Consider the following 461,373-nt stretch of genomic DNA (forward strand, 5'->3'; position numbering starts at 1 on the left):
TTGGCGCTAAACGGCGCGGGACGAAAAGGCGGCGACCAGCCAAATGTCCCGTCCGGGTTACGGATCGCATACGTATAGGGGTTGAGAAAATCGTACCGGAACAGCTCGTTGAATGCCGCCACTTCACCGGCCCCGCTGGCTCCGTCGAAATATGGGTTGTTGCGGAGGCCGGAACTCCCGGAGGCATCGGCTTTGATCAGCAACGAACCCGATGCCGATATATCAAGATTAGCACGAAAGTTATACCGGTTATAATAGTATTCGTTATTGATCTCTGGAGAAACGGAAAGCTCGTTAAGCATTCCCTGCTGGTTGAGGTACCCGCCCGATATGAAATAGCGCAAACGTTCGGTTCCCCCGGAGATATCAAGCCTGGTGCTGGTCATGGGTGCTGATTTCCGGAACAGCGTATGATACCAATCCACGTCGGGATGACCGTAAGGATCGCCGCCGTTGCGGAACAATTCCAGGTCGGCAGCCGAAAATTCCGGGGGGGTTGCAGTGCCGCTCAGCAGGTTATCGTTCGCTATTGACTCGTTTCGCAGCTTCGCGGTTTGGAAAGCGTTTAAAAAACGGGGCGTGTGGGTGGGGACCTGGATTCCATATTCCGTGCGAAAGTTGATTTTCGGGGGACCGCCCTTTCCCCTCTTCGTAGTGACAAGCACTACACCGTTCGCACCCTTAATTCCATAGATAGCCGTCGTGGATGCGTCTTTTAGCACCGTAACGGCCTCTACTTCATTCGGATCGATCGTAGAAAACAATTCATACGAAAACGCTACGTCGTCCACGAGAACGAGCGGCGTGGTCACACCGGTAAATGTGCTCACCCCGCGGACAACAAATTCGGCACCGTCTTTACCAGGCATACCCGAACGCTGCTGCGAAAAAAAACCTGTAAGTTTTCCTGTAAGCATATTTTGCATGCTGGCAGAGGGCGTCGATATGATATCTTCTTGCTTGATGGAACTGATCGCACCGGTTTTCGTAATGGTTTTCTGCGTGCCGAATCCTATAACCACAACTTCGCTAAGGAAACGGCTGTCGGCAGGAAGGACGATATTTTTTTGTGCAGCGTCTACACGCCATTCCACCTGGAGGAACCCAACGCATGTAAAAAGAAGTGTAGCACCGGGAAGCACATCGACAGTAAATTTTCCATCGGGATGGGACATAGTGATGTCGTGACCACCTTTTAAGCGGACGGTCACGCCACCCACCGGCAGGCCATCGCTACCGGTGATCTTGCCCGTCACATGATAAGAAGGCGGCGGCCCGGTGATAAGAGAAAGCACGATGACATGATCGTCGCGGATCTGCCAGCTCACCTTCGTGCCGCTGAACAGGGCAGTCAGCACGCCGGGAAGCGATGTGCCTTTCTCCGTTACCAGGCTTACCCGGGCATCGGGCCGTACCTGGTCGGCATTGTAGAAAAAGCGGTAGCCGCTCGCGGCTTCGATCCGGTCCAGCACGTCGGCCAGCGGCACATTTTGCAAATTAAAGGAAAGGGTAACGACCTGTGCGCGTGCCAGGTCAGGAAAAAAAATAAACGACACGAACATGCCAACGAGTAAAACCACCCTCATGATAACCCAATTCGTTGTTTACCAGCGCATAGCCACGCTCCGGACTGCAAGTATAAATGATTAGTATAAACCTAACGTTAATTTACCTTCAGCTATCGTGTACTTGAACGATGTGGTGGCCTGCAGTAATTTCATCGCCTCATCCACCGTCTCGTTGCTGATTGTACCGGTAAGGTGTACGCTTTTCAATTCCTCATCCGAAAATGCGATCTCAAGATTATAACGCCGCTCCATCCGGCGGGCCAGGTCGCCGAAACGCTCGTTCCGGAACACCATTTTATTATCGATCCAGGCTGTTTCCACGAATTCATTTTTGGTCCCGTGGGCCGGCGTTACCGCTGAAATTTCGAAAGTTCCGGTTTGATTACCGGATTTATCTGTGCTTCCATTGGCATTATACAAAAGTTTCTCGTTAGGTTTAAGCACGATCTTACCCGGACTCTCCCCTTTGCGAAGCAGTACTTCAACCGATCCGTCGATCAGCGTGGTCTCTGTCAAATGATCATCCGGGTAGGCCCGAACGTTAAAAATAGTACCAAGGTCGATAATACTGATATCGGCCGTATGAATGATAAACGGATGCCGCTCGTCATGAATGACGGTAAAGTATGCCTCGCCGGTCAATGTGACTTCCCGGGTGGGCCGTGAAACGAAATCGCGGGCATAAGAGAGCCGGCTTCCGGCGTTGAGCTTAACGGTAGTGCCATCGGGTAGCGTCACTTCGGTACTCGTGCCGTTTTGGGCGACGATCTCATTGGAGCCCGAAAGCCGGGAAGTCCGTGCAAAAACAAACCAGCATACCACGGCCGCCACGCAGGCTACAGCAGACCAGCGCACCAGGGACTTCCGGTAAAATGGTATTACGTCCGCAGTCGGTCCTGAGACTTCGAGCATGCTGTGAATTTCTTCAACGATGGCATCGGGAATCGGGTCTTTTACTTCGGTTGCGCGCATCACTTCGTACGAAAACCAGGCATCCGGATCGGACTTGAACAGCTCGTCCAACTCCCGGTCCTCGTCGGCCGTGGAGGCACCCGAGAGCCGTTTGCCCATTAGCATCCATATACGATTTTTAAAAGCCATTGACCTGTATCCGCAATAACGGAAGTAAAGCTAAAATTAAGCTTTTCTACCGATATAGAGTATGTATGATGGGGCACATACTAAGCGATAACTTAAAAAACATGCTTTGATGCATTATTGTCCGTAAAGGCTGATGGCGAAGCTGATTTTCTTCACGGCGATAGCCAGCTGAACATCGATCGTGTTGATCGAAATTCCAAGTTGTACCGCCACATCCTTATTGCGATAGCCCTGTTCGCGGATCAGCTTATAGATTAACTGGCAGCGCGGCGGCAGATTTTCCACTACTTCGGCGATGATCTTTGCAAGTTCCCCGGTTAACATGGTGCTTTCCGGATCGATGGCCACTTCCGTCGAAAGCGCTTCGATCGGCTCTTCTGTAAAGCGTAAAACGTCTTGTTCCTTTTTTCGTTTACTCAACTCCCGGTAACAGCGGTTTCGTACCGATGTGAACAGGTAAATACGCATGTGCTCGATTTTCCCGATGTCCTCTTTTTTGTTCCAGATTTGAAAAAGTATATCCGACACCACCTCTTCAGCCAGTTCGGTCGATTTCAGGTGCGACTCAGCGAAAGATAATAACGTCGGGTAATACGTGTCCCAAAGATGCCGGTACACTTCGGTAAAATTTTTTTTCAAAATAAGCTCATGAAGGCTTGTCTTGATTAATTTTTCCATCGAGAATTAATTTAGGCGGCAGGTCGAGCTTACCGGTTGTCAAATCAACGGGTTTAATATTAATCGGTTATTTGCTTACCATTAACAAATACTGTCGTCTTCACGTCCGAAGGTTAAGGCTGATAAAATTGGGTATATCGTTAAGAGGCTTTGCCGCAGGAAGGGAGATTGAAACGGCGAAAAGCTCACCGGAAGAGCTTGCGTCAATCTTTATAATTTCGTAAATTAGCTATGTGGCTAGAGAAAGGAATGTAGGACTGGATTTCGTAATCGATAAGCTGACTAATTCGATCGAAAACACTTTTACTGGTGAGGTTTTTGATACTGAAATTGCCATGCTTACAAGTACGGATTCCAGGCAAATCAAAAAGGCTGACTGGCAATTTGATTGGCAAAAGGAGTTGAAAGACGCGAGTAAGGAAGTATTTAAACTGACGACTGTAAATAACCCGAAAATAATACAAGGTTTATTGAGTATCGAAGATAAACAGGATCACGTATTTATGCATCTTATTGAGAGCGCAAAATTCAACAAGGGTAAAGGCAAAATGTATTTTGGCGTTCCTGTCAATTTGGTAGCATATGCCTGCAAGGTTTCTGTCGATAAAGGATACGAAGGCTTTCTTGCATTTGATGCAAAATCGACGTTAATCAAGCATTACGAACAATCGCTGCGTGCGACACACTTTCGGGGATTACGAATGTTTATAGAAACGAGCGCCGCTTTACGGCTCATTTCGCAATACTTTAAAAATTAAAAACATGGGACTAATCAGGGAACCAAAGAACATTGATCTTTCTACGAAGTCAGAACCATGGACGGAAGTTGAACTTTATGATTTCCGAAATTTGATGCGAGATATTAAGGCTAAAAATGCAAAGCGCAAGGAAAGGGCCCTAAAAGCTAATGGCCAACCGGCACAGCGAGTCCGATAACAGCACATCTGCTAACAAGGGCTTGGCGCAAGTGGGCCACCCGTGCAAGCCGAGCCTTTCTGCTTTTTAACTAAATTTATTGCAAAGCTAACGACAGTGGTTTTTAATTTCCACCTGCGCCAAACCCCGGAACGTTATGCGGCAGTACAAGATCCTACTCCGGTCGGCGATCCTTCCGGCATGACACCCATGTTCTTGCTGTGACATAACTATTTTTCCACATTCCATCATTTTGACAATCGCCGCTTGGCACCCTGATTTCCAACCCCATTTTTTAATACTTACCTTCACCTCACCGATTTTTAACGGCGATGAAAACCTCGATAGCGCATCTTCCATCCGAAAAACAGCAGGAACTTTCTGGTGTACTGGAAGCTATTTTGCAGGTTGCCAAACCGGTAATGGTGATTCTTTTCGGAAGCTTCTCACGCGGCGATTGGGTGGAGGATCGTTATGTTGAGAACGGTACGACCTACACCTACAAAAGCGACTTCGATATCCTGGTCGTATTTAAGCAGGAAAAGCATATTCCTTCGAAGATGGCCAAAGGCATCAGGCAAACAATCGGCAAGCGCGCGGAAGGATTTACACCGTTAAGCATGATTTTCCACGGCATCGACTTTTTAAATAAGGAGTTGGAAGAAGGGAACTACTTCTTCGCAGATATTGTGAAAGAAGGGACGATGCTATACGATAGTGGGTCCTATCAGTTGGCAGCGGTAAAAGAGCTTTTACCGGAAGCCCGAGCTAAGAAAGGTAAGATGTACTTTGATAGTTGGTTCGACAATGGTAACAAATTCCTTAAAGGCTCGTCCTTTTATTTAAGCGAAGGTGACTACAAACAAGCCATTTTTCTACTTCACCAGGCTACCGAAAGTTTTTACATGGCTATCATCCTCGTCTTCACTGATTACAAGCCGAAAACCCACGAGCTCGATATATTGAGTAAAGAAGCACGGATGCTTGACAAACGATTTCAGCAGGCTTTTCCACAGGCTAGTGCGGAAGAAGTTCGGTTGTTCGATTTATTAAAGCGGTCGTATATCGATTCTCGATACAAGATGGGTTATGTAGTAGCTAAAGAAGGCCTCGACTACCTGGCGGAGCGCGTAAAACGATTGAAAGAATTAACAGAACAGGTTTGCCTGGAAAAGATCGAACAACTAAGGCAGGCCGAATGAAACCGATAAAAGACAACTATACCGAGCTTCTTGATAATATCGGCCTCACGATAGAGACCGCACGACAAAACGCATTCAAGGCCATTAATACCGAATTGGTGAAAGCTAATTGGGAAATCGGCAGACACATCGTCGAATTTGAACAGCATGGTGAAGAACGGGCAGAGTATGGAAGCGACTTGTTATCAAGGCTTTCTAAAGATTTAAAACTTCGTTACGGGAAGGGATTCGGCAGACGGAACGTGCTTGATATGCGACGGTTTTATATCGCTTTCCCAAAATGGCAAACAGTGTCTGCCAAATTAAGCTGGAGTCATTTCATTGTGCTGATCGGCGTTTCGGACGAAACCGCCCGTAAGTTTTATGAACAGCAAGCCATCAACGAGAACTTATCGAAACGAGAACTCGAGCGACAAATCGATTCGTCGCTTTTTGAAAGGCTTGCCCTCAGCAAAGACAAGAAGGAAGTACTGAAGCTATCCGAAAAGGGTCATATCGTTTCACATCCTGCTGAACTAATCAAAGATCCTTACGTTCTTGACTTTCTAAAAATCCCACAAAGTACTAAGGTGACAGAAAAGCACCTGGAACAGAAGATCATCGACAACTTGCAGTTATTTCTCTTAGAACTCGGCAAAGGTTTCGCCTTCATCGGCCGGCAATACAAAATTTCTTTACGGAATAAGCATTTCTATGTCGACCTCGTATTTTATCACCGTATTTTGAAATGCTTTGTGTTGGTTGACTTGAAAACAAAAGCAGTGCAGCATAACGATGTTGGGCAGATGAACCTTTACCTGAATTACTTCAAAACGGAGGAGAATGTTGATGGCGATGGCGAGCCGATCGGAATTATCCTTTCAGCAGACAAAGACGAGGTACTGGTTGAATATGCTACCGGCGGAATGTCTAATAAGATATTCGTTTCAAAATACCAACTTTACCTGCCTGGCAAGAAGCTACTGCAAAAGCAGGTGAAAGCTATACTTGATGCCAAATAGTAAGTGGGGGCCAGGATTCGGTACCACCTGCCTGTAACAAGCGGTTTGGCACAAGAATGGCTTCAGACCTTCCACCTACTTGCCGCTAAACATCCTAACATAGCGATACTCCTTACCTGAGCGGATATCCTTCACACGTGCTTCTATCTTATGCTGTCCGGGTAATGGCTCTCCCCACTTAAACAGGTAATAAGCATCGGCAGTCGCGCCGCCGGTTCCCTGAGCTTTTTTCACCACCTGCTCGGTTTTAACCGCTTTTCCATCCACCATTAATTCGATCAATCGTACAGCCTCGGCCCGAAGCGCCTGGCGAACGCCGGTCCAGCGCGTCCGCACACGAATAGCCAGGCCTGCTTCCGGGCGGCCTTCTTCGAACTTATCCTCTTTGGATATTACGGTGATCACGGCCTGCGGCCGCGAAAGAGTTTGACCATCCCACCACTTCCAGGTTTTCTCGCTGGTATTGATAAAGACCCTGGCCGCATCCGTCCCGCCAAGCATACGCGTTTTATAGTTACTCACGCTGTCGTGGCGCACGCCGACTACCCAATTTTTCTTCAAGGCGGCGATCATTGCATCATAGGTCGGCTCTTTTGCTATAAAAAGCGTTCGGTGGTTGGTGAGCTCGTCTGTCCACCACCATGATTCCGCGCCATGCGCATCCTGCAGCGTTACCATCGGCAAACGATACCGGTACTCAGCAAGATACGGTAGCCAGAACATGAAGTTCTGACCGAAATGTACGGTACTGAGTGCCACGTACCCGAAATTATTCAGCGATTCATCGATTAGGATACGCGCCAGGGGCTCGTTGTTGCTCACCTGCAGCATGAGGCCGCCATTTGCTTTCCTCAATTGTTCGAGGGTGGTGGATTTTAACTCCGCGAAAGACGATTTTTTACTAAAATGAACCGGTACGTTCGGCGGAGCGATGTAGTCGAGCACATGATTGAAGGATCCCATTCCTTCCACACTTACTTCGTTATCGTGCGGCTCGTCCGATTGAAAAAACGTTACCGGAACTTTTCGCTCGTTTGCAATGCGCTGCGCTTCGGCGGTCCAGCCGGCTACCGGGTATTTCACCCCCCACAGGTGAATGTTGAGGCTATCTGCCAGCATAACAGCTTCGAGCGGACTTCCGCTACCCTGCGCCTGGAACTGCACGGTATAAACCTTGTAGCCCGAGAAGTCGGGTCTGGGCTCATTAAAGCTTTTCGGTTTGGGCGCCCGGTCGAGCTCGGCAAGGGCGCCAAGTGACGTAAGTGCGTCGATGGCATAGAATGAAGCGACCGGTGTGGAATGCAATCCGGGCCGTGCACCGAAACCGCCATCAGCGTTTCTCAGCGATGCCAGGTACCTGATGGCGGCAGCTTTGTCAGCTGGCGCGGCGTTCAGGCGGGCCAGCGCTTTGATCGCGGCCCAGGTGTACGCTACGTCGTCATTCACCCCAATGGCAGGCGAAGGCTGATGGGTAAATCCCCCGTTCGGCCGCTGACATTTCTGGAGCCAGGAAACTGTTTCTGCGGTTAACTGCTTCGGACCGCCCAGCGCGTCCCACGCGGCCAAAGCCCAGCAGGTATTGAGCACGTTACCATCTCCGCCGGCAGCTGCCAGTGCATTGTTAAAGCTGCCGTTCGACCGGCGGCACGATTCCAGGTAACGTAAAAAACCGGGACCATCGGTCATAGTGAGGCCAAGGAACTCATTGCAGATGGGGGTCATCGTTTCCTGGAAGAGGCCAGCATAGCCATTGCCCTCGTAATTAGCCAGCACACCCGCCTGCGATTTCCAGCTTTTTACGTCGTCATCGAACGAGTGAAGATCGCCGCCAAGCCAGCGGACGGCCTGGATTTGTTCATACACCAGGTTACGCATGTTGGAGCCGCTTGGCCCCGCCTCGCCCCTCGGGGTGTTGCCGATAAAATAGTTCAACGTGCCTGTGGTTGTCGATTTTTGCGGATGATGCGTACGGATGAATTCGGCCAGTCTGGCTTTATCAGCGGGCAACGCATCGATATCATATAGAATCCCGGTTACCGCGTACGTTGGCGTGAGGTGCGAATCGTATTGATCTTCCCAGCCGTAGCCGCCGTCGGGCTTGGAAAGGCGCGTATTGATATAGGATAAGAGCTCCTTTTTCCAGGACGATTGAGCAAGCGCTGCAAGCGGGAACAGGAAAAAGAGCAATAACAGGAATTTTTTCATTTGAATAATCGTTTTTAACGGCAATGAAGCTTCGATAAACTTTTATCCTTTTCTCAATAGCCCGGGTTTTGTAACAATGACGGGTTAATGGTTACATCGTCTTTCGGGATGGGGAAATAATAGTAGTTGTCTTTAAAGTAGCGCGTGCGCACGTCGATCTTTTTATAGGTATAGGTGGTCCCGGTCCTTGTGATCTGCATGCCGTGTACAAACTTGCCGTCTAACTGCGGACCGAGTTTCCAGCGCCTGATATCCCAGATACGGTGCTGCTCGAAAGCAAGTTCGATGGCGCGCTCGTTTTGAATAATGAGACGCGCGTCGTCTTTTGCCGGACTTGCCGGAAGGCCATACATGCCGTCAGCACCCGCGTTGATGCCGGCACGGGCCCGCAGCAGCTTCAGGGTATTCATTGCCTCAACCGCATTGCCCGTTTCATTGGTTGCCTCGGCATAATTCAGCAGGATCTCGGCATACCGAATTACCGGCAAACTTCTGTCCACATTGTTACCGCCCTGGACAGAAGCGTTCTCATCGCACATTTTTCGCCAGTAATAACCCGTGATGGTCGCCGTATTCGATGAGAGGGCCACAATGCCATCGCCGCTGGCAGCACCTACATACGTATCGACGGCCGAAAGCGTCTTCGTAGAATTGAGGAACAGTAAACCGCCGTTATATACCACCGTGGCCGATAAACGCGGGTCGCGGTTTACATAAGGGTTCGAAGCGTCGTAGCCCAGGGGATTCGAGGCTGATTTAATGTCGGTCGCAATCGGCTTGCCGTTGATTGTCGGGAACCAGTCTACCAGTTCCTGCGTAGGATAACAATAGAAGTTGGCGCCTCCACGGGATTTCGGGTTACCATAGGTTTCCATTTGTTTACCTGTAGGGAGCGGGCGCGGAAGAATAAATTCGCTATTGTTCCGGGTAATAAAGGTCTTGTAAAAACCGTAGCCCAGCCCGGTCGGGTTCCCGCCCCATTTGGTGGTATTGTCAGTCACAAGCGAGTAGATACCCATATCCATGACCGCTTTTGCTGCCAGCCGGGCTTTTTCCCAGCGGTTGTTGTCGGCGGCAGGATAGCATAGCAGCTTCTGCAGTTCGGCATCAGACGGCGCCGTGCCTCCGCCGTTATAAAGCGGGCTGGCGGCGAACAGCAGCATCCGCGATTTCAGACCCAGGCATGCGCCTTTGGTAATCCGTCCGAAATCGAGGCCATTATAGCTCAGCGGCAGTTCCCCGCTGATCGCATCGAGCTCGCTAACGATGTAGTTCACGCATTCCTCGTAAGTCGAGCGCTTTTGTACCGCTTCGGCATCCGTATCGAATACATCATCACCCAGCAGCGGGATCCCGCCGAACGACCGGACTGCGTAGAACGTGTGCAGCGCACGTATAAAGCGGGCCTCGGCTTTTACACGTTTTTTCTTTGCTGCCGAAAGCGGACTTTTGTCTACGTTCGCCAGGAAGATATTACAGTTCCTGATCACCGAGTAAAACAGTGTCCATTCGGTTTGCTGCTGGTTAAAAAAGCCGCTGGCGAAAGTGCCCTGCGTAAAGATCTTGTCGTAGTTACCGCCGGCGGGATAGCGTCCTTCGCCTTCGTCGGCGTTTTTAGAATAGTCCATCAGGTTGTGTGCGCTCGCGATCTGGTAATTGTACGCGATATCGGAGTAAAGCCCCGCCAGGAAATCCATGGTATTGGTACTATCCGCGAAGGTGGTCGCCGCATTGATGGTTGCCGTGGTTTTCGTATCCAGGAAACCGCCTTTTTTACAGGAAGCCGCCGCAAAAAGGATGAAAACCCAGGAGAATATATAAATTTTTTTCATTAGAATGTTTTTAATGGCACATAATGGTTTCATCGTCTTATTTGATTGATACGTTTAGTCCTACATTATAAATGGCCTGGTTCGGGTAACTCAATGATCCGCCGGGATCACCGCTTTGGCGAACCACCTCAGGATCTACGCCGTACCGGTCGAACGTTTTAGACCAGGTATACAGGTTATAGCCGCTCACGTAGGCCCTCACGCCTTTTATCCCGGCTTTGCTCACCCAGCGCTCCGGAAGTTTATATCCCAACTCGATCGATTTAAGCCGCAGGAAGTTCCCGCTGATAGCCCAAAAGCTTGAGTTGCTGGCCGTGGTCATATAGGTTCCGTGGAAATTGCTCACAAGCGAAGGGAAACGCGCGGTCGAAGCTGTTTCAGGTGTCCAGCGATCCATGTGGATAGGCAACATATTCCCCTTGAACGGAACAGAATAATTGTAGTTGATCTGCACATCGTAATTGAGCGACGATTGCAGCATGAAGTTGAAAGAAAAATTCTTATAGCTCAGGCCGGTGGTTAGGCCGATGGTGGTAGTGGGCAGGTTCGAATGTCCTACAAAGGCACGGTCATCGTCGGAGATCACGCCGTCACCGTTCAGGTCGCGGTATTTCAGGAAACCCGGAAGCGTTGTGCCGGGGCCCCAGGCCGCGGTGGTTGAACCGATGTACTTAGGCACGGATGGGTCTTTCGCTTCCGCTTCGGTGTAATATCCGTCCCACACAAAACCGAGCACCTCTCCTACCGACTGACCGGTTTGGCGCTGGTATTCATATTTCGGGTTTACCTCATCCCGCTCAACGATGGTATTGTGTGCATAGGAGTAGTTCCCCCTCAGGTTGAAAGACAAGTCTTTACCTATACTTCCGTTGTATTGCAGCTCCAGCTCATGGCCTTTATTTGACACTTTACCCAGGTTAAGCGGCGGCAGGTCGGCATTCTTGATCCCGAAATAACTGGGAACGGTATTTCGCGAAGAAAGGATGTCGTACCGGAAATTGTCGAAGAAATTGATAGAGCCCGACAAGCGGTTCGCAAACAGTCCGAATTCCAGGGCTACATCAACTTTCCGCTCTTTTTCCCAGGTAACCTGGTTATTCGCCAGGGAGCCGGGAGCTACAGAAGTGGCATTGGTGTGGGTATCGCCGAAGGAGTAAGTACCACCTGCCTTGTACACTTCTTCATAGGAGTTTTTATATCCTGCCAGGTCATCGCTGCCGGTAATCCCCCAGGCGCCGCGAATCTTCAGCAAGCTGAGCACAGGAACGTTCTTCTTGATGAATGGCTCTTCTGAGATCACCCAACCTGCCGAGGCGGATGGGAAGAACCCGTATCGCCTGTTTGCGGCAAATTTATCCGAACCGTTATACGCCCCGTTAAATTCGGCGAGGTACCTGGTTTTGAAGTTATAGCTTACTCGTCCCGCGAGGCCCCGGGAGTTCACCGGGATATAATTTGCTTCGATGAGGGAATTGCTGACACTTTTGGAATATTGGTTGGCAACGATGGTCGAGCTAACGTTGTGGCTTTTAGCGAACGTACGCTGGTAGTTGAGACTAGCCTGCACACCCGTTTGCCTCCTCGGCGCGCCCGACGAATAACCCAGCGAATAGGGTTCGATACGTGCGGCGTTCACGCCTGCGGTCGTTTTTAATGTGTAAGTATTTGCCGCCGGGTCGTAATAATAACTCGGGAAATAGGAAGAGCTCAGCGACCTGTTGGATGTCGTTTGGTTGGCAATCGATCCGGTGAATTTAAGCAGGAGTCCCGGGGTGACGAAGTCTAGTTTTTGAATTCCCGAAACGTTCAGGTTGATGAGATTTTGCCTGGCACGGCTATACCCGCCATATTTGATGCGGCCTACTATATTGTTAGCGACCGACGGTTTCAGCGGATTTGTCGAGCCCAGGCTGCCATCCGGGTTGTAAACCGGGTATACGAATGGCGTTAGCGCTTCATAGCTGTAAATCTCACCAAAAGGGCCGCTGCCTACCTGCGGCTGGTTGGTTACCGTGTTGTTACCGGAGAGGTCCAGTTTGAAGCTCAGCGACTTATTGGCTTTGATGTCGAGGTTCGAACGGAAGTTATAGCGATCGAACCGGTAGTTGTTATCCACATCGTCAGACTTGAACTCGCGGAGCAGGCCACTTTGCGTTTCGTAACCGAGCGAAACGAAATAAGTAACACTTTCGGTACCGCCGGATAAGTCAAGATTGCTTTTTGACACTGGTGCGGTTTTTTTGTACAGCATATCGTACCAGTCGATGTTCGGGTGCCCGTAAGGGTCGCTACCATCGCGGAATTTCTGAATATCGGCGTCGGTAAATTCAGGTACATAGGTACCGCCCGAGATAAACATGTCATTTTTTAAGGCCTCGTTCCGCAGGATAGCGGCATCGGCCGAACCCAGAACTTCCGGTATGTTCGTGGGTGTTTGCTGGCCATATTCCGTGCGGAAATTGATCCTTGGAGCGCCCGCTTTACCGCGGCGGGTGGTCACGAGAATTACGCCGTTTGCACCTTTGATCCCGTACAAGGCAGTGGTCGAGGCATCTTTAAGCACACTGAGGCTTTCCACTTCGTTCGGATCGATGTTGCGGAAATCGTCGTAGCTGAACTCGATATCGTCAACCAGGATGAGCGGACGGACGTTTGCGTTCGCATTAAACGTACTTACACCGCGAATGAGAAAATCGGCGGCATCGCCACCGGGCCTTCCGCCGCGTTGCTGAGAGAAGAAGCCTGGAAGCTTGCCCGTGAGCGCGTTCTGAAGACTGGCTGACGGAGTGGCCTGGATCTCTTCCCGGCTTACCGTACTGACTGAGCCCGTTACACTGATTTTGCGCTGTGTTCCAAAGCCAACTACCACCACTTCGTCCAGGTGCTTCGAATCTTCTTCTATCAGGACGTCGACATTCGTGAGGTTCACTACCGAAACCTCTTTTGTGGCATATCCCATTAACCTAACGACCAGCGTATTCGATTTTCCGCTGAGCGTTATCCTGAATTTACCGGTACCGTCTGTACTCACGCCGTTCGTTGTCCCCTTTTCCATTATCGTGACGCCGGGAAGTGTGCCAGCTGCGTCACTAACCGTCCCTGTTACTACTTTGCTTTGAGCCATGGCAGCACCCGAACAGAGTAGCAGTACCGCCAGGATCAATACGTATATATTTTTCATATTCATCTGTTTTTATTCGTTTACCATCCTGGATTTTGAGTTAACGCCGGGTTCGCCTGCAGTTCCGGGAATGCGAACGGATAGAGGTACATCCTTGGCGCGATGAACACGATCGGCTCTACGCTGACGACCTGGTAGGTGAATATACCGGGCGCGGTCATGGTAATTTTCATACCGTGTAGGATCTTATTAAAATCGGTCGCCGCGGTTTTCCACCGCCGGACGTCCCAGAAGCGTTGCTCCTCGAAAGCCATCTCTATACGGCGCTCGAGGCGGATCGCATCACGCATTTCGGCCTGGGTCATGTTGGCTTTCAGTCCGTACAGCGAACCGGCTCCTGCAGTGATACCGGCCCGTTTCCGGATATTTGTAAGCTGCGTATAGGCAATCGTCCGGTTTGCAAGCACGTCGCCTGACTCATTGATCGCCTCGGCATAGTTAAGCAACATCTCCGCATACCGGAAAATACTGAAGTTGTGATCAACCAACCCGTAATTGCTCGCGGTCGAAAGATCTGGAAGGAATTTGCGGAGGTAATACCCGGTCTTCGTTTGGGTCACCGCAGTATTCGGCTTATCGGATCCTCCCTCGTAGGTTTGCACCGCCCGGCCCAGCCATTGAGCGCCGTTGTAAAAGATCGTGGCATTGAACCGCGGATCACGGTTCGCGTAGGGTGTTGCTGCATTATATCCGGAACCGGCCGCATTGATCGCCTGGCCGTTATTCATCGGGAAGGCATCGACGAGTTCCTGCGTGGGGCTGGTGGTCCCGGTACTGGCGTACAGGTCAGTGGTATACCCTATCGGTGCATTCGCACGCTCCAGGTTCGAGTTTTTGGCCTGCTGAAAGCCGAGGATCACCTCTTTATCCGCGCGGTTAACGAACGCGGCGACGAAACTGGAGTTCAGAGCGTAGTAATTCAGGTCGATCACCGCTTTGGCGGCAGCGGCGGCGGCCGTCCACTTCGCAGGATCGTTGCCTGGGTTGTTCAGCGGGCTTGCCGCGTATAACAGAACCCTGGATTTGAGGGCAAGTGCAGCGCCTTGTGTAGCTCTTCCGCTTTGCGTAACCGGCTCCTTCTGAAGTAAAGGGCTGACGGCGTCGCACTCGGTTACAATGTACTGAACCACCTGGTCGTACGTATTCCTTGGCAAAGCCGCATTATCATCGGGTGTCAGCACCTTGTCGCCGATCAGCGGAACGCCACCGTAGCGCTTCGCCAGCTCGAAATAAAACATTGCCCGCAGAAAACGTGCTTCGGCTTTCCAGTACTGTTTGGTAGTAGTCAGCACAGGAACGATGTCTATTTTCGACAGGAAAAGGTTAGCCCGGTAAATGCCGCCATAGTTGGTCGCGTACGCTTCATCGGCGGTTTGAGTGGAGCTTTGCGTACCTTTTGAGAGCAGGTTGATGTTATTGGACACCAGGTCTGATGCAACGGCATCGTCGGTAGCCGCATCGAGGAAAGCGTTCCCTACGCGGTTGAATCCCTTCGGCAGGAAAGTATAGATATTGGTGAGCGCCTGTTCGGCGTACACCCCGTTGATGTCGGTCTTGTCGTAGATCACGTCTTCGGTCCGCTGTTCGAGCGGGATATCTTCGTTTTTAGTACAGGCTTGCAGGAAAGCGAAAGCGAGCACGGCTATTAAGCTTGTATATGTTCGTTTATTGAGCATGTTCGTCACATTAAAGTTTAACCGATAAGCCTCCATTAATGATCCGCTGGATCGGGTAAAGGCTGGTGTAGTTTTCGGGGTCGGCATCTTTGTATTTCGAGAAGGTGGCCAGGTTTTGCCCGTTCACGAAAATCCGCAGTCCCTTGATCACGGACGAAGGCAGGTATTTGCCGTTCACCGTAAAGCCGATCTCCGCGTTGCGAAGGCGCACGTAATCACCGTTTCGCACATACAATGAAGAGGTCAGGAAGTTATTCGGGTTTGACGCGATAGTGACGCGCGGCAGGGTTGCCGTTGCAGCGGTTGCAGGTGTCCAGCGGTTGAGCGCGCGCTCGTAAGCATTCATTTTGCCGTTCGAGCCGAAAGCGAACTGGTAGTCGCCCGTGGTCAGAATATCACGGTTTTTCACGCCCTGGAACAGGATGCTGACGTCGATACCCTTAAACCTGATGCCGGCCGAAGCCCCGTAAAACATCAGTGCCTTGTCATTGCCGATCACTTTTTGGTCGCTGGCGTTGATCACGCCATCCGAGTTCAGGTCCATGTATTTCACATCGCCGGCTACGGGCGTGTAACCTTCGATAGCCGCAGCGCCGAGGTTCCCGCTGCTGAAGAAACCCTCGGCTACATATCCCCTTATCTGGTTCACCGGGCTGCCGGTACGCTGCATCCAGGAATAAGCCTGCTGCGCTTCGTCGTTAAAGAGGATCTTGCTGCTTACAGTAGACAAATTCGCGGAGATGTTATAGGTCAATGGGCCTGCGTGGTCACTCCAGCCGGTATTGAGCTCGATGCCCGAATAGCGATTTTTGCCCAGGTTCTCTACCGGGTAGGTATTTCCGAACACCGCCGAATTATCGCCCCTCACCTGCAGCAGGTCAAACTGTTTGTTGTTATAATAATCGATGTTCAGCCATCCGCGCTGACGGGCAAACCCGAGGTCGAGGCCGAGGTTCAGTTTATCGGCTTTCTCCACCGTACGGTTTGGGTTGGCAACCGCTCCCGGGGCGATACCACCGACGCTGGTGGCACTACCGCCGAAGTAATAGGTACCACCCCCGGCATAGGTTTGGCGGTAAGAATAATACCCGGGATTGGCATTGCCTACCCTGCCATACGATGCACGTAACTTCAGCTCGCTGAACAGCCTGCTGTCTTTCAGGAAGCTTTCGTTATGAAGAAGCCAGCTGAAACCGGCGGCGGGATAGAAGTCGAACCGGTTATCGGGGCCGAACCGGTTATTGCCGCTGTAGGCGCCCGCAAGCTCGAATACAAAGCGACGATCGTAGCTGTAATTCACGCGCGCCGCCAGCGTTTTATAAACCTGGTTCAAATCGCTGTTCGATTGACCATTATCGTAACTGGCCAGTACCAGCGCCGAAAGACCGTTGTTATTCCACGTACGGTCTACGCCGGTTGATAGTTCGAAATACGCCTGCTGGAACCGCGCCACTACAGCATCTGTATTGGGTTGTTCGGATTTAGTGCTCACGCGCAGGTACCTGGTCGTGTCGCTGGCCACAGGATAATTGAAGGCGTCGTATCCCCTCGACCGGTCGATTGCATGTTCATACGATGGGCTGTAAGAAAGTAAGCCTTTGATCCAGGAGCCCCTGATGATCCCATCGGCCTTCTGCTTCAATCCCACATCCACCGAAGCGGCCTGCAAGTTGTTCTTCAGGTAACCGCTGGAGGTCGCGTCGGCGTAAGGATTCGTCGGATATACCCTGGAGCCAGCCAGCGAGCCCTGTACATTGGTAACCGGCGTTGCGTTATTCGGCGTCACCAGTATATTATTCATTATCGGGGCATAACCTACCCCTGGCTGAACATAGTCCTGCATATTGCCTAACAGGTTGGCAAACAACGACATGTTCTTGTCCACATTGAACTCGATATTCGAGCGGAATACATAGCGGTTGTAGTTGATATTGGTACCGTAGGCGAACGCGGGGCTTTCCTTAAAAAGTCCCTGCTGATTCTGGTAATCAAGCGACAGGAAATACTTCACGTTCGAGTAGTTGCCGCCCGCGTTGACGGTATAGCGCTGTAACGGCGCGTTGTCGCGCATCGCCGCATGCTGCCAGTCTACGTTGGGAAACATATACGGGTCCGTACCGTTCTGGTAGCCGCTGAGCTGCGCCGGCGTGTATACCGGTGCTAAGCCAGAGTTGGCCAGCGCCTCGTTGTAAAGGCTGGCGAAATCGTACGATGAAAGTGACTTTCGCATCCCAATGGCCGACTGTAAGCCTGCCTGCCCGGTCACCGAGATCGTTGATCCTTGGGCGGTTCCTTTGGCCCGGGTAGTGATCATGAGCACACCGTCCATCGCACGGTTACCGAGCATGACCGATGAAAGCCCGTCTTTCAGCAGGGACACCGATTCGATCTGCTCAGGATTTACATTCAGTACGTCCAACAACGCCTGGTCGCCATTGGTGAGGTTGTAGCGGGGAATACCGTCAATAACCACCAGTGGATTTCGTCCGCGCAGGCTGAGCACCGGGTTGTCGAAACGTGGTGCGCCGTTCGTTTGGCTGCTGTACAACCCGGCCAGCCTGCCGGTAAAGGCGTTGGCCAGGAGGCTCACCGGTGCGCTTTCCAGCGTTTTACCGTCCAGGTACCCGATGGCGCCCACTACGCGGTCGCGCGGCTGCTGCGAATAAAGGACGGGAACCGTGGGTTTGATCGTGGCGGTATCTTTTGCCGGCGACGAGGCGCGCGTACTATCCTGGAAAAAAGCCGCCCGGGAATTGCCGGCCAGCAAAACCCCGGAAGCCAAAAGACAGGAATAAATGGTTTTTTTGGAGCGAAAAAGCAGTTTTTTTCTCATACAGATCTCCTTAATGGATCGCGTTGCTAAGAATTATAAATGTGTGTGTTAGGGGGTATTGTGTTATGTATACAGGTAGAGGTAAAATAAGGCCGCCATCTACTAACTGCGTCCATAAAATATTTACGCGGAGACGCCGGGAATGCCCTTATAAACTAAAAAAAGGCAGCTTTAACGCTGCCTTAAGAAAAGTGTAATACTAACTTAACATACCGGGGCCTTACCAGGTACCGCGGTAGATATGATCCTTTTTTCGTTCCAGCACCGGTTTGAGCGGAATTTGCAATCCATCGGTTTCTTCGAGCCATTTAAAGAGCTCGATATTCAGCTTTTGGATCAATTGCTGGTATTCGGGCTTTCGGACCAGGTTGTTCACCTCGTAGGGATCTTTTTTGATGTCGTATAACTGGTTAATATCCCAAATGCCCTGGCTGCGAATAAATTTGTACTGGTCAGTCCGGATCGCGAACTGCGTGGGCGTTTGCGGAAAATTGCTTTCCCAATAATATTCGTAGCAGAATTGACTTCTCCAGGGAACCTGCCGGCCCTTCAGTAGAGGGAGAAACGATACACCTTGCATCTGTGCCGGCTTATTAACCCCTGCCAGTTCGAGGAAGGTCGGGCCGATATCCACGTTCAGGATCATTTGGCCGACCTTCGTCCCAGGCTTAATAAGGCCAGGACAGCGCGCAAGCATCGGTACGCGCATAGATTCTTCGTAAGCCTGTCGCTTATCGATCAATCCATGCTCGCCGAATGCGAACCCATTATCGCCCATATATACTACGAGCGTTTCTTTGTTGAGCCCGTTCTCTTCGAGGTATTTCAATACACGTCCCACGCTTGTATCAATTCCCTGAAGGGTTTCGAGGTAGTCGATGTAAAACTGGTCGAAATCGGTTTGCCCGTGATACATGTAGTCGACCCCATGCCAGCTGTACCTCTGGGCGCGTACCCATTGCGGAATATCTTCGGTATTAAACGTGTACATGGAGCCGTCGGCCCGTTTGCCGCGGGTGTATTGCTTGCTTTTATCCGTCGCGGTAGTAAACATCGATACCGGGTATTGGATCTCCACGTCTTTGTAACGCCCTGCATCCCGCTTGGCGGCCTTGAAATCGGCATGAACGGCTTTGTGCGATAAATAGAGGAAGAATGGCTTGTTCTTATCGCGTTGTTTAAGCCAATCGAGGCTAAGATCGGTAAGAATATCGGTGATATAGGCCGTATCTGGATAATTCACCACCTTACCGTCTATATTCAGCCGGCAGTTATAATACGTTCCCTGTCCGTTAAAGCTTACCCATCGGTTGAAACCGGGTCGTGGTTCTCCTTCTCCGCCGCCCATGTGCCATTTTCCAAAGAAACCCGTTTGGTACCCCGCCTTCTGCATGTACTGCGGAAAGAAAACCAACCCTTTGGGCGCCGCAGTCTCATTGTCGACCACGGTATGCGTGTGCGCGAACTGACCGGTAAGGATTGACGCCCGGCTCGGCGAGCACAAGGCGGTAGTTACGAAGGCATTCTGAAGATGTGCGCCTTCGTTAGCCAGGCGATCGAGATTCGGTGTCTTTAAACCGGGAACTTTCCCGGTAAATCCCATAAAGTCGTACCGATGATCATCTGAAAGAATAAAGATGATATTTCGCGGTTTCGTCCCGGGAATGGGTTTATAAAAAAGCTGCGGCACCTGGGCCGCCAGGTAACCTGGCACGACCAGGAGCAACAGTGCCGGGAGCAAAAGAGCTTTTTTGCAAAAACCGAGGGATTTCACCATTTCGGCCTGCAGCACCGAAGGCAAATTGCCCCATTCGCGGCTAGTATACCTTGTGGACATAAATTATCGTATGGTTAGTTTAACAAAAGCGTTTTTAGGTACGTTTATTTGAAAGCCGGAGCCTTTTTTACCTGGAAGAAGCAATTCGCGGCCTAATTCCCGCCCGGTACGGTCGAATCCCCAAACCGCTGCGACCTGGTTAACCGTCATCCCTTCAATTTTCAGGTCCGCTATAACGCGCTCGGTCTCCTGGTGCTTGTTGATGAGATATATCCACACCGTTTTGCCGTCGTTGCTCCTTACACTCAGCGTTGTGAGGCGCGTCCCGGTATGCGAATCGGCGACCTGGCTTTGTCCCAGCACGGAACTGAAACTGGAGAACATTCGATACATCTCCAGGGGCTCGTAGGTTTTTTGTGAAGGGTACAATCCGCGTGCGGTCCAATCACTCTGCGGCCAGGATAACGGCCAGAAGCACGACATGAACAACCCCGAACGGATATATTGTGTAAACTGCTCGGAAACCATGAGTGCGGCCTCAGCGTGCGTAGGAGCAGCATCTACCGGCGAAGGGCCGATATTCCATTCAAGCACCACCAGGCGTATGTTCGAAAACCCTTCTTCGGCGAACACTTTTTCCCAGATACCGCGTTGCTGTTCATACGATCCTTTTCCCTGGTGCGTCATCGCCGGCTCCGAAGTCCAATTTGCGAACGTAGCGTTCCGCCACTTCCAGTACATGTGCACGTCTACATAATCGATGTTCTTTCCCGCTTTTTTCAGCAAGGGGCGTATATAGGCATCGGTGCGGGGCTGGGTATTGACGATGATCTTGATACCGGGGTCTATTTTCTTCATCGCCGGAACGTAAATATTCACCATGTCGGCATACTGCTCCGGTGTATAGGTAAAGTTCGCATCCGGTTGATAAGGCTCGTTGTCGAGGTAGTAATACTTGACTTTTACGCCTTTAGAAATACAGTGCTTCATCAAACGAATGGCTTCGTCAACCCCATCCTGCACCCGGTTATACTTCATCCCCGAGCCCATATTAATGCCCACGAGCGCATCAGTTTTATGCTTTTTTACCAGCTCAAGGTACTCGTCGATGTCCATGAACGTCGACGGACCGGTATTTTTCGATGCGTCGAATGAAGGGTCCCAGGTATCTTTCCAGCCCTGCCCGGTAGGACGTTCCCAATGATATTTAGTGACCACCGTTCCCCCGGGATAACGATATTGGCCCACATTCAGACGTCGCATTTCCTCGCCGACTTTCCCGGAGCCGCTATCCCAGGCCTTGTCGCCCTCGTAACAATATACAATGTTGAAACCCATGAGATTCGGGCTTACCGTCCCCAGCGCTTTCAAAGCATCGACCGTAATGCTCTCCCGCGCTGTTTGCGCGCAGGCGTTCAAGCCACTCCATAAACTGGAACCACAAAGGATGACAATTAAAAAAAACCGATTCATATCAGTGTTTGGTTGATCGTGTGGACGTGCTATTTTTCACATATTGGAGAAATTCGGCAAGTGCCTGTGTTTCGGCAGAACGGGCATCAGCGAGGTTATTCTTTTCGCCAGTGTCGGTTTTCATGTCGTATAGCTGCGGCGAGGGGTCATTTCCCAGCTCCGTATTTGTAGTGGCCTGAATTTTAGGGCCACGGCTTGGCTCGATATATTTCCAGCTTCCCCTGATCAGGCTGAGCGTATTGTTGAGCGACTGCTCAATCACATAAGCCCTGGGGGCCGCCTTCCCTGTTAACGCGGCTAGACTGTTGAAGCTATCGGGAGCTTCTCCTTCGGCAAGCGGCTGACCGGTGAGCGCCGCGAACGATGCAAAGAGATCAACCTGACTGAATAAAGCACCAGCTATCGAGCCCGGTTTTATTTTGCCGGGCCACCGTACCAGGAACGGCACGCGCGTGCCCGCTTCGAAAGCGCTGTACTTCCCGCCACGGAAGGTGCCTGCGGGCGCATGCGAGCCTGCCAGTTCTGCCGCCTGATCCTGGTAACCGTCATCGAGCACCGGACCATTGTCGCTCGTGAATACCAGTAAGGTATTATCGGCTATGCCGAGATCGTCCAGCGCTTTGAGCACCTCTCCCACGGTCCAATCCAGTTGAAGGATGGCATCGCCGCGGGCGCCCATACCACTCTTGCCGACGAACCGCGAATTGGGCACACGGGGCACGTGAATATCGTGCGTGGCGAAATAAAGGAAGAAGGGACTTTTCTGGCTATTTTTAATAAAACTGATCGCTTTATGGGTGAATACGTTCGCCATATCTTCGTCGATCCAGCGGGCCTTATTTCCACCAGTCATCCACCCGATGCGGCTTACCCCGTTCACGATGGTATTGTCATGACCGTGAGATGGTTTCAATTTCAGCAGTTCGGGATTCTCCTTGCCGGTGGGATCGTTACCGATTTTGTTCTTATACGAAACGGTGATAGGGTCGGCCGGGTCGAGATCAACAATCCGATGATTTTCCAGGTATACACAGGGTACCCGGTCGGCGGTAGCCGGCATTATGAAACAATAGTCAAAGCCGATTTCCAGCGGACCGGGCTTAACGTCCGCATTCCAGTCCGGACCTTCCGTACCACCCAGTCCAAGATGCCATTTGCCCACTACTGCGGTGCGATATCCAGCTTTCTTCAGCATTCCCGGAAGCGTGGCGGTTCCCGGCGGGATAAGCAGGCTGGCATCGCCGGGCGCAATACCGGTACCCGATTTTCGCCAGGCGTAGCGCCCGGTGAGCACCGAAAACCTGGATGGGGTGCAAGTGGCCGAGGTGGCATGGGCATTGGTTAAGCGCAACCCTTGTTTTGCGAGCCGGTCGATGTTAGGCGTTTTTACGCGTGTGGCGCCGTTGGCGCCGATGTCGCCATAACCGAGATCATCCGTGTAAATAAGGATGATGTTCGGTTTTGCTACCACGCCCGGTTGCGCTTTCATCACGGAAGCGGCACTAACAACAAAAATCAGGGCGGCGAAGATGCTGAATCTGTAGTTGATCATCGTTTTAAAGACATAGGTTACCCGTTATTCCTTTTCGTTCTGTTGTTATTTTACCAAATTTTCCGGGGCCGCCAGCGACGCTGCAACTAATTTACCCTGATTTGGGCCCGGACTTTGATCTCTGCCGACGAACTACCGGCAAGAAGCTGGTAGGTACCCTTCTCCACCTCCCAGGCATGGGTCTTTTCATTCCAGAATGCCAGATCTTCCCAATCGACAGTGAAGGTAACTTTTCCGCTCTGGCCTGCCTTAAGGAAGAGCTTGGCGTAATCTTTCAATTCTTTTACCGGGCGGTCGACGACGGAATTTGCTTTCTGCACATATAGCTGGGCCACTTCCGCACCATCAGCGGCACCCGTGTTCCGAAGGCTTAAAGTGAGGGTAACCGGCGTGTTGCGGGTAAGCACCTCGCCGCCTGCCAACAGCGGACCGTACGCAAAAGCGGTATACGAAAGACCGAAACCAAAAGGAAATTGCGGGGTGATATTCTTTTTCTCAAACCATCGGTAACCTATATAGATGCCTTCACTGTAGTTCACGTCGATTTTCTTGAACTTATCGCTCATTTGGCGCGAAAAGCCTTTATCGCCCTGCCAGTAATAGTTGCCGTCGGCCATCTTATTGAAATCTTTAGCAGGGCTGTCGTTAAATTCCTTTTCGATGGTAAACGGCAGCTTGCCTGAAGGCGTCACTTTCCCGCTGACAATGTTCGCCAGGGCATCGCCGCTGTTTTGCCCGGCATAGTACGCAAACAGCAGACCTTTTACATCATTAAGCCAAGGCATCGAAAAACCGTTACCACCGGTAAAGATCACTACGACATTCTTATTAAGGGCCGCATACCGGGCCACGAGCTTGTCTGCCTCGGGCATAGGATAGGCAAAATCCGCCCCTTCGCGAACGTGCTTGGCGATGAAGCAAAGCACCGCATCTGCCGATCTGACCTCGTCGTCTGTTAAATCGGGTCTATACAGAAGTTTGTCGCCATATACTTTTTGCAAACCCTGAAGGTAGTCTACATGATCGTAACCTTCCACGGCGCCGCTACCTCTTCCAGCGAACAACTTCAGCGTTTCCGCCGCGCCAACTACTGCGATTTTCGTCACCTTCGTCGGCGTGAGCGGCAAAATGCGATCATCGTTCTTCAGCAGGGTCATACTCTCTTCGGCGGTTTTTAGCGAAATGGCAATGTGCTTCCCGAACGTACCGGCAAGACTGGCGTCGCGATAAGGCTTATCATAAAGCCCCGCCTTGAAAAAGGTATAGAGATTTTGCCGCACCATGTCGCCGAGCTGCTTTTCGATCTCCGCTTTCTTCTCCGGGTGGGCGGCGATCTCCCTTATTACGTAATCCGCAAATATCTTGTTATTATCCATCAGCAGGCTATGTCCCGAACCCAGTTCAAGATTTTGCTTGTCGGGCCAGAACTGGCTGCTCGCCCAGTCGCTCATGACGGTTCCTTTAAAGTTATATTCTTTGCGCAGCACATCGGCTACGAGCGGTTTGTTAGCAGCGCCAGGCCAGCCGTTCACCAGGTTATTTCCGGTCATAACGGCCAATGCTCCTCCCTTTTTTATGGATGCTTCGTAGGGCGGAAGATAAATCTCGCGAAGTGCCCGTTCGGAGATAACGCTGTTGGCCACATGCCTTGCAAATTCCTGCTCGTTACCGATGAAGTGTTTGATGGTGGCTACCGTACCTGTTTGTTGCACGCCCTTTACGTAGTTGACAGACAAGCGCGAAACCAGGAACGGATCTTCACCCATATACTCGAAATTGCGGCCACCCTCCGAGTTGCGGTAGAGGTTCATGCCCGGGCCAAGCAACACGCCAATGCCATAGGTGCGGCATTCTTCCCCGATGGCCTGGGCGTAGCGGTAAGCCAGCTGGTCGTTCCAGGTAGCAGCCAGTGCGAGGGTGGAAGGAAAGGCGGTAGTTTTCCCCACCGGGATACAAATATTCTTGACATGTACGCCCTGCGAAGCGTCGGAAAAATAAATAGGGGCCAGCCCAAGCCTGGGAAGGCCGGGGAAATGCATCTGTTTCCATCCACCGGTGAGCATGATCTTCTCTTCCAAAGTAAGCCGCCGCACTACATCGGTGGCGCGCGCCTCGGCAGACGCTTTCGGATCGGTATAAACCGCTCCTGCGGGTAGATTTTTACGGAGCGAAATAGGGCTGAAGTCCGCATCGCATAAAGCATAGAGATTATCCTGGGCAGTTGCGGTGCAGAAAGTAGCAAGGGCGAGGCTCGCGATGAAAAACATCCGGATCATGTAGCTATAAAGTCTGTTAATCCTAAGAGTATATAAAAGGCTGTATATACTAAGCCTTATGACTACAGGAAGCGTTTTCTGAGAAGACTGACTTAGCAGTGAAGATATAACAACATCATTGATACCGAATCTCACCCCAACTTTTTTTAAACTTCAACATGATCCGCACACCTGCTTGCATTTCCCGGAAGATGTAAAGCCTATCCAACATACATTTTTACAAAGTTTACATCTTTATTTACAATTGAAATCGTCCGATCCGAAACATATCAAACTAGATTCGCTGAATCAATTTGAAAGGATATGAAACATATGAAAAAAGCCATCTATGCGCTGATCTTACCGCTGGTTGTGGTGAGCGGATTAGTATTTGCTAATCGTGAAAGTACAAATGAAACTTCTCCCAAATCCCCCCGAAAGCCGTTTTCTATTGCTGATCGGAAAGCCGGTCTTGAGGCCAGGAAAAAATGGGAGGCTTCTCCTGACGGTATCAAATTCAAAGAATGGGAGGCATCCCCTGTGGGGAAAAGCGTGCATGCCAGCATGGATAAGATAAGGGAATACGTAAAGGATTCTACCAATATGGAGGCGGTGATAACCTCTCTTTCTCTTCCGCCGGGATCATTGTTAGGCGGCGTCGGAGTGATGGTCAGGATTAATGGCGAAGCATATATTCTGACTTGTTCTCCGGATCGGTCTGGCCGGAATGTTACGCAGTTTAACAGGGATCTTCAGCAGTTACATGACCTGAAAGTTAACGACAAAATAGTGGTAAGAGTGCACAGCGTGGGGTATGCGCCTAAGTATTCATACCCTATCCTGTCGGCTGGCTATGTCGAACAAAATGGCAAAGTGGTTTTTAAACGTACCATTCGCAAGGGCGGTTGCTGAGGACTTCCGGTTCAGTGAACCCCGATATCCGAAAAACTATAAGGAGGCCAATCTCTTTACATCTTCTATACAAAAGTGCGATGTGAGCCCGGCGGAGCTACTGACCAAAGTAGTAAAAACTACTAAAACCATCAAAGTGAGCGAGGATATGAAAAGACTACACCAACGTTTAGGATAAAGAAGCCATCTGAATCAAACAAACGGGTCATCACGAGGCCCGTTTGTTTGCATGAATAGCTAGCCGAATGTGTTTTTTATACAAAAAAATCGGCAAATTTTCGATTATCCTATCGAAACTTACAACGCTGTACCTTAATATAGCAAACATTGACATATACGGAATCTTACTAATGGGAATAACAAGCATAATGTTCAATATATTAAACAATATTTCTATATTTGATTAATATATAAAACATTATGAAGCAAACAACCCTTCTTCTTCCTAAGGTTCAGCGGTTGATGAATACCCTCGGAGAGAATATTAAGCTTGCCAGGCTGCGGCGTAAGATCAGTACGACCCAGTTAGCTGAGCGTGCCGGAATCAGTCGTGCAACACTTTGGCAAATCGAACGAGGGACGCCTTCAGTAAATATGGGAGCTTATTTCCAGGTACTTTTCTCACTAGGCCTTGAACAGGATTTCTTAAAGCTCGGTGCCGATGATGAGCTGGGCCGCAAGCTCCAGGATGCTGGATTAATAACGAAGGAGCGCGCACCTAAAAAGTAAATCATGTCAAAACGAATATTCGTATTTGGCGACTGGGACGACCTTGAAAAGGCGACCTTAATCGGGCAACTGACCGCCGACACCGTGCGCGGCAAGGAAGTATTCAGCTTTCAGTATGACCAGGACTGGTTAAAAAAACCTGCCAGCACTTACTTAGATCCTGACCTTCAGCTGTTTGCCGGTCCCCAATATGTGCGTGATGAAAAGCCCAATTTCGGCATGTTCCTGGATTCGTCTCCTGATCGCTGGGGAAGGGTTTTGATGAAACGCCGGGAGGCCATTTTTGCAAGAAGAGAAAAGCGGTCTCCAACAGTATTCGGTGAATCGGATTTCCTATTGGGTGTGTACGATGCCAATAGAATAGGCGGACTCCGGTTTAAAACAGACCCGGAAGGCCCATTTTTGGCATCTGATCCGTCACTGGCAGCGCCCCCGTGGGTATCGTTACGCGAACTGGAACACGCGGTTCTCGAACTAGAAAAAGACGATAAGCTAAGCGATAACCAGGAACTGAAGTGGCTCGATATGCTTATGGCCCCCGGTTCATCACTGGGCGGAACGAGACCAAAAGCCAGTATTACCGACCAGCAAGGTAATCTTTGGATAGCTAAATTCCCGAGTGGCAATGACGACGTGAATACCGGTGGTTGGGAAATGCTGGTTCACCAGCTCGCCAAAGAATGCGGCATAAAAGTTAGCGAGGCGCGACACCAAAAATTCTCGAGTCGCCACCACACATTCATTACCCGGAGATTTGACCGAACAGGCGAAAACCGGCGGATTCATTTCGCTTCAGCGATGACACTGCTCGGGCACAGCGATGGCGCTGATCACTATGATGGGGCGAGTTACCTTGACCTGGTCGGCTTTATTCAGCAATACGGCAATAATCCAAAAGAGAATTTAAAGGAGCTTTGGAAACGCGTGCTGTTCAATATCCTGGTAAAAAATACCGATGACCACCTGCGGAATCACGGCTTCCTGCTAACAAAAGACGGATGGGAACTCTCGCCAGCTTATGATATGAACCCGGTTCCAACCGGCACCGGCTTAACGCTTAATATTTCCGAAAATGACAACTCGCTGGATCCTGAGCTAGCGTTATCCGTTGCCAGACATTTCAGACTTATTAATAAAGATGCAGCAAACTTGCTCGTTCAAATGAAGAAAATTGTAAGCCAATGGCGTAAGCTTGCTTTGGACATAGGGATAGCCAACCAGGAGCAAGAACGTATGGCCGGCGCGTTTTACGTTGAATCATAATCTATACCATGACAGTATTAAATAGGTATTTCTATAACAAACTCCGTAAAGTCGTTTTCCCGCGTATCGACGATCATGCTTCCGCCATGCCCTTTCACGACAATATCATAGCTTAAGGATAATCCCAGTCCCGTTCCTTCACCTGTGGGTTTGGTTGTAAAAAAAGGCTGCATTATTTTGTCGCGGATCGCTTCAGGGATGCCGGTACCGTTATCCTTTACGCAAATGTTAACCCTACCGGCACGGTGCATAGTGCGCACCTCCACACAGGGCTGGTAATCCGCCCCTGCGGTCTTTTGCTTTTGCTGTATCGCATAAAAGGCATTGTTATACAGGTTGAGCAGTACCCTCCCGATATCTTGTGCGACTACCGGGACGTTAGGCAGGTCTTCTTCTAAATGCGTGACCAGGTCGGCGTTAAATGACTTGTCTTTTCCCCGTATGCCATGATAGGCCAGTAGAAGGTATTCGCCCGTTAATTTATTTAAATCAGCGGGTTCTTTTCGTCCGCTTGAAACCCGGGAATGTTCGAGCATGCTTTTTACGATGCTGCCTGCCCGCTGGCCATGGTGGTGAATTTTGTCCAGGTTCTGCTTCAGGTCATGGGCTATAATTAATACGTCACGGGTATTACCCGTTTCGGCTTCCTGCTTCAATTCTTCGAGCAGTTCGACGCTTACCTCCGAAAAGTTATTGACGAAATTAAGAGGGTTTTGCATTTCGTGGGCAATACCTGCGGTAAATTCCCCCAGACTGGCCATTTTTTCCGACTGTATCAGTTGTGTCTGCGTGCTCTTTAGTTCCTGAAGCGAATGGTTCAGTTCCCTGGTGCGTTCAGCGACTTTACCTTCAAGTGCCAGGTTCTGCTCCAGTACCAGTTTTTTATTTGCGTTTAGCTGGTTAAAGGCTTCTGCCTGCGCCGCTTCTTTTTCTTCCCGGTAGATATTTATCTTATTGGCAAGCGCGAATGAAAGTAACAAAGCTTCGATAGCGGAACCGATCCTTAGCGCGCTTACGGTTAACGGGTTATACGGCACGATGCTGTAGTCCTTCAATAGAAAGACCGATACGCCGATCAATAGAATAGTCCAGGCGAACAGGTAATATTTTGCCGGCTTATACCCTCGGCGGTATAAAATGATGCCGGTGATAAAGAGTGAAACGACACCCAGCATCGATACCAGCTCCGCTATGATCATCCCCCAAAACCTGTACCCGCAAAGTATGAAAATAATATTGATGCAGTAGCCGAAAATAAGCACATGAAAAAACCGGTGTATGCCCTTTGCGTTCTTCCTGGTCTGCAAAAACTCGGCGGTAAATAAAATAGCAAAACTTCCTGCAAAACAACCGATAACGTTCACATACCTGTTCAATTGCGGGGCGCCGGGCCATAAATATTGAAAGGCAAGCCCTTGTTCTATCAGGTTGGTCAAGGTGATAAAAACGACGTACAGCACATAAAACAAGTACGCCCTATCCCTGAGCGAAGTATAGATGAATAAGTTGTATAAGATCATCAATACCATGAATCCAATGTAGATGCCGTCAAAAATACCGGTCTGCTGGGCTGAGCTGATGAGGCTTTCATTGGTCAACAGGTAGATGGGGAACTGCAGTCCTGTACTCGTTTTTACCCGGAGATAAAAACGCCTGGTACTGTCTTTCGGGATGTCGAGCAAAAATATATTCTTGTTGATGGACAGGTCACGCCGGCTGAAATGCCGGTAAGCCGATAGGGATGCTTTTAGAACAGAATTATTTACGGAAGTATACAGATCGATCCATTCCAGTTCGGTATTATCCAATTTTAAATATAGCTTTTCCCCGCAAGCGTTTTTAATAGAAAACCGGCACCACACCGGCGCCGTTTGTATACCAAAATCCGGTACGTCTTGTCGGCATGCCGCAAACTGATGCTGAAAGGCCGCGGATGAAACGTCTTTATACGAGAGGCGGCCGGTAGTATCGAGAAAAAGAGCGACGCTTTTTGCGATAGCTAGCTTTTTATCCTTCGCATCCGCTACGATTACCGGCTGCGCCGAACAACGCAATGCCCAGATGGCACAGCCTAATGCGATAAATATGGTCCGCGCGATTCGCATATGAGAAAATCAGGATAACCCTAATTGATTTTGCCAATACTGGCTAATGAAAATACCCTGAGGATCCAACGATTGCCTGATCGCATTCCATTTGTTGAAATTGGGATATTGGGATAGCAAATATTCGCCGCCATTGGGTTTACCATTTAAAACCTGGGGCAGGTATTTTCCCCAGTGGCACCGGAAGTTGAGACTTTCCAGCGCGTCCCAATAATTTTGAAAAAGCTCTTTCACGGGATCTTTGTCCGTCTTGGCAAACCAGAACACATCCACACGTACCATATCACTCCCATAAGAAGGGCTCATCCAGAACTTACTTGCTTTGGCGCCGTAAATTTCGACGCTGAAGTAGCCGGTATTGGCCGTATTTTGCCCGTTAACACCATAGAAGCTTTGTAATGCAAGCATGACTTCCTGGGCGCTGTCCATCGGGATCCATATTTCCGTAAATTTTACCGGGAGCAGTTTATCGTCCATTTCATTATCCATACATAAACCGGTATGCCAATAATCCTGGAACGGTTGATTCTCGCCTACGTTTACGAACACGTCAAGTATGGCCGGTAATATATGGGGATAAAAAAGGTTGGTGATCTCGTCGGCGGCCAGGCTCACCCCGGGCACGTTTTTAAATACTTTTAAAAACCATTCGGGCCAATAACCAATGGAAGAATAGAGAAGCCCTGCGGCGGCTGTAAGCGGATCTTCCGACCCGAGGATAAGCGGTCTTACTTCCTCGTAGGGTTTGGGAGTAAAACCATCTTCAGGAGGGATCTGGCTTGCCTGCCATACCACCATTTTCTGCACGTTAAGCTGTGGCCACCACATTAGCCGGGCATAATCCGTATGCTCGAAAAAGCTTTGAAGGTTCGTGGAGCTGGAGCCGAACAGATCGATGGGACAATCTTTGGCATAAGTAGCCGTTTCCGCACCTCTAATATTGAATGTGGCAACGCAGTTAAACGTTACGGACACGATTATTCCGAACATTCCCAGGGCGATACCGGCGGCATAAAAGCTATCCGTGTCTGGATCGTTAATAGAAAATGTCCGCAATTGCGGGGTGCTTTCGGCGGTAAGCAGTGTAATGCTTTCGATCATCTCGTCGAACGAGTATTTTAAGGAGCCGCCCGACGAACCTGTGGAAAGAAAACCGCCGACCGTTTGATGCTTTATACCCCCCATTTCAGGAATGGCCCAACCGTGATCAAATACTTGCGTAAATAAGCTATTCGCATCCGTCGATTTTACGCCGGTCGATTCAGGGGTCGGGTCGTACGGATCATAGCCTAAATGGCAACCGCCGCCAACCGTGACCTGCATGGCCTCGTCGTTAAAAGAAACCGAGTTGAAATAGGACAATAGCAGGTATGTAGTATTTCCATAATCGCCGGCTTCCTGGTTTGGGATCAGCGGAAAAGAATGCCCCGAACCACGCATGCTTATTTTTTTATTAGCAGCGGTAGCGTCCGAAACGATTGCCGTTAAGTCTGCAATGGTCTGCGGTAAATAGTAATTTACGCCGCCTACCGTAACTGTACTGATGGTTGTAATCGGATTCATGATAAGAGTTTTGGAGGTAATATTTAGAAATAAATATATCCAAAAAAATCCACTCTCCTGCGAGGCATAAATATATTTTTAGATCGTCTGTTGATAATAGAATGAATCCGAAACATATCAAACCAGATTCGCTGAATCAATTTGAAAGAATATGAAACATATGAAAAAGCCATCTATGCGTTGTGCAGCTGCCTCCCGGCCATAGCTTCAGTTTTACTACTAACCTTCACATTTACGGATCAGTTTCTTAAATACCCGGATCACCTGGAAGATGTCGCCAGGGTCATGCCGCGGCTTGTCCGCTGTTCTACCTTTTCAATTAATTAACATTATTCCCTTTTGCGGTAGTAAAGTGCTACGCAGCCGTTTTTGAAGATCTGCGTTTCTACCAGTGCCAGCTTAAGAGTCTCCGGGAGGCTGCCGGTATCGAGTAAATGTCTTCCACCGCCCGCAATGACCGGGTGCACCACTAAATGAAATTCATCGACCAGGCCCGCGGCCATCAGTTCCGGCAACATGCTTACGGTGTCCACCGAAATCGTTTTGCCGGGCTGCTGTTTCAGTTTCAGTAGTTCAGCTGCCGGGTCGTTCCGGATGATCGTTGTATTGCCGTCCGCGTTTTCCAGGGACCGCGACACTACTACCTTATCAATGGAGACCAGCCTTTCGGCGAATCGGACTTCAGCGGCAGAACCGGAACGGTCTTTTGCAACATCGGCCCAGTAGGGAAACATAAGCTGATACATAACGCGACCATAAAAGAGCAGGTCTACATCATCCATCATGGCAGTGAAATACTCCATAAGCTCTTCGCTTGGTTCGCCCAGGGTGTGGTCGCAATAGCCATCCAGGCTAATGTTCATACCAAATGATACCTTTCTCATACTACAAAAATAAGTGACGCGCCTCATACGGGTCAGGGTTACCCGCGACAAAAAAAGGGTGTTTTAAGCCACATACACCCCGTACATAAAAGTTAAACTTTTTGGTACCCATTAGCACCCGCCCTGTTTGCGGCTCTGAACCGGGAAAAGATCAAATAAATTTGTGTAACTCACAAGTTACCTATATATTTGCGTAACTTCAAAGTTACTCATATGGCAAAAATTATTAAACACCAGTATTTTTTCGCCCATCCCGTAGAGACGGTTTGGGAGTACCTCACAAATTCCGCGCTCATGGGGCAGTGGCTCATGAAAAATGATTTTCAGCCCGTCGTTGGGCATGAATTTCAATTTCGTACCGGCGGGAGAGCTAACCTGAATTTCGACGGCGTCTTTTACTGCAAGGTGCTGAATATCGAACCCTTCAAAACTTTAAGCTATTCCTGGAACTGCGGGCCGGGCGAAGGACGGATCACGCTGGAATCGGTGGTGACCTGGCAGCTGGAACCCAGGGAAAACGGCACCGAAGTATTCCTCGATCACCGTGGCTTCAACCAGGAACAGAACCTCGACATGTATCATGGCCTGTTGCACGGCTGGCCGGAGAAATTCCAGAATATCGAAAGACTTTTAAATCCTGAATCCAATGGCCATTCCCACGCTTGATACCTTCCAGGTCATCGGGGATCCCAGCCGGCGTAAGATGCTGATGCTGCTCTCCGGGGATAGTTTGACGATCAACAGCCTGGCAGATAATTTCGACATGAGCCGCCCTGCCGTTTCCAAGCATGTGAAAATATTGGAGACTGCCGGGTTTATATCCATACAGGATATCGGGCGGGAACGCTATTGCACGCTCAAAAAGGACGGCTTCGAAGAGCTGCAGGCCTGGCTGAACTACTTCGATGAATTCTGGACATCAAAACTGAAAAAACTGGAAATTTTATTAAACAGCAAACTGCCTAATTAAAATCGAATACTCTTTTAAATTTAAAAAACATGAAAATTAAACGTTTAACAATCGCAACAGGCCTGGTCATAGCGGGGCAATTCGCCATCGCGCAGGTAAAAACAGCCGAGCTGGTAAAGGAATGGGAACGGTCGAAAGCCTATACAAAGGAATACCTGGACGCCATGCCGGAAAGGAGCTACGCGTTAAAGCCCACGCCGGAAATACGCTCTTTCGCAGCGCAAAATTTACACCTGGCAGATGCCAATTACGGCCTCGCCGCTGCCGCGCTGGGCATACAAAGCCCGTTTGAACTGGGAATATGGGAAAAAACCGGCGGAAAATCCAAAGCCAATGTGATCAAGATCGTGCTGGCCAGTTATGATTTCGTGATCGGTGAGATTATAAAACTGTCTGACGCGCAACTGGATAACCCTGTTAAAATGCCGGGAAGTTTTGATATGTCTAAACGAATTGCGTTGGCGAAGGTTTTTGAACACCAGGTACATCACCGGGGCCAAACCACGGTGTATCTTCGACTGGCAGGCGTCACCCCACCACAGGAAAAGTTATTTTAGCCTTTAGAGACGACCTGTTTCTGCACTACGTCGCCGGCTGAGCACCTCCGGGGAACTACCTGTACCTCTCATTTTGAAGGGCCGGAATATTAACCTGGTTCAACCATTTTTCCTAATCCAGTTCATTTTTAGACCAGCATTTACCCTCGAACTTTGCCTGTGCAAGATTTGGTTGTGGATCTATTATGATAGGCTCCTGCAACTTATATAAGTGTGAATATAAACTGAAACTAAAAATGACACAAGAGAAAATCCCCGTTTACAATGAAGAGTATGCCACCCTTCGCGATGAAATGAGCAACGGCTTCCCAGCCGATTCCCTGGAGGTTTGGGATGCTGATTCCGAAAGAATGGATAGAGAACTTAAAGACCCGTTGAGATTAAAGGCAGGTGATTCCGCGCCGATGTTCGAATTGCCCAATGCTGTGGGAAAGCGTATCGCCTTGGAGGACTTTTTAGCAGAGGGGCCGGTTATCATTACGTTTTACCGCGGTGTGTGGTGCCCGTATTGTAACCTTGCGCTCAGCACTTATCAACGCATACTTAAACAAATTAAATCCTATGGAGCTAATTTGTTTGCTATATCCCCTCAATTGCCAGATCACTCGTTAAGTACCAAAGAAAAGAACAAACTGGAATTCGAGGTTTTGAGCGATAGCCATAACAGCGTTGCTAAACAATATGTGCAGACTTTCATCAATTCGGAGGCATCGACTTCCGAGGCGTTAAAGCTGGGCGTAGATTTCAGTTCTTTCAATGACGGCGATATCGTGGAGCTCCCGGTTCCGGCGGTCTATATCGTTAGCCAGGACGGAAAGATCGCATTTGCAAAATCAGCAGGTGCCGATTACAGGCACAGGGTAGAGCCTGCCGAAATATTGGAAGCATTAAAGGCATTAACGACAAACAAATAAGATTTATTTGGTAGCAGATGGAGGCCTGACAAAGATTTAAGTAAATAATCCAGCACTCCTGCTATCGCGTAGTAGATAGCGTCTACTGCAAAGAAGTCGTCTCATAAGTCAATTATGGGGCGGTTTTCTATTTAATACATAGATTGCCAACCGGTAAAAAAGCAGGCCATCAATTATGTGTAAATTGCCGCTACCTTTCAACTAAACTTAATGCCTGTTTATAATGCACCATTACGATAGTTTAAAAAAGCATGTTTTAGACCGAGTTATTCTTACGGAAGATGAGCTGGAAATATTTTGCAATCATTTTCAAGTCGTAAAAGCAAAAAAACGGCAATTTATTATCCAGCCTAATTTTACCGCGAAAAGCAGGTACTATGTACTTAAAGGAGCGTTAAGGGCATATGTTATTGGTGATAAAGGGCAAGACCACACTATCCAACTGGCTATTGAAGACTGGTGGATATCTGATTATAACAGCTACATCTACCAGCAACCGGCCACTATGTTTGTTATGGCATTGGAAGACTGTACATTATTAGCAATTAGTTTCGATAATGAAAAGAAGTTGAAATCGCTTAACCATACATATGAAACTTATTTCCGCGTAATAGCCGAGAGTTCCACTGCATATATGCAGCGCCGGATCACGACCGGACTTACCAAATCCGCAGAAGAGCGCTTTGAGCACTTCCAGGAAAAATACCCGCAACTGATGCAACGCATTCCTCAATACGCCCTGGCTTCCTTTCTTGGGATGACTACAGAATATCTCTCCAAGCTTCGCAATAAGCGAGTTGCTAAAAACAGTTAACCTGGTTCACTTTACCGCGTTCAGCAGGCAGCGCTATTCTTTTAAGGGAAGCCTGATGGTAAACCTGGTATATTCACCTAACGCGCTCGCCATATTAATGCTGCCGTTATGTCCTTTTACGATAATATCATAACTTAGCGATAAGCCCAATCCTGTTCCTTCTCCGGTGGGCTTCGTCGTAAAAAATGGCTGCATGATCTTATCTTTAATGGCATCGGGAATGCCGTTGCCATTGTCCTGTACCGTAATTTCAACGAAGCTGCTCCTGGCTGATGTCGATACTTCAATTACGGGCTTGTAATCTTCACCAGTGTTTTTCTGCTTCTCCCTGACTGCGTAAAATCCGTTATTAAAAAGATTGAGCAAGACCCGCCCGATATCCTGCTGTACTACGTTTACTTTTGGAAGATCCGGATCAAAGCGGGTTACCATTTCGGCGTTGAAGGAATTGTCTTTTGCGCGCAGGCCGTGGTAGGAAAGCTTTAAAAATTCATCCGCTAAAATGTTGACGTTGGTTGGCCGCCGTTCACCTGTGCTGGTACGGCTGTGTTGCAGCATCCCCTTTATTATAAAATCGGCGCGTTTGCCGTGATGGCTGATCTTTTGCTCATTTCCCCCGATAGCTGAGACCAGGGATAAGGATTCTTCTATATTCCCCGATTTAAGCTCTTCTTCAAGCTCGGCCACCATTTCTATGTTCACTTCGGCGAAATTATTCACAAAGTTAAGCGGGTTCTGGATCTCGTGGGCGATGCCTGCGGTAAGCTCGCCTAGGGAGGCCATTTTCTCCGACTGGATAAGCTGGTCCTGGGCAGATTTAAGCTCAGATAACATAACCTGTAAGCTGTCCTTTTGCTTACTGACTTCTTTAAACGCCTTGATGCGTGCGTTTTCAAATATCAACGCGATGAAGAAAATAATGAGCACTAACCCTAAATGGCCGCTGAAAAACAAAAAAAACTCTTTTGACCTGGAATAACCGTGCGGAAATTGAAACCCGTTATAATCCATTATACCTAACGCCGCCACGATTAACAGGGCTATTCCCGTCCATACATAACCGCTCTTTTTGCCTGCAATAAGTAAGATGACAATAGGAGATGAAGCCAGCCAGGGCAAGATCGGCGACTTAAATCCGCCCGAAAAATAGATACATCCGTAAACGGCCGTAGCGCCGATAAAGCCATAGGCATTGGCTACTTTTAGTAAATTCACGCCCCATTTTAGCAGCAGCAACAGGCATGCATTTAATAAAAAGCAGCACATCATAATCACCATGCCCATAAAAAAGCCCGTGATCCAGCTGACACTTACATAGAAAAGTGAAAATATTGCGGTAATGAATACGGTATAAGCTATCAGCCCTGCCCGCCGCATATATTCGCTGTCGGGCTCAAGCTGTTTGGGGATAAAGTATTCTATACATCTTCGAAGCATATGCGTGCTGCTGTTATTAACCGATCAGTTTAAATGCGACAACATAAGAAACCCAGATCCAAAGGCCCTGGACAATCCCCATAGGTAGTTGAAGTAAATAGTGCCTGCGATGGATCTGTGTAAAAAACACCGGCAATAAGCTGCATATCAACCCCTCGCCCAAAATAATGTACCAGGGCGTATTACCGATCATCTTACAATTTACGTAATACCACCAGCCGGCTCCTTTGGCCCAGTGTTCAAATAAGGGTATAACCGCAAAGCCGATTAACGCGGTCGCCAGGATGCTTTTCCACAGTTTTTCATCAAGGCTGATCAGCCATCCTAAATAACCGATCTGGATAAGCAGAACGGCCCAGGCAAAAGGCATGTAGAAGGGAGAGCATGCTAACATCGGCTCGCCGGGTGTATAAATAAGCGTACCGGTATTTCTCACCAGCCAGCAATCCGCCAGAAGTTCCGTAAAACCCGCCGCAAGTCCGAATACCAGCAATCTCTTCAGGAAACGGTCATTTCGGTTTATCGCGAACCATGTCAATAAGCTATACATACCAAATGCAAGCACAAAACCCGACCGCCAGCTTAAGTTGAATGCCGCACTGATCCCTGCGATGACGACCGTCAATACCAGGGTGGTTACAATAAACCTTACCTCTTTTATTTTTAATTTTTGAAGAAGCTTATCGCGCATCGCCGGTTGTTTTACCTTCCTGGTCCGAAACACCGAATAGTCTCTTAAAAACCCTTACCGTTGTTTCAAGCAACCTGAATGTCAATGGCTCGTAAAACTGATAAGGCAACCCTTCCGCGTATCGCTTTTGATCCGTGTCTCTCATGCCCGCCAGGAAGCCGGGCTCATGCAGGTTCCATATTTCGCAAAGCGCCGCTTTTATCCCCGAAGCCTCGATAATGGCGTTAACGGCACGTCTTGCTGCCTCGTTAGCCCCTTCCATGGTAGCAAGGTCGGTATACGTCTGAACATAATCTGAGGCCAAAAAGAGATTCGGGATATGCGTATATGCCTGCGGCCGCAGATCCCATGAATTAATGGTATTCACCAATAGCGGCTCCTTATCCTTGTCTTCCCGCTGGTGGCTTACGGTGATATCGTGGTCGATATACCAGTGGACGAGATCTTCGTCCCTGAGCACGATGTTCTCGTTTACATTTAACGAATCTTTCATCTGCGCCCACACTTCATTTTTAATCTCTTCATAACTGCAATCCCTTGCCGGTTTTTTACCGGTGGCTTCCAGTATCCCGGGTTCGTCCCAGTCTGAAATGTCCACCGATAATATGGTTTGTACCTTGCCGTCGTACCGTGCCGTTATATCATAATCTTTCCAAAACTGGAGCTGCGAAATAGACGTAATGGCCCAGGGAGAATCCGAATAAATGCAATGGCCGTGTACGACATCTATCGTGGCTGAAAGATAAAACTGTATTCCGTTCATCCACGCCACGCTGGGGGCCAGGGTTTTAATGCCCTGGAGGGTAGGATCGGCCCGGAGCACATCGTCGGAAATAAGATCGGCCATTACTTCCACAGGCGTGGCAAAAATGTAGTAATCAGCTGTTACCAGGTCGCTTTTCGGGACTCCATCGGTATACGCTTCTACCCAAACCCCTGCCACCCTGCCATCAGCCATCTCGATCTTTTTGGCGGATTTGCTGAAGTTGTATATTACTCCTTTTGAACGCAGGTAATCCAGCCAGGGGTTTATCCAGGCATCGTTAGTCGGGCCGTTTAACACCCTGTCTGTATTTACACCGGGGTCCGTCATATTAAAAAGCAGCTGCAGGAAAATGTCGCCACCTGTTTTAGTACTGGCTTTTTTAGCGTTTGCCGCCACCAGCGTGCGGGTTATCCCCTGCACCAGGAGCGCCTGGTACGTTTTAGAGAACCGGTCCGCCTCAAGGTATTGCCACCAGCCGATCTTTTCGTATTCGTTAACCCTTCTTTCATAACAGGTGGTGGCTAACTGCCACAATTTCCCGGCAAAGAACTTTTCCTCCTCACCGGTCAATCCCGTATGCGCATGGAGGGTTTGCATCATCACCCGTAAGTCGTCGAACGATTTCGGAAAGTTCACCAGGGTGTAGATCGGGTTTTGACCGTTCCTGAGGATCCCCGCGCGGGTTACGGCTACCAGGTTGTCATATACCCCTTCCTTTTGGCCATTAAAAGGGATCCGTTTCATCGTATCTGTTACATGCTTATAAAAACCGGGAAAGAAACGGAAACCATGTTCGCCGGGCAAATATTTGTGAGGATCAGGAGTATTGGTCGCAGGTACATTTACGCTGCGCGCCTTACCGCCCGCATACAACCTGTGCTTGTCAAATACTTCTACTTCAAATCCCCTTTCTACCAGTTCATGGGCGGCGCTCATGCCGGCTATCCCCCCGCCCAGAATGGCTACTTTCGTTTTTGTCATGCAAATTAATCGTTAACTAGTATTTTCATCACAATATATGGGTGTCGCTGATAAACCTGGAACTGTTGAACTAAATATATTAATTTTAATTATTTTCTTCACTCAGGGATAGAACCAAAGTTAAATCCCGTGAATTTTCCTTCTTCAGAAGGAAATATTTGTCGCCCGATTTATGCCCGTTATCAATTCTTTTTCCGAACTTCAACGTATTCACCGTGTTTAAATGTTACCGGTCAAAGGTTTTTACATGTTCTGCCGCTATGAAAAATATCATCTACTTATCCTGTCTTTTCCTGCTGCTAGCCACCGCCTGCTCTGAAGACGACCCCTTTGAAGGAGATAATAGCGCCCCCGAGCCGTTCCAGGTTACCGTTACGTCGAGAGGACCAGCTACCGCAGACCTGGAATGGAACGCAACGACGGACCCTGACGGAGACTCTATCACGTATGCCGTAGAGATCAGCGGGCGCAAAGTGATATCCGGCCTGAAGACCAACAAGTACAAGCTTACCGGCCTGCATGCGGACTCCACCTATAATGGTCACGTCGTAGCGATCGACAAACGCGGAGCCTATACCCCTGCCGGTTTCAAGATACTTCCTACCCCCGACCGAATCCTGTTAACTACGGGTAATTACATCGACGGGCTCTCTAGCCTGGATGAAAACGGTACGGTTTCCTGGAGATTCGGATACCCGGTATCTGCCGTACCTGCGGTTTCCGGGGATACGATTTTCGCCGGCGCGGATAAGTTATACGCCGCTAAAGTAAGCGACGGGAAATTATTATGGACCAACTCTGATGCACCTGTACAATTGCGGGCAACGGCTATTTTACACTACCAGCACAAGCTCTATTATACAGCCAGCACCAAAACAGTTGCCGTAAATGCGGTCACCGGCGCTACGTTATGGAGCGTGACCCGTTCAGGTACCGGTAACATCGCCGTAAGTAACGGGTTGCTTTATACTGTAACGAACGGTCATTTATACGCCCTCGATATGAGTAACGGAAACCTTAAGTGGGATTTCCCCACCAGCGGCTTTACCACCTCACCCAGGGTAAAAGACGGCATAGTGTACGTGGCGTCACATGCCTCCAACAATGTGTGGGAAGGATACCTGTATGCGGTAGATGCAGTTACAGGTGCCGCGAAATGGCAAGTGAAATTCCCCGGCCAGGTGGTACAGCCTAATGATGGAGTGATAGGCTCACCGACCGTATCCGGCAACCTGGTCTGCCTGCCGGTTTATACGCATCCGCAAACGGGCGTAACAGGCAATGTGATGGCGGTGAATACTACATCGGGCGCAATCGTTTGGCAAACACCGGTGGGTGGCAACATCGCCCTGGCCGACGCCACGGGTATTTATGTTGTTTCGGGATCGGTTATATCGAAACTCGATAAAACAACCGGCGCGGTCAACTGGTCCGTTGCGGGTACCTATCGCAGCGAGGCAACCATCGCCGATGATAAGCTCTACATCTTTACCGGCAATTCTAACGATGCCGCAATCAGCGTTTTCAGCACGGCAACAGGCGCCAAATTAAAATCGATCAATTTTACGCTTGTGTTCAATCCCTTTATCCTTGTGCTTAAAGGCGGAAAAACGTACTACCCGGCTACCAGCGGTATGAACCCGCTTAATTAGGGACAACTACAACCTACCCGGCTTTACCCGGCGATAACAGGGATATTCGTCCGGGGTCGGGCACGATCATGAGGAGACCCTGCCCATCGCTCACTTTAACAACCCTTTCGTTTGCGAGCCGGAGCAGCAGCCAACTTGTTTAGCACCTGTACTGTACAGGCTGCCCGGACCTGGTAATTTCGTTTATTTATCGTCGTCATCTTTAATTAACGAGTCGATATATCCAGTAGGACTGACCTTAAAATATCGCTGAAAGTTTTTATTGAACCGGCTTTGAGAGGTGTATCCTACCATTTTAGCGATTTCGAACATGGTGAACTCGTTTTGAGAGATCAGCCGGACGGCTTTTTTTAACCGTGTAATGTTGATAAGATTTTTAGGCGATAAAGACGAGAGGGATTTTATCTTTCGGTAAAGCGTTGGCCGGCTCATATTCATGTGCTCGGCCAGCTGATCAATATCCAGGTCGGGGTCTTCGATGTTTTTGCGAATAAACTCGTCCAACTTTTTCAGGAAGGCTTCGTCCATCTTCGAATGCGCCATTACGCGCACGTCTTCGAAAGGCGAGCTGGCAAAATGCGCTTTTATTTTTAACCGGTTGCTCAGCAGGTTGGCGATCTGTAGCTCCAGCAAGTCAGGCAAAAATGGCTTTTGAATATAAATATCGGCGCCGACTTCCAATCCCTCGATATGAGCCTTATAAGTATTTTGTGCGGTTAACAGCACTACCGGTATATGACAATATTCTACGTTCGACTTTACCAGCCGGCATAGCTCGAAGCCGTCGACCTCCGGCATCATAATGTCGGAGATGATCAGGTCCACCACCTCGTAATCCATAATTTCCTGCGCCATCTTGCCATCGGTGGCCAGGTGAAGGTCGTACGTATCTCCCAGCACTTCTGTTAAAAACTGCAGGATATCTTCATTATCATCCACAATTAAAATACTGGCTGCCATGTTTATAATCGTTTTTTCCAGCTTCCCAGGTTAAACTCAACTTCTTGACGTACGGGCAACGTCAATTCAAAAATTATCCTGTCGGGGTCACCCGAAATCAATGTCAACGAACCTTTATGCAACTGCGTTAAGGACTGGGCCAGCGAAAGACCCAGGCCCGTGCCCGCTTTCTCACTCCCCCTTAAACGAAAGAAAGGCTCGAATATCCGGTCCTTAAACTCCCCCGGAATGCCCTTGCCGTCGTTGCGGAACCTGATAGAGAACACTTCGTTCCTGTCCGTTGGAGGCATAAGCGACACGGTGACTGTTGTATCCGCATATTTAACCGCGTTAGACAGCAGGTTACTGCATATTTTAACAAACGCTTCCCTGTCTACAAAACAAACGACCCTGCTCTCCGGAAGCTCGAGGTTTAAACTGATCAGGTCTTTTTTTGCCTCCTGGTCAAACACCGCGATCTGCTCTTTAAGCAGGTTAGCGATATCAACATTAACGAAGTTCAGCCCGAATTGGTTCATCTCCGTTCTGCGGAAATCGAGCAATTGGCTGGTTAGTTCCGTTAACCGGATCGCGTTCTTATAAAGCATCTGGAGGCTACTCCTAATTCCGGGCAGTTCCTCCGATTTTTTGAGCAGTCGTTGTGCAGGCCCTACTATCAGCGTTAATGGTGTTTGTATCTCGTGGGTGATATTGGTGAAGAACTCGATCTTGGCTTCATAAATTTCCTTCCTTTTTTCATACTCGAATAGTTGCAGCCGGTTTAAGTTTTTACGTTCAAGCTGCCGGTGGTAATAACGGATGGAAACGTATATACAAGTTCCCAGCAGTACCAAATAAACAATATAAGCCGTGTAAGTTTGCCAGAACGGGGGTAAGATCCGGATAAAAAAGCGCCGCTCCCGGCCGGACCAGCTGCCCACATTACTTTCCGCGCGTACCATAAAGGTATATTCGCCTGGCGAGAGATCGGTGAAATAGGCATTCCGGTTGGTGTTAAGGTAGGTCCAGTACTTTTCTACGCCCTGCATGATGTACTTATACCTGGTAACCCTGGTGGACGAGTAATTAAGCGCCGCGAACTCGATACTGAAATTGTTCTGATCGTGTGCCAGCACCAGTGTATCCGTGTATAAGATCGACCGGTTAAGGGGACTGTCCTTCATTCCAGGTACAAGCTCTTTGTTGTTCAGCTGGAAGCCCGTGATGTAAGTAGGCGGAGAGCTGTCTTTCTGATCGAACTCAGCCGGGTCGAACGCGATCATTCCCTTTACGGAACCGAAATACATCTTCCCGGAAGGGTCTTTATATGCCGAGCTGTAGTTAAACTGGTCGGTTAGCAGACCGTTCGATTGTGTATAGGTTTTACATTTCCCCGTACGCAGATCGAAACAAATAAGCCCCTTTAACGAGCTGATCCATAAACGCTTCGAATTATCTTCCTGTATGCAGAACAGCACGTTGCTGGGTAAGCCGTTCACCGTCGAGAATTTTTTCATGGTCTTCCAATCCGGGCTTAACCTGATTAGCCCTTCGCCTGCCGTAGCGAACCACATCGCGTGGCTGCTGTCTTCAAAAATATACTGGACAGAGGCTTCATTCACGGTCTTGCCCTTCACCTTGTCGCCGAAACGCATATTGCCCGAGCGACCGTTCCCGGGATTATAATAAAATGCGCCCCGGGAGGAGCTGCTTGTCCAGATGTTTCCCTTGCTGTCTTCTAAAATATTAAACACATAAGAGTTATAAGGTATTTGCGTGATCCTGCTGAACACTTTACGCGTTCGGTTATAAGCGAACAGGCCCGATCCCTGGTATGCGGTACCAACCAGCAAGGTGCTATCCCGGGTTAAGTAAAAGTGATGGATGAAATCGCTGACATTATCGCTTTTATCGCCAATGAACTTGAAATGATCGGTGACCTTTCCCGTACGCATATCCATGATATCCATGCCATGAAAAAACGGCCCGATAAACAGCTGGTTGTCCAATGCCAGCAATCCATGAATATTATGGTAGGATATATCTCCGGGTCTACCGGTCGCACTATAGACGGTAAATTGCCCGGTGCGGGGATCCAGCTTATTAACCCCGGCGTCCTCCGTTCCTATCCATAAATTTCCGTTGTTATCCGGACAGATCGCTCTTACGGCTTCGCCGGATATGGAATTAATGCCTTTTACAGGGTAATATTTCTCGAATCGCGCATTTTCCCTTGAATAATAGTTCACCCCTCCAAAATAAGTGCCGGCCCACATGCTTCCCTGGTTATCCCTGCAGATGGCATAAACCGCGTTATCGCCTAGCGAATAAGGATCGCCGGTCCGCTTTCGCAGATTCCGGCATTTGCCTGTAACCATGTCGTACACGAATATTCCCGATTCGGTAGCGATCCAATACTCCCGGTCGCTGCCGGCAGTAATGTCTCTTACATAGATCTCGGTGTTCTCACTATTTCGGAGCGGCAAGGATTTGATCGCCCCGGTTTTAACGTTATAGCTCTTTAAGCCTAGTTTAAAGCAACCTACCAGTACTTCCCCGCCGCTTAACGGATATATTTTACTGATCGACCGCATATTTCCCGGTATATCTTTGCCGATCACGCGGATATTGAAAAGCGATCTATTTCCCGGGTGATAGGTGCTGACAACGCCATCGTTATCGCCCATCCAGATATTCATTTTGCGATCTATCGCCAAACAAGATGCCCCGATATGCAGGTTTTCGATCTTCTTTTGCCGCTGGTCATATTTATACAATGAATAGTTGGCCAGGAACCAGACGTTATTTTCCTGGTCGATAACAAGGTGGCTTATATAAGAAGCCGGAGCGATTTCCAGCGGGCTTACCGCTTCGCTAAACGGATTATACATAAAGATCCCGGTTCCCGTTGCGATCCATAACATACCGGCTTTGTCTTCCGCGAGTGCGGTGATCACATTATTGCCGATACTGCCGAATTTATTATGGGGATTACGGTAAACTTTAAAATTGTAGCCGTCAAAACGGTTTAGCCCGCCCCGGGTGCCAAACCACATAAAGCCTTTACTGTCTTGCAGGATGGTCACCACGGCGTTATGTGCCAATCCGTCGTCGACCTGGTAGCGCTTAAAATAATACTGGCCGTTACACACGGAGGCAACAAACTGGAACAACAGGCTTAGGTAAGCGAAATAATAGGCCGGGCGCATAACTGGTCAACCCAAATATAGATAAAAAGGAAGGTTACGGTCTGGATAAGTCGTTGTTCACATTTAGTTTGAGACAAAACGGCAAAGGGTTGAATAAATAATACCGTTGCGGGTCTGTTTCTTTGTTCCTGCTAACCAATGATTCCGGATCATAAAAACGATAAATGAACATTAAAAAGAACTGCCTGGCATCGATCGTTGCGATGCTTTTCATCGCTGCGGCTAACCTGGCTGCGGCGCAAAACAATACCCTCACCGCTAAAGAAAAGAAAGATGGCTGGCAACTGCTTTTCGACGGAAAAACCACCACCGGCTGGCGGGGCGCCAAAATGGCTGCTTTCCCTGCGGCAGCCAAAGGATGGATCGTGAAAGACGGCTTGCTGACCATCCAGGCCTCCGGTGGAGCAGAATCGCAAAATGCGGGCGATATCGTTACACTTGGCGAATACAGCGCATTCGAGCTGGTATTTGATTTCAAACTGACCAGGGGCGCTAACAGCGGCGTTAAATATTTTGTAACGCTCAAAGAAAATTCCGGTGCTTCCGCGATAGGCTTAGAATACCAGGTACTGGATGACGAGGTACATCCCGACGCTAAACTGGGCCGTGACGGGAACCGTACGCTGGCATCGCTTTATGACCTCAAGACATCGGCCAAAGCAGGAGCGACCCGGCCGATCGGCGAATGGAATACCGGTAAAGTGATCGTGTACCCTAACAACCATGTTGAACATTGGCTGAACGGTGTAAAAGTGCTTGAATATGAGCGCAAATCGCCGGAATACCGCGAATTGGTGAAAATCAGCAAATATAAGACGTGGCAGGATTTCGGGGAAGCCGACCAGGGCCATATCCTGCTGCAGGACCATGGCAATGAAGTGAGCTATCGCAACATCAAAATCAGGACATTAAAATAACAACTTCATGAAATATCGTTTTTTAACACTTCTTTTATTGATCTCTTCGGCATGCGCGGCTCAACGCTGGACTGCCGAAAAAGCGAACACATGGTATAAGTCTCAGCCCTGGTATTGCGGGGCTAACTTTCAGCCGAGTACGGCTATCAATCAACTGGAGATGTTCCAGGCGGCCACCTTCGATGCAGCCACCATCGATAAGGAATTAGGCATGGCAGAAGCGCTGGGTATGAATGCGATGCGTGTATACCTGCATCATGTAGCCTATACTTCTGATAAAACCGGGTTTAAAAAGCGGCTCGACAACTACCTGGCTATCTCGAAAAAACACGGCATCAAAACCATCCTCGTGTTCTTTGACGATTGCTGGAACGATGAATATAAAGCAGGTAAACAGCCTGAACCTAAATCGGGCATACACAACAGCGGCTGGGTACGCGACCCCGGAACAGCCATACGCAACAATCCCGACAGCCTGAAAATGCTGGAAGGGTATGTAAAGGATATCTTAAACACGCACAAGAACGATAAGCGCGTATTGCTTTGGGACCTGTATAACGAGCCCGGGAACAGCCAGTATTTTGATGAAAGCATGCCGCTGCTCAAATCGGTGTTCGCCTGGGCCAGGGAAGTGAAGCCTTCACAACCGGTGTCGTCCGGCGTGTGGAACTGGGGACCTAAGTTCGCAAACCTCAATAAGTTCCAGCTGGAAAACTCTGACGTGATCACCTACCATCATTATGGCAAACCAGAAGAACATCAGAAGAAGATAGACGAGTACAAGGCGCTGGGCAGACCCATGCTTTGCACGGAATATATGGCCAGGAAGAACGGAAGCACTTTCCAGGCCATCCTGCCGCTACTGAAGCGCGAGAATATCGCTGCCATTAACTGGGGATTCGTGGCCGGCAAAACCAATACTATTTTTGCCTGGTCATCACCGATGCCGGGAGTGAAGGAGCCCGAATTATGGTTCCATGATATCTACAGGAAAGACGGCTCCGCCTTTAACGATGAGGAAGTGAAAAGTATTAAGCAGTTCACCGGGAAAAGTAAGAGAGACTGAATTAAGTTTTATTGGTGGTTAGAAAGCGCTATGATTTGGTTAGTTAGCGCAAGGAGCTGTTCCGAAAGAACAGCTTTCCTGCTTTACCACGCCAAGCCATAATTGAGAAATAACGGCAAAAACTTGAACATTTTATGCAACCGGGGTTCGCTTACTTTGGCGTGCACCAACTAAGCCAATTACTAACCGGGCTCCCTGGGCCTCCAATTATAATTTCTAACAATTAATTAGCCACTTAAATGGAAAAACTTCTACTTGACATCAGGCAGCATGATTCTTTGCCAGGCAAACTCAGGCGCCGGATCAGACAACTACTTTTATTATTCGCCCTGTTATCCGCTGCCGCGAGCGCCGGCGCTCAATCAACCGAACCGATCACCATCAACGGCGTGGTGAAGGACCAGGACGGGCAGGAGGTCATCGGCGCCAGCATTAAAGTTGATGGAACCGCCAACGCAGTTTCTTCGAATGCCAACGGCCTATTCAAGATCGTTGCACCATCTAACGGTATCCTCGTTATATCGTATCTCGGGTATGAAACGGTACGCATCCCGGTAAATGGCCGCCAGGCGATCGCCGTAGAGATGAAAGCCACCACCAGCCAGCTCGATGAAGTAGTGGTAGTGGGTTACGGAACGATGGAAAAAAAGGACCTGACCGGTTCCATTACCCAGATTAAAGCCACCAAACTGGAGAAGGAGGCGCCGCGTTCGGTGCAGGACTTGCTTCGCGGGAACGCACCGGGGCTTAACATCGGTCAAACAAATGGCCCCAAGGCAAGCGCCAGCCTGGAAGTACGTGGCCAGCGGTCGCTCAAAGCCAATAACGAACCCATGGTGGTACTGGACGGGGTGGTTTTTTTCGGTGAGCTTTCCGAGATCAACCCGATGGACATCGAAACCATCGACGTGCTGAAAGACGCTTCATCGGCCGCTATTTTCGGCGCAAGATCGGCGAACGGCGTATTGATGATCACCACTAAAAAAGGGAAGACGGAAAAACCGACGATCCGCTTCAGCGCCAATAACAGCCTGGCTACCATGGGCGCCAACCGGGAAGTTTACGGGCCTTCGGAATACCTGCAGTACCGGCAGGACCTGCTGAACAGCGGTACGCGGTACGCTACCCCCGCGAAATACGTATTGCCTACACCGGAAAACCTGGCGAAATATGGCATTACCTATGCGCAATGGAAGGCATATGACGCTACCCCTGGCGCCGGTACCGACGAGGAGATCTGGCTACAGCGCCTGGGTTTGTTCGAAAGAGAAATTGAAAACTACAAAGCAGGAAGGACGTTCGACTGGTACGACTATTCGTTCCGGAACGGATATAACCAGGATTATAACATCAGTACCTCCGGAAGAACACCGAGCTCATCGATCAATTACTACTTGTCTTTCGGCGCACTCAAAAATGAGGGCGTTATCGACGGGGATAATTACCGGGCATACCGTGCCAATTTTAAACTGGACGCCAAGGTGACCAATTGGTTAACCTCCGGCATCAATATTAATTTCCAGGACCGTTCCGACGGCAATTTCGCTACAGATTGGGGCGGCCAGATCATCAATAACTCGCCGTTTTCCTCGCCTTACCTGCCCGACGGTACGCTCGATCGTCGCCCTATGAACTCCTCTTTGAACCAGGGCGTCAATACCGCCTATACTAACCAGTTCAGGAAACTCGATAAAGGTTACACGGTGCTGAACCCCGTCGTCAGCCAAAATGTTAAGCTGCCGCTGGGGATCACCTACACGATGAACTTCTCGCCGCGGCTGCAGTGGTTTAACGACCGCTATCACGAATCGTCCGCAAATCCCGACTGGACAGACAACGGCCGCGTGAACCGCACAGATGCCAAGAATTTCGATTGGCAGATCGACAATATCTTGAAATGGAACAAGACGTTCGCCGAGAAGCATAAGATAGACGTGACCTTGCTGCAGAATGCGGAAGAACACCGCACCTGGAGCTCCACGATCACGGCAACGGACTTCACCCCGACCGATGCATTGGGTTACCACAACGTGGGCGCGGCTAATATGGCGAAATCGACCATCAGCAGTAACGATACTCACAGTACCGGCGACGCACTGCTGGCCCGTGTATTCTACGGTTTCGATAACCGCTACATGGTTACAACCTCGGTGCGCCGCGATGGTTACTCGGCATTCGGATCCTCTAACCCACGCGCAACGTTTGCCTCCGCAGCGGTTGCCTGGAATTTTACCAACGAGAAATTCTTCCATTGGACGCCAATGAATTATGGTAAGCTGAGCGTTTCCTACGGCCAGAACGGTAACCGGTCTATCGGTATTTACCAGGCACTGTCAAACCTCACCACCGGTTCAGGTAAATATGCCTATGTGCAGTCGAACGGCACGGTTTACGAGTTGTCGCAGCTGTATGTCGACCGCATGTCTAACCTCAACCTGAAATGGGAGGCGACATCGGCGTGGAACGCCCGGCTCGACTTCGGCTTCTTCGACAGCCGGATCACCGGTAGTGTTGAGGCCTATCACATGCCGACCACCGACCTGCTCATGGACCAAACCCTTCCAGACCTGACAGGTTTCAGCGTAGTGACCAGTAACCTGGGCGAAGTGGTGAACCGCGGCGTTGAACTGTCGCTGAGCACACGCAACCTCGACCACAAGAACTTCGCATGGTCAAGCACCTTCGGCCTTTCGGCGAACCGGAACCAGATCAAGCACTTGTACTATAACTACCAGGATGTGCTCGACGCCTCGGGCAACGTAGTTGGATCCAGGGAAATGGACGATATTTCCAATGGCTGGTTCATCGGGCGTGATATCGGTTCCATCTGGACTTATAAGACGATCGGCATCTGGCAAAAAGGGGAAGAAGACCAGGCGAAACGTTACGGGCAGATCCCCGGCGACGCGAAGGTGCAGGACGTGAACGACGACGGAAAGCTCGACAATTTGGATAAGCAATTCCTCGGTTATACCACGCCGCGTTTCCGCCTCAACCTCCGGAATGATTTTACGGTCCTTAAAAACCTCGACCTGTCAATAAACATGTATTCCTATCTCGGTCATAAATCCGCTACCACCGATTACCTGAATAACCTGGGTGCGAATACCGAGCGGACTAATTCTTACGTGCGCAGCTACTGGACGCCTGAAAATCCGTCAGGCACGTTTGCCAGGCCGAACTCTACTAACCCGCAGAACGTATCGCCGCCGCTTATGCTAAGCAAATCGTTCGTCCGGCTGGATAATGTGAGCCTATCTTATACGGTGCCCGCGCATATTACCAAACGCCTGGACATCAGCCAGCTTCGCATCAGCGGCGCCATTCGCAACGTAACTGAATACAGCCCTGATTGGTATAACTGGGACCCTGAATTAACCGGTCCGCTCCCGCGTACCTTCTCCCTCGGCCTCAACGTAACCTTTTAACACCCAAACGACAGAAATGAAATCTACATATAACAAAGCAGCACGGGCAATCGCGCTAACCGCAGCGATGAGCTTTTCCTTCAGCTGTAAGGAGGAATTTTTAAAGCCAGATCCGCTCTCGTTTTACGAACCTACCAATACTTTCACCACTAAAGCGGGACTCCAGGCGGCCATTACCGCAAACATCCGCAACATGCGGTACATCTGGTATGGCGAAGCAAGCCCCCTGCTTACCGAGAACCTGTTCTCTGACGTAGCCGTAGAAGGCACCACCGATAAATCGGGACCAGCGCAGGATATCAACCAGCTGGTGACTCCCACATCGGATAATAATAACGACAACACCAATAAGATCAGCTGGTTCTGGTATGAAGGCTATAAAGGCATCAAGTACGCCAATTCGATCATCTCTAACATCGACCGCGTAGAAGGGCTCGACGCTAAGGTACGCAACCAGATGCTGGGTGCGGCATATTTCCAACGGGCGTTCCGCTACTACTTCATGGTGTTCCAGTTCGGTGATATTCCGTTCCTGACCAAAGAAGTGAATACGCCCAAGTTCAACTATAAGTCGACCAAACGATCGGTGATCATCGCCAAGATGATCTCGGACCTGGAATTTGCAGTTCAGAACGTTCCGGCGGCCGTTGATTATGGCGATGTGAACAAAGCTGCCTGTCAGCATTTATTGGTCAAATTTTACCTCGCCGCGGGTAATTTCGATAAAGCCATCGAAGTAGCCAATGCCGTGATCACCGGCTCAGGATATTCCCTGATGCAGAGTAATTTCGGTACGTTCGTTAACCCGGCTCCCGCGGTGCACCCCATCACCCGGAATGTGATCTGGGATTTACACCGTCCGCAGAACAAATCAATTCCCGCCAATAAGGAGACGATCTTTAACGCGATCAGCCGGGAGGATTTTATTAACAGCCGTTTAGACCTGGCCACCATGCGGGCAGCCACGCCGTTCCTTTCCGGCACATCCAACCAGTTGGTGAACACCCCCACCGGGCGCAGCGGAATGAGCTACAGCTACACCGCTACCAACGGCAAGATCGACCTTCGGAAAACGTATGGACGCGGCATCGGGCGCTCGCGCCCCACCTGGTATGCCACTAACGGGGTATGGGACGATCCGAACGATCTTCGTCACAGCTCGGCTAACGGTAACTGGGTGCGGATGGAAGACCTGGTTTATAACAACCCATCCCTGCAGACCGCCAACGACACCTGGTATGGCAAACCCCTGGTGAAATTCAGCCCTACCACAGGCAAGCCGCTGGTTAACGACACTATACGCTGCTGGTTCGACTGGCCGCATTATAAGCTCTTTATCGAGTCGCCGCGTGCGGAAACCGTCGACAATTACAGTGGCGGAGCCGCAGATTGGTATATCTACCGCCTGGCGGAGACCTACCTGCTTCGTGCTGAAGCTAATTTCTGGAAAGGGAATCTTGCCGCTGCGGCCGACGATGTAAACGCCGTTCGCCGCCGCGCGGGATGTACCAGGCTTTATACCGCTGCTACCATAAACGCCGGCGCCATCATGGATGAACGTGCCCGTGAGCTTACTTTCGAGGAGCTGCGTCACGTAGAATTGTCCCGTGTGTCGTATATCTTTGCGCTGACCAGGAAAACCGACGAGTTTGGAAAAAGCTACACTGAACAGGGCCTTCCCCAGTCGAGCTATTGGTATGAGCGGGTGATGAAATATAACAATTTCTACAACAAGGGCGTGAAAACGACTTATGGCGCTACGTTCACGATCAGCCCGTACCACCTGTTCTGGCCCGTGCCGCAAAAAGACATCGACGCCAACCGCCTGGCGGTGATCAACCAGAACTTCGGCTATACCGGCTACGCCAAAAATGTGGTTCCAAACCAGACACTTGAAGAAGCGCTGGAAAATGAAAACAACTAACGATTAGTATACACCCGCATAGTTCTTAAACTCCTCCGCGAACTGCGGAATGTTAAATAAGATCTCTTAACCCCTGGACGCTTGCAAAACGCTCCAGGGGGTTTTTATATCCCCCGCATATCCCCCGCCCAATATATACAAGATGATCGACAGCGGGGCATTCTTAGCCCGGCGCGACAGGGAATTTGCCCGGCCCCTAAGAGAGTCGAACAGGAACAAACTGGTCTTACATTATATAAACCAAAAAACCAGTTATGTATAACCCATGCCGGCACGGGCGCAAAAAAGGAAAAGCCGACTGCAATTAACACGAACGGGTTACGCGGCCTGGGGTGCGGCTTACAGGGATGCCGCAAAAAAACCACCGAACAAGAATGCCTGGTTGACCTTGACTGGCTCTTTAACGTACGCGGCGATAAAAAACAGCCGGCAAGTACCGGAACCCGATCGATCCGAAGTGGGAAAGTATGAAGTACTTCCGGGCGGGCGGGCTTGTTTAGCCAGGCTTCGCGGCTTCGGCCCATGCTTTGGTAAAGGCGGCGCCGAAGTATAGGATCAGCGAAGTATAGAACATGAACAGGAGCAGCAGCACAAACGCGGCGCCTGTTCCAAAAAGCATGTTCACATTGCTTTGTATCAGCAATATGCGTAATACGAATTTCCCGGCGGTGAATAGCGCGCCTGTGAATAATCCGCCGGCGATTACCGTCGGCCACCCAAGCTTTTCTGCCGGCAGCATCCGGAAAAGCAGGGCGAACCAGGCGCCGGTAACCGCTATGGAGAACACGTTATTCAGCACACCGTCAAGATAATCAGCCACCCAGGGGAGCATTTGCCGGGTGATTTCACCCAGGTACGACTGCACGGCTTCTGCTACGAGTGCGGCGCTGAAGAGGAACGAGGTGACCATAATAACCAGTACTCCACGCCACCGCACCATTAGCTTCTCTTTCCAGGATAGCTTCCGGATGACGCTGATCTTCCATAACTCGTGGATAGAATCCTGGATAATGCGAAAAAGGTTGGTGGCCACAAATGTCAGCAATACGATCACCAGTAAGCCGATGTACCAGGAGCTTGCCAGGTCGCGAAAGGCGCGTAGCGTGTCTATCACCTGCCGGGTACTGCTTACGCCGATGGTTTGAGATAACCGGGAAAAGATTTGCCGGTGTATATTCCCGGTGTATAAAAACCCGACCGAGCGGCTGATCACGATGAGTATGGGCGGCAGCGCAAAGGTGGTGAAAAACGCGGTAGCCGCCGCCATGCAGAGCGGGTCTGCTTCTGCGAAAATTGCACAAGCGCCGCGAATGGCCCTGAAGAACTGTCTGATAAGCGTTTTTCGTTGCTTCATATACCGGCAATAAGGCCACGAAGGCAACAACAGGGTTGATGAATAGTTTAAAACAACCTGAACTCATCCTTATTTGCTATTTTCGCGGCTCGGACAGATGAAGGCACACTCGAATTTTCGCGGCTTCTTTTTCGCCGTTACTGCCGGCATTTGCTGGGGCGTGTCGGGAACCTTCGTGCAGTTCCTGCTGCATACGCGCGGACTGAACATCGAGTGGCTGGTTTCTGTACGGCTCCTGGTGGCGGGCTCGATCCTGCTGCTGCTGGCCGCCGCGAAAAAAGATACCTCGCTTACCGCGATCTGGCACGACCGGCGCAATGCCACCAGCCTGCTCACCTTTAGCCTCCTGGGTATGCTGGCCGTACAATACACCTTTTTTTCGGCCATTAAATATACCAATGCGGCTACGGCGACCATCCTGCAGTTCCTCGGACCGGTGATAATTGCCGGGTACCTTGCTATCAGGCAACGGCGAATGCCCGACCTGCGGCAGCTGCTGGCCATAGGCCTGGCGGTGGCCGGCACCTTCCTGCTGGTAACGCACGGCAGCTTCGACACCATTTCCATCTCCGGCGAAGGATTGTTATGGGGCATCGCTTCGGCGGTAACGCTCGCGTTCTATTCGCTGCAGCCGGCGGCGCTGTTCAAGAAATTCAACATGGCCACCATTGTAGGATATAGCATGGTAATTGGAGGGATCGCGCTTAGTATAGGCTCCCATCCGTGGGAAGTGCCCGGTACGTGGGACTTGCCAACCTATTTATGCACCGCTTTTATTTTCATTCCGGGTACGCTGGTTGCATTCTATATATATCTTATTGCAATAAAGAACATCGGGGCGCAAACACCAAGCTTGCTGGTGAGCGTAGAGCCGGTATCTGCGGCGCTGCTTTCTGTCTTCTGGCTGGGGGTGCCCTTCGGCTGGACCGACCTGTTGGGAACGGCGTTTATCCTGGCGACGATCTTTTTGCTCACCAAAGGCAGGGAATAGCCGATCAGCCGGCGGCGGGTGTTTCAGCTTGCAGCTCGTGAGAACGGTAATAGTTGCGATAAAACAGCAGGTATGCTGCCGCGAAACTTCCAGGGCAAAGCGCAACCGTCCACCTGAACAGGATCACCAGGAACAGCACCACGAACAAGCCTCCCACCCACTGCATGTACCTGTCCATATCCGGGCCCAGCCAATACAGCAGGCAATGGAGCAACATGATGGTCCCCAGCGCAAACACCAGCAAACCTGCTGCCATTACCAGGTTAAAACGGCTGAAGATCCAGATCGCTTCCGGTATTACCAGCACAAGATAACCCAGCAGGTACCCGCCAAACAGGCTGAGCCTCGTGTAAGGCAAGTTGCGCGAAAACTGCATCCGTTCCCGTTCAAAAACGTGCTGGTTAAACACCAGGACGGCATGGGCGGCAGCGATGGCCAGCAAGGCGATGCAGGCTACCCGGCTGTCGCTGCTTACATCGGCAAATAACGCAAACACGGCCGTTATAATCCCCCATGACAGCAGCTTGACCAGTAGGTAAGCTACTTTTGCCTGGTGCATTACCTGGTAGCCGTACAGGCTGAAAAATGGTTTCCGCCATTGCTGGCTGAATCGGGTAAGAACCGACAGCTGCGAACGGTCGCTTAACCGGTTCACCAGCCTCACGTATAACCACGCGCAGCCCGTAACCAACAGCAACAGGTAGCAGATCACCACCACGGGCAGTACATAAAGATGGTGGTACAGACCCATCGCGGCCGCCAGCAGGCCATAAACGGATACGGGCAGCATGATCGCCAGCTGTACGGCACACCAGCTCTTCAACTGTTCGGGCTTTCCAAAGGAGTTGCTGCTGTAAAAAAGGAATTGCTGGCTGCTGCCGTTAAGCTGCGACGCCACATAGTGAAAGGTTTTGAGCGCATACAGCAGCCACCCCGCGAAAACCAGCGATAACATCACCGGGTCTGATACAAAAGCCAGCATAAGCGCCCGGTGGTAACCGAGCAACTGCCCGGGATCTACCGATCCGAAGATCACCAGGAACGCAAAAATGAACAGCCCGGCATGTGCCCGGTAAAAGCCGTTCACAAAGATCTTGCTTAATACTACCGTAAGGGGATGCTGCATACTAATTAACCTGGTGTAAGGTTTGTTCTGCCACTAATAACTCCCTGGCATCGGGAAACATTTCCGCGTCGAGCGCCTGGTGCGAAGTAAGGAGAAAACTGGCGCCATCCGCGTATTTGGCCGCGATCCACTGGTGCAGGATGCCCAGCGAAGCGTTGTCGATGGTGATGAGCGGCTCATCCAGCAGTATCAGTTCCGGCTTGCCGAGAAATGCCAGTAACAACGATAGTTTTTTGAGCATCCCGCTGGAATAAGTGCCTACAGGCTTATGGATATAGCTTCGCATCTGCATATCGTCCAGGTAGCGCTCTTCCTGCCCTGCAGGAGCGAATTTTGCGGCGGCAAACAAGCGGATCATTTCCGTTCCGGTAAGGAACGCCGGAAATAAAGGTTCCGCCTCCGCGAAGTTAACGAGTTTACGGTACGCTACCGGCTGCCTGGTCAGGCTTACCTGGTTGAGCAGCACCTCGCCTTTAAAAGAAAGGATACCGGCGACAGACTTCAGCAGGGTGCTTTTCCCGGAGCCGTTTACGCCTTTTACCCAGTAAATGCCCGGATGGATAGCCATATCGGGAATGCTGAGTGCCTGGAACTGGTTATAGGATTTCTGAAAGTTAGAGAATTGGAGCATCTTCTATAGACCGCAATTTTGGCCCGCAAGTTACTTTAAATTCTTCTCAATCAGCATCTGCACGATCCCGTCAACCATGCCCACGCGTGGTACATAGATCTGCTTGATCCCGGCCCATTTCAGCACCGTGAGGTAGATCTCGCAGGCAGGGATGATCACATCAGCGCGGTCCTGGTTAAGACCGAGCACGGAGATCCGCTCTTTCAGCGAAAACGAGTTGAGGTGATTGTATATGGTTTTCAACTGGTTAAACGTAAGCGGCTGACCCTCCTTTTCTTCGGAGATCCGGAACAGTTTGTTGATATTTCCGCCGGTACCGATTCCCGAAAGGGATTTATATTTCCGGCAGTTGTCTTTTATCCATTCTTTCAGCTCGTCCCAGGTCTCTTGCTTATCCTGGTTGTCGAGCATACGGATGGTGCCGATGTTAAAAGAGCGCGATACTTCCGGCTGCCCGTCAGAAAACACGGAAAGCTCGGTGCTGCCGCCGCCCACATCGATGTACAGGTAGTTCTTTTTGATATCGATCTGCTCGTTTACGTGGCTCGAGTAAATGATGTTAGCTTCCCGTTGCCCTTCCACGATCTCTAGTTCGATATTGGCTTCGTCGAGCACCTTCTTTACGATTTCCTTGCCGTTCTTTGCTTCCCGCATGGCGGAAGTGGCACAGGCCATGTAATCCGTTACTTTATAAACGTCCATGAGATTACGGAAAGCCACCATGGTTTTAACCAGCTCGGCGACCTTCTTGTCAGAGATCTTTTTATCGAGGAAAGCATCGTCGCCCAGGCGCAATGGCACGCGGATCAGGGTATTCTTCTTAAAGGAAGCGTTTCGCGAAGGTTCGTTGATGTCGGCGATCAGCAACCTGATGGCGTTGGATCCTATGTCTATTGCGGCGTATCTCACGGGTGGTTCTTGTATTTCAGGTAAGTATAAATATCTGTTTGTGCACGGTAACTCACTTTCCCGCGATTTCTGCGGTAATTATTATTGTTGAGGCGATTAATTTCACGCGACTTGGTATTGTCTTTTAGCTGGATGTTGATGATGTCCCTGAGCTCCTTGCGGATGTTCTGATCAAAGATCGGGAAACCGACTTCCACGCGCCGGTCGAGGTTCCTGGTAAGCAGGTCGGCAGACGTAAGGTACATTTTTTCTTCACCATTGTTGCCAAAGATCCAGAGCCGTGCATGCTCCAGGAAACGATCGATGATGCTCACCACCTCTATATTCTCGCTCACCCCCGCAATACCGGGCACCAGGCAGCACATGCCCCTGATAATGAGCTGGATCTTTACACCCGCAGCGCCCGCCTCGTAAAGCTTACCGATCACCTCCTCGTCGGCGAGGCTGTTCATTTTCAGGATCACGTATGCAGGCTTTCCTTCGCCGGCCAGCCTGATCTCTTCGTCTATCAGTTCGTAAAACTTGGTACGGCTTTCCAGCGGCGATACCACCAGGTTCTTGTAACCTTTATAAAATTCCTTACGCTGCAAACCGTCAAACAGCTTGCGCAGCTCGCCCGTTATTTCGGGGTTAGCGGTAAATATGCTGTGATCGCAATAGATCTGCGCAGTTTTCTCGTTGTAGTTCCCGGTAGACAGGTTCGCATAATTTACGATCCTGCCTTTCTCTCTCCGGCTTACCAGGCAGATCTTCGAGTGCACTTTATAATCCTGCAGCCCATAATCCACTACTACGCCTTCTTCTTCCAGTTTGCCGGTCCAATAAATATTGGCCTGTTCGTCGAACCTGGCCTTCAGCTCGAGCAAGCAGAACACTTTCTTGCCGTTTTTTGCCGCATTGATCAACGCGTTGATCACCCTCGAATTCTCGGCAAGCCGGTAAAGCGTGATCGAAATCGCGGTTACCTTGGGATCGATGGCCGCCTCGCGCAAAAAGTGGATGATATAGTCGAACGACTGGTACGGCAAGTTGACCAGGTAATCGCGCCTGGCTACCTGGTTCAGTATACCTTTCGAGGCGTCCAGTTGCTTCACTTCCAGCGGATTTATGCGGGGATATTCAAGCTCGGCACGCCCGATATTCGGGAACCTGATAAAATCCTTGAATTTGTGGTACCGGTTACCGGGGATCAGGCCATCGGCATCCAGGTCGAGCTGTGCCACCAGGTAGGTGAGCATATCCAGCGGCATAGCGCTGTCGTACAACAAGCGCATAGGCTTCCCCTTTTTCCGTTTCTGCAGGCTTTTGGTAAGCGTGTCGATAAATTTCTCACTCACGTGACGGTCGAGATTAAGCTCGGCATCGCGGGTAAGCTGTACAGAATACGCTTCGATGTGGTTGTACTGGAAAATGTTGAAAATATCGTCGAGGCAATACCGGATGATATCGTCCAGCAGGATCACAAACTTAAGGTTATTGGTTTCCGGCAGCACCAGGAAACGGTCGATGCTGTGAGGGATTTCGATCAGGCTGTAACGCACCTTGGTCTTTGGATGGTCCTTGGTGAGCTTGATGAGAAAGTACACCACCCGATCCTTCAATTCAGGCAGCGGGTTCGTTTTGTCGGGCATCACCGGCACGAGCGTCGACAGGATCTTTTCGCGAAAATAGTTTCGTACGAACTGGCCGCGGGACACGTTCAGTTGTGTTTCGTTCAGGATAAATATCTTCTCCTGCTCGAGCTCCTTGATGATCTCGTCTTCGTAGAGATGGTTAAAACGCCGCTCGTGTTTTACCACCAGCGTTTTAATGTCGTTCAGTACCTTGCGCGGGTTGTACCCGAGCAGCTCCTTGGCTTTCGCGTTTACGTTGGCCAGCCTGTTTAGCGTAGCTACTCTTACCCGGTAAAATTCGTCGAGATTGGACGAGAAGATGGCCAGAAAGCGGATACGCTCAATAAGGGGCACTGTTTTGTCGGCTGCCTCCTGCAATACCCGTTCATTAAAGTACAGCCAGCTGATCTCACGGTTTAAAAGCGGTTTTGATGGTTTCTGCATCAGCACTGGTAAGCGGCCCGGCCCTGTGCCCGGAGCTGCAAATGTCTGTTTTGATTGTTAATTGAATGTTAAGACAGCGTAAACAGCTATTGGTCGACAGTTGTAAGTTGTCAGTTGTCAGTGATCAGTTGTCAGTTATCAGTTGTCAGTTATCAGTTGTCAGTAGCAGTTCCTGTATGGCACAACATAGGACTGATCACTGACTACTGATAACTGATAACTACTCACCACCGTCCTGTCCGTTTTCTGCCGGGGCACCCGGTTCGTTTGCGGGTACCGGATCCGCGGCTGCTGCTGGTTTAGGCGTCCGTTTGCGGGCGGGTGCAGGCGCCGCTCCGGTTTCCGTCGATCCGGAAGCCGCGGGTTTACGGGGAGCCCGAGTTGCAGGCGTCGGTTTAGCCGCCACCTTTACGGCTTCTACGGCCGTGTCGACGGCTTTCGCGGCGCGGGTTGCGGGTTTACGGGTTGCTTGCGCAGCGGTGGCAGCGGCCGCTTCAACGGGCTTCACCGCCATTTTGGTGGCCTTTTTAACGGTTTTAACCGCCGTTTTTAATTTCTTTTTGGTGGCCGGCTTCGGTTTCTCGTCTTCGAGCTTGGTTTCTACGGCGTCCTTTATGGATTCATATTTCTCCGACACCTTTTTGGCTACCAGCTTTGCCGCTTTCTTAACTTCCTTGCTGAGCTTCCCGGCATCGTGCCCGAGGTGTTTTACCGCTTCGAGGAACTTGTCGGTGATGCTTGCTTCAAGCTCCCTTTTTACTGCCCGCCTGGTCGACTTAGCCGCAGTTTTTACACTTGTTTTCGTAGTTTTTTTCTTTGCCATAACGGAAATATTTAGGTGAAAGGTAGGTTGCAGGCTAATTAGCTGTAACTGAAACAGATCACCGATTATTATGTTTCAGTACTTATTCTAAATCTATCTGTATATTTTTACAACCACAAATTATTTTTTTGTTATGCCTTCATTTGATATTGTCAGCAAAATTGATAGCCAGACACTCGACAACGCCATCAACACCGCGAAAAAAGATATTCTCAACCGTTACGATTTCAATAATTCTAAGAGTACCATCGAACTGGATAAAAAAACGAACGAGATCACCATTGTGACCGAGGATGACATGCGCCTGAAAGCCATTAAAGACGCTATTATCTCGCGTATGGTAAAACAGAATATCGACCCCATGAGCCTCGACGATGGTAAGGCACAATATGCATCAGGAAATATGATCCGCAAGGAGATCAAAATTAAAACCGGGATCGACAAAGAAACCGCTAAAAAGATCGTAAAAAAGATCAAAGACAGCGGCCTGAAAGTGCAAGCCGCCATTATGGACGACCAGGTGCGCGTCGATGGCAAAAAGATCGACGACCTGCAGGCAGTGATCTCGCTTTGCCGGAAAGAAAATTTTGGACAGCCGCTGCAGTATATAAATATGAGGGGTTAGTTAGTTGTCGGAGATCAGTGATCACTGATAACTGGCTCCTACACCGTCTTCACATCCTTCCTGTCAAACTCTTCGATATCCGTGATATAGGCGTTCTTCACCAGGAACTCAAATAGCGGTTTGGCTTCGCCAGACACCGGCATATTGCGGGTGGTGATGATCTCATCGTTGTTCTTTTTATCCAGGTAAGGGTAAGCGTAAAGCTTTACGTTTTTACTGAACAGGTCGCTTACGTATGCCAGCAGCTCGTCGGTGTACCGTTCGCCGAAACTCGTGGAGTCGAAAATACGCTTTAGGTTGGCAATGTTAGTAGAGATGCCTACACTGTTAGGTTTGCAGCGGGCCAGGTAGGCAGCGAGCTTGTGGTTGCGCGAAAAGTCGGATACGATCACATAGTTGCCGGTGGCGCAAAGGTCTTCCGCACGGGCGGCGAGGGCGTCGAGATCTGCGCTGTCAGGTTCTGCGCCTTCCCCGAACAAGTTGGTCATGAGCACTTCGATCAGCACCACGAGATTTTCATCTGCCACATGCTGGGAGCGCTTAAATTGCTCTACCGCACGGTTAAACAGGTCGAAATTAGGCGTAGATTTCTGTTTATAGCGGGTACGCAGGATCATGATGTCCTTTTTATACAGCAGGTCTTTAGCTTGCAGTGCGCTGGCATCCTTATCGAAGATGGCGGCACCCGAAAATCCTTTTGCGATCAGGTACAGGTTTACGAGGCGGTCGTTGGCATCGCTAAAGACCGGCCCCTGCAGGCTGATCAGGTCGATTTCCACGGAACCGGGGGTAAGGTTATCTACCAGCGACTCGATCATGAGCCGAACCTGCTGGTGGTGGTAAAAAGCGGCATAAACCAGGTTCACTCCTAAGATCCCCAGCACATTTTGCTGAAGTACGGAGTCGCTGTCGAGCAGCCGCACGTGGAAAACGATATCGTTAGGCGGGCCGCCGGGCGTAACCTGGAACCTGATCCCCAGCCAGCCGTGCGGATCGTTGGTCTTATTGAAATTAAGGGTGGTAACCGTATCCGCGAAAGCGAAAAAGGTTTTGTGGTGATGTTTCTCCCCTATCAGCCGCTCAGAAAGCAGGCCGAACTCATGGTCGAGCATCTTTAATAAACGCGACTTGCTCACATAACGTCCCGAAGTCTCTTCCCCGTAAATGGAATTGCTGAACGACATGTCGTATGCCGACATCGTTTTGGCTACTGTACCCGAGGCCGCTCCTGCGGTAAAAAAGTTACGTGCAACTTCCTGCCCCGCGCCTATCTCGGCGAAAGTGCCGTAAATAGGTACGTCGAGGTTGATTTTTAATGCTTTCCTTCGGGTTTCTAGTATTTCGCGGGCCATATCCGCGAAAATAAGGAATAATGAGGATCAAGCAATAAATCTGGGACGGGCTCACGGAATTAAACTGAGGCCTTGTCAAAAACATTCACCCAAAGAATACCGGGACCTTTACGGAGGTAACGGGAAATGGCGATCCTGAAGAGAAACGGATCAGGCAAAATAATTGGGGATCGGGAGATATTTTATCCTCCTCCGTCTTCGGCACCCCCCTCCGAAGGAAAACAAAATCCCGGTCTCACCGGGGTAACTTAATAAAAACAAGTTACTTATTTGTAATGAAATCCTATCTCCCTGACGGAGGGAGTCCCGAGGTGAGGAAGGATAATTATCGTCTCCGAAACTTTCCGGACTGACCCTGGAAAATCAACGTCTATGCGGAAGCGAAACAGAAAACGCCCCGGTTACCCCGGGGCGCTCTCCACTCAACAACCTAAACTTCACACTTAACTTATCTTTATAAGATACCCTGGACCTTACTTAATGGTAATCTCGCGGGTTACCTGCCTGGCTTCTTCTTTCTTTGCTACGTTCACGCTCAGGATACCATCGGTGTACTGCGCTTCGATGTTGGCATGGTCGACGGTTTCAGGCAGGGTGAACGACCTCACAAAAGTTGAGTAGCTGTACTCACGCCTGTTGTACTTTTTGGTCTCCCCGGCAGCGGCCGACTTATTCTCAGCAGAAATGCTTAACATATTTTTCTCCAGGTTGATTTTGAAATCTTCTTTTTTCAGCCCGGGAGCGGCCAGCTCGATGTGGTAGTGGTTCTCAGTTTCTGCAATGTTTACCGCAGGCACTTTTGCAGTGAAGCGGTCAGACACGAATGAATCATTAAAAAAGGATTCGAAAGCATCTGTGAATAAAGGGCTTAAACCATTTCTTTTGTGTCCGTTAGCGAATTTTACAAGTGTCATTTTATATTCCTCCAATTATTTTTGTATTTGAAAAGAAATATTCAATCAACATGCCAACGCAGCAACGACAAAAAATAGAAGACAAAATGACACTAAACGCAAAATAAAGACGACAAAATGTCCTCTTTAAGGAAATCAAGGTGACGATTCTTACCTTCGCCTCATGAAAGTCTACGGCATCCCCAACTGCGATACAGTACAAAAAGCGCTAACCTGGTTAAAGTCGAACCAAATGGATCCCGGGTTCCACGATTATAAAAAGCTGGGTATCTCTGAAGAAAAACTGAAAGAATGGATCGATAAAGTGGGATGGGAGATCCTTGTAAATAAAAAAAGCACCACCTGGCGCGCGCTTACGCCCGAAGAGCAGGCGAAGGTAACCACGGCGGCGGACGCCATCCGGCTGATGCAAGCCCACAACAGCGTGATTAAACGTCCCGTTATCGAGTTTGGAGATAAAATTACCGTGGGTTTTAATGAAAAAGCTTACCAGGAGTCCTTTTTATAGGATTTCTTATTAACAACCAGGTAACATTTGCCTTACCTGGCCGGCTATTTCCCTGTTTTTTGCCGCAATAACCTACTTTTACCGCCTAACTATTAAATAAGGTATGAGATTTAAAAGATCAGCCGGTACTTTACTGGCTATGCTTGCATCTGTGGGAATTGCACAGGCGCAGCGACCGGGCGCCGGCCCTGAAATAGGCTCGGTAGGCGCACCTAAAACCAATTACGATTATCACGATGCTTTTGCCCCGTTCTTTTATACAAAAAACGGAACGGAATATCGCGCAGCCGATGGTCAGCCGGGACCTAAATACTGGCAAAACCGTGCCGATTACCAGATAGCTGTTTCATTCGACGAACAGAAAAGTGAGGTATCAGGTACCGAAGTGGTAACCTATACCAATAACAGTCCCAACAAGCTCGGTTACCTGTGGATGCAGCTCGACCAGAACCTTTTCAAACTCGATTCGCGCGGCTCTATGATCGTTCCGACCACCGGCAGCCGCAACGGCGGACGCGGACAGGTATTCGATGCAGGTTATAAGATCAAGTCTGTGAAGCTGGTAAGCACCGTTAAGGGAAAGACCACGCTAACCGATGCTGATTTTATGATCGACGATACCCGGATGCAAGTCTCCCTGCCCTCAGCCGTTCAGCCTTCCGGCGGACAGGTGAAAGTACAGGTAGAGTACAGCTTTATCTCGCCCGTGATCGGGTCTGACCGCATGGGCATCGCCGAATCCAGGAACGGGCGGATCTTCGAATTCGCGCAGTGGTACCCGCGCATGTATGTATATGACGACCTGCAGGGATGGAATACCCTCCCCTATACCGGTCCCGGTGAGTTTTACCTCGAATACGGTGATTTCGACATTAAGATCACCGCGCCTTCGAATCACATCGTGGTTTGCTCCGGCGAATTATTGAATACACCGGAGGTTTACACGCCAGTACAACAGGCCCGTTGGGCGAAAGCGGTTGCAAGCGACTCCACCGTAATGATCCGCACGCCGGAAGAGGTGACGGATCCTACATCCCGCCCGCAGGGCAAACCAACCCTCACCTGGCATTTTGCCATCAAAAACGCGCGCGATGCGGCATGGGCTACATCGGCGGCATTCGCCATCGACGCCGCAAAGCTTAATATGCCAAGCGGGAAGAAAACCCTCGCGATCTCCGCATACCCGGCGGAAAGCTGGGGCGGCAAAAACATGGCGTGGGGACAATCGACCCAGCAGGTTAAATTCTCTCTCGAGTTTAACTCAAACCGGTGGTTCGAATACCCGTACCCTGCAGCTACTAACGTTGCCGGTATTGCGGGCGGCATGGAATATCCTGGCATCGTTTTCTGCGGAAAAGGCAACGGCACCGGTGATATCTGGGGTGTAACCGACCATGAGTTCGGTCATACATGGTTCCCGATGATCGTCGGCTCGAACGAGCGCATGTATGGTTTCATGGATGAAGGCTTTAATACGTTCATTAATACCCTTACCACGGCAGATTACCGCAAGCTTCACCCGGCACAGCCGAGAGGAAATTTTGGTGGCAGGGGTGCACAGGGTGCTGCCGGCCCCGCAGGCGCTGCACCGGGCACACAAGGCCAGGGTGCTGCAGGTCAGCCGGGCGCACAGGGAGCAGGACCGGGAGGTCGCGGCAATTTCGCTCCGCGCGATGCTAAATCTATCGGCGCCGGGTATACCCGCCCGGATATAGAACCGATCCTAAGCGTAACCGATAACCTGAAAGAAGTAAATAACGGGACCCTATTGTACAACAAACCAAGCTATGGACTGGTGCTGCTGCGCGAGCAGGTACTGGGTCCGCAGCGTTTTGATAAAGCATTCCGCGCTTACATTGCCAGCTGGGCATTTAAGCACCCTGCACCCGACGATTTTTTCCGCACCATGGAGAACGTAGCCGGCGAAAACCTTAACTGGTTCTGGCGCAGCTGGTTCGCTAATAACTGGCGGCTGGACCAATCGATCCGCGACGTTAAGTACGTAAACAACGATGCGAAACAAGGCGCATTGATCACCCTTGATAACCTCGAGAAAATGCCGATGCCGGTGATCATGGACATCAAAACCAAGAACGGAAAAGTAACCCGCGTAAAGCTCCCTGTAGAGATCTGGATGCGCAACAAATATTGGGTGTACAAATTCCCTTCCACCGAAGAGATCGAATCTGTAACGCTCGATCCCGACCACGTATTACCGGATTTTAACATCGATAACGATGTATGGCCGGCCGCGGCGAAGAAAGCGGATTAAATCGGTAATGGTTGGACGTTAAACGTTTAACGTCCAACCTATTACTTTTTCCCCGAAGCCACCAGCACCACAATCCCGCCCACGAGGAGCACGCCGCCGAGGTAAGGCGGCCAGTTTACGGACTTCTCTCTGTCCGCAGACACTTCGATAGGGCCTGCATCGATCACTTTTTCTTTTTTGGTATAGGTAAAGCCTGTCCAGACCAGCATGGCGACGCCTGCCAGAATTAAAATTAAACCAACTGTACGATTCATAGGAGATATATTTATATACTATGAATCGTTTTGGAAACGAATTGTTTTCTATTTAAACGCGTTAAAGCCGGTTACGTCCATGCCGGTAATAAGCAGGTGGATATCATGCGTCCCTTCATAGGTTACCACCGATTCGAGATTCATCATATGCCGCATGATCGGGTATTCGCCGGTGATGCCCATGCCGCCCAGCATCTGCCGCGCCTGGCGTGCAATGTCTAACGCAACTTCTACACTGTTCCGTTTAGCCATAGAGATTTGTTCCGGTGTTGCCCGGTTTTCGCTTTTAAGTATCCCGAGACGCCATACGAGGAGCTGCCCCTTGGTGATTTCGGTGATCATCTCGGCCAGTTTTTTTTGCTGAAGCTGGAATCCGCCGATCGGCCGATCGAACTGCACCCGTTCTTTCGAGTAACGGAGCGCGGTATCATAGCAATCCATGGCAGCTCCTAAAGCGCCCCAGGCAATGCCGTACCTGGCCTGGTTGAGACAGCTCAGCGGACCTTTAAGCCCCTTTACCCCGGGGAGGATATTGGCTTTTGGCACCTTAACCTGGTCGAACACCAGCTCGCCGGTTGCCGATGCGCGTAGACTCCACTTCTGATGTGTTTCGGGCGTAGAAAAACCTTCCATGCCACGTTCTACGATCAGTCCGTGAACAACGCCCTCTTCATTCTTGGCCCATACTACCGCAATGTCGGCAAACGGTGCGTTCGAGATCCAAAGCTTGGCGCCGTTTAACACTACGTAATCTCCCGCATCCTTAAAGCTGGTGACCATCCCTCCCGGGTTAGACCCGAAATCAGGTTCCGTTAAGCCGAAGCAGCCCATCATTTCGCCCGCAGCCAGCTTAGGAAGGTATTTTTGTTTCTGTTCTTCAGACCCGAACGCATAGATCGGGTACATTACCAGCGATCCCTGCACCGAGGCGGTAGACCGGATACCGGAATCGCCGCGTTCCAGTTCCTGCATGATAATGCCGTAAGCCGTGTAGTCCAGTCCCGCGCCGCCGTATTCGACCGGGATGGTCGGGCCGAAAGCGCCGATGGCGGCAAGCCCCGGGATCAGATACCGGGGGAACTCCGCGCGCTGCGCGAAATCCTCTATCACCGGGCTCAGTTCCTTTTTCACCCACTCACGCACCGATGCACGGATCAGCTTATGTTCTTCCGTGAGCAGCTCATCGAGCAGGTAGTAATCGGGAGAATCGTACAGGTCTTTCTTCTGGGAACGGGAATGGTTCATGAGGCGGCGGTTTTTTCAAAAGTAGCAAATAGTGGGGGATAGAGAATGGGAATGGAGAATTCTCTATTTTGCTACTTTTACGCCATGTCAACCATCACCAGGAAAATTGCCTTAGAAAAGATCCGCTTTTTCGCCTTCCATGGCTTTTACGCGGAAGAACAGGTTACAGGGACCGAGTTTTTTGTGGACGCAGAAGTTTCGTTACCGGTATATAACAACGCCAATGAAGACCTTTCACAAACGATCAACTACGAGCGGCTGTTCGAGATCGTGTCGGCGCAGATGAAAGTTCCGCGTAAGCTGATCGAGACCGTGGCGCACAATATCCTCGACGAGGTACATTTAGAATGTATGCAGGCGACCCACATCCGCATTGCGATCCGTAAGATGCATCCCCCGCTGGGCGGAGAAGTGAACAATTCATTGGTGGAAGTGAGCTTTGTAAGGCAATGATACCATTCAGCCCCATAACGGAAGACATCCTGGCCGAGATCACCGCGATCGCCGGACCAGGATATGTATTGTGCGGCCGGGAGGAGCTGGAGCCCTTCGCACACGACGAAACAGAAGATCTCCGTTTTTTCCCGGAGGTAGTGGTACGTCCTGCCGACACGGCGCAAGTATCGGCGCTGCTCAGGCTTTGTACCAAACACCGCGTACCGGTAACGCCGCGCGGGGCAGGCACGGGCTTAAGCGGGGGCGCGCTGGCGGTGAACGGCGGTCTGATGCTATCGACGGACCGGTTGAACAAGATCATCTCCATCGATACGCAAAACCTGCAGGCACTGGTAGAACCCGGTGTAATTACAGAAGTATTTATGAACGAGGTGGCCGGTTACGGATTGCTGTACCCGGTAGATCCGTCGAGTAAAGGAAGCTGTTTCCTCGGCGGCAACGTAGCGCATGGGTCCGGCGGTCCGCGTGCCGTAAAATACGGAACAGTACGTGAGTATGTACTGAACCTCGAAATCGTATTGCCAGATGGCGAAGTAACCTGGACCGGCGCCAACACCCTCAAATATGCTTCGGGGTACAACCTCACCCAATTGATGGTGGGCTCGGAAGGCACCCTTGCCGTGATCACGAAGATCGTGCTGAAGCTGATCGCCCGGCCGGCGCTGAACGTGCTGATGATGGCTTCTTTCCTATCGAATGAGCAGGCATGCGCGGCCGTTTCGGGCATCTTCAGGGCGGGTATATTGCCGTCTGCGCTCGAATTTATGGAACGCAAAGGGATAGAATGGGTGAAGGTTTTTGACCACATCAGTTTCCCGCTTAAACCGGGAGACCAGGCCTTCCTGCTGATAGAGCTTGATGGGAACGACAGCGGGGTGCTCTTCGGCGAAAGCGAAAAAATAAATGAAGTGCTCGAGCTCCATGGTTGTACAGATGTACTGTTTGCCGATAGTTCTGTACAGAAAGAAGAGCTCTGGAAAATCCGCCGCACGATGCCGCTTTCGGTGAAGTCGAACTCCATCTACAAGGAAGAAGATACCGTGGTACCCCGCGCGGGCTTACCGCAGCTTATTAACGGAGTAAAGGAAATCGGAAACAAGTACGGCTTTGAATCTGTTTGTTACGGACATGCCGGAGACGGCAACCTGCACATCAACATCATCCGTGGGGGGATGAGTGAAGATGCCTGGAATACAAAGCTAAAAGCTGGTATCCGCGAGATTTTTGAGCTTACGGTTTCGCTGGGCGGCACCATCTCCGGGGAACACGGCATCGGTTATGTGCAAAAGGAATACATGCCGCTAAAGTACTCCGCTACACACCTGGCATTAATGAAAGGAATTAAGGCGGTGTTTGATCCGCAGGGGATTTTAAACCCCGGTAAAATATTTTAACATGATCGACTTTATCGTCAGGCAGCAAGAAATGATCGACATCGGGGCTTCCCTGGTTTGCGGAGCCATGATCGGTATCGAACGCGAGTATAAAAACAAGGTTGCCGGTTTGCGTACCATGATCCTTATTTGCCTCGGGTCCACTATTTTCACGCTCGTATCTCAGCATGCCGCGGGCAAGGCAGACGACCGCATAGCTTCCAACATCGTTACGGGAATAGGTTTTATCGGTGCTGGCGTTATCTTCAAAGATAAGCTTTGGGTAAAGGGGCTTACCACTGCCGCGGTGATCTGGATAACCGCGGCAATTGGCATGATGTGCGGTACAGGCAATTATGTACCCGCTATAATCCTCTCCGTTATTGTGGTTGCTATTCTTTCCCTTTTTAACAGCATCGAAGATTTTATCGACCGTATCCATCACCGCAAGCAGTTCACTATTACTTTTAACGGGCTCGACCTGCAACCGTTACATCAGCTCGAGCAGGAGATTAAGATGCGAAAACTCCACTCCAGCAGAAAGAACATCTCCAAAGACCAACATTGTCTTATCGTGATCCTGGCGGTTTACGGCAGGAAAAAACAGGTAAGGAACCTGGATGAGTACATGGTGGGGTTACCGGAGATCAAGGCGTTTGAGATGATGTAGTTTTGAATGGTGAGTAACCAGCCGTCAATACTTCGTAGCGTCTTAAAGGAACTGGTCACCGGCAACTGGTCCCTACCTGAATACGACCCTGCTCCCCTCGCCATGTGCGTTAAATTCAGGTGCGTATACGCTTTGCATAGAAGCGAAACCTGCGGAGAAATTTCCGGGCTGGCTTACGCGAAGCCGGTATTCAACTACGTAATTCCCCCTGGGTAAGTAGTTGAAGAAGAAATTCGTTGAAACATCCTTCGTTACCTGGTAATAATACAACTGATCCTGGTATTTATACCCTGACAATACCGCCGACGGCTCGGTACCTGCCGGGCGAAGATCTTTAAGGTGCACGTATTCATAGTCGCGGTCTGCCACGATGTTGATCACTACTTTCAATTCGTCGCCAACCTTCGGGATATGCTGCGCGTCAACAGCAGTGAGCACGGGCCCATTCGCGGTGTATTTCAGGATGTAGTACTTTCTTTCCAGCTTCATGGCCGACAGCGATGCCGGTAGCTTGTCCGGGTTCTCCAGGTACTGCCAGTGAAGCGCTCCCCAGGAGATGGTCTTGCCCGTATTTTTTACTGCCACATTGCCAAGTAAGGGTTTAATATCCTCGCCTGTCCAGGCAGTTTTTAAATAGCCCGTGCCCGTTTCCGCCACCAGCGAAGGCTTAAGCGCGGTAAGCGGGTGTCCCCCCAGTTTTATTTCAGGCACCGCGGTTTCTGCCAGCAGGTTGCTGCCGCGCATTAGTAAAGCGTAACAGGCCGCGGCCGTAGCCTTGGTAGTTTTCCAGTTGGACGTTTGCTTTTTCCGCAGCAGCCAGATCTTCATCTCTTCGATATCACCGGCATTCTCCCCGGCTTCCGCGAACAGTTCCATAATAACTGCCTGAACCTCTACGGGCGATTGGTTCCAGGCGTACCCCAGCTGGTTTACCGGCCAGTACATACCCATTTCGCCGGTGTGTTTCGCGGTATCCTTTAACGACCGTACGATCATTGCAGGCAGCGCAGGCTGTTGGTAACGCAGCAACGTAAGCGCGATCATCGCCTGCTCGTACGCACTGCACTTATTCCATATAGCCCTGGTTAAGTTTATATACCCTTCGAAGGCTTCTTTAAGCGCAGGTTTCATAGCTACCCTAGCGAAATAGCTGCGTGCATACCAGGCATGTATTACAATGGAACCCTGCCAGAGCGATTTAGACGCGCCGCGCTTGTCGTACCTGTAGTTTTCGATGATCTTTTCATCTACAAAATCCAGCGTTTTCAGCGCCACAGGCTTTAAGGCTGTCCCGGCATTTACCGAATCGATCACCGTGAGCTGGCCCATGCCCGCCAGGATGTGCTGGGTAATGTATTGATCGGCGTACAAAGAGCCGGTAAACCAGGGGAATCCACCATCGGGGCGCTGCATTTTGCTGAGCTTGGACAGGTTTTCCGCAAGGGCGTTACTCATATTATTAAGGTCGAACAGGAGGGCGATCCGTCTTTGCTGTTCACTTTCGCTTTCGGCATCGCGCAGCCAGGGCGTTTCTTCGACCAGTACCGCCTTAAGCTCCTGGTTCTTTTCCAGGTTCGAAAGCAGGGAGGAGGCGCCGTTGTCTTTCCAACGTTCGAACACGGGCTTAATTTGCGGCAACGTATTTACGATCTGCCGCGCCAGGGTATTGGCATAATAGCGGCTGAACACCTGCTCAGAACATTCATACGGAACCTCCGAGAGGTATGGCAATGCCTGTACCGCGTACCAAACCGGGTTCGACGTAAACTCGAAGGTGAGCGTCTTGTTGATCAGCGTGCCCGATGCTTGTTTAACGAACCGGTCGAACGTAAAGGTTTGTTGCTGACCGGCACGCACCATCAGCGGCATCGATTCCGTCACCGGGACGCGGTTAGGCAGCACCGGTACGGTATTCTCCTCCCCGTCCGTATGCAGGGCCGAAATGGCGCGGATATTATAGGTCAGCGCGTCCAATCCTGCGGGGATAATAAAGGTAAATGAAACCGGCCGGGTGGTCCGCGCAGCGATCTCAAACGCCTGCTTTGCCGACGCCGGGTTCCTGAGCAATTGTACGGGCTGCATATTTATCGCGTTAAACAGGCGCAATTCAGTTTGCCCTTTGATGGTTTCGCCGGTGAGGTTGGCCAGCCGGGCAGAGACGGTAACGGTATCGCCTTCGCGCAGGAACCTGGGCATATTCGCCGAGATCATCAGCTGCTTTTGGGTAATCGCTTCTTTTTGCAGGTACCCGCTTTGCAGGTCCTTGGTATGTGCCAGCGCCCTGAACTTCCAGCGTGTAAGCGCATCAGGAATGGTAAAACCGATGGTGACCATCCCTTTTTCGTCTGTACGCAGGTTCGGGTAAAAGAAGGCTGTTTCGTTAAAATTCTTGCGGATGGTTACAAGCGGTTCCGTCATCTCATGGATCGAGTTGTCTTCGGTAACGTTAGCCTCCTTCAACGGCGCTTCCCGCGCATTAAGCGCCTCCACCTCCTGCCGCAACGACACCTCTTTCAGCTCGTCATACATCATCGGAGCCATTGCGGCGATAGATCCTACCACCGACTTTTTTGCCTGAGCACCATAGCCTGCCGTCATTTCATTCAGCATGTCGCTGCTGTTAAAACCCCCCTGCAGTTTCACATCCCGGACCCGGGTCAGGTACCACCTGTAGGCGCTGTTATACCCCCCATAGTAGCTGTAGCCAAAAAGGTTCAGGGTTTCGTAATTCCTTTCCGACAGCGGAAAGCTACGGTAAAAACTATAAATCGGCCGGATAAATGCCACACGGTTATAGTCTTCCGCTTGCCAGCGGTTATAATCGGGATAATAGCGGTTGTACGTCGACAGGTTGGCCGGCCATGGCATTGTTGACAACAGGTCGTCGAGGGAAGCATCGTACAAGCCAGCCACCATTTCAGCCGTTTCCCCTTCATCCTGGCCGGTAATCTTCATCTCCCATTGCTCTTTATCACCCGGCTGCAGTTTGTCGCGGAAGCTTGAGAAAGTAAGCCGCAACGGGTTTTCCGGTTGTACAAGCGTAATCCGTCCGCTCCAGTTATAAACCCGGTTATCGGTCATCATCAGCACATTTACGCGGAGGCGATCACTGTTCTCCCTTATAGCGATGGTTTTCCGGAGCTGTTTCTCACCCGCTTGCAGCCATTCTTCAGAAAGGAGATTCCTGCCGTCATACACTTCTACGAACACATTATTTTTTTCGCCGTTTCCGGCCCATATTTCCGCCTGCTGGCCGGCCTTGCCCGAAACAACAGCGGGTACCACCCAGTTTTCGCGGGTAAGCACGGCGGCGCCATACTCAAGTACATTCAGAAACGCAATTGTCGAAATCGTATCGCCCCTGGCTGTCCGGGCCGCGATCTCCACGCGGTACATCCCGGCAGGCCGCTTTCTGAGTAATGCCAGGTCCAGCAACGGGTACCCGGTGGTGTCGGCAGTTAGCTTAAAATCTGCCACTTGCTGCTGTTTCACCCAGCGGGGAAAGGCGCGGTCGCCCGAATAATCGTACAAGGGAAAGTTGCGTTCGAAGTATTCCCTGCTCATCAGGTGCTGATCGGGCATATTCCAGAACCTTTCGTTTACCGGTTGTCCCGGCGACTTCAACGAAAATACCTTTACATCCAGCTTACCCGCTATCCGGTGATTACCCAGGTTGCGTAGCTGGTAGATGAATTTAAGCGAGTCGGCTGGTAAAATAGTCGGCCGTATATTGGTAGAAAGCCTCAATACCTGCTTAGCTACCGCAATAGATACGGAGGCGGGGCGCGTTTCACCGCTGCCGTCTGTTACGTCGGCGCTTACCAGGAAGGTATGGACGTTTCGCGAGAGGGTATCGTCCGCCGCCGCGCGGAAGCGTATGGTAAACGTACCTCCCGCATCCGTAAGGATGGTGTCGGTCCTTATTTCCACCGGCGGCAACGCGTTATACCGATAATCCGGGTAATCGCGGGCCGACGTGGTTCGGGTTACGCGGTAAGCGATCCTGGCGTTTGACAATCCGTAGCCCGAAAACGCGACCACCCGGCCGGTTACTTTTATGCTGTCATTAATATGATAGGCTTCTTTTACCGGGTCGAGCTTCACCTGGAAGGTCGGTCTTTTGTATTCTTCGATCATCACGCCAACCTGCCCGCTTTTCGTTCTAAGCGTAACCATCCCGCCCTGAAGTACCTGGGGCAGCATAAATGAGCCGCTGAAACTTCCGAAATCGTTGGTTACGAACGGCATCGTACCCAGTTCCTTACCGTTTATGCCGGTTATTTTCAGTTCCACCGGTTCATTCTTCACCAATACGCTTTTGTTCACCTGCCGGCTCAGCTGGTATCCCTTAAACCAGATGGTTTGCCCGGGGCGGTAGATCTGCCTGTCGGTGATGAGTGTCGTTTGTATAACCGGGCTATCGGCGTTGCGATCATAACCGCCATCGCCATAATAGCCGTTATCCTGAAGCAACGTATCTTTACCTTTAACAAGTATTAACGTACCCATCCCGTAGGCGTACTCAGCTGCCGCAAAGCGAAAGCGGCCGGCGGTAGTAGTTCCCTTCACGGTACGCGTAAAGCTTTTGTCATTTGCGTATTCTACGGTTACCTGCACATTGTTTACGGGCTTACCGGTTTGGCGGTTTACCACCATCACCTCCCGCTGGCCCGAAACAAGCGCCCTGTTCAAAGCCGCCATTTCCGAAACGTGAAAGCTTCCGGTTACGGTAAGCAGCGTATCCGCGCCCGTTACTGCTACGATGTAACGACCTGCTTCGAGGGGCTGGATATCTATTTCCACAGAGTGATCGCTATAATCGCCCGGATCCGGTGGTGTAATTTCTTTTTCCTGTACGGGCGGCAGGGCCTGAATCCAGTTAAGCTCCTTTCTGCCCGGGCTCCGCCCGTAACTGTTCGATCTCTCTTTATTGTATGCCCTCAGCATCGCCACCGTGACGCGGTAGATCTTAAGTGAAACCGGTAATGGGTTACGGTATCCGAGCAAAGCCAGGATGGGCTTCCCGGGGAGGTTAATATTTTCAACCTGGAGGTTGAGTTTGCGCTCGCGGATCTCGTCGAGCATGATTGCCGCGTTACCCGCCCCCTGGCTTCCCGGGTAACGGGCGATGGCCTCAAGCAGGTAAGGCACCGCATTGCGGAAGCGCCTGTTCTGCTTCTCATATTTCGCCATGAGCACCAAGGCATCGGCAGCCACTGTGAAACTGCCTTGCCCGGTGGCCATTTTCCGCAGCGCCTGCATGTACAGCGAATCCTTTTGAGAGATCCGCGATCTCCTCCACACAAACTCCAGCCGCCTGAGATCCAGGTCGGCAAGCGCTTCCGGACGGTCGCTTTCCAGGTGAAAGGCTGTACCCTGCTGCAGCAATACCGCGCCGGAATATGCCAGCAGGCTGGTGTCCTTACGGGAAATTATGAGACTGGCAAAGCTACGGCTATCGCCGAACGACCGCGGGTCATCGAACAGGACCCCATCGTTAGCGCCGGGCATATAGGAATCCTCGGAGAGAAAGAAATCCAGGGCGCGGTGGAGCAGCAGGTCGTATAAGGTCGGGCGGTATTTGCGGGTAAGCTTATCTCCTTTCAGCGCCCCGGCGAAGGTGGAAACGGGGATGTCTTTAAGCAGTTTTTCCTGGCTGAGCGAGTATTTATAAATAGCGGATATCTCCCGTACCAGGGTGCGGAGGTCCCAGCGCGTATAATCGGTGCCGGGCTTTTCCATGGTAGCGCGCTGGCTGAACTTGTACCGGTTCTGCTGGTAATAGCGCCAGTACGTTTCGGCCAGCAGCGACTGAAGCACGGCTTTCCCCGGATAAGCAGCACGCCCGATGTCTGTTCTCAGGCCATCGATCACCGCCGGGAGCGCGTCCTCCTCGAGGTAGCTGAGAAAGATCATTTTGTATATCGCTGCACGGACGAGCATTACCGGGTCCTTTTTTTCCTGCGCGAAGATATACAGTGAGTCCACCTGTTTAAACGCGGAACCTGCCAACCCGATGGTGGCCAGGGAGTCGATCTTTTTTACCAGCTTTTCGAATGGCTTGTCCTGGGCAAACCCGGCATTACCGGGAAAAAGGGCGCAGCTACAAAGGATTGTCGTGAGAAAACGACGGCAACGGGAAAAATGAAACATATCCGGCTATTTTACTTTGAAGATAGCTTTTCGACCTCATTTCCATAAATGTACCTTACTTATTATACCGGGTCATAGTAAGTTCGGGCCCGGCGGTCACAAAGCTTTGAATGATCTCGATAGAACGGTCGATCAATCCGGGAAGTGCCGGCTGTTCGTCCTTATCAAACCCGCTGAGCACATAGTCTACCTGCCTGCCTTTGGGATAGTTATCGCCCACCCCAAACCGCAGGCGTGCGTAATTCTGTCCGCCGAGCGAAGCCTCGATGCTTTTTAACCCGTTATGTCCCGCGCTGCTGCCCTTAGGCTTAAGCCGGAGCGTTCCGAAAGGCAGCGCCAGTTCGTCCACCACCACCAGCACGTTCTCAACGGGGATCTTAAGTTCGTTCATCCAGTAATTCACCGCTTTGCCGCTCAGGTTCATATAGGTGGTTGGCTTTACCAGGAAGATCTTTTTTCCTTTATGGCTTAATTCTGTATAGTACGCCAGCCGGAGGTTCACAAAATCAGCACCTGCCTGCTTTGCCAGGGCATCTGCCACCATGAAACCGATATTGTGGCGGGTATCTTTGTATTCGGGACCGATATTACCGAGGCCGGCGACGAGGTATTTCATTGAGTTGTCAGTGATCAGTTGCCAGTTGTCAGTTGCTCCGTAATATAAAAAGGAGGCTGCTCTTGTGAACAGCCCCCTTCTTTTGGCGCTTTGTTATCACTGATCACTGGCAACTGATCACTGACAACTCACAATTATTTTCCTTTCGCGTCCTGCTCCGCCTGTTTCAGTGCACGTGACATACCTACGGAAACGATGGTATCATCGACGTTGTTGGTAATCGCGAAGTCGGGGAATTTCAGGTCGCCTACGCGAACGGATTTTCCAACTTCGAGGGTCTCGAGGCTGATCTCCACGTACTGCGGGATGCTGTCAGGTAAGGCTTTTACGCGCAGCTTGCGTAATTTCTGGATCAGTTTACCACCTACTTTAACACCAGGCGATGTTCCTGTCAACTTCACAGGGATCTCCATCACTAACGGTTTCCCGGCGTTAAGCTCCATAAAGTCAACGTGCAGCATCTGCTCGGTTAACGGGTGGAACTGGATGTCCTGTATAATGGCTTGTGCGGTTACGTCGCCTACAGTAAGCTCTACGAAATGTACATCCGGTGTGTATACTACAGGTTTCAGATCGGTAGCCAGTACCGAGAAGTGAAGCTGTGATTTTCCGCCGTACAATACTGCAGGCACTTTACCTTCGTAACGCAATTCTTTTGCGTCGCGTTTCCCTACGTCCCCCCTGAGGGAACCGCTAATAGCGATAGTTTTCATTTTTACTTAATTTAATTATGCTTGATCTATTTTAAATAACTGGCTGATAGAGCCATGTTCATTTACATTTGCAATGGCCCGGGCGAACAGATCTGCGGTAGATAGCTGCCTGATCTTTCCGCCTTCCCGTTTCAGCGGGATGGTATCTGTAACGATCAGTTCTGAAAGGACCGAGTTTTCGATGGTATCGTACGCTTTACCTGAAAGCACCGCATGCGTACATACGGCACGTACGCTGTTGGCGCCGTTCTCCATGATGAGGGCTGCTGCTTTCGACAAGGTACCTGCGGTGTCGCAGATATCGTCGATGAGCACGATATCGCGGCCCGACACATCCCCGATGATCGACATCGATTCGATCTCGTTGGCACGTTTACGGCGCTTATCGCAGATAATGATCTCCGCGTTGAAATACTTGGCAAAGGTACGGGCACGGTATGATCCGCCGATATCCGGCGAAGCGATGGTAAGGTTCGGCAGGTTAAGGCTGCGGATATAAGGCACAAAGATCACCGATGCGTCGAGGTGATCAACCGGGATATCAAAAAATCCCTGGATCTGGGCGGCGTGCAGGTCCATGGTCATAATGCGGTGTGCACCGGCAGCCATGATCAGGTTTGCCATTAGCTTGGCGCCGATGGCTACCCGCGGCTTGTCCTTTCGGTCCTGCCTCGCCCATCCGAAGTATGGCACCACTACCGTGATGTAATGCGCGGAAGCACGTTTGGCGGCATCGGTAAGCAGCAGGAGCTCGATTAAATTGTCGTTAGGCTGGTAGGTGGACTGGATCAGAAATACATCGCATCCTCTTACGGATTCGTTAAAGGAAGGCTGAATTTCCCCATCGCTGAACCTGGCGACGCTAAGGTCTCCCAGTTCTCTTCCGTGCGCCTCGGCGATCTTACGGCCAAGCTCTTCGGTACCTGAACCGGCAAATAACTTTACGGGATTAAACTGCTGTGGCATGATGTAAAATTCGGATATCCTGATTTCAGCACCTTCGCAAGCCGATAGACGAACCGAAACTTTATGTTGCCCGACCAGGATTCGAACCTAGACAAACTGAACCAAAATCAGTTGTACTACCTTTATACTATCGGGCAAAACTCCATTCCGGCTATTTTTCCGAAATGGATTGCAAATATAGCGGGATTGAGCGATACGTCCAAGATTTTTTTACTTTTAACCGTTTTACTAAGGAATGTGGCGCCCTTATTCCGGGCTTTGCGCCCGGGTTATTTGTAACAACGGGACAGATATCGTTCATTGCGTACCACCCATTGTTCATTGTTAAAGAGATTTGCTATTTTCGGCACCAATTATGAATTACAATAAGATCAATAATATCGGCGGATGGATCTGTTTCCTGATCGCAACTGTTACCTATATATTAACGCTGGAGCCTTCTGCGAGCTTTTGGGATTGCGGAGAGTTTATTTCTGCGGCTTATAAGCTGCAGGTGGTGCACCAACCGGGAGCGCCGCTGTTCCTTATGATCCAGAAGATGTTTTCGCTGCTGGCTATGGGCGATATTCACGCCGTTGCGTACTGGATGAACGTGGGCTCGGCATTATCGAGCGCGGCCACCATTCTTTTCCTGTTCTGGTCTATCACCGCCCTGGCGAAAAAGATCATGCTGCCAAGGGGCGCAACCGCCACCAACAGCCAGCTGATCATCATACTCGGCTCGGGCTTAGTGGGCGCGCTGGCGTATACTTTCTCTGATTCTTTCTGGTTTTCGGCCGTTGAGTCTGAGGTATACGCCATGTCATCGCTATGTACCGCGATCGTATTTTGGGCGATCCTTAAATGGGACACCCACGCCGACGAGCCCAAAGCCGACCGCTGGCTGATCTTTATCGCCTATATCATGGGGCTTTCTATCGGTGTTCACTTGCTGAATCTCCTGGCCATCCCGGCCATCGCGGTAGTGTATTATTTCCGCAGATCCAAACAACCTACTTCCAAAGGCACCATCTGGGCACTTTTCCTGGGGGTGGTGATCCTCGCCGTGGTACAGTACGGCGTGATCCAGTACCTGATTAAATTCGCCGCTTATTTCGACCTGTTCTTTGTGAATTCGCTGGGCATGGGCTTTGGTACCGGCACGATACTGTTTATTGCCCTCGTTATCGGCGGCATTACTTACCTGTTGTTCTATTCCATCCGGAACGCAAAACCGGTGCTTAACATGGCGGTAATCTGCATGATCTTTATCCTGGTGGGATACAGTTCTTACGCCATGATCGTGATCCGCGCGAAAGCGAACACCAGCCTTAACAACAGCGATCCGGAGAACGTATTCGCCCTGCTAAGCTACCTTAACCGCGAGCAGTACGGCGACAGGCCATTGTTATACGGCCAGTATTTCGACTCCAAGCCAACAGAATATACCCAGGGCGCAGGCATTTACCGCAAGGGAAAAGACAAATACGAGGTTGCCGGTCATAAGTACGAGACCGTTTACGACCGAAATACACTGTTCCCGAGGATGTTTAGCGATGAACAGTCGCATATCGATTACTACCGCGACTGGATGCAGCTCGGCGCGGAAGAATCGCCTAAGTTCTACCACAACATGGGCTTCTTCTTTAGCTACCAGACGGGCTTTATGTACGTGCGTTATTTTGCCTGGAACTTTGTGGGCCGGCAGAATGATGAGCAGGGGCATGGCAACTATAAAGACGGGAACTGGATCACCGGCATTAAGCCGCTGGACGCCATGCGCCTGGGTTCGCAGGATAAACTGCCGGAAAGCACCATCGACAATAAATCATACAACAGGTTCTACTGTCTTCCGCTGATACTCGGCATCATCGGCGCCATGTGGCATTTTAAACGTAACCAGAAAGATGCCGGTATTGTTGGTCTACTGTTTATCTCCACCGGCCTTGCCATTGTACTTTACCTTAACCAAACGCCGCTCCAGCCACGCGAACGTGACTACGCTTACACCGGTTCATTTTATGCCTTCGCGATATGGATAGGTCTCGGTGTAGCCGGCATCGCCGAATGGCTGAAAAAATTTTCGCCGGTTACCGGCGCTGCCCTTGCCACTATTGCCGGGCTGCTCGCCGCGCCGGTGATCATGGCACAGCAGGGATGGGACGATCACGACCGTTCTACCAAAACCACGCCCCGCGATTTCGCCATCGACTACCTGGAATCCTGTGCGCCGAACGCGATCCTCTTCACCTATGGCGATAACGACACCTACCCGCTCTGGTATGCCCAGGAAGTGGAAAATGTACGTCCGGACGTACGTATCGTGAACCTGAGCCTCCTGGGTACCGACTGGTATATCCGCCAGATGAAGTTCAAGGTGAACGATGCCGGGCCGCTGCCCATCACCATGAGCAATGATAAGTTTGTACAGGGCGTGCGCGACGTGATCAGGTATAACGATTACCAGATCCCGGGCAGCGTGGAACTGAAGAGCGTTTTCGATATCCTGGTTTCGGATAACCCGAACGATATGGTGACCGACCAGTACGATGATGCCGGGGCAAAGGCCAATATCCTGCCCACCAAGCACTTTAAGATCACCAATAACCCGGATGAAGTGATTGCCACCAAAACCGTGGACGCCCGCATGCGCGACAGTATCGCCACATCCATGGAATGGACCTACAACAAGAACTATGTAGCCAAGCAGGACCTCGCCATGTTTGATATCCTGGCACATAACAACTGGAAACGCCCGGTTTACTTCGCGGTAACCGTTCCTGCCAGCAACTACAACGGGCTGGATAAATACCTTTACAACGAAGGCTTTGCCTACCGGCTGCTTCCGCTGAAAAACACCACGCCCGATTCGCTGGCGCGCGACGACGATAAGATCAACGCCAATGCCATGTATAACAACATGGTGAACAAGTTCGTGTGGGGAAACATGCGCGGGGCTAAATACCTCGACCCTGAAAGTACCCGCATGATAGGCATCATTATCAAGAGCTTTAACCAGCTTGCGCAAAAGCTGCTGGAAGAAGGAAAAGTAGAAGAAGCCCGGAAAACCGTCCAGAAATCGCTGGATGTGGTGCCCGACAAGAACTACTCGCTTTACTTCACCCTGCACCGGTATTATACCGCCGACCTGCTGTACAAGCTGAAGGAGACCGAAAAAGCGAACAAGCTGGTTAAAAACACCGCTGCCTATATTACCCGTGAGCTCGATTACCTGCACTCCCTGTCGCAGGGACAGGAGAACCTGAGCGGTAACGATATCCAGTTAGGTATGTCGGTACTGAACGAACTGATCAAGATCACCGGCGAAAACAAGCAAACCGCATTGAACAAAGAGCTGGAAACCACTTTCAAAGGGTTCGAATCGAGCTTTATGGGGCGATAGCCGTCTGCAGATTGCTGGCAGCTGGCAGTTAATAACAAAAAGGCGGCAACTCTTAATCTGAGTTGCCGCCTTTTTGTTAGGGTTAAACACGTCGGTTACTGGCCGCTGAAAGCTAGATCTCGTTCACCACTCCCATTCCGCGGAATTTGGCGATCCGTTCATCTACCAGGTTATTGATCTCCTTTTTGCGGAGAATGGCGAGGTCTTCGGTGATACGCGCTTTTATGGTATCGGCCATTTTCTGCGGGTCGTGGTGAGCGCCGCCGAGCGGCTCCGGGATAATGCCGTCGATCAGCTTATTTTTAAACATGTCTTCGGAAGTAAGCTTCAGCTTATCAGCCGCTCTTTCTTTAAAGTCCCAGCTTCTCCATAGAATGGATGAGCACGATTCAGGGGAAATTACCGAGTACCAGGTATTCTCGAGCATATATACGCGATCGCCAACACCTATGCCCAGCGCACCGCCCGAGGCGCCTTCGCCTACTACAAAACAAAGCACAGGTACCTGCAGCACCGACATTTCGAGCAGGTTGCGTGCAATGGCTTCGCCCTGCCCGCGCTCTTCGGCCTCCAGGCCGGGATAAGCACCGGGGGTATCGATAAAAGTGATTACGGGCTTGTTAAATTTCTCCGCCAGCTTCATCAGCCGAAGGGCTTTACGGTAACCTTCGGGGTTGGCCATCCCGAAATTACGGTATTGCCTGAGCTTGGTATTGGTACCTTTCTGGTGCCCGATAAGCATCACGGTTTCGCCGTTGATAGAAGCGAACCCACCCACGATGGCTTTGTCGTCTTTCACCGTACGGTCGCCGTGCAGCTCTATAAAATCGTCGCACATCATTTCGATGTACTGGAGTGTATAGGGACGGTTCGGGTGGCGGGAGATCTGTACTTTTTGCCAGCCGCTCAGGTTCGAATATACCTGTAACTTTGCCTGCTGAAGCTTGGTCTCCAGCTCGGCCACGGTGGCGGTCATGTCTACTTTTGTTTTATCTTCTACCTGCTTCACCTTTTCAATCTGGTGCATTAGGTCGGCAACAGGCTTTTCAAAATCGAATGAAATTTCCATCAACAAAATTCTAGAGAGAGGGCAAACTTAGGTATTTTTAATAACAATGATGCAATAGCAGGCTGACCCATGATGCCTTCACCTCATTTTTTGCTCATGTATATCTTAACAAGGCAATAAGAAACCTGTTTGGTATCATCGCCCCCCAACGCAAAACTCGTGTTCTGCCGGGCAAGGAGGATAAGATCAGTGGAGGTGATGGACGCTATTTCGTAGTTAAAATTGCCGCGCGGCAGGCTTACCGAGATAAAATGCCTGCCATTCTCACCTTTGGTGACCGCATAATTCCGGGTGGTGCTTTTATCCTTGGAATAGATAATAGTAGCCGACTCTTTGGTGATCTGGATATCGAGGTTACTAATGGCATTCATGCCCGACTCCTTAAGGAGTTTCCCTGCGCTGTCGTAGTACTCGTAGCTGCCTTTTACGTACACCCATTTACCAAGAAGCAGTTCTTCCACGCTTTCCTGGAAAGTGCCCTTCAGCAACAATATAAATCCAAGCAATACACTTTTCATACGAACGGCGGTTAGCCTATCAAATATAAAAAATCAATGTGTTATTATAATTGCGAAAATACTTGATTTTCTTTCGATAATTCAGCCAGGTCCGGTTGTTTATCAAATATGCCGTATACCGAAGAACCGCTGCCGCTCATAGAAGCGTATATCGCGCCTGCCTCGTAAAGCGCCGCTTTTACGCCGCGTACCGCGGGATGGTTCTTAAAGATGGTTTGTTCAAAGTCATTGGTAATTAACGAGCGCCATTCTTCCACCGGTCGCAGTACCGATTCGCGCAGGCTTTTCCGGGGCGCGGCAGGTTTTACGCCGCGATAAGCTTCCGCGGTAGAGATATGAACGCGGGGCATTACCAATACCAGGTGGTAGGCAGCAAGGTCGAGTATCAGCGGGTGAAATTCGTCGCCGATACCGGTGGCGAATACCGGCTCGTTACGGATAAAGAAGGCGCAATCGGCCCCCAGCTTCCGCGCATAGCTCTCCATGTCGGGATTACTGAGCCCCAATGTAAACCGGTCATTTATGAGCCGGATAAAAAAACCGGCATCGGCCGATCCGCCGCCAAGCCCGGCCCCTATGGGGATGTGTTTGTGCAGGTGAAGATGTACGGGCGGAAGCGCATGATCCTTTGCCATGAGCGCATACGCTTTCAGGCAAAGATTGTCCTCCGTTCTCCCGGGAATACCTATACCCGATGCGCTGAATTGTAATTCTGCCGAGGGCACCACCTCCAGTACATCGTGGATGCGTACCGGGTAAAATACGGTTTCGAGGTTATGGTACCCATCGGCCCTTCGCCCGGTGATGTTGAGCCCTATGTTTATTTTTGCGTTAGGGAAGGAAAGCATATGGGGACAAAGGTACGGTTTACGTTTGACCGTTGCACGTTATACACTTACGGAGCTGGCTGCCCCTGGTCAACGCAGGATAGGAAACGTATTACGTAAAGCGCAAAGGTCAAGCGTCAGCCGTTCCCTGTTCTCTCCTGTCATTAAACGTTTCAAACATTTGCTCGTCCTGCGGCCGTTCCCACCCCAGGCGGTGTTTGCGCGGCGAGGTTTTGTAGGATTCGTCGTCGGCATGGTTTTTCCTGTCGGGATGCGCACGGTCGGCACTGATCTCGTCTTCGTGCCCTGAGCGCGAATTTTCTTCCTGTGGGTCTATCATAATTGGTGCTTTTACAATTACTTTTAACGATCGGGGCGGCCAAATGTTTCCGGTAGCTGCGCACCGTGCTGAGAATCAACCCCTAACCTGTCAATTATTCCTAAATATTTTATTTTAATTAAAATGTATTTCCGTACCTTTGCAGTCCGATTTAAGATCGGGAAAAGGAGACAAAATAATTAATGGCTAAAAAACAGGAAGCAGAAAAAGAGCTAAAAGCTAAAGAAGCTGAGCTCGGCACAGAAGCCAATCTGGCTAAAGAAAAAGAAAACATTGAATCAGAGGCTGATTCATTGTCGATCGAAGAGATCAAATCAAAAACGATGGTTACCCCTTCGGGTGATTTCGACTGGGATGCGGATGACAAAGGATTCGGAAACTACAGCAAAGAAGAGCGCGCAAAGCTCGAAGAGCAGTATGCCGGTACTTTCCATTCGATCAGCCAGGGAGAGATCATCAGCGGTGTGGTAGTTTCTATCAACAACAAAGATGTGGTACTGAACATCGGTTTCAAATCTGATGGGATGGTGTCGCTTGCTGAATTCCGTGATACACCTGACCTGAAGGTAGGTGACTCCGTGGACGTATTTGTAGAATCGCAGGAAGATGCTAACGGACAGTTGGTATTATCCCGCAAACGTGCAAAAACACAGAAATCATGGGAAACCATTAATGCCGCTTTAGATAACGACACGATCATTAACGGTTATGTGAAGAGCCGCACCAAGGGTGGCCTGATCGTTGATATTATGGGTGTGGAAGCCTTCCTTCCTGGATCGCAGATCGACATCAAACCGATCCGTGATTACGATATCTATGTAGGAAAAACCATGGAATTCAAGGTTGTGAAGATCAACCACGAATTCAAGAACGTAGTGGTATCCCATAAAGTACTGATCGAGGATGACCTGGAGAACCAGAAAACCGAGATCGTATCTAAACTTGAAAAAGGACAGGTACTTGAAGGAACAGTTAAAAACATTACCGACTTCGGTGTATTCATCGACCTTGGCGGTGTTGACGGCCTGCTGCACATTACCGACATTTCCTGGGGCCGTATCGAGCATCCGAGAGAAGTACTTGCACTTGATCAGAAGATCAACGTGGTGGTTCTCGACTTTGATGACGAGAAAAAACGCATCGCCCTTGGCTTGAAACAACTGACCCCGCACCCTTGGGAGTCGCTCGATCAGAACATCCAGGTTGGTTCGCACGTAAAAGGCCGTATCGTTACCGTAGCTGATTACGGTGCATTCCTCGAAATCACCCCTGGTGTAGAGGGATTGATCCACGTATCAGAAATGTCATGGTCACAGAATCTCCGCAGCCCGCAGGATTTCCTTAAAGTAGGAGACGAAGTAGAAGCGGAAGTACTGACCCTCGACCGCGACGACCGCAAGATGAGCCTTGGTATTAAACAATTAACGCCGGATCCATGGAAGAACATCGCAGATCGTTACCCGATCGGCAGCAAACACAAAGCTGTTGTGAAGAACATGACCAACTTCGGTGTATTCGTTGAGATCGAAGAAGGCGTTGACGGACTGATCCACATCTCCGACCTTTCATGGTCTAAGAAAGTGAACCACCCGAACGAATTCACCAAAGTAGGTGAAGAGCTGGACGTGGTTGTACTTGAACTGGATGAAGACAGCCGCAAGCTGAGCCTTGGCCACAAACAACTTGAAGAAAACCCATGGGATACTTTCGAAACCATCTTCACCCTGGATTCTATCCACGAAGGTACCGTGCTGAAGGTGACCGATAAAGGCGCTATCGTAGCCCTTCCGTATGGTGTTGAAGGATTCGCTCCAAGCAAACATACCATCAAAGAAGACGGTAAAGCGTTAAAGGTCGACGAAGTTGCTGACTTCAAGATCATCGAGTTCAACAAAGATTCTAAACGTATCGTTGTTTCTCATTCACGTATCTGGGAAGAAGCGAAAGCTGAAGCCCGTAACGCTGAGGCAACTCAGAAAAAAAATGAGCAGAAAGCTACCTTCACTGCCGTGAAGAAAGTGAAAGATTCCGTAGAGAAATCGACACTGGGCGACCTGGGCGTACTTGCTCAACTGAAAGAGCAGATGGAAGGTGCAGAGAACAAAGCCAAAAAGGCTGCCGCTGCAAAGAAACCTGAAGCTGAAGAAGAAGAGGAAGCAGGAGAATAAGATCAGGCTTTTAATAAACTGGAAACCCCTGTTCGCTTTCGCGACAGGGGTTTTTTTATTAGATAACCCTGGGATTAAAACGGATCAAGCGTAAAAATTGGGGAGCTATTAGCTTTCAGCTATCAGCTTTGATTACACTGTCGAACCCGTAATACTACTCAGGATAGCTCAACATCAATTACTTATCTTATCAGGTATACTCAATCGGTTGAATACTGATAGCTGACAACCAAATATACGCCCCGGAAATGCAGCTTGATCCATTAAAACCATGAACTCAGGAAATCCCGGCGGGCAAATATAATATCATTTATCGCCAGGTCGGTGACTACCGCCGGTTATCGGGCCCGTTATTATTCCCGGCATTACCGCCGCCAAACTTTCGCACCCGCATGCTGAACGACAACAAGAAGTAACGTGCCAGCCGATTGGTCTGGCGGTCGACGATCTCGTTGTCGTACACGTCGCGCGAAATGCCCGAATTCTGGTTGAGCAGGTCGAATGCCTGGAAGCGCAGGTTGCCGGTTTTTCCCTTCAGGAAACGTTGCTCCAGGAAAACGCTCAGCAAGGTAGGGTTGGCGTTATTGGAGGCGCTAAAACCACGGTTCACCACCTGCGACAGTTCATAACCGAGGCTTAGGTCTTTAAAGAAATAGTTCCGGCCGTTTAAGGAAAGGGAGTAGCGGTCCGTTTTACGGGCGGCGCTGGATGCCAGCGAATAATTGGTCCTGTTATTTGAATAGGCCGTATTCAGTTCCGCGTCGATCACATCCTTCAGGAAAATCCGGAACTTCACGCCCTGGTCGATGATGAGATTTTTGGCAACGTTACGTTCCATATTGGTGAACGCGATGTTGTTAATAAATGCGGAGCCTCCATAATAAGTAAGAATGTATTTACGCTCCGCAAAAGGCTTGGCTATTTCGTAGTTGCCGCGGATATTGTAAAAGCCGTTGGTGTTTACATAACTGGTTACCTGCTTAATCGCATCGGGAAGCATCATCTTGGTGGTCACGATCCGGTTATTGGTCCGCGAATAAGAAATATTGGTAAACATGTTATAGCCCGATGTCCAATCAGACTGGTTATAATCGATATTAAAACCATGGGTATAATCCGGCTTCAGGTCAGGGTTACCGGCAATGGTGTTCTGCAGGTTAGAATTATCGGTGATTGGCTGCAGCTGGTTAAAGGTTGGCTGGTTGCTCCGGCCATTGTAGTTAAACGTTAAGGTTTTTTGCTTGGTAAAACGATATACGAACCTGGCTGAAGGGATCCACACCAATGTTTCCTTATGCGTGTTGATATCGCGGGTGATATCCTGGCCCTTTAATACAGCAGGCTGTACGTTCATGCCCATCATGTAGTTAAACTTAGGTTTTACGTACCGGTAGTTGATACCCACCCGGTGGGTAACGAATTGGTACTCGTAGTTGTTGCTTAACATGGTGTTAAACACCTCTTTCCCGGTAACAGGGTCCACATCCCGGGTATCGCGGCCGGTTTCGGTAGATTGCGAATTATAATTATAGGTAATGTCCGCATAAGCATATTTGTTAAGCGGCTCCGTAAGCGTCATGTTAGATCCTGCGCGTTTGCCATAAGTATCGTACGCCGTTAGCTGGAACTGTTTCACATAGGTAATGTTACCCAGCGAATCGGTATTGGCATAGTCGTTACGTGCGTCACGGTCGTTGTCGTTATCAGAGAAGTTCACATTTGCGGAGATGTTAAAATTACGTCCGTGTTTTTTGAACTTGTGATTAAAGAAAACATTCATGCCGATACTGGCTGTGGCGTTATCGTTAGAGGAGATGTTATCTCTCACCGATCCTGTTTTCTTTATCTGGGTAACCGTATTACCACGACCGTTGAAACTGGTCGAGTTAAATGCAATGTCGGGAGAGATCTTGAGGTAGTTCGCCGTATCTATCTTATACTCGAGGTTGCTCCAGAACTGGTTATTCATGCTTTTATTGGTATTGTTGCTCGACTGGTTATCGTACCTCGTAAAAGTCTGGTAGTTATTCTGCTTAAAAATAGTGCTGATCGCATTGTTATCGCGGCTATTAAAGTTATACCCGGCATCCAGCGAGAGCTTCTTATTAAAATCATTGCGATAGCTGAACGCGGCCGCTTTCGTATCCGTGATGCCGTCGCCTCCGCCCCCGCGGATATTGGTATTGTTCATAGAACCGTCGAACGAAAGCATACGGTCTCCTTTAAACGTACTTCCTTTCAGGTTGGTGATAAATCGGTTTTCGTTGCCGATACCGCCGGTTGCGCGACCGAAGTAGCCTTTCTTTTTATCCTCCTGGATGTTGATGTTCAGGACCTTTTGGGGCTCCCCTACTTTTACACCGGTCAGCTTGGCCTGGTCGCCGAAGTCGTCGATCACCTGCAGGTTTTTTACGATATCTGCCGGCAGGTTCTGGATAGCGGTGGCTACGTCGGTCCCAAAGAAATCCTTCCCGTTCACCCGGATCTTGGTGATCGGCTTTCCATTGGCCATCACGTTTCCATCCTTATCCACGGTAACCCCAGGGAGCTTCTTGATCACTTCCTCTACCGCATCCCCATCGCGCACCGGGTACGCCGCCGCGCTGTATTCTATGGTATCCTCTTTCACCCGAACAGGGGTTACAGAAGTGATGCTGATCTCGGCCAGGCTATTCGAGGAGGTTTTAAGGCGAATGGTATCAATGATCACCGGTTTACCGGAAGCATCCGGTATAATGCGCTTCTTATAAGTGTCGTACCCGATATAGCTGGCTGTAATAGTAAATTGCGGGAACTTTACGTTGTTAAAGACGAAGCCGCCATTGATGTCGGAAGCCGCCCTGACGCTGTCTGTTGCCGTCGACAACTTTACGAGGGCGCCTATCAGCGGTACACCTGCGGAATCAACCAGCGTGCCCTTGACCACGCGAAGCTGCTGTGCATATCCCGGCATGGATACAAACAGTGTGATAATAAATATCCACAGGTGGAGTTTCTTCATAAAGCAGTAGTCATAGCTTCACAAATTTAACCAATACAGCATAGTTCAAACCGGGGTAATTAAGATGTTACACCCTAATTGGCGTCTAAAATGTCATGCTTAGCAAAAAATAGCATCTTTTATTGAAAATTATGAAATAACCACATATAAAGCAGATACTATGGTATATGAAGCGCTTCACGTGGCTGGTATGGAATTTGAGCTGGTTTACCATCAAACTACCGTATGAAAGCATTAAAGAAATATTCCGGGTTATTAATCATCGCAGCGATGGTTGCCTGCATTTCGCCTTCCTTTGCCCAGGATAAGCGTGAAGTAAAAGAAATTGAAAAAGAGGCCCAGGTGAAAAAATGGCTCGATACCAGGAAGTACACCTTTAAGCCGACATCCATGCATCCTGCCAGGTATGGTTATGGGAATAACTGGACCATGACTTCGGATTATAGCCTCGACGTACGAACCGATACCGTATCCTCGTACCTGCCGTTTTTCGGCCGCGCTTATACTGCCGTGATGGGCGGGGACGACCAGGGGATCAAGTTCGTCTCTTCAAACGTGGATTATACGGCTAAAGAATCAAAAAAGAATCGCTGGGACATCACCATCAAACCAAAGAACAGCCAGAGCGTTTCGTCGATGATCCTGCGTGTGTTTGCCAATGGCGAAGCTTCGCTGTCGGTAAACAGCAATAACAGGGAATCGATCTCGTTTCAGGGGTATATTACCGGGAAGTAACGCTTAACCGACAAAAATCAGGAAATAGTTCTTCTTGCCTTTTTGTGCTACCAGGTACTTATTATTCACCAGGTGTGCGGCAGTTAACAACCGGGCGGGATCTGCGATCTTCTCCCTGTTCACGGCAACGCCTCCACCAGCGATCATTTTCTTCGCTTCGCTTTTGGATGCGAATACAGGTACCTTTTCTCCTAGCAGGTCAGTAATGCTGATACCGCTTTCGAGCACTTCCATCGCGATGGGGTATGCTGGAACACCTTCAAATACGTCAAGTACCTGTTCATGGTTCAGTTGGCTTAAAAAGTCAGTTGAGCCATTATTAAAAAGGAACTCGGTGGTGCGTAAGGCGGTTTGCAGCGCTTCTCCTGAATGTACCAGTACAGTGAGCTCTTCCGCCAGTGCTTTTTGCATCAGGCGAAGGTGAGGCGCCTCATCATGTTGTTTTTCCAGCTCAATGATGGCTTCGTGTGTTCTGAAGGAAAAGATCCGGGTCCAGTTCTTCGCGTCTTCGTCTGTGGCATTCAGCCAGAACTGGTAGAATTTGAACGGCGACGTTTTCGCAGGGTCCAGCCAGATATTACCGCCTTCGGTTTTACCGAACTTAGTGCCATCCGCTTTTTTGATGAGCTGGGTAGTAAGCGCATAAGCGGTACCGGCGCCTTTCCTGCGCACCAGTTCTGTACCGGTAACGATGTTTCCCCACTGGTCTGAGCCTCCCATCTGCAGCAGGCAGTTTTTATTTTTCCATAACCAGTAAAAGTCGTATCCCTGGATCAGCTGGTAGCTAAACTCGGTGAACGACATGCCTGTATCACCTTCAATCCGCTTTTTTACGGAGTCTTTGGCCATCATATAATTTACGGTGATGTGTTTTCCCGCATCCCGGATAAAGTCGAGAAAGCTGAAAGTCCTGAACCAATCGTAATTATTCACGATTTCGGCGCTCGATGCGCCCCTATCGAAATCGAGGAATTTTTCCAGTTGCGCACGGATCCCGGCGAGGTTATGATCGAGTACTTCTTCTGAAAGCAGGTTTCTTTCGGCAGATTTCCCCGAAGGGTCGCCCACCATACCGGTAGCGCCGCCCACCAGCGCGATCGGTTTATGACCAGCCTGCTGGAACCTCACCAGGGTGAGGATCTGTGCCAGGCTGCCTACATGCAGCGAATCGGCGGTGGGATCAAACCCTATATAGCCCGAAACCATACCTTTGGCCAGTTCTTCTTCCGTTCCCGGCATGATGTCGTGCAGCATGCCTCTCCACCGTAGTTCTTCTACAAAGTTCATGTATATCGTGTTGAAAAGCTCTCCGGGCAAATCCCGGAAATGGAGTGCAAATATAGAAGAAAAACAAACCGCTTCCGTCCTTATACGTTAGGTATCTATGGCAATTATCCGTCTTCATTCCCGCAAAACGCTTTCGAACGAAAGGTACCCGTTAGAAACGATCGAATGTGAATACAATACAAAAGACGGGCGTACCGTACAAAAAACGGTGGAAGTTTACCAGCGGCCATCGGCTTGTGCCATCCTGCTTTACAATCCCGAACAAAAAACCGTGGTCCTTTCGGAACAGGTCAGAATCGCCACCTGGTGTAACGGAAACCCTGGCGGTTCGGTCATCGAGGCTTGTGCAGGGCTGATCGACGAAGGGGAAACACCCGAAGAAGCCGTCATCCGCGAAGTGGAAGAAGAACTTGGCTACCGGATCGGGGAAGTGGAGGAGATCGGTAAAGCTTATTCTTCCCCGGGCGGCAACTCGGAACTCATCTACTATTTTCTCGGCAAATATTCACCCGGGCAAAAGGTAAGCGCGGGTGGCGGTGCAGAGGGTGAAGAAGAAAATATCACTATCCTGGAATGGTCGTACCAGGAGGCTATCGGTAAATTAAAGAGCGGCGAAATACAAGACGCGAAAACCATCATACTGCTCCAATATGCAATGCTAAACGAAATAATATCCGCTTAGTTAACTGTCGGCTAACAGTTTCTTCTTATATTGTTGCAGCCGCTACCGTTAATCTATGAATTTTTTATCGCATTACTATTTCGACAGGCATGCTACAGACCCGAACCTGGTGCTGGGCACCATCCTGCCCGACCTGGTAAAGAACGCGGATAAAACATGGCACCTGCATCCCGCGAGGTACGCCAAGCAGCTCGTTAACAATGCAGCGTCTACCAGTTTGCTGTACGGGTGGAACCGCCACCTGGAGATCGATAAGCATTTCCATTCCTCCGCCTTTTTTTCAAATCATACTGCCGAAATCCGCACGAAGATCTCCCCGGTACTGGATAATTCACCCGTACGTCCGTCGTTCCTCGCGCATATTTCTTTAGAGCTTATGCTCGATAGCCTGCTGATCACCGGTAAACTGGTGGATCCCGACGCCTTTTACGTTCATTTGCGGCAGGTCGACCATAACGGCCTTGATCGTTTCCTGGCCATCAACGGCATAACCGAACGCGGTATTTTCTTCCGCTTCCTGCAGGAATTTATCCAGGCGAAGTACCTGCATAGCTACCAGGATCCGTCGAACATCATTTACGCCCTCAACCGGATATGCCAGCGGTTGTGGATCGATCCGCTAAGCGAGACACAGAAACTACAGCTCACGGCTGTGCTCACCGATTACCTCGATAAGTTGGGAGAAAATTTTATGGAGATTTTTTTCCGGATCGAAACGCTGATGAAGGGTGATAAATAGCGTTCGTTAAAAGTATGTATACCTGATCTTGATCACCACTTTCTTCACATTTTCGTTTCCGTTCACTTTAATGCTTGGCCGGTGACCATCAGCAGGAAAAAAGAGATAATAGGTACCAGGCTCTGCGATGTAAGATTTGCCTTCACCCGAGTAGTTGGCGACATCCCGGGCATCCGAATAAGGCTGGGTAACTTTCAGCTTCGAGATATCCGAAACCACGATCTGTTCTTTACCGGCGGCCACATATTGCAGGTCGATAAACTTACGATGCGATTCCCAGCCTGTTTTATCGAAATCCTTCCCGGGAGCTTCGGTTACCGAAACGTATACGCTGTCACCGGCGATAAGGGTCTTGCCGTTGGGATGCGTGGGCAGATCGTGTGTTTTGAGGTAGGCAAACGATTTATCCCACCATTCCTTGTTTTTATGATATTGCCGGTAAAATTCGCGCTTATTTACATCGCCATACACATTTAAGGATAATCCGCCGGCCCATTCCCGTGCGTTGAACCATTTTTCTACCGCATCGTCAGAAACGCCGGAGGTGTTCCGGGAAGCGGCGCAGGCAGTGAAAAAAACGGCTATCAACAAAAATAACGTGTTCCTTAAAAGCGAAGATCTCATGAATAATTGATTAATGCGTAAATATAACCAAACTGTTAAAAGTGCTATGATTTAAAAATTATATCTTCGTTTCCTATGTCACTTTCCGATATTCAGGAGCGGATGGATGCGCTCGTAAAGGAGCTGAACACGCATAATTACAATTATTATGTGCTGGCGCAGCCCACTATATCCGATTTTGAGTTCGATAAAAAGCTGGCAGAGCTTACGGAGCTCGAAAAGCGATATCCTGATTACCAGGACCCGGATTCGCCTACACAAAAGGTGGGCGGGGAAGTCACCAAAGAGTTTAAGACCGTAAAACATAAGTGGCCGATGCTTTCGCTCGGTAATACCTACAGTGAGCAGGATTTAAAGGATTTCGACGAACGGATCCGCAAAGCGCTCGGCGATAACTTCGAATATGTTTGTGAGTTAAAGTTCGACGGTCTCTCGATGAGCCTCACGTACGAGAACGGCCTGCTGGCCCGTGCGGTAACACGCGGCGATGGCGCACAGGGCGACGATGTAACCACCAATGTGCGCACTATTAACCGGATCCCTAAACGGTTAAAAGGCACCGGTTACCCGGAATCGTTCGAGATCCGGGGGGAGGTATTTATGCACCGGCCGGCGTTCGACCGGTTAAACCGGGAACGGGCGGAAAACAACGAAGTGCAGTACGCCAATCCGCGGAATTTTGCGGCGGGAACCGTTAAACTGCAGGACTCTTCGGAGGTGGCCAAACGGCCGTTAGACTGCTTCCTGTATTTCCTGTATACCGATAAACCGTTGTTTTCTACACATTGGCAGAGTCTCAGCGCCGTAAAAGATTGGGGATTCCACGTGTGCGAGCACAATGACCTGTGCAAAAACATCGACGAGGTACTTGCTTTTATCCACAAATGGGACGAACAGCGTTTCAAACTGAGCTATGATATCGACGGTATCGTGATCAAGGTGAACAGCTATTCGCAGCAACAGGAAATGGGGTTCACGGCTAAATCCCCGCGTTGGGCCATCTCCTATAAGTACAAAGCACAGGAAGCCGAAACCATCCTGGAAAGCGTGAGCTACCAGGTAGGCCGTACGGGCGCCGTTACGCCGGTGGCCAACCTCAAACCGGTATTGCTGGCGGGCACTACCGTAAAACGCGCTACCTTACACAACGCCAACGAGGTAAAACGCCTCGACCTGCATGTAGGCGATAGTGTTTTCGTGGAAAAAGGTGGAGAGATCATCCCGAAGATCATCAGCGTAAATACGCTGAAAAGGCAACCGGGGGCGACGCCCGTTATCTACCCCGAACAGTGTCCCGTATGTGGCAGCGACCTCGAACGCAAGGAAGGAGAAGCTGTTCATTACTGCCCCAACGACGAAGGCTGCGCACCGCAGATCGTAGGCAAGATCCAGCATTTTATCAGCCGCAAGGCGATGAATATTGATGGCCTGGGCGACGAAACGATCGAAACTTTATACCGCAAAGGTTATGTGCTCCACATCAGCGACCTGTACAGCCTGTTTGAACGCAGGGAAGAACTGAAAACCATGGACCGCTTTGGCGAGCGATCTATCGAAAACATGATCGAAGGGATCGCGAAGTCAAAGCAGATGCCTTTTGAGAAGGTGCTATTTGGCCTTGGGATCCGTTACGTGGGCGAAACGGTGGCTCGAAAGATCGCCGCCGCGCTGAAAAATATCGACAGCCTGATGAATGCGACCGTGGAAGAGCTTACCACGGTTGACGAGATCGGCGCCCGCATAGCGGAGAGCCTGGTAGAATATTTCAAAGACGAACGGCACCAGGAACAGATCACCAAACTGAGGAACCACGGCCTGCAATTCGAAGCTGCAGAAGTACGCTTCGTGCCCGACAGCGATGTACTTGCCGGGAAAACGTTCATCATCTCCGGTACCTTCGCACGCAGCCGCGATGAGCTCTCCGCGATGATCGAGGCAAACGGAGGCAAGATCCTCAGCAGCATATCCGCCAAACTGAACTACCTGGTGGCGGGAGAAAACATGGGGCCTTCGAAACTGGAAAAAGCGAACAAATTAAATATACCCTTAATATCCGACGATGAGTTGATCGCAATGATCGCCGGTTCAACTAAAACAAGTACATGAGCACTCAATTTTATGGCACCGGGATAGCCATGGTCACGCCTTTTCATGCCGACCGAACGATCGATTTCCCTGCGTTAAAAAAACTGGTCGATTTCCTCATCGACGGGAAAGTAGAGTACCTCGTATCGCTGGGCACTACCGGCGAATCGGCTACATTAAGTAAAGACGAAAAAAAGGAAGTATGGCGCTTTACCGCCGAAGCTGTTGCCGGCCGTGTTCCGCTGGTTGCGGGAATTGGCAGCAACAACACCACGGAACTCGTTGATTCTCTCTCGCATTTCGACACCGCGGGCTTTGATGCGGTGCTTTCTGTGAGCCCCTTTTATAATAAGCCGATCCAGGAAGGGATCTACCAGCACTATAAACTGGTGGCCGAAGCGTCGCCGCTGCCTGTTATCCTGTACAACGTCCCTTCGCGTACGGGAAGTAACATGACGGCAGAGACCACGTTGCGGCTGGCAAACGACTTTAAGAACGTGATCGCGGTGAAGGAAGCTTCCGGCAATTTCGACCAGTTCAACGCCATTTTGCGGGATAAGCCCGAAGATTTTCTCTTCATTTCGGGTGACGACCCGGTAACATTCCCGCTGATGTCTATGGGAGCCGCAGGGGTGATCTCGGTGATCGGGAATGCCCTGCCCGGCATGCTCTCTGAAATGGTCCGTCTTTGCCTTGATATGAAATTCAAAGAAGCGGCGCCTTTACACTTCGACCTGCTGGAGATCACGCGGCTGCTATTCGCCGAAGGAAGCCCGGGCGGCGTAAAATCGGCTTTAAAAACGCTTGGCATTTGCGGCGATACGCTCCGCTTACCGCTGGTAAATGTGAGCAACACGCTGGATGAAGCGGTGGCACGGGAAATAGAGCGGTTGGGATAGAAAGTACAACGCTAACGTCCTGCGTAAACGTAAAAGAAAAGCCCTGCAGCGTAACGGCGTGCATGGGCTTTCAATGTCTTTCGGTTCTTAAAAGGAATTTCGATCGCTATTTAGTGTTCTTCGCATCCTGGATTTCTAGCCGCACTTCTTGCGCCAGGTTTTTGATGTCCTGCAAGCCTTTTCTTACCCTTGTTCCAGCGGCGCTGTTGCCTTTATTATAAAACTTGTCTGCGTCTGCCTCTAAACCTGCGATCAGGCTTTTTAACTCATTGAATTTTTCAATTTTTGCCATTTTTTTACTCCTTTATTTTAGTTTTTGTTAGCCAATAGCTAATGTAAACGCTTTTTCCCTAAAAAAAAATACTTTTATACGAATGTAGCCTGCTGTTTTTTATAAAACCCGCTTTCCAGCTTTTCGGCCACCTCCGAGAATGCGTCAAGGGTAAGCTGCACATCATCGAGGGTATGTAAAGCGGTGGGGATGATCCTTAATTCGATTAAGCCCTTAGGAATGACCGGGTACACCACGATCGAACAAAAGATGCCATAGTTCTCCCGCAGGTCCATGGTTAACGCGGTAGCTTCCGTAAGCTCTCCTTTCAGGAACACAGGCGTCACCATGGTATTGGTTACCCCGAGGTCGAATCCCCGTTCGCGAAGCCCGTTTTGCAGCGCCATTGCCACCGTCCATAATTTCTCGCGCAGCTCCGGGCGGGTAATCACCAGCTCCAGGCGTTTCTTCAGGCCCATCACCATCGGCATAGGCAGCGCTTTCGCGAAAGTTTGCGAACGCATATTATAGCGCAGGTAATTAACGATCTCTTCCCCGGAGGCCACGAACGCGCCGATACCTGCCATCGATTTGGCAAATGTGCCGAAATAAAGGTCGATCTCGTCGATACAATCCTGTGCCTCGTGTGTTCCCGCGCCGGTTGGCCCCATGGTACCAAATCCGTGCGCATCGTCTACCAGTATCCTGAAGTTAAATTCAGATTTCAACGCGGCGATCTCTTTCAGCTTACCCTGCGCTCCCGACATGCCGAATACGCCTTCGGTGACCAGCAGGATGGCGCCCCCGGTTTGTTCCACCAGCTTGGTGGCACGTTCCAGCTGTTTCCTCGCGCTCTCCACATCATTGTGCTGGTAAACATACCGTTTGCCAAGGTGCAAACGCACCCCATCGATAATACAGGCATGTGATTCCGCATCATACACGATCACGTCATTGCGGTCAACCAGCGCATCGATGATGGAAACCATTCCCTGGTAGCCGTAATTTAACAGGAAAGCATCGGGCTTACCCACAAATGCAGCCAAATCTTTCTCCAGCTTCTCATGATGAACGGAATTCCCCGACATCATCCGGGCACCCATCGGGTAAGCCATGCCGTAATCTTCGGCCCCCTTTGAATCAGCCTCCCGCACTTCCGGGTGATTCGCCAATCCAAGGTAATTATTCAAGCTCCATACCAAATGATCTTTCCCGCGAAACTTCATATGCGGAGCGATCTCTCCTTCCAATCGCGGGAACGAAAAATAACCATGCGACCATTTCTGGTGCTGGCCTATCGGTCCCATGTGCCTTGAAATCTTCTCAAATAAATCCAAATCGTAAAACTTTAGTGGCAAAAATAAGCCACAAATTTAATCAATTGTATTTAATCTACATTATCGTGCAGAAATGAGTTGTTCGGACGGATCTCGGTCTTCCCGTCTTCGCCGGACAATGTAAACCTCGAAACCTGCGATTCTGACGAATGCGGAACCTGCGGGAGCGACATTTGTTTACGCTTATAAGCCGGTTCATTTTCCAGTTCCTGGAGGCCATTCGACGTGCGGAGCTTAATGCTCAGGTCCTTCAACCGCAGGATCCTGTCTTTCGACCGCTTTAACTGCTCTTCTACAGACTGGTCTGTTTTATGTTCGTCGGGATTATAAGCTTTCACCTCTTCCACCGGTTCAGGCTGCGGCGCTGCCACTTCCTCCTGCATCACCGGGAAGTGGAACTGTGTTTCCGTGATCTTCAGTTCTGCTTCTATCGAGGGCTCAGGCTGTGCGGCCGGTTCTTCATCCGTTAGTGTATGGCGTACAAGCTGGTCGGCAGATTTTTCTTCTACCGGTGCATTTTTCTCGAAGAAACCGCCAAAAAGATCCGATTGAACTTCCGGGCGTTTTAAGACAGGCTCGTACGAAACTTCCTTTTCCTCGTTCGCCGGCTCGATAAACGCGTTGTGTACCGGTTTCACCAGCGGCGCATTTTCGGGGGTAAGCAGGGAGATCTTTCGCTGCTGGCTTTTTTCTACCGCACGCTCTTCCATGGTCTGGAAACCGGTAGCGATAATGGTTACCGAGAGTTTTTCTCCAAGCGATTCGTCGATGCAATTCCCCCAGATCAGGTCGGCGGCAAGGCCCGCTTCCGACTGGATGTAGTCTGTAATAATGCTCACTTCGTCCATCGAAACCTCTTTTGCACCCGAGCTGATATTCAGCAGGATATACCTTGCGCCTTCAATCTCATTGTCTTTAAGGAGCGGCGATGCCAGTGCGCCCTCCACCGCACGCAACGCACGGTTCTCGCCTTCGGCGGAAGAGCTGCCCATGATCGCCACACCGCTTTCCTGCATTACGGTGCGCACGTCTTTAAAGTCGACGTTGATATACCCGGGGATGGTGATGATCTCCGCAATCCCTTTTGCGGCGGTCGTCAGTATGTTATCGGCCTGTGCAAATGCGGCGCTTAATGTAAGGTTACCGAATATTTCCCGAAGGCGGTCGTTAGAGATCACCAGGTAAGAGTCTACATACTTTTTAAACTCCCCGAGTCCTTCTTCCGCCTGGAGCTTCCGCCTTTTTCCTTCGAAAGAAAACGGCGTGGTAATGATCCCGACGGTCAATATATCCAGTTCTTTGGCGGCTTTGGCGATGATCGGGCTTGCACCCGTACCGGTACCTCCACCCATCCCGGCGGTGATGAACAGCATCTTGGTATTGCTACCAAGCATTTGCTTTATTTCTTCGATATTCTCAATCGCCGAGTTCTTACCTACTTCGGGAATAGAGCCGGCACCCATCCCTTCGGTGAGGCTGGCACCCAGCTGCACTTTATTAGGAATCGGACTGAGCTCCAATGCCTGGGCATCGGTATTACAGATAATAAAGTCGACCCCTGTGATACCCTGACGGTACATATGGTTTACGGCATTACCACCGCCACCGCCCACACCGATCACCTTGATGATCGATGATTTTTCTTTGAGCATTTCAAACTGCATAATGTTTTATGTTAAGTAGAGTTAAGAACTGTGTGAGACCATTCCTGATGTAATGATAGAAAATTTTCCACAAGGGTTTTTAACAATTGTTGGCATGTTGAAAACTTGTGGGGATGGTGACCAGTTTTCAGTGGTCAGTGGTCAGTTCCTTTAAAGCGTCATAAAGGAACTGACCACTGAAAACTGATCACTGTTTCCTGCTAACTGATATAATCCTCATCCTTAATATCATCCTTGATAAATTTCGCCCCGCTTTGCAGGAGTTTATCAAAGAGCCCAAAGGACTTTTTGGATTTTTCCACGGGCTTCTGTTTTTCGGGCACGCCCTTGTAGCTTCCGGCTTCCTGGATGGCTTCCGCTTTCTGGATGCCTTTGATCAGCAGGCCGATACCGGTCGCGAACATCGGGCTTTTCAGCTCGTCGTAAATGTTTTTTGGCAGCACTTCGTTTTTCGCCAGGTGCTCGTTCGGGTAACCGATGCGCGAATCGAGGCCGGTTACATATTCCACCAGTTGCGAAAGGTGCTTCAGCTGGGAGCCGCCCCCCGTGATCACGATGCCGGCAATGAGCTTCTTCTCGTAACCAGACGATTTTATTTCATAGTAAACATGCTCAATAATTTCTTCCATCCTGGCCTGGATCACATACGCAAGGTTTTTTACCGAGATCTCTTTCGGGTCGCGTCCGCGTAATCCCGGTACACAGATGATCTCGTTATCCCGGTTTTCATCGGCCAATGCCGAACCGAAACGGATCTTCAGCAACTCCGCCTGGTTGCGCATTACGGAACATCCTTCGCGGATATCTTCCGTTACGCTGTTACCGCCGAATGGAATAACCGCCGTGTGACGAATGATGCCTTCATGAAAAATAGCCAGGTCGGTCGTACCGCCGCCAATATCTACCAATACCACGCCCGCTTCTTTTTCCTCATCGCTTAACACCGATTCCGACGACGCCAGCGGCTCTAGGATTAGCTCCTGCGCCTCCAGCCCGGCATTACTTACACAGCGCAGGATATTTTTCACCGCGCTTACATGCCCGGAGATGATATGGAAATTCGCCTCCAGGCGCACACCCGCCATGCCGATCGGGTCTTTGATACCAGGCTCGTTATCAACGGTAAACTCCTGCGGGAGTACATGGATAATCTCCTCGCCGGGGGGCATTACCAGCTTGAACATGTCCTCGATCAGCTTGTCGATATCCTTACGTTGAATTTCGTTATTCAGGTCTTTACGCGTAAAAATCCCGCGATGCTGTAAACTTTTAATATGCTGACCGGCGATGCCCACATTTACGATACGAATATCGACGTTCGACTGCGATCCGGCTTCTTCAACCGCCTGGGCGATCCCCTGCACGGTTTTCTGGATATTGGAAACCACGCCGCGGGTCACCCCCGCCGATTCCGCCTTACCGATCCCTAATATTTCAATCTTCCCATGCGCGCTCCTACGACCTACCGTTACGCAGATCTTGGTCGTTCCAATATCCAACCCGACAACGATGGGCGAATTTTTAGCGGGGGCAGAAGTACTTTTTTCCATAGTTCAAGGTATTAGTGTTTTAAAGGTATTAGTGCGTTAGTTGTGTCTTTTGCATTCAGCCTGTTAGCTGTGGTGTCGGTCGAAAGCGAGTCGGCAATTGCGGATTTTAACAGGCTGTCTAAAGTATTTTTCTCACAAACCACCTGGTTTGCATACTTGATGTTAATTGTTTTGTAGGCATCCCAACCCACCAGCGGCAGGGCCTTTTTGTAGAATGCCAGCAGGTTCCTGAATTTCAGCGCCAGGTTCTCCGCGTTGCCGAGGATAATGCGGTGTTCGCCTACCCTTGGCACCATCTCTATCTCGTTTTGCTGATTAACGTACAGCTGCTCGATCTGGTCGTTCCACAGGGTATCTTTTTCGATAAACTGCGCAACTGCGTACAGGTCGCGGCCGATCGGCGTATTCAGCGTATCTACACGTCCTGAAAAATGCTCCCCTATCAGCCCGTTTGCCGCCAGTACCCTTGCGGTAAAGTTGGCCGATGCCGGGATCTTATAACCATTCCGGTCGATATAGAAATCCTGGTTCTCGCTGTTCAGGATCCGGATCAGCGGCTCCCGCTGTACGATGCCAATCTGCAGCACGCCATCCATATCGGCATATACCTTCGCATCCGCGATGAAGGGGTTAGCCTTCAGCGCTTCCTCGAGCAGGTGGATATTGATCCTGCTTAGCAGGCTGCCGGTAACTTTTCCGTAAGTTGCCATCACGATCCGGTCGACCTCGGCACGTTCAATAAAGCTCTGCGTTCCGGGGATAGCCACTTTTACTTCGGTGCAGCGCACTTCGTTTTTCTTTACCGAGATAAAGCTCATCAGCGCCACCAGCCCCGAGAGGCTAACCAGCCACGCGAAAGTGATCCCCACCAATTTCCAGTTGATCCGTTTAAGCATGGCTGAGTATATCTTTTAACGGTGCAACCATTGTATCAATATCTCCGGCTCCCACAGTTAACAGCAGCGCAGGCTGTTGTTCGTCTACCAACTGAAGCGCTTCTATCTTACTGCAAAGCTGTTTTTGCGGGGCGGTGATCTTTTCGAGAATCAGCGCCGAAGTAACCCCTTCAATAGGAAGCTCCCTTGCGGGGTAAATGTCAAGCATTACAAGATTATCCACCATGCTCAGCACTTCTGCAAAACCATCCGCGAAATCGCGCGTACGCGAGAACAGGTGCGGCTGGAAGATCGCGGTCAGCTTCCGGGAAGGGTATAAACTTTTCACTGCCGTGATGCAAGCCCTGAGTTCTTCCGGGTGATGCGCATAATCGTCGATATACACATGTTCATCGGTCCTCACAATGTATTCAAACCGGCGTTTCACACCTTTAAAGCTTTCCAAAGCGGCTTTTATTTTCGACGGTGAAATCCCCAGCAGGAGCGCCACTTTAGCTGCAGCAAGTGAATTTTCGATGTTATGAAGCCCGGGAAGGCCCGAACGGATCCCGGTGATCTTTTCGTCCGGCGATTCCACGTCAAAATAGAAGCTCCCGTTGGCGATACTCACGTTGGCAGCATGCACCCCGGCCGCTTCTGTCGCCGAGTAGGTGATGCCCTCTTCAAGCGGCAGCCCGGCGCGGCGGATCAGCGTTCCGCCCGGTTTCACCTGCGAAGCGAATAACCTGAAAGATTCCGCCAGGTGTTCCTTATCCCCGTAAATATCCAGGTGATCGGCATCCATCGACGTAATTACCGCAATGTCCGGGTACAGGGTAAGAAAAGAGCGATCGTACTCGTCTGCTTCAACCACCACCACGTTATTATCGCCAAACAGTACATTTGCATTATAGTTAGCCGCGATACCGCCCAGGAAGGCGGAACAATCATACCCCGTATGCTTCAGGATATGAGCGATCATACAGGAGGTGGTGGTTTTGCCATGGGTGCCTGCTACGGCGATGGTGAACATCCCGCGGCTAATGATGCCCAGCACTTCCGAGCGCTTCTTAACCGCGAACCCGGCATTCCTGAAATAATGCAGCAATGCCGAACCGGGAGGCATGGCCGGGGTAAAGATCACCAGCTTGGTATCATCCGGGATCCGGAACTCTTCCGGGATCACCGACTCGGCATCTTCAAATACAATGCTGATTCCCTCGGCTATCAAACTGTCTGTCAGGCTGGTTGGGGTACGGTCGTAGCCGCTCACCCCGCATCCGCGCCTGCGGAAATAGCGGGCAAGGCCGCTCATCCCGATCCCGCCTATGCCAGCCAGGTATACAGATCTGATATTACCCGGCTCCATGCTGTTTTACGAGTTTAAGTACTTCATTTGCGATTACTTCATCCGCCATCGGCAAGGCCAGCTTACCGATCCGTTCGCCCAGCTGTACACATTTTTCCGGGTCGCCTAATACCTGTAAAGCCGTATCCACCAATTTATTTTCCGCTTCCGCGTCAGTTACCAATACGGTAGCATCATTTTTTACCAGGGCCAGCGCGTTCTTTGTCTGGTGGTCTTCTGCCACATTCGGCGAGGGTACCAGGATCACCGGTTTCTTTACGATACACAGCTCAGCGATCGTTCCGGCGCCGGCGCGGGAGATGATCACATCCGCCATTGCGTAAGCCAGGTCCATGCGCTGCAGGAACTCGAGTACGCGGATTCGCAGGTCTTTTGGCTGGTTGCCCACTTTCTCGATAATTCCTTTATAATAGAACTTACCGGTCTGCCAGATCAGCTGCACGTCTGCGGCCATGATCTTCTCCAGCCCGGCCAGCACACTCGCATTCAGCGTTCGGGCGCCCAGGCTTCCGCCGGTTACCAGGATCGTTCTCTTTTCGGCAGACAAACCAAAGAAGGCTGCCGCTTCCCCGCGTTTCCCGGCGATATCCACTGATTCCGAGCGTACGGGATTCCCGGTGATCATGATCGCTGCAGGCGGGAAGAACTGCTCCATTCCATCAAATGCCACGCAGATCCTGGCCGCCTTCTTTGCCAGCCACTTATTGGTGATCCCTGCGTATGAATTTTGTTCCTGTATCAGGTACGGCACTTTCATTTGCCCGGCCGCAAACAACAGCGGGCCGGAGGCATAACCACCAACACCCACCGCCACATCAGGTTTGAACGACTTGATGACCGACCGGGCTTTCAGCACACTGCTTATAATTTTATAAGGCAGCAGGATGTTCTTAAACAGTTGTTTCCGTTGGAAACCCTGGATATCCAGCCCGATGACCTGGTAGCCGGCTGCAGGTACGCGTTCCATCTCCATCCTGCCAATGGCGCCTACAAACAGGATCTCTGTTTCCGGTTCCAGGCGCTTCAGTGCATCCGCAATGGCAACCGCGGGGAAAATATGTCCCCCGGTCCCTCCCCCGCTTATGATCACTTTCTTTGGCATTGTCTTATCCCATTGCGGGGATCTCCCCTACAATTATTTTATTCCTATTACCCGCAGCCGGCTTTTTCTCCGGTACGTCCAACCCTTTTTTTTCTTCGATGTCGCGGCTCACGCTCAGGATAATCCCGAACGCCACGCTGGTGAACAGGATAGAAGTTCCCCCCATACTCACCAGCGGTAAAGGGACCCCGGTTACCGGTCCTAATCCAACCGCTACTGCCATGTTGGCGAAAGCCTGGATGGTGAGGCTAAAACTAAGCCCGGCCGCCAGCAGCGCTCCAAACGCTTTGGGACTATGAGTTACGATCAAAACGCATCGATACAAGAAAACGAGGTAGAGCAGCACCAGCACAAGCCCGCCTACAAGCCCCCATTCTTCAACGATCACGGCAAACACAAAGTCAGAGTAAGGATGCGGCAGGAAGTTACGCTGCGTACTGTTGCCAGGCCCTTTTCCCAGGATCCCGCCGGTGGCTATCGCGATCTTCGACTGGTTTGCCTGGAAAGACTTATCCGGATCGGCCTTTTCAGGGTGTATAAAGGCCTGCACCCTCGAAATATAGGTTTGCCTTCTCGACCCGAGCAGGATCACCCCGGTAAGCAGCACCATCCCCGCAAGGCATACGATCAGGATCTGGCGTATGCTGATACGGCCGACAATTAGCAGTAAAATGCTCACGCCGAAAAGCATGAGCGCGGTAGACAGGTTGGCTAACGCGATTAAAATAAAAACGATGCACACAGAGCCCATTATCGGGATAAATGCCTTGTTCACGTCCTTTATATTTTCCTGTTTCCGGGTAAGTGTCCTTGCCAGGAAGGTGATCAGCGCCAGCTTCGCCAGGTCGGAGGTCTGGAACGTCTGGTTGATCACCGGGATGGTTACCCAACGGCTCGCATCATTCACATGGTTACCGAATATCAGCGTATACAGCAGCAACGGTATGGTGATCACCATCAGCACTTTCGAAATGCCGGCATAATAACGGTAATCCAGCAGGTGCGAAAAATACATCAGGGCCAGGCCACCGACGATCATCACCAGGTGTTTCACCAGGTATTGCTCGGCCGACTTGTCATTTTTGTAGGCGATGGTCCCGGTCGAGCTGTAGATCGCCATCAATGAAAGGATCGAAAGCAGGATCACGATCAGCCATATCCAGCGGTCACCTTTGGTTCTGTCGAGTATCTTTTTTATCATGTTCTTTCCTTTTAACTGTTGGTTCTCCCTACAATTCCTTCACCGCCTGCTTAAACTGCTCACCGCGGTCTTCATAATTCCTGAACAGGTCAAAACTTGCACAGGCTGGAGAAAGCAGCACGGTATCGCCTTTCTTTGCCATATGGAAAGCGATCTGTGTCGCTTCCTTTGCGGAGAAAGTATTTACGATCATGTCTACATCTTCTTCAAAGGCGTCGTGGATGCGCTTAGTGTCCTTGCCTAAGCAAACGATAGCGCGCACCTTGGTTTTAACGAGCTCTTTCAGCATCGAGTAGTCGTTCCCCTTGTCAACGCCGCCCAGGATAAGGATCACGCTGGGTGAAACGCTTTCGAGGGCGTACCAGGTAGAGTTAACGTTGGTGGCTTTCGAGTCGTTAATAAAATCGATTCCAGAAATGCGGGCTACGAATTCGAGCCGGTGCTCGATACCCGTAAAGTTGCTCATACTTTCGCGGATGGTTTGGTTACGAAGCTCGAGAACTTTTGCTGTGATACCGGACGCCATAGAATTGTAGATGTTGTGCTTACCCTGAAGGGCTAGGTCGTTAACTGACATGTTGAAGGAGTTATGATTGTTTAGGTTTATTACAAGGTCGTTATTTTCGAGCCAGGCGCCCGATGTGAGGGTATTGGTGATCGAAAACGGGTACGCGGTCGCTTTAACGGGATGCCTTTGCATTCCTGCAATGGTTTCCGGGTCGTCTGCGCAGTAGATAAAAACGTCGTCGCTGGTTTGGTTCTGCAGGATCCGGAACTTGGAATCCGCGTAATTCTCCATGTTATATTCGTACCGGTCCAGGTGGTCGGGAGTAATGTTTAACAACACCGCGATATCCGCTTTAAACCGGTACATATCGTCGAGCATAAAGCTGCTGATTTCCAGCACATAATATCCGAACGATTCGGTGGCCACCTGTTTGGCGAAACTCTTCCCGATATTTCCGGCAAGGCCGACGTTCACACCCGCATTTTTCAGGATATGGTAGGTGAGCATGGTGGTGGTCGACTTGCCATTAGACCCGGTGATACAGATCATCTTGGCATCCGTATACCGGGCCGCAAACTCGATCTCCGAGATCACCGGCACCGCTTTCTCCACCAGTTTCTTTATCATCGGCGCCTTCGACGGGATACCAGGGCTCTTCACTACTTCGGCTGCTGCCAGGATGCGCTCCTCGGTGTGTGTGCCTTCTTCGTAGGCGATACCAAGGGAGTCGAGCTCCTGCTTGTATTTGTCACCGATGCTGCCGAGATCGGAAACAAACACGTCATATCCCTGCTGCCGGGCAAGCACAGCTGCGCCGGTCCCGCTTTCGCCGGCCCCGAGCACCACCAATAACTTTTTCGCAGCGCTTGACATTTTATCTCAGTTTCAATGTTACAATGGTAATAATGGCCAGGATGATCCCTACGATCCAGAACCGCGTAACGATCTTAGCCTCGTGGTAACCCTTTTTCTGGTAGTGATGATGCAGCGGGGCCATCAGGAAGACGCGTCGTCCTTCCCCGAACTTCTTTTTCGTGTATTTGAACCAGGAAACCTGGATCATGACCGAAATGTTCTCGACCATGAACACACCACAGAGAATTGGGATCAGGAGCTCTTTGCGAATCATAATGGCAAATGCCGCAATGATGCCCCCGATCGCCAGGCTCCCTGTATCGCCCATAAATACCTGGGCCGGGTAAGAATTGTACCACAGGAATCCCACACAGGCACCCACGAATGCACCGGCGAAGATCACCAGCTCACCGGAGTAAGGGATGTACATAATATTTAAGTATTCGGCGGTTATGGCATTACCCGATACATATGCGAGTACGGCGAGCGTGATACCGATAATGGCCGAGGTTCCCGTCGCCAATCCGTCGATCCCGTCCGTGAGGTTCGCCCCATTGGAGATGAACGTAACGATGAAGATCACAAACAGCAGGAAAACCATGAGCGCATATTTCTCATATCCTTCCCCGAGGAATTTCAACACCTTTGCGTAGTCGAATTCATTGTTCTTATAAAAAGGGATATTGGTCTTGGTCGACTTTACATTCTGTGTATAAAAATATTCCGAGCCGCGCTGGTGCACTTCAAGCGGGGCGATGTTGGCCGTAGGCAGGGTTACCTGCTGCCGCACGACGATGCTCGGGTGGAAATACATCGTCCAGCCGATAATAATGGCCAGTCCTACCTGCCCAAGGATCTTAAATCTTCCGGCGAGGCCTTCCTTATCTTTTTTGAATACCTTAATATAGTCGTCGATAAAGCCGATCACTCCCATCCAAACGGTGGTAATGATCATCAGTACGATGTAGATGTTGCTAATTTTCGCGAAAAGAAGCGTAGGTACCAGGATACCCATCAGGATAATGATCCCGCCCATGGTGGGTGTGCCCTGTTTTTGCATCTGGCCTTCCAGGCCGAGGTTGCGTACCGACTCGCCTACCTGTTTCGCGCGGAGAAAACGGATCAGCCTGTCGCCGTATACCGTAGTAATGATCAGCGAAAGGATCACCGCCATACCGGTACGGAAAGAGATATACTGGAACACACCGGCTCCGGGGATATCAAATTGTTTGTCTAACCAAAGAAACAGGTAGTATAGCATCAGTTTAACTGGTTTAATTGTTCCGTTAGCACTTGTTTATCGTCGAACGGGTATTTCACCCCACTGATCTCCTGGTATTTTTCATGTCCTTTCCCGGCCAGCACGATGATGTCGCCCGGCGCCGCCAGGTGACAGGCCGTGCGGATCGCTTCTTTGCGGTCGGCTATAGACAAGTATTTGCGTTTATGCTCCGGAGAAATGCCGGATTCCATGTCCCTGATGATCTGTGCCGGGTCTTCGCTACGCGGGTTATCGGAGGTCAGGATCACCTTATCGCTCCACTGGCCGGCGGTCCGGGCCATTATGGGGCGTTTGGTTTTATCGCGATCGCCGCCACACCCGATCACCGTAATGATCTGCTCGTTCCCTTTGCGGATATCGTGCACGGTATTAAGCACATTTTGAACGGCATCAGGCGTATGTGCGTAATCTACGATGCCGGTGATACCGGAATTGCCGGTCACGTAGTCGAACCTTCCTTCGGCGCCCGTTAACCTGCTGAGCGCAGTAAGCACCCGTATTTTATCCTGCTCCAGCAGCATTGCCGCCGAAAATACGGCAAGCAGGTTGTAAGCGTTAAAGCTCCCAACCAGCTTGAACCATACTTCCGCCCCATCTAAATTCAGCAGCAAGCCGCTGAAGTGATTTTCAATGATCTTCGCCCTGAAATCGGCGATATTTTTTAGGCCATAGCTCTTGCGGTGCGCTTTGGTGTTCTGAAGCATCACCGCGCCATTTTTATCATCGGCGTTGGTTAACGCGAAGGCATTGCCGGTGAGCCCGTCAAAAAAGGCTTTTTTAGCTTTAAGGTATGCGTCGAACGTACCATGAAAATCGAGGTGATCATGCGTCAGGTTCGAAAAGATCCCGCCGGAGAAAAGCAATCCCTTGATCCTGTTCTGCGCCACCGCATGCGAGCTTACTTCCATAAAGCAGTAGTCGCAGCCGCTTTCCACCATCCCCGCCAGCAGCCGGTTAAGGGCGATCGGGTCGGGTGTGGTATGGGTCGCCGGAATGATACGGTCGTTTACCTGGTTCTGCACCGTCGAGATCAGCCCCACTTTATATCCCAGCTCCCTGAATAGTTTGAACAACAACGTAGCGATGGTCGTTTTGCCATTAGTACCGGTCACGCCGGTTAACGATAACTTGGCAGAAGGATTGTCAAAAAAGGCCGAAGCAAGGATGCCAAGCGCATTGGATGAATCAGGCGTCCTCACATAATAAACATGGTCGGCAAACGCCTCCGGGAATGTTTCGCACACTACCACGGCAGCGCCCTGCTCCACCACCCGGGCGATGAACTTATGACCATCGGTCACCGTTCCCCTGACCGCTACGAACAGCGAGCCGGGTGCCGCGAGCCGCGAGTCAAAGCAAATATCTTTGACCGTACGCGGTTCCTTACCCACCGTTCCGGTGATGTTCACATGGGTTAATATATTTTTCAGCGATGTCATTATTGCATTTCCAACAGGATTCCAAGTCCTTTACGGGTGCGCGAACCGGGCGTTACCGATTGGCGGACCACCTTTCCACTTCCTTTTACTACCGGCTTCAACCCGGCGTTCCCTGCAGCATACAATGCATCGCGCAGCCCCATGCCGGTAAGATCGGGAACGGTATTTTCATCGTAATTCTCTTCTCTCACATCTATCCCGTTATTGGTATCCACCACGTTGGCGGCATCCGCATTTGCGGCCAACAGCGCTTTAATTCCCAACGACCTGTACACCCGCTGCGTAGCCTTCCGGTAACCCGATTTTGAGGGCGGCATTTTCGTATTTCCCGCCAGTTTATCCGGCGCCGGATGGGTGAACATATCTGCATCGCTGGCGTAGATCTTATCGGCGATCTCCCGGAAAGGAGGGCCGGCCACCAGTGCACCATAATACCCGTTCTTAGGATCGTTAATTACCACGATAAGCGAATACTTCGGGTTATCTGCCGGGAAATACCCGCAGAACGACGCCTGGTACTGTCTCTTTCCCCGGTATCCTTTATTTGCATCGGCCACCTGGGCAGTACCTGATTTTCCGGCAACCTTATATAAAGGGTTATAGATCACGTTTTTCCCGGTACCGTCGGTAATTACGCCTTCCAGCATCTCCTGCATCTTTTTAAGGGTCACGTCCGAACAGATCTTCTCGTTGATCACCTGGGCTTTAAAGCGTTCCACGGTATTCCCCAACCGGCGGATCTCGCTTACAAAAATGGGAGAGACATATTTTCCATTGTTGGCGATGGCATTGTAAAACGACACCATCTTTAACGGGGTAAGCTGCATCTCGTATCCATAGGCCATTTGAGGCAGAGTCATGTTCTTGTTCCAGCTCCGGTTCCCGGGATTTTTAACCACGGGAGTCGCTTCCCCAGGAATCTGGAGCCCGAATCTCTTATTCAGCCCCCAGGTATACAGGTGGTCGGTAAACGCCGATTGTTTATCGTGGTAAGCATTGTTCACCAGCTTGGCTACCGCAGCGTTCGACGATTCTTCAAATGCCCGCTTTACCGAAACAACACCGATGCTGCCGTGCGAATCCTTGATCATATGACCGGGGATCTTATAATTCCCGGTTTCTACCAGCGTGTTGGTATCCACTTTCTTATCTTCCAGCAGCGCCATGTACGAGGCGACCTTAAACGTCGACCCGGGATCCTGGTTCCCGGCTATCGCGTAATTGAACGTTTCTTTATATTCACCTTCCGCAGTACGGGTATAGTTGGCCACAGCCCTGATCTCCCCGGTCTTCACCTCCATCAGGATCACGCATCCATGGTGGGCGTCGCTTTTCACGAGCTGTTTCATCAGCGCATTCTGTGCCACATCCTGCATGTTAATGTCGATGGTAGAAATAATGTCTGCGCCTTCTTTCGGGGCGATCTCTATGTCCTGATTTACCGGGATCCAAACCCCTCCGGCAATCCGCTGCATCAGCTGTTTGCCGCTTTCGCCGTCGATGTAGTCACTGTAAGCGCCCTCAAGGCCAACCGGCTGTACGTTCTCGTTTTTATACCCGATGGTACGCGCCGCCAGTGTCTTAAACGGCAGGATCCGTTTGTTCATCGCGATGGAGATCATGCCGCCCTTATACTTACCCATGTTGAATATGGGGAAACTCCTTACCGTATTCAGCTGCAGGTGTGTTACTTTTCTCTTCAGGAGGAAATAGCGCGACTTATCTCTTCTCCCTTCCCACAATAACCGGGAATACTGTTTCGTACTTTTATCGCCAAACAGGGCAGACAATTTCGCTGCGAGCGAATCCACCTTATCCTTGAATACTTCATCCTTTTCGATCCCGCCGGCCAGCATGTCCATGCGCAGCTCATATTCGGGGACCGAGGTAGCGAGCAAACTGCCGTCGGAAGAATAAATATTACCGCGCACCGCCTCTACGTTCCGGTACATGGTTGACAGGCTATCGGCCATCGCGCGCCACTTATTACCCTGCACGAACTGCACATGGCAGAGCTTGAACACTACCGCAAACGCGAAAAATACGATCAGCCCGAAAGCGATGTATACGCGCATTAATATGTCGGTCCTTATATTCATTCGCTGATGGTTATTTTTTTTGGCGGTTCAATGGGCTCCTTTAACCCGAGGCTATCGGCGTGCCTGGCTACTTCCGTTTGCGTACTTTTTTGCATCAGGTTGGCCTTCAGAATTTTAAAATCCCAGTTAAGCTCTTTTACTTCCTTATTCAGTTTATTGATGTCCCGGATATTCCGTTCCGTCAGGTGCCTGTTCCCGATATAGATCATCGCCAGGAACGCCAGGAAAATTACGAAAGGGAGCATTTCCGTTGCCGTATCTTTCGATACCACGCCTTCCGTAAGCAGCGTAGTAAAGAAATTCTTCGGCAGCTCGGCCTTCTCCGGCTTTTGTGCGGTTTGCGCCTCCTGCTCTTCGTCTGCTAATTCATCGCGAAAACGATTACTCATATTGTTCGTGCGTTCGTTTTTCCAGGTATTGTATTATTAATGGCTGCCGGTTACCCGCCGCCAGCTTACGCGAAGTGCGGCGGCGCGTACAGGTTCACCACTTTATTTTACAGGCAGGCAATGGATAGTTGTCGATCATTGCCTTCCGTTTAATTTTACTGTTTTCTTGCCACCCTCAGCTTGGCGCTCCGCGCCCGGTTGTTTAGCGCCAGCTCTTCCGCGGAGGCGGTAACCGCTTTGCGCGATACCTGCTCAAGCGGCCTGATCTCGTTGCCAAAAAAGTCCTTTTCCACCTCCCCGGCGAATTTCCCTTTGGCGATAAAGTTCTTCACCAGCCGGTCTTCCAGCGAATGATAAGACATTACCACCAGTCGTCCTCCTTCATTAAGCACCTCCACCGATTGCCGTAAGAAATCCCGCAGCGCATCCAGCTCACCGTTCACTTCTATACGCAGCGCCTGGAAAACCTGGGCAAGGTACTTGTTCTCCTTTCCGCGCGGGACCAGCGAAGCGATCGCTGTCTTCAGGTCGGAAACCGTTTCAACCGGTTTATTTAACCGCGACGTAACGATGGTATTGGCCAGCGTTTTTGCGTTCTGTATTTCCCCGTACATGCCGAAGATCCGGTGCAGCGCCTCGGCGGAGTAGGTATTCACCACGTCGCGGGCGGTTAGCGCCGACGATTGGTCCATCCGCATATCTAGGGCGCCATCGAACCGGATCGAAAACCCCCGCGCTGGCTGATCAAACTGGTGTGATGACACTCCAAGATCAGCCAGGATGCCGTCCACTTGCGGAGCTCCGTGCAAACGGCAATTATTTTTCAGGTAGCGGAAGTTCTGATCTATAAAGGTTAACCGATCATCGTTGGGAATATTCTGCCGGGCATCAGCATCCTGGTCGAACGCCAGCAACCTGCCCTTTTTATTTAAATGTTTCAGGATCTCGCGCGAATGGCCACCCCCGCCGAAAGTAACGTCTACATAAATGCCGTCCGGCTTAATTGCCAGGCCCTCAATACATTCATGAAGCATTACCGGGGTATGGTATTCAGTCATTCGTTCTCCTTCCTGCGCCGCCCATTACCTCTTCGGCAAGCCGCGCAAAATCTTCAGGTTCTTTATCCAGCTGATCCTCAAATGCATCTTTCGCCCAAACTTCTATTTTACTGAGCTGGCACGACAACACTACATCACTATCGATCCCCGCAAACTCCAGCAACTTCTTCGGCAACAGCACCCTACCTGCCGCATCCAGGGTCAGCTCCGTAGCTCCGCGGGTGAAATAACGCACAAACTCCCGCGTCTTCGCTTCGTAGAGATTTAACCCATTCAGGTCATTTGTAATTTTATCCCATTCCTTTCGCGAGTAAATCACCAGGTGCTTTTCAAATCCACGGTTAATCACAAGCCCCTCTTTCTCCACTTCAGGCAGTTGCTTTTTAAGACCGGATGGGATCACCATACGACCCTTAGCGTCAAGCTTACAGTCAAATTCTCCTAAAAAGTGGGACATGTAGGGTCTTATGCATTAAATCGAAAGTAAAATTAGCAAGATATCTCCCACTATATACCACTTTCTCCCACAAAAAGTTTTCAACAATAGTTTTCCCCATAGTAGGCATAACTTTTTATCGACCACAAAAAAAGGCACTGAGGAGATCAGTGCCTTTTTAAAAACGAGGATGTCCGTTTATTCATTGATCGCTTTTACCCCCGGCAGCTCTTTTCCTTCCATGTATTCGAGCAGCGCGCCGCCGCCGGTAGAGACGTAGCTTACCTGATCTTCGAAACCGAACTTGGCTACCGCCGCTGCGGAATCGCCTCCGCCGATCAGCGAGAAAGCGCCATTTTCCGTGGCTTTAACCACCGATTCGGCTACGGCTTTGGTGCCTGCCTCAAATTTCTCCATTTCGAACACGCCCATCGGGCCGTTCCACAGGATGGTCTTTGAAGCGGTGATCACCTCCCCAAATGCCTTCACGGAATCGGGGCCGATATCTAGTCCCATCCAGCCGTCTTTAATATCGTCGTTTTGCGCAGTGCCGGTGTCTGCATCGGCGGCAAACTTATCGGCTATTATCGAGTCTGTGGGGAGGATCAGCTTTACGCCCCGGGATTTGGCTTTTTCGACCAGGCTCAATGCCAGGTCGAGCTTATCTTCTTCCACCAGCGATTTACCGATATTGCCACCCAACGCTTTCGCGAAGGTGTATGCCATGCCGCCGCCTATGAGGATATTATCCACTTTTTCCAGCAGTTTCTCGATCAGCAGGATCTTGTCCGAAACCTTCGCACCTCCCATGATCGCGGTGAAGGGTTTTGCGGCGCCGTTCAATACTTTCCCGGCATTCTCAAGCTCGCCGGCCATCAGGTACCCGAAGTACCTGGCATCCGGGAAAAACCTGGCGATTACCGCGGTAGAAGCATGTGCACGGTGCGCAGTGCCGAACGCATCGTTCACGTACACATCGCCCAGCCCGGCTAATTTTTCAGCGAACGCTTCATCGCCCTTTTCCTCTTCCTTGTAAAAACGAAGATTTTCGAGCAGCAACAGATCGCCGCCTTTTAAAGCGGCCGCTTTTTCCGTAGCCTGTTCGCCAATACAATCATCCGCAAACTGAACTTCTGTACCCAGTTCTTCTGACAGGTGTTTTACGAGGTGCTTCAGGGAATACTTTTCTGCAGGACCGTCTTTGGGCCGGCCCAGGTGCGACATCAGGATCACCGATCCGCCGTCATGCAGGATCTTCCTGATAGTGGGCAACGCGCCTTTAATGCGGTTATCATCGGTGATTTGGTAACCGGCGTCCAACGGAACGTTAAAATCAACACGTATAAGGGCTTTTTTACCGGAAAAATTGAGGTCGTCGATGGTTTTCATGGAGTTAGGAGGGGTGGGTTGTCAGTTATCAGTGGTCAGTTATCAGTTATCAGTGGTCAGTTATTAGCTGTCAGCAGTCAGCTATCAGCAGTCAGCCTGTTTGTAGTTAAGATCATATCAGCTTTCAGCAGTCAGCTTTCAGCCCGTTTATAAGTTAAGATCATGTTAGCTTTCAGCTATCAGCAGTCAGCCTGTTTATAAGTTAAGATCATGTTAGTTACAGGTAACAAGCTGAAAGCTGATAGCTGATTGCTGATAGCTGTCAACTCTACTTCACCTTCAAATACATCACCTTATGCGGTCCGATGCCCAGTATTTCGAACTCATCCGAGATGAACTCGAAACCCAGCGCCTTATAAAAGGGCAGCGCGATCTTGCGGGCATTGCCCCAAATATAGTTGACTTTCTGACCGCGTAGGTACACAATTGCGAAATTTACGACTTTGTTGCCAAATCCCTGTCCGCGAAACTCCGGGAGGGTAGCCATTCCCCGCACCTGGTAGCCCACGGCGCCCTCGTGAATTTTCACCCGGTTTCCCGGTGTGAGGTCCTGCTTGTGGAACGTAGCGATACAGGCGAGCACACCTTCGTGGAAATAACCCAGGTGGAAAGCGCCTTCGCCGTCATCACCCGGAAAAATGCATTGAGCCGGCGCCAGTTTTCCTTCCCGCAGCACTTCGTTGCGGATGGCCAGCGTTTCTCCGGTAGTAATAAATTTGATCATAAGCGGGAGATCCTTTCTACCAGGTCGGCGAGGCGGCTGGAATAACCATACTCATTGTCGTACCAGCCCACCACCTTTACGAGGTCGCCAACGATAGAGGTAAGCTTCGAGTCAAAAATACAGGAATGCGGGTTATCCAATATATCCACAGATACGATCGGGTCTTCGGTGTACTCCAGCACTTCTTTTAAAAACCCCTCGGAAGCCGCCTTAAACGCTGCATTGATCTCCTCGATGGTCGGCTGCCTGCGCAGGATGCAGGTAAAATCTGTAAGCGACCCGTTGAGCACCGGCACCCTGATACCTGCCCCGCCCATTTTACCGTCGAGATGCGGAAAAATATTCGTGATGGCTTTTGCCGCGCCGGTGGTGGTAGGAATAATGGACGAGCCGGCGGCACGTGCCCGGCGAAGGTCCTTATGCGGCGAGTCGTGCAGGTTCTGGTCGCCCGTCATGGAGTGCACCGTGGTAATGTATCCATCTACCACCTCCCAGTTATCGTCGAGCACTTTCACCATAGGCGCCACGTTATTGGTGGTACAGGATGCATTAGAAAGTATCGGCGCACGAAAGTCGATGTCCTGGTCGTTTACGCCGAGCACTACGGTGGGTATGTCCCTGTCCGCCGAAGGCGCCGAAACGATCACCTGTTTTGCGCCTGCCTGCAAGTGCAGTTCCGCCTTATTGCGGGCAGTAAAGAGACCGGTTGATTCGATCACCAGGTCGATCTCCAGCGCTTTCCACGGCAGTGCCGAAGGGTCGCGCTCGGAAAACACCCGGATCGGTCCCCCATTCACCCGCAGGGTACTGCCGTCCACCGAAATTTCGCCCTTAAAACCACCATGCACGGTGTCGTACTTCACCAGGTGGGCAAGCGTTGCCGCATCGGCCAGGTCATTAATGGCGGTTACCCGGATGCCACGTTCCGTAAGTGTACGGAGAACGGTTCTCCCGATGCGGCCAAATCCGTTGATAGCGATTTTCATGTAGCGATCAGCTGTCGGCAATCAGCTGCCGGCCTGTTGGTACCTAAGTATCCGCCGGGCTGGAAGCTGGCTGCCGTTATTTTCCCGCAAAGGTAGAAACCGTTTGAAACTTTTAACAGTATCCATAGTTTTTATTGTTAACAAGCTGAAAGCTGATCGCTGGCAGCTGAAAGCAATTTTTATGAACAACCAGAGCAACCATCCCGAAAAATTCGAACCAAAAGACTCCAAAGAGAAGCGCATCAGGCACCCGAAAGACGATAATGAAGCCGTAGTAAAACCGGAAGACCGGCATTACGACGAAAAGACGGCGGACTTTGGCGATGTTGCCGCCAAGCGGGAGCAAAGCGATCACCGGCCCAGTTAGGCCCGTTTCTTTCTTTCGGCCCTCAGGAAGCTCAGCAGCACTTTTTCATCGGCCGTGAGGCCCAGGTCGGCGGCAAGGGCGGAATTGCGCCTGATCTTTTTCAGGTAAGGCAGCAGCGTTCCCTGCTCGTAAGCCTCCACCAGGGCTGGAAACACGTAGTATTTTTTGCAAACGCTGCGGGTGTTGCCGAGCTTTGCTGCCACCTCGTCGAGCACGGTTACCGTGATCTTTCTGCGCTGCGCTTCCGTTTCCGGGAAATCGTACGCACTGTACCGGCGGAGCGCTTCCATGGTACCTGACCAGGTGCGGAAGTCCTTCGCCGTGAAGTCGCAGCTGGTGATCTCTTTAATATAGGTATTCACCCGGCCCGAATCGATCGAGCGGCGCTCCCCGTTCTCCAGGTAATACTGGAAAAGCTCCTGGCCCGGGATGTCCTGGCAGCGCTTTACAAGCTTAGCCAAAGCACGATCGTTCAGGTCGATCTCGTGCATCACGCCTTTTTTGCCTTTGAAAGAGAGTTTCAGGCGGCTGCCATTCACTTTTACGTGCTTATCGCGAAGCGTGCTCAGTCCATACGAACCGTAAAGCTGTTTATAGGATTCGTTGCCCACCCTGATCAGCGTTTTTTGCATCAGGCTTACCGAAATGGCCAGCACTTTCCGCTCGTCCATCTGGCGCCTGCGGATATCCTGCTGGATACTTTTCCGGATGCCAGGCAGCATTTTCCCGAATTCCGGGAGGCGGTAATACTTGCTTTCGTTCCGCGATTTGCACCAATCCGGATGATAGCGGTATTGCTTGCGCCCGGCCTGGTCGATGCCTGTGGCCTGCAAGTGGCCGTTTGCCTTTTCGGCGATCCATACGTTTTCCCAGGCGGGAGGCAGCACCAGCTTCCGGATCCGGAGCAGCGTTTTTTCGTTCGTTACCGGTTCACCCTTGCGATCCAGGTAAATAAATGCGTTGCCTTTCCGCTTGCGCGTGATGCCGGGCGTGCTGTCGGTGACATATACGAGGTGATTTTCGTCGAGGAGCTGGTCAGTTTCAATCATGAAGAATAGAACAAATCCGGGCGAAAATGTTTGCCAAATCCTTCGCTTTATTGGCAGGGGCTGGATAAACAGGTACCTTTAATAAATGGCCGCCCAATCCCGCTTCATAAAGCCTCCTCCCCCGTTATCTGCGTTCGTGGACTTTTTTTGGATGATCGAAAATCCATCCCCGGAAGCGCAGGATGTAGTGGTGCTGCCCGATGGCCGCATCGATATCCTGTTCTCCGTTTCGCCCGCGGAACCGTATGGAGTGATGTTGATGGGGCTCGGGAACCGGCCGTCGCAAAACACCATTCTCCCCGGATCAAAAACCTTCGCCATCAGCTTTAACCTGTCGGCAGCGGTATACCTCCCGGGAGCCGGCATCGCTTCAACGCTCAATACGGTTACCTCCTTAGCCGACGATTTCTGGGGAATTACAGCGGCCGACATGGATAACTTTGAACACTTTTGCCAAAAAGTCTCCCATAAAATGGGGACGATGATCGCCAGCCGTGCAGACGAGCGCAAGATCAGGCTGTTCCGGCTGATCTATGCGGAAAACGGCGCGATGTCCGTTAACGCGCTGGCAGAAAAAGTCGCCTGGAACAGCCGGCAGATCAACCGCTATTTTAACAAGCAGTTCGGGCTTTCGCTTAAAGAATACTGCACCATTTTGCGATTCCGTGCATCGTTCGCACACCTGAAGGAAGGCAAGCTCTATCCCCGCCAGGACTATACGGACCAGGCACATTTTATTAAGGAGATCAAAAAATTCTCCGGTGTGGTGCCAAAGGAGCTTAGCAGGAATGAGAATGACCGGTTTATTCACCTGAGGACGCTGGGCGTTTAAAGTAAAACGACCGATTTTTACTATTTCTCCTCCCGCCGGCAGGGCAATTTTGCATCATGTTATTAAAGGATAAAAAGATCGCCATTATAGGCGGCGGCCCGGGAGGGTTAACGCTTGCCCGGCTTTTGCAGCTCAAAGGCGCGGATGTTACGGTATATGAACGCGATGTTAACCGCGATGTACGCGTACAGGGCGGCGCGCTTGACCTTCATACGGAATCGGGACTGGCTGCCCTGCAGCAGGCGGGCTTAATGGATGCGTTCAAGTCAAATTTCAGGCCCGGGGCCGATAAGATACGCGTGACGGATAACCAGGCGACAGTACATTACGACCAGCATGAAGAAAGCAGCGCTGCTAGCTTCGGTCACAAACACCACCGGCCGGAAATAGACCGGGGCCCGTTACGAAACATCCTGCTCGATTCACTGCGGCCCGGTACCGTTTGCTGGAACAGCCATATCGTCGCCCTTGAGGAAACAGGTAACACCTGGAAGATCGTTTTTCAAAACGGCCATGTGGCAACTGCCGGCCTGGTAATCGGCGCTGATGGCGCAAACTCGAAAGTAAGGCGCTTTGTTACCGGTGTAAAGCCGGTATGGGCGGGCATTACCATGATCGAAGGCGTGATACACCAATCGGCGCAAACGGCGCCCCGCATCCACCAACTGCTTAACGGCGGAAAGATCTTTGCTTTTGGAAACGAAAAAACGCTGATCGTAAGCTCCCGGGGCGATGGTAACTTCGGCTTTGCCACGGGCTGTAGAACCAGCGAAAACTGGGTGGCCAACAGCGGGATCGACTTTAACGATCATGCCCAGGTGCTGAACTGGTTCAAAAAAGAATTCCCGGAGTGGGGCGAGGTGTGGCACGAACTATTTGCCAGCGCGGAGTCGCTTTTTATCCCGCGTCCGCAGTATTGCATGCCGCTTAATTTACGGTGGGAAGCCAAAAAGAACGTTACCCTGATCGGCGATGCCGCGCATTGGATGCCGCCGTTCGCCGGTGAAGGTGTGAACATGGCAATGCTGGATGCGTTACAACTCAGCGAATGCCTGGCAGACCAGCGCCATACAGACCTGCAAACGGCAATAGCGGCCTATGAAAAGCGGCTATTTAAACGGTTTGCCAGGATCGGGCGCCTGACGCTGTTTAACACTGACTGGATGCATCGGCCCGCGGCAATTACCCATATGCTGAACATGTTTAGCGGAAATATCTTTAAACAGCTGGCATTCGTGGCCAAAAGCTGGCTTTACGAAGTCCCGGCCAGGTTTACTCCACGAAGCGTTGCAGGAACCGGTTCATCGCCCGGTTAAAGGCCTCCGGGTTCTCTACGTTCGGCAGATGCCCTGCGGCATCAATGGTTTCTATCACCGCACCTGGGATGCTTTGCTGTAACAGGTCGGTTTGTACGGCGGGGATCACCTGGTCGTCTTCACCCCGGATCACCAGCGCGGGGACGTCTACAGAAGGCAGCAGGGCAGTGGTCTCCGTGCGCGAGGCCATGGCCAGCAGCGACGAACAAATGGTGGTAACGGGTGTGGTAACGATCATTTCACTGATGCGGGCGACCGCCTCCGGCCGATCGGTAAGGGTAGTTTCGGAGAAGATCTTCTTAACGAAACCGGCCGCATAGGGCTCCACGCCTTTTTCCTGCACCGTTTCTATGCTCGCAAAGCGGTTCAATTTCGCCTCGTTGTTATCGGCGGCGGCGGTGGTATCGCACAGGATAAGGCCGGCATACAGACCGGCGTTACGCTCGAAAGCGCGCAAGGCGATGTACCCGCCCATGGAGATGCCGCACAGAACCACCTTATCCAGCTTTAGCCCGCTCACCAATGCTTCTACGTCCCTGGCAAAAAGGTCGATGGTAAAGAAGCTGCTGCCGCTTTCTGAATCGCCAAAACCGCGGATATCATAAGCGATACCACGCACTTCATCCGGCAAAGCCGGCAACTGGGCCTCCCATAATTGCTTGTTAAAAGGAAATCCATGGATAAATAACACGGTAACAGGGCCGCTTCCTTCTTTTAACAGGTAGCTGGTGGCAATGCCATTGATGCGGGTGGAGTGAATGGTGATCATAATTTAAGCGTAAGTTATCTGTTGTCAGGTAATTTTCCCTGCCTTTTCACGTTGAGATAATTTTAGCGGGCAAAAAGCACGATACATTCCTTGCTGGTGAGAACAAACTTTGCGGAACCATGTTTCTATATGACCGTATAAAAAGCTATATTTACAGGGCCCTATGATGCCATTTTTTGTGAGCGAGATCCCATAGAACAAGCCTATGACAAAACTCTCCCAAGCTTTTTCTTATGTGCTATGCGGGCTGATCCTGTCGATATTATTCGGTAACAATGTTTTCTCGCAAGTTGCCATTACCAAACCGGTAGTTGATAACAATGTACAGTATTCCAACGGCACCGGCTCTACGATGGCGGTATTCTTTAAAACGGACGGCGATTTTAAGACCACCAATACCTTTAATATATTGCTTTTCGACGCCACGGGCACTGTCCAGGTTTCGCCCACTCCTATCGGGTCATTTAGCGGCTTCTTCACTTTGTTCGCTAATGCCGACCTTGCGGGTGTTGCGCCCGGTAGTTATACGGTCAGGATCCAGTCGACCACGCCGGTTCGTACAAGTTCAGCATCCCTGGCATTCACGGTAGTTGCAGGCTCACCGCTAAAAGCGGAGGTTGGCTCTATTTCCACGATCAATACCGCCCCGCGTGTTTTCGGTTTTTGCGGCGGCAGCAGCAACCCGATCAAGTTCGACAACGAATCTACCGGTGGTGCTGCGACGCTCAGGATTATTAAAGAAACTACCGGAGCAGTCACCTCACTTACCTTTAACAGTAACGGAACAACGGCCCCATTCACCCCCGAACTTACGCACTACACGGTGGTTGTTACCGCGGCAGCCGGAGGCGCAGTAGCCACCAAAGCGTACCTGCTGCTAAATGACGAACCATATATGCGCTTTGAACCCGGAAGCACCCAAGCCGTTTGTAAACTTGGAACAGCACCGGCCCCTTATGAGATCAAGGCTGATACGACCATCATCCGGAACAACTACCCTGGAACGATTTACAGTATAGATTGGAGAGATCCAAATCCTGTTGAAAAGTTAACGTATTACGATATCCTGAAAAAGACGGGGATCATTTCGCATAGCTATGACATTTCATCCTGCGGAAAATTTGTAGATCTTGGTTCCGGCCCGATCCCCAACGTGTTCGGGATTCGTATTAATCTTGAAAGCCCCTATTGTCCCCAGATCGGCAACCCTGCCGTGGTGGTGGCGAAGGTTGTAGTAAAGCCGGTTAACACCATCACAGGTGTAAATGTGGTCAAAAACGGGATCGCTTGCGTTGAAGCATCAGAGATCAGGTTCATTAACAATTCTACTTCCAGCGATTGCGGTACACCTAATTCAAAATATACCTGGGTCCTGGACAATGTCGAAATTCCGGGTATGACCGACGTAAGCAGCAATATCCCGATGACCTTCCCAAACAGCGCGAGGGGTGTTCCGAGGCTCACTCTAGGTTCCCACACGCTCATTCTCCGTTCTTTTGACGAAAATTCGCCGTGCCAGGCAGACGAAGATGTTTTTATCTTTTGTGTGCAACCGACACCGGTTGCAGATTTTAACCTGAAATCTAACGTTACCGCTAGCTCTATTACCGAATGCGGTGCGCCTTACCGGTTCATTCCGCAGAACTTGTCTAACATAACCACGCCCTGCCCCACCGCTACGAATAGTTTCAGATGGACAGTAACACTCGATAACACATCCGGCACTCCAACAACTATTAACCCGGTTGTAGGTTCATCAAACAGCGCAAACCCCGAATACGATCTCACCACTCCCGGCAGCTATATCGTAAAGCTCGAGATTTTAACATCGAACGCCGTTACCTGCTCGGCTACGCCCGTTACTAAAACCATCATTGTCAATGGACCGCCAACAGTAACCTTACCTACCGCCGCCGTGCTATGTGGGACTGGTGCATATACCTTTGATAGTTCTACCGGGAGCTCTACCAGGGTAACCTACAGCGGCACTTTCAGAGAAGAGCCCGACACCTATACCTGGTCTGTAACCCCCACGGACGGTCAACCGGCCACCAGTTACCTGATCAATAATATCCATGCCAAATTTCCTAATATCAGTTTTAATCAAACCGGCAATTACCAGGTCACAGTGGTTCATAAGAACAATTGCAGTTCTGTTAGTGCAACTGAAAACGTGACCATCAACGCCGCTCCGAGACTTAACCCCGGTACTTATCCAGACCAATGCCCGGGATCAACCATTCAGCTGGAGGGCACAGCCGACCCGGGGGCCAACGCGCCTACCTGGTCTAAAGTAAGAGCCGCCGGAACGCTCACCGTTGATCCGTTAAACCCGTTAAAAGCAACCTACATACCGGTGGATGCCGATTATCTTGATCCCGATGGCATTGTGCTGATGCTTTCCGCCACCACATCAAGCGTTGGATGCACCCTAATCGAAAGACCGATTACCATTAGGTTTAAGCCCACCAACACCGGTATCTCCGGTACTGCAGATCAACGATGCAGTGGCTCCGCTCCCATTCCGTATGCACTTAGTTCCAGTGTTCCCGGCAGCACCTTTACCTGGACGGTATCCGCCGACAATGTGTCGGACGCGGTAGCCGGGTCAGGCACCGAGATCAATTCTGTATTGACTCTTTCTTCCAACTCACGCAATGGTTCGGTGGTATATCTGGTAACGCCTATTGCAAACGGATGCGCGGGCGAGCCGTTTACCGTTACCGTACCCGTAATTGCACCTCCGGTTATTTCCTCTCCCGATCATTCAATCTGTAATAACACGGATGCCGCGGTATTAATCACCACCGATGTTCCGGGGGCGATTTACTGGGAGTCGACCGCATCCGCAGGCGTCTTAGGCAACACCAATTCAGGCACACTGGTCAATATCTCAGACAATACAATCCACGACGTACTTACGAACACGGGCACCACGGCCGGGACTGTCGTATACAAGATCATTAAGGATGGTTCCATCGCCTCCTGCCAGAGTGACCCCATCTTCGTTACCGTCACCGTTCAGGCCTCTATTTCAAATAACGTGATTTCTAATGTGGCCGCTACCTGCGAAGGTACCGCCGCGGCCACCATCAATGGTAACGTACCAACTGGCGGAACTCCATCAGATTACAGTTACCAGTGGGAGCAGAGTACCGGTGATTTTTCGGCCTGGGCCGCCATTCCAAGCGGGGGTAATTCGCAGAATTATAGCCCCGGCACGTTGCCTGCTACCACTAAATTTCGGCGTAAGGTATCCATGCCTTGCCAGTCTACGGCTGATATAAGCAATGAAGTAACCGTCGTAGTGAACCCCAATCCCATCGCCGAGATCCTGGCGGAACATGATAAAGGTTGCGCACCCTTCGCGCTTAATTCACAATCGATTCGTCCGCGATCATATTCCCAAAACGATACTTATACCTGGTACGAGGACGGCGTGAAGATCGGTACCGGGACCATTTACCCGGGAAGCAAGATACTCAACAGACAAGGGCAATCCGTTAATCTTCGCCTGGTGGTAACAAGCAACCTCGGATGTGCCCCGGTAGAGGTGTCACGCACCTTTAGCACTTACGTAGATGTATTGCCGACATTCACCAAAACAGGTCCATCCGAAAATTGCGGGCCTATTAGTATCAGTTTTACGAATACCTCTGCTACCTCCCCCGATACACGTTATCTCTGGAACTTTGGCGGCGGGTCTGCTTCTTCCCCGCTTACAGACGCAAATCCCGCACCGGTGATCTTCAACGAGCGGGCCGACGGTGAAGATGCCGTTTATATAGTCACCCTAACCACCTGGGTAGGTACCTGCGATCCCATCGTTTCCGCCCCGGTCACCATCACCATCAAGCCCGCCAAGCCGCTGGCGCTGATTACAATGGCCGCGACTTCAGGCTGTATCCCCTTTACGCCCACCATAACCAACACCTCCCTGGGAAATAATAAGAAGTATACCTATGTGCTGAAGGATGACAACGGTACGGTAATAGAAACCGTGGTAAAAACGACCAAGGCGGATGCGGTGATGAGGACACTCACCGTTTCCGGCAAATATCATATCTCCATGATCGCCGAAAACGATTGTGGCGTGAGCACTAACACCAATACACTTGACATAATCGTCTTTAACCCGGATGTAACTTCCAACCTCCGCATCGTTAACGGCACCCAGGGATCCCTGGAAACCACTACCTGCGAGCAGGAACCGGTCACTTTCCGGAACCAGTCGACCGGCGGCGTCACTTACCGCTATAACTTTGGCGACGGCACACCCGAGCTTATTACCAGTACCAACGACGACGTTACCCACCGGTACGCACGGCCGGGTAATTACACCGTAACGCTTTATGCGAGCAGCAATTGCGTTACCAATATACAATCCGCGGTAAAGGTGAACATCCTGCCCAAACCGGTGGTACTGCCGTTTTCCGCAAGCGTTACCAGTGGATGCCCGCCTTTGGCGGTTACCTTTACGCCAACAGGCGCCGCGGCGGTCGGCTATAAATGGGAGTTCGGCGATGGCACCTCCAGCACCCTGGTATCGCCCAAACATGTATACACCAGCACCCTCCCCACTTACACCGTACGCCTTATCGTCTTTAACGGACAAGGCTGTTCAGACACGCTAGATATGGCAGACCTTATCAAGATCACGCCCAAGCCTACCGCCGAATTCAGCGCTGAACATGGTTTTGGCACGGAGATCCCGAACTATACCTTCCAGTTCCGCGATCAATCGATAAACCCGGTTTCGTGGGCATGGGATTTCGGCGACGGAAAGAAATCTACTGCAAAAGACCCGTTGCATACCTATGCAGACACCGGCTCTTATAAAGTGAAACTTATCGTTGCCAATACCGCCGGGTGCCTGGATACCATGATCCATACCGTGCGTATAAACGGTGTTCCCGGCCAGCTGTACGTGCCCAGCGGGTTTATGCCCGGGAGTTTAACCGCACAGCTCAGGACGTTCGCCGCCATCGGTTCAGGCATAAAGCAATACCAGCTCGAAGTGTTTAACAAATGGGGCGACTTGCTTTGGCGCACCACGGCGCTCGATGAAAACGGGCGGCCTACGGAATCGTGGGACGGAACGTATAAAGGCCAGGTGGTGGCCGAAGGCGTATATGTCTGGAAAATGAGCGCCACATTTATTAACGGAACAGAGTGGAAGGGAATGGTTTACCAGGACGATATTCCCAAACGTACAGGTCCGATACATTTGATCAGGTAATGAAGAAAGCAACCCTCTCCATTTCACTGGCCGGAAAGGTCATGATCGCCCTGGCGGCAGTATGCCTGTTCGGCAAGCGAAGCGAAGCCCAGGACCATATTTATTCGCAGTTCTTTAATGAACCGGTATACCTTAACCCGGCGCTCAACGGCCAGTTTAAAGGCGATCTGCGTGTAAATATGATCTATCGCAACCAGTGGACCAACTCGCCCGCACAGCTTAGCTACTTCACCGCTTCGCTCGATTACCAGATCCCCGCTTTTGCAGGAGGCGTTGGCCTGATGGTTACCCATAGTGCGGAAGGCTCGGCATACCTTACAAAGAACAATATTTCCGGTATTTATTCATACAGTGTCGGCACACAAGACTATGTGCTTTCTTTTGGCGTACAGGCCGGCTTAACGAACCGCAAGATCGACTATAACCGGATCATCTTCGCCGACCAGATCGATCCGCGGCTGGGCTACGACCCCGGGCTGCCCACCGCTGCCGAGCCACCCGCATTTAACAGCAGGTATATGTTCGACGCCGGCGCTGGTATGAACCTGGTAGTACGCAATTTTATGACCGGTTATTCGCTGCAGCACATTAACAAGCCTGATGAATCATTCACCGGCACGCCCTCGCTCATGGCACGCCGGCACATAGCCTATGCTAGTTTCCGCTTCGCGCTCAACCGTTATAACCCGGACGATGATTCGCCTTACCTGGTGCCCTCCGTGGTGTATTACCGGCAGGCATCGTCGTCGTCCGTGAGCGGCGGTGTGCAGTTCAAACAACGAAGTGTAAGTATCGGCGTGTGGTACCGCACCAATGTCGCCGGCCAGAGCGATGCCGTGGTAGGCTCCGTCATTTTCGACCTATTTGGCAATCGGGCAAATAAAAACAGCAAAGTGCGGCTGGGCGCAAGCCACGACGCTACCCTTTCGAGGCTAAACTACAGCAATACAAGCGGAACTACCGAAGCCAGCTTAGGCTATGAAGTTACTTTTCCTAACCGCGATCCTTACCGCAAACTCTCTGAAGCGGTAAGATGCTATGATTTTTATTAATCTTAAATAGTATTTATTTTTCTTAATAGAATTATTTTTAACTTTAAATAAATAAACCGTATTATTGAAGAACATTAATAATGTTCTTATGGAGAATTACGGTACTTCATACCAATTCAGCCCGGTGAAGGTTTTCCGGATCCTGCTAAGCAGGTGGCATTGGATAGCGGCTTCCACCGGCGTATGCCTTCTCTTGGCGGGGTGTTATCTCCGGCTCACGCCGCCTTTATACGAGACCTCGGCCATGATCCGTATGGAAGACAACGCCAGCGAACTGAGCATCCTAACCGGCATTCTAACCCCCAGGGGATACAGTAACCGGATCCAGGCTGAAAGCGCGATCTTTAAAAGCCAACGGTTACTGCTGAAAGCAATAGCACATCTCGATTGGAAGGTGAGTTACTTCCGGAAAAGCGCTTTCCGCGAAATCGAACTATACAGGGAATCGCCTGTGCAGATCACCATCCTAGAACAAGAGCGCGCTTTCTATGATCAACCGGCGGAACTTGAGTTAACCGGCCCAAACCAATACCGGATCAGCTATCGCGCAGAAGGGCGTATTTATCAAAAGAACTGTTCTTCCGGAGAACCTGTGCACCTGCCCGGGATCTCATTCCTGGTGAGGACCCGCCTTCACGGAACGCGGCTAAAAAGAATGATATTCCGTTTTAACCGGCCGGGATACTGGTGCGGACGGTTGAAACAAGGACTTAACCTCAATGAAACGGCCAAATTCTCTCCCGTTGGAAGCCTTTCAAAAATTGATCCGAACCCCGTTTTTGCGGCGGAAGCGCTGAACGCGCTCGCCGGTGAATACGTCAGTTATGATCTCTGGCAAAAAACGCAATCTGCGGCACAGATCATTGGCTTTCTCGATCAGCAACTTGCGATATTCGCGCCGAAAGCCGATAGTTCGGGGAAATCGCTGGAAGAATTCCGAAAACATACCGACACGTACGACCTCCCGGTTTTTAGCAATGCCTTGTCTGACCGCATGAAAAAGCAACGGGAAGCGATAGAACTGGGGAACCTGCAGCTGTCGGCGCTTGATAAAATGGAGAATGCGCTCGCCGGCGGCGGACCGGTTTCCGTCCTGAGACTGGTGGCCAACCCGGCTATTGATGCGTTAACCTTCCGTCTTAATTCATTAACCGAGTCTGCGGAATTGCTCGGGCCAGTTTCGGGCGAGCACTCGCCGGCAATGACCAATACCCGGAACCAGCTTATTTCTACGAAACGAGAGCTAAAAAAAATGCTCCAACTTGCCCGATGGCAATTGGAAAATGTGATCGCAACAAATCTCGCACGGCAAAAAAAAGACGAAGCTGCCCTGCTAAAACTGCCGGCGAAGGCGCGGGAGATGGAACTCCTGACCAGGAATTACGGCGTAGACCAAAAGATCTTTAGTTTTCTCACCGAAAAGCGGCTGGAAGCACAGATCGGTAAAGCGTCTATCTTACCGGGCGCGGCGCTTATCGACCCGGCAATCCCTGACTGGACCATCGTATCGCCATCGGCAGTACCGGTATGGCGCGCGGCATGGGTGATAGGTATACTTACGGGCGCGGCGCTGATCTTCCTCGTGCGGTCGTTGTACGCACGCATATCAGATGCCCATTCGGTGCAGATGCATAGCGACATTCCTTTGCTGGGCGTTGTTCCGCATTTAAAAAACAATGCCCCCGTTTCCCTGGTGGCGGCTAACGTGATAGAGAGCCCGGGATCGGTATTTTCCGGGTCGATCAAGCACCTCCGTGATTTCCCGGGCCTGCTTGCAGGCAATAACCCGCTGTTGATCGGCGTTTCTTCTGCCAATTATGGCGAAGGAAAAACGCTGATTGCGTTTAATCTTGCTGCCTCTTTCTCCCTGGTGGGGAAAAAAGTACTTTTCATTGCTGCCGACATCGCCCGGCGAACGGGGACACCGGCAGCAGGGAACAGTGACCCTAAGGGGCTAAGCGACTACCTTTCGGGGGATACTGGCTGGAGAACCGTAATTCAACCCACCAATTACACAGGTTGCGAAGTAATCTATGCCGGAAATACCACCCTGGCCGCTTCAGACCTGTTTCAAAACGGCAATTTCGCGGGGCTACTGGATACGGTAAAATTCCTGTACGACCTGGTGATCGTAGATACTGGTCCGATATGTGACATTGGCGCCCCTGCCGGGGTCTTACGCTGTTGCGACATGACCTTGTTTGTGCTTCGATCGGGGTTTACCCCGGAGTCATCCCTTTCGGCAATCACGCAAATGCGGGAACGACTCCGGTTAAAAAATTGCTTCCTGGTGCTCAACAACTGGCAAAAAGACCTGTTATATGCCGACCGTCACCCGGGAAAATAATTTTTTGGTATCTTTGCCGCTCATTTTACGCTGTTTGAACCAGTATCAATGATCATATGACAACTTACCAAACGTTACTTTACTATTGCTATACTCCCATAGCAGACGCGGAAGAGTTTGCTTCCGATCATCTTAATTTTTGTAAATCCCTTGGGCTTACAGGTCGCATTATCGTTGCCGGAGAAGGCTTGAACGGAACGGTATCGGGAACCGCCGAAGCCTGCAGTGTATACATGGAGACCCTTCACGCCGATCAACGCTTCGCGGGAATCGATTTCAAGATCGACGATGTTGCGGAACCTTCCTTTGTAAAGATGCATTGCCGGTATAAATCAGAGATCGTGCACTCGGGCTTAAGAGACCCGCGTATCATCGATCCGAACAGGCAGACCGGGAAACACCTCGAACCGGCTGATTTTATGGCGATGAAGGACAATGACGATGTGGTGGTCCTTGACGTACGCTCTAACTATGAGCATTCCCTGGGAAAGTTTAAGAATGCCGTAACGCTCGACATCGAGAATTTTCGCGATTTCCCGGCCATGATCAACGAACTGGCGCAATACAAAGACAAAAAAATACTCACCTATTGCACCGGCGGCATTAAATGTGAAAAGGCATCGGCCCTGCTGCTGCATGAAGGTTTTAAAGACGTTTACCAGCTCCATGGCGGTATCATCAAATATGGAAAAGAAGCTGGCGGAAAAGACTTCGAAGGGAAATGCTATGTTTTCGATAACCGGTTAGCGGTGGACGTGAACAGCGTGAACCCCGCCATCATCTCGGTTTGCCGCAATTGCGGTACCGTTACGGCGAAGATGATTAACTGTGGCAACCCGGAATGTAATGAACACTTCACACAGTGCGATGCCTGCGGCAACGAACTGGAAGGATGCTGCTCTTCCGAATGCCGGCAACATCCGCGCAAACGGCCATATGACGGCACGGGCTATTATGTGAAGGTGCCGCAACCGGTGAACCTCGTTAAAAAAGCCGCAAAACTATCCGTTCCGCAAAACTCGTAAGGGCTTTCTTTACCATTGGAATCCTTTGCATTTCAATATTTTCATGACTTTGGCGTGGTATGTCACTTCATGCCGGGATATAGCCTGGAGCAAAACCCCCGGGCTGATCACGATCGTTCTTAGCTGGGGTATCGCGCTGGCGGAAACCAGGATCCATTCTTAGCGCATCTACCTTCCTTTTTACTTTTCATGGCCCTTTTCCGGGTCAGCAGGCTTTATCGCTTTAGCAGAGAACTTTGGCTTATAAGCTGGTTTGGCGGCGGATTCGGGGCTTTCCCTGGTTTCGGCCGGTGGCTCAGCAGGCGGGGTACTACCGGCGTCCTGGTTAGACACAACCGGCAAAACTTCCTGTGATGGCGGCATATCCGCTTGCTGCTTCTTAATTGCGGCAGCATTAAAACGCGGTTTAAATCCGGGCTTTGGTGGTGACGTTACCGGCGGCGCGACATCTTCTGCGCCCTCCGGAGTGCCGGTAGTGAGTGGCGGAGTGTGAGTTTCCGCTTCGCCAGTCGCGGGGACTTCTTCGGTCTGGCCGGCTGATTTGGTAACTCCCGCCCGGAAACGAGGGGTAAACCCGGGTTTTGCCGTTGCGGCAGGAAGCGGTGTTTGGGCTATTACAGGTTCTCCTGGTGCCGACGGGGTTTCCGGGGATCCGGTGTTGTATGCCGCCGCATCGGTTTCTGCCGGGGTTGATGGCTTTACCGCCCCGGGTTTAAATTTCGGGGTAAAACCGGGTTTCGGAGGCCCGCCCGCAGCGGCTTTTTCCCCGGGGGCCGAAGTTTCCGGCGGGCCGGGTGCTGACCCGGGTGACGCTGCCTGCCCGGCGGGAGGCACAGGTTCCAAAGGCTTCGTAGCTCCCGCTTTAAACCGTGGCGTGAAGCCTGGTTTGGGAGCCGGGGCCACAATAGGTTCCAAAGAAACTTCTGTAACCTCCTCCTGGATAATTGGCGGTTCCGTTACCGGCGTCTCTCCTGCTTGCAAGATTGATTCCTCTGCCTTGGCGCTACCTGCTCCCACCCTAAACCGGGGCTTGAAAGCGGGCTTTTGCTCAATGGTAGGTGATTCCAGCGGCATTGCCTGTGTGGCAATAGGGTCGGTAATAATTACCGTCGCTTTTGACGGTTTCAGCTCTTCTTTTGTGTGGTATGCCCTGCGGAGTTTGTTAAACCAGAATTTCTTGGTATGGTCGAAGCTCTTCTCCCCCATCTGTTCATATTCCGATCTGAATTCTAAAAAAAGGGCAGGTTCCGCCTCCTGCAACAGGTCAGGGTCTATCTTCTTCTTTACAAAAAACTCCCGGAAATCCATGTGCGGCGTGCTACTCTGCGATATTGTAATAGACGGCCTGCACGTCGTCGTCCTCCTCCAATTTGTCGATCAGCTTAAGCACATCGGCAGCTTGCTCCTCTGTTACCGCTACGGTAGATAAGGCGATCCGTTCGAGCTTGGCGCTCTTCACTTCAATCCCTTTGTCGTCGAGCGCCCGTTGCATCTTCCCAAAATCCTCAAAGGAGGTATGGATCACGCCCACGTCGTTTCCTTCCTCATCCGCCTCTACGAACAGGTCCTCGAGACCGGCGTCTATCAGCTCAAGCTCAAGCTCCTCCAGGTCGAGATCGCCCGGGATAAACCTGAACACAGATTTACGTACGAACACGAAGTCGAGAGACCCCGTTTTGCCCAACGTACCGTTTGTTTTATTAAAATAGCTGCGCACGTTGGCCACAGTGCGATTGGTATTGTCGGTAGCCGTTTCTATCAGCACTGCTACGCCATGCGGGGCATAGCCTTCGTATACAAACTCTTCGTAATTGCTCTCATCCTTGCTCGAAGCGCGTTTAATGGCGGCCTCCACCCGGTCTTTGGGCATATTTACCGCCTTCGCGTTCTGCACGGCCGTGCGCAACCTGGAGTTGGTATCGATGCTGGCGCCGCCTGCTTTTACCGCCATCGCTATTTCTTTACCCAGGCGGGTAAACTGAACGGCCATTTTCGCCCAGCGTTTAAACTTTCTTTCTTTGCGGAATTCGAATGCTCTTCCCATTTTTTTATTAGTTGTCAGTTATCAGCTTCAGTGGTGAGCTTTAAGCTATAAGGTCCAAAGTTATCATTTCTTCAAGTTCAGCAACATGTCTGTCGTCATTTTTGCGAGGTCGAACTCCGGTTTCCAGTTCCAGTCATGCCGGGCATATGCATCATCAATGGAGCCTGGCCAGCTGTTAGCGATCGCCTGCCTGGGATCCTCCTGTTCGGTATAGGTTAACCGGAAAGCAGGGATATGTTTCCTGATCTCGGCAGCGAGGTCCTCCGGCGTAAAGCTGGTACCAGCAAAATTGTAGCCCGACCTTATGGTTATCTTTTCTGCCGGTGATTCCATCAGCTCGATGGTACCACGTATCGCATCGTCCATATACATCATCGGCAGCCCGGTTTGTGCATTAAGGAACGACTGGTAGCTGCCTTTCTTCAACGCATCGTGAAAAATGTGGATGGCATAATCTGTCGTGCCGCCGCCCGGAGCCGCTTTCCAGCTGATAAGGCCGGGGTAACGCAAACCCCGGATATCGAGCCCATGTTTCTGAAAATAATATTCGCACCAGCGCTCGCCGGCGAGTTTGCTGATACCGTAAACCGTGTTCGGGTCCATGGTACAGTATTGAGGGGTATCCGCTTTGGGTGAGTTCGGTCCAAACACCGCGATGGAACTCGGCCAGTATACTTTTTTAGCCTGGTATTCGAGGCACAGGTCGAGTACGTTAAGCAACCCATTCATGTTCAGGTCCCACGCAAGCTTCGGATTCTGCTCGCCTGTTGCGGAAAGAATGGCAGCCAGCAAATAAACCTGAGCAGGTTTATATTTCTGAAAGGTGCTCTTTAGATTTTCTTTATCAAGCACGTTCACAAATTCGAACGGGCCCGCATTTTTGATGTCATAGTCGGGTCTGCGGATGTCACAAGCTACTACGTGACCGCTGCCATATATTCTCCGTAATTCGGTTACCAGCTCAGTTCCTATCTGGCCGTTGGCGCCTATCACTAAGATCTTTTCCTGCATATTTCCTGGTTAGGGTGCAAAAGTAAGAATTATCTGCGCAACTTCGCCGCCAGCACACATGGCTTACGGTATCTCCTGGCGGCCCCGTCCAGGTCAAATACCTCTATCGAGACCACGTATATCCCGAACGCTTGCTTCTGCTGAAGGGCGTTTAATCCATCCCAAACGATCACGCCTTCCGCGGGCAATGTTTCGTTCGTTACCAGCCGGCGAACAAGCACTCCCCGATCTGAATAAATAGAAACGTTCGCCACCCATCCGGGGGCATTAAAGCGGAAATTGATCGTCAGCAAGTCTTCGAATCCATCGTTATCGGGCGAGAACGTAGTCGAAGAAAGGTATATGTCGTCTGCCGACCGGTTTTCCACGCTTTGCTGAGAATTTTCATAACCCGGTGTCCCGCCTCCCGACCAGGTTGCCGCCGACCTGAAGTTTCCCGCCTCAGCTGCGGGCCGCTTAAAACTGCTCCGTTCCAGGGAAATGCCTTCCGGGTTCTTTATTAGCGGGAAGTGCATTTTTTCGGAGTAACTAAACTGGTCGATCCGCGTGGTTCCCCGCACGAGTACTGCGGTACCCGCCTGGTCGTTAAATGAAGGCAGGCCGGCAACTTTCAGCAGGTTTGCAGGAAATTTCACGTTATACTCCGCTTTTATATTAACGGGATCGACAGAAAATACGCGGTAACCACCCGGCTGAACAAATACCGATGTGTCACTCAGCTTTTTAAGGCTCGCCAGGCTATCCTTTTCGTCGGCGGAAGCCACATATAGCTCTGCGATATCGAGCACCAGGGCAGAAGCGTTATATATTTCCAGGTAGTCCGCTCCGCCCGGGCGGGGATTGAACAGGATCTCGCTGATCAGGAGGTCCCCCTTCGCGATAGCCCCCGGCGCCACAAACACCGTGCTGCCAAGTAATGGCGGCAGCGTGGCACCGGCGCAATCGCGAATACCCGACACGGAAACCGTGTAAGTATGACCCCGTGCAATAACTGCGGAGAACTTAATATCTACCCGGGTAAACTCCGGGGCCACAGGGACCGCCGAAACAGGAACGCCTAACCCGTTATTAAACCGGTAGTTGCCGGCATTGGCCGCCGCTGCGCTGTCCACCGCCCGGCTAAACCGGAGCCGAACGGTCACGCTATCGGTCAGTCGCGCCTCAAGCAGCGAGAGTTGCCCGGCGCCGAACCCAACTTTATATACCGCATTTAACGTCCCCGGGCTCCCTCCGCGGCCATCTGAAGACACCGCCCAGTTCTGCGATCCGCTGCAGGCAGATAACGGGTCGATCATTTCGAGCGTCCATCCGCCCTGCTTCTTTACTGCGTCGCGGTACCAGGAATCATTAAAGTACTCCTGGCTAATAACGGTACCGCGGTCGTCGGTCAGCGTGAGCAGCTCTCCTGCGTTGTTTAAAGAAGGCCAGGGAGACAAGCCGATCACCTTGCCGTAAGCGCTGAATAAACCGGCGTCCGCTTTTGCGCAAAGGATAATAAACGCCCCCGCTTTGATCGAGTCGCCGGCAAATGTTGCCTTAGTGGCGCCATCCGTGAATTGCCATCCTTTTAGCGGAATGTCGGCACCCGACACGTTCCAGATCTCCACGAACTCCGCGCTGGGAAGACCCACCACCGGCGACGGATCTGCGAAGATCTCGTTGATGACCACGTCGTTCCTTTTCGCCGGGTAACGGTGGCTTGCTGCTGAAACCGCAGTTTTAACAGAAAACATGACCAAAAAGAGCAAACAAATCTTCATATTTGCATTCTGATTAACTGTTCACAACTTTATTAACTAAAAATCAAATATAATAATCATAAGTTAAATTCACAAATTAATTAATCATCAAATGAAAGTCGCAGTTGTAGGCGCAACGGGCCTGGTAGGCTCGGTAATGTTAAAAGTTTTAGCAGAGCGCAATTTTCCCGTAACAGAATTAATTCCGGTAGCTTCTGAGAAGAGCAAGGGTAAGGAAATTGATTTCATGGGGAAGAAGTACAAGGTGGTGACTGTTGATGAAGCCATAGCCCTTAAGCCCGACGTAGCTTTATTCTCTGCAGGGGGAAGCACTTCTCTTGAGCAGGCGCCGAAATTCGCGGCGGCCGGCACTACCGTGATCGACAATTCCTCGGCCTGGCGCATGGACCCTGCCAAGAAGCTGGTGGTTCCCGAGGTAAATGCCGGTGTATTAACGGCCGATGACAAGATCATCGCCAACCCAAATTGTTCGACCATACAGATGGTAGTGGTGTTAAAACCGCTTCACGAGAAATATAAGATCAAACGGGTGGTGGTTTCCACCTACCAGTCGGTAACCGGTACCGGTGTGAAAGCGGTAGAGCAGCTTATGAACGAGCGCAGCGGCATAGAAGGCCCGATGGCGTATGCCTACCCGATCGACCTGAACGTGATCCCGCAGATCGATGTGTTCACGGCGAACGGTTACACCAAAGAGGAGATGAAAATGATCCTCGAAACCAGGAAGATCATGGGCGACGATGCGATCCGTGTGACGGCGACCACCGTGCGGATCCCGGTTATGGGCGGCCATTCAGAATCCGTAAACATCGAGTTTGAAAACGACTTCGACCTCGCCGATGTACGCAGCCTGCTCGAGAAACAGGATGGCGTGATCGTAACCGATGATCCGGCTAACGCGAAATACCCGATGCCAAAGGATGCGCACGAGAAAGACGAAGTATTTGTAGGCCGGATCCGCCGGGATGAGTCGCAGGACAATACCCTCAACCTTTGGATCGTGGCCGATAATCTCCGTAAAGGAGCTGCCACCAATGCCGTTCAGATCGCCGAATACCTGGTAAAAAACGGTATCCTGAAGGCAGACCTGGTTGGCAGTTACTAACCGGTTGGACGTAATACGCTTGAAGTTTAACTCCGTCTAGCCATAAGCTGATCACCAGGATCATGATCATGCAAGTACGATCTGCGTAAACGTCCGGCGTTTCAACGCCTAACCAGGATCCTGTTCACAAGTTCCTTCCCGTAACACCGTTTGTAAGATTACTCAACGTAATCTTTACAATCGGTGTTATCCTTTTTTGTACCTTTGCATTTTAATTTTCCCCACTCGATTTAATGAAGTTAGATATCAATTTCCGCGAAAAATTTGAGGATCGGCACATTGCACCGGATGCTGCCGGAACAGCAGAAATGCTCCAAATCGTTGGCGCAAGCTCGCTTGAAGAACTGATCTCGCAAACCGTCCCCGACCGCATCCGGCTAAAAAACCCGATGAATTTACCGGCCGCGAAAAGCGAAGCCGGTTACCTGGAAACCCTTAAGCAAACAGCATCAAAGAATAAGCTATTTAAATCTTATATCGGGCAAGGCTACTATGATGTAACTGTACCCGGCGTTATCCAGCGAAACATCCTGGAGAATCCGGGCTGGTACACCCAATACACCCCTTACCAGGCCGAAATTGCACAGGGCCGGTTGCAGGCACTGCTCAATTACCAGACCATGGTGATCGATCTCACCGGCATGGAGATCGCCAATGCGTCTTTATTAGATGAAGGCACCGCGGCCGCGGAGGCGATGTTTATGCAATACAGTCTCCGTAAAAACCAGAAAGCGAACATATTCTTCGTTTCGGAGGAGCTGTTCCCGCAAACGATCGATATCCTGCGCACCCGGTCTGCTCCTTACGGGATCGAGCTGCTGATCGGCAGCCACCAATCGGCTGAGCTGGGTACGGATATGTTCGGCGCTATCGTACAGTATCCTTCCGGGAAGGGCGAAGTGTATGATTATACGGAATTTGCTGCTGCCGCACACGAAAAGGGCATTAAACTTACCGTGGTAGCCGACCTTATGAGCCTTGCCCTCCTTACACCTCCCGGGGAATGGGGAGCCGACATCGTGGTGGGAAGCAGCCAGCGCTTTGGCGTTCCGATGGGCTTTGGCGGCCCGCACGCGGCATTTTTCGCCACGAAAGAAGAATATAAACGCGCTATGCCCGGCCGCATTATCGGTGTAACCATCGATTCGGCAGGCAATTACGCCTTAAGAATGGCGCTGCAAACGCGTGAACAGCACATTCGCCGCGATAAAGCAACCTCTAATATCTGTACCGCACAGGCGCTGCTTGCCATTATGGCCAGCATGTATGCGGTATACCACGGTCCGGAAGGTATCAAGGCCATCGCAAGCCGTATACATGGCCTGGCTACTTTTCTTGGAAACGCACTTAACAGCCTCGGCTACAAACAGCTGAATACCGCTTTGTTCGACACCCTCCGTTTCGAGCTTGGCGAGCTTACCGGGCCGATCCATTCGGAAGCCCTAAACAATGACGTGAATTTCCACTATTCGGGTTCATCGGTAACCATCTCGATAGATGAGACTTCGTCTGAAGCGGACATGATCACCATCATCCGTTTATTTGCCAAAGTAAAGGGCAAAACATTAAATTACCTTGATCTCGACGGCATTAAGGCGTCGCTTTCCACTTCCATCCCGGAAGCGCTGCACCGTACCACGCCTTATTTAACGCACCCGCTTTTTAATTCGCACCATTCGGAGCATGAGATGCTTCGCTATATCAAATCGCTCGAGGCGAAAGACCTTTCGCTTTGCCACTCGATGATTGCGCTGGGCTCCTGCACCATGAAGCTGAACGCAACCACCGAAATGATCCCCGTTACCTGGCCCGAGTTCGGCAATATGCACCCGTTTGCACCGGCCGACCAGACAGGCGGTTATATGCAGGTGTTCGATGAACTGAACAAGTGGCTTTGTGAGATCACCGGTTTTGCCGCCATGAGCCTGCAGCCAAATGCAGGTGCGCAGGGCGAATACGCAGGGCTGATGGTGATCCGCGCGTTCCACCAAGATCGCGGCGAAGGGCACCGGAACGTAGCGCTGATCCCTTCATCGGCGCACGGCACGAACCCCGCTTCGGCGGCCATGGCCGGAATGAAGATCATCGTCGTTAAATGCGATGAGCGCGGAAATATCGATGTAAGCGACCTCAAAACAAAGGCGGAAGAGCACCAGCATGATCTTTCCTGCCTCATGGTAACCTATCCGTCGACCCACGGCGTATTCGAGGAATCCATCATTGAGATCTGCGAGACGATCCACCAGTACGGCGGCCAGGTATACATGGACGGCGCGAACATGAATGCACAGGTTGGATTAACCAGCCCGGCCGCTATCGGGGCCGACGTTTGTCACCTTAACCTCCATAAAACGTTCTGCATCCCGCATGGCGGAGGTGGCCCGGGAATGGGGCCCATCGGTGTAGCCAGGCACCTGGCGCCTTACCTGCCTGGACATATCGTGGTGCCTATAGGCGGCGAAAAATCCATCCCGGCGGTTTCCGCGGCACCATGGGGCTCGGCCTCTATCCTGCTTATATCGCACGCTTATATCGCCATGATGGGCGCGGAAGGGTTAACCCACGCCACGCAATACGCCATCCTGAACGCCAATTACATTAAAACACGCCTCGAGCAGCACTACCCGGTATTGTATGCCGGGACCAACGGCCGCTGCGCGCACGAGATGATCCTCGATTGCCGCTCGTTCAAGAACTTCGGTATCGAAGTGACCGACATTGCCAAAAGGTTGATGGATTATGGCTTCCACGCGCCCACCGTTTCATTCCCGGTGGCGGGAACGGTAATGGTGGAGCCCACAGAATCGGAACCAAAGCACGAACTCGATCGTTTCTGCGAAGCGATGATTGCCATCCGCAAGGAGATCTCGGCGGTTGAAGAAGGACGTTCAGACAAGGTGAACAACCCGCTGAAAAACGCCCCGCATACCTCGGCAGTGGTTACCGCCGATAACTGGGACCGCCCTTATTCGCGGCAGGAGGCGGCATTCCCGCTTCCATACGTGGCACATTTCAAGTTCTGGCCTTCCGTGGGACGCGTGAACGATACCCACGGCGACCGTACCCTGATCTGCTCCTGCCAGCCGCTGGAAGCATATGCAGAAGAAGTAGTAAATGCGTAAACGGCTGGCTGACTGAACATACCAAACAGCGGTTACGGCCGTTGAGTATAATGTAATGACCTTCATCGTTTTGTCAAAAAACCATTAGGTGTTATAACGTATAATTTTAAGGAGTACTTTTGCACATCGAAAAGAATAAAAAAGAAACTATGAAAAAGACATTGGCATTTTTAAGCGTACTGGCGGCCCTGAGCCTGTCGGCGTTTGTTGCAAAGAAAGACGAAACCTATACGGTTGACGTAAGCAAATCATCTATCGAATGGATCGGCAGGAAAGTAACCGGTCAGCACACCGGCACGGTTAAGATCGCTTCCGGCAACCTGATCTACAACGGCGCTACGCTGAAAGGCGGAACATTCACCATGGACATGAATTCTGTGGTTACTACCGACGGTTCCGGCGCACGACTGGAAACACACTTGAAATCACCCGATTTCTTTGGAGTAGAAAAAAATCCGACCTCTACTTTCACCGTTACTAAAGTCGCGCCCGCAGGCGGCGACCAGGTTAACATTACCGGTAATTTAACTATCAAAGGGATCACTAAACCGCTTACGTTCCCAGCAACCGTTAAAAAACAGGGTAATGCCATTGCAGCGGTTGCCAAAGGCGTGAAAGTGGACCGCACCAAATACGACATCAAGTACAACTCGAAGAGCATCTTCGCTGCAATTGGCGACAAAGCCATCGACGATGAGTTCGAGCTCGCCATTAACCTTGTGGCTACAAAATAACTGAATTAGCGTTATGAGAAAAGAAGAGAGGCTGCTCCGTTGGGAGGAGCCTTTTTCGTTTTAGCGATATCCCGTTACCGGGGAGTGATCCGGAAAGCGCCCCCGTCATAACTAACGGTGCCGATCGAATCGCGTTTTGAATGATAGAAGAGGCAGGTCCAGTTCTCTGCCGCTGCCCTTTTGCCGTACTCCTCGCGCAGCTCCATGGCTTTGCGTCCGTCGAAATCGTATTTAGCGATAAATTTACGAAGCAATTGTTCCGGCTCGGGCAGGATATCGCCGCCAAAAAAGATCTTTTCGTTGCCGCTTTTTACCAGGAACACCTGGTGATATTCGCAGTGACCGCCGGTGAGCTCGTAACTGATCTCCGCTGTAAGCTGCCCGCTGCCTTCAATAAAACGGAGGTTCCCGCTCCGCTGCACGATGTCGAAGATCTCCGTTTTGTACGAAGATGACCGCCGGCTATAAGCCGTTTCCCATTCGCCGCGCTGGATCACGTACTCCGCATTCGGGAAGCTTAAGCCCCACTTGCCATCCTGTTCGTGCACCATGCCCCCGGCGTGGTCGAAATGCAGGTGCGACATCAGCACCTGGGTAACATCACCCGGCTCGTATCCCGCTTTGCGGAGATTGGCGTGAACCACCAGCTCACCATCGGCTTGCTTATAGCCAAGGCCGGTGTCAAATAGGATAAGCTCGGCCGGTGTTTGCACCACGAAAGGCTGTATGGAAATGAAGAGAGAGGCGGGCCGGTCTTTCGCCTGGTCCACCGCAGGATCGAAGGGGACGAATTTCTTGGACTGATCTACGGAAAAGGAACCCTCTGTCAGGGAATGAATATTCATGCGATGAGATTTTCGAGCCGCTTGTCAACTTTCAACGGAACGCGTAATTGCGTATACGCTGTACCATTTTTAACTTATATTTACAGATTAAACAATACAAAGATATGCAAAAAAGATGGGTGGAACAGGGAGGGATGCATCGGCCGGAAGTAGCTGACTTGCAGGGAAGTTTGCAGATCGACGCGGTACTGGCCACCCTCCTGGTGCAGCGCGGAGTATCTGGTTACGAGGAGGCGCGCCGCTTTTTCAGGCCGGAATTGGCACACCTGCACGATCCTTTTTTGATGAAAGACATGGAAGCCGCCGTATCACGGATCGAATCTGCCGCGGCCTCCGGCGAGAAGGTAATGATCTACGGGGATTACGACGTGGATGGTACCACTTCCGTGGCGCTTACCTATAGTTTCTTCAGGAAGTACATTCGCCACATCAGCTTTTATATTCCCGACCGGTACAAAGAAGGGTATGGGATCTCGCTCGCGGGCATCGATTTCGCTAAAGAGCATGGGTATACGCTTATTGTGGCGCTGGATTGCGGGATTAAATCCGTTGACAAGGTCGCTTACGCCAATTCACTGGGTATCGACTTTATCATTTGCGACCACCACCTCCCGGGTGATTCGCTGCCTGAAGCGGTCGCCGTGCTTGATCCCCGGAGGAAAGATTGTGATTATCCCTATAAAGAGCTTTCCGGCTGCGGGATCGGGTTTAAGCTGATCCAGGCATTCGCCCAAAAAAACGACATTTCACTCAGCGAGATCACCTGTTACCTCGACCTGGTGGCGGTGAGCATCGCTTCGGATATCGTGCCCATTACGGGCGAAAACCGTGTGCTCGCCTGGCACGGCCTGAAACGCCTGAACGAAACGCCCTGTAACGGGCTGGCCGCATTGATGGACATCGCAGGGCGGAAGGAACAATACGGCATTTCGGATGTGGTGTTTATGATCGGGCCGCGGATAAATGCTGCCGGCCGGATAGACGATGCCAGGCATGCGGTAAACCTCCTGATCGCTGACGATAAGTACTCGGCCCGCGACCGCAGCCAGCTGATCGACCTGAAGAACACGGAACGTAAGGAGCACGATGTGTCTATTACCGAACAGGCGCTCGAGATGCTGCGCACAGATGAATCGTCGCTGACAAAAAAGACCACGGTGGTATTTCACGAGACATGGCATAAAGGCGTAATTGGGATCGTAGCCTCCCGCCTTACGGAAAAATACTACCGGCCAACGGTGGTGCTTACCCAAAACAACGGCCATATCTCAGGGTCTGCGCGGTCTGTGCTTGGCTTCGACCTGTATGAAGCGCTGAGCTCCTGCAGCGAGTTGCTCGACCAGTTCGGCGGACATAAATATGCCGCCGGTCTTACCATGAAGCCCGAAAACGTGGTGGCTTTTGCCGCCCGTTTCGAAGAGGTGGTGGCTGCCAGCATTCCCGACGAGTTGCTGGTGCGGGAGATCGCTATCGATGCCAACCTGCCCCTGGAGCGGCTCTCCCCTAAATTCGTCCGCATCCTTAACCAGTTCGCGCCGTTCGGACCGGGCAACATGGCCCCGATATTTGTGAGTAAAAATGTTTATACTTACGGTACAGCATCCGTGGTGGGCAACAATCACCTGAAAATGACGGTCCGCCAGGAAAATTCGCCGGTGTTTGAGTGCATCGGGTTCGGGTTAGGTGACCATTACGAGGAGATAAAAAAGGGCGTGCCTTTCGACATCTGTTATACGATCGAAGAAAAAACCTGGAAAGAAAAGCGGTCTTTACAGCTAAACATAAAAGGGATCCGCTCTGTTAATGCACAGCGCTCCTTTAACTGACATGATATTAAAAGCAGAAAATCTCGTAAAAAAATACAAACAGCGCACGGTCGTTAACGATGTTTCATTTCACGTGGAGCAGGGCGAGATCGTGGGGTTGCTGGGGCCGAACGGTGCAGGTAAAACCACTTCATTTTATATGATCGTAGGGCTTATCAAACCAAATGACGGACATGTATACCTCGAGTCGGAAGACATTACCGGCGCCCCCATGTACCGCCGCGCGCAGAAAGGCATCGGGTACCTGGCGCAGGAAGCTTCCGTTTTCAGGAAACTGAGCGTGGAAGATAACATCAAATCAGTACTGGAGATGACTAAGCTCACCAAAGCGGAGCAACACGATAAATTGGAAGAGCTGTTAAGCGAGTTCAGCCTGCACCGCGTACGTAAGAATCGCGGCGACCTGCTTTCGGGTGGTGAACGGCGCCGCACCGAAATTGCACGCGCATTAGCCGCCAGCCCTAACTTTATCCTGCTCGATGAACCTTTTGCCGGCGTAGACCCGATCGCGGTAGAAGAAATTCAATCGATTGTGGCCAAACTGAAGCTTCGCAACATCGGCATCCTGATCACCGACCATAACGTGCAGGAGACGCTCTCGATCACCGACCGCGCTTATTTATTAACGGAAGGAAAGATCATGCTGGCCGGCACCCCCGACGAGATCGCCGGCAATGAAATGGCCCGTAAATTTTACCTCGGACAAAACTTCGAGCTCCGAAAAAAGCGACATTAATTTAACGTTACCGTCTTCCTATGACTATCGTCAATTCGATTTTTTCCTGGATCATGAAAAAGCGCATTCACCAGATCGAGCTTTTCATGAAATACCCGCATGATGTACAGGAGGAATGGTTCCAGAAACTGATCTCGTCTGCACAACATACCGAATGGGGCCGCAAATACAAGTACGAAGATATTTACACCCAAAAGCAATTTAAGGAAAGGGTCCCCGTGCAGAACTACGATACGCTGAAGCCCTATATCCAGCGAATGCTGAACGGGGAGCAGAACATTCTATGGCCCTCGGAAGTGAAATGGTACGCCAAATCGTCGGGAACCACCAGCGACCGGAGCAAGTTCATACCTGTTACCGACGAATCGATCGAAGAATGTCACTTTAAAGGGGGCAAGGACCTGTTATCGATCTATTGTAACAACCGGCCGGATACGAAGATGTTTACCGGGAAATGCCTGGTACTGGGTGGCAGTCACCAGGTGAACCAGCTGAACTCTGAGTCGTATTATGGCGATCTTTCGGCCGTGATCATTAAGAATCTTCCCTTCTGGGCCGAAATGATCCGCACGCCGGCGCCCTCGATCTCCCTGATGGAAAACTTCGAGGAAAAGATCGAGAAGATGGTGCATGCCACGAAAGATGTAAACGTGACCAACATGTCGGGCGTGCCCACCTGGAACCTCGTGCTGGCGAAGCGTATCCTGGAAGTTACCGGCAAGAGCAACCTGCTGGAGGTATGGCCCAACCTGGAACTGTATTCGCACGGCGCCGTGAACTTTAAGCCTTACCGGGAACAGTTCAGGAAACTGATCCCGTCCGGCGATATGTATTACCTGGAAACCTATAATGCCTCCGAAGGTTTTTTTGGGATCCAGGACCAGTCCAACTCAGAAGAGATGCTGCTGATGCTGGATTACGGGGTATTTTATGAGTTCATACCGATGGACCAGATCGACAAAGAATATCCCGAGACGTTGAGCCTCAGCGAAGCGGAGCTTGATAAAAACTACGCGATCGTGATCTCCACGAATGCCGGTTTATGGCGTTACATGATAGGCGATACGATCAGGTTCACTTCACTTTCGCCATTCAGGATCCAGATCACGGGACGCACCAAACATTTTATTAACGCCTTCGGCGAAGAGGTGATCATTGACAATGCAGAGAAGGCCTTAACACAGGCTTGTCGCGAAACCGGCGCCATTATCCGCGATTATACCGCCTGCCCCGTATATTTTAACGACAGCGAAGTAGGCGCACACGAATGGATCATCGAGTTTGAACAACACCCCAACAGCCTCGACAAGTTTAACGATGTACTGGACCGGAAACTACGGGAGATCAACTCAGATTACGACGCCAAAAGATTCAAAGACCTCGCCCTGCGGAGGCCCGTTATACACGCCGCTCCCGACTACACTTTCTACAAGTGGATGAAAACCAGGGGAAAACTCGGAGGACAGAATAAAGTTCCCAGGCTCTCTAACGAACGCTCGTATGTTGACGAGATACTGGCAATGATGGGAGAGGAAAGGGGTTAGTCCTTCCACCTCCATTCCCCTTCCAGCACCAGTGGCTCCTTCAGGTTATGCGACAATAAGAACTCTTTCGTTTCCTCATCATTCAGCTTTTTGGCGGTGATCACATCGGTATCTGCTATGCCATAAATAAGCATACTTACAAAGCGTACCGTGTTGCGCATGCCTTGCTGGTTGTTAATGAGGCTCAGTACATCGCAGTCTGCATGGTAGCACCCTGCCGGCCCGTTGCCGGCCCCGGGTCCTCTTCCACCGCCGCCGCCGCCTGTGGGCACACCCTGCAGCATAAAGGGCTGGTTATCGCTATGCAGGCCGGCGCCCGTAGAGAACCCGTTTTTAAACGTGGTATCGATACTCGCCGCGATGCTGCCTACAGACTGGAACAGGTCTTTAGACTCAGGCGCGCTGGAGGAGAAGTTCCGCACATCGCCGGTCATATCGAAATTAAGCATGTAGCGCAGGTTATCGATCGACTTATCGGCTATTGCCGCATTTACGTAAGCCCGCGAGCCCAGTAAGCCTTGCTCTTCTCCCATGAACATAACGAACTCTACGGTACGTTTAGGAGCCAGTTTTAGCTTCTTAAAGGTACGGGCCATGTCCAACACAGAGAAAGATCCGATGCCGTTGTCGATCGCGCCCGTGGCAAGGTCCCAGCTATCCAGGTGACCGCCGATTACGATCTTTTCGTTCGGGATGCCGCTCCCTTTGATGGTAGCCACTACGTTGCGTGCTTTTATCGGGCCGGAAAAATTCGTCATATTAATGCGGCTGTAAAGCTTGCCTGTTTTAAGCTGCTCTTTTAGCTTCATGCCGTCTTCCTTGCCGATACACACGGCAGGGATAGGGATCAGCTTTCCCGTTACCGAGGCCGTGCCGGTAAGCAGGGTACCGCCATCCACCGTATTTATTACGATGATGCCTTTGGCGCCATATTTTATCGCGATCGCGGTTTTCTCCGAACGGTGCAGCGAGCGCCCGGTGGTGCCTGGTAAAATGCCAAGGTACACGAGCGCGAACTTATCCTTTACCAGTGCGGGATTTGCCTGGTAATCAACCTCCAGCCCGTTGCCCATATCCACCACTTCCAACGTAAGATCAACCTTAACCGGCGAGTGCGCCAGCGACACCGACTTCACCGGCTGCAATGCGCCTGCGGTGCTTCCAACGCTTACGGCAAGTGTTCCGCGACTCCAGCTTTCTACGGTAAACGGCTGGTATTTTACATCAGTAAATCCATAGGATTTTAACAGGTTGAAGGCATATTCTTCCGCTTTGGCGCCATTTTTAGAGCCGGTTAGCCGGTGACCGATGGTTTCCGTAGCCTCTTTCAGGGTGGCATATGCCTGTGAATGCTGCTGGACTTCGGTGTTGATGGATTCGAAAACCTTCCGCCATTGCGGATTTTGCTGCGCTGCAGCGGTAAAACCGGTAAGGGCGACTAACGACGTGAGGAAAAACTTATTCATACGCATGGGATTGATTGCGGGAAAATAGGCATTTTCAGCTGTAAGATTTGCAACAATTGCGTTAATCCCTTAGCAGCTAAGTTCACGTACGCTTTTTGGGGAAAACCAGGGAGGCTACGATACTCACCGTCAGGATCAACACAATAACTACGAGCGAGTGCATAGTAGTAAACCCCCACCTTTCGAGCCAATGATGGCCTAACATTTTGATCCCTATAAATACCAGCAGGAAAGCAAGCCCTGTTTTAAGGTAATGGAACTTGTGAATGATGTTCACCAGGAGAAAAAACATAGACCGCAGTCCCAAAATCGCGAAGATATTGGAGAAGAATACGATGTAAGGGTCTTTGGTTACGGAGAAGATCGCCGGAATAGAGTCTACGGCAAATACGAGGTCGGTAAATTCCACGATCAGCAGCACGATGAACAATGGCGTTACGAATCGCTGTCCCTTTACCCGCAGGAAAAACCGGTTGCCATGAAAGTCCGGGAGTACCCGGAAGTTACGGGCTGCAAATTTCACCACTTTATGGTTCTCGGTATCGATCTTTTCCTCCTGGTCGCGCTTAATGAACATCATGATCCCGGTGTATACCAGGAAAGCACCGAACAGGTAAATGATCCACCCGAAACGCCCGATGAGCGTTGCACCTACGAAAATGAACAGGAAACGCATGATGAGCGCCCCGATGATACCCCAGAACAGCACCCGGTGATAATAACGCTCTTCAACCTTAAACGAGCTGAAAATGAGCACCATCACGAAGATATTATCTACAGACAGCGCATATTCTACGAGATATCCCGTTAAAAACTCGAGGCCAAGGTTTTGTTGATAGGTTTTAATACTTTCGGGAAAGTTCCCCGGCGAGAGCGTGATGTTGTGCAGGTGCTTTTTGGTGATCTCAACCAGCGAAGCGTAATCGGCAATGCCATGCAGCTCGCGGCCTTCGGTGATCAGTATCACGTAAAAGACCATGGCAAAACAAACCCAAACGGCGCTCATTACCGATGCCTGTTTAAGGCTTACCACGTGGTCTTTTTTGTTAAAAACGCCCAGGTCAATGGCCAGCATCAGCACGATGAACAACAGGAAACCGCCAAAAAAAAGGATTTCGTTAGGCATCTATTTATTTGGTCATGTGTTTATATGAATGAGAAGCTGCCGGGTGGTGTGCCAGGCTCACAAGATAATGATAAATCGTGTTAGTTCCTTCGGCAAGCTCAGGATGACACGCCAACGGGTGACTCCTTGGCAGGCTCAGGATGGCACGCTTCCGTGAATTGCGGCCAAACCGGGTTAACTCCTTATCATGTTAGCTTATCATCCGGGCTTGCCGAAGCGTATCACAGTAACAAATATATAATTACCCTATTTATTCCGTTCTGTGGTAAACCGCACGAGCTGTTCCAGTCCGGTACGGGCTTCGTGGTCGGGAAACGATTTCAGGATATCGAACGCTTCTTCCTGGAACCGGTGCATTTGCATCTCGGCATAAGCCATGCCGCCGGTGTTGCGCACAAAGTGAATCACTTCCGATACTTTTTCAGGCTCCTCGTTATGATTTTTCACAAGGTTAATAATGCGGTGCTTTTCGCTCCGCGATACCTTGTTGAGCGAATAGATGAGCGGAAGAGTAATCTTCTTCTCCTTGATATCGATGCCGAGCGGTTTGCCCACGTCATCGGTTCCGAAGTCGAACAGGTCGTCCTTGATCTGGAAAGCGATGCCGATCTTTTCGCCGAACAGGCGCATACGCTCGATGGTGCCCGCATCGGTACCCGAAGACGCCGCGCCGCAAGCACAGCAGGAGGCAATGAGGGAAGCCGTTTTGCGGCGGATCACCTCGTAGTAAACTCCTTCGTCGGTATCTACCTTACGCGCTTTTTCCATCTGGAGCAACTCCCCCTCGCTCATTTGCTGTACCGCATCATTTACGATGCTTAACAGGTTGAGGTCGTTATTATTGATGGACAGGTGCATCCCACGGGCGAGCAAAAAATCGCCGACCAATACCGCGATCTTATTTTTCCAGAGCGCGTTGATGGAGAAAAAGCCGCGGCGCTCGAAAGAATTATCCACCACATCGTCATGCACCAGCGAGGCGGTATGCAGCAACTCCACCAATACCGCGCCGCGATAAGTGGCTTCTGTAATGCCGCCGCAAAGACTTGCCGAAAAGAACACGAACATGGGCCGCATCTGCTTCCCCTTTCGTTTTACGATGTAGTGCGTAACGCGGTCGAGCAGCGGGACCGAACTCTGCATGGAAGCTTTGAACTTTTCTTCAAACACATTCAGTTCTCGTTCTATGGGTCTTTTAATCTCGTCGAGGTTCGGCATCCGCTGAATTTATTCCAGTAATTTTAAGTTGCAAACATAGTTAAAAAGCGATAAATCGCGCCCAAACGCTGAACACTAACAACAAGCGGAGGTAACAGGCCGTTATCGTAGCCGGTAACGGCAAAAAACAACAAAGAACGGTCTTCTTAAAAGATCGTTCTTGTTATTTAATTGACCGGCGGCTACCGGGGGTGAGGTCAATAAGCCTGGAAGCTTTATACTTTTACCTTTCAGCGACCGTCTCCCTTCGAAGCAGGATCGATCCGCTACATATAGTTATTGATCACCGTCTCCAGCTGACCGGCAGGCACCACGCCCGATTGGCGCCACCTTGCTTCCCCGTCTTTAAACAGGATCAGCGTAGGCACGCCCTGTACCCGGAACGCGGCTGCAGCCTGCGGATTTTTGTCGATATCCACCTTCACGATAGTGGCTTTATCACCTACCGAATGTTTTACCTGGTCGAGGATGGGCGCCATCGCCTTGCAAGGACCGCACCAGGTAGCGAAAAAATCGACCAGCACGGGTTTACCGGAATTTATGAGGTCTTTGAAATTGGCCATAATACATGGGTTTAAGGGATAACAAATTTAAGGAAAAGAGGTTTCTGCCGGGGCCACGTTCGCGCTATTGCGAGGGTGTAGAAATTATTACCTCGCGTCGAATATTTTTTATAAGTTGTGTCGCCCCATATCGTTAAGATGATCGACTCCATAACAAACTACGCACGCAATCCGGGTGACGCATATCTAAACAAAACGCTCCTGTTTATGTGGATCGCGCTACTCTTTCCTTTCACGGCATCGGCGCAAAGTTCATTTGAATCGATAACCAGGGCGGTAAAGGCAGGCGATTATCAGAATATCCACAGTATACTTATCCAAAAGCAAGGGAAAAATGTGTACGAGCGATACTTTAACGGTTATACCCGGGATTCCCTTCACGACACGCGTTCAGCGTTCAAATCTGTTACCAGTTTGCTGGTTGGTATCGCCGTTGACAAAGGGCTTATATCCAATATTGATCAACCTGTGTATCAGTTCTTCCCGGAAAACAAGGCGTTCGCAGCGGATCCACTGAAGCGACAGATCAGGATCAAAGATCTGCTGGAAATGCGGGCAGGGTTTGACTGCGAAGAGTGGAACGACGGCAAAGATTGCGAATCGGAGATGGAACAACAGCGTGACTGGGTAAAGTTCTCACTGTCACTGCCGATGAAACATAAGCCGGGTACGGTTTGGGCATACACGTCGTGTGATCCGATGATCCTCAGCGGCGTAATCGAAAAAGCAAGCGGCATGTCAGTAATGGATTTTGCCGGCAAATATCTTTTTACCCCCCCTGGGGATGGCGCGATACCGCTGGACAATTGACCCGGCGGGGCACGGCATGACGGCTGGTTCCTTCTTTATGCGTCCTGCTGATATGGCAAAGATAGGTCAGCTGGTACTAAACGGCGGGGTCTGGAACGGCAAGCGGATCATTTCAAAAAAATGGCTGGATAAATCAACGAAATGCGACATCCCAATACAGGATGCTTCCTTTATGAAAACCAGCCAATCAAACGCAGGCATCCCGCAGCCTACGTACTATGGCTTTTACTGGTATCGCGAAGTGATAAAGACTTCATCAGGGTCATATCCTGTTATACTGGCATCCGGCAATGGCGGCCAATACATCATGATCCTCGAATCACTCGATATGGTGGTTGTGTTTACACAGGGGAATTACAGAAGCTGGAAGGCAAAACAGGCTTTTGACATGATGGCCAGGTATATCGTACAGGCGGGTAAATAATTCTTTCCCCGGGGGGACATGAAATGGGATAAATTGTCGGATCTCCCAAGAAATTCAAAGCTTTATCTGGCAGGTAACCTATTTCACCTGCAGAACGATCAGTTGCTCCGCCAGCCCTGGTGAAGTTAACCCCACCCGCACCGTTCCAGCCGCACCCGTCGCCTGTACATAAGCCAGCAACTTCCCGTGCCAGGCCTTCCGCTTTGGTGATTGATAATCTTCATGACTTACAGGGTTCGCACTTTCCAGGCCGAGCAATTTCGCCGGGCCTTCTACGGTGACTGTGATTTCGTTTTGGCCGCTGAAAACCGGCAACCCGTCTTTATCCACGAGCCCGATCTCTATATGCGCCAATCCTTTCGCGGCAGCACTGAGCGTTTTACGGTCGGCTGAAGTCTGTATACCGTAAACATCGCCGCTGGTTTTTAAGGTATGTGAACCGGCGACCTTGCCTTCTTTAAACCCCTTTATCGTAAGCTCCCCCGGCTGATAAACGGCGCTCCAGGTGATCACACCCTCGATGGCTTCCGCCGATGACTTACGTCCCAGCGATCTCCCGTTCAGGAAAAGCTCTGTTTCGGTTAAATTGGTAAACGCGCTTACCCTGACGGTATCGCCGGCTTTGTAGTTCCAGGTGGGGAAGATCGCCCTTTTACTGGTGCTTGCCGCGGCCCTCCCGGGTGGCATGGAAGTGCCGATCACAACCACCGGCTTTTCCGACCATAGGCTTTGACGGAAGTAGTACTCCGCTTTCGGGAAGCCCGCGAGGTCGATCAAACCAGCCTGGTTGCTCCGTACGGGCCAGCGTCCGGCTTCGCCGAGGTAATCGATCCCTGTCCAGAGAAACTGCCCGGCGATATAATCGTTATCGGTAACTGCTTTCCAGGCGCTAAAGCCCATGCCGTTCTCGCTGCCATAAATTACCCGTTCAGGGTATTGCTTATGATCACCGGGGTACCGGTATTCCTGGTAATTATAGCCGGCGATGTCCATCATCTGGGGAGCGCCCACCGCGTTAGACATTACCACACCTGCGAAAGCCGCGGTAACGGGGCGCGTGCGGTCATATTTTTTAACCACCGCTACGAGCTGCCCGGCGATCTCCTTGATCCTGCTTGCCGGCGGGTAAGCTGGCTGGTAGCCCTTCCCAAAGATCTGGGGGTTGGGGCCGTCACCGTTAAGTACCTCGTGGCTGTACGGGTCGTTCGGGTAGTCCACCTCGTTGCCGATGCTCCACAAAATAATCGACGGGTGGTTATAGTTACGCTTCACCATGTCGGCCAGGTCGCGTTCCGCCCATTCCTTAAAGTAAGTATGATACCCGTCTTTTCCCGGTGTGCCCACGTTCCAGCCTTCTATCCATTTGTTTTTGCCGAATTCCCATTCATCGAACGCTTCATCCATCACCAGGAAACCAAGACTGTCCATAAGGTCGTAAAGGTAATCGGCATGGGGATTATGGCTGAGGCGGATGGCATTACAACCGCCGTCTTTCAGGATCTTTAACCGGCGTTCCCATACCTCCGGAGGCACCGCAACGCCTAATGCACCGGCATCATCGTGGATGCAAACGCCTTTGAGCTTCATGCTCGTTCCGTTCAGCGAGAAGCCTTTATCGGCCTCAAATTTGTACGACCTGATGCCTACCTGGTGCTTCACCTCATCTGTTTTCTTCCCGTTAACCACCAGCGAAACCGCCAGTTCATACAGCGCAGGCTGGTCTACCGACCATAAAACCGGATCGGCTACGCTGAAGGATAAGGAAGCGCTTCCGCGCGATGCGGCATCGAGCTTAATTACACGCGATGTGCCCGCGGCGCCCTTTTTTCCCGAGAGCTTTGCCCATACACTAACGGATTTCGCTGCCGCGGATTGGTTCAGCACGGCCACATCGACGTTTACGAGCGCACTTTTCTCAGATACCTGCGGCGTGCTGAATTTTACCCCCCACTGCTCGATATGAACCGGGTCAGCGGCAACCAGGTACACGTTGCGATAAATCCCTGAACCGGTGTACCAGCGGGAATCGGCAAAATCCGTATGGTCGGCTTTTACCGCGACGGTGTTTTTCCCGCTATTGAGGTACCTGGTGATCTCGTACCGGAAAGACGCAAAACCGCTGGGACGCTTCCCGAGGAAATTGCCGTTGACCCACACCTCGCTATTTTTGTACACGCCATCAAAATACAGGAAAATTTTCTTCCCCGTCATATCGTGCGGCAGCGTAAAAGTTTTGCGGTACCAGCCGATGCCGCCCGGCAGGAACCCGGTACCGCTTGCCCATTTCGAATCGAACGGGCCTTCGATGCTCCAGTCGTGGGGCAGGTCCACCGTCTGCCAACCGCTATCGTTAAAGGCCGCGGCCTGCGCGTTTACTGCCTCTCCCTTATGGAATTTCCAGTTATCGTTAAATAAACGGGTTGTCCCGCCATGCTGGGCCGGGGCGGCAAATGCGGCCAATAACAGCATCACAGTAAAAAAACACCTGGTATAATTCATGTTGTGTACGTTCATACTAAACGAAAAGGTAATCGGTCGTCGTAAATCTCGTCATTCAGGCTGATTTTCCGTCGCCGGCGATGTAACATGCATGCTATTTTACATAACCGGAAAGCCGGTAAGCGCTGCGAACCAGTCCGAAAATCCATTGTCACAACAAATCAGGTCATTGTTGACTCCATAAAATATTTGTTTATTTTTTTGAAATTTCATAGTAATTAAACAATCTAATATTTATCTTAGACAGCCCGGTAATCAAGAGTTTGAACTAAACCGAAATATTTTGATTTATCATAGCTGCTCCACTTCGCTCTCCTTCCGGCTGTTGCAACCAATTATAACTAGTCATACTTTTTTTCCTAAACCTCAATCGCTTTTATGTCACATTTTACTTCTCTTCAATTAAAATCTGCGGGGGCAACGATTCCCGCCTATGTAAGTACACTTATTGTGGGGGCGGGCATGTCGGGCCTTTACAGTGCCTGGCGCATCCTTGACAACGACCCGCAGGCCGACCTGGTTATCCTCGAACAGTCAGGCCGTACCGGCGGACGCCTGGATTCCGACCTGATCGAGTTCAGCGACGGCGAAACAGTGAAGGAAGAAGAAGGCGGGATGCGCTTCACCTTCGATTCCATGGATAACCTGATGGCCCTTTTTATGATCCTGGATATCGATGGCGACATCGTTCCCTTCCCAATGAGCACCGGTGGCAACAACCGCCTGTGTTTCCGCGGTGCGAGTTTTAACAACACCATCTCTGCGGAAAATAATTACGCCATCTGGAAAGAGCTATACAACCTGGCGCCAAGCGAGCAAGGTATCAATCCTACTTCCATTATCGACACGGTTTTTAACCGCATCCTGGCAGCCAACCCGCAGTTTACCGACCGGCCCAAAGTGCGCACACCCGAATTCTGGCAAAAGTTCAGGTTGGAATGTAAATGGAACGGCGTAGGGCTCATCAATTGGACACTGTGGAACCTGTACACCGAAATGGGTTATTCTAAAGAATGCATCAACATGCTTTATGGACTGGCGGGCTTTAACGGCACCTTCCTGTCGACCATGAATGCCGGCGAAGCTTACCAGCTGCTCGAAGATTTCCCGGCGGATCCTGATTTTAAAACGCTGAAAGAGGGATTCAGTACACTGCCTAACGCGCTGGTGAAGCAGATCGAAAAGGACGGTAAAGGACGTATTTTCCTGGACACCATGGTAGCCAGTATCGACGAATACGCACAAGATGGCTATGTGGTCTCCTATCGTTATCAAACCAGCGACAACACCCTCGAAGAAGGGAGAATAAAAGCCGGCCGGGTCATTCTGGGTATCCCGCGCCTGCCGCTCGAAAAATTGTTCAACCGCTCTAACGCCCTCAATAAGCTGCCGTTAAAAGACGCTGAATACCTTTGGGATACCCTTCAAACCACCACCAACCAGGCGTTGCTTAAAATCAACCTTTACTTCGACCACGCGTGGTGGGGCACCAATCTTACCGGTCAGCCATCGGTGGGTTACGGGCCAAATTTTTCAGACCTGCCTACCGGGGCCGTATACCCATTTTATGCGATAGACGAACCTACCATCGCCTCGCTGGAATACGAGAAATTTATGCAGCAAGCTAAGAAACCTATTCCCGAACATTTGCGCAGTAAATTAGAAAATATCGCCAATTCCAAATTCAACAAACCAGCCGCACTTACTATCTACTGCGATTACCTGAACATCAATTTCTGGAAAGCATTGCAGAATAACGGCGCAATGTTTACCTCGCCTATGCAGGAAGAGTTTAACCAACAGGTGCCGCAAAAGGTATTTGCCGCCAGCGAAGCCGTGGTAGAGGCCGCCATCGGCTTTTTCAAACAACTGTTTAATACCAATTACATCCCGACGCCGGTACTTACCAGCGCACGTATCTGGGAAGGTTCCAGCCTGTTTAACCTGAAACCCAGCGAGCAGTTTGATTACGGTGTGCACCAGTGGGGATTAAATGCGGATGATAAAACGGTGATGGCCTACCTGGCCGAGCCGATGCCTAACCTGCATATTTGCGGCGAAGCTTATTCTGATTACCAGGGATGGGTAGAAGGCGCCCTGCGCTCCGCCAACCTGGTACTGGAAAAAGCTTTCGGCCTTAAGCCTGTTAACGAGGTCTACCAGCAGGAGCACGGCCAGACCCCCACCGAAGCGGTTACCCTGAGCTATGCCAACTATGCCGGGGCGCTGATCAAAGAATACATCGATCCCGATTTTAACCTCCCTGCCGATACAGGGCAACTGGTGGCCGCTGAAAGTAAGAAAGAAAGCCCGCTGTTCGGCATCAACCTCACCTATTTTGACCAACCCGAATAATCACCCGCCAGCAGCTTATCATCCATATGATCAATTCAACACAAATGACGGTTGCCCTGTACCTGAAGCAGCGTCTGGAGCAGCTCGGCCTCGACCGCATGTTCGGTGTGGCCGGTAACTATACCGCGCCCTTACTTAATACCATCCTGGAGGATAAAACCTCGCCCATTACTATTTCGCGCAATGTAAACGAAATGTGCGCGGGGTATGCCGCCGACGGCTACGCCAGGTTAAAAGGCCTCAGCGCGCTGCATGTAACGTACAGCGTCGGTGCTTTTAGTTTATTAAATACCATTGCCGGTTCGTATACCGAGCAAGTGTCGCTCATCCTCATCAACGGGGCGCCTACCAATAAAGAGGATGCCGTAGAACGATACGCCGGCCTGATGTACGCGCATACCACCGGCGATATGGTCCCAGATATCGAACTGTTCAGGTCGATAACGGTAGGTGCCGAACGCATCACCAACGCGGTGCAGGCTTGTTTCCAGATAGATTCCGTGCTCACCGCCATGCTTACCTATAAACGACCCGTTTATATAGAAGTAACCGAAGACGTATGGCGCGCGCCGTGCAACCCGCCACAAGGCACGTTAAGCTCGGGTGCGGGTGCCATTATCACTGCCAGCGTAACCAACCAGGCCGTAACGGCTACCATGCAGCTTTTACAGCAATGTAACGAACTGATATTGTGGGCCGGCATAGAGCTGCAGCGCTTCGGCCTGGAAAATAGCTTTTTACAATTGCTGGAAACCATTAACGACACCTACGGCATCAGCAATGACCAGCCGGTACATTTCGTGACCTCCCCGCTCAGCAAATCAGTTATTTCAGAGAACCATGCATGGTTTGAGGGCTGCGTGACCTTAACGCAAAGCGAGATCCAATCGCTTGTTGGCACCGGGGGCTGCGTGATCGGCCTGGGCGCCTGGACCACCGGTAAAGACACCGGCAACCAGAACATCAGGAGCAGCAATACCATTTTTGCCGCGCATGACGGTGTTTGGGTAGGTGCCGTGTTTTATCCCCTGGTAACCCTGGAATCCTATATGGGGGCACTTCGCGTTGCGTTTATCAATGCCGTCCCCGGCAATACCGCTCAGCTAAAAGGCTTGCGGCTTACCAGTCCCAAACTGCTGCTGCAAAAATCGGTGCATGCGGCGACCGACCTGAACTACGACAGTTTTTTCAGTACGCTCCAGGACTGGATCACCGAACAGCATACCCTGGTGGTCGATGCCGGTTTCCCGCTGGTGGGCGCACAAGGTGTAAAAGTACCCGCGCGGGACGGCTTCGTAGCCCAGGCATCATGGTTGGCCATCGGCTATTCCGTGGCGGCAGCTACCGGGGTTAAACTGGCCCAGCCCGATCAGCGGATAGCGGTAGTGATGGGCGACGGCGCTTTCCATGAAACCTGCCAGGCAGTGGCCGATCATTATGCCTACGGGCAAAACAACGTGGTGTTTGTACTGGTAAACGGCATTTATGGCATCGAGCAGGAAATTGTTAACCCTAACGTATTCAGAACGCAGCCGGTTAACTACCCTGACCGGCAGCTGGACAGCGTTTACCCTTATAACATATTGCCCTCATGGCAATACAGCAAAATAACCGACGCTTTTGGCGGCGAGGGCAGAAAAGCCACTACCGTAGCCGAACTGCAGCAAATTATGCAGGAGATTGATCGGCGGACGGACATCAACTTCGTGGTGGAAGTGACCATCCCGCAAACCGCAGTGCCTGCGGCCATCGCCAGGGCGATAGGTACTGCTGTAGGTGAAGACGAAATCGAAAATCCCGCCTGGCCGCCCGTGGGCGTCTATTAACCACTAATTTTTATTAACCTAATATTAATCACAATGACAGAAAACTTAGACCGTTTTGGCATGGGCGCACGTTTTGTGCCTGCCGACAAATTATCAGAAGCTAATCTGGGACCGCTGCAGCAACTGGTAGGCGAATGGGAAACCGTTGGAAACTTAACCTTTACCGAAAAAGATGAATCTGGCGCCGAGGTAACTAAACCCGTAGCCGCCGGTTGGAATACGATCTCGGTACCTGGCGGCGGCGGCTTCATATTTGAGGTAATCCCTTACAAAGAGAACCTCAAATTTTCTGCGGTAGCCGTACAGGCGGGCAACAGGGGGCCGGTGATCAACGGTACACAGTTTGACCAGGAGATCTTCGGCCTGTTCTATGAGCAGCAGGTTATCAGCGTTTGTAACACCACTGAATGCGTTAGTATGGGTTTCGGCGCCGGCAAGGTGATCCATGCGGAAACCGGCTTGTTCCTTTATATTACCAATTATAACGGCAATTTTACTATTGCCCGTTTAGGCACTGTACCACATGGCAACGCATTACTGGCTTTGGGTAAGTCGTTCGATGTAGCCGACCCCGTTTTCGAGCCGATCAGCACCCTACCGACGCTTATCGGCGGAGGCCAGGTTTCCCGGTTGGGCTATAACGAACAAATCACTCTTTATAAAAATTTTAAAGAGTTCGACAAGGTTAATCCAAACAGTTTCCTGGAAACAAGCCTGGCGCAGGTGCTTGGCCAGGATAAACTGACCGGGGTAACGGTGCTTGATATGGCTACCAACCACGCCGACGCTACCGGCGGCATCCTGAACATTCCGTTCATCCAGAGCAACGTTACCGCCACCAACCTGAAGGCAACCTTTTGGCTGGAAACCATCAATAACAGCCCGCAGGCCGATTTCCTCCAATATTCGCAAACCGTTAACCTGGTATTCCCGGCGGTAAATACCATAGACCCGGTTGTATGGCCGCATATTACCATCGCTACCTTAAAACGCATGCCGCCTAAACCAGCGCCCGTACCAAAACAGGCAGAAAATACTAACGACCTGGCGCAGCCCGCCACAGCGCAGCCTGTAAGTCCGGCAGCGGAGCCGGAAGGCAAGGCGTTCAGCGCCGACCTTGATTCAACTCCCGGCGTGCCGCAGCTATAAAAAAAGCGTCATTAGAGGCTCTCCGCATTAAATACGGAGAACCTCTAATGGTTTGCATCGGTACTTTATATCATAACACACTCCTCAAACAACCTGAATTATGTTGCAAGCACAAAAACCGATTACCGACAGGCCGCTTTCCTTCGTGGAAACAGACAAGTCGGCACTTAACGCCATCGCACAGGCGTCGGTAAATGTGGAGCTTTTTACCATCCCGCTTTACATGACCTCCCTTTATTCTATTTACGGCACCCACCAGGTTAACGGCCAGAACGACTTTTACGAGGGCCGTTTGTGGCCTGGTATGTCAACTTCCGTTATCAGGAAAAAAGACCCTGCAGACCCGGACCCGGATGCACGAAAAAACCTCACTCCCTATGATACCCAGGGCAATAAAGAGGCCTTCAACGGCATCTTCAGCGTTTTTATTGCCGAGATGCTGCACCTGCAGCTAGCCTCTAATCTTTGCAATGCCATTGGGGTAAAACCTACCTATACCGGCGCGCCCCTTCAGAATGAAAACTTCGGCTGGGATTGCTATGCGGGTTCTTCTGTCATTCCGCATATTCTCGATTTCCAGGATTGCAAGCCGTGGGAACAGATCAAAGCAGAACGCGAAAAAAAAGGAGACGATAAAAAACACATACCGATTGACTACCGGGCGATAAAAGTAATGCTCGGCCCCGTCGACCAGAACCAGGTAGACCTCTTTTTAGCCATCGAAGAAACCGAAGAGGATGCCCATGAGATATTGATCGATCCGGACAAATACTTCCCGACAGTTCCTTTTGCGAACTGGACGGCGAAAAGCAAAGCCGCAGACCTGCCCATGTTCGGTTCCATCGGCTATATGTACCTCTGCCTGTTCACCTATCTTTCTATTGAATATACCGACGGGCAAACGCTTTGGGACAAGGTATTTAAAGCCAAAAGCCTGCAGCAAGACCTGTTTAATACCGACACCGATACCCATAAACCGGAGTATCCGCTGATGAGCGCCACCATCGACGCCAACGAAGCCGCCGCGGCATTAACACAGGCGATCGACATGATAGACGGAATTACCGACCAGGGCGAAGGCAAGGGCGTGGTACCCGTCATCCGCCAGATTGCCCACCAGATGCTCCTTAACAAAAAAGCAAAATTACAGAACGCGGCAAACAGCGAAACCAACGATCACGGTAAACTGGATGAAGCGATTGCCCGGCTTGCCGCGCTGACGGCTGTAGCGCACCAATACCAGCCGAATGCCGACAACCTCGAAAAAGACTACCCGAGCTACAATGATAAAGGCATACAGCAAAAACAATCAAGGGATGCTTACGCCCGGGTTAGTTTTGGCAGCGTAGATCATTATGCAACCTTCGCCAAGGTAAGGGAGTTGCTGCTGGACGGGCAGATCAAAACCTGGGCCGACTGGCATGCCGATCCACAGAACGTTTGGACAGCCTCGATGCTTAAAACCAAAGACCACGTGGCCGATAAATACCCCATCCCATCAGCACAGGATGTGGCAGGTGCACTTAATAACTTGAAACAGAAAGATCCCGACAAAAATTACCAGATGCTGAGCCACGTGGTGGCCGGCGCCATCAAAGGCGTTACCAGCGTATTGAATGACTACTTCAACAAACCGGGCACCTCGTTCCCTTTCCCGTCTATGAGCGGTTCTGGCGACAGGATGGCACTATGTTGGGCTGTTTTCGGTAAGGCGCCAGCCTTGTCTATCGGTGTAGAGAGCAAGGTATCGGGCTTGCTGTACCACGCCTGCCAGGGCCTCAGCCTGGATCCGAATAACCCGGGCAAACCCAACTCATGCGCGCCGGTGGCCGTTTTCCATACCTGCAAAGGTTCTAATACCTGCGCCGCCGAGGGCGGATGCGGCTTTGTACAGAGCGTACAGGGTGGCGGCAGTTGCGGCGGCGGCGGTTCATCATGTACAAGTTCAGGCAAGCCGTCTCCCAAGGGGATAGCCAGCAAGCACGCCATGCTGAATGCCACTAAAGGCCATGCATTACACGGGGCTGCTCCTAATATCCCCAATCCGTTTACCAAGCCGCGGTCGCCTGCGTATTACAGCGCCCCGTCTGATAATCGCTGCATGTCATATGGCGGCTGCGCAGTACCCATTTCGGCGTCGCAGATCTTCCCTGCGCCTGATTCAACCGATCCTGAACAACCCGGCCAGATGGAGCTCTACAACTTCCTGGGCTCACAGTTTCAGCCTATGCCGGTCAATACCATGAGCTACCAGGCGGGCGACCTGGTGTACGACGTGGCCTGGAACGCGTATATTGCCGTATTGCAGGAACGCAACCGGCCCATACCGCCGAAACCGAAACCCAGCGATATCCGTTTGGCATTTCCTCCTTCTACCTGATCTATATGAGCAACATCCCGAACACCCCGCGCCTTGGCCTGCCAAACCTGGGCCTTGGCGTGGGTTTACGCAGCAAACATTATCAGCACCTGCTTCGTGAGCCTTTGCAGGTAGACTGGTTTGAGATCATTAGTGAGAACTACATCGACGACTATGGCTTTTCCCGCCACGTGCTCGATCATGTGCGGGCCCAGGTACCCGTAGTAATGCACGGCGTATCCCTGTCTATTGGCAGTACGGATCCTTTAAACCTGGATTACCTGGCTAAGCTTAAACAACTGGCGGATGAAATAGAACCAGCCTGGATATCAGACCACCTTTGCTGGACGGGCGTCCTGGGCGCCAACACGCACGACCTGCTGCCCATGCCACTCACCGTAAAAAGCCTGAAGCACGTAACCGAACGTGTGGGGCAGGTGCAGGATATGCTGAAGCGACCGCTTGTGCTCGAAAATCCGTCTACTTATATCGAGTTCAGGAATAACGAGATGGCAGAATGGGAGTTTCTTTCCCAACTGGCAATTACCACGGGTTGCGGCTTGCTGCTGGATGTGAACAATGTTTTTGTATCGGCCCACAACCACGGCTTTGATGCGGAGCAGTATATCAGCCACCTGCCTCATCATCACATTGTGCAAATACATTTGGCGGGCCCTACTGATTATGGTGATTTGCTGGTAGACACGCATGATCAGCCCGTACCGCACCAGGTATGGCAGCTTTACCAGCTGGCGCATCGTTTAACCGGCGGGGTAAGCACGCTACTGGAATGGGACGCCCGTATACCCGACTACCCCGACCTGGTAGCGGAGGTGTTTAAGGCCAGGCTGGTTTGGAACGGCAATATGCCCGCCACGCCGGTAAAGGCGTCGTCACAACCGCCGGTGGCACACCCGCTTAACGTTCTTGCTGCCACGGTTTATGAATGATGAAACACAGATACTGCAATGCTGGCTGGGTGAGATCATCTTAGCCCCCGGCAACCTCGACCAGAAGCTGGAGAGCGTTAGGGCACGCTACCAGGTACATGAACAGCAAGTAGTGGTCGGAAGCAGAGGAATACCGGCCTATTCGCGCCTGCATGTTTACACCTCCGGTTACGTAGCACGTCTTAAAGAATGCCTATCGGCCGATTTCCCGATACTCAAAAAGTTCCTGGGCGACGAGGTTTTTGACCGCTTTGTATCCGCGACGCTTATGTTTAGTCCATCGCGGTCCTATTCGTTATACGACCTGGGCTTAAACTTTCTCAGGTTCCTCGAAAATACCCGTCCCCGGCGTACCGATATGAGCCCGGAGCAACAAGTATTACTTGAGCTTCCACTGGCCATTGCCCGCGTGGAGCGCGCACGCCAGGAGGTGCAACGGGCGCCCGGCACCGAGAAGATACCTCTCCCGCTGATCTCCGCCGCCGACCTGATGTTCCAGGATGCTGGCCTAAAGCTTGTTTTGCCCGCATCGGTGAAGGTCTTTCAGCTTAACTTCACCCTTAAAGATATGCTGGTTAAGCTTCAGAACGACCAGCCTTTTGAGCTCCCCGCCGCGCAAACGAGCTATATGGCCGTAGTCCGCGCAGACTATCGCCTCTACCTGCACGAGCTGGAAGCGTGGCAGTTCCATTTTCTTACCGCTACCGAGCATCACGTTAACTTTTACGAAGCCGCCCGCGACACCGCCGCTAAGGTGCAAAGACCTTCCGGCGAACTGCTGGCTGATCTTTGGATATGGCTATCTATCGCGGTAGCGCAGCGGTTGCTTATCGTTCAGGGATTGTAGCATAAGTACCGGAATTGCCACGAACCGGGGTTAGGTTACGTCATTTCTTCCGGCGACGGCTCAAATCTATCTGGTATATTTATCCCGTGCCCAGGAAAACCTCACGCATCACCAAAAGGAAAAACGGCTTAAAATTTCCGTGGCGCGCCGTATTGATGATCGCGCTGGTGCTGCTGTCGCCCCTCTACTACGGCTATATTCTCAGCTTCTTTAGCGGGACCATCAGTTGGGTAAAAGATATCGGCGAACCCATGCATTACCGTATTTACCGCAGTTTCCAGATCCGCATCCCCACAAAACATACGGTACATGGCATCGATGTTTCTTATGCCCAGGGCCATATCGACTGGAAACGCGTAAGGCAAATGGAAGAAAATAATGTACGTGTCAGCTTTGCTTTTATAAAAGCTACGGAGGGAGTTCTTCTTGTCGACCCGTATTTTAAACGCAACTGGCGCGAGGCGCCAAAAAACGGCATTACCTGCGGCGCCTATCATTTCTTCCGTCCGCAGAAAAACGGGACGTGGCAGGCGCGCTTCTTTATGCAAAATGTGCAATTTGAGAAAGGGGATCTGCCACCGGTAGTAGACGTAGAACGATTGGATGGCGCCACTCCCACAGTCATGCGTAAAGAGCTGCAGCGGTTCTTAACCCACGTAGAGCGCAAAACGGGTGTACGCCCCATAATTTATACCGGGTTGAGTTACTATAAAGATTACCTGGCCGGCCATTTTAACGACTACCCGCTGTGGATAGCGCACTATAACCAGCCCGTTCCCCGCCTCAGCAAGCAGGTAAAGTGGCATTTCTGGCAGCACTCCGAAACTGCCCGCGTAAATGGCATTAACCACGCAGTGGATTTCGACGCGTTTAACGGGGATAGTGTGAAGTTTAGGGAAATGTTGATCAGGTGACAGTTATTGGTTGACGGCTAACAGTTTAATAATGTTAAGATGCTCTCGGGTCTACAGTTACCAAGAGTTCGGCTAAGGGCATATTCCACTACTTGTGAGTCTTTATATTTACATAGCAGTATGCCGATGCCCGGATTCTCTTTATCTTTTTTATGTCCCGATAAGAGCTTCCAGGTAAAAATTAAGTTGACCCAAGTGTTCTGGCTTAAACTTGTCAGCTTTCAACTCGAAAGTTGCAAGACATCGCAAATCACGATGGTAAAACAGAAGATCAATATGGAAGTCGCTGTTCCCTACCTGTACTTTGTATACCTGATTTCCTTCGTTATTCCGGTATTTTGTAGGCGTTTGTAATTGTGTCATCGGTGATAACACAATTTGAAGGTCTTATAAGCTCATAGAATTGCCTCATCCGATACAAACCCATTCTATCAAACCCTTTCAGTTCCGGATGCTTAGCTGAAATGTATAAGGCCAGCTCATCGACGGCTTTATCACCCCAGTTGGCGTTACCTATCCGCGCACTAATGTATTCATCAACATGCCAAAAAGGTTAATTAACTTAGTGTTCACCGTTTTTACCGCATTATTTCTAGCCTTATAATAAGCCCGGCGATCTCCTTGAATTGCTCTTCTTTTATAATATAGATAGCTAGAGTGGTATCTGTCGGGCTCCTTTGGGGCTAGATTTAACGATACCAGCAACCCACATTGCGCCAGCTTGAATAAGGTCATCATTCCTGTTTTTGATTTGACGAAACAATTCCTATTTTAGTCTAAAACTAAAAGATGCCCGTAATCAAAAACAACCTCATACTGACGGCATGAGCGGACAGCTAAATAAACAGCTGGTGATAAAACAATACGGCGACCGTACCGTGGTAACCCATACCCGGATATGAGCAAAGTGAAACTGAGCGACAGACAGATCTCGGCAAACATCGATTTTACGCGGGCTGTAGATTTTGCCCGGCGCGTAAAAGAAAGTCCTGAACTAACTGCCTGGATAATAGCCACTGCAAAAAAGGTCAACTTCTTTACTGTGCGGCAATCGCCTACTTCCGGACGAAAAAAGGGAAAGCTGGACTAGCCCTACCGGGTCCCGCGAGGCTCCGCACGGGCACCCGTAACGCACAACGGAAGATCAAGGCGGGACGAAGGACTGATGGAAAGTGGGATTGCTAAGACAAGCTACATTGGATATAGAAGCTTGAAAGACGCACGGTAAGGTGAACATCCAATGAAAAAACGCAGAATATAAACTAAAAAACTATTCCTGTAAATAAAAACTTGTCTCATACGGAATAAATGGTCGAAAATGAATACACTATGAGTAAATCTTGGCAGTCTTGCCGGGTAAGGAAAAATGCAAACGATGCACTTGAATATTTCCCGGATAATTACGGCAATATTATACCAGATTTCGGTGACGTAGGGTGCCATTATGACGGCAATAGAACGATACCTTTATTTCCGGTTGTCATGGTGTTAACGGCGCTAGCGGGCGATAATACATTATTGATCCAGGACGCAATTGACGAACTTTCACTAAGGGATCCAAATGCCGACGGAACCAGGGGAGCAATACTTCTTACCCGTGGAACTTATTCGATAGCTGGCGAAATCCAGATAACGGCAAACGGTATAGTTTTGAGAGGCGAAGGATGCGGAACCAGGCTTGTAGCGACTGGTAGCCCTAAATCCTTGATAGCTATATGCGGATCCGGATCGAGAGAACAATATAGCGGTTCATACAAAAATGTTGTTGACGAATTTGTACCGATTGGAAGCTTAGTGGTATGCCTCGACAATACAACGGGTTTAATAGAAGGGGACCAGGTATTACTAACCGTACAGGCGACAGACTCATGGTTGACGGCGATCGGAATGAACCAAATTCCTGCACGAATGGGCACTAAACAATGGACACCGGAAAATTACCGCCTGGATTTTGAAAGAAGCGTGGTAGCAATTCGAGGCAATGCCGTTGAACTTAACTACCCGATCGTTATGGAAATAGATCAGCGATTTGGCGGTGTAACGTTGGTAAAATGTACTTTTAACAACAGGGTGAACTTTTCGGGCATTGAGTCGCTGCAACTCGAAGCGGTTACTGAACCACTACTTGCTAACATATCCCCTTGCGTCGCCATCAGCATAGACAAAGCGGAGTATTGTTGGATTACCAGTATTACGGCGCTAAATTTTTCCGGTAGTGCGGTAAAAGCCGATCACCTGGCCAAAAACATCACGGTTAGGGATGCCGTCTGCATCAATGCTGAAACGACAAGCGATACGGGCCGGCGCTATTCGTTCCAGAATAACGGGCAATTAAACCTTTTTATGAATCTTGTTGCTCTCCGCGGTCGGCATGACTATGTAACAGGAGCAAAGACCCTCGGTCCCAATGTATTTTTTAACTGTACATCGATACTCGCAAACAGTGATATCGGCCCTCATGAAAGATGGTCAGCCGGCACTTTATATGACAACGTGACAACAGATTATAAGATTAATGTGCAAAACCGAGGTAATTGGGGAACCGGGCAGGGCTGGACGGGTGTTACCCAAGTCCTTTGGAATTGTAAAGGACTGAGTGCGAGCGTTGAGTCACCGCCTGTCTCCGGGAAAAATTATGCGATAGGTTTCTTCGGCCAACGGTCATTCGGTCGTAATTTTCAGGAAAAATTAATTGGTGATTACAATGCGCTGCCGCATGGCGAATGGGAGGGACTTAATGTGCCGGGGTTAGATCCGTGGTCATTATACCTGGCTCAATCAGTTCCAGGAGGTAACCAACCAGCACCTCCCGGTAAGAAAAACGCTTATGCCGTGGTTTCGCGTATTATGATCAATTTGGCGACCACAGCGGCATCGGATATGGACTTGATCAACACGATCGCAGTGTACCTGGTGGCAATTGCATGCAAAGCTTATATTGAGGGCGGTCAGGTATTCGGGCCGGGGAATAGCTTGCTTAACGCTTATTTAGCGGGCGGTCACCCAGCGGACGCCCCTATGGATGATTATGGTATGGGTGAAATCATTACGGAAGTATGGCACGAAAGTTATACTAACCATCATGCCGGCTGGAAAGCCTGGCAACAATTATGCTCACAAGAAATAAATGACAGCGATAATGGCGGTCTCACCCTTATCAGGTTAATTGGGGTGATCTTCGATTCACTGGAAATTTCGGCCCAAAACGCGCAGATAATAAATTCCGGCATTTACACGGATCTTTTAGCCAGGGTAATGAATGACGGGGTTATTGATCAGGGGCAATCCTGACCAATTTAAACGGGAGATTGCGTGCGTGTACGGCAAGCGACGAGTGCTTGATATCCAATTTATTTTCTTGAATAAGCCGAAAATCAATTGTCCATCGCCACATTAAAAAATCTCTTAGTTTGCTGCCGATCATGGTGTCGGGGTGTGTGGTCAGAGAGTTAGGTCTCTTAAACCTGATGTAGAAAAAATCGTCCGCGTTTCCCGATCTAAGGTAAAAATAGGACCTCAGGAGAAATTGACTGTCGTAACCGAATTTCCTGTCGGTCGAAAACCCGCCTGTTCTCAAATAAGATTCCCTGGTAATTAATGCAGTTGGATGATAAAGTGAATGAAAATATCTTTTCTCTAATGATTGGGACGCATCGAACGGGAACCGTATCGCCTCAACACATTTATCAAACTGGTTAATTCTTAACTCATGGCAGCCGATCATATCAAGTTTCCTGGAATGCAGCTCTTCCATTTGTCTGCTGAACCGACCGTCGAGTGAGATATCATCAGAATCCTGGAAAAACACGAACCTCGCTGTAGCTGTGCTGATGGACTCGTGTCGTGCGGGATAGGGTCCTGTGTTCAACGGCGTGTTCTTAAAAACATTCAGCGTGCAACAAAGATCCGGCACCGCTTGATTGAAGGGTTTGTAACTGCGGTCGTCAAAACACAAATTGATTGAAGCTGGTACGACCTTATTACCCTCAAAAGACGAAAGACAACGTTTCAGCAAATTAAGTGGGCCTTTATGGGGAATCACCACCAGGCTATCGCACAGATGCCGTTCGGTATCGGTGCCCGAATCGGCTTTTGTTAAAGGCTTACCGATCTGCAAAACAGAAATCCCGCCTGGCCGGCTTCCATTCACTTTAGCCGTGACGACCCTGTAAAGCAAGTTTATGAAACTATTTCCGATACTAAAAGCAAATGATTTTACTCCCGCACTTTCATGGAGAATAAAAGAACCGATCCTGCCATCCTGTCTGGGGCCGAATAGCGGCGGAGCGAGGTAAGGGATAATGATCGTGAGCGGGCTGCCGGTTTCGCTTTTTAATTCATCTGCCAGAGAGGTGGTTTCAAAATTATTCGATTGAGAGATGAACGCCAGTTTATACACGCTATGCGCTTTTACAACCTTATGGAGATATTTTCTTACGCCTCTGTAATGCAGCGTGGTCTCAGTGTGCCGGCAGTTTTCGCCGAGCAGCACGATGGTGTTTAGCGGGGTATCCAAGTCCCGGGCGTTAAAATGGGCGCGGGAGGTGAGGATAACCAACAATCGAGGATCGTCTTTCGCCACCTTCATAAACACTGATCCCCGTGATTAACCTGGCAGGCTGCCAGTGCGTTATTTAAAAAGCAGTTCAGCAGCATCTTCGATTCTTCGCCGAGCCCAACCTGTTCATTTATTATTTGTACCAGGTGACTGTCATGAGCGGTTTCGGGCGAACCAATCGTTAATGGTTCACAAAGCGCCAGCCAGGCGCCCATCCATGATGTACTCTTCGCTACTATTATTTCATCACTTAGCATAACCTCCCGGGCTATTTCTACCAGGAGATCCTCTTGTAGTAAATATTCATTAAACAAGTCTTCCTCGTGTTTTACAGACGGTTTCGTTAGTTGGTGAACGGCCGCATAATTGTAATTGCGATGGGAGAAGTGCACAATTCTCCTTTTCCGGATCATCCCAAGATATAGATAAAAAGCAAAGGTGATGATCGATTCGTCATCGATCTCGTTACTGCCCATGGCTTCGATGAGAATTGCTGAAAATTTTGTCCGCAACGGGTCCCGGTCTTTGGCGATATGGAGCCCGTACCGGACAGTATTAGCAGGAAATGGCATAAAAATGCCAGGCACGGGCAGCACGATCTCATCTACCGTGAAGTTATAGCTGATAAAAAAATCTTTGAAAAACAGGTCGGCGTTTTTAGCAATTGTCCTGGCTTGCTGATTATCACACCATAGCACCAGGAGAATATGTTCGCCGCGAATATCGCTGAGCCGTATTTCCAGGTCGTGCACCTGTGACATATGACGTTCCAGGAAAACCTCCACCCCTTTTTTCAGTAAATGGTGGAAGTGCCGCTTAACACAAAACAGGGAAACAGATACCCCTACTATATCTGTCGTCATACCAGCCCGCATACATTAAGTTGTTCCCATTGGCCAAATCCATGCGGATTGACTACAATGATCCTTTCACGCAGGTTCCTCTCCATAATACATCTGTTTGGATAGAAATAAATAAATTCGGCCATCCCCGCCTCTGCTTGCGGATCAGCCATCCTGTAAAAAACATGCCCTGAGCCTGCGGCGTTCAACCTGCGGCCATGGTCTGAAATACTTAATGAAAGACTTCCGCCAAAGTCATCCAACAAGAAAAAGTCACCACCGGTATTCTGCCAACTCCCCATTAACAACCTGTCGCCGTTCAGTTTATGAGCAAATTTATGCTTGGGTTTTTGATAAGCCTGCCTATAATCGCCGGAGGCTGCCGTATTACGATCTATCAATATTCCGCGTTCGAACCTGCCGCTTTCATACAGCCTGATGAATTCAGACATGGATGGCGTAATAAAATGCATGAACCATCCGAAAAGCGCCGATCCATCTTTTAAAGTATAGCGTTCCTCGTCTGTATGGGCAATAAATTCCAGATAGGCGGGATCGTCTATGAAAACTCGCTTATTTCCAGCCATCTCTACCCTGTTAACTAAATCCCAATCTTCGAACCCGTAATCCGTCATTGTCTCATCAAATCCCCCTGCCTGCATGAAGGTATTCTTTCTGAGGCAAACTTTTCCGTACACATCTTTCGCAGGATGATAATCTGGCCGGGTTTTAAAATAATCTACCGTAGTTAAAATGATGTTCTTATCTTTAACGAACTCGTCGTTCACATACTTTGCAAAGTTTTCGCCGGTATAGTGATCTGCATTGATATTGCAAACGATCTCGCCTTTGGCGAGCTTAAAGGCCATGTTTTTGGCATGGCTATGGCTGAACTTTTGAGGTTCCACTGTGTGATAGTAGCTTACTTTTCCGTTCGCGAGGTATGGCTGCATATTTCCGATCATCCATTCATGCATACCATCCTGGGAATTATAATTGAGCACAACAAACTCAAGCTCTTCATAACCTGAATTATTATTAATATTTCGCAGCAAAGTTTCTTTGAGCTGGTTCAAGCGGTTCATGCAAACGATACAGAAGGAGATCCGGTAGTTTATCATTCTCACTATTATTCTATAGCCCTGATCACGTTTCTCATCAATCTTTTCAACACGCTGGCTTCTTGTGTGATGATCTCAGCATCTGCTATCATGCCGGTTTTCAGGTTTACAGCCTGCCGGAGATGGTTATCTTCAAGGCTGAATTTCACCCTGGCGGTAAAAATGCTGTCTCTGAAAGGCACTTCGTTGATATAGGAGATATGGCCATGAATAATGCCATATTCTTCATAAGGAAACCCCTTTAACTTAATCAGAACCTCCTGTCCTTTCCTTACTTTTCCCATACTGAACTGTGGAATCCTCAATATCCCGAAGAATGCCGAATTGCCCGGAGTTATATAAAAGAGCGATTGTCCTTCGTTAACCACCTGGTTTTCCTGTACTACCTCCGAAAATTCCAGTCGACCGGCCTGGGTGGCGACAACCATAAACCTGTTCTTCCATTTTTCGATTTCGCTAACCTCCCTGTTCACTGCCTGGAAAAAAGTCGATTTAACGAGGCTCACCTCCTCCTCGAGCTCCATGATCTCCTTTTCTTTAGTATATCGATCCACCCGGTTAGCTGATAACGCTGCCCTTGTTTGACGGACGGGGTACTGGGTTGCTAAGAATTTAGCTTCTTCCCGCTTAAACTCCATACGGGCTTCTACTTTTTCGTCCAGAAGCTTCTTATGCATCTCAAACTCCTGTACTGCGAGGTCGTATTCTTTTTCCTGCAGCGCCAATTGAGCAACCAGGAACTTTTGATGATTGTCTATGCTTTGAATGTCTTTTGCAAGGAAAGCCTTCTTTTTTTGACGAAAGCCTTCGTTAACGGCCGACTTATAATCAAGGAATGACTGATAAAACTCCTGGTAGGAGGCTTGTAATTCGCCCAGTTCAAAATTTCCATGATCATCCAGGAAGGTGGTCGATAAGTTTTCCCCGTTTACCAACTGTTTCTGAAGCGAGGTCAGCTGTGTATAGAGCGTTAATATCTTTTCGGGGTTGCCATCGCTTTCCAGGAAGGCAAGTGGCTGGTTACGCTTTACAGCTGCATTGTCTGCCACCAACAGCCTTACCAGCTTCCCGGTTACCTTTGCAACAACGGGCTTAGGAGCATCTTCCGCATTTATCTTCAAATCTGATCGTACCACGTCAGGGTACCTGATCATTGCCGACAAACCTACGAACATAATGATCATCAGGAACAGGATCGTCATGCTCCACTGCACCAGCCACGGTGGTTGAGCTGCAATGATCTCCTGCATCTCACTCTGGTATTCTGCCTGTTCTTCCGTTACTTCCATTTAAGTTCCCAGTTCAAGTTGGTTTTGCACTAAGCGATAATAGGCGCCTTTTGTTGCGGTCAGCACATCATGCGAACCCTGTTCAACCACCCTGCCGTTGTCCATAACAATAATATTATCCGCGTTTCTCACGGTACTAAGGCGGTGTGCTACTATGATCACAGTCCTCCCGGCAAAAAATTCCTGGAGGTTATTAATGATCATTTTTTCATTATTGGCATCCAGGGAATTGGTGGCCTCATCAAAAAAGATGTAATGAGGGTTTTTATAAACCGCCCTGGCGATAAATAAACGCTGTTTTTGCCCTTGGCTAACGCCGTTCCCCCCGGCACCGATCATGGTATTAAACCCAAGTGGCAGGGCGTCGATAAATGCGTTGATATTTGCCACCTTCGCTGCATTCTCCAACCGCTCCGTCTCCGGATAGTCGTCGCCCAGTCCGATATTGCCTGCAATGGTATCTGAGAAAATAAACCCTTCCTGCATCACCATGCCGCATTGACTTCGCCATTCTTTAACGCTCAACTGATCTAACCTGACATCACCAATCCTGATCTCTCCTTTCTCAGCTTTATAAAAACGCAGAAGCAGTTTTAGCAGCGTAGTTTTCCCGCTACCGCTCATCCCTACAATTGCCGTTGTTTTCCCTTCAGGTATCCGGATACTAATATCGGCTAGTACCGGATCATTTCCAGCTCCGGGATAACGAAAAGTAAGTTGTTCGATCGTGATCGTTTTGTTCTTAGGCAGCGCATGGGTAAAGGGCTTGTTGTCCGGTTCTTCATTTTCCATTTCATGTACTTCGTTCAACCGCTCAAGACTGATCTTCGCATCCTGGTAGCCTTGTATCAGGCCAAGCAACTGTTCGATTGGAGCGTTTAGCATAGCGGTCATATATTGAAGAGCCATCATTCCGCCCAATGTGAGGTAGCCTTCCACTACCGCTTTTGCGCTTAGGTAGGTAATCAGGATGTTTTTGCCCTGGTTAATAAAGCTTGCGCCCGCCTGCTGGTATTGATTAAGTGCAAGCCCCTGTAGTCTAAACTTAAACACATTTGCCTGTATGTTCTCCCACTTCCATCGTTTTTGCTGTTCACAAGTATGTAATTTTATTTCGTTTATACCGGTGATCAGCTCCACCACAGTGCTTTGGTTATTTGCTGCATTTCCAAATTGCCGTTGATCAAGCTCCCGCCGTCTTTGCATGAATAAGTATATCCAAAAGGAATACATCCCGCTGCTGATCAGAAATATCACGAGGATAGCAGAGTTATAATAACTAATGATGACGGCGTAAACTATCATATTGACCAGTGAGAAAAGCGTATTTAATGTCGTTCCTGTTAAAAAGCTCTCTACGCGCCGATGGTCGTTCATACGTTCCATGATATCCCCCGTTCTCCTCGAATCGAAAAAACTCATCGGAAGCCGCATCATCTTAGCGAGGTAATCGGTAAGAATCGCCACATTTATGCGGGTAGACATGTGCAGCAGTATCCAAGACCTGACGAATCCTACGCTCAACGATCCCACGAAAAGCATTACCTGTGCGATAAGTATCAGGTTGATAAGGCTTAGATTCTGCGTACTGATGCCGATGTCGACAATTGCCTGCGTTAAGAACGGGCCGATCAGTTGTATGACACTGCCAACGCAAAGCCCTAAAAAGAGCTGGAGGATCAGCCTGCTGTAGGCTCGCCGGTAGTTAAAAAGGATCGACCAATTTAGACCCTTACTTTTATCGTCATCTTCTTCGTAAAACCGGGGGGTAGGCGACAGAAACAGCACCACGCCCTCGCGTGAGCGACCGTTGTTCAGCCAGTGATCTCTCAGTTCCCTTTCGGAATATGTCAGCAGTCCTTTTTCCGGATCCGACACATAATATTTGTCCTTCTTTATCTTATAGAGTACCACGAAATGGCGGCTGTGCCAATGCAAAATGCAGGGCAGCTGCGACTTTGTCAATTCGTCGGGTTCGATCTTTACACCCAGTGAACGCAGTCCGATCTTTTCCGCAGCTTCGCTGATCCCCAGCAATGAAACACCTACCTTGCTGATGTTGCAAAGGTCGCGTAACCGCTGTATGGCATACGAGCGCCCATAATGTTTTGCGATGATACGCAGACAGGTAGGACCGCAATCCATCCTGTCATGCTGTTTATAAAAAGGGAACGATTTCAATAAAAACTATTTAGTATGCTGATCAATTGTCCGACCATTTTACGGGGTGATATAGTACCCGCTCTCCTATTTCCTCGTGTGTGATAACAGGTCTGAATCTTAGTGATCCGGTACGCAGCTCTCCAAATGGATCCGGGGCTGCGGACGTGTAAAACTTGCCTGCACATCCGGGTAATACGTACTTCCCGGTGCCACCAATATCATGGATCAGGAAGCCGCCGTTATTCAACAGAGTGGGGATAAGTACTTCATGATGTCCGCTCCATCCTTCCATTAGCATTTTATGAATAAAAGCCAATGCGGCGTTCGATATTCTAAAGATGGGATTAAAGGATCGCATTTTATCCAGGCTTCGTTGTTTTCCGTCGGGGTGCCTTAGCGTGTTCCACCAATACCAGGCGGGAATATCAACGCGGTCGGTTACATGGGAGGCCAGGAAATCTGTTTCGATACCCTGGGAAGAAAAGAAACGAAAGAAATCGCACCACTCTCCATTATAATAAACATCCTCCTCTACGTACCAATAATAATCAAACCCGGGATGGTGCAGATAAAATTTTAATATTGGGAAATGATTGCTTCCGGGAATAAGCCTATTACAAATTGGAATGTAACCCAGGTCATAAAGGATACTGTCCGTAAATTCCACCGTGCCGGTATTATTTCCCCCGAACCCGTTTTCTGCATCAGTATGCCGGAGTAAAAAAAACTGCTGATCACGGTCCGCATGCTGTTTCAACGAATCGAATCTGGCAGCGATTAACGCATCCTTTTTATTGGTTAACATTAATACCGCTGTTCCTCCAGCCCGGGCGGGCAGCGTTTTGTCGTTCACAAGTCTTACCTTATTAACTGTATTGCCAGCTGGCAGTGCTTTCAGCAACTGGTTATCCACCCGGTCCAGTAGCTCATTATCCGCCAATGATTCAAACGGGCCGGAGAACAAGTAACCAGTACTGTTCAAAGACCGCAGCGAATTGACATCAACCTCCGCAATATTTTTCAATTCGGTTTTACCGACATGCATCCTGGTATTGATTAATTGGCTGCGGATCTCCTCTGCTCCGCAGTTCATCAATAGTGTTTGAAAAAAGCTTTCTATCGGAAAATTGACCTGTCGGAAATAGGTTATAAAATCCGGGTTTATTTTTAAAAAGGCAAAGATCATCTTAACCACTTGCAGCGGGAAAGACATGCATTCGGAACCGATGCGGAGCGTCATTACCCTTTTTGTTTCCTCATAACCCGGAAACCGGTCGACCCCTCCCTCATATAGCCGGCCGTCCGGGACATTAAAATGCTCCAGGAACGTTTTACCCGGATTGCGCCTAAAATGGTTTGCAATATCTTCTGCAGGCTTAACCGGGTAGTCGTGGCCATTGATGACTACGATATGTTCAGCCTCTTTAAATTTATTCTTAACAAACCTGAGCGCATTTAATGTCGCCTCTACTACTCCAAACGACCCGCGGCCGGCAGTGCACCTGTTCCGTATAAAATGTATATCATTCCATTTTTCTTTAATAAATGCGTTTTTGAATGCTGCCAGAGACGCCCTTTTATCTACATGAACAACGAATTTCGTCCCGCCGTCGTTAAGCATATTAATGAGACGAACCAAATGGGCAGGATCCCTATCGGCGCGAATCACATAAGTGATGGTCATTGTCAAATTTAAAACCAAATAGCTCGCAAACAAAATAAGAATGACGATAAAGAGAATTATTTACTAGTTTTGGTTATAGCGGTATAACAACTGATTTTCCGTAAACGATCCACTCTACAGATGTCCCCAGTATAAGCATATGAAACTACGCATTCTTTTGACCTCAGTTGTTCTTGCCTGGAGTGTTGCGGCGATCGCACAAACGCCGAACGCTTATGATTTGAATGTAAAGCTTGCGGAACAATATTATCGAAGCGGGGACTTTCTAAAAGCGGCGCAATCCTATTCTCAAGCTTTTTTTTCGAATAAAAACCTGGGCCTGATAACTGATCGATATAAAGCCGCATGTTGCTGGGCGATGACAAATGAAGTGGACTCATCCTTTTACCAATTGGAAAAAATTGTTAAAACGGGATTTTACACTAATTACCATGAGATAGTAACCGAACCGGATTTGATCGTGCTCCATAATGATTCAAGGTGGAAAAATATTATTATGACAATAAAAGCCCTAAAAGACAAGGAAAGAGAAAATTTGAATCTGCCAGTGGTCGCCGCATTGGACAGCGTATATGTCGATGACCAGTTTCCCCGGCGTGTATTGATGAGTATCGAAAAAAGCGGCGGTCTGAGATCCGCCCGGTGGGAAGCCAAGGCGAAAGAGATTATGCGTCAAGATTCGTTAAATCTGCCACGAATTACGAAAATCCTGGATCAGTACGGCTGGTTGGGTAAAGAAGAGATCGGTATTGAGGGCAACCGTACGTTATTCCTTGTCATACAACATGCGGATATTAAAACCCAGGAAAAATACCTGCCTATGTTGCGTGCCGCTGTCATCAGCGGGAAAGCGAGTGCTTCCAGCCTGGCATTATTGGAGGACAGGGTCTCGCTGAGACAGATCAATAAACAGATCTATGGCAGCCAGATCGGCCAGAATTATTTCACAGGCGCTTATTATGTACTCCCCATGGACGATCCGGAAAATGTAAATAAGCGGCGTGCAGCCGTTGGATTGGAGCCTTTGGAAGGTTACGTTAAACAGTGGGGGATTGCCTGGAGCATTGAACATTATTACAAAGACCTGGAAATGAATAAAGTTCCATCATCGCCGGGAATCCGAAGACTAACTCCAATCAAAGATAAGGTAACAAGGCCGTTTCCCGCGGTAAATTAGGAAGATCACTTTCGAAGTGTTGTATTTTATTTAACCAAAATAATTCTACACAGATTATTGATCTATACTGCAGGGTAATTCTAAAATAGTATCTTTATCACGAACGGTTAACCTAATTAGATATGAAAAAACTACAGAAACTTAAATTCGTTGAGCTCGGAAAACAACAGATGACACATGTCATTGGCGGAGGTTATGGTGAAGAAACTTATCGTGATATTCCCACGGAAACTCCGACCAACATTTTGGAACACACTTTCGTTTATGGCTCCATAAATGGAATCACGGACCGTATTCCAGATACTGAGACCGGTCCTGACCACGTTAGCGATTTACATTACGCCTAGCTTGCACTGCTAACAACAGGTTCCAAATCATTTAGCGTATTCCTGAAGGCCACGCTAAATGATTTTTCTGTTACAAATCCTTGCACCTTGGGCATCTTAATTATTTCCCACAATGAAGATCAATCGACCTGCAATGTTATCGGTTGGATCAGGCATTATAATAAAAGTTATCATAGGATTAACTGCCAGCCTTCCGTAGAAATCCATTCGATGGAGATTGCCGATCAATGCCGCATGCTTCTACGGGTAGGTGATCAGGAAATTGACATTAATGAGATCGAGGCGTTTTGGCATAGGAACGGACACATTACTATTGACTTCCCGGCAACGCTTATTTCGGATGATTTCCCCTATAAAAAGGACCTGTTTTCTCATTTCCGAAATGAAAAGCGAAAAACAAGCGAATATCTGCATCACCAGTTCAGGAAGAAAAAAAGCCTTGGAAACTACTTCCAGGCAGATTTAAATAAGCTTATCGCGCTGGAGCAGGCCAGGGCGCTTTCGATTCCAGTTCCACCTACCCTGGTCACCACTTCAAAGAAGACGCTGGTGAGCTTCCTGACGAAATATGGTAAGGCCATCTGCAAACCGATATCCGACGCATTGATGTTAACCGATATCGACGAAGGTACAGTGGCCTACTATACTAATGTGCTTACAGACGAAAACGTAAATAGTCTGGGAGACCATTTTCCCCTTTCACTGTTCCAGCAGCGTATTATAAAAAAGTATGAATTGCGAATATTTTACTTGGATGGCGAGTTCTACAGCATGGCAATTTTTTCGCAATCTGACGAACAAACGATGGTAGACTTTCGAAAGTACAATCACCGAAAACCAAACAGGACCGTTCCTTATTCATTGCCCCCCGATATACAGGATAAATTGAGGCAGTTGATGAAACAATTGGACCTTAATATCGGGTCTATCGACATGGCTGTCACTCCGGAAAATGAATATGTATTTTTTGAGGTTAACCCGGTGGGACAATTCGGAATGACCTCTTTCCCCTGTAACTATTACCTTGAAAAGAAAATCGCTCAATATTTAGCGCAAACCATATGACGAAAATTAAGGAGCTTGATAAAATAAAACAGTATATCGAGACTGAATTGCTGCCCGATCTGCCCGCCGGATTTCAAAACCTTGAATACCTGCCATTCACACCCGAAACGGTTATCAGCAGAAAGGCAGTGCCTGTAGATAGTTATATCACCACGAAATATTTTATCAACAGGTATCATAAACCGATCTCCAAATGCTTAACCGATCTGTAGATCGCAATCATTTTAGATTGTTTGCAAACTGCGTTCCTGTGAAGGGCGCTTCGCGATCGCTGATTTGCGATATACAACGAGCAGTATATCATTTTATTCCAAACGATCTTTTTGATATCCTGACGACACAGGCAAACATGTCAGTAGACAGCCTGCTCGCCTTTTATGAGGATGAGAATAACAGTGACACGATCAAAGAATACTTCGATTTTCTTTATACGGAGGAGTATATATTTTTTTGCACCGCTGATGAGCTTGCGCTTTTCCCTGAGCTCAACCTCGATTGGGACCATCCTTCTGCGATTACCAATGCCATCATCGATATAAACCAAAGCTCTGAACACGATTTTCCCCAACTGTTCAACCAACTGGAGGAATTGGGCTGCAGGGCGTTGCAACTACGTTTTTTCTCCGACATATCCCTGCAGAATTTATCTGAAATAATACGCCTGCTAGATCGTAGCGTAATAACGGCCATTGAAATTCTACTGCCCGACCCCGGAAATCTGCGGGATGAAGAAGTAATTTCCCTAATTACGCTAAACCTGAGAATTTCGGTTATCTGTTTCCATTCGTCAGCGTTGACCCGGGAATTAAGAACATTTTCTGATCTGCCTACCACCATTAGCTTTTCTACTAACGCCATCACAGATGAATCACATTGCGGGGTTATATCAAGCAAGTACTTTGCGTTGGGTATCGAGTTATTCACCGAAGGTCAAAAATACAATACCTGCCTGAACAGGAAGCTTTCCGTAGACAAATCCGGTTTTATCAAAAATTGCCCCTCTATGAAGGCAACATTCGGCAATGTTAAGACTACCCAACTGAAAACCGCCATTGCTGCTGCCGGATTTAAAGATCCCTGGGGTATTTCTAAAGACCAGATATATATCTGTAGGGACTGTGAATTCAGATATATTTGTACCGATTGCAGGGCCTATACGGTTAATAACGGCATATACAATAAACCTCTTAAATGTAAATATGACCCGTACTCCATCGCTTGGAGTGAGTAAAAAATGACAAACACATAAAAACTTTGTGAAAAGTAAGTGAGTGATTTGGCAGGGACACTCGCCCTCGATCGAGGTGATCGCCAGGCTGGCAAAAGCCTTTGAGGTATCGGTGGATTATTTACTGGGCGAAGGGCTGAACGCCTCCTATGATAAAGAGATGATCAAGCGGCTGGACGAGCTGGAAAGCCTGCCCGAAGAGGAAAAGAGGCGCATATTCGAGTATATAGACCTCATTATACGGGATTATAAGACAAAGAAGAACTACGGTAAATAACAAAGGCCGGCGGATCCGCCGGCCTTTGTTATTTTCTTATATACCAATTTCCTTTATAAGCTTTGAATAAGCCTATATCCCCAGGAGGTGAACTCGATGATTTTCGAAGCAAGATAGGCAGATCAGACCTGTCAGGGTTGATGTATACATTTCCTTCATTATCGACCTGTATCAAGCATAAATTATACAGCACATACTTTTCGAGTATTTTTTCTATTTCTGCTCTGCTCAAGTAGTCTTTTCCACAACTTTTAAGAACTAACTTGTTGCTGATTTCAACAATTGCTTTACTGTCATCATTAAGCTCGACAACATAAGGAGAACACTTTCCCCTATAAATATTTACAAAGTATATCGAAGTGTTATCCTGATTGCCAAGACTTCTGCGGTATACTGAAGCATTCTTTAACCCGCTAAAGTCTGTATGGTCATATTTTGCGATGACACTGTCCAGGTCATTGCTTTGACTATGACAAGACTGAAGCATAATCATGAAAATCCCTGTTAGCCATATTTTTATTGCTTTTTTCATCTTCTCTTAGTTGTAACTGGTGATAGTCCACCCGTTGGAGTCCATGTTCGCGATCCTAGCTGCTGTGTTCGAGAGAAATTGATCCCTCGACTTATTGACAATTGATCGTCTTTTGAATCGAGTTGAGAAGGGTAGCCATTAGAAACAGAGTTCTTTAAACTGTTATAGTGAGCTCCTAACTTTAGCGTCGTCTCACCAAACCCCAAGGAATGTCCCGCTGCACCCCATAGATAATTCCCAAAGTTCATCTGATTATGTACGTAGCCATCTCCTTGAGGAATAAAGAGCGTCGAAGCAGGGGTATTTAACGGGTCATTGCTCGCTCCAGCTTCTCCAAACTCGGTTGGAAGTGTGGTATATGAGAAATCCAAAGCTCCACCTCCTTTGCTTTCTTTACTTAGATATCCCCAACTATCTCTGTTTTCGGGATCTAGAGCTCCGGCATTCCCCAGCATATCTGTCATCTTCTTAGAACTTACAAACGTTACCCGTTTAATGGTGCCGTTTTCAATGTCTCTTGTGTCTGACTCCGGATCCGCAAACTTATATGATTGCCTGGAGCCTGTTTTTGAATTTTCAACTACCAGCTTATCGGGCTTGTTATTTCTCTCAACGCGATTGTAATTTCCTTCTTCATCAAAAATATAATCATCCCTGGCCCCTGTTGGGTCGGTGCGGGTAATAGGATTGTTCTGAACATAGTTGTAGGGAGACAGCCAGTCTCTTTGATTTGCAAGCGGATCTACACTCGTAAAACGTCCAATCACAGGGTCATAGAACCGCGCCCCGTAATCGTACTGCCCGTCCAGTTCCTCCTGTAACTCCTTCCCGTTATACAGGTACTTATTCCCTCCCGAACCGGTTTTCCAGGCGATTTTCAGCGTCTCGCACGCCTTTTTTCGCCGGAGTTTCTTTGCCTTGAAGGTAGGATTTTTATTTTCAGTTGAAAGAAAGAAGAACAGGATTTCAGATTCAGTTGAAAGAAAAAAGACCGGTGGCAGGTTCAGTTAAAGGGGATCAGGTATTTTTTTTAGCTGAAAGAAGAAGATTATTCAATTGAAAGAAAGAAGTGCGCGTGTTCTGGATCAGTATCCCGGTTCCATTCACGGCAGGAAAAGCGGCATTCGTCTTCGTCAGTCAGCGCAAAAGCCACGCCAGCCCGTCCGGCACTTTGAAGTATCGTTTACCCATCAGGCAATCGTTCAGCGCCTACCGTGCTGTCATGTCTTTCGCCTTCCTTCCTCGTCCTCATAGTCGGCTCCTCTGTCTGCTCGTTCCTCGCATCCAGCCGCCGCCTTATTGCTTGGCTCGCCTGCGGGTCGCTCGGGCTTCGGGCGACCTTGTTTTGTTGCCTGCGGCAGCATGGCCGCCCTCGTGTAGTTCGCCCGGGCCGGGACGATCCGTTTACCCTTGAAGTCCTCGTTCGGCCCGGCCTCCTACATATGCGCCGGTCGCGCTCGTGCCTCGCGCTTCTCCCGGCTCACCCTCGCTCCACTCGCAGGACGGCTCGCGAAGATCCTGCCCTTAACCAATGATCGTTTCCCTTTGAAGATCCACCCGGGCGCTTTAGGGGCAGTGCCAGCCTGGCCGGGGAGAACAACGGCATCCTCCGAAGCAGGGACACTGCACCCGTCCAACCCTGCCATGAGGACAAGGGCCTGCACGATCCGTTTTCACCATCACGTTAGTGCTTTTCGGCCCTTATCCTCATAGCCGGGCAGCAGGCGAAAAGGCCGTACACAAAAAGAGGAAGATGATATATCCTTTGCCTCCGCACCAACGGCAGTGGGGAACTTCGGACACTGCAATTAAAGCCTGTAGTTCACTTCATCGGGTGCCGTGCCTGGATGATGCTGTGCAAAGCTTGCACCTGGTCCTGCCGGTACTTTTCAGTCGCGCTGATCTTTCGGTGACCGGCAAACACCTGTACCGCCCGCAGTTCCTTTTCTGCTTTAAGAAGGTTTGTGATCACGCTGGCCCGGATCGTCCGGCAGCTCACTTTGCGGGGATGGAACAGGCTGCCGTAATGGCTCGTTACATGTTTGATTATGTCGGCGGCGAGCAGGTGGCCACCCCGCAATCCGACCAGGAAGCGATCACTTTGCCTGCCATCAAGAAGCTGTTTCCGGATCACCTGCAGGTAGTTCAGCATCAGCAGTACTTGGGCGGCCCTCAGCGACAGCGTTCGCCCGTTAGTATTCGCCTGCGCCCGGACCCGGACCGTTCCCGCTTCCAGATCGATATCTTCTGTACGAAGATCTTCCAGTTCGCGGGGCTGCAAAGCCTGGTGAATGAGCAGGCCCATAAGTACTTTATTTCGTGTGGCCAACAGGGTATACCGTTCTTCTTTGTGAAGTAATTGCCCGAGCTCGTCCGGGGTTAACAGGTCCTGCAGCTGGATATCTGTGCTGATGGGATCGCGCAAACGTACAGATACCGCCGGGTTGTCCGTGCGTTTTCCGGCCAGGGTCAGGTACTGGTAATACGCTTTCAGGCTGCACAGGATCCGGCGAACCGTGCCGGCATTGGGGTAACGTTTGCGAAGCCGGCCGATATAGGTCATCACCTCCTTAAAGCCGGCCTGGTCTGCACCAGGGCAATTACTTCGGTAGATCTCAATTTCACGGGCGTACAGCCGGGCCGTCGGTGCTGCGTAGCGCTCCGACAGGTAATCATGTAGTTCATTCATCGTTAAAGGGTTAAGAGTTGCTGCCGGCTTATCCCGGCATAGATCTGCGTGGTTTCCAAACAGGAGTGGCCCAGGAACTCCCGGAGCAGTTCCATGCTCACGCCCGAGGCCAGCAGGTGCGTAGCGATCGAGTGACGCAGGTGGTGCAGCGTAGTGCCTGGCGGCAAACCCGCTCTTTCGAGCAGTTCCGAAAGAACGCCCTGGTAACCCTGGCCGCTCATTCTTCCGCCGGTTTTGTTCAGCATAAAGGCACGTTCCTGGTGATCTGCACGCTCCTGCATATAGTAGTTCTCCAGGTCGGCGGCCACCTGGGCAGGCATCGGCACCACGCGCCGTTTGGCTCCCTTACCCGAACGGACGTACAGCAATCGCTGTGCAAAGTGTACGTCTCTTGCATTCAGTGCTTCGCCCTCGTTTCTGCGCAGGCCACAGCTGTAGAACAGGTGCAGTACCGCACGTTCCTGCATCGTCCGGCAGGCGGCAAAGAGCTTTTCTATAGCATCGGGAGCAAGCGGTTTCCGGCTACTTCTTTCGGGCCTGGGGAAGCGGATCGCGCTGATCGGGTTATGATCGATCCCGCCCGTTTCTTCCAGCCAGGCAAGAGCACCCGCAGGGCGTAAACGTGGTGGTGGATATACGTTTCGCTTAGCCCGCCTGAACGGTGTTTGCCTGGCCGCTCGCCCAGGTGATGATGATAAAGATGAACGTGGTGAGGCTCGGTCAACTGGATATCAGTAAGTGCGCAGTGTTCCAGGAAGTCGGAGGCAATGGCCGGCAACAGCGACACGCTGCCTTTGCCATAACCGGCGCTGGTTAGGTAAGCCTTAAAGTCAGTGATCAGCGGCATCATAGGTGATAGGTGTATGACGGTTTGTAAAGGCTCCCTTGCACATATTCCTGGAACTTGGAACGCTAGCGACAAAAACGGCCTTTACATGCTCCATTATGCGTTTTTTATCAGTTCTGGTGTTCCGTGGTGTTCCAGCTTTCAGCGCGTCCAGTTGGTTCTCCAGGTGCGCCCGGATCTTTTCCCGGATCGCCAGGTAGTTGTCCCAGTACACGATCCGGTATTTAAAGCCCCGGTTGGCGTAACCGCCGGACTGGCGCAGGTATTCTAAGGCAGTCAGTTCATTCACATAGCGGAACAGCTGCGTCTTGCTCAGGGCCAACGCCTGCCGCACTTCCAGCAAACTGAACTCCGCTTTTTGGTGGTTACCCGGATACGTTTTTTCAAGGTAACCTTTCAATCGCTCAAAGAAGGCGCGTAGCGATCCGTCCAGCTCGTCCACTTTCAGCACGATGCTTTCAAACAAGATCAGCTCGCCATTGCTCTGCAGCTCGCGGAAGGCCAGGCCCGCTTCCTCGGGCAGCCCGTCCATGTCTTCCAGGCACAGCAGGCGGTTGATCAGGAAGTTTTTCGGGTAGTTGTACAGCGCCTTATCGCTCACGCGGGTCAACCGGGTCACTTTTTCGGGCGGCATGCAGTCGGAGATCTGCCGGAGCAAACGCGTCTTGCCGCTGCCGGAGCTGCCCTGGATCAGCGCGTGAAGGGGCTCAGCCATCTTATAGCTGGCGGCGATCAGGAACAGCAGCAACCGGCTGTTTTCTTCGCCTACGATACCCGTTTTGCCAAGCAGCTCGCTTAACTCCGTGATCAGCGACGGGCTTTTCGCCAAGGCTTCGGCCTGCTCGCGTTCCAGCGCGGTTAAAGGCGTCAGTACTTCTTCGCCCGGATCCGTTTCACGATTTTTAAGGAGTTCCTGTTCGCGGTAGCTTTCTAATAGATCGGTCAGCTTGTGCAGGTCGGTTTCCATCTGGTAAGTATCTATGTGGAGTTTTTCGGCCGCTTCCCTTGCCGTCTTTTCCACCTGTTTATCTTCGTACAGGTCGAGCTTTACGCGGCTCTTGCCGCTTTCGGTTTCGATGGCCAAAGTAACTTTCAGGCTGTCGGGCAGTTTGGAGATGCCGCCCAGGATATAGTAGCGGGCGGTATCCGTCCGGAAGCTTAGCTTCCAGGGGTTTTCCACGTTCAGGGCGGGGGCTTCTTTGGGCGGTTCGGGAACTGGTTGGAAAGGGGCAGGTTTTTCTTTTTCAGCTGATAGATTTTCAGTTGAAAGAAAAAGATCCGTGCGCTCGGCCAGCAGCTGGCTGAACAGGGCTTGATCCTGGTGAGCCAGTGCCGTTTCGTTCACGTCTTTACACGGCAGGGCAAGGGTCGAGATTTTAAGGGCGGGCAGTTCCCCGTGCAGTTCTGCGGCGTATTTCCGGGCGGCAGCTTGTCCGGCATCATCGCTGTCGAAGGCGAAGATGAGTTCTTGCAGATCGGCAAGTGCTTTAATGGCCGCCCGGTGTTCTTCGTTCAGCCCGTTGGTACCGTAGGCGGCAAGGACGCTATAGGTTGCCGTAACCGGGTCAAGCTGCAATAGCGTGGCGGCATCGATGACGCTTTCGGTCAGGATCAGCTTTTTCGTCGCCGGATCCGGGTAGCCCGGGTAGAGCCCGCTCCGCTCTTTTAAGTAAAAGTGTTTAGCGTGGTCGTTATTCACGGTACTGCGGAAGTATAGGCCGCTGATCTGGTGCTGATTATTTCGCAGGGCGAACACCAGGCAGCATTTACCGAAGGGCTGGTAAGCTTTTTCGCCGGTACGGCTATTGGTCAGGTTCTTATCGATCAGCAGGCCGTATTTCAAACAGCTTTGCACCAGGTGTTCTTCCTTGCGCGTCCCGTGGTGGAACTGCCCGGCGTTGTAGCCGATCTCCGTTTTTCGGAAGTCCAGACCGCGCCCGGCGATATAATCCTGGGCAGGTTTTGAGTTATGCACCGCGTTTTTGAAGTAGGTGAACTGCCGGGTCAGTACCGCCGTTCTGGTCAGCTCGGCGGCAGGGTGTACCTGGACTGCGCTGTCTCCGCCGATCAGGGTTTTGCATTTCTCCAAAGCCTCGTGTTTGGTCAGCTTTTCCAGGCGCTGAACCAGCTCGATCACGTCCATACTATGGCCGTGCGTGGGGCAGTTCCCGCTGAAACAGTATGCCGTATGCGTCTTGTAATAAAGCTGCATGCTCGGCGTTTTGTCATCATGGAACGGGCAGTGCAGCCGGTTCTGCTTGTCGGCTTTCAGGCCGTAATGGCGCAGCACTTCGGCAAGGGTAAGCTGCTGCTTGATCTCGGCGATGGTCATTTTTTACGGGATTTCTTTGCAGGCTGTTCCGGCACCCACTTGGTACGTGACAGGGTCAGTTTGCCTTCTTCTACCTCGATGTTCACATAATCGCCGGGTTTAAAGTCCGCCTGCTCAAGCCATAAACCGGTCATGGTCACATGAGGGCGCTGCTGGTTGGTGGCGCCGTATTTCTTGTACACGCGGATGGTTCGGGTGGTGAGTTCGGGCTTCATAATAAAAAGTTTTATGATAAACATGTGGAACAAATGTAGCGGATGTTTTTCATTGTTGCAAACAATACTTATTTCTTTTGATAAACACCTTTGCCTATTTTTGCCTCATAACCCAATAAAGCAGTAACATTAGATAACAATGGTTAACATCGGGGATCGTATTATACAGCTGAGAAAGGCCAGGAACTGGTCACAGGATGATCTTGCCAAAGCTATTGAAGCCTCCAGGGTGATGATCGGAAAGTATGAGCGCGGCGACAACTCGCCCTCGATCGAGGTGATCGCAAGGCTTGCCAAAGCCTTTGAGGTGTCGGTGGATTATTTGTTGGGGGAAGGGCTGAACGCCTCCTACGATAAGGAGATGATCAAACGCCTGGACGAGCTGGAAACGCTGCCGGATGATGAAAAGAAGCGCATATTCGAGTATATGGACCTCATTATCCGCGATTACAAGACAAAGAAGAACTACGGTAAATAAGTTCTAATTTACTTTTCTTAACTCGAACTTGCCTATAACATTCTTGGAGTAACTCTTTGATAAATAGCGGCCCTGCTGGACCTTCCAAGTAAGCACGCTATCGCTCGGTAGTGTCTCAAAGTCTGTAATCATCGCATCATTAGCTGCAGGCCTAAAGTAACTCTCAGAAGTAAGGCCAATGGTCCACGTCTCGTATAACCCTTTCAGATTTTTATTGTCAGAGATAACTATTAATTGATACCCATTATCCTCAATTTGAGATTTTTCGCTAAACAACCCCTTATATCGCCATTGGTGTTCCAACCACGCGGATCTGACGGGAATAGAAAGCGTGTCATTGATCCGATAAGGGTTCGTAGGAGATGTATATTCGCATACGAACACCTCTCGTTTCTTAGCATCGTTAATATCCTTGCTTGCGCCAAGGTGGCCATTTGTCAGGGCCAGGTTACAAGAACAGAGGCAGGAAGCAAAGACAAATATCAATGCGTAAAAATTGACATGATTTAATGCTGTTTTCATTATTTCCCTTGTCCTGGTATACCATTTAATTTTTTCATTTCTTCTATATCAACGGTAGCGGTACCATTTGGCATCTGTCCGAATTTAGTAGGTAATGTAAGCAATCGTCCCCCTGCGTTATTCGTCATTATTCTAACAAATCGATCATTAGGAACCGGTGGCAACACTTTTTGAAAGTTTGTTCGAGGGGTTAACGGCATATAGCCAGGATCTAATTTCGCGGTTTTCAACGCATCGCTAGCAACATCTATACAGCTTGCACAAAAAACATTATAATCACCTTTCACTTGCTCAGCTGCCGCTTTCCTCATTTCTTCATCCTTCTTTTCATCTGTTTTGATTTCGTACCCTTTTTTATAAACGGTTGCACCATTCTCATCTTTATTATCTTTACTGTTCAAAAAATCATGTAACGTATCATAATGACGTGCGACTACTGGGTTCTTGTTGGAAGGGCCAACCATCCCAGCATTCTCATTGGTGCCATTTTTAGAATAGAAATCATACCCCGTATTTGTATTTCCAATGAGTACAGCAGCATGTCCCAAACGGTATACATGGGATGGGGCGCTTAGGACGATAAGATCTCTGCCATCAGGATCAATGCTGTTCAGCGGATTGTTCTTCACGTATACATAGGGCGACGTGTTTTTATAACTGGTTGCACTTGGATCCACCACATTCCACCTCCCCGTTACCGGATCATAGAACCTCGCCCCGTAATCATACTGCCCGTCCAGTTCCTCCTGTATCTCCTTCCCATTATAAAGGTACTTATTCCCTCCCGAACCGGTTTTCCAGGCGATTTTCAGCGTCTCGCACGCCTTTTTTCGCCGGAGTTTCTTTGCCTTGAAGGTAGGATTTTTATTTTCAGTTGAAAGAAAGAAGAACAGGATTTCAGATTCAGTTGAAAGAAAAAAGACCGGTGGCAGGTTCAGTTAAAGGGGATCAGGTATTTTTTTTAGCTGAAAGAAGAAGATTATTCAATTGAAAGAAAGAAGTGCGCGTGTTCTGGATCAGTATCCCGGTTCCATTCACGGCAGGAAAAGCGGCATTCGTCTTCGTCAGTCAGCGCAAAAGCCACGCCAGCCCGTCCGGCACTTTGAAGTATCGTTTACCCATCAGGCAATCGTTCAGCGCCTACCGTGCTGTCATGTCTTTCGCCTTCCTTCCTCGTCCTCATAGTCGGCTCCTCTGTCTGCTCGTTCCTCGCATCCAGCCGCCGCCTTATTGCTTGGCTCGCCTGCGGGTCGCTCGGGCTTCGGGCGACCTTGTTTTGTTGCCTGCGGCAGCATGGCCGCCCTCGTGTAGTTCGCCCGGGCCGGGACGATCCGTTTACCCTTGAAGTCCTCGTTCGGCCCGGCCTCCTACATATGCGCCGGTCGCGCTCGTGCCTCGCGCTTCTCCCGGCTCACCCTCGCTCCACTCGCAGGACGGCTCGCGAAGATCCTGCCCTTAACCAATGATCGTTTCCCTTTGAAGATCCACCCGGGCGCTTTAGGGGCAGTGCCAGCCTGGCCGGGGAGAACAACGGCATCCTCCGAAGCAGGGACACTGCACCCGTCCAACCCTGCCATGAGGACAAGGGCCTGCACGATCCGTTTTCACCATCACGTTAGTGCTTTTCGGCCCTTATCCTCATAGCCGGGCAGCAGGCGAAAAGGCCGTACACAAAAAGAGGAAGATGATATATCCTTTGCCTCCGCACCAACGGCAGTGGGGAACTTCGGACACTGCAATTAAAGCCTGTAGTTCACTTCATCGGGTGCCGTGCCTGGATGATGCTGTGCAAAGCTTGCACCTGGTCCTGCCGGTACTTTTCAGTCGCGCTGATCTTTCGGTGACCGGCAAACACCTGTACCGCCCGCAGTTCCTTTTCTGCTTTAAGAAGGTTTGTGATCACGCTGGCCCGGATCGTCCGGCAGCTCACTTTGCGGGGATGGAACAGGCTGCCGTAATGGCTCGTTACATGTTTGATTATGTCGGCGGCGAGCAGGTGGCCACCCCGCAATCCGACCAGGAAGCGATCACTTTGCCTGCCATCAAGAAGCTGTTTCCGGATCACCTGCAGGTAGTTCAGCATCAGCAGTACTTGGGCGGCCCTCAGCGACAGCGTTCGCCCGTTAGTATTCGCCTGCGCCCGGACCCGGACCGTTCCCGCTTCCAGATCGATATCTTCTGTACGAAGATCTTCCAGTTCGCGGGGCTGCAAAGCCTGGTGAATGAGCAGGCCCATAAGTACTTTATTTCGTGTGGCCAACAGGGTATACCGTTCTTCTTTGTGAAGTAATTGCCCGAGCTCGTCCGGGGTTAACAGGTCCTGCAGCTGGATATCTGTGCTGATGGGATCGCGCAAACGTACAGATACCGCCGGGTTGTCCGTGCGTTTTCCGGCCAGGGTCAGGTACTGGTAATACGCTTTCAGGCTGCACAGGATCCGGCGAACCGTGCCGGCATTGGGGTAACGTTTGCGAAGCCGGCCGATATAGGTCATCACCTCCTTAAAGCCGGCCTGGTCTGCACCAGGGCAATTACTTCGGTAGATCTCAATTTCACGGGCGTACAGCCGGGCCGTCGGTGCTGCGTAGCGCTCCGACAGGTAATCATGTAGTTCATTCATCGTTAAAGGGTTAAGAGTTGCTGCCGGCTTATCCCGGCATAGATCTGCGTGGTTTCCAAACAGGAGTGGCCCAGGAACTCCCGGAGCAGTTCCATGCTCACGCCCGAGGCCAGCAGGTGCGTAGCGATCGAGTGACGCAGGTGGTGCAGCGTAGTGCCTGGCGGCAAACCCGCTCTTTCGAGCAGTTCCGAAAGAACGCCCTGGTAACCCTGGCCGCTCATTCTTCCGCCGGTTTTGTTCAGCATAAAGGCACGTTCCTGGTGATCTGCACGCTCCTGCATATAGTAGTTCTCCAGGTCGGCGGCCACCTGGGCAGGCATCGGCACCACGCGCCGTTTGGCTCCCTTACCCGAACGGACGTACAGCAATCGCTGTGCAAAGTGTACGTCTCTTGCATTCAGTGCTTCGCCCTCGTTTCTGCGCAGGCCACAGCTGTAGAACAGGTGCAGTACCGCACGTTCCTGCATCGTCCGGCAGGCGGCAAAGAGCTTTTCTATAGCATCGGGAGCAAGCGGTTTCCGGCTACTTCTTTCGGGCCTGGGGAAGCGGATCGCGCTGATCGGGTTATGATCGATCCCGCCCGTTTCTTCCAGCCAGGCAAGAGCACCCGCAGGGCGTAAACGTGGTGGTGGATATACGTTTCGCTTAGCCCGCCTGAACGGTGTTTGCCTGGCCGCTCGCCCAGGTGATGATGATAAAGATGAACGTGGTGAGGCTCGGTCAACTGGATATCAGTAAGTGCGCAGTGTTCCAGGAAGTCGGAGGCAATGGCCGGCAACAGCGACACGCTGCCTTTGCCATAACCGGCGCTGGTTAGGTAAGCCTTAAAGTCAGTGATCAGCGGCATCATAGGTGATAGGTGTATGACGGTTTGTAAAGGCTCCCTTGCACATATTCCTGGAACTTGGAACGCTAGCGACAAAAACGGCCTTTACATGCTCCATTATGCGTTTTTTATCAGTTCTGGTGTTCCGTGGTGTTCCAGCTTTCAGCGCGTCCAGTTGGTTCTCCAGGTGCGCCCGGATCTTTTCCCGGATCGCCAGGTAGTTGTCCCAGTACACGATCCGGTATTTAAAGCCCCGGTTGGCGTAACCGCCGGACTGGCGCAGGTATTCTAAGGCAGTCAGTTCATTCACATAGCGGAACAGCTGCGTCTTGCTCAGGGCCAACGCCTGCCGCACTTCCAGCAAACTGAACTCCGCTTTTTGGTGGTTACCCGGATACGTTTTTTCAAGGTAACCTTTCAATCGCTCAAAGAAGGCGCGTAGCGATCCGTCCAGCTCGTCCACTTTCAGCACGATGCTTTCAAACAAGATCAGCTCGCCATTGCTCTGCAGCTCGCGGAAGGCCAGGCCCGCTTCCTCGGGCAGCCCGTCCATGTCTTCCAGGCACAGCAGGCGGTTGATCAGGAAGTTTTTCGGGTAGTTGTACAGCGCCTTATCGCTCACGCGGGTCAACCGGGTCACTTTTTCGGGCGGCATGCAGTCGGAGATCTGCCGGAGCAAACGCGTCTTGCCGCTGCCGGAGCTGCCCTGGATCAGCGCGTGAAGGGGCTCAGCCATCTTATAGCTGGCGGCGATCAGGAACAGCAGCAACCGGCTGTTTTCTTCGCCTACGATACCCGTTTTGCCAAGCAGCTCGCTTAACTCCGTGATCAGCGACGGGCTTTTCGCCAAGGCTTCGGCCTGCTCGCGTTCCAGCGCGGTTAAAGGCGTCAGTACTTCTTCGCCCGGATCCGTTTCACGATTTTTAAGGAGTTCCTGTTCGCGGTAGCTTTCTAATAGATCGGTCAGCTTGTGCAGGTCGGTTTCCATCTGGTAAGTATCTATGTGGAGTTTTTCGGCCGCTTCCCTTGCCGTCTTTTCCACCTGTTTATCTTCGTACAGGTCGAGCTTTACGCGGCTCTTGCCGCTTTCGGTTTCGATGGCCAAAGTAACTTTCAGGCTGTCGGGCAGTTTGGAGATGCCGCCCAGGATATAGTAGCGGGCGGTATCCGTCCGGAAGCTTAGCTTCCAGGGGTTTTCCACGTTCAGGGCGGGGGCTTCTTTGGGCGGTTCGGGAACTGGTTGGAAAGGGGCAGGTTTTTCTTTTTCAGCTGATAGATTTTCAGTTGAAAGAAAAAGATCCGTGCGCTCGGCCAGCAGCTGGCTGAACAGGGCTTGATCCTGGTGAGCCAGTGCCGTTTCGTTCACGTCTTTACACGGCAGGGCAAGGGTCGAGATTTTAAGGGCGGGCAGTTCCCCGTGCAGTTCTGCGGCGTATTTCCGGGCGGCAGCTTGTCCGGCATCATCGCTGTCGAAGGCGAAGATGAGTTCTTGCAGATCGGCAAGTGCTTTAATGGCCGCCCGGTGTTCTTCGTTCAGCCCGTTGGTACCGTAGGCGGCAAGGACGCTATAGGTTGCCGTAACCGGGTCAAGCTGCAATAGCGTGGCGGCATCGATGACGCTTTCGGTCAGGATCAGCTTTTTCGTCGCCGGATCCGGGTAGCCCGGGTAGAGCCCGCTCCGCTCTTTTAAGTAAAAGTGTTTAGCGTGGTCGTTATTCACGGTACTGCGGAAGTATAGGCCGCTGATCTGGTGCTGATTATTTCGCAGGGCGAACACCAGGCAGCATTTACCGAAGGGCTGGTAAGCTTTTTCGCCGGTACGGCTATTGGTCAGGTTCTTATCGATCAGCAGGCCGTATTTCAAACAGCTTTGCACCAGGTGTTCTTCCTTGCGCGTCCCGTGGTGGAACTGCCCGGCGTTGTAGCCGATCTCCGTTTTTCGGAAGTCCAGACCGCGCCCGGCGATATAATCCTGGGCAGGTTTTGAGTTATGCACCGCGTTTTTGAAGTAGGTGAACTGCCGGGTCAGTACCGCCGTTCTGGTCAGCTCGGCGGCAGGGTGTACCTGGACTGCGCTGTCTCCGCCGATCAGGGTTTTGCATTTCTCCAAAGCCTCGTGTTTGGTCAGCTTTTCCAGGCGCTGAACCAGCTCGATCACGTCCATACTATGGCCGTGCGTGGGGCAGTTCCCGCTGAAACAGTATGCCGTATGCGTCTTGTAATAAAGCTGCATGCTCGGCGTTTTGTCATCATGGAACGGGCAGTGCAGCCGGTTCTGCTTGTCGGCTTTCAGGCCGTAATGGCGCAGCACTTCGGCAAGGGTAAGCTGCTGCTTGATCTCGGCGATGGTCATTTTTTACGGGATTTCTTTGCAGGCTGTTCCGGCACCCACTTGGTACGTGACAGGGTCAGTTTGCCTTCTTCTACCTCGATGTTCACATAATCGCCGGGTTTAAAGTCCGCCTGCTCAAGCCATAAACCGGTCATGGTCACATGAGGGCGCTGCTGGTTGGTGGCGCCGTATTTCTTGTACACGCGGATGGTTCGGGTGGTGAGTTCGGGCTTCATAATAAAAAGTTTTATGATAAACATGTGGAACAAATGTAGCGGATGTTTTTCATTGTTGCAAACAATACTTATTTCTTTTGATAAACACCTTTGCCTATTTTTGCCTCATAACCCAATAAAGCAGTAACATTAGATAACAATGGTTAACATCGGGGATCGTATTATACAGCTGAGAAAGGCCAGGAACTGGTCACAGGATGATCTTGCCAAAGCTATTGAAGCCTCCAGGGTGATGATCGGAAAGTATGAGCGCGGCGACAACTCGCCCTCGATCGAGGTGATCGCAAGGCTTGCCAAAGCCTTTGAGGTGTCGGTGGATTATTTGTTGGGGGAAGGGCTGAACGCCTCCTACGATAAGGAGATGATCAAACGCCTGGACGAGCTGGAAACGCTGCCGGATGATGAAAAGAAGCGCATATTCGAGTATATGGACCTCATTATCCGCGATTACAAGACAAAGAAGAACTACGGTAAATAACAAAAGCAATGCCTGCAACAACCTATTATATTCTCAACTTCCCATCTTCTTCAAAGGAGACCGGCCTGGTTTATCCGCAGGTACAAAAGATGTCAGAAGGGTATGATACAAAAGGCCCCAATGCAACCAGGCAATTGTTCAGGTGTTGGCAGGAGTTCCCCGATTTTACTCCCGATCTCGATAGTTTCGTACTGCATGCAAAGAGTAAACCAACTGACTTTTTAAGCAACGCATTATCAGCCCGGGGCATGATCGTGAGTGACAAGGTGAAGACGATTTTTGAAGCAGCAAACACCTGCCCGATACGGTTTTATCCTGCAGGACTGAAGTACAAAGGAAAGTCATTGGAAGGGTATTACTGGATGCATATTATCTCCGATTATACCGGATTTGTCGATTATCCCAATTCCTCTTTTTTTATATACAAGACGTTTACCCACAACATCGGATATATCAAGATCGACTCAAAGGAAGACCTGCTAAATAAGGAAGAACGACTTAAAAAGGATAACCCTCAACACACGCTGGCTATCTGGGCAGAGAAGATCAAACTGCTGCCTGAATTTGATGCAGCCCTGGATTTCTTTCAGATCGGCAAGTTTACTTCCGATACTTACGTAAGCAAACGCCTGCAAACGCGCTTAGAGAAAGAACAGGTTAGTGGCTATGATCTCTCACCAGCCACTAACCTTGTCTAATTATAATAGGGATTGTAAGGCCTTTCTTCTTCTTCCTCTTTTTTTGCGGGAAGTATTTTAGGCTGTATCACTTTTGTATTATCAGAAGGAGCAATTGATTTTACTTTAAAGAGCTCGTTGACCTTTACTGCGGGATTATTTTCGATCATTTGCCGCATTTCCTGGGTTAACCCTCTTACGAATTTCAGAGCGTCAGTTGTACTATATTCAGGATTGTTTTTCACAAAGTCAGCTAGTTTTTGGCCAATAGTCTCATTATAACTCGGGTGATTTCCGTGCTGCCCTTCACCTGTTGCACGGCTAAATTTCTCAAGAGAGATCTTATTCTCTGCGCCCTCGAATTTAAACCCGCCTTCTCTCGCTGCATCGATTACCTCATTTCCCTTAAACTCCTTCGGCATTAAATGATGTTCTTCGGTTTTTACGGCCCTTTCCGCTGTTTTGATAAGTTCGCCAACTGCTTTTCCAGCAACCTCACCACCCGCTTTAGCTAAATTCCGTAGTCCTCCCGGAATCCTGGAAGCCTCGGCCATAGGGGCCATCCTCGGAACCCAGGACGAGTTGCCGAACATTAAAGCAGGTTCCATAAAGGGAAACAACCCCTCTAAACCATCAAGATCTATTTTCGAAGAAGGGTTATTAGATGCATACTGGTACGATGTCATCCAGGGGAAATGCTCTGCAATAGGGTCTACGCTTGTAAAACGACCTATCACAGGGTCATAGAAACGCCTCTTATAGTCATACTGCCCCAACTCCTCCTGTAACTCCTTCCCGTTATACAGGTACTTGTTGCTGCCTCCCGCCGCAACTTTCCGCATCCCGAAAGGGAAGTAATTATCTGCCTGGGTGCTTTCGGCTAATCCGGTAGTTGGGTTTTTGTAAAAGCTAACACGGACGTTGCCTAAATGGTCTTCCAAGTCGTAGTAATAGCTATAAGTATTGCTGCTGTTGAGCGCACGACCTTCCTCCGTCTGCACGAAATCGAGGGTGCCGCCGGTGTATTGGATGCCGGAGATATAATCCGTAGCCGTTCCGTTGCTCACCTTGCGGAGTTTAGTGCCGCTGCCGTCGTAGGTATAGGTAAGGCCCCCGGTACTGTTAACCGTCTGGACCAGGTTTAAAAAGTTGTAAGTGATGGTACGGCCGGTATGGGCATCGATGGTGGCATTACCGTTCACATCATAGGCATAGCTGTAAGCTCCCACGCGCGCACCCGTTCCGCTAGAGCTGCCATCGGTCAGGGTGCCCAGGCGGTTGCTGTTGCCGGAGTCCTGGTAAGCGTAGCTGAGATCATCTATCTTGGTGGCGCCGTCGTAGCGGACCAGTGAAGCGATGTTCCCGTTTTTATCGTAGGAAAGGTCCTCGCTCATCACGGTGCCGGCGGATACGCCCGAGGTAAGCCTATTGACCCTGTCGTAGCCGTAGGTAAACGTGTTTCCCAGGCTGCCGGGCGTTCCCCAGAGCTGGTTAGCGATATTGCCGTTGTACTGCGCCGTAGTGCCGTCGTTGTATTTCAGTTGCATAGCAAATAACGGGGCGCTGCTGGTGCGGAGCCACCCGCGCTCGTTGTAGGAGTAACCCACCTCCTGCAAAAAGGTGCTGCCGGCGTTTTCGCTGTGCAGCTTTTTGGTGACTAGCTGGCCGAGCTCGTTGTAAAGCATCCGGGAAAGGACCACGTCGCTGCCTCCGCCGGTGGACTGGAAGGCGGCCAGCTTACGGCCGGCATGGTCGAAGTCGGTATAGTTGTCGGTGGCCAGGGCCAGGGCTGCCGAACCGGAGCTGTTCACAAAATGCTTCCGCTCGGTGGAGAGGATCACGCCGGTAAAGTCGTAGGTAACGGCGATCTCGTCGTAGTTATTTACGTGCTGGTTTGCGCCCTTGTAATGCTGCTTATAGGTTTTGATAACGCGGCCTTCGTCGTCGTAGTAGAACACCGTCCAAAGGAAAGTGCCGTAAGTGCCGATAACCGCAGTCTTGGTGGCGGTAAGGAGCCCTTTGGTGTTGGCGCTGTACCTGGATGCTACGGAGGCGTAGGGCATGCCCGGCGCAGTGTAGTCGTCGTAATAATTGATCACATACGGGTCTAGGTTGGCGGTGAGGGTTGGAATGGTGTTGTTGGAGTATCCGTGGTATCCGCCGCTGCTTACACGCTCTTCCCAGAAAGCGGTGGCGCCGTTGAGCAGGTCCTGGATTTGGCTGCGGTTATAGGTGCGTTCGCGCTCTATGCCGGTCATGATGGTGCGCCCCAACGCATCGTACTTAATAAAGGTATGGTACTGGCCTGGGGTGAAGCCGGTAACGGTGGTGGTGCGTTGCACGGAGTCCTGCGAGAAGAGGGGCTCATCGAGGAGGTTGTAGTTGATCAGGTCCCAGCCTTTGCCGGGAATGCGCTTTTCGATGAGGCGGGCGCGGGTATCGTAACGGTACTGGTAACAGAGGTTATCGAGCAAGGTCTGGCTGATCGACCCGCCGTCGCCGTTAGCTTTCGGGGGCAGCACGAAGCTGAGGTTGCCCAGGTCATCGTACACGTAATAGGTGGACAGCACCTCGATAGCAGAAGTGGCGGGCAGGTAGTTGAAGATGCGCTTAAGTACTATGTGGCCCTCCTTGTCGGTGTATTCTTCAACGGTTCCTTTCTTGCCATCACCACTTGCCCAGTTCTCATCTTTGGTAATGACAAGGCGCAGTTCGCCTGCGGGGTAATAGCCCGAGTTGGCGGTTTCAAGCACCAGGCGGCGTTTGTAGAGCTGCCCGGAGGTCGGCACGGTATCGGCGCGCCATAACCTTACCGGATAGCCGGTAGAGGCATGGCTGTTGTCGGTATTGTTGGCGCCGTACTCCACGCGCTGCAGGTGGCCTGCGCCGATCTGCCAGTCGGTTCCGGGTGCGCCCTGCAGCATGGGCCGCCCCAGGGGGGAAGCTTCGGGCTGGCTTTCGGCGAAGGGGGTGGTAGTGGTGGTATATTCCTGTCCGGTCTGCTGGAAAAAAGTATACTGCTCGCTGCCGGTATAGCCGCCGGTGCCGCTGAGGGCGGAGGGGCGGTACGACCCGGCCGTGCCCGAGGAGGTGGTATAGGGCTGGTACTTGGCGAGCTCCCGCCCGTAGCTGTCATAAGCTACCGGCTGAATGATGTCCTTACCGGCGGGACTGGCCTTTGTCTGCACGGTTTGCAGGGGGCGGCCCAGACCGTCCAGATACTGAATGGTTTGTGACAATTCGCAGCCGCTAAGTGAGGCGAGTTGGCTTTGTGAGGTGATGCCGGGTACTTTTACCACGTAGCTCACCACGTAGTTCTGCGTCGCCGACGGGGTAGCATTCAGCTGAGTGCAGGCGGCGAAGGTGGGAACGATCTTTATCCTCACCTCGCTGCCGCCGGTGCTGAAACCGGGCAACAGGCGGATGCTCTCGGAAGAGCGGATCTGTGTCTGCCCCGCATAGGTATCGGTAGAGACGTGCTGCCGGGCGAAGGAACCGGTCGCCGCAAGCAGCAAAGAAAAAAAACCGGTTAAGAAAAAGGTCTTTTTCATGTGAGGCGATTAGTCTTTGTAGTGATAGCTATAACTTTTCACGATATTTCCGTCCCGGTCTTTGATGTTGATCAGCCGGCCGAAGCTGTCGTATTCGTAATAGGTCTTCAGCCCTTTCACGTCGGTATGGCTGGTTTGCCCGAGCAGGGTATGCCAGGTAAAGCTTTCGACCTGCGCGCCGGTAAGGCTGCTGAGCGGCGCGATAAAGGAGGCCACGGTAGCATCGCTGGGGGTTTTGTCGTTCCTGAAGGTTTCTATGGCTGTGGACCCGCCCAGTGCCATGCTTACCGACGAATAATCCACATTAGTGATCTTAGCTACCAGGTACTCGCCGCCATATCCCCATACATAGCATACCGGCACGCCGTTTTCCTGTTTGGCGGAGATCACCGCGCCGTGGGTATCGTAATTGCTATAGCGCAAGCGCAGCTCTTCGCTATTATATCCCTGCCGGGTATACACCTCTTTGGGCGCATACACGCCGGCCGACCAGTTATAAAACGCCTTTCGCTGCTCGATGAGCTGACGTGTGCCGAGGAATTGCTTTTCGCCAACCACGGTATTGATCATGTTGCGGCGGTACATGGGACCGTAAACGGCGGTATCCTGGAGGGCGTTGATACGATCCTTGGGATAGATGAGTATATTGCGCCGCTCCTGTCCGCGGCTGTTTACGAGCTTGGTTTCTTTCAGATAATAGTGGTCGGCATCATATGCGTAAGAGGTTACCGTCTCCATATTGGTGAAACCGGAAGCATACTCGGTCACTTTGGTTTCTACCAGTTCGCTGCGACCGGCGATGGGATAGAAGCTCGACATGAGGTGGTAGTGCGGGTCGCCTCCCGGGTTGATTATCGTTGTTGTGTTTGGATACTGGATTCCCGGGTAAGAGAATTTTACAGCCGTAACCGTAGCAGAACGGAAATGCTCCAGGCGGGTAGGGTTAGTCATGGCCGGGTCCTGTTTGTCTTCGTAAGCGTTCACCGTCTTTTTGATCAGCTGGTTTGAGGAGTTGTAGATATCCTCGCGTAGCAGCTTGCCATAATACCAAGGAGAATATTCCACCGGCACCTGTGGGAACACATCCAGTATCACCGGAGCGGCATCTCCAAAGTTGGTGAAATAGCGTACCGTTTTGCCCAGGCTGCTGCTGCCGTTGCTTATTTTCTCTACTACCCGTGAGTAGGTGACCGGACTTCCGTTCACGTATGTAATATCGTTAACGGCCGATGTGGAGCGAACAACAAAGTTAAAGGCAATGTTGCCGGCATACGAAGGATCTTCGGAGGTCCATACCGGGGTCTTATTTTCGTAATGTACCAGGTAGCTGTATGTGGGTCTGAAGCCCAGTGCTCCCGAGGTTGAAATATTGTCATCCTTCGTGTATTCGTATTCCTTTATCTGCGCAGGATCCGTGTCCGGGCCTGTGTAGTCAAGAATGCGCTTTGCGCGCAGGCCGCCTACATAGGGCTGGGTATGGCCGATCACCATTTGGGAAGTGCTTCCCGCACCGGTCTCCGTCCAGTTTATTTCAGCCGGCTCGAAGTAAGAAGTGAGGTTGGTAGTATAGGCGTAAATAGTATAGGTGGTGTTTTTCACCAGATTGCCTAAAGTAAGTGTTTTGGTGACGTAATAAGGATCGGTGGTAGCGTCGCTGAAATATACTTGCTGGGAACCCATCAACACGTTCGAGGGATTTCGTATTTCGAAAACTACTGAACAAGTGGTACAGCTGGTATTCTGCAGGTGGTTGATCTTGAATTCGAATTTGGTATTTGTGCTGCTCTCTCCTTCAAAATAGAAAGTTTGGCTGCCGGCAGGAGAATTGCCGCTATTAATCCCCAGGTACATATTCTTTGCCGTGGTAGGGGGCGCATTCACCGTGATGGTGTCCCGGGCATTCAGCCAGTTGTCTTTAGCGGTATTCGCCTCCAGTTCAAAAACGGTGTAACCACCCGTGGGGTACGTCATTTTGGTCATCGAGCCGGCCTTAATATAATTCGGGTCACTGTCGCGGTTCGAACCGCCCAACTCGCGCCAGCCAAGTGACATACCTGGATCCTGGATCCACTCGTTATGGAAAAAAGTATGGATCGGTCCATTATAGTATCCCCAGTGATCGCCCGTGGTAGTGCCACGCGCCGGAATGGTGTAAGTGGTATTGTATTCGAACGTATACGGCTTATCGGTCGTCTCAGATGAGCCGCCGATAGGTGTTACGGTTTTGAGCGTAGCCCGCCCTGAAATGGAGTAATCGTGACTGAGCGTGTAACCGAAAACTACGCTCCCCTTACTGATCTTGACTTTTTGCAGCAGGTAATCGCCAGGCAAATCTGTCCTTACCGTACTGCTGTAGTAAAAATCGACCACGTTCCCATCCGGAAAGGTGATCTTCTTAAGCCTTTTACCGCTTACGTTTATCGTGGTAGCGCCATAGCTAAGATACGCTTCCCCTTCACCGGTTCCTCCGATCGGCAATGCCTGCGAGCCGGAAGGTCCGAAAGTATCAGTGATGGAAGTATTGTCATATTCGAATACGATGCTATCGGTTTTCGAGGGATTATAAATCCTGCTCAGGTACCATGAAGAAGTGTATTGGGAGACGTAACCCGGCGACGTTAAATTGGTGGATATCTCATAATCCTGAAAGACATAAATGTAGCCGGATTCGTCCACCCCGGTGAACCCGGAGATTAGTGACTTGCTGCTTATCGTCGAAATCCTTTTGGTCATCCTGATCTTTGTCTGATCGAGGAACAATGAATCGCCACTGCGGCCGTAAACGAAACGGCCGCTTTTCCCGTCGAACGAATAGTTGAAGATATCGCATTGCGAATCGGTTACGTTGGCGTTCATCCGATAGAGTGTCCGGCTGTTGTTGGGGGTGGAAGTTTCGTTACCAGCCGCGGTATTTGCGGGCATGGTACGATAAAGAAACCCTTCTGTGGGGTACTCATCATAAATACCCCGAACATTTCGGGATACCACGCCTCCTGCGGTAAGTGCCCAGCCGAGCCCGACGTTAGACGCCGCGTCATTCACTTTTACGCCACCAGCATGGTAGTCAATCGAAATGGGCACAGATTTCCCGAAGTTTTTGCCGCTCCAGGTATAGATCGGCACGCTTACCGATGGTATCCCTGTAGAGAGACCGACAGGTATACCGCCGAACTTATTAATAGCCCGCACGTTTGGCGAGGGCGGCGTTACTAGGTCAAGGCCAGGGTTCAGTGTCGCCTGTGCCCGTGCGCCAGAGGATACCCATACCCCTGTGATCGACAGCAGGATCATTCGCGCGACGTATCTTAAGATCATAACTTAACTGTAAAAGGTGACGGATCAGGAAACTAGAGGGGATGCCATGATCAACAGGAAAGACGAGATTATTTTTTTCATTTCGGGCGATTATTAAAATTCAGTTTGAGAATATAGAGTGCTATTAACAGGTTATGCAGATGCAGCGGCGCAACAAGCGCTTATCGATAAAGATGGTGGAGCAGCGGGTATAGTTCAGGAGCCCATCGCGAAACGCGTAGTCAAATTGTTTATTTCGCTGTGCTAATTTTGTACGGGCGAGGACATTGTGATTATTTCGTCTTAGGGAGAGCGTAAGGAGACCCTCTTTTTTTAAGGCTGTACTCGGCAAGCTGTTCCTTAGAAAGCAACCCACGAAACTCGGCCGTAAGCTGCTCTTGTGAGGCGCCTACTTGCTGCGGAGTGGTTTCAGACCGTGAAAGCGTTGCCACAACGATTTCTTCTTTTGTAAAAAAGCTGATAAGAGCGACCCGTTGACTTTCCGAAATCGTGATTGCGGAAGACAAGTCACTTAATTTAGCGACTACTGCTAAAGAAGGAGATGGGGAGCCGGGCGATTGCTCTTGGGCGCTCACTATGCGGCCAAAGCACAATATGCACACCAATATTAAGTAGGATTTCATTTATATAATGGATAAGGTTTAGGTATTACAAAACCGATAGTGATTGTAAAAATGTTGAATAGCCCTGCGTTATCTATCGTACTGAAAAGTAGAGCGAAAATTTTAAAAAAGCAATAGCCTTTAAAGTTTTATTATAACTTTATTTAGTACTGGAACAAATTATCACATTTGATTACTGACGCTTAAAGCTTTATGTTATACTGATTATCTCGCTGGTCATTGCCGTAGTTTCCGCCTCGCTTATCAGTATCGCTTTTTTTTACTGCCTCGAGAATTAAAAGAACCTGCTTTAACCAGGCTTCGTACGAATGTCGAGTCGGCTACAATAACGGGAGTTGTCATGTTGCTTGTTTCAGCAAACATATCTTTTTTCCAGATGTAAAAACAGTGGTAAAAAGGTATACGCCAGTATACCTGCCTATAATTTCGAAGCTACTACTATCGGAAAGCTTATACACTTTGACGGTTTCGCTTATGTTTGGATCACATGTCGTCAATGTCGTGTTCGTACCGGATCAAGCTGAATTTCTGGGGAGTAGATTTGGCTGTCAGCTATCAGCATTCAGCCCGTAAGTATACCTTTATAAGATAAGTAATTGACGTTGAGCTATTCCTGAGTAGTATTCCAGGTTTGACAGTGTAATCAAAGCTGATTGCTGACAGCTGACAGCTAATAGCTCCCAAACTTTTAAGCCTGATCCTTCGTACCTAATCTACTACCTACATGATTCCAAAAAGAAAAAACCCCGTTTATAAGCTATAAACAGGGTTTTTACAATTCAGATGGCGGAGAAGGTGGGATTCGAACCCACGATACCCTTGCGAGTATACAAACTTTCCAGGCTTGCTCTTTCGACCACTCAGACACCTCTCCAGGATCCTTTCGTTAAGAAGGATTGCAAAGGTAGGGAAATTTTTCTTTTTATCAATCCTCGGTTACGATGGCGACAAAGATTCGCCTTGAAGGGGTGTTTAGCCGAGTGCGTAGCTTGGTCAACCCGGTGTCATGAAAAGAACGGCACATAATTTATGCGGCGTTTATCCGTAATGTTCATATGATAAAACGGTGGCTATTGGCGGTATGTACTGTTACTGCCTTTTACAATGCAAACGCACAAACAGCGGCGCAGGCAAAAATCCAAAAGATGGGCAAGCTCAGGAACTTTCACCAGGTAGATACAGGTGTGTACCGTTCTGAACAACCGGGCAGTACCGATTTCTTTGAATTTGAAAAGACCGGCATCCGCGAGGTTATTAACCTGAGAAGGCTGAGAAATGACCGCAAGAAAGCAAAAAACACTAAGCTGGCGTTACACCATATCCCGATGAAGGCCGCCGCCATTAATAATGCGGAAGTAATGAAAGCACTTACCCTGATCCGCGACCGTAAAGGGCCGGTACTTATACATTGCTGGCATGGCTCCGACCGTACCGGGATGCTGGTTGCCATGTATCGCATGGTTTTCCAGGACTGGACAAAGGACGACGCCATTAACGAAATGACCAAAGGAAACTTCGGGTTTCATTCGGTTTACCAGAATATCGTGACTTATGTTCGTGCAGCAGATATTTCTGCCATAAAAAAGGAATTGTTCGTGCAGGCGCCTGCTGCGGGCAAAGATCCGGCGACCACTGTTGCTTCGGCCCGGTAATTACCCGCGGGTGCGCTCCCGACCTTACCATGACGTTAAACGGTGTTATGCTAAAATGAGAAACGCATGAGAAACTTAAAAGAAAAGTTCGGGTTGGCGCTTTATTAATTAGTTACCTTGTCAAACTCGTTAGCGGCGATCGCCACGTTCAGCACGACCTTATCGACCGTGATCGTCAAAAACGTCTGATCCTTCATTTTACTTACTGATTTAAAAGCGAACTTCAGTCCCGAAACGTTCCGGTAATCGCTATAGGTGGTGGAGATCACTTCACCGCCCATTTCGGGGTTCTTGGCCACCGCTGTTTTCATCCGCAGCTCGAACGTGCTGTCATCAAAAAAATAATGTTCCGTTTCACCGGTTTTACGAACAAGCTTCACGTTAAAGCAATTCTTCCCGCCTACCACCGTTTTCGCTTCCAGCGTTGCCCGGTGACCTTTCAGCCTGTAATTTACCAATGCCGGTTCAATTTCCACATCCGCCTCGTTGGCCATGGCACGCGCGGCGCTACCGGTTAAGGTAGTCGGCCTCGTTTCGTTCTTAAAAGCATCGATCTTCCAGCCGTTTTTGCCATTAAAGCCTTGTGCATAATATTTCCCCTGCAAAGGCACCACAAACTTATACAGGTTTGGCGCCTGTGCATAAGTGCGGAAGGGAAACTTTGCCCCGCTGTAATTGTATTCCCCGGAGGAGGTGATGGTCCTTACAGTTTTCCACAGTTTTGCGCCGCCGCCGTATTTAATATTTTTGTTGATAACTTCCTCTGCAGTCTGCGCCTTTATTAATAATGGGAACAATAGGGTTATTAACAGGCAAATTTTAGTAGACATGATGGTTATTTTTGAGTGTGCCGACTTTTTATCGTGTGTGAACAAACATAATAATATCTAAACGAACAAACCCCGCTATCTTCAGTGAGATACCGGGGTTTGTGCTTTAACTTCTATCACATCCAATCCATAATGACCGAGCGCGCTTCTCAGGTTTTCCCTGATGCGGTATACCAGGGATCGTGGTCCCAGCACCTTGATCCTGGACCCGAAGCCAAGCAGTTCCCTTTCCAGCTCAAAATTAACGATCACCCGGATGCTGAAGATCTTTCCGTTCTCTTCTTCCTTTAACAGTTTCTGTGTATGGTGCATTGGCTTGGTGACCAGGTACGGGGCATTGCTGTTATCGATCCAGAACACCACTTCGCTATCCCGCTGTCCGGGGGTTTTGGTCACGCCGATCACGTCGCTGTAGTAGGTGGCCAGGTCTATGGCGGTGTTTTCCCGGTATTCGTCCTGGTGAACGGTAACGGTTTGGACCCGGTCGAGCGCGAGGTTCAGCAGCGGCGAATGGCGACGGTGCGGGCAGCCAAGCACAAACCATCGGTTCCGGTACTCCTTTAACAAGTAAGGGCTAAAACAAAACGTATTGGCGTCTCTCGCTTTAAATGACTGGTAGGTAATACATAAGGTTTGCTTAGCCACTATCGCTTTCCGGATCACCTCGATCCATTCGAGCCCCTTCAGGTTATCGTTCTTCTCGAAATCGATCACCGGCGGACTATGCGTCTTCTGCGTGTAGATCTTGTCCTCGAGCTTACTCACCATTTCGTTCAGATCGGCGAAATGCCCGAAACCTTTAAATTGCTTTAGCAGGCCCGAAACCTCGGTAAGCACTTTCATGTCCTGCTGGTTAAGCGGACTATTAGTGATGCTGTAATTTTTCTCCGAATAGGTATAGTATTTCTTGTCAACAACCACGATGGGCGCCTCATAACCTAATTTATTACTGCGCATCATCTCGATGTCTGCCTGTACGGAGCGGCGGCTCACGCCTTTGTCTATCCCCTCAAATTCGTACAACGCATCAGAGCACGCATCGATCAGGTCTTCGAGCGTCCATTTCTTATACCGGTTTTGCAGGCATTTATCGATCGTACGGTAGCGGATCAGCGCATTGCGGTTTACTGGCATCTTATTTTTGCCGGAAATTTATTATTTATTTTTTACTGCGCAAATCTACTGCGCAGTAGTTATGTTAGTTTGTTCTATCAGAACGATAGTATCATGGAAAAAGTAAAGATCAGCAATAGTGAATTAGAGAACCTGGGAATCAACGACCTGGACATCCTCGTCAGTTTCAGCCGGGTAGCCAACGGCTTGCTTAAACGCGATGAGATGGATAAGCAGGAAATCCTTACCAACCTCGGGGCCCTGATCGACGACCCGCAGCCGTATACCCTGGTGCCTGGCGGGAAGTTCGCCTCGCTGGCCGCGTTTGTTGTGGCTTTACGTGCCAACGGTCGGTTCCTGAAACAGCACCGTTCCTCGTTTGCGCTGAAAGAAGAAATTGCCAGCTTTCCTATTTACGGGGCCGGGCATATTGAAGCGGGCGCCCTCGCACAGATGAAAACAGCGATCCAACTGCCGGTAACCGTTGCAGGCGCCCTTATGCCCGATGCGCACCCGGGATATGGCCTGCCGATAGGCGGGGTGCTGGCCACCATGGCAAATGCCATCATTCCCTACGCGGTAGGTGTAGACATTGCGTGCCGTATGTGTATGAGCATTTTCGACCTGCCTGCAGGGATGGTGGATACCGAAACCGCACTGCTGAAGAACATGCTGCTCAACCATACCAATTTCGGCGTAGGCGGCACTAATAAAGTCAGGTTCGACTCTTCCCTGTTCGACCGGGCCGATTGGAACGCCACGCGGGTGATCCGTTCGCTGAAAGACAAGGCCTATGCCCAGTTAGGAACCTCAGGTACCGGTAACCATTTCGTAGAATGGGGCGAATTATCTATCGCCGAAGACGGACCGGATGGTCTCCCGGCAGGTAATTACCTCGCCTTGCTTTCGCATTCCGGGTCGCGCGGTTTCGGCGGAAGCATTGCAGCTCATTACTCGAAGATCGCCGGATCGAAAACCAGACTGCCATCTCATGCGAAGCACCTGGCCTGGCTCGACCTCGACAAAGAAGAGGGACAGGAATACTGGATCGCAATGAACCTGGCCGGGGACTATGCCTCTGCCAATCACCACGAGATCCATAACAAGATCGCCCGCGCGCTCAACAGGCAACCGGTACAACGTATTGAAAACCACCATAACTTCGCCTGGAAGGAACAGCTGGCAGACGGCACCGAAGTAATGGTACACCGTAAGGGCGCCACACCTGCAGGGAAGGGCGTGTTGGGCATCATACCTGGCTCGATGAGCACTCCCGGTTTTGTAGTCCGCGGTAAGGGAGACCCCGCGTCGATCAATTCCGCATCGCACGGCGCAGGGCGACGCATGAGCCGCTCGGCAGCTTTTAAGACGCTCGATAAGGCGGCCATCGCTGCCAACTTAATCGAAAAAAGGATCACGTTGATGGGATCTGACATGGACGAAGCCCCGATGGCCTATAAGGATATTCATACCGTGATGGCTTCGCAGCGCGATCTGGTGGAAGTACTTGCCACCTTCCAGCCAAGAATTGTGCGCATGGCGGATCCTAAGGAGAAGCCGGAAGATTAATGTGTTGGACGGTAAACGTCCAGACGTTGAACTCTTCCTGAGTAGTATTCCAGGTTTGACAGGTAATCAAAGCTGATCGCTGAAATCTGAAAGCTGATAGCTCCCAAACTTTTAAGCCTGATCCGATTTAATTATCAAATCAAACAAGCAATATTCTAGACAAAACGAAACCACCCGCAGCTAAACACCCGGCAAACAAGTGGAAATAAAAGGGCCCGAACCTTTAACCGACACCGTATAAGAGTGCTGCTCTACCGTTGAGCTATATTCCATCATCCAATGAGTCAGCTTTTTGCCAGCTACCCCAAAACAAAAAATCCCCTTAGACTTATCTAAGAGGATTTTCATAGTTTATATTTTATTATGAATACATAGCTATCTCTTTTGATAAATCAATACAGGAGAAGGGCCGGGTATGCATATTAATTTCATAACACCATAGTAGTTATTATTTTCTAAAAATAAACGACAAATAAAATAAAATCAGGCCATTACCCGCGGTAAAACAGGCATACGCAAAACCGTTAACGCAGCATGGTTGCCAGCAATGCGGTCAATGCCGGTAATCCCTGGGTAAAAAAGATCTTTTTATCTGCCGTAATCGCGCCGAACAGGCCGGCGACCACCACACAGCCGAGAAAGAAAGTAGCCACATGGCTGCTCCATGCCGCATCGGTGATACACAATGACCAAACCAGCCCGGCAGATAGAAACCCGTTGTACAGGCCCTGATTGGCCGCCAATGCCTTGGTGGGCTCGAAAAGATGTGCAGGGAACGATTTAAAGGTTCTTCGCCCGGCGGTCGTCCATGCAAACATCTCTATCCAGAGAATGTAAAGATGTTCGATGGCCACCAGGGCGATGAGGATTTGTGAGGCCAGCTTCATAGCGTTAGTTTGAAAGGATCAAGATACCGCAAAATAGCCGGTTAAACACCTCAACGGCGATTTCCCTGTAAAAATCACGCTTACGCCGGGTTTCCTCCTTGACGGAGCCTAAAAGCCGGTTACGCTTGCAGCGGTCCCGATGGTTTTATTTTTTGTGTTATATACTTTTTATAGGAATTTTGCCACGCTGCTACAATCAGGATAAAAGAATTTTTTGTGCTATTATGTATTCCAGGGAAGAAGCTTCGAAAATAAAACAGGCATTCTGGACGGCGTTCGGCCAGTACATCGCTCCGCAACCCTCCGCAGAAGGACTAAAAATAAACTGGATCAACTACAAAACCGGCATTAAACATATCTATTTTAAAATGGATGCGGACAACCGGCAAGCTTCCATCGCCATAACGCTTACCCATCCCGACGCCGGCATCCGGGAGCTGTTTTACGAACAGTTCGGGGAGCTGAAAAATATGCTCGCCGGTTACCTGCGGGAAGAATGGGACTGGGAATTACATGTTCCCGATGAAAACGGGCGCCTGGTGAGCCGCATCGGCAAAACCATCGATGGCGTAAACATCTTCCGCCAGGAGGATTGGCCCCAACTGATCTCCTTCCTGAAACCAAGGATCATTCTCCTCGATGAATTCTGGACAGACGCCCGGTACAGCTTCGATGCGCTTAACTAAAAAAATTAAACTTTTTAAAACTATCAAGAATATGTCTATGTTATGACCTGATTAGGAGAAGATCTCGATTAAACACATACATATCTGAACCATTGCCTCACTTGTCCACTGATGATTTTAATTGTTGATGATAAGCCCGAAAATATATTCTCGCTAAAAAAGATCCTCGAGCTAAATAATTTCCGTGTGGATACCGCCAACTCCGGCGAAGAGGCGCTCAAAAAGATCTTAAAAAATGCCTACGCGCTTATTATTCTCGACGTGCAAATGCCGGGAATGGATGGCTTTGAAGTGGCGGAAGCTATTTCAGGGTATAGCAAGGCAAAAGATATTCCCATTATTTTCTTATCGGCCATTAATACAGACAAGCGGTTTGTAACCAAGGGCTATGCGTCGGGAGGTCTCGATTATGTGACAAAACCCGTGGATCCCGATATCCTGCTGCTCAAGGTAAAGACTTTCTACCGGCTGTACGAGCAAACCATGGAGCTTACCCAGATCCAGGACACGTTGCGTGAAGAGATCGAGTTCAGGAAAGAAGCGGAGAAGAAAAAGGACGAATTTATTAGTATTGCCAGTCACGAGTTAAAAACGCCGCTTACCAGCATCAAGGCATATCTCCAGCTTTCTGAGCGTTCCATTCACGACGGGAACAGCGGCACCACCCGGCAATACCTGCAGCGCACCATGGTGCAGCTCGATAAACTGAACAACCTGATCGCCGATCTGCTGGACATTTCCAAGATCGAAAGCGGCAAGCTTAAATTCAACAAGAAACATTTCGACTTCGAACCGCTGCTCAACAGCGCGATCGATATTATCAGGCAAACCCATGATGGGGTACGGATCATCCTCACCGGAAAAGCCAACGTGCAGGTTTTCGGCGACGAGGTACGCATAGAACAAGTGCTGATCAACTACCTGACCAATGCGTTTAAATATTCGCCGGGCACCAAAGAAGTATATGTAGACGTTTCTACGTCGCCTGATAACCAGTTGGTAGTGAAAGTAAAAGATAATGGAATCGGCATCCCCGCCGAAAAACAAGCCGGGATTTTCGATAAGTTTTACCGGGTAGAGGAAACATCTCACCGTTTCCAGGGAATGGGCATCGGGCTGTATATTTGTGCGGAGATCCTCCGGCGCCATAACGGTACCTACCAGGTGGAAAGCGAAGAAGGCAAGGGCTCTACTTTCTCCTTCACGTTACCGATATCGGGCGTTTTATAATACTTTTCATTTTACCCCATTTTTTGGCCAATGAAATCAACCATTACACGCAATCTTCAGATCGGGTTCGGGCTTTCGTTATTGCTGCTTATCACCAGTTCGGTAGCCTCATACGTAAGTATTACTAACCTGTTGAAAAGTTCGCGCCTCGTAAACCATACCAACGAGGTGATCCAGGAACTGGAAAATGTGATCTCTACCTTAAAGGATGCAGAAACGGGGCAGCGGGGCTTCCTGCTTACCGGCGAACCGGAATTCCTCGAACCTTACAATGGCGCTTACGAAAAGGCCATCAGTTACCTGAACCGGGTAAAAACGCTCACTGTGGATAACCCCGACCAACAAAAGGGCTACCAGCAGCTGAATAACATCATCCTGAAACGCATCGTCAGGCTGAAAGAGAACATCGACCGGCGAAAGGCAGGCACCCCCATTGTCACTGCCGAGCTCCGCCAGGGGAAAATATATATGGACGATGCCCGGGAAGTAGTCAAACGGATGCAGGCCTCCGAGCAGCGGCTGCTGAATGACCGCACCGCAGACATGAAACAGTTCGCCGCGCTTACGCCGATGATGATCATAATGGCAGCTATTTTAGCCGTATTTATTACCATCTACTTCTATTTCAGGGTGATGGGCGACTTTAAACAACGGGTAAGATTACAATTGGCGCTTCAGGAAAAGGATGTAGAGATCAGTCACCGCATCAATATCATCCAGGGCATTGCCGAAAAAATCTCGGAAGGCGACTATAAAACCCGTGTTAACGACGACGAGAAAGACGGCTTGGGCAGCCTCGCGCTTTCGCTCAACAGGATGGCGGAATCGCTGGATTACTCATTTACACTTCTTTCTGACAAGGAATGGCTCCAAACCGGGATTGCCAAGCTAAACGAAACCATGGTTGGCGAAAAAGACATCGAAACACTGGCCAGCGACATTATGGATTCCGTAGCGTCTTACACCGAAAGCCAGGTGGGTACGCTTTACGTGATACAGAACCGCGATACCCTCAGGCTTGCCGGTTCTTATGCATTTGTTAATGACGGCACCCGGGAATCTATCCCGCTGGGACAAGGACTAGCGGGCCAGTGCGCCGCCAGCGAGAAAGAGATCCTGCTGACTGATATCCCGGCCGGGAGCATCTCCATCAGCTTCGCAGCCGTGGAGGTAAAACCAACCAACATGATCGCATTCCCGATCTACCACGAATCCTATATTAAAGGGGTGATCGAGCTTGGTTCCGTAGACGCCTTCACCGAAAGGGACCGCGAATATTTCCGCAGCATTTCCGCCAACGTCGGTGTGGCCATCCAGTCGGCGCAAAACCGCAGGCGGATGCAGGAGCTGCTGGAAGAAACGCAATCGCAGTCCGAAGAGCTCCAGGCGCAACACAGCGAGATGGAGAACATCAATACCGAGCTGGAGACCCAAACCCAAAAGCTCCAGGCCTCGGAAGAAGAGCTTCGCGTACAGCAGGAAGAACTGCTTCAGGCCAACCAGGAGCTGGAGGAACGCAGCCGTTTGCTCGAAGAAAAGAACCAGGTGATCGTAGAACGAAATCTCGACATCCAGCGCAAAGCGGAAGAACTGGAACTAAGCACCAAGTACAAATCAGAGTTCCTCGCCAATATGTCGCACGAGCTGCGCACGCCGCTTAATTCGATCCTGCTGCTTTCGCGCATGCTATCCGAAAACCAGGATGAAACGTTAAATGACGAGCAGGTAGAATCGGCCAGGGTGATCCAGAATTCCGGGAAAAGCCTTTTAAGCCTGATCGACGAGATCCTCGATCTTTCGAAGATCGAAGCCGGTAAAATGGACCTCGAGTATACCGAAGTTTCTGTAGAGGAAGTGGTACAGGACATGAAATCGCTCTTTGCGCCCATTGCCCGCGAGAAGAACCTCGAGCTGCTCCTCGAGCTCCCCGTGGGGCTGCCGGAAACATTCAGCACCGATAAATTGCGGTTAGAACAGATCCTGAAAAACTTGCTTTCGAATGCATTAAAATTCACCACCAAAGGAAGCGTAAGCCTGGAGATCCAAAGCCGCGAAAACGCCCCGGGGTGGATAGAGTTCGCGGTAAAAGACACCGGGCTTGGTATTCCAAAGGAAAAACAGGCCCTGATCTTCGAAGCCTTCCAACAGGCCGACGGATCCACCCGCCGCCAGTTCGGCGGTACAGGCCTCGGGCTTTCCATCAGCCGCGAGCTGGCCAAACTGCTCGGCGGGGAGATCCGGCTGAAAAGCGAACCCGGCGAAGGCAGCGAATTCACCGTTCGCATCCCGACGGCACGGCCGGATGAAGGTGCAGCACCAGGACCCGCTGAGCCGGAAATCTCGCAGGCAATGTCCGGTGAGGCGCAGCCGGTAACACGTTTCATCGCTACGGATATTCCGCAGGAGATACCCGACGACCGCAATGCGATCAACCGTACCGACCAGGTGATCCTGATCATCGAGGATGACACCATATTCGCAAAAGCGCTGCTGGATTACACGCATCAGCGCGGTTATAAAGGAGTGATCGCGGTGCGCGGCGACCAGGGATTGGAGATGGCCCAGCATTACAAACCGCTGGCGATCCTGCTGGACATCCAGCTGCCCGTAAAAGACGGATGGCAGGTAATGGAGGAGTTAAAAAGTAACCCGAAGACCAGGCATGTCCCCGTGCACATCATGTCGTCGATGGAAGTAAAAAAGGAAAGCATGGTAAAGGGCGCCGTCGACTTTATCAACAAACCCGTAGCGATCGAGCAAATGCAGCAGATCTTCCAGAAGCTGGAAGAAGCACTGAACAAAGGCCCGCGCAAAGTGCTCATCGTAGAAGAAAACCCGAAACACGCCAAGGCACTTGCCTACTTCCTCGAAACATTTAACATTAATGCCGAGATCAAAGGCAGTGTAAACGAGGGCGTGAACGCGCTGCAGACAAACGAGGTAGATTGCGTAATACTTGACATGGGCATCCCCGATCAGAATGCCTACGAAACGCTGGAAACCGTGAAAAAGAACCCCGGGCTGGAAGACCTGCCCATCATCATCTTCACCGGGAAAAACCTTTCGAAGGCAGAAGAGAACAAAATCAAGCAATATGCCGATTCGATCGTAGTAAAAACTGCACACTCTTACCAGCGTATCCTCGATGAGGTGGCGCTATTCCTTCACCTGCTCGAAGAAAATGTAAATACGAAAACAGCCGGCGGGATCAAAAAACCAGGCGGCCTGCATGATGTATTAAAAAACAAAACCGTGCTGATCGCCGATGACGACGTGCGGAATATCTTTTCGCTGACCAAAGCGCTGGAACAACATAAAATGAAAGTAGTGTCGGCAACAGACGGGAAAGAGGCGCTCCGGCAACTGGAGGCGCACCCGGAAGTAGATATAGTACTTATGGATATGATGATGCCTGAAATGGACGGTTATGAGTCGACCACCCAGATCAGGCAGCATCCCAGGTTCAAAAACATCCCGGTATTGGCGGTAACGGCCAAGGCCATGGTAGGTGATCGCGAAAAATGCATCCGTGCAGGTGCATCTGACTATATTTCGAAACCGGTAGATATCGACCAGCTGATCTCCCTGCTGCGCGTTTGGTTATACGATAAATCGCTTTAAGGGATGAGCCATAAGAAGAAGATTTTGATCATCGACGACGATGCAAGGAACATTTTCGCCCTGAGCATGGTGCTGCGCTCCAAGGGATTCGAATGCGTTTCGGCGCCGGGCGCACGCGAAGGACTGAACCTGCTGATCGTTACGCCGGATATTGGCATTGTTTTGATGGATATGATGATGCCGGAGATGGACGGTTACCAGGCCATGGCCGAGATGCGGAAAATGGACCGCATCGCCGACCTGCCCGTAATCGCCGTAACGGCACAGGCAATGACGGGCGACCGCGAAAAATGCCTCGATGCAGGTGCCTCAGGTTATATCTCGAAACCGGTAGATATCGACCAGCTGCTGGAACTGCTGCGGGCACACATGAAATAGATAACGAGAAGAGATGGATTTCCAGGCGGTTAACGACGATAACATATCTATATTACTGAATGACCTGCTGGAGATCTATGGGTACGACTTTAACGAATATTCCAAAGCCTCGTTAAAGCGGCGCATCAACCGGTTGTTTACGCTCGATAAATTTCCCAGCTTTGCCGAAATGCGCTATACCGTGCGCACCAACCCCGAATACCTGAAACGGTTTATCGAAGAGATCACGGTAAACGTGACCGAAATGTTCCGCGACCCTTCCTTTTACCGGGTATTGCGCGAAACGGTGCTTCCCACGTTGGGAACTTACCCGTTCATCCGGATCTGGCATGCGGGATGCTCTACCGGCGAAGAAGTATACTCGATGGCTATCCTTTTACAGGAAGCCAACCTGTTCCACAAGTCGCTGCTGTACGCCACCGATATTAACCCGGGTGTGCTCGAGAGGGCCAGCAAAGGCCTGTTCCCGCTTAGTCACATGAAAGGGCATTCGGAGAAATATATTCAATCGGGCGGAAAAAAGGACTTTTCAAGTTATTATTCCGCTAACTACGACCTGGCCAAGTTCAATTCGGAACTGAGCAGTAAGATGATCTTCTCAACCCATAACCTGGTTTCAGACCATTCCTTTAACGAGTTCCAGCTCATTATTTGCCGTAACGTGCTTATTTATTTCGACAAAGACCTGCAGGCAAAGGTATTCAAACTATTCGAGCAAAGCCTCGACAACCTGGGTTACCTGGCGTTAGGCTCGAAAGAGACCCTGCGTTTTTCGTCTGTGGCGCCTAACTTTAAACAGTTGGGAAAAGAAAAGATCTGGAGGAAAATGGCATGAGCGCAGCAAAAGGATTGGTCATCATCGGCGGCTCGGCAGGAAGCCTCGACGCCATCATCCAGTTGCTGGCGGGGTTAAAAAACAGGCATGTGCCACCCATCATCATAGTACTGCATCGCAAAACCGGCGACGACTCTACGCTCGCCGAGCTTCTCTCTATAAAAAGCCCCGTGCCGGTAAAGGAAGCCGACGAAAAAGACCCGATCCGCAGCGACACCATCTATATAGCGCCTGCAGACTACCACCTGCTGGTGGAACAGGACCATACGATCTCGCTGGATTACTCCGAAAAGATAAATTATAGCAGGCCAAGTATCGACATCTCGTTCCAGACAGCCGCCGAAGCCTATGGTAAGTCGCTCACCGCGATCCTGCTTTCCGGCGCCAACGCCGATGGCACCGAAGGCCTGAAAGCGGTAAAAGCCTGTGGCGGCCGGGTGATCATACAAAATCCCGCCACGGCGGAAGTCGCTTACATGCCTCAGCATGCCCTCGAAAAAGCAGGTGCAGACCTGGTGCTGAACGCAAATGAAATACCCATGGTTATATGAACGACCAGCAGCGCAGATCAATATATATCCCGGGCGTATTTGCCCGCAATCCATTCGCTGTAAGATTAAACGACACCCCGGCCTGTTTTCCGGCTACGCCCCGCGCACGCGCGGAAACTTCAGCTGATCGGCCCAGGAAGCGGGCGGGTAATGAAAAGCGGTAAATAATGCGACAGACGTAATAAAGGCCAGCTGCCTCATACGCATTCTCATGACGCTTTTACGGACGAAACCCGGTGTTAAAATACCGATTTTGACCAGGCCAGCGGGTTGGTCTTGCTCAGTTCGCCTCTCAGGTCTGTTTCGAGCAGCTGGACGATGCGACTGTCGCTCAGTCCGCGACCCAGCAGGAACATCAGTTTGGTTACCGCTGCTTCGTAAGTCATATCATAGCCGCTGGCAACGCCCATCGCTTTTAGTTCGCGGCTGGTTTCATACCGGCCAAGCTCTACGATACCCACTTTACATTGCGAAATATCGAGAACGATCTTGCGATTCTTGATCGCATCGCGAAGGCAGCTCAGGAACCATTCATCGGTAGTGGTGTTTCCCGCGCCGAACGTTTCCATAATGATGGCCTTCACATCAGAGTTCACGATCGCTTTCACCGCGCTTTCGCTGATCCCCGGGTAAAGTTTCAGCACGGCGATGGAGTTCACGAGCTTTTTGTGTAGCTTAAACACGTTCCCTTCCGCCTTGCGGATGTTCGCTTCGTTAAAACGCAGGTGGACGCCCGCTTCGGCCAGCACCGGGTAATTTGGCGAGCGGAATGCTTCGAACTTCGCGGAATTATATTTGAATGCCCGGTTCCCGCGAAAAAGCTGGGAGTCAAAATAGATGCATACTTCAGGCACCTTCGCCAGGCCGTTCTGTTTAGCGGAAGCGATTTCCAGGGCCGTGATCAGGTTTTCTTTGGCATCCGTACGGATCTGCCCGATAGGCAGCTGCGAGCCCGTAAACACTACGGGTTTGCTTAACCCTTCGAGCATAAAGCTGAGCGCCGATGCCGTAAAGGCCATGGTATCAGACCCATGGAGGATCACGAACCCATCGTATTCCTCGTATCCTTCTGCGATCTTTTCGGCCAGTTCCACCCAAATCCCGGGCTTCATGTTCGAGGAATCGATTATCGGCTGGAACGAATGTACCGTGATCTGGTATTTGAGGCGCTTAAGCTCGGGGACGTTATCTAAGATCTGGCTAAAATCCAGCGGCCTCAACACACCGGAACCAGCGTCGTTGATCATCCCAATGGTCCCGCCGGTATAGATAATCAGTATCTTCATTTATCAGCCTAATTTCGTTTTTTAAATTAAGAAACGATGGCGTTTATCTTAAAAATATATTTTTTGAATTTTCCGTGGTGATTCCGGCTATTTCCGCTATCGGCAGCTGCTTCAGGTCGGCTACTTTTTGCGCAATATGCAGGAGGTAACTGCTTTCGTTAGGCTTGCCCCGGAAGGGTACCGGGGTGAGGTAAGGGGAATCTGTTTCGAGCACGATCCTGTCCAGCGGAAGATCGGCTACCACCTTATCCAGCCCGGAGTTTTTATAGGTGACCACGCCGCCGATGCCCAGGTAGAACCCCAGCCGGATGATCTTCTCCGCCTGTTCTGCGGTGCCTGTAAAACAATGGAAGATCCCTTTTAATCTCTCATCGTGCTCATCGGCCAATACATCGAATACTTCATCGAACGCTTCGCGGCAATGGATCACGATCGGCAGGTCCCGCTGCTTCGCCCATTCGATCTGCTGCCGGAAAGCATCTACCTGGATCGCCAGGGTGGTTTTATCCCAATACAGGTCGATACCGATCTCGCCGACGGCATATACCTTATGTTTTGACAACGCGGCATAGATCACATCCAGCTCCGCCTGGTAATTTTCCTTGACGTCGCAAGGGTGCAAGCCAAGCATCGCGAAACAATTATCGGGATATTCTGCCGCCAGGCTCATTACCAGGGAGATGGACGACGAGTCTACATTTGGCAGGAAAAGGCGCGATACCCCATTTGCGATGGCGCGCTGAACCAGGGCCTCCCGTTTTACCGCGTCGGTTTCGTAGTACAGGTGAGTATGACTATCGGTTAGGATCATATATTCAGCCATTTTTTGCGCACAGCGGCTTGTGCCGGCGTAACAGATTCTTCCGCCAGCACCTTAAACTTGATGGTAGGATCGCCTTTGAGCGTTACTTTCAGGGTTTGCAGCAAGCCGTCGCGGTTAACCAGCACCGTGATCTTATCGCCTGGTTTCATAGACGCGATCGCCTTGTCTACTTCAGTAGCTTTACCTGTTTCCACAGCCACCGGGTTGATGCGCTGGTCGTTGATCGCCAGGATCTCATCGTTCACGTTAATGCCGTCGTCCCATCCCGCGCTTCCGCGGGCCACATTCGTTACGGTTGTTTTGCCATCCTTTAATGCGAGTGTAAGCCCCAGCACGGCGGTCGTTTTTGCCGCATCATCATAGATCATCTTCAACCCGGCATAGCCGAAATACTTGTTGTAATTGATCGGTTCCGTGCCGTTTACGTAGTCGTTATAGATCTCGTCTAACGATTTCCCGGCGATCTTCCCGGCCATTTCCCTGAACTCCGCATCGGTATAACCGCGCTTCAGCTTCTTGTAATACGTTTCATACATCGCACGCATCAGGTCGTCGAGCGATTTTTCGCCCTTCGTGGCATGCATGATCTCCAGGTTCATTACCGTAGCGATCAGCGCCCCTTTGTTATAGTACGAAATGGTGGTATTTTTTGAGTTCTCGTTGGGACGGTATTGCTTGGTCCAGGCATCATAACTCGCTTCGCTGGCCGATTGTATGCGGTTACCCGGCTGGTTTTCTACTATACCCACGTCCCCAAGTACGCCGGCCATGTAGGCTTCGGGGGTAGAAAACCCGGCACGAAATATCGAAAATTTGTCAAAGAACGAAGTAAATCCCTCGGCAATCCAAAGGTTGGTGGTATAGTTCTCGTTTTCATAATCGAACGGGCCCAACGCTTTGGGACGCAGCCGTTTCACGTTCCACAAATGAAAGTGCTCATGTGCTGCGAGCCGCAAAAATCCCACGTACCCGCTTTCGGTACCGTAGCTGTTGCGGGCCACGCCAAGCACGGTTGAGTTAAGGTGCTCTAACCCGCCGCTGCCGACCGCATAATTGTGTACGATGAACACATAACGTTTATTGGGATTTTCCCCGAAGATGGCAGTTTGTGTTTCAATCACCTTCGGCATGTCTTTCATTAGCCGTTGCTTGTCATAATTGGCCTGCCCGTACATTGCCATTTCGTAATTTACGCCGGCGGCGCTAAAGGAAAACACATCCTGGTTGCCAACCTCGATCGGCGAATCGAACAGGATATCGAAATCCGGTGCATAAAAGGTATTTTCCTGCCCGCTAACCGGTTCCAGGCCGGTCGAAATCTTTTTCCACCCGTTATAAGGTTGTATCTCCACGGTACACGGCTGTGCCAGCATCCCATCTGGGTACAGGAAAACCCCTGCCGGCGATAAGAACGCATGCGAAGCGTCCACAAAAGCGGTCCTCACCGAGATCTCGAAGGCATAAACACGATAGCTTACGGTAAAGTCGCCTTTATTCGCGTAAACGCGCCAGGTATTTTTGCGTACCCGCTCTACCGGGAGCTGCTTACCGGAAGCGGTTGCAGCGCTAAATCCCTCTACGTTCTTCGAGAATTCGCGCACGAGGTACGATCCTGGCGTCCAAACCGGCATCTTAAGGTCTACATAATCCTTCGCTATGCCGCTTATATTCATCTTTACCTCGGCATAATGAGCCTGCGGTTCGATAAATGATACTTCAAACCCGAGTTTAACGGCAGCTTCAGCATTGGTCATAAGAAATAACAGGATAAGTGTGAAGAATTTGTTCATCAGGCAAAATTAATAAAAGCCATAGGCCCCGCCAATTGTTTATTATCGATTGCATGAGGGTAAAATAGTTGATACATCCCCCTTACTTCAATCATATAAAAATAGATTTGCTGTTATTACATCATGATAAACGACCCGCTGACCAGGCGTAACCGGGGACATTTACCTGTAGCTCACAGATATTGTTCCTGCTTTCATTTTTCTTAATTTACACGCATTCCCTCTTATAAAATATGAAGACCAAATATATCGTTTACGCCATCCTGATCCTGTTAGTGGGCTCATTGGTTGCTTACAGGATCACCAAAAATAAAGCAGAAAAAGCCCAGGCAGGCGCTGGCCGGGGTGGCGCTGGCGGCGGCAAAGGAGGTCCCGGCGGGGCAGGTGCTCCCCCCATGCGCGTAGAAGGCATAGTTGTTACGCCGCGCGAATTTTCGAACTCGCTCTCCGTTTCCGGTTCGGTGCAGGCGAACGAGCAGGTGCAGATCAGGAGCGAAGTACCCGGGCTTGTGCGCGCTATCGGCTTTTCGGAAGGCTCGTCGGTAAGCAAAGGACAGGTGTTGCTGCGCATCGATGATTCGGAATTACGCGCCCAGCTCGCCCAGGCGCTTACAAAAGAAAAGCTTTCTGCAGAAAATGAGAACCGCGCAAAACAGCTGCTGGAAAAAGAAGCCATCAGCCGCGAAGAATATGAAACTTCGCTGGCCGACCTCCGTTCGCTGCAGGCGCAAACACAGCTGATCCGTGCACAGCTGGCCAAAACCCTGGTGCGCGCTCCTTTCAGCGGCAAGATCGGTCTCCGTTCTATCTCCGTAGGCGAATACCTTACCCCGACAACGGCAGTGGCTAACCTGGTAAATACCGACCCGGTGAAGATCCAGTTCTCAGTACCCGAAAAATATGCGGGTCAGCTGGATGTAAACTCGTCCATTTCGTTTTCTATCGCCGGCCTCCCGGGAAAGTATTCGGCCAGGATCTTCGCCATTGAACCGGGTATCGACGCCGGGTCGCGCACCCTGCAGCTTAAAGCGCGCGCCGCCAATCCTTCCGGGAAACTGCTTCCCGGTTCCTTTGCGAAGATCGATCTGCCGCTGGCAACCATTAAGGATGCCATCCTGATCCCCACGCAGGCGGTAGTACCCGTAATGAATGGCAAGAAGGTATACATCACCGAAGACGGGAAGGCCAAAGAGGTAATGATCGAAACTTCGGCACGTACGGAAAAAGACGTGCTGGTAACCTCAGGTTTAAAAGCAGGCGATACCGTATTAACCACGGGTATCATGGCCATGAAACCGGAAACCGCCGTAAAAGTAAAAACAGGCTCCGGTAAAGGAGACAAAGGAAAAGAAGGGGAAAGCAAAAAGCCGAAGGCTAAGAGCTAGCAACCGATATATGGGATTAACCAACGATAGCAGCGGTTACAGGGCCATTGGCCGGCGGCTGCCAGTTACCAGCAAAACAACATGAGTTTATCAACCACAAGTATAAAGCGTCCCGTTCTCACCATTGTGATGAACCTCGTGCTGATCCTCTTTGGCGTGATCGGTTTCACCTTTCTCGGGGTGCGCGAGTTCCCGTCCATCGACCCGCCGATCGTGTCGGTGCGTACCAGCTATTCGGGTGCGAATTCCGACATTATAGAGTCGCAGATCACCGAGCCGCTCGAAAAAGCGATCAATTCCATCGACGGGATCCGCAACATTTCGTCGTCAAGCAACCAGGGGTCGAGCGTGATCAACGTCGAGTTTAACCTTGATAAAAACCTGGAAGAGGCGGCCAACGATATCCGCGACAAAGTGTCGCAGGCCGCCCGCAGTCTTCCCCAGGATATCGACGCACCCCCGGTGATCTCCAAAGCCGATGCGGATTCGCAGCCGATCCTCACCCTGACCGCCAAAAGCGATACCCGCGACCTGCTGAACCTGAGCGATTTTGCCGACAATGTAATCGCGCAGCGCCTGCAAACCGTACCCGGGGTAAGCAGCGTGATGATCTACGGCCAAAAGAAATACGCCATGCGCCTGTGGATCGACCCGATGAAGTTATCCTCCTACGGCTTAACCACCGCAGATGTCAGAAATGCCCTGAACCGCGAAAACGTGGAGCTTCCTTCCGGGAAAGTAAGCGGCGACAATACAGAGCTCACCGTAAAAACGATCGGTAACCTGAGCACCCAGGAACAATTTAACGACCTGATCATTAAAACCGAGGGCAGCAACATTATCCGCTTCAGCGACATCGGCAGGGCCGAGTTCGGGCCGGAAAACCTCGAGACCAACCTCCGCGAGTCCGGACGCCCCATGGTAGGCATAGCCATTATCCCGCAGCCCGGCACCAATTACATGGATATTTCGAAAGCCGTGAACGAGCGCTTCAACCAGCTGGTGAGCGAGCTTCCCAAAGATATCAAGCTTACCATGGCGAGTGATAACACGCGCTTTATCAAGCAGTCGGTTACCGAAGTAGGCGAAACCATCCTGATCGCGCTGGTGTTGGTGATCCTGATCATTTACCTGTTTTTCAGGGACTGGGGGATCGCGTTCCGCCCGCTCATCGATATCCCCGTTTCGCTGGTCGCCACCTTCTTCGTGATGTACCTTTTCGGGTTTTCGGTAAACGTACTTACCCTGCTGGCCATCGTACTGGCCACGGGCCTGGTGGTTGACGACGGGATCGTGGTTACCGAGAACATCTTCAAAAAGGTGGAAGAAGGCATGTCGCCGATCGAGGCAGCTATAAAAGGCTCTAACGAGATCTTCGTAGCGGTAATTTCGATCTCCATCACGCTGGCCGCGGTGTTCCTCCCGGTGATCTTCCTGGAAGGGTTCGTAGGGCGGCTCTTCCGCGAATTCGGGGTGGTGATCGCTTCCGCGGTACTGATATCGGCCTTCGTCTCCCTAACGCTTACGCCGATGCTGAACGCTTACCTGATGAAAGCCGGGGGTCACAAAAAATCGAAGTTCTATGAAATGACGGAACCCTATTTCGAGAAGATGACCAGCGGTTACGCTGAATCGCTGAATTCTTTCATGAAGAAAAAATGGATCAGCTGGCCTATCGTGATCGTGTGCTTCGGATTGATCGCCCTGTTTTGGGTAGTCTTGCAAAAGGAGACAGCGCCGTACGACGACCGCAGCCAGATTAGCGCCACCATTACCGCACCGGAGGGCGCCTCCTTCGAGTATACCGACAACTTTATGCTCGAAATGGCCAAACTGGTAAACGATTCCATTCCCGAAAAACGATATAACCTGGTAATCACCGCTCCCGGCATGTCGGGGAACGGTTCGGTAAATACCGGCCGGCTTAACATCACCCTGTCTGAGCCGGGCGAAAGAAAACGCTCCCAAAAGGAGATTGCCGCGGCACTGACCAAAATGACGAAAAAATACTCCCAGGCACGCACGCTGGTGAGCGAGCAGCCCACCATCGCGGTGAACCGGAGGGGCGGGTTGCCGATCCAGTATATTATCCAGGCGCCGAATTTCCAGCAACTGCAGGAGAAACTTCCAAAGTTTATGGATGAAGCCGGCAGCGATCCTACGTTCTCGGCAGTAGACATGAACCTGAAATTCAACAAACCTGAAATCAACATTACCATCGACCGCGACAAAGCGCAGAGCCTTGGCGTTTCGGTATTGGATATTGCGCAAACCCTCCAGCTTTCGCTGAGTGGCGGCCGTTTCGCTTACTTTACCATGAATGGCCGGCAATATTCCGTGGTTGCGCAGTTTGATAAACATGACCGGGATGATCCGCTGGACCTTACCTCGGTATTTGTACGCAGCAGCACCGGGCAGCTGATACAGCTGGATAACGTGGTAGAGATGAAGGAAGAAAGCAGCCCGCCACAGTTATACCATAACAACCGGTTCCTTTCGGCCACGGTATCGGCAGGGCTCGCACCCGGCAAAACCATTGGCGACGGGATCGACGCCATGGACCGCATTGCGGAAAAAGTGCTCGACAAGAACTTCTCTACCGACCTGAGCGGCGAATCGCGCGACTTTAAGGAAAGCGGCTCCAACACCCTCTTCGCCTTCGGCCTGGCGCTGTTACTTGTGTACCTGATCCTGGCCGCCCAGTTCGAGAGCTTCGTGGATCCGCTCATTATCATTATTACTGTCCCCTTAGCGGTTGCGGGAGCTATGCTATCCCTCTGGTTATTCGGGCAAACATGGAATATTTTCAGCCAGATCGGTACGGTAATGCTGATCGGGCTGGTTACCAAGAACGGGATCCTGATCGTGGAATTTGCCAACCAGCTTAAAGAACAGGGGAAACCCATTAACGAGGCGATCGTTGAAGCAGCCGAAGCCCGTTTACGCCCGATCCTGATGACCAGTCTCGCCATCGCCCTGGGGGCTTTGCCCATCGCGTTAGCCTTGGGTGCGGCGGCAAAAAGCCGGATAGGCATGGGTGTGGTAATTGTGGGCGGAACCACCTTCTCGCTGGTGCTGACGTTGTTTATCATCCCGGCGATCTACTCCATGTGGTCGCGCCCGCATAAGGCCAACACCAGGTTGGATGAAGCACATAAAGTGAACGAGAAAGAATTGTTGGCAGCCGAAATCTAAAGAGATACCCGATGAACTATAAAATATTGCCGCTGATCGTTTTACTCACTTGCGGCTTTTCCACAGGCTACGCCCGGCAAACGCTTACCATCGAAGAGGCGATCAGGACGGCGCTTGACAAGAATTACGACATCAAGTTGTTTGCAAACGATGCAGCCGTCAGCAAAAACAACGTGAGCCGGGCGAATGCGGGAATGACACCCTCCATTAACGCCAGCCTGAGCACCAACAGCAACACACAGAACACCAGGCAGACACAATCTAACGGCGATGTGGTGACACGTACCGGTGCGCGCAACTCGAGCGTTAACTTCGGGCCTACGCTTAACTGGACGATCTTCGACGGATTTGGCATGTTTGCTACTTACGACCGGTTGAAAGAGCTCCAGAAACTGGGAGACACCAACCTGGAGAGCGCAGTGCTTACCACCGTGTTTAATGTAACCAATACGTATTACGATATCGTTCGCCAGCAAAAAGAGCTCGAAGCCTCAAAAACGGCACTTGAAATTTCGCGCCTGCGGCTCACCAACGCAAAGAACCGGTACGAGATCGGCCGTGCCGCAAAGCTTGAAGTGCTGGCCGCAACCGTCGATCTGAATACCGATACCACCAACCTGCTCCGCCAGCGCGACCTCCTGCGAAGCACCAAGATCACCCTTAACACCCTGATGAACAGGGACGTTAACACAGATTTTACGGCCACAGAAACCATCACCATCGACGAAAGCCTCCAGCAGGCCAGCCTGCTTACCGCGGCGCTTCAGCAAAATCCTTCGCTAAAAAGTGCGGTGGTAAACCGTCGCATTGCGGAATTAGCCCTTAAAGAAGTAAAAGCGAACCGCTACCCTACCGTGGGCGTAAATACCGGTTATAACTTCAGCCGAACGGAATCTGAACTCGGCTTTGCACGGCAATCGCGCGGACGCGGATTTAATTACGGGCTGACTGCCTCCGTGCCCATTTTTAATGGCGGCCTGCAAAAAAAGAACGAGAAAAATGCGGCTATCGAAATCAACAGCGCACAGCTTGAATACGAAAAACTGGAACTGACGGTACGGTCCAACCTCGCTTCGGCTTACCAAACTTACCTTACCAACCTCGAACTGGTTAAGCTGGAGGCGGCCAACCAGGCTGTGGCTAAACAAAACATGGACATTACGCTCGAAAAGTTCCGGTTGGGCAGCATTGCCCCGCTCGAGTTCAGGGAAGCACAACGTAACTATGTGGATGCTACCGTTCGTTATTCGGATGCCCAGTACCAGGCAAAACTGGCGGAGATCTCGTTAAAGGAGATCTCGGGAACACTGAACCTGAAATAATAGAATTAATAATATACGAACCGCTTTTTATAAACCCGGTCGATCTTCCGCTTTTTCCCTGGACGGCCGGGCTCGCTGGTTACTTTATAGACTTTTTCCCCGGTACAGTTTCCCAGCACATCGTACTGGTACTCATGTTCGTACACGTAGGTTTTGCCGCTGGCATAAGTTACCGAAGATGTGAGCGGATCCCCGCGATCATTAGATAGGTGGTTACCATTTTTAACCGCCGACCCGAAGTCGATGATCAGTGTATCGCCTGAGAGCCGGTTGCCATCGTTCGAGAAAAGGCTGGTAACGGCGATGTTTTTATCGTAGTCGTATTTTGCTGTCTCCATGCCAAAAGCCATGCCGCGATGGTCGAACAACCGGAGTTCAACCGGGTCGCCTCTTTCGTTGTTAACGATCTTCGCCAGGCGCGTTCGGTTACCTTCGGCATCCTGGTCGGTCACCTGCACCAGGCAATCTTTCTCATCGTAAGTATACACGGCAGTTTCTTTGGCGTAGCCCAATGATGACCATCTTTCGAACACCCGCTGCAAATGAAGCCGCCGTGCCGTATCGCAGTGGTAGGATAATTTCGCCTTGAGCGTGCCGTCTTCGCTATACCGCTCCTCGGTAACCAGCATACCTGAACGATCGTACCGCTTAACGCTCTTTTCAGTTGTACTGGCGTTTCCGTCGTAAAAGGTATTGGTTTCCGTGATCTGCATGGGTTTTCCAAACCGGTAATCCCTCATTTCATTCATATGCAGCGCCGTATAGATATCCTGCGCGACGCCACGTAACGATACCAGGCACAGGATGAACGTGATAACTACCGGTCTCGTTCTGCGAAATTTCATTTAACAATATAAGCAACATCGTGCGAACTCCCGGGGTGCCTGTTCAATATTATATTTCACCAGGAGGCCCGTTTTAAGCAACTTATTCGTTTATATTCATGTATAATGTATGTTGGCGTTTAAATTCAGCAGGGACAACTGTTTGATAACCCGGCTAAACTACTATTTTTGATAAATATGGCGTACAGGCACAAGACCGTTTTGCTGGTGGATGATAGTTACCTGGATAACCTGATCAGCAGGAAAATACTGGAAAAGAGCAACTATGCGGAAAATATCGTCGTGATCGACTCTCCGCAACGCGCTGTAGCCTATATCGAGAATAGCATTAAGGTGAAAAAGGACATTCCCGAGATCATTTTTCTCGATATTCGTATGCCGGAGATGAACGGATTCGATTTTTTACGCAAGATCAACGTAATTGAAGGGATCGCCAAGCATGAGATTAAGATCTACATGCTTTCGTCGTCGCTCGACCCCAACGATCTTAAAAAAATTGAAGAGAATCAGTTAGTATCAAAGTTCATCGGTAAACCGCTAACAAACGAAATTCTCGAAGAAATATAAAATGATCTTAGTAGCCGACAGCGGTTCTTCTAAAACAGACTGGATCCTTTCCCTCCCGGGATCGGAAAAATTAACGTTCCATTCCTCGGGTATCAACCCCTTTTTCCTCACCGATAAAGACATTACCAACATGCTGATGCATACGCCGGAAATCCAGCCGTATGTTGACCAGGTAGAGGAGATCTATTTTTTTGGTGCGGGATGCTCCAGCCCTGATAAGCATGAAGTGGTTTCCAATGGCCTTTCGGGGGTTTTTAAGAACGCGTTCATCAGCGTCGATAACGATATGATCGGCTCGGCGTATGCCACCTGCGGCCACCACAAAGGGCTCACCTGTATTTTGGGTACCGGCTCCAATATTTCTTTTTTCGACGGGCAGGATGTGCAACCCGGTTTCCACGGGCTGGGTTATATTCTCGGCGACGAAGGCTCGGGAAGCTTCTTCGGGAAAAAACTGATCACAGGATACCTCAACGGGCAAATGCCTGTTAGCCTGCAAAAGCCCTTTAAGGCGAAATACGATCTTACCAAGGATTCCGTGATCCACAACGTGTACAAGCGCCCGCTGCCCAACCGGTACCTCGCTTCGTTCGCCCGTTTTATGGCCGAACATCGCGAACATCCCTATGTGGAGGAGTTGCTGAAAAGCGGCTTCCGGGAGTTCGTAAAATCGCACGTGCTCCCGTACCCCAATTACCGCGAGTACAATTGCCACTTCGTGGGATCCATCGCTTTCCATTTCCAGGATGCGCTCCGCAATGCTTGCGAGGCAAACGGCGTTCACGTAGGGAAAGTGCTCGAGAAGCCGATCGTAGAGCTTTATGAATTTATTTTGAAGCAGGCGGTGGCTGGTTAGGCACCTGGATGTCACCCAGCCCGAGCGGTACCAGCATTTTCGTTTTCAGGTAAGTAACGGTTACGATGCCCAATGTCATGCATCCGCCGAAAAGCACCGCAGGCACCGTACCCATCAGCCTGGCGGTAAAACCGGATTCGAAAGCCCCTATCTCATTCGAGGAGCCGATGAACATGGAATTTACGGCAGATACCCTTCCCCGCATGGTATCGGGCGTGAGGAGCTGCATCAGTGTCTGGCGAATGATCACACTTACGCTGTCAAATGCGCCTTCGCAGAACAGGAACAACAACGTAAGGTAATAGTTGGTAGAAAGCCCGTAACAAATAATGCTTGCGCCAAACCCGGTTACGGCCAGTAGCAGGTTTTGCCAGGGCTTGTTCATGGGCGAGAAACGTGCCGAAGCCACCATGACGATCACGGCGCCAACGGCTGGCGTGGCGCGCATGATACCAAACTCCTTCGCACCTACGTGAAGCACTTCGGAGGCGATAGCCGGTAACAAGGCCACAGCGCCGCCAAAGAAGACTGAAAACAGGTCGAGCGACATGGCGCCGAGCATCATTTTATTGCCAAACACGAACTTGATACCCTCATCCAGGCTCTTGTAGATGCTTTCCTTAGGGACGTAAACCGGCGGACTGTGAGATAGAAAGAAGATGCACGAAAACGACATGACCAGGAAGAACAGGATCACGCCAAAGGTTACCGGTACGCCGGCAAAGCCGATCAGCAACCCGCCTGCTGCCGGACCCACAATGGAGGCGACCTGGAAGGCCGTGGTGCTCCATGTCGACGAATTGGGATAAAGTTCCCTCGGAACGATCCTTGCCACCATGGCAAATACCGTAGGCCCGAGAAAGCCGCGCCCGATACCCATCAGGAAGATCATGAGAAAGATGATCCATACCACGTGTCCCTGTCCCAGGCGCTGCACCATCGAAGGCAGCGTAACCACGAACATTACCCCCGACCCGGTAAAAAATGTGAGCAGGATCGTTTTCAACAGGCGCGTTTTTTCAGACTTATCCGCCACGTAGCCACCATATAAAGCGATGCCGACTGCCGGGATCGCTTCGGCAAGGCCGATGAGACCCAGCGAAAATTTATCATGTGTAATGTGAAAAACATACCAGCTTACCGCCGCCGCCTGCATCTGGTAAGCAAACGTCAGAAAAAACCTGACGCCAAGAAACGCCCTGAACTCAGGGTATCGCAACGCACCGTAAGAATCGACCTTAGTTCTTTGGGAATCCATGCTGGTCGATCAGGTAAACCAAGGAGGCGATGGCGGCGCCGCCCAGTTCCAGCTCACGCCTGTTCACGTTTTCGAAAACATCGGCGGGAGTATGGTGGATATCAAAGTAACGCTGCGAGTCCGGGCGGAAACCGATCAGCACAACACCCGGTACGATGCCCAGCGGCTCGATGTCGGTGCCCGAAGCTCCCACGGTTAACGAGCTCGCCTGGTAGGGTTCCAATAACGATTGCCAGTTGGTTTTAATCATCCTCACGAGCGCGGGCGAGGACTGGAAACTAAACCCGCGCGGGGTAAACCCGCCTTCGTCTGACTCTATCGCCGCAATGTGCTTCTCATTTAACCTTTTCGCTTCTTCTGCATACTTTTTGCCGCCTCGCGCGCCATTTTCTTCGTTCATGAACATCACGGCCCTAACGGTTTTTTTTGGCTTATAGCCGGTGGCTTTCAATATCCGCAATACTTCTACCGATTGCATCACGCCGGTACCATCGTCGTGCGCGCCTTCGGCAAGGTCCCAGGAGTCGAGATGACCGCCTATGGTGATAATTTCTTCCGGCTTGTCTGATCCTTTCAACTCGCCGACCACGTTGTACGACAGCACATCAGCCAGGTGCTGGCAGGTTTGTTTAAAATAGAACTTCACCGGGGCGGACGGATTGCTTTTAATCAGCGTACTCAGCCTGTTGGCCCCCTTGGTAGAGATGGCGGCACAGGGAATATTCTTACCGTCGGGCAGGTAGAGGGTGGTGCCTGTATGCGGGTAATCGTCGAGCGCGCCGGTAAGTGAGCGTACGATAGCGCCTACCGCACCATATTTAGCCGCAGTAGTCGGTCCCGACCGCCGCTGATCTCCCGCACCTCCGTAGGCGATACCCGTTTCGATCGGCTTGGGGTCGAATGCCCGGTTAAAGAAAACGATCTTGCCTTTCAGCCCTTTTTCGCCGAGTACGGCCAGCTCCGCGAGACTTTGTACCTCAACGACCTCGGCCGTAACCCCTGCTTTCGGCGTGCCTACCGACATGCCAAGCGCAGCGATAGGGACGCTGATCTGGGTTTTGCCCACAAGGATCTTTGCGGTTTCTTTTTCGCCCCTCACCCAATGGGGGACCATTACTTCCTGGAGGTAAACCCGGTCGAAGCCATAACCTTCCATCAGTTTTTTGGTCCACTCAACCGCTTTTTGGGCATTTGCCGAACCGCTCAGCCGTGGACCGATCTTTTTACAAAGATATTCGAGGTTCTGGTAGCTATTACCGTTTACGAGCGCTTCATCAAATAACTTACGGAACATAACAGAATCCGCATTCTGGGCAACAGCGCTGCCACACAGCAGCAGGAACAAAAAGGATAGCCGGAAAACTTTCATATGGGTGATTTGACGCAAATTTAATCGTTTTAAGGCGTAGAACCCACTCAAGAGATCTTATTCCACGAAATACCGTTCTCCATACGGCTAAAAAAGGCCTTGAGAAGCAAATTGTCAGGGTCGGCCAGCTCCGGGTCGGCATCGAGGATCCTGGTCACGGTGTTCCGCGCGGCAGCAAGCAGTTCCTGGTCATGTGCCAGGTCGGCGATCTTAAGATCAAGGGTACCGCTTTGCTGGGTACCTTCAATATCGCCGGGACCGCGCAGCTGCAGGTCGATCTCGGCGATCTCGAACCCGTCGCTGGTGCGCACCATGGTCTCTAAACGGATCCTGGCCTCGCGGCTAAGCTTGTTCCCCGACATCAGGATACAGTAAGATTGTTCCGCACCACGTCCCACGCGGCCCCTAAGCTGGTGTAGCTGCGATAGCCCGAAGCGTTCCGCGTTTTCTATGATCATTACGCTGGCATTAGGCACGTTCACACCTACTTCTATTACGGTAGTGGCCACCATGATCTGCGTTTCGCCTTTCACAAACCGCTGCATTTCAAAGTCCTTGTCTTTTACCGGCATCTGCCCGTGTACGATGCTGATGCGGTATTCGGGCAATGGGAACGTGCGCGAGATGGCCTCGATCCCCGCTTCCAGGTGCAGCAGGTCGAGCTTCTCGCTTTCGCGGATGAGGGGGTATACCACGTAGATCTGCCTCCCCAGCGCGATCTCCTGCTTCATAAAGCCAAACATACGGAGCCGCTGGCTTTCGTAAAGATGGATGGTCTTGATGGGTTTACGGCCCACCGGGAGCTCGTCGATCACGGAAACGTCGAGGTCGCCGTAAAGGGTCATTGCCAGCGTACGCGGGATGGGGGTTGCGGTCATTACCAGCACGTGCGGCGGCAGGGTATTCTTTCTCCAGAGCCTGGCGCGTTGCTCAACCCCGAAACGGTGCTGCTCGTCTATCACTACCAGTCCTAGGTTCTTAAATTGCACCGTATCTTCGATAAGGGCATGTGTGCCCACCAGTATATCGATCTCACCCGACTCAAGCTGCTGGTGTAAAATCCTGCGTTCCTTGCGGGAAGTGGACCCGGTAAGTAAACGGATGGTCACCAGGTCGCCGCCGGTCATATCCATCAGTGAGCTGGCGTGCTGCTTGGCGAGGATCTCTGTAGGGGCCATCAGGCAGGCCTGGCAGCCATTGTCAACTGCCAGCAGCATACACATCAGCGCCACCGCGGTTTTCCCGCTGCCTACATCGCCCTGTAGTAAACGATTCATTTGCACGCCTCGCTGGGTATCCAGCCGGATCTCTTTCAGTACGCGTTTCTGTGCCCCTGTGAGTTCAAAAGGGAGCTTATCGTGATAAAACGTGTTAAACTTCCCGCCAACGTGCCTGAACACGGGTCCCCGGAATTTCCGGCTGTGAAGCAGCTTATTACGTAAAAGCCTTAGCTGGATAAAAAACAGCTCTTCAAACTTTAGCCGTTGCTGTGCAGCCAGCAAATGTGCCGGGCTCTCCGGGAAATGTATCTGCAAAAAAGCGTTGCGCCGCGAGATCAGCCTATGTTCCCGCATGAGGTAGGCAGGAAGCGTTTCATGGATCTCGTTTAACGCGGGTTCGAGAAGGGCGGCCTGGAGGCGCTGAATCCCGCGGGTATCGAGCGAAAGTTGTTTCAGCTTCTCGGTCGATGAATAAACAGGCTGCAGGGTCATGTTCCCCGTCTTCTTTACGGATGGCTGGTACAACTCCAGTTCGGGATGCGCCATAGACAGTTTCCCGTTAAAGGTGGCCGGCTTACCGAACACGATGAATACGGCACCCGGCGTCAGCATCTTATCCGCCCACCGGATCCCCTGGAACCACACCAGTTCGAGCACGCCGGTGTCGTCCCTGATTTGAGCTACGAGCCTTTTGGTACGCTTCTCTCCTACCAGTTCCTTAGCAATCACTCGCCCGATCACCTGCACGGCGGCAAGGTCGTCGTTCAGCTCCCGGATCTTGTAAAAACGGGTCCTGTCGATATACCGGAATGGAAAATGCACCAACAGGTCGCCGTACGTGGCGATGCCCAGTTCTTTCCTGAGCGCTTCTCCGCGCTGCGGGCCAACGCCCTTAAGGTATTCTACGGGTGTTTGTAAAAGCTGGCTGGTCACGGTTCATTGGCTTACATACCTGTTCCGGGCTCCCGTTTCCCGATCTTTGAAATGATCCCCCAATTAAAAACGATCACGGCCGATAACAGGAGCAGGTAAGCAAGGGACTGATGCAGGGTTATTCCTTCATGAAAGTAAAAAAACGCCACTGTAAACGCAATTACAGGGTTCACATAAATGATTATCCCCATGGTTGACGAGGGTATCCCGGTTAAGGCGTACAAACTCAGGAACAACGGGATAATGGTGAACACCACCGATATGATAAGGATCTGCAGCCAGAAAAAGCCCGCAACCGGAAACGCGGTAAAATGCGCGGCATATAGCGGAATGACCAGCACCGCGGCAATAAACAGGTGGATGCCTAGCATGGTGAGCTTGTCGGCATCCCTGATCACCCGCTGGATGATCAGGTAGAAGGCGTAAAGCGCAGCAATAAACACGGACCACAGCACCTCGGTAAGCGAGCCCTTAGCCAGGATAGCGATACTGACGAAGGCGATGATAATTCCCCCCAGCTTGAGCGTAGATAACTGCTCTTTCAAGAGCAGGAAGCCGCCGGTAGCGGTGATGAGCGGGCAAACCATGTAGGCGAATGCAGCCGATTTAAGACTCACGTTATTGATCGCGTAAATAAATGTATACCAGTTCCCGGTGATCAGGATCCCTGCCAAGAACGTAAGCCACACGATCCGCTTTCGCGCCGCGGGAATTACGGACCGGAACCGGGTAAGGTCTGCGGCTATCGCCTTGCGGCGGAAAAGCGCGATTAACAGCCAGGTAACCAGCAGCGACGTAAAAATACGGTAATACAGGATCTGCTCCGGCGGATACGCCCTGAGGCTGCGCAGCGAAATAGAAAAGAACCCCCAAATGACCGCTGCGCCTATCGCCGCGGCATAATACTTTAAACGACCGGGTGAGTTACCGACCGGGTCATTAGCCATCCGCAAGGGTTTTACAGGCGATAACCGTGATCTCAACGTTTACGTTCTTAGGAAGCCCTTTTACCGCAACGGTTTCACGTGCGGGAAAATCGTCTTCAAAATAAGAACCGTACACTGCATTCACCCGGGCGAACAGCGCCATGTCGCTCAAAAAGATCGAGGTTTTTACGATATCCCCAAGTGCGTATCCGGCTTCGCCGAGAATGGCGCTGATGTTTTTCATTACGAGGTGCGCCTCGTCCTCGATCTCACCCTGTATCACCTCGTTAGATACGGGATCGATAGCTACCTGTCCCGAAACATACAATGTATTCCCAAACTCAACCGCCTGGCTGTAAGGGCCGATGGGAGCAGGCGCCTTATCCGTTTGAATGATTCTTTTCATAATATCTTGGTACCGGCTACTTTAGGATAAACCAGTCGATCAGTTTGTAAATAATGCCCGCCAGGAACATGAGAATGGCGAGCGCATTAATAAAATGCATCACTTTCAGATTGAAGCTTTGTGGCCGGTTAGGGTCCTTTTTCCTGAAAAAATACATGATGCAAAGGTATAAAAATAAAAAACCCTCCCGTTTAAAACGGGAGGGTTTTCAATAATATGCTTAATTATCAATATTATTATTTGATCTCTACACGACGGTTCTGGATACGTCCTTCTTCAGTAGAGTTCGAAGCAACAGGGTTAGCTTCACCGTAACCTTTTACATTGATCCTGCCTGCATCAACACCTGAGTTAACCAGGTAAGTTTTTACAGAGTTAGCACGATCGGTAGATAAGCGCAGGTTATACTCGTCAGTACCTTCCGCAGAAGCATATCCGTTCAGCCATACGGTTGCAGCAGAATTAGCACGCAGATCTGAAGACAACTTGTCTAAGATAGGGTAAGAAGCTGTTTTCAACACAGAGCTGTCGAATTCGAACATGATCGGAGAATAAGAACCCATAGTAGGTGCTGGAGTTACTGTGGTAGGCTCAGGGTGAACGATAGGGCAACCAGCGCCATCAACAGCAGTACCGGCAGGAGTGTTCGGGCACTTGTCGAACTTGTTGGATACACCGTCGCCGTCAGCATCAGCAGAAAGCTGGTTTACCGTGTTCTCCAGTGTGCTTACGCGGCTTTTCAGCGCTTCAACTTCCTGGCGAAGAGTAGGGTCTTTCAATTCATCATACATCAAAGCTACAGGGTTAACCCAGTCCAGGTTTGGTTTTGCAGAAGAACCCAAAGAGAATTCTACACCACCGTAACCATAAGACCATTTGTCTTTAGTAGCAAATTTAGCATAAGTACCGTCCAGGTTATCGCCGTCAAGCAGGTACATGTTGTAACCTAAGTCGAAGTTTACGCGATCAGACAGTTTGAATTTGATACCTACGCCGATCGGGATGAACTGCTCTTTAACGTACTTGTTGTCTTTATCGTCACCATAAGTGCCTTCAAAATCTGTAGTTACATTTGCACCGGTTGTGTAAGCGAAAGAGTAACCGGCTAAACCGTAACCAGCTTTAACAACGAAGTTAACGCTGTTTTCCCTGCGCAGGAAGTCGACAGTAGCTACGTTAACCACACCCGACAAGCTAGCTGCGTATCCAAGTTTGGTTTCGAAAGCTTTTCTGTTGTTAGCAACGCCGCCAACCGCATCAGTGTTGTCTCCGGAGAGATCACCTCTTAAACCGGCAAGCTCCAGGCCGAAAGCATGTCCCAGCTGTTTGCGGAGTGTAAGTCCATAACCAAGGTTAACATCCCAGTTGGTAAAGTCGTTAGAGCCACCTATTAATACTACCGGTGCCAAAACACCTGCATTAACGCCTAACGACCATGTTCTGTACTGCCCTCTGCCGCCAAATACTTTGGCCGGAGTGGCTGTTGTTGCAGCGTCCTGGGCACTGGCAGTTGCTATGCCGAGTACCGAGAGCATTGAGTATGCAACAACTTTCTTAATTGTAGAATAATTCATTGTTCTGTTGTTTTAAGGTTAAACAATTTTTAACTGTGTAATTTTATACAAAAATAATTATAAGTTTGATTTCGCCAAATTATTCAATTACTATTCCAAATTACATATGCATAACATTAAATGCCTGTGATGGTTTTCAATTTTTTAATAATCGACCTTTATGAAGTACCCTGCACCTGATCGTTCCCTATTTAAAAACAACCGGGATAATTTCTGTAAATTACTGAAGGACAAGTCAATAGCACTGTTTAATGCCAACGATGAGTACACACGGAGCGGTGACCAGACTTTCATCTTTAAGCAAAACGCTGATTTATTTTATTTAAGCGGGATCGACCAGGAGCAAACAATCCTGCTACTTTTTCCCGGTTGTCCTAATATTCTATACAGGGAAGTATTGTTTTTAAGACAAACCAGCGAGCACATCGCCATCTGGGAGGGGCATAAATATACCATGGAAGAGGCGCGCAAAGCCTCGGGTATCGAGGCCGTCTATTGGCTGAACGATTTCTGGAACATCCTTCAGGCCGTGATCTACTACGCCGACAACCTGTACCTGAACACCAACGAGAACGACCGTTACGCTCATACTGTGCCATACCGTGATCTCCGTTTTATAGCCGATCTTAAAGACCGTTTCCCGCTGCACAATTATGAACGTGCCGCTCCCTTGATGCGGGGCCTCCGCGCCATTAAATCTGAAACAGAGATCGCCCTCACTCAAAAGGCCATCGATATGACCCGCGATGCCTTTAAACGCGTGCTCGGCTTCGTTCGTCCTGGCGTGATGGAATACGAGATCGAGGCGGAGATCATACACGAGTTTATTAAGCAAGGCGCTACCGGTCATGCGTATAACCCGATCATCGCCTCCGGCAAAAACGCCATCGTTCTTCACTATAACGATAATAACCAGCCGTGCCTGGACGGCGATGTGATCCTGTTCGATTTTGGTGCCGAATACGCTAACTATAACGCAGACATGAGCCGATCTATTCCCGTGAACGGCAGGTTTACCCCCCGCCAGAAAGACGTATACAACGCCGTGCTGCGCGTAATGCGCGAAGCCACCGCCATGCTGGTAGCAGGTACGATATGGAATGAATACCACGAAGAAGTAGGCAAAATAATGCAAAGCGAGCTGATCGGCCTCGGCTTACTGGATAAAAAGGCAGTGGCGGACCAGGACCCGCGTATGCCATTATATAAGAAGTATTTTATGCATGGCACGTCGCATCACCTGGGTATTGACGTACACGATTTTGCAAGCCGCTATGAGCCTTTTGCCGCAGGTAATATATTAACTTGCGAGCCGGGGATTTATATCCCGGAAGAGGGCCTTGGGATACGCCTGGAGAATAACATCCTGATCACCGAAAGCGGGAACATCGACCTGATGGCCGGGATTCCCGTGGAAGTTGAAGAGATCGAGGAACTGATGAACCGGTAGTGCTTATCCGTATTGCGCGGCAAAACGGTACAGGTTAAAGTCCGGCAGCTGCATGGCCTCATGCAGCGCCCTTCTCAGCTGTTGCTTGTCTATGCTTTGCATGCGCCGGGCGGCGATCAGCTTCCAGGCCTTTTCTGTAGCAAGGGCGAGTTTACGGGTATCAGCGTGCGGATGAGGCGAGGTGAGATATGCGGCAAGCGGGGCGATTCCCTCTTTCCGGTTCGCCACCGCTTTAAATACGGGTACGTCGAGCGATTTCATGTGTACCATACGCTCCAGGTTGGCAACGGCGGCATCGGCGCCGTCGCGGTCGGCTTTGTTCACTACGAAAACGTCTGCGATCTCCATTACGCCCGATTTCATGTTCTGCACCTCATCCCCGGCGCCCGGCACCAAAACCACGATGGTTACGTCGGCCAAACCGGCGATCTCTACTTCCGACTGCCCCACGCCTACCGTCTCCACGATCACCTGGTCGAACCCCGCAGCACGCAGTACGTCTACCATCTCGATGGTCTTTACAGACAGGCCTCCGAGCGAGCCCCGGGTAGCCAGCGAGCGGATGAACACATTATTACGGGTAAATTGTTCCGCCATGCGGATGCGGTCGCCCAGCAGCGAGCCAAAATTGAAGGGCGAAGTAGGATCGACGGCCAGCACTGCTACTTTATTTCCCCCGGCAGCGAGGTGATCGATCAGCGCATTGATCAGGGTACTTTTTCCTGCACCCGGTGGCCCCGTTACCCCGATTACAGGGATGTTAAGGTCGGGCTGCAGCGATCTGAGCAGCATTGCCGCCATCGGCAGGTCGTTCTCAACATACGTAAGAATGCGTGCAAGTGATCGAAAATCGGTCTTTACGGACGAAAGTAAATCTAAAGCGGATGTCATTGATCACTATATTTGTTACAAATATATAATCATCAGCGTATAGCGATGAGTGGCATGAATTATAAACACATTATCATTAGCCGTACGGATGCCATCGGGGATGTGACGCTCACCCTCCCTTTGTGCGGATTTTTGAAGTCCGTGTACCCGGATACCAAGATCTCTTTCCTGGGGAAAACGTACACGGAGCCCGTAATCAACACCTGCACGGCCATAGACGGGTTCATTAACTACGATACGCTGCTTCAAAAACCTGAAAAGGAACAGGTCGACTTGCTGAAAAGTACCGGCGCTGATGTGATCGTGCATGTATTCCCGGTAAAACACCTGGCTTACCTTGCAAAAAAAACGGGCATCGGCCTGCGGATCGGCACGCGCAACCGGTTTTATCATTGGTTCACCTGCAACAAACTGGTATCGCTGAGCCGCAAAAATTCCCTGCTGCACGAAGCCGCACTTAATTTATTGCTCTTAAAACCGCTCACTGAGGTTCCTCCCCCATCCCGGAAGGAAATTTACCGTTACTATGATTTTACTAAAACGGTGAGGTTGCCCGCGGTTATCTCAAATTTGTTGAGCGACACGAAGTTCAACCTGGTGATACATCCCAAATCGCATGGCAGCGGGATGGAATGGAGCCTGGATAAATACCGCGAGCTGATCGTTCTATTGCCCGAAGACCGGTTCCGCATTTTTATTTCCGGCTCTGAAAAAGAAAAACCGGCACTTAAGGAATGGATCGCCGGTTTACCCCCGGCCGACCTGGTTGACCTTACCGGGACGATGACCCTCCCGCAACTGATCGCCTTCCTGCATGTTGCTAACGGGCTGGTTGCCTCGGGTACGGGACCACTGCACCTGGCCGCCGCATCGGGTATCCACACCCTGGGTTTATTTCCGCCTAAAAAGCCCATTCACGCCATGCGATGGGGACCGGTGGGCGAAAAGGCGACCGCGCTTACCAGCACATCCGATGACCTCGACACTATAAAAGCCACCGATGTTTACAAAAAAATCAGCGCATGGGAGAAATAACGCCCGGTAGACCATCGGTGCTGGTTACGTTCGATTCGATGAAATACGTAAACACCGGCTTGTACCATTTCGGCAAAAGCCTCGGGGAAGCATTGATCAGGCAAAATGACCGGTTCAACCTTACTTATTACCTGCACAAGCGCGGCCTTTATTTCAAAGACAAAGTGAATACGCTTACCATGGCGAAATACCATAAGCTCTATTTCCCGCGTTCGCGTGATTTTGACGTGGTCCACGTAACCGACCAGATCGGCCGCCTGGACCCGAAAAAGGTAAAGGCCGGGAAAATAATGACGCTCCACGACCTTAACTTTTTACATGAGACCGCGCATGATGAAAAAAAGCTCAGCAAGCAACTTGATGCGCTGGCCAATATGATGGGCCATTTCGACAGGATCGTTACCATTTCGCATTTCGTGCGGCGTGATGTGCTGTCCTACTTTCCCGAAATGAGCGGTAAGGTCACGGTGATCCATAACGGCGCCGACAAACTGGTGCCGTTCCCGGGGCATCAGCCTGCCTACCGGCCGCAAAAGCCTTTCCTTTTCACAATAGGCCTGGTGTCGTCAAAAAAGAATTTCCATGTATTACCGGCGCTCCTGGCGCGTAACGATTTTGAGCTGGTGATTGCCGGCATCGAAACGCCCTACCAGGAAAAAGTGATGGAACAAGCCAGGACCTTCAACTGCGCAGACCGGGTAAAGATCATCGGCACCATTTCAGACAACGACAAAACCTGGTATTTCAAAAATTGCCAGGCATTTGTGTTCCCATCGCTGGCAGAAGGGTTCGGCCTGCCGGTGATCGAGGCTATGCATTTCGGCAAACCCGTCTTTCTTTCAGATAAAACGTCCCTGCCCGAAGTGGGCGGCGACAGTGCCTGGTATTTCACCTCTTTCGAACCGGAGGCCATGCAGCAGGTATTTGAAACCGGCATGAACAATTTCGAATCGAACAACCTGGAAGAAAAAGTGATAAGGCATGCGCAAAAATTTTCGTGGGATGCAGCTGCGCTTTCCTATCTTCAGCTTTACTCGGAATATACCCGATAATTGTCGCCTATGATAGAAAAGCCTTTCAACGAACTGACGCATTGGGAAAAACTATGGCTTAAGATCACAGACAAAAGCCGGCACCGGCATTACCTCGAGCGGCTCAAGGTATTCCGGATCGGGAAGGACCTCCGCAATTTTGCACAGCATAACAACCTGCTGAACCCGGAGGCTATTCGCGGCATAGCGGCCAATACCAGGGTACTGAACCTGGTACACAGCGGTAACGCCGGCGACATTATTTACGCCCTGCCCACCATTCGCGAAATCGGGCGGCTGACCGGCCTTCCCGTACACCTTTTCCTGAAACTGTATGAATCGACGCTGATCTCGTCGCACTATAAGCACCCGCTTGGCAACGTGATGATGAATGACGTCATCGCAAAAATGATGGTTCCTTTGCTGGATACGCAGCCATACCTGCAAAAATGTTCCCTGTTTAACGGCGAGCCTATCCACATCGACCTCGATGCTTTCCGCAAAGCGGGACTACTGCTCGACCGCGGGAATATCGCTGCGTGGTACAACTACTTTACAGGGCTAAAACCCGATCTGTCAGAAAAATGGCTCGATGTTCTTCCAAATCCCGCCTATAGCGATTACATCGTGCTGGCGCGAAGCTCGCGTTATAATAACCCGGTGATCAACTATTCATTTTTAAACAAGTATGACAAGCTCATCTTCGTGGGCGTGGATACCGAATACGAAGCCATCAAAAAACAGGTAGAAAACATACAGTGGCAGCAAGTAACGGATTTTATAGAGCTGGCTTCCATCATTGCGGGCTGCAAGCTGTTTATCGGTAACCAATCCTTCCCGTTTGCCATCGCCGAAGGGCTTAAAGTGCCTCGTTTGCTGGAAACCGCGGTAGAGTCGCCGAACGTATTGCCGGAAGGAGGAGACTGCTTTAACTTCTGTTTCCAGGAACACCTGGAATGGTTTACCGACCACCTGTTGAACGGTCCGGGCAGCCGTTCCGATTTAAAATCCTAATTTTGAGGCCTTATCCGCATTCATGAAGACTTACTTCAGACTTTTATCTTTTGCCCGGCCCATCGAAAAGTTCGCAATACCTTATGCGATCACCACCATCCTGTCTATTATATTCAGTACGCTCAATCTCGCCCTGCTGGCGCCCCTGCTTAACACGCTGTTTCTCGACGAAGATACTTGCCAAACCGTCGCAAAAACTACGAAACCGGGTTCAGGATGGAACATTATGGATGTTTTCACGGAAGGCGTACACTATGCCGTAGCGAATTTCGGAGGACAATGGGGGGCGCTCAAGATCGTATGCGGTTGTATCGTACTCTCGGTATTGCTTGCCAACATTTTCCGCTACTTCTCCCAGCGCATCATGGAAAACCTGAAGGCGCATACGCTGCTAAACCTGCGGTCGACGGTTTTTAACAATGTGATGGACCTTCACCTCGGCTATTTCAGTAACGAGCGCAAGGGCGATATCATGTCGAAAGTAACCTCGGATGTGCAGGTCGTGCAATATTCGGTGGCCAGTACGCTGCAGGTGTTGTTTAAAGAACCGCTAACACTGCTGGCTTCGCTGTTCACCTTGTTCTCTATCTCCGCCAAGCTTACGCTGATCTCGCTGCTCGTTTTCCCGCTGGCAGGGTTTCTCATCGGCAGGATCGCAAAACGCCTTAAACAGCAGGCGGTGAGCGCGCAACAATCTTTCGGGATGATGATCAGCTACCTCGACGAGGCATTATCAGGCATCAAGATCATTAAAGCGTACAATGCCGTTTCGCAGATCAAAACACGTTTCCACGACGAAAACAGGAATTATACCAACCTCACCAAATCGATGGCCCGAAGGCAGCAGCTCGCCTCACCGCTTTCCGAGTTCCTGAGCGTGCTGATGGTGGCGGGCATCTTATTATACGGAGGGTACCTGATCATTAACAAGGACAGCTCGCGGCTCGAACCGGCCGACTTCATCACCTATATCGCTATTTTTTCGCAGATCCTGCGTCCCGCCAAAGCGCTTACCGATGCATTCAGCAACATCCATTCGGGGATTGCGGCAGGAGAGCGTGTACTCGAGCTGATCGATACTAAACCCGCCATTAACGATGCGAAAGATGCCGTAGCCCTTACCGGCTTCCACCAGGCGATCCTGCTGCAAAACGTCTCTTTCGCTTATGGCGACCGGGTTATCCTAGACGACATCTCCCTGGAGATCCCGGCAGGAAAAACCATCGCCCTGGTCGGTCCTTCCGGTGGCGGCAAATCCACATTGATCGACCTGCTGCCGCGATTCATAGAGCCCCAAAGCGGCGCTATCCTATTTGACGGAATTCCCTCAAACAAGCTTACCCAACAATCGCTGCGCTCTAAAATGGGATTCGTAAACCAGGAATCTATCCTGTTTAACGATACCATTTTTAACAATATCGCCTTTGGCAATCCCGATGCAACGATGGCCCAGGTAGAAGCGGCGGCCAGGATCGCCAATGCGCACGAATTTATCATGGGTACCAGCGAAGGCTACCAGACAAATATCGGCGACCGGGGCATGAAGCTCTCGGGCGGTCAGAAACAACGGCTCAGCATCGCCCGGGCCGTGATCACCAACCCGCCGATTATGCTCCTCGATGAGGCTACATCGGCACTGGATACCGAATCAGAAAAATTGGTGCAGGATGCCCTCACCAAGCTGATGAAGGACCGCACCACCCTGGTGATCGCGCACCGCCTCAGCACTATCCAGAATGCCGACCAGATCGTGGTGCTCGACCAGGGTAAGATCGTAGAACAGGGCACCCATAAGGACCTCGTAGCGGCACGCGGCCTGTATAAACGACTTATTGACATGCAGGCATTTGAAAGCGAATAACCAATAGTCACCTACAACACATGAAAAGATACTCAGATTATGCACACTCCTCTATCAGCATGTCGACAGACGAGCTGTTTATCAAGGCCCTTGACGAATTGTTTAAGCATAACAAAATAAGTTACCTCTTCGAAAGCGGCACATATATCGGTACCGGCTCTACCACTACCCTGGCGGAAGCGCTGATCAGGAACAAAGTACCGGTGGAACAATTCATCACCGTGGAAGCGGATTATAAGTTCAATCGCTTTGCGCGGAAAAACCTGAGCAGATTCCCCTTCGTTACACCGCTGTGGGGGCTTACGGTCGACATCAACGAGGCTAAAGAATTCCTGGAAAACGACGAAGCCATCGCCAACCACGAAAATTATCCCGATATCTTTATCGATTATACGGATAATCCGCAGCTCCATTATCTTACCGAGCTTAACGGGAAACTGTCTAAATACCATATCCGTCAGAATTTTTTCCAGCGCCTGCGGAATAAGTTCCGGTTCAGTAAATTTCATCACCATGTGTTCGGCAGCTACCTTATGGCGATGAAGGATAAAAAGCCGCTTATCCTGCTCGATTCGGCGGGCGGGATCGGTTACCTCGAGTTCAACAAGGTGCGCGGGATAATGGGGAATAACGACTACGTGCTCATCCTCGACGATATTAACCACCTCAAACACTTCCGGAGCTACCGCGACGTAAAGGCATGCCCGGATTTTACCATCCTCCATGATAATATAGAACAAGGCTGGCTCATCGCGAAACATAGCAAGAAAGGCTGACCCTTCACACGGCTTAGTCCATCAAAAACAGACTGCCTTCTGCCGACCTACTCAATCCGATAAAAAGAGGCCTGTTTATCGCTGGTTCTGCTGCTCCCATTCTTTAAACGCAGGCTCAAGCCTGCAAACCGTTACCACTAACGGCAACACCGTCGCCAATGATATCGTGATCACCACCGCTGCCGGACGGGAGGATAAGGCCAACCCTTATAAACCGGAAGGCGCCTCCCGATTAAAAGAGGCGCCTTCCTATATAGCAGCTAATGCAGCGGTTTTTACAATTTTCTCTTCACTTCTACCTGTTCGTATGATTCTACGATATCTCCCACTTCGATGTTATTAAAGTTAGAAATATTCAAGCCGCACTCGTAGCCGGTAGCCACCTCTTTTACATCGTCTTTATAACGTTTGAGCGAAGCAAGCTCGCCGCTGTAGATCACCACGCCGTCGCGAATGATACGTACTTTGCTGTTGCGTGTGATCTTTCCGTCGAGCACCATACAACCTGCAATCGTACCCACTTTGCTGATCTTGAACACTTCGCGGATCTCCACGTTCGAGGTGATCTTCTCTTCGAACTCCGGTGCAAGCATTCCTTCCATGGCCGCTTTCACTTCGTTGATCGCATCGTAAATGATGGAGTACAGGCGGATATCGATCTCTTCCGCCTCGGCGAGCTTGCGCGCACCTGCCGAAGGACGTACCTGGAACCCGATAATGATCGCATCAGAGGCCGAAGCCAGCAACACGTCAGATTCGGAGATCTGCCCCACTGATTTGTGGATAATGTTCACCTGGATCTCTTCTGTCGACAGCTTCAGTAAGGAGTCTGACAGCGCCTCGATCGAACCATCCACGTCACCTTTCACGATCACGTTAAGCTCCTTGAAGTTACCGATCGCTAAACGACGGCCAATTTCATCAAGTGTAATATGTTTCTGTGTGCGAAGGCCTTGCTCACGCTGCAGCTGGAACCGTTTGTTGGCGATCTCCCTGGCCTCCACTTCACTTTCCATTGCGTTAAACTTATCGCCCGCTGTAGGTGCGCCCTGCATACCCAGTACCTGCACCGGCGTCGCCGGTCCCGCCTGGTTGATCTTCTGGCCGCGCTCGTTGGTCAACGCTTTTACACGCCCGCTGTAAGAACCGGCCAGGATCGGGTCACCCACTTTAAGGGTACCGCTCTGGATCAATACCGTGGTAACTATACCGCGGCCTTTATCAAGCGCCGCCTCAATAACGGTACCTGTTGCACGTTTATTCGGATTGGCTTTCAACTCGAGTAATTCTGCTTCGAGCAATACTTTTTCCAGCAGCAGGTCTACATTCAGACCGGTTTTACCGGAAATCTCCTGGCTCTGGTATTTACCCCCCCAATCTTCCACCAGGATGTTCATGGCAGAGAGCTGCTCCCTGATCCTGTCGGTATTGGCGCCTGGCCGGTCGATCTTGCTAAAGGCGAATACGATCGGCACGTTGGCTGCCTGGGCGTGGTTGATCGCCTCACGTGTTTGTGGCATCACGCTGTCGTCTGCCGCAATCACGATGATCGCGATATCCGTTACCTGTGCGCCGCGGGCACGCATCGCGGTAAACGCTTCGTGACCAGGTGTATCCAGGAAGGTGATCTTACCGCCGTTTTCGAGGGTAACCTCGTAGGCGCCAATATGCTGAGTAATGCCGCCTGCTTCCCCGGCTATTACGTTCGCTTTACGGATAAAGTCCAGTAATGATGTTTTACCATGGTCGACGTGACCCATTACCGTTACGATCGGTGCTCTTGGGAGCAGGTCTTCCGGGGCGTCTTCTTCGTCGAGCGCATATGTTTCTTCATCTTCCGGTTTCACGAACTGCACTTCGTAACCGAACTCGTCGGCCACGATGGTAAGCGTTTCCGCATCCAGGCGCTGGTTAATGGACACGAACATACCAAGGCTCATACAGGTAGAAATGATCTGTGTAACCTGTACGCCGATCAGGCTTGCGAGCTCGTTGGCCGTAACGAATTCCGTGACCTTCAGTACTTTTGACTGTAATTCTCTTTCTGCTGCTTCATCCTCTGCCGATTGGGCGACATCGTCGCGCTTTTGCCGGCGCAGTTTAGCGCGCTGAGCGAATTTTCCCGACTTTCCTGCACCGCTGAGGCGTGCAAGCGTAGCCTTAATCTGGTCCTGGATCTCTTTATCTGATGGCTCCTCTTTCGGAGCTCCGGCTGCCGGCCGGTTCCTGAAATCAGGACGATTACCTGCCTGCCCGGGACCGGAAGGACCACGATTATTGCTATTGTTATTCCTGAAATCGGGCCGGTTCGCATTCGGGCCCTGCCCGGGAGCGCCCGGAGTTTGCCCTGGCCTGTTACCTCCCTGCTGGCCTTGCTGCGGCTGTTGCCCGCCAGGACCACCGGGATGGTCTTTACGTTTACGTTTGCGTTTCTGGTCGTTTGCGTTAGCGCTAGATGACGACGCCACCGGTTGGTCTTTACGACGCGGCGGCGTAACCGGGAGGGTGATCCTTCCAATCACATTCGGACCGGTAAGGCGTTCCGCTTTTGCACGGATCACCTCTTCTTCCGCCTCAACAGGAGCCGCCGGCTCCGCAGGTGGTGTTTCTTTTACCACAGGAGGCGCGGGTTCCGGTTTTACCTCGGCAACGACCGGCGGCTGTACGGCCTCTGGTTTAGGTGCTTCCTGTGCTTTAACAGGAGCAGGCTCGGGAGCCTGCGCAGGCGCAGGGGCGGCCGCCGGTTCGGGCTTCGCAGGCTCTTCCTCCGCTTTTTTGTCGGGGCGATTGCGGTTATTCAGGTTATCCAGGTCGATCCTGCCGATCACTTTTACCCCTGGCAAAGTACTTTCTTCATTTCGCGGCGTTTCCTCAGGCGTCGCTTCCTGTACAGGAGGCGGTGTTGGTGCGGGTGGAGCAACAGCAGCGGGAGCAGGAACAGGCGCCGGCGCTGGTGTCGGAGCCGGTGCTGCTGGTTTAGGCTTTTCGGCAAAAGGCGCCGCGAAGGACCCGGCGTTCTTGATCAGGATCTCCTCACTCTCAAAGTCCCGGTGCCGTTTTGGTTCCTGCCTTTCGGGTGCAGGCAAGGGCAGGTCATCACGACGGATCTTGCCAATCACTATCTGCTTAGCTTCTTCACGCACGATCTTATCACCCTGGAACTCCTTCAAAAGAACTTCGTACATCTCTTCCGTTAGCTTCGTCGTTGGCTTGGCCTCTACTTTATGGCCCTTTTTGCCAAGGAAATCCACCGCGGTTCCAAGTCCGATATTAAGCTCTTTTGCAGCCTTTAATAAATTTATACTTCTTCCTTCTGACATTTAATAGTTTAATAGTCCGCCCTGATTTTTACAAAAGTACGATTTTTTTACGTTATACGTTCGGCGTTGAACGTTTTACGTACCGAACGAAATTATATCACAATAAGTTCATTCTTTACTACGAGCCCCGGTAATTACCGGGATATGAACGTTAAACGTATAACGTTAAACGTCAATCTTCGTTTACTCGAATTCCGCGCGGAGGATATCCAATACCTCTTTCACCGTATTTTCTTCGAGATCAGTACGTTTTACCAGTTCGTTGGCTGATAAAGCGAGTACTGATTTGGCGGTATCCAACCCGATACGTTTCAGCTCATCGATGATCCAGCCTTCTATTTCATCTGCAAATTCTTCGATGTCCACGTCCTCGTCGTTCTCATCGGCTTCGCGGTAAACGTCGATCTCATAACCCGTCAGCTTTCCGGCCAGTTTAATGTTATGTCCGCCCCTGCCTATTGCCAGCGAAACCTGGTCGGGCTTAAGGTAAACGGCGGCACGTTTGGTCACATCGTCCAGCTTAATGGAAGTGATCTTAGCCGGGCTCAGCGCGCGCTGAATATAGAGAGAGCTGTTATTCGTGAAATTGATCACGTCGATATTTTCATTTTTCAGCTCGCGCACGATGCCGTGGATCCTTGATCCCTTCATACCTACGCAGGCGCCTACCGGATCGATACGGTCGTCGTATGATTCTACCGCCACCTTCGCCCGCTCGCCTGGCTCACGTACAATTTTCTTGATGGTGATCAGCCCGTCGAAGATCTCGGGAACTTCCATTTCAAACAGGCGCTGCAGGAACTCGGGGGCAGTACGCGAGATAATGATCTTCGGATTGCTGTTCATCATGTCCACTTTCAGGATCACCGCGCGTACAGCGTCTCCTTTTTTGAAATAATCTGCGGGGATCTGCTCAGTTTTAGGCAACAGAAGCTCATTTCCTTCATCGTCAAGCACCAGTGTTTCTTTCTTCCATACCTGGTAAACCTCTCCGGTAACTATTTCTCCTACCCTGTCCTTGTACTTACGGAAGATCTCGTCTTTCTCAAGCTCAAGGATCTTCGAAACCAGCGTCTGCCGCGCTGCCAGGATCGCCCTGCGGCCGAAGCTCTCGAGGGTAATCTGTTCGATAAAATCGTCGCCCACTTCCAGGTCTGCATCCGTTTGTTTTGCTTCCGCGAGCTCGATCTCCAGGTCGTCGTCCTCAGAAAACCCGTCTTCCATCACGGTGCGGGTACGCCAGATCTCGAGGTCACCATTATCGGGGTTTACGATTACGTCGCAGTTTTCGTCTGTACCGTATTTTTTACGGATCATGCTGCGGAACACTTCTTCAAGCACACTGATCACGGTAGGCCGGTCAATGTTTTTAAAATCCTTAAATTCCTGGAAGGAATCAATTAAATTAATACTGCTCATCACTTAAATGAAATTAAAACCTTAGCTTCTGTTATCTGCCCGAAGGGGATGAAATTCTCCACCAGCTGAGCCTTTTGTCCTGCCGCTTTCGCGGGCTTAATTTTTTCTTCGATCAATATCCCGTCAGTTTCCACCTTCAGGAGTTTTCCTTCGCGCCTGGTGCCGTCAGGCTGCTTAATGCCCAGGTCGCGACCTTCATTTTTGCGATACTGCCGTTCCATTTTTAGCGGCGTATCAATGCCGGGCGACGAAACCTCCAGGTTATAGGCATGGTCGATCACGTTCTCCTCCTCGAGGTGAAAGCCGACATGACGGCTGATATCGGCACAATCCTGCACTTTCACGCCCTGATCGCCGTCTACCAGGATCTCGAGCCTGCCGCCTCCAAGCTTTACGTCTACGATGAAGAGGTCGTTCCTATCGGCAATCCGCTCTTCCGCCAATTCTCTTACGCGCTGTTCCGGGTTCATTTTTTTAAAAAAACGGTAAAAAAAAGAGGGGACAAACCGGTCCCCTCTTTTCAGATGATACAAATGTATAAAATATTTTATAATCTGCAAAATATGCCCGCAGGGTGAGGGAACAAAATCCTAAACGCGGTTTCCTGTACCCACCCATGCCGGCTGTTTTTCGGAGACGCGAAGTCCGCGGCCCTGTTTGCCGCACCCGGTTAGAATTTAAACCTCCCTGTTACCACTTCCGTGCTTCCCGGCAATTTCCTGTCTAACGGCATACTTTCGCGCGAATAAAAGCTCGGGACCCTGTATTCCGCCCGGTAAGTGTACTTTTTAACGAAACCCGAATCGGGCGTATAGATCACCGACGAATCCCGCACAGCATATTCCCCGCTATACGCCGGTTCCATACCCTGCAGCGTTTCGTCAACCGACTCCTTACAAACCAGCAACACCGATTGCCAATCGTCCGCCGACAATGTATCGGTCCTGAGGATTTCCAGTAAGCCTGGGTTCATGCCGTTAACAATGACAGAGGTACTATCGGGCGACAAGCTGATGATTACTTTTCTGTCGCGTTTCCTATCACGTGTGCATCCCGCCAAGCAGGCCAGGCCCAGCAGCAGGCAGAAGATCCGGCTTCTTTTCATTACCAGCCTCCCATTACTTTAATCACGCTGGGCGCTTTGTCTTCGGCTATCTTATTCAGCAGTTCCGTATTATTACGGTCTTCGTAGAATTTCATCAGTGCGTTGACCGCGGCCGCGCGTACGTACGAACGTTTATCTTCCACTGCCATTTTCTGAATGACAGGGTATACCTGGTTACGCTCTTCGCTGTTCAGCTCCTGCACAAAATCGACGGCCAGCTTGCGGATGTACCAGCTTTGATCACCGAGCGCCTTGATCATGACGGCTTTGGCTGCTCCTTCTTTCTTGTAATAGTTTTTCAACACGTTCACCGCTTCGAGACGGTCCATAAACAGGGGGGCGTTCCGGTATTGAAAGGCGGCCTCTTCAAGTGACTTCTCTTCGGTCTTTTCGGCCAGTACATACTTTTCCGCGTCGACGTTTACCAGGTCGGGCGCACGCTCCAGCGGAAACGTAAATACCTGGCCGATCTTATCCAGTACGATCTCTTTACGCTCCTTTTTACCGTTGGCATAAATATCCACCGAGAGCGGGATGCGGTAGACCACCGAATTTTCCTGCGTTTGCTCAATGGAGACGATCACCTTCCCGGCTGCGGCGTCGAAGCGTGTCCCGATGTTCAGCTTAGGATGACCTGCTGAAAGGAACCACTGATCGAAGAACCAGTTCATATCCGTACCGGTTACCTCCTCGAATACCATCCTCAGGTCGGCAGCCTCCACGTTTTTATAAGAATAACGGACCAGGTAGGTATTCAGCGCCTTAAAAAAGGCATCGTCGCCTACCGTTTTACGCAGCATATGGAGGATCCTGCCGCCCTTTTCATAGGTAACATTATCGAACAGCTGCTCACGATCGGTATAATCATGCCGGATAAGCTTGTACTCTTTATTGAAGGGATCGCCCAGGTACCGCTGCATGTCTTCCATACCGTGATAGTCGGCATCGTCGCGGCCATACTTAAACTCCTGCCATAAATATTCGCCATACGTGGCAAACGACTCATTCAGCGCCAGGTCTGCCCACGATTCGCAGGTCACCAGGTCCCCAAACCAGTGGTGAAACAGCTCATGTGCGATCACTTCTTCGTAGTTCTCATCTTTATACTGGTGCTCGTCGAGGTTCAGCTTGTCAAAAAACACGGTAGCCGTGGTGTTTTCCATGGCGCCGCTCACAAAATCCCGCACCACGATCTGGGAGTATTTATCCCAGGGGAATGCCACGCCGGTCTTATTGGAAAAGAACCCGATCATTTCCGGGGTTTTCCCGAAGATCAGCTTTGCGTAGGGCGCATATTTCGGCTCCATGTAATAGTTTACCTCTTTATCGCGCCACTTGTCTTTGGTGATGACAAAATCGCCCGCCGCCACCATTGCCAGGTAGGTAGAGTGAGGTTTGTCCTGCCGCCACACGTCGGTACGTGTGCCGTCGCCATTCTTGTTCGAATAATCGAGGTCGCCGTTAGATAGCGTCACCATTTTCTCCGGCACGGTTATGCTGATCTCCTGGGTCATTTTCTCCTGCGGCCCTACGATGGTAGGGAACCAGCTGGAGTTCGACTCGGTTTCGCCCTGCGTCCATACCTGCCGGGGCAGATCTTTTTCTTTTCCCTGGCGGTTAACGAAATAAATGCCGCGATCGCCGGTAGACGACATCTCCTTGCCTACTTTGAGGGTGTACGGCGCAGCAACATAGTCGATAAATAAGGTAAATTTCTGATCGCGGGTATAGGTTTTATCGAGGTGGATCGTGATCGCTTTACCGTCGTAAGCATAGTTTAAGGGGTACCGCTGCGGACCGTCGGGCGAGCCGGCCACCGTCTTCATCATCGCCACTTGTTTGATCCGGAAACCGCGTGCAGCCAGCACTACCTGGTTTTGCGGGTAAAAATAAGGCCTGGCGTCAATGGTAGCCCTGCCGATCACGAAGGCACTGTCCCAATCGAACGAAATATCGAGCTTCGTATGAAGGATATCGGTGATCCTGGGATAACTCCCATGGTACACGCCGGGTGCGGAGGAGCCTGACCCGATGTTGATCGTTTCCATGGTCGCCATTTTGGGCGCCGAGCAGGAAATGAGCAGGGACATCGCCGCCGCGAAGCCCGTATAGGGTATGATCCTCATAAGGGTTTTTCTGCGAGTAAATCGTTCACCGATTTCTCAAATTCGGTTATAAACTCGTCGTAATGCTTACCGGTACCCGGACCGCTAAACCCGGTGTGGATCCTGCTTACCTCTCCTTTCCGGTTGATGAGGATCGTGGTGGGAAACGCCAGGAACTCTTTCAGCGCCGGTACACTCCGGGCAACCTCCTTTTTATCGTTTTGGTATCCGGTGGCCAGCAATTCATAGTTCACCCCGAAATGATCTTTTAACTGGGTAATGTTCGCTTTAGCGCGCTTAAAATCCGTAAACCTTTCGTATGCCAGTCCGATAATTTCCAGGCCACGCTCTTTGTATTTATTGTAAAAAGGCACCAGGTAGGCTGTTTCATCCATGCAATTGGGGCACCAGGAGCCCATAAACTGGATGATCACCACTTTCCCCCTGTACCGTTCATCAGAAAGAGAGACCTTTTTACCGCTAAGGTCCGGAAAGCTAAAATCGATTTTCGTAAAACCAGGCTTTAACTTAGTTAATGAATACGCATCCGGCAACGCCGCGTTTTCGTCCCGCGTGGCCGTCCACAGATCGACGGAGCTCAGGCCGCTGTAAAATTTCCCGTTGCCGATCTTGTTATCCGGGCCGATATCGCCGGTGAACAGGAACGCATGTGAGCCGTCGAAACAGGACAGCGACAGTTTTCTCCCTGAAACCGCCCCCTCCAGGAAGCGGTAATCGCCCGTTGTGGTCAGGAAAGTGCCCGTTACTTTCTGACCGTTCTGCACAAATTCTCCTACGGCGATGCTGGTATCTTTGCCGTCCTTACCGGTAAAGATGCCTGCCCACTTGCCAGCTACGTTCATGGGCGCTGTTTCTTTGGCAACCCGGAAGCGTGCGGAATCGCCGGGCACCGCATTAAACTCCATCATCACATCCTTCGTGGCGAGGTGTTTTATCCAATGACCTTCGAGCGCGGTTCCTTTCAGTAATGCCCTGATATCCGAGTCGAACAGGGGCATCCGGATAAATACAGAATCGCCAACGGAGCGGATATCGGTTACCCGGAACCGTTCTGTGCCGTTCATGATCTCGAGCTGCATTTCCCCGGCCGAATCCGTGACCGAAAAATTGAACGGGATCTCTGCTCCCGAATCGGTTTTTAGTGCTGCGCGCCAGGTGGTCCTTTCCATCTGAGCGGCCGGCCCGGTACAAAAAGAAAGCAGGACCGCGATAAGTGTGCCAGCCACTAAGAACCCGGTCCTGCCTGTTAAAGTATATATTCTATCGTTCATCGTAAAATTTCACGCCCGATCACCATCTTCTGGATCTCCGAAGTTCCTTCATAGATCTGGGTGATCTTGGCATCACGCATCAGCCTTTCTACATGGTATTCTTTTACGAAACCATAACCGCCATGGATCTGCACCGCTTCTACCGTAGTTTTCATGGCTACCTGCGAGGCGTATAACTTCGCCATCGATCCTGCCTGCGTGTACGGAAGCCCATTGTCCTTCAGCCAGGCCGCCTTCAGGCAGAGCAGGCGTGCCGCTTCGATTTCCGTGGCCATATCCGCCAGTTTAAACTGGATGGCCTGGTGCGCTGCGATCGGTTTGCCGAAGCTTTTTCGCTCTTTTGCATAGTTTAACGCAAGCTCGTAAGCGCCTGAAGCGATCCCGAGCGCCTGCGCGGCAATGCCGATCCGCCCGCCTTCCAGCGTTTTCATGGCGAATTTAAACCCCTCGCCGTCTTGGCCGATGCGGTTTTCTTTCGGCACCCTCACATCGGTGAACATCAGCGAATGGGTATCCGATCCGCGAATGCCTAATTTATTCTCTTTTGGCCCAACTGCAAAACCCTCCATGCCTTTTTCCACGATCAACGCATTTATTCCGTGATGCTTTTTCTCCGGGGAAGTTTGAGCGATTACCAGGTAGGTCGAGGCCGTGCTGCCATTGGTGATCCAGTTCTTCGTCCCGTTAAGGAGATAATGATCCCCCATATCGATGGCGGTAGTGCGCTGGGACGTCGCGTCAGACCCGGCTTCGGGTTCCGACAAGCAAAACGCCCCGATCTTTTCGCCGCCGGCAAGTGGTTTCAGGTACTTCTGCTTCTGCGCCTCTGTGCCCCACTTCTCGAGCCCGTAACAAACCAGCGAATTATTAACCGACACCACCACCGATACGGAAGCGTCGATCTTGGAGAACTCTTCCATGGCGAGCACGTACGAGATCGCATCCATGCCCGAGCCATTGTACTCAGGCGAGACCATCATGCCCAGGAAGCCCAGCTCGCCCAGCCTCTTTACCTGTTCCGCAGGAAACTGCTGATGCTCGTCGCGCGCGATCACACCTGGTTTAAGCTCGTTTACCGCAAAATCCCTCGCAGCCTGCCGGATCATCAAATGTTCTTCGCTCAAATTAAAATACATACGAACGTGGATTAGGTTTGTTAGCAGAACAAATGTAAAAGTTTTGTTCGCATACTATGCAAGCATAGTAATTATTTTGATCCCCTGATCTTTCGTTCGATGGCGGAGGTTGAATAGCCTTCCAGGTAATGCAGGGTCTTTACCTCGCCGCCCCGGGCGAGTACGATGTCGGCGCCCACGATCTGGTCGATGGTATAATCGGCGCCCTTTACGAGCACATCGGGCACAACTATACTGATCAGTTCATAGGGCGTAGGCTCGTCAAACAGCACCACGGCATCCACAAAAAAGAAAGAGGCCAGCATAGCGGTCCTGGAAGTTTCGTTGGTAATGGGCCTCGAGGGTCCTTTTAAGGCCGAGGTAGAGCGGTCTGTGTTCACGCCGATCACCAGCTTATCACCCAGGTTGGCAGCCTTGGCGAGGTAATCGATATGCCCCAGGTGGAGCAGGTCGAAGCAGCCGTTGGTAAACACGATCTTTTCGCCGTTCGATCTCCATTCTTCTACCGTAGCTGCAAGCGAGGCTAACGAAAAGATCTTGTCTTTGATGTGCGCGAGGTTGTCCATGTAACGTTATCCGTTGTGCCTGGCGTTAAACCAGCTGGTTGTTCGAATCAGGGAAAACGAGTATGGGTTCATATTTCTTCGCCTCTTCAAAGTCCATGAGGGCGTATGACATGATAATTACTACATCGCCGACCTGCGCCAGCCGGGCGGTAGCGCCGTTCAGGCAAATTATCCCCGACCCGCGCTCACCTTTGATCACGTACGTTTCGAAGCGTGCGCCATTGTTGTTATTCACGATCTGCACCTTCTCATTGGGAATGATATTGGCCGCTTCGATCAGGTCTTCCGCAATGGTAATGCTTCCCACATAGTTTAACTCAGCCTGCGTCACCCGTACCCGGTGAAGTTTCGACTTTAACACTTGGATCATCATATGGGGAGCAAAATTAGGAAAAAGTTGTGGGTTGTCAGTGATGAGTTCTCAGTTGCCAGTGATCAGTTCCATTCAGGCACCGTACAGTACTGACTACTGATCACTGACTACTGATCACTGACTACTGATTACTGACTACTGATCACTGACTACTGACTACTCACAACTACGAAAGGATTAAGTTATCGATCAACCTCGTTTTCCCTACGAAAGCAGCCACGAGGGCAACCACGTGTGGCGTGTGCTCGCCGGCGGGCTCAAGTGTCGCGGCGTCGCGGAGCGCGAAATATTCCGGTTTCACGCCCCCGGCGGATGAAAGGAAATTCATGGCATCGCGCTGGAGCCGATCAAAAGAGACCTCGCCAAAGCGCGCTTTCGACCGGTTGAGTACCGTATATAACGCGAGGGCGTGCTGCCGTTCTTCGGGGGAAAGATGGATATTCCGCGAGCTCATGGCCAGGCCATCGGGTTCCCGAACGATGGGGCACATCCGCAGCTTTACCGGGAGACCGAGCAGCGCTACCATCTTTTCGATCACCTTAAACTGCTGGAAATCCTTCTGCCCGAAGAACGCAAGGTCGGGCTGTACCACATCAAACAACTTTTTTACAATCTGCGTCACCCCCTGGTAATGCCCGGGACGGAACTCCCCTTCCAGCATGCCTTCCAGCTCGCCCAGATCGAGGTGCCAGGGCGCGGCCGTATCGTACATTTCCTCGCGGGAAGGGAGGAAGAGAATGTCGCAGCCTACGCTTTCAAGTTTCACTTTATCGGCCTCTACCGTGCGGGGATAATTCTTAAGATCCTCGGGGTTATTGAACTGCGTCGGGTTTACAAAGATGCTGCAGACCGTGACGCTGCAGGCAGTTTTCGACAGTCGTACCAGTTCCAGGTGCCCGTCGTGCAGCGCTCCCATCGTGGCCACGAAACCGATGGTATGTTGTTGTTCCCTTAATTCGCCGAGCCGTGCAGACAAGCCCGTTTTAGTAGTAAATATCTCCAAGTAACTTAGGGATTGATAGCCGCCAAAAGTGGGTAAATCCTGAAAAAATATCAATAGCTATTGTGTAAATCATTGATAAGTGTTAAGATAATGCTTATATTTGCAGTCCAAAATTCTTTTCAAATCAAAATCATATTGGAGATGGCAAAAACGAAGCTATTGTTTATTACCCCCGAGATGTCGCCTTTCCTCGAACTTACCAAAATTTCTGAAATCACCCGCCAGCTGCCCATGGCCATGCAGGAAAAAGGATTCGAGATCCGCATCCTGATGCCGCGTTTCGGCAGCATTAACGAACGACGCAACCGCCTGCACGAGGTGATCCGTCTTTCAGGGATGAATATCATCATCGATGATAACGACAACCCGCTGATCATAAAAGTCGCTTCGATCCCCTCTGCGCGCATGCAGGTTTATTTCCTTGATAACGAAGAGTATTTTCAGCGCAAGCATGTTTTCCGTGACGGCAACAATAAATTCTTCGAAGACAATGACGAACGGCTGATCTTTTTCTGCAAAGGCGCTTTAGAGACCGTTAAGAAATTGGGCTGGGCGCCGGATGTGGTGCATTGCCACAGCTGGATGACCTCCCTGGTACCGGCTTACCTGAAAACCATCTACAAAGACGATCCTACCTTTAAGAATTCAAAGATCGTTTATTCTATTTATGAAGACGGCTTCACCGAAACGCTCAACCCCGAATTCGTCCGTAAAGCGACCCTCAACGGTGTCCTCCCGGAACATCTCGACGCTTACAAAGCAGGTGATATCCAGGCACTTCATACCGGTGCGGTAAGTTATTCCGATGCGGTTGTTCTGGGCAACGAAGGCCTCAGCGAAGAATTGTTAAAGTATGTTAAAAACAGCGCCAAACCGGTGATCCAGGCCGGGTCAGCTTTAGATTACGAAAATTATTACAACCTTTACGAAGAAATTGCAAACGAAGAATTCGTTTCTCTGGCTTAATAAAGACATTTCCTGATGAGATATAACAGACTGGACTTATTAACCTTGTTAGTAAGTCTTTTTATTTTTAGCAGCTGTAGCAAGGTGGACGATAGTGTGGGGTTGGACGTTGATCCGCAGAACCAGATCGACGCGAAACTGGTAGATACAGCTTCCATTCGCACCAACACCGTAAAAGACGATACCGTGGCCACCAACGGCCTTTCACAACATCCTTTTGGTTACCTGCAGGACAGCGAGCTCGGCACTACCGAAGCAAATATAGCCCTTACCATTACCTCGCCTACTACCGACCTTTCTTTCGGGACCAGCCCGGTGCTGGATTCCGCGGTACTGGTACTTAAATATGGCAACGAATTTTACGGCGACTCCGTAAGCTCGCAATACCGGGTGGATGTACGCGAGCTTAATGAGACCTTTACCAACACCACTGCCTATTATAACACCAAGGTATGGAACGTAAAGCCGGATGTGGTAGGCGGCAAGCTCTTTAAAAAGTTCACCATCCACGATAGTGTGCGGGTAAATTATATCCGCGATGCAAAAAGGGATACCATGATCACCCGCTCGCCCCATATACGTATCCCGATAAACGCCGCATTCATCAACAACAAGTTCTTTAATGCACCTGCGGGCACGTTTGCCACCACAACCGCCTTCCAGGCTTATATGAAAGGGTTGTACCTGAGTATTAATAAAACCCAGTCAACCGGTAAGGGCGGCATCGGGTTCTTCGACCTGGCCACCGCCGACAGCAGCAGGCTCGAAATTTATTACCGCAACATAGCTGGTACCACCATCGATACCAACTTCGTTAACTTTGGCGTTACTGCAACCAATGCGGCGGCAAGTATCGTGCACACGTATTCAACCGCCGTACAAACCCAGCTAAGCAATCCTGCGCAGCAGTTCCCCACCGTATACGTAAAGCCACTGGCCGGCTTACGCACACGCGTATTCTTTCCTTACATTACCAAATTGAAGGAACTGGGTAACATCACGATCAACAAAGCGGAGCTGGTTATCCAGGTGGCCGATACGCAACTGGATCCCGCTCAACGACTCACCTTGTACCGAACGGACATCGCCTCGCAGCGCGTGGACGTTCCTGACAATAACCTTAACGACCCGCGTTACCTGTCGGAATTTTCTTTCGGGGGAGGGTATGATAAGACCAGGAAACGATATATCATTAACGTTACTTCGTATATCCAGGACCTGATCAGCGGCAAGCTAACGCAATATGGTGCGTACCTGGCACCGCTCAGCATCTATAATACACGGACCAATGGCGACCTTGCCGTGCCCACCACCATCGCTTATCGCTCAGTTCTTGGCGGGGGAAACAGCACCAGTTATAAGATGAAACTTAATATCATTTACACCCGGGTAAAGTAAATTCGTAGATTAGCATCCTGATCTAACGAAAAACTTTATGTGTGGAATTGTAGGATATATAGGGCATCAACAGGCCTGGGAAATTATCATAAAAGGACTTCACCGCCTCGAATACCGTGGCTACGACAGCGCAGGCGTAGCCCTGCTGGATAACGACGGGCAGCTGAATATTTATAAAAAAGCAGGTAAAGTAAGCGACCTCGAGGCGTATGCGGCCAACAAAGACCTCTATGGAATGCTGGGAATGGGGCATACCCGCTGGGCGACCCATGGCATACCCTCCGACAGGAATTCGCACCCGCATACGTCCGGAGACGGGCGCCTGTCTATCATTCACAACGGCATCATTGAAAACTACGCCGTCATTAAGGAAGCGCTCCTTGCAAAAGGCCACCAATTTAGCAGCGATACCGATACTGAAGTACTCATTCACCTCATAGAGGAAATCAAGGACCACGAGCAAGTCATCCTGGAAGAGGCCGTCAGGATTGCGCTTAACCGCGTGATCGGCGCGTACGCCATCGTCGTAATGAGTAAGGATGAGCCCGACCTGCTGATCGCCGCCCGTAAAGGAAGCCCGCTTGTGATCGGCGTTGGGTTGCGCGAGTACTTTATCGCTTCGGATGCCTCGCCGATCATCGAATACACTAAGAACGTGATCTACCTTAAGGATAACGAGATCGCTTATTTGCGCCGCGACGAACTGGTTGTAAAAACCATCGATAACAAGGTACAAACGCCTTATATCCAGGAGCTGGATCTTAAACTGGAGATGCTCGAAAAGGGCGGATACGATCATTTCATGCTCAAGGAGATCTATGAGCAGCCACGATCGGTAAGAGATTGTATGCGCGGCAGGATCTACCCCGATTCGGGCGAGGTACAATTGGGCGGCATCAAGGAATACGCGGAGAAACTGAAAAACGTAGACCGCATCATTATTGTCGCCTGCGGAACTTCCTGGCATGCGGGACTGGTAGGCGAGTACCTGATCGAGGAATATGCCCGTGTTTCGGTAGAAGTGGAATACGCCTCAGAATTCAGGTACCGTAACCCGATCATCACCGAAAAAGATATTGTAATTGCCATCTCCCAATCAGGAGAAACTGCCGATACCATGGCTGCTATTACGCTGGCTAAGGAAAAGGGCGCCACTATTTTTGGGATCTGTAACGTGGTAGGCTCGTCCATCCCGCGGATCTCACATGCCGGCGTATACACGCATGCCGGTCCCGAGATCGGTGTAGCTTCTACTAAAGCGTTCACAGCCCAGGTAACGGCCCTCACCCTGCTCGCGTTCTACATCGCCAAGCTGCGCGGCCAGATCAAGCGGTCCGACCTCACCTACCTGCTTACGGAGCTGAACAACATTCCCAACGAGATCCAGAAAGCCCTGGCGGCAAACGACGGGATCAAACAAATCGCACACCATTTTACGGGGTCGCGCAATTGTCTTTTCCTGGGAAGAGGAAGCGGTTTCCCGGTAGCGCTGGAAGGCGCCCTCAAATTGAAGGAAATCTCCTACATCCACGCGGAAGGTTACCCTGCAGCCGAGATGAAACATGGCCCTATTGCGCTCATAGACGAAGAAATGCCCGTGATCTTTATCGCCACCAAAAATTCTTCGTACGAAAAAGTGATCAGCAACATCCAGGAAGTGAAAGCCAGGAAGGGCGTGGTGATCGCCATCGTCACCAAAGGCGATAAGCATGTAAAAGCAATTGCCGATTACGTGATCGAGATCCCCGAATCAAACGAAGCTTTCCTTCCCCTGCTAGCCATCATCCCGTTACAGCTGCTCTCCTATCATATCGCGGTAATGCGCGGCTGTAATGTAGACCAGCCGAGGAATTTGGCGAAATCGGTGACGGTAGAATAGCATCTTTTGGTCGCACGTTCTACCCAATGACCCTCGTCCAACTCGAATACATCGTCGCCGTCGACACTTACCGCAGCTTTGTGGCAGCGGCGGAAAAGTGTTTTGTGACACAGCCTACGCTGAGTATGCAGGTACAAAAGCTGGAGGAAACGCTTGGCGTGAAGCTATTTGACCGGAGTCGCCAGCCAGTGGTACCTACCGAGATCGGCACGCAGATAATCCAGCAGGCGAGAAAGATACTGGATGAAAGTGCCCGGATCCGCGAGCTGATCGATGGTCACCAGGGCGAGATCAAAGGCGACCTGAAGGTGGGTGTGATCCCCACGCTGGCTCCTTACCTCATGCCCGGCGTGATCACCGGGATGCTGAAGAACTACCCCGCGCTGCGTCTCCAGATCTGGGAGCTCACCACCGACCAGATCATCGCACAACTAAAGAACGGGCTGCTCGACTGCGGCCTGCTGTCGACCCCGCTCGGCGACCAGGCACTTCAGGAGATCCCGCTGCTGTACGAAAGTTTCGCGGTTTATCTGTCTGACAACAGCCCGCTGGTAAAGAAGAAATACCTTTCATCTAAAGACATCGCCGGCGCAGGGCTATGGCTGCTCAACGAGGGACATTGCATGCGCAACCAGGTGCTGAATATTTGCCGGCAGAAGGACTCCGGGGACCACCCGCAAAATTTCGAATATAATACCGGCAGCGTAGAAACGCTTAAACGGATGGTCGATCTCGGTAACGGCATCACCATCCTGCCCGAGCTGAGCCTGGGCGACCTTACCCATCAACAGCTGGAACGCGTACGCTATTTTAAAACCCCGGAACCGGTGCGCGAGATCAGCATAGTTACCCACCGCAACTTCCTGAAGAGAAGCGCCATAGACGCACTGGAGAAGCAGATCCTAAGCACCATCCCTAAGAATATGAGGAGTAATAAGAAAAGGGAAGTGGTGGGAATTAAAGTGGGCTTCCCTACTTCCTGAATTTCGAGAAGATCCAGAAGATGAGCCCGATCAGGATGATCATCCCAAAAATCGCGGTATAAGCACCGGCTTTAAAAATACCGCCGATCACTTCGCAACTGCTCAGCAATGTAATGGCGAATAATAGAACGAGGGTGTATGATTTGTTTAGCATGGCTTTTAAATAAAAATGTAGTGTACATTAATACACTACATTTTTTAAAAAGTTTGAAAAGTGGTCAGTTGTCAGTTCTTTTATGTCGCTATACAGGAACGGATCACTCGTTACCGATCACTAACAACTCATTACTTTTTCGCTTTCGCAAACCGGTCAGCTACCGCATCCCAGTTTACGGCGTTCCAGATCGCTTCCAGGTAGGCCGGGCGCTTGTTCTGGTATTTGAGGTAGTAGGCATGCTCCCAAACGTCGATTCCGAGGATCGGGGTACCTTTTACTTCGGCGATGTCCATCAGCGGGCTATCCTGGTTAGGGGTTGAAGAAACCTGGAGCTTGCCATCGGCGGCAACAGATAACCAGGCCCATCCTGAACCGAAACGGGTAGCGCCCGCTTCCGAAATTTTCTTTTTCAGTTCTTCGAACGATCCGAAAGTGCTGTTGATGGCGGTTGCCAGGTCGCCGGAAGGAGCGCCTCCGCCGTTAGGCGATAATACGGACCAGAAAAGTGTATGGTTGAAATGACCGCCGCCGTTGTTACGAACAGGCATCGGGTATTTGGAGATGTTTTTTACGATCTCTTCGATCTTTAAGCTCTCCGCCTCAGTTCCCGCCACTGCTTTGTTCAGGTTATCCACGTACGCCTGGTGGTGTTTGCCGTGATGGATCTCCATGGTTGCTTTGTCGATATGCGGTTCTAATGCGTCGGTGGCGTAAGGTAACGCCGGTAATTCGAATGCCATATGGTTGTTATTAAGGTTACTTGATATACCGCAAATATAACGGCTTATTGTAAAATAATGTTCACTCTTATTTTAAGTTCTTTTGCGCTGGAAGAATTCTTTGACAATCGTACTACATTCATTTTCTTTAATCCCCGCTACTATTTCCGTTTTGGGATGGGTGATCTGCTGGTTGATCCGCATAAAGCCCCTTTTCACATCATGCGCACCAAAAACGATCCGGCTGATCTGTGTCCAGTACGATGCGCCCGCACACATAATACAAGGCTCGATCGTTACATACAGCGTACAATCTTTCAGGTATTTGCCTCCGAGGTAGTTAGCGGCGGCGGTAAACGCCTGCATCTCGGCATGCGCGGTTACGTCATTAAGCTGTTCGGTGAGGTTGTGTCCGCGGCCGATGATCCTGCCGTTGCATACCACGACGGCGCCGATAGGCACTTCATCCAGTGATAAGGCCACCCTGGCTTCTTTGAGGGCCTCGTTCATAAAAAACTCGTCGGGCGCTATAGCGGGGGGATCGGAAGTGAAATTGATGTAACGCATCTTGTGGTTGTCGGTGATCAGTTGCCAATGCCGTTATCGTCGTCGCGGGAACTGATCTCTCACGACTGATCACCGGCAACTTCCTTATATAAGTTTTTGTCCGTTCGGCACTTGTTTATCCACCGCTGCCAGTACGACGTCGCCATTTTCATCTGCAAAGCCCGTTACCAGGAATTCCGACATAAAATTAGCGATCTGTTTTGGCGGGAAATTTACCACGCCAATGATCTGCCTGCCGGGAAGATCTTCTTTGCGGTAATGTTTAGTGATTTGCGCACTGCTCCACTTTGTGCCAAGCTCGCCGAAATCCACCCTGATCTTGTAGGCAGGTTTCCGCGCCTGCGGAAAATCCTGCGCTTCCAGAATGGTTCCTGTGCGGAGCTCTACTTTCTCGAAATCTGGCCAGGTGATGGTGTTCATGAACACAAAATTACTAATGAATAAGGAATAATGTGCAAGAAGATCATGTTAACTCATGCGACACTTTCTATACCCCGGCAATAAAAGCCTACCTTTGCGAAATGTTCACCATCAGGTTAAAAAAGGGAAAAGAAAAGGCGGTCATGCAGCTTCATCCGTGGGTGTTTTCGGGCGCGATAGCATCTATTAAAGGAAAGCCTGCTAATGGCGATATTGTCACCGTAACAGATACGCAGGGAGAATTCCTGGCCTATGGCATGTTTAACGGTCAATCGCGGGTTGCCGTGCGTTTACTGGAATGGATGCCCGAAGCCACGATCGACGAAAACTGGTGGCGCAACCGCATCAAACAGGCTATTGCGGGACGCAGCGCGCTGCTGAACGATGGTGATACCGATACTTACCGTCTTATCTTCAGTGAGGCGGATTACCTGCCGGGGTTGATCGCCGATAAATATGCCGATTTTATTTCCGTACAAATCCTCACTTCCGGGATAGAGAGGGTAAGGCCGGTGGTGCTTGACGAGCTGCAGCAATTGCTTAAGCCGGCCGGGATCTTTGACCGAAGCGACGCCTCCTCGAGGTCGCATGAAGGCCTGGAAGTGTCGTACGGGACGCTCTCCGGCGTTGAGCCGCCCGAATTTGTGACCGTAAAAGAAAACGGCATCGCTTACGGGGTAAACATCGCCGATGGCCAGAAATCAGGTTTCTATTGCGATCAGCGCGACAACCGGATGCTGGTGGCCGCCCACGCGAAAGGGAAACGGGTGCTGGATTGTTTCTGCTACTCCGGCGGATTTACGCTAAACGCCCTCAGGAACGGCGCCGCCTCGGTAACCAGCGTGGACAGCTCGGCGCTGGCGATTGAAACATTGAGGAAAAATATCGCACTCAATAACCTCGACCATCTGCCGCATGACGATTTCCAATCGGATGTAAACAAGCAACTCCGAAAATTCCGCGAAGACGAAGATAAATTCGACCTGATCGTACTCGATCCGCCAAAATATGCCCCTTCAAGGTCTTCGCTGGATAAGGCGTCCCGTGCCTATAAAGACCTGAACCGGCAAGCCATGAAGTTGTTAAACCACGGAGGCTTATTGGCTACATTTTCATGCTCCGGAGCGGTTGACATCGGCACATTCAAACAGATCCTCGCCTGGGCGGCGCTGGATGCGGGAAAAGAAGTTCAGTTTATCCAGCAATTTTCGCAACCGGGGGATCACCCGGTGAGGGCTTCCTTCCCGGAAGGGGAATATTTGAAGGGGTTGTTGTGCAGGGTAAGTTAAGGTTTGGGGGGCTGCTCCTTCTTTAACTTCACCGGTTTCCCGGTCTTCGATTTCATTTTGAGGTTCAGCATTTCCACCAGTACGGAGAACGCCATGGCGAAGTAGATATATCCTTTCGGGATGTGTTGTTCGAGGGCTTCGGCCAGGAGGGAAACACCGATGAGGAGCAGGAACGAGAGCGCCAGCATCTTCACAGTGGGGTGATTATTCACGAAGTTGCTGATACCGCCTGCAGAAACCATCATGATGCCCACCGCGATGACTACGGCCGCGATCATGATCTCGATGTGTTCGGCCATGCCCACGGCAGTGATCACAGAATCGAGCGAAAACACGATATCCAGCAGCAGGATCTGGACGATGGTTCCGGTAAACGACATCGCTTTTTTGCCCGTATCGGTATGCTCATCGCCCTCCAGCTTCTCGTGGATCTCGTGCGTACTTTTATAAATGAGGAACAACCCACCGACCAGCAGGATAAGGTCACGACCGGAGATGGCCAGTTTTTCATGCCAGTCGCCTTCGGTAATGCCTATCCAACTGCCTATATTAAACAGCGGGGCGGTAAGCGTCATGATCCAGGTGAGCGACAGGAGCAGCAATACACGCGTAATCATGGCAAGACCGAGACCTAACTGACGTGCCTTTTTTTGCTGGCTTGACGGAAGCTTTCCCGCGAGGATAGAAATGAAGATGATATTATCTATACCAAGTACGATCTCGAGCACCGTAAGTGTAAGTAAAGAGATCCATGCTTCGGGTGTGCTCAGCCATTCCATATGTCAGGTGTTTGGGCAAAAATATCAAAATTAGGGTCATAAACTAAAAAGGAGATACTTAATTTATCTCCCTGATCGGATGTCGGACAGGGGCCTGCCTAAGGTACGTGAGGAACGTCAACCGTTATCTGGCATGTTATTTCCTTGGGCAAAATCATATGGAGGAACCCATCATGATGGTTTGTCATCCTGAGCCCGCCGAAGGAACACAGCTGTTCACAAACTAAAAAACCTTCCCGTTAAGGAAGGTCTTTTAAAATCAATTAAAATTACACGATATATGAAGAACGGTTGAGAGCGCTGTTATAAAAACTGCACTGAGCCGTAAGTAGATTTGATCGTCACCTTGGAGTCTGAGCCTTTGCCTCCATACTGTCCTTTATAATTTTGGGTAAAGCTCCGGCCCTTGGCGCCGTCTGCCGGGTCTTTACTGATGATGTTCACCTTATTATCAGCATAGTTAAACCCCGCATAGATCACGGTTACGTCGAAGCTCACATTATTATCCCCCAGGTTGAGCGACATGGGAGAGAACGAGCTGTTGATCACCAGGTTTTTTCCCTTGGGATCGATCTGGTCGATCTTCAGCCCGCCGCTGTACTTCAGGTTCAGGTCGGCGCCGTTCGTTAGCTTACCGATGCGGCTTCCCGAGGCATAGTCGAGGTTAAGGTTCGCGTTGTTAGCCAGCTCGATATTTGCTTTGCCGTACTGGATGGTAAAGTTTCCTGACTCGAGGCTCGACACGGTTGCCGCCGAATAGCTCACCTTGATATTGTTGGCATTGTTAGTCAGCCTTCCCGCCTTAAGCGGACCATAGGAGATATTCGCGGTCACCTGCCCGTCGAAATCAGGCAGCTCAACGGAACCATATTTGTTGGTGATATCCAGGCCGCTTTTTGCCGGCATATAAACTACGTAGTTTACCTGCACACCACGACGTTCCACTACGCCATTGCTGCTTTTTATTCCCCACCAATTGTCTTTGTCCTGGGTTTTTTTGCGCTCGATGTTTGTTTTAAAGGTTACGAGGTTTCCTGCCTTACCGTCGTCGATGGTTACGCCATCCAGGAGCTCTTTCGCTTCTTCTTCGGTACTGTGATAGGCTTTGATCTCGATATCGACCTTCACCTCGTTTTTTGCCCAGGTGTTGATGGTCACTTTACCGTATTGATTGTTAATAGACAGCCTGTCGTTTGCCGATAGTGAATACGATTTGCTCACTGTTTTGCTTTTTTCTACTCCCTTAAAGTTCTTGGAATCGAAGGCGCTGTCGAAGTCGAAGCTGTGGTTAAGTCTTGTGGTAGCGGCGTTGATCCGCCCGTTCACGGCAGCTAACCGGTTGTCAAGATCCAACAGCTGGGTATGTGTCGTATAGGCCTGGTTGAGGCGGAGCTTTGCGGTGCTGTCGCGGTAAAGCTTCACCCTCTCCTGGTAAGCCTTGTTACGCTCTGCTGCGGCCCGGCTAATTTCTGCCGAGATCTTCTTGTTTACTTCGCGCAATTGTTTCTGCAGCTCCGTTTGCTGGTCTCTCAGGGCTTTCACCTCGGGGGTTTGGTAAATGGAGGTACGCGACCCCGCGATCGGTGACTTCGGTGCTTCCGCCGGCCTAGCCGGCGGCACAGGTTCCTGTGCAAAAGTGGTAACGGTTCCCAGGCCGAGCACTACGGCCAGCAGGAAGATTTTATATACTCTGTGTTTCATGTGTTTGTCCTTTTTTGATCTGGTTGATCTGTTGTATGATGGTTAATTGTTGATTCAGCACATCGATCTGTGTTTGCAAGTTCCGGATCATCGCTTTCACAGTTTCTTCCCGGTTAGGGCTGGTGGCCAAATCGTTTTGAAGCTTTTGGTAGTTCGTATCCATTTTGGCGATCTCGGATGCAAATTCCCTGTATAATTGGGGATCTTCCTTTTCGATCCGCTTCAGTTCTTGCTGTTTATCTTCTATCATCGAGGCATATTGTACCTGCAGCTTGCCCATTTCGGGGCTCACCGAACTGATATCGATGCTGTTATTCCCATGCTTCAGGAACAGCACACCTGCGGTAAGCACTACCAACAGCGCGGCGGCGACACGCACCACGAAGCTCAGTCTTACCATCCTGGCTTTCTTTACCTGCTGTTTCTTGTCCAGCTGCTGCTCAATCCGCTCCCACAATCCTACCGGGGGCTCACACTCATCGAATTCCCGGCGGTTGCTCCTGATAAATTTTTCAAACTTCTCGCTCATTGTTCATTTCTTTAGTTAACAGCTATCGGCTTTTATCCCTTGCTTATGTTTAGACCCTGATCCCGGCTTCCGTCTCTTATGCCTCCGCAAAAAGCTGACCGCTGATAGCTTATCTCAATTATACTTCACTCCCTGCATCTTCAGCTGTTCCATCAGCTTCCGTTTTGCACGCATAAACTGGGTGCGCGACGTATTTTCGCTGATCTTAAGGATGTGTGCGATCTCCTCGTGATCATACCCTTCCAGCAGGTACAGGGAGAGTACCACCCGGTATCCTTCCGGGAGCAGCTGGATCCCGCGTTTAACCTGCTGCACCTGGTATTGGATCTCTGCGTCGTCGTACCGGTCGTCGTCGGGAAGGTCCTCCACGTCGGTATCGTCGATCGGGATCAGTTCCATTTTCCGCTTTCGCAGGTGGCTGATCGACTTATTTACCACGATCTGTTTCATCCAGAGACCGAACGTGGTTTCCTGCCTGAAATCGCCAATACGCGCAAAAGCGTCAACGAAAGCATCCTGGAGCACATCGGCAGCCTCCCCTTCATGGTTCACGATGCGCATGGCGATATTGAACATCGCTTTTGAATAAAGCTTGTACAACTCATAATGCGCTTTCCGGCTTCCCTGTTTGCACTCAACCACCAGGTTGTAGTGCTGATCGACATAAACAGCTTCCAAATTTCTAGCTTTCAAATAAAGAGACGTGACGATTTTCGGCACGTTGCATGCGGGCGGATATTTTTTGTCTGACGTTACTCATTTCTCAACGATCTCACCGGGTTCGATGCCGCCGTGCGGAAGGTTTGCCAGCCGATGGTAAGGCCGCCGATGACGAACAATACCACGAATCCCGAGAGCACGGTGAATACGCCGATCGAGGCATGGTATGCATAATTGCGGAGAAACATCATGCCGAAGGTAATCCCTGCCGGGAAGGCGATGAGCGCGGCAAAGCAGAGCAGCCATATAAAATCGCGGGAGAGCAGGAACACTACCTGGCTAACGGTGGCACCCATCACTTTACGGATGCCGACCTCCTTGGTCCGCACCTCGGAAGTATAGGTGACCATGCCAAGCAGGCCGAGGCAGGCGATAGAGAGCACCATACCGGTAAACACGCCTATAAAGAGCTGGTCTTCGGCATGGAAATGATGATCGTACAGCTCCTGTTCGTACCAGCGGATCTCCTGTTGCGAAGGCTTGATAATGCCAGCGAGGCGTTGAGAAACACCCGCGACTACCTGCTCCGGCGCCGCCGAGGCCGACACTTTAACCTGCAGGAGCCGGAAGCTCTTTGGCTGGTAGCGGATCATGAGCGGATCGATCCCATATTTCATGCTCATAAAATGAAAATCTTTTACCACACCGGATACCCGGGCCGATACCGAGTCGCTGAGCCACACCAGCTGACCGATCGCTTCCGCGGGGTTACGTAAATGCAGCGCGGCAATAGCCCTTTCGTTGAGCAGTACGGCCGTACCCGCCGAGTCGGATGCGGAAGCGGGCAGGTTGTCGCCAGCCAGCAGCGTCAGCCCGAACACCGGCACGAAATTCGCATCGGCGGCTTGCACACAGACCTTGGCCGCCACCTGTTTATCAGCCGTTTGCGCGGTTATCTCCGCGGGATGCGAAAGCGCCATTAAACCCGAGCTGGCCGTTACCTGTTCTATCCCTGGTTGTTTAAGCACTTCGGCCGTTACGATACGTGCATCTTTATCATCCAGGCCGATGTTCAGAATATTGCTTTTTGTAAAACCATACTGGCCTGTTCCCATAAAATTCATCTGGCGGTACATTACCAGCATAAAAATGATCCCCGTAAGGGAAATGGCGAACTGTGACACCACCAGTACCTTGCGCAGCGTAAGCCCTTTAAATACCAGGGGTTTGTTTTGTCCCTTCAATGCCATTACCGGGCTGAATGAGGCCAGCAGCCTTGCCGGCACCAGGCCTGCCAGCAACCCGGCTACGAGTGTGAAGGAAACCAGGATGATCCAGAGCTTAGCGTCCCACTGTACGCCGTCGACAATTTTTTTCACCACGTTGAGCGACTGCAAGGGCTGCAGCATGCCGATAGAAAGCAGGAGGGCAAAAGCCGACAAGATCATCGACTCCACCACGAACTGCGCCCATAAATGCCATTTGCGTGCACCGATCACCTTGCGGACGCCCACTTCGCGCGCACGGGTAAGCGAACGTGCGAGGGTGAGGTTTACATAATTGAACCCGGCCAGCAGGAGTGTTACCAGGCCCACCCCGATCTGGACCAGGATAACCGACATGTCTACCTGGTGCCCGGCGATGACGAGCAGCCCTTCCCTATCCGGGCTGATTGCCGCAAGCTGCTGCGCGCGAAAGCCCATCGATCGGATGACGGAAGCCGACATTTCTTTCGTCGCCAGGGTGCCGATAGCCGGCAGCACCTTATCCAGCGCCGCCCGGGAGATGCCGTCTTTAAGCCTCACATAGGTAAAACAGGCAGCCTCACTCCAGGTCGAATCCGGTTTGCGTTCGCCCCTGATCTCCCGCAGCGTAGAAGCGGCCGCGAAAGCTTTACAATCGAAATGCGTTTTGCCGGCAGGCTTCGCCAGGATACCGGTAACGGTAAATGCATTCCCGGTTTTTCTTTTTAACGTTTTGCCGATGGGATCTTTTTTTCCAAAAAAACGGGTAGCGGTCGCCTGGTCGATCACGATGGTGTAAGGATCGCCGGAAAAGCTGCCTCTTTGCAGCCGGAAGCCAAAAACACGGAAGAAGTCGGGGTCTACATAGCTTAATTCCTGCGGAAGCATGTCGGTCTCCGTCGACAACTCCATCCGGGCAGGAAAAACCTGTACACATTCTTTCGTAAAACTGTACTTCCGTAACATATTTCCTACCTGTATCGGCGTGCTGGCCCAGGCGCTTTCCTTGCCCTCTTTCAACTCCAGGTCGGTAATAATGCGGTAAGTTTGTTCCGGGTACGGATGAAAAAGATCATAGTCATAAGCCGATTTAAGGTCTATCAGCGCCAGCAGTGATACTGCCATTCCGGCGGCCAGCCCGAAAATATTTATAAAGGAAAACAGCTTGTGTTTCCAGAGGTTGCGCAGGGCGATTTTGAAGTAGCTTTTTAGCATAACAGAACTTTTGGTTGGACGTGTTACAGGATACGGGTTAATATGAGGTTCTCAACTTATAAGAATATCTGGGCGCTGGGCGGTACATCCAACGTTTACTACTCTGTTCGCAAAGAATGCGCGGGGTTTGCCCGCGCGATCCGGGAAGTCTGGATGCCAATCAATATCACGGTAAGGAAGACCAGTACCACGATACAACCTGCAAAAGGAAAGACAGTGAGCGTGATGCGGTAGGCATAATCATTAAGCCATCGCTGTGCAAGGTACCAGGCAAAAGGACAGGCAACGATGGCAGACAACAGCGCAACCGGCAGAAAATCCTTCAGGAAGAGCGAGGTGATACCCGATACGGAGGAGCCTAACACCCTCCGGATACCGATCTCGCGCGTGCGTTTCTGGATGCCGAGCGAAACCAACCCGGCAATGCCCAGCAACACGATGAGCAGGGACAGCGCGGTAGCCAGCTGCGACGCACGCTGCAAACGGATCTCCGCACGATAGAGTTTTTGCAGGGAATCGTCCATAAAGCTGTAATCGAACGCGGCGCCGGGCAGCGCGCGCGACCACCTTTGCTGCAGGAGCTGCATGGACTTCGCAACATTGCCCGGGCGCATCTTGAATGATAAATAGCGATAAATAGTCAAGGATTTTACGTGACTAAATACCAGCGGCTTTACCGCGTCGTGCATAGAGCCGAAGTGGAAATCCTTTACTACGCCAATAATATTTAACGAGGTGGGCAGCCCTGCTATTTTTAACCGCTGCCCGACTGCTTCTGCCGGCCGCCGCCACCCCAGGGCGCGTGCATGCGATTCGTTGATCACCACTTGCGTAGAATCGGCTATCGTTCCGAAGAATCGGCCGGCGCTTAACCGAAGCTGGTAAACGGACGCAAAATGCTCGTCGGTAGTCAGCGACTCCGCGGAGACGGACCGTGTACTGTCGAGCCCGTTTCCATAGGCCTGCACGGTGGAGCCCGCTTTCCCGTCGGGAACTACGTAGGTGAGTGTAGCAGACTGTACTTGCGGCATCCGTTCGAATTCATCGCGGATGTTCAGCATACGGGCTACGCCTTTTGCCGACCAATCGCGCGGTACCGGGAGCGATACCACGTAATCCTTATTATATCCCAGGTCTGCGCCGAAGAAATAAGCGACCTGCCGCGAGATCACGAACGCCCCGGTAAGCACCACGGCTGCGGTAAAGAACTGGAATCCCACGAGCATCTTTCGCATAACCATGCTTTCGCCGGGCGTTTTTAATTTCCCCTTGATCGCATCTGCGGCCTTAAACGATGCGAGGATAAATGCGGGATAAAACCCGGCCGTCACCCCCACTACCAGCGTGATCACCAGCGGTATGAACAGGAAATACACCGGGTACGCCGTAAGCGCGGGAAGGGCACTGCCGATCATCCCGCTAAAAAACGGCGCTGCCAGCTTGTACCAGGCCACAGACAGCAGCGTGGAGAAAAACACGAGCACGGTAGCTTCCGTGAGGAACTGCAGGATGAGCTCGCTTTTAAGTCCCCCGGCTACTTTGCGTACACCGATCTCCCGCATCCGCGAAGACGAGCGGCTGACGGCGATATTCACGAAATTGACGACCGCCATGGCGAGAATGAACAGGGCCGTACATGCCAGTACTATCAGCATTTTACGGACCGCACCCTGGTTGGCGTCCAGGTAGTACTGTTTTAAAGGGAGCAAATAAGGCGTAAGATTAGCCGCAATGGCCCCGGGTGCATGCCGTTTAAGTAATTGAGCCACGGGCTTCCTCAAATCGGCGGGCTGCACGCCCCGTTTCAGCTTGATAAAAGTAACGATGTACGGATTGTTCCATTGGTCGAGGTCCCGTCCGAAAAATGCCGCATCGCGCTGCGAAAGATAAAACTGGTTGTCGTTGCCTTCATTCAGGTGAGTTACTGAATTTTCGCCGGATTTGGCAAGCACACCTGTAATCTTAAAATCGTGCCGGGTACCCGAAAAACTTTCGATGGTAAGGTGCTGCCCCACCACATCTGTTTTGCCGAAATACTTCTCCGCGCGTTCCGCCGTGATCACTACAGAAAACGGTTCGTTAAACGCATTTCCGGCACTTCCGTGGAGCAGCGGGAAACCATATAGCGACAGCAGCGTGCTATCGCCGATCTGCAATCCTTCCCGGAAGTGTTTTTCGCCGGAGGATACCGTAGACATGATGCCGTCAAAACGATAAAAGCCTTCCACCAGGTTCGGGTAATCTGTCGCCAGGCTTTTGGCCAGCGGCCCGATGGAGGTCATTTCAATGCCCATATCAGGCGCCTTCCACCTGCTTTGGATAATGTACTGGCGATCGCTGTCGGTCAGCGAAGCATTCACCTGCAACTCGTTCCAGATATGGCCGCCAACAAGAAAGAAGAAAGCCAGGCCGACAGAAAGACCAGCAATATTAAGCACGGAATACAGCTTGTGCTTTAAAAGGTTTCGAAAAGCAAGGGTAAGATTGGTTTTGAACATGTTATGTGATATTATTCTGTGCGAAGCGCGTCCACCGGGTTGGCCAGTGCCGCTTTAACGGACTGGAAGCTTACCGTAAACAACGAGATCAGCAGTGCGATAAAACCCGCCAGCCCGAACATCCACCATTGCAGCTCGATGCGGTAAGCGAAATCCTGCAGCCAGAGATTCATAAGGTACCAGCCTACCGGCGAGGCGATAACGATGGCCAGGACGACCAATTTAAGGAAATCGCCGGAAAGCAAGCCCGTCACCTGCAATACGGTGGCGCCAAGTGTTTTGCGGATACCGATCTCTTTCACACGCTGTTCGGCTGTAAAGGCGGCCAGGCCGAAGAGCCCCAGGCAGGCCAGGAAGAGTACCAGCAGGCTAAAGAAGGTAAATAGTTGTTCCAGTTTGCTTTCGGCGCGGTACTGCTCGTCGAGCTGGTCGCTTACCCAATTATATTCGATGGTCTTTTCCGGGTAGAATTTGGCCCACAGCCGGTTAATTCCCTTCAGCACCTGCGCATGGGTACCCGGACGCACACGTACCAGCAGGTTACCATATTGCTGATCGCGGTGCGCCTGGATAAGGCAAGGCATCAGCGAATGATGGAGCGATTCGTTGTGAAAGTCCTTCACCACACCAATGGGAATGCCCCGTAAACCGGGAACAGGCTCATTCATCTTGTTAATTCCCAGTAACCTGGCCGTGTAGGCGGTAACCAGGGCGGGTTGCGTTTTACCGGCCTCTTCAAATTCTGTCCACTCTTTTCGCTGCAGCGAATCGGCATTCAGGGCATCTGTGGGGCGGGCGCGGTCGAACAACCTGCCATCGGCCAGCTGCAGCTTTAGGGTAGCCGGCAGGTCTACATCGCCATTGATATAATTTACGCGGATCTTATTTCCCTTCTGCCGGGGATCATCGATCTCCGTAGACATGCTGCCTGCGCCGCCAGACGGGTACCAGTTAGTGATGCTTGCATTTAATGCGCCGTTCAGTTTGAGCACCTCCTGTTTAAATGCCTGGCCTTGTGTGCCTAACTCCGTCCACTTGATGGTGAGCAGGTCGTTGCGGTCGAATCCGAGGTCCTTGGTACCCATATAATGTAACTGGAACTGGATCACGCAGGTAGCCACCAGCACGAGCATGGAAATTGCGAACTGGCTAACCACCAGTCCCTTCCGCAGGAAACCGGTATCCGTTTTTACCGATAGTTTTCCTTTGAGGATGCTTACCGGCTTCGCGGCCGAAATGAGCAGCGCCGGGTAAATGCCCGTAAGAAGGCTCACCAGCAGCACCGAGCCGCAGGTAACTGCGAACAAACCGGCGCTTCCGGCAAGACTGACGGTGAGCGGGTGACCAAGAAATACTTCTACCGGGCGGAGAAAGATCCCGTAAAACACCAGCGCCATAGAGAACGACAGTACAAAGAACAACAGCGATTCAACCAGGAACTGCATCACCAGCACCCGTTTTTCGGCACCGAGCAATTTGCGCATTCCAGCTTCCTTTACACGGCGTAATGCCCTTGCAGTGGTAAGATTTACGAAATTAATACAGGCGATAAGGATCAGGAGAACGGCGACGCCGGAAAAAACATACACGTTCCTGAGGTTGCCCTTTATTTCTTGTCCTTCATCGAAATCCGATTGAAGATATACCTCCTTTATCGGCTGGAATGCATAGGAATACTTGGCCTTGCCGCCGGTGAAGCGGTTGTACCATTTGTTCACTTTAGCGGTAAATCCCGGGATGTCGGTACCCGGTTTTAACAGCACGTATTGCGGCGAAAAAGAGCCGTATTCCTCTTTATAAAGCTCCTCGTGTTTTGCCTCGCGTACCACCATCACGTCTGCGCGCAAGTGCGTATTGGCCGGAATGTCTTTAATAACCCCGGTGATCACGTAGGTTTTCGGTTTACCATATCCCGGGAGGGAGGTGATGGTTTTCCCCGTCGGGTCTGCCTCCCCAAAATACTGTTTGCTGATCTTTTCCGTGAGTACCAGGTTCGGCATGCCGGTCACCAGTGTTTTCGGATTGCCCTTTACCACCGTAAAATCGAGCATATTCCAAACGGAAGGATACGTGGAAAGGCTTTTTACCTTCACTCCCTGCCCCTCTTCGGCAAACTTTAACCTGTTCTCGTTGGCGGAGATGCCGCAGAAATCCGTCACCTCCGGGAAATTACGCTTCAACTCTCCGCTGATCCCCAGGAAAGGACGCGACGATCGCTCTTCCACGTTTTTGTTATCGCGGTTTATGCTGATGATCCGGTAAAGGTTATCGGCCCTGGTCCATTGGTGGTCATATGAAAGGTCATCGAGCACCACCGTGGCTACCAACAGGCAGGCCGCCATACCGATGGTTAGTCCTAACAGGTTAATGGTAGAGTACACCTTGTTTTTAAAAAGGTTACGTGCTGCAAGTTTAAGGTTGGTAGTTAACATGGGTTCTCTTTTTTAATCAGTTATTTATTCGTTCCTCAGGGTATTTACGGGATTTGCCAGCGCCGCCTTCACAGACTGGTAACTGATGGTAAGTATGGCGATAACGATGGCGATCAGACCCGAAGACAAAAGCGTAACAAAGCCAGGCTTAATTTTATAGGCAAAATCCTGCAGCCAACTGTTCATCACGTACCAGGAGACCGGCGCGGCGATGATAAATGCAATAAACACCAGCTTCACGAAATCTTTTGCCAGCAGCGTCACGATCCCGGACACGCTGGCACCGATAACTTTGCGGATCCCAATTTCGCGGATGCGCAGCTGTGCGGTAAATGCGGCCAGGCCAAACAGGCCGAGGCAGGAGATCAGGATGGCGATACCGGCGAAAATATTAAAAAGGGTGCCGGTGCGCTGTTCTGACCGGTAAAGTGCATCGAAAGTTTCGTCGAGAAAAGCGTAGTTAAATTCGTAACCGTCGTTATAGGTTTTCCATATCCGCGCTGCGGCAGCGATCACCGCAGGGGCATGATCGCCCGTGGTTTTGACATACAACTGACCGGGATCCCTATCTGTGTACGACAGCACTAAGGGCTCGATCTTATTTTTCATGGAAGCAAAATGAAAATCTTTTACTATGCCAATAATCGTCCCTTCTATTCCGCGAAGGGTAAACCGCTTTCCTATGGGATCCTTAATTTGCGCGTCCCTGGCAGCCGTCTCGTTAAGGATGAAGTGTGCGGTGTCTGCCACAGCGCCGGTAAAGCCGCGTCCCTGTACAAGCGTCATCTTAAAGAAAGAGATAAAGTCTTTGTCGATGTCCATAGGCCGCACCATCATGGTTTGCCCGGGCTGCTTTCCGTCCCACGAGTTATTGCCCGTTTGCCCCTCGAGCCTGACGATATTGCCACTGGCCCGGGTTACAGCGGTTACTCCCGGGACGCTGAGGAGCTCGTTCTTTACGGCGTCGTAATGCGGACCTATCTGCCGCATCCGGAACGACAGCACATGGTCCTTATCATATCCAAGCGCTTTTGAGCGGATAAAATCCATCTGCTTACTGATAATGAACGTGCCCGATATCAGCACGATGGAGAACGAGAACTGCACCACCACCAGTATTTTTCTGAACGATGTATCGCCCATATTGGCCGATATCTTTCCTTTTAACGCGTTAATAGGTTCGAACGCTGACAGCAAAATCGCCGGGTAAATACTGGAGGCGATCAGCGTGCCTGCAATGGTACCCAGTATGACCAGCCAGATGTGGTAGTTCGCAAGGTCGATGTGCAGGTTCTTGCCCGAAAGCGCATTAAATGCCGGCATTAGCACATACATCAAGGCCAGGGCGAGTGCAGCCGCTACCATGAACAGCATTGCCGTTTCAATGATAAACTGCAGGAACAGGTGGATACGGGCGGCACCGGCAATCTTGCGGAGGCTTACTTCTTTTGACCGGAGCATGGCCCTGGCGGTAGACAGGTTCACATAGTTGATACAACCGATCACCAGCACCAGCAGGGCGATGATGCCAAACATCCGCACGGTCTCTATGCCGCTGTTGGTCCCGTCAGACCGGTAAAGGTGCATAGCCGAAACCGGCTGAAGCAGGTACAGGATATCGGTGTCGTCCGCTTTATGGCGCAGGTGGATATCGCGCAGCCGGGTAGCCAGCCGATCGGTTGCAGTGGCCGGCTGCAGCAGCAGGAACGTAAGGTAACTGAATTGGTTAAAATCGTTCATCATCGACTTCCCGGGCGAACTGCCTGCATAGATATTTTTCCCGAGCAGCGTCATCGGCATAAAAATATCGGCGCGGATACTCGAGTTATCGGGAAAATCGGCGATCACTCCGGTTACCGTATAATTAACGCTGTCGCTTACGATCACTTTGCCAATGGGCTGCTCCCCGCCGAAATAACGATTTGCGGTGGTTTTGGTAAGCACCAGGGAATGATCATCAGCAAACGGTTTCGCCATATTGCCCTTAATAAGTTTAAAATCGAACACCGAAAACAGCGAGGGATCGGTAAAAGTTACCTTCGTTTCGTTAAACTGTTTTTCTTTGTAGCGGGTCAGCATGGTCATTCCGCCGGGGGCGAGACGTACCACGTCCTTTACTTCCGGCAGTTCTTTCTTTGCCAGCACGCCGATAGGCGCCACGGTATTTTGCCAGATCTGGATGCTGGCGCCGGTGCCTACCCTGTTCTCCAGCTTGTAAATGTCCGATGCCTGGCGGTGAAAACCGTCAAAGCTCAATTCATCCTGTACCCACAATAGGATCAGCATGCCCACCGCGAGCCCGACAGAAAGGCCCGCGAGATTGATCCCCGCATAAAATTTGCTTTTAAGCAGCGACCTGACGGCTGTTTTCAGATAATTTCGAATCATAATGAATTATTAATTACGGTACTATTCATTCCTGAGCGACTCAACCGGTTTTACCATTCCCGCTTTTAAAGCCTGGAAGCTTACGGTACCAAAGGCGATGACCAGCGAGACCGACCCGGCGAGGCCGAACATCCACCAGCTTACGGCGATGCGGTAGGCGAAGTCCTGCAACCACGCATCCATGATCCACCACGCCACCGGAAACGCGATAAACATGGCGATAATGACCAGTTTCAAGAAATCCCTGGACAACAACGCCACGATGGCCGAAACTGAGGCACCGAATACCTTGCGTATCCCGATCTCTTTTTTGCGCTGTTCGGCGGTAAAAGCGGTAAGCGCGAATATGCCCATCATGGCGATAAGCAGCGACACCATAGTAAATGCCATGGAGAGCTTACCGAGTTTCTCATGTTTTTGCATAAGCTTGCGGAAACTTTCGTCTACCCAGTCGTACCGGAGCGGGAATGCGGGCTCTACCGTTTGCCAGAACCTGGTTATGGCACCTATTGAAGCGGCCGCCTTCCGGCCGTTCACTTTTACCAGGATGCGGTCATAGCCAAGCATCCCTTTTTCTGCACCGATGGCATAAATATTCGGCTTTATTTTAACCTGGTAACCATCGTTCAGGTTATCTTTCAGTATCCCGATAATGCGGTAATCCCTGGCGAGTATGCGCACCACCTTACCGACCGGGTGCCTGAGCTTCATTTTGGAAACGGCCGATTCATTGAGTACGGCAGCATTGATAGAGTCTGACGCTAACTGCGGGTTAAAATCGCGACCTTCCACCAGCTTCATATTAAACATCTTAAAGTAATTGAAGTCGATGGCGTTAAAACTGAGGTGGGTGGTATCACCTTCAAAACCGGCTTCCTGGAAATTAAATGTTTCTTCACCCGGGTAAACATCGGCGATAGCCACTTGCTGTACGCCGGGGATATTGAGCAAGCTGGTTTTGAGGTATTGGATCCGCTCGCCGGGCCGGCCGCTGGTAACAAGATTGCTGTTCCTTACTTTTAACGACACAACCTGCGCGGCATCGAAGCCCGGATCGCTATTTTTCATATAACTCACCTGCCGGTAGATAATGATCATGCCCGAGATGAAAGCGATGGAAATTACGAACTGGGCGACGATAAGCCCGTTCCGCAGCGGCCTGCCTTTTACGCCTTTAAGGGTATCTCCCCTGAGCACTGTCACCGGGCGGTAACGGGAAAGAAAAAGAGCCGGGTAGGTGCCTGATAATAACGTGGTAATGACGATAATAGCCGCCAGCTGCGCCACCATCATCCAGTTCTGCGCCGCATTAACCGGGTTCCATATCACCAGGTGCAGGTTAAACGACCGGTTGAAAAACACCAATGCGATCCGCGCGAAAAAAACGGCGATCACCAGCGCAACTAAACATTGCATGAACGCCTCCGCCAGGAACTGCCAGACGAGGTGGAACCGGCCTGATCCCAGCACTTTGCGTACGCCCGTTTCCTTTCCGCGTTTTCCTGCCTGCGCAATGGCCAGGTTGGTGTAATTGATACATGCCAGGATAAGAATCAGTATACCTGCCACCGAAAAGATCATCACCGGCAGGTGATTTCCCATGGCATAATCATTTACCGGTGTGGGAGAAAACGCGCCGCGCCAGTTAACCGCCTGCGGCTTGATATGGATCTGGCTCACCGGTTCAAAAAACAGGTGTGCAGAGGAAACTTTCTCTTCCTTCATCCACCGGGCCAGCTCCTTTGCCGACGGAATGGCAACCGGCTTGCCGCCGGCGCTCATAGACTCCCACCTTAAATAATAAGCCAGGGCGTATTGACGATCGGCTTTTTGCGAGAATTGTGCCGGCGAGGCGTGTTCATTGAGCAGGAAGTAAGTGGTAAAAATGGTCCGCGCCCAGTTTCCGGGATCCTTGTTAAAATAGGATACGCAAAAGTCGAAATCGATATGCGAGGGGCCTTTACGTTCGAACACGCCGCTGACGGTATACGCGAGGGCGGTATCGGCGTAAACGAAATCGAGGGTTTTGCCTACCGGGTCGCTGTCGCCGAAAAGCTTCCTGCTGGCTTCGGTGCTCAGCACAATGGAACGGGGCTGCTTTAATGCCGTGGCCGCGCTCCCATATACGAAGGAATAAGGGAATACATCAAAGAACGTGCTATCGGCCGAGATGATCTTTTTTTCGTAAAAGCGGTTGCTTTTAACGCCAATGATCTGCTCCGGCATGGTGGTGATCCGGGTCACCCTGGCTACTTCCGGGCAGGTGGCTGCCAGCTGGGTACCAAGCGGGTACGGCGACCATCCGCCGAATTTCTCACGTTCGCCGTTGCGTACCTCTTCGGCGCCCATGCGGTACACGCGATCCAGCTGTGCATCCCATTGGTCATACCCCGTTTCATGGTTCACATATAACAGGATCACCACGAGGGCCATCAGGCCCACTGCCAAACCGGAGATGTTGATAAAGGCGTACCCTTTGTTGCGAACGAGGTTCCGCCAGGCGAGTACCAGATAAGTTCTTATCATTATTCGGTGCGTAGAGATTTTACAGGATTAGCTACCGCCGCCCTCACCGTCTCGATGCCCGATACGATCAGCGCGATACACAGCATGCCGCCGCTTGCGGCGAAGAAGATCCACCAGTTTACAGAAGTCCTTTCGGTAAAATCCTGCAGCCAGCGGTTCATTGCATACCACGCCACGGGCGTAACCAGCACCGATGCAAGTATCACCAGCAGTGTGAGCTCTTTGGAAAGCAGGGCCACGATCTGGCGGACAGACGCGCCAAGTACTTTCCGCACGCCGATCTCTTTGGCACGCAGGCTGGTGGTATATACGGCCAGTCCGAGCAATCCCATACAGCTGATAAAGATAGAAAGGCCGGTGGCCCATTTCAGCAAGGTGGAGGTATCCTGTTCGCTTTTGTAAAATTTGGCGATACTGTCGTCCACGAAGTTATACTCGAAATCGGCTTCGGGATAGAGGGTTTTAAATGTTTTTTCCGTTTCGGAGATAACGCGTTTCCAGTTATCGCTGCCGGCTGTTTCTGGCTTGAGCGCCAGGTGAAACGTGCCTGCATATTGTTTATCGTATAAAATAACCAGGGGCTTGATCTCAGTGTGGAGAGATTTCTGGTGAAAATCGGCAAATACGCCCACCACCAGGTTCTGCCTGTCATTATACTTTAAAGATTTCCCTACGGCTTTGGTCACATCGCGGAAGCCGAGCACGTGCGCATAAGTGGCGTTAATGAGCACTTTATCGGTTGAATCTGCAGCGCCGAGGAACTTGCCCGCAAGCAGCCTGACCTGGTAGATCTTTGTGTAGTTCTCGTCGCCTTTCTTTATCTGCACATCGGTGCTTACTTCTTTTTTGCCGTCCAAATACACAAACTGGCTCGAGCTTTGCCCTACGGATGACGGCGGCGCACCACCCATGCTTACGCGTTCTATCAGCGGGTTGTTTCTCAGTGTATTAAGCAGCACCTGTTTTTTATCAGGCTTGTTCCACTCTTTCCAGGGCGTATCAAAATACACGATGGCATCCTTTTTAAAACCGAGGTCCTTGTGCAATATGTAATAAATCTGTTTACTCACCAGCAGCGTGAGCATGATAAAGAACTGCGCGATCACGAACTGGGTGACTGTGAGCGATTTGCGCAACCACGACTTACGCGAATTGCCCGATACGCCCACATTATTTTTCAATACGCTGATCGGCTTAAAGCCGGATAATACCAATCCCGGGTAAAAACCCGACAGCATGCTTACCAGCAGGGTGAGCCCTGCCAGGAACAGGAGGACAGCCGGCTGCGCGACCAGCCCGGCAGTTATACCATTCGGGATAAAATCTTTAAACAACCTGATCACCAGCGGGGTAATGGCAATGGCAAGCAGCGTAGCCATGAGGGTTAACAGCAAGGTTTCGCTCAGGAACTGTGCCATGAGCTGTATGCGCCTGCTGCCCATCGTTTTACGGATACCGATCTCTTTGGCCCGTTGCCCGGCCTGGGCCGTGGTAAGGTTAATAAAATTGATACAGCCAAGTACCAGTAAAAATGCGGCGATGCCCAATAAACCGTACAGGGTACTTTTGTTGGCCGTACGTTCCTCGAACGACGCGTACCGGCTGTTAAAATGAATATCGGCAAGCGGCTGCAGCATAAAAGCCTGGGTAACCGACTTATCGTGGTCGCTCTTCGGCTTGTTTTTTTGAAGGAGCGCATTAAGCTGCCTGGTAACCGCGGCCGGACTGGTACCCGGTTTTAGCCGCACAAACAATTGCGACGAACTATTGGTGTTAGTCCAGGCACCGAGGCCCAGGCTTCCCTTAATCCCGCTATGCGCATCGATGGTAGGATACGAAATAAAGTCGTGCATCTGGAAGTCGGAGCTCTTTACGGGGGTCGCCACCACTCCCGCAACCGTTAAACGCAGCGTATCTTCGTAGGTCACCTCGCGGCCTATCGCCCGGGCAGGCGTAAGATGCGGAAAGTATAGCTGAACCCGCTCGGCGGTGAGCACCACCTGGTCGGGTTTATCCAGCGCAGCGGGCGATCCTGCCAGCCACTCATATTTCAGCAGGTTAAAATAGTCCTTCCCGGCGATCACAAAATTATCCTGTTTTTTAAACACGACCGGTTTTTTGTTTTCGCCGATAACCGAGATCTTGGATTCGTACCCGTATAAATGGAACGGGACCACCAACTCAAGGCCGGTGACTTCTTTTTTTGCCGCATCCGCCAATGCGGCCGTTACGCCGCCGTTATAGCTTGGTTCGCCCGAAAAAACATAATTCGATACTACACGGTATACCCGTTCCCTCCCGGGATGATAGTCATCAAACGAAAAATCGAAGTGCACGATCAGGTAGATCACCAGCGCCGCGCTCATCCCGATGGCCAGTCCTACCATGTTGATAAACGTAAAGAGCTTGTGATTCAGGAAATTACGATAGGCGAGCTTTAGGTTGGTACTTATCATGTGTTGCTGATTATTCGTTTCTTAAAGAATTTACCGGGTTTCCCCGGGCGGCTTTTACTGATTGAAAACTGACGGTAAGCACGGCAATGGTCAAAGCGGCGACGCCGGCAAGCGCAAACATCCACCAGCTGACAGGCACGCGGTAGGCAAAATCCTGCAGCCACTTGTTCATGATCCACCAGGCCACCGGCGAGGCGATAACGATCGCGACAACCACCAGCTTTACAAAATCTTTGGTGAGCAGCGCAGTTATACCCGTTACCGAAGCGCCCAACACCTTACGGATGCCAATTTCGCGCGTACGCAGCTCGGCGGTATGTGCCGAAAGCCCGAATATGCCCAGGCAGGAGATGAACAGGATAAGACCGGTGAAGACATTCAGCAGCACCCACGTTTTTTGCTCGGCGCGATACATGGCATCGAACGATTCATCGAGAAACTCGTACTCGAACGGCTTGGCGGGAACCGCCTGCTTAAACACCTTTTCGGCAGCTGCCAATGCTGCGCGCGTATTGCCGGCACGTGTTTTTACATAAGCGATCCCATACCAGTTTGGATTGTACGCCATTAGCAGCGGCTTGATCTCCTGGTGAAAATCGGTATAGTGGAAATCCTTTACGACACCCACGACGGTCCCTGCGATATTATTGATCGAGATCTTTTTCCCGATCACGGGGCCATAAAGTGCAAGCCGCCGATGCCCGGTTTCGTTTATAAGAAAAGAGTTTTCATCCGATGGTTCATCGCGCAGCCAGCGCCCGGATACCAGCGTCATATTAAAGAACGCACCATAATCAGGCTGGATATGCTGCAGCGTAACGGGAATTTCCGTGTCTTCGGGTTTGTTCTGCCATTGGAGCCCCTCGTCGAACACCGCCTCGTTGTTAAGTACCGGCGACTGGGTAAACGTTACCGCCCCGATCCCCGGCTGCGCTGCCAACTCCTGTTTAAATGTTCTAAACCATAACCTGCGCTGGCTGCTCTCGAAAGAGCCCGGATCGCGTTTCATCTTTACCAGCAAACCGGTAGGAAGCTTTATCGAAAACACCTGCGAACGGTTATAGCTTGCATCGGTTTCGCGGATAAACTGCTGCTGCCGGTACATGATAACGATGCCCGCGATAAGTACCACCGACACGGTAAACTGCACCACCACCAGGCCTTTGCGCAACCCTGCATCGCGGATAGAAAATATGGAATGCCCGCGAAATACATCGACAGGCCTGAAAGAAGACAAGAGCAGGGCCGGGTAAATGCTCGCAAGGATAACGATCACCAGCCAGGTACCGCCCAAAATAAGCCAGGTAGTTAGCGAGGTGACGGAGAACTCCAATTCCCTTGCAGTAAAGTTATTAAAGAATGGCAGGCAGGCGTTTACAAGCAGTACGGTTACCAACATGGAAATAAGGCTCAGTGCCCCTGTTTCGATCACAAACTGCCCGAAGATCTGGGTCCTTCCGGCGCCTGAGATCTTCTTTATGCTCACCTCTTTTATGCGGAGACTTGCTTTGGCGGTAACAAGGTTCACATAATTAATGCAGGCGATGATCACCAGCAGAACGGCAAAAACCGTAAAGAGCGTTACCCGTTTTTCGTCGCCGCGCTCTACCATATCGCTGGAAACGTCGGTTTCAAAATGCATCGCCCGAAGGGGCAACAAGGTATATTCAGGTACGTACTTAGATTTCCACTGCTTATCCTTTTCTATTTTTACGATGGCCGAGATCTTCCGCTCCAGCGCATGAACAGATGCGTCTTTGCGAAGCTTTACGAAAGTAAGACAACTATGGTTACCCCATGCCCGCATATCGTCAGCCGCCGCCGGCGTAAGCGCGGCAAACGGGATAAGCACCTGGAACCGGAAGCTTGAGTTTGGCGGATTATCAGCCACGATGGCCCGCACCTGGTACTCCACGCTATCGATGTTGAGCGACTTGCCTAAAGCTCCCCCTTTGCCAAAATATTTTTCTGCCGCAGTACGGGTAAGTACCAGGCTTTGCGGGTGCGCGAAAAAGGAAGCGGCACTTCCCTCCAGGAATTGATAGCGGAACACTTTCAGCCAGTCCTGGTTCACAAAAGCCACACCCTTGCCGTTAAAGATCTCGCCGTTCACTTTAAAAACCGGCGGATTGTAGTCGTTGGAATACGCGGTGGCCGCCTGTTCGATCTCTGGCAGCTGTCGTTTTACGGTTTCACCCAGGGGGAAAGGCGTCCGTTCCCAGGTAGTGTTGCCGCTTCCCGATTCGGCCAGGTACGAAACGCGGTACAGCTGGTCGCTGTTGCTATGAAAAGTGTCGTAACTCCGTTCATTATGCACCCACAACAGGATCATTACCGCAGCAGCCATCCCGATAGACAACCGGTGATGTTGATAAAGCTTTGAGACCTGTTTCGCAGCAGGTTACGAAGGGTGAGCCTGAGGTTGTTCGCTAACATAACGCGGACGGGAGATCATATCCAGCGCCACTTTTGCATTTAACTGTAAAACAGGAACTTAACCCGATCTCATTTAGGCTTGCCTGTTCATTTTCGAACAGTTTTTGTTCACAGGTGAACACCGGCCAAAGCTTATTAAAACCGATTGTTAATTCCTGCACAAATACCTGTTAACTTTTTTATGTAACAAAAATATAGCGTTTTTTAAAAAAAAAACCCATATTTCCCTAAACTTTAAAAAACTAGCGTATGAGAAGAAAACTATTAGCAATGGTGCTATGGATGTGTGCAACCTGCGCACAATTAATGGCGCAAAGCCAGACCGTGACCGGGACTGTCACTGACAAGGCGGACGGTTCGACCCTGCCGGGCGTAAGTGTCCTGGTAAAAGGGTCGAAAACAGGTACGCAAACAGGCGTCAACGGCCAGTTTGCCATCCAGGTACCGGCCGGGGCCCAATTCCTGGTGTTCTCTTACATTGGGTATACTGCGCAAACCGTCCGGGTAAGCGGCAATACCTTAAACGTATCCCTGGAAGTAGACGCCAAGCAGCTAAGCGAGGTGGTAGTAACAGGTTTTGGTACACAGCGCGACCGTAAAACATTAGGCTACAGCGCTACTTCCATTTCCGCGGAAGATCTTACACAGGCGAAGGTTACCAATGTGAGTAACGCATTGGCCGCTAAGATACCGGGAGCCCGTGTGGCAGGATCAGGCGGCGCCTTTACAGGGTCGAGCGTGATCATCAGGGGTTTTACTACGTTCACCGGCTCTAACCAGCCGCTGTATGTAGTAGACGGAATCCCGGTAGACAACAGCGGCGGCGGTGCATCGCTGCAATCGGGCGCTTCGGTTTCTAACAGGATCGTAGACGTAAACCCTGAAGACATCGAAAACCTCACCGTGTTGAAAGGTGCCGCTGCAACCGCGCTTTACGGTTCGCGGGGCGCTTCGGGGGTGATCCTGATCACCACCAAAAAAGCGAAGGCCGGCCAAAAGAGCAAGATCGAGTTCTCTACCAGCTATAACGCGATCGATATCAATAAGCTTCCCGACTACCAGAACACTTACGGACAGGGTGTGGCAGGCGCTTATTCTGCTACCGTAAATACTTCATGGGGCCCGGAGATGAAAGGACAGACCGTTAACAACTACCTCGGTCAGCCGGTCACTTACCAGGCGTACCCCGACAACGTAAAGGACCTTTTTAAAACCGGGTATAACCTGCAGAACAACCTGAGCTTTTCCGGGGCCAGCGATAAATCGACCTATCGCGTAGCTTATGGTAACGGTACAGAAACTTACGTGATAGACGGCAACAAATTGAAAAGGAACAACCTCACGGTAAATGCCTCTACACAGTTAAACAGTAAACTGAAAGTAGGAACCGCATTTACGTATACTAATAATACTTCTATCAGGACACAGCAGGGCAACCAGCTGGCTAACCCGGTATTCAGGGCGTTCTTTACACCAAGAAGCTTCGACCTGATGGGCACCCCGTTTGAAGACGCAGCAGGTGTACAAACCTATTTTGGCGCTGAAGATAACCCGCTCTGGTCTATCAAACACATTAAATATAATGATGAGATCAACCGTGTTTTCGGCAACGTTAACCTGCGATACGATTTCAACAACTGGCTAAACGCCGAATTCAAGATCGGGACCGATTACTATAATACCAAAGTGAAAGGATTCGACGAATTGGGTAACCGCGGCGGCGGGAACGCAGGATCGGCCTCGGTAGGTATCGGCGGCGTGGTTGAACGCAATTCGAACCTGAAGAACGTAAACAGCACCTTCACTGTAACCGGCAACAAACGTTACGGGGATTTCGGTGTTACCGCTACCCTGGGCAACGAAGTTTATGACAACTACAGCACTAACGCTAACGTAACCGGTCTGGGCCTCGTGGTAAGAGGCTTTGACAATATCAAGAACACCTTAACTTACAATCCCGGTTTCGGCTCGAGCAGGGTAAGGCTGGTCGGCTTCTTCGCCGACGTAGCAGCAGATTATAAGAACTTTATCACCCTGAACGTAAAAGCCAGGAACGATTACTCCTCTACCTTAACCAAAGAAAACCGTTCTATTTTCTACCCGGCCTTTGCCACCAGCTTTATTTTAACAGAAGCTTTCCCGGAAATTAAAGAAAGCGGCAAGATCAACCTCGTTAAATTGAAAGCGAACTGGGGCGAAGTAGGCAAAGGAGCTCCCGCCTATTCTACAGACTCCTATTATATCACTGCAAGCGCCGGCGACGGTTTTACTACCGGTATCACTTTTCCGTTTAACGGGCTCGCAGGCTACACGCTTTCCAACACAGCGGGAAACAATGCCATCACCCCTGAATTTACACGGGAATGGGAAGTTGGTACCGAATTGGGCTTCTTTAATAACCGCATCACCGCGGATATGGCGCTTTACCGCAGGAAAACCCGCTCGGTTATCCTGAACGTACCCCTGGCTGCCAGCTCCGGCGTGGGCAGCGTAACCAAAAATGCCGGCAGCCTTTCTACCAAAGGTTTCGAAGCTTCGCTCGGAATTACGCCCGTTAAGGTAAAGGACTTCCTGTGGAACGCAGTAGGCAACTTCACCAAGTTCAAGTCTATCGTACAAGAACTTGCGCCGGGTGTTCCGGTGATCACCCTCGGCGGATTCACTACACCAAACGTGCGCTTGGTGGCCGGCCAGGAATACAACCAGATCTATGGCTCTAAAATGCAACGCGACGCAAACGGCAAGTTATTGCTCACCGCGGCTGGTTTGCCGTTAGCGACTTCGGGCGTAGAAATTCTTGGAAACGCTAACCCGGACTGGACCATGGGGATCACTAACACCTTTACTTATAAGTCGCTTTCATTAGACGTACTGCTGGACATACGCAAAGGCGGCGACATGTACTCGAGGAACATTGCCGACGTGATCAGGAACGGCGCTGCAAAAGAAACCGCCGAAGTGGCCAGGTTTAACGCCGACGGTACAGTAGCCAAGCCTTATATGTTCGAAGGCGTATATGCCCCGGGCACGCCCAACGCCGGCCAGCCAAATACCACCATGATCACGTCAGAGCAATACTGGGGTAACTCCGGTAAATTCGTGGCGGCCGAAGGCTATATGTATGATACCTCCTGGTTCCGCGTGCGCGAGGCGAATATCTCTTACAGGGTACCCGTGAGCCTCGCTTCCAAAACGCCGTTCGGGAGCATCGACGTTGGCCTGTTCGGAAGAAACCTCTTTATGCACGCCCCTAACTTCCCGCATTTTGATCCTGAACAAAACGTATTGGGGATCTCCAATGCACAAGGCCTCGAGTTTAACGCGCAGCCAAGCACACGCACCATTGGATTTAACGTAAGATTGACCCTCTAATTTGAACACGATGAAACGAATAACCTATAAAATAACCACCCTTCTTTTTGCATGTATCATGCTGCTTAGCACGTCGTGCGATAAATACCTGGATATTAACAAAGATCCTGACAACATTCTCGACGGGCCGCTGCCGCAGCTGCTCTCATCGGTAACCGTAAACATCGGGTATTTCGCCGGTAGCGACATGCAGCGCTGGAGCGCGCTGATCATGCAGCAATATTCCGGTCAGAGCACCGGGTCAGAGAACCAGACCCAGGTATTCGATCGTTACCAGATCCAGGGCAATGACGCGAACAACGTGTTTTCGACCATTTACGCCACCATCCTGAACGACATCGACAACATCATTGCGAAATCCGGGACCGCCAGCCCGCACTATTCAGGCGTAGCCAAAATATTAAAGGCCTATGTGATGCAGATAGCGGTCGACAACTTCGGCGACCTGCCCTTCAGCGAAGCGGGAAAACTGCTGGTAAATCCCACCCCGAAATATGACGACGATAAAGTGATCTACACCGAGCTCGTTAAATTACTCGACCAGGGAATTACCGAGGTGAACGCCGCTACTTCGGTATTGTCGCCCACCACCAACTCCACCATTTACCCGAATGCAAGCTTCGCTACTTCGAAAGTAAACTGGGTGAAGTTTGCCAATACCCTTAAGCTGCGCATCTACCTGCACTACAGCCAGTCTGACAATGCGTTCTACAAAGCGCAAACCACCGCACTGATCAACTCCGGCGCCACTTTCCTCGCTTCCAATGCCGACAATTTCCAGATGGCGTTCCTTAACGAGGCTAACCGCCGTAACCCGATCGACCAGATGGAGGTAAGCCGCGCCAATTACCTGGTTGCCGGCGCCAAGCTGGTGGATATGATGAATACCCGCCTCGACCCCCGGAGAGCAACCTATTTTACCCAGGTGGGTGGTGCTTATAAAGGTGCGGTTACCGGTGCACCGGCCGCAGCGGCAACGTATTCAAAGATCGGTCTTTACCTGCGCGGCGGTAGCGGCACCACTTATACCGGTGCGGCCCCTATCCGGATGCTAACTTTTGCCGAGTACAATTTTATCCGTGCCGAAGCGGCCCTGGATGGTGCAGGCGCAGGTGTCGCCCAAACGTTCTTCCAGGCGGGCATCACCGCGTCGATGACGGATGCAGGTGTGGCAGCCGCCGATATTACTACTTACCTGGCCGCAAACGGCTTACTGGCAGGCACTACTGAGGCGATGCGCCAGCGCATCATCGAAGAAAAGTACGTGGCAAGCTACGGCGTGATCACCGAACCTTGGACCGATTGGAGAAGAACCGGCTATCCCGCACTTACCATCCCGGCAAATGCCGTGTTAACCGCAGTGCCTCGGTCCTTGTTCTACCCGCAATCTGAGATCGACTTTAACGGCGCCAATGTAACCCAGAAAGCCAACATGCTTGTACGGGTATTTTGGGATACGCGCCCGTAGGACCAGGAGAAACTACCAATATTAAGTACCTTTTTAATAAAAATGGCGCTTTGTTTTTAAACGAAGCGCCATTTTTATATAAAATTCAATATATTTTCACTATTTATTCAAATAAACCCATAAAATGCCCGATAAATAATATACATCCTATCATAATATTAATTTTTCAATTCACAAACGCCATTTAAACAGATAATTTTTATTATAATAGAAATTATAGGAATAATAATTAGCAATGTCTTATCTTTTTATTGCCAATTAATTGCAATTGATAAAAAAAAGGCGCATATTTCGCTAAATCTTTAAAAATTAGCGTATGAGAAGACAATTACTAGCAATCATGCTATTGGTATGTGCTATTGGCACCCAATTGTATGCCCAGGCTCAGACAGTAACGGGGGTTGTTACTGACAAGGCAGACGGATCACCGTTGCCCGGAGTAAGCGTGATGGTTCCCGGGTCGAAAACGGGAACCCAAACCGGGCCAACCGGCAGGTATTCCATAGTGATCCCGGCTGGGGGGCCGAAAACATTGAAGTTCACGTACATCGGCTACATCACTCAAACAGTTGCGGTAACACGTGCCACGCTGGATGTCACCCTGGAGAACGATGCAAAAACACTTTCGGAAGTAGTGGTAACCGGCTACGGTACCCAGCGTAAGAAAGACATGGTAGGATCGGTAGCTACGGTTACCGCCGAAGACCTGGTAAACAAACCGGTACAAAGCTTTGACCAGGCGCTGGGCGGTAAAGCTGCCGGCGTGCAGATCACCATCCCGAACGGGGTGCTCAACAACCCGCCCGTTATCCGTGTACGTGGTATCAACTCTATCTCGCTAAGCTCTTACCCGCTGATCGTGGTAGACGGAATCGCCACATATACTGGCGACGTGAGCGGCTCGAGCGCAGCCGGTAACGCTTTGGCGAGCATCAACCCTAACGACATCGAAAGCGTCGATATCCTTAAAGATGCCGCTGCCGCCGCTATCTACGGCAGTCGTGCAGCTAACGGGGTTTTGATTATCACCACCAAAAAAGGGAAAAAAGGAAAACCGGTAGTTTCGTATGACGCATGGGTCGGCCAGACCAAGATCATGAACATGCCGGAACTGCTCGACGCATTCCAGTACACGGAACTTAAAAACACCGCATTAAAGAACGCAGGCACTTATAACGCCGCTACCATGTCGTTCAACCTGGTTAACGATGCCAACGGAAACCCGATCAATACCAACTGGTATGACGTAGTTTACCGGAAAGGTACCGCACACAGCAACAGCGTGAGTCTTGCCGGCGGATCAGAAACCACCAACTACTATTTCTCAGGCGGGTATACCGGTCAAAAAGGGATCATCCGGAAGAACGATTACAACAGGGCCAACGCGCTATTGAAAATCGATCACAAAGAAGGAAATATCTTCAATATGGGTGGCAAAATCCAGTTTTCGAACGAGCAGAACCTGGCAGCCACTTCTTCGGGCTCATTGAGCGGTGAAGCTTTCGGTACCGGCGGCCTGGGTCGTCTGGCCATCGTAACCGCGCCAAACGTAGCCGTGAGAAATAACGATGGCACCTATAACGTTCAAACTGCCAGCACTATTGGCCGCATGGGCAACAAGGGCTCGGATGTTGGATTCTACAATCCCGGAACGGTACTTGACCTGGACCGCTCTAATAACGAGCTGAACCACCTTCAATCGAATGTATACCTCCAGGCCAACATCCTTCCGTGGCTTAATGCAAAAACCACTTACGGGGTAGATTACCTGCTTTCAGACAATGATTCATTCAACAACCCGATCAACGGCGGCTCGGCTGCTTCCCTCGGTTCTGCAAGCGAAAGCTATACCAAAAACAAAAGATGGGTTTGGACCAATACCATCCAGGCTGATCGCACCTTCATGGCCAAACACAGCGTTTCTTTACTGCTTGGTAACGAGCAACAACGTTCCGTAGGCCGCGGCTTCGGCGCTGGTCGTACCACCTTGTCCGACCTTGCCTTTAACGATTTTACTGCCGGTTACACTGCGGCGCCAAGCAACTCTGCTTCCTTTGGCGAAAATTACCTGGTGTCGTTCTTCAGCCGCTTGTCTTATGACTTCGATAAAAAATACTTTGTTACCGGTAACATCAGGCAGGATGAGTATTCCGCTTTCGGTGCAGGCAACAAAAAAGGCATCTTTTATGGTGTGGGTCTGGGATGGGAAGTTGCTAAAGAAGCCTTCTGGGAAAAAGCAGGGCTCGACAAAGTATTCAGCAGCTTTAAATTCCGCGGAAGCTACGGTACCGTAGGTAACATCAATGGTCTCGGTAACCTGGCCTCCTACTCCTTTTACTCAACAGGTTTATATGCCGGCGCTTCCACCCTGGTTCCGAGCCAGACAGGTAACGACCAGATCGCATGGGAAGAAAGCAGGAAATTCGACGCAGGTTTCAACTTAGGCATCATGAACGATAAGTTCACTGCCGAGTTCGCTTACTATAAGAACGACCTTAAGGGGCTGATCTACAACGTGCCGCAGATCCCCTCGGTTGGTCTGCCCAGCACGCCGCAGGCAAACATCGCTTCTATGTACAATAAAGGCGTTGAGCTAACCCTGAATGCACAGGCTGTAGCCACTAAAAACTTCTCCTGGACGCCGTCCTTTAACATCTCTTACAACAAAAACGTGGTCACCGCTTTATCAGAAGGTCTTACGCAATTCATTACCACGACTTCCTCGCTCGAATCCGCCAGCATCTCCCGCGTAGGCGGACCGCTGGGTATGATCTACGTGGTTAAAACAGAAGGCGTTGACCCTGCAACCGGCAGAAGGATCTTTATAAAATCAGACGGACGTAAAGTAATGTACCAGCACGTCGTTCCGGCCGGGCAGTTCCGCTGGTCGTACGAAAACGGTACCGATGCAACCGGCATCAGCCTTGCGGCGGATGGGTCGGCTTACAAAAATACCCAGCCTAAGTTCTATGGCGGTTTCGATAACAGCTTCCGTTACAAGAAATTTGACCTGAACGCTACCATCACTTACCAGCTCGGCTTCTATATTTACTACGGTACTTATGCAGGTTTAAGAGATCAGCGTTTCTGGAACAACTCCACCGATATGCTTCAGGCATGGACTGCGCCTAACCAGGTTACCAACATTCCTAAAGTATATTTCGGCGACAACGTTTCCAACGGCTCTTCCTTCCCCATCAGCGACAACGTATTTAAAGGCGATTTCGTTAAACTGAGAAGCATCGACTTCGGTTACTCACTGCCAGGCAGCTTCCTTACAAAACTGAAAATGGCCAGCGCAAGGGTATACGTAAGCGGTAACAACCTGTTATTTGTAACCAAATATCCTGGTTCAGATCCTGAAGTTTCCTCCAACGGTAACAGCACCTCGTCTTCGGGCGTCGATCGTAACTCGGTGGGTAACGGCCGTACATTCACCGCAGGCATTTCTGCTAAATTCTAATCTCTCAAGGAAATCGAACACATGAAAAAGAAATTTATATATACCATACTCATGGCAGCCGGCTTGGTAGCAGGATGCCAGAAGGACCTGCTTACCCCGGAGTCGAAAAACGCCGTTTCTACACTTGATCTTGCCCAGTTTTCTACTACCGCACGTATCGACGGACAGGTACTCGGCTTATACGCAGGTTTACGGTCGGGTGACTTTTACGGCGGCCGCTACCTGATCTATAACGAGCTTAGAGCCGATAACTTCCTGGCACAAAGCTCCAACTCCGTAACAGCCTACCAGACTTACAACTATACCGTGGGAAATGGCGCGCAGGAAGTTACCGACTTTTGGTCGTCTGCTTACAACACCATTAACCGTTGCAACTTGTTTATCGAAGGCATGGCCGCAAAAGGCACCTCGGTAATCGGCGATGCCATCTCCAAAAACTATGTGGGTGAAGCAAAATTCATCCGCGCGGTTTGTTACTACAGCTTGCTCCAGTTATACGCCCGTCCGTATTACGATGGTAACGGCGCTAAACCGGGCTTACCTTTAAGGTTAACCGGGAACTCTGTAGCGGGAAATTATGACCTTGCCCGGAGTACCGTAGCGCAGGTATATACACAGGTGCTTAAAGACCTCGACGAGGCAGAAACAGGCGTGCCGCTAACTTATGCCACCGCACTGGCGTCGACCACCAGGGCACACCGCAACTCGGTTATCGCTTTCAAAACGAGGGTATACCTTACCATGCAAAGATGGACCGACGTGGTAACCGAAGCGAATAAGATCGTTTCTACCGCTGCGCCGTTCACTGCCACCACTGGCGTCGCCAACGCGTTACAAGCCGATTATACGAAAGTATTCGCCAGCCCTTATACTACTACAGAGTCCATCTTTTCGATGCCTTTTGTTGCGGGCACCGAGCAGGGCGGCGGCCAGAGCGCATTAAGCTCTTATTACTATGGCGTTAAATTATACTCGTTAAACCCGACTGGTATCATTGGCGACGCCGGCTGGAAAGCTACTGATAAAAGGAGGACGTATATCACTTATACAGGCGCTATCCCATACCTGTCAAAATTCCCTACCGGATCGCCAACCTACGCAGATTATGTTCCCGTGATCAGGTACGCTGAAGTATTGTTAAACCTGGCCGAAGCGCTTGCCCGGAGCACCACGTCGGTAAACACCCGCGCACTGGCTTTATTAAACGCCGTAAGAGGTCGTTCTGACGCAAGCACGGTATTTACCGCTGCTGACTTTGCGACACCGGGGGATTTTTACAACGCCATCCTGAAGGAGAAAAATATCGAATTCCTTGGAGAAGGTCTGAGAAGCCCCGAGCTGCTTCGTCTTGGACTTACCATCCCGGGAAAAGGTACGGTTTCTGCTGTTCCATCTACGTCTATCCAGTACATATTCCCTATTTCGGCCACGGAGCTGATCTACAACAAGCTGATGACAGACAACTTATAAAACCTAACGCTAGTTTGGTTTTGCGGGCCGGGGGAAGAAATTCTCCCGGCCTTTTATTTCTTATCGATGCTGTATTTGCCGGGCCCGATGAACAGGAAGCCAAGGAACACGATACCATCTTCTATGGCATGCGATGCGCCGCTGATACCCTGCCCCTGGCTGAGATGATTTAATACCGCCACCAGCATGGTAAATGCCAGCAGGATACACACCGGCCTGAATACCAGCCCCAACAGGAACAACACACCCCCAAAGGTTTCTGTCGCCGCCGCCAGGAAACCCCATACGACCGGGAAGAATGTGATGTGCAGGTTTTTCATAGACAGGCCGATCTTCGCCCACATTTCCGGTCCGCCCTGTAGCTTAGGCAATCCATGAATGATGAACATGATGCCAAGTCCGACACGTATCAGCAGGATGCCCGTGTTCCTGTATTTGCCAAGTTGATCGAAAAGAGCCATAATCTTTATAATTACCAGGTTTGTAGTCGGACGTTTGAAGTTGCAGGCAGGATGCTTAGCTACACCTGAATGGACAGGTATGTTACCAACCTCCAACTTACCGCTAACCGCCTTGAGTCACTCAAACAACAGGCTAATCGAGAATAAGTTTAACTTCCTGTCCCGTTACGGTAAGGTGTGCCGTTTTGCCGAGAACGAGTGCGCGGTTATCATCGATGTGCCCTGCGGGGAAATTGAAACACACCGGGTAATCATATTTCTCAACTATTGCGGCGATGATCTCTTCCGCCGTCTGGCCGAACGGAACGTTGACATCGTCTTTAAGGGAAGTAAAACCACCGACGATAAGGCCCGCCAGCCCGGATAGCTTACCCGCGCGGTCGAGGTGGTACAGCATGCGGTCGACGGAGTACAACTGTTCGCCAACATCCTCGAGAAAAAGGATCTTTCCGGTGAAATCCACCTCAGAAACAGAACCGTTCAACACCATCAGCAGCGTAAGGTTACCGCCGGTCAGCTCCGCCGATGCGCTGCCGCCGCGATTGGGATGGCTGCTGGTATACTCGTAGCCTACGTTTTCGCCGAACAGGGCTTTCCGGAGACTTTCCAGCGAAGGTTTGGTACTATCCGGAACGGTAAGCGGCATCTGGCCGTGAACGGAGGCAATCCCGAAACGCGCCTGCAGGTGGCTGTGCAACACGGTAATATCGCTAAAGCCGACGATCCATTTAGGACGCCGTACAAACTTTATAAAATCCAGGTGGTCAACGATCCGGATGGTGCCGTAACCTCCGCGGGCCGCGATGATGGCGCTTACGGAAGCGTCGTCCATAAAGCGCTGCAGGTCTGCCCTACGTTGCTCATCGGTGCCTGCAAACTGGTGCCAGGATGCAGTGACGGTTTCGCCAAGTACCACTTCTAATCCCCAGGACTCCAGTAGCTGTACCGCGTCCTTAATATCGCCGGGGAGCTTTTTTGCGGGACAAGTGATGGCTACTTTATCGCCGGGTTTGAGGTAGGGAGGAAGGATCATACAACGCAAAGATAAGAATGGCAGATAGAAACAGGTCCTCCCGCTCCTATTTCCTGCTCCCTATTCTCTATTTTCCCCTATCTTTGTTACCTCTAACACATTTCCTTTGGCACCAGAAAACTTCAAACGCTATACCGTAACTTCCGCTCTTCCCTACGCGAACGGGCCTTTACATATCGGTCACCTGGCCGGGGCTTACCTTCCTGCCGATATTTATGTACGTCACCTGCGCTTGCTGCGCAAAGAAGTGGTATATATCTGCGGATCAGATGAGCATGGGGCCGCCATTACCATTAAGGCAAAAAAGGAAGGCACTACGCCGCAGCAGATCATCGACCGGTACCATACCCAGATTAAAGAAAGCTTTGAAGAATTCGGTATCAGTTTCGATATCTATCACCGTACATCCGCAAAAATCCACCACGAGCTGTCGCAGGAATTTTTCACCAACCTGTACAACAAGGGTGAATTCATCGAAAAATATTCAGAACAATACTACGATGCGGATTACGACCAATTTTTAGCCGACCGGTACATCATCGGCACCTGCCCCAATTGCGGCAATACCAATGCCTATGGCGACCAGTGCGAGAAATGCGGCACTTCCCTGAGCCCGACAGACCTGATTGATCCGAAATCTACCCTCAGCGGGAAGGCGCCCGAGCTGCGTCCGACCAAACACTGGTACCTCCCCCTCGACAAATACCAGCCCTGGCTGGAACGCTGGCTGCTGGAAGGCAAAAAAAACACCTGGAAAACCAACGTATACGGGCAGTGCAGCTCCTGGCTGAAACAGGGGCTGCAGCCGCGCTCCATGACCCGCGATCTCGACTGGGGCGTAGATGTTCCCCTCGAAGAAGCCAAAGGCAAGAAATTATATGTATGGCTGGATGCCCCGATCGGGTATATATCCGCAACAAAACAATGGGCTATTGACAATGGAAAAGATTGGGAGAAATACTGGAAAATACAGGAAAACGACGACGATAATGCCTGCCTGATCCATTTTATCGGCAAAGACAACATCGTTTTCCACTGCATCACTTTCCCTTCCATCTTACATGCGCATGGCGGATACGTTCTCCCGGAAAACGTGCCCGCCAACGAGTTCCTGAACCTGGAAGGCGATAAGCTCTCTACTTCACGGAACCACGCCGTGTGGCTGCACGAGTACCTGCAGGAGTTTCCCGGGAAACAGGACGAGCTCCGGTATGTGCTTACTTCTATCCTGCCGGAAACGTCAGACAGCGAGTTCACCTGGAAAGATTACCAGGCGCGCGTAAATAACGAACTGGTGGCCATTCTCGGTAATTTTGTAAACAGGGTGATGATCCTCATGCATAAGTACTTCGAAGGAAAAGTGAGCGGACCGCATCCGGAGATCACCGACGAGACGCTTAATGACGGCATCGGCAAGGGATATGACGAGCTCGGCGCGTCTATCGAAAGCTTCAAATTCCGCCAGGCATTAAACGCCGTAATGGATGTGGCACGCCTCGGCAATAAATACCTTACCGGGAAAGAGCCGTGGAAACTGATTAAAACAGACGCGGAGCAAACGCGCGAGATTCTGCAGAACTGCCTGCATATTATCGCACATCTTGGCACGCTGGCGCAGCCATTGCTGCCGTCGACTTCCAAAAAGATCTTTGGCATGCTCAACCTCGGCGGCGGGATGCATTACGATCAGCCGGTGGCGTTTAGCAACGGGCACCAGCTGAACGCAGCAGCCCTCCTGTTCGAAAAAGTAGAAGACGAGGTGATTGCCAGGCAGCTTGAAAAGCTGAGACAACCGGCTTCAGCCGTCGGCGACGGGTCGCCGGCAGGCGGGGAAGAGACGCCGGCAGCTATTCAGCCTGTTTCTCCTGCCAAACCGGATGTGAATTATGACCAGTTCGCCACCATGGATATCCGCATAGGTACCATACTCGAGGCGGAAAAAGTAACGAAGACAAAGAAACTGCTTAAGCTAAAGATCGATACCGGCATCGACCAGCGCACCGTGGTTTCTGGCATCGCCGAACATTTTGAACCGGAAAGTATCATCGGGAAGCAGGTTTCGGTCCTCGTAAACCTGGAACCGCGCGAGATCAAGGGCATCGTTTCACAAGGAATGATCCTGATGGCCGAAGACGCCGACGGAAAATTAAGCTTCGTTGCACCCGCGGCTCCTGTAACCAACGGGAGTACCGTGCGTTAGGAAGGCTGCTGATTCCTGTTGAGGTAATAATCGATCTTGCCATACAGTTCATCGGGATTGAACGGTTTGCTCACGAAATCGTCCATTCCCGCCTGGAACACCCGTTCGTTCATTGAGCTTACCGCCGAAGCAGTGAGCGCGATAATGGGCAGTTGCTTATAATAATCTCCCGGCAGGCTCCTGATGCGGCGCGTGGCTTCATAACCATCCATTTCGGGCATCTGGATATCCATAAGGATCAGTGAATATTTTTGCCCGGATGCCATCTCCAACGCAATTTTCCCGTTGGCCGCAACATCGAAGTCCAGGTCCCACCGTTTCATAAACTGCTTTACCAGGATCACGTTCACCGGGTTATCCTCGGCAATAAGGATCCGGTTCCCTTTCAGGCTGCCGCCGTTGCTGTTTGAACTGTCGCCAGGCTTGCGCCGGAAGATACCCGTGGCCTTCGCCAGGTGCAATTCGAAGGAGAACGACGAGCCTGCTCCGGGTGCACTTACCAGCCTGATCTCGCTTCCCATCAGTTCGAGCAGCCGCTTGGTAATGGATAGGCCCAGGCCCGTTCCACCGTACTTGCGGGTAGTTTCCGTACTCGCCTGCGAAAATATCTCGAAAATATATTGGTGTTTTTCGGCGGGTATCCCGATCCCCGTATCTACCACTTCGATCTTAAGGTCAACAGAGTCACTACCCTGCTTCAGCGCCCGGATGATCAGGGAGACCTTTCCCTGCGACGTGAATTTGATGGCATTATTTACCAGGTTGGTTACCACCTGGCCGATCCGCACCGGGTCGCCCTTCACATAATCCGGGATATTTTGTGCGATGTTGATCTCCAGGAACAGCCCCTTCTCAAGCGCCTGTTGTTTTTGCGAAGCGTGGATATTCAGCAGGAGGCTCTTGATATTGAACTCCACTTCCTCGAAGATGATCTTCCCGGCTTCGATCTTGTTCAGATCCAGGATATCGTTAATCAGCACCATCAGGTTTTCGCCGGAGAACTTGAGGATGTTGAGATACTCCTGCTGATCGGCCCGCGGGTCTTGCAGCAGCAGGTTGGTGAAGCCGATCACCGCGTTCATCGGTGTGCGGATCTCGTGGCTCATCACAGATAGGAACTTTGACTTAGCCAGGGTAGCTTGTTCTGCCTGGTCGCGCGCGGCGATCAACATCTCGTTAAATTCCTTCTTTTCGGTAATGATCTCCGTAAAAACGATAAGACCGCCTACGGTGCCGTCGGTTTCGTACCAGGGGCGCATTTCCCATTGTATCCATTCCTGCTTTCCGCTCATGCGGGTAAAACTGTCTTCATCCTGCCGGACTACTTCGCCCTGCAGGCATCGCTTATTCGCCTCTTTCCAGTGCGCCGGCGACTGCGGGAACATCTCGTAATGATTTCTCCCGATCAGGTCGGCATTCTCCTGGCCATACGTTTTACGCCATACATCGCTTAACGCCACATAATTCATGTGCTTATCCATAATGGCGATGGCCGCCGGAGCGTACTTAATAAAGGCATTCAGCTGTGCGGTCGTTGTTTCGAGGCGCTCCTGGTTCCTCTTTTGCACGGTAATATCCTGGAAAACCCCATATAAACGCGTACAGATACCGTTTTCAAATACGGGATTGCCGATGGTACGGGTCCAGATCTCGTTCCCTTTGGCGGTAATTACACGAAGCTCGAGATCGTAAGGAATGCCATGCCGGACGGCATTTTTAAAGGCCGCGAGTAATTGTTCCCTATCTTCCCCGGCTTTAAAAAAGGCAGAAGAGCTGCCGCGTTCAGGTTTAAATGTCCAGGGAACCTCAAATATATTTTTCGTCCCTTCAGACCAGGAGACCTCTCCGCTGATCACGTCGATCTCCCAGCCACCCACCAATGCAGCCTGGCTGGTTTTATTCAACAGGTCGGATACTTTGATCAGTTCGCGGCGCTCCAATTTCTGGGTAGTGATATTGGTAAACGTGCCCGATACTTTTAACGCATTTCCCTGCGCGTCCCATTCCGTTACTTTCCCGATCACCAGCGCATACATTACCTGGCCATGCTGGTAAAATAACCTTACCTCGCAGGCAAAGGGCACCATGCCCCTGCTCTCTACATGCTGCACAAAGCGGTGCGCGATGCGTTCCCAATCGCCGGGGAAGATCAATCGCTTCCAGCTTTCGAGCGTGTCGGGAAAATCCGCCGGCTGATAACCGAGACCCGATTTTAGCAGGGGAATGCATAGTTCGCCTTCGCCGGAAAGGTCCCAGTCCCAGTAACCTACCGCGTATTCATTGTCCATGAAGGGCTCACCCATGTTTAAGCAGGTATAAAGAAGATAGAATTACGAATGAGCGTGTTAAATAGTTTTTGAAGCAGGCGAATTTATAGTTAAAAGCGGATTCGTCACATATTTTCCTTCTTCTGTCACATTTAATTCAACCCCTTTGCCGCTTTCTGTAACCTTGAACCAAGTAAACTATCAAACACAGCAAATACGACCATCATGAAGAAATATATTCTCTTATTGGCCCTGTCCCTGGCCACGGTTACCGGAGGCTGGGCGCAAGCGATCACCGGTACTTTTTCCATCAAGGGTGAAGTAATGGATTCGATCACCCGCAAACCTGTGGATTACGCCACAGCGAGCCTCAGGAACGCACAAAAACAAGTGTTGAAAACGCAGCTCACCAAAACCGACGGCACTTTCGCATTCGAAAAACTGGCTGCCGGAAAATACTTATTAACAGTTATTTATGTTGGATATGGCACCAAAACCATTCCCGTAGAATTGTCAGTAACTTCTCCTGAGGCTAACCTGGGCAAGCTCCTGCTTTCTTCACAATCCAAACAACTGAATGCGGTGGCCATTACAGCCGATAAGCCGCTGGTTAAACAGGAAACAGACCGCATCTCGTACGACCTGCAGGCAGATCCCGAAAGCAAGGTGACCAGCGTGCTCGAGATGATGCGTAAAGTGCCCCTGTTAACTGTCGATGCCGAAGACAACGTGAAAATGAGCGGTAATACCAGCTACAGGATCCTCATCAACGGGAAACCATCGAGCATGATGGAGCGAAATCCCAAAGATATTCTTCGCAGCATGCCCGCATCGTCTATCCAGCGGATAGAAGTGATTACCACGCCGCCCGCCAAATATGATGCGGAAGGATTGGGCGGGATCATTAACATCGTAACGAATAAACGGGTAGATAACGGATATAACGGTAGTGTGAATGTCAGCCAGCGCTTTCCGGTTGGTGGGCCGGGCGTTGGCGGATCATTCACCACTAAACGCGGCAAGCTGGGCATCTCATCGTACGGCGGCGCAAGCATCTACAATACGCCTGGCGCCGCAAACTGGAGCAATCGCGCCAATACCGGTTCACAACCTTCCAGCCTGGCGCAAAATAATAACCGCGAATCCGACAGCAGGAGCGGTTACCTGGGCGCCGAGATCAGCTACGAGATCGACAGCCTTAACCTGATCTCGACACAGTTAAACGTGAATGGAAGTGGCTCAGACGATAACAGCCTACAGAACTCGCTGCTCGCCAACCAATCTGCCACGCTAAAACGTTACGACCTCTATAACACCGGCAGCGGCAGCGGACTGGGGCTCGACGCGGCAATTAATTACCAGCTTGGGTTTAAGAAACAGAAAAACCGCTTGCTCACTTTCTCGTACCGTTATTACGGGTTCGGGAACGACCAGCAAAACGACGTGGACATCAGCAACCAGTTCAACTACACCCTGCCCGATTACCGCCAGGTGAACGAAAGCAATTCATCCGAACATACTTTCCAGGCGGACTATGTTCATCCCATTAAGAAAGTAACTGTAGAGGCCGGTTTAAAAGGAATTATGCGCATTAACGAAAGCGATTTCCAGTATCGCGAACAAAATACAGCTACCGGGGCCTTCGAGACCGTCGCTAGCCGCACTAACACTTTTAACAATAAACAAAATGTGTTCAGCGCTTATAATACCTATTCGTTTAACATACAGAAATGGGGGATAAAAGCGGGCGTCCGCCTGGAAAACACCGTGATAAAGGCAGATTTTATAAGTAACGCATCGCAGGTGAACCAGAACTACTTTAACCTTGTTCCTTCGGTGGCCATTAACCGGAACCTTACCAAAACCAGCGGCATCAATTTTGGCTACATGCAGCGGGTACAACGTCCCGGTATTTATCAGCTCAACCCGTTTGTCGACCGCTCTAATCCTTATTTCGAGACCACCGGCAACCCCGACCTGCGTCCCAGCACGGGATCCACCCTGCAGATGGGTTATAACACGTTTAAAAAGGGTTCCCTCAACATCATGATCAGGTACACCTGGATCAATAGCCTGATCTTCCCGGTTTCCACACTTGACCAGGCGACCAACATTACGCTTACCCGATTCGAAAATACCGGTGCCGCTAAAGCCCTTGGGATTAATTTTAACCATAATTATCCCATCACCCAGAAATGGAACGTGAGTACCAATGGGGGCTTTGCACACGGATGGGTGGTGGGTACCAGCGCCGGGAAACCCATCAGGAACCACGGATTTATGGGAAATGGCAGCGTTAATACGGGATACAAATTCGGAAAAGGCTGGAGGGCGAACGGCAATTTTTACGCCAGCACCGGCAGCCTCACCATACAGGAACGCGGCCGCGGGTACTTTAGCTCTTCATTCAGCGCCAGCAAAGATATCGTAAAAGATAAGTTGTCCTTTTCGGCCTCCGCCAACAACCCCTTTAACAAGTACCGTACAAACTATGTGCATACCTTCGGGCCCGATTTCGACCAGGTGGCTGAGTCGCGGTTATTTTTCCGGACTTTTAACACCAGCCTGAACTATCGTTTTGGAAAGCTGAAAGAGGAAATTAAAAAGAATAAGCGGGGAATTAAAAACGACGACGTATCGAACTAACCTGTGAAACGTGGTGAATAACTAGTTTTCCACACATGCAAAGCGGCGCCTGGCAATCGGGCGCCGCTTTGTGCATGATGCGGGAACACAATCTTCAAACCCCGGCGGGTGACATAATCTCCCGCAGATCACGGCAGCACCCGCACATTTTTAACGAACGCATTCGCCTTTACCCGCTCCGCCGGTATCCCTTTACCATCTAGCGTCACATTATCGAAAACCACATCGTTCACACCGTGTGTTTCATCGAAACCCGAAAGGTTTATTGCCGCTGTATCTCCTCCAGTTACACTAATATTTTTAAACAGCACGTTTTCCACATTCCCCCGGTCTGCGTCTCTCGACCATACCGCCTTTCCTATCCATACAGAGATTAAGCGGTTGGATTCTTCTATACGGATATCTTCAAACCGAACGTTACTGATCCTGGCGGCATCACAGTGATATACCCTGAGCGACCATTCCCGGCCTTTATCATGAATGATATCGTTATCCCGGAACACCACGTTTTCCACATCCTCGCGGATCTCGGCGCCGATGCTCAACGCGTGCGCGAACTCGTTCCAAAGCACGTTTTTCGTTACCAGGATATCTTTTACCTGGCCCTGGCCTTTATCTGATTTGATGACCACCAAATCATCGAGCGTACGGATAAAACAGTTTTCCACAACAACATTCCGGCTGTTGCAGATGTCGATGCCGTCTGAGTTCGCCCGGTATCCCAATAGTTTTAGGTTGTTAACACGCACATTGCCGGACCGGCGGATTGGGATGGTCCACAAACTCGCATCACGGAGGATCACTCCTTCCAGCGTAATGTTACTGCCTGTTACCATGATCATGTTACGGGCATGGATAGTACAGCCGCTGGCGTCGATGATCCCGCGGCCGCGGATAGTGATATTATTTCCGTTGAGAAAGAAAGTGGGCGAATAGTGCTTCAGTCCCGTCTCTTTATCTACCGTAAATTTTTCTCCCGGACTGATCACCGCCCGCACGATCGCTCCACCCGCGAGATATACGGTCTGGTTATCATGTACCACCAGCTCGCTTACCTCGTGCAGCCCCGGGCCAAACCAGATCACATTCGGATCACCCTGCGCGGGAATATTCGTCTCCGGCGGGTTAACGAAAATATGCAGGGAACTGATCTCCTCTCCGTTGATTTCGATAGTGAAATTGCCGGGCCTGCTTACGGTAAACGTAACCGATTTCCCTGTAGTCCCTGCCTTTATTCCATAGGATGAGGGCAATATCCTGGCAGCGGTTACGGTTTCGGGCACCGTTACGCGAATAACTGCCGAACCGCTCTCCAGGTCGAAGGAAGCAAACGACGCCAGGTCAAAATACGCGCCAGAATGTTGTTTGTCATCCATCGCTTTCCCGCGGCGCACCTTGTCGCGCGCACCAACCTTCGCCGAATAAACCGGCACTTCCTGCCCGTTTGCCGTTACCCTGTACTGGCTGCTAAGCGTTTCCCCTTTGGGTGACGGGTAAATCCTGACTTTATTTTTTGGCGCTGCAATGGATTGCAAAGCAACCGTTAGTATGGCTATTATCCGGAAAAATGATCCCATACCCGGCATTTATCCGGTTAATTTATCGATTTCGGCAGCTAGCTCCCGATCCTTCCGTGTAATAATATCCCCTGCATCATGGGTCGACAGCCAGATCTCGACCTTGTTGTAAGTGTTTGTCCAGGTTGGGTGGTGGTCCATTCCTTCGGCTGTAAAAGCCACCTTAACCATAAACCCGAAGGCCTCCTTAAAGTCCTTAAACTGAAAGGACTTATATAGCTTATTCTCTTTTTCCTGCCACATAATTGTTATTTAATGGGTAACACCATAGCTCGCTGAATGTGTTAACTTCACAATCCTAATCAATTAATCACCATCTATGAAATTTGTCAAGATACCGGTGCTCGCAGCGTTGCTGATCATTCTCCTGAGCTGCGACTTAAAAACGAGATCCGGTTCACCAGTCGCAGCGGAGAAATTTACGCCGGCAGAGGCATTCCCGGCTTTGAGCTTCGAATTGCCCGTTGAGCTTACCTCACCGGAGGATGGCACTAACCGGCTGTTCGTGGTAGAGCAACAAGGACGTATCCAGGTATTTGCCAACAAACCCGGTGTAAAGATTAAATCGGCGTTTCTCGACATCGCCTCCAAAGTAAAAAGCGGCGGCGAAATGGGGCTGCTCGGCCTGGCGTTTCATCCCGACTACCGGTCGAACGGGTACTTTTATGTGAATTATACACGCGGCAATCCGCTTGAAACCGTTATTTCGCGTTTTAAGGTAAGCACATCCAATCCAAATCTCGCTGATCCCGCCAGCGAGACCATCCTGCTCACTTATCCGCAACCGTACAGCAACCACAACGGCGGGAAAGTGGCTTTTGGGCCCGATAAAATGCTGTACATAGCCGTTGGCGATGGCGGAAGCGGGGCCGATCCCCATAACAACGGGCAGAACCGCAGGACGCTGCTGGGCAAGATCCTGCGCATAGATGTGTATAAAACTGAAGGTGCCCTCCAATATGCCATTCCCGGCGATAATCCCTTCCGGGGAAACACTGAGGGCTTCCGCGAAGAGATCTATGCATGGGGACTGCGAAACCCATGGCGGTTTGCCTTCGATCGCAAGAACGGCACGCTTTGGGCGGGCGATGTAGGCCAGAACAAGATCGAAGAGATCGACATTATCGAAAAAGGCGGTAACTATGGCTGGCGCGTGATGGAGGCTAACGAGCTGTTTAAACGCGATCCCGAAAATAAGGCGACCCTCATTAACCCTATCTGGAGCTACCCGCATGGAGCCGACGGCAACTCGGTAACAGGTGGGTACGTTTGCTACGACAAGTCCCTGCCGACATTAACCGGGAAGTACCTGTTTGGGGATTTTACCTCCGGAAATATCTGGGCGCTTACTTACTCCGGGAAGGAAGCGGTGAGCAACGAGCTGTTAACGAGATTGCCACAGGGCGGGCTGTCGTCTTTTGGGGAAGATACCCAGGGCAATTTATTTATGCTTGCACTAGGCCCGGGAAAGATTTACCGTTTAGAAGCAAAGAAATAAGCAAGTGAATGCACGCAAGGGCGCCGGGAAACTACAGCTTCGGCTTCATCGGTTTAACCGGGTTTTCGAACGGGTTGGCTCCCCGTACTTTAACTTTACGACGATACACTTTATCGCCAACCGTGACATACAGGGTATTAAACTCCCGTCCCCCGAAACAGAGGTTAGAGGGTGAGCCTGCCGGTAACGGAATGATCGCATTTACGCGGCCCGCCTGGTCACATACCTGGATACCCAGGTTAGTGGCCACATACAACCTACCCGCAGTATCGCATTTAGCGCCATCCGGCCAGGCAAAATCGGCATTATCCGGCACATGCAGCCAATTGTAGCGTTGCTTGTTAGCCAGCGTTCCATCTTTCCGGATACTGAAGAGCCAAACCCAACGCGACGACGAAGTGGTTACGTATAATTGCGTTTGGTCCGGCGTAAGCGTTAAGCCGTTCGGGTACCGGATATTGTCTTCTACCACTATTTTCTCGCCATTTGGCTTAATAAGATACAGTTTGCCCGGCTTGTCGATCCCATCCGGCGAGGTGACGTATATATTGCCATTCTTAGCTACCACCAGGTCGTTACCGGGAATTTTTTCCGCCACTACTTTTTCCTTACCGCTGGCATCGTAGCTTAACACCTGGTTTGAAGTCATGGAAGAAGTAAAACGCGTACCATCTTCGGTAAAAGACGTGCCGCTTGCTTTTTTGGAATCGATATTAAGTGCTACCGGCTTTCCGCCGCCCGTTATCTTATAGGTTTTTCCCTCCCGGATATCCTGGAAATACACTTCGCCTTTGGCATTTACCGCAGCGCCTTCCGTAAAACCGTAGTCCTTGCCCACCAGCTGCCAGCCTTCTCCCGGGAGGAGAATGTCGTTCAACATCGGGTTTTGTGTTTTACCGGGCACAATCGGCGCAGGGTAATTCTTCCACAACCAGCGCATGGCTGCGGGAAATACGGCAGCCGCCATTTTTCCGTTATGGCCCCCTTCGCCCCAGGCGTGATTTACGGAATAGCCCGCAAAGGTTAAAGCACGTTCCATCATTTGGTTAGCCATCCACCAGTCGCCGGCGTAGATATTATGGTCCGTACTGCCATCCTGTAAGAAAATCTTGATAGGTTTTGGCTCGTATTTCCTGATAAGATCCGGATAACGGCCTCCGCCCCTTAAGTCGACATACGTCCCGATTGCCGAAAATACTTTGGAGAACTCGTTTGGCCGCTCCCAGGCCGCCGTAAAGGCTGCGATCGCACCGCTGCTGGTTCCGCCGACGGCGCGATCGTTACCGATTTTGGAGAGACGGATCGCCCTCCCATCTGAGGCCTTTTGCTGCTCTACCGCAGGCAACAGTTCTTCGAGGAGGAAGCGTGCATAGGCATCTCCCAGTCCGTCGTACTCGAAACTGCGGTTGTAGCGATCGAGGGAATTAGCGGGATCCGCAGTAACCACACGTCCCGGTGTTACAAACACACCGATAGTAATGGGCATTTCTTTCGCATGGATCAGGTTATCAAACACCCTGGGCGCATTGGACTGGATACCATCCTGGTTCACGTAAACGCAGGCGGGCTTCGAGCCATCATATTGCGCAGGAATATATACCCAGTACTCATGCATTTCCCCCGGGAAGATCCTTGAGTTTTCGAGAACGAATTTAAGGGTCTCCCCTTTAGGTACGCCAGGTTGTTCGACGGAAGCAGGATCGACGGGATAGTCCTCGGCAGGGACTTGTGACAACGCAATTGCCGGCAAAAGCAGCAGGAAGTACAGCAATATTTTCATAACTTGTTTAGGTGTAATTGGCTGGCAGGTTAAATATAAACACAATAATTTTCAAAAAGCCGGGAGAAAACTTAGTTTTGTGGCGTTATTGCGATAGCTGATAGCTGATAGCCAAAAGGCCCTGTAGTTCAACGGATAGAATAGGCGTTTCCTAAACTCTAGATATGGGTTCGATTCCCGTCGGGGCTACTTAAAATGGATTAAAACCCTGTAAATTGTTGATTTACAGGGTTTTTTGTTTTCGGCCACTTACCATAATATCATCAATTCTGATCAAAACAGTGAGTGATCCGGTGAGTCAATACGTGTTTAAACATGACTCACCAGAAGTAATATAACTTACTGATTTGCAAGATGTTCGATAATCGAACATCTTGACGGGAGAAGGGTGTAAAGCGACATTTGTAAACCCTTTAGTGAGTAAAAATTATGAAAACAAACGTGAGCGTGCTTTTTTACCTTAAGAAGCCAAGAAACTATGAAGCAGGGCCGATGCCTATTTACATGAGAATTACGGTGGAATGTAACCGGACGGAGTTATCAGTTGGTCGGGAGTGTGATCCCAAAAGATGGAGTTCGCATTCGGGGCGGGCGATTGGAACGAAGGAAGAATACCGGTCGTTGAATGCGTACCTGGACAGCTTGCAAACGAAGATGTATGACGTGCATCACTTCCTGCTGCAGACTGGGGAGACGATTACGTGTGAGGCGTTGAAGAACAAGTTCACCGGGAAGGTTGAAAAGCCTAAGCTATTGATCGAGATTTTCGAAGGGCATAACAGCAATGTGTCGGCGCTCTTGGGGAATGGCTTCGAGCCGAACACCTTGAAAGGATATCGTACTACAGTGAACCATTTAAAGCTATTTATAAAGCATAAATATGCTGCGAAAGATGTTCCGCTTACGCGGCTGGATCACGGATTTATCACTGGCTTCGAATTCTACCTGCGCTCGAAGCTAAAGGTGAGTGCAGTGACTGCTGCCAAGTACATTAAGAATTTAAAGAAAGTGGTAAACATCTGCATGGCGCATGGATGGGTGGATAAGAATCCGTTTGCGCATTACAAATCCACGGCTAAGGCTGTCGAGAAACAGTTCCTTACACAGGATGAATTGGATGCGATCAGCAACAAAACGCTGAAGATGGAACGGCTGGCACAAGTGCGGGATATTTTCCTGTTTAGCTGCTATACGGGTTTGGCCCATGCGGACGTGGAAAAGCTTAAGCGTTCGGAGATCGGGATTGGCATTGATAGGGAGCAGTGGGTATTTACCAACAGGAAAAAGAATGATTCGTCATCGAGGGTTCCGCTGTTACCGGTTGCTAAACGGATAATGGATTCCTACGAGGGTCATCCGAAGTGCGATAACTCAGGATTGGTGTTACCAGTATTAAGCAATCAAAAGATGAATGCCTACCTGAAGGAGATCGCGGAGCTGTGTGAGATTAGTAAGCCGCTAACTTTCCATATTGCCAGGCACACGTTGCGACCACAGTAACGCTGTCGAATGGAGTGCCGATTGAGACGGTGAGTAAGATGTTGGGGCATAGTAGTATTAAGACGACGCAGCATTATGCGAAGATTTTGGATAGGAAGGTGAGTGAGGATATGAAAATGCTGAGGAACAAGCTCGCTGGATGATGTAATGGTGCCGGTCTTTAGCGTGAAGGCTGGCACTGATTTTAGCCCTTCGGATTGGGAGGAAGTTGCAGGATTTGACGTTGTCGAGTAAATAGGTTGGCCCTCTCGAGAATGCCAACTCATTAATAACGCCGCGATAATTGTTTTTTTGTGGGGATAATGATAACCCACACACACATGTTCACACTTCAAGAAGCCACTTCCGAATTTTTAAATTATTGCCGGTACGAAAAAAACCTCAGTCCCAAAACGATCAAGTTCTATAGGATCGACCTGACGCAGCTTGCTGCGTTTCTTTCAGCAAACAATCTCTCAGCTAACGTTAGCGAAATAAGTAAGATCCAACTGCGGCCCTACCTGGAATCGCTTTCCACGCTCAAACCAAAATCCATCAAGAGGAAAATGGCTACGCTAAAAGCGATGTTTAATTACCTCGAATTTGAAGACAAAATTGCTGCGAACCCGATTCGTAAAATGCGGATTAAGTTTAAAGAACCATTTGTGTTGCCAAAATCGTTAAGTCTGAATGAAATAGTAAACATCTTTAAATCAGCATACCAATTGCCTGCTGGAGGTATCGATTCACATTCCTATATGTGTAAAATCCGCGATATATCGGTGATGGAATTACTTTTTGCAACAGGGGCACGGGTTTCCGAAATTGCGAATCTGAAAGAAAATGACATCGATCTTTTAACCGGTTCGGTCAAAATTGAGGGAAAGGGTGGCAAAGAAAGGATTATACAGATATGCAATCCCGACGCCCTTGCGATCATTAGAAAATACAAAGAGGCTTACGGTGGCCAGATCGAGTCCTCCGGGGGCTACCTGCTTGTAAACCGGCTGAACAAACGGCTTAGTGATCAATCGATAAGGAGCATTGTTCGGAAATTATCATCTACTGCCAGTATTAATAGGCACGTGACGCCTCACGTTTTTCGACATTCATTTGCGACGCTATTACTGGAAAACGATGTAGATATCAAGTACATCCAATTTCTGCTTGGGCATAGTTCGATTACAACCACCCAGATTTACGTTCACGTAAACGGTGAAAAACAAAGACAAATCCTTCTTGCAAAGCATCCTAGAAAGGATCTTTCATTTCCTATTGAGGGTTGATAAAGGATAACTATATATTATCGATGTTTATTAATCGGAAGGACGACATTTTGTTCCTAAGGAAGGACTTTGTCGCCACAAACAACCAAAGTAGATTTATTGTACTGGCGGCACCTACGGGGATCGGCAAGTCGGGATTAGTTGATCAGGCCTTTGCCGACAACGATTTCTTTATCCGCGTTAAGATCGCCAAACATGATAGCTCCAAAGACGTTCCTTATTTGTATTTAAAGGAACTGGCGAGAGCAATTAGCCTGTCGAGCCTTCGCGGCTCAGCGTTTCCGAGTTTTAGAGATCATGTGGTTACAAAAGAACGATCATTGGTTAACACCTTCAGGCATATACTTGCAGATGTTGCAACCAGCAACAGCATAGCGAACAGTGCTGAACTCGGCCGTGTCCTTAAGGATTCCAAAGATACCACTACTTTGATAAACCTTCTTTTTAATGAGGAATACAATGATTCAATCGGATTTGCGTACCGGTACATCCAGGAAGTATTAAAAGAACGGAGAGTAGCGGTCTCCATTGAGAACATTCAAAATATTGACAAAGAATCGCTTAGTTATTTTCATGAATTTCTCTTGTCGTATTCGACGCTATACCTGATCGGGGAGTATACTACCGACAATAAATACCAGATATCAACAACAGATCTTTTAAGTTATTGCTCGGCACCTGGCGTAAAAGCTGATCTTATAGATCTCAACAAATTGTCAATAGACGAGATATTGCGCGAGTATAAAAATGTGCCCGATATCATATTTAGAATATTAAAGAACAGTTATGAGCAGTCATCCGGCAATCTACATCATTTGCAGGTGCTGGTCTCTGATCTGACAGAGAAGAAGATCACCGAATACCCGGAGAATATTAAATATGACCAGGTTATCAGCAATGAGTTAAACACGCTTTCTACCGATGAGTCGTTTATCCTGTCGCTGGTGATTGCACATGGTGGGAAGGTTGATACGGATATCTTAAAGAGTGTATTGTTAGGCATAGAAGACGAGTACTTACTTAAGTTTGATATGGCCTCGGTAAATGAAATGATATCGAATCTTGTTTATAAAAAGTTACTGGTAGAGGATGACATCACCATTGCAACAGCCCAGGATAGCGTGATAGAAAAGGCGCTTGAAAGTATCTCGCTAAAGAAGTACTTTTTCCTGAGCTACAAGAGCTGGCTCGGCTTTTATCAGAAAGTGGATAATAGCGGCAATGATGCGAATTTGCCCAAATCCGAGGTGTTATCCTGGCAGATATTATTCAAAGCGCTTCTCAACGATTTAACAGGAATCGTGGAACTTCTTAATGAAATACATAAGCTCAGCTTATTAAGCATCACGCCTCGCCGTGCAATCAAGTACCTCGAAAAGGTAAAGGAAGTTATCGGGAAAAACTTTCATGCTACAAATCAGCAGACGCTTACCGAACGGATAAACCATAAAATTACCCAGATCCTATACCGGTTGTGGTTATTTGAGGATATCCCAAAGTATACTTCTGCACATCTAGATAACCTGTCGATGTTCTTGTACCATACTTCGTCTTTAGCGGTTATAGGAAGGTCTGACGAAGCCATTGCGTTATGTACAACGAGGCTTGGCGAAACAGACCGGCAAGAGGCAGGCGGGATACTGCTGGTGAGAATTGCAGCGTACCGGTCATCGAACAGGTACGACGAATGCGAAGAGGAATGGCTCCGGCTGTATAACGAAGGGGTATATGATGGAACGAAATACGAGGGGATATTTCTGCAATGCTCAGATATCGCGTTGCTGTCTCATCATGAACTGAGGCTCTCGTGTTTGCAAAAGGCAATCGAAATATTCAGGCAAGAAGAAAATTCACTGAATGAGATTTCAGCACGGGTTGCCTATTCGCAACAATTGGGTTATGATGGGAACCTGGAGGAGGCCGAAGCGCATTTGGCAATAGCCAGAGAGAAAAGTCAACTGCATTTCGCTGGCTTATACTGCATTTCGAATAATCTTTGTGTCCTGAAGCTCCAGAAAAAAGAGTCATCCAGGGAGATTATCGAGAAATTACGTATTGCGCTCAGGTCATGTGAAGCCGCGCTTGACAGGTTTATCTTGTTAAATAACCTGCTTGTTGCCCAAAGCATGATGGGATTCACGGGCGATGCCGAGGCAACGTTAAAAGTAATCGACCAGCAAATCAGCAGGAATGAAGTAGCAGACTTCGACTTGCAACGTATCGCGCTGTTTAACGCATCTGTGCATTACAACAGAAATAACAGCCCGGATTGGGGGGAGTACTATTTATCTGAAGCCAGAAAACTTCCTTTATTGTGTGATTTTCGCTACTGGAATTATAAGCTCTATGGTCAAAAAGAGGATAATTGGAATGAATTCCGGTTTCAATTGGACTACTATCCAATCCACCTTACTTATTGGCATTTCGACTTTGATAACCTTTAATACAGTTCTCGATCAATAGACGGATAACCGAATGATAGTTAAATCCGCCCTCCGCTATAAAAGTGCCCGCAAATTCTGAATCTGCACCGAGGTGAGTATCGGGAGTTAACTCGATAACCGAGAAGTCAGTCCCCTTTAGCCGCCCGTCGATACGCATGAACTCCACTTTGTCGAGATAGGCAAACAAGTCGAAGCACCTTTGTAAGGTGTCGTCAGGTATTTGGGCCGTAACAGATCGCAAGGCGAGGGGCAATGTGTCAGACTTTTTCTCGATGTAGGTATAAAGTCTGTGTTCGAAATAATTAACATCATCTTCCAGATATCGCTCTGCGGCAGCCCAGTTATGCACATCACGGCCCTGTCCGATCAAGCATATTGAAACCTCTTTTCCCGGGATGAACTCTTCTATCAGGATTGTTTGTTGAAATTCCTCTTTTAATGCCCTCGCAATAAGAATTGCGTCAGATAAATTCGAAACGAGGTTATTTGGCCCGATTCCAAGCGAAGTGCCTTCGAAGGCAGGCTTTACAACACATGGAAACTGCAGATACCCAGCCAAATGGTCATCTAGCGGCGAATTCCAAATAGCAAAATTGGGAGTGGCCAAATTCAATTCCTTACATAGCAACTTCGAAACATGCTTATCATTGCAAACGGCTTTGGTATACGCATCCGCACCAACGTATTTAATATTGGAGGCCTCACAAATAGCAGGTATTAAAGCATGCCTGTTCCTTGATTTTTCGCCAAACCAAAATGGGAAAACAAGATCATCACGATGTTTCATGTTATTTACTATCAACTCCTGCGGGCTGTTGTAGAGAATAACATTTGGATGAATCTCCTGTAGTGTTTGAAATAAATGCTCAACATAGTGAGGATGAGGCTTATCCAGGTCTCTGTCGTAGATATTCATTTCCCGGGCGGGGTCTTCAACTCTATCGGCGATCAGGACAATTGAACTAATTTCTTTCTGAAATTGCATATCGATAATATATAGTTATCCTTTATTGCATAAATATAAAAATTCTCGGCAGTGAATTTCAAGTAATTAAAGCATCTTGTAGTTTAACTCCAATTAGACCGGCAAGGATTGTATTCTCCCGTTAATATTAAGTTTTTCGTATTAATTTGGGTCAAACAGCGTCTGTCTTATACACAACAATAAAAAAGTATTTCTCTAAGCGGCTAACTTAACACAAGATTATCAGCCTAAGAAAAACACTCGTAACCGGCAAGTTCTGATTTTTTTTGACCATATGTTCACCGCACACCCCACCATTGCCATTTGCTAAGCCGATCACCTGAAGCTGCCGGGCTACAAGGCAAGGCTTTTTGCAATTTTTTACTACCCGGAGCGGAGCCAAGGGTGGAGAAAAAATTACAAAAACCCGCAGGGCTTGGCCTTGACTGTACAGCCCGGCAATCAGAACTTTGCTGCGGCAAATGGCGGTGGAGTAAAATAAGTTATAACTCGCCGATGTCGAATACCTTCATCCGTTCATCGAAAACGTTTCTTGCCGTGCTTAATACTTGCTGAACCCTGTCCATTAGCACCTGGATATCATCACCCCCTATTTTATAATCCGCCAGGTAGCGTGCATCCAAATAAGCATCTTCTAGCAACTTTAACAACCGCTCTTCTTGCTCGGTATCGGCGGGAAAAATCTCGTTGAGTTGTGGAGCCAATTTTCTATTGAGTTTTTTGAGCGATCGCAATGAGTGCGTTTTCCGTTCCATCCCGTATAAGGCAATCGCTATCGTCCGGAAGGTAGATTCAGTGGCTTGTTGTAGCATGAACATTGCCATGGCCGAATCATTTGCTTCGCGGTGAAATCTCGCACCAGCGTAGAAACTCGTGGCCTTATCAATACCCAAATTAAACTCGTGAGTTGCTTTTGCCACAATGGCACCAAACAATCCTATAGGTAGCACAGGTAGTTTTGCGGTGCTATCCTGATAAATCAGGTTTGCTTTGGTGCAAACTAATGAGAGATAAACATGCCCGTTGCTAAGTGCCTGGGTAAGTGCGGAAGACTTATGCAGCGAGCAAGAAATCTTTTCGCCTTTAACCGTACAAAATTCGGCCACTGCCTCCAACTCTTCGAATGACGGACAATTTTTATCCGGTATCACAATTAGTAGATCGGTATATCCATCATCCGCTGCGCCTTTAATTAATGGGTGAATTACACGGAAAATCATTTCGGGTTCGATAGCAGCTATAATGAGGTCAATGATAGGCGTAAGGCGACTTTTACTGATCGGCTTACTACGGCGACCATAGAAGCCAGGGCCACCCCCATCATCAGTTTTGCAGTGAATAAGGTGACATGCTTCGAGAAGCATTTCCAGTAATTCATACTGTTCAACCTCTAAACACTGGCCGGTTGCCTCGCAAATACTCATTTTCCCGAGCCCGTACTCTAGCCAGCCATTTAGAATAACCTTCCATTCCTCGTAGCTGTAATTGGCAAAAAATTGCCTGATAGCAATAATCGGTTGTTCCGCCTCGGCTAAGCTTAGTCGCCGGATAGTATTGTTGTATCGGTCGTGTACCTGTTCGAGATCGAGCAGGTATTGCCGATCAGCCTCGTTACGCTGGCGAGAAAATGGTTCATAGTTGGTATTTGGTATATCCAGCCCTTCGGCTTCAGCTACATTCAACATCAGCCTGCCTGCCGTGATCAGTTTCGTAAGCAATTTATCCAAAAGGAGAACGCCCGAAGGATCGCCCATAAACGACCACGGCCTCGAAATAGTTACCGCCTTTAGGAGCTGCCACAACTCCAGGCGTATATATTCAAAATCCGAAGCCTCAAATACTTCGGCTATCAGCTGGTGAGCTTGCGCTAATTGTTCATCGTGGCTCAATGGGATTACCATGGACCGTGTTTGAATATTTTCCATACATTCGCTTTTACAGCAAATGACGGAGGCGACGGTTCCGTACCAAACCGCTTTCACCTGTAACAAGCCAGCCCGTTCTTGTTTTATACAGGAATTAAATTTTTATCTTTGAAGTATGGAAACAGCTACAAAATCTAACAATCACATCGGAAGGAAGATCAGCCGCGTACGCGAACTTCGCGGAATGAAGCAGGAAGCCTTGGCCCTGGAAATCGGGGTTAGCCAGCAAACCATTTCGGAGATCGAAAGAAGCGAGGTTGTAAAAGAGGAGACGCTGGAGAAGGTGGCGAAAGCATTGGGTGTTTCAGTTGAGGGTATTAAGAATTTTAGCGAGGAAGCGGTATTCAATATAATATCAAACACTTTTCATAATACAAGTAGTGATAGTTCGACATTAATAGCTAGTTCCTTGAACTATCAGCCGACATTTAATACAATAGAAAAAATAGTTGAGCTTTATGAACGCTTACTGCAAAGTGAACGGGAAAAGGTCGATTTGCTAAAGAACAAATAAGGTATTAAAGTCTAAATCACAATAGTTTTCAGATTGTAACCTGATTCCTTTTTACAAAACTCGATACAGTAAGCCTATGTACACCTAAAATTCTACCTATAGCACTATAAGAGACCTTTTTGCATAATAACTCTTGAATTTTTTTCTCTTGGCCTGTAAGTTTTGTTTTTGAGGATTTTCTTCCTACCGGTCTCCCCAAAATAACACCTTCGGCCTTTTTCCTAGCCAATGCTTCTTTCGTCCTTTGAGATATAAGATTTCTTTCAATTTCCGCTGAAAGTCCGAAAGCAAATGCTAATACTTTAGAATTAATATCGCTACCTAGCCGGTAGTTATCTTTAATAGTCCATACCTGAATATCTCTGTTCATACATTCGTTGAGTATGCCCATAATCATCAGCAGGTTTCTGCCTAAACGCGAGAGCTCTGAACAAATGAGAATATCTCCTTTGCACATTTTTCTTAGCAGTTTTCCAAGTTTTCGATCTTGCAGTTTTTTTGCGCCTGAAATAGTTTCTTCAATCCATTTGTCTACCACATACACATTGGTTTGGCAAAACTTGTTGATTTCGTAGCGTTGGTTTTCTACTGTTTGTTTGTCTGTGCTTACGCGAATGTAACCGTAAATCATGTTTTATCGTTAAATTAATAGTGACTTGAGCTGATTAATTTAAACCAAAAATGTATAAAGAAACTCTATGCTATAATTTAACATGTTAAATCAGCCTTTTCAAGCCGACTTCTAAGAAATGTCGAAGCAACTATAAGCTCTTAAACTTTGAAGCGTCTTTTTCTGAAAAGCAGGATTGCCTGCTCTATCAACGGAATTTTCATCGGCTCATTAGTAGTGCAAAACTTTTCTTCTTTCTTACCGATCCGCTTGGCGTATTTGTTTAAAATTGTCGCTTCTTTTTCACCCGCCCGACGAATTCCATTACCTAATCCCCAAGTAGCAAGATTGTTTTCTGCCCACACCCGCCTTTGCTGCCCCTATCTGCCAGCCAGGTATTAAAACACTACTTCCCGAACGCAATCAGTTATGAGTTAAGCAGCTTGTTCTTATTGGTCTGCCGAATCGTCTTAAAAACTTAAGATCTCGTTTTAAAAGCATAAGCAATTGCTTATCAAAGCTGGAGATCATCTTGTCGGTGGTGGTTTTTTGCGGCTGCCACTCTCACACAATATCCGGCTGCGTTTGTTACATCTGCGCATAGCACAGATATGATAACCCGCACATGGCATGGCAGAACCCGTTTGGAAGATGCCGATAAGTACCTCAGGATCTTACTCGATGAAGGCACTAAGGAATACCTGGAAACTCCCGGAAATTTGTCCGTAAAGGTTTGGCGGCGGACAGACGCAGACTGTTGTCATTTCTGGACCCTAACGGAATGGACTGATATAAACGCTGTAAAGACCTTCGCGGGAGAAGACCACGAAAAGGCAAAGTACTATCCGCAAGACAAGGACATCCTGCTGGAGTTCGAAGAGCATGTGAGCCACTTTGAAACCTTTGTGGTCCGGCAAGGTAATAGCCTATGAAAGACATAAAAGTATTCGATTTCCACCGTATTTTTCTTGGCGACGGACCACCCCTCTTCCTGTTAGAGATCGTATTCCGAACGGCGATCATGTACGCTTACACCATCATGCTGCTGAGGTTTCTCGGTAAACGGGGAATAGGGCAGCTATCCACTTTAGAGGTGGCGATTATTATCAGTTTTGGGTCAGCCGTAGGAGACCCTATGATGGGCGCGGATATACCGATCCTTTACGGCATCGTGGCGGTAACCACCGTAGCGTTCCTGCAGGTTGGGATGGAACGGGTGATCAATAGCAACAAAAAGATCGAGTTAGTGATGGAAGGCAAGGCCGATTGCCTCGTAGACGATGGGGTAATAGCTGTTGACCAACTAAAACAAAACAACCTGTCGCAGGAAGATTTGTTCCGATCCCTGAGAAGCAGCCAGGTACAGCACCTGGGCGAAGTAAAAAAATCATTTTTCGAAACTTCGGGAAACATATCAGTATTATTCCATTCACCCAGGGAGATCAAGCCAGGCCTTTCAGTATTACCTATGGAACTATGGCCTGATTCTGCTATTCTAACTGTCCCCGATTCAATCACCGATGAAGGATTGTATAGCTGCACCAATTGCGGCTTTACCGTACAACTGGCGGCCGGTCAGCCATCCGGTCACTGCAAGCGCTGTGGGTGCGGTAACTGGACGGCAGCAACGACAACTAACTAAGCGACTATACCGACGACCTCCTTGGCTAGCCGAAAGCTATAGAGATATTCAGTTTTCAGGGGCCTGGATTTGGATTATACTTTAGCAATGTTCATTAAAAACACGGGGAAAGATCGCGGCAGACAGTAAACCTGAAGGCAATTACGTTGGCCATTTTAGCGCTTTCCCTTTCTCAATAAAACTTTATCTATTTCATAGCCGTGTTTATTTGCATAATCACGATAAGACGCTCTTGGGAAGCAAGACTATTTCCCTTATCTACCTGCTCTTTGATAGATTGTGCTACTCCCTTAACCGTACCAGTCTAAAGTAAAGGACCGGGCGTTATTTGCATCGATTTAGTCCATTCGTCGGGTGTCATATCACCCAGGGAACTATGTGGCCTGAAGGCGTTATAATCTGCCCGCCGCCGCTCGATCTTTTCTCTTGCGTCATCTACATTATCTACAGCCAGGTGTTCCAAGAATGCTTTTACCACCTTAGCATGCATGCTAACCCTTCGAAGAAATAGCCTAAGGCGAAATTGGGGTCGAGGCAGGTCGATTAATGCTGGCAAGGCAGGGGCTAAAAGGCCGTTTTTGACACAAAAAAAGCGGGACAAGACCTTAATTTTAAGGTGATGTCTCCGACGGGAATCCCCGTTTATTTGTAATTAGCTTACTGTCAATTTATTATTAGCACTGTTCTGAGTGACTCACCGGTTGACCCACTGGAATCCGCAAATGGTTTTGGTGTAAATTGTTAGGTTAAAGATGAAATAAAATGGGGTGAAATGCAAGCGATTTTTGAGGGAATTTGATACGTTTTGTTCAATAAATTGGCGTGTTCACGGAAGCGGGAGCAGTGGGAAAAAATGAACGGAGCCACTTTTGACATCACCCTTTTCTTAAATATCCTCGATTCGCGATTTGCGAATCGAGGATATTTAAATTACCTTTGATTACCAAATAGTAATATCCAGCCATGAAAAATCATAACGGCATGCGTCCCCACGATATCGTTGTTCTCCTTAAGATCATTTCTTTGGGAGATAACTGGCTGAATAAAGACCTGGCTGAAAGCCTATTTATAAGCACTTCAGAAATCAGTGAGTCCCTCAATCGCTCCAGGATAGCAAAGTTGATCAGCCCTGACAAGAAGAAAGTGTTCAGATCGGCACTTATGCGCTTTATTGAAAACGGGTTGAGCTTTGTATTCCCGTTGATCCCGGAGCCATGGCAAGGGGGATTCCAACTGCCCATTCTGCACCAATTATGAAAGATTTCATTATGTCCAATGAAGTCTATGTATGGCCCTCTCCAGACGGCAAGGCCAGGGGACAGGCAATTATACCACTTTACCCCAACCAGGTATTTGCAGTAAAGCAGGACGAGACCTTATATAATTTGCTTTCGTTGATCGACACCATCCGTGTAGGAAAGGTTCGTGAAAGTGAGAAAGCGGTGCAGTTGATGAAAGAGATATTATCCGGTGAATATACATGAGAATATCCTCCGGATCAAAGCCGTTAGCCAGGTGCTTTCCGAACTGAACGAAGAATTTGTTTTCGTAGGAGGTGCAACAGTATCTTTATATGCATCTAACCCTGAACTGGCAACAGAAGTCCGTCCTACAGACGATGTAGACGTGATTGTAGAGCTGGCTTCTTATAGCGGTTACTCGAAACTGGATGAACGATTACGGAGCGTCGGTTTTCAAAACGACATAGAATCGGGAGTGATATGCCGGTACCGTATACAGCGGATCATCGTCGATATAATGCCCACTCATCCTGAATCAATTGGTTTTAGCAACCAGTGGTACCCGGATGGATTTGCAAATGCCGTCACCTGTCGTCTCGACGATCAAACATCGGTCAGGATATTCTCTCTCCCATACTTTGTAGCTTCCAAATAGGCTGCTTTTAAAGGGCGCGGTAAAGGGGACTACCGAACAAGTAATGATTTTGAAGACCTGGTATACATATTAGAGAATGTTGATGACTTTGAAGGTCAATTTGCCAATGCACCCGAAGAGGTGAGGCAATATCTTGTCGACGAACTAGGCAATATTATAGAAACTGATTCTTTCGAAGAAGGGCTGTATGCACACTTGACAGGAGGGTACGGTGGAGTAGATGCCGATTATGTGAAGCGGAGGTTGATGATGGCGTTGAATCTGAATTAAATAGGTAATTACAGAATTCAAATTTGCGGCAATAAACAGCATCTGTTGCCGCAAATTTGAACTTCTCATCGCGGCTATTTCCGTCAAATAAACCCGGTATCTGAAGAAGAATGCTTCCAGATTGGCAATATCATAACATTTTCAGCCCAAGCAACGTTTTCTAAAACAGGTCTCTTTCAGCTGCTTATGAAAACAACCTATTTTAAACACCGCCGCCGATTCGATTTCAAGCCACATGATTTTGAAGTAGGCAACCTTCTGGGCGTCCAGCCTGGCTACGAAGACAATCACTTCCTTTTAAAGATCCTCAAGCTTCCCGAAGATCAGCTAAGCCAGTTTTACAACTATCACCTGGAGCATTTCCTGCAACAAAATCCCGGCATGGAGCGAGAGTTCTTCGCCCACGTATGGCGCATCGTAAAGAAGCGGATCGAACATTTCGAAAGCAAGGATCCGTTTTCTTCCAGCCATTCTGATTATGTAAAGCACATCGAGAAGCTTTCGGCTTTTAGCAATCATCTGGCGACGCTCGATCAATGGAAGGTACATTTCCCAATCGAATCAATCGTCAAGGAGAAGAACCAGGAAATTGACCGGCTCACGGAAAAGATCGCCGGTCTTGAAAAGAAGCTCGAGAAGCTGCAGCTATTTGACACCATTGAAAAGATCACAATTCCGGATGGCAGCTTGCCTACTGCGATAGATATTTTTAGGCAGCTACAGGAGACGACAGTAACCGGTAGTAAAAAGCTGTTCAGCTCGCAGACGCAAAGCCCCTGGTATAAATTACTCGCGAAATATTTTAATCACGGAGAGAAAGAAATCCCGATTGATACCGCCCGAAATTACTTCCCTGCGCAGAAGAAAACCAAGCTAATTAAAGGTTCCGATGTTCAGGAGGCGGATAAACTCTTCCTGGTTGTCCGAAAGAACACCTAACAACTGCCCGTTCGCTAAGCGCACATGACCAAACGCCACCAATGGTCATTCATTCAACCCTGTCCGTTCCCACATTTGCTCCTGTCATTACCAAAAAACAGGAAACCATGAACGTAGAATTCATCACCAGGGAAGATCTGCTACAATTCAAGACCGAATTAGTGCAGGAGTTAAAACAAGTAATCAACCCACCGACAGCGCAAGGCAGGCAATGGCTTAAAAGCGCCGAAGTCCGTAAGCTATTAAATATTTCGCCAGGTACATTGCAAAACCTGCGCATCAATGGTACGCTTCGCTATTCGAAGGTTGGCGGCATCATGTATTACAACACGAAGGACATCACCAAACTCCTCGAAGGCCATGGAAAAGTATAACCTCATACTCGGCTTCCTGGACAAAGTAGTTCACGACAGCCGCCTGATGCCGACCCACGTAAGCTTGTATACCACCCTGCTTTTCCAGTGGAAGGAGAGCCGGTTCAGTGTTCCCTTCCGGGTCACACGCAGGGAGCTGATGCAGCTGAGTAAGATCGCGTCGACTTCTACCTATCATAAATGCCTGAAGGAGCTGATCGCCTGTGGGTATATCCGGTACGAGCCATCTTATCACCCTCAGCAGGCTAGCCAGGTACTGCTTCTAACAGACGAATGACGCCCGGAATTAAGCGGCATTTTAACATCTGATTAACCACTAAAGAAGCGTCCGATCACCTCCGTGAACCTATGAAACTGTAAGGGAGCAAGTTTGTGTTTTTGTTCCACAAAAACTCTCCCGGGACTCCGTTCCCGGGACCAACTTGCCTTTCGCTCCCGGTGGTCGCAAAAGGACGATACTGAAACGATACCTGATAGCTATGGAAACCGAAAAGAAAGATAGTACGAAGCGACGAAAAGGCGGCAGACCACCTAAACGAATTAAGCGAAATAGGGATCTCCGGGTAAGGGTAACCGATACGGAACGATTCCTGATCGCAGCTAAGGCAAAGCAAGCCGGTGTACGAATCAGCGAGTATGTGAGGCAGGCTGCCAAGCGGGCGAAGGTCGTTCCCCGGCATTCCCGTGAGGATCTCAAAATACATCATACCCTCGCCGGAATAGCTAACAACCTGAACCAGATAACGAAGCTGGCTCACGAAGAAGGCCTATTCACTGTACAGAAGCGCTGCCGTGAGATTTTGGCAGAAGTTGACAAATCAATTAAAGACCTCAACGACAATGATCGGGAAAGTGATGACAGGTAAGAGTTTCGGCGGATGCGTGCGCTATAACCTCGAAAGGCCGGAGGCAACCATCCTTCACGCGGAGGGGTTACGCGCGGGTGACACTCATCACATCATCGACGATTTTAACCTGCAACGGAAAATGAATCCCGAGTTAGGCAAGGGCGTGGGCCACATCGTACTCAGCTGGAGCAAACACGACGTAGGCAAATTAACAGCCGAGATCATGGCCGAGCAGGCAAAAGAATACCTGCAAAAAATGAAGATTACCAATACGCAGTTCCTGGTCATCCAGCATACCGACCGCGAGCACCCGCATCTCCACATCGTGTACAACCGGGTGGACAATAACGCCAAAACTATATCCGACCAGTACCAGCGGAAGCGGAACGCCGAGGTATGCAAGCAGCTCACCCGCAAGCATGGCTATTACATGGCAGCCGGGAAGGTAGAGGTAAAACAGGAGCGCTTAACCGGTGCCGACAAAATTAAATACCAGATCTATCACGCGCTTAGCAAGGCTGCCGCCAATGCGACCAGCTGGAAACAACTGGAGAGTTTATTAAAGCAGCAGGGCATAGGTATTCAATATAAATATCGGAGGGGAACCAATGAGGTACAGGGTATTTCTTTCAGCGAGAACGGTACGCAGTTTAAAGGGTCGGAGATCGACCGGGGAATGAGTTTTCAAAGGCTGCACCACCGGCTCGAACAGAATTGGGACAAGGAATTAGATCGCCGCCTTTTCCCCCAGGTAAGCTCTCACACTGAAGAATACGAGGAAACGGAATTTAAATGGCTCGGATCGGCATCAAAGTCGCGCGAGCCGGATCTATTGTCCGAAATGCTGAAAACCCAGGGATCTAATGAACCGCCGCCACCAGAGTTAATAAAGCGCAAGAAAAAAAGAAAGTATTCACAAGGACTAAGTAGATAACCATGAAAACGAACCCACAACAGAAACTGGACGAGTTAGAAAACGTCGTTCATCAAACCGTAGTTAAGCTCACCGAGCTGGAAGGCCGGAAGATTGAGCTGCCCGAAATTCTCATTCCGGATTATACGGAGCAATTCAAGGAGTTGAAGAATATAACTACCCAAAATAACCTGGCATATCATGCAACGCAAATACAGGCGCAAATCCTGGAATTGAAAAAGCAGGCGGCATCCCTGCCGAAGGTGATCCCGGTTAGGCACCACCATCATATCGACGATAAATCGAAAGGCTTCCTGATCTCGGCGGCAATTATCCTATTGGTGTGCGCTATTTCTGTAGGCGTCGCGGTAGCGATGTGGAAAGAAAACTATCAAATGAACGAGAACTCGGTTAAATTCCGGATGATCCGGCAGACTAAGCCAAGCGTAGCGTATTGGGCAGACACTACTTATTTCCGAGACCGAGAGTTTATGGATGAGCTAACCAAGAAATTGGAGGCTGAACAGCTGGCAACAGCACAGGCGGAAGCGGCGGGAAAGCAAAGCGAGGAGGAGTTAAAGGCATCAAAGGAGAAGACCAGGAAACTTAAAGATAAGCTTGTCAAGTGACTATTTCTTTGCCATTTGCCTTCATTTCCGAATACACGGTATTCGAATGCTTCCAGCGGCATGGGGTAGTCAATATCAGCGGAATCTCCACGTAGTGTGCAGAACGCAATGGAATTCTACTAGGCGACCTAAAATTTTTCCACATCCGAGCAGGCTTCAAGTTTACCCTTATATTTGACAATTCAGTCCAAATAAACTTGTCCAATAAGTTACGAAACGTTTGGTGATTATATTAGGAAAGCAAGGGAGAAAAGGGATCTTCCGCTTCGAAAAGTGGCGGCACACCTGGATATCGATACGTCTACCCTCAGTAAGGTAGAACGGGGCGACCGCCCAGCTTCACTTAGTTATTTGGAAGCGCTTTCGGATATCCTCAATCTCGATTTGAAAGAGGTGCAAACAAAATTCATTGCAGACGAGATAGCAAAAGACTTTGGGGACATGGAACATTTAACAGAGGGATTAAAGGAAGCGGAGAAACAAATTCAGAATAAAAGGAAATAATGTCATCGAAATTTTTTACCAATAGTAGCGAACGTAGCATGTTCGATAAATTCAAGGGAATTATCGAACACATGAAGAACCTATACGCTTTTCATGCGGTGGTCGGCTATTTTCGTTCGTCAGGGTACTTTGCGCTGCAACCGTATTTAAAGGATTTGTCAGAGATTAAAATTCTCGTAGGTATCAACGTCGATCAAATGTTCGCCGAATCACAGCGTAAAGGATTGTTATACTTTGGCAACGAAGAAAAAACCAAAGAGGAATTCTTAAAATGGTTTGTTCAGGATATCAAAGAGGCCAAATACTCCGAAGAAGTAGAGAAAGGCATTCTTCAGTTTGTAAACGATTTGATCGACGGGCGAATAGAGGTCAGGGCGCACAATTCAAAGGCCATTCACGCTAAATTTTACCTCTTTTTGCCACAACATCACAGTGAGCATTCGGACGGTTGGGTGATAATGGGTTCATCCAACCTAACAGAAGCTGGGTTGGGAATAAAGAAATCGCCCAACTACGAATTAAACATTGCGCTGAAGGATTATGATGACGTATCGTTCACGAAAAAGGAGTTCGTCGATTTGTGGGAACATTCAACCGCTATTCTACCAGCCGATATTCAGCTGTTTAAGCAGAAAACGCATATTGGGCAAACCTTTACACCGTATGAACTTTACATAAAATTCCTTATTGAGTACTTTGGTAAGAACGTTGATTACGATCCAGATACGGTTGGGGATCTACCCAAATCATATAAAAAGCTATCATACCAGGTTGATGCGGTAAACCAGGGCTTTCAAATGCTAATGGAGCACAACGGGTTTTTCCTGTCGGATGTAGTGGGCTTAGGTAAAACGGTTATTGCGGCAATGATCGCTAAGCGATTTTTAATTGCCAATGGATCGCTTAATACCAAAATATTAGTGGTGTTCCCACCCGCATTAGAGAAAAACTGGAAAAATACCTTCCGGCTTTTCGGCATTGATCGCCATACGAAGTTTATTACCAACGGTCGCCTGGAGAAAATCGTAAAGGGCGACGATCTCAATTATTGGGCGAAAGAAGGCTATGATTTGGTGCTGGTGGACGAAGCTCACCGGTACCGCAACCATACCTCACAGTCGTTCGGGCTATTACAGCGTATTTGTAAAGCACCGCGTAACGGCGAGGGCTTGGTGCCGGGAAAGAAAAAGAAGGTGATTTTAATCTCGGCAACACCGTTAAACAATCGGCCGCAAGATTTATACTATCAATTACTCCTTTTTCAAGATGCGCGGCGAAGTACGTTACCGATTACTAATCTACAGAGTTTCTTTGGCCCTATCATTAGGGAATTCAGGGAAATTATGCAGCAGGACACTCCCAATATAGAACGCATTCGCGAATTATACTCGCTTATTCGCGAGAAGATAATTACGCAGATAACGGTACGAAGGACGAGACGTGATTTGAAAAGCTATCCAAAATATATTGAGGATTTAAAGGATCAAGGTATCGTCTTCCCCGAAATTGCTGCTCCCAAACCAAAGCTTTATGAGCTCGATGCGAAATTGAGCAAGTTGTTTTACCATACTATTTTTTACCTCACAGATGACGATAAAATCCAGTACTACCGTTATCAGGCCATCAAATACTTAAAACCCGAGTTGCGGGAGAGTTACTACGAACAGGCGATTCTTGTATCCCAATCATTAGCAGGGATCATGAAAACCCTCATGGTAAAACGTCTGGAAAGTAGCTTTACCGCTTTTAAGTCATCTTTACGAAACCTTGCTACAGCAACCGGTAGAATGATCGAGATGTTTGACAAAGGGAAAGTGCTTATTGCTCCCGACCTTCGGGTAAACGACCTGATGGAAAAAGGTTATAGCATTGAAGAATTGGAAGTACTGATAGTACAGATGAGTACGGAAAATCCCCGTAACAATGTTTTCAGTCCGGACGATTTTGACAGCTCGTTTATCCAGGGCCTGCGAAAGGACCATGCCCTTTTACAAGAATTAATACGAGAGTGGGGGAAAGTTGTTCAGGACCCTAAACTCGATTCCTTTCTAAAAACGCTCACGGAAGAACTGCTGAGTACGCAGATTAATCCTACCGGTAACTTAGTGATCTTTACAGAAAGTACTGACACAGCCAATTACCTCACCGAAAAAATCGAAGAGTTTTTGAGCATTAAGGTTCTCAACGTTTCGAGCGATAACCGAAGCAAGCTTTTTGAAACGATACAAGAAAACTTTGATGCGAACTATATCGGGGAGAAAAAACATGATTATAGAATTCTGATCACTACCGATGTATTGGCCGAAGGTGTAAATCTTCATCGTTCGAACGTGATTGTTAATTATGATACACCTTGGAACGCCACCCGGTTAATGCAGCGCATCGGGCGGGTGAACCGAATTGGAAGTGTGGCGGGAGTGATTTACAATTACAACTTCTACCCCTCGCAGCAGGGCGATGAAGAGATTAAATTGTATAGCAACGCTTTAATAAAGCTCCAGGGCTTTCACACGGCGTTCGGAGAAGATGCACAGATTTATACCCATGAGGAATTGCTTGAGGAATTCGAGCTATTTAAGGAGGGCTTGCCAGATTATGAAGATAAGCGCTTGCATTATCTGCGTTTTATCCGGGAGTTTAAAGACAACAACCCCAAAGAGTTTAAGCGCATAAAACAGTTTCCGTTAAAGGCGAGGACGGCCCGGAATAACAAATATGCTCAAAAGGAGGATATACAGCCGTCTACTATCGTCTTTTTAAAATCGCCCTATAAAACGGAATTTTACCACATTACCCAGGAAGCCAAGGTTAACCCATTGACTTTCCTGGAAGCTGCCCAGATATTTGAAGCGCAAACCAGCGAACCACCATTCGGTCTTCCAGATAGCCATTACACACACGTACAAGCTGCGCTAAAAACCTTTGATGAAGACTTTTTAGGGAGCAGTACCGAGAAGGTAACCACGCTTGATAAAGCGGACGCAATTACCAAGCAAGCTTTGAAATTTCTGCGAGACTTTAAAGCAATTACACACCAAGCCATTGTAAAAGAGACTTGCCAAACGTTACAGCCCATAGTAGAAACCGGGATTTATACGCCCTTGGCTAACGAGTTGAAAAAGCTAAGCCAAAAGTATTTTAGCAAAAGGGAGATTACCACCTCGCAGGTGGATAACTTGCTTATTGCACTGGCAAAAAAATACGACGCCTTTGTTAGCGATGAAGATGATGCAAAAATTGACGAAATTGACACCAATATAGCACCTGAAATAGTGCTTTCCGAAACATTTATTGATTAGAATGGATAAGTTAAAACGAAGCGAACGCCTGGAATTCGAGCAAATTGCCCTGCTTATTGAGGATGCCAGGAACCGGACTTTTCAAAAAGCTAACGAAGAGCTTATCCGTTTGTATTTTAATGTAGGCAATATTGTTGCAGTGAAAGTGTCGGAAGGTACGTGGGGAGAAAAAACCGTCGGCGAACTGGCTGCTTATATCGATGCCCAATATCCTGGGTTAACGGGATTTAATCGCAGAGGCTTGTATCGGATGAAACAGTTTTTTGAGACCTATTCCGATCCCGGCTTCTTATCGCCTTTGCAAACACAATTAGAGGCTTATTTTGCCGGGAAACAAGATCCCCTAATTGTGTCGGCAGTGCCGACACAATTACAAGGGCAGGAACTCGATACTGAAATTGTGTCGGCACTGCCGACACAATTAACACCACTTACGGCATTACAACAAAAACTCGTGTCCTTCATACTAACGAAGGTATCGTGGACGAACCACCTCGAAATACTTTCGCGAACTAAATCTCCGGAAGAGAAATTCTTCTATTTACTGCACTGTATAAAAGAAAGATGGTCGATGAGGGAGCTGCGAAGGCAATTATCCTCGGCTTATTTCGAAAGAATCATGCTTTCAAATCAAAAGATATCCACCCTATCCGCACAATTACCGCAAAACCTGTTTAAAGATCCTTATATCTTTGAATTTCTCGATTTGCCGGACGGGCATTCGGAGACCGATTTAGAGCGGTCGTTAGTACTCAACCTGCAAAAGTTCATCCTCGAAATCGGGAAGGGCTTTACCTACATGGGTAACCAATACCGGCTACAGGTAGGCAATAAGGATTACTATACCGACCTGCTTTTTTATCACCGCGATTTACAATGCCTCGTACTATTCGAGCTGAAAATACAGGAGTTTGAACCCGAGTTTTTAGGGAAACTAAATTTCTACCTCGAAGCACTCGATAGAGACGTGAAACGGCCCCACGAGAACACCAGCGTTGGCATTTTACTTTGCAAGGGGAAAGACACCGAAGTGGTGGAGTATGCCATGGCCCGCAATACTTCGCCCACAATGATTGCCGACTACGAAACTAAGCTGATACCGAAACATGTGCTGGCGAATAAATTGCATTATTTGGTGGAGCAGTTATCAAAAGAAGAAAAGGACTAATGGATAAAAAGACGTTACAAAATATATTGTCAAAGCCATTTGAGCTTACCGACTGGCAAAATCTGTTGACAGAGCTATTTGGAGTGAAAAGTTTTCTTCAAAAACCGGCAATTGTCCCTTTGTCAAACAATAAAAAAGCTGAAGCCGCTTTTGAATTAGGGAATTTTAGTACCTCCGATGATCGAATTATTGGTTTGTACCTAGTAAAGGTCAAGCCAGAAGTTTGGCTGGAACGGAATAAAGTAGGGTTACGAGAATTACTTCGTTCTGTTTATAGGCATGACGTAGATGGTGCCTTGATTGTTTTTGAGCAGGATGATAAATGGAGGTTAAGCTTTGTAAGTGAAATCAGGATATTTGACGAACAAGGGAATGCTATTGAAAGTAAAACACAGCCTAAACGTTTTACATACCTGCTGGGTAAAGGACAAAAAGTAAAAACTCCAACGGATAGATTGTATGCTATCGCTGGAAAAAAAATAAATCTTGAAGACATACGCAATTTGTTTTCCGTTTCCACGCTCACCAAAGAATTTTACAACGAACTCTTTAAATGGTACGAATGGGCGCTCTCGGAAGAAGTTGGTATTACATTTCCAAGAAATACAAATATCCCATCCGATAACCGGGAAAAACTCGAAGAGCAAATTATTCGGCTCATTACACGCTTACTCTTTGTATGGTTCATTAAGCAAAAAGATTTGGTTCCTCATGATTTGTTCGACACAAGCAAACTCCAAAAAACACTCAAAGACTTTAAACCAAACGATAGCCAAAACGGTATTTACTACAATGCTATTTTGCAAAACCTGTTTTTTGCTACCCTTAATAAAGCCATTACCGAGCGGGCTTTTGCCAAAGAGGAAAACAACCGTGATATAAAAACGCTATATCGCTATGCCGAAATGTTCAGCATTAATGAAAAGGAAGTGCTGGAACTTTTTAAACCCATTCCCTTCCTTAACGGTGGCTTGTTCGAATGTTTGGACAAAGACACCGCAATGGACGGAATAAAGTATCATTTAGACGGCTTTAGTCGAAACGGCAAAAAAGTAAAAGGCCAGTACAGTCACCGTGCTTTCATTCCTAATTGTGTGTTTTTTGACGAGCAGAAAGGCATTATTCCTTTATTGGAACGTTACAATTTTACCGTAGAAGAAAATGTACCTGAAGATGTGCAGGTAGCGCTTGACCCAGAATTATTGGGCAACGTGTTTGAAAATCTGTTGGGTGCATTCAACAACGAAACTAAGGAGTCTGCCCGCAAGCAAAGCGGAAGTTTTTATACACCTCGTGAAATAGTGGACTTTATGGTAAGTGAAAGTTTGCAGGCATATTTGCAACAGCATATTGGAGAAGTGGATTTGGACGGCAAGCTTACCGATGCACGGAAAAAGACAATTTACGACACCCTACTGAAGGTAAAAATCCTTGATCCTGCCTGTGGTTCTGGAGCTTTCCCGATGGGAATTTTGAACGGCATTATTACAATACTCGAGAAAATTGGTGTAGCCGAAGCTTTGGATATGTACAAATTGAAATTGCATCTTATTGAAAATTGTGTTTACGGTGTGGATTTACAAACTATTGCCGCACAAATAAGCAAACTGCGCTTTTTTATCTCATTAATTGTTGAACAAAAGGAAAAAGATTTACGCAAAGAGAATTACGGAGTAATTACCCTACCCAATCTGGAAACAAAATTTGTAGCGGCAAATACCTTGCTTGGATTACATAAAAAACAGGCACAAGGAAATTTATTTGAAGACCCGCGAATTGAAACCACCAAACAAGAAATTTTAGCTGTACGCCACGAACACTTTTATGCAAAAACAGCTAAAGACAAAAAACAGCTCCGCGAAAAAGATGCACAGTTACGAAGCGAATTGGTAAAACTCCTGGAACACAACCACGAATTTGCTCCCGAAGACGCCAAACAAGTAGCAGTGTGGAATCCCTACGACCAAAATGCTAGTTCACCATTTTTCGACACCGAATGGATGTTTGGCGTAAAAGACGGCTTTGATATTGTGATTGGGAATCCGCCTTATGTTGGATTATCAAAAAACAATGGGGCCTTAGCAAAAATCTACCAAAATTATGGGTATGATACCTTTGAAAAATCGGGCGATATATACTCGATATTCTACGAGAAAGGGTGGCATTTGTTAAAACCAAAAGGGGTATTGTGTTTTATTACTTCGAATGGTTGGATGCGGAATGATCATGGTGAAAGTACTCGCAGGTTTTTTGCAGAGCGCACCAATCCTATCCTACTAATAGACTTTGCTGGGCAAAAGATATTTGATACAGCAACTGTCGAGGTGAATATTTTAATGTTTCAACGAGATAAAAATCAGCAGAAAACCCTTGCCTGCATCGTAAAAGAAGCCGTGTTAAATAAATTGAGCGTTTTTGTTAAGCAGACAGCTGTCGAAAGCAGCTTCACCACGAGCGAAAGCTGGGTCATCCTAAGCCCGATTGAGCAACGTATTAAGACCAAGATTGAGGCGATGGGTACGCCTCTAAAGGACTGGGAAATTAACATCTACCGGGGTGTTCTCACAGGATATAACGAGGCGTTTATTATCAACAGCAATAAAAAAGCCGAGCTCATGGCTGAGGACCCAAAATCTGCTGAAATCATTCGACCGATTTTACGTGGCAGAGACATAAAAAGGTATGGTTACGAGTTTGCTGATTTATGGTTGATAAACACCCATAATGGCATCAAAAGAAGCGGCGTAAAACCCATAAATATCAATGATTATCCTGCGATAAAGCGTTGGTTAGATTATGGCGGGATTGCTTATAACGGAAAAATCTATGAAGGGTACAAACAAATAGAAAAACGTGCCGACCAGGGCGATACACCTTACAACCTGCGCAACTGCGTTTATATGGAGGATTTTTCTAAGCAAAAAATAGTTTGGGGTAATCTGAACTTGAAAGCCTCCTATGCCATCGCGCCAGGAGAACTTTTTGTAAACGCTCCCTGCCCAATGATTGTGCCTGCCAGCAAATACCTACTATCTGTACTCAATTCCAAACTTGCAGACTTTTATATTCGAACTTTGGCAAAAAAGAGAGGTGGGGGTTACATTGAATACAAACCCACATTTATAGAGCGATTGCCCGTTCCGATTATTTCCGATGACCGCCAAAAGCAATTCGCATCCCTAGTTGAGATTAGGAATAATACAAGCAGAGATAATTGCTCGAATGCTTCGATCGAAAAAGATATTAACGAGCTGATATATGAACTGTATAATTTAACAAAAGAAGAGATTGATGTCATTGAGCTTCAATAAATTCGATCTCTTCATTCGTCAGTTGGAAGTCTTGGTAAATTAAGCTGTTGAGAGCTGCCAATTGCTTTTCAAATTCCTTATTATTTTTCCGATTTTCAATAATATCATTTACGATGGTATTGTATATTTCTTTACGATCAGAAGAAACTCTTGGAGCATGAAGTTTTTCGATGGTATATTTTTTCCATCTAATAGTCCCTACTCCCGTAGTAGTTCCTATTTTAGAAAACAAATACTCTGACAGTTTTGAATTTAGATAACCGAATAAGAGAAAAAGTGATTCACCTGTCAGCAAGAACGTTGTGGCTTCTGTAACAAACTCGCCGTTCAGATCAATGCAGAATTTTGTTGTGTCAGAGATTTCGCCCCAAACTATTTTTTGCTTAGAAAAATCCTCCCAATAACTTATACTGTCCTGGGTTTCAAACCATTTGTTTGTAGTGGCTTTTCTGGATTTTGTGTTATTCTTGAAACTGATTTTCTCACCATTGATATAGATATCATCACCAGTTTGTTCCAGTCGTTTAAAACACCATTCACGCAAGTAATTCTTAGCTATCCATGCAAATCCACTCGCTATCAAGAGCTCTCTGCCAAATGTGAGTAAGTGATTTTTTACAGCGGGGTAGTCGTCTATTTTGTACCCTTTAGAGGGAAACGTCGCAATCAAATATTGCTCTGCAAATTCATATCCATATCGCTTAATATCACGCCCTCTGAGAATCGGTCGTATAATTTCTTCACTTTTAGGATCTTGTGCAATGAGCTCCTTACGCTTTCCTCCGTCAACAATAAAAGCTTCGTTAAGCCCAGTTTTAATGCCGTAGCTTATTTGTATATCCCAGTCTTTTAACGGTGTTCCAATCCGTTCAATCTTCTCCTTTATCTGTTGTTCAATATCCGAAAGGATTACCCAACTGTCGACATTAGTAAATGCACAAATATTCCCATGTTGCCTAACAAAAACGCTCCCTTAAATTATACCTTAACTTATCTCTGATCATTAAAATAATAAGCAAGCATCTCGTGCAGCTGAGCCGGTTTAAACGGTTTGGTCAGGCAGGCGTTCATTCCGGAAGCGATCACCTTTTCATACATATCGGACACCGTTGATGCAGTTAATGCCAGTATAGGGAGCTCTTTATATTTTTTCCCTGGCAGGTTCCTGATAGCGATCGTGGCTTCGTAACCGTCCATGACTGGCATTTGCAGGTCCATCAGCACCAGGTCGTAATTACCGCTCGCTACTTTGTCAACACCTATCCTGCCGTTTTCAGCTACGTCGCATTCGATCTGCCAGTTCGTTAAGAATCTCCGCACCAGCATTGCGTTAACAGGGTTGTCTTCCGTTACGAGCACCCGTTTTCCTGGAAAACCCGAATTGTCCGCCGCTGCGTTCAATAAAGATTCGGCAGCGGTTTTTTCGTCGATATTGAACCTGAGCTCAAAGAAGAAGGATGATCCTTCATCCTCTTTGCTGATCACGGAAAGCTTGCTTCCAACCAGTTCCAGCAACCGTTTACAAATAGCAAGGCCCAGCCCCGTACCTCCATATTTTCTCGTGGTTTCAGAACTTGCCTGGGAGAATTTCTCGAATATGTACTGCAACTTGTCCTCCGGGATACCTATCCCGGTATCTTTTACAGCAAAGCAGAGGGTAGCGGTGGTCGCGGTTTTTTCTGTCACCGAGGTACTAAGCTCTACCTTCCCTGCGGGCGTGAACTTTATGGCATTAGCCACCAGGTTGTTCAGGACTTGCGATAACCGGGTAGGATCTCCCTTAATTCGTGCCGGCACTCCCGGCCCGATCTCCAGGGTCAACAGAATCTCTTTCTTGTCAGCTTCCTGCTGCTGCGCGGCCCTGATGTTTTCAAGTAATGCATGCAGGTCAAAATCGATGTTCTCAAAAACCACTTTACCTGCATCGATCTTATTAAAATCGAGGATATCGTTGATCAGGGTCAATAGGTTATCAGCAGAAAATCGCAGGACGTTCAGATACTCAACCTGGTCTGGCCGCGGATTGTCAAGGAGCAGGTTGGTGAAACCGACGATCGCGTTCATCGGGGTCCTGATCTCGTGGCTCACGATCGATAAAAACTCAATTTTGGCATTGGTTGCATCATCCGCCTGTTGTTGACGTAGCCGAATTTCTTCCTCCTGTTTTTTGCGTTCGTCGATATCCTGGAAAACGCCGTACAGCCTGATGCATTTACCGTCCTGAAATTCAGGGTGCCCTACCGTGCGGGTCCATCGCGTTTTACCTTTAGCGGTAACGATCTGCAGCTCAAGGTCGTAATCAACTCCCTTATTTACCGCTTTATTAAAGGCGTCGCCTAGTTTTTTTCGATCGGCACCTTCTTTAAAAAAGGTGGCTGCCGACCCGCGGTCAGGTACATAGTCCTCAGGGACTTCAAAGATCATCTTCGTTACCTCAGTCCATATCACCCTGCCGGTTTCCAGGTCCAGTTCCCAGCCACCTACCCTGGCCGTTTGATTCGTTTTGTTGAGAAAGTCTTTTACGCGCTGCAATTCTTTCTCCGCCTGCTTGTGCGGTGAAATATCAAAATAGCTTCCTGTCATACGAAGCGGAACCTCCCCGTTCCAAATAAGCCTGCCCGTCACCAGGATACAAACGATTTTATTGCGGTCCTTGTGCTGCAGGGCTATTTCAAGCGTAAACGGGATCTTACCCTGGCTGTCCCGGTGCGCTATGTAATTCTCCCGAAGGATATCCAGGTAGCCCGGTTTAATTATCTCTTTCCATGAAGCCAGGTCATTGTCGATCTCCGGTAAATCCAACAAGATCTTTAAAGAATCGTCTACGTTAATTTCGCGGGAATCAGTCTCCCAATCCCAATAGCCGGAGACAGTGTCGGTATAGTCAGCGTGAGGGATCCGGGGCATTTGGAAGTACTTTAGGTTTAAACATCAGTTAGTCGTAATTGTTTAAAAATGAGCGGCATATTGGCGCCGCCTAATGAAATCTGAAAGCGATCACAATATCAATTAGAATAGAAAGTATTTTCCAATTCTGAAGGAAATCTGAAGTTTTAAAAAAATAAGATCTTTTAAATTTGACGTGATGCAAGCCGTAAGAAAACGCCCGCCGCTCAAGGGGGGAACGTGCGCCCGTAGCGTCGGCTGGTACAGGAATCGTGGATTCCAACAGGGACCAGGCCGAACCGGCGGCATTAAGCGGTAGCTGCCGGTTCGGTACAGATCTTTCCGAGTGTTTATGACAGTTCCGGTTCAGCCATAACGGCTTCCCTGGCTTTTCCGAAACGCCAATAGATGAGCGGTAAAAAAAACAGGTTAAGGACCGTTGAGGTCGTCAGTCCTCCCAGGATCACGATCGCCATCGGGTACTCTATCTCCTGCCCCGGCTTATTCCCGCTGATCACGATCGGCAGCAGCGCGAGCGACGCGGCCAGCGCCGTCATCAGGATCGGCGTTATACGCTCCAACGCGCCCCGGATAATCATATGTATACCGAATTTTTCGTTCTCTTCCGTTTCGAGGTGACGATAATGGCTGATCAGCATGATCGCATTACGGGCGGCGATCCCGAGTACTGTAACAAAACCGACGAGTGACCCAAAGGACAGTACCCCCCCGGAAATCCATGCAGTGAGAATACATCCCGAAAGTGCGGATGGCAGGCTTAACAAGATCATCGTCGCAATACGGTATGAGCGGAAGTCGGCATAAAGGATCAGGAAAATACCCAGGAGCGAGAGCAGCATCAGGCTATACAAACGGGTCTGCGATTTTTGCCGCTCCGCATATTCGCCCAGGATTTCCGGGTGGTATCCTGCGCCGAAGGAAACTTCCCTCAGCTTCGCCTGAATATCTTTGGCGACGGCACCGAGATCGCGGCCCTTGGTATTACAGGTTACGTCGATCCGGCGGGAGGATTGTTCCCGCGCGATCTCGTTCGGCGTAGGTGCTACATATACATCGGCGACATCTTTCAGCGGCACGCGTCTGCCCCGCGGGATATCGATCTGCAGCGCGCGGATATCCTCGATGCCCGTACTTTATATCAAATAAGCATGCTATGCGAAATATTTCTCCTTGTGAAAGTACTCTATCGGAAAAACGTCAAAAACTTATGGAAAATACATGCTTCTCATCCTGGAACCGATACTCCAGCGCGTAACCATGGTAAACAGCGATCTGCCTTGACAGGGCTAAACCCAGGCCCATGCCCTCAGATGTGTCCGCTTTACTGAAACGCTTGAAAATTATTGACGGATCGAGCCCTTGTGAAGACCCGGTGTTTGTAATTGCGAGGCCGCCGTTGTTCAGCCCGATCATCACCGTGCCGCCGGGGTGATTATGCCGGATCGCATTACCGATCAGGTTATTTAGCAGAATATCCAGTAAATACTTGCTGGCGCGGATGCTTTTTACCTCTCCCGCAAATGTGACCGTTAAACCGTTCAGTTCGATCAGCTCCTGGAATTGCCGGATCTTTTGTTCTAACTGGGAGTACAGCTCGATCTCTCCGAAATCGTCTATCAACGAGTTTTCCATACGGGCGAGCAACAGCAATGACTGATTAAGCCGCGAGAGCCGGCCTACGGCAATATAAATATCCTCGATGACCACGCCTTGTTTATCAGAAAATGACTCCGTCTGGAGCAGCGTATCGAGCTTCGAATTGATCACTGCAAGCGGGGTCATCATCTCATGAGAGGCGTTATCGGTAAAACTTTTAAGCTCCTTGTAGTCTTCCTTTACACGCGAGGCCATCGTTGCCGCGGCGGTGTTTAGTTCGCGGAACTCATCGATATGCGTCTGCGCCGGCGAAAGCTCCCTCATATCGGCCAGGTTGAAGGCCTTCATTTCGTTCAGCGTAGAGTGGAACGGCTTCCATAACCGGCCAAGCACGAAACGATTGATAACGATCAGGCTGATCAGCAGCACGGCCGTTACCAGCAGCGTGATCAGGAAGATGACGCGGATAAGGTCTTCCGATTCGACCTTTGATTTACTGATCGTCACCTCGTAAAACTTATCGCCCACTTTGATGACCGTCTCCAGGCTACGGCCGGGCTCTATCTCGTCCTCTTTGTCGTTCCGGTATTCCACATCTTCAAACCGGCGCTCATGCGGACGGCCCGCAGGCACAATGATATAATGAACCTTCTGGTCCCTGAAATCGCCCGGCAAGGGCAGCTTTCCGTACGTCTGCACGTATTCCCTGATCTCGTCTTCTTCAATCAGCAGGTCCTTATCCAGCTGTTTACTCAGGATGAAATGGATAAAGGCATAATAGATCACCCCGGTAAGCCCCAGGACGATAAGCGAAGTTACCAGGTTCACCCGGTTATAATGCTGCGCGAGTTTCATTCTTCCGACCCGAATTTATATCCTACCCCGTACATGGATTTAAGATAATCTTTCGCACCGGCCTCCACCAATTTTTTCCGGAGGTTTTTAATGTGGGTATATATAAAATCGAACCGGTCCGAAAGGTCCATTTCGTCGCCCCAGAGGTGTTCGGCGATCGCGTTCTTACTCACCACTTTTCCCTGGTTGGCTACCAGGTAAACCAGCAGGTCGAATTCTTTCCGGGTAAGGGTGATCTTAACGCCTTTTACCGTTACGTTCATGGCCAGCAGGTCAGCTGCGATCTCGTTGAAAATGACACGGTTACTGCCGCCGAATTGTTTGCGCCGTACGATGGCGATCACGCGGGCCTTCAGCTCTGAAAGATGAAAGGGCTTGGTGAGGTAATCATCCGCGCCGAGATTGAGCCCTTTCAGCCGGTCGTCCAATGAATTGCGTGCCGAAATGATCAGTACACCTTCCTGTTTGTCCATTCGCTTAAGCTCTTCGAGCAGGCGCAGTCCGTCACCGCCGGGGAGTGAGAGGTCAAGGAGGATACAATCGTAATCATACATACATATTTTCTCCGACCCCGATCCGTAATCACCGGCCAGCTCACATACCGTGCCGTCTTCAGAAAAGTACCCGATGATACTTTCGGCCAGGCCGGTTTCGTCTTCAACGAGCAGAAGCTTCATACTTATGGCGTTTTAAAGCTAAGCATTATTCAATGGGCGCCGGTAAATTACTTTGCTCATCCTTCTTAAAGTCCAGCTTGCCGAAACGATAGGACAATACGACGCCGAAGGACCTGTAGGGCACTTCCCGAAACGAGATACGCGTAGAATTGCCCGTTGTTACGGTCGTAGTCTGGTTATTGTACTTATTGAACGGGTTGGTGGCCGATAAGCCGATACTGCCTTTCTTTGCTGCGAACTGCTTGCGCAATGCCATGTTATAGGAGAAAAAGGCCGGGCGATTCCCCTGGATATTCTTCTGTGAGGAGTTATAGTTGCCGAACAGCTCTGCCACAAGATCGCTGTTCACCTGGTAAGCGCTGTTGAGGTTGACCCGGTAACCGAAACCCGTTACGTTAGGCCCGCCGGTATAGCGGTTAATGATGGCCTGGTTGGCAAGCATGATATTGGTACGCAAGGTGAGCTTATTACCCGCGGGCAATGATCCCGACAGGTTGACCCCTTCGCGGATCTCTTCCCCGATGTTTCGGCGGGTGGTAAAGGTCACGTTCTGGTATACGGAATCCCCGATCGTGTAATTAGAATAGAAGGTGGACACGCCCTTGATATCGCTGGTATTCTTTCGCCAGAAGGCGGAAACGAAAATATTAGCGCCTTTATCAAAGGATTTATTGTACGACAGTTCGAAGTTATTGCCGATCTCGGGCTGCAGCGCCGGGTTGCCAGCGGAGATATTGCGCGGGTCAGAAAGGTCGATGAACGGGTTCAGATCCTCGTAATCCGGGCGCTCGATGCGGTAGCTGTAGCTGATCTTTACGGTCGCCTCGTTCTTGAACGTATGCGAGACCACCGCCGAAGGGGCGAAAGTATTGTATGGCTTGATATCAGCCTTGCCTACCTGGGAATAGCTGGCTTTGGAGGTGGTGCGCTCATAGCGCAGTCCCGTCTTCACGTCAAGGAATTTGTAAAGCTGGTAGGAACCGGACAAGTAGGCCGAATAAACGTAACGTTTATAATCCAGCCCGTTAGATTGTGAAGGACTAAATACATATGTGCCTGTAGTCTTGTTCAGCGAATACACCGCGGCCGTGCTGTGGATATCGTTGATCACGGTTTTCAGTCCCGTTTCTATCGTCAGGTTATCCGACACCGGGTGAACATAATCCAGTGCCAGCTCGGCCTCATTGTCCCGGCCCGGGCTGGTACTGGTAGATCCCGCAAAGGCGGGAGCAACGGCATTATCCTGCTGCACCTGGTTGTAGAACGACGTGGCTTTGCCGAGATCGGCATTCACCTGGAAACTGATCTCCTGGTCCTCTTTGGCAAAAGCGTGCTTATATTCCAATCCAAGGTCGAGCCCCTGCTCGATAGCATGGTTATCTGATTTAAGGAGGCTGGCGGAATTCGACAGCAGGGTACTTCCCTTCTGAACACGGATCAGCTGATCGGTCTGGTTACTGCTGGCGTTTTTTGAACGGTTGTAGCCAAGGGATGCGGTAAGATCGTTCTTCTTATCCATCGACCAATCGAAGTTTAGCCCGGCACGGTAACCCTTCCTGTTCACATCGCTGATGCCATGCTGCGCAAGATCATTCAGCGTGTCGGCAAGCCGCGAGCTCCGGTCCACACCATTCACCGTGGTCGTATTCAGCTGTGCATTTCCGCCGAGGTTAGCTCCGATGCTCAGTTTCTGCCCTTTTATGTTCAGGCTTGCCGAGCCGTTTTCCAGGCGTGTTCCCGCCGAGGCGTTTATATTACCGTTGATGCCCCGTACGTTGTTGCTTTTCAGGATGATATTGATGATGCCGCCTGTGCCTGAGGCATCGTATTTCGCACCCGGGCTGGTGATCACTTCGATGCTCTTGATCTGGCTGGCAGGTATGGTTTGAAGGGCATTTGCGATACTGCTGCCGAAGAGGCTGGAAGGCTTCCCGTTGATCAGGAAGCGGATGCTGGAATTTCCCTGGAGCTCTACGTTGCCGTCTATATCGACGGTGACCATGGGAACTTTTTTAAGGATATCAGTGGCCATGCCGGCTTGCCCGCTAATATCATTCTGGGCATTGTAAACCATCTTATCGATCTTGTTTTCGATAATGGGAGGTCTGCCGGTAATGGCTACCGCGCTAAGCTCCGTTTGTGACGGAGTAAGCGTTAGCGCATTGAGATTTACGGTGCGGTTCTGCTCGTTAAGGATGACCGGTTGAACCGTGGTACGCTTGTAGCCGATGAAGTCGATGGTGAGGCGGTATTCCCCGTCGGGCAGACCGGTCATATTGAAATTGCCGCGCGGGTCCGTCGTAATGCCGTTCACAGGCCTGGCAGCCCCATTCTCGTAAAGCAGAACGGAAGCATAATCCACCGGCTGGCGGGTAAGGGAGTCGATCACATGTCCGCTGATCTTCCCCCGGCCTTGTACCGGTTTGACCTGGGCTTTAAGGGCGAATGTGAACAGGATAAAAAATAACGCGAAAGCAGGCTTCATGAAGGTGTATGGTATTTTGCTGCATAGTTACAGCGGAAATCTGGAGACATTCTGTTCTTTCCGCTACAGAGTTTCGACAGAATTACCCGGTATGTTCGTACCAGGTCAAATAACCGCCGATTCATGACACCCGAAACCTCGATAACAAAAAATGCGGAGCGCTATGTGATGGATTACCTGGAGGCTTTTCTGCCTCCGGGATTCGGTTTTCACAATATACAGCATGCCCGTGAAGTAAAGGAGGCCGTTTCGCTGATCGGTGATTATCTCTCGTTACCTGCCGGCGACATCGAAGTCCTGCGTATCGCCGCAAGTTTTCATGATACAGGCTATTGTCACACCTACTCAGGCCATGAAGATCGTAGTATAACTATCGCTTCCGTCTGGCTGAGCGATGAAGACTATCCTATTGAGCGCATCGCCCGGGTCGCCTCCTGCATCGAGGCGACCCGGTTCCCTCAATCGCCAAATGATCTGCTCGGCCAGGTGCTCTGTGACGCCGACCTGTTTCATTTCGCAAGCCTCAACTATCCCGACTACGAACACCGGCTGAGGCTCGAATGGGAAAGGCGCCTGGACCGCTTCTATTCTGATCAGGATTGGGCGCGGACGAATTGTGAGGCGCTTATTGCTCAAACCTATTTCACCAGTTACGGCAAGAAGGTCCTTCAGCCGTTAAAAGAGCGAAACATAGAGCTGCTGAGGTGCAGGTACTAAACGAAGGCGCTTATTTCCCGATATCGATCACATGAAACGTTCCCGGGACCACTTTCGGCCGGCCGCCGACCGCGGCGGGAGGTTCCGTTTTCGCCGCAGAAAGGTAGATATGATGTGTCGCCGGATCAATAGTGATCGTGCGGGCCCCGGGCTCGGATTTGATAGCTTCTAATTGTTCAAATTTATCGGCGCTCAGCTCCCTCACCACCGAGACCGTGCCTTCACTATTTGAGGTATAGACCTGTTTCAGGAGCGTTCAAAAGCCACGCCGTCGCAGCTGCCGATGGGAAAGCTGGCGATATTCTTCCCGGTAGCAGTATCCATCACCACCAGCAATTGATTGCCGCCGCAGCCGATGAAGAGCCGGCCGGTAGTACGGTCGATCGCAAGCCCGGTAGGTTCCTCGCCCGCTACGATCTTGAAGCGTTTGATTACTTTATAGGTTTTAACATCGATCACTACCACTTCGTTAGTCGTTTCGCTATTGACCTGGGTGCCATGAGAAATATAGAGTTTCCCGTTTTGACTGTCCGCGGTCAGGTAATCCCACCCTCCTGCAGAACCGATGGGAAAAGTTTTTAGCATACGCATACCGGTCTTTTGCTGGGCGAAGGCCGGGACAGCGAGTGCGATGGCCGCGGCGGTGATGAGGATTGATCTCGATTTCATGATATGGGCTTGAGACTACGAATTACAAAGACAATCTGTAGTAATTCTGTACAAGGCTACAGCTGGATGGCTTTACGTTAGGGTCGTTTCGTCCTTTTTTCCATAAAGCAGCCTGATGCCGGACGGCAATACGATAAGCAGCAGCGGCAATGCTGCCAGGAAGCCCCCGATCACGGCTATAGCCAGGGGTTGATGGAGCTGCGCGCCGGCGCCGATACCCAATGCCAGCGGCATCAGCGCGATAATGGCGCCCAGCGCAGTCATCAGCTTCGGCCGGAGCCGCGTGGAGATCGAATACGTGATCGCCTCGTCCACGGAAACATCGCGCACCGTTTCTTTAAACTGGAGGAAGGTAAAAATGGCGTTCTCGCCGATGATCCCTACGATCATGATCAACCCCGTATAGCTGCCCACGTTCAGCGGCGTTCCCGTCAGGTAGAGCGCCAAGTAACTGCCCGCAATCCCCAGCACCGCGACGAACAGGATGAGGAAAGCGATCCGGAAATCCCGGTACAGGAACAGAATGACCCCGAAAACGAGCAGGCTGGAAGTGATCAGTATCGTAAGCAGCTCGTTGAACGAGCGCTGTTGCTCGGCATAGGCCCCGCCATACTCAATGTAATAGCCCTGCGGCAGGCTGATCTTTTCGGCAATGCCTTGCTTGATATCGGTTACCGCTCCGCCAAGATCCCGGTTATCCAACCGGGCGGACACGACCCCGATCGATTGAAGGTTCTCCCGTTCCAGTTCGGCCTGGCCGGGCGCGATCGTTACCGAGGCAAGGTTCGTAACGGGTACCGTGTTCCCGCCGGGCAAAAAGATCTTCATCTTGTCTATCGATGCCAGCCCGAACTGCCGGTTACCGGGGTAAACCATACGGATGGGTGAAAGCTGCTGCTTATCATACAGGTTCCCCACCACGTTCCCTTCGAGCGCGGTTTGCATCTGGAACTGGAAGTCGGCCAGGGTGATCCCGTATTGCGAGAGGCGCGACTGATCGGGCGTAATGTTCACGGACGGCCCAGCGATCACGATCCCGTCGAAGACGTCGGCGGTACCTTTCACGCCGGTCACCACATCTGCGACGGCTTTCGAGAGCTCCTGCAGTCTTTCCTGGTCGGTGCCGAAGATCTTCAGCTCGATGGGCTGGGTGGAGCTCATGAGATCGCCGAGCATATCGCCGATCACCTGCCCGAAATCGACCGTAAGCGCCGGCTGGGTGGATTCGACCCGGGCGCGGATGTCCTCGATCACCTCGTCGGTGCTCTTATCTCTTTTTTTCCTAAGCTGGATGAGATAGTCGCCGTTGTTCGGCTCGGTGATGAAAAAGCCCATCTGCGTACCGGTACGCCGTGAATAAGCCTGTATCTCGGGAATTTCCGCCAGGATTTTCTCGACTTCCCGCAGCATCCTGTCGGTCTCCTCTAGCGAAGTTCCGGGAGGTGAAGTGTAATCCAGCACGATGCTCCCTTCGTCCATTTCGGGCAGGAAGCCGGTTTCCAGCCGCGGCAAAACCAGCACGATGGAAGCGACCAGCAAAGCTGCGATCACGATACTGATCGCCGGCCACCTGATCACGTATCCGACCCATGCCTGCTTTTTTACCTCATGTCCGTGTTCTGCCCTCCCGGATCCCGGCATCTTATTCTGCTTATCTTCGCGCGTTAAGAGCAAATACACCACCGGCAGGCCGAGCCAGGTTACAAAAAAAGAGCAGACCAGCGCAATGATCATCGTATTGGTCATCACGTTAAAGTACTCGCCCGCCACCCCGGTCATCAGCAGGAACGGTACGAAGATCACGATGGTGCTGATCGATGAGCCCAGCATGGCCGGGAACAGGTAACGGACGGCTTTGCCCAGCAGCGATGATGTCGGCTCGCCAGGATGCTCTTCGTGGGTACGATGGATCTGCTCCACGACCACGATCGCGTCATCGATGATCAGGCCGATGGCGGCGGCTATCGCGCCAAGCGTCATAATGTTCAGCGTATAACCGATCGTATAGAGCACGATGATGGTAAGAAGCAGGGTCACCGGCACCGTGACCAGGATCGTCGCGCTAGCTTTTACCGATCGCAGGAAGACGATAGCCACTATGATCGCCAGGGCGATCCCCACCCAAAGGCTGTCGCTCACGCTGCGGATAGATTCGTTCACGAAATCCGCCTGCACGTAATAAGGTTTAAGCGTCACGTCGCCCGGCAGGATCTTCTGCAGCGCTGCGACTTTCTTTTCCATGTCGTTGGAAAGGTCGACCAGGTTCGCGTTCGGCTGCTTGATGACGGCTACCAGCAGGCCGTCCCTGCCGTTGGCGTTGATCCGAGTATACTCCACACCTTCCTCTACCTGGACCCGGGCGATATCTTTTATTCTTACCACCCGTTTCCCGTTATTGCTTATGACCAGGTTTTCCAGGTCTTCTTTTCCATGAAGCGTAGCGTCCGTAATGGACAGGTAGAGGTGGTTATAGTCGGCCAGGAAACCGTTCGACCGGATGAAGTTCGCCTGCCCGAAGGCGTCGCGCACCTGGCCGGGGGTAACGGACAGCGCACTCATGCGCTGGTTATCCAGCTCCAGCCAGTACTCTTTGGAACGGCCGCCGATAACCCGGATCTCCGAGACTCCCGCCACCTGCGAAAGAAACGGCTTGATCGTATAGGTCGCCAACTGTTTCAGCTCGATCGGCGAGCGGGTGTGGCTTTCCAGCGTGTAGCCGCTGACCGGCAGGATCGAGGGGTTCATGCGCTCCACGGAGATGCTGATCCCCGCGGGGAGATCATTCCTGATCCGGGCGATCTGCGATTCGATGCGCTGCTGCGCCAGGTCGATGCCGGCATTCCACGTCATGAACGCGGAGATCTCGCAGCTGCCACGGCTGGTGGTGCTGCGTACCAATTCGAGATCGGGGACCTGCTTCACCGCCAGCTCCAGGGGGCGGGTCACCGTAACCATCATTTTATCCACCGGCTGCAGTTCGGCATCGGCGATGATCTTGATCTTGGGAAAAGTGATCTCGGGGAACAGCGAGGTCTTCAGTTTTGAATAACAGAAAATACCGCCTCCCATGATCAGCAGCAGCAACACGATCAGCGGATTTTTATAGGATAGAAAATGGTTCTTCATACGCTACCGGATGATTTTGACTTTGGCGGTATCCGCCAGCCCGTAATTTCCGGATATGACGATGCGGTCGGATGCCGAAAACCGGGGTGACTTCAATTCGATGACCTTGTCGTTCTGCACGCCTTTTTCAACCGGTATCTTTACGGCCGTCGTGTCATTGATGAGCTTCATCACCCAGAACCCGTCTTCCGTTTCGTTCGTCAATACGGCCGACCGGGCGATGGTTTGAGCGGATCCCGAGGTCGATTTCATTAACCGGACTTTAGCGATCAGCTTTTCAGGTATGGGGTGCGCGGCATTCACCCGGACCGAGAAGCGCTGCGTCTGGGAAACCGAATCCACGGCCGGCAACGCTTCGCTTACAGCCCCGCGAAGTTTTTCGCCGTCAGGAAGGACCAACTCGACATAGCGGTTGGCCGGCAGTAATTTGCGCGACTCATAGGGAAGATCAAGAAGGAACACGAAGCTGTTCCCGTTATTGACCACGGCAAGCTGTTCGCCTTCCTGCACGTAGTCGTTCAACTGGTGGTTCACCTCTGCGATATAGCCGCTTTTGGCCGCCCGGATAACGGATATCCCGGAGAACCGGAATCCTGAATCGAGCTTGTTGACGGAATTTCCCAGTGCCCGTGCTTCCCTGGTGATCAGCTGGAAGATGACCTGTCCCTGCTTTACGAAATCGCCGGGCTTCACTGCGGCCCTGGTGATATAGCCGCTGATCATCGACTTGAGTATACTGCGCTCAAGATAGGCGGACGTGGCATTGAACTCTTCGTAGTCGTTCAGCGGCCCCACGGTGACGGTCGACACTTTTACCGGCGTTTGGGTAACGATATCCTCCTCCTCCGCCGTATCGCCTGCCGGGCGGCTGCAAGCCTGCAATAACAGGAAAAAAAAGACCAGATAAAGTATACGACGTTTTTTCATGTTACCGGTTCCAATAAGTGAGCTGGTTAAGAAGTTTGAGCCGATCGATGACGGTTTGACGGTACAGGTTCTGAGCGTCCATATACCCGTTAATAGCGATAATAAAATCAGCCACCGTCACATCGCCGGTTTGCAGCAGCCGTGTGTCCGCTTCGACCAGGCCTTTGGCGAATCTGACCTGCGAGCCGATCTCATCGAAAAGCTGGTCGGTTTGCGCGATCTGCCGGTTCAGCAAGTCGATCTGCTGTTTTTGCTGAACGGTAAAAAAGTCTCTATAGAATGCACGTGTGCGGTCTTCGATCTCCAGTTTCGAATATTGCAGGCGCTTTTGGTGCCCGTCGTAGATCGGAACCGAAACAGAAAAGCCGACGCTGGTCCCGAAATTCTTGTACGGCTGCAAAATGAATGAAGAATTATACCCTGCGTTGGCGAATATGCCGATCTGCGGCTTATACGCTAAGTCAACGGCCGCCCGCTCGCCTTCGATCCGCACGCTATCGAGCCGGAATTTTTGAAGAAAGATGCTGTTCGGCAGTGAAACGGGTCGCGTCTCCGCAAATGCGGGCGGGCTCAGCGGTACGGTAATGGTGTCGGCTATCCCGGCAAGGTAATAGAGCGTAGCAAGGTCCGTTTTATAGGAGATCTCAGCCTGTCTGCCTGCGAGTTTCTGCTGCTGGAAAGTGACCAGGAACGCCAGGTAGTCGGTTTGCTTGTAGGTGTTGGCACGGGTCAGCGTTCTCAGGATGGTGTCCTCGCGTCCCAGCAGGGCGCTTACTTCGCGGCTGAACAAGGCCTGCTGCTGGCTGGCATAAGCAGCGATATATTGCTCGGCGATACTTCTTCGAATATCCAGTTCAGTGATCCGCACGGCATACCGTGCCGAGTCCCCGCGAATTTTCAGGGCCTCGAAAAGAGCGTTTTTTCGCTGTTTGCCCATGACCACGTAATCGATGCCGAGCAGCGCGTCGAGCGACTGCCCGTTGGAAAGCGCCTCATCATAACCCCATCCTTTAATTACCGGTGCATATAAACCGCTCGACGTCGCCTTTACCTGTGGCCTCTGCTGGGCCCGGAGCAGGATGCTGTCCAACGCGAGCGCGCTTTGCTGGCCGGAAAGATCTCTCAGCAAGGGGCTGTTCTTCGTCGCCTGGTTAAGGAAGAAATCAAGCGTGCGCTCCTGCGCCCGAAGTTCCGCAAGGCTGCATAAACCTAAAAACAGGCTAAAAAAGATGAATTTCCAAAGCCGACCGTAAGTGAGAATTAACATACCATGATAATATTAGTTCCGGCCAATAACGTCCGGCAAGCGAATGTACATTGAGACACCAGTAAACAAGACGGTTATTTTATCAGGCTGCCCTTCGCGTCAAATACCAGGTCCTTTCCTTTTACCTCTGCCTCGTAATTCACCACGCCGTCCTGATTAACTATTTTAGCCGCTTCTGCGATCTTGGCACCCTTGTAGTGTGTTTTCACATAGCTTATTACCGTGGCGGGGAGCTCTGAAACGTTGATCTCAGTTTCAGATGATAATTTGATCCCGGCGGCGCTGTAAACCTCGCTGGCTTCTTTCCCGGCTACCGTAAATCCTGCCTCGTAATCTTTGTCCTCCCGGTCCCATCGTACTTTAGTACCAGGATGAGCTTTAATAAAAGCCGCCTTAACCGCCACGGGAACTTTAGCGGCGTTCAGTTTTTGCGCAAGTGCCGGAAAGGATGTCACGGCCATCGCCGCAAGCAAAATAACTCGAAAAGCTTTCATAACGATCAGTTTTTTTCCGAAAGTAGACGGGAAAGCTGGAGAGATTCTGAAGTTGCAAAGGAGCTGTCAGGTGAAAAGAACAGTAAACTGTTGTCTGCCTGCCTGAAATCGATATTCTACCTTCCAGCCGTACCTGTTGGCGATCTGCCTGACGATGGCCAGTCCGAGGCCGCTTCCGGGATTCTTCGTAGACGCCGAAGTAAAACGCTTAAACAATTTATCCTTGTCGAGCGGCTCACTTCCCGGGTTGGATACCGTAAACCTTCCCACTTCAAGACTGATCTCTATCCTTGCCGACCCTTCGCTGTGCCGCAGCGTATTGAGCAATAAATTATTGAGTAAAACCTCCGTCAGGAACGGATGCCCCTCGGCCGTGACCCCCTGTAGCGAGCCCGGAGAGTACCAGGAACGTCCAGTTTTGTCTCGATAAACCGGCCAGGCCCTTGTCAGCATGCCGGGCCAGGACTATTGCCCAGGCCATTACGACGATTACCACCGTACGGATCGCCGTGGCAAGATCAGCGTCGACCCCTTTCAGGCCGATTTTGGCGAGTATTGTCGTTGCCGCCGCGAATACCGCCGATAAAAGCGCATAGAACCACCACATTCGTCTATCTGAATTTGTAATTTAACGTGAAAGCTGTTTTCTTATTTATTATAGCGGGCAAAAATGTAAGACGAGGAGCTCTGTTCCCGAATATACGCTTTTTTAACTGCGGGTAGATGGCGTAAGCCAACTTGGTAGAAAGTATGCCGAACCCGGCACCCGCCACGATGTCGCTGAGCCAGTGAACGTTATTATACACGCGCAGTATCCCGGTGGCCGTAGCCAGGGAATACCCCGCGACCCCGAACCAAAGGGACCGGTAGCCGTACTCCTGGTACATCATCTCCGCGCCCACGAACGCCAGCGCCGTATGGCCGGAGGGGAAGGAGGTGGTTGATGAACCGTCGGGACGCTCCCTTCCGACCTCCCGTTTAAGGAAAACGACGGCGGTGTTCATGATCGCCATGGACAGCGCGAAGGATAAGGAACGATCAACAAAGCTGCTCCGTCCCTTCAACCCGGCCAGACCAAGCGCAAACGTAGCGGCCGCAGGCGTATATTGAATAAAATTATCGGCAGTCGTCACAAATCCCGGGTGATCTTCGCTCATATCGGCCTGCACGCTAAAATCGAGCCTGCGGACGGCCTTATTCCCGAGTGATAGAAACCCGTAGCCGATCATGATCGCCGGAGGCAGAAATTCGTGCGTTTTCAGCGCTGGCGCTAATGCCGTGTTAGTTACAGGGAGGGTATCGGCTAACAGCGTATCCCTGCAGTTCGCGGAAACCATGGCGGCAGGCGAAAAAAATATCAGCATGCAAATAGCGGATTTCCCCGCTTTTTGCAGTTTTCTGAACCGGCAGCGTGTTAAAGATAGCTTCATAAGATCGAAGTTACCCCGCAATTTTGTAGATATTCTGTAGGGCGGCAAGATAGGGCCGCCGGGGCCGTAACCATCGTGGCGATCAATTCGGTTATCAGTGGCCTGATCATTTTCGGGCCCAGGGCGCTTGCGCTATTTTAGGGGCGGTCGACCGGCAAGCTTTCATTGGTTGATACGAAGTTCAGCCTTGAGGCTTCGGAAGCCGATCGTGGCTATTAGGATCAAGTTATTCACAAGACCAGGAGGCCGTTTCTTGTACCGGGCACCTATTCCTTGCTTTGATGTATCGTCTCCGGATTTCCTTCAAAATTCATGTGTTACTTTCGGCATGAATACATCAGATACGTACAGGGATGAAGTCTTTAAAAACGAGATCAACAAGGCCTCCGACTTCAAGTTCGGGCCAAGGTGGCCAATGTTTTTGATGACATGGTGAACCGATAAGTTCCGTTTTACGGTGAAATACAGCGGATGATCGCAGAGCTTGCGGCGGATCACATTCTTAACCCGTTGATCGAATGTCGTGCTTTACATTAGCTGGCCAATAGTTACCAGAGAAGTCCGATTTATAAAGTTAAAACACGGCGCGTCTTTTTGCGTTTGTGTTGAGTTCATCAGCTGGCTGCTAAAGTTAAAAACAACGCTTTTAACTAATAACAGGCCATTACGCCTTAAGTATTTATATGACAAGTAACGGAACGCAGGATCCAGGCCAAATGTTTTTAGCAGGTGGCGGAGAAATGGGAGAATTATTACGCTCCCATGATTGGTCCGCGACGTCTTTGGGGACACCAGAAAGCTGGTCCCCGGCGTTAAAGCAAACGGTCAGTATCATGCTCGCGTCCGCTTTTCCGACATTAATCTGCTGGGGCGAGGATTATATCCAGTTATACAATGATCCTTTCCGGCCGATAAACGGGAAAACCAAGCATCCCAAGGCAATCGGGCGAAGCGCCCGGGATACCTATGCCGAGATCTGGGATACCATAGGCCCGATGTTCGGAGAGGTAATGAACGGCCGGACGGTAAGTTTCCGGGATCTCATGGTGCCGCTTGACCGGAACGGGTATCTTGAAAATTGCTATTTTGACTTTTCGTACAGCCCCATACGTAATGCAAATGGGCACGTCTGCGGTATATTGGTGACCTGCGTGGAAACTACCGAAAAGGTACGTGCGATAGAGCGGCTTAACATCCTTCAGCAAAATACCCGTAATATGGTCAGGCAGGCGCCTGTGGGGATGTGCGTCGTTAAGGGCAGCCCTTTGATGGTTGAGGAAGTAAACGATCTTTTCCTGGAGATCATCGGTAAACGCCGGGAACAGCTTGAAACGACTCCCTACTGGGAAGTGAATGCCGAGGCGGCCGCTATTTATTCACCGATCACGGACCATGTACTGCAAACGGGAGAAACCTACCACGCCAAAGAGCACCGGATCATGCTCATCAGGAACGGTAAGGCCGAAGTCATTTACGTCGACTTCGTTTATGAGCCTATGAGGGATGTTGGCGGAACGGTTGATGCCATTATGATCGTGGCTATAGAGGTCACCGATAAAGTACTGGCCAGAAGAAGTATCGAAGAAAATTCCGAGGAGTTCCAAGCCCTTAATGAAGAACTGGCGTCCGCCAACGAAGAATATGCCGCGATCAATGAGGAATTGGCCGCAGTGAATGAAGAGCTAACGGTTACGAACGAGGAATTGGTCGAAACCCAGCGCAGCCTGGTGAGAAGCGAAAAGCTTTTCAGGTCCATCGCGTTAAATATCCCCAGATCACTGATCATCATGATCGATAAAGATCACCGCTTCATCACCATCGAAGGTGATATTATGGAGAAGTTGGGGTATAACAGTAAAGATTATGCCGGCAAGCATCCGGGAGATATCACTCCCGAGCGATATGAGGCTTCCCGGCATTTATATGATCGTGTGATTGCCGGCGAGCAGTTTTCGGTGGAAAGAACAGCAGCAACCGGCGAAATTTATACGGTACACTTCGTGCCGCTCAGGAACCGGGCCAATGAAGTGGAGGCCGGCCTGATCATCGCCCTGGACATCACCGACATCAAACAGGCGGAAGAACGGAGCGCAAAACTGGCGGCGATCGTAGAATCATCGGATGACGCGATCATCAGCAAGACACTAGAAAGCGTGATCACCAGTTGGAATGATTCGGCACAACGAATGTTCGGTTATAGCGCTGAGGAAATTATCGGCGAAACGATCTATAAGCTCATTCCTGAGGACAGGCACGACGAGGAGCCCCAGATAATCGACCGTTTAAAAAAAGGAGAAAGACTTAAGCATTTTGAGACTAAAAGGCTTACAAAAGACGGCAGGCTTATTGATGTTTCGCTAACCGTCTCTCCCCTTAAAGATAAGCAAGGGAATATTATCGGCGCTTCAAAAATCGCGAGGGATATCACGGAAAAAAAACTGGAGGAACAACGAAAAAACGATTTTGTCGCCATGGTAAGCCATGAGCTGAAAACGCCGTTGACCACGATAAATTCCTATATACAACTACTATTGGCGAAAGCCCATAAGGAAGGCGACGATTTTCGTATCAACGCGCTGACCAGAACTGAAGTCCAGGCGAAAAAGATGATCGCTATGATACACGATTTCCTGAGCCTGGTCCGTATCACGGAAGGAAGGATCCCGCTGCGCATAACCTCATTCGAGTTCAGTGAGCTGGCACACGAAATTGTGGCGGATGTGCAACTGCTAACCTCAAAGCATACTATCAGTCTTGTAGGTTGCGGGGGAATAACGCTGAATGCCGACCGTGATAAAATAGGACAGGTACTGACAAACCTGCTAAGCAACGCCGTTAAATACTCCCCGGACGGAGGCCGGATCGTCTTAGGCTGCGAAACGATGAATGACAAGGTAAAAATTTACGTGAGCGATGAGGGTATGGGCATTAGTCCCGATGACCAGAAGAAGCTCTTCGACCGCTTTTACCGCGCAAATAATGATAAATTAAAAACAGTATCAGGATTCGGTATCGGGCTGTACCTCGTGTCAGAAATTTTAAGCGCCCATAACAGCAAGATCGAGGTGGAAAGCCAGGAGAACGTCGGTTCGACGTTTTATTTTATCCTGGACAGATATTAGTAACGATCATTGCAAGTAACTGACCCCTTTCCCTACCAGGACGCAACAAGATCGTGGTACGTTTATCTGCTTGGTGGGCTGACTCCCCGATAAACCCTTTCTTCTTAAGGCTGGCACCTCGAAAGACCATGTGCAGCTAGCTAGGTAATCCTCCTGAAATCCTTCATCGGCGCAATATCGACTATAAGCGGCACTCTTTCTATCGTAACAAAGCTCACGTCAAGCCCGAAACTCTTTGCATCCGAGATACTGATCTCCTTAAGCATGGAATGAAGGGTGACGGCTATTCTGTCTACCAGGTTGAGGTGTGCGGCCCTTCCGAGAATCCTTTCAAGCACGACAAAGCGGAAATCCCCGACAATGCCATGCCTGCTAAGTGACTCGTACCTGCTGGCAATGTCGACTTCTTTGTTCTTTACAAGATCTTCAACGGCAACGCGGAAGAAACGGTTGATCTGTGGCTCAACCTTGAACCCGAGCTTAAAATCGATCCGGATGAGCTTGCCCGGGATCAGGAAGTCCACTTTGTATTCACTGGTGAAAGGCTCGTCGGTTACGTCGACGTGGATCAGCCAGTACACATCAGCGCGTTTCGGGTACTTCTGAATGATAGAATAGATGATCTTCGATTCGATCTCCGAGTTAAAGTTCGCGCTGGTGAGATAAATAAGCTGGGAAGCATATTTTGGCACAGAAGTGTCCTCGCTTAACTCGCGGATGATAGGGAAGTGATCCTCAACCTCCACGAAATTCACGTAGTTGTTCTTGATCCGGCGGCCTTTGGACCACGCCCACATCACCGAAAACAGGATACTGCCCAACAAAAGAGTAAACCAGCCGCCATGCAGGATCTTAGCGATATTACCAGACAGGAAGGTGATCTCGATAATCCCGTAAAGGGTAAGAAAAATGACGATCAGGTAAACAGGATATTTGCGCCGGCTTAAAAACATACCTACAAGAATGGTGGTCATGAGCATGGTGACGGTAATGGATAGCCCGTAAGCCGCCTCCATACGGGTGGATTCCTTGAAAATGAGCATCACGATGATGCAGCCTATCCACAAGATCCAGTTCATGGAAGGTACGTATAGCTGTCCCTTCTGCAGGGAAGGATAGTTGATCTTCACCTTTGGCCATAAGTTGAGGCGAACGGCTTCCGCAATTAAGGTGAACGAGCCTGAAATCAGCGCCTGGCTGGCGATGATCGCGGCCAGGGTGGCTATCCCGATCCCAAAGGGAAGAAACCATTCAGGCATCAGGTGGTAAAATGGCTTGTCCTCCCCAAGTAACCGCCCGCTTTTGCTTAACAGCCATACACCCTGGCCAAAATAATTAAGTAAAAGGCAGGTCTTCACATAGATCCAGCTGATCCGGATATTGGAGCGCCCGCAATGACCAAGGTCCGAATACAGTGCCTCTGCTCCTGTTGTACAGAGAAAGACGCCTCCCAGGATGATAAAGGCTTGCGGATAGGTGGAGAGTAAATGCCAGGCATAATATGGATTGATCGCTTTAAGGATTCCGGGAGACTGGAGCACATAGGCACATCCAAGGACAGCGATCATGGTAAACCAAAGCCACATTAAAGGCCCGAACGCCTTGCCTACTATCGACGTGCCGAACTGCTGGATGATGAAAAGCAGGGTAAGAATGGCGATAACGATGGGAATGGTAGGCAGCCCCGGGTAAATGATTTCCAGCCCTTCAATCGCCGAGGAAACGGTAATGGGCGGGGTGATAATACCATCGGCAAGCAGGGCACTACCGCCCACCATGGCAGGGATCACTAACCACTTTGCTTTACGTTTAACCAGGGAGTATAGCGAAAAAATACCGCCTTCACCTTTGTTATCAGCCTGCAGTGTGATGATCACGTATTTTAGGGTGGTTTGCAGTGTCAGCGTCCAGAAAATACAGGATAATCCTCCAAGAACGAGTTCGGGGGTAATTATCCTGGTGCCGATAATGGCAGTGAAAACGTAAAGCGGTGAAGTGCCTATGTCCCCGTAAATAATTCCAAGGCTGATAAGAAGGCCGGCGGCCGACAGTTTGTGTGCGTCTTTATGATTTCCCATATTATGTCTAAGGAGGGAACACAACTGATCCCTCCTGGTTTTTTGCTAATGTGCTTTAATGTAATATTTTAAGGATCCGCTTAGTTATTCGCGGCCAATTGTGCCAATCCCTTTGCGGCGGTAGCAAATTCGGAGGGAATCATCATGATGGTGGTTGTGTTGTTGTCGATACCGATCTCGGAGATCATCTGCATCCGGCGAAGTTCCAGCGCCATCGGGCTTTTTTCCATTTCCCGGGCGCCCTGGGTAAGCTTAAGGGAGGCTTCGAGCTCTGCTTCGGCTTTAATAATACGCGCACGCTTCTCACGGACCGCTTCCGCTTCCCGCGCCATCGCCCGCTGCATGGAGGTCGGGATCTCCACGTCCTTCATTTCTACCATTTCGATCTTGATACCCCAGGGCTCCGTAGCTGCGTCCACCATTTTCTGAAGGGTGCTGTTAATTTTTTCGCGCGATTTAAGCACTTCGTCCAGCTCATGCTGACCGATAATGTTACGAAGCGCGGTTACCGAAAACTGGTATACCGCCATTTTGTAATTGTCGACTTCGATGATCGCCCGTTTCGGGTCGGTGACCCTGAACCATAAAACTGCGTTCACTTTAATGGTCACGCTGTCTTTGGTGATGGTTTCCTGCTGCTCAAGGTCCACCGTACGGGTACGCATATCGATGGTCCGCTGCCTGTCGACGAGCGGGATGATCCAGTACCAGCCCGGGCCCTTTACCGAACTGTAACGGCCCAGCCTGAACACGATTGCACGTTCATACTCCTGTGCGATACGAAAGCCTGCCGCAAGCAGCAGGACTATGGGAAGAATAAATAAAAGTGTCATTTTTTGAGTTTTTGGTAAGACCGGTCACTATCTTAAGATCACCGGCTATAACGTTCGCTCAAATAATGCACCAGCGCAGGAAGTTGCGGTGTAAACAATTGACTTACAGTACATCTATATTTTATCGATACGAAAGACAAAATTGACTACCATTTCAAAATGGAAGGGTCGGTTTTCATTTTGAAAGGATATGACATAACTGATTAGAGCACCTCATCCCATATCAGCACCCTGGTATTAGCAGAAATTTGTCGCGGGTAAGAGTCCGCCCGACAATTAAGAACATACTTTAAAATTTATTAAGGTGAAACCACGGTTAACTAAGCTACCGGTAGCGAGAAGCAGAACCGGCTTCCTTCCCCGATCTCACTTTCCACCCAGATCCGGCCGTGCTCAGCCTCGATAAAATCTTTAGAAATGGCAAGCCCTAACCCGGAGCCCGATTTATTGGTGCCATCCGTAGGAACCTGGAAATACCGGTCGAAAAGCCTTTTCTGGTATTGTTTATCAATCCCGTTCCCGAAATCACGAACGGAGAATTCTATGGCGGCTCCCTTCTCGATCACCTGGATCACGATCCGTGATTTCTCCGGGCTGTAACGCAGCGCGTTGGATAAAAAGTTGATCAGTACCCAAGCGGTCTTTTCTGTATCTGCCATCACCTTTGGAAGCGTAGTGCGGCTTACCAGTTCCAGTTTCACTTCTTTTTGTTCTGCCTGGAACTTTACGGCATCGACGGCATAGTTCACAATTACGTTGGGATCCGTTGCACTGAATTGCAATTGCAGGTTACCTGCTTCGGCCCGGGAAAGATCCAGCAGCTCGCTGGTGATCTTCAGGAGCCGGTCGCTGTCTTCGCGGATATGTTGCACCAGTTCCAGTTGCTCACTGTTCATAGAACCGACCCGATCATCACTCAGGAGCTTAAGGCTCATTTTAATAGAAGAGATCGGAGTCTTCAGCTCGTGGGAAACAGTGGCAATAAAATGCGTTTTGGCTGTATCTAATTCCTTGAACTGGGTGATATTCCGCAGGATGTACACTTTTCCTGCTGGCTTTCCTGTTTTCGTGATGACCTGATCTTCCTGTTTCTCAAACCCCTGTAAGATGATCTCGCGGCTATCCAACTGGAAGTAAGATTCCTTGCCGTCGGCAAAGATCTTCAGTTGCTTGTCGCGAAGGCTGTTAGCAATGATATTGCGCAGCAGGTCATTGTTTTTAGCCAGCTCGGTAGCGTTCTTACCGATGGAATTCACGCCATCCAGGTTTAGTACCTGCTGGGCGGCCGTATTGATGAACAGGATCTCCTGTTTCTCATTCAACCCTATTATCGCATCCTGCATTTGCCCGATAATGGCTTCGATACGAAGCTTTTCAGATTTAAGCTTGGCCAGGTTGCTGGTATCCCATTCGTTGAGCTGTTTGGCCATTTCGTTAAACGCTTCGGCCAGTTCGGAAAACTCCCCGTCATTCCGGACTTCCAGGCGCTGACGATAATTTTTCTGGCTGATCTCCCTGATTCCATACAATAGCTCGCGGAGCGGGTTAGCTACAAATCCGGGGAAATTGACGCTGAAACTGAAGAGCACCAGAAACGTAAAACAAGCCGCAAAACTGAGATAGATCGTTGCTTTTTTCACGGACTCCTGCGCGGCAGCATTCTTTCTTACGATCGCGTTCATGTTCAGTTGGTCGATCTTCCGCAAGTGAACGCGTGCATTGAGCAGCGCTGTTCTGAAAGCGTCGGGCGTAACTGCTGTATTGTTTAACAGCTCATATTGGACGCGCAAAGCTGCCGTTTCCTCCTTTTCACCGGGCTCGGTAAGATTGTTTTCTTCAAAAAAAAGGTTCCGTTTAAAAACGGCGGAAGCATCCCCGGAAAGCGGGAACTGCGCTTCATCCAATACCTTGCGCATCTCGCCCGTGAAGCGCAGGGATTCATAATTGTCTTTCAGTATAACTTTTGCGCTCCGGGCGATCTGGTTGAGGTAAAAGAGCGAAACGGACCCGAAAAAAATGACCACCACGAACAGGAATCCGAATCCGAGGCGAAGTTTGGTTTTTATATTCATGAGAGGGGGGTGAATAGAGAGTAGTAATAGTAAATAGGGAATAGTAAATAGAGAATAGGAAATAGAGAATGGAGAATAGGTAGTGTGAAATGATGGAAAGTAATATTCTTTTTGGTTAAATTATTTTATATTGCATTATGAAACCGCACCAGGAAATGGAAGTGTGGAAACGAAGTTTTGGCTTTGTAAAAGTAATATATGTCGAAACGGCGAAGTTCCCTAAATCAGAATTATATGGCTTGACTTCGCAGATGAGGCGGGCGAGCGCCTCGATACCGGTCAATATAGCAGAAGGATGTGCAAGAAAATCCGATAAGGAACTTTTGCAATTTCTGCACATATCATTAGGCTCAGCCAGTGAGCTCGACGCGTTGGTGCTATTATCGGCAGAACTTGGCTTGATCACCAAAGAACGTTGTGGCATAATCATACACGACCTCGATTTTATATATAAACTGCTGATAGGATTTATTAACTCGGTAAAAAAACGTATAAACAACGCGAAAGAAACAGACAATAGAAAATAGGGAATGAGGATTAACGTAACAGATTTATATGCTTGCATAATCAATACTTCTTCATACATCCCACATTTCCCTATTCTCCATTTCCTATTCTCTATTTACTATTTACTATTTACCTTTCGCCATCCCCGATCCATCCCCTCCTTCACGCCAATACCACCAAATCCGTCTCCGTTTCCGCGATCTTATGAAGCAGTTGGTTAAAAATTGCAGTTCTCAGGATGACCTGGAACAAACTAAGGTGGGGTTTGCCAATACAAATGGTGGTGATCTCACGCTCTTCAGCCACTTTCATGATCGTTTGGGTCACCTGGTCGCTTTTGATTTTCACCACTTCGGCGCCCAATTCAGTTGCGAGTTTAAAGTTATTGATCAGGTGACGTTGTTTATCCAACCTGATCCTGTCGCCGCTTTCGCTGCTGCTCTGCACATATAAAACGACCCAGGGAGAGCGATAATAAGAGGCCAGCCTCGCGGTCTTACGGATCACCACTTTGGCCGTTTCGGCGTTGGAAGAAATACAGGCGAGGAAACGTTCCGGGCGAAGTTTGATCTGTTTTGGGATCTCCACATCGATCTTACGCTCCACGTGGTGAGCAACCTCTTTAAGGGCCAGCTCCCGCAGCTGCAGGATCTTATCCGGTTGGAAAAAGTTTTGCAGCGCGCGCTGGATCTTGCTGCTGTCGTAGATCTTTCCGTCTTTCAGGCGATCGATCAGTTCGTCGGCAGTTAAATCGATGTTTACGATCTCATCGGTCAATTCCAGGATCTTATCCGGTATCCGCTCGGTGATCGGGATGCCGGTGATCTGTTCAATCTCCTCGTTCAGGCTTTCCAGGTGCTGGATATTGACGGCCGAAATGACGCTGATCCCGGCTTCCAAAATATCGATCACGTCCTGCCAGCGTTTCCCGTTTTTACTGCCTTCTGCATTTGAATGAGCCAGTTCATCAACGATCACTACTTCCGGATGCAGGCTGATAATAGCCTGCACGTCCATTTCTTCCAGTTCCTTGCCTTTGTAAAAGATCTTCCTCCGTGGGATAATCGGAACACCGTCCAGCAAGGCGTGAGTTTCCGCCCGGTTATGCGTTTCGATATAGCCGACCCGGATATCTACGTTGTTACGCAGCAAGGCATGCGCTTCCTGGAGCATCCGGTAGGTTTTACCTACACCGGCGCTCATGCCGATATACACCTTGAACTTCCCGCGCCTGGATTTTTTCACCAGGTCGAGAAATCTACGGACGGAGGATTCTTTGGGCTCTTCTTGCATAGGAAAGGAAATAGGGAAATGAAAATGGGGAATAGAGAATAGGGAACAGAGAATGGAGAATGGAGAGGTATAAATATGTCACCAGCCCATTCTCTATTTCCGTTTTCTATTCTCCCCAAAACCCACGATACCAAATTTACCAACTTAAAAGGCATACACGGCAGCCAGTGAGAACTGCGAGGCCGATTTTGTGGCTGATCCGTTTTCTTTAAAAAATTGGGTGGCCGACCCGTTATCAAAGCGGATCTCCGGGATAAAGGTTAAGCCGCCTGCTTTCAGATTACCGGACACAGTGATGGCGGTAACCGATTCGTCGGGCGCTACGCCAGATAATGTCAGCCCGCTTGCTCCCGATTTCGATTTAAAATATTCGCCGCGTACGCCCAGGGCAAACGCCGGGCTGAACGCTTGCTGAATGTACAATGCGCTTCCCGAGAATCCGCCGTTTTCCCCGGCTCTGCGGAAGTCGGTAGCGTTCAGTCCAAGTTTAAAGCTGCCGGTGATTTGATAAGAGGTGGTCAGGTCTAATACCGTTCCGTAACCGCCGTACGCGTCGCCACCGTTCAGCACGTTTAAGTAAGCCGTCCAGCCCTCTGCGGGCGAAACCATCAATTGCGCGCCGATACTGGAAACGCCGCGTGAAGCTTTATAAGTGTTCCATTCGTTGAACAGACCCACCATCAAACCGGCTTTGGGCGAGAAAGCGTACGTTGCTTTAACGCCGGCATTCTGGAACGGGCCGTTGGTGAACAGGTAGGAAGTAGAATAGTTAAAATTGCCCGCCGGCGAAATCACTTCGTAACCGATAAACGTGCCGAAATAGCCGGCGGCCAGGGAGAATTTGTCTGTAAAGGCATACGTGAGGTTCAGGTTCTGAACGTGGAACGAGTTGCCATCGTTCGCCGTAGTGCCGTCTCCGTTAGGAACAGATTGGAACTGCCCCCTCGGGCCAAACGAAAGTTCACCTACGAAAGATGCCTTCCCGCTGGTTTTCTTTAAGGCAAGGTCGATCATGCCCAGGGAAACGGAGTTCTGATCGGTGGCAAAACTGGTAGCGATGTTCGGAGTTTTCGCGAAATCGTATTTGAAGTACGTGTCTGCAGAGCCGGAAATAGATAAAGGAACGGCAGTGCTTTCCTGCGCTTTTAAATAAGAAGCTGCAGCCAGTGCGACAGCCAATAGGATGATCTTTTTCATTTGAGTGTAAATTTGATGTGTGTGTGTAAAGTAGCGGGACGGGGAGGGGGAAAATAGGAAATAGAGAATAGGAAATAGGGAATAGAGAGCTGCCTATTTTCTATTTCCTATTCTCTATTTCCTATTCGCACCTCATCCAACGACAAGTTTAGGCCAAGCAGGTTGACTAATGATGGGCCGAACAGGCCGAATAAGGGTTTGGTAGTGTTCTTTTCTACCAGGTCGCTCACTGTTTTTTCGTCGAGCTTGCGGTATTCCGCGATGCGTTTTACCTGGAGCTTAGCGCCTTCGACAGAGATATTAGGATCCAATCCGCTTCCTGATGCGGTAACCAGGTCGGCAGGAATATCGGAACGTTTGGCGTAAGGATGGTATTTCAACAAGGTATCGATACGGCTTGCCACGTCTTTCAGATAATCCGGGTTAGAGGGTCCTTTATTTGATCCGGCAGAACCGGCGGCATTATAACCGACAGCGGATGGCCTTCCCCAAAAGTATCCGGGACTGGTAAACGACTGGCCAAGCCGGGCATAACCCACCACTTTTCCGTCTTTAGTCACTTTTTCGCCGCCACCGTTTCCTTTAGAGAACCCGCCTGCGAAGGCGACGATGAGCGGGTAGATTACGCATAACAATATCATCAAGACGAGTGTTAAGCGGATGGATTGGATGATGTACTTTTTCATTGTTTTTTAGATTATTGGGAATGGGAAACAGGAAATAGAAAATAGAGATGGGAGAACAGAGGCATGGATCATGAGAAGGGGCAGCAAGTCTCGGCGTCATGCTATTTTCTATTTTCCATTTTCTATTCTCTCTCTTCACACGATTAAACCAACTACCAGGTCGATGAGCTTAATCCCGATGAACGGTGCAATAACACCACCGATACCATAAATGAACAGGTTCCTTCTGAGCAGCGCCGACGCCCCGATCGGTTTGTAAGCCACCCCACGCAAGGCCAGCGGGATCAGGATGGGGATGATGATGGCGTTAAAGATGATCGCCGACATGATCGCGCTTTCCGGGCTGTGCAGGTTCATGATGTTCAGGCTTTGAAGCGCCGGAATGGAAGCGATGAACAATGCCGGAACGATAGCGAAATACTTGGCTACGTCATTCGCGATGGAGAACGTAGTGAGCGTACCGCGGGTGATCAGTAATTGTTTGCCGATCTCCACGATCTCGATCAGCTTAGTCGGATCGTTATCCAGGTCGACCATGTTACCTGCTTCTTTAGCTGCCTGGGTCCCGCTGTTCATGGCTACACCTACATCGGCCTGGGCAAGGGCCGGCGCATCGTTAGTACCGTCTCCCATCATGGCTACCAGCTTACCCTCTGCCTGCTCGTCTTTGATGTAATTCATTTTATCTTCTGGCTTGGCTTCGGCGATAAAGTCATCCACACCGGCTTTTTGGGCGATATACTTCGCGGTCAGCGGGTTATCACCGGTTACCATCACTGTTTTTACGCCCATTTTGCGGAGGCGATCAAATCGTTCGCTGATGCCCGGTTTGATGATATCCTGCAGCTCAATCACGCCCAGGGCCTTTTCGTTTTCGGAAACTACCAGGGGAGTTCCGCCGTTCGAGGAGATCTTCTTCACCTGTTCTTCGATATCGGCAGGAAATACGTTCCCGGCTTTCTGAACGATGTTCCGGATCGAATCAAAAGCGCCTTTACGAATGCGTCTTCCGTCGGGTGTATCGATCCCGCTTGAACGGGTTTCGGCAGTAAACCTGATGAACGCCGAACCTGCAGGTGCAGCGCTTATATTCGTTTCACCTTTCAGTTTAGCCAGCTCGATGATCGATTTCCCTTCAGGTGTATCGTCAGACAGCGAACTTAGTACACAGGCATCGGTGAATTTTTTTATGATCCCGCCCGTAGTAGGGTAGAAATTGGTTGCTTTACGGTTACCGATCGTGATAGTTCCCGTTTTATCGAGTAACAGCACATCGATGTCGCCGGCTGTTTCTACCGCTTTACCGGATTTGGTGATCACGTTGGCACGAAGCGCGCGGTCCATTCCGGCAATCCCGATGGCCGAAAGCAAACCCCCGATGGTAGTAGGGATCAAACAGACGAATAGGGAGATTAACGCCGCGATAGTGATTGGGGTATTCGCATAGTCGGCAAATGGTTTCAGCGTAACGCACACAATGATAAACACCAGGGTAAAACTTGCCAGCAGGATCGTCAAAGCGATCTCGTTGGGTGTTTTCTGACGGGAGGCGCCTTCTACCAACGCGATCATTTTATCAAGAAAACTTTCACCGGGCTGAGTGCTTACCTGTACTTTGATATGGTCGGAAAGCACTTTGGTACCGCCGGTTACCGACGATTTATCGCCGCCCGACTCGCGGATCACGGGAGCGGATTCGCCGGTGATGGCCGATTCGTCGATGGTGGCGATCCCTTCAATGATCTCGCCGTCAGTCGGGATGGTGTCGCCAGCTTCACATACGAACATATCGCCTTTCTTCAATTGGCTGGAAGAACGGGTTTCGATGCGTCCGTTCACCAACACTTTGGCTGGTGTTTCTTCCCGCGTCTTACGCAAACTATCGGCCTGAGCCTTTCCTCTTGCTTCCGCTATCGCTTCGGCGAAGTTGGCGAAAAGCACGGTTAGCAGCAGGATCAAAAAGATAAAGAAGTTATAAGTTGCCGACCCCTGGCCGGTATGGCCGAACGAATAAACCGTTACATAGGCCATGATCAGGGTGCCGATCTCCACGGTGAACATTACCGGGTTCTTGATCATCACACGCGGATCAAGTTTTACGAACGACTGTTTCAATGCGGTTTGCACTAAGGCAGCTTCGAATAATTTATTGGATTGTGTTTTCATTTGTTTGTTGGAAATGGAGAATTGGGGGGGGGAATGGGGAATAGAGAATAGGAAATGGAGAATAGAGAACAGAGAATGGTAAAGGAATGATATGCCACCGGCCTGTTCCCTATTTTCTATTCTCCGTTCTCTATTCTCCATTTTCTCAATGCAACAACGTAAAATATTCTGCCAACGGACCAAGAGCCAACGCCGGGAAGTACGACAACGCGTTGAGCACCACGATCACCGCGAAGGTCATGAGGGCGAAGGTCATCGTATCGGCTTTGAGCGTACCGGCCGATTCAGGAATGAATTTCTTAGATGCCAGTAATCCTGCGATGGCGACCGGGCCTATAATTGGCAAGAAGCGTCCCAGGATCATGACCAGCCCGGTGGATATGTTCCAGAAGATATTGTTGTCTCCGAGGCCTTCGTAGCCGGAACCGTTATTGGCGTTCGATGAGGTCATTTCATAGAGCATCTCCGAGAACCCGTGAAACCCCGGATTATTCAACCAGTTGGCGGGTTTAACGGTCCAGTCCGCATCGCCGAAGTTGGTGAACACGAAACTGGCGATCCCCGTGCCTGTAAGAATCAGGAAAGGGCTCAGCAGCGTGATCACGGCCGCGATCTTCACCTCCCGTGCCTCTACTTTATGGCCGAGGAATTCGGGGGTGCGACCCACCATCAGGCCTGAAATAAATACGGCGATGATCAAATAGATAAAGTAATTGAGAATTCCAACACCGCAACCTCCGTAAAAGGAGTTTACCATCATGGCGAGCAATTGCCATAGGCCAGTTAGTGGCATGGTACTGTCATGCATCGAGTTAACCGAACCGGTGGAAACGATGGTGGTCACCGTGCTCCAGTAAGCTGAAATGGCCGGCCCGAAACGTACTTCCTTGCCTTCCATAGCACCGGCGGTTTGGGAAATCCCCATTTTGGCGATAGCCGGATTTCCGCCAAGCTCGCTGCTGATCGTAGGAATTAGCAACAGGAACATGCCGATGGTCATTACTCCGAAAATGGTCCAGGCGAGTTTCTTCCTGCGGATGAAATAACCGAAAGCCAGCACCATCGCGATCGGGATGATCATCTGCGCGATCAGCTCCACAGTGTTGGTGACGTAGCTCGGGTTTTCGAGCGGGTGCGCCGAGTTAACCCCGAACCAGCCGCCGCCGTTGGTGCCTAAATGCTTGATGGCGATCATCCCGGCGGCAGGACCGCGGGAAACATTTACGGTATCACCCTGCAAAGAAATATATTGATCTCTTGCTTCATAGCTGGTCGGCGTACCGTTAAAGGCAAGGATAATAGCCATTAACAACGACAATGGAAGCAACAACCGGGTGATAGATTTCACGAAATATTCCCAGAAGTTGCCCAGGCTCGAAGTGGTCTTATCGCGGAACGCTTTAAAAAACACGACGGCTGAAGCAATCCCGGTGGCTGCACTCGTAAAATGCAGGAACATCAGCACGAAATGCTGTGTGAAGTAACTCACGCCGGATTCACCGGAATAATGCTGAAGGTTACAGTTTACCACGAAGCTGATAACGGTGTTAAAGGAAAGGTCAGGCGTCATGCCCGGGTTACCATCCGGGTTGAGCGGAAGCTTATCCTGGTAAAGCAGCACGAAAAAGCCGTACACCAGCCAAACTGAGTTGACGGTAAGGAGCGCTTTCATGCTCTGTTTCCAGTCCATCTGTTCTTTCGGGTTAATACCGGAAATTTTGTAAATGCCATTTTCGAGCGGCCTTAAGAAATCGGTCCAGGTTTTTTCCCCGGCAAACATCTTAGCCAGGTACTTACCCAGCGGGATGGCGATCACCAGCGTAAGCAGGTAGGTAGCGACAACTCCAAGTAATTCTGTGTTCATTTTAAAAAGGGTTCGTGTGGTGGAAGGGGATCGGGGTTGAGAATGGGAAATAGAGAATGGGAAATAGGGAATGGAAAATAGGGAATGGCGAGCGCCGAAAAGGCGGAGAGGCGATATGCGGGCCTATTTCCTATTTGCCATTCCCTGTTTTCCATTTCCTGTTCCCTGCTAGAATTTTTCCGGTTTAAGCAGCACATACACCATGTAGATGAAAACTGCGATTGCGATTAGAAATAATGTGATCATAACTTTTAGATTGTTTCATTTGATAGATTGTTTAAGGCAATGAAGCTATCTAAGCTGTTGATTGTACGTTCCATACGGACAGCTTAAATGGATTCGAACCAGTCGACGGATTTAAAGAATGACCAGCAGCAAACGAGCAGGGCTAGGAAGAGGAGAATGACCATAGTTTTAATTTTTGTTAAAACCCTGTAGCCAACTGGCATGCCGATTATCTTGAAATATTTATAAACTACTGATAATCAGTAATTAAAAATTAGTCTTAGTTAAAATGGATAATTTTAATACAAAGAAACCCTTCCATTTTGGAAGGGTTATTACCGTTATGATGGGGGAGCATTTCTCGGTGGAAACGACCTCCTAACCTGTTTGTAGCCCAGGGACTTGCGGGCGTCTCCGGCGATGGATCCTCCCTGGTTGGTTGCGTTTTTATTTTCCCCGAACCCGATAGGACGTTGCGTTTTGACAATTTAAGATGTAGAAGCCTCGCCAAGCATGGAGAAGATCAGCTAATTCACCCGATCCGGTACTCTTCCAGCTTCCGGTAGAGTGTTGTAAGCCCGATTCCCAGGAGCCGGGCTGTTTCCGTTTTGTTCCCGTGCGTATACTGCAGCACTTTTTGAATATGCAGCTTTTCCATCGCCTCCATTTTCATGGGGTTTTGTTCGCCGGTAACGGTATGGAACTCGAACGGCAGCAGGTTCGCACTGATAAGCGGCCCATCGGATAATATTACTACACGTTCCATCACATTCTTCAATTCGCGAATGTTTCCTTTCCAGGGATGATCGAGCAGTTTTTGAACGAAACCTTCCTCCATGGTGAAAGGCGGCTTGTTCACTTTACCGGCAAACTGGTCGAGATAATGTTTGGCGATGACCGGGATATCCGCCCGCCGCTGCGACAAAGAAGGGAGCGGTATGGAGAATACCGATAAACGATAATACAGGTCCAGGCGGAACTTCCCGGCCTCCGCTTCGGCTTTCAGATCGCGGTTGGTGGCGGCGATGATCCGCACGTTCACTTTACTGGTGTGGGTGTCGCCCACCTTAATAAAGCTCTGGTTTTCGAGCACCCGCAGCAGCTTGGCCTGCAGATCGAGGCTCATCTCGCCGATCTCGTCGAGAAAGAGCGTCCCGCCGTTTGCTTCCTCGAGCAGCCCCTTCTTATCTTTCGATGCCCCGGTGAAAGCGCCTGCCTTATAGCCGAACAATTCACTTTCGAGCAGGTCGGGACTAAAGCCGCTGCAGTTTAAAGCTACGAATGATCCCGTTCGCCGTGCCCCCTCGTAATGAATGGCCTGGGCGAAAACTTCTTTGCCGGTGCCCGTTTCACCTAATAAAAGGACGGTGGTATCTGTAGCTGACACCCTTCGCGCCAGCTCAATGGCATCTTTGACCGCTTTAGATTGGCCGATGATGCCGGCAAAGCTATGCTGGCTGATCAGCTTATTTTCGAGGTTAAATAACCGGAACTGCACCAGCGCTTTTTCCATCGCCTTATGTACCAGCGGAATGATGCGGTCGTTATCATCGCCTTTGGTGATATAATCGAACGCTCCGTTCCTCATGGCCCTTACTCCGTCCGGTATCGTGCCGAAGGCGGTCAGGTTGATCACCTCTGCGTAAGGTTTTTTCTCTTTGATCTGTTTAACCAGTTCCACGCCGTCGATGTCTGGCAGCTTAACATCGCTCAGTACAACGTGAACGTCGTTCCCGGCGAGTTGCTTAAGCCCCTCTTTGCCACTATAAGCTTGTAAAACATGAAAACCTTCCAGGCCGATAATGCGGGCCAGGAGGTTACAGATCTTCTTTTCGTCGTCAATAATCAGGACTGTGGACTGCATACTTCACGATTATTAATAAGGTACGGGACGAGCGATTCCAGGAGCTGTTTGCAGATATCGATCCCTTCCCTGATTTCCCCGGTGTAAATATACTCATCGGCCACGTGAGATCGTGCAGAATCTCCAGGCCCCATTTTTACCGGGGCAACTTTTCTATCCGCCATTAAGGCTGCAGCTACTTATGGTATATTCATCCGTCTTTTATTCCAGGCCATCCCATCAGGATCTTTGTTTCCCAAAGAAACTACAGTTGTAGTTTTTAAATTACAAAAATAGTTTATCTTTGTTTCATGAAACGCCGTTTAAGTGAAAAGGAAGAGACCCTGATGCAGATCGTCTGGAACCGAAAAAAAGTATTTGCCAGGGAAGTGAAACAAGATCTTCCGGAGCCCCGGCCACATATTAATACGGTGGCTACCATGATGAGAAGGCTGGCAGAAAAGGGGTTTCTTAAGATCGAGGACTTTGGCTCCGCTCACCGGTATTCTGCCGCTATTACGAAGAAAGAATACACAAACAGGTTTGTGAAGCCGCTTCTCGCCGGATTATTCGGCAATTCGATCAAAAATGCGGTTAGCTTCTTCGCGGAGCAAGAAGAAATTTCACTCGAGGAGTTAAGGGAGATCATGGAAATGATAGAAAATAAACGGAAATAATATGGAACTGTTTCTCACCTATGTCATAAAGGTTAACCTGGTTATCTCACTCTTGTTCACCGCCTGGTACGTAGTGATGAGAAAAAATAAGTTCTTTCGGCAAAACCGCTTTGCATTACTTGTTATCATTCAGCTTTCTTTTATCATGCCGTTTGCGCCCGCTATTCTTCCTACAACCTTCGCAAACCAGATTTCTCTTGAAACTGCCGGTTCAGCTATACCTGATCCCCTGCCAGCTGTGACAGGATCCCGGCAGGTACCATCCTACGCCAAAGCGCCGGGCGCAGCGAGAGGGAGAACTTATGTTGCCCGCTTCCTTTGGAGCACGGGCTTGCTCTACATATTTATTTCGGGCTTGCTGCTTCTGCGATTGGTAAACCAGCTTTTGAACGTATCTTCAATTATCCGTAAGTGCGGGAAAGTACGGTCGCACGGCGTTACTTATTGTGAACCCGCCGATAGTATTGCACCATTTTCTTTCTTCAATTTCATCGTCGTGCACCGAAAAGCCTATTCGCAGGAACAGTATGTGCAAATCATCTCCCACGAGTACGTCCACAGCGATGAGTGGCATAGCGTCGATACGCTGCTTGCCGAGCTTACTCAAATTCTCCTGTGGCCAAATCCCCTGACTGGCTTACTGAAGCGTTGCTTACGTGCTAACCTGGAGTTTCTTGCCGACGATCGCGTTATACGTTCAGGTATAGACGGGAAGGCCTACCAGCTTAATATTCTTCGCTTCGCGTCTGCGCGGGCAAACGTTTCGTTTACCACCGGGTACAGTTCATTAATCATTAAAGAAAGAATTCGTATGATAAACGCCACACAAACCCCTGAAAAGCGCCGTTACAATTCACTTTTGCTGCTGCCTTTACTGGCCCTCGGTTATGGGGTCGTTTCGCCCGCATACGCGCAACAAAATGAAGTGCCAACCGTAGCCGAGCAGGCAGAGCTTAAGGCAATCGGCGGATATTATGGCCTTAAATATCACCACGACATTCGTATCCGGGTATCTCCCCGGGATGGCCGGCTTAAGTTACTACAGTTGTGGGATGATCACGAGATCACTTTTAAGAAACAATCGCACCTTACATTTTATAACGAAGAAAAAAAGTTCCGGCTTGACTTTGTAAAAGATAAAGAGGGGAAAATAGCCGGGGTGATTGGGATGCGGAAGGACCGGTGGATCAAACTCCGCGCCGATGATCCGAATGTAAAAAATGAAAGCAAAACGATCCGCGAAGTAATTGCCGATTAGCTATGAAACCTGCAATAAGAACCTTAATCTCACTTGCGGCGCTGATCGCGATAGCCTTGGTTTGCTACCTGGTATTTTATCCGGCAAAGATCAATCGTGAAAACTCGGTCAAAGTGGAAGGGATAGTCGCGCTTGTAGGGCAAGATAGCCTGAAGGATATCTATATCACCCTGGAGGGACGTACCGGCAGCTTATTGATCAATAGCGGCGTGACCCAGGGACTCAGTCCCGACAGCCTGAGAGCAAGGCTGATGGGCAAAAAGGTCGAAATCCTATATCTTAGGCCGCATTGGTTAAGCGGACTGACGCCTTCTATGTCGCCAACAAGATATATCACAGAAATAAAACAGGCCGATGAGGTTATTTATACCGAGATCCGTTAAGATCACCTGACCAGCATACAGCAAAGGCTTGTACGGGTATAAATCAAGAGCCCGGCCAATTGGCCGGGCCTCCGGTTATCCACCCGGATAATTATATAAGGCTTAGTTAATGGTTGCTTTGATCACTTTACTGTAATTATACCGCCCGACAGCTACCGTCCTCACGCCGACGCGGAAGTAATAAGTGCCCGGAGGGAGCCCAGTATCAGCCCATAACGGTATAGTAAACGTCCGCTGCACTCCTGTAAAGCCGGCAACGGGGTCGGCCGGAAGAATGGGGGGCGTAGTAGTGGCGGTCGCCCTTGGCGTAACGATCCAGTTATTTATCAAGCCCGCCTGTGAACGTTCACCGCTTACCGTTTCGTCGAGCCTGGCGTATTTTCCCACCATAAAGATCACTTCCTGCAGTATATCGGTGGTATTGGCGGCCGATTTGTTGATCGTATACGTGAACGTAACATTGTTGGCGGCCGCACTCGCGTTCGAATTGATGCTTGCGGAGATCCGGTAATAAGGAATGACCTTAAAGTTGACCGACGCTATCTCGTTAGGCCGCAACTCTACATTTACCGGATTTACGTCCGGGTATTTAAATGCGCCATCCCGGGGAACGAAGGTATACGTGCCGGCGAACATATTAGTAGCGGAGAATGACCCGTTAGACCTGAGCGGGATATCGTAATCGACGGGGGCGGGATATCTCGCATCGATCTGCCTATAACGTACAGTTCCGGCGTTAAGCCTTAGTTCCAGGGAGTCGCCCGTTTCCGCATCGATTAGCTTACCTGATATTCCGGAGTTCGGAGCATCGTAATTATCATAATTATGGTCTTTACTACAACCGATGTAAAGCAACGCTACGACGGGTAGTGCTAAAATTAATTTTATCGTTCTCATCAGATATTACTAATAAAGTGGATTGTTAACAAGTAGCGGATTTTTCGACCGTTCGGCCAGGGGGATCTGCTCGTAATTTAACCGGCCGTCCTGGTTGTATGTCCTATTACCAGATCCGGTCACTTTTTCAAATACATAGTCTTTGCCCTGTACATCGTAGTAGATATCCAGGCCGTACCTTGGCCGGTTATTAAACTCGGAGGTCAGTATTCTCCACCTTCTCATGTCGAAGAACAATTGGTTTTCAAATGCGAGCTCCACTATCCGTTCGTGACGGATCCTGGCCTGGTCGACGCTGGCGAGCGGTACGATGCCGGCACGCGCACGGATGAGGTTAATTGATTCGAGTGCGCCAGGCTTACCTAAATAGTCGGCCGCTTCGGCGAAGTTGAGCAGGATCTCCGCATAGCGGATATCGATAAAGTCCGTTTCCGAATCCCAGGTTCCGCATAAGCTGGCCGGCCGGTCTGGATCCAGGTATTTCTTGTTCCAGAAACTATAGGAGTTCTCGCGCGAGTTCCCGGTCCCTACGATAGGCGTACCTGTAGCCACCATCTTTTTCTGCGCGGCATCGTAGTACTGCAGTTTCGCATTACCCTGTACCCGGCCGAAGTTTGCTGTAACCGTATGGTCGAGCACGCCGCGCTGCGCGGTGATCAAGGTATTTTTAAATGTTTGCCCGCTTGTAAGGATCGATCCGAAGAAGCGGGGATCAAAATCCTTGAACAGATCGGCCACGGTTGCGTAATGAACATAGGCCCCGGTCGGGCTGGCAGTGGTAGGTGCAGTGCCGATGTTCAGGGTACCCGGGGTGCCGTCCACATGTTCGAACATTTCTACGATGTCGAGCGATGGCTGCTGCCGGTTCGCATATCCGCTCCGGCCTTTGATAAACTCAGGAAGCGCAAAACAATCCTGCGAGTGCGTATAACGGGTTGTTTCATAATCCCAGCCTTTGCAAAAGATAGCTTCCGGATTGGCGCCGCGTTTATCCACCTCGATAAAAAGCATCTGGAAATTCCTGGCTTTATCAGTCGGGTAATTATTGTAAAGACTATATTTCTTGCTGTCTATAATAGCCTTTGAAGCCGCATAGCTGGCTTCCAGGTAGCTATTGGCTTTACTTGCTTCTATCCCTGCGAGGCCATTGATCTGTACGGTCCCAAACTTTGCTACCGAACCTGCAAACAGCATGGCTCTCGATAAAATTCCAAGCGCCGCGTATTTATTTGCGCGACCGTAAACACTTGTTTCGGGAAGATTCGATACGGCGTAATCGAGGTCGGCCTTTACCTGGTCCCAAACGGCCGATTCGTTGTTGCGCGGCACATTCAGCGGGGAAGTGTCGGCACCTCCGTCGAACACCTGGTTTTCCAGCAGGATCGGTACCCCGCCATAGATCCTGGCCAGGTGCATATAATTATAGGCCCGCAGGAACCTGGCTTCTGCCGTATAAGCGATGCGCTTGTTCTCCGCCAGGCTTACCACGGCCACATCCGCGAGGAAGGAATTCACATTCCTGATGGCCTTATAACATTTTCGCCAGCTGGCGAAATCGCTGTTCCCGTTATTTGGGTTATGGTTATTACCTGAATAACCTGGTCCGCCGTCCAGGAATTCATAAGTCCAGTTCCCGGTATAGGTATTTCCTTCAGCCGGGAAATTATTATAGCCATATTGGCCGTTGACATAGGAAAAATCAAGTACAGGCAGTTCGTAGTACATGGAAGCGAAATAGGCGTTCACGCCGGCTTCGCTGGAAAATATCTGGTCCTTGTTCAGCAAGGTGGTCGGCGCGATATCCAGTACATCCTGTTTACAGGCCGTGAAGCCTGTAAACAGCATTATTGCGATGAAATATTTAATACCTTTCATTTTTTTAGTTTTAAACAGTTTAAAAATTTACCTGGATACCCAGGTTCATGTTCCTTGTTAGCGGGTAGTTGTAACCGTAAGCGCGGTCATCCGTAAACTCAGGATCCACGAAATCTAGTCCGCCGTGGAATGTATACAAGTTGTAGCAGGTGCCAAATATGCGCAGGTTATCAACCCTGATCCGCCTTGTAAGCGCGGTCGGCAGCGTATAACCGAGTGTAAGCTCTTTTATACGCAGGTAGGTGGCATCGAACCTTCTGAAGGTATTGGTATCATATTGTTTTGCGCGCTGTCCCGTGGCCGGCCATCTGCCTGCAACCCAAGGGCTGTTCAGATTGAATACATCTTCCCGGTGCCACCTGTCAAAAAACGTATTGATCGGGTTAGCGCCTTCAAAATAAAATGGCCGCGACAATTGGTCCTCGTACTTCACCTGGTACATGGTTGCTCCCTGGAACAACGTAGAAAGATCGAATCCTTTCCAGGAGACCTCCATATTAGTAGCAAAATAGATCGCCGGTTTGCTGCCGCCTCGTCCGATGACCACCTGGTCGAGGGTATTAACCACGCCGTCGCCATTGATATCTACGAGTTTAATGTCGCCCGGAAGAAGAGTACGGTTGCCGTTATCATCTATCTGGGGCCATGCAAAGATCTCTTCGAAGTTTTGAAATTGTCCGGCCGTACGGTAACCGAATACCACGTCGTTATAACGGTCACGGCTCCTGTTCCTCCACCTGTCGTAATCGCTGGTGGCGGGCAGCTCTTCCCGGTACCTGTTCAAGGTCCTGGCGTAACTCATATTGGCGGAGATCGAGTAAGAAACCTGTCCGACGTTATTCCGGTGGCCCAGCACGAGCTCAAATCCCTGCGTGCGATCCTCGTTCAGGTTTACCTGGGGTAAAGTAACGCCATAAGTATCTGGCACCGAGGTATTCCGGAAAGTGAGTAATCCGTCCCTGTCCCTTCTGAAAACATCCGCTTCCAGCGATAATTTACCGTTCCAAAAGGAAGCGTCGAGGCCTATATTGCTGGTGGTGGAAGTGTACCAGGTGATGTTGTTATTCGGGGAGTTCTTAAAGTCCACCCCGTTTACATAGTCGTTGCCGAATTGAGCGCCCCGGTTGCCTCCGCCCGGGTAAGTAAACCCGGTTAACCATTGATAATCCGCGGCACCGTCATCACCCAGCACGCCGTAAGTGGCCCTGATCTTCAGGTTATCCATAAACGGTATCTTCTTTTTGATAAACGGCTCTTCAGAGATCCTCCATCCCGCCGAAACGTACGGGAAGAAGCCCCACCGGCTGTTTTTCGGGAAGCGGGAGGAACCATCGTACCTGAAGCCGAACTCGGCAAGATAGCGCCCGGCAAAATCATAGTTGGTTTTCCCAACGTAACTTAGGTTTGCGCTTTGGCTGAATGAGGAATTCACTTTATCCGTTGCACGGCTGCCTGCGTTCAGCTGGTCGACCGCATCGATCACATATTGTGTAGACGTTTCGTGGCTTCTGTTTTCCCGTTGTGTCTGCTCCACCAGCGCGAGTGCTCCTACATTATGTCTTCCGAAACGGTGGTTGTAGTTTAATCCGCCCTGCATGAACTTCCTCGTGGTTTGCCCGAACGGCTCGTTCAGTGTCGAGGCATTGCCTATCGCAGATGGATCCTGGTAGTAGGTCGCGGTTGCGGAATTATATAAATAACTGTACGTATTGTATCTTTTTACAAAAGTTTTATTAAGGTTATACCTGTTATCGTATGCAAACTGCGTTCTGGCCGCAAGCCCTTTCACCCATGGAATAGAGTATTTTAATTCGAACGTAGAAGTGAGGAACTTGTCGTTAACCTTACGGTAACCGCTTAGCTCCTTGGTGATCTCGGCCAGGGGGTGAGTGGTCTGCGTGTTCAGGAACTTTTTTGGATATAGCGGGTCGTTGTTGGAATACAGGGGCTCAGTGGGATCCACGCGCCAGGCGTTTTTCAGAAAGTTGAGCGTCGAACCGCTTGCACCCTGCGATACGGTATTGATAAACGAAACGTTCATGTTAAACGTCAGCCCTTTCAGCACTTCCGCATCCATGTTAAGCCTTCCGTTATATTTTTTTCCCCAGTCGATGCCGGTTGTGTATAAGCCGCCGTCGTTGAAGAACCCTCCTGAGGCAAAAAACCGGAGTTTGTCCGTACCGCCGCTTAAGTTCAGGTTATGCTGCTGCTGTGTAGTTGTCGGGCTCAAAACCGTCCTCAGGTAATCCACGCTGCCTAATTCACCTGTCCGGTATTTCTCGATTTCTTCGGCTGTAAATCTCGGGGGAGTATACCGGCTGCGGCTGCTGATATTGGCGTTAGTTTGAAGCTCATCATATAAAACGGCGTACTGGTAGGCGTTAGATAGCTCCGGGTATTTGGTAATATGCTGCTGGCCCAGCCGGGTGCTGTAACTGATCTTTACTTTTCCGGATTTCCCCTTTTTCGTGGTGATCAGCAACACGCCGTTAGCCGCCTGTACGCCGTAGATTGCGGCGGTGGCGTCTTTCAGTACAGAAATGCTTTCGATCTCATTAGGGTCGAGCCTGTCGAAACCTGATTTATCGCGCTGAACGCCGTCGACAATGATCAGCGGCCCGCCGATGGTAAGGGCGCCATCAACGTTCCCCTCGTTTGCTGCCACACCGCTAAATCCGCGGATATCTATCTGCGTATCATAGGAGCCTGGCTGGCTTGAAAGCTGTGTAATCCGGACCCCGGGAGCCCGACCGGTTAAGGTATTCGTGACGTCACTGTTCGTATTTTTTACGATATCCTTTGCACTTACGTTAGATACCGCACCGGTTAGGGTTCCTTTGGTTTGAGTTCCGTAACCCACTACCACCACCTCTTCGAGGTTTTTATTGTCGGGCTCGAGTTTGATATTAAGGTCTCTTGTAGTGGAAGTGACCGGCACGTCCTTACTCACGAAGCCGAGGTACGATATAGTTAACACTGTGCCCGGGGCCACTTGTATCGAAAATTGACCTTCGGTGTTAGTAGAAGTTCCCGGCGTGCCTGCCTTTACTTTTATAGCGGCCCCAATTAATGGCTGACCGCTCTCATCAAACACTTTGCCGTTAACTGTAATATTTTGGGCATAGATTTTAAGTGACATGCAACATGCCAATAACATAAATAAGATCTTTCTCATGTTTTAACTGGTTAATAAAGATAAATTGGTTAGAAGAAGCCTGTTACGAAACCGGCTGAGTACGAGACGGTATACTAAGGTATCCGGAGTGATGTGTAATCCTCTCTACATGTCCTATAATTAAGTGAATATTTGGTTAATTGATATCGAATCTCGTTTACGGCGGTTAATAAAATATTAATAAATGCTTAATGCCCTAAAAAGCCACTGCATATAACTATCTTATTATAAGCACGATACAGATCATACCAATCCGTTTCAGGTAGATTCTTATGGTTTTTGCCGCTTGACAGCGATCTTCACCTGACCGCTCCCGGGCTAACCGGTTGATCAATGATCAAATAGAACGGGGAGACGTTTATCTCCCCGTTCATCAATCATTCTAATTATTAATTACCTGTGTGAAGTTGGGTGGGTAGCCGTGTATCCGGTTAGTCCCTTTACCATTTTAACTCCGTCGTTGGTAAGCCGGAGATAAAAATCCGACGAAATTGAGACGCCATCCGCGTCAAGGGTAAGAAAATACTTGCCGGCCGGTATCATCGATGCGTTTTCCGCGGTTTTCATAATTTGTGTAGCCTCGTTCAACTCGTCAAACATGGAGATATACACACTTTTCACATTCGCGTTCCTGGCGGCGGCAAACTGTGACCACATAAAATCACCATGTGCTCTTTTAATCTGGTTTTTTGGCGAGGAAGCTCCATTGGTATTATAAAACGCGGTGCCAGGATAGATATCAGCCTGGTAATCTTTCCCGTTGGCATTGCACCACGCCAGATCGTCGGCGTACCATCCCTGGAAGCCAGTGGTTTTTCCTACCATCCAGGGCATGATCATGTCGCATGCGAGGTAAGCAGACATATCGGCATTGCCCCTCCAGCCCTGGAGCACGCCCCCGATTACATAACATCCCTGTGCCTTGAACCAGTTGATCTTTGTGACCCAGTCGGCCATGGTACCGCGGCCGGATTTTCCAACTCCCCAAAAGCATACTACGGGCTTGCCGTTCTGTTTGGCATAAGCGGAGGAATTGGTATGTGTTTTCATGGAACTCGTCCAGTCAGCCTCACAGGCGTCGGTGGCGGAGCAATCGTACATGATATAGAATTTCCGACCGTAGGTTTCTGCAGAATTCCGTGCCTTTGCAACCACCTGGTCAAAAAAGTTCTTTTTTGCGCCTGGCGCCATGTAGCTTCCAAATCGTTGAAGCGCAACGCAATCGATGCCGTATTGCTGCATCCACTGCATATGTTTGGCCACGGTTTGGGAGCTCCATGAAGAGAACATTCTGGCGGGTTGCCCGTTGCCAAGGTTCCCGGTAAATCCAGGTTCCCCGACGCCGCCCTGGTTAAATGGCGTTCCTGAATAGGTATTCAGGTATTCACGCACGTCGGGCCAGGATTCAAGGTTCATGTGTTGCCAGGAATTCAGGGGAGATCCGTCGCCGGCGGCGCCGAACCAGCCCTGGTATCCTGTGGTAACTTTTCCGACCACATCGCCTGCCGGCGAGGCCAGGGTAGCGGCTGATCCTTTAGCGCCCGGTAAAATTTCTGTACCTGCCGCTTCACCGGCATTTTTGGAACACCCCGCAATCAACAGGAACAGGGCTGTTAAACAAAGCAATTGATTTTTTTTCATGGTTAATAATTAAGATCCGTTTAATGATAAATAGTATTCTAAATGGTTCACGGTGTTTGAAAAGCCCATTGCTGGCTATTGGATCCCGTACTTGCCCATTGCTGAACAAGCGCTCCTGTTGCTGTCGAATTACCTGCCACTTCCATCATCTTATTGCTGTGAACGCCCTTAATGGAATAATATCCCCCGGAAGTTGCCGTAATTATCCATTTCTGGTTGTTGCCGCTACTGGCATCATAAAGTTGGATCTTGGCTCCGTCGGTAAGAGACTGGCCGGTAACGTCGAGCGACCTCCCGCTTTGTACGCCTACGATCTTATATTGTCCGCCGCCCAGGCTGGTTACGGTCCAGCGCTGGTTGTTGGCGCCGCTGTAGCTCCATTGCTGAACGGGTGTTCCGTTAACGGTTCCCTGCCCCTTTGCGTCCAATGCAAGCCCGCTATTGCGGTTAACGATTTTATACGTTCCATTTGCAAGCGTTCCGCCACCCGCAATGTGGGCCGTAGGATGTGTAGCCGAATATGGGATCTGCCCCTTCAGCATTCTTCCCCCGTCTCCTGTAAGGCGTAAATAAAAATCGGAAGAAACGGCTACCCCATCGGCATCCAGGTTGAGGTACCATTGGCCTGCAGGCGCCTGTGATGCATTCTCGGCCGTCTTAAAGATCTGGGTCGCCTCGTTCATCTCATCGAACATGGCAATATAGACGCTTTGAACACCAGCGTTTTTAAAGGTGGCGAACTGTGTCCAAAGAAAATCGCCATGGTTCCTTGGGAATTGATTTTGAGGTGAACCCGGGTTTGTATTATGAAACGAAGTACCGGGATAAGCGCACGGCTGGTAGTCCATTCCATTCGCATTACAGAAATCCCGGTCGCCTGTTACCCAGGGCGCATAACTGGCGTCCGTGGCACGTCCCACCGCCCATCCCGAGATCATGTTAAACGCTTTATAGGTATTTATAAATCCTGCCTTTGAGTCGCCGGTACCTGTACGCCATTGGCCGGGAACCGAGCCGACCACGTAGCATCCCTGGGCTTTGAACCAGTTAATAAGATCGAGGGCATCGGCCGCGCTTGACGGATGGCTCGCATATCCAAGCCCATAAATACTTACTACTGGTTTCCCGTTTTGCTTCGCATATGCAGCAGAGGAAAGCAGGTTCAGGCTGCCCGTGATGGTGTTCGTCCAATCGGTTTTAATAGCCGCAAGATTTCCCCAGCCGGAGGCGTCGTACATCACGTAAAATTTGCGCCCGTAAGTTTGGGCCGCGCTCCTTACCCTGGCCGCTATACCATCCCGGAAGGTTTTGATCGCACTGCCCGGCGTGATCTCGTTACAAAAACGCTGAACGGCTGCACAATCAATGCCATATGACTGCATCCACTCAAAGTGCTTATTTACGGTTGACTGGTCCCAGGATGAGAACATTTTCGCAGGCTGACCATTTCCAAGGTTGGGAAGTGTGGTCTGGTAGGTAGTGGCATATTCTCTTACATCAGGCCACGACTCGAGGTTCTGGTGGCCCCAGTTATTTTGCGGCGATCCGTCGCCTGCGGCAGTGAACCAGCCCTGGTAGCCCACCGTAACTTTTCCAACCACGTCGCCTACCGGGGAAGCCAGGGTAGATGCCGCGCTTTTGCCGCCGGATGAAACCCCGGCATCTATCGATTCACCGGGGTTTTTCGAACATCCTGCGAATAAAGAGAACAGGACTGTTAAACACAACACTTGAAACTTTTTCATATTGATGTTTTAGATGATTAATGTTCATTTATAGTGTCGAAAGCGTTTATACCCGGTTTACGGCGTTTGGAAAGCCCATTGCTGGCTATTTCCGCCGGTGTTGCTCCATATCTGCACCAGGGCCCCGGTCGTGGTAGAATTGCCCGCCACTTCCATCATCTTATTGCTTTGAACACCCTTGATGGCGTAATAACCGCCTGAGGCAGGTGTGATGATCCATTTCTGGTTGTTGCCGCTGGTGGAATTATAGAGCTGTATCTTCGCACCGTCGGTACTTGATTGGCCGGTTACATCCAGCGATTTACCGCTTTGTACCCCAACGATGCGGTACTGGCCGCCACCGAGGCTGGTCACCGTCCACCGCTGGTTGTTCTGGCCGCTGTAAGTCCATTGCTGGATCGCGGTGCCGTTCACGGTGCCCTGGGCCGTAGCATCCAGCGCCAGGCCGCTGTTGCGGTTTATGATCTTATAAGTTCCGTCGGCCAGCGCAGAACCGCCGCTTATATAGGGAGCCAGGATCGGCTTCAGCAGGTTAGCGATCTTGATGTGCCCGCTTACGCTCGGATGCACGCCATCGGCATAATCGGAGGTGCCGGAAGTGATCCAACCATTGGTATTAATAAAATGGACCTTCGCGTCTCCTGCGGCAGTACGTGCGTTTACGGCCGCCTGCGTGGGTGCAGCTTTAAATCCGAGGAAGGTACGCAATACGAAAATTTCGGCGTTTGGATATTTCCCGCGGATGTTTGAAAGGAAAGTAGTATAGGTACTTTGGAACACATTATCAGGCACGTTGTTGGCGTTGTCATTCTGCCCGAGATTAACCACCACCACGTTAGCGGTATATTTTGTAAAGTCCCAGTTAGGGGAGGACGGGTAAGCGATGGATTGCTGTTTAAAATATTGTACGTCCATGCCGGTACTGGTATAGCCGCTGGTGAGGTTCACCCCGGGATAAGCGATCTGGGTGTGCTCGGTACCCAATAATTCCGAACAAACCCACCCATAACCGGAAACGTTGGCCTGGCCGCTTGTACCCGTTGCATAACCGGCGGTGATCGAATCGCCGATGTATTCGATCAGGCTTGCCGATGCGGGCGGTGCACTGGTTACCGCGCCCGCATCGAGGATAAATCCCTGGAAGCTGAACACATAACTATAGTCCTTACCCTGGGCAACGCTTACGGTATGAACGCCGTTCGCCAGGGGAGCCGGCGTAAGGTTGATCGTACCGCTGGCATTCACATAGCTTACCCACGGACCGTTATCTATTTTAGCATAATAGTTGGTGTTGTTGCCTACCTTGATCTTCACGGTAGTACCGCTAAATTTTACCCTGATATAGGCGCCTCCCCAATAGCTGACGTATTGGGTGCTGCTGCTGAAATCCCAGCGGCCAAAGTACCTGATATTTGTATCGCCCGGGGCACCATTGGCGGCCGACACGGCTGCGGTCATTTTGTTGCTCGGTCCGGTTACGGGCGCGTCCGCATTTTGCGAAAGATCGTTTTTCGAGCAGCCGAACGCTATAGCCGACAGCAGGAATAAGAGTGAAATACTTATTTTTTTCATTTCTTTGGCAGGTTAAGCGGGCATTAAATACTTACGCGGTTGAAATAATTAATGGCCAGAGATCCTGAAACGATCTTCAACCTTACCGTGTGCAGGCTGTTGGAAGTAAAAGATTTGGTCCCTGCATCTATCGTCGAATAAACCCCATTCCCGGTGACCGGCAGACTGATGACCGGCAGGTCTACCCCGTCTACATTGAAGCGAACGGAAGCTGCCTGGTTAGAAGAATACCTGACCTGGAACTTAGAATTACCGGATTTAAAGGGAAGTTCCCTCCATTCCAGCCATTCATTGGCCTGTGCGCCTGTTACATGCCAGCCGCCGTTTGCATCGCCGGTCTTAACCACATCGATGTCGCCGTCCCGATACATATTCCCGCTGTTCCCGGCGGTTACGTCGTTAAACGAATCGCATCCTTCAGCTTCTACTTTTAAGGTAGCCGGGTAAGGGTCATTTGAATAACGTCTTACGATATTGATCCGTTGGTTTGGATAATCGTAATAGGTTACGTCGCTGCTTCTGAAAATGGCGGCATTCTCGGCTACATCGGTAAATCCTTCGAGCAGCGTAAGTGCAGCACCTGCACCCCGGGTATTGTTCAGCGTAGTAAGGAATGTTTGCCCGTGATTTGCGTCGATAAACATATTGGTGGTCCCCTGCACCACCCTGAAGCCGGCTACGCCCGAGCCTACGTTCACCCCGTTAAACGTACGCATGGTCCACGGATGGGCCATATCGAACCAGGCGTGTACGGCGTCAGTCACCGCAGGATCATTTACGGTAGGGTCGCGATCTATCCATGATTTATCAACCACCAGGTAAGGGTTCTGGCCAAATGCCGCGTTAAATTGTGTCCTTATATATTGCAGGATCTTTTTGAGATTGCTGTTGCCGTAGTTGTCGGCCCAGTTGGTGCTTACGCCCCAGAAGAATACAACCGGGCGGCCGTTATATTTGAACCTCTTGGCATCAGGTATATTTTGAAAGGCTGTTTTGATGTTCAGGTCCCAGATGTATTTATAATTGGCCGTATTGCCGCAATCGAATTTCGGATTGGTAGGCTGGTAACCGGCCCCGTTATCTACATTGCGGTTGGCTGCCCAGGAGGATGGACAATCGTCGAATACGGCGATCGTAAATTTGCCGGTTACTCCCCTGCGGTCCATCGCCTGGCACAGCAGCGCCAGTTTTCTTGGATCGCCATGATCTACCGTGGGTACGTTAGGGCTATATCCCCTGCAATTGGCGGCGAAAAAATCTTGCCCGCTATAGGCGAACTCTTCTACCAGGTTGTCCCACCAATCGTTTTCAACAGCCGATGATTTGTACAGGGGAAGATTATACAGCGTGTTTCCGGCCGGGGTCGGATTTGGTCCGCCGCCCGACCGTACCGTGCCGTTAAAGCCCACCACTGAGCCGATGAACTGTGTGGCCGCGGATATACTCGCCGCCTGTTTAGGGTTGGAATTTACTTGCTGCGTCACCGCATCATTTGCCGGTTCTTTTGAACAGGAAAATAGGGTAAGGGCAGTCAGGCCATAAAAGCATGCACTCTTAAGAGGCACGGCAAAAGCACGCGCACGGTTTGTCATTCGTTTCATAACGGTTTAATTTGGTTAGTAGTAATGTAATGCGCAGATATACAGGATATTATATCCAATGGCGTCGACAACCATCATGCGGAAACAAAGACCTTGTTTAATCTGGCAAAAAAAAATTCAGGGCGTTAGTTGACGATAAAACTAGCCGGGGAAGATTAATAAATAGCTAATAAATACTTAACAAGCCATCCAAAATCAATTACTTTTTCCAATTTGGAGAATTAATATCTTATAATTCCATTTTCCAGGACTAGCGTCTCACTTTTTTTACTGGCGACATCAAACCAGTTCACCGTGCTTATTTCATACCTCCAGGTTCCTGTCCCTGTGACACCAGGATCGGCAAAAGTCATCTCAGGCGCCGGCACCGGGGCTGGCTGATCGCCATCATTCCAGCGCTGGTAACCGGTTTGCTTGCTGTACCTGGTTTTAACGGTATAGGCAAGTTTTTTAAGCACTTTGCCGTTGCGGTATATAATGAATGTTTTTATACCGCTTTCAAGGTCGGCATGGGCGTTCCATCTCAATATCACCTGGTTGTTGGCATAACTTGCTGTGAGATGCGTTGGCGACGGCGGTGGCGTATGGTCCGTCGCCGTGCCTGTAGACATATATTCGACCCATTTTTCGGCAAGTGTGCGGTCCGGGAACCAGCAGGCCGCAAGTTTATCTCCGCGATATTTTTTTGCGGGAGCTATTTCCCGGGAAGCGGTATCTCCAAGCCATGCGCCGGAAGTATCCATTTTGCGTAAAACGGATTCTCCCGCCTTAGCCGGAAGTCGCATCTTAAGGCACACATCCATCCATGGGACAGCCAGGAACCGGAGATCATGGACCTGGTGACCATCCATCGCCGACTCGACAACCGGATTAACCGCATGAGCCCACAACGCCCCCTTTTTACGGCCTCTGGCAAAGAGACGTGCATTCATCAGGCAAATATCCCGGATCCCGTTGTGATGTAATACCGGCACACCGGGCGCGGCCGCCGAATCAGAGATATCTACCCCGCATGATTGTGCGACGGCTACAGCAACGCGTTCCGGGTATTTGCCCGTCATCGCCGTCACCCACATCGAACCGCCCGAATGCCCCCAAAGCGCCCACGGGACTTTTTTAATTTCCGGGCGACCGGAGATCGCGGCAAGCGAGTCCAGCATATCCAGGAATACCGGTTCAGACCCGTTCGCCGGAACGTACCAGTTGATACAAGCTTTTGAATCGCCGCCGGAAATAAATTTTGGAGCCAGCAATACCGATTGATATTTGCGTGCAAGCTCCTTCCATTGGATATCATGCATCATTTGCCGTGCATCGCCCTCGCGGGTGCAGCCGTGAAGATGTACGATCACACTACGTATCGTGGTCACGTTCCCGGGAATCCAGGCATAACAGGTAGCCTTATCGATCATTACGCCTTTTTTGGCGATGTCGAACTCATAAAACCGGTCGTCACCCTGCTCCTTTTCTGTTAAAGAAAACGACAAAAGCAGACCTGCAGCCGTCAGTGTGAACAGGCGGGGCCTAAGATAGTTAATACGCGTTCTCATAAACTCGTGTACGTTATTGGTTGACTACTCAGGGTTCAGTTTCCGCGCCTGCTATTTCGATTTCACGCCGTTTTTGGGCAACGGAATGCTTGGGGGTAAAGCCCTTTTTTTCTTCAATACATCACCTGCGTACCCTGCCAGGTAGAGATAATAATCATTGGGAATGCCTTCTTCAAATTTCACGAAAGGGCTTGGCCCGACGGGCGGATTGCCGGACACTTTCATAATGGCGGTCCCTTCATCCACCTCGTCGTACATTGCTACATAAATCTGCCCGGCGCCCTGTTTTATCGCATTAGAGAGCTGCATCCAAAAAAATCGTCCCCTGTTCCTTGGTATCTGGTCAAATTTGGCGCCCGGATTAAGATTATGCCAGCTAAATCCGGGAAATACCGTAGGGACATATCCCACCTTATTTTGTTTACACCAGTCGAAATCCCCCCTTTGCACTTCCGCGTAGGCTTGATAAGCTGCTTCGGTCCCGTACCGACCGATGGTCCAGGGATGGATAAGGTCGGCCTTACGGATGAGGTCGTGCAGGGCCGGGTTCTTTTCGGTGTCCCTGCCCAGTTCGCGCCAATAGGTGGGAACACCCAGCATAATGGCGCAACCGCCGTATACCGGGTCATTTTGCAGGAAGTCGACGAATTTTGATACAGATTTGGTGGTATAGGAACGGCCGTCGCCGAAACCTACACCCCATATAACTACCAGGGGCTTACCATTATGGTAGATATAAGTCTGGTTATTGCCCCGGCTGGTCACCTTCATACTGTCAACCAGGTTTTTCCAGTCATCAATCAGCACGGGTACGTCCGCACTATCTCTCATACCCGAAAGATCATACATGATCCCTACGGCACGCCCGTATTTCCGGGAGGCATCCAGGGCATCGCCCATGACTTTTAGAAAATGGTTCCTTACTGCCGGGTTCCTTCGCCTGGTATTCCCTACAAAACGCTGGAGGAACACGCCGTCGAGATGGTACTCTTTCATCCATTTAAACCTGACATCGGTGGTGGAGACATCGTGATCGCTTGGAAGGTAGGCCGGGCTTCCGTCCGCCAGTGAAAAAGGGGTTTTGTATACTTTTTCATACTCGTTAACCGTGGGCCAGATATCGATCTTCAGGTTCCCGGGCCCGAATTGCCCCCGTTGCAGGTAATGGCCCCAGCCTCTTCCCGCACCGTCTTCGGGGGTGTTATGCCATCCCTGGTATCCCGCCATGATCAGTCCTTTGTAGCTTGGGAACCTCGAAGTCTTACTATGCTTGTTTTGCGCGCTAGCGCCCACCGAAATAAACAGGGCAAACAGGATAAAACGTTTTTTTGAGCCACTAAAGAGATCGGCAAAGGAAGTAAGTCGCCTTGCAAGGGGTGCGGTTTCAAAAAAGCCTGCAGCATAAACGGCGGCTAACCGGACGATCATTGGTTTAATAAAGAAATTCATTGATTGGTTAATCAGCTTTTTGTAAAGGGTACAGGCGTCAAAAGAAGCATAACAACTTAAAAAAAGATTAACAAATGATTAATGCCGGCACCACAGGCTCGCTGAAAAATTTCTTAAAACACTTTGTTATTCAAAGTGTTTGAATTAACTTTGTATAACAAAGAACTTTTAACAACAATAAAAATCCAATGACATGAAGATTTCGAGAACAAAATTCGTTATGCTCTTTCTTGTTTGCGCGTTTGTTTTTCAATTTACCTCAACCTCACTATTGGGACCCGAAGTCAGGCTTTTTCCTGGCGGGAATAGTGAGTCTTTCCTGGGAATGGGATCGCCGGTAGCGTGGAAGAGCATCGTATCTATCATTTTACTACCTGTCAAAATCGTTTTGATAGGCCCCCTGGTACCTTTTATCAATTTGTTGAGACAGGAGCCGGATACCCCACCCCCATTTTTTCTGATAGGTTTCACCTTCTACTGGACCATTCTTGCGCTTACTATTCATTATTTTTTAAGTAAAAGAAAGAAGCTCATAGAAAGCCCTGGCGATGTTAACCAGCAGCATGGCTGATGCGAAAGCCAAAGCCGCAAATTAACCTACTATCGGGAACTTTACGGTGAAGAAGTTGTAAAAGCGTATATATTTGCAGCGTAATTAACATTAGCTTAATATACGTAATGCGCCGTCGTCTATCTTTTTTCATAACCCTGCTCTCTTTTTATGTCTCCACAAGCTTTGCACAATCAAATAAGACCGGCACCTGGGGGATCCTGACCTTTGTGTTACCCAGCAATAAAGATCAACGGTGGGGAGGGTATGCAGAAAGCCAGGCCAGAACTGATGAGCTGTTATTTAACAGGATTTTTTACCATGAATTTAAAACCGGTATCAGTTATGCGATAGACAATAATTACGTCGCATTAATCGGTACCGGCCGGTATACTACGTATGATTATACGGATTTGGATAAAGGCCCTACCACGCGCGAAAACCGTTTATGGGAACAACTCACCTTTACCCAATATCTCAGCCGTATAAAATTTGAACACCGGTACCGTATAGAGCAACGTTGGGTGAATGCCGGCTACCGCAACAGGTTTCGTTATCGCCTTAACGTTGTTGTGCCCTTCAATCATAAAAGCATGGGCGCAAAAACGGCGTTCCTTTCTGTTTTCGACGAGATCTTTCTTAACAATGAACAGCCGCATTTCGAACGGAACCGGGTCGCGGCTTCGCTCGGGTACCAGCTTTCTTCTTCAATAACCCTACAGGCCGGATGGCTTAACCAGTATAATAATACCCTTGCAGGCACTAACGACAAAAACAACCTGCTGATTAACGTTTCCTACCAGATTAAGCGTAAAAAACCGTCGGAACAACTTCCTACCGTAAAAGATTAATTATGGAGCGTGTAATACCCTTCGTGGTACCGCAGGGACCCGGAACAATCGCCGATGTTCTGCAACCCGGTAACGTACATAGGTTCGATGCTTTCATTTGCACAGTTGTGAAAAGCCTCTTTTCATAACCGGTTTGCAGGTGTTGATCGCCCCTTCCCTGATCCTTTCCCCCTGAACCCCACCATATCCCCGGTAAAAATGGCCCGGGTCATGGTAGCCAGATACTTCCGGGCGTACCGAATTATCTAAAGCCCTGGCCGAAAGATCCGGGCTTTTGTTTTATATTTATTTTTCCGGAGCGTAAACACACCTGAATCCTGATTATGCCAGCTACATTCACCCTAACCATCCACATGGTGGCAAGCCTTGACGGAATGATCGCGAAAAATGACAATAGCGTTTCGTGGTTCGAGACGACCGATTTTTACGAGAAAGGCATTATCCTGACTGAACAGGACACCAAGGCATTCCTGGAAACCATTGACTGTTATGTGATGGGCAGCCGCACTTATGAACACGCGCTGGAGCTTTCCAAATCCTATGGATGGCCTTATGGCGATAAGCCGACCATCGTACTCACCCACCGTGACCTTCCCGCAGGAAGACCGAATATTGAAATGTATTCGGGCGATTTAGCCCAACTCGTGAATGAACGGTTAAAACCTGTCTACCAGAATGTATGGTTGGCAGGGGGTGCGTCACTTGCGACAGATTTCATCCGTTTAAAATTAGCCGACGAAATAAGGTTATCCATTATTCCCATTGTTTTGGGAGACGGAAAGTCCTTTTTTGAACAGGCCGGCCAGGAACAGGCATTACACCTGAAAAACGTTACCGCTTACAAAAACGGGATGGTGGAATTACATTACGAAATAAAAAAACATTCCGACAAATAAAAGACAACACACCCTTAACCATGATCAAGCGAGTTATCCTTCTTTCCCTGCTCACAACCGGCGTGGCGGTATCCGCCCGGCAAAACAGCCTCCCCATCCGCAAAAGCGTAGAAACATCGAAACGCTCTATCCGGCTCGACGTACCGATGACCAATTCCATCCGCAAAGCCTTTGCTGCCGGCACACGCGATTTTTCCGGTAAACCGGGACCCGGCTACTGGCAGATAGAAGCCGACTACACCATCAATGCAAGCCTCGACCCGGCAACACAAATCATTACAGGCTCAGAAAAGATCAGCATGCGCAATAACAGCAAGGATGATCTGCGAACGATCGTGTTGCGCCTCGATCACAACATCTTTCGCCCCGAAGCCCAGCGCGGTTCATCCGTGCCTGCCGAAGCAACGGACGGCATGGTGTTAACAAGCCTGAAAGTAGACGGGCAAACAGTCGACCTCGCAGCGGCAACGACGCCATTTAGCGGTCGCGGTGGCGGAGGCGGAGGTGGCGGTAACGCAAATACCGGTGGAAAGCTCGCCGTTTCAGGGCTCACCCAAACCATTGCGACCATCAGCCTGCCCGACCCGGTTAAAGCGGGAACAACCGCCGGTATCGAAATCGCCTGGCGCACCAAACTTCCCGGCGGCCTGAACGGCAGGGGACATCGCATGACGCAGCGTTTTGACAGCAAGCTCTTTCAACCCACGCAATGGTATCCCCGCATTGGGAAATATGATGATCTGCGGGGCTGGGAAACAAGCCCTTACCTCGGTCCTTCTGAATTTTACAATAACTTCGGCAAGTTTGACGTATCGCTTACCGTTCCCGGCGGATGGATCGTAAGCGGCACGGGCGTACTTCAAAATCCGAACGAGGTGCTAACGGCAACGGCAAGACAGCGGCTGTCAACCGTTCTCAACTCGGATGATGACGTAGTCATCGTAAGCGGTGAATCGGAAAAAGGACCAGGTAAGGCCACTGCGCCGGGCGACAAGCTTACCTGGCACTTTATAGCCGACCGCGTTAACGACTTTGCCTGGGCAACCGCCGAGAACTTTACCTGGAAGGCTACACGCGCTACGATCCCCGGTAAGGGGGCTATCCCCATCCATATGGTTTACCTGCCCGAAAGAAGCAACTCCTTTGAGCGGGCCGGCAAAGTAGCACGTCATGCGCTCGAATTCTATTCGGCACTGTGGGCGCCTTACCCGTTCCCGCAGCTCACCCTGCAGGACGGTCCGAGCGCAGGTATGGAATACCCCATGGTGATCAACTCCAACCAGGGCGCCGCCGATCATGAAACCGCACACCAGTGGTGGCCCATGACGCTTGGCACCAATGAAACACGCTACGGATGGATGGATGAAGGCTTTAACCAGTACATGAACATCCTTTCCGCAGCTGATAGCAGGGGAACGCCTTATAACCTGGACGGCCTCGGACAAAGCTATGGCCGTATGAGCGGCAACGAAAGTGAAGCGCCCATGATGTGGAGCGCGAACGACGCCGGCAGCGGCTACAGTTACCAAACATACAGCAAAACTCCGCTGATGCTCTCTATGCTGGGCGGAGTTGTAGGCGACCAGGCCGTGGTAAACGCGATGAAAAAATATACTGCAGCCTGGTCTTTCAAGCATCCGTCGCCATGGGACTACATCTTCTTCATGGATAACGAACTGGGACAGGACCTTGAATGGTTCTGGTACTATTGGTTATGGACAACGGAGTCTGTTGAAGGATCGATCCAGGACGTAAAAACCGCTGGCGGAAAAACTACCGTAACCGTTCACCAGGCAGGACAGATGCCATCGCCGGTGGTGCTGAAGGTGGAATTCGAAGCAGAAGGCGCCGCTATCAAAACCCTCCCGAACGCCAAAATGATAGATGCTACCACGGCCGAAATCACCTGGCCCGCCTCAGTCTGGTTCGATGGAAGCCGCTCATATAATGCCGTGATGAATTTCGGCGACCGCAGGATCAAAAAGATCACGCTTGATCCGCATGGACGATTCCCGGATGCGAACACAGCGGATAATGTGTGGCCGAAGCAGTGATCTTCTTATTGATCGATCCAGTGATGATACACGCTGATCCGCGTCCATTCCATCAGCAAACCGTAATACCCTTGCGTTAGTAAGGTACTTATCCCGGATTCGGAGTTGTGGCAAAGGCCCACCAGCTCCCATCCTTTACGGCCTTTACGGAACAGACCGCCGCCGCTATCGCCGCCGCTGCAAATATACTCGAGCGGCAAGGGTTTTGCGCTGCCGATGCGGTTCCAGGACGGCTCCAGGGGAGAATCAAAGTCGCAGATTAAGGTTGTCCGGTTGCCGTTGAGCAGCCGGCCGCCAAGACTGTCGACCATATTCTGGCCTGCCAGTTTTTTCCGGGACTGCGTTACCTCTGCCGGTTTTGAGGAAAACCCCGATGCGCCGTATCCGACGCCTACCACCGCGGCGCCAAGCTCGTCGGGCGTGGTATTTAGCCGGGCAGGCTTTACCTTGGTCACCTCCGCCGCCAACCCGATGAAGGCCAGGTCGGCAGAGGATGGGTTCTTCCCGTAGTCCGGGTGAATACGGATCAGTTTTACCGCATAATCACGGTCGCCGAACCGGGCATGACATTTTGCCGCTTCTACCGGGCTGGAGCTGGTGGGCACGTTCAGAACAACCGTCGAATTGCCCATCTTCATGGTATCCTGCCTGAAGGAGGTATATTCCATCATCACGTGGGCCGCCGAAAGCACTTTACGCTTCCCGATCAGTACACAGGATCCGATCATCCTGTCGCCGTTAAACAGTTTCCCGACACAGTCGAATTGATGCTCAGCGGCCAGTTTCCGGTAGCCGGCTTCCTCTGCATCATCGCGCATAATGCCGGCAAAGCTTACGATGCCGGTAAGTATGCTTCCAAAAAAAAGAACCAGTTTATTTTTCATGACTTCATTTATTTTCTCCAAAACTACGCCCGGGCTCTACGCGCCAGTACGAAAGACCGTTAAGCAGTGTTAATTAGTGTTAACCTTGTTTGGCAGGCGGAATGCGTTAGGTATTTTGCAGGATGTCGCGGAAAGTAATCATGATCACCGTGTTAATGACTGCGTGCTCCTCGCTGCTCGTCGGGCTGCAGCTATATTGGAATTTTCATTCGTACCGAAGTACCCGCCGGTCGTTTGCCAGCGAAAGCAATGCCGCACTTCAGCAAGCCGTAAGCCGCTTAATGAACCTCCGGCGAGATGAATTCGCTGCACAATACCGGGCATGGCTGGCCGACACGAACCTGGTGGTGATCAGCCTGAAATACAGACCGCACCTGGCGGGTTACGAATTCAGCATCCGCGATAAGGCAGCCTCACCGGGCAGACCGCCTTTCAGGATCGGGATGCCGGATATTGCCGTACCTGGCGGGAAGCTTACCGGGACAGTAAGACAGGCCTTTATCGCTTCATTCACAAAAAACCTGGTATACCAGGACTTACAGGGGAAGACCAATTTCTTTTATACTGATTCGCTCGGGAAACGCCTGGCAGATGCCTTCAGGCGCGACCGCCCGGACTTAAACCGCCTCACCGGCCTTTATCGCGCTGAGCTTTCGCGGTTCGACCTGGATTTTCCCTTTGTCCTCCGTGTCGCCCCGTACAAGTTCCGCCGATTCAGCGCCGAGGATCACCAGTCAGATGCCGATAGCTATCGTACCCGTGGCTATACGTATGGCTTTGCCGACCCGGTGTACTCCTTAAGTGCCTGGTTCCCGCAACCGGGTCTGCTGCTCTTTCAAAAAATGAAAGGTGTACTACTGGCGTCGGTCCTGCTGATCAGTATCACCATTGCCTGTTATGCCTATACCCTAAAAACCATGTTTTCAGAGAAAAAGCTTGTCCGGTTAAAAGATGACCTGGTAAACAACATGACGCACGAGCTGAGAACACCTGTGGCCACTATCGCTATCGCCGCTGAGGCCGTAGACGATCCCTCAACCTCCCCGGCGTCCCGCAGCAATTACAACGCCATTATCCGCCAGCAAGCCGGCGCACTCTCCGCGCAGATCGACCGCATTTTGACAAGCATGGTACACCAGGGAAAATCGGCGGGATTTACCGCGCGACCAGTACTCTTTACAGATCTTATGCGTCAAAGCCTGGAAATACATCAGCCTCGTATCGATGCTTTAAATGCGCGTATCGCCACCACATACCCTTTAAACGACCACGTCGTCGTTGCGGCAGATGCAGACCACCTTCGCAATGCGCTCAACAACCTGCTCGACAACGCGCTGAAATACAGCACACAACCACCCGAAATCACGATCGCGCTCACCACCGGGGCGGAACTTCTCGAATATCGCATTACCAACCAGGGAACGGCCATCCCTCCCGAATACCATCGCCGGATCTTCGAGCGCTTTTTTCGTATTCCGTCCGCCCAATATCAAACGAGGGGATACGGTCTCGGACTAAGCTACGTGGCGCAAGTAGTGCGCGATCACAAGGGAAGTATCTGCCTGGAAAGCACCGGTTCGGGGAATACATTTATCATTAAGTTACCCATCCACGTATGAGCCCTCCAAACATCCTGTTTCTCGAAGACGAACTGCAGCTGGCACACATCGTGTCAGAAGTGCTCCGCACCCGCGGATTTATGGTGGAGCATCATGCCAACGGCCGTTTGGGCCTGGAGGCGATCCGCAGATCAACGTTCGATATTTGCGTCGCTGATGTGATGATGCCTTTCATGGACGGTTTTAACTTCGTGCGCGAGCTGCGTAAAACCGATCCTGCGCTTCCCGTGCTGTTCCTTACCGCGCGGTCGCAGGACAAAGACCTGGTAGAGGGTTACGGCGCCGGGGGAAACGATTACCTCAAAAAGCCATTTAGCCTTGAGGAGCTCGTACTGCGTATCAATGAGCTGTTACACCGGCGACCGGTGATCGCGCAAACGGCTACTTCCGTCGGCACCTTCCTTCTCCGCGAACACCTGCAGGAACTCGTTTCCGCGGACGGCCTTGTCCAAAAGCTTTCCTTCCGCGAAACGCAGCTCCTTTCATTACTGGCGGCACGCAAAAATCAACTGCTCGACCGGCACGCGGCACTGATGCAGGTATGGGGTGAAGATTCGGTGTTTACAGCGCGCACCATGGATGTTTTTATCACGCGGCTGCGTAAACGCCTGCGGGCGGATCCTGGGATAGGGATCCTGAGCGTCCGCGGATTTGGCTATAAGCTGCTATGCTGACGAAGCCGTATAACCGCTTAAAGATCGTTATCCAAACGTAGAGCCGAGCCGAATAATCGTTTGCTTCCGTATGTGGCGATCCGCAGGTCCGCCAGGCATGGCCGCTTACAGTAATAATCCCCGCAGGTAAATCTTCCGGCGGGTGCCTTGCGGGATTTTCAACTGCGTTTCGACAATTGCGCGGTACTCTGCCTGTGTTTTCTTCTTGCCTTTGGTTGGCGGCGCGAGGGCAGGTGGCGCGGCGGCATCGATCTTCGTGGCCGTCCAGGTCATATTTTCGTGGGGCAGCGATAGCAGCAGGATCATTCCCGGCAAGCCGGTAAATGATTCCGGGCCGCCCGAAACGGGAATATCGCCGGTAAAAAAGGCAACTACATATACCGAATCCATGATTAACCCGTTCGCCCGGCGACAGGGATAACCGAGTATGGTACGCGTTTCGTCGGTTACCTTCCATTTGACGGGCCGCACCGTATCCGTTACCAGAAAGAGCCCGTAAGGTGAATCTCTTTGGGTGGTCCTCACGCCGGTTTCGAGGTCGGTGTAAACCAGGTTGTTCTGCGCCACCGCCGGGTTCAGCAGGGAATATGACGCGGCCTCCGCGCCGGAATTATAAAGCGTTTTGTTCTGCGAAAAATCCAGCGAGCTTTTGAATACCGCGAACTTCGGCTTCGTTTTATACAGCTCAAGCAGCTTCTCTTTTTGGGCTTTATCGTCCACAAGCTTCGACATCACCTCGGCTACGTTAACAGATTTTTCGTATTCAATAGATCCGCTGGTAATCATTTTTACATGCTGCGCCCGCAGGCTATCGGCCAGGCACAACAACAGGAAGAAAAATGCAATAGGTAGCTGTTTCATATTCGTATCACTTTGCGTTTGACGGTGGTCCGCCCATCCGGTTAAAATCCCACACCACCGATAACATGAAGTATCGTTTGATGGTATTATATTCTGTTTGGGAGAAAATATTGCCGGCCGACTGCGGACCGCTCCCCGTGCTCCTGGCAATGCCTTTGTTCTGGTTAAGCAGGTCGTTTACCGTGAGGTTGAGGCTGAGATCTTCGCTTTTAAAGAATTTCCTGGTGAAGGTAGTAGTTAAAAGCAGCCGGCTGAAATCCTGGTTAAATGCCTGTGTCCGTTCCTGGAACCGGTAGTTGGCCGTAGCGTCGACCTGCATCTTTCCCGGGAGGTAAAGGTTTAACGAACCATCTGCCCTTACGGACCAGCCGTTGTTAGCCGCCCCGTTTTGCACCGACGATTGGTTAACCACATACCCCGGGTAAACCGACAGCCGGAACCCGTACTTCTTTACTGCCGTTTTCATCACCGAAATTGTGCCTGCATAGTTCCATAGGCCGGTTTTATTCAGCACCTTGTTGGTAAGGTTGTAGTAATTATCTCCATCCATGTTCAGGCCAAACCCGATGCGCATCTCCGGGTCGGTAAGCTCTTTACCCATCTCCATCGCCACTGATAGAGAAGTTGGTTTCTTATCCTCCAGGTTCACATACCGGAGGACGCTTTTCCCCGCGGCATCGGTGGCGATGCTGGTGGTGATGGCGTTATTAATGAACGAATAAGCGCTGGAAAGAAAGACCACGAAAGCGCCCGATCCTAAAATAAGCTGATGCTCATATACGAACGAGCTGGTGTAAGAAGGCTTTAAACCCGGGTTTCCCAGGAGGATATTCAGCGGGTCTGTATTTACTTTCAGGGGCTGTAGCTGGTCAATGGTGGGTTGCCGGGCAGACCCTTCATACCCCAGCAGGAACGACCGGTTCTGATAAACCACCTGGGGATTCCAGTTCCAGTACCAGCGATCGTATACGCGGCCTGAACGCAGGTCGGTTTGCTTATCGCTTATACGAGATACGCGACTGCCGAAATTAAAAACGGTTTTACCCTTATGGTAGCTGAAAACGGCGCCTGCCTGGTTGCTTAGCAGGTTCCGTTTAAAGTTATTGGAGTACACCGTATCCGCCAGGTCGTACCGGCCAGGCGCCGAGGGATTAAACGACCGGCTATCAGACGTATTGCTGTTCATGTTCAGCCCGTAATTGAGCACCAGCGCAAGGTTCCTGGAAAAAGGCTCCGACCAGGTAAGATTGCCATTGGTCACCAGGCTTGTGGCATCAGCCAACTTATATTGATCTATCGTTTGCGTGCTGTCGGGCGCTGCGCCGGATGATCCGTAAAAACTGTTTAAAGAGTACAAATACCCCCGCGCCTGCAGCTCGTTATAAGCCTGGCTAAACGCGAAAGACATCGTGCGTCCTGCTTTTTGAAATTTCCTGTTCCATAGAGCGTTCAGCGATACCGCTGCCTGGTCTGCGTCATTCGCCAGGTTACGGGCCTGGGTGTTTAGCAGCGCCTGGTTGTCCTTCACGCTCCTGGTGGTCGATCCGATGCCTGTCCGGCTGTTTGCCAAGGCGCCGCTCACGCCCAGTTTCAGCGTAGACGACGGGCTTAAAGCTGCCTGGTAGGTGGCGTCGAGTTTATGCCTGAAATTGGTGTTGTCGTTTTCCTGCGCCATACCGGTGTAGATGGCTCCGCCTGGAAGATTATTTTGGATCCGGGTGTTTTTTGTGCCCGTCACGTTTATCGTGCCGATCTTATAGTTCATGTTGAGGTATTGCTTGTCACCTCCCCATCTTTTATCGTAATGCAGGCCGCCCGTTTTCGTGGAAGGCAAGCCTTCTCCGGTATAAGTACCGTTAAAAGACTCCAGCATATCTCCCTGCCTCAGCGGCGTTATACCGTATTTGTTGCTTTCCAGTGAGCCCAGGCCGGTTCGGTTGGTGTTCCCGATAGTGCCGTAGGCTGAGAATTTCTGTTTCGACCTGAATGCGTTGAACATGACCTGTCCCTGGTAATAACCGGCCGCCAGGCCGCCGTCTGACCGGCCGAAATACCCGCGTTTTTTGTCTTCTTTTAATGTGATGTTAATCGTTCGTTCTTTCGCGCCGTCGTCAACTCCCGTCAAAGCGGCCTGATCGCTCCTTTTGTCGAAGAGCTGCACTTTATTTACCATATCGGCCCTGATATTTTTAGTAACCAGTGAAGGATCATCCCCAAAAAACTCTTCGCCCTCCAGCAGTACCCGGCTAACCTGTTTACCGCGCGCCGTAATGTTTCCCTTTTCGTCAACCTGCACGCCAGGCAGCTGTCGCAGTAAATCTTCTACACGGTCGTTGGGCTGGGTTTTGTAACTGCCTGCGTTGTACTCGGTAGTGTCTCCTTTCATCCTCACGGCAGGAGTACCATTAATGGCTATTTCCTGCAGCAAACGGCTTTTAAGCATCATGTTGATCTCTCCAAAGTCTTTCACGGCGTTACCGGGGCCCAAATTGAACTGTTCAGAATGATCTGCATAGTCATGATAAGAAATCAGTAACATAAACGCACCCGCCGGCAAATTTGCGATGCTAAACGACCCATCTGCTTTGGTAAGTGTGAACTTTACGATGGTAGAATCCTCCGAATGAAGTACGCTAACGGAGGCGCTGGTCAATTTTATATGCTGCGAAGTATCGGTAACCGAGCCCTTTATAGAATAGCCGTTCTGTGCGAGCATGGTCATGGAAAAAACATTAAGCATTAAAAATAAAAAAATGAATTTCATCGACCGCTTTATTTCTAATAAATTGTCTATTTTGGTATTCACAATTACCGCTCCGCATCCGATAGACACAAGTCGATCGTTTTCCATCAATAGTTTATTATTCCTAAAATTATGAAAACGCTATTATCCCTGTTGCTGGTTCTCCATTTTACGTTATTGAATGAACCAAAGTTGCTGGTTAAAACAGAAACCATACAGTTTACCGTAAAAAAAGGAATAAAGAAGAAGATCAACGTTCCCATCCAAAATACCGGCGATGCGCCGCTAATAATCTACGCGGTAGAACCGACTTGCGGATGCACCGTTTCCGAATTCCCCAAGGTGCCCATTAAGGCGGGCGAAAACGGCAACATATTCCTGGAGTTCGACAGTGCAAAAAAACCGGTAGGAACAGGGTCGGTGAACATCATCATCAAATCGAACACCCGCTACAAATATGCCAGGATCGTACTGGTTGCATCGGTTATTTAACATCCCCTTTAACGGGACAATTACTTTACCACTTCTAAATTGAGCACGATTTTGGAGTATTTATTTGGCGTATTGGCTATTACCGTGATAAAAACCTGTCCTTTCCCCACAGCCCTGTTGCTGCTGTTAACTTCCAATACGATCGGTTGCGTTTCATTTTTCTTTATGGGAAGCTTAGGAGCCCGGGCAACCGTACATCCGCACATGGATATTACATCATAGATGATCAACGGCATTTCACCGGCATTCTTTACCGGGACAACTACCTTTTTCTTTGCGCCGTGCTTTAACACGATCGCTATATTTTCATCTTTAATATTGAAAGGTTTACCGGTATGATAAACCATTGAAGCAAGGAACAATAAAAATAGGGTGATCTTCATAGCCGTTTAAAAGATGCGAAACCTGTATACGCCTACCCGGCTGTTGGCGCTGTCATGCAGACCGTCGGCATACACGTAACGCTCGTCGTATCCCAGCACCTTAAATTCGGGCGGAACGGACACGTCACCAATCAATGTGTTACCCCGGTATACCTGCATTCTTTGATGCTGGGGCGCGGTTTCGGAATATGATCCTGCCGGCGCGCCCGTGGTGTAAACTCTTAAAAGCAGGTTTTTCTCTTTTATGAATTTGATATCGGAGAAATAGCACTTCGTGGCCCTGTCTTCTTTATAACGCGCACCGGCAGCCTTAAAGGTATTAGTGGGTATGTAGTTCATTTTCATGCTGTCCGGTTTTAATCCGAAGGACCTTACGGGATGGAAGTCTTTGTCCATCACGTAGATCCGCTCGTCGATCTCGAAAGTAAGGTAAACAGAATCCTGCACCAGGTCGTATTTCCAGTTAGCCAGGTTTGGCAGGTATTTATATTTAAGGTAAACATCTGTGTAGTTGCCCATCAGGTCGGTAACTTTCCCCGATGCGGCATCCATTTTAGCCACCAGGTGGGCTGTTTTATAGTAGTTGTCGGCCGCAAGATACCCGTTGTACTTAGGATGGAGCGATTCGATATTAAACAAGTAGGTATTGCTGTCTAACAGCACGAACTTGTTCTGGAAATATTTAACTTCATAAATGCCCGATTCTTCCCCACCGGGATTATTCTCCAGGAAACTGGCGCTTTTTGTACTGTTCCAGTTGATCTTGGTGAAAGCTTTCCGTTTCCAGTTTCTATCATAAACATGGATGTTCCAGTTTTCGAGCACGTATTTATTCTCCGGTGTGAGGATCACCTCCTGGAGCGCCTTTATTTCTCCCGGGCCGCGTCCCTTGCCCAGGAAAACATTTTTAAAGTTTCCATCGGGGCCGTATGAAGAAACCTGGCAATAGATGTTATCACAAAAAACGATTGAATCCCCGTAAAACTGTATTTTGCCGCTCCCGGAAGTATTGGGGATCTGCAGCATCAGCGTATCGATATCAATTTCATGAATCGTAACGGCCTGTTTGCTGGGCTCATGCCGGACGGGACGGCCGCTGTTCCGGCAGCTTGAGACGAGGCTGGCGACAAGGGTAAAAAAAAATAAACCTGCTGTTCTTACGCTTAAAAAAGGCTGCATAGAAGTATGAGTCATGGAGGATGTATGTTTACAAAACAATGCACCCGCTATTTTACTAACGGGTGCATTGTTTTTAAATGCATTCGCTTATTTGCTGCACTGGTGGTTAACCATTATGCATCTGCTTATGGCTCATTCTCAAATGTTCCGTCAGGCAGGCAGATCCCACCAAAGCCGCAATCGCATCTTGGGCGAAGCGAGAAGCTGGAGCCTTCCCAGCAAGTGTAATCGGAGGTATGGCACCTGCAGGGATTACCATTCTCACCTTCGCTGGCACTGGCGACCTGCGTCATTACCGCAAGGCTTCCTGTAGCCGCATCTTTTTCAACGAAAGAGAAGGTATTCATCGCAAATAAGAATACCAGCACCAGCCCGCCCATGATCTTCGACATGAGCACAAGTCTACTTTTTTTGTTGTTCATAATTTAAGAGTTAATAGTGAATAATTAATAAGTGTTCCATTATCTTGAGGTATGCGAGGCCGGTCAGCCTGCCCGTAATGTTTGGATTTATCGATATGAATCTACAATATTTTATATCGATAAAAACGCATGGCGGAGGGGAATCAGGATTAATGAGCAATGGTTCAGAATTCGCCGGAAATTGTGATGGATCGGGGCATTTTCGACTTTGTTGTCATAGCGTATTTTCTACGCACATGCTTACCAGGCCCTATCTGTAACCTTTCCAATAATAGCTGCTTCGTCCACCAAGCCCCAAAACCTCGAATCGTACGAGTGGCTCCTGTTATCGCCCATCATAAAATAATAGTTGTGTTTAAAGGTGAAGCTTTTACAGGGTTCCTTGCCGAGGTAAAAATGGTTACCCTCGCGGCGAAGGCCGGCTTGTTCATATTTATTTACAAGATCGCTATACCTGCGATAATTCTGTTCCGTCATGGTAACAATAACACCTTTACCAGGCACCACCAGCGGACCCAGGTTGTCTTGCGTCCACCCCTCGGCCTGGTAAAGAAAACCATGTTTACGTTTAACAAGGTAAGCCATCTCCGTAACGCCGCCGGAACGTGCCAGCGCCTGTTTCTGTGCGCCGGTGAGGTTCATCAATATAGTGTTAGGCCCCTTGCCGCTTAGGTAATACTCGTAGGTTATGCCGAGGGAACCGGCGGCTACCGCAAACCTGCCTTCGTCCCTTATCGTTGCAGTATAGTCGTTTTTAACGGTAGCCGCACACATAAGCGGCTGGTTATTCACTAAGATCACGCCATCTTTTATGTACAATACGTCTCCGGGCATTCCCACGCAACGTTTCACCAGGAACTCACCCGGCCGGCTGAAAACGAGAACATCCCCCCTCCGGATCTGCGTGAGACCCGCTAGCCGGTGGTATTTCCACCGGCGTTGATCGTTTCCAGGCGTATTATCCCGCCTGTCGTCAAAGAAAAGATTGACCCAGGAGATTTCGCCCGGCGAGCGCGGCATAGCTGGTCCGTAGGCCAGTTTATTAACAACAATGTAGTTACCGGAGAACAGCGCATTTTCCATTGATGAGCTTGGCACCAGGTAGACTTCAAAAACAAACACCTTGAGCAGGATAGGTACCAGCAACACGCCTGCTGCCAGCGCGGCGAACTTTACTTTCCTGTCGACGCCCTTCCGTAAAACGAAAAGAAAAAAAACGACGATGGCGGCAGCCGATAAATAAAGCCACCAGATCCCGGGCGTAGCCAGGATGCAAATGCAAAGCAGAATGCCTGCAACGACCAGCATAACGCGCTTATTCGACGTCCGCAGCAGCATAACGACAGATAAGCGGCTATTTTGCTTTGACGATCTGTTTCAGCTGATCCAGCATCTGTACTACCACCGGCGTTCTGGCCACATCCTTTTTATTCAGCAGGCTTAAGGCGATCTCGCGGGCTTTGTCTCGCTGGTCAGCCTCCATATATAGTGTGGCAAGCGAGTACCTCGCGTAAAACTTATTCGGTGCCATTTGGTGGGCCCGCAAATACGCCTGTTCTGCTAACTTGAAGTTTTTCAGGTCCTTGTAACTATTACCAAGCAATATCTCGGTGGCGCTGTTATCCCGGTAGTTTCTGGCAGATAGCAGGATCGCTATCGCTTTTTCCGTGTCATGATCGTGCGACAACGAGTTGCCGTAGCTTGCAAGAAACTCGCCATTCCGCGCGAAAAGCGGGTATGCCTGGTCGTAATAAAAGTTAGCGGCGGTTTTATCGTGCTCGTCCTCCTTGTAGTAATCGTCGGCCCTGTTCCAGGTAGTATAACCTTTGTATAAAGTAACCACGCGGTTAAAGCCGAAGATAGAAAATGTTAACGCCCCCAGCAGCGCAATGCCTTTAAACGCCCGGCCGGGCCGGGGAGCGCGCGAACCATCCGTTTCGGCAGCATCAAAAGCCGCGATAACGATGGCCAGGAAAAGTACCAGGCCAAGCTTTATGGCCAGCTCCTGCATAGGAAAGGAAAGAAAAGCGAGCAGCGCGACTGAAAGGATACCCGATAACGCGACCTGGTGGACGGCTTCAAACCGCTGTTTCTTAAACATAAAAAACGTAACGACCACCAGCAGAATGCAGCAAATACCCGCTAACCCGTTTTCCACCGTAAACTGCAATACATCATTGTATGCGTAAGTCACGTTACCTGAAACTTCTGTTTCATTTTGAGAAGCCGCGGCAAGGTATTTTGCCTGCCCGTTCATATATACGCTTTGAAAGCGATCAAACCCATGCCCGGTCAACGGCCGCTCCGAAGCCAATATGGCACTTACTTTCCAGATCAGCAGCCGCCCCTTATTCGCTTCGCCACCAAAAAAATATGCACCCGCCAGTACGCCTCCGAGTAAAAGCGCCGACAAAGCCAATCCAATTGTTTTCCGTTCTTTTTTTTCTGCGGCCACTTGGCTGCCGGGGGTTAAAACCTGGTACTTAAAACCTAACAGCAACAGCGTACTACCTCCCATCGCAAACAATGCCGGCATAGACCGCGTGGCGCCCGACATTAATATCACTGCAATTGCTCCCGCAAGCGGTACATACCTGGTTAACAACCACATTCCCCGGTGTCCGGGCTTAGAAGGCGTCCCCGCCTGGAGAAAGCGTGCGCTTAACTCGTTGTGGAACATAAACAGCCCTAACGAAACCGGGAAGCAGGTAGCCAGGTAATTCGCGTACAGTTCCGTATTTTTGAAATTCCCCGTTAACGCCCCGTTATTAAGGGCGTAGATCCCGTAAAGCTGCAGGTTGCCATAAACCGCCTGCAAAAAACCTCCCGTCACCATCGCAATGAGCAGGAAATACAGGTGCCTCAGCGTTAGCTGACGCAGGATGAGGTAGCCGATTCCCAAACCGCAGAACTCGTAATAGGGAAGCGAGAAAACAGGATCCGATTGAAATACGTACCTGTTTAATATGACATATCCATATAACACCAGCAACAAAAAATCGATCTTATTGAGCTTTACCTGCCTACCCGCGATAACCAATTGAACAGCACTTAAAACCAGGAGTAACAAGGCGGCACCGGTATAAATAAAGAACTTCCCGGTGTCGGCACCACGGGGCGCCTCCCACGTAGCTGCCAGGGCGATGCCGCAAAACAGGACCAGCAGGACCGAAAGTATAACTACAGAAAAGACGTTGCCTATATTAATTTTCATAAAAGGAAATTTGAGTATAACTGGTTATTGATCTATATCACCGGATGCTTCGGCGGAGATTTCTCATCATATTGGGAAAGGTCAGGGCGACATTACGGTACGACTGATCATCCCAAGCAGTTCCTTGATCGTACCTGTAAACGGTATCTTTGCTCCATCAAACAGCCGGATGATCCGCTTCTTCTTGTCGATGGACTTTACATAATCGATATTGATCAGGTAAGATTGACTAGCCCTTATGAACTTACTTTCGTCTAACTCATCCGAAAATCTTGACAAAGACCTGGAGATGGTCAGCTTCTCTCCCTCCGCCAAATTTATATCGGTATAACCATTGTCAGACTGACAGAAGATAATGTCGTCAGTATTAATAATATGCAAATGATCCTGGGAATGAATTACGATTTTGGTCATAGTATAAAATCAGGTCTGAATGTGTGCAGCAGGTTATCCAGGCCATCTCCACAGCCGTGAGTAACTATTGAATGGAATAAATGTTGAAACAAGAATCCCCGCCCGTATCAACATACAGGTTATTCCATGTAATTGAGATAGCTAATTTAGATTGTCTGTAACCGGTGAGAGGTCAAACGAATATACTAATATATTGACCTTGGACAAATAATGAAACTTATTGCAAAAATAAGTTTTCCTTACCTTTATGCAGTCAACGCCCCTATATCTCACCTGTCAACAGTAACCGGCTTTTTCAATCTTCTTTTACGAAGAACGGCACATTCCCGGTGGCCACCTTATTGTTGCCGTCCATTACGTACAGGAACAAGCGGTATGGTCCCGGCTTGCCAGGCGTGGTAAGTGTGGCCCCTTTGGGGAACCGGTCGGTAACCAGGCCAGGTATTTCTTTCGGACGGCTCTCCCGGTCGCCGCCCTGCCCAAGGTCGGTGCTTTCGGGAAGCAATTCCCAGCGGTAACTTAATTTATCCTTGTCGGGATCGGAGGCAAATACCGCCACCGGGTATTGCTGGTCTTTGCCCAGGTAAATGGCTTCAGGAAGCCGCTTGCCGTTGAGCAGGAGCGAATCGAGGTGAGGCGCCCGGTTTTTGGGCCAGCTGCCCGACCAGAGATACTGCATCACATCCACCACTTCCGACGATTCGCCGGCTTCGGTGAACAATCCATACCAGGTGGGAGTGCGTTCCTGCTTCTGTCCCCAAAGAAATACATAAGAACCAACACAATGCTTGTCCTTTGCGATCGACGCCTCGTAACGGCTGCGGTAAACGGCAGCCTTCTCGCTGCTGGTTTCTTCTACCGCCGCTTTCCAGGGCAGGATCTTGCTTTCCCAATGGCCGGTCGGTCCCCATTCAGTTACCATATAACCTTTGGTCCACCCCGCGCCGGCCATCTGCCCGGGTACGCTGGCCAAACCGCCGTACACCTGCACCGACAGGAGATCGATATCCTGGCACCGGGCTTTAATGTCGCCGATCACCTTCGCGTTAGCGCCTGCGAGCATGGTGGTGGTCAGGTGGTTGGGATCCAGTTGATGGATCATCTTAGAAATGTCATTCACCGCATCCCATACTTTGGGATTTTTATAATCGAGGTTTAGCTCGTTGCCAATTCCCCAGATGATCACGGCCGGGTGATCTTTGTAGGCGATCACTTCTTTTTTCAGCTTCTCCAGCTGCTGGTGTACCGCGGCCGTATCACCATAATTAAAACCATGGCGCTCGCGGGCCACATCCAGGCCAAGCGTTACGGTAAGACCAAGTGATTGGGCCTTGTCCAGTGTCGGGCCCGAGTTACGGCTGCCCCAGGTGCGGATGGAGTTGCCGCCAAATGCAGCCAACTGTTCCATTTTGGTCGATCCACCGGCGCCTTTAATAAAATATGGTTTGCCATTTCGCATGAGCGAAAAGCCATCCTTAGTTTGGTTGACGGTTACTTTTACCGGCTGCGCCAAAACGCCTGCACTTAACATCACGAAAAGGCAGCAGCTAAAAATTTTAACGATCGGGGTTCTCATGCGGGTGTTCTGGGTTACCTATTTGATTTTCATTTTATAAAGCGACGTACTGGTGGTAATGTACAACGTATTCTTGTCCTTTCCGCCGATGGCGATAGATATAGGGCGCTCATTTACCATGATCCGTTTAATCTCCCTCCCGTCCTTATTGTATACATAGATCTGCCCGTCGGCGATGTAGAGATTTCCCTCGCCATCTACGATATTCCCGTACTGGCCCTGGGGATGCACCTCTTTCATGTTAACCAGTTTTCCTTCCGGCGAAACGTCCAGCCGCACCGTGGTCTTATCGTTCTCTTTGGCAATGAATACCGGCTGCGACTGGCCGGGAGTAACCGCCGTTAACGCGGTTGACCTGCCCAGGTCATACGTTTCGGGAATAATGGTTACGCCATCCGGCGCCACAAAGCTGTACGCCGGCATGCTGGATACGGTTTTATCAAAGTCGCCGCGCCACCTGCTCGATGGGTGAACCACTTTCTTTACACCCGTCACCTGGTTTGTCGGCACGCGGGGCATTGGTTTCATAGACTGGTCGGGGTTATCGGGGTCGATCGAGTAGGCCAGGGCCGCCCAGCCGCTGTTGCCCCAGCCGCTGTACATCGGGTTATCATCCGGCAAACGGGACACCGTTTCCTGCACACCATTCACCATGTATCCCGGTTGCGGGTCGTACCGGAAGATCACCAGCAGGTTGTCGCGCGTATCAGTCGTCAGGGTAAAGGGCTTCCAGGGGTAGTCGGCGAGCAGCGAAAGCGCCCCGGTTTCTGCCGAGACCTTGTAGATGCGTTTCATCCGGTTCTCGCCGAAATATACGTTCCCTTTACTGTCTGCAGTGGCACCGGCGGCAAATTCAAATCCCGTGGCCACCTTCTCCACCACCCCCGGCCGGTCGGTCAATACTTTTCGTCCTTTTTCTCTGCCGGTAACCATTAAACGGGCGAAATCCCATTCGTATACGGGCAGCTCCTTATTCACGTCGTACACCGGCGCCTCTATTACCGGTAAGATCTGTGTGTAGTTGTGCACGTTCCTGAAATCGATATTTTCACTGTTCCAGATCCTTACCCCGAAAGCTTTCGGCGTGTTTACACGGATCACCCGGTACATCCACATGCCGGCTATCATCAGGTTCTTGCTGTTGGAGATCTCCACCATCTGGTCGTCATGCCCCTCGCGGCTTTCTTCCTCGAACTGGAACGCATACATTTTCCAGTTCGACACATTCTCAAACCGTGCTTCGTTTCGTACGTGGTGTTCCAGCGACATGGCGTACACCCTGCCCGGCGTGCTGGTATTACTTACGTAAAACCCGTTCGCCGCGTAGGTAGAGGCCGTCCAGATATCTTTCAGGGTGCCCCCGCCGTTATCAGTTACCCAAAGGCTCCAATGCTGGTTATCCCAGGCAAGGTCCATGCCCGTAGCGCTTACCGGGTTGGACGGCGAGCTCACCTGGCCCCCGCCCCTGTTTCCTCCACTCCTGGACGGAGGCTGTGCATTCGCCGGGTCGGGTTTACGCATGGTGCCGTGTCCGCCTACAAACTTTACGTCGTTGATCAGCGAGTGCCGCGATGCCATCCACTTCAGCCCTACAGCCCGGTAATTATAGGCGCCGGTATTGATACCAATGCCGTTAATTATATCATCGCCACCCGCCGACGATTCGACCACGGGCTGCGGCGTGCCGAACCCGCTGAAAGCCGCTTCGCTCTCTTTAAGCACGAACTGGGTACCAAAGGGATGCAAGCCGATCAGCCTGGTGCCCGGCGACATCTTCAGGGTGCGGGTAATGCGGTACCAGCCCTGGGGAACATAAATATTTTTATTCGCCGCTATCGCATCCTGGAACACCTGGGTATCGTCTGTTTCGCCATCGCCTTTTGCGCCCAGGTCACGTATGTTCACCCAGGTATTCATTGCCGGCAGCTGCACCATATCCATGGCCATTTTTTTCGGAAAAGTACCGAGCGGCGCAATTTTGCTGATCGTTTCATACCTTGATGGTGTTTCCATATCGGCCATTACCAGGCCATAGGTAAATTCCTGCACTTTGTAAAGCTTCTCTTTTACCCCGGCACGTTTTCCGCTTTGCGCGAACTTAACCAGCAGCGGCACGTTACTGCAATCCACATTCAGCAGGTTCAGCTGGGAGAAGGCATTGTTCTCTTTGCTCACGATGATGCCCGCCTGCGAAACATTTTCAAAGAAAGAATTCTCGATAAAAAGGCGATCGACCCGGTCTTCCTGCATCTCCACCACCACGGGCACGTTTTTAGCGTACATGTTCACAATGGTCAACCCCACTTCCCGGGTGAGGATGGCGGCCTTTCGCTGGCCTTCAAAATACGTGTCGACCATCATCATGGGCCAGCCGGGCGAGGTGCGCGACGACGTAATGCCGTACTGCCCCCCGTAAAACTTTACGTTCTCTATCTCGTTACCCACATCATAGATCCCCGCTTTCGCTTCGCCGATGTTGATGATGCAGTGACTGATAAAGCTATGCTGTGCGAAATGCGACCGGATGGCAATGGCCTCCGGGTTGCCGCTTTCGATCCGGAAATCGATGTTCGACAAGGCGCTGTAAAACGTTCCCGCACCGGCGTCGGCGGGTTCGCGCCCCTCCTGCACAAGGCCGCCTGTAAACCAAACCATATAGTTTTGCTGTTCCCGGTAACCGGGCGTGTTTTTGCCCAGCACAAACTCAGGGCGCGTTTTGCCGTAACCGATCAGCCGTATGGCCGCAGGCACCTGGATGGTCCTGGTCAGTAGGTATTTTCCTTCCGGGATGAAGAGAATGCCGAAGTTTTTCGCACGTTTCAGCTCATTGATCGCCGTTTGTAAGGATGCAGACACATCCGTTTTCCCGTCCGCTTTAATATTGTACTTCCCAGGGGTAAAAAAGAAGGCCTCGGGGTCGTTGGGCTTTTGTGTGTAAATCGACCCGTCGTTCGCGCGGACCTGCCCCAGGCCGCCGACAACCAGCAGCAGGATAAACATACCGTTAAACAAAAGGAACCGGTGTGTATTTTTCATTTCGATGAACCGTTTGTTAAAAATGGGGAAGGTTCTGCTATAAAGTGATAATTATTTCAATTTATTTAAGAAGCCGCCTGCCGAAGCCACCGAACGGTCAACCCAAATCAGCATTCATTATTGTTACTTAACGCTATTTTAACAGGTCATTGGTAACTTTACCGCATTCGTATTTAATCTGCCAACATGGACACCCGGAGAGACTTCCTAAAGAAAGCGGCCCTGCTATCGGGCAGCACAGTAATGATGAACATGCTGCCGCCGGCCATCCAGAAGGCGCTGGCTATCAGCCCCGATCCGGGAACCACCTTCTATGACGCGGAGCATATCGTGTTCCTTATGCAGGAGAACCGTTCGTTCGACCACGTGTTTGGCGCATTACAGGGAGTGCGCGGTTTTAACGATCCCCGGGCTGTCGATCTTCCGAACAAAAACAAGGTGTGGCTGCAGTCGAATAAAGATGGCGACACGCATGCCCCGTTTAAAATGGACGTCCGCGACACCAAAGTAGCCTGGATGGGCTCGGTACCGCATAACTGGGCCAACCAAACCGATGCCCGCAATATGGGTCGGTACAACAGGTGGCTCGATGTGAAAAAGTCGTCGAAATACCCGTCAGCCCCGCTTACCCTGGGGTATGGTAACCGGAATGATTTCCCATTTTATTACTCCCTGGCAGATGCTTTTACCGTATGCGACCAGAGTTTCTGCTCGAGCATTACCGGCACACACTCCAACCGCTACTACTGGATGAGCGGTACCGTACGCGAGTGGAACGAGCCCGAAGCGCTGGCACATCTCTGGAACTTCAGCGCCAATGAAGCGCCTCTCCCCTGGAAAACGTATCCCGAGCGCCTCGAAGAACAAGGCGTCTCCTGGAAGATCTACCAGAACGAGATCAGTACAGGCTCTATCCTGGCAGGAGAAAACGCCGCCTGGCTCAGCAATTTTGGCACTAACGTGATGGAGTACTTCAAACAATACAATGTGAAGCTTCATCCTGGCGCAATAGCCGCGCTGGATCAAAAACGCGGGAATTTGCTGAAACAGATAGACGACCTGGAAAAACAAGCGGTGAGCGCCGAAATTACCCAAAAGATCACGGCGGCAAGAAGGCTGCTGGCGCGGATCGAAACGGACCGGCTCACCTACACCATGGAGAAGTACAACCAGCTTTCGGACCATGAGAAAAACCTGATCGCCAAGGCGTTCGCCACCAACAGCGGCGACCCGGATTACCACGAGCTCACTACGCTCAAATACAGCGATAAAGGCACCGAACGGGAGCTGAAGATCCCAAAAGGTGATGTGCTCCACCAATTCAGGCATGATGTGGAACACGGCGCCTTACCTACCGTCTCCTGGCTGATGCCGCCGGCAAACCTGTCAGATCATCCTTCTAATCCCTGGTTCGGGCCGTTGTACGTAAGCGAGATCATGGAAATCCTTACAAAGAATCCTGAAGTATGGAAGAAAACCATTTTCATCCTCACCTATGATGAGAACGACGGGTATTTTGACCACGTTCCCCCGTTCGTGGTTCCCAATCCATATAAAGAGCATACGGGCAAAGTTTCGAAGGCGCTGGATACGAAGCTCGATTTTGCAACCAACGAACAGCAGTATAACCCCTCGGCTTCGCCAGCCAACCTCCGCGAGGGACCGATCGGGCTCGGATTCCGCGTACCGCTGGTGATCGCTTCTCCCTGGACGCGCGGTGGTTATGTCTGCTCTGAGGTATTTGACCATACCTCTTCGATACAGTTCGTAGAGAACTTCCTGGAAAAGAAATTAAAGAAGACGGTGAAGGAAGAAAACATCAGTCCGTGGCGGCGTGCCATCTGCGGCGACCTTACTTCCGCTTTTCGCCCGTATAACAACCAGGAAACGGCAAAGCCCGCCTTCCTGCAAAAGGATCCGTTCATCGAGCTCATCCACCATGGCCAGTTTAACCGCGAACCGGATAATTACAACAAACTGAACGCGGAAGCGATCGCACAGTTCAATGCCGAACCATCGGGCTCTCCCCACCTCCCCAAACAGGAAAAAGGGATACGCCAGGCGAATCCGTTGCCTTACGAACTGTACGCCGACGGCCAGTTTAACAAAGCAGGAAACACGTTCGGCATTACGTTTAAAGCCGGAAACGCTTTATTCGGCCAGAAAGCTGCTGGCGCCCCGTTCTGCGTTTACATGATAAACGATTACCAGGACGGCGCCCATTATACCCGCGATTACGCCGCCATTGCCGGCGACACCCTGCAGGATGAATGGAACCTCGCCGGGTTTAAAGACGGCGTTTACCACCTGAAAGCGCATGGCCCTAACGGTTTCTACCGCGAATTTAAAGGGGATGCCAAAAATCCGTTGCTAAAGATCAGCCTTACCTACGAGCGCAACAAGCTGAACAACGCAAAGCTCTCGGGCAACGTAGTGGTGCAGATTACCAACAACGATACGAACCCCCACACCGTGGAAGTGAAAGACGCGAGTTATCAAACAGGGAGCCAGAAGAAGCTGATCGCCTCCAGGGCCACGGTTTCGCTCGTGGTGAACGCCGCCAAAAGCCATAACTGGTATGATGTAGTGGTGAACGCCAATGGTTACGCGCGGTTCGAAGAACGGTTTGCGGGCCGGGTGGAAACCGGGGAAATAACTAAAACGGACCCGTTGCTGGGCGGAGTGGTGTAAGACCTGCTCACCAAATAAGATACCACATAATCGCACGCCAAGCTGTCCGTTATCGAACACTTCCGCTAAAGGATCTTTATTCAAAGTCCTGATCAGCAATTACTTACTCCAAGGGTATAGTTATTGGAGCGCATCCGGTGATTTAATTTTCGCAGCCGTATGCTTAAAAATTACCTTAAAACCGCGTGGCGACACCTTGTAAAAGGCAAAGCGCATTCGTTCATCAATGTCGTTGGCCTTTCCATTGGAATGGCCGTAGCTATCCTGATCGGGCTATGGATTTATGACGAGCTATCGTTTAACAGAAAATTTAAAAACTACGACCGCATTGCACAGGTCATGCAGCACCTCAACAACAATGGAGAAGTGCAAACATGGGGGAACGTGCCGTTTCCGCTGGCCGAAGAGTTACGAAAGAACTATGGAAATGATTTTGAGCGGATCGTGATGGCCGCCAACTGGGGAGAACACCGGCTCACCATCGGCGATAAAAAACTAAAATCAACCGGCGGCTTTTTCGAAAAGGAACTGCCGGAACTGCTGACGCTCGATATGCTTAGCGGATCGCGGGACGCGCTTCAAGACCCATCATCGGTGCTCGTATCCGCTTCGGCCGCAAAAGCCTTTTTTGGTGATGAGGAGGCTATTGGAAAAGTGTTCCGGGTGAACGATGCCCCACCGCTAAAGGTAGCAGGCGTGTATGCCGACCTCCCGTCCAATTCCACTTTTGCAAGGCTCGACTTCATTGCACCCTGGGATTTCTATGCCCGGATTAACAACAACTTTAAGGATACCGAGGACCCCTGGCGGCCCAACTTCACCACGCTGTTCGTGCAGATCAGGGAGGGGGCCGACTTTGCAAGCGTATCCGCAAAGATCAAAGATGCAAAGCTCAGGAAAGTGAATGCGCAACTGCAGAAAAAAAAGCCCGCCCTGTTTTTACAGCCGATGAGCAACTGGCGCTTATATTCCGAATTTAAAGACGGCGTAAACGCAGGTGGCGGCATCCGTTATGTACGCATGTTCGGGATCATTGGTCTATTTGTGTTGTTACTGGCATGCATCAATTTTATGAACCTGAGCACGGCGCGCAGCGAGAAACGCGCTAGGGAAGTAGGCATCCGTAAAACGATCGGCTCGTTACGTACGCAGCTCATCTACCAGTTTTTCGGCGAATCGCTGCTCACCGTTGTCTGTGCGTTTGTATTATCTATCGCAATTGCCCGGCTGGCGCTGCCATTTTTTAACGAAGTGTCTGCAAAAAACCTGCATATTGCGTGGGACAAGCCGTTGTTCTGGACCGGCTGCGCCGCATTTATCGTGTTCACAGCCGTCATTTCCGGGAGCTACCCGGCATTCTATCTTTCTTCTTTTAAACCGGTGTCGGTATTAAAAGGTACGTTCAAAGCCGGCCGGCTGGCAAGCCTCCCGCGCAAGATGCTGGTCGTGCTGCAGTTCAGCGTTTCCGTTTCACTCGTTATCGGGACGATCGTGGTATACCGCCAAATTCAATTTGCAAAGGACCGCCCCGTCGGATATTCACGGGATAACCTCATAACTATCCCGGTTGGCGGACCGGCGATACACACCCATTTCGAGGCCATAAAGCGCGACCTGATACAAACCGGGTCGGTGGCGTCCGTAGCCGAATCAGAAAGTCCGCTTACCGGGGTCTGGAATACCACCAGCGGCTTCAGCTGGCCGGGAAAAGACCCGGAAGTTTCAACCGATTTCGGCGTAATTACCGCTTCGTACGAATATGGCAGCACCATCGGCTGGCAGATGCGCCGGGGCCGTGGCTTCTCCAAAGCGTTTGCTTCAGATTCGACGGCAGTTATTTTAAACGAAGCGGCCGTGCGTTACATGCAACTCGATCACCCGGTAGGCACAACAGTCACCTGGTGGAACAAGCCGCTAACGGTGATCGGTGTAGTACGCAATATGGTGGCCGAATCGCCTTACGACGAGGTGAAGCCCATTATTTATTCACTGCTTTCTTACCCTGGCAACGTGGTCGTAGCACGGCTTAACCGCGGGCCGAGCGTTAAACAGGCGGTAAACGAAGTGGAAACCGTGTTTAAAAAGTACAACCCCGATCAACCGTTCGAATACAAATTCGTAGACGACGACTACGCCGTCAAATTCGGTGAAGAGGAAAGGGTGGGAAAACTGGCCGGCATTTTTACCGCCCTGGCCATTGTGATCTCCTGCCTCGGGCTTTTCGGCCTTACCCTGTTTGTTGCCGAACAACGGAAGAAAGAGATCGGCGTACGAAAAGTGCTCGGCGCCTCGGCATGGAGCGTGTGGGGCCTGTTGTCAAAAGATTTCGTGGTACTGGTGCTTATCGCGTTCTTTATTGCGGTGCCATTATCTTATTATTTCATGTTCGGGTGGCTGCAGAACTATAGTTACCGGACCGAATTATCGTGGTGGATCTTTGCTTGCTCCGGTGCCGGGGCCGTTGCTGTTACCGCGGTTACGGTAAGCTTCCAGGCGATCAGGGCCGCCTCTGCGAACCCGGTGAGGAGTTTGAGGACGGAGTGAGATCCTTCCGGGTGATCAGCAAGATACGGAGAAGGTTATTTCTTTTTCAGCGTATCAGGTACGTTGACCACCGCGCCGTTGATCTTCACATTTTCAAAGACCAGGTCGGTAGCGTAATCAATCTTATAGGGGATTTTTACTCCGTTGAGTGTCGAATTGATGATGCGGAGGTGCTGCACCGGCGAAGCCCTGTAAGCACGCACGTAGATGCCATAGCCGCCGCCTTTGGTCACTTCCAGGTTCTCGACCCATACATTTCGTATGGTAGGTATGAAGCTCCCCGGGGTTTCGTAAAACATGTCGGCTGATACGGCAGCATCCTTATACGCGCCTACTTTAATATCCTTCATGAAAATATTTTCGATGATGCCGCCCCTGGAAGAACTGGTTTTAAGGCGCAGGATGCGATCGAGGTTAGGGGAATCCATTACGCAGTTGATGGCGTAGATATTCCTTGCTCCGCCGGCTATTTCGCTGCCGATGGTTACGCCGCCGTGGCCGTCTTTCATTTCGCACCCTTCTATGATGTGGTTTTCCGCAGGGCGGCCGATGCGCCGTCCATCTTCATCGCGGCCCGATTTTATCGCGATACAATCGTCGCCGGTATCGAAATGACAATCTTTAATAAGCACGTTCCTGCACGATTCGGGGTCGCAGCCATCATTATTGGGGCCGTGAGAAACCACGCGTACTTTTTCAATGGTCACATTCTCGCAAAGCACCGGGTTCATAAACCACATGGGCGAGTTCACCATCTTTACACCGGAGATCAGCACGTTTTTACAGTTATAGGGTTGCACCATGTTGGGGCGCAAAAAAGAGCCGTTGCCAAATACCCGTGTTTTAGGTTCGGTTTGCTGGTGCATTAGCTCGTGGAGCTTGTTCCGGGCAGCTACTTGTTTAGCGGGACCGCCATTTGCCGCCTTGCTGTTCCAGTTCCACCAGTTATCGCCGTCGGCGTTGCCGTCGAGTACGCCATTGCCTGTGATCGCGATATTTTTTTCGCCATAGGCGTAGATCAGGGCGGAGTAGTTCATGCATTCCATCCCCTCCCAGCGGGTGAATACGATGGGATAATCATTAGGGTCGCGGCTAAAGAGTATCCTCGCGTCGTCGGCCATGTGAAGATTTACGTCGCTCTTCAAATAGATCGCCCCGGTTAAAAAAGTACCCGGAGGCACCGAGACGGTTCCGCCACCTGCTTTGCTGCATGCTTCGATGGCTTTTTTAAATGCTTCGGTGTTTTTGGTTTTGCCATCGCCTATGGCGCCATATGCCGTTACCGGGAAGTCGCGGGTTTTAAATACCGGCGGCTTTATCTGCTTCCTTAGTTTTTCCATGGCGGCCCAGGGTGTTGAAGCCGATTTCCAGACCAATGCTTTATTGGCGGGAGCACATGCCAGCCACAACATAACAACAGTTAACGAAAGCAGTACGGGAACGGGGTTTCTTTTAAGGATCATGGCGTAACAAATGTGTTTATTTATAAGCAGTTAACAGTTTATTTAATTCGCAGGCATCATCGGATCCAGCCATGCAACGGCGCTGGTCATAATTGGTGGTTACTTGTCTTTCAGCGCCGGGTCCCAGCCTTTCAGTATCTGTGTTTTGGTGTAAGCTTTGGCTTCGTCGTCCGTAAGCTGGTGCGACCATGCTACGCGTTTATCCGGCTGGAAGCCGGGACCGGTATTTTTGTATTCCGCATAATACGCGGTTTTTTCGTTCCCGGGCTTCAACCAGTTGTGCCACCCCAGGTCTTTTACAACGCTCGCCAGGTTACACCGGATAAAAACCACTTTGGCAAACGGCCTCCAGGGGCGGCCCAGGTGGAAGCTGTTTTCGGGCGCGCTGCCGCTGATGTCGCAGCCGAGGAACACATAGCCATATTTCACCGTATCGGGTGTAGAAGCCGCCGTGATGTACATGCCGCCCTTTTTACAAAAGATCTTACATTTTTCGAACAGGGCGGTGGCAGGGCCGAAGATAAAATCGGTGGTACCTTCTATATAGCAATTGTAATAATACTCGCGGTCGCCCGCGTTGTTTGTTAAAATGGTATCCTGGAAACCCAGGAAACGACAGTTGAAAAACCGCGCACGGTCTGCACCCACATAGATGGCCAGCGCCTGTCCTATCGGCCCGGACGAATTCTCGAACGTGATGTTGGTGGCGGTAAAGCCTGCCCCATAGGCATAAAAAGAAGCTGTGCGCGAGGTACCCAGGGCGCGACCTGATGAATCTGTTTTCGAGGCATAATCGTCCCAGGTGAGGATCGTCGTGGCTGCATCGCCGCCGATGATAAACACATTGATTTTCGACCGCGCGAGCACGATCCTTTCCTTGTAAGTACCCGGCTTCACAAAGATCTTGGTCACCTTTTCGGAAAAGTCGGGAACAGCATTGATCGCTTCCTGTACCGTTCTATAGTTCCCGCTGCCATCCTGCGCAACGGTAATGCGTTGCTGAGCGCCGGCGGCGAAAGAGGCGAGCATTGCGATGATAAAAACGATCTTCTTCATTTTACTGGTTAACGATAGAGTTACCGGCTGCAGGTTTATTTGCGGACCCTGCATCAAACGGCCTTTGCGACAAACTCCCGGTGCTGTTTATAATTGCGATATCAAACTTATGTTAAAAAATAGCCCGCTATGGCTAAAGCGGCCAATAAATTTGTGCAATCGTTCCCGGTCTTTTTTCGGCGATAACGGCGGCGGGCGTTATCGGGATGTTGTGTAGCGGCATTTTTACGCGATCGTCCCCACCGCGGAAACTAAGGTTGCGATGATATCGTTTACTTTTATCACATAACCAATCGCATGAATATTTGCAAACCACGATCGGACGCCGCTGCCTATGTGCGCATCGCTCTCCTCACCGCCGGCATCTTACTTACCGGGAAAGTTTTTTCGCAGGGGCAATCGCCGGGGCGGATAGACCCTGGACCTTTTGCCGATAACGCCCATCACTGGTATGATATTTACGATAAGGAAGCGGCCATACATCCCCGGGAGGGACGACCAAAACACGCACCTACCAACCTGGAGGCTATCGGGGATAACATCGTCCTCCTGCAAAAAGAGAATGGCGGCTGGCCGAAGAATTACGACATCATGGCCATTCTGACCCCTGCCCAGAAAGACAGCCTCGCAAAAGTTAAAAATAAGCTGAATACCACCTACGATAATGGCAGTACCTTCTCACACATTGCCGCGCTAGCCGTGGTGTATAATGCCCTGAAACGCGATAAATACAAAACAGCGGCGCTTAAAGGGCTCGGCTTTGTGCTGGCTTCGCAGTACGCCAACGGCGGATGGCCGCAGTACTTCCCGCTGCAGGATAACTACAGCCGGAACGTTACCTACAACGACGGCAACTTTACCGGCATTATGAGCCTGCTCAAAAACATTGCCGGGGATAAGCCGGATTTCGCCTTCGTAGACAACAGTTACAGGGAGAAAGTAAAGGCCGCCTACGCCAAAGGGCTTGCCTGCATCATTAAAACCCAGATCAACGATGCCGGTTCGCCAACCGCCTGGTGCCAGCAATATGACGAGGTAACGCTGCAGCCCTCCTGGGCGCGTAAATTTGAACCGCCCAGCATTTGTAACCAGGAAAGCGCCGACCTTGTGCTATTCCTAATGAGTATCGAGCGTCCCGGCAAAGCATTGATCAGCGCCATCCAGCATGCTGTTGCCTGGTTTAACGAGTCGAAGATCTATCATACCCGCGTAACCACCATAAGCGCACCCCGTGAGGTGTCGGCATTTCGCGTGTCGGTAACCGACAAGGTGGTAGTGGCCGATGATAACGCGCCGCCCATCTGGACCCGCTATTACGAGCTTAAAACCCATAAGCCGATATTCTGCGACCGCGACAGCAAGATCGTTTACACCCTCGCAGAAGTAAGCCGCGAACGCCGGGACGGCTACGCCTGGTATACGTACGGACCGCAACGGGTGCTTGATAGCTATGAGGCATGGCAGAAACGGGTGGGGGCAAATTGAATAACCGTTTCACTTTGTAATCCCTTTGTCATAGCTCAAATAAGTGTCCGCTATCTATTTAGACAAATTCTAAATAATGTATTTTTGTGGTGGATGCACGATTCCTGGAGAAGTAATCGCCACGAACAACGCGTGTATATTGTCGCAATAGTTATGACCGAGGAGAAACCTGCCATCATCCGCGCCGTGCTCGTGGTAAAAAAGAAAGAATATATTACTCCGCACTACATCCGGGTAACCCTTACGGGCGATGATGTACCGGCATTCCGCGATGCTACAGTAGGTTCAAATAACAAGATCTTTATTCCGCCTCCCGGTATACGTGAAGTGCACATGCCGGTGCCCGACCCGGTAACCGGCCAGTTGTTTGCGCCCGAGCCGCATCTTCGTCCAGCCATACGCACGTATACCCACAGGAGCATCGATATCGATCGGAACGAAATGGTCATTGATTTTGTGGCGCATGGCGACAATGGTCCCGCCTCCGCCTGGGTAAACCGGGCACAGGAGGGCGATCCGCTGGGTGTGGCCATGAAAGTGAAGGCTGCCCCGCTGTTCCCCAAAGCGGACTGGTACCTGCTTGCGGGCGACGCCACTGGCCTGCCGGTGCTGGGAGCCATCCTGGAACGTCTCCCGCCTTGCGCTACCGGCATCGCCTACATCGAAGTACCCGGTAAAGCCGATGAACAAGTGCTTAAAACAGAGGCTGAGATAGAAATCCGCTGGCTTCACCATCCCGCTCCGGGCGAGAATACGCTTCTCGCAGATGCCGTTTGCAGCACCGTAGTCCCAAACGGAGATACCAACACACGTTTTGCCTACGTGGCCGCCGAGTATACCTCAGTGAAAACCATCCGCCGGTTTTTAAGGAAAGAACAGGGCCTGCAAAAAGAAGAGCTGTATGCTTTTTCGTATTGGAAGCATGGCGTTAGCGAAGAAGGCTCGGCGGGCGACCGCCGGCAGGAACGGCAGGAGTAGGGTCAGGAGATTGCGGATCCTACAGCACCGCCATGAGCGCCTTCGCCCAAAACTTGCCTAGTTTGGCGGAGCCTTCTTTATTAGGGTGAAGATAAAAAGTGCCTGCCGGGCCTTTTTCGGTCTTCATAGCGGTAAGATAATGTTTCTTAAAGTATCCATAGGCCTTGGTGTCTCCAAAAAACACCTGGCCCGGCCTGGCGGCTTTATAATGCTCAACCAGGCGTTTGAGCTGCGGCGTATAGCTTTGCAGCCGTTTACGGCCTTCTACCAGGTAGGTTGACGTATTGCGTGTACTGTCGCTATACCAGATCGGCTGGTGAAAAACCATTTTACAACCGGGATACCGGGTAAAAAGGCTGTCGGCAATCTCCATAAGGTTCTTTTGATAATTTTCCGCGGAAACGGGGGCGCCATTAGGCCCTTTTACCGCGCTGTCGTTGGTACCGATCATGATGCTGAACAGCAGCGTCGCCGATTTGTCACGGTAAAACGCATCGGCGGCGGTAATCACATTGGGATACATCTTCCCGGTAAGCGGCAAAAAATCGAGCGTGGTGCGCCCGCTTCTACCCTGGTTACTAAACTGGATGTTGCCGAACTTACCAGAATCTTTGAGGAAAGCCGCGGCCTGTGCCGGCGGACTGTTCACCGCATTGTTTTCTACCGCGTTGGCCTGGGTAATACTGTCGCCGATGAACACCAGGCTGTAATTCTCTTTCTTAGGCAGCGCGAAAGCAGACAGCGCTACCGCTATAGCCAGTAAAGCCGATCTCTTTAATCGTTTGAGCATGAGGAGTAACATTTAATTAGCCGGGGCAATTCACCAGAAAGGCGATGCACTGTTGGAAAGTGACAGCAGGGTGGGACCTAATAGGCTTCGCTATCCGGCGGAATCCCGTAGTCGGCGAACCGGAGTTCGCCCTTCCGTGGTTTACGCGCTACGAGATAAGTCTTAACGGAGCCTATAGCAGCCTCCATTTTTTCGGTGGTAAGGTGTTTGGCTGCCTGCTGGGCGATAAGGGTCACCACCGCTTTTGTAAGGAAGCCCGATCCCCGGAACACAAACACGTTAAGCAATACCGGAACAGCCACCCGGGCGATGGCCGATACCACGTCCGGCTCTTCCCTGGGTTTGAGTGGTACGGAAGGCTGTTTGAGCAACGAAAGGCCCGCATGGGCAAGCTGCATCTCCCGGGATTGGTGTTTCATGGTTTGCGCCTGTTGCTGCTGTTCTGTTTCCAACGCTGCGATGCCCTCGCGAAGCGCCAGCATCGTACTAAATGATTTCGCCATGAAGTGCTGCCGTTACGCTTTCTCTTCGAATGGCGGAAGATCGTCGGCTACGTCGGATGTGGCGGCTTTAGCTTTAAAGTTACCTGCCAGTTTGGTGGCCAGTGCGGTAAGCTGGTCCACTTCCGCGGCTGCTTTTTCTTTGATGGAATCGCCGAGGCTTTTCAGTGATTCGCTGAGCTTGTCACGGGTGTCAGTGCCTTTTTCGGGTGCGAACAGGATTCCCAGGGCTGCGCCTGTTGCGAGGCCGGCAAGGAGAGCGATAATTACTTTTGTGTCTTTCATAGTGAGTGGTTCAAGGAGGCTTAAGCCTTTTGAATACTACAGTTCAGGCAGGGAATGGTTTTGCAAAATGTGGATAACCCACTCCGTGTGGATAAAAACCTGTCGCCCATCAGGCTACCGCCGATGCCGGAAGTGCCAGCCCGCGCAGCTCCTGTGCGATTTGGTGGTCGTTAATCGCCTTTGCTTTAGGACATTGAAAGTGAATAAAGGCATCCGCCTCGTAAGCATATCGGTGCAGGGCATCCAGCAATTGATGGGCAATGCGGCGGTGTACCAAGCCAGGCTGAAAGGTAAGCCCTTCGACCGTGATCCTGCGCGGCCCGCTGATGCGGAAGCTAAGCGTACCTACCGTTTCGAGTGCGGTCTTGGCAAGGAACAAGCCACTATGGCCTGTTTCGATGAGCGATATAGCGTACATAACATGCTTTTTAAGAGGAGATGATCAAATGGTGTCATAACCATGGTAGGGCAAAGGGCGTACCAGCGATGGAAGTGGCCTCCGGCCATGGCTGCTGTCTTGAGAAACAAACGCTTTCGGACGCGAGTGGCTAACCGTATTTCCACAATTAAACATAAAGCCCTATCTTAACCGATGCAATTTTTCACTCTTTACCTGTACCAGGCCCCACTTGTCCTTCAAATCTTCCCCAAAGGCGAAAAGCCACATGGGTTGGTGTTTTGCCTGGTGGCTGTAGCGGCGTTATTACTGGTGCTGGCTGTTCATGAGCTCGGGCACCTGGTAGCAGGTTTATTACAGGGCTTCCGTTTCCAGCTGTTCGTGGTCGGTCCGCTGGGCGTTACCCGTTCCGGCGATAAGATCGTGGTGTATTTTAACCGCAACCTGGGCTACATGGGAGGCGTGGCTGCTACCACCCCGGTTACGGACGATCCGCAAAACCAACGTAAATTTGCCCTTACAGTGGCGGCCGGCCCGATTGCTTCCTTCCTGCTCGCCGCCACCGGGCTGCTTCTTTTCAATTTGCTGCCACCGGGAATAGGCCGTGGCTTCTGGTTGCTGGTTACCGCCTGTTCTGCCGGGATCTGCCTGGCTACCACCTTGCCCACTAAAACAGGTATGTTTTTTACAGACCGTGCACGCTTTTTCAGGCTGCTCGACCGGGGCGATACCGGCAAACGCGAAGCAGCCATGTTATCGCTCATGGCCATCTATACCCGCGACAATTCGTGCAGGCACATCGATCCCGAAAAAGCCCGGCTGCTGCAGGATGACCCGGAGCCCTCTATGCGCTTCTGGGGCCTCTATTACGAATATTACTTCTATAAAGAAAATCTCCGCGAAGACGCTGCCGCCGAGTCCAGGGCGCGTTTGCTCGATGCGAAAAGTGCCGTTCCAGCCACGTTATGGAAGGCGTTGAACATCGAATAATGCCGGCCCTACTTCACCGTGATCGTCTTCACCTCTTTAGTATGCGCACTAAAATATCCAAGCGCCTGGTTATTGATGTTCGACGGCGGGTTACCCGGCGTTACACCTCCTCCAGGTCCGTTCTGTGCCTGCTGGCTTAGGGTAAACCAATAGTCAAATACATTTTTATCTACGCTCTGCATTTCAATTTCTACTACGTCGCCGTTCCTCAGCTTTACATCGCCATCTTCGCCGTTGTAAAAAAGCAGGCTGGTAATGTCGTTGCCGTCGGTAAAACGGTCGTTCTCCGCGAAAACCGCTTTCGCGAGTTTGTTATTAATCTTCATAACGTACCGGTAATAATTGGGCTTACCGGCCGGATCTTTAAAATGCACCTGCACCTGTTTGCTTTTTTCATCACCGAAGGTGAGGGTTTTAAGGCTGAGTGAATCGACCGGGATCACTTCGGGCATGGTAGAAACAGCCGTATACGTGGTGTTGTTGAACACCGCTTTTAAGGTATACGCGTGCCCGGGGTCGCCTTTCAGCGATGCGTAAGTATATATTCCCGGCTGCGTCTCTGTAAAGGTCCAGGCATGTCCCGCATCGTCGGTTACGGTTACGGTCGCTCCGGATACCGGCGGAAATTCATTTTTGTCGGTGTACGATACCGAGCGGCTTATTTTAACCGACTGCGGTCCTGCAACATTCGTGATGTTTCCCTGGATCACGACCTGGCCAGGCGAGGTATCTATTTTTACATCGATCACTTTTTCGCATGACGACAGGAACGGCACGACGGCAACAACGGCGAGGATATATTGGGTAAGAGTTTTCATGATGCTAGAATTTGAAGTTCCACGTTACTGATGGAATAATGCCGAACAGCGAGATCTGTACCGCCTCGGTGCGTGTCGGGTCATTTTCTTTATCGCGGAACTGGATGGCATAGGGATTTTTCCGGTTAAGCGCATTATACAGTCCAAAGCTCCAGCTCGACCGCAGCTTCTTCGTCTCCTTCGCTTTCAGCGTGGCGCTCACGTCCAGCCTCGAGGTGTAAGGCATGCGGTTGGCGTTCCGTTCGGTATAATAATAAGTGGTAAGGCCGTCGAGATCGTACTTGCCCGCAGGGAAGGTAACGGCGTTTCCGGTGTTGTAGATGTAGTTGGCGGAGAACGTCCAGCGCTTCCCGGTATTATACATGCCTACCAGCGAAACATCGTGGGTACGGTCCTGCCGTGATGGAAAGTATTGCCCCCTGTTGATATCGTCGAACTTTCGTTCAGTTTTAGATAGCGTGTAGCTGATCCAGCCGGTTAATTTCCCGGCCGTTTTCTTGGCGTAAAATTCCAGCCCATAGGCACGGCCCACGCCGTACAGCAGTTCAGATTCTACATCGCCATTGCCAATCAGCTCCGCGCCATCGCGGTAATCGATCTGGTTCTTCAGCCATTTGTAATACGTCTCCACAGAAAACTCGAAGGAATTGTCTTTCGCATTGCGGAAATAGCCTATCGCAGCCTGGTCGGCGATCCCCGGCTTTATATTATTACTGCTCATTACATACTGATCGGTTGGTGAGCTGGTACTGGCATTGGTGAGCACATGTATGTTCTGCGTGTTGCGATTATAAGAGGCCTTCAGCGAGCTTCGCTCATTTAGTATATAACTGGCCGAAAAACGGGGCTCAGGATACACATATGATTTAACCACGTCGCCGCTTTTATAGTTGTTAGCGGCGGTTTCGTTGCCTTGCTGGTCGAACGTTCGGATGGTTCCGGGGCCAAGCAGGGAGAACGCGCTTACCCTGACGCCGTACAGCAGGCTCAGCTTTTCGGAAAGCGCCCACTCGTCTGACGCATAACCGGCCACTTCCATTCCGTAGCGGCTTTCTATTTTCAGGGGGTTAAAGATCGAACCCTCGCTGGCGGTGATCTCCGACGGGGATATACGGTGATGCGTGGCCTGCAAGCCGAACCGTACGGTGTGGTGGTTGCTGTAAAACTGGAGGTCCTCCTTGATGTTATAATCCCGGATAAGAGAAGTGATACGTGCGTTATTATCTTCGTCGAGCAGCTCGATGGCATACCTGTATTTGTTAAATATGAACGAAGTATTGGAGAACAGGCGGCTGTTAAACACATGGTTCAACCGCACGGTAGCCGTAGTATTACCCCAGTCGTTGGCGAACAGGTCGCGGATCCCGATATTATCCTGGCCGAAATATCCTGAAGCGTACAAGGTGTTCTTATCATTAAAACGATAGTTCAGCTTTGCATTCAGGTCGTAAAAGTTCAGGGTGTTGCCGCTGATCGACGAATCGGGCGAAGCCTTCAGCAGCAGATCGATGTATGTTCGCCGCGCACTTACCATAAAGGAGCCCCGGTTTTTTACGATAGGGCCTTCCGCTTTAACGCGGGAAGCGATAAGCCCGATGCCGCCTTCCGCACCGAATTGCTGGTTGTTGCCATCCTGCATCTTTACGTCGAGGACAGAAGAAAGCCTCCCGCCATATTGCGCCGGCATACCGCCTTTATAAAGGCTTACATCTTTTATGGCATCGGCGTTAAAGGTGGAAAAGAATCCCAGCAGGTGCGATGAATTATATACCGTGGCCTCATCCAGGAGGATCAGGTTCTGGTCGGCCGCCCCACCCCGCACGAAAAACCCGGTAGTGCCTTCGCCGCCGGACTTTACCCCCGGCAACAGCTGGATAGTTTTGAGCACGTCCTTTTCGCCAAATAGCACGGGCAAGTTATCGAGCTCGGCCATATTAAGCTTGTCGATGCCCATTTGGGGGGTGCGCACGTTCTGGTCTTTGCGGTCGGCTGCGCTGATCCGTATTTCCTGGAGTGTAGTACCCGCAGGCGAGAGCGCGAGATCTGCTTTTTGCGAAGCGTTCAGCGTGATCTTTTTAGTATATAACTCGTACCCGGTATAAGTAACGGAAAGTACGTACTCCCCGGCTATCCCGGAAAGTGAATAAAAGCCATACGCATTGGTGGACATTGCCGAGGTTGCTGTTCCGGTAAGCTTTACCGTAGCCCCGATCAGCGTTTCGCCGGAGGCGGCATCGCGTACGGTACCGCTAACGGTAAATCGTTGTTGTGCAAGGACCGGTGACGCTAAAAGGCAGCAGATAAGAGAAAATAACGGGAAGAGGTGTTTAATCATGTCGGAACGGATAAATCTTCATACTGCTATAGACGACCGGCAAGGGGTAAGATGTTACGCAGGGCGAAAAAAAGTTTTATATGGTGAACACGATGCGCTTATGGAGTAAGCGCATTATTTTCTAACAGTTATAAGTTCTAAAAACGTTCAATTAATCCAATATTCCGAAAACTGCACTATTTTGCAACAAAAAGATTGCCTGCAATCGAATATTAAACTACATTTAGACCAACTAACCTAACCCTTATCATTTATGAAACCCTTATTTTTGATTCTATTTTTCGTGGCTTTTTTCGCCAGCGGATGTACACCGCCCGCCCAGGGCTCTGACCTTTACAAAACGCTGGCATTCGTGATTATTGCCCTGATCATCATCCTCTTCTTTGCACTGGCAATCTACAGCAACATTCTGCGGGATGAGGTAAATGACTGCCACTCCTTCGACAAAAAAGTACACCAGAGAGGAAAACGCGGACGTGTGCTGGCCGATCCCAGGTACCCGTTCAGTTTGTCTAAAGTACAGCTGGCAGTGTGGACGGTAATCATTTCCTGTTCCTTTATTTACCTGGCGCTTTGCAAAGGCGATTGTACAGATGCCCCGATCAATCAAACCGCATTGATCTTAATGGGTATTGGCGTTGGAGTAACGGCCAGTGCCGCCATTATTGACAAGAAAGAGATCGGCGACAACCGTGTGAGGCATCAGAACGCTCCTTCCGAGGGCTTTTTTGTCGACATCCTGTCCGATAATAACGGCATCAGCATCCATCGTTTTCAAAATGTAGTGTGGACAGTAATTGCGATGGTTATCTACATTAACAAAGTTTGTACGATCGAGGCAGGATGCCTGTTACCGGAGCTTAGCCAAACACTTTTGATCTTGACCGGGATCAGCAGCGCTACCTATGTGGCCCTCAAGGCTGGTGAGAACAGTCCGCCGGATGGAAGCACCCAAGCGGACGACGATACCGTTACTGCCGGCGTTACCGCGAGCCCTGCGGGAGGTCCCGTCGTAGTGGTTGCTCCCCTTACCGCCGTTACACCCGCCGAAACAGCCGGTACGCCGCCCACTGATCCACCCTATACGCCGCCAGCCGAGCCGGTCGGCGGACAGCCAGTATAATGCAGTCTTGCACCCTCACTCATTATTACTAACCAATAAACCTTATCCGTATGTTAACCCCTACTCCTTTGTCCACAGGTGGCGGAACGGGGGTAACCCTTACCAACAGGCATCCTGGCTTTAGCACGGCTACGGTCCCGCAGTACTCCATCTCCTGCTAAAAAATTCAATTCATTTTCACACCAAAAATTAATTACAATGGCACAATTCATCGAAGCATTCCAAATTACCATGGGCAACGAAGGCGGGTACGCAAACAATCCGGCAGATCCGGGTGGCGAAACTTATAAAGGGATCTCCAGAAACAACTGGCCGACCTGGCCGGGCTGGCCGGCAGTAGATGCCGCAGTTGCCAGTACAGGCGATGTGGCATCGGCTATAGACGCCGCGCTTGCCGGTAACGCATCCCTACAGGGCGAGGTGCAGGCATTTTATAAGGCCAACTTCTGGGACATCATGCAGCTCGACAGCCTCAACGACCAGCCAACCGCCAACCAGCTATTTGATATTGCCGTAAATATGGGCCCTGGCCTGGCGCCGCGCCTGCTGCAGCAAGCGATAGATAACCTGACGCCACCACCCAACCCGCTCATTACGGTCGATGGGGAGGTTGGTCCGCTCACGCTGGCTGCTGCCAACAGCGCTAATCCCGAATCGCTTTATAACAACCTCTGTTCGCTGCGCAACGAACGGTACCGGGCAATAATTGCCGCCAACCCATCTATGCAGCAATTTGCCAATTCCTGGTTCAGCAGGATTACACCTTATCCCGCCGCCTGACCCGCGAATTAAGCTTATTTAACCTTAACCTTATCACAATTTTTATGACCTGGATCGCTACCAGTACTGCGTGTAAAAACACCTTTATGACATTGGTACACCTCGGCCAGCTAGACATTACTTACCCGTTCCTGCAAGCGGGGAATCTGCAGATGTCGCAGCTCCAGTTTTACATTGCCGGCGCCACCCTAACCATTATCCGAACCAACGCCATCATGCTGGCCAGTTCGATCGACGATCAGTTCACGGCGCTTTGCGGGGCGACTTATGCCGGCGCCGCCACCCGGCAAACCGCCATAACCAGGATGCAGGCGATCCTGGTACGGGACGACAATATTGTATCAAACCTTTCAGACACTATCAATCAACTGTATGTATTCCCCGCTTAACTTCACTTCCGTCAGGAATATGGCAGCAATAGTGCTGGCTATCGCCGGTTCATTTACCGCAGCAGCGCAAGTACCTGCTGTCCAACTTCCCTCGCCGATGTCGGTAAACGAGCTTCAAAAACTTGCCGATACTCTACTCAGCGATCCGGCCACGTACAACGATGCCTACGCAAAGTTCCTTTCCGGGGTAGCCACCACTTCGCCGCAGCTGTACAAAACGCTCCGCGACCTGAATGTGAACTTCAAAACGTTCGAAGCTACCGGTCAGCCGGCAGCGCTCGGCCTGGATTACAGTTACCAGAACAGCTGGACAAAAACACGGGTTACCGGCAACAATGCGGGATTCCAGAGCTATACCCTCAATTTCGAGGGCAACATTGCCTATCGCAAGGCCAATAACCCCGCCAATCTCCTGCAATCAACGTTCACTTACACCAGCTCCTTTCTGCATGGCGGCAAAACGCAAGTGCTTACGCCGGCAGAACGGGCCCGGTATACGCAAATCAGTGATTCTGCATTCAACGCGAACGTGGCCGGCAACATGGCGTTGGCAAAAACGCTGGATAAAAAAGCCATACAATTCATCCAGACCTCGAACCAGTATTACATCGGCATCAACGGAAATTTCAGCTACGAAACTAACCAGGACTTTTCGCGCCAGCAATTTGTGCCGGGGGTGCTCGTAAACCTTGGCGCCAGGCCCTGGAACCGCAACGAAGCCTTATTGTACTTTAACCTGCCCGATTATCCATTTGCCCTTATCCGGCTGCTCACCGGGACGAGCGATTCGTTTAAGCTTTCGCCCGCCTCCTTTCCCAGCGGGCTTATAGGCATCGATCACGTAATGCCCGGGCAAGACAGCGTGCGCCGGGCATTAACAGGAAACTTAAACGCTTACAACCGTTTCAGGTGCGAATTTGCTTTTAAAACACAGATGGCGCAGATCGGCACGGAAACCTTGTTCTTTAGCGCCGATTACCGGTACTACCGCGAGCTGAACGCGGTAAGCGCCATAAAAAAAGCCGATATGGCGAAGTACGGCTATTTCACCGCGGCGATAGCAGCCACCAACGGCTTTTTCATCAGCTATGCCTCGGGCAAGCTCCCGTTCGATCAGCGAAACAGCAATACGTACGGCCTGGGTATTCATTACAACCTCGGGAACTTTAAGAGGTAGGCTGAGCGGCCCGGCTACCCACCCTGGTTTAAGATTTTCCTGCTGTAAACACGGTACCCGCCAGGCGCCCTGGCCGCCGCACAGGTACTGCCGCTTAGCGTGATGTTCCCGCTTTCGAGCACATTGATCCAGGTTCCGGAAGCGCCAAAATCGATATTGAGCGCCTGATTAAGGAAGGATACAACAAGTTAACACGCAATTAATCCAGGTATTAAACTGCCGTGCGTCTTTTGTACCACCTTGTACCGCGGTATGAAACACACCTTACTCTCGCTCTCCCTGCTATTCTTGTGCGCTTTCGCTGCTGCGCAGGATAAAACACCTAAAGCCGGTTACCAGTTTGTAAAAGCCGGAAGCTGGGTACAGGTGAAGAACTTCTACCTGCTCACGCTGCTGGAGCAGGACAAAGCGGCTAACACCTTGCTCGCTGCCGACAGCACGCTCGTACAGCTTTCGCGGAAACGGCAAAACGCCGTCGCCTCGTCGGTGACGGCCTGCAAAGACATTGCGTGCTTCACCACCCCGTTAAAATTCAGCGACCAGGAGATCACGCAGCTGTCGGCCGCCCTTACCCGTCTTTATAAACCAGGAAATGCGCTCGGCGACCTGGTAAAAAATCACCTGCTCCCTTCCGGTATGTACCTGCAATATCACAGCCTAACCCTTCCGGAGATATTGGTAAAAGCATGGGAACAGGATGCCCGTGCGGTAAACTATACCGTCGGCGTGTACCTGGAAGGCAATAAGCCGAACTACCCGCTCATCGACTCTATCAGTTTTAATACACGGGCGCCAAGGTACGCGGCATCGCTCCACACGTTCTCGTCGGCGCTGATCGCAGGCACGCGTAACAGCCGCTTGTTTTTCCAACTACCCATGCAGGCAGCCCTGCTCAGTCTCGAGATCAACGAACGTAACCACGCGGGCGAATACGAACCGATGGCCGCAACGATAAACAAAACGCCGTTTGTACATATAAAAGAGGTTACCTGGGACAGGTACCCCTATTCCGCAATCATTGTTCCGGGCGCCGGGCCCGATGATCCGAACACGCCGCTCAGTGCGGCAGGTATGTTGCGTTGCAGGCTCGCCGCTGCAGCATTCAGGGCCGGTAAAGCGCCATTTCTCATCGTGTCTGGCGGCAGGGTACATCCTTATAAAACCAAATGGAACGAAGCCATTGAAATGCAGGACTACCTCGTAAAGGTGCTGGGCATCCCCGAAAACGCCGTGATCGCAGAGCCTCATGCCCGCCATACCACCACCAATATGCGTAACGGGATACGATTGATGTTCAGGTATGGAATGCCGTTCACCAAAACCGGGCTGATCATTACCGATAAATTCCAGAGCGATTTTATCATGACTATGGACGAACGCTGCCGGAAAGAGCTCGGGTACGTTCCCTATAAATTGGGCAGGCGTGTAAGTGACACCGGGATCGAGTTCCTGCCGCTCACCGAAGCGATGCGGGTAGATGCCGACGAGCCGATGGACCCTTAACTACAGTAACGTTTTATCACATGAAAAGATCCTTATTAGCCGGTTCGTTAATCCTCCTTCTGGCTGCTGCATTTAAGCCTGCTAACCCGACCCTTACGCTAAAAAGAGAAACGGCCGCCGACTCGATGGGCGCCTGCCAGGGTATTTCGTACCAGCATGGGCGGATCTTCCTGTACGGAGACCGTGAAGTTGGCATGATCCGCGAATTTAAACGGTCCGGCGACTCGCTGGTATACCTGAAAAAAGAATACCGCCTTACGCAGAACGGCGCCGACCTGATCGGCCACCCCACCGGCATCGCGGTACACCGCGACCTTCCCGTTTTTATCGGGAACTCGGTAAAGCTCAATCCCGAAGGCACCAGGTGGAAAACCGATATCTATTGCGTAAACTGGAACGGGCTGCTTAAGAGCGGCACCTTAGATGGTAACCTTTTAAACACCATCGACGACGATGCCTGTATACAGGGCACCCGCCCAGAATATGTGCGGTACCGCGGCAAATGGTACGTAGCCACGGCCGATTACGGCGACCACGGCAACGAAGTGCGCCTCTATGATCCCGGAAAACTGCGGACCTGCAGGAAAAGCAGTGAGCCGGGTGTGCTTTTCAAAAAATTCACCTGCTCGCCATGGGTGCAGAACCTGTATTGGGCCGATTCAAAAAACACCCTGGTCCTTATCCAGAACCAGGTTGAGGGACGCAAATGGAAGTTCACTTTCGTGGACATGGAAAAGTCGCTCGATTCAGGAAAGATGGTCGTTAAAGACACCCAACTTATTGACTCCCGCGAGGATGAGCTTGAAGGCTTCGCCCTGATCGGGAACCTTACCGAAGGGATCGCGGTAACCTCCGCCAGGAAAAAGAATGTGAACTTCATGCACCTCGGCTGGTAATGAACACAAAACTATCAACCTTAAAATTACCGCCTATGAAATGATACGCCTCCGATAAGAAATAACGGGTGAGAAAAGGAGCCGGCGACCGCGTCAACAGTCAGCCGGCGGTATTCATCGCCACGAATCAAAAAGCCGTCTATAGCTTCCATTTCCTAACAATCAATTTTTAAATGTATGAATAAAAAGATTACTCCAGATCTTTTACAGGGCCTTTTATCCAGGTTCTTCCTGGTTGCCCTGCTGATGAGTCTCTTCACCGCCGCACAGGCACACAATACACCGCTCCGCGCCGGGGTTAGCCCGGCAGAAACCATTACCGGCACTGTTACCGATGAGAACGGCGACCCGATGCCCGGTGTAAATATCGTAGAGAAAAACAACCCCCAGCACGGCACCACTACAGACGTGAACGGGAAATACAGCATCCAGGCAGAGCGCGGGACCGTGCTCGTTTTTACTTCCATCGGCTATGCCCGGCAGGAAGTTACCGTAAGCGGCGCCGCCACGCTTAATATCAGGCTGGTACTACAGGCTACGCAATTAACCGAAGTAGTGGCCATTGGTTACCAGACACTCCGCAAGAGCGATGTAACAGGCGCTATTTCGAGCGTAAAAGCGTCGGAATTAAACCTCTCCGCTCCTTCACTGGGCCAGGCACTCGCCGGGAAAGTTGCAGGTGTACAGATCTCGCAAACAAGCGGCGCACCTTACCAGGGCACCAAGATCCGGGTACGCGGTATCGGCTCCTTCAGCGCCAGCTCGGATCCGCTGTACGTAATAGACGGCTATCCTGCCGGCAACGACGTGTACATCAACCCCGAGGACATCGAATCGGTCGACATCCTGAAAGATGCCGCTTCTGCCGCCATTTACGGCTCGCGCGCTTCCGGCGGTGTAGTACTTATTACCACCAAACGGGGTAAGGATGGCAAAGGCAAGTTCGACTACGACGTACAGTTCGGCTCAAACCAACTGGCAAAGAAAGTAGACCTGCTGGGCTCCAACGACTTTGCACAGCTGGTGATCGACGGCAGGAACAATGCCTACCGCGACCTTTGGGAAAACAGCGGTAAAGTGTGGACCGATGCCATGCTCTCGGACGTAAACGCTACCCGTATCGCCAACGTGGGCAACGCCGGCAGCGTAAGTATACCCCCTTACCTGTACGACTTTCCTACGCAGAAGTTAATCCCGCAAACGGTAAATACAGATTGGCAGGACGAGCTATACCGCAACGCTTTTTACCAGAAACATACCCTATCTTTCGCGGGAGGCAACACCGGTATTAAATATTATGTGAGCGGCGCTTACCAGGACCAGGATGGCATCATCCTCGGCTCAGGGCAGAAACGTTACAACTTCCGCAGCAACGTGGATGGCGACGTGAACAAAAAACTGCACGTAGGCGCCAATATCTCCTATACCCAAAACGAAAACCAGGAAACCCAGGAAGGGCGTTTTGACCACGGACCGATCCTCGGCGCGCTTATTTATATGCCATTTTTCCCCGCGTATAACCCCGATGGCAGCCTGGCTACCAATACTGCCGCGGCACAATCGGCCGCCTTCGGTTTCCAGAGCATCGAAAACCCGGTTGCACTGGCTACCCGGACCAGGATCGGCCGCAAAGGCTACCGCAGTACACTTAACGCCAATGCCAGCTACAAGATCCTGCCTGAGCTGGTATTCAAGGCAAACCTCGGTACCCAGACCTACAACGAAAAGTACGACTACTACCTACCCACCAGCCTTAGCAACGGCGCCAACCCCCCGGGATCGGCACAGGCCATCGCGGCAGCCAATGCGGTAGCACAGGCAGGCACCCTGGTAGACCGCCTGGCGGAGTTTACCCTCAGCTATAAAAAAGACGCCGGTCGGCACCATTTTGACGCACTCGCAGGCTACACTGCCCAGAAAACCACCAACGACGTGCTCAGCGTAACAGCCAAAGGTTTCCAGAACGACAACATCCCGGAAGTAACCGGCAAAGGCGCCGACGCCGCTTTCTTTACGCTGAATGGCGGACCTACCGGGAAATCGGCTTTTACGCTGCTTTCTTACCTCGGGCGCTTAAACTATAGCTACGCCTCCAAATACTTCCTTACCGCTTCGTTTCGTTCCGACGGATCATCACGCTTCGGCCCGCAAAACAAATACGGCTATTTCCCTTCGGTAGCCCTGGGCTGGAACCTATCCGACGAATCGTTTTATGACCGGTTACTCGGCAACGCCTCTACCCTTAAGCTTCGCGCCAGCTGGGGATTAAGCGGTAACTACAACATCGGTAACTACAGTTACCTGCAAACACTCGCCAGCCCTACCGGTGTGGTATTCGGCAACAGCAGTTCCGTTGCTTCGGCCACTTACGCAGGCGGTATCGCCGACGAAAAACTAAGCTGGGAAACTACCAGGCAGTATAACATCGGCGCAGACCTTGGTTTCTTTAACGGACGTCTTTCGGCCATCGCCAACTACTACCTCAGCTACTCTTACGACCTTTTGTACAACCAGCCGATCTCCGCCATTTCCGGAAGCACCGTGATCCTCACCAACCTGCGTAATTCAGAGATCCGCAACCGCGGATTCGACCTGCAGCTTGACGGTAAATTACTGAGCAAGAAAGATTTCAACCTGAGCCTGAGCGGTAACGTTTCTATCAACCGCAACAAGGTGACCAGGCTGCCGGGTAACAATACCATCATCATTAACGGCGCCGAGCGCTCTTATCTTACCAACATCACCACCCAGGGACAGCCGGTGGGTATGTTCTACGGATTTAAGGTAGGCGGGATGGTTACCGCCGGGAACATCGGTAAAGTAGCGCCTTCTTCGGCACAGACCAACCCGCTCCGCATCGGCGATCTTTACTTTGAAGATACTGACAAAAACGGCGTAGTGAACGATGCCGACAAAACCGTGATCGGATCGCCATATGCCAAATACACGTACGGCTTCGCATTAAGCTCGAGGTTTAAAATGGTCGACCTGAGCGCATCCTTTAACGGCTCGCAGGGCAACAAGATACTCGACGGGCAGGACTACTACCTGTATAACATGGAAGGTTCCGGCAACCAATACGCTGATGTAGTGAACCGCTACCGGAACGCAGGCTCGCCCGGCGACGGGTCGGTATACCGCGCCTCACGCGCTGGCACGCAAAGCAACAGCACCCGTCTTTCTACTTTTTACTTACAGGACGGCTCTTTCCTGAGGTGTACCAACATCACCCTCGGGTTTAACCTGCCAACTACCCTCGCCAGCAAATTACACGCAGGTAACGCCCGCCTGTTTGCCAGCGTGGTAAATGTCTTCACCGTAACCGACTACAAAGGTTATAACCCCGAGGTGGACTACAACTACAGCAGCGGTGCCTCCAACAGCACGCAGCCGCCGAACCTTACGCCAGGCATCGACTACGGCGTATACCCGCTGGTACGGTCGTATAACGTTGGACTAAGGGTTGGATTTTAACATCATTAAATGAATTAGAATGAACAGAAAACTCATCATAACGACTGCCTTTACCGGCCTTATGCTGGCGGGAACCTCCTGCAAAGAAGATTTTTTAACACTTACCAACCCAAATGCCATCGAGCTCGGCACCAGTTTCCGCTCGCCGGACGATGTATTGCTCGCCGTAAACGGCATTTACCAATCGTTGCGCAGCAGCAACAACATTGGCGAAAACAGCAGCTTATGGACCGACGAACGCTCTGACGATACCGGCAGAAACGACAACCAGTCGAACGCCGGAGAGCCTTTCCAGTTTAACGATTTCTCGTTGCTGCCCAGCAACACATACCTCAAAAGCCACTGGGTTTCGTTATACGGGACCATTTCAAGAGCCAACGTGGTGCTTTCAAATATCGATAATGTAACCTTCGCCGATGCGAACCTCAAGAAACAATACAGCGCCGAAGCCAAATTCCTGCGCGCGCTCATGTACTTTCACCTGGTACGCAAATGGGGAGATGTGCCGCTGGTGACCACCCAGCTTAAAACCGCCGATGATGTGGCCGCCAGCACTTTCAGGGTGAAGCAGGCAGAGGTTTATGCACAAATTATTAAGGACCTGTCTGAGGCGCTCGACAGTAACATCCCCGACCGCGCTACCGGGGCGACCATCGGCCGCACGTCGAAAGCGGCCATCAATACACTCCTGGGCCAGGTTTACTTAACCATGGCTACCACGGTAACAGGTGTTGACAAAACCGCTACGCTTAACCAGGCCAAAACCTGCCTCACGGCTGCTTACAACATGAAAACGTTCGCTACGCTGGCAGCCATCCCCTATGCGGACGTATTCGATGTAACCAAGAAAGCAACCTGCCCCGAGCTGATCTTCCAGATCGTAAACAAACAGGGCGATCCCACCTACAGCTCATCACTTGCCGCCAACAACCAGGCCAAAGGCGAAACCATCAATTCGTTGAAACCGGCTGCGGGCAGCGGCGGCAACGTTACGCCAGACCTTATTAAGGATTACGAAACAGGCGACCCGCGCATGACCTGGTCGGTAAAGTTTGCGAACGACGCGATCGTGAAAGACTACTTTATCACCAAATACCGGGACGCAAGCGCTGCTGCTTCAAACCTGGGTTATGGCGGTAATGACTGGATCCTGATGCGCTACGCCGACGTTATCCTGATGCTGGCAGAAGTGAACATGCAACTCGGCGACAACGCAACGGCCATCCAATACCTCGACATGGTACGCGCGCGCGCCGGCATGCCTGCGTACGCGGTGTCGGTACTCAATCCTGCTTATACCGCAAAATATCCTACCCTCAAGCTGGCCATCCTGCATGAACGCCGCGTTGAGCTCGCTTTTGAGCATAAGCGCTGGTTCGACCTGCTCCGGTTCTTTACCACCGAAGAGCTGGTAACGTACTTCAAAAGCAAAAGCCAGGCTGATTTCGGGATCGCTAAACTTTCCAACTTCAGCACAAAAGACCGGTATTACCCGATCCCTTTTGACGAGTACAAACTCGACCCGGTGAAAATGTACCAGAACCCGGGGTATTAGGCGTCAATATCCGCCCATCCCAAAAGCCGTCCCCGGTTTACCCCGGGGACGGCTTTTTTTGTTAGAAAATCTGAAAAAATCAGGCAATCCGGCCGGCCGTAAAGCAGTTTCATTACTCCGCTTCACCCAACCCGTTTCCCGGGCCGGTACCATATGCCGCATCAGGATCACTTAAGCGGGTGCTTTCATCAGATTCAGGCCCGGTATACTTGCTGATATCAATACCATCCGGATCGTCGGGCGCCTGGCCGCCATTAAGCCCGATAGCGGGGACCGGCGGCTTACCCCGGGGAGCATCTCCCTCCGATTCGGCGAGATCCTGGTAATCCATCAGGACCTCGTCCGGCGATCCTGGTCTTGTTTCGTTACCTGTAGCCGGGGGTGTGGCCTGCTGTGCGGCATTCCCTGCCAGTTCCTGTTCTGAAAGATGATCGTTGGCGTTCATAACTGTTGTTGAATGGTGCTCCAATACAATGCCGCTTGTGCGGGAAATGTTTGCGGGTACGGCGATACGTTATACCCAGGCGCCCGCCGCCGCACTTTTTACAACCTGCGCTATTACCCGCATATTCTTAACCGCGTCGTCAAGCGGGAAAGGTGCAGGCGTGCCGTCCAGTATCGCCCGCGAGAACTCGTCGGCCTGTATCGTGAATTGATTGATGTCCGAAAATACCCGCTCCTCCGTGCCCGATTGCCGGTGCAGCCACACTTTTACGGCCTTATCCGGCAGCGGGTTAAAAGGCACTTCGATCTCGATACGCCCGGTAGTGCCCATAATGTTTACGCGCTGGTAATACATCAGCTGCGTGGAGCAGGTAAAATGCGAGGAGCCAGTTCCGAAATCCAGTATGCCCGAGGTAACACGGTCGGTTCCCATCATGGGATCGTGTTCCTGCATGCCCAAAACACGGACCGGCTCGGCACCGAATATCAGCCTCGAAAGCGATACACAATAACAACCGATATCCATCAAACCGCCGCCGCCTGCCTCAACCTGGTTCCGGATATTGGCCGGATCTGCATTGTAATAAGAAAACACGGATTGGATCACTTTCAGGTCGCCGATAGCGCCTTCCGTCACCCATTGTTTCGCCTGCCTCCATTGCGGATGAAACCGGTACATAAACGCCTCCATTACTTTCAACCCCGGGTATTTTCCTGCTGCCAGGAGCAGTTCTTCCGCCTCTGCGGGAGAGAGACCGACCGGTTTCTCGCAAAGCACATGTTTTCCCGCTTCGAGACATTTAACGGCCCAGGGAACATGCAGGTGATTGGGCAACGAAATATAGACGGCATCGATATCAGCATCGTCCAGGAGCTCCCGGTAGGTACCGTATGCTTTCGCGATGCCGAGGTTCGCCGCTGTTGATTCCGCTCGTTCGCGCATGCGCGAAGCGATGGCGGTAACCTCTGCAAACGCAGATCGCTGCATGGCGGGAATCACTTTTTCGCGGGCGATCTTTGCGGTGCCAAGTACGCCCCAGCGAACATTAGGTGTTTGTGTCATCTCTTTTTGCTGTTAACTTGCAATGCCGGCAATTTATCATTTTATCTTTATCAAAACCCGCTATGCAGGACCTCCATGCCACTTTCGGTAACATCGACATCTACCTCTTCGACCAGCTGCTAAAAGGCACCTACAGCCAATGCAAAACCGTTCTCGATGCCGGCTGCGGCGCGGGCCGTAATCTCGTATATTTCCTCAGGAACAGTTACGAAGTTTATGGCATCGACCCCGATCCGGGCAGCGTAGCGAAGGTAACCGCACTCTCCCGAACACTCGCTCCGCAAAACCCGGCCGCTAATTTTGTTTCCGCCTCCGCGGAAGCGCTGCCTTTTGAAGACGCCGCTTTCGACCTGGTGATCAGCAGCGCGGTCCTTCATTTTGCCCGCAACCCGGCACATTTCGAAAGTATGGTGCATTCCATGTGGCGCGTACTCAAACCGGGTGGGTATTTCTTCGCACGACTGGCGTCGGATATCGGTATCGGGGATCGTGTACGTCCTCTTGGCGATGGCAGGTTCCTGCTTCCCGACGGTTCGCAGCGCTTCCTGGTGAACGAAGCCGTGCTGCTGGCTATCACCGAAGAACTGGGCGGTTACCTGCACGAACCGATTAAAACTACCAACGTGCAAAACTTACGGTGCATGACTACCTGGTGCCTGCAAAAAAAATAACCGGTCAATTATTAATAGCCCGCACGTTTCACATACTGCCGGTAGTTTTCGATCACCCTGTCTAAACAGATGCGGAGCCATTCGCTATAATGCGCCGGATGTTGGGCGAGGTCTGCTGCAAGTTGGTCCAGCCCGACGTATTTTACCTCCATCACTTCCCGGGGCGAGGGGACGGGCAGGGCATCGCTCGTACCAAAAAAAACATGGTCGAATTCGTGCTCTACCAGGTTATTTTCCAGGCGGGCACGATAGGTGAAATTAAACTGGTGAATGAGCTCGCAATCGAGGCCCATTTCTTCGAGCAGCCGCCGGTTGGCCGCATCCTGGCTGCGTTCGCCGGGGCGCGGATGGCTGCAGCAGGTGTTTGTCCATTTACCACCCGAATGATATTTGTCCATGGCCCGCTGCTGCAGCAGCAATTCGTCCCGCGAGTTAAAAATAAAGACCGAAAAGGCCCGGTGCAGTGCGCCTTCCAGGTGGGCCTGCATCTTACTCATGGTACCGGTTGCGCAATCGGATTCGTCGACAAGGATTACTTCTTCTTCCACAGAAAGGCTTTAACAGATGTTTTAATACGCGTTATTATGTTAAGCACCGCGAAACCGGTTGATCACCGGAAGTCAAACCAGAGGCTGCCCTTCACCGGCGCGTTCAGCTGTACGTTCTTTACGCTTTGTGGTCCCATTTTCTCTGCCGCCTGGAACTTGGTGCCGATGGGCGAAATGGCGTCCATAAAGCCGATATTACCTTCGGGGAACAGCGGGTTGGTATTTTCATTCGCCGCACCGGCAGCTTTCAGCGGTTTGTAAAGCTGCAAGAAAGTTCCGGGCTCTGTAGCATAAACCGTAAACGGCGATTGCTTGTTTTGAATGGTCGCCCAAAACAGGTCTGCGTGGTATCCCTTAAACTCGGGGTATTCCCAGCTTTCGCCGGTGATGACGTTGTTGTAATTCTTTTGCCATACCCCAAACTGCTGACCTTTCATCCGGTTTTTCCACACGCGATAGGGCCCGCGGCCTTCCCACCTCACCCCGGTTACCAGCTCTTCGGGATAATTAAAGGTAATGCCGGCAAAATCGGCCTCCCCACGAATGGCATACTGGTAGTCGAGCTTCGCCGCTTGCCCGGGAGAAAACGTCCACTTCACGTTAAACAAAGACGGGCCCGTATAAGAGATCTCAACCACATAGGTATCGCCGGAGGCGAAATGATTCAGCTTGTTCAGCGTATGTTTAACCCCCGCCACTACGGGGCCGCCGGACAACGCTACCGTCGCTTTCGGCGTAACCACCTGCTGCAGGTTCCCGGTCCTTTTAGAGAAATAGTAGCTCATGCCATCCGCCGCGATCACTACGCACGAATCCGTTTCAGATGCGCCAACCTTCGCACCCGCTTTTACCACCGGTTTTATCATGCCCGGCATATGAATGGGCCAGCTCCAGGTAAAAAGCTCCTGCCGGTATTGATCGAAGGCCGTTAAGTACAGCACATCGCTATTCTTCCAGTTAGCGGGCAGGCCGAGCGAAAGCATGCCCGCAGAGCCGGGCGCCAGCGAAGGCCCGGTCATTTTTTTCGATGCATCGGTAGTCTCTGTTGTTGCACCGCTTCCCGCGGAAGGCAATGAAACCAGCTTCCATTCAAAAACGCATTTATCGAGGTTGGTGTACAGGTAATCGTTTGTCACCGGGATCTTCCCGTCGAAATTGACCGGGAGTAATTTCAGATCGACCTGCACCGGCGACCAGATCTCCTTAATGGTAAAAAAGCTGCCTTCTTTTTCGCGATGCGGGCCAACAATACCGTCGGGCGCCAGGTTGCCCTGCACGTCTATTTTGCCGTTCTGGTCCAGGCGCGATACACCTTCATCGGCAAACGACCATAAAAATCCTCCCGCGAAATGCGGATGCCTGCGCATCAGGCTCCAGAAATCATCGAGCCCGGCGCCATGACCGCCATCGTGTAACCCGTGCATAAACTCGGTCGGAAAGAACACCTCTTTGCCATACAGCACCGAGTTCATTACATAATTATAGTCGGGATAATGTTTCGTATCGGTGCCGTTAAACTTCTCCCAGGGGTGTATCACCAGGCGTTTTTGCGGGTCGTAAAGCTGGTAGTCGCCATCGAGCGCAGTGTTCCATCCACCTTCGTTACCGTTGTCCCAGATCACGATAGCAGGGTGATTCACATCCCTTACCACCAGTTCTTTTACCAATTTACGGCCAGCTTCTACGTCATATTTCGCTTGCCACCCGGTTAGTTCATCGAGCACAAAGAGGCCCAGCGAGTCGCAGATGTCCAGGAAATCCTGGTCGGGCGGGTAATGCGACATGCGCACGGCATTCATGTTCATGTCTTTCATCAGTTTCACGTCGGCGAGGTTGAGCGTCTTGCTCAGCGCTCTACCGGATTCGGGCCATTCGCTGTGGCGGCAAACGCCTTTAAAAACCACTTTCCGGTTATTCACATAAAATCCGTCGTGCGGACGTAATTCCGCCGTGCGGAAGCCGAAACGCTGTTTAATCCGGTGCACCACCCTGCCCTGCGCATCAGTGAGCCACACCAACAGGTTATAAAGATCAGGTGTTTCAGGATTCCAGGGCTGCACACCCTTTACCTGCCGCTGCAGGCCAGCGATGATTTGTCCCGCAGACGTTTTTACCGAGAAAGGAAGGCCAACCGGTTGCCCCTTCAGCGTTTGCACCTGCGCCTTTATGGAAATTCCGGCCGGCAAATTCACCGGGTATACATCGATGCGGAGCGCGCCGTCTGCTTTTGCATCCAGTGCGATGCGGTCGATGTACGTACGCGGCAGCAGCTCGAGGTAAACGGGACGAAAGATCCCGCCGAACAACCAGAAATCCGCTTTTCGTTCGGCCTGGTTCACAGATTCGTTCGAAGACCTCTTCTTCACCGTCACTTCCAGCAGGTTGTCGGCGCCCGTATTTACCAGGTCGGTGATATCATATTTGAACCGGTAAAAACCGCCCTGGTGCACGGGGCCGGCAGATTTACCGTTTATCTTCACCTCCGTCTCGGTCATAGAGGCTTCGAAAACGATGAAGATGGTTTTCCCCGCCTGGGATGCCGGGACCTTAAATTGATGCTTATATTGCCCCGTTTCGTCCGGATTCTGCGTATCGCGAAAGTAGTTGTACGTGCCAAAACCCTGCATTTCCCAGTTGGACGGCACCGGGATCTTGCTCCATGCGCCGCTTTTCATGCCGGTATTGATAAAGAATTCCCAATTTACCGTATGGTCTTTGTCGGTCCCCGAAAGATACTGGCGTTGAGTTTCCTGCGCCTTTAATGCATTCAACATGCCCAGCGACAGTAAAATTACGACCAGGCCGATCCTGGATGGTACTGCCTTCATGGCTTTATTTTAACGCGCCCCTGAAGAACACTACGCTTGCTGCTACATCCGGTCCGCTGTTGTTCCAGTTATACTCGTACTCTGCGGAAATCATCCCGCTGAATTTCTGGCGTTTCAGCTCCGCGATCACCGCCGGGATATTGGAGACACCGGTACCCCAACGCACGTCGTGCGCAGCCTTGTTGCCCTTTTCGTTGAGGTCTTTCATATGCGAATGGAAAACGTGTCCTTCCAGCTTCTTAAGGCATTCTACCGGGTCGAGGCCCGAGCGCACCCAGTGGCCGATGTCTGCGCAGGAGCCGATCCGGCTGCTCTGTCCTTTCATGGCCGCAAGCACGATATCCGGGTTCCAATAATGGGAAGGGTTCGGGTGATTGTGGATGGCTACCTTGATATCAAATTCGTCACACAACTTCGAGATCAGCGGCAGATCGCTTTCCTTAGGCTCGGAAGTAATGGTTTTTATACCCATTGCTTTGCAAAATGTAAAAAGCTGGCGCCAGTCTTCCGGGCTGTTAGCTCCAACTACGCCAAAAGCGTAAATAGTCACTCCTTTTTCTTTTAACTTGGCAAGGACGAGCGCCCTTTTAGCGGCATCCATTTTAAAATCCATCTTGCCTTCAATGCCCCCGCCGATGTTCTGGCCGGGAAATCCCTCGATGAATTTCAGTCCGCAGCTATCTGCTTTACGGATGGCGTCCACGAAAGTGAACCGGTTAAAAGTATAGGCTTGCGCGCCCAGTTTCCACCCCAAAGCGGTTTCCGGGTAATTTTTCACGGGAGAAGATGACGAATTACTGATTGATCGGCTGCACGAGCTAACGACCAGAAGGATCATTGCCGCTGCAAGTTGAAGAGCTCCGGTTTTCATTTGATTGGTTATGTTACGGGAATTAGTAAATATTACAATAGTAGCAAGTTTTATGGCTTTACGGCGTCTTTTTTAAAGAATACGCCAAGATATTAAGTTGGGAAGGATCGGCGGGAATATCCTATACTATCAGTTACCAGGCAATCCTGCGGAGATAGCCAGAACTATTCAGGGGTTTTACTATAGGCGCCGACGTTGCCTGCCGATACCTGGTTACCACCGGCATAAAGATCTTTTCTCCAGAGCCCGGCGGCGCCATACAATGCGGCATGTTCGCCGAGCTTAGCCATCTTTACGGGCGTTTTTATCGACCGGTCGCTAAGCACGCCTTCGGCCTGTTTCATAAACAGGCTGCCGGCTTTCGCGATATTGCCGCCGAGCACCACCACTCCCGGCTTTTTCGACTGGATCAGCCCTGCCATAAAATGCCCCAGGTTGCGGCCAAATTCCGCGAATACTTTAACGGCCGTTTCATTCGCCGGCGTCAATTCGGCAAGGTGCTTAACGTCGCGCACCATGCCGCCGCCCAGTTCCCGGAAATATCTGATAAACCAGCGGGTAGACAGGTAATCTTCGGCGATGCCGTCTTTAAACGGCGAATGCCAGAGATCCGCATCGGTGATCTCCCCGTTCTCGTTCCAGGCGGAACCAAGACCGGTGCCCAGCGTGATCCCTATAGAACGATGGTATCCGAACGCCGCACCCGCGATCATTTCACCGTTAAGGTAACAGGAAGCATCGTTCATCATGCGGATATTTCCTTCAAACATGCCAAGCTCAGCAGCCAGCAGCGACTTGATGCTGAGGCCATACAGCGCTTCGTATTTGTCTTGTCCTTTCATAAAGCTAATACCCTTTTCGTAGTCGAACGGTCCCGGCATGGCTATCCCTATTTTTACACCGGTTACGCGGGCAGCGGCCATCGACTGGCTAAATACTTCCGTCCATTCGCGGATAATCTCCCCCGCAGGAGCGGCAGCATTTACAGCCCGGCGCACATAGCTTTCGGGAACTATTTTCTTCGTATGAACGTCCACAAGGGCGGCGGTTATGTGCGACCCCCCGATATCTATTCCCAGCACTTTTGATGTACTCATTATTTCTCCTGGTCTCCTGTCAATGCAGCATGAGCTGCGGAACAAATATAATTTAAAACGATTTAGCCCTACAAGGTTTTTCGCCGGTGCAGCAACCTGCTGTTACGGGTGACATAGACGTTAATGCCGGACCTTATAAAAGCGGTAACCGAACAGGAAGATCACTACATAACAAACAATGGGGAGGTAATAAGCTGCCGCGATGTCGTGGTTGGCGATCTGCCCCATAATAAACGGGAAAAACGCTCCGCCTACCACTCCCATCGAAATAAATGACGATGCCTGTTGTGTACGTTGACCCAGGTTTTTGATGCCGAGGCTAAAGATTGTAGGGAACATGATGCTAAAGAAGAAGTTAATCATTAGCAGGGCGACGAAGGACGGCCAACCCAGGTCCTGCGCCACGATCAGGCACATCAGAATGTTACCGATGGCGAAAGCGGCCAGCAATTTATTGGGCGCAATTAACCGCATCAGGAAGGTACCGGCAAAGCGGCCGGCAAGCATCATTCCCATAAACAGGATCATGTAATTAGACGCGGTGGCGTCGCTAAAACCCATTTTTTCGTGCACATAATTGATAAAGAAGCCCCAGGTGCCCGCCTGTGCGGCTACGTTGAAGAACTGCGCAGCGACGGCCCAAACAAAATGCCGGTGGTTTGCCAGTTTCTTACCAGGCGCAACGTCTACGTTCACCGCCTCCTCATTTACCGCCACATGGGGATCAACGGTCGCCGGGACCTTCACGAACGAGAAAGAGACGGCTACCAAGGCGATTACCGTGCCGATAGCCACGTACAACAGCTTAACAGAGGTGAGATCGGTGCTCCCTTCTACCTGGTTCCTGAACAAAAACTGCCCGCCGATATAGGGTCCTAGCATGGCACCGACGGCGTTAAAAGATTGGGCGAAATTAACGCGCTGGTCACTGGAACGCTGGTCGCCGAGCGACGCCACGAAAGGATGCGCTACGGTTTCGAGCGTTGAACAGCCGCAACCTACAATAAACAACGCCAATCCGAAAAATGCGAACGACGATGTAAGCGCCGCCGGCACAAACAGGAACGCACCTCCCGAGAAAAGCGCCAGGCCCAGCAAAACGCCGTTCTTGTAACCAAAACGCTTCATAAATAACCCGGCCGGGATCCCCATCACCGCGTAAGCGCCAAATACCGCGAACTGCACGAAGGTGGATTGAGATTTAGAAAGACCTAATACCAGCTGGAAATGCTTGTTGAGCACGTCGGCCATGGTAATAGCGATCCCCCAGAACATGAACAAAGAGGTGGCAAACGCCATTACCACGACAAAGCGCGGCTCGGTAAATTTGGGTTTTAGGTGCATTAGGAAGGGTTATTTCGTGAATTGGGTTGTGGGAACTAAAATAAAATAATAAATCGTTTTAGCAAAACAGGGTGAACGAACGTGCTGTAGTGCGAAACACATCATGCCAAGAAACACGATCACATTGCACAAATATCGCTTAACGTTACATGGAACATGTTCAAAGCTGTCACACTGCCGGAAAAAAGGGACTTTTTCAAGGTAAACATACCGTTATCACCGGGTCGATCCAGGCGAAATGATTTCGATACTTTATACCATTATTAATCCCAAAATTGACATCGTAAACGAATTTCTTCACAAATATGGAAATAGCACCGCTAACGGAAAAAACACTTCCCTAAAGTAACTATAGTTCTTCCTGTCCGACTGACAGTCAATCCATTTCAAAATAAGAAGTTTGATTATGGAAGAGATCCACGTTGGAGAGCTTATTAAAGCAGTAGCAAAAAGGAAACGCCTGAGCAACGTTGAGTTGGGCAAACTACTGGGAACCAGCCCCAGGAACATCGGTTATACGTTCGAGCAAAAGGACATGTCTGTCAGGAAGCTTCGTTTCATAGGTGACAAACTGAACCATAATTTCTTTGCAGACCTGTATCCCAACACGGTAGAAGACGAAGGCTCCCGGCCCTGGGAAGAACTGAAGGAGCTATATAAAACGGAGAGTACGCTTCACATCCTGCTCGATATAGAATTCCCGGTTAGTTTAAGCGATCGCCTGGCGGCTTTTATAAAGCACACAAACGCAATAGGTTATAAATTCGGCTATAAAGTTTCATCGCGATAAACCGCCTGCCCCTCCGGGCTGGTTAGCGCTCCCGGTCTCTTCCCGGGTTACCCGGCGATAGGATATGTCTCCCTGTCCTCCCTAAGCACTATTTACCAGGATCTTTACTTTCGTTTAACGTCCGTGCTCCCGGGGCCCGGTTATTCGTCAGGATCTGCGCCGCTGCCGCGCTGCTCAAAATTTGTGCGTTCATCACATATTTCGCAGTGCCTATCACATTTTTTACATCACCAGCTCCTTCCCGGGTAAGTTTGCAGCATCATATTTAAACAAAGATGAAAAACTTACTTTCCCTGCGCAGAGAAAACCGCATCACGGTAGTATACCTGCTGGCACTTATGGTGGTATTTATCCTGCAGAGCTATAAACCTTTTCCGCCGGCTCCGGCTGACGCGGAAGTCGTGTACCTGGTGATAAAACCTTCCCTGTCAAAACAACTGCTTACTGAGATCGCGGGAAGGCTGAAAGAACAACATATCTATGTAGACTACGGCACATTACGGTACCGAAACGGGCAATTGGTTATGATCGATATCTCGATACGCGCGCGGGTAGCCGGGAAACCGGATGCTCTTTACCGGGTCAGCGAGCACGACTTTAAAACGATCGTTTTTTATTCTGAGGCAGGGGGTGAACAAACCGGGTTTGGCAAGGGATTACCGGCGGGACTCTCAAAGACGGGAAAAAAGATCGTTACAGAAAACCTGGTTGGCCTGATGATACAAGGTGGCGGCAGCAGGATGGTGTTAGGCTCCTGGAGATCGGAATGAGCATATCCCGGTCTCTGCCGTTACCTTTTATGGCGTAACCGCTGCTACCGAAGGCTGGCGTTTATATTTTCCAGTTCCTGTTTCCCGGGGCAGAGATCAGTTTCTGTCATCTTATTCAATGCCACTTCGCTGGTATCCAGCGTCTCATGCAGGTCGGTCGGGTCCGGCTCAAGGAAAACCAGGCCGGTAAGGATCGCGTTCTTCATCCTGGCCACCTGGAGCGCAGTAATTGCGGTAAGCCGGTTATAAGGGTTGCTGTGCGCGGCCAGTTTCTCCAGGCGGATAAATGTTCCGTCGTGCATTTCCACGTCCGTTCCCGTGCCTTCCGCGTATGCTGCGGTGATTTCGGTCTTTAAAGGTACGTAATCTACGGTAGCAGTGGCTTCGATATGCTCGCGCACGTAATCGTAGGACTTAGTAGAGCCAGGATTATTGTTAAAGGTTACACAAGGTGAAATCACGTTGATCAGTGCAAAACCCGGGTATTTTACCGCCTCCTTAATCAGTTCGATCAGCTGCGGCTTGTCGCCGGAAAAACTCTGTGCCACGAAACCCGCTCCCAGCTCGAGCGCCAGTCCCGCCAGGTCGATCGGCTGGAACGGGTTAACCGAACCCGCCTTGCTTTTCGACCCCGCATCCGCCGTCGCCGAATCCTGGCCTTTGGTGAGCCCGTAGCAACCGTTGTTCATTACGATATACACGATATTGAGGTTCCGGCGAACGATATGCACGAACTGTCCCATGCCGATAGACGCCGTGTCGCCGTCGCCGGAAACACCCAGGTACATCAGGTCGCGGTTGGCCATGTTCGCGCCGGTCGCAACAGATGGCATACGTCCGTGTACGGAATTAAACCCGTGCGACTTCCCAAGAAAATACGTCGGTGTTTTTGAAGAACAGCCGATACCCGACAACTTAGCAATGCGATGCGGAGGTACCGATAACTCGAAATAAGCCTGTATAATGGCCCCGCTGATAGAATCGTGCCCGCAACCAGCGCACAAGGTGCTTAGTGCGCCCTCGTACTCCCGTTTGGTATAACCGAGATCATTGGTGGGTGCGGATGGGTGACGAAATTTGGGACGTATGTAAGTCATTGCAATGATTATTGAGATTGGGAAACCAATTATAAATAATTAAAAATGCCCTGTATCACGAAATTGGCGGTGATCGGCATGCCATCGTAGTTAAGTACCGGGACCAGCTTTGACGGACTGGCATTCAACTCATTGATCAGCAGGGTACGCATCTGTCCGTCGCGGTTCTGTTCTACCACGAAGACCTTATCGTGCGCATCCAGGAAGGTCTCCACCGAAGGGTTGAAAGGAAACGCCCTGATCCGTACGGCATCTATCAATGTGCCCTGCTCCCGGAGAAGATCCATGGCTTCTTCCACCGAATAGGTAGACGTTCCATAAAAAAGGACCGCATTACGGCTCCGGTTCTCCTGCTGGTAAAACACAGGCGCCGGAACCAGGTAACGGGCAGTATTCCATTTTTTCAGCAGGCGGTCCATGTTGCGAACGTATACGGTGCCGTCTTCCGTGTAAGCGGCATATTCATCGCGGGAAGTTCCCCGGGTAAAGAACGAGCCCTGAGTGGCGTGCGTACCCGGGATGGTGCGGTATGTAACCCCGTCGTTATCAACATCGAGGTAGCGCCCGAACCGCTCCATGGTATCTAACTGGATGGCCGACAACACTTTGCCGCGATCATATTTGCGGCTATCGTCCCACTCGAAGGGTTCAGAAACATGGTCGTTCATGCCCAGGTCGAGGTCAGAAAGCATGATCACCGGGGTCTGCAGCCTTTCCGCCAGGTCGAACGAATCGGCCGTCATATCGAAGCACTCTTTCGGTGTATTGGGGAACAACAGTACGTGTTTGGTATCGCCGTGCGAGGCATATGCTGCCAGCAGCACATCCGATTGTTGCGTGCGTGTCGGCATCCCGGTGGACGGTCCGGCACGCTGCACATCGATCAGTACGGCGGGCACCTCGGCGAAATACGCGAGGCCGAGAAATTCATTCATTAACGAAACGCCTGGTCCGCTGGTGGCCGTAAAAGACCGCGCACCATTCCAGTTCGCGCCGATCACCATCCCCATCGCGGCAAGCTCATCCTCGGCCTGTACGATGGCGAACTTCTTCTTCCCGGTAGTTTTATCGATCCGCAGGTCTTTAGCATACGATTCAAACGCTTCAACCACCGACGTGGATGGCGTGATCGGGTACCAGGCAGCTACGGTAGCTCCTCCGTATACGGCGCCGAGGCCGCAGGCAGAATTTCCATCGATCAGTATCTTGTTCCCTACCAGGTCACGGCGTTCTAAACGCAGGTCCAGCGGGTAGCTGAAATGGTCGTGAACGTATTGGATACCCAGCTTAAGCGACTTGATATTAGGCGCGATCAGTTTCTCCTTGCCCTGGAACTGCCCGGTAAGCAACTGCTCAAGCACGCCAAACTCGATGTTCAGCAATGCCGAAAGGGCGCCCACATAAATAATGTTCTTAAACAACTGGCGCTGCCGCGGATCGGTGAACTCGCGCAGGCAGATCTCCATCAACGGAATGCCTATATAGTTAACGTCGCTGCGGATAAGTTCCGGGTGAAGCTGTTTGGTGCTGTCGTAAAGAAAGTAACCGCCGCTTTCCACATTCATTACGTCATTAGGCATGCTTTGCGGATTCATGCAGACCATGATATCGATGCCCTGGCGACGCCCATAATAGCCCTTTTCGCTTACGCGGACCTCGTACCAGGTTGGCAGTCCCTGGATGTTTGAGGGAAATATATTTTTGGGAGTAACCGGAATTCCCATCCGGAAGATCGCCTTTGCGAACAGGTAATTGGCACTTGCCGACCCGGTGCCGTTCACGTTGGCGAACCGGACCACAAAATCATTTATTTTGAGCATGAATGACCAGCTTTGGTAACCTTATATAAATAATGCTGCATGTCCCAGGCCGAGGTCGGGCAGCGTTCTGCGCAGAGACCGCAGTGCAGGCACACGTCTTCATCTTTCACCATTACACGCCCGGTAGTGAGGGCACCCGACACGTACAGGCTTTGTGCAACGTTCACCGCCGGCGCATTGAGCCGGTGCCGCAGGTCTTCTTCCTCGCCGTTTGGTGTAAAAGTGATGCAGGAAGTGGGGCAGATATCTACGCAGGCATCACACTCGATACACTTGCTGTCCGAAAACACGGTTTGTACATCACAGTTGAGACAGCGCTGCGCCTCTTTAAAAGCCGTCTTAAGGTCGAAACCAAGTTCTACCTCCAGCTTACGGTCGGCTAACGTGAGCTCTTTATCAGCCTGTGGTACCACGTAACGATAATCAGGCTCCACGGCATTATCATAGCTCCATTCGTGGATCCCCATTTTCTGGCTTACCAGGTTGGTAAACGGAGAAGGACGGTCCTTCAGGTCCTGCCCGCGCAGGAAAAGGTCGATAGAAACGGCAGCCTGGTGACCATGCGCTACCGCCGTAATTACGTTCTTAGGGCCCCATGCGGCGTCACCACCGAAGAAAACTTTCGGGTGAGACGACTGGTGGGTGAGCTTATCCACTACCGGCATGTTCCATTGGTCGAAGTCGAGGCCGAGATCCCGCTCTATCCACGTGAACGTGTTCTGCTGCCCGATGGCCACCAATACATCATCGGCTTCTACGAACACGTCCGGGTCACCGATCGGTAGCAGCGAGCGCTTGCCATTTTCGTCGTACACGGCATGTACTTTTTCAAAGGTCATTCCCACCAGTTTGCCATTTTCGGCGACATAGGTTTTTGGCACATGATTTTCGAGGATGGGAATATCTTCGTGCATGGCATCTTCTTTCTCCCAGGGAGAGGCCTTCATCTCGCTGAAAGGGCTCCGCACCAATACTTTTACCTGTTCGCCGCCAATACGGCGCGAAGTGCGGCAGCAATCCATCGCGGTATTTCCGCCACCCAGCACGATCACTTTTTTACCGATCGACCTGGTATGCTCGAATGCTACGCTTGCCAGCCATTCTATACCTACGTGTACGTTGGCGGCTGCTTCGACAAGGCCCGGAAGCTCGAGGCCGCGTCCGCGGGGAGCGCCGGTGCCCACATATACGGCATCGTAACCCTGGTCGAGGATTTCCTTCAAGCTCGACACATATCTTTTAAAATGAACATGGATACCCATATCCAGGATATAGTTCACTTCTTCGTTGAGCACCGAAACCGGCAAGCGGAACGAAGGGATCTGGCTGCGCATCATGCCGCCGCCAGCTTCCTGGTCATCATATAAATGGATCTCGTAGCCCAGGGGCGCAAGATCGCGCGCCACGGTCAGCGACGACGGGCCGCCGCCGATAAGCGCAATTCTCTTACCGTTCTTCACCGCGGGGATCTGCGGCATCCGCGATCTTACATCGTCCTTATTGTCCGCAGCCACGCGCTTCAGGCGGCAAATAGCCACTGGCTCTTCTTCTACCCGGCCACGGCGGCATGCCGGTTCGCAGGGCCTGTCGCACGTACGCCCCAGGATCCCTGGAAACACGTTGGATTCCCAGTTTACCATGTAAGCTTCGGAATACTTCCCGGCGGTAATAAGCCGGATGTACTCGGGTACCGGGGTATGCGCAGGACAAGCGTACTGGCAGTCTACCACTTTGTGGAAGTACTCCGGATCGTTGATGTTAGTCGGTTTCAAGTAACAGTTTTCTTATTTTTGATAAGTAAAAATATATTAAATCACTAAATCCATGCGATTATCTTTAGTATATTTTTATTCTAAATAGAAAATTACCTGCAAGTTATCCCGGGAAATATCAGGGTGCCGGCATGGAAAAACGGCGCAGCGTTTGCCAAAACCATTTAGCTGATCACTTGCTGCTGCCCGCTTCGCCGTAGATCTTGTGGAATTTTATGTACGAGATGACAAGTACCGCGAACCAGATCACCGCGAACCACCACATACCGGCAATTCCGTAAACCGCGTAGTTGGCGATAGCCGCCGAAATGAAGTCGATGCCGAGGCCTGCATATGCCCATTCTTTGATCCGTTTGGGAAAGAAAGGAACGATAAGCACCACTGCGCCCAGGAATTTAGCGATACCCAACTCCCAGTGGAACCACATCGGCAACCCGAGGTTACGGGTACCGCTGAGCGCCATTTCGCTATTCAGGAAGAATATGCCTGGAATAATAAAAAGAGCTATTAAGCCCGTAGTTACCCAATAAATGATTTTGTCCGCTTTGTTTGCTGTAGTTGTCATGATAATAGTTTGTAGATTATTAGAATACCTGTTATGTGATTTAATACAAAGCTAATGCGTATACCGGCACGCCAGGAGGGGCGAAAGCGACAAAAAAGAGGCAAAAAAAGGATGTACGGCTCCCGCGAAAACGTTTGCGCTAAAAAATCCTGCCGGTCATCAAAAACATGCTAAATTGCGGGAAAAAACAACGACAGAAATATGTATTTAATGGAACAAACCATGCGCTGGTACGGGCCAAATGACCCGGTAAGCTTGTGGGATATCCGCCAGGCGGGATGTACCGGTGTGGTAACGGCCCTTCACCATGTACCGGTTGGAGAAATATGGACGGTGGAAGAGATCAGCAAACGCAAAGCGGAGGTGGAAGGCGCTGGCCTCACCTGGACAGTGATCGAAAGCCTGCCCGTACACGAGGAGATCAAAAAACAATCGGGCAACTACCTGCACCACATCGAAAACTACAAACAAAGCCTGCGCAATGTGGCGGCTTGCGGACTTAAAGTGGTTACCTACAACTTTATGCCCATCCTCGACTGGATGCGTACCGACCCGTTCTACACCCTCGAAAATGGGTCGAAAGCACTTCGTTTTGAAAAGGCGGCGTTTATCGCGTTCGACCTGTTTATCCTGAAACGGCCCGGGGCCGAAGCCGATTATACGCAGGAAGAGATCGCTTCCGCAAAAGAACGGTTTGCCACCATGACCGTCGCCGAAAAAGAGGAACTTTACAAAAACACCTTACTTGGCCTCCCGGGAAGCGAAGAGCGCTTTACCGAAGAGCAGATCCTCGCCGCCCTGAGAACCTACGAACACATCGACCGGGCGAAACTGAAGGAACATCTCTTCTATTTCCTGCAGCAGGTAGTTCCCGTGGCGGAAGAGACCGGGCTTCAGATGGCGATCCACCCGGACGATCCTCCTTTCCCGATACTGGGGTTACCAAGAATTGTGAGCACCGAGGAAGACGCCAACCAACTACTGGCTTGCGCACCTTCTCCCGCCAACGGGTTATGCTTCTGCACCGGCTCTTATGGCGTACGCGCGGATAACGACCTCCCGGGGATGGTGAAACGCCTGGGCGACCACATCCACTTCCTGCACTTGCGCAACACGAAACGCGACGAACACGGTAACTTCTTCGAAGCCAACCACCTCGACGGCGACGCCGATATGTATGCCGTAGTAAAAGAAATCGTAGAAGTGATGAAGCGGAAAGGCTCCATCCCGATGCGCCCGGACCACGGTCACCAAATGCTGGATGATCTGAAAAAAGTTACCTATCCCGGCTATTCCGCCATCGGCAGGCTCAAAGGCCTGGCGGAACTGAGAGGCCTGGAACTCGGGATCGTGAGATCATTTGAATAAAGAAGCAGGAGATAACGTCCCGGCCGGTAAACCGGCCGGGACGTTAAGTTTGAAATGTTATCCGCACCACCTTTACCGTCACCAGCAACTGGCCCACATGCCTCATGGTGTGCTCGGCGGCATGAACTAACAACCCGATCACCGTTGACGGGAGCTGCGATCTGCCGATACCGCGAAAATCTGTCAGCGTGTCTTCAGGCGTATCCATCAATTGTTTAAAAGCCGCCTCTACCTGCACGCTAAACCTGTCCACCAGCTCCTGAACCGAGCAGCCGGTGGCTGAGTCCTTCCCCTCTGCCTTTAAATAAGCAAACTGTTCCTCGTTTAACGCCTCGTTTCTCGCATAAGTAAACAACCTGTCGAGCACCCCGCTTAAGTGCTGCAGGTGAAAGCCCACCGATGCCAGCCCGGCCGGCCGTTCCCATAGCCATGTGGCGGGGAAATCGATCAATAGCTCCGCCACTTCTTCACGCGCCTGCAGTAAAGCATGCGCAACCGGCTGCAGCAAAGGCGGGATATCGGGGAGGGGACCGCGTTGCCAGGCTTCCATTGCGATTGTGATATTTAGGCTAAAGGATAGGTTAAAGGCTGAAACCTCCAGCCTTTAACCTATCTTGTTCTGTAACGTACTGACTTAAAAGATATACTTCGTACTCAAAAAATTGGAGTTGTTATCTTCTACGATCTCGTTTAATAACGCTTTATTGTTTTCGTTCAGCTTGGCCGCAACGAGTGAGCGGATCGAGAACGAGCGGAGCGCATCAACTACAGATAAAGTTCCCTCCGCGCTGTCTTTTCTTCCTGTGAAGGGGAAGACGTCGGGACCGCGCTGGCACTGGCAGTTGATGTTTACGCGGCTCACCTGGTTTACCAGCGGATCTATCAGCGATGCGATCACATCCGGGTTGTTGCTAAACACGCTCACCTGCTGGCCGTGGGTAGAATCGATCAGGTACTGGATCGGTTCCTCCAGGTCATCGAAGGGTACAACCGGGATCACCGGACCAAACTGTTCTTCGCGGTAGAGCTTCATTTGCGAATTTACCGGGTACATAATAGCAGGGTACACGAACGATTCGTTGGCAATACCGCCGTTCTCGTTTACCACTTTGGCGCCTTTGCTTTCGGCATCTTCAATACATTCTTTCAGGTAAGCCGGCTTGTGCGGTTCGGGAAGCGGCGTCAGGTTTACCCCTTTCTCCCATGGCATGCCAAACTTGAGCTTTTCAACGGCTTCAGCCAGCGTTTTCAGGAACAGCTGCGCGATGCTGCGATGTACGAAAACGATCTTGATCGCCGTACACCGCTGCCCGTTAAAGGAAAGAGCGCCCAGCACCGTTTCTTCTACCGCCAACGTGATATCTGCGTCTTTGGTGATGATGGCCGCGTTTTTTGCATCCAAACCCAGGATGGCGCGGAGGCGGTTCACTTTAGGGTGCAGTTTCTTCAACTCGTCGGCCACTTTGCTCGAACCGATCAGCGTAAGCACGTTGATCTTACCCGATTGCATCAGGCCAGGCACAATGGTATGTCCGCGACCATAGATCGTATTTACCACCCCTTTCGGGAAACAGGTACGGAAAGCCTCCAGTAGCGGGTAATGCAGTAACGTACCATGCTTGGGCGGCTTAAACAGGATGGTATTTCCCATGATCAGCGCCGGGATCAGCGTAGTGAATGTTTCGTTTAGCGGGTAGTTAAAAGGCCCCATGCATAACACCACGCCCAGGGGCGAGCGGCGTACCTGTGCTACAATTCCCTGTTCGATCTGGAAGCGGGACGAATCTCGGTCGATATCTTTCAGCGCATCGATGGTGGCATGGATATATTCCACGGTACGGTCGAATTCCTTCACCGAATCGGCATACGATTTGCCGATCTCCCACATGATGAGTTTTACGACAATTTCTTTCTTTTCCACCATCTTCCTTGTGAATTGTTCCACACAGGTGATGCGGTTTTGCACACTCATGGTCGGCCATTCGCCGCGCCCGTTGTTATACGCGTTAACGGCAGCATCGAGCGCCTCCATGGCTTCCTTTTCGGTACAAACGGGGAAACTGCCTACCAGCTTTCGCTTCAGTTCTTCGCCCGATCTTACAAATACAGGCGAAAGCACTTCCGAGCACGGGCCTGTCCAGGGCTTCATCTCTCCGTTAGAGAGGTATTCTTTCTGATGGATCTCTTCATCGAAAAGGAACTCCTTAGGGATATCACTTTCGTCGACAAAAATAGAGGCAATCTGATCTTTAACGCTCATAATGAGTCTTTTAGTTTAGGGTGATCGGCTTCATCCGCGGCACCAGGAAATGCATGATCAGCCACGCCAGCAGGTATGCGGCGCCGCATATAAAGAACATAATGTAGTAACCGGTCTGGATATCATTAATACTTTCGTAATATTTAAACATGCCTTTCTGTACCAATGCGGTAAGCAGGATCCCGCCAAGTCCGCCAAACATTCCCCCAATACCTGTTACAGAACCGGTAGCGCGTTTAGGGAACATATCTGAAACGGTGGTAAAGATGTTTGCGCTCCATGCCTGGTGTGCCGCAGCGGCCAGGCCGATCACCAACACGGCCAGCCACATATTTACGGAACCGGCGATCTGTGCGAAAACGATAGGGATCACGCAAAACGCATAGATCAGCATACTTGTTTTACGCGCCTTGAACACTTGCCAGCCGCTGTTGATCAGCTTCATGGGCAGGTACCCGCCGCCAACGCTTCCCAGGCTGGAAATGATATATACCACTGCTGTCGGGAAAGCCAGGTCGGTATTGCTCAGGTGATATTGCTTTTTGAGAAAATCCGGCAGCCAGAATAAATAGAACCACCAGATCGGGTCGGTAAGCAGCTTGCCGATGGCAAATGCCCAGGTCTGTTTAAAGCTCAGCAGCCTGAACCAGGAAACCTTCGCAGTTTCGGGCTCGCCGGTCTCTGCGTTCAGGTCGGCAGAAGCCTCTTTGTCGGCGTGGATGTAGTCGAACTCAGCTTTAGAAAGCAACTTGTGTTTAGCAGGAACTTCGTATAAGATGAACCACAGGGCGAGCCATATAAAACCGATGGCCCCGGTAAGGATGAACGCCCATTGCCAGCCCCACTTCTCCGCGATAAAAGGAACGGAAAGCGGCGCGATGATGGCGCCGATGTTCGAACCTGAATTAAAGATCCCGGTGGCAAACGCCCGCTCCTTTTTAGGGAACCATTCTGCGGTAGCTTTAATGGCCGATGGAAAATTACCCGCTTCGGTAATTCCCAGGAATACACGGGCTAACGCGAAACCGGCAGTTCCGGTTGCTAATGCATGGCATACCGCGGCGATGCTCCACAAGGTGGTGGCAATGGCATACCCGATCTTGGTGCCCAGCTTGTCGATCACGCGGCCTGCAAAAAGCATCCCCAATGCATAGGAGATCTTGAATGCAAGCTCGATATCGGCATAATTCTCCACCTCCTGTACTTTGTCCCAGTTAAATGCGGCAGCCAGGTAAGGCTTTAGCAAGCTGATCACGGCACGGTCGAGGTAATTAACAGTCGTAGCAAAAAACACAAGTGCACAGATCGTCCACCTGTAATTGCTCATTTTGTTTTCCTTCATTTCGAAAACGTTTATTGGTTAGTTTATTTGCGGCAAGACTGCACGATGGCGATCGCGTCTTTGGTGGCGGTGATCAGCTCGTCGTACTTTTTGTTTTCCATTACGTCCTTACTTATCAGCTTGCTTCCCATGCCTACTGCGCAAACACCGGCTTTGAACCAGCCGGAGATATTGTCCTTATCGACCTCTACGCCACCGGTAGGCATAAATAACAGGTTAGGGAACAGGTCTTTAATGGCCGAAAGGAACGCAGGCCCGAGGATATTGCCCGGGAACAGCTTTATTACTTTAGCGCCGAGCTGTTCGGCTTTGATCACTTCTGTGGGAGTCATACAACCAGGGACCCAGAGGATCCCAAGTTTTTCGGCGAGCCCGGCGACATCTTCTACCAGGCCCGGGCTGATAATATAATCTGCCCCGGCATCGATAAACGCCTGCGCAGACGCTGTATCCTTAATGGTGCCCACCCCGAGGTACATCCCTTCAAGCTCGTTGGCGCAAACTTCTTTCATCTTCGCAAAGTTGTTTAGCGCAGCTTCTCCCCGGTTAGTGTATTCCACGGTACGGATCCCGGCTTTGTATAATGCGCGCAGCAGTTCGATGCTGGTTTCTGTGTCTTTGTTAAAATATAAAGGCAGAATTCCCTGTTCGGGGATGAGTTTTAAAAGGATTGACTTCTTATCCATGATACTGATTAGTTCAAAACTGTTATAATTTGGGTGGCTAATGTAGAAAAATTAAGCAAACATACAGCGTAAACATTTAAATCATCCGTCATGATATTAAAGTATTTACGCAAACGTTCCCGGAGATTTATTGCCGGTTTTTTATCCCGAAACTTGTTATTTAAAAGAACGTTAATGTACTTTTGGTCGATTAAGCCTCAAAAAGGCGAAAGCTAAAAAGCATAAAGCATAAAGCATCTTCCGGGCACCCGGGACGATTTACCCGGGCAAATAATTGGCGTTTGCAGGATCGTTTAAGCTTTGTACTTCAACCTTTAAGCTTATCAAGAACCGTGTTTTCTAAATATCAAAACAAGATAAACAATGTCTAAAAAAGTTGTAACCCTGGGAGAAATAATGCTGCGCTTATCTACTCCTGATTTCAAGAGATTCGTGCAGAGCGATACATTTGATGTAACGTATGGCGGTGGCGAAGCAAACGTTTCTGCCGCGCTTTGTAACTATGGCCTTAACGGAACTTTTGTTTCTAAGGTGCCTAACAACCCCATCGGCCAGGCGGCCATCAACCATTTACGCCGTTATGGCGTCGACACTCAATATGTTGCCCGCGGCGGAAAGCGCTTAGGGATCTATTTCCTGGAAACAGGCGCCTCGATGCGTGCTTCGCAGGTAGTGTATGACCGTGCAGACGCTTCTATCTCGGAAGTGGAGATCGATGAATTCGATTTCGACAAGATCTTTGAAGGCGCCGATTGGTTCCATACCACCGGCATTACACCCGCGCTGAGCGATAAAGCCGCCGCGCTTACCGAAGCTGCGTTAAAGGCCGCAAAAGCTAAAGGCATCACTACCAGTATCGACCTGAACTACCGTAAAAAGCTTTGGAGCAAAGAAAAAGCGCGTGAAGTAATGACCCGTCTTTGCCAGTATGTAGACGTTTGCATCGGCAACGAAGAAGACGCCGACACCACCCTCGGTTTCACCAGCAAAGGAACCGATGTAACCAAGGGCGAACTGAACCTCGACGGATATAAAGACGTTTTCCAGCAAATGAAAGAAAAGTTCGGCTTCAAATATATTGCTTCTACCCTTCGCGAAAGCCATAGTGCTTCTGACAACGGATGGTCGGCGCTGGTTTACAACGGAACAGATTTCTACCATACCAAATCATACGAAGTACGCATCGTTGACCGTGTAGGCAGCGGCGACTCTTTCGCCAGCGGTTTCATCTACGGCCTGGTAACCGGTATGGCCATGGGCGATGCCGCTGAATTTGGCGTAGCAGCTTCGGCGCTGAAACATACCATCCCCGGCGATCTGAACCACGCAACCCTGTCGGAAGTGAAGGACCTCGTTGGAGGCGACGGATCAGGACGGGTACAACGGTAATTGAAACGAGGAACGGGCCGAGCCATCCGGCCCATTCCCCATTCTCTATTCCCCATTCTCCATTCTCTCCTTCTAATACCATCCATTACATATTTATACGATTTGCCAACCTGTTCAACCAACATTACATGATCATAGATTCTCTCGAAAACGGTTCCAGATATTATAGTGTTCACCCGTTGTTTGCAAAAGCGTTCGAATACCTGCATGCGCAGGACCTCGACACGATCGGGGTAGGCAAGTACGACATCGCCGAAGGGCTGAAGATCGGTATTACCGACAAAGAGGCCATGACGGTGGAAGAGTCGACCGCCAAGTTCGAGTGCCATAACCAGCATATCGATATCCAGGTCTGCATCCGCGGTACCGAAAAAATGGGATGGAAGCCGCGCGGCGACTGCAAGGACGAAAAAGGGTCGTACAATCCAGAAAAAGACGTTGCGTTTTACAATGACGCACCCGACATGTTCTTCGAACTGAACCCGGGCCAGTTTGTGATCTTCTTCCCTGAAGACGTGCACGCGCCGATGATCGGCAGCGGGCCGATCAAGAAGGGAGTTGTGAAGGTGAGGATTTGAGCGTAGAGGTTCTCTACTTACAATTAGCTTCAATCATCTTCTCTGCCCGGTCGCTTCCCAGCCTTCTTACAAACAGGAGGTCTTCGCAGGCCCCTTCTTTGTCCTGTTGCTTTATTTTACTTGCGGCCTGTTTAAGCATGCGGTCTATGTAACGTTCGTCGTAACCGAGTTGCGCTTTCAGGTCGAGGATCTTGGCTTCGTCATCGGCAGCGTAGTTCCCTGTTTTCTTTTTGTCGTAGAAATTAAGGACTGCCCGGGTGAGCGCTTCGCGCGACCGGTAAGCGGCGATAGCTTCGCGGATCTGTTCCGGCGACCGGCGTTCGCAGTTAAATTCTTTCAACGCGAAGTTGATAGGAAGCACGATCGATTGCGTGGTGTCATACCCCGCGGGAACGATCCACTTTCCGGAGGTGAGGCGTACAATGCGCAGCGCTTCTTTATCCAGGTCTGTGCCGTATCCCTTTTGAACAGCCGACTGGTAGATCCGGCCCCCGCTATTAAGCCTGAAGCTTACCTGGATGGTTCCCTGCAGGCAATTCTGCTTGGAGAACTCGGGGTAGATCAGGTTATTGTTAATAAAGGCGTCGAGCCGGCTTGCGCCACCTTTAAAAGACGGCTGGTCATACTGGAAGACGAGACTTAAGATGTTCAGAAATATCAGGAAGTTCATTTTTCGATTTATTGGTTGAACGTTTAACGTTTAACGCTATACGTGTTTACAAGATCGTATTTTATCACCCGGATTAATTATAAACCTGTCCGCGGCGTTATCCGGCACGTACAACGTTCTACGTATAACGTCTAACTCACCTAAAACGTGTACCTGAGCACCCACCCGGGATCCTTGCAATTCTTCAGCCACAGGTCCTGTTCAGACATCCTGCATACACCCGGGTAGTCTCCTTTTCTACCCTGCATGTCAAGCATAAGCTGGAAATGAAGGTGCGGGGGCCAGTGACCATTTTCGTTTATGGCGCCAAGCGTCGCGAAAGGGGTACCGGAACGGATCAACATCCCTTCTGAAAGACCGGTTAGTGAAGACACACTTAAATGCCCGTAAAGCGTGTAAAACAACCGGTCGCCGGTATGGTGCTGCAGGATGACCGTACCGCCATAATCGCCAAAATTATCATTGTTGGCAAAACTATGTACGGTGGCATCCATCGGGCAGTAGATCGGGGTGCCGGCAGGCCCCCAGATATCGGTACCCAGGTGCAGGCTGCGGGGCTCGCCGCCGTTGCCGAACAGGGCTTTTGATTGATAGAGGGTGCGGTTCTCCGCATAACCCCCGATGCCGTAGCGGCAACCGGTTTCGGCGAGCTTATCTTCTATCCAGGCGGCAAAAACCGGTGGATCGGCAACGGTGGCCGCATCGGGTCCGGCGGCCGCACCCGTAAAATCGAGTGGTAATAACCGGTCGCCCGGGTCGAAGTCTACCACCGGGCAGATCTGCCCGGCATTATTGTCGAGGTAATCCTTCAGCCACATCTGCAGATCACTCTTCGTCGGGCTGACGGGGCTCTTTACTGATTTTATCAAAGAGCTTATCCATTCGCTGTACGTATTCGCTGGTATCGTCGAGGTAGAACTCGAGTTGCGGAACCGTCTTTACCTGGTGCCTGATCTTCATGCCAAGCTTATAGCGGATCTCACCGGCATGAGCGGTCACCGTATTGAGGGCCAGCGTAGGGTTGGTAATATTAAAGAAGCTGAGGAACACGCGGGCGATGGCAAGATCGGGAGTTACCCGCACCATGGTGATGGTGACGAGGGTGTCGGGCAGGAAACCGGTACCCTCCCGCTGAAATACCTGGGCGAGCTCTTTTTGAATAACCCCGGCGAATTTTTGTTGGCGTGTACTTTCCATGGGTGGTAATGTATAAAATGTTTTCTCAATATAAAAGCTTATCGTAGGGGAACCTGCCCACATGAATGGCTTTCACTTTTTCGTAAAGCAACGACCTGAACTCATCGATGTTGTCTTTCTGCAGCGCGGAGATAAAGATCGCCGGGCTG

Annotated in this window: 364 protein-coding genes, 4 tRNA genes and 1 pseudogene (2 of these 369 only partly in view); 147 read left to right on the top strand and 222 right to left on the bottom strand. The window is 50.5% G+C overall.

What is annotated here, in order from left to right; genetic code table 11:
• From GS398_RS00505 to GS398_RS00515, 3 genes are all read right to left on the bottom strand, one after another.
• Positions 1-1,586: the beginning of a TonB-dependent receptor gene (locus GS398_RS00505; protein WP_160904799.1), read on the bottom strand. The gene continues 1,777 nt to the left of window position 1, outside the view; only the first 1,586 of its 3,363 coding nucleotides appear in the window; its start codon is at positions 1,584-1,586; its stop codon lies beyond the left edge, outside the window.
• A gap of 60 nt (positions 1,587-1,646) precedes the next feature.
• Positions 1,647-2,639, bottom strand: a complete 993-nt coding sequence (locus GS398_RS00510) for a FecR family protein (RefSeq protein WP_160904800.1) — start codon at positions 2,637-2,639, stop codon at positions 1,647-1,649.
• 144 nt (positions 2,640-2,783) lie between these two features.
• Positions 2,784-3,347, bottom strand: coding sequence for an RNA polymerase sigma-70 factor (locus tag GS398_RS00515; protein WP_160904801.1), 564 nt, complete (start codon positions 3,345-3,347; stop codon positions 2,784-2,786).
• A gap of 233 nt (positions 3,348-3,580) precedes the next feature.
• Between GS398_RS00515 and GS398_RS00520 the strand changes: the two genes are divergently transcribed.
• The 3 genes from GS398_RS00520 (at position 3,581) to GS398_RS00530 (ending at position 6,465) form a co-directional block, all read left to right on the top strand.
• On the top strand, positions 3,581-4,105 hold the full coding sequence (locus tag GS398_RS00520) for a hypothetical protein (protein ID WP_160904802.1): 525 nt from the start codon (positions 3,581-3,583) through the stop codon (positions 4,103-4,105).
• A 489-nt stretch (positions 4,106-4,594) separates the two neighbouring features.
• Positions 4,595-5,464, top strand: coding sequence for a HEPN domain-containing protein (locus GS398_RS00525; RefSeq protein ID WP_160904803.1), 870 nt, complete (start codon positions 4,595-4,597; stop codon positions 5,462-5,464).
• Positions 5,461-6,465, top strand: a complete 1,005-nt coding sequence (locus GS398_RS00530; protein WP_160904804.1) for a PDDEXK nuclease domain-containing protein — start codon at positions 5,461-5,463, stop codon at positions 6,463-6,465. Before GS398_RS00525 ends, GS398_RS00530 begins: the two co-directional genes overlap by 4 nt.
• 75 nt (positions 6,466-6,540) lie before the next feature.
• On the opposite strand, the gene GS398_RS00535 is transcribed toward GS398_RS00530, so the two are convergent.
• The 9 genes from GS398_RS00535 to GS398_RS00575 all read right to left on the bottom strand — a co-directional run bounded on the left by GS398_RS00535 (position 6,541) and on the right by GS398_RS00575 (position 25,270).
• On the bottom strand, positions 6,541-8,670 hold the full coding sequence (locus GS398_RS00535) for a prenyltransferase/squalene oxidase repeat-containing protein (protein ID WP_160904805.1): 2,130 nt from the start codon (positions 8,668-8,670) through the stop codon (positions 6,541-6,543).
• Between the two features lie 53 nt (positions 8,671-8,723).
• Complete coding sequence (locus GS398_RS00540) at positions 8,724-10,502, bottom strand: RagB/SusD family nutrient uptake outer membrane protein (RefSeq protein WP_160904806.1); 1,779 nt, start codon at positions 10,500-10,502, stop codon at positions 8,724-8,726.
• A 37-nt stretch (positions 10,503-10,539) separates the two neighbouring features.
• The gene (locus tag GS398_RS00545) at positions 10,540-13,683 is read right to left on the bottom strand and encodes a SusC/RagA family TonB-linked outer membrane protein (protein ID WP_160904807.1); all 3,144 of its coding nucleotides are present in this window, start codon (positions 13,681-13,683) and stop codon (positions 10,540-10,542) included.
• A 20-nt stretch (positions 13,684-13,703) separates the two neighbouring features.
• Positions 13,704-15,359 (bottom strand): RagB/SusD family nutrient uptake outer membrane protein, encoded by a 1,656-nt coding sequence (locus GS398_RS00550; RefSeq protein ID WP_160904808.1) that lies wholly within the window; start codon positions 15,357-15,359, stop codon positions 13,704-13,706.
• A 10-nt stretch (positions 15,360-15,369) separates the two neighbouring features.
• Entirely contained in the window at positions 15,370-18,192 is a 2,823-nt protein-coding gene (locus tag GS398_RS00555) for a SusC/RagA family TonB-linked outer membrane protein (protein WP_160904809.1), read from the bottom strand.
• A gap of 220 nt (positions 18,193-18,412) precedes the next feature.
• Positions 18,413-20,029: a sulfatase family protein gene (locus tag GS398_RS00560; protein WP_202405909.1), complete on the bottom strand. Its 1,617-nt coding sequence runs from the start codon at positions 20,027-20,029 to the stop codon at positions 18,413-18,415.
• Between the two features lie 3 nt (positions 20,030-20,032).
• Positions 20,033-21,307, bottom strand: a complete 1,275-nt coding sequence (locus GS398_RS00565) for a hypothetical protein (RefSeq protein ID WP_160904810.1) — start codon at positions 21,305-21,307, stop codon at positions 20,033-20,035.
• Between the two features lie 136 nt (positions 21,308-21,443).
• Positions 21,444-22,994: a sulfatase family protein gene (locus tag GS398_RS00570; RefSeq protein ID WP_160904811.1), complete on the bottom strand. Its 1,551-nt coding sequence runs from the start codon at positions 22,992-22,994 to the stop codon at positions 21,444-21,446.
• 86 nt (positions 22,995-23,080) lie between these two features.
• Positions 23,081-25,270 carry a beta-glucosidase gene (locus GS398_RS00575; protein WP_160904812.1) on the bottom strand — a complete coding sequence of 730 codons (2,190 nt, stop codon included), beginning with the start codon at positions 25,268-25,270 and terminating at the stop codon, positions 23,081-23,083.
• Positions 25,271-25,582: 312 nt separating this feature from the next.
• On the opposite strand from GS398_RS00575, the gene GS398_RS00580 reads away from it, so the two are divergent.
• The 3 genes from GS398_RS00580 (at position 25,583) to GS398_RS00590 (ending at position 28,153) form a co-directional block, all read left to right on the top strand.
• Positions 25,583-26,161 carry a hypothetical protein gene (locus tag GS398_RS00580; protein ID WP_160904813.1) on the top strand — a complete coding sequence of 193 codons (579 nt, stop codon included), beginning with the start codon at positions 25,583-25,585 and terminating at the stop codon, positions 26,159-26,161.
• A 420-nt stretch (positions 26,162-26,581) separates the two neighbouring features.
• Positions 26,582-26,890: a helix-turn-helix domain-containing protein gene (locus GS398_RS00585; RefSeq protein WP_160904814.1), complete on the top strand. Its 309-nt coding sequence runs from the start codon at positions 26,582-26,584 to the stop codon at positions 26,888-26,890.
• A 3-nt stretch (positions 26,891-26,893) separates the two neighbouring features.
• Entirely contained in the window at positions 26,894-28,153 is a 1,260-nt protein-coding gene (locus GS398_RS00590) for a type II toxin-antitoxin system HipA family toxin (protein ID WP_160904815.1), read from the top strand.
• Between the two features lie 17 nt (positions 28,154-28,170).
• On the opposite strand, the gene GS398_RS00595 is transcribed toward GS398_RS00590, so the two are convergent.
• The 3 genes from GS398_RS00595 to GS398_RS00605 form a co-directional block, all read right to left on the bottom strand.
• Entirely contained in the window at positions 28,171-30,258 is a 2,088-nt protein-coding gene (locus GS398_RS00595; protein WP_160904816.1) for a sensor histidine kinase, read from the bottom strand.
• Between the two features lie 9 nt (positions 30,259-30,267).
• Positions 30,268-31,821 (bottom strand): D-arabinono-1,4-lactone oxidase, encoded by a 1,554-nt coding sequence (locus tag GS398_RS00600; RefSeq protein ID WP_160904817.1) that lies wholly within the window; start codon positions 31,819-31,821, stop codon positions 30,268-30,270.
• 329 nt (positions 31,822-32,150) lie between these two features.
• Positions 32,151-32,705: a dihydrofolate reductase family protein gene (locus tag GS398_RS00605; protein WP_160904818.1), complete on the bottom strand. Its 555-nt coding sequence runs from the start codon at positions 32,703-32,705 to the stop codon at positions 32,151-32,153.
• Positions 32,706-32,918: 213 nt separating this feature from the next.
• Here GS398_RS00605 and GS398_RS00610 point away from each other — a divergent pair, with 213 nt between their 5' ends.
• The 5 genes from GS398_RS00610 (at position 32,919) to GS398_RS00630 (ending at position 35,960) form a co-directional block, all read left to right on the top strand.
• Positions 32,919-33,371, top strand: a complete 453-nt coding sequence (locus GS398_RS00610; protein ID WP_160904819.1) for an SRPBCC family protein — start codon at positions 32,919-32,921, stop codon at positions 33,369-33,371.
• Complete coding sequence (locus GS398_RS00615; protein WP_160904820.1) at positions 33,352-33,675, top strand: ArsR/SmtB family transcription factor; 324 nt, start codon at positions 33,352-33,354, stop codon at positions 33,673-33,675. Before GS398_RS00610 ends, GS398_RS00615 begins: the two co-directional genes overlap by 20 nt.
• A 29-nt stretch (positions 33,676-33,704) precedes the next feature.
• Positions 33,705-34,232 carry a DinB family protein gene (locus GS398_RS00620; RefSeq protein WP_160904821.1) on the top strand — a complete coding sequence of 176 codons (528 nt, stop codon included), beginning with the start codon at positions 33,705-33,707 and terminating at the stop codon, positions 34,230-34,232.
• Between the two features lie 236 nt (positions 34,233-34,468).
• Positions 34,469-35,146 (top strand): peroxiredoxin-like family protein, encoded by a 678-nt coding sequence (locus GS398_RS00625; RefSeq protein ID WP_160904822.1) that lies wholly within the window; start codon positions 34,469-34,471, stop codon positions 35,144-35,146.
• A gap of 223 nt (positions 35,147-35,369) precedes the next feature.
• Positions 35,370-35,960, top strand: a complete 591-nt coding sequence (locus tag GS398_RS00630) for a Crp/Fnr family transcriptional regulator (RefSeq protein WP_160904823.1) — start codon at positions 35,370-35,372, stop codon at positions 35,958-35,960.
• A 33-nt stretch (positions 35,961-35,993) separates the two neighbouring features.
• Here the strand turns inward: GS398_RS00630 and GS398_RS00635 are convergent, their stop codons facing one another.
• From GS398_RS00635 to GS398_RS00645, 3 genes are read right to left on the bottom strand one after another with little or no spacing between them, the layout of a single operon-like run.
• Positions 35,994-37,397, bottom strand: coding sequence for a sensor histidine kinase (locus tag GS398_RS00635; protein ID WP_160904824.1), 1,404 nt, complete (start codon positions 37,395-37,397; stop codon positions 35,994-35,996).
• 16 nt (positions 37,398-37,413) lie between these two features.
• On the bottom strand, positions 37,414-38,088 hold the full coding sequence (locus GS398_RS00640; RefSeq protein ID WP_160904825.1) for a DUF6989 domain-containing protein: 675 nt from the start codon (positions 38,086-38,088) through the stop codon (positions 37,414-37,416).
• Positions 38,078-39,835, bottom strand: coding sequence for a hydroxysqualene dehydroxylase (locus tag GS398_RS00645; RefSeq protein WP_160904826.1), 1,758 nt, complete (start codon positions 39,833-39,835; stop codon positions 38,078-38,080). The genes GS398_RS00640 and GS398_RS00645 overlap by 11 nt, the downstream gene beginning before the upstream one ends.
• Before the next feature lie 260 nt (positions 39,836-40,095).
• Here GS398_RS00645 and GS398_RS00650 point away from each other — a divergent pair, with 260 nt between their 5' ends.
• Positions 40,096-41,487, top strand: coding sequence for an outer membrane protein assembly factor BamB family protein (locus GS398_RS00650; protein ID WP_160904827.1), 1,392 nt, complete (start codon positions 40,096-40,098; stop codon positions 41,485-41,487).
• A 183-nt stretch (positions 41,488-41,670) separates the two neighbouring features.
• Here GS398_RS00650 and GS398_RS00655 read toward each other — a convergent pair whose 3' ends face one another.
• Both GS398_RS00655 and GS398_RS00660 read right to left on the bottom strand, forming a co-directional pair.
• Complete coding sequence (locus GS398_RS00655) at positions 41,671-42,447, bottom strand: response regulator transcription factor (RefSeq protein ID WP_160904828.1); 777 nt, start codon at positions 42,445-42,447, stop codon at positions 41,671-41,673.
• A 2-nt stretch (positions 42,448-42,449) separates the two neighbouring features.
• Positions 42,450-45,635 carry a ligand-binding sensor domain-containing protein gene (locus GS398_RS00660; protein ID WP_160904829.1) on the bottom strand — a complete coding sequence of 1,062 codons (3,186 nt, stop codon included), beginning with the start codon at positions 45,633-45,635 and terminating at the stop codon, positions 42,450-42,452.
• A gap of 164 nt (positions 45,636-45,799) precedes the next feature.
• Between GS398_RS00660 and GS398_RS00665 the strand changes: the two genes are divergently transcribed.
• From GS398_RS00665 to GS398_RS00680, 4 genes are all read left to right on the top strand, one after another.
• Complete coding sequence (locus tag GS398_RS00665) at positions 45,800-46,552, top strand: 3-keto-disaccharide hydrolase (RefSeq protein WP_202405910.1); 753 nt, start codon at positions 45,800-45,802, stop codon at positions 46,550-46,552.
• 7 nt (positions 46,553-46,559) lie between these two features.
• Entirely contained in the window at positions 46,560-47,618 is a 1,059-nt protein-coding gene (locus tag GS398_RS00670) for a glycoside hydrolase family 2 TIM barrel-domain containing protein (RefSeq protein ID WP_160904830.1), read from the top strand.
• A 239-nt stretch (positions 47,619-47,857) separates the two neighbouring features.
• Positions 47,858-51,046 (top strand): SusC/RagA family TonB-linked outer membrane protein, encoded by a 3,189-nt coding sequence (locus GS398_RS00675; RefSeq protein ID WP_160904831.1) that lies wholly within the window; start codon positions 47,858-47,860, stop codon positions 51,044-51,046.
• Between the two features lie 16 nt (positions 51,047-51,062).
• Positions 51,063-52,970 carry a RagB/SusD family nutrient uptake outer membrane protein gene (locus GS398_RS00680; protein WP_160904832.1) on the top strand — a complete coding sequence of 636 codons (1,908 nt, stop codon included), beginning with the start codon at positions 51,063-51,065 and terminating at the stop codon, positions 52,968-52,970.
• A 496-nt stretch (positions 52,971-53,466) separates the two neighbouring features.
• Here the strand turns inward: GS398_RS00680 and GS398_RS00685 are convergent, their stop codons facing one another.
• Complete coding sequence (locus tag GS398_RS00685; RefSeq protein ID WP_160904833.1) at positions 53,467-54,324, bottom strand: YihY/virulence factor BrkB family protein; 858 nt, start codon at positions 54,322-54,324, stop codon at positions 53,467-53,469.
• A gap of 97 nt (positions 54,325-54,421) precedes the next feature.
• Here GS398_RS00685 and GS398_RS00690 point away from each other — a divergent pair, with 97 nt between their 5' ends.
• Positions 54,422-55,315 carry a DMT family transporter gene (locus GS398_RS00690; RefSeq protein ID WP_160904834.1) on the top strand — a complete coding sequence of 298 codons (894 nt, stop codon included), beginning with the start codon at positions 54,422-54,424 and terminating at the stop codon, positions 55,313-55,315.
• A gap of 4 nt (positions 55,316-55,319) precedes the next feature.
• On the opposite strand, the gene GS398_RS00695 is transcribed toward GS398_RS00690, so the two are convergent.
• From GS398_RS00695 to GS398_RS00715, 5 genes are all read right to left on the bottom strand, one after another.
• Positions 55,320-56,441, bottom strand: coding sequence for a hypothetical protein (locus GS398_RS00695; RefSeq protein WP_160904835.1), 1,122 nt, complete (start codon positions 56,439-56,441; stop codon positions 55,320-55,322).
• A 1-nt stretch (position 56,442) separates the two neighbouring features.
• The gene (locus tag GS398_RS00700; protein WP_160904836.1) at positions 56,443-57,072 is read right to left on the bottom strand and encodes an ABC transporter ATP-binding protein; all 630 of its coding nucleotides are present in this window, start codon (positions 57,070-57,072) and stop codon (positions 56,443-56,445) included.
• A 30-nt stretch (positions 57,073-57,102) separates the two neighbouring features.
• Positions 57,103-57,981, bottom strand: a complete 879-nt coding sequence (locus tag GS398_RS00705) for a Ppx/GppA phosphatase family protein (RefSeq protein ID WP_160904837.1) — start codon at positions 57,979-57,981, stop codon at positions 57,103-57,105.
• The gene (gene ppk1 / locus GS398_RS00710; RefSeq protein ID WP_160904838.1) at positions 57,978-60,038 is read right to left on the bottom strand and encodes a polyphosphate kinase 1; all 2,061 of its coding nucleotides are present in this window, start codon (positions 60,036-60,038) and stop codon (positions 57,978-57,980) included. Before ppk1 ends, GS398_RS00705 begins: the two co-directional genes overlap by 4 nt.
• Positions 60,039-60,258: 220 nt before the next feature.
• A complete protein-coding gene (locus tag GS398_RS00715) occupies positions 60,259-60,861 on the bottom strand; it encodes a hypothetical protein (protein ID WP_160904839.1) in 603 nt (200 codons plus the stop codon).
• A 133-nt stretch (positions 60,862-60,994) separates the two neighbouring features.
• On the opposite strand from GS398_RS00715, the gene GS398_RS00720 reads away from it, so the two are divergent.
• Entirely contained in the window at positions 60,995-61,486 is a 492-nt protein-coding gene (locus GS398_RS00720; protein ID WP_160904840.1) for a YajQ family cyclic di-GMP-binding protein, read from the top strand.
• Between the two features lie 38 nt (positions 61,487-61,524).
• Here the strand turns inward: GS398_RS00720 and GS398_RS00725 are convergent, their stop codons facing one another.
• Together GS398_RS00725 and GS398_RS00730 are read right to left on the bottom strand one after the other, a co-directional pair.
• Positions 61,525-62,838, bottom strand: coding sequence for a nicotinamide mononucleotide adenylyltransferase (locus GS398_RS00725; RefSeq protein WP_160904841.1), 1,314 nt, complete (start codon positions 62,836-62,838; stop codon positions 61,525-61,527).
• A gap of 473 nt (positions 62,839-63,311) precedes the next feature.
• Positions 63,312-63,659 carry an Hsp20/alpha crystallin family protein gene (locus GS398_RS00730; protein WP_369410192.1) on the bottom strand — a complete coding sequence of 116 codons (348 nt, stop codon included), beginning with the start codon at positions 63,657-63,659 and terminating at the stop codon, positions 63,312-63,314.
• 256 nt (positions 63,660-63,915) lie between these two features.
• Between GS398_RS00730 and GS398_RS00735 the strand changes: the two genes are divergently transcribed.
• Together GS398_RS00735 and GS398_RS22195 are read left to right on the top strand one after the other, a co-directional pair.
• Positions 63,916-64,260 (top strand): arsenate reductase, encoded by a 345-nt coding sequence (locus GS398_RS00735; protein ID WP_160904843.1) that lies wholly within the window; start codon positions 63,916-63,918, stop codon positions 64,258-64,260.
• 103 nt (positions 64,261-64,363) lie between these two features.
• Entirely contained in the window at positions 64,364-66,532 is a 2,169-nt protein-coding gene (locus tag GS398_RS22195; protein ID WP_202405911.1) for a M1 family metallopeptidase, read from the top strand.
• A gap of 41 nt (positions 66,533-66,573) precedes the next feature.
• Here the strand turns inward: GS398_RS22195 and GS398_RS00745 are convergent, their stop codons facing one another.
• A complete protein-coding gene (locus GS398_RS00745; protein WP_160904844.1) occupies positions 66,574-66,786 on the bottom strand; it encodes a hypothetical protein in 213 nt (70 codons plus the stop codon).
• Between the two features lie 48 nt (positions 66,787-66,834).
• A complete protein-coding gene (locus GS398_RS00750) occupies positions 66,835-68,031 on the bottom strand; it encodes an acyl-CoA dehydrogenase family protein (RefSeq protein WP_160904845.1) in 1,197 nt (398 codons plus the stop codon).
• An 84-nt stretch (positions 68,032-68,115) separates the two neighbouring features.
• On the opposite strand from GS398_RS00750, the gene folB reads away from it, so the two are divergent.
• The 3 genes from folB to GS398_RS00765 are packed head-to-tail and all read left to right on the top strand — an operon-like array spanning position 68,116 to position 70,530.
• On the top strand, positions 68,116-68,484 hold the full coding sequence (gene folB / locus GS398_RS00755) for a dihydroneopterin aldolase (RefSeq protein WP_160904846.1): 369 nt from the start codon (positions 68,116-68,118) through the stop codon (positions 68,482-68,484).
• Positions 68,481-69,881 (top strand): FAD-binding oxidoreductase, encoded by a 1,401-nt coding sequence (locus tag GS398_RS00760; RefSeq protein WP_160904847.1) that lies wholly within the window; start codon positions 68,481-68,483, stop codon positions 69,879-69,881. The genes folB and GS398_RS00760 overlap by 4 nt, the downstream gene beginning before the upstream one ends.
• A gap of 1 nt (position 69,882) precedes the next feature.
• Positions 69,883-70,530 carry an MgtC/SapB family protein gene (locus tag GS398_RS00765; RefSeq protein ID WP_160904848.1) on the top strand — a complete coding sequence of 216 codons (648 nt, stop codon included), beginning with the start codon at positions 69,883-69,885 and terminating at the stop codon, positions 70,528-70,530.
• Between the two features lie 72 nt (positions 70,531-70,602).
• Here GS398_RS00765 and GS398_RS00770 read toward each other — a convergent pair whose 3' ends face one another.
• The 5 genes from GS398_RS00770 to GS398_RS00790 all read right to left on the bottom strand — a co-directional run bounded on the left by GS398_RS00770 (position 70,603) and on the right by GS398_RS00790 (position 79,115).
• The gene (locus GS398_RS00770) at positions 70,603-76,683 is read right to left on the bottom strand and encodes an alpha-2-macroglobulin family protein (RefSeq protein ID WP_160904849.1); all 6,081 of its coding nucleotides are present in this window, start codon (positions 76,681-76,683) and stop codon (positions 70,603-70,605) included.
• A gap of 55 nt (positions 76,684-76,738) precedes the next feature.
• The gene (pth, locus tag GS398_RS00775) at positions 76,739-77,299 is read right to left on the bottom strand and encodes an aminoacyl-tRNA hydrolase (RefSeq protein ID WP_160904850.1); all 561 of its coding nucleotides are present in this window, start codon (positions 77,297-77,299) and stop codon (positions 76,739-76,741) included.
• A gap of 134 nt (positions 77,300-77,433) precedes the next feature.
• A complete protein-coding gene (locus GS398_RS00780) occupies positions 77,434-78,012 on the bottom strand; it encodes a 50S ribosomal protein L25/general stress protein Ctc (protein WP_160904851.1) in 579 nt (192 codons plus the stop codon).
• A gap of 15 nt (positions 78,013-78,027) precedes the next feature.
• Positions 78,028-78,978 carry a ribose-phosphate pyrophosphokinase gene (locus tag GS398_RS00785; RefSeq protein ID WP_160904852.1) on the bottom strand — a complete coding sequence of 317 codons (951 nt, stop codon included), beginning with the start codon at positions 78,976-78,978 and terminating at the stop codon, positions 78,028-78,030.
• A gap of 66 nt (positions 78,979-79,044) precedes the next feature.
• Positions 79,045-79,115 (bottom strand) — tRNA-Gln (locus GS398_RS00790).
• Positions 79,116-79,333: 218 nt separating this feature from the next.
• Here GS398_RS00790 and GS398_RS00795 point away from each other — a divergent pair.
• Complete coding sequence (locus GS398_RS00795) at positions 79,334-82,360, top strand: protein O-mannosyl-transferase family (RefSeq protein WP_160904853.1); 3,027 nt, start codon at positions 79,334-79,336, stop codon at positions 82,358-82,360.
• Between the two features lie 112 nt (positions 82,361-82,472).
• Here the strand turns inward: GS398_RS00795 and GS398_RS00800 are convergent, their stop codons facing one another.
• From GS398_RS00800 to GS398_RS00815, 4 genes are all read right to left on the bottom strand, one after another.
• Positions 82,473-83,429, bottom strand: a complete 957-nt coding sequence (locus GS398_RS00800) for an acetyl-CoA carboxylase carboxyltransferase subunit alpha (protein ID WP_160904854.1) — start codon at positions 83,427-83,429, stop codon at positions 82,473-82,475.
• A gap of 83 nt (positions 83,430-83,512) precedes the next feature.
• Entirely contained in the window at positions 83,513-83,947 is a 435-nt protein-coding gene (locus tag GS398_RS00805; protein WP_160904855.1) for a hypothetical protein, read from the bottom strand.
• Positions 83,948-83,991: 44 nt separating this feature from the next.
• Positions 83,992-84,795 carry a 4-(cytidine 5'-diphospho)-2-C-methyl-D-erythritol kinase gene (gene ispE, locus GS398_RS00810; protein ID WP_160904856.1) on the bottom strand — a complete coding sequence of 268 codons (804 nt, stop codon included), beginning with the start codon at positions 84,793-84,795 and terminating at the stop codon, positions 83,992-83,994.
• A gap of 109 nt (positions 84,796-84,904) precedes the next feature.
• Positions 84,905-85,114 carry a hypothetical protein gene (locus tag GS398_RS00815; protein WP_160904857.1) on the bottom strand — a complete coding sequence of 70 codons (210 nt, stop codon included), beginning with the start codon at positions 85,112-85,114 and terminating at the stop codon, positions 84,905-84,907.
• A 182-nt stretch (positions 85,115-85,296) separates the two neighbouring features.
• Here GS398_RS00815 and rpsA point away from each other — a divergent pair, with 182 nt between their 5' ends.
• Entirely contained in the window at positions 85,297-87,282 is a 1,986-nt protein-coding gene (gene rpsA, locus GS398_RS00820; protein ID WP_160904858.1) for a 30S ribosomal protein S1, read from the top strand.
• Positions 87,283-87,610: 328 nt separating this feature from the next.
• Here the strand turns inward: rpsA and GS398_RS00825 are convergent, their stop codons facing one another.
• Entirely contained in the window at positions 87,611-90,283 is a 2,673-nt protein-coding gene (locus GS398_RS00825; protein ID WP_160904859.1) for an outer membrane beta-barrel protein, read from the bottom strand.
• A gap of 225 nt (positions 90,284-90,508) precedes the next feature.
• On the opposite strand from GS398_RS00825, the gene GS398_RS00830 reads away from it, so the two are divergent.
• Positions 90,509-91,018, top strand: a complete 510-nt coding sequence (locus GS398_RS00830) for a DUF4251 domain-containing protein (RefSeq protein ID WP_160904860.1) — start codon at positions 90,509-90,511, stop codon at positions 91,016-91,018.
• Positions 91,019-91,021: 3 nt separating this feature from the next.
• Here GS398_RS00830 and tyrS read toward each other — a convergent pair whose 3' ends face one another.
• Positions 91,022-92,305, bottom strand: coding sequence for a tyrosine--tRNA ligase (gene tyrS / locus GS398_RS00835; protein WP_160904861.1), 1,284 nt, complete (start codon positions 92,303-92,305; stop codon positions 91,022-91,024).
• A 97-nt stretch (positions 92,306-92,402) separates the two neighbouring features.
• Between tyrS and GS398_RS00840 the strand changes: the two genes are divergently transcribed.
• Entirely contained in the window at positions 92,403-92,987 is a 585-nt protein-coding gene (locus tag GS398_RS00840) for an NUDIX domain-containing protein (protein ID WP_160904862.1), read from the top strand.
• 55 nt (positions 92,988-93,042) lie between these two features.
• Entirely contained in the window at positions 93,043-93,726 is a 684-nt protein-coding gene (locus GS398_RS00845) for a hypothetical protein (protein WP_160904863.1), read from the top strand.
• Between the two features lie 6 nt (positions 93,727-93,732).
• Here GS398_RS00845 and GS398_RS00850 read toward each other — a convergent pair whose 3' ends face one another.
• Entirely contained in the window at positions 93,733-94,350 is a 618-nt protein-coding gene (locus tag GS398_RS00850) for a NanQ anomerase/TabA/YiaL family protein (RefSeq protein ID WP_160904864.1), read from the bottom strand.
• A gap of 75 nt (positions 94,351-94,425) precedes the next feature.
• Here GS398_RS00850 and ligA point away from each other — a divergent pair, with 75 nt between their 5' ends.
• A complete protein-coding gene (gene ligA, locus GS398_RS00855) occupies positions 94,426-96,456 on the top strand; it encodes an NAD-dependent DNA ligase LigA (RefSeq protein WP_160904865.1) in 2,031 nt (676 codons plus the stop codon).
• Entirely contained in the window at positions 96,453-97,334 is an 882-nt protein-coding gene (gene dapA / locus GS398_RS00860; protein ID WP_160904866.1) for a 4-hydroxy-tetrahydrodipicolinate synthase, read from the top strand. The genes ligA and dapA overlap by 4 nt, the downstream gene beginning before the upstream one ends.
• 106 nt (positions 97,335-97,440) lie before the next feature.
• On the opposite strand, the gene GS398_RS00865 is transcribed toward dapA, so the two are convergent.
• From GS398_RS00865 to gap, 18 genes are all read right to left on the bottom strand, one after another.
• Positions 97,441-97,617 (bottom strand): BF3379 family histone-like protein, encoded by a 177-nt coding sequence (locus tag GS398_RS00865; RefSeq protein ID WP_500784537.1) that lies wholly within the window; start codon positions 97,615-97,617, stop codon positions 97,441-97,443.
• Between the two features lie 83 nt (positions 97,618-97,700).
• Positions 97,701-98,942 (bottom strand): aminotransferase class I/II-fold pyridoxal phosphate-dependent enzyme, encoded by a 1,242-nt coding sequence (locus GS398_RS00870; RefSeq protein WP_160904868.1) that lies wholly within the window; start codon positions 98,940-98,942, stop codon positions 97,701-97,703.
• Between the two features lie 50 nt (positions 98,943-98,992).
• Positions 98,993-100,606 carry a cell division protein FtsZ gene (gene ftsZ / locus GS398_RS00875; protein WP_160904869.1) on the bottom strand — a complete coding sequence of 538 codons (1,614 nt, stop codon included), beginning with the start codon at positions 100,604-100,606 and terminating at the stop codon, positions 98,993-98,995.
• 200 nt (positions 100,607-100,806) lie between these two features.
• Positions 100,807-102,156, bottom strand: coding sequence for a cell division protein FtsA (gene ftsA / locus GS398_RS00880; RefSeq protein ID WP_160904870.1), 1,350 nt, complete (start codon positions 102,154-102,156; stop codon positions 100,807-100,809).
• Positions 102,157-102,167: 11 nt separating this feature from the next.
• On the bottom strand, positions 102,168-103,052 hold the full coding sequence (locus GS398_RS00885; protein ID WP_202405912.1) for a cell division protein FtsQ/DivIB: 885 nt from the start codon (positions 103,050-103,052) through the stop codon (positions 102,168-102,170).
• On the bottom strand, positions 103,045-104,400 hold the full coding sequence (gene murC / locus GS398_RS00890) for a UDP-N-acetylmuramate--L-alanine ligase (protein ID WP_160904871.1): 1,356 nt from the start codon (positions 104,398-104,400) through the stop codon (positions 103,045-103,047). Before murC ends, GS398_RS00885 begins: the two co-directional genes overlap by 8 nt.
• On the bottom strand, positions 104,387-105,502 hold the full coding sequence (gene murG, locus GS398_RS00895) for an undecaprenyldiphospho-muramoylpentapeptide beta-N-acetylglucosaminyltransferase (RefSeq protein WP_160904872.1): 1,116 nt from the start codon (positions 105,500-105,502) through the stop codon (positions 104,387-104,389). The genes murC and murG overlap by 14 nt, the downstream gene beginning before the upstream one ends.
• Positions 105,503-105,506: 4 nt before the next feature.
• Positions 105,507-106,703 (bottom strand): FtsW/RodA/SpoVE family cell cycle protein, encoded by a 1,197-nt coding sequence (locus GS398_RS00900; protein WP_202405913.1) that lies wholly within the window; start codon positions 106,701-106,703, stop codon positions 105,507-105,509.
• A 28-nt stretch (positions 106,704-106,731) separates the two neighbouring features.
• Complete coding sequence (murD, locus tag GS398_RS00905) at positions 106,732-108,084, bottom strand: UDP-N-acetylmuramoyl-L-alanine--D-glutamate ligase (RefSeq protein ID WP_160904873.1); 1,353 nt, start codon at positions 108,082-108,084, stop codon at positions 106,732-106,734.
• A 1-nt stretch (position 108,085) separates the two neighbouring features.
• Positions 108,086-109,327 (bottom strand): phospho-N-acetylmuramoyl-pentapeptide-transferase, encoded by a 1,242-nt coding sequence (mraY, locus tag GS398_RS00910; protein WP_160904874.1) that lies wholly within the window; start codon positions 109,325-109,327, stop codon positions 108,086-108,088.
• Positions 109,327-110,787, bottom strand: a complete 1,461-nt coding sequence (locus GS398_RS00915) for a UDP-N-acetylmuramoyl-L-alanyl-D-glutamate--2,6-diaminopimelate ligase (RefSeq protein WP_160904875.1) — start codon at positions 110,785-110,787, stop codon at positions 109,327-109,329. The genes mraY and GS398_RS00915 overlap by 1 nt, the downstream gene beginning before the upstream one ends.
• Complete coding sequence (locus tag GS398_RS00920) at positions 110,787-112,886, bottom strand: PASTA domain-containing penicillin-binding protein (protein ID WP_160904876.1); 2,100 nt, start codon at positions 112,884-112,886, stop codon at positions 110,787-110,789. The genes GS398_RS00915 and GS398_RS00920 overlap by 1 nt, the downstream gene beginning before the upstream one ends.
• Positions 112,883-113,275 carry an FtsL-like putative cell division protein gene (locus tag GS398_RS00925; protein ID WP_160904877.1) on the bottom strand — a complete coding sequence of 131 codons (393 nt, stop codon included), beginning with the start codon at positions 113,273-113,275 and terminating at the stop codon, positions 112,883-112,885. Before GS398_RS00925 ends, GS398_RS00920 begins: the two co-directional genes overlap by 4 nt.
• 155 nt (positions 113,276-113,430) lie before the next feature.
• Entirely contained in the window at positions 113,431-114,333 is a 903-nt protein-coding gene (gene rsmH / locus GS398_RS00930) for a 16S rRNA (cytosine(1402)-N(4))-methyltransferase RsmH (protein ID WP_160904878.1), read from the bottom strand.
• A complete protein-coding gene (gene mraZ / locus GS398_RS00935; RefSeq protein ID WP_160904879.1) occupies positions 114,326-114,790 on the bottom strand; it encodes a division/cell wall cluster transcriptional repressor MraZ in 465 nt (154 codons plus the stop codon). The genes rsmH and mraZ overlap by 8 nt, the downstream gene beginning before the upstream one ends.
• A gap of 177 nt (positions 114,791-114,967) precedes the next feature.
• Positions 114,968-116,158: a phosphoglycerate kinase gene (locus tag GS398_RS00940; RefSeq protein ID WP_160904880.1), complete on the bottom strand. Its 1,191-nt coding sequence runs from the start codon at positions 116,156-116,158 to the stop codon at positions 114,968-114,970.
• 268 nt (positions 116,159-116,426) lie between these two features.
• Complete coding sequence (locus GS398_RS00945) at positions 116,427-116,882, bottom strand: GNAT family N-acetyltransferase (RefSeq protein ID WP_160904881.1); 456 nt, start codon at positions 116,880-116,882, stop codon at positions 116,427-116,429.
• Entirely contained in the window at positions 116,879-117,868 is a 990-nt protein-coding gene (gap, locus tag GS398_RS00950) for a type I glyceraldehyde-3-phosphate dehydrogenase (protein ID WP_160904882.1), read from the bottom strand. Before gap ends, GS398_RS00945 begins: the two co-directional genes overlap by 4 nt.
• A gap of 103 nt (positions 117,869-117,971) precedes the next feature.
• Between gap and GS398_RS00955 the strand changes: the two genes are divergently transcribed.
• Complete coding sequence (locus GS398_RS00955; RefSeq protein ID WP_160904883.1) at positions 117,972-118,235, top strand: hypothetical protein; 264 nt, start codon at positions 117,972-117,974, stop codon at positions 118,233-118,235.
• Here GS398_RS00955 and GS398_RS00960 read toward each other — a convergent pair.
• Complete coding sequence (locus tag GS398_RS00960) at positions 118,232-119,284, bottom strand: DNA topoisomerase IB (protein WP_160904884.1); 1,053 nt, start codon at positions 119,282-119,284, stop codon at positions 118,232-118,234. The genes GS398_RS00955 and GS398_RS00960 overlap by 4 nt on opposite strands.
• A gap of 85 nt (positions 119,285-119,369) precedes the next feature.
• Between GS398_RS00960 and GS398_RS00965 the strand changes: the two genes are divergently transcribed.
• Together GS398_RS00965 and GS398_RS00970 are read left to right on the top strand one after the other, a co-directional pair.
• Positions 119,370-120,116, top strand: coding sequence for a helix-turn-helix domain-containing protein (locus GS398_RS00965; protein WP_160904885.1), 747 nt, complete (start codon positions 119,370-119,372; stop codon positions 120,114-120,116).
• Between the two features lie 56 nt (positions 120,117-120,172).
• Positions 120,173-121,432: an FAD-dependent oxidoreductase gene (locus GS398_RS00970; RefSeq protein ID WP_160904886.1), complete on the top strand. Its 1,260-nt coding sequence runs from the start codon at positions 120,173-120,175 to the stop codon at positions 121,430-121,432.
• Here the strand turns inward: GS398_RS00970 and GS398_RS00975 are convergent.
• Entirely contained in the window at positions 121,389-122,201 is an 813-nt protein-coding gene (locus tag GS398_RS00975) for an alpha/beta fold hydrolase (RefSeq protein ID WP_160904887.1), read from the bottom strand. The genes GS398_RS00970 and GS398_RS00975 overlap by 44 nt on opposite strands.
• 205 nt (positions 122,202-122,406) lie before the next feature.
• On the opposite strand from GS398_RS00975, the gene GS398_RS00980 reads away from it, so the two are divergent.
• The 5 genes from GS398_RS00980 (at position 122,407) to GS398_RS22770 (ending at position 132,027) form a co-directional block, all read left to right on the top strand.
• The gene (locus GS398_RS00980; RefSeq protein ID WP_160904888.1) at positions 122,407-127,440 is read left to right on the top strand and encodes a PKD domain-containing protein; all 5,034 of its coding nucleotides are present in this window, start codon (positions 122,407-122,409) and stop codon (positions 127,438-127,440) included.
• A complete protein-coding gene (locus tag GS398_RS00985; RefSeq protein ID WP_237488058.1) occupies positions 127,440-128,492 on the top strand; it encodes a PorP/SprF family type IX secretion system membrane protein in 1,053 nt (350 codons plus the stop codon). Before GS398_RS00980 ends, GS398_RS00985 begins: the two co-directional genes overlap by 1 nt.
• An 88-nt stretch (positions 128,493-128,580) precedes the next feature.
• Positions 128,581-130,839 (top strand): GumC family protein, encoded by a 2,259-nt coding sequence (locus GS398_RS00990; RefSeq protein ID WP_160904889.1) that lies wholly within the window; start codon positions 128,581-128,583, stop codon positions 130,837-130,839.
• 56 nt (positions 130,840-130,895) lie between these two features.
• The gene (trhO, locus tag GS398_RS00995; RefSeq protein ID WP_160904890.1) at positions 130,896-131,864 is read left to right on the top strand and encodes an oxygen-dependent tRNA uridine(34) hydroxylase TrhO; all 969 of its coding nucleotides are present in this window, start codon (positions 130,896-130,898) and stop codon (positions 131,862-131,864) included.
• A 43-nt stretch (positions 131,865-131,907) separates the two neighbouring features.
• A complete protein-coding gene (locus GS398_RS22770) occupies positions 131,908-132,027 on the top strand; it encodes a DMT family protein (protein ID WP_160904891.1) in 120 nt (39 codons plus the stop codon).
• 17 nt (positions 132,028-132,044) lie between these two features.
• Here GS398_RS22770 and GS398_RS01005 read toward each other — a convergent pair whose 3' ends face one another.
• The 4 genes from GS398_RS01005 to GS398_RS01020 all read right to left on the bottom strand — a co-directional run bounded on the left by GS398_RS01005 (position 132,045) and on the right by GS398_RS01020 (position 136,679).
• Positions 132,045-133,172: a hypothetical protein gene (locus GS398_RS01005; RefSeq protein ID WP_160904892.1), complete on the bottom strand. Its 1,128-nt coding sequence runs from the start codon at positions 133,170-133,172 to the stop codon at positions 132,045-132,047.
• Positions 133,173-133,182: 10 nt separating this feature from the next.
• Positions 133,183-133,908, bottom strand: coding sequence for a YebC/PmpR family DNA-binding transcriptional regulator (locus tag GS398_RS01010; protein ID WP_160904893.1), 726 nt, complete (start codon positions 133,906-133,908; stop codon positions 133,183-133,185).
• A 63-nt stretch (positions 133,909-133,971) separates the two neighbouring features.
• The gene (locus GS398_RS01015) at positions 133,972-134,919 is read right to left on the bottom strand and encodes an NAD-dependent epimerase/dehydratase family protein (protein ID WP_160904894.1); all 948 of its coding nucleotides are present in this window, start codon (positions 134,917-134,919) and stop codon (positions 133,972-133,974) included.
• Between the two features lie 29 nt (positions 134,920-134,948).
• On the bottom strand, positions 134,949-136,679 hold the full coding sequence (locus tag GS398_RS01020; RefSeq protein ID WP_160904895.1) for a lamin tail domain-containing protein: 1,731 nt from the start codon (positions 136,677-136,679) through the stop codon (positions 134,949-134,951).
• A 91-nt stretch (positions 136,680-136,770) separates the two neighbouring features.
• On the opposite strand from GS398_RS01020, the gene GS398_RS01025 reads away from it, so the two are divergent.
• The 3 genes from GS398_RS01025 to GS398_RS01035 all read left to right on the top strand — a co-directional run bounded on the left by GS398_RS01025 (position 136,771) and on the right by GS398_RS01035 (position 141,640).
• Positions 136,771-137,784, top strand: a complete 1,014-nt coding sequence (locus GS398_RS01025) for an aspartate-semialdehyde dehydrogenase (RefSeq protein ID WP_160904896.1) — start codon at positions 136,771-136,773, stop codon at positions 137,782-137,784.
• A 233-nt stretch (positions 137,785-138,017) separates the two neighbouring features.
• Positions 138,018-140,906 (top strand): aminomethyl-transferring glycine dehydrogenase, encoded by a 2,889-nt coding sequence (gene gcvP, locus GS398_RS01030; protein ID WP_160904897.1) that lies wholly within the window; start codon positions 138,018-138,020, stop codon positions 140,904-140,906.
• A gap of 149 nt (positions 140,907-141,055) precedes the next feature.
• Positions 141,056-141,640: a YceI family protein gene (locus GS398_RS01035; protein WP_160904898.1), complete on the top strand. Its 585-nt coding sequence runs from the start codon at positions 141,056-141,058 to the stop codon at positions 141,638-141,640.
• A gap of 74 nt (positions 141,641-141,714) precedes the next feature.
• Here the strand turns inward: GS398_RS01035 and GS398_RS01040 are convergent, their stop codons facing one another.
• On the bottom strand, positions 141,715-142,485 hold the full coding sequence (locus GS398_RS01040; protein WP_160904899.1) for an MBL fold metallo-hydrolase: 771 nt from the start codon (positions 142,483-142,485) through the stop codon (positions 141,715-141,717).
• A gap of 104 nt (positions 142,486-142,589) precedes the next feature.
• Here GS398_RS01040 and recJ point away from each other — a divergent pair, with 104 nt between their 5' ends.
• Genes recJ through GS398_RS01055 form a run of 3 tightly spaced genes read left to right on the top strand, consistent with a single transcriptional unit; the run spans position 142,590 to position 146,591 of the window.
• The gene (gene recJ, locus GS398_RS01045) at positions 142,590-144,311 is read left to right on the top strand and encodes a single-stranded-DNA-specific exonuclease RecJ (protein WP_160904900.1); all 1,722 of its coding nucleotides are present in this window, start codon (positions 142,590-142,592) and stop codon (positions 144,309-144,311) included.
• 1 nt (position 144,312) lies between these two features.
• Positions 144,313-145,047 carry an LPS export ABC transporter ATP-binding protein gene (gene lptB / locus GS398_RS01050; RefSeq protein ID WP_160904901.1) on the top strand — a complete coding sequence of 245 codons (735 nt, stop codon included), beginning with the start codon at positions 144,313-144,315 and terminating at the stop codon, positions 145,045-145,047.
• Positions 145,048-145,067: 20 nt separating this feature from the next.
• The gene (locus GS398_RS01055) at positions 145,068-146,591 is read left to right on the top strand and encodes a GH3 auxin-responsive promoter family protein (protein ID WP_160904902.1); all 1,524 of its coding nucleotides are present in this window, start codon (positions 145,068-145,070) and stop codon (positions 146,589-146,591) included.
• Here GS398_RS01055 and GS398_RS01060 read toward each other — a convergent pair.
• The 4 genes from GS398_RS01060 to trxA form a co-directional block, all read right to left on the bottom strand.
• Complete coding sequence (locus GS398_RS01060) at positions 146,588-148,057, bottom strand: M28 family peptidase (protein WP_160904903.1); 1,470 nt, start codon at positions 148,055-148,057, stop codon at positions 146,588-146,590. The two genes, GS398_RS01055 and GS398_RS01060, sit on opposite strands and share 4 nt — an antisense overlap.
• A gap of 82 nt (positions 148,058-148,139) precedes the next feature.
• Positions 148,140-149,183, bottom strand: a complete 1,044-nt coding sequence (locus GS398_RS01065) for a TerC family protein (protein WP_160904904.1) — start codon at positions 149,181-149,183, stop codon at positions 148,140-148,142.
• 246 nt (positions 149,184-149,429) lie between these two features.
• Positions 149,430-150,401, bottom strand: coding sequence for a polyprenyl synthetase family protein (locus tag GS398_RS01070; RefSeq protein WP_160904905.1), 972 nt, complete (start codon positions 150,399-150,401; stop codon positions 149,430-149,432).
• A gap of 266 nt (positions 150,402-150,667) precedes the next feature.
• Positions 150,668-150,964 carry a thioredoxin gene (gene trxA / locus GS398_RS01075; RefSeq protein ID WP_160904906.1) on the bottom strand — a complete coding sequence of 99 codons (297 nt, stop codon included), beginning with the start codon at positions 150,962-150,964 and terminating at the stop codon, positions 150,668-150,670.
• Between the two features lie 207 nt (positions 150,965-151,171).
• On the opposite strand from trxA, the gene GS398_RS01080 reads away from it, so the two are divergent.
• Positions 151,172-151,774, top strand: coding sequence for a serine hydrolase domain-containing protein (locus tag GS398_RS01080; protein ID WP_160904907.1), 603 nt, complete (start codon positions 151,172-151,174; stop codon positions 151,772-151,774).
• A complete protein-coding gene (locus GS398_RS01085) occupies positions 151,749-152,198 on the top strand; it encodes a serine hydrolase domain-containing protein (RefSeq protein WP_160904908.1) in 450 nt (149 codons plus the stop codon). The genes GS398_RS01080 and GS398_RS01085 overlap by 26 nt, the downstream gene beginning before the upstream one ends.
• A 78-nt stretch (positions 152,199-152,276) precedes the next feature.
• Here GS398_RS01085 and GS398_RS01090 read toward each other — a convergent pair whose 3' ends face one another.
• Positions 152,277-154,712, bottom strand: a complete 2,436-nt coding sequence (locus GS398_RS01090) for a glycoside hydrolase family 2 TIM barrel-domain containing protein (protein WP_160904909.1) — start codon at positions 154,710-154,712, stop codon at positions 152,277-152,279.
• 363 nt (positions 154,713-155,075) lie between these two features.
• Here GS398_RS01090 and GS398_RS01095 point away from each other — a divergent pair, with 363 nt between their 5' ends.
• The 7 genes from GS398_RS01095 to GS398_RS01125 all read left to right on the top strand — a co-directional run bounded on the left by GS398_RS01095 (position 155,076) and on the right by GS398_RS01125 (position 165,097).
• Positions 155,076-157,052, top strand: coding sequence for an FAD-dependent oxidoreductase (locus tag GS398_RS01095; protein WP_160904910.1), 1,977 nt, complete (start codon positions 155,076-155,078; stop codon positions 157,050-157,052).
• 26 nt (positions 157,053-157,078) lie between these two features.
• Positions 157,079-158,878, top strand: a complete 1,800-nt coding sequence (locus tag GS398_RS01100; RefSeq protein WP_160904911.1) for a thiamine pyrophosphate-binding protein — start codon at positions 157,079-157,081, stop codon at positions 158,876-158,878.
• A gap of 33 nt (positions 158,879-158,911) precedes the next feature.
• Complete coding sequence (locus GS398_RS01105; RefSeq protein ID WP_160904912.1) at positions 158,912-160,027, top strand: heme-binding protein; 1,116 nt, start codon at positions 158,912-158,914, stop codon at positions 160,025-160,027.
• A gap of 100 nt (positions 160,028-160,127) precedes the next feature.
• A complete protein-coding gene (locus GS398_RS01110) occupies positions 160,128-162,407 on the top strand; it encodes a ferritin-like domain-containing protein (RefSeq protein WP_160904913.1) in 2,280 nt (759 codons plus the stop codon).
• 5 nt (positions 162,408-162,412) lie between these two features.
• Positions 162,413-163,336 carry an MNIO family bufferin maturase gene (gene bufB, locus GS398_RS01115; RefSeq protein ID WP_160904914.1) on the top strand — a complete coding sequence of 308 codons (924 nt, stop codon included), beginning with the start codon at positions 162,413-162,415 and terminating at the stop codon, positions 163,334-163,336.
• The gene (locus GS398_RS01120; protein WP_160904915.1) at positions 163,329-164,183 is read left to right on the top strand and encodes an HvfC/BufC N-terminal domain-containing protein; all 855 of its coding nucleotides are present in this window, start codon (positions 163,329-163,331) and stop codon (positions 164,181-164,183) included. Before bufB ends, GS398_RS01120 begins: the two co-directional genes overlap by 8 nt.
• 86 nt (positions 164,184-164,269) lie before the next feature.
• Positions 164,270-165,097, top strand: a complete 828-nt coding sequence (locus GS398_RS01125; protein ID WP_369410197.1) for a glycoside hydrolase family 25 protein — start codon at positions 164,270-164,272, stop codon at positions 165,095-165,097.
• Positions 165,098-165,247: 150 nt separating this feature from the next.
• Here the strand turns inward: GS398_RS01125 and GS398_RS22775 are convergent, their stop codons facing one another.
• Together GS398_RS22775 and GS398_RS22780 are read right to left on the bottom strand one after the other, a co-directional pair.
• Positions 165,248-165,460 carry a PDDEXK nuclease domain-containing protein gene (locus GS398_RS22775; RefSeq protein WP_202405914.1) on the bottom strand — a complete coding sequence of 71 codons (213 nt, stop codon included), beginning with the start codon at positions 165,458-165,460 and terminating at the stop codon, positions 165,248-165,250.
• Positions 165,423-165,635, bottom strand: a pseudogene (locus GS398_RS22780) (hypothetical protein); the annotation flags it as partial. The gene GS398_RS22775 and the pseudogene GS398_RS22780, both read right to left, overlap by 38 nt.
• A 360-nt stretch (positions 165,636-165,995) precedes the next feature.
• Here GS398_RS22780 and GS398_RS01135 point away from each other — a divergent pair.
• Together GS398_RS01135 and GS398_RS01140 are read left to right on the top strand one after the other, a co-directional pair.
• A complete protein-coding gene (locus GS398_RS01135; protein WP_160904916.1) occupies positions 165,996-166,187 on the top strand; it encodes a hypothetical protein in 192 nt (63 codons plus the stop codon).
• Positions 166,188-166,426: 239 nt separating this feature from the next.
• Entirely contained in the window at positions 166,427-168,388 is a 1,962-nt protein-coding gene (locus tag GS398_RS01140; RefSeq protein ID WP_160904917.1) for a hypothetical protein, read from the top strand.
• Here the strand turns inward: GS398_RS01140 and GS398_RS01145 are convergent.
• The 6 genes from GS398_RS01145 to GS398_RS01170 are packed head-to-tail and all read right to left on the bottom strand — an operon-like array spanning position 168,366 to position 176,754.
• On the bottom strand, positions 168,366-169,679 hold the full coding sequence (locus tag GS398_RS01145) for a glycosyltransferase family protein (RefSeq protein ID WP_160904918.1): 1,314 nt from the start codon (positions 169,677-169,679) through the stop codon (positions 168,366-168,368). The genes GS398_RS01140 and GS398_RS01145 overlap by 23 nt on opposite strands.
• Positions 169,680-169,681: 2 nt before the next feature.
• Entirely contained in the window at positions 169,682-170,518 is an 837-nt protein-coding gene (locus GS398_RS01150) for a hypothetical protein (protein ID WP_160904919.1), read from the bottom strand.
• Positions 170,515-171,618, bottom strand: coding sequence for a glycosyltransferase family 2 protein (locus GS398_RS01155; RefSeq protein WP_160904920.1), 1,104 nt, complete (start codon positions 171,616-171,618; stop codon positions 170,515-170,517). Before GS398_RS01155 ends, GS398_RS01150 begins: the two co-directional genes overlap by 4 nt.
• Before the next feature lie 8 nt (positions 171,619-171,626).
• Entirely contained in the window at positions 171,627-172,907 is a 1,281-nt protein-coding gene (locus tag GS398_RS01160; protein ID WP_160904921.1) for an HlyD family secretion protein, read from the bottom strand.
• Positions 172,908-175,088, bottom strand: a complete 2,181-nt coding sequence (locus GS398_RS01165; protein WP_202405915.1) for a peptidase domain-containing ABC transporter — start codon at positions 175,086-175,088, stop codon at positions 172,908-172,910.
• Positions 175,089-175,110: 22 nt separating this feature from the next.
• Positions 175,111-176,754 carry a beta-1,6-N-acetylglucosaminyltransferase gene (locus tag GS398_RS01170; RefSeq protein WP_160904922.1) on the bottom strand — a complete coding sequence of 548 codons (1,644 nt, stop codon included), beginning with the start codon at positions 176,752-176,754 and terminating at the stop codon, positions 175,111-175,113.
• A 139-nt stretch (positions 176,755-176,893) separates the two neighbouring features.
• Between GS398_RS01170 and GS398_RS01175 the strand changes: the two genes are divergently transcribed.
• The 6 genes from GS398_RS01175 to GS398_RS01200 all read left to right on the top strand — a co-directional run bounded on the left by GS398_RS01175 (position 176,894) and on the right by GS398_RS01200 (position 180,848).
• Positions 176,894-177,931, top strand: coding sequence for a DUF6624 domain-containing protein (locus GS398_RS01175; protein WP_160904923.1), 1,038 nt, complete (start codon positions 176,894-176,896; stop codon positions 177,929-177,931).
• Between the two features lie 122 nt (positions 177,932-178,053).
• Positions 178,054-178,278, top strand: coding sequence for a hypothetical protein (locus tag GS398_RS01180; protein ID WP_160904924.1), 225 nt, complete (start codon positions 178,054-178,056; stop codon positions 178,276-178,278).
• Positions 178,279-178,365: 87 nt separating this feature from the next.
• Entirely contained in the window at positions 178,366-179,343 is a 978-nt protein-coding gene (gene gwsG, locus GS398_RS01185) for a grasp-with-spasm system ATP-grasp peptide maturase (RefSeq protein WP_160904925.1), read from the top strand.
• Positions 179,340-179,555: a hypothetical protein gene (locus GS398_RS01190; RefSeq protein WP_160904926.1), complete on the top strand. Its 216-nt coding sequence runs from the start codon at positions 179,340-179,342 to the stop codon at positions 179,553-179,555. The genes gwsG and GS398_RS01190 overlap by 4 nt, the downstream gene beginning before the upstream one ends.
• Complete coding sequence (gwsS, locus tag GS398_RS01195; protein ID WP_160904927.1) at positions 179,537-180,574, top strand: grasp-with-spasm system SPASM domain peptide maturase; 1,038 nt, start codon at positions 179,537-179,539, stop codon at positions 180,572-180,574. The genes GS398_RS01190 and gwsS overlap by 19 nt, the downstream gene beginning before the upstream one ends.
• Before the next feature lie 40 nt (positions 180,575-180,614).
• Positions 180,615-180,848, top strand: coding sequence for a hypothetical protein (locus GS398_RS01200; RefSeq protein WP_202405916.1), 234 nt, complete (start codon positions 180,615-180,617; stop codon positions 180,846-180,848).
• A 28-nt stretch (positions 180,849-180,876) separates the two neighbouring features.
• On the opposite strand, the gene GS398_RS01205 is transcribed toward GS398_RS01200, so the two are convergent.
• From GS398_RS01205 to GS398_RS01235, 7 genes are all read right to left on the bottom strand, one after another.
• Positions 180,877-181,380 carry a hypothetical protein gene (locus GS398_RS01205; protein ID WP_160904928.1) on the bottom strand — a complete coding sequence of 168 codons (504 nt, stop codon included), beginning with the start codon at positions 181,378-181,380 and terminating at the stop codon, positions 180,877-180,879.
• Positions 181,377-182,387 (bottom strand): RHS repeat-associated core domain-containing protein, encoded by a 1,011-nt coding sequence (locus GS398_RS22380; protein WP_369410230.1) that lies wholly within the window; start codon positions 182,385-182,387, stop codon positions 181,377-181,379. Before GS398_RS22380 ends, GS398_RS01205 begins: the two co-directional genes overlap by 4 nt.
• Before the next feature lie 815 nt (positions 182,388-183,202).
• On the bottom strand, positions 183,203-184,069 hold the full coding sequence (locus tag GS398_RS01215; RefSeq protein ID WP_160904929.1) for a tyrosine-type recombinase/integrase: 867 nt from the start codon (positions 184,067-184,069) through the stop codon (positions 183,203-183,205).
• Positions 184,070-184,071: 2 nt separating this feature from the next.
• Positions 184,072-184,536, bottom strand: coding sequence for a tyrosine-type recombinase/integrase (locus GS398_RS01220; RefSeq protein WP_160905937.1), 465 nt, complete (start codon positions 184,534-184,536; stop codon positions 184,072-184,074).
• 26 nt (positions 184,537-184,562) lie between these two features.
• The gene (locus GS398_RS01225) at positions 184,563-184,919 is read right to left on the bottom strand and encodes a hypothetical protein (RefSeq protein WP_160904930.1); all 357 of its coding nucleotides are present in this window, start codon (positions 184,917-184,919) and stop codon (positions 184,563-184,565) included.
• Positions 184,900-187,248: a toprim domain-containing protein gene (locus GS398_RS01230; RefSeq protein ID WP_202405917.1), complete on the bottom strand. Its 2,349-nt coding sequence runs from the start codon at positions 187,246-187,248 to the stop codon at positions 184,900-184,902. Before GS398_RS01230 ends, GS398_RS01225 begins: the two co-directional genes overlap by 20 nt.
• Positions 187,245-187,463, bottom strand: coding sequence for a SymE family type I addiction module toxin (locus tag GS398_RS01235; RefSeq protein ID WP_160904931.1), 219 nt, complete (start codon positions 187,461-187,463; stop codon positions 187,245-187,247). The genes GS398_RS01230 and GS398_RS01235 overlap by 4 nt, the downstream gene beginning before the upstream one ends.
• A gap of 139 nt (positions 187,464-187,602) precedes the next feature.
• On the opposite strand from GS398_RS01235, the gene GS398_RS01240 reads away from it, so the two are divergent.
• Positions 187,603-187,941 (top strand): helix-turn-helix domain-containing protein, encoded by a 339-nt coding sequence (locus tag GS398_RS01240; RefSeq protein ID WP_160904932.1) that lies wholly within the window; start codon positions 187,603-187,605, stop codon positions 187,939-187,941.
• A gap of 3 nt (positions 187,942-187,944) precedes the next feature.
• Here GS398_RS01240 and GS398_RS01245 read toward each other — a convergent pair whose 3' ends face one another.
• From GS398_RS01245 to GS398_RS01275, 7 genes are all read right to left on the bottom strand, one after another.
• Positions 187,945-188,463, bottom strand: coding sequence for a hypothetical protein (locus GS398_RS01245; protein ID WP_160904933.1), 519 nt, complete (start codon positions 188,461-188,463; stop codon positions 187,945-187,947).
• The gene (locus GS398_RS01250) at positions 188,463-189,401 is read right to left on the bottom strand and encodes an RHS repeat-associated core domain-containing protein (protein ID WP_160905939.1); all 939 of its coding nucleotides are present in this window, start codon (positions 189,399-189,401) and stop codon (positions 188,463-188,465) included. The genes GS398_RS01245 and GS398_RS01250 overlap by 1 nt, the downstream gene beginning before the upstream one ends.
• Positions 189,402-190,216: 815 nt before the next feature.
• Complete coding sequence (locus GS398_RS01255; protein ID WP_160904929.1) at positions 190,217-191,083, bottom strand: tyrosine-type recombinase/integrase; 867 nt, start codon at positions 191,081-191,083, stop codon at positions 190,217-190,219.
• A gap of 2 nt (positions 191,084-191,085) precedes the next feature.
• Positions 191,086-191,550 carry a tyrosine-type recombinase/integrase gene (locus GS398_RS01260; RefSeq protein WP_160905937.1) on the bottom strand — a complete coding sequence of 155 codons (465 nt, stop codon included), beginning with the start codon at positions 191,548-191,550 and terminating at the stop codon, positions 191,086-191,088.
• Positions 191,551-191,576: 26 nt separating this feature from the next.
• The gene (locus tag GS398_RS01265) at positions 191,577-191,933 is read right to left on the bottom strand and encodes a hypothetical protein (RefSeq protein ID WP_160904930.1); all 357 of its coding nucleotides are present in this window, start codon (positions 191,931-191,933) and stop codon (positions 191,577-191,579) included.
• Positions 191,914-194,262, bottom strand: a complete 2,349-nt coding sequence (locus GS398_RS01270) for a toprim domain-containing protein (protein ID WP_202405917.1) — start codon at positions 194,260-194,262, stop codon at positions 191,914-191,916. The genes GS398_RS01265 and GS398_RS01270 overlap by 20 nt, the downstream gene beginning before the upstream one ends.
• The gene (locus GS398_RS01275) at positions 194,259-194,477 is read right to left on the bottom strand and encodes a SymE family type I addiction module toxin (protein WP_160904931.1); all 219 of its coding nucleotides are present in this window, start codon (positions 194,475-194,477) and stop codon (positions 194,259-194,261) included. The genes GS398_RS01270 and GS398_RS01275 overlap by 4 nt, the downstream gene beginning before the upstream one ends.
• A gap of 139 nt (positions 194,478-194,616) precedes the next feature.
• Here GS398_RS01275 and GS398_RS01280 point away from each other — a divergent pair, with 139 nt between their 5' ends.
• On the top strand, positions 194,617-194,955 hold the full coding sequence (locus tag GS398_RS01280; protein WP_160904932.1) for a helix-turn-helix domain-containing protein: 339 nt from the start codon (positions 194,617-194,619) through the stop codon (positions 194,953-194,955).
• Between the two features lie 8 nt (positions 194,956-194,963).
• Entirely contained in the window at positions 194,964-195,653 is a 690-nt protein-coding gene (locus GS398_RS01285; protein WP_160904934.1) for an imm11 family protein, read from the top strand.
• Here the strand turns inward: GS398_RS01285 and GS398_RS01290 are convergent.
• From GS398_RS01290 to GS398_RS01305, 4 genes are all read right to left on the bottom strand, one after another.
• Entirely contained in the window at positions 195,650-199,183 is a 3,534-nt protein-coding gene (locus GS398_RS01290; RefSeq protein WP_160904935.1) for a DUF6443 domain-containing protein, read from the bottom strand. The genes GS398_RS01285 and GS398_RS01290 overlap by 4 nt on opposite strands.
• Before the next feature lie 9 nt (positions 199,184-199,192).
• Entirely contained in the window at positions 199,193-202,498 is a 3,306-nt protein-coding gene (locus GS398_RS01295; RefSeq protein ID WP_160904936.1) for a hypothetical protein, read from the bottom strand.
• A gap of 272 nt (positions 202,499-202,770) precedes the next feature.
• Positions 202,771-203,121 (bottom strand): hypothetical protein, encoded by a 351-nt coding sequence (locus tag GS398_RS01300; RefSeq protein ID WP_160904937.1) that lies wholly within the window; start codon positions 203,119-203,121, stop codon positions 202,771-202,773.
• A 784-nt stretch (positions 203,122-203,905) separates the two neighbouring features.
• A tRNA-Ser gene (locus GS398_RS01305) sits at positions 203,906-203,995 on the bottom strand.
• Between the two features lie 181 nt (positions 203,996-204,176).
• On the opposite strand from GS398_RS01305, the gene GS398_RS01310 reads away from it, so the two are divergent.
• Complete coding sequence (locus tag GS398_RS01310) at positions 204,177-204,773, top strand: tyrosine-protein phosphatase (RefSeq protein WP_202405918.1); 597 nt, start codon at positions 204,177-204,179, stop codon at positions 204,771-204,773.
• A 104-nt stretch (positions 204,774-204,877) separates the two neighbouring features.
• Here GS398_RS01310 and GS398_RS01315 read toward each other — a convergent pair whose 3' ends face one another.
• Positions 204,878-205,603: a hypothetical protein gene (locus tag GS398_RS01315; RefSeq protein WP_160904938.1), complete on the bottom strand. Its 726-nt coding sequence runs from the start codon at positions 205,601-205,603 to the stop codon at positions 204,878-204,880.
• Positions 205,604-205,684: 81 nt separating this feature from the next.
• On the bottom strand, positions 205,685-206,737 hold the full coding sequence (locus GS398_RS01320; RefSeq protein WP_160904939.1) for a helix-turn-helix transcriptional regulator: 1,053 nt from the start codon (positions 206,735-206,737) through the stop codon (positions 205,685-205,687).
• 93 nt (positions 206,738-206,830) lie between these two features.
• Between GS398_RS01320 and GS398_RS01325 the strand changes: the two genes are divergently transcribed.
• Positions 206,831-208,285, top strand: a complete 1,455-nt coding sequence (locus GS398_RS01325) for an RtcB family protein (RefSeq protein WP_160904940.1) — start codon at positions 206,831-206,833, stop codon at positions 208,283-208,285.
• Positions 208,286-208,485: 200 nt separating this feature from the next.
• Here the strand turns inward: GS398_RS01325 and GS398_RS01330 are convergent.
• A tRNA-Ile gene (locus GS398_RS01330) sits at positions 208,486-208,556 on the bottom strand.
• 253 nt (positions 208,557-208,809) lie between these two features.
• Entirely contained in the window at positions 208,810-209,172 is a 363-nt protein-coding gene (locus tag GS398_RS01335) for a DUF1304 domain-containing protein (RefSeq protein ID WP_160904941.1), read from the bottom strand.
• Between the two features lie 224 nt (positions 209,173-209,396).
• On the opposite strand from GS398_RS01335, the gene GS398_RS01340 reads away from it, so the two are divergent.
• From GS398_RS01340 to GS398_RS01365, 6 genes are all read left to right on the top strand, one after another.
• Positions 209,397-209,858, top strand: a complete 462-nt coding sequence (locus GS398_RS01340; RefSeq protein ID WP_160904942.1) for a DUF4268 domain-containing protein — start codon at positions 209,397-209,399, stop codon at positions 209,856-209,858.
• Positions 209,859-209,969: 111 nt separating this feature from the next.
• A complete protein-coding gene (locus GS398_RS01345; protein WP_160904943.1) occupies positions 209,970-211,088 on the top strand; it encodes a hybrid sensor histidine kinase/response regulator in 1,119 nt (372 codons plus the stop codon).
• Positions 211,089-211,118: 30 nt separating this feature from the next.
• Complete coding sequence (locus GS398_RS01350; RefSeq protein ID WP_160904944.1) at positions 211,119-214,709, top strand: response regulator; 3,591 nt, start codon at positions 211,119-211,121, stop codon at positions 214,707-214,709.
• Positions 214,710-214,712: 3 nt separating this feature from the next.
• The gene (locus tag GS398_RS01355) at positions 214,713-215,087 is read left to right on the top strand and encodes a response regulator (protein ID WP_160904945.1); all 375 of its coding nucleotides are present in this window, start codon (positions 214,713-214,715) and stop codon (positions 215,085-215,087) included.
• Between the two features lie 13 nt (positions 215,088-215,100).
• Positions 215,101-215,922: a CheR family methyltransferase gene (locus GS398_RS01360; RefSeq protein WP_160904946.1), complete on the top strand. Its 822-nt coding sequence runs from the start codon at positions 215,101-215,103 to the stop codon at positions 215,920-215,922.
• Positions 215,919-216,473, top strand: coding sequence for a chemotaxis protein CheB (locus GS398_RS01365; protein ID WP_160904947.1), 555 nt, complete (start codon positions 215,919-215,921; stop codon positions 216,471-216,473). The genes GS398_RS01360 and GS398_RS01365 overlap by 4 nt, the downstream gene beginning before the upstream one ends.
• A 239-nt stretch (positions 216,474-216,712) precedes the next feature.
• Here GS398_RS01365 and GS398_RS01370 read toward each other — a convergent pair whose 3' ends face one another.
• The 3 genes from GS398_RS01370 to GS398_RS01380 are packed head-to-tail and all read right to left on the bottom strand — an operon-like array spanning position 216,713 to position 220,372.
• Positions 216,713-217,759: an asparaginase gene (locus GS398_RS01370; protein WP_160904948.1), complete on the bottom strand. Its 1,047-nt coding sequence runs from the start codon at positions 217,757-217,759 to the stop codon at positions 216,713-216,715.
• 43 nt (positions 217,760-217,802) lie between these two features.
• Positions 217,803-218,570, bottom strand: coding sequence for a TatD family hydrolase (locus GS398_RS01375; RefSeq protein WP_160904949.1), 768 nt, complete (start codon positions 218,568-218,570; stop codon positions 217,803-217,805).
• Positions 218,567-220,372, bottom strand: a complete 1,806-nt coding sequence (locus GS398_RS01380; protein ID WP_160904950.1) for a M61 family metallopeptidase — start codon at positions 220,370-220,372, stop codon at positions 218,567-218,569. The genes GS398_RS01375 and GS398_RS01380 overlap by 4 nt, the downstream gene beginning before the upstream one ends.
• 233 nt (positions 220,373-220,605) lie before the next feature.
• Here GS398_RS01380 and GS398_RS01385 point away from each other — a divergent pair, with 233 nt between their 5' ends.
• The 3 genes from GS398_RS01385 (at position 220,606) to GS398_RS01395 (ending at position 226,274) form a co-directional block, all read left to right on the top strand.
• Positions 220,606-221,757: an efflux RND transporter periplasmic adaptor subunit gene (locus GS398_RS01385; protein WP_160904951.1), complete on the top strand. Its 1,152-nt coding sequence runs from the start codon at positions 220,606-220,608 to the stop codon at positions 221,755-221,757.
• A gap of 81 nt (positions 221,758-221,838) precedes the next feature.
• The gene (locus GS398_RS01390; RefSeq protein WP_160904952.1) at positions 221,839-224,952 is read left to right on the top strand and encodes an efflux RND transporter permease subunit; all 3,114 of its coding nucleotides are present in this window, start codon (positions 221,839-221,841) and stop codon (positions 224,950-224,952) included.
• An 11-nt stretch (positions 224,953-224,963) separates the two neighbouring features.
• Positions 224,964-226,274 (top strand): TolC family protein, encoded by a 1,311-nt coding sequence (locus GS398_RS01395; protein WP_160904953.1) that lies wholly within the window; start codon positions 224,964-224,966, stop codon positions 226,272-226,274.
• Between the two features lie 5 nt (positions 226,275-226,279).
• Here the strand turns inward: GS398_RS01395 and GS398_RS01400 are convergent, their stop codons facing one another.
• Positions 226,280-227,119 carry a hypothetical protein gene (locus GS398_RS01400; protein ID WP_160904954.1) on the bottom strand — a complete coding sequence of 280 codons (840 nt, stop codon included), beginning with the start codon at positions 227,117-227,119 and terminating at the stop codon, positions 226,280-226,282.
• Positions 227,120-227,296: 177 nt separating this feature from the next.
• On the opposite strand from GS398_RS01400, the gene GS398_RS01405 reads away from it, so the two are divergent.
• Entirely contained in the window at positions 227,297-227,686 is a 390-nt protein-coding gene (locus GS398_RS01405) for a response regulator (protein WP_160904955.1), read from the top strand.
• Between the two features lies 1 nt (position 227,687).
• Positions 227,688-228,542, top strand: coding sequence for an N-acetylglucosamine kinase (locus GS398_RS01410; RefSeq protein WP_160904956.1), 855 nt, complete (start codon positions 227,688-227,690; stop codon positions 228,540-228,542).
• Here the strand turns inward: GS398_RS01410 and GS398_RS01415 are convergent.
• The 7 genes from GS398_RS01415 to GS398_RS01440 form a co-directional block, all read right to left on the bottom strand.
• On the bottom strand, positions 228,514-229,800 hold the full coding sequence (locus tag GS398_RS01415) for an MFS transporter (protein ID WP_160904957.1): 1,287 nt from the start codon (positions 229,798-229,800) through the stop codon (positions 228,514-228,516). The genes GS398_RS01410 and GS398_RS01415 overlap by 29 nt on opposite strands.
• Complete coding sequence (locus GS398_RS01420) at positions 229,781-231,169, bottom strand: M20/M25/M40 family metallo-hydrolase (RefSeq protein WP_160904958.1); 1,389 nt, start codon at positions 231,167-231,169, stop codon at positions 229,781-229,783. The genes GS398_RS01415 and GS398_RS01420 overlap by 20 nt, the downstream gene beginning before the upstream one ends.
• A gap of 47 nt (positions 231,170-231,216) precedes the next feature.
• Positions 231,217-233,322 carry an ATP-dependent DNA helicase RecG gene (gene recG, locus GS398_RS01425; RefSeq protein ID WP_160904959.1) on the bottom strand — a complete coding sequence of 702 codons (2,106 nt, stop codon included), beginning with the start codon at positions 233,320-233,322 and terminating at the stop codon, positions 231,217-231,219.
• An 11-nt stretch (positions 233,323-233,333) separates the two neighbouring features.
• Positions 233,334-234,269 carry an EamA family transporter gene (locus GS398_RS01430; protein ID WP_160904960.1) on the bottom strand — a complete coding sequence of 312 codons (936 nt, stop codon included), beginning with the start codon at positions 234,267-234,269 and terminating at the stop codon, positions 233,334-233,336.
• The gene (locus GS398_RS01435; protein ID WP_160904961.1) at positions 234,262-234,654 is read right to left on the bottom strand and encodes a RidA family protein; all 393 of its coding nucleotides are present in this window, start codon (positions 234,652-234,654) and stop codon (positions 234,262-234,264) included. The genes GS398_RS01430 and GS398_RS01435 overlap by 8 nt, the downstream gene beginning before the upstream one ends.
• 16 nt (positions 234,655-234,670) lie before the next feature.
• The gene (locus GS398_RS22215; RefSeq protein WP_202405919.1) at positions 234,671-234,811 is read right to left on the bottom strand and encodes a DUF6728 family protein; all 141 of its coding nucleotides are present in this window, start codon (positions 234,809-234,811) and stop codon (positions 234,671-234,673) included.
• Between the two features lie 79 nt (positions 234,812-234,890).
• Positions 234,891-236,228: an OmpA family protein gene (locus GS398_RS01440; RefSeq protein ID WP_160904962.1), complete on the bottom strand. Its 1,338-nt coding sequence runs from the start codon at positions 236,226-236,228 to the stop codon at positions 234,891-234,893.
• A gap of 160 nt (positions 236,229-236,388) precedes the next feature.
• Here GS398_RS01440 and GS398_RS01445 point away from each other — a divergent pair, with 160 nt between their 5' ends.
• Positions 236,389-237,678, top strand: coding sequence for an aminopeptidase P family protein (locus GS398_RS01445; protein ID WP_160904963.1), 1,290 nt, complete (start codon positions 236,389-236,391; stop codon positions 237,676-237,678).
• A gap of 3 nt (positions 237,679-237,681) precedes the next feature.
• On the opposite strand, the gene meaB is transcribed toward GS398_RS01445, so the two are convergent.
• Complete coding sequence (meaB, locus tag GS398_RS01450) at positions 237,682-238,569, bottom strand: methylmalonyl Co-A mutase-associated GTPase MeaB (protein ID WP_160904964.1); 888 nt, start codon at positions 238,567-238,569, stop codon at positions 237,682-237,684.
• A gap of 54 nt (positions 238,570-238,623) precedes the next feature.
• Between meaB and GS398_RS01455 the strand changes: the two genes are divergently transcribed.
• Genes GS398_RS01455 through GS398_RS01475 form a run of 5 tightly spaced genes read left to right on the top strand, consistent with a single transcriptional unit; the run spans position 238,624 to position 244,286 of the window.
• Entirely contained in the window at positions 238,624-239,604 is a 981-nt protein-coding gene (locus GS398_RS01455) for a glycosyltransferase family 9 protein (protein WP_237488059.1), read from the top strand.
• Positions 239,592-240,656: a glycosyltransferase family 4 protein gene (locus GS398_RS01460; RefSeq protein WP_160904966.1), complete on the top strand. Its 1,065-nt coding sequence runs from the start codon at positions 239,592-239,594 to the stop codon at positions 240,654-240,656. The genes GS398_RS01455 and GS398_RS01460 overlap by 13 nt, the downstream gene beginning before the upstream one ends.
• Positions 240,657-240,665: 9 nt before the next feature.
• Positions 240,666-241,649, top strand: a complete 984-nt coding sequence (locus GS398_RS01465) for a glycosyltransferase family protein (protein ID WP_160904967.1) — start codon at positions 240,666-240,668, stop codon at positions 241,647-241,649.
• A gap of 22 nt (positions 241,650-241,671) precedes the next feature.
• Positions 241,672-243,510: an ABC transporter ATP-binding protein gene (locus GS398_RS01470; protein WP_160904968.1), complete on the top strand. Its 1,839-nt coding sequence runs from the start codon at positions 241,672-241,674 to the stop codon at positions 243,508-243,510.
• 20 nt (positions 243,511-243,530) lie between these two features.
• The gene (locus GS398_RS01475) at positions 243,531-244,286 is read left to right on the top strand and encodes an O-methyltransferase (RefSeq protein ID WP_160904969.1); all 756 of its coding nucleotides are present in this window, start codon (positions 243,531-243,533) and stop codon (positions 244,284-244,286) included.
• A gap of 275 nt (positions 244,287-244,561) precedes the next feature.
• Here the strand turns inward: GS398_RS01475 and infB are convergent, their stop codons facing one another.
• The 10 genes from infB to panC form a co-directional block, all read right to left on the bottom strand.
• Positions 244,562-247,606 carry a translation initiation factor IF-2 gene (gene infB, locus GS398_RS01480; protein WP_160904970.1) on the bottom strand — a complete coding sequence of 1,015 codons (3,045 nt, stop codon included), beginning with the start codon at positions 247,604-247,606 and terminating at the stop codon, positions 244,562-244,564.
• Between the two features lie 183 nt (positions 247,607-247,789).
• Positions 247,790-249,025 carry a transcription termination factor NusA gene (gene nusA, locus GS398_RS01485; RefSeq protein ID WP_160904971.1) on the bottom strand — a complete coding sequence of 412 codons (1,236 nt, stop codon included), beginning with the start codon at positions 249,023-249,025 and terminating at the stop codon, positions 247,790-247,792.
• Positions 249,025-249,495: a ribosome maturation factor RimP gene (rimP, locus tag GS398_RS01490; protein WP_160904972.1), complete on the bottom strand. Its 471-nt coding sequence runs from the start codon at positions 249,493-249,495 to the stop codon at positions 249,025-249,027. The genes nusA and rimP overlap by 1 nt, the downstream gene beginning before the upstream one ends.
• 200 nt (positions 249,496-249,695) lie before the next feature.
• Positions 249,696-250,130, bottom strand: coding sequence for a hypothetical protein (locus GS398_RS01495; protein ID WP_160904973.1), 435 nt, complete (start codon positions 250,128-250,130; stop codon positions 249,696-249,698).
• Positions 250,130-252,256, bottom strand: coding sequence for a M1 family metallopeptidase (locus tag GS398_RS01500; protein ID WP_160904974.1), 2,127 nt, complete (start codon positions 252,254-252,256; stop codon positions 250,130-250,132). Before GS398_RS01500 ends, GS398_RS01495 begins: the two co-directional genes overlap by 1 nt.
• A complete protein-coding gene (locus GS398_RS01505) occupies positions 252,253-253,527 on the bottom strand; it encodes a peroxiredoxin family protein (RefSeq protein WP_160904975.1) in 1,275 nt (424 codons plus the stop codon). The genes GS398_RS01500 and GS398_RS01505 overlap by 4 nt, the downstream gene beginning before the upstream one ends.
• Entirely contained in the window at positions 253,524-254,663 is a 1,140-nt protein-coding gene (locus tag GS398_RS01510) for an acyl-CoA dehydrogenase (RefSeq protein ID WP_160904976.1), read from the bottom strand. The genes GS398_RS01505 and GS398_RS01510 overlap by 4 nt, the downstream gene beginning before the upstream one ends.
• Positions 254,664-254,734: 71 nt before the next feature.
• A complete protein-coding gene (rfaE2, locus tag GS398_RS01515; protein ID WP_160904977.1) occupies positions 254,735-255,229 on the bottom strand; it encodes a D-glycero-beta-D-manno-heptose 1-phosphate adenylyltransferase in 495 nt (164 codons plus the stop codon).
• Positions 255,230-255,254: 25 nt separating this feature from the next.
• Positions 255,255-255,602, bottom strand: coding sequence for an aspartate 1-decarboxylase (gene panD, locus GS398_RS01520; protein WP_160904978.1), 348 nt, complete (start codon positions 255,600-255,602; stop codon positions 255,255-255,257).
• Between the two features lie 166 nt (positions 255,603-255,768).
• Entirely contained in the window at positions 255,769-256,605 is an 837-nt protein-coding gene (panC, locus tag GS398_RS01525; RefSeq protein ID WP_160904979.1) for a pantoate--beta-alanine ligase, read from the bottom strand.
• A gap of 141 nt (positions 256,606-256,746) precedes the next feature.
• On the opposite strand from panC, the gene GS398_RS01530 reads away from it, so the two are divergent.
• From GS398_RS01530 to GS398_RS01545, 4 genes are read left to right on the top strand one after another with little or no spacing between them, the layout of a single operon-like run.
• Positions 256,747-257,571 (top strand): glycogen/starch synthase, encoded by an 825-nt coding sequence (locus GS398_RS01530; protein ID WP_160904980.1) that lies wholly within the window; start codon positions 256,747-256,749, stop codon positions 257,569-257,571.
• Positions 257,572-257,586: 15 nt separating this feature from the next.
• Complete coding sequence (locus GS398_RS01535; RefSeq protein ID WP_160904981.1) at positions 257,587-258,969, top strand: DUF4270 domain-containing protein; 1,383 nt, start codon at positions 257,587-257,589, stop codon at positions 258,967-258,969.
• 37 nt (positions 258,970-259,006) lie between these two features.
• Complete coding sequence (gene glmS, locus GS398_RS01540; RefSeq protein WP_160904982.1) at positions 259,007-260,848, top strand: glutamine--fructose-6-phosphate transaminase (isomerizing); 1,842 nt, start codon at positions 259,007-259,009, stop codon at positions 260,846-260,848.
• A gap of 26 nt (positions 260,849-260,874) precedes the next feature.
• Positions 260,875-261,831, top strand: coding sequence for a hydrogen peroxide-inducible genes activator (locus tag GS398_RS01545; RefSeq protein ID WP_160904983.1), 957 nt, complete (start codon positions 260,875-260,877; stop codon positions 261,829-261,831).
• Here the strand turns inward: GS398_RS01545 and GS398_RS01550 are convergent.
• The 4 genes from GS398_RS01550 to GS398_RS01565 all read right to left on the bottom strand — a co-directional run bounded on the left by GS398_RS01550 (position 261,821) and on the right by GS398_RS01565 (position 263,694).
• Entirely contained in the window at positions 261,821-261,985 is a 165-nt protein-coding gene (locus GS398_RS01550) for a phosphatidate cytidylyltransferase (protein ID WP_160904984.1), read from the bottom strand. The genes GS398_RS01545 and GS398_RS01550 overlap by 11 nt on opposite strands.
• 131 nt (positions 261,986-262,116) lie before the next feature.
• Positions 262,117-262,728, bottom strand: a complete 612-nt coding sequence (locus GS398_RS01555) for a superoxide dismutase (protein ID WP_160904985.1) — start codon at positions 262,726-262,728, stop codon at positions 262,117-262,119.
• Between the two features lie 72 nt (positions 262,729-262,800).
• Positions 262,801-263,274, bottom strand: a complete 474-nt coding sequence (locus GS398_RS01560; RefSeq protein WP_160904986.1) for a nucleoside deaminase — start codon at positions 263,272-263,274, stop codon at positions 262,801-262,803.
• An 84-nt stretch (positions 263,275-263,358) separates the two neighbouring features.
• Positions 263,359-263,694 carry a tRNA-binding protein gene (locus GS398_RS01565; RefSeq protein WP_160904987.1) on the bottom strand — a complete coding sequence of 112 codons (336 nt, stop codon included), beginning with the start codon at positions 263,692-263,694 and terminating at the stop codon, positions 263,359-263,361.
• Positions 263,695-263,795: 101 nt separating this feature from the next.
• Between GS398_RS01565 and GS398_RS01570 the strand changes: the two genes are divergently transcribed.
• The gene (locus GS398_RS01570) at positions 263,796-264,983 is read left to right on the top strand and encodes a class I SAM-dependent rRNA methyltransferase (RefSeq protein WP_160904988.1); all 1,188 of its coding nucleotides are present in this window, start codon (positions 263,796-263,798) and stop codon (positions 264,981-264,983) included.
• Here GS398_RS01570 and GS398_RS01575 read toward each other — a convergent pair.
• From GS398_RS01575 to GS398_RS01625, 11 genes are all read right to left on the bottom strand, one after another.
• The gene (locus tag GS398_RS01575) at positions 264,980-265,762 is read right to left on the bottom strand and encodes a TerC family protein (protein ID WP_160904989.1); all 783 of its coding nucleotides are present in this window, start codon (positions 265,760-265,762) and stop codon (positions 264,980-264,982) included. The genes GS398_RS01570 and GS398_RS01575 overlap by 4 nt on opposite strands.
• A 303-nt stretch (positions 265,763-266,065) precedes the next feature.
• On the bottom strand, positions 266,066-267,463 hold the full coding sequence (locus GS398_RS01580; protein WP_160904990.1) for a hypothetical protein: 1,398 nt from the start codon (positions 267,461-267,463) through the stop codon (positions 266,066-266,068).
• Positions 267,444-267,992, bottom strand: coding sequence for a hypothetical protein (locus GS398_RS01585; protein ID WP_160904991.1), 549 nt, complete (start codon positions 267,990-267,992; stop codon positions 267,444-267,446). Before GS398_RS01585 ends, GS398_RS01580 begins: the two co-directional genes overlap by 20 nt.
• A 114-nt stretch (positions 267,993-268,106) precedes the next feature.
• Positions 268,107-268,670 (bottom strand): RNA polymerase sigma factor, encoded by a 564-nt coding sequence (locus GS398_RS01590; protein WP_160905941.1) that lies wholly within the window; start codon positions 268,668-268,670, stop codon positions 268,107-268,109.
• A 74-nt stretch (positions 268,671-268,744) separates the two neighbouring features.
• Positions 268,745-271,111, bottom strand: a complete 2,367-nt coding sequence (locus GS398_RS01595; protein ID WP_160904992.1) for an ABC transporter permease — start codon at positions 271,109-271,111, stop codon at positions 268,745-268,747.
• 98 nt (positions 271,112-271,209) lie between these two features.
• The gene (locus tag GS398_RS01600) at positions 271,210-273,609 is read right to left on the bottom strand and encodes an ABC transporter permease (protein ID WP_160904993.1); all 2,400 of its coding nucleotides are present in this window, start codon (positions 273,607-273,609) and stop codon (positions 271,210-271,212) included.
• An 11-nt stretch (positions 273,610-273,620) separates the two neighbouring features.
• Positions 273,621-276,041: an ABC transporter permease gene (locus GS398_RS01605; protein ID WP_160904994.1), complete on the bottom strand. Its 2,421-nt coding sequence runs from the start codon at positions 276,039-276,041 to the stop codon at positions 273,621-273,623.
• A 24-nt stretch (positions 276,042-276,065) separates the two neighbouring features.
• Positions 276,066-278,429, bottom strand: coding sequence for an ABC transporter permease (locus GS398_RS01610; protein ID WP_160904995.1), 2,364 nt, complete (start codon positions 278,427-278,429; stop codon positions 276,066-276,068).
• A 21-nt stretch (positions 278,430-278,450) separates the two neighbouring features.
• Positions 278,451-280,955, bottom strand: coding sequence for an ABC transporter permease (locus GS398_RS01615; RefSeq protein ID WP_160904996.1), 2,505 nt, complete (start codon positions 280,953-280,955; stop codon positions 278,451-278,453).
• Positions 280,955-283,411 (bottom strand): ABC transporter permease, encoded by a 2,457-nt coding sequence (locus GS398_RS01620; RefSeq protein ID WP_160904997.1) that lies wholly within the window; start codon positions 283,409-283,411, stop codon positions 280,955-280,957. The genes GS398_RS01615 and GS398_RS01620 overlap by 1 nt, the downstream gene beginning before the upstream one ends.
• A 10-nt stretch (positions 283,412-283,421) precedes the next feature.
• Positions 283,422-285,758: an ABC transporter permease gene (locus GS398_RS01625; protein WP_160904998.1), complete on the bottom strand. Its 2,337-nt coding sequence runs from the start codon at positions 285,756-285,758 to the stop codon at positions 283,422-283,424.
• A 338-nt stretch (positions 285,759-286,096) separates the two neighbouring features.
• Between GS398_RS01625 and GS398_RS01630 the strand changes: the two genes are divergently transcribed.
• The 4 genes from GS398_RS01630 (at position 286,097) to GS398_RS01645 (ending at position 295,620) form a co-directional block, all read left to right on the top strand.
• Entirely contained in the window at positions 286,097-289,219 is a 3,123-nt protein-coding gene (locus tag GS398_RS01630) for a SusC/RagA family TonB-linked outer membrane protein (protein ID WP_160904999.1), read from the top strand.
• A 10-nt stretch (positions 289,220-289,229) separates the two neighbouring features.
• Positions 289,230-290,687 carry a SusD/RagB family nutrient-binding outer membrane lipoprotein gene (locus tag GS398_RS01635; RefSeq protein ID WP_160905000.1) on the top strand — a complete coding sequence of 486 codons (1,458 nt, stop codon included), beginning with the start codon at positions 289,230-289,232 and terminating at the stop codon, positions 290,685-290,687.
• A gap of 316 nt (positions 290,688-291,003) precedes the next feature.
• Positions 291,004-294,150: a SusC/RagA family TonB-linked outer membrane protein gene (locus tag GS398_RS01640; protein ID WP_160905001.1), complete on the top strand. Its 3,147-nt coding sequence runs from the start codon at positions 291,004-291,006 to the stop codon at positions 294,148-294,150.
• Positions 294,151-294,171: 21 nt separating this feature from the next.
• Entirely contained in the window at positions 294,172-295,620 is a 1,449-nt protein-coding gene (locus tag GS398_RS01645; protein ID WP_160905002.1) for a RagB/SusD family nutrient uptake outer membrane protein, read from the top strand.
• 53 nt (positions 295,621-295,673) lie between these two features.
• On the opposite strand, the gene GS398_RS01650 is transcribed toward GS398_RS01645, so the two are convergent.
• Positions 295,674-296,081, bottom strand: coding sequence for a DoxX family protein (locus tag GS398_RS01650; RefSeq protein WP_160905003.1), 408 nt, complete (start codon positions 296,079-296,081; stop codon positions 295,674-295,676).
• Between the two features lie 133 nt (positions 296,082-296,214).
• Positions 296,215-297,114, bottom strand: a complete 900-nt coding sequence (locus GS398_RS01655; RefSeq protein WP_160905004.1) for a S66 peptidase family protein — start codon at positions 297,112-297,114, stop codon at positions 296,215-296,217.
• Positions 297,115-297,220: 106 nt separating this feature from the next.
• Between GS398_RS01655 and metG the strand changes: the two genes are divergently transcribed.
• Positions 297,221-299,314, top strand: coding sequence for a methionine--tRNA ligase (gene metG / locus GS398_RS01660; protein WP_160905005.1), 2,094 nt, complete (start codon positions 297,221-297,223; stop codon positions 299,312-299,314).
• On the opposite strand, the gene GS398_RS01665 is transcribed toward metG, so the two are convergent.
• Positions 299,311-301,617 (bottom strand): ATP-binding protein, encoded by a 2,307-nt coding sequence (locus tag GS398_RS01665; RefSeq protein ID WP_160905006.1) that lies wholly within the window; start codon positions 301,615-301,617, stop codon positions 299,311-299,313. The two genes, metG and GS398_RS01665, sit on opposite strands and share 4 nt — an antisense overlap.
• 189 nt (positions 301,618-301,806) lie before the next feature.
• Between GS398_RS01665 and GS398_RS01670 the strand changes: the two genes are divergently transcribed.
• Positions 301,807-304,227, top strand: a complete 2,421-nt coding sequence (locus tag GS398_RS01670) for a TonB-dependent receptor (RefSeq protein WP_160905007.1) — start codon at positions 301,807-301,809, stop codon at positions 304,225-304,227.
• Positions 304,228-304,355: 128 nt separating this feature from the next.
• Here the strand turns inward: GS398_RS01670 and GS398_RS01675 are convergent, their stop codons facing one another.
• Both GS398_RS01675 and GS398_RS01680 read right to left on the bottom strand, forming a co-directional pair.
• Entirely contained in the window at positions 304,356-305,804 is a 1,449-nt protein-coding gene (locus GS398_RS01675; RefSeq protein WP_160905008.1) for a glycosyl hydrolase family 28 protein, read from the bottom strand.
• Between the two features lie 9 nt (positions 305,805-305,813).
• Complete coding sequence (locus GS398_RS01680) at positions 305,814-306,047, bottom strand: 4a-hydroxytetrahydrobiopterin dehydratase (RefSeq protein ID WP_160905009.1); 234 nt, start codon at positions 306,045-306,047, stop codon at positions 305,814-305,816.
• A gap of 76 nt (positions 306,048-306,123) precedes the next feature.
• Here GS398_RS01680 and GS398_RS01685 point away from each other — a divergent pair, with 76 nt between their 5' ends.
• Positions 306,124-307,302 carry a PQQ-dependent sugar dehydrogenase gene (locus tag GS398_RS01685; RefSeq protein ID WP_160905010.1) on the top strand — a complete coding sequence of 393 codons (1,179 nt, stop codon included), beginning with the start codon at positions 306,124-306,126 and terminating at the stop codon, positions 307,300-307,302.
• A gap of 31 nt (positions 307,303-307,333) precedes the next feature.
• On the opposite strand, the gene GS398_RS01690 is transcribed toward GS398_RS01685, so the two are convergent.
• Positions 307,334-309,082, bottom strand: a complete 1,749-nt coding sequence (locus GS398_RS01690) for an SMP-30/gluconolactonase/LRE family protein (protein WP_160905011.1) — start codon at positions 309,080-309,082, stop codon at positions 307,334-307,336.
• A 117-nt stretch (positions 309,083-309,199) separates the two neighbouring features.
• On the opposite strand from GS398_RS01690, the gene GS398_RS01695 reads away from it, so the two are divergent.
• The 5 genes from GS398_RS01695 to GS398_RS01710 all read left to right on the top strand — a co-directional run bounded on the left by GS398_RS01695 (position 309,200) and on the right by GS398_RS01710 (position 314,291).
• Positions 309,200-309,271 (top strand) — tRNA-Arg (locus GS398_RS01695).
• A gap of 240 nt (positions 309,272-309,511) precedes the next feature.
• Positions 309,512-310,582, top strand: a complete 1,071-nt coding sequence (locus GS398_RS01700; RefSeq protein WP_237488061.1) for a site-specific integrase — start codon at positions 309,512-309,514, stop codon at positions 310,580-310,582.
• A gap of 29 nt (positions 310,583-310,611) precedes the next feature.
• Positions 310,612-310,725, top strand: coding sequence for a hypothetical protein (locus tag GS398_RS22385; protein ID WP_369410231.1), 114 nt, complete (start codon positions 310,612-310,614; stop codon positions 310,723-310,725).
• A gap of 177 nt (positions 310,726-310,902) precedes the next feature.
• The gene (locus GS398_RS01705; RefSeq protein ID WP_160905012.1) at positions 310,903-311,847 is read left to right on the top strand and encodes a tyrosine-type recombinase/integrase; all 945 of its coding nucleotides are present in this window, start codon (positions 310,903-310,905) and stop codon (positions 311,845-311,847) included.
• 50 nt (positions 311,848-311,897) lie between these two features.
• Positions 311,898-314,291, top strand: coding sequence for a hypothetical protein (locus GS398_RS01710; protein ID WP_160905013.1), 2,394 nt, complete (start codon positions 311,898-311,900; stop codon positions 314,289-314,291).
• On the opposite strand, the gene GS398_RS01715 is transcribed toward GS398_RS01710, so the two are convergent.
• Both GS398_RS01715 and GS398_RS22220 read right to left on the bottom strand, forming a co-directional pair.
• Positions 314,257-315,276 carry a D-alanine--D-alanine ligase family protein gene (locus GS398_RS01715; RefSeq protein WP_160905014.1) on the bottom strand — a complete coding sequence of 340 codons (1,020 nt, stop codon included), beginning with the start codon at positions 315,274-315,276 and terminating at the stop codon, positions 314,257-314,259. The two genes, GS398_RS01710 and GS398_RS01715, sit on opposite strands and share 35 nt — an antisense overlap.
• Before the next feature lie 482 nt (positions 315,277-315,758).
• Positions 315,759-317,201 carry a HEPN domain-containing protein gene (locus GS398_RS22220; RefSeq protein WP_202405920.1) on the bottom strand — a complete coding sequence of 481 codons (1,443 nt, stop codon included), beginning with the start codon at positions 317,199-317,201 and terminating at the stop codon, positions 315,759-315,761.
• Between the two features lie 115 nt (positions 317,202-317,316).
• Between GS398_RS22220 and GS398_RS01725 the strand changes: the two genes are divergently transcribed.
• Positions 317,317-317,715, top strand: a complete 399-nt coding sequence (locus tag GS398_RS01725) for a helix-turn-helix domain-containing protein (RefSeq protein ID WP_160905015.1) — start codon at positions 317,317-317,319, stop codon at positions 317,713-317,715.
• Positions 317,716-317,743: 28 nt separating this feature from the next.
• On the opposite strand, the gene GS398_RS01730 is transcribed toward GS398_RS01725, so the two are convergent.
• Together GS398_RS01730 and GS398_RS01735 are read right to left on the bottom strand one after the other, a co-directional pair.
• Positions 317,744-318,346 carry a master DNA invertase Mpi family serine-type recombinase gene (locus tag GS398_RS01730; RefSeq protein WP_160905016.1) on the bottom strand — a complete coding sequence of 201 codons (603 nt, stop codon included), beginning with the start codon at positions 318,344-318,346 and terminating at the stop codon, positions 317,744-317,746.
• Between the two features lie 140 nt (positions 318,347-318,486).
• On the bottom strand, positions 318,487-318,690 hold the full coding sequence (locus tag GS398_RS01735) for a hypothetical protein (protein ID WP_160905017.1): 204 nt from the start codon (positions 318,688-318,690) through the stop codon (positions 318,487-318,489).
• 246 nt (positions 318,691-318,936) lie between these two features.
• On the opposite strand from GS398_RS01735, the gene GS398_RS01740 reads away from it, so the two are divergent.
• Together GS398_RS01740 and GS398_RS01745 are read left to right on the top strand one after the other, a co-directional pair.
• Positions 318,937-319,257: a protein-tyrosine phosphatase family protein gene (locus GS398_RS01740; protein WP_160905018.1), complete on the top strand. Its 321-nt coding sequence runs from the start codon at positions 318,937-318,939 to the stop codon at positions 319,255-319,257.
• Complete coding sequence (locus GS398_RS01745; protein WP_160905019.1) at positions 319,254-319,967, top strand: DUF421 domain-containing protein; 714 nt, start codon at positions 319,254-319,256, stop codon at positions 319,965-319,967. The genes GS398_RS01740 and GS398_RS01745 overlap by 4 nt, the downstream gene beginning before the upstream one ends.
• Before the next feature lie 304 nt (positions 319,968-320,271).
• Here the strand turns inward: GS398_RS01745 and GS398_RS22925 are convergent, their stop codons facing one another.
• Positions 320,272-320,457: an integrase core domain-containing protein gene (locus GS398_RS22925; RefSeq protein WP_160905020.1), complete on the bottom strand. Its 186-nt coding sequence runs from the start codon at positions 320,455-320,457 to the stop codon at positions 320,272-320,274.
• Between the two features lie 473 nt (positions 320,458-320,930).
• Here GS398_RS22925 and GS398_RS22225 point away from each other — a divergent pair, with 473 nt between their 5' ends.
• The 13 genes from GS398_RS22225 to GS398_RS01810 all read left to right on the top strand — a co-directional run bounded on the left by GS398_RS22225 (position 320,931) and on the right by GS398_RS01810 (position 334,118).
• On the top strand, positions 320,931-321,224 hold the full coding sequence (locus GS398_RS22225) for a hypothetical protein (protein ID WP_202405921.1): 294 nt from the start codon (positions 320,931-320,933) through the stop codon (positions 321,222-321,224).
• Between the two features lie 11 nt (positions 321,225-321,235).
• Positions 321,236-321,451, top strand: a complete 216-nt coding sequence (locus tag GS398_RS22230) for a hypothetical protein (RefSeq protein ID WP_202405922.1) — start codon at positions 321,236-321,238, stop codon at positions 321,449-321,451.
• Positions 321,438-321,863, top strand: a complete 426-nt coding sequence (locus GS398_RS01760; protein WP_160905021.1) for a hypothetical protein — start codon at positions 321,438-321,440, stop codon at positions 321,861-321,863. Before GS398_RS22230 ends, GS398_RS01760 begins: the two co-directional genes overlap by 14 nt.
• Positions 321,864-322,319: 456 nt before the next feature.
• Positions 322,320-323,072: a hypothetical protein gene (locus GS398_RS01765; RefSeq protein ID WP_160905022.1), complete on the top strand. Its 753-nt coding sequence runs from the start codon at positions 322,320-322,322 to the stop codon at positions 323,070-323,072.
• Positions 323,073-323,179: 107 nt separating this feature from the next.
• On the top strand, positions 323,180-323,446 hold the full coding sequence (locus GS398_RS01770; protein WP_160905023.1) for a helix-turn-helix domain-containing protein: 267 nt from the start codon (positions 323,180-323,182) through the stop codon (positions 323,444-323,446).
• Positions 323,433-323,723 (top strand): hypothetical protein, encoded by a 291-nt coding sequence (locus GS398_RS01775; RefSeq protein WP_160905024.1) that lies wholly within the window; start codon positions 323,433-323,435, stop codon positions 323,721-323,723. Before GS398_RS01770 ends, GS398_RS01775 begins: the two co-directional genes overlap by 14 nt.
• Before the next feature lie 202 nt (positions 323,724-323,925).
• The gene (locus tag GS398_RS01780) at positions 323,926-324,312 is read left to right on the top strand and encodes a plasmid mobilization protein (RefSeq protein WP_160905025.1); all 387 of its coding nucleotides are present in this window, start codon (positions 323,926-323,928) and stop codon (positions 324,310-324,312) included.
• The gene (locus GS398_RS01785) at positions 324,287-325,228 is read left to right on the top strand and encodes a relaxase/mobilization nuclease domain-containing protein (protein WP_160905026.1); all 942 of its coding nucleotides are present in this window, start codon (positions 324,287-324,289) and stop codon (positions 325,226-325,228) included. The genes GS398_RS01780 and GS398_RS01785 overlap by 26 nt, the downstream gene beginning before the upstream one ends.
• Positions 325,229-325,230: 2 nt before the next feature.
• Positions 325,231-325,836 (top strand): hypothetical protein, encoded by a 606-nt coding sequence (locus GS398_RS01790; protein WP_160905027.1) that lies wholly within the window; start codon positions 325,231-325,233, stop codon positions 325,834-325,836.
• 231 nt (positions 325,837-326,067) lie between these two features.
• Positions 326,068-326,340, top strand: a complete 273-nt coding sequence (locus GS398_RS22785; protein WP_369410232.1) for a helix-turn-helix domain-containing protein — start codon at positions 326,068-326,070, stop codon at positions 326,338-326,340.
• 71 nt (positions 326,341-326,411) lie between these two features.
• Positions 326,412-329,639: a helicase-related protein gene (locus GS398_RS01800; RefSeq protein WP_202405923.1), complete on the top strand. Its 3,228-nt coding sequence runs from the start codon at positions 326,412-326,414 to the stop codon at positions 329,637-329,639.
• Position 329,640: 1 nt separating this feature from the next.
• Complete coding sequence (locus GS398_RS01805) at positions 329,641-330,807, top strand: PDDEXK nuclease domain-containing protein (protein ID WP_160905029.1); 1,167 nt, start codon at positions 329,641-329,643, stop codon at positions 330,805-330,807.
• The gene (locus tag GS398_RS01810; RefSeq protein ID WP_160905030.1) at positions 330,807-334,118 is read left to right on the top strand and encodes an Eco57I restriction-modification methylase domain-containing protein; all 3,312 of its coding nucleotides are present in this window, start codon (positions 330,807-330,809) and stop codon (positions 334,116-334,118) included. Before GS398_RS01805 ends, GS398_RS01810 begins: the two co-directional genes overlap by 1 nt.
• Here GS398_RS01810 and GS398_RS01815 read toward each other — a convergent pair.
• From GS398_RS01815 to GS398_RS01840, 6 genes are all read right to left on the bottom strand, one after another.
• On the bottom strand, positions 334,102-334,788 hold the full coding sequence (locus GS398_RS01815) for a TaqI-like C-terminal specificity domain-containing protein (protein WP_237488062.1): 687 nt from the start codon (positions 334,786-334,788) through the stop codon (positions 334,102-334,104). The genes GS398_RS01810 and GS398_RS01815 overlap by 17 nt on opposite strands.
• 320 nt (positions 334,789-335,108) lie before the next feature.
• The gene (locus GS398_RS01820) at positions 335,109-337,025 is read right to left on the bottom strand and encodes a hybrid sensor histidine kinase/response regulator (protein ID WP_160905031.1); all 1,917 of its coding nucleotides are present in this window, start codon (positions 337,023-337,025) and stop codon (positions 335,109-335,111) included.
• 329 nt (positions 337,026-337,354) lie between these two features.
• Positions 337,355-338,149, bottom strand: a complete 795-nt coding sequence (locus tag GS398_RS01825) for an efflux RND transporter permease subunit (RefSeq protein ID WP_160905945.1) — start codon at positions 338,147-338,149, stop codon at positions 337,355-337,357.
• Positions 338,150-338,222: 73 nt separating this feature from the next.
• Positions 338,223-339,476, bottom strand: coding sequence for a sensor histidine kinase (locus tag GS398_RS01830; RefSeq protein WP_160905032.1), 1,254 nt, complete (start codon positions 339,474-339,476; stop codon positions 338,223-338,225).
• Entirely contained in the window at positions 339,473-340,153 is a 681-nt protein-coding gene (locus GS398_RS01835) for a response regulator transcription factor (protein ID WP_160905033.1), read from the bottom strand. The genes GS398_RS01830 and GS398_RS01835 overlap by 4 nt, the downstream gene beginning before the upstream one ends.
• Before the next feature lie 25 nt (positions 340,154-340,178).
• Complete coding sequence (locus GS398_RS01840) at positions 340,179-342,638, bottom strand: TonB-dependent receptor (RefSeq protein WP_160905034.1); 2,460 nt, start codon at positions 342,636-342,638, stop codon at positions 340,179-340,181.
• 123 nt (positions 342,639-342,761) lie between these two features.
• Here GS398_RS01840 and GS398_RS01845 point away from each other — a divergent pair, with 123 nt between their 5' ends.
• The gene (locus GS398_RS01845) at positions 342,762-343,355 is read left to right on the top strand and encodes an HD domain-containing protein (protein WP_160905035.1); all 594 of its coding nucleotides are present in this window, start codon (positions 342,762-342,764) and stop codon (positions 343,353-343,355) included.
• A 10-nt stretch (positions 343,356-343,365) separates the two neighbouring features.
• Here GS398_RS01845 and GS398_RS01850 read toward each other — a convergent pair whose 3' ends face one another.
• The 9 genes from GS398_RS01850 to GS398_RS01890 all read right to left on the bottom strand — a co-directional run bounded on the left by GS398_RS01850 (position 343,366) and on the right by GS398_RS01890 (position 351,202).
• Positions 343,366-343,563, bottom strand: a complete 198-nt coding sequence (locus GS398_RS01850) for a hypothetical protein (RefSeq protein ID WP_160905036.1) — start codon at positions 343,561-343,563, stop codon at positions 343,366-343,368.
• Positions 343,564-343,601: 38 nt separating this feature from the next.
• Entirely contained in the window at positions 343,602-344,024 is a 423-nt protein-coding gene (locus tag GS398_RS01855; RefSeq protein ID WP_160905037.1) for a YncE family protein, read from the bottom strand.
• A 72-nt stretch (positions 344,025-344,096) separates the two neighbouring features.
• Positions 344,097-347,150, bottom strand: a complete 3,054-nt coding sequence (locus GS398_RS01860; protein WP_160905038.1) for an efflux RND transporter permease subunit — start codon at positions 347,148-347,150, stop codon at positions 344,097-344,099.
• Between the two features lie 3 nt (positions 347,151-347,153).
• Positions 347,154-348,077 (bottom strand): efflux RND transporter periplasmic adaptor subunit, encoded by a 924-nt coding sequence (locus tag GS398_RS01865; RefSeq protein WP_160905039.1) that lies wholly within the window; start codon positions 348,075-348,077, stop codon positions 347,154-347,156.
• Between the two features lies 1 nt (position 348,078).
• Entirely contained in the window at positions 348,079-349,344 is a 1,266-nt protein-coding gene (locus GS398_RS01870) for a TolC family protein (RefSeq protein WP_160905040.1), read from the bottom strand.
• A 74-nt stretch (positions 349,345-349,418) separates the two neighbouring features.
• The gene (locus tag GS398_RS01875) at positions 349,419-349,838 is read right to left on the bottom strand and encodes a PepSY-like domain-containing protein (RefSeq protein WP_160905041.1); all 420 of its coding nucleotides are present in this window, start codon (positions 349,836-349,838) and stop codon (positions 349,419-349,421) included.
• 66 nt (positions 349,839-349,904) lie between these two features.
• Positions 349,905-350,165, bottom strand: a complete 261-nt coding sequence (locus tag GS398_RS01880; protein WP_160905042.1) for a sensor histidine kinase — start codon at positions 350,163-350,165, stop codon at positions 349,905-349,907.
• 4 nt (positions 350,166-350,169) lie between these two features.
• Positions 350,170-350,445: an EamA family transporter gene (locus GS398_RS01885; RefSeq protein ID WP_160905043.1), complete on the bottom strand. Its 276-nt coding sequence runs from the start codon at positions 350,443-350,445 to the stop codon at positions 350,170-350,172.
• Between the two features lie 4 nt (positions 350,446-350,449).
• Positions 350,450-351,202: a phosphatase PAP2 family protein gene (locus GS398_RS01890; RefSeq protein WP_160905044.1), complete on the bottom strand. Its 753-nt coding sequence runs from the start codon at positions 351,200-351,202 to the stop codon at positions 350,450-350,452.
• Positions 351,203-352,101: 899 nt separating this feature from the next.
• Here GS398_RS01890 and GS398_RS01895 point away from each other — a divergent pair.
• Entirely contained in the window at positions 352,102-354,390 is a 2,289-nt protein-coding gene (locus GS398_RS01895) for a PAS domain S-box protein (protein ID WP_160905045.1), read from the top strand.
• Positions 354,391-354,530: 140 nt separating this feature from the next.
• Here the strand turns inward: GS398_RS01895 and GS398_RS01900 are convergent, their stop codons facing one another.
• The 3 genes from GS398_RS01900 to GS398_RS01910 all read right to left on the bottom strand — a co-directional run bounded on the left by GS398_RS01900 (position 354,531) and on the right by GS398_RS01910 (position 359,373).
• Entirely contained in the window at positions 354,531-356,468 is a 1,938-nt protein-coding gene (locus GS398_RS01900) for a KUP/HAK/KT family potassium transporter (RefSeq protein ID WP_160905046.1), read from the bottom strand.
• An 80-nt stretch (positions 356,469-356,548) separates the two neighbouring features.
• Entirely contained in the window at positions 356,549-357,301 is a 753-nt protein-coding gene (locus GS398_RS01905) for a slipin family protein (RefSeq protein WP_160905047.1), read from the bottom strand.
• Between the two features lie 320 nt (positions 357,302-357,621).
• Complete coding sequence (locus GS398_RS01910; protein ID WP_160905048.1) at positions 357,622-359,373, bottom strand: HAMP domain-containing sensor histidine kinase; 1,752 nt, start codon at positions 359,371-359,373, stop codon at positions 357,622-357,624.
• 137 nt (positions 359,374-359,510) lie between these two features.
• Here GS398_RS01910 and GS398_RS01915 point away from each other — a divergent pair, with 137 nt between their 5' ends.
• A complete protein-coding gene (locus GS398_RS01915) occupies positions 359,511-359,900 on the top strand; it encodes a four helix bundle protein (RefSeq protein WP_160905049.1) in 390 nt (129 codons plus the stop codon).
• Between the two features lie 142 nt (positions 359,901-360,042).
• Here GS398_RS01915 and GS398_RS01920 read toward each other — a convergent pair whose 3' ends face one another.
• The 7 genes from GS398_RS01920 to GS398_RS01950 all read right to left on the bottom strand — a co-directional run bounded on the left by GS398_RS01920 (position 360,043) and on the right by GS398_RS01950 (position 369,175).
• Positions 360,043-361,173: a sensor protein KdpD gene (locus tag GS398_RS01920; protein WP_160905050.1), complete on the bottom strand. Its 1,131-nt coding sequence runs from the start codon at positions 361,171-361,173 to the stop codon at positions 360,043-360,045.
• 144 nt (positions 361,174-361,317) lie between these two features.
• Complete coding sequence (locus GS398_RS01925; RefSeq protein WP_160905051.1) at positions 361,318-362,370, bottom strand: outer membrane beta-barrel protein; 1,053 nt, start codon at positions 362,368-362,370, stop codon at positions 361,318-361,320.
• 107 nt (positions 362,371-362,477) lie between these two features.
• Positions 362,478-363,056 carry a potassium-transporting ATPase subunit KdpC gene (kdpC, locus tag GS398_RS01930; protein ID WP_160905052.1) on the bottom strand — a complete coding sequence of 193 codons (579 nt, stop codon included), beginning with the start codon at positions 363,054-363,056 and terminating at the stop codon, positions 362,478-362,480.
• Between the two features lie 135 nt (positions 363,057-363,191).
• Entirely contained in the window at positions 363,192-365,222 is a 2,031-nt protein-coding gene (gene kdpB / locus GS398_RS01935) for a potassium-transporting ATPase subunit KdpB (protein WP_160905053.1), read from the bottom strand.
• A gap of 145 nt (positions 365,223-365,367) precedes the next feature.
• Positions 365,368-367,086, bottom strand: coding sequence for a potassium-transporting ATPase subunit KdpA (gene kdpA, locus GS398_RS01940; protein ID WP_160905054.1), 1,719 nt, complete (start codon positions 367,084-367,086; stop codon positions 365,368-365,370).
• A gap of 168 nt (positions 367,087-367,254) precedes the next feature.
• On the bottom strand, positions 367,255-367,332 hold the full coding sequence (kdpF, locus tag GS398_RS22790) for a K(+)-transporting ATPase subunit F (RefSeq protein ID WP_160905946.1): 78 nt from the start codon (positions 367,330-367,332) through the stop codon (positions 367,255-367,257).
• Between the two features lie 511 nt (positions 367,333-367,843).
• The gene (locus GS398_RS01950) at positions 367,844-369,175 is read right to left on the bottom strand and encodes a sigma-54-dependent transcriptional regulator (protein WP_160905055.1); all 1,332 of its coding nucleotides are present in this window, start codon (positions 369,173-369,175) and stop codon (positions 367,844-367,846) included.
• Between the two features lie 290 nt (positions 369,176-369,465).
• On the opposite strand from GS398_RS01950, the gene GS398_RS01955 reads away from it, so the two are divergent.
• The 3 genes from GS398_RS01955 to GS398_RS01965 are packed head-to-tail and all read left to right on the top strand — an operon-like array spanning position 369,466 to position 371,472.
• Positions 369,466-369,831, top strand: a complete 366-nt coding sequence (locus GS398_RS01955) for a BlaI/MecI/CopY family transcriptional regulator (protein ID WP_160905056.1) — start codon at positions 369,466-369,468, stop codon at positions 369,829-369,831.
• A 1-nt stretch (position 369,832) separates the two neighbouring features.
• Complete coding sequence (locus tag GS398_RS01960; RefSeq protein WP_160905057.1) at positions 369,833-371,089, top strand: M56 family metallopeptidase; 1,257 nt, start codon at positions 369,833-369,835, stop codon at positions 371,087-371,089.
• 2 nt (positions 371,090-371,091) lie between these two features.
• A complete protein-coding gene (locus GS398_RS01965; protein ID WP_160905058.1) occupies positions 371,092-371,472 on the top strand; it encodes a hypothetical protein in 381 nt (126 codons plus the stop codon).
• 102 nt (positions 371,473-371,574) lie between these two features.
• Here the strand turns inward: GS398_RS01965 and GS398_RS01970 are convergent, their stop codons facing one another.
• From GS398_RS01970 to GS398_RS02010, 9 genes are all read right to left on the bottom strand, one after another.
• Positions 371,575-372,369, bottom strand: a complete 795-nt coding sequence (locus tag GS398_RS01970) for a DUF3823 domain-containing protein (protein WP_160905059.1) — start codon at positions 372,367-372,369, stop codon at positions 371,575-371,577.
• 9 nt (positions 372,370-372,378) lie between these two features.
• Positions 372,379-374,244: a RagB/SusD family nutrient uptake outer membrane protein gene (locus GS398_RS01975; protein ID WP_160905060.1), complete on the bottom strand. Its 1,866-nt coding sequence runs from the start codon at positions 374,242-374,244 to the stop codon at positions 372,379-372,381.
• A gap of 19 nt (positions 374,245-374,263) precedes the next feature.
• Positions 374,264-377,383: a SusC/RagA family TonB-linked outer membrane protein gene (locus GS398_RS01980; protein WP_160905061.1), complete on the bottom strand. Its 3,120-nt coding sequence runs from the start codon at positions 377,381-377,383 to the stop codon at positions 374,264-374,266.
• Between the two features lie 429 nt (positions 377,384-377,812).
• Complete coding sequence (locus tag GS398_RS01985) at positions 377,813-379,060, bottom strand: glycoside hydrolase family 99 protein (RefSeq protein WP_160905062.1); 1,248 nt, start codon at positions 379,058-379,060, stop codon at positions 377,813-377,815.
• A 47-nt stretch (positions 379,061-379,107) separates the two neighbouring features.
• On the bottom strand, positions 379,108-380,805 hold the full coding sequence (locus tag GS398_RS01990; RefSeq protein WP_160905063.1) for an RICIN domain-containing protein: 1,698 nt from the start codon (positions 380,803-380,805) through the stop codon (positions 379,108-379,110).
• Between the two features lie 57 nt (positions 380,806-380,862).
• A complete protein-coding gene (locus tag GS398_RS01995; RefSeq protein WP_160905064.1) occupies positions 380,863-382,377 on the bottom strand; it encodes an RICIN domain-containing protein in 1,515 nt (504 codons plus the stop codon).
• Positions 382,378-382,400: 23 nt separating this feature from the next.
• Entirely contained in the window at positions 382,401-383,978 is a 1,578-nt protein-coding gene (locus GS398_RS02000) for a DUF5010 domain-containing protein (RefSeq protein ID WP_160905065.1), read from the bottom strand.
• A 221-nt stretch (positions 383,979-384,199) separates the two neighbouring features.
• Positions 384,200-385,528: an alpha/beta hydrolase family protein gene (locus tag GS398_RS02005; protein ID WP_160905066.1), complete on the bottom strand. Its 1,329-nt coding sequence runs from the start codon at positions 385,526-385,528 to the stop codon at positions 384,200-384,202.
• A gap of 51 nt (positions 385,529-385,579) precedes the next feature.
• A complete protein-coding gene (locus GS398_RS02010) occupies positions 385,580-386,956 on the bottom strand; it encodes a glycoside hydrolase family 99 protein (protein WP_202405924.1) in 1,377 nt (458 codons plus the stop codon).
• Positions 386,957-387,655: 699 nt separating this feature from the next.
• Here GS398_RS02010 and GS398_RS02015 point away from each other — a divergent pair.
• From GS398_RS02015 to GS398_RS02025, 3 genes are all read left to right on the top strand, one after another.
• Positions 387,656-388,378 (top strand): DUF2490 domain-containing protein, encoded by a 723-nt coding sequence (locus GS398_RS02015; RefSeq protein WP_160905067.1) that lies wholly within the window; start codon positions 387,656-387,658, stop codon positions 388,376-388,378.
• Positions 388,379-388,701: 323 nt separating this feature from the next.
• Positions 388,702-389,274: a dihydrofolate reductase family protein gene (locus GS398_RS02020; protein WP_202405925.1), complete on the top strand. Its 573-nt coding sequence runs from the start codon at positions 388,702-388,704 to the stop codon at positions 389,272-389,274.
• 20 nt (positions 389,275-389,294) lie between these two features.
• A complete protein-coding gene (locus tag GS398_RS02025) occupies positions 389,295-391,328 on the top strand; it encodes a M1 family metallopeptidase (RefSeq protein ID WP_160905068.1) in 2,034 nt (677 codons plus the stop codon).
• A 5-nt stretch (positions 391,329-391,333) separates the two neighbouring features.
• On the opposite strand, the gene GS398_RS02030 is transcribed toward GS398_RS02025, so the two are convergent.
• The gene (locus GS398_RS02030; protein ID WP_160905069.1) at positions 391,334-392,212 is read right to left on the bottom strand and encodes a trypsin-like serine protease; all 879 of its coding nucleotides are present in this window, start codon (positions 392,210-392,212) and stop codon (positions 391,334-391,336) included.
• Between the two features lie 122 nt (positions 392,213-392,334).
• On the opposite strand from GS398_RS02030, the gene GS398_RS02035 reads away from it, so the two are divergent.
• The gene (locus GS398_RS02035) at positions 392,335-393,831 is read left to right on the top strand and encodes a sensor histidine kinase (RefSeq protein ID WP_160905070.1); all 1,497 of its coding nucleotides are present in this window, start codon (positions 392,335-392,337) and stop codon (positions 393,829-393,831) included.
• Complete coding sequence (locus tag GS398_RS02040) at positions 393,828-394,505, top strand: response regulator transcription factor (protein ID WP_160905071.1); 678 nt, start codon at positions 393,828-393,830, stop codon at positions 394,503-394,505. The genes GS398_RS02035 and GS398_RS02040 overlap by 4 nt, the downstream gene beginning before the upstream one ends.
• 105 nt (positions 394,506-394,610) lie before the next feature.
• Here GS398_RS02040 and GS398_RS02045 read toward each other — a convergent pair whose 3' ends face one another.
• Both GS398_RS02045 and GS398_RS02050 read right to left on the bottom strand, forming a co-directional pair.
• Positions 394,611-395,366: a GLPGLI family protein gene (locus GS398_RS02045; RefSeq protein ID WP_160905072.1), complete on the bottom strand. Its 756-nt coding sequence runs from the start codon at positions 395,364-395,366 to the stop codon at positions 394,611-394,613.
• 7 nt (positions 395,367-395,373) lie between these two features.
• On the bottom strand, positions 395,374-398,217 hold the full coding sequence (locus tag GS398_RS02050) for an outer membrane beta-barrel protein (protein ID WP_160905073.1): 2,844 nt from the start codon (positions 398,215-398,217) through the stop codon (positions 395,374-395,376).
• A 24-nt stretch (positions 398,218-398,241) separates the two neighbouring features.
• Here GS398_RS02050 and GS398_RS02055 point away from each other — a divergent pair, with 24 nt between their 5' ends.
• The gene (locus tag GS398_RS02055) at positions 398,242-398,601 is read left to right on the top strand and encodes a DUF1573 domain-containing protein (RefSeq protein WP_160905074.1); all 360 of its coding nucleotides are present in this window, start codon (positions 398,242-398,244) and stop codon (positions 398,599-398,601) included.
• A gap of 20 nt (positions 398,602-398,621) precedes the next feature.
• On the opposite strand, the gene GS398_RS02060 is transcribed toward GS398_RS02055, so the two are convergent.
• The 8 genes from GS398_RS02060 to GS398_RS02095 all read right to left on the bottom strand — a co-directional run bounded on the left by GS398_RS02060 (position 398,622) and on the right by GS398_RS02095 (position 408,825).
• The gene (locus GS398_RS02060) at positions 398,622-398,984 is read right to left on the bottom strand and encodes a DUF1573 domain-containing protein (RefSeq protein ID WP_160905075.1); all 363 of its coding nucleotides are present in this window, start codon (positions 398,982-398,984) and stop codon (positions 398,622-398,624) included.
• A gap of 6 nt (positions 398,985-398,990) precedes the next feature.
• A complete protein-coding gene (locus GS398_RS02065) occupies positions 398,991-400,178 on the bottom strand; it encodes an NHL repeat-containing protein (RefSeq protein ID WP_160905076.1) in 1,188 nt (395 codons plus the stop codon).
• A 110-nt stretch (positions 400,179-400,288) separates the two neighbouring features.
• The gene (locus GS398_RS02070; RefSeq protein ID WP_160905077.1) at positions 400,289-400,585 is read right to left on the bottom strand and encodes a hypothetical protein; all 297 of its coding nucleotides are present in this window, start codon (positions 400,583-400,585) and stop codon (positions 400,289-400,291) included.
• Positions 400,586-400,825: 240 nt separating this feature from the next.
• Positions 400,826-401,923: a signal peptidase I gene (lepB, locus tag GS398_RS02075; RefSeq protein WP_160905078.1), complete on the bottom strand. Its 1,098-nt coding sequence runs from the start codon at positions 401,921-401,923 to the stop codon at positions 400,826-400,828.
• A 16-nt stretch (positions 401,924-401,939) separates the two neighbouring features.
• Entirely contained in the window at positions 401,940-403,799 is a 1,860-nt protein-coding gene (locus GS398_RS02080; protein WP_160905079.1) for an O-antigen ligase family protein, read from the bottom strand.
• An 81-nt stretch (positions 403,800-403,880) separates the two neighbouring features.
• A complete protein-coding gene (locus GS398_RS02085; RefSeq protein ID WP_160905080.1) occupies positions 403,881-404,213 on the bottom strand; it encodes a LytR/AlgR family response regulator transcription factor in 333 nt (110 codons plus the stop codon).
• Between the two features lie 295 nt (positions 404,214-404,508).
• Complete coding sequence (locus GS398_RS02090; RefSeq protein ID WP_202405926.1) at positions 404,509-405,789, bottom strand: glycoside hydrolase family 2 TIM barrel-domain containing protein; 1,281 nt, start codon at positions 405,787-405,789, stop codon at positions 404,509-404,511.
• An 18-nt stretch (positions 405,790-405,807) separates the two neighbouring features.
• Positions 405,808-408,825 carry a glycosyl hydrolase family 28-related protein gene (locus GS398_RS02095; RefSeq protein WP_202405927.1) on the bottom strand — a complete coding sequence of 1,006 codons (3,018 nt, stop codon included), beginning with the start codon at positions 408,823-408,825 and terminating at the stop codon, positions 405,808-405,810.
• A gap of 186 nt (positions 408,826-409,011) precedes the next feature.
• Between GS398_RS02095 and GS398_RS02100 the strand changes: the two genes are divergently transcribed.
• On the top strand, positions 409,012-411,516 hold the full coding sequence (locus GS398_RS02100) for a phosphocholine-specific phospholipase C (RefSeq protein ID WP_160905081.1): 2,505 nt from the start codon (positions 409,012-409,014) through the stop codon (positions 411,514-411,516).
• A gap of 159 nt (positions 411,517-411,675) precedes the next feature.
• Positions 411,676-414,060 carry an ABC transporter permease gene (locus GS398_RS02105; protein ID WP_160905082.1) on the top strand — a complete coding sequence of 795 codons (2,385 nt, stop codon included), beginning with the start codon at positions 411,676-411,678 and terminating at the stop codon, positions 414,058-414,060.
• 35 nt (positions 414,061-414,095) lie between these two features.
• On the opposite strand, the gene GS398_RS02110 is transcribed toward GS398_RS02105, so the two are convergent.
• Positions 414,096-415,523: a glycoside hydrolase family 28 protein gene (locus GS398_RS02110; RefSeq protein ID WP_237488063.1), complete on the bottom strand. Its 1,428-nt coding sequence runs from the start codon at positions 415,521-415,523 to the stop codon at positions 414,096-414,098.
• Positions 415,524-415,622: 99 nt separating this feature from the next.
• Positions 415,623-416,579, bottom strand: a complete 957-nt coding sequence (locus GS398_RS02115) for a pectinesterase family protein (protein ID WP_160905083.1) — start codon at positions 416,577-416,579, stop codon at positions 415,623-415,625.
• Positions 416,580-416,876: 297 nt separating this feature from the next.
• On the opposite strand from GS398_RS02115, the gene pelA reads away from it, so the two are divergent.
• Positions 416,877-418,064, top strand: a complete 1,188-nt coding sequence (gene pelA, locus GS398_RS02120; protein WP_160905084.1) for a pectate lyase — start codon at positions 416,877-416,879, stop codon at positions 418,062-418,064.
• A gap of 153 nt (positions 418,065-418,217) precedes the next feature.
• Positions 418,218-419,042, top strand: a complete 825-nt coding sequence (locus GS398_RS02125) for a siderophore-interacting protein (protein ID WP_160905085.1) — start codon at positions 418,218-418,220, stop codon at positions 419,040-419,042.
• Between the two features lie 19 nt (positions 419,043-419,061).
• Here GS398_RS02125 and GS398_RS02130 read toward each other — a convergent pair whose 3' ends face one another.
• The 4 genes from GS398_RS02130 to GS398_RS02145 all read right to left on the bottom strand — a co-directional run bounded on the left by GS398_RS02130 (position 419,062) and on the right by GS398_RS02145 (position 421,035).
• Positions 419,062-419,832, bottom strand: a complete 771-nt coding sequence (locus GS398_RS02130; RefSeq protein ID WP_160905086.1) for a GDSL-type esterase/lipase family protein — start codon at positions 419,830-419,832, stop codon at positions 419,062-419,064.
• A 77-nt stretch (positions 419,833-419,909) separates the two neighbouring features.
• On the bottom strand, positions 419,910-420,335 hold the full coding sequence (locus GS398_RS02135; protein ID WP_160905087.1) for a hypothetical protein: 426 nt from the start codon (positions 420,333-420,335) through the stop codon (positions 419,910-419,912).
• A 12-nt stretch (positions 420,336-420,347) separates the two neighbouring features.
• A complete protein-coding gene (locus GS398_RS02140) occupies positions 420,348-420,617 on the bottom strand; it encodes a YtxH domain-containing protein (RefSeq protein ID WP_160905088.1) in 270 nt (89 codons plus the stop codon).
• Positions 420,618-420,726: 109 nt separating this feature from the next.
• Positions 420,727-421,035 carry a hypothetical protein gene (locus GS398_RS02145; protein ID WP_160905089.1) on the bottom strand — a complete coding sequence of 103 codons (309 nt, stop codon included), beginning with the start codon at positions 421,033-421,035 and terminating at the stop codon, positions 420,727-420,729.
• 174 nt (positions 421,036-421,209) lie between these two features.
• Between GS398_RS02145 and GS398_RS02150 the strand changes: the two genes are divergently transcribed.
• On the top strand, positions 421,210-422,004 hold the full coding sequence (locus tag GS398_RS02150) for a site-2 protease family protein (protein WP_160905090.1): 795 nt from the start codon (positions 421,210-421,212) through the stop codon (positions 422,002-422,004).
• 8 nt (positions 422,005-422,012) lie between these two features.
• Here GS398_RS02150 and GS398_RS02155 read toward each other — a convergent pair whose 3' ends face one another.
• Together GS398_RS02155 and GS398_RS02160 are read right to left on the bottom strand one after the other, a co-directional pair.
• Positions 422,013-422,822, bottom strand: a complete 810-nt coding sequence (locus GS398_RS02155) for a DUF4249 domain-containing protein (RefSeq protein ID WP_160905091.1) — start codon at positions 422,820-422,822, stop codon at positions 422,013-422,015.
• Between the two features lie 4 nt (positions 422,823-422,826).
• Entirely contained in the window at positions 422,827-425,157 is a 2,331-nt protein-coding gene (locus GS398_RS02160; RefSeq protein ID WP_160905092.1) for a TonB-dependent receptor, read from the bottom strand.
• 253 nt (positions 425,158-425,410) lie between these two features.
• Here GS398_RS02160 and GS398_RS02165 point away from each other — a divergent pair, with 253 nt between their 5' ends.
• The 8 genes from GS398_RS02165 to GS398_RS02200 all read left to right on the top strand — a co-directional run bounded on the left by GS398_RS02165 (position 425,411) and on the right by GS398_RS02200 (position 436,054).
• Entirely contained in the window at positions 425,411-426,280 is an 870-nt protein-coding gene (locus GS398_RS02165; protein WP_160905093.1) for a hypothetical protein, read from the top strand.
• Positions 426,281-426,478: 198 nt separating this feature from the next.
• Positions 426,479-427,060 (top strand): glycoside hydrolase family 108 protein, encoded by a 582-nt coding sequence (locus tag GS398_RS02170; RefSeq protein ID WP_160905094.1) that lies wholly within the window; start codon positions 426,479-426,481, stop codon positions 427,058-427,060.
• An 86-nt stretch (positions 427,061-427,146) separates the two neighbouring features.
• Complete coding sequence (locus tag GS398_RS02175) at positions 427,147-427,449, top strand: hypothetical protein (RefSeq protein WP_160905095.1); 303 nt, start codon at positions 427,147-427,149, stop codon at positions 427,447-427,449.
• The gene (locus tag GS398_RS02180) at positions 427,433-428,626 is read left to right on the top strand and encodes a hypothetical protein (protein ID WP_160905096.1); all 1,194 of its coding nucleotides are present in this window, start codon (positions 427,433-427,435) and stop codon (positions 428,624-428,626) included. The genes GS398_RS02175 and GS398_RS02180 overlap by 17 nt, the downstream gene beginning before the upstream one ends.
• Before the next feature lie 252 nt (positions 428,627-428,878).
• Entirely contained in the window at positions 428,879-430,129 is a 1,251-nt protein-coding gene (locus tag GS398_RS02185; RefSeq protein WP_160905097.1) for a YdcF family protein, read from the top strand.
• Positions 430,130-430,149: 20 nt separating this feature from the next.
• Positions 430,150-431,025, top strand: a complete 876-nt coding sequence (locus GS398_RS02190; protein WP_160905098.1) for a hypothetical protein — start codon at positions 430,150-430,152, stop codon at positions 431,023-431,025.
• Positions 431,026-431,202: 177 nt separating this feature from the next.
• Positions 431,203-434,499: a SusC/RagA family TonB-linked outer membrane protein gene (locus tag GS398_RS02195; protein ID WP_160905099.1), complete on the top strand. Its 3,297-nt coding sequence runs from the start codon at positions 431,203-431,205 to the stop codon at positions 434,497-434,499.
• 19 nt (positions 434,500-434,518) lie between these two features.
• Positions 434,519-436,054 carry a RagB/SusD family nutrient uptake outer membrane protein gene (locus GS398_RS02200; protein ID WP_202405928.1) on the top strand — a complete coding sequence of 512 codons (1,536 nt, stop codon included), beginning with the start codon at positions 434,519-434,521 and terminating at the stop codon, positions 436,052-436,054.
• Positions 436,055-436,166: 112 nt separating this feature from the next.
• Here the strand turns inward: GS398_RS02200 and GS398_RS02205 are convergent, their stop codons facing one another.
• Both GS398_RS02205 and GS398_RS02210 read right to left on the bottom strand, forming a co-directional pair.
• Entirely contained in the window at positions 436,167-436,499 is a 333-nt protein-coding gene (locus GS398_RS02205; RefSeq protein WP_160905100.1) for a hypothetical protein, read from the bottom strand.
• Between the two features lie 69 nt (positions 436,500-436,568).
• The gene (locus GS398_RS02210) at positions 436,569-437,561 is read right to left on the bottom strand and encodes a Gfo/Idh/MocA family protein (RefSeq protein WP_160905101.1); all 993 of its coding nucleotides are present in this window, start codon (positions 437,559-437,561) and stop codon (positions 436,569-436,571) included.
• Positions 437,562-437,623: 62 nt separating this feature from the next.
• Here GS398_RS02210 and GS398_RS02215 point away from each other — a divergent pair, with 62 nt between their 5' ends.
• Positions 437,624-438,232, top strand: coding sequence for a class I SAM-dependent methyltransferase (locus tag GS398_RS02215; RefSeq protein WP_160905102.1), 609 nt, complete (start codon positions 437,624-437,626; stop codon positions 438,230-438,232).
• Between the two features lie 11 nt (positions 438,233-438,243).
• Here GS398_RS02215 and idi read toward each other — a convergent pair whose 3' ends face one another.
• The 5 genes from idi to fucP all read right to left on the bottom strand — a co-directional run bounded on the left by idi (position 438,244) and on the right by fucP (position 444,920).
• The gene (gene idi / locus GS398_RS02220) at positions 438,244-438,780 is read right to left on the bottom strand and encodes an isopentenyl-diphosphate Delta-isomerase (RefSeq protein ID WP_160905103.1); all 537 of its coding nucleotides are present in this window, start codon (positions 438,778-438,780) and stop codon (positions 438,244-438,246) included.
• A 62-nt stretch (positions 438,781-438,842) separates the two neighbouring features.
• The gene (locus GS398_RS02225; RefSeq protein ID WP_160905104.1) at positions 438,843-441,608 is read right to left on the bottom strand and encodes a glycoside hydrolase family 2 protein; all 2,766 of its coding nucleotides are present in this window, start codon (positions 441,606-441,608) and stop codon (positions 438,843-438,845) included.
• 4 nt (positions 441,609-441,612) lie between these two features.
• Positions 441,613-442,386, bottom strand: coding sequence for a sugar phosphate isomerase/epimerase family protein (locus tag GS398_RS02230; RefSeq protein WP_369410208.1), 774 nt, complete (start codon positions 442,384-442,386; stop codon positions 441,613-441,615).
• Positions 442,387-442,643: 257 nt separating this feature from the next.
• Positions 442,644-443,576, bottom strand: a complete 933-nt coding sequence (locus tag GS398_RS02235) for an ROK family protein (RefSeq protein WP_160905106.1) — start codon at positions 443,574-443,576, stop codon at positions 442,644-442,646.
• Between the two features lie 120 nt (positions 443,577-443,696).
• On the bottom strand, positions 443,697-444,920 hold the full coding sequence (gene fucP, locus GS398_RS02240) for an L-fucose:H+ symporter permease (protein WP_160905107.1): 1,224 nt from the start codon (positions 444,918-444,920) through the stop codon (positions 443,697-443,699).
• A gap of 406 nt (positions 444,921-445,326) precedes the next feature.
• On the opposite strand from fucP, the gene GS398_RS02245 reads away from it, so the two are divergent.
• Together GS398_RS02245 and GS398_RS02250 are read left to right on the top strand one after the other, a co-directional pair.
• A complete protein-coding gene (locus tag GS398_RS02245) occupies positions 445,327-445,710 on the top strand; it encodes a hypothetical protein (protein ID WP_160905108.1) in 384 nt (127 codons plus the stop codon).
• Positions 445,711-445,985: 275 nt separating this feature from the next.
• Entirely contained in the window at positions 445,986-446,480 is a 495-nt protein-coding gene (locus GS398_RS02250) for a hypothetical protein (RefSeq protein WP_160905109.1), read from the top strand.
• Positions 446,481-446,524: 44 nt separating this feature from the next.
• On the opposite strand, the gene GS398_RS02255 is transcribed toward GS398_RS02250, so the two are convergent.
• The 4 genes from GS398_RS02255 to GS398_RS02270 form a co-directional block, all read right to left on the bottom strand.
• Positions 446,525-447,577 (bottom strand): 2-oxoacid:ferredoxin oxidoreductase subunit beta, encoded by a 1,053-nt coding sequence (locus GS398_RS02255; RefSeq protein ID WP_160905110.1) that lies wholly within the window; start codon positions 447,575-447,577, stop codon positions 446,525-446,527.
• A gap of 29 nt (positions 447,578-447,606) precedes the next feature.
• On the bottom strand, positions 447,607-449,397 hold the full coding sequence (locus GS398_RS02260) for a 2-oxoacid:acceptor oxidoreductase subunit alpha (RefSeq protein ID WP_160905111.1): 1,791 nt from the start codon (positions 449,395-449,397) through the stop codon (positions 447,607-447,609).
• Positions 449,385-451,169 carry an FAD-dependent oxidoreductase gene (locus tag GS398_RS02265; protein ID WP_160905112.1) on the bottom strand — a complete coding sequence of 595 codons (1,785 nt, stop codon included), beginning with the start codon at positions 451,167-451,169 and terminating at the stop codon, positions 449,385-449,387. Before GS398_RS02265 ends, GS398_RS02260 begins: the two co-directional genes overlap by 13 nt.
• Before the next feature lie 172 nt (positions 451,170-451,341).
• Positions 451,342-451,734 (bottom strand): DoxX family protein, encoded by a 393-nt coding sequence (locus GS398_RS02270; RefSeq protein ID WP_160905113.1) that lies wholly within the window; start codon positions 451,732-451,734, stop codon positions 451,342-451,344.
• 210 nt (positions 451,735-451,944) lie between these two features.
• Between GS398_RS02270 and uxuA the strand changes: the two genes are divergently transcribed.
• Positions 451,945-453,102: a mannonate dehydratase gene (gene uxuA, locus GS398_RS02275; protein WP_369410209.1), complete on the top strand. Its 1,158-nt coding sequence runs from the start codon at positions 451,945-451,947 to the stop codon at positions 453,100-453,102.
• Positions 453,103-453,145: 43 nt separating this feature from the next.
• Here the strand turns inward: uxuA and GS398_RS02280 are convergent, their stop codons facing one another.
• The 4 genes from GS398_RS02280 to GS398_RS02295 form a co-directional block, all read right to left on the bottom strand.
• Positions 453,146-453,652: a DinB family protein gene (locus tag GS398_RS02280; protein WP_160905115.1), complete on the bottom strand. Its 507-nt coding sequence runs from the start codon at positions 453,650-453,652 to the stop codon at positions 453,146-453,148.
• Between the two features lie 84 nt (positions 453,653-453,736).
• Positions 453,737-455,362, bottom strand: coding sequence for an NADP-dependent glyceraldehyde-3-phosphate dehydrogenase (locus GS398_RS02285; RefSeq protein WP_160905116.1), 1,626 nt, complete (start codon positions 455,360-455,362; stop codon positions 453,737-453,739).
• A gap of 10 nt (positions 455,363-455,372) precedes the next feature.
• The gene (locus GS398_RS02290; RefSeq protein ID WP_160905117.1) at positions 455,373-456,704 is read right to left on the bottom strand and encodes an MFS transporter; all 1,332 of its coding nucleotides are present in this window, start codon (positions 456,702-456,704) and stop codon (positions 455,373-455,375) included.
• A 23-nt stretch (positions 456,705-456,727) separates the two neighbouring features.
• Entirely contained in the window at positions 456,728-457,390 is a 663-nt protein-coding gene (locus GS398_RS02295) for a beta/alpha barrel domain-containing protein (RefSeq protein WP_160905118.1), read from the bottom strand.
• Between the two features lie 363 nt (positions 457,391-457,753).
• On the opposite strand from GS398_RS02295, the gene GS398_RS02300 reads away from it, so the two are divergent.
• Both GS398_RS02300 and GS398_RS02305 read left to right on the top strand, forming a co-directional pair.
• Positions 457,754-458,779, top strand: a complete 1,026-nt coding sequence (locus GS398_RS02300; protein WP_160905119.1) for a sugar kinase — start codon at positions 457,754-457,756, stop codon at positions 458,777-458,779.
• Positions 458,780-458,907: 128 nt separating this feature from the next.
• Positions 458,908-459,357 (top strand): NanQ anomerase/TabA/YiaL family protein, encoded by a 450-nt coding sequence (locus tag GS398_RS02305; RefSeq protein WP_160905120.1) that lies wholly within the window; start codon positions 458,908-458,910, stop codon positions 459,355-459,357.
• Positions 459,358-459,370: 13 nt separating this feature from the next.
• Here the strand turns inward: GS398_RS02305 and GS398_RS02310 are convergent, their stop codons facing one another.
• From GS398_RS02310 to hflX, 4 genes are all read right to left on the bottom strand, one after another.
• Positions 459,371-460,027 carry a TonB family protein gene (locus GS398_RS02310; RefSeq protein ID WP_160905121.1) on the bottom strand — a complete coding sequence of 219 codons (657 nt, stop codon included), beginning with the start codon at positions 460,025-460,027 and terminating at the stop codon, positions 459,371-459,373.
• Positions 460,028-460,167: 140 nt separating this feature from the next.
• Positions 460,168-460,896, bottom strand: a complete 729-nt coding sequence (locus GS398_RS02315) for a peptidoglycan DD-metalloendopeptidase family protein (RefSeq protein WP_237488064.1) — start codon at positions 460,894-460,896, stop codon at positions 460,168-460,170.
• Entirely contained in the window at positions 460,853-461,224 is a 372-nt protein-coding gene (locus GS398_RS02320) for a ribosome-binding factor A (RefSeq protein WP_160905122.1), read from the bottom strand. The genes GS398_RS02315 and GS398_RS02320 overlap by 44 nt, the downstream gene beginning before the upstream one ends.
• 25 nt (positions 461,225-461,249) lie before the next feature.
• Positions 461,250-461,373, bottom strand: partial view of a GTPase HflX gene (hflX, locus tag GS398_RS02325; protein WP_160905123.1) — the end only. 1,067 nt of this gene lie beyond the right edge of the window; 124 of the gene's 1,191 nt are visible here — the last part of the coding sequence; the start codon falls outside the window, past its right edge — the gene reads right to left on this strand; its stop codon occupies positions 461,250-461,252.

It is taken from the genome of Hufsiella ginkgonis, from assembly GCF_009834915.1.
Classification (GTDB): domain Bacteria; phylum Bacteroidota; class Bacteroidia; order Sphingobacteriales; family Sphingobacteriaceae; genus Hufsiella; species Hufsiella ginkgonis.

What these genes read in the sequence shown, in the direction of transcription:
- GS398_RS01225 (WP_160904930.1), bottom strand. Translation starts at nt 184,919, where the DNA reads ATGATGCCGCTGATCACTGACTTTAAGGCTTACCTAACCAGCGCCGGT.
- GS398_RS01365 (WP_160904947.1), top strand. Translation starts at nt 215,919, where the DNA reads ATGAGCGCAGCAAAAGGATTGGTCATCATCGGCGGCTCGGCAGGAAGC.
- GS398_RS01830 (WP_160905032.1), bottom strand. Translation starts at nt 339,476, where the DNA reads ATGAAACTCGCGCAGCATTATAACCGGGTGAACCTGGTAACTTCGCTT.
- GS398_RS00555 (WP_160904809.1), bottom strand. Translation starts at nt 18,192, where the DNA reads ATGAGAAAAAAACTGCTTTTTCGCTCCAAAAAAACCATTTATTCCTGT.
- GS398_RS01860 (WP_160905038.1), bottom strand. Translation starts at nt 347,150, where the DNA reads ATGAAGAACCATTTTCTATCCTATAAAAATCCGCTGATCGTGTTGCTG.
- GS398_RS00700 (WP_160904836.1), bottom strand. Translation starts at nt 57,072, where the DNA reads ATGCTCCAATTCTCTAACTTTCAGAAATCCTATAACCAGTTCCAGGCA.
- GS398_RS01265 (WP_160904930.1), bottom strand. Translation starts at nt 191,933, where the DNA reads ATGATGCCGCTGATCACTGACTTTAAGGCTTACCTAACCAGCGCCGGT.
- GS398_RS01770 (WP_160905023.1), top strand. Translation starts at nt 323,180, where the DNA reads ATGAACGTAGAATTCATCACCAGGGAAGATCTGCTACAATTCAAGACC.
- GS398_RS01140 (WP_160904917.1), top strand. Translation starts at nt 166,427, where the DNA reads ATGAGTAAATCTTGGCAGTCTTGCCGGGTAAGGAAAAATGCAAACGAT.
- GS398_RS01055 (WP_160904902.1), top strand. Translation starts at nt 145,068, where the DNA reads ATGACTATCGTCAATTCGATTTTTTCCTGGATCATGAAAAAGCGCATT.
- trxA (WP_160904906.1), bottom strand. Translation starts at nt 150,964, where the DNA reads ATGGCCAATTTCAAAGACCTCATAAATTCCGGTAAACCCGTGCTGGTC.
- GS398_RS01460 (WP_160904966.1), top strand. Translation starts at nt 239,592, where the DNA reads ATGGGAGAAATAACGCCCGGTAGACCATCGGTGCTGGTTACGTTCGAT.
- GS398_RS01845 (WP_160905035.1), top strand. Translation starts at nt 342,762, where the DNA reads ATGACACCCGAAACCTCGATAACAAAAAATGCGGAGCGCTATGTGATG.
- GS398_RS01150 (WP_160904919.1), bottom strand. Translation starts at nt 170,518, where the DNA reads ATGACGACAGATATAGTAGGGGTATCTGTTTCCCTGTTTTGTGTTAAG.
- folB (WP_160904846.1), top strand. Translation starts at nt 68,116, where the DNA reads ATGTCAACCATCACCAGGAAAATTGCCTTAGAAAAGATCCGCTTTTTC.
- GS398_RS02200 (WP_202405928.1), top strand. Translation starts at nt 434,519, where the DNA reads ATGAACAGAAAACTCATCATAACGACTGCCTTTACCGGCCTTATGCTG.
- GS398_RS01235 (WP_160904931.1), bottom strand. Translation starts at nt 187,463, where the DNA reads ATGAAGCCCGAACTCACCACCCGAACCATCCGCGTGTACAAGAAATAC.
- GS398_RS01910 (WP_160905048.1), bottom strand. Translation starts at nt 359,373, where the DNA reads ATGAATATAAAAACCAAACTTCGCCTCGGATTCGGATTCCTGTTCGTG.
- GS398_RS01090 (WP_160904909.1), bottom strand. Translation starts at nt 154,712, where the DNA reads ATGAACGTACACAACATGAATTATACCAGGTGTTTTTTTACTGTGATG.
- GS398_RS02285 (WP_160905116.1), bottom strand. Translation starts at nt 455,362, where the DNA reads ATGAGCGTTAAAGATCAGATTGCCTCTATTTTTGTCGACGAAAGTGAT.
- GS398_RS01345 (WP_160904943.1), top strand. Translation starts at nt 209,970, where the DNA reads ATGATTTTAATTGTTGATGATAAGCCCGAAAATATATTCTCGCTAAAA.
- GS398_RS02280 (WP_160905115.1), bottom strand. Translation starts at nt 453,652, where the DNA reads ATGGAAGCCTGGCAACGCGGTCCCCTCCCCGATATCCCGCCTTTGCTG.
- GS398_RS02185 (WP_160905097.1), top strand. Translation starts at nt 428,879, where the DNA reads ATGAAACACACCTTACTCTCGCTCTCCCTGCTATTCTTGTGCGCTTTC.
- ftsZ (WP_160904869.1), bottom strand. Translation starts at nt 100,606, where the DNA reads ATGCAGTTTGAAATGCTCAAAGAAAAATCATCGATCATCAAGGTGATC.
- GS398_RS00590 (WP_160904815.1), top strand. Translation starts at nt 26,894, where the DNA reads ATGTCAAAACGAATATTCGTATTTGGCGACTGGGACGACCTTGAAAAG.
- GS398_RS01990 (WP_160905063.1), bottom strand. Translation starts at nt 380,805, where the DNA reads ATGAAAAAGTTTCAAGTGTTGTGTTTAACAGTCCTGTTCTCTTTATTC.
- GS398_RS22925 (WP_160905020.1), bottom strand. Translation starts at nt 320,457, where the DNA reads ATGCATGCTAAGGTGGTAAAAGCATTCTTGGAACACCTGGCTGTAGAT.
- GS398_RS01970 (WP_160905059.1), bottom strand. Translation starts at nt 372,369, where the DNA reads ATGAGAACGATAAAATTAATTTTAGCACTACCCGTCGTAGCGTTGCTT.
- GS398_RS01215 (WP_160904929.1), bottom strand. Translation starts at nt 184,069, where the DNA reads ATGAATGAACTACATGATTACCTGTCGGAGCGCTACGCAGCACCGACG.
- GS398_RS01650 (WP_160905003.1), bottom strand. Translation starts at nt 296,081, where the DNA reads ATGGCTCTTTTCGATCAACTTGGCAAATACAGGAACACGGGCATCCTG.
- GS398_RS00645 (WP_160904826.1), bottom strand. Translation starts at nt 39,835, where the DNA reads ATGACAAAAACGAAAGTAGCCATTCTGGGCGGGGGGATAGCCGGCATG.
- GS398_RS01615 (WP_160904996.1), bottom strand. Translation starts at nt 280,955, where the DNA reads ATGATAAGAACTTATCTGGTACTCGCCTGGCGGAACCTCGTTCGCAAC.
- GS398_RS02030 (WP_160905069.1), bottom strand. Translation starts at nt 392,212, where the DNA reads ATGAAAAATAAACTGGTTCTTTTTTTTGGAAGCATACTTACCGGCATC.
- GS398_RS00655 (WP_160904828.1), bottom strand. Translation starts at nt 42,447, where the DNA reads ATGGCAGCCAGTATTTTAATTGTGGATGATAATGAAGATATCCTGCAG.
- GS398_RS00560 (WP_202405909.1), bottom strand. Translation starts at nt 20,029, where the DNA reads ATGTCCACAAGGTATACTAGCCGCGAATGGGGCAATTTGCCTTCGGTG.
- GS398_RS02205 (WP_160905100.1), bottom strand. Translation starts at nt 436,499, where the DNA reads ATGAACGCCAACGATCATCTTTCAGAACAGGAACTGGCAGGGAATGCC.
- GS398_RS01475 (WP_160904969.1), top strand. Translation starts at nt 243,531, where the DNA reads ATGAAAAGATACTCAGATTATGCACACTCCTCTATCAGCATGTCGACA.
- GS398_RS01180 (WP_160904924.1), top strand. Translation starts at nt 178,054, where the DNA reads ATGAAAAAACTACAGAAACTTAAATTCGTTGAGCTCGGAAAACAACAG.
- GS398_RS01585 (WP_160904991.1), bottom strand. Translation starts at nt 267,992, where the DNA reads ATGAGCGAGAAGTTTGAAAAATTTATCAGGAGCAACCGCCGGGAATTC.
- GS398_RS01905 (WP_160905047.1), bottom strand. Translation starts at nt 357,301, where the DNA reads ATGACACTTTTATTTATTCTTCCCATAGTCCTGCTGCTTGCGGCAGGC.
- GS398_RS01510 (WP_160904976.1), bottom strand. Translation starts at nt 254,663, where the DNA reads ATGTATTTTAATTTGAGCGAAGAACATTTGATGATCCGGCAGGCTGCG.
- kdpA (WP_160905054.1), bottom strand. Translation starts at nt 367,086, where the DNA reads ATGAACACAGAATTACTTGGAGTTGTCGCTACCTACCTGCTTACGCTG.
- kdpB (WP_160905053.1), bottom strand. Translation starts at nt 365,222, where the DNA reads ATGAAAACACAATCCAATAAATTATTCGAAGCTGCCTTAGTGCAAACC.
- GS398_RS02100 (WP_160905081.1), top strand. Translation starts at nt 409,012, where the DNA reads ATGGACACCCGGAGAGACTTCCTAAAGAAAGCGGCCCTGCTATCGGGC.
- dapA (WP_160904866.1), top strand. Translation starts at nt 96,453, where the DNA reads ATGAGCACTCAATTTTATGGCACCGGGATAGCCATGGTCACGCCTTTT.
- GS398_RS01690 (WP_160905011.1), bottom strand. Translation starts at nt 309,082, where the DNA reads ATGAAAATATTGCTGTACTTCCTGCTGCTTTTGCCGGCAATTGCGTTG.
- GS398_RS02150 (WP_160905090.1), top strand. Translation starts at nt 421,210, where the DNA reads ATGCAATTTTTCACTCTTTACCTGTACCAGGCCCCACTTGTCCTTCAA.
- GS398_RS02270 (WP_160905113.1), bottom strand. Translation starts at nt 451,734, where the DNA reads ATGACAACTACAGCAAACAAAGCGGACAAAATCATTTATTGGGTAACT.
- GS398_RS02260 (WP_160905111.1), bottom strand. Translation starts at nt 449,397, where the DNA reads ATGCTCAAAATAAATGATTTTGTGGTCCGGTTCGCCAACGTGAACGGC.
- GS398_RS01740 (WP_160905018.1), top strand. Translation starts at nt 318,937, where the DNA reads ATGATAACCCGCACATGGCATGGCAGAACCCGTTTGGAAGATGCCGAT.
- GS398_RS00615 (WP_160904820.1), top strand. Translation starts at nt 33,352, where the DNA reads ATGGCCATTCCCACGCTTGATACCTTCCAGGTCATCGGGGATCCCAGC.
- GS398_RS00885 (WP_202405912.1), bottom strand. Translation starts at nt 103,052, where the DNA reads ATGCTTAAACGGATCAACTGGAAATTGGTGGGGATCACTTTCGCGTGG.
- ligA (WP_160904865.1), top strand. Translation starts at nt 94,426, where the DNA reads ATGTCACTTTCCGATATTCAGGAGCGGATGGATGCGCTCGTAAAGGAG.
- GS398_RS01415 (WP_160904957.1), bottom strand. Translation starts at nt 229,800, where the DNA reads ATGGATTCCCAAAGAACTAAGGTCGATTCTTACGGTGCGTTGCGATAC.
- GS398_RS02090 (WP_202405926.1), bottom strand. Translation starts at nt 405,789, where the DNA reads ATGAGAACCCCGATCGTTAAAATTTTTAGCTGCTGCCTTTTCGTGATG.
- GS398_RS01410 (WP_160904956.1), top strand. Translation starts at nt 227,688, where the DNA reads ATGATCTTAGTAGCCGACAGCGGTTCTTCTAAAACAGACTGGATCCTT.
- gcvP (WP_160904897.1), top strand. Translation starts at nt 138,018, where the DNA reads ATGAAGTTAGATATCAATTTCCGCGAAAAATTTGAGGATCGGCACATT.
- GS398_RS01220 (WP_160905937.1), bottom strand. Translation starts at nt 184,536, where the DNA reads ATGCAGGAACGTGCGGTACTGCACCTGTTCTACAGCTGTGGCCTGCGC.
- GS398_RS02040 (WP_160905071.1), top strand. Translation starts at nt 393,828, where the DNA reads ATGAGCCCTCCAAACATCCTGTTTCTCGAAGACGAACTGCAGCTGGCA.
- GS398_RS02125 (WP_160905085.1), top strand. Translation starts at nt 418,218, where the DNA reads ATGACCGAGGAGAAACCTGCCATCATCCGCGCCGTGCTCGTGGTAAAA.
- GS398_RS01205 (WP_160904928.1), bottom strand. Translation starts at nt 181,380, where the DNA reads ATGAAAAAAGCAATAAAAATATGGCTAACAGGGATTTTCATGATTATG.
- GS398_RS02045 (WP_160905072.1), bottom strand. Translation starts at nt 395,366, where the DNA reads ATGAAACAGCTACCTATTGCATTTTTCTTCCTGTTGTTGTGCCTGGCC.
- GS398_RS00540 (WP_160904806.1), bottom strand. Translation starts at nt 10,502, where the DNA reads ATGAAAAAAATTTATATATTCTCCTGGGTTTTCATCCTTTTTGCGGCG.
- GS398_RS02295 (WP_160905118.1), bottom strand. Translation starts at nt 457,390, where the DNA reads ATGGATAAGAAGTCAATCCTTTTAAAACTCATCCCCGAACAGGGAATT.
- GS398_RS01285 (WP_160904934.1), top strand. Translation starts at nt 194,964, where the DNA reads ATGCCTGCAACAACCTATTATATTCTCAACTTCCCATCTTCTTCAAAG.
- GS398_RS01170 (WP_160904922.1), bottom strand. Translation starts at nt 176,754, where the DNA reads ATGACCATCACTTATGTGATTCGCGCCGATAGGGATCCTGCCCATTTG.
- GS398_RS02180 (WP_160905096.1), top strand. Translation starts at nt 427,433, where the DNA reads ATGTATTCCCCGCTTAACTTCACTTCCGTCAGGAATATGGCAGCAATA.
- mraZ (WP_160904879.1), bottom strand. Translation starts at nt 114,790, where the DNA reads ATGTCCCACTTTTTAGGAGAATTTGACTGTAAGCTTGACGCTAAGGGT.
- GS398_RS00550 (WP_160904808.1), bottom strand. Translation starts at nt 15,359, where the DNA reads ATGCTCAATAAACGAACATATACAAGCTTAATAGCCGTGCTCGCTTTC.
- GS398_RS00510 (WP_160904800.1), bottom strand. Translation starts at nt 2,639, where the DNA reads ATGGGCAAACGGCTCTCGGGTGCCTCCACGGCCGACGAGGACCGGGAG.
- GS398_RS00735 (WP_160904843.1), top strand. Translation starts at nt 63,916, where the DNA reads ATGAAAGTCTACGGCATCCCCAACTGCGATACAGTACAAAAAGCGCTA.
- GS398_RS02305 (WP_160905120.1), top strand. Translation starts at nt 458,908, where the DNA reads ATGATCATAGATTCTCTCGAAAACGGTTCCAGATATTATAGTGTTCAC.
- GS398_RS01630 (WP_160904999.1), top strand. Translation starts at nt 286,097, where the DNA reads ATGAGAAGAAAACTATTAGCAATGGTGCTATGGATGTGTGCAACCTGC.
- GS398_RS00630 (WP_160904823.1), top strand. Translation starts at nt 35,370, where the DNA reads ATGCACCATTACGATAGTTTAAAAAAGCATGTTTTAGACCGAGTTATT.
- tyrS (WP_160904861.1), bottom strand. Translation starts at nt 92,305, where the DNA reads ATGAACTTTGTAGAAGAACTACGGTGGAGAGGCATGCTGCACGACATC.
- rfaE2 (WP_160904977.1), bottom strand. Translation starts at nt 255,229, where the DNA reads ATGGACAACCTCGCGCACATCAAAGACAAGATCTTTTCGTTAGCCTCG.
- GS398_RS00605 (WP_160904818.1), bottom strand. Translation starts at nt 32,705, where the DNA reads ATGAGAAAGGTATCATTTGGTATGAACATTAGCCTGGATGGCTATTGC.
- GS398_RS00780 (WP_160904851.1), bottom strand. Translation starts at nt 78,012, where the DNA reads ATGAAAACTATCGCTATTAGCGGTTCCCTCAGGGGGGACGTAGGGAAA.
- GS398_RS00585 (WP_160904814.1), top strand. Translation starts at nt 26,582, where the DNA reads ATGAAGCAAACAACCCTTCTTCTTCCTAAGGTTCAGCGGTTGATGAAT.
- GS398_RS01315 (WP_160904938.1), bottom strand. Translation starts at nt 205,603, where the DNA reads ATGTCTACTAAAATTTGCCTGTTAATAACCCTATTGTTCCCATTATTA.
- GS398_RS22215 (WP_202405919.1), bottom strand. Translation starts at nt 234,811, where the DNA reads ATGTATTTTTTCAGGAAAAAGGACCCTAACCGGCCACAAAGCTTCAAT.
- GS398_RS01065 (WP_160904904.1), bottom strand. Translation starts at nt 149,183, where the DNA reads ATGCCTAACGAAATCCTTTTTTTTGGCGGTTTCCTGTTGTTCATCGTG.
- GS398_RS02190 (WP_160905098.1), top strand. Translation starts at nt 430,150, where the DNA reads ATGAAAAGATCCTTATTAGCCGGTTCGTTAATCCTCCTTCTGGCTGCT.
- GS398_RS01175 (WP_160904923.1), top strand. Translation starts at nt 176,894, where the DNA reads ATGAAACTACGCATTCTTTTGACCTCAGTTGTTCTTGCCTGGAGTGTT.
- GS398_RS02290 (WP_160905117.1), bottom strand. Translation starts at nt 456,704, where the DNA reads ATGAAGGAAAACAAAATGAGCAATTACAGGTGGACGATCTGTGCACTT.
- GS398_RS00635 (WP_160904824.1), bottom strand. Translation starts at nt 37,397, where the DNA reads ATGCTTCGAAGATGTATAGAATACTTTATCCCCAAACAGCTTGAGCCC.
- GS398_RS01790 (WP_160905027.1), top strand. Translation starts at nt 325,231, where the DNA reads ATGAAAACGAACCCACAACAGAAACTGGACGAGTTAGAAAACGTCGTT.
- GS398_RS01955 (WP_160905056.1), top strand. Translation starts at nt 369,466, where the DNA reads ATGAAACGCCGTTTAAGTGAAAAGGAAGAGACCCTGATGCAGATCGTC.
- trhO (WP_160904890.1), top strand. Translation starts at nt 130,896, where the DNA reads ATGACAACTTACCAAACGTTACTTTACTATTGCTATACTCCCATAGCA.
- infB (WP_160904970.1), bottom strand. Translation starts at nt 247,606, where the DNA reads ATGTCAGAAGGAAGAAGTATAAATTTATTAAAGGCTGCAAAAGAGCTT.
- GS398_RS22770 (WP_160904891.1), top strand. Translation starts at nt 131,908, where the DNA reads ATGACTTTGGCGTGGTATGTCACTTCATGCCGGGATATAGCCTGGAGC.
- GS398_RS02025 (WP_160905068.1), top strand. Translation starts at nt 389,295, where the DNA reads ATGATCAAGCGAGTTATCCTTCTTTCCCTGCTCACAACCGGCGTGGCG.
- GS398_RS01920 (WP_160905050.1), bottom strand. Translation starts at nt 361,173, where the DNA reads ATGCAAGAAGAGCCCAAAGAATCCTCCGTCCGTAGATTTCTCGACCTG.
- nusA (WP_160904971.1), bottom strand. Translation starts at nt 249,025, where the DNA reads ATGAGCAGTATTAATTTAATTGATTCCTTCCAGGAATTTAAGGATTTT.
- GS398_RS02250 (WP_160905109.1), top strand. Translation starts at nt 445,986, where the DNA reads ATGAAAAACTTACTTTCCCTGCGCAGAGAAAACCGCATCACGGTAGTA.
- GS398_RS00970 (WP_160904886.1), top strand. Translation starts at nt 120,173, where the DNA reads ATGTTATTAAAGGATAAAAAGATCGCCATTATAGGCGGCGGCCCGGGA.
- GS398_RS01420 (WP_160904958.1), bottom strand. Translation starts at nt 231,169, where the DNA reads ATGAAAGTTTTCCGGCTATCCTTTTTGTTCCTGCTGCTGTGTGGCAGC.
- GS398_RS02035 (WP_160905070.1), top strand. Translation starts at nt 392,335, where the DNA reads ATGTCGCGGAAAGTAATCATGATCACCGTGTTAATGACTGCGTGCTCC.
- GS398_RS00805 (WP_160904855.1), bottom strand. Translation starts at nt 83,947, where the DNA reads ATGAAAAGTGTATTGCTTGGATTTATATTGTTGCTGAAGGGCACTTTC.
- GS398_RS02000 (WP_160905065.1), bottom strand. Translation starts at nt 383,978, where the DNA reads ATGAAACGAATGACAAACCGTGCGCGTGCTTTTGCCGTGCCTCTTAAG.
- GS398_RS01975 (WP_160905060.1), bottom strand. Translation starts at nt 374,244, where the DNA reads ATGAAAGGTATTAAATATTTCATCGCAATAATGCTGTTTACAGGCTTC.
- GS398_RS01875 (WP_160905041.1), bottom strand. Translation starts at nt 349,838, where the DNA reads ATGAAAGCTTTTCGAGTTATTTTGCTTGCGGCGATGGCCGTGACATCC.
- GS398_RS02145 (WP_160905089.1), bottom strand. Translation starts at nt 421,035, where the DNA reads ATGTACGCTATATCGCTCATCGAAACAGGCCATAGTGGCTTGTTCCTT.
- GS398_RS01765 (WP_160905022.1), top strand. Translation starts at nt 322,320, where the DNA reads ATGAAAACAACCTATTTTAAACACCGCCGCCGATTCGATTTCAAGCCA.
- GS398_RS01835 (WP_160905033.1), bottom strand. Translation starts at nt 340,153, where the DNA reads ATGAAGCTTCTGCTCGTTGAAGACGAAACCGGCCTGGCCGAAAGTATC.
- GS398_RS02070 (WP_160905077.1), bottom strand. Translation starts at nt 400,585, where the DNA reads ATGAACAACAAAAAAAGTAGACTTGTGCTCATGTCGAAGATCATGGGC.
- GS398_RS00530 (WP_160904804.1), top strand. Translation starts at nt 5,461, where the DNA reads ATGAAACCGATAAAAGACAACTATACCGAGCTTCTTGATAATATCGGC.
- GS398_RS01950 (WP_160905055.1), bottom strand. Translation starts at nt 369,175, where the DNA reads ATGCAGTCCACAGTCCTGATTATTGACGACGAAAAGAAGATCTGTAAC.
- GS398_RS01555 (WP_160904985.1), bottom strand. Translation starts at nt 262,728, where the DNA reads ATGGCATTCGAATTACCGGCGTTACCTTACGCCACCGACGCATTAGAA.
- panD (WP_160904978.1), bottom strand. Translation starts at nt 255,602, where the DNA reads ATGATGATCCAAGTGTTAAAGTCGAAACTTCACCGGGTACGGGTGACG.
- GS398_RS01120 (WP_160904915.1), top strand. Translation starts at nt 163,329, where the DNA reads ATGAATGATGAAACACAGATACTGCAATGCTGGCTGGGTGAGATCATC.
- GS398_RS00660 (WP_160904829.1), bottom strand. Translation starts at nt 45,635, where the DNA reads ATGCGCCCGGCCTATTATTTCGCTTACCTAAGCCTGTTGTTCCAGTTT.
- lepB (WP_160905078.1), bottom strand. Translation starts at nt 401,923, where the DNA reads ATGCTGCTGCGGACGTCGAATAAGCGCGTTATGCTGGTCGTTGCAGGC.
- GS398_RS01105 (WP_160904912.1), top strand. Translation starts at nt 158,912, where the DNA reads ATGACAGAAAACTTAGACCGTTTTGGCATGGGCGCACGTTTTGTGCCT.
- GS398_RS02215 (WP_160905102.1), top strand. Translation starts at nt 437,624, where the DNA reads ATGCAGGACCTCCATGCCACTTTCGGTAACATCGACATCTACCTCTTC.
- GS398_RS02055 (WP_160905074.1), top strand. Translation starts at nt 398,242, where the DNA reads ATGAAAACGCTATTATCCCTGTTGCTGGTTCTCCATTTTACGTTATTG.
- GS398_RS02155 (WP_160905091.1), bottom strand. Translation starts at nt 422,822, where the DNA reads ATGAAAACTCTTACCCAATATATCCTCGCCGTTGTTGCCGTCGTGCCG.
- GS398_RS01320 (WP_160904939.1), bottom strand. Translation starts at nt 206,737, where the DNA reads ATGCCAGTAAACCGCAATGCGCTGATCCGCTACCGTACGATCGATAAA.
- GS398_RS01560 (WP_160904986.1), bottom strand. Translation starts at nt 263,274, where the DNA reads ATGCGTTACATCAATTTCACTTCCGATCCCCCCGCTATAGCGCCCGAC.
- GS398_RS01440 (WP_160904962.1), bottom strand. Translation starts at nt 236,228, where the DNA reads ATGAATTATTCTACAATTAAGAAAGTTGTTGCATACTCAATGCTCTCG.
- GS398_RS02160 (WP_160905092.1), bottom strand. Translation starts at nt 425,157, where the DNA reads ATGATTAAACACCTCTTCCCGTTATTTTCTCTTATCTGCTGCCTTTTA.
- GS398_RS00690 (WP_160904834.1), top strand. Translation starts at nt 54,422, where the DNA reads ATGAAGGCACACTCGAATTTTCGCGGCTTCTTTTTCGCCGTTACTGCC.
- GS398_RS22195 (WP_202405911.1), top strand. Translation starts at nt 64,364, where the DNA reads ATGAGATTTAAAAGATCAGCCGGTACTTTACTGGCTATGCTTGCATCT.
- lptB (WP_160904901.1), top strand. Translation starts at nt 144,313, where the DNA reads ATGATATTAAAAGCAGAAAATCTCGTAAAAAAATACAAACAGCGCACG.
- murG (WP_160904872.1), bottom strand. Translation starts at nt 105,502, where the DNA reads ATGCCAAAGAAAGTGATCATAAGCGGGGGAGGGACCGGGGGACATATT.
- GS398_RS01565 (WP_160904987.1), bottom strand. Translation starts at nt 263,694, where the DNA reads ATGAACACCATCACCTGGCCAGATTTCGAGAAAGTAGAGCTCCGCACA.
- GS398_RS01155 (WP_160904920.1), bottom strand. Translation starts at nt 171,618, where the DNA reads ATGATAAACTACCGGATCTCCTTCTGTATCGTTTGCATGAACCGCTTG.
- GS398_RS02130 (WP_160905086.1), bottom strand. Translation starts at nt 419,832, where the DNA reads ATGCTCAAACGATTAAAGAGATCGGCTTTACTGGCTATAGCGGTAGCG.
- GS398_RS01245 (WP_160904933.1), bottom strand. Translation starts at nt 188,463, where the DNA reads ATGAAAACAGCATTAAATCATGTCAATTTTTACGCATTGATATTTGTC.
- fucP (WP_160905107.1), bottom strand. Translation starts at nt 444,920, where the DNA reads ATGCACCTAAAACCCAAATTTACCGAGCCGCGCTTTGTCGTGGTAATG.
- GS398_RS01775 (WP_160905024.1), top strand. Translation starts at nt 323,433, where the DNA reads ATGGAAAAGTATAACCTCATACTCGGCTTCCTGGACAAAGTAGTTCAC.
- GS398_RS02060 (WP_160905075.1), bottom strand. Translation starts at nt 398,984, where the DNA reads ATGAAGATCACCCTATTTTTATTGTTCCTTGCTTCAATGGTTTATCAT.
- GS398_RS00840 (WP_160904862.1), top strand. Translation starts at nt 92,403, where the DNA reads ATGGCAATTATCCGTCTTCATTCCCGCAAAACGCTTTCGAACGAAAGG.
- GS398_RS00545 (WP_160904807.1), bottom strand. Translation starts at nt 13,683, where the DNA reads ATGAAAAATATATACGTATTGATCCTGGCGGTACTGCTACTCTGTTCG.
- GS398_RS01010 (WP_160904893.1), bottom strand. Translation starts at nt 133,908, where the DNA reads ATGGGAAGAGCATTCGAATTCCGCAAAGAAAGAAAGTTTAAACGCTGG.
- GS398_RS01095 (WP_160904910.1), top strand. Translation starts at nt 155,076, where the DNA reads ATGTCACATTTTACTTCTCTTCAATTAAAATCTGCGGGGGCAACGATT.
- GS398_RS01505 (WP_160904975.1), bottom strand. Translation starts at nt 253,527, where the DNA reads ATGAACGATAGAATATATACTTTAACAGGCAGGACCGGGTTCTTAGTG.
- GS398_RS01785 (WP_160905026.1), top strand. Translation starts at nt 324,287, where the DNA reads ATGATCGGGAAAGTGATGACAGGTAAGAGTTTCGGCGGATGCGTGCGC.
- GS398_RS01290 (WP_160904935.1), bottom strand. Translation starts at nt 199,183, where the DNA reads ATGAAAAAGACCTTTTTCTTAACCGGTTTTTTTTCTTTGCTGCTTGCG.
- GS398_RS01620 (WP_160904997.1), bottom strand. Translation starts at nt 283,411, where the DNA reads ATGATAAGTACCAACCTAAAGCTCGCCTATCGTAATTTCCTGAATCAC.
- bufB (WP_160904914.1), top strand. Translation starts at nt 162,413, where the DNA reads ATGAGCAACATCCCGAACACCCCGCGCCTTGGCCTGCCAAACCTGGGC.
- GS398_RS01360 (WP_160904946.1), top strand. Translation starts at nt 215,101, where the DNA reads ATGGATTTCCAGGCGGTTAACGACGATAACATATCTATATTACTGAAT.
- GS398_RS01160 (WP_160904921.1), bottom strand. Translation starts at nt 172,907, where the DNA reads ATGGAAGTAACGGAAGAACAGGCAGAATACCAGAGTGAGATGCAGGAG.
- GS398_RS02300 (WP_160905119.1), top strand. Translation starts at nt 457,754, where the DNA reads ATGTCTAAAAAAGTTGTAACCCTGGGAGAAATAATGCTGCGCTTATCT.
- GS398_RS01685 (WP_160905010.1), top strand. Translation starts at nt 306,124, where the DNA reads ATGAAATTTGTCAAGATACCGGTGCTCGCAGCGTTGCTGATCATTCTC.
- GS398_RS01645 (WP_160905002.1), top strand. Translation starts at nt 294,172, where the DNA reads ATGAAAAAGAAATTTATATATACCATACTCATGGCAGCCGGCTTGGTA.
- GS398_RS02010 (WP_202405924.1), bottom strand. Translation starts at nt 386,956, where the DNA reads ATGATCGTCCGGTTAGCCGCCGTTTATGCTGCAGGCTTTTTTGAAACC.
- GS398_RS02255 (WP_160905110.1), bottom strand. Translation starts at nt 447,577, where the DNA reads ATGACTTACATACGTCCCAAATTTCGTCACCCATCCGCACCCACCAAT.
- recJ (WP_160904900.1), top strand. Translation starts at nt 142,590, where the DNA reads ATGCAAAAAAGATGGGTGGAACAGGGAGGGATGCATCGGCCGGAAGTA.
- GS398_RS01100 (WP_160904911.1), top strand. Translation starts at nt 157,079, where the DNA reads ATGATCAATTCAACACAAATGACGGTTGCCCTGTACCTGAAGCAGCGT.
- GS398_RS01380 (WP_160904950.1), bottom strand. Translation starts at nt 220,372, where the DNA reads ATGAACAAATTCTTCACACTTATCCTGTTATTTCTTATGACCAATGCT.
- GS398_RS00695 (WP_160904835.1), bottom strand. Translation starts at nt 56,441, where the DNA reads ATGCAGCATCCCCTTACGGTAGTATTAAGCAAGATCTTTGTGAACGGC.
- GS398_RS01985 (WP_160905062.1), bottom strand. Translation starts at nt 379,060, where the DNA reads ATGAAAAAAAATCAATTGCTTTGTTTAACAGCCCTGTTCCTGTTGATT.
- GS398_RS01300 (WP_160904937.1), bottom strand. Translation starts at nt 203,121, where the DNA reads ATGAAATCCTACTTAATATTGGTGTGCATATTGTGCTTTGGCCGCATA.
- GS398_RS01335 (WP_160904941.1), bottom strand. Translation starts at nt 209,172, where the DNA reads ATGAAGCTGGCCTCACAAATCCTCATCGCCCTGGTGGCCATCGAACAT.
- GS398_RS00770 (WP_160904849.1), bottom strand. Translation starts at nt 76,683, where the DNA reads ATGTTTCATTTTTCCCGTTGCCGTCGTTTTCTCACGACAATCCTTTGT.
- rimP (WP_160904972.1), bottom strand. Translation starts at nt 249,495, where the DNA reads ATGAACCCGGAACAGCGCGTAAGAGAATTGGCGGAAGAGCGGATTGCC.
- GS398_RS00595 (WP_160904816.1), bottom strand. Translation starts at nt 30,258, where the DNA reads ATGCGAATCGCGCGGACCATATTTATCGCATTAGGCTGTGCCATCTGG.
- GS398_RS00965 (WP_160904885.1), top strand. Translation starts at nt 119,370, where the DNA reads ATGGCCGCCCAATCCCGCTTCATAAAGCCTCCTCCCCCGTTATCTGCG.
- GS398_RS00675 (WP_160904831.1), top strand. Translation starts at nt 47,858, where the DNA reads ATGGAAAAACTTCTACTTGACATCAGGCAGCATGATTCTTTGCCAGGC.
- GS398_RS02210 (WP_160905101.1), bottom strand. Translation starts at nt 437,561, where the DNA reads ATGACACAAACACCTAATGTTCGCTGGGGCGTACTTGGCACCGCAAAG.
- GS398_RS01995 (WP_160905064.1), bottom strand. Translation starts at nt 382,377, where the DNA reads ATGAAAAAAATAAGTATTTCACTCTTATTCCTGCTGTCGGCTATAGCG.
- GS398_RS00980 (WP_160904888.1), top strand. Translation starts at nt 122,407, where the DNA reads ATGACAAAACTCTCCCAAGCTTTTTCTTATGTGCTATGCGGGCTGATC.
- GS398_RS01470 (WP_160904968.1), top strand. Translation starts at nt 241,672, where the DNA reads ATGAAGACTTACTTCAGACTTTTATCTTTTGCCCGGCCCATCGAAAAG.
- GS398_RS01070 (WP_160904905.1), bottom strand. Translation starts at nt 150,401, where the DNA reads ATGCCGAACCTCGACGAGATTAAAAGACCCATAGAACGAGAACTGAAT.
- GS398_RS01545 (WP_160904983.1), top strand. Translation starts at nt 260,875, where the DNA reads ATGACCCTCGTCCAACTCGAATACATCGTCGCCGTCGACACTTACCGC.
- GS398_RS01260 (WP_160905937.1), bottom strand. Translation starts at nt 191,550, where the DNA reads ATGCAGGAACGTGCGGTACTGCACCTGTTCTACAGCTGTGGCCTGCGC.
- GS398_RS01915 (WP_160905049.1), top strand. Translation starts at nt 359,511, where the DNA reads ATGAAACCGCACCAGGAAATGGAAGTGTGGAAACGAAGTTTTGGCTTT.
- GS398_RS01810 (WP_160905030.1), top strand. Translation starts at nt 330,807, where the DNA reads ATGGATAAAAAGACGTTACAAAATATATTGTCAAAGCCATTTGAGCTT.
- GS398_RS01495 (WP_160904973.1), bottom strand. Translation starts at nt 250,130, where the DNA reads ATGAAAAGAAGCCGGATCTTCTGCCTGCTGCTGGGCCTGGCCTGCTTG.
- GS398_RS02050 (WP_160905073.1), bottom strand. Translation starts at nt 398,217, where the DNA reads ATGGAAAACGATCGACTTGTGTCTATCGGATGCGGAGCGGTAATTGTG.
- GS398_RS00725 (WP_160904841.1), bottom strand. Translation starts at nt 62,838, where the DNA reads ATGGCCCGCGAAATACTAGAAACCCGAAGGAAAGCATTAAAAATCAAC.
- GS398_RS01675 (WP_160905008.1), bottom strand. Translation starts at nt 305,804, where the DNA reads ATGGGATCATTTTTCCGGATAATAGCCATACTAACGGTTGCTTTGCAA.
- GS398_RS00900 (WP_202405913.1), bottom strand. Translation starts at nt 106,703, where the DNA reads ATGATAAAAAAGATACTCGACAGAACCAAAGGTGACCGCTGGATATGG.
- GS398_RS00815 (WP_160904857.1), bottom strand. Translation starts at nt 85,114, where the DNA reads ATGATAGACCCACAGGAAGAAAATTCGCGCTCAGGGCACGAAGACGAG.
- kdpF (WP_160905946.1), bottom strand. Translation starts at nt 367,332, where the DNA reads ATGATCACATTATTTCTAATCGCAATCGCAGTTTTCATCTACATGGTG.
- GS398_RS01745 (WP_160905019.1), top strand. Translation starts at nt 319,254, where the DNA reads ATGAAAGACATAAAAGTATTCGATTTCCACCGTATTTTTCTTGGCGAC.
- GS398_RS01375 (WP_160904949.1), bottom strand. Translation starts at nt 218,570, where the DNA reads ATGATCCTAACCGATAGTCATACTCACCTGTACTACGAAACCGACGCG.
- GS398_RS01005 (WP_160904892.1), bottom strand. Translation starts at nt 133,172, where the DNA reads ATGGATTTCCGGGAGTTTTTTGTAAAGAAGAAGATAGACCCTGACCTG.
- GS398_RS00990 (WP_160904889.1), top strand. Translation starts at nt 128,581, where the DNA reads ATGGAGAATTACGGTACTTCATACCAATTCAGCCCGGTGAAGGTTTTC.
- GS398_RS02140 (WP_160905088.1), bottom strand. Translation starts at nt 420,617, where the DNA reads ATGAAAGACACAAAAGTAATTATCGCTCTCCTTGCCGGCCTCGCAACA.
- GS398_RS00680 (WP_160904832.1), top strand. Translation starts at nt 51,063, where the DNA reads ATGAAATCTACATATAACAAAGCAGCACGGGCAATCGCGCTAACCGCA.
- GS398_RS01840 (WP_160905034.1), bottom strand. Translation starts at nt 342,638, where the DNA reads ATGAAGCCTGCTTTCGCGTTATTTTTTATCCTGTTCACATTCGCCCTT.
- GS398_RS01255 (WP_160904929.1), bottom strand. Translation starts at nt 191,083, where the DNA reads ATGAATGAACTACATGATTACCTGTCGGAGCGCTACGCAGCACCGACG.
- gwsS (WP_160904927.1), top strand. Translation starts at nt 179,537, where the DNA reads ATGCTTAACCGATCTGTAGATCGCAATCATTTTAGATTGTTTGCAAAC.
- GS398_RS01455 (WP_237488059.1), top strand. Translation starts at nt 238,624, where the DNA reads ATGAATTATAAACACATTATCATTAGCCGTACGGATGCCATCGGGGAT.
- GS398_RS01340 (WP_160904942.1), top strand. Translation starts at nt 209,397, where the DNA reads ATGTATTCCAGGGAAGAAGCTTCGAAAATAAAACAGGCATTCTGGACG.
- GS398_RS00600 (WP_160904817.1), bottom strand. Translation starts at nt 31,821, where the DNA reads ATGAATCCGATTACAACCATCAGTACAGTTACGGTAGGCGGCGTAAAT.
- GS398_RS01600 (WP_160904993.1), bottom strand. Translation starts at nt 273,609, where the DNA reads ATGTTCAAAACCAATCTTACCCTTGCTTTTCGAAACCTTTTAAAGCAC.
- GS398_RS02170 (WP_160905094.1), top strand. Translation starts at nt 426,479, where the DNA reads ATGGCACAATTCATCGAAGCATTCCAAATTACCATGGGCAACGAAGGC.
- GS398_RS01890 (WP_160905044.1), bottom strand. Translation starts at nt 351,202, where the DNA reads ATGCTGATATTTTTTTCGCCTGCCGCCATGGTTTCCGCGAACTGCAGG.
- GS398_RS01230 (WP_202405917.1), bottom strand. Translation starts at nt 187,248, where the DNA reads ATGACCATCGCCGAGATCAAGCAGCAGCTTACCCTTGCCGAAGTGCTG.
- GS398_RS22225 (WP_202405921.1), top strand. Translation starts at nt 320,931, where the DNA reads ATGAAAAATCATAACGGCATGCGTCCCCACGATATCGTTGTTCTCCTT.
- ppk1 (WP_160904838.1), bottom strand. Translation starts at nt 60,038, where the DNA reads ATGCAGAAACCATCAAAACCGCTTTTAAACCGTGAGATCAGCTGGCTG.
- GS398_RS01965 (WP_160905058.1), top strand. Translation starts at nt 371,092, where the DNA reads ATGAAACCTGCAATAAGAACCTTAATCTCACTTGCGGCGCTGATCGCG.
- GS398_RS00650 (WP_160904827.1), top strand. Translation starts at nt 40,096, where the DNA reads ATGAAAAATATCATCTACTTATCCTGTCTTTTCCTGCTGCTAGCCACC.
- GS398_RS02095 (WP_202405927.1), bottom strand. Translation starts at nt 408,825, where the DNA reads ATGAAAAATACACACCGGTTCCTTTTGTTTAACGGTATGTTTATCCTG.
- GS398_RS22220 (WP_202405920.1), bottom strand. Translation starts at nt 317,201, where the DNA reads ATGGAAAATATTCAAACACGGTCCATGGTAATCCCATTGAGCCACGAT.
- kdpC (WP_160905052.1), bottom strand. Translation starts at nt 363,056, where the DNA reads ATGAAAAAGTACATCATCCAATCCATCCGCTTAACACTCGTCTTGATG.
- GS398_RS00525 (WP_160904803.1), top strand. Translation starts at nt 4,595, where the DNA reads ATGAAAACCTCGATAGCGCATCTTCCATCCGAAAAACAGCAGGAACTT.
- GS398_RS01925 (WP_160905051.1), bottom strand. Translation starts at nt 362,370, where the DNA reads ATGAAAAAGATCATCCTATTGGCTGTCGCACTGGCTGCAGCTTCTTAT.
- GS398_RS01405 (WP_160904955.1), top strand. Translation starts at nt 227,297, where the DNA reads ATGGCGTACAGGCACAAGACCGTTTTGCTGGTGGATGATAGTTACCTG.
- GS398_RS01060 (WP_160904903.1), bottom strand. Translation starts at nt 148,057, where the DNA reads ATGAATAAGTTTTTCCTCACGTCGTTAGTCGCCCTTACCGGTTTTACC.
- GS398_RS00685 (WP_160904833.1), bottom strand. Translation starts at nt 54,324, where the DNA reads ATGAAGCAACGAAAAACGCTTATCAGACAGTTCTTCAGGGCCATTCGC.
- pelA (WP_160905084.1), top strand. Translation starts at nt 416,877, where the DNA reads ATGAATATTTGCAAACCACGATCGGACGCCGCTGCCTATGTGCGCATC.
- GS398_RS00535 (WP_160904805.1), bottom strand. Translation starts at nt 8,670, where the DNA reads ATGAAAAAATTCCTGTTATTGCTCTTTTTCCTGTTCCCGCTTGCAGCG.
- GS398_RS01355 (WP_160904945.1), top strand. Translation starts at nt 214,713, where the DNA reads ATGAGCCATAAGAAGAAGATTTTGATCATCGACGACGATGCAAGGAAC.
- GS398_RS00640 (WP_160904825.1), bottom strand. Translation starts at nt 38,088, where the DNA reads ATGCGCGATAAGCTTCTTCAAAAATTAAAAATAAAAGAGGTAAGGTTT.
- GS398_RS01605 (WP_160904994.1), bottom strand. Translation starts at nt 276,041, where the DNA reads ATGTTAACTACCAACCTTAAACTTGCAGCACGTAACCTTTTTAAAAAC.
- GS398_RS00570 (WP_160904811.1), bottom strand. Translation starts at nt 22,994, where the DNA reads ATGATCAACTACAGATTCAGCATCTTCGCCGCCCTGATTTTTGTTGTT.
- GS398_RS02065 (WP_160905076.1), bottom strand. Translation starts at nt 400,178, where the DNA reads ATGACTCATACTTCTATGCAGCCTTTTTTAAGCGTAAGAACAGCAGGT.
- GS398_RS01280 (WP_160904932.1), top strand. Translation starts at nt 194,617, where the DNA reads ATGGTTAACATCGGGGATCGTATTATACAGCTGAGAAAGGCCAGGAAC.
- GS398_RS00785 (WP_160904852.1), bottom strand. Translation starts at nt 78,978, where the DNA reads ATGCCACAGCAGTTTAATCCCGTAAAGTTATTTGCCGGTTCAGGTACC.
- GS398_RS02245 (WP_160905108.1), top strand. Translation starts at nt 445,327, where the DNA reads ATGGAAGAGATCCACGTTGGAGAGCTTATTAAAGCAGTAGCAAAAAGG.
- GS398_RS01885 (WP_160905043.1), bottom strand. Translation starts at nt 350,445, where the DNA reads ATGTGGTGGTTCTATGCGCTTTTATCGGCGGTATTCGCGGCGGCAACG.
- GS398_RS01325 (WP_160904940.1), top strand. Translation starts at nt 206,831, where the DNA reads ATGGAAAAAGTAAAGATCAGCAATAGTGAATTAGAGAACCTGGGAATC.
- GS398_RS00670 (WP_160904830.1), top strand. Translation starts at nt 46,560, where the DNA reads ATGAAATATCGTTTTTTAACACTTCTTTTATTGATCTCTTCGGCATGC.
- GS398_RS01445 (WP_160904963.1), top strand. Translation starts at nt 236,389, where the DNA reads ATGAAGTACCCTGCACCTGATCGTTCCCTATTTAAAAACAACCGGGAT.
- GS398_RS00945 (WP_160904881.1), bottom strand. Translation starts at nt 116,882, where the DNA reads ATGATCAAATTTATTACTACCGGAGAAACGCTGGCCATCCGCAACGAA.
- GS398_RS01535 (WP_160904981.1), top strand. Translation starts at nt 257,587, where the DNA reads ATGAGATATAACAGACTGGACTTATTAACCTTGTTAGTAAGTCTTTTT.
- rsmH (WP_160904878.1), bottom strand. Translation starts at nt 114,333, where the DNA reads ATGACTGAATACCATACCCCGGTAATGCTTCATGAATGTATTGAGGGC.
- GS398_RS01040 (WP_160904899.1), bottom strand. Translation starts at nt 142,485, where the DNA reads ATGAATATTCATTCCCTGACAGAGGGTTCCTTTTCCGTAGATCAGTCC.
- GS398_RS01805 (WP_160905029.1), top strand. Translation starts at nt 329,641, where the DNA reads ATGGATAAGTTAAAACGAAGCGAACGCCTGGAATTCGAGCAAATTGCC.
- GS398_RS01575 (WP_160904989.1), bottom strand. Translation starts at nt 265,762, where the DNA reads ATGGAATGGCTGAGCACACCCGAAGCATGGATCTCTTTACTTACACTT.
- GS398_RS01025 (WP_160904896.1), top strand. Translation starts at nt 136,771, where the DNA reads ATGAAAGTCGCAGTTGTAGGCGCAACGGGCCTGGTAGGCTCGGTAATG.
- GS398_RS00985 (WP_237488058.1), top strand. Translation starts at nt 127,440, where the DNA reads ATGAAGAAAGCAACCCTCTCCATTTCACTGGCCGGAAAGGTCATGATC.
- GS398_RS00620 (WP_160904821.1), top strand. Translation starts at nt 33,705, where the DNA reads ATGAAAATTAAACGTTTAACAATCGCAACAGGCCTGGTCATAGCGGGG.
- GS398_RS01395 (WP_160904953.1), top strand. Translation starts at nt 224,964, where the DNA reads ATGAACTATAAAATATTGCCGCTGATCGTTTTACTCACTTGCGGCTTT.
- GS398_RS00720 (WP_160904840.1), top strand. Translation starts at nt 60,995, where the DNA reads ATGCCTTCATTTGATATTGTCAGCAAAATTGATAGCCAGACACTCGAC.
- GS398_RS02175 (WP_160905095.1), top strand. Translation starts at nt 427,147, where the DNA reads ATGACATTGGTACACCTCGGCCAGCTAGACATTACTTACCCGTTCCTG.
- GS398_RS01895 (WP_160905045.1), top strand. Translation starts at nt 352,102, where the DNA reads ATGCTCGCGTCCGCTTTTCCGACATTAATCTGCTGGGGCGAGGATTAT.
- GS398_RS00750 (WP_160904845.1), bottom strand. Translation starts at nt 68,031, where the DNA reads ATGAACCATTCCCGTTCCCAGAAGAAAGACCTGTACGATTCTCCCGAT.
- rpsA (WP_160904858.1), top strand. Translation starts at nt 85,297, where the DNA reads ATGGCTAAAAAACAGGAAGCAGAAAAAGAGCTAAAAGCTAAAGAAGCT.
- GS398_RS00925 (WP_160904877.1), bottom strand. Translation starts at nt 113,275, where the DNA reads ATGAGTAATCGTTTTCGCGATGAATTAGCAGACGAAGAGCAGGAGGCG.
- gap (WP_160904882.1), bottom strand. Translation starts at nt 117,868, where the DNA reads ATGAAAATCGCTATCAACGGATTTGGCCGCATCGGGAGAACCGTTCTC.
- GS398_RS00960 (WP_160904884.1), bottom strand. Translation starts at nt 119,284, where the DNA reads ATGATTGAAACTGACCAGCTCCTCGACGAAAATCACCTCGTATATGTC.
- GS398_RS01085 (WP_160904908.1), top strand. Translation starts at nt 151,749, where the DNA reads ATGGCGCGATACCGCTGGACAATTGACCCGGCGGGGCACGGCATGACG.
- GS398_RS00575 (WP_160904812.1), bottom strand. Translation starts at nt 25,270, where the DNA reads ATGATCCGGATGTTTTTCATCGCGAGCCTCGCCCTTGCTACTTTCTGC.
- GS398_RS01670 (WP_160905007.1), top strand. Translation starts at nt 301,807, where the DNA reads ATGAAGAAATATATTCTCTTATTGGCCCTGTCCCTGGCCACGGTTACC.
- GS398_RS00610 (WP_160904819.1), top strand. Translation starts at nt 32,919, where the DNA reads ATGGCAAAAATTATTAAACACCAGTATTTTTTCGCCCATCCCGTAGAG.
- GS398_RS01015 (WP_160904894.1), bottom strand. Translation starts at nt 134,919, where the DNA reads ATGCAGGAAAAGATCTTAGTGATAGGCGCCAACGGCCAGATAGGAACT.
- GS398_RS01370 (WP_160904948.1), bottom strand. Translation starts at nt 217,759, where the DNA reads ATGAAGATACTGATTATCTATACCGGCGGGACCATTGGGATGATCAAC.
- GS398_RS01855 (WP_160905037.1), bottom strand. Translation starts at nt 344,024, where the DNA reads ATGAAATCGAGATCAATCCTCATCACCGCCGCGGCCATCGCACTCGCT.
- GS398_RS00940 (WP_160904880.1), bottom strand. Translation starts at nt 116,158, where the DNA reads ATGAAAACCATCGACGACCTCAATTTTTCCGGTAAAAAAGCCCTTATA.
- GS398_RS02005 (WP_160905066.1), bottom strand. Translation starts at nt 385,528, where the DNA reads ATGAGAACGCGTATTAACTATCTTAGGCCCCGCCTGTTCACACTGACG.
- GS398_RS00825 (WP_160904859.1), bottom strand. Translation starts at nt 90,283, where the DNA reads ATGAAGAAACTCCACCTGTGGATATTTATTATCACACTGTTTGTATCC.
- GS398_RS01190 (WP_160904926.1), top strand. Translation starts at nt 179,340, where the DNA reads ATGACGAAAATTAAGGAGCTTGATAAAATAAAACAGTATATCGAGACT.
- GS398_RS01135 (WP_160904916.1), top strand. Translation starts at nt 165,996, where the DNA reads ATGAGCAAAGTGAAACTGAGCGACAGACAGATCTCGGCAAACATCGAT.
- GS398_RS01275 (WP_160904931.1), bottom strand. Translation starts at nt 194,477, where the DNA reads ATGAAGCCCGAACTCACCACCCGAACCATCCGCGTGTACAAGAAATAC.
- GS398_RS00565 (WP_160904810.1), bottom strand. Translation starts at nt 21,307, where the DNA reads ATGGGTTTCAACATTGTATATTGTTACGAGGGCGACAAGGCCTGGGAT.
- GS398_RS02080 (WP_160905079.1), bottom strand. Translation starts at nt 403,799, where the DNA reads ATGAAAATTAATATAGGCAACGTCTTTTCTGTAGTTATACTTTCGGTC.
- GS398_RS01635 (WP_160905000.1), top strand. Translation starts at nt 289,230, where the DNA reads ATGAAACGAATAACCTATAAAATAACCACCCTTCTTTTTGCATGTATC.
- GS398_RS01430 (WP_160904960.1), bottom strand. Translation starts at nt 234,269, where the DNA reads ATGGCTAATGACCCGGTCGGTAACTCACCCGGTCGTTTAAAGTATTAT.
- GS398_RS02020 (WP_202405925.1), top strand. Translation starts at nt 388,702, where the DNA reads ATGCCAGCTACATTCACCCTAACCATCCACATGGTGGCAAGCCTTGAC.
- murC (WP_160904871.1), bottom strand. Translation starts at nt 104,400, where the DNA reads ATGGAGCCGGGTAATATCAGATCTGTATACCTGGCTGGCATAGGCGGG.
- GS398_RS00830 (WP_160904860.1), top strand. Translation starts at nt 90,509, where the DNA reads ATGAAAGCATTAAAGAAATATTCCGGGTTATTAATCATCGCAGCGATG.
- GS398_RS02165 (WP_160905093.1), top strand. Translation starts at nt 425,411, where the DNA reads ATGAAACCCTTATTTTTGATTCTATTTTTCGTGGCTTTTTTCGCCAGC.
- GS398_RS02115 (WP_160905083.1), bottom strand. Translation starts at nt 416,579, where the DNA reads ATGAAGAAGATCGTTTTTATCATCGCAATGCTCGCCTCTTTCGCCGCC.
- GS398_RS01500 (WP_160904974.1), bottom strand. Translation starts at nt 252,256, where the DNA reads ATGAGGATCATACCCTATACGGGCTTCGCGGCGGCGATGTCCCTGCTC.
- GS398_RS01655 (WP_160905004.1), bottom strand. Translation starts at nt 297,114, where the DNA reads ATGATCCTTCCTCCCTACCTCAAACCCGGCGATAAAGTAGCCATCACT.
- GS398_RS01640 (WP_160905001.1), top strand. Translation starts at nt 291,004, where the DNA reads ATGAGAAGACAATTACTAGCAATCATGCTATTGGTATGTGCTATTGGC.
- GS398_RS01550 (WP_160904984.1), bottom strand. Translation starts at nt 261,985, where the DNA reads ATGCTAAACAAATCATACACCCTCGTTCTATTATTCGCCATTACATTG.
- GS398_RS01295 (WP_160904936.1), bottom strand. Translation starts at nt 202,498, where the DNA reads ATGATCTTAAGATACGTCGCGCGAATGATCCTGCTGTCGATCACAGGG.
- GS398_RS01625 (WP_160904998.1), bottom strand. Translation starts at nt 285,758, where the DNA reads ATGGCTGCTGCGGTAATGATCCTGTTGTGGGTGCATAATGAACGGAGT.
- GS398_RS01240 (WP_160904932.1), top strand. Translation starts at nt 187,603, where the DNA reads ATGGTTAACATCGGGGATCGTATTATACAGCTGAGAAAGGCCAGGAAC.
- GS398_RS01730 (WP_160905016.1), bottom strand. Translation starts at nt 318,346, where the DNA reads ATGATTTACGGTTACATTCGCGTAAGCACAGACAAACAAACAGTAGAA.
- GS398_RS01310 (WP_202405918.1), top strand. Translation starts at nt 204,177, where the DNA reads ATGATAAAACGGTGGCTATTGGCGGTATGTACTGTTACTGCCTTTTAC.
- GS398_RS01465 (WP_160904967.1), top strand. Translation starts at nt 240,666, where the DNA reads ATGATAGAAAAGCCTTTCAACGAACTGACGCATTGGGAAAAACTATGG.
- GS398_RS00515 (WP_160904801.1), bottom strand. Translation starts at nt 3,347, where the DNA reads ATGGAAAAATTAATCAAGACAAGCCTTCATGAGCTTATTTTGAAAAAA.
- GS398_RS01035 (WP_160904898.1), top strand. Translation starts at nt 141,056, where the DNA reads ATGAAAAAGACATTGGCATTTTTAAGCGTACTGGCGGCCCTGAGCCTG.
- meaB (WP_160904964.1), bottom strand. Translation starts at nt 238,569, where the DNA reads ATGACATCCGCTTTAGATTTACTTTCGTCCGTAAAGACCGATTTTCGA.
- GS398_RS01700 (WP_237488061.1), top strand. Translation starts at nt 309,512, where the DNA reads ATGAAAACAAACGTGAGCGTGCTTTTTTACCTTAAGAAGCCAAGAAAC.
- GS398_RS00845 (WP_160904863.1), top strand. Translation starts at nt 93,043, where the DNA reads ATGAATTTTTTATCGCATTACTATTTCGACAGGCATGCTACAGACCCG.
- GS398_RS02135 (WP_160905087.1), bottom strand. Translation starts at nt 420,335, where the DNA reads ATGGCGAAATCATTTAGTACGATGCTGGCGCTTCGCGAGGGCATCGCA.
- GS398_RS01610 (WP_160904995.1), bottom strand. Translation starts at nt 278,429, where the DNA reads ATGATTCGAAATTATCTGAAAACAGCCGTCAGGTCGCTGCTTAAAAGC.
- GS398_RS00975 (WP_160904887.1), bottom strand. Translation starts at nt 122,201, where the DNA reads ATGATCACCATTCACTCCACCCGCATCAATGGCATTGCCACCAGCTAC.
- GS398_RS01350 (WP_160904944.1), top strand. Translation starts at nt 211,119, where the DNA reads ATGAAATCAACCATTACACGCAATCTTCAGATCGGGTTCGGGCTTTCG.
- GS398_RS01595 (WP_160904992.1), bottom strand. Translation starts at nt 271,111, where the DNA reads ATGCTAAAAAGCTACTTCAAAATCGCCCTGCGCAACCTCTGGAAACAC.
- GS398_RS01080 (WP_160904907.1), top strand. Translation starts at nt 151,172, where the DNA reads ATGTGGATCGCGCTACTCTTTCCTTTCACGGCATCGGCGCAAAGTTCA.
- GS398_RS01390 (WP_160904952.1), top strand. Translation starts at nt 221,839, where the DNA reads ATGAGTTTATCAACCACAAGTATAAAGCGTCCCGTTCTCACCATTGTG.
- GS398_RS01385 (WP_160904951.1), top strand. Translation starts at nt 220,606, where the DNA reads ATGAAGACCAAATATATCGTTTACGCCATCCTGATCCTGTTAGTGGGC.
- ispE (WP_160904856.1), bottom strand. Translation starts at nt 84,795, where the DNA reads ATGCTTTCCTTCCCTAACGCAAAAATAAACATAGGGCTCAACATCACC.
- GS398_RS01570 (WP_160904988.1), top strand. Translation starts at nt 263,796, where the DNA reads ATGTTCACCATCAGGTTAAAAAAGGGAAAAGAAAAGGCGGTCATGCAG.
- GS398_RS01980 (WP_160905061.1), bottom strand. Translation starts at nt 377,383, where the DNA reads ATGTCACTTAAAATCTATGCCCAAAATATTACAGTTAACGGCAAAGTG.
- GS398_RS00850 (WP_160904864.1), bottom strand. Translation starts at nt 94,350, where the DNA reads ATGAGATCTTCGCTTTTAAGGAACACGTTATTTTTGTTGATAGCCGTT.
- GS398_RS00760 (WP_160904847.1), top strand. Translation starts at nt 68,481, where the DNA reads ATGATACCATTCAGCCCCATAACGGAAGACATCCTGGCCGAGATCACC.
- GS398_RS00800 (WP_160904854.1), bottom strand. Translation starts at nt 83,429, where the DNA reads ATGGAAATTTCATTCGATTTTGAAAAGCCTGTTGCCGACCTAATGCAC.
- GS398_RS02320 (WP_160905122.1), bottom strand. Translation starts at nt 461,224, where the DNA reads ATGGAAAGTACACGCCAACAAAAATTCGCCGGGGTTATTCAAAAAGAG.
- GS398_RS02310 (WP_160905121.1), bottom strand. Translation starts at nt 460,027, where the DNA reads ATGAACTTCCTGATATTTCTGAACATCTTAAGTCTCGTCTTCCAGTAT.
- murD (WP_160904873.1), bottom strand. Translation starts at nt 108,084, where the DNA reads ATGTCAAGCGCTGCGAAAAAGTTATTGGTGGTGCTCGGGGCCGGCGAA.
- GS398_RS01110 (WP_160904913.1), top strand. Translation starts at nt 160,128, where the DNA reads ATGTTGCAAGCACAAAAACCGATTACCGACAGGCCGCTTTCCTTCGTG.
- GS398_RS01820 (WP_160905031.1), bottom strand. Translation starts at nt 337,025, where the DNA reads ATGCCCCGGATCCCTCACGCTGACTATACCGACACTGTCTCCGGCTAT.
- GS398_RS01900 (WP_160905046.1), bottom strand. Translation starts at nt 356,468, where the DNA reads ATGGGAAATCATAAAGACGCACACAAACTGTCGGCCGCCGGCCTTCTT.
- GS398_RS00765 (WP_160904848.1), top strand. Translation starts at nt 69,883, where the DNA reads ATGATCGACTTTATCGTCAGGCAGCAAGAAATGATCGACATCGGGGCT.
- GS398_RS22775 (WP_202405914.1), bottom strand. Translation starts at nt 165,460, where the DNA reads ATGACACAATTACAAACGCCTACAAAATACCGGAATAACGAAGGAAAT.
- GS398_RS01870 (WP_160905040.1), bottom strand. Translation starts at nt 349,344, where the DNA reads ATGTTAATTCTCACTTACGGTCGGCTTTGGAAATTCATCTTTTTTAGC.
- GS398_RS00795 (WP_160904853.1), top strand. Translation starts at nt 79,334, where the DNA reads ATGAATTACAATAAGATCAATAATATCGGCGGATGGATCTGTTTCCTG.
- GS398_RS01680 (WP_160905009.1), bottom strand. Translation starts at nt 306,047, where the DNA reads ATGTGGCAGGAAAAAGAGAATAAGCTATATAAGTCCTTTCAGTTTAAG.
- GS398_RS01530 (WP_160904980.1), top strand. Translation starts at nt 256,747, where the DNA reads ATGGCAAAAACGAAGCTATTGTTTATTACCCCCGAGATGTCGCCTTTC.
- GS398_RS01715 (WP_160905014.1), bottom strand. Translation starts at nt 315,276, where the DNA reads ATGCAATTTCAGAAAGAAATTAGTTCAATTGTCCTGATCGCCGATAGA.
- GS398_RS02225 (WP_160905104.1), bottom strand. Translation starts at nt 441,608, where the DNA reads ATGAAGGCAGTACCATCCAGGATCGGCCTGGTCGTAATTTTACTGTCG.
- GS398_RS02110 (WP_237488063.1), bottom strand. Translation starts at nt 415,523, where the DNA reads ATGATCCTTAAAAGAAACCCCGTTCCCGTACTGCTTTCGTTAACTGTT.
- GS398_RS02105 (WP_160905082.1), top strand. Translation starts at nt 411,676, where the DNA reads ATGCTTAAAAATTACCTTAAAACCGCGTGGCGACACCTTGTAAAAGGC.
- GS398_RS00715 (WP_160904839.1), bottom strand. Translation starts at nt 60,861, where the DNA reads ATGGCAAAGAAAAAAACTACGAAAACAAGTGTAAAAACTGCGGCTAAG.
- GS398_RS00920 (WP_160904876.1), bottom strand. Translation starts at nt 112,886, where the DNA reads ATGAATATAAGGACCGACATATTAATGCGCGTATACATCGCTTTCGGG.
- pth (WP_160904850.1), bottom strand. Translation starts at nt 77,299, where the DNA reads ATGAAATACCTCGTCGCCGGCCTCGGTAATATCGGTCCCGAATACAAA.
- GS398_RS01780 (WP_160905025.1), top strand. Translation starts at nt 323,926, where the DNA reads ATGGAAACCGAAAAGAAAGATAGTACGAAGCGACGAAAAGGCGGCAGA.
- GS398_RS00665 (WP_202405910.1), top strand. Translation starts at nt 45,800, where the DNA reads ATGAACATTAAAAAGAACTGCCTGGCATCGATCGTTGCGATGCTTTTC.
- GS398_RS02015 (WP_160905067.1), top strand. Translation starts at nt 387,656, where the DNA reads ATGCGCCGTCGTCTATCTTTTTTCATAACCCTGCTCTCTTTTTATGTC.
- GS398_RS00745 (WP_160904844.1), bottom strand. Translation starts at nt 66,786, where the DNA reads ATGAATCGTACAGTTGGTTTAATTTTAATTCTGGCAGGCGTCGCCATG.
- mraY (WP_160904874.1), bottom strand. Translation starts at nt 109,327, where the DNA reads ATGCTATACTACCTGTTTCTTTGGTTAGACAAACAATTTGATATCCCC.
- GS398_RS01665 (WP_160905006.1), bottom strand. Translation starts at nt 301,617, where the DNA reads ATGGGTGAGCCCTTCATGGACAATGAATACGCGGTAGGTTACTGGGAC.
- GS398_RS01865 (WP_160905039.1), bottom strand. Translation starts at nt 348,077, where the DNA reads ATGAAAAAACGTCGTATACTTTATCTGGTCTTTTTTTTCCTGTTATTG.
- GS398_RS01020 (WP_160904895.1), bottom strand. Translation starts at nt 136,679, where the DNA reads ATGAAGATTTGTTTGCTCTTTTTGGTCATGTTTTCTGTTAAAACTGCG.
- ftsA (WP_160904870.1), bottom strand. Translation starts at nt 102,156, where the DNA reads ATGGAAAAAAGTACTTCTGCCCCCGCTAAAAATTCGCCCATCGTTGTC.
- GS398_RS01705 (WP_160905012.1), top strand. Translation starts at nt 310,903, where the DNA reads ATGTTCACACTTCAAGAAGCCACTTCCGAATTTTTAAATTATTGCCGG.
- glmS (WP_160904982.1), top strand. Translation starts at nt 259,007, where the DNA reads ATGTGTGGAATTGTAGGATATATAGGGCATCAACAGGCCTGGGAAATT.
- GS398_RS01400 (WP_160904954.1), bottom strand. Translation starts at nt 227,119, where the DNA reads ATGAAATTTCGCAGAACGAGACCGGTAGTTATCACGTTCATCCTGTGC.
- GS398_RS00580 (WP_160904813.1), top strand. Translation starts at nt 25,583, where the DNA reads ATGAAAAAAGCCATCTATGCGCTGATCTTACCGCTGGTTGTGGTGAGC.
- GS398_RS02085 (WP_160905080.1), bottom strand. Translation starts at nt 404,213, where the DNA reads ATGACCAAAATCGTAATTCATTCCCAGGATCATTTGCATATTATTAAT.
- GS398_RS00915 (WP_160904875.1), bottom strand. Translation starts at nt 110,787, where the DNA reads ATGACATCGCTGAAAAATATATTAACCCATGTGAACATCACCGGAACG.
- GS398_RS22230 (WP_202405922.1), top strand. Translation starts at nt 321,236, where the DNA reads ATGTCCAATGAAGTCTATGTATGGCCCTCTCCAGACGGCAAGGCCAGG.
- uxuA (WP_369410209.1), top strand. Translation starts at nt 451,945, where the DNA reads ATGGAACAAACCATGCGCTGGTACGGGCCAAATGACCCGGTAAGCTTG.
- GS398_RS01270 (WP_202405917.1), bottom strand. Translation starts at nt 194,262, where the DNA reads ATGACCATCGCCGAGATCAAGCAGCAGCTTACCCTTGCCGAAGTGCTG.
- GS398_RS02195 (WP_160905099.1), top strand. Translation starts at nt 431,203, where the DNA reads ATGAATAAAAAGATTACTCCAGATCTTTTACAGGGCCTTTTATCCAGG.
- GS398_RS01725 (WP_160905015.1), top strand. Translation starts at nt 317,317, where the DNA reads ATGGAAACAGCTACAAAATCTAACAATCACATCGGAAGGAAGATCAGC.
- GS398_RS01580 (WP_160904990.1), bottom strand. Translation starts at nt 267,463, where the DNA reads ATGAAACACAGAGTATATAAAATCTTCCTGCTGGCCGTAGTGCTCGGC.
- GS398_RS01800 (WP_202405923.1), top strand. Translation starts at nt 326,412, where the DNA reads ATGAAGAACCTATACGCTTTTCATGCGGTGGTCGGCTATTTTCGTTCG.
- GS398_RS01960 (WP_160905057.1), top strand. Translation starts at nt 369,833, where the DNA reads ATGGAACTGTTTCTCACCTATGTCATAAAGGTTAACCTGGTTATCTCA.
- GS398_RS00625 (WP_160904822.1), top strand. Translation starts at nt 34,469, where the DNA reads ATGACACAAGAGAAAATCCCCGTTTACAATGAAGAGTATGCCACCCTT.
- GS398_RS02235 (WP_160905106.1), bottom strand. Translation starts at nt 443,576, where the DNA reads ATGAGTACATCAAAAGTGCTGGGAATAGATATCGGGGGGTCGCACATA.
- GS398_RS01435 (WP_160904961.1), bottom strand. Translation starts at nt 234,654, where the DNA reads ATGAAAAGAATCATTCAAACGGATAAGGCGCCTGCTCCCATCGGCCCT.